This is a genomic window from Paenibacillus sp. FSL R5-0378, assembly GCF_038009285.1.
GTDB lineage: Bacteria > Bacillota > Bacilli > Paenibacillales > Paenibacillaceae > Paenibacillus_AQ > Paenibacillus_AQ favisporus.
This window is the reverse complement of the sequence record NZ_JBBPAY010000001.1, coordinates 6,179,219-6,640,591: the sequence shown is the minus strand read 5'-3', so window position 1 is coordinate 6,640,591 and position 461,373 is coordinate 6,179,219. Positions and strand designations below refer to the sequence as shown.

Here is a 461,373-nt window from a genome sequence, read left to right as displayed (position 1 = left end):
ACGTGCCGCTCACCTCCGCGTTCTGGAATCAGGGCGGAGCAGAGGCGCTGGGCACCTGGGCAGAGTTTGCCTCGCGTCCGGTCACCGAGCTGTCGCTAAAGACCAATTACGCTGCTTATGAGCCGGGCGATCACGCGGTCTTGACGCTGCAAACGCAGCGGATCTTTCCGAAGCGGGCCGCGATTCGGGATGCCGAGCGATGGACGTTTGTCCTTACGGTAGAGGAGGACGAAGGGGATCAGAAGTGGGAGCATCGGTTCACAACGGGCGTTACAGGCGAGCTGGACTTCGTCCGGATTTCCGTGCCGCTTGCGCTTCGCGCCGGGCTGTACCGGGTGGAATGCACCGCTGCGTCGGGAGACGGCGAAGTGCGGGTGCTGCGTCAAGGCTTCTGGGGGCATGACGCACAGCTGCTTCAAGAAGGAAGCCTCTTGACCCACGAGCGGGACTATTTTCTCAAGGACGGCCGGCCGCTGCCGATTGTCGGCATGACGTATATGGCGTCCGATGTGGCCCGGAAGTTCCTGTTCCTGCCGAACAGCGACGTGTGGGACCGGGACATGGCCCAAATGGCGGCGGCCGGCATCAATTGGATCCGCACCGGGGTGTGGACCGCCTACCGCAACATCATGCAGGTCGACGGCCACGCCTCGGAGGAGGTGCTGCGGGCGATCGACGCCTTTATCCTGACGGCGAAGAAGCATGGACTTCACGTCACGTTCACCTTCTTCTCCTTCACGCCGGAGACGTGGGAAGGGGTTAATCCTTATCTGGATCCGCAGAGCGTGGAGGCCCAGAAGCGGTATATCCGCTCCATCGTCTCCCGTCACCGTCACACGACGAACGTGGACTGGGACCTGATCAACGAACCGTCGATGTTTGACCCGGCGCGTATTTTTTCAGCCGGGCCGCGCTCTGCGCATGACCGCTATGAACGGGCCGCCTTTGCGGAGTGGCTGGAGCGGCGCCACGGCCAAATCGGGCAGCTGCAGGAGCGGTGGAGTATGACGCCGGAGCAGCTGCCGAGCTTTGCGGCCGCCGCGATTCCGGAGCCGCAGGAGATCAACTTCGACGTGCAGGATATGCATTCAGGCAAGAAGGGGACGCGCTGGCTGGATTACTGCCTGTTCTCCATGGACATGCATAACCGCTGGGCCCTGCAGCTGTATGACACGATCAAGGAGCTGTGTCCGGATCAGCTGGTCACTGTCGGCCAGGACGAGGCGCTCGGCTCGCAGCGGCCGTCGCCGTTCTTTTACCGCGAGGCAGCAGACTATACGACGGTGCATTCATGGTGGCAGAACGACGATCTGGTCTGGGACGGGATTTTTGCCAAGACGGCCGACAAGCCGAATGTCGTTCAGGAGACGGGGATCATGTACGTCGAGACGGCCGAAGGGCTGGCCAAGCGAAGCGAGCGGGAGCTGCGCAGCATGCTGGAGCGCAAGTACGCTTATGCGTTCTCGACGGGCGGTGCGGGAGCGATCCACTGGATCTGGAACACGAACTTCTATATGGATAATGCGAACGAATCGCATATCGGTGCCCTGCGGGCCGACGGCACGGAGAAGCCGGAGGCGGACGTCTCGTACGAGTTCGGCCGGTTTATGGCGGGGATCCGCGACCTGTTCCGGGACCGTGAACTGGAGGATATCGCGGCGGTGTTCCCATACTCGAACGACTTCTCGAACCGGAAGTTTGCGAATGAGGCGACGCGCCTGATGACGCGCGTGCTGTCCTATCAGCTGAAGCTGCCGCTGCGGGCCGTGTCCGAATACGACCTGGAGCCGCTGGCGGAGCATCCGGCCAAGCTGATTCTGCTGCCAAGCCCGCACAATATCGAGGACGCGGCATGGGCGAGGCTGCTTGAGATCGTCCGGAGCACGGGAGCGGTGCTGCTCGTGACCGGGCCGCTCTCGATCGACGCGTACTGGCGGCGGACGGAGCGGGCGGCGGATCTGCTAGGCGCTACGGAGATCCGCAACGTACGGCGAGAGGAGACGCTGAGCCTTCAGGGCAAGCGGCTGCCGGTTTCCTTCGGGAAGCGGCGCATCGCTGAGGTGAACAAAGAGGTGCTGGCGTCGGGCGACGGCCAGGCCGGTTCGGGAACGCCTGCTGCCGACGCGGTGACCGACATCCCGCTGGGCGCGGGCAGATTGATCTGGAGCCCGCTGCCGGTTGAGCTGAACGAACGGATTGACACCACGGCCGAGCTGTACCGCTATGCGGCGGAGGCGGCCGGCTGCGCCAGCGGCCTGACCTGGCTGCAGGGCGGGGACAACCCGGGGATTTACGGGCGCAGACTGCGGTTTTCCGAAGGCTTTTTATACATTTTCGTATCGGAATATGCGTGGAATGCCCAGATTGAAGTGCAGGACGACGATACCGGAGCCGTCTATGCGTTCGAGCTGGAGCAGGAGCGGTCGGTGCTGTTTGCGGCCGATGCGGAAGGACGAATACAGGCGGTGTACCGCCCGCACGAGGTTCAGATTCAAGTCAAGAAAAGCTAGGAGGAAGAACACATGCCAAACCGCAAAACGGCTCATATCGTATCCCACACCCATTGGGACCGGGAATGGTATCTGCCCTATGAGAAGCATCATGTCCGTCTGATAAAACTGATGGATGCGCTGCTGGACAAGCTGGATGAGGATCCGGAATACCGCAGCTTTTTCCTGGACGGCCAGACGATCATTCTGGAGGATTACCTGCAGGTCCGGCCGCAGCAGCAGGCGCGGCTTGAGAAGCATATTTCGGACGGCCGCATCCTGATCGGCCCCTGGTACATCCTGCAGGACGCGTTTCTGACGAGCAGCGAGGCCAATGTGCGCAACATGCTGATCGGGCACAAGGACGCCAAGCGCTACGGCCAGCCGGCCAAAATAGGCTACTTTCCCGACACCTTCGGGCTTGCCGGACAAACGCCCCAGCTGATGCGGCAGTCCGGCATCCATAACGCCTTCTTCGGGCGGGGCGTGAAGCCTACTGGTTTTAACAACACGGTCGCCGACGGCGATTACGAATCCTCCTTCTCCGAGCTGGAGTGGGAGGGGCCGGACGGCTCCAAGGTGCTCGGCATCCTGTTCGCCAACTGGTATTCGAACGGGAATGAAGTGCCTGCGGATCCGGGCGAGGCGAAAGAATACTGGCAGCGCAAGCTGGCGGACGCCGCCAAGTATGCTTCCACCGGGGAGCTGCTGTTCATGAACGGCTGTGACCACCAGCCGATCCAGCTCGATCTGCCGGAGGCGATCCGCACGGCGCGCGAACTGTTCCCGGATACGGACTTCGTCCATTCCAATTTCATCGATTATTTGGCGGCCCTCGAATCCTCGCTGGACCGTGAATTGTCCTCCGTCCGGGGCGAGCTGCGCAGCCAGCGGACGGACGGCTGGGGGACGCTCGTCAATACGGCTTCCTCCCGCGTCTACCTGAAGCAGTTGAATCAGCGGGGCCAGGCGATGCTCGAGAAGGTGGCCGAGCCGCTTGCAGCTTATGCCAGCCTGCTCGGTGCGGCGTATCCGCATGATCTCCTGCAGCACGCCTGGAAGACGCTGATGCAGAACCACCCGCATGACAGCATCTGCGGCTGCAGCGTGGACGAAGTGCACCGCGAGATGGTCACCCGCTTCGAGAAAAGCCGGCACGTCGCCGAAGCGGTTGCGGACGACAGCCTGCAGTCTATTGCGGAACACATCGACACTACCGGCTTTGCGGCGTTCGGGCCGGATGCTGTTCCGTTCACCGTCTTCAATACGACCGGCGGCACGCGGACCGGCACGGTCAGCGTCGAAGTCGACGTGCTCCGCCATTATTTCCGGGAAGGCATTCCGTTCAGCGAAATGAAATCGCGGGTGAAGCTGTTCGAGCTGGCGGACCGGATCGTTGTGGACAGCGAGGGACGGGAGGTGGACTGCACGATCACCGACCTGGGACTGCAGTTCGGATACGATTTGCCAGACGACAAGTTCCGGCAGCCTTATTTTGCCCGAAAGGTCCGGGTGGAGCTGGAGGCGGCGGACGTTCCCGCGAACGGCTTCAGCACCTACGCGGTCGTCCGCTCGGCTTCCCAATCCGCTGCATCGGCGGAACGGTCCACGCTTGTTACCGGGGACCGAACCATGGAAAACGAATACGTATCGATTAGCATTGAAAACGACGGGTCGGTGACGCTGACGGACAAAGCGAGTGGCAAGATTTACTCTAATTTGTGCGTTTACGAGGACAGCGGGGACATCGGCAATGAATACATGTACCGCCAGCCGGACGGGGAAACCCCGCTGACGACCCGGAATACAGCAGCCGAGATTACGATTCTGGCCGACAAGCCTTACGAGGCGTCCTTCCGGGTCGTTCACGCCTGGGACATCCCGAAGGGAGCAGAAGACAAGCTTGCGCAGGAGCAGCAGGAGCTGGTATGGTTCACCGGCCGATCGTCCGGCCGCTCCAAGGAGACCGTCCGGATCGTCATCGAGACGACCTTGACGCTGGAGAAAGGATCACGCGGTTTGAAGGTATCCTCCCGCTTCCATAACCAAGCCAAGGATCACCGGCTGCGGATGCTGTTCCCGACCGGCCTTGCCAGCAACGTTCACCAGGCGGATTCCATGTTCGAGGTCGCGACCCGCGGCAACGAGCCGTCCGCCGAATGGACCAACCCGAGCTACTGTCACCACCAGCAGACTTTTGCCAGCATCCAGGACGAGCGGACGGGACTCACGGTCGCGAACCTGGGCTTGAACGAATACGAAGTGCTGCAGGACGGACAGAACACGATTGCGGTGACGCTGCTGCGTTCCGTCGGCGAGCTGGGCGACTGGGGCGTATTCCCGACACCGGAAGCGCAGTGCCTGGGCGAAGCCTATGCCGAGCTGATGATCATCCCGCACGGTCTTGCGAATCCTGAGGCTGCGTATAACGAAGCCTATCAGTTCCAGGTACCGTGGACGGGCGTACAGGTCGGCCTGCATGCAGGCAGCCTCCCACCGGTTTATCAATGGTTCGGCTGGCAGGGAGAAGGAATAGCACAGTCCGCGGTGAAAAGAAGTGAGGAGACAGGAGACCTCATCTTCCGCTGGTACAATTTGACCTCGAGCGGCAGCGAGCTTGCCGTAACGCCGACATTTGCGTATCGCCAGGCATATCGAAGCAATATTCTGGAAGAGCGGCAGGATGCGGTTGAAGCGGTGCAGCCCGGAGGGGCGCTCCGCGTAGCGGCCGGGCCGGCCGAGATCGTGACGCTGGCCTTGGAGATTGCGGATACCGGCAATATAGGTTAACGATCGATGCAGAACGAATAACGGAGGGAATCGCGATGAATCTAAGCGGAGTGCCGGAGCCTAGGATTGAATATGCTCCCAAACATTATATTTGCCGGCGGGCGCAAGGGCCGCTCGTCCTGGACGGACGCCTGGACAAGCCGTTCTGGTCCGAAGCGCAGTGGACGGAGGATTTCGTCGATATCGAGGGCGATCTGCGCCCCAAGCCGGCCAAGCAGACCCGGGTCAAAATGCTGTGGGACGACGAATATTTCTACTTCGGCGCGGAGCTGATCGAGGATCAGATCTGGGCTACGCTGACCGAGCGGGATTCGGTCATTTTCTACGACAACGATTTTGAAATCTTTATCGATCCCGACGGGGATACGCACCAATATTACGAGTTTGAAATCAATGCGCTGAATACGGTCTGGGACCTGCTGCTGGTACAGCCTTACCGCGACGGCGGGCCTCCGGTCAACGGCTGGGATATCGCCGGCCTGCAGACCGCAGTGCATATTGACGGCGAGCTGAACCGCCCGGATGCGGACAACCGCAAATGGAGCGTGGAAGTGGCGATCCCGTGGGCGAGCCTGAAGGAATGTGCGCCCGAGGGGCGCCGCCCGGCTACAGGCGAGTTCTGGCGCGTCAACTTCTCGCGGGTGGAGTGGCGGACGGAGGTTCAGGACGGCGAATACCGCAAGGTGCTGAATCCCGAGACCGGCAAGCCATACCCTGAGGACAACTGGGTATGGTCGCCGATGGGCATCATCAACATGCATTATCCGGAGCTCTGGGGGTACGTCGTATTCTCGGACGGAGAAGTGCCCCAGGATTTTGAGCTGCCGGAGGACGAGCGGATCAAGTGGGAGCTTCGCAAGCTCTATTACCGCGAGCGCAACCACTATGAGGCCCATGGACGGTTTACCGCGGATTGGGAGCAGCTGAAGGGTGAAGATACCTGGACGATTCAACCGGAGATCGAAGTAACCCGCAGCCTGTTTCAGCTTACGGCGCCGTCCGTGGACGGACGAGCGGTGTACTGCATCCGCGAAGACGGAAAGCTGTGGAAGGAGGAAGCGAAATGACGACGCATACGACCGCATTCTCGCTGGATCAGGAGATGCTGCAGCGGATCGAGGAGAAATTTCAGGAGAAGATGGCACTGGCCGAATCCCGGAAACAGGAGCTGTTCGGCGTGTTCGAGGAGGCTTTGACCGCCGAGGAAACATGGGCTTTGAAATATTTGTACGCGTACATGCCGGTCAACGATCTGGCGGATTACGACGGTGCGCTGTTTCTGAGCCATGTGCGCCGCACGCTGGCGATCCGCAAGCAGGTGCCTTGGGGCGAGCGGGTACCGGATCACCTCTTCCTGCACTTCGTCCTTCCATACCGGGTGAATACTGAAAATATCGAGGATTCGCGCGGCATATTGTATAACGAACTGGCGGAGCGGACCGCGGGACTGTCCATGGCGGACGCGATTCTGGAAACGAACTACTGGTGCCACGAAAAGGCGACCTACGTCGGCAGTGATCTGCGGACGATTTCGCCCCTGACGATGATCCGCACGGCCCGTGGCCGCTGCGGGGAAGAGTCGACGCTCGCCGTGGCCGCGCTGCGCAGCATCGGTATTCCTGCGCGCCAGGTCTATACCCCGCGCTGGGCGCACTGCGACGACAACCACGCCTGGGTGGAAGCGTGGGCCGATGGGCAGTGGTACTACATCGGCGCCTGCGAGCCGGAAGCCCGCCTGAACCAGGGCTGGTTCACTCCGCCGGCACGACGTGCGATGCTGATCAACACGAGAATCTACGCCGATTATCCGGGGCCTGAAGATATTACGCTGGCCGACGAATGGTTTACGGAGATCAACCTGCTGGAAAATTACGCGCCGACGCAGACCATCCGCGTGACGGTAAAAGATGAGGCCGGCGTTCCGGTAGAGGGGGCCGAGGTGCGCTTCGAGCTGTACAACATGGCGGAGCTGTACCCGATCGCCACGCTTCCGACGGACGAGCGGGGCGAAGCCTCCTTCAAGACGGGCTTCGGCGACCTGGTCATCCGCGCCGTCAAGGACGGACGCTGGGGTGAGACCAAAATTTCGGTCCGGGACAGCGAGCGCTTTGAGCTGACTCTGGACTGCTCCGTTCAGCCGGAAGGAACAGCGGACTTTGACATGGTGCCGCCGCCCGAACGGGAAGGGGAAGCTGCGGATGCCGTCACGGAAGAGAAGCAGCAGCGCCACAACGCCCGGATCGAGGAAGGTACGCGCATCCGGACCGCCTTCGAGGAAACTTTCCTCGGCGGGGACGATGCCGCCCGATTGGCAAAGGCGGCGGGGCTTCCGGCCGAGCGTGTCGAGGCGGTGCTGGGCAAGGCTCGGGGCAATGGCCGTGAAATCGCGGCTTTCCTGGAAGAGCGTTCCGGCGAATTCGGAGAATGGCCGCTTCGGCTCCTGGAATCGCTGAACGACAAGGACCTGGCCGATACATTCCGGCCGGCGCTGGACGACCATCTGACTGGAGCGCTGACTCGCCGCGGCGATTGGGATGAGGAGCTTTTCGTCCGGTACATTTTGTGCCCGCGCGTGCTGTTCGAAATGATCGTGCCGTACCGGAAGTTCTTCCAGGAAGCCTTTACGCCGGAGGAGACGGCCGCGTATCAGGCCGATCCGGCGCAGCTGGCCCGCCGCCTGGAGCAGGGCTTCGGTCTATGGGAGGACCTGCCGAACCTGCTTGGCAAAGGCAATCCGGTCGGTACCTACCGGCTGGGCAAGGGCGACCCGTTGTCGCTCGGCATCTTGTTCGTGGCCGCCAGCCGCAGCCTTGGCATCCCGGCCCGCCTGCACCCGAGCGAGCAGAAGCCGCAGTATTGGCAGGACGGCGGATGGAAAGACGCGCCGTTCACCCTGTATGCCTCCGCCGAGGAGACCGGAAGCGCAGGCTGGGGCATGCTGCGCCTGCTGCGGGATGAGGCGGCCGGTTCGGATGCGCCTGCCGCATCCTACAGCGAGAATTTTACGTTCGCCCGGCTTGAAAACGGCGTATACAAAACGCTGGTATACCCGTTTGGCCAAACCGACGTGTACGACGTGCCGTTTGAAGTGGAGCCGGGTGCCTATCGCCTGACAACGGGCATCCGTCTGAAGGACGGGACCGTACGGGTGCGCCTCAGCTACTTTACGGTGAGCGAAGGGGACACGACGGAGGTTCCGCTGACGTTCCGCGAAGCTGCCGAGGAGGTGCCAGTGCTGGGCACGCTGGATGGCGGCGGGGAAGTTACGCGCTTCGACGGGACGTTCGCCGCGCTGGGCGGCTTGATCGGTTCCATGGGTGCCATCACGGCCTGGATCGAGCCTGAGCGCGAGCCGACCAAGCATCTGCTGCGTGAGCTCGGGGAGCTGGCGGAGTCGTTTGACAAGCTGGCGCTGCCGATCGTCCTGATCATTGGAGATCGGGAGTGGACGGCGTCGTTCGATCCAGCCGCTTATCCGAATCTGCCGGCGCAGACGGCGTTTGTACGGGATTCCAGTTATGCTTCCCTGCCTGACCTGATTTCGTCTTCGGCTGCAAACGAAGCGGGCTACCCGCATCTGTTCGTGCTGGACAGCCAGAATCAGATCCGGTACACGGCATCCGGCTATAAGATCGGCACGGGGAAAGAGGCGCTGCAGATTTTATCGGCGGTAACAAAGCAGGGGTAAGCCGGCAGAGCAAGCCGATCCAACAGAACAACCTAACATAACAACTCAACCGGGATCGAGATTCTGGTACAACCCAATAAGAAACGGAGTGTCTTAAGTATGTCGAAAAAATATATTGTGGCGGGTTACGCCGTGGACGCCGTGCTGCCGGAGATGACGCCGGAGGACCTGTCCAGGCTGACCCATCTGAACGTGGCGTTCGGCCATGTCCGGGATGACGAGATTACGACGGAGCATTTGAAGAACGGCGAGGCCATCCGGTCCATCAAGCGGGAGCATCCCGAGCTGACGCTGCTGCTGTCGGTCGGCGGCTGGAGCGCGGGCGGCTTCTCCGAAGCGGCCGCAACCGAAGAAGGAAGAGCACGGATGGCGGCATCTGCCGTGCGGGTGCTGAATGAGTACCCGTTTGACGGGATCGACCTGGACTGGGAGTATCCGTGCTACGGCGAGGCGGGTATCGCCGCCAGTCCGGATGACAAGCACAACTTTACGCTGCTGCTGGCGGCGATTCGGGAAGCGCTCGATGCCAAAGGCGCCGCGGACGGCCGCCACTACCTGCTGACGATCGCGGCGGGGGCGGACCAATATTACGTGGACGGCACGGAGATGGATCAGGTGCAGAAGTACCTCGATTTCGTGCAGCTGATGACCTACGACATGCGGGGCGGCTTCCAGGTGCTGACAGGCCATCATACGAACCTGTACACCGGAACGGGCGATTTGTTCCGTATCAGCACGGACGCTTCCGTGAACATCTTTGTCCGGGCAGGCGTGCCGCGGGAAAAAATCGTGATCGGAGCGGCGTTCTACTCCCGCATCTGGAACGAGGTCCCGGACCGCAACCGCGGACTGTACCAAATGGCGGGCACGACAGGCGGATACGGCCCATCCTTTACAGAGCTGGCTGCCGATTATATCGATAAAAACGGCTATACGCGCTACTGGGATGAGGAAGCCCGCGCGCCGTTCCTGTTTAACGGGTCGAGCCTGATCTCCTACGATGACGAGGAATCCATCCGGCATAAATGCGAGTACGTGAAGGAGCAGGGACTGGCCGGCATCATGTTCTGGGAATACGGCTGCGACCGGACGCACCGCCTGCTGGGCGCGATGCACGAAGGGCTGGGCGCCAAGTAAAGGGAAGGTCCTAGCCGAAATTAGCCAAAACGAGCCGAATGAAAGTACCACGATTTGAACAGACGATGCTTCAAGACCACCGGTTTGTCTAACGCATCGGATTTCATGCATCCTTTCCTTGATCCAGGGGAAGGATGCATTTTTCTTTATCCAATGCCCGGGTTCGTACAGGCAGCTTTCCATAGGGCTCGTTTCATACCCGTTTACTTCACGGCACGGCCGTTTGCATGGCTTGGTCCCGATGTTCATCTCATACTTGATCGGAGCTGCCCCAATTTGCCACAATGGAACAATGGAGGTGGATTGACATGGGAGAAAGAAAAGTCATTGACGCTTCGGCGAAGCTGAACACGGTGGAGTCGATCCGGGCGGATCTCGGCCGTCTCGGCGTCCGGGAGGGTGACACCCTGCTGGTGCATTCCTCGCTATCCAAAATCGGCTGGGTGTGCGGCGATGCGGAAGCCGTCATTCTGGCGCTGCAGCAGGCGCTCGGCAGTGCCGGGACGCTGGTGATGCCGGCCCACAGCGGCCAGAATTCAGATCCGGCGGAATGGGTGAGCCCGCCCGTACCATCCGTATGGCTGGAGGAAATTTACGCGCATATGCCGGCGTTTGACCCGGATTACACGGCGACCCGGGCGATGGGGAGAATCGCGGAGCAGTTCCGCTCGCTGCCGGGAACCCTCCGCTCGTATCATCCGCAGGTGTCGTTTGCAGCCAGGGGCCCGCTTGCGGCAGAAATTACAGGTGTACACGCGCTGACGCCGCAGTTCGGCCAGGATTCGCCGCTGGGGGCCCTGTACCGGCTGGATGCCAAGGTGCTGCTGCTTGGGGTCGGATACGACTCATGCACGACCTTTCATATGGCGGAGACGCAGATCGAGGATATGCCGCGGAAAAGAATGGGGGCCGCCATTCGGGAGGACGGCGTGAGAACGTGGAAATGGTTCGAAGACTATGCCTACGATTCCGACGACTTTGACCGGCTCGGGCAGGATTTTGAAGAGCAGGGACATGCTGCTGTCGGTAAGGTGGGCATGGCGGAATGCCGGCTGCTGCCCGTCAGGGCGGCCGTGGATTATGCAGCTTCATGGTTAAAAAAGCACCGCTTCGCATAAGAAGCGGTGCCTTCTGTCTGTTGAGAAACTTCAACGGGCTTTTTTGAGATAAGAAAGTATAAGTTTCGGAGCTTCTGCTTCCTGATCTCGCAAGAAAAACTTCCTCTAGACGCGGTCTGTCTTCTTTGAAAGTACGTCGATAGACGTTTTTCTTATCATTCAGGAAATGATGCTTTGATTTCAAAAGGAGATGGGAGGTTCCCCTTATCCAAAAGTGAAGATGGGTTTCACAAGATGAGTTTCACTTCCGGTGGATTCATTCTTGCGGCTGTCAGTTCGGCGAGAACGATGGCGTCCTCAATTAGAAACGTTTGGCAGCTTCCTTAGCCTGTGCAATCGCTTTTTCTTTTATAAAAGGAGCCTGCTCTGATACCGCCGTTCCTTCAACAAAAATAGCTTCAGTTTCGATTCCATAGAACTGTAAAATGGTTTTCATATAGCTGAATCCCATTTCTATTGAAGCTAAAGGGCCTTCCGAATAAACGGAACCGCTGGCTTGAATGTGCAAGGCTTTCTTGCCGGGCAGCAGGCCTACAGGACCCTTTTCGGTATACTTGAACGTCTTGCCCGGAATGGAGGTCGCATCCGTGTATGCTTTCAAAACCGGCGGAACCGTAAAATTCCACATCGGAAACACAAAAACGTACTTATCGGCTGCCATAAATTGATTAAGAATTTCCTCAAGACGAGCCACTTTTGATTTTTCAGCCTCGGACAGCTGATCCAAAGACGAACCCGCCCGAAGCTTTCCCCACCCCCTTAAAACATCAGCATCGATTTGCGGAATGTTTTCTTTATACAGATCCAAATGAACAACTTCGTCGGTTGGATTTGCTTCGCGGTACGCTCCAATAAATTGTTTGCCCACCGCAAGGCTATAAGATTCCTCCGGATTAAGGGGATGAGCGGTGATGTACAGTACAGTTGCCATGCTTCAAACTTCCCTTCTGTAATATGATTAAGAACACTTACAATGCTGATCATATAATACTAACTTACTTATGGTAAGTAGGCACATTAATGTGGTATAGTAACAAAAAAGGTACCGTAAACGGAGGTGGGCCTGTGCAAAAGAACCCTGCCCAATGTCAATTCGTAGTTGCGCTGGATTCGATCGTTGGCAAATGGAAGCCGATTATCCTTTATCATTTGCTTCAAGGCAAGCCTTTGCGGTTCAATGAACTCAGAAGATTGCTGCCTGATATCACGCAAAGAATGCTTACGCTCCATCTGCGCGAATTGGAGGAAGAGGAGATCGTTAAACGAGTCGTTTATCCGCAGGTCCCGCCGAAAGTGGAATACTCCATCACGGAATACGGCAAGAGCCTGTCGCCGATTTTAGAGTCCCTGCATCAATGGGGAGTAGCCCATGTTAAGCGAAAACAGCTCAAAATGAATAATCAAGAACAAACAGAAACGGACTAGCATCATAATCGCTAGTCCGTTTCATTCTGTTTCGAAACACATAATACCGAGCGGTGACTGCGAAGCGTGCCCTGGATCGCGGCCTGGCGTCAGATCGAAGGAAGCCAAATAAGCTAACGCCAAAAAGGCACCGCTTCGCATGAGGAGCGGTGCCTTTTTGGGCTCGTCGTTACAGATCCGCTACCACGCGGAAACCGATGTTGCCTGTAGAGCTGTCCGGCGTGTTGCCGCTGCGCGCAGCGACGCGGTACCGGTTGCAGTAGGATTGATGGCATAAGTACGATCCGCCCTTCATGAGGCGGGCGTTTCCATGGGCAGGCCCTTCCGGCCGGTCCGAAGAGCCGCGCTGTGCCGGGTCGGATGTAAACCAGTCCCGGCACCATTCCCATACGTTGCCCGACATGTTGTACAGCCCGTATCCGTTCGGAAGATAGGTGTCCACGGGAGCGGTGCCGAGGTAGCCGTCGCTGGCATGGTTTTTGGTAGGGAATACGCCCTGCCAAATGTTGCAGCGGTGTTCGCCGCCGGGGCGCAGTACGTCGCCCCAAGGGTAACGCTTGCGCTCCAGGCCGCCGCGGGCTGCTGCTTCCCACTCCACTTCGGTGGGCAGCCGGACGCCGGCCCAGGCGCAGTAAGCGGCAGCGTCATTCCAGGAGACGTGGACCACGGGATGGTTCATCCGGTCACCGATGCCGCTGCCGGGGCCTTCCGGTTCCCGCCAGGTGGCGCCTTCGACACCGAGCCACCATGGCGTACGCTCCGGAGAGCCGACGATCTTCACCTGCTGGGGATCCGGGATCAGCAGCTGGAAAACGTACGACCAGCCGAATTTCTCGGCTTCGGTGACGTAACCGGTCGCCTGGACGAAAGCGGCGAATTCGGCGTTCGTGACGGCATAAGGCGATATGCGGAATGCCGGGATGTGCACTGGCCGCGCAGGCCCTTCCGCGTCCGAGGCGAAGCCTTCCCCGTCATCGGTGCCGAGGATATAGGTACCCTCGGGGATGATCGGCCATTGGGAAGGATCGGGCTGAGCGGAATGTTCCGCCAGGCTCGGCTCCTGCTGGGCGGCTGAGCTGTGGAAACGCTCGGCTGCAGAGCCGGTATAAGCCGGCGAAGCTTCCTCGAGATCAGCTGATGCTGCCGCCGGTGTGCCCGATTCCTGGCCGGTCTCTGCCCTGCCGTATCTTTGAAGCTGCGGAAGGCTGCTTGCGGCCCCTGTTTCCCCTTCGTGAAAATCCTTTGCTTCAGGCGCGTTTAAGTGTCCGGCAGCAGCCGTTCCGCAGGCGGGAGCCTGCAAAGCGGCTTCACGCCCGGCCGAACAGCAGCAGGAGGAGGTTTCGGCCTTTCCGGCCTTTCCCGAAGTTGGAACGGTGGAGGAGGTCTCTTGGGTCATTTTGGTCCTTGCTCCTTTCCTGGTAGGAGGATTTCATGTTTTATGTCCGTTCGGATTTAACCCGTGTCCGTCCGCTTGCTGGCAACAGCTCAAGCCCAGTTGGCTTCATAGCTGGGCAGGCATCCGTGTGCCCTCTGGGAGGGCGGCGGCCGCAGCGGGCTCTGAGGGTATCAACAGTCTTTGAGGGCAAAGCGGCCCCAAAAAAAACGAGCTATGGGGATGCGGCGGGCCCTGAAGGCTCACGGCCGCAGCCGGCTCAGCAGGTCAACTGCTCCAGCATCAGGAGCGCCGCCCCCACGGCGATCGCTTCTTCGCCATAACTGCCTTTGCTGAAAATGACCTGATATTTCGGGTAATGATACGTTTTGCGGATGGCGGTCTGGGTCGCCGTATAGAAGAACAGGTTCGAATCCGTCATCAGCGGCCCGCCGAGAACGACCTTCTCGGGATACAAAATGTTCAACAGGTTGGCCAGACCGATGCCGAAGTACGTTGCCGCCTGGGTCACGACTTCCGTGACCATGGGATCCATCTGCTTCAGCGCTTGCATAATGTGGCTGAAGCGGGCCGGCTCGCCCGACTCCAGCATCTGCTGCAGCCGGCTGCTCCGGCCGATCCGCAGCCGGGAGTTCACCTCGCGTTCGATCGCATGGACCGACGCGTAGGAATCGAGGCAGCCGTGATTGCCTTTTGCGGTTCGGTAAGGGATGCCATCCGCCTGGATGATCATCTGCCCGAACGAGCCTTCCATATCGGCTGCCCCATAGATCAGCTTGCTGTCCGACATCATGGACAGCCGCAGGCCCGTGCCGCCATGCACGTACAGCATGTGGCGGAAATCCTTGCCGCGGTTCGCCCATGCTTCGGCGACGATGGCGGCATTGGCGCCGTTGTCGAGCAGCACTGGAACGTGCAGCGCCTCCTCGATCAGGCGCACGATCTCGACATGCTGCCAGCCCGGCGCGGCAAACCACTCCGGCTCCTCGATGATGCCCGCCTCGCGGTCGAGCGGGCCGACGGCGCCGATACCCATGCCGATGATTTGATCCAGCGGGATGCCGTGCGCGGCAATCCATTCCCGGGCCCGGCCGACAACCTCGCCGATGAGCCGCTCCGGCGTCATGTCGACTGTCATGTCCCATTCAGCTGCTTCCAGCGTCTGCCCGGCTAAATCGAGCAAAATGAGGCGGGAGACGACGCGGGAGACATCCAGGCCAAACGCATAGCCGTACTCGCCCCGGACCTGGTACAGAATCGGACGCCGTCCCCCGGTTGAAGCGCCGAGGCCGCTCTCACTAATGACGCCGATGGAGACAAGCTCGTCGAGGACGCGGGTCAGCGTACTGATCGTCAGTCCGCTTGACGCCAGCAGGTCGCTCTTGGAAATCTCCTGCTTGCGCCGGATATCATAGAACAGTTCCTTGGCTTTCGGTGAGGGAATGCGTTCTTTTACATTCCATCTCTCTTCCTTAAAATCTTGCATATCGTCGTTATCCTCACTATTCTGAACCGTTAAGGCCAGCGGCTGTTGCCCCGCAATATGATCCGGCGGCAAACGCCGAAGGGCTCTGCTGGCAATGGTTTTTCTACAATTATACGTACAGGCTGCTTCATGATTATCATACACACGGCCCCAGCAAGTGGCAACCGGACGGCATCCTCATCTGTGAGGTTTATCCCCCCATTATACCAATCTTAATTTCTTTTTGAAATAAAGTAATCAGAGTAATCCGTTTTCATCGTTTTCCCATCGGGGTAATCTGCACGAAAAAACGAATAATTTCATTTACTTTTCATCACGTGAAGGGTTTAATAAGGGGGAACAGGCATTTTCAAGGATTCTCTCAGGGTTATCGATCATATCCGCTGGATTCAAGGAGGAGAGCCGATGAATAGGAACGAAGAGCGAGGCAGGCCCAACGTGCTGCTGATTACCGTGGACCAGATGCGATTCGACTGCCTCAGCATCGCCGGCCACCCCGTCGTGGAAACGCCGAATCTGGACGAGCTTGCCCGGACCGGCGTGAGGTTCAGCCGCGCCTATTCGGCCACCCCGACCTGCGTGCCGGCGCGGGCGGCCATCTTTACGGGCCAGTCTCAGCGGACGCACGGACGCGTTGGGTATCAGGACCGGGTACCGTGGAATTATCCGGTCACGCTGCCCGGGGAGCTGGCCAAAGCGGGATACCATACGCAGTGCATCGGTAAAATGCATGTGTATCCCGCCCGAAACCTGATGGGCTTTCACAACGTGGTGCTGCATGACGGCTACCTGCATCACAACCGCAATTTTCACGGCATCCCGATGCAGGAGCATTACGATCAGGTGGACGATTACCTGCAGTGGCTCCGGGAAAGGGCGCCCGGCGCCGATCTTATCGACACGGGACTGGACTGTAACGCATCGACCGTCGCACGTCCGTGGCATCTGGACGAAATGAAGCATCCGACGAACTGGGTCGTGACCCAGTCGATCGACTTTCTGCGCCGCAGAGACCCGGGCAAGCCGTTCTTTCTATGGATGTCCTTCGTCCGTCCGCATCCGCCGTTCGATCCGCCGCAGGCGTATCTGGACCTGTATGAAGATGCGGATATTCCGGATCCGCCGGTTGGAGACTGGGCGCAGGGGGATGACTCCTCCCTGGAAGGTTTGGCGCCGACAACGGGCAAGGGGCTCGTCCCCAAACGAAGGCTGCGCCGGGCGATGGCCGCTTATTATGCGCTGATTACCCATCTGGACCACCAAATCGGCCGGTTCCTGCAGGCGCTGAACGAGTACGGAGAGCTCCATAACACGGTGATCATGTTTACCTCGGATCATGGAGAGCTGCTTGGCGATCATCACTTGTTCCGGAAGGCGCTGCCCTATGAAGGAAGTGCCCACGTGCCGTTGATCGTGAACGACCCTGGCGGCAGGCTCCATCTCAAGCAGGGCACCGTGGCCGATGAGGTCGTGGAGCTGCGTGACATCATGCCGTCGCTGCTTGATGCAGCCGGGGTTCAGATCCCGGAAAGCGTGGAAGGGGACAGCATTTGGAGGCTGGCAGCGGCCAGGAACGAAGCGGATACAGCATCGCCGGTATGGCGGAGCCATCTGCATGGGGAGCATGCCTACGGTCATCAATCTACCCAATGGGTCACGGACGGGACCGAGAAGTTCATCTGGTATCCGCAAACCGGCGAAGAGCAGTTTTTTAACCTGGCGGAAGACCCCATGGAGCTGCACAATGCCATTTCCGACGAAGCCTGCCGGGACCGGATCGAACATTGGCGTTCCATTCTCATCCGTGAGCTGGAAGGGCGGGAGGAAGGCTTTACGGACGGGGAGCGGCTTATCGCCGGCCGGAAGCAGGCGGCCGTACTGTCCCATATCCGGGTTTGATGCGCAGCAGCGGATTCATTGAACTAACGTTATTGCATTATCGAAATATAACCTTAGGACGGCTGCCTGGCTGCAGGCAGCGAATATACAGCTTGAACTGTTTTTGGCGATACGTTAACCGTAAATTAAGGAGATGATCCGAATGATAAAGCTTGACCGGGTTTGGGAAGACACAAGCGTCCTTCATATTCACCGCGAAGAGCCGAGATCCTATTACATTCCTTATGGCGACGCCGCTTCAGCGCGTTCCGGCAAGCGCTCGAGATCCCCTTTGTTCCAAACCTTGAATGGGGCCTGGAAATTCAGGTACCACGAAAGTGTCCAGGACGTGACGGATCCGTTTTATGAAGACGCTTTCGATGCCTCATCATGGGATGAGCTTGTCGTCCCGTCATGCTGGCAGACCGAAGGCTACGACCAGCTCCATTATACGAATGTCAATTATCCGATCCCGGTAGATCCGCCATATGTCCCGGATGCGAATCCGGCAGGGCTCTACGTCAGAGAGTTTACGGTGCGCGAAGACTGGACGGGCAAGCAGGTCTATACCATGTTCGAAGGGGTCAATTCCTGCTTCTACCTGTGGATCAACGGGCAGTTCGCCGGATACAGCCAAGGCAGCCGGATTCCGGCCGAGTTTAACGTTTCCGGACTGATCCGGCCAGGTACGAACCGCATCGCCGTCATGGTATTGAAATGGTGCGACGGCACTTATTTGGAAGACCAGGACCTCTGGCGTTTCTCCGGGATTTTCCGGGATGTATACCTTCTGGCCCGGGATGAGGCCCATGTCCGCGACGTATTTATCAAACAGGACATTTCGCCGGATCATTCCTCAGCGAAGCTGCTGTGTGAGCTGGAGACGACGGGCTCCCTGGATGCGCTGGTGCTGCTGCAGGACGCGGAAGGGACGACCGTCGCCAAAGGGGCGGTGCGGGCAGACGGGCGGAGTGTCATCGCGCTGGACATCGAAAATCCGGTGCTGTGGAACGCGGAACATCCATATCTGTATGAGCTGTTTGTGCAGGACGGAAGGGAAGTGCTCCGTTTTCCGGTCGGATTCCGCCGGATTGACATCGTTGACAGCGTATTCCGGATCAACGGCCAAGCTGTCAAGCTGAAGGGCGTGAACCGTCACGACTCCCACCCTGATTTGGGACAGACGGTGCCGTTGAACCACATGATCCGGGACTTGAAGCTGATGAAGCGGCATAACGTCAATACGGTCCGTACCTCTCACTATCCGAACGACCCGCGGTTTTTGGAACTGTGCGACCGGATGGGCTTCTACGTGGTCGACGAGGCCGATCTGGAGTGCCACGGGCTGGCCGTATCCGGCGATTTCCATCAGCTGACCCGCGATCCTGATTGGGAAAAGGCGTTTGTGGACCGGGCCATCCGGTTGGTGGAACGCGACAAAAACCATCCTTGCGTCATCATCTGGTCCATGGGCAACGAATCGGGATACGGCCGCAATCATATCGCCATGGCCGAATGGACCCGTGAGCGCGACGAGAGCAGGCTGGTCCATTATGAAGGCGCCTCCCGGCGTTACCATGGCGACGCGGATACCGAGGCGCTCGACATCGAAAGCGAGATGTATCCGACGCTGGAATACGTCGAGAGCTACGGACAAAATCCGGATCACGCGAAGCCGCTGTTCCTGTGCGAATACAGCCATGCCATGGGCAACGGGCCCGGCGATCTGAAGGAGTACTGGGATTTGTTCTACGCGTACCCGAATTTGATGGGCGGCTGCGTGTGGGAATGGAACGATCACGGTATCCGCACCCAAGCGCCGGACGGGCGCGAGTATTTCGGATACGGGGGTGACTTCGGAGACCATCCGAACGACGGCAACTTCTGTATCGACGGCCTCGTGTCGCCGGACCGTGTTCCGCATGCCGGACTGCTGGAGCTCAAGCAGGTCATTGCGCCCGTGCGAATGGAAGCCGAGGATTTGTCGCGCGGCACGCTGATCATTACGAATCTTTACGATTTTTCGGACCTGTCCCATCTGACCTTCGACTGGTCGCTGGAGCGCTGCGGAGAAATCGTGGAGCAGGGAAGCCTCGGGACGATCCAGGCGGGCCCGCAGGAGAGCGTGACGGTCATCATTCCGTTCCAAAAGGCTTTCCCCGACGGCCGCTGCTTCCTGACGCTGACCGCCTCGCTCTGCGAATCCACGGAATGGGCCGACCGTGGGGAGGAAATCGCGTTTGCCCAGTTTGAGATGGCGGCGGAGGATTCTGCAGTCCAGCCCGAGCAAGGGTGGCTGACGGCTCTGCGAGCACGTCCCGTGCACGTCACGGAGGACGGGGCGCAGCTGATTGTGACGGGGATGGATTTCCGCCACGTGTTCGACCGGAACCTGGGAACCTTCGTCCGCATCTCGAAGCAGGGGGTGGATATGCTCGCAGCGCCGCTATCCTTTAGCATCTGGCGGGCACCGACGGACAATGACCGCAACGTCCAGCGTCAATGGAAAGATGCGGGATATCACCGGGCAGGCACGAAAGTATACCAGGTCCGGGTCAGCGAGCCGCAAGACGATGCGATCGAGATGACCGTGGATTTTTCGCTCGGCGGCTACATGAAGCATCCTGTCCTTCATGGACAGGCCGTATGGCGGGTGGACGGTTCCGGAGAAATCGCGCTGGCCACGAGTGTCAAGCTTCGGGAGGGGCTGCCGTTTCTGCCCCGCTTCGGGCTGAAGGCCGTCATGCCGGCCGGCACCGAGGAGGTTGAGTATTTCGGTCTGGGTCCGCATGCGAGCTATGTCGACAAGCGCCAAAGCGTACGGGTCGGCAAATACCTTCTTCGCGTCGACGACATGTTCGAGCCGTACATTATGCCGCAGGAGAACGGCTCCCGATACGGGACGGAGTGGGCGACGGTGACGAGCGAACGGGGCATGGGGCTTGCTTTCCACGGAAATGCGCCGTTTTCGTTTAACGCCTCCCATTACTCACCGGAAGACCTGGAGGAAGCCGCCCACCTGCACCAGCTGCAGCTGGTCAAGCGGAAGGAGACGATCGTTCATCTTGACTACAAAATGAGCGGCGTCGGTTCCAACTCCTGCGGTCCAGAGCTGCTGGAGAAGTACCGGCTCGATGAGCGGGAATTCGAGTTTTCCATCCGGCTCCGTCCGGTTTTCAAAGAAGACGAATAAGAGGCAGAACATAACGAAACCCCCGGCTCCGCACGGAGCCAGGGGTTTTTGCATGGCGGGCGTTAATCGAACAAGTCACCGAACACGTCAAGCACGCTTTTTTTCTTTTTCTTATGATGCGGGTAAGAGGAATGGCCATGCTTGTCATATTTGTCATAGGACTGCTGCTGCGGCGGATAGGGCTGGCCTGAAGGGTAACTGTCCCTCGGCCTCTGGTTTCGGTCAGCATCTCCGTAATACCATTCATTATAGTCTCCGCGGACTTCACGCACGTCGGACATCAGCTTGTCCAGCTCTCCGCGGTCCAGCCACACACCTTTGCATGTCGGGCAAATGTCGATCAGGATCCCGTCTTTTTCCACTTCCTTCATGCGGGAGTCTTCGCATATCGGACACTTCATCTCGATTCCTCCTTGTCATGCCATATTTCTAATGTATACGGATAGGGAGCCGGATGGTTTCTTCTAAATGTTCAACCGCTCTTCCGATCCTCGCTGCAAAGCTTCTGCTTGACAAGAACTCATTATAAAAATATACTTACTTACAAAAAGTAATTAAATAAAAGTTAGGGGAGTGCCGACATGCATCCTGAAATGAAGCTTGGACCGGTTAAAATCAAGATCAGCCGGATGGACCGTTCCATCACCTTTTATACAGAAATTATCGGACTGGAAGTGTTGAAAAGAGAGGGGAGTACGGCGGAGCTGGGACCCAGGGGATCCGCGAGCCCGATTCTGATCCTCGAGGAGCTGGAGGACGCTGTCATCGTGCCGGAGCGTTCGCATGCGGGACTGTACCATTTTGCGATCCTGCTGCCGAGCCGGGAACATCTCGGAACAGTCGTCCGCCATTTCATCCAGACCGACACGCCGTTTGGCCAAGGGGACCACGGGGTCAGCGAAGCGATCTATTTGAGCGATCCGGATCAGAACGGGATCGAGGTCTATGCAGACCGTCCAAGAGATACGTGGCGCAAGGAGCCGGACGGGAATTACGTTATGGTCACCGAAGCGGTGGACATTCGCGGCCTGCTGGAGCAGTCGGCCGGGCTGGAATGGCAGGGGCTGCCTGCGGGAACGGTGATCGGGCATGTTCACTTCCATGTCGGAAGCCTGCCCGAAGCGAAGCGTTTCTACTGCGATATACTGGGGTTTGACGTGGTCGGCGATTATGCGCGGATGCGCGCACTGTTCATCTCGGCCGGAGGTTACCATCACCATGTCGGCCTGAATATTTGGGCCGGCGCCGGAGCGCCGCCGGTACCGGCCAATGGCACCGGCATCGATTATATGACGATCGTGCTGCCGGGAGCACGTGAGATGGAGGAGCTCGTCCAGCGAGTCCGTGAAGCGGGAATGGCTGCGGAAAAGCAGGAAGAAGGCGTCTTTCTCGTCAGGGATCCCTGGAATATAGGGGTGCGGCTGACTTCGTCCGATCGCGGCTGAGCACATTTTAAATAACCGCTTTTTAATAAAAAGTCATGGCCTGCCGATCAAACCGTATTTCATAAACCGGGTCATTTCGCTCCGGAACTCGGAAAGGTTCTGCAGCAGTGCGCCCTGATTCATTTGGTCATGCTGGAGAATGGAGCAAATGCCGACCGTCAGACCCAGCTCCAGGGTGAAAATTTCTTGAATCCCGTTCATGCTCCCTTCCTCGATCCGCCGCTTGATCTCCTTGATTTCGGCACTTTGCCGGTACAAGGATTGGTCAAAGTATTGGGAAAGCTCCGGGTAACGCGAAGACTCGGCAAAAAGAATGCTGTACTGCTCATGGTTGCGCTCGATCATCGTGATCCGTTTATTCACGTAACGGTCGATCAGCTCTTCGTTTGTGCTCTGGCTCAAATCTGTGTGCGCCGTAATTTCTTCATCGGGCTCGGCTGTAACAACGCACGCTTTGAGCAGCTCCATTTTACTGCTGAAATATTTATACATGGCCGCTTCGGAAATGCCGCAGGCTTTGGCGATTTCGCTCGTCTTCGTGGCGTCATAGCCCGTCGTAGAGAAAAGTGTCCTTGCCTGCTGGATGATCCGCTGCTTGGTCTGTTCGCCTTTGTTCATATCGATCTCCTTCAGTTTCGTGAAAAGGGTGTCCGTGTATTTAAAATTATAATAGAAGTGACAAAGAAGACCAGCATGTAAGCTGGTCTTTTTGTATGCCTTTTTAGATGATTATATCAGGTTAACTTTTTAAAAATCCAGGCTCTGCAAAGCTCGGATTCGGATATTTGTAGAAGCCCTCGCCGGCAGCGCGGCCAATCTTGCCTTTATCGAGGTATTCGGATTTCAGGAGATTCGCGATCTTTTCGAATTCCGGGTCGCCGGTCGCCTTGGCTTTGGCCAGGCCGATATTGTAGGCGGTGTTGATGCCCACCACGTCCAGAATGGCGAACGGTCCCATCGGAGCGCCGGTTGCCACCATCCATGTTTTGTCGATCGTTTCCGGGTCGGCCACTTCTTTGACCAGCAGCAGCTGGGCGGCTTCCAGCAGCGGGACCAGCAGGGAGTTCAGGATGTAGCCGGGCTGCTCCTTGTGCAGCGGCAGGGCCACCATGCCGATGGCCTTGGCAAATTCGATGACGTCGTTGAACACGGTTGTGTCCGTGCCGGGGTGCTTCATGATTTCGCCGGTGTTGTTTTTCCAGATTTCATTGGCAAAATGGAGCGCCAAAAACTTCTCCGGCCGCCCGGTTGCTTCGGCGAACTGGCTAGGCAGCAGGGTGGAAGAATTCGTGGCAAATACGGTCCGTTCCGGGGCAACCTTGCCCAGTTCCTGGTAAAAATCGGTTTTGATCTGCACCACTTCGGGAATCGCTTCGATCACCAGATCGGCCTGTGCAACCGCTTGGGCCAGGTCGCTGTTGAAGGAGAGCCGGCTAAAAGCCGCGGCAAGTTCTTCCTCCGAGGCGCCAAGATCGTGCCGATAATGGGGCATCAGATCGTGGATCCGGCTTTTGGCCCGGTCCAGTGCCTCATCGTTAATGTCGTATACGGTGACTTCAAAACCCTTGAAGGCGGTCTGGAAAGCAATTTGGCTGCCCAGCACGCCGCTGCCGGCAACCGTAATATGTTTGAAATTCATGATGCATTGCTCCTTTTTCTTAGATGTGGTTATTGTCGTCTTCGGGTTATCCATTCATGCGTAAAGCATATTGGAGAAGGCCCGCGTGGATTGCCGCCAGGACCGCCCGCTGGCCGGCAAGAGCATATCCCAGCAGCAAATGGAATTAAAAAGTAAGTACTCACTAACTTATTTTCAAACCGATTATGCTCCTTTTTTCCTACCAAGTCAACAGCACAGATCAGGCAAAATTGTTCTTGCCTTTTTCACATGGCGGGGATACAATGTACCCATACAACTTGTACGTACATGTTCTGATAAATTGTGTATTACTATATATAAGTATGTACAAGTAAAAATATCAGTTTACGCACAGCAAGTGGACGAAACCGAAACATGGGAGGCTATAATCATGAAATTGAAACCGCATTCATTTTGGTTTGTAACCGGCAGCCAGCACTTATACGGACCCGAAACGCTGGAACAGGTAGCCGATCATTCCCGGATCATCGCGGAGCAGCTCGGACAGGATACCGCTGCGATTCCGTATCCGGTCGTTTTTAAACCGATCGTGAAGACGTCCGACGAGATTTACCAGCTGATCGTTGAGGCGAACAGCGACGAATCCTGTGCCGGCATTATTACGTGGATGCATACGTTCTCTCCGGCGAAAATGTGGATCCGCGGCCTGACGCAGCTCCAGAAGCCGCTGCTTCACCTGCATACACAGTTTAACCGCGACATCCCATGGGAAACGATCGACATGGATTTTATGAACCTTAACCAGGCTGCCCATGGCGACCGCGAGTACGGCCATATCGGAGCCAGACTGGGCATCGCCCGCAAAGTGGTCGTCGGCCACTGGGAAGACGGAGACGTGCGCCGCAGTATCGGCGGGTGGATGCGTACGGCGGCAGCCTTCGCGGAGAGCCGCAGCCTGAAGGTAGCGCGCTTTGGCGACAACATGCGCGAAGTAGCCGTTACGGAAGGCGATAAGGTTGAAGCGCAAATTCAATTCGGCTGGTCGGTCAACGGCTACGGCGTCGGTGATTTGGTCCAGGTTCTGAACGAAGTTCAGGACAGCGAAGTAGAGACGCTCCTGAAAGTGTATGCAGAACAATACAGCATTACGCAGGCAGGCTTGTCCGCCGGTCCGGTGCGCGACGCGATCGCCTACCAGGCGCGGATCGAAATCGCCATGCGCCGCTTCCTGGAGGAAGGCGGATTCGGGGCCTTCACGACGACGTTCGAAGACCTTCACGGACTCCGGCAGCTTCCGGGTCTTGCCGTGCAGCGGCTGATGGAATCCGGATACGGCTTCGGCGGCGAAGGCGACTGGAAGACGGCTGCACTGACCCGCGTCCTAAAGGTTCTTGCCAATAACAAGAGTACGTCGTTCATGGAGGATTACACGTACCATTTCGAGCCGGGCAACCATATGATTCTCGGAGCGCACATGCTTGAGGTATGTCCGACGATCGCGGCCACGAAGCCGACGATTGAAGTGCATCCGCTCGGCATCGGCGGCAAAGAGGATCCGGCCCGCATCGTGTTCGACGGCCAGGACGGCCCGGCGGTCAACGCTTCCCTCGTCGACCTTGGACACCGCTTCCGCCTTCTGGTGAACGTCGTGGACGGCGTGAAGGTCGACAAGCCGATGCCGAAGCTTCCGGTAGCTCGCGTGCTGTGGAAGCCGCAGCCGTCGCTCCGCGAATCGGCCGAAGCCTGGATCCTGGCCGGCGGCGCGCATCACACGGTGCTGTCTTATGCCATGACGGCCGAGAACCTGACGGACTTCGCCGAAATGGCCGGCATCGAAGCCGTGGTCATCGATAAAGATACGTCCGTGCAGCGCCTGAAGAACGAGCTCCGCTGGAGCGAGGCGGCTTACCGCTTGAGATAACCGGACCGATGTCTGTGTTCACCCGGCCTTGTGTTACAATACTCAAAGAGAACGAAGCCTTCCGGGATGAATCGGAAGATCCAGCCCGCAAGGCCGAAATACAGAGCATGCCGCTGAGGTGAATGATGAATAACAGACGGATTCCCAAATATATTCTACTGAAGAACGAGCTGCTGTCCTGGTTTGAATCGGGCAAGCTGAAGCCCGGGCAGCAGGTTCCTTCTGAAAATGAAATTGCCGAACAGTTCGGCCTGAGCCGCCAGACGGTGCGCCAGACATACAGCGAGCTGGAGAAGGAAGGCTGGCTTGAACGGATCCAGGGCAAAGGCACCTTCGCCCGGTTTCCGGGACGTCGCGAGAGCGAGCTGGTCAAGACGATCGGCATTATGACGACTTATATATCGGATTACATCTTCCCGCATATTGTACGGGGTGCGGAAGCCGAGCTGCGGAGCAGAGGCTACCGGCTGCTGCTGTCCAGCACCGACAATAACAAGGACAAGGAAATGGAGAGCCTGAAGCTGATGACCAGCCAGCCGCTCAGCGGACTGATCATCGAACCGACGAAGAGCGCGGAAGGCAACCCGAACCTTGGCTATTATTTGGAGCTGCAGGAGAAGGGCATTCCTTACCTGATGATCAACGAGAAGTACCGGGAGCTCGAGTGCCCGCTGCTTCGGGTCGACGATGAGCTGGGCGGGTACAAGGCAGCCGACCATCTGTTGGCGAACGGGCATACCCGGATCGCCGGATTCTTCAAGCGGGACGACCTGCAGGGCGTCAACCGGTTGAAGGGCTTTCTGGCCGCCCACAAAGCGCGCGGCGTCGCCGTAGCTCCCAAGCGGGTCGTCACGTATACGACCGAGCAGAAGAACGACCTGCCGTTCCGGCAGGCGCTGCAGCTGCTGAGCGGAGCGGCGGAGGAACGCCCGACCGCATTCGTCTGTTACAACGATGAGCTGGCGGTCAGCCTGATGGGGGCCGCGCTGCAGCTCGGACTTCGAGTGCCGGAGGACGTGTCGTTCGTCGGCTTCGACGACTCGATGCTGGCCTCGGCTTCCGGAACGAAGCTGACGACGCTGACCCATCCCAAGACGGCCATGGGCCGGGATGCGGCCAGCCAGCTGATCGCGATGATCGAAGAGGGATTGGCTCCCGGAGATACCCTGTACGAACCCGAGCTGGTGGAGCGGGACTCGGTTGTAAACCTGAACGTTAACGTGTGAAAAGGCAGATGAAAGTCCGGATATGCGGACTTTCATCATACAACTTGTACGTACAACTATAGTGGGAGAGGAAGTGTCTGCAATGCTGGAAGCACTGAAACAGCAGGTGCTGGAAGCGAATTTGGACCTGCCCAAACACGGGCTCGTCACGTTTACCTGGGGAAATGTCAGCGGCATCGACCGCGAGAGCGGGCTGTTCGTCATCAAGCCGAGCGGGGTGCCTTACGAAGAATTGAAGGCGGAGGACATGGTCGTCGTTGACCTGGAAGGCCGGGTGGTTGAAGGGGATTTGCGCCCGTCGTCCGATACGCCGACGCATATGGTGCTGTACCGCTCCTTCCCGGAAATCGGCGGCGTGGTGCATACCCACTCCCCGTGGGGCACGAGCTGGGCCCAGGCCGGGCGGGCGCTGCCTGCTTGCGGGACGACGCATGCCGACTATTTCTACGGTGAGATTCCGGTCACCCGACCGATGACGAAGGTGGAGATTGAAGGCGCTTACGAGCTGGAGACCGGCAACGTCATCGTGGAACGTTTCCACGAGCTGGGATTGGACCCGCTTGAGGTGCCGGGGATTCTCGTGCATGCGCATGCCCCGTTCGTCTGGGGCAAGGATGCGCATAATGCGGTGCACAATGCGGTGGTGCTCGAGGAAGTGGCCAAGATTACGGCCCGGATGCTTCAGCTGAACCCGGAGACGCCGCCGATGGACCAAAGCCTGCTGGACCGCCACTTTTTGCGGAAGCATGGAGTTAACGCCTACTACGGGCAGAAGTGATATCGCACAGCACTTATAAATTTGAAATGCGGAGGAATCCAAAATGGGGAAAAAGTATACCATCGGAGTGGATTATGGGACCCAGTCCGGACGTGCTGTACTGGTGGATTTATCGAACGGCCATGAAATCGCCGACCATGTAACACCGTATCCGCACCATGTCATTGACGAGCGTCTCCCTGGATCGGGCATCAAGCTGGAATATGATTGGGCGCTGCAGCATCCGGACGATTACCTGGAGGTGCTGAGAACTTCCGTGCCGGCCGTCGTTCGTGAATCGGGCGTCAATCCTGAGGATATCATCGGCATCGGCATCGATTTTACGGCCTGTACGATGCTGCCGGTCGACGAGGCCGGCGAGCCTCTGTGCTTCCAGGCCGAGCTGGCGGACCAGCCGCACAGCTGGGTGAAGCTGTGGAAGCATCACGCGGCGCAGCCGGAAGCCGACAAGATCAACCGGATCGCCGAGGAGCGCGGCGAAGCGTTTCTGGCCCGGTACGGCGGCAAAATTTCGTCCGAGTGGATGATCGCCAAAATTTGGCAAATCCTGGACGAGGCGCCGGACATCTATGAGAAGACGAACATGTTTCTGGAAGCGACGGACTGGGTCATTTCGCAGATGACGGGCAACATCGTCCGCAACAGCTGTACGGCGGGCTATAAAGCCATTTGGCATAAGCGTGACGGTTATCCGTCGAAGGAATACTTCAAAGCGCTCGATCCGCGCCTGGAGCATCTGACCGATACGAAGCTGCGCGGCGAGGTCATTCCGCTTGGAAGCAATGCCGGAGGACTGCAGCCGTCCATGGCGGAGATGATGGGCCTTAAGCCGGGCATTGCGGTGGCGGCAGGCAACGTGGACGCTCATGCGGCCGTGCCGGCGGTCGGCGTCGTGACGCCGGGCAAGCTCGTCATGGCCATGGGCACGTCGATCTGCCATATGGTGCTCGGCACGGAAGAAAAAGAAGTCGAAGGCATGTGCGGCGTCGTGGAGGACGGCATCATTCCGGGGCTCTTCGGATACGAAGCCGGGCAGTCAGCGGTCGGGGATATTTTTGAGTGGTACGTGGAAGAGTCCTTGCCTGCCTATGTGAAGGAAGCTGCGTCGAAGGAAGGCCTGAGTGTTCACCAATGGCTGGAAAGGGAAGCCTCCGCCTACAAACCGGGCCAATCGGGCCTGCTCGCCCTCGACTGGTGGAACGGCAACCGATCCGTTCTGGTCGATACCGACCTGACGGGGATGATCCTTGGCATGACGCTGCTGACGAAGCCGCAGGAAGTATACCGTGCCCTGCTTGAAGCGACCGCCTTCGGCACCCGGAAAATCGTCGACGCGTTCCAGGAGAGCGGTGTCGATGTGGATGCGCTCTACGCCTGCGGCGGCCTGCCGCAGAAAAATCGCCTGCTGATGCAGATTTACGCCGACGTGACCAAACGCGAAATTTTCGTGGCGGATTCCAAGCAGACGCCGGCGCTCGGGGCTGCGATTTTCGCCGCGGTGGCTGCAGGCAAGGAAGCCGGCGGCTACGACGATGTCGTGACTGCGGCGCAGCAAATGGCGCGCGTTAAGGAGGAGACGTTCAAGCCGATTCCGGAGAACGTTGAAGTATACGAGAAGCTGTATCAGGAATACAACCTGCTGCACGATTACTTTGGCCGCGGCGAGAATGATGTGATGAAGCGGCTGAAGAAGATCAAGCTGTCCACGGAAGCGGAGCTGAAGCCCGTCCGGTAATAGGCCCCGAAACATAAACTTATACTTTCTTTCTGATCTCAAAACAAAAACGCCTATCGACGTATCTTCACAGAAGGCAGACCGCATTTAGCGGAAGTTTTTCTTGCGAGATCCGGAAGCGGAGGCTCCGAAACCTATACTTTCTGACCTCTTAACAAAGGACCGTCCTGTATTCAGGAACGGTCCTTGTTTAGACGTATGGCCTATTGGGTAACTGCAGCCGTCTTTTAGGAAGAACGGATTTCCAGCACCTCGTATTTGATCAGCCCCATCGGCGCGTCGACGGTCACGACGTCCCCGACCGTTTTACCGATCAGCTCTTTGCCCAGCGGGCTTTCATACGAGATTTTGTTCTGGTAGACGTCGGCTTCCGCCGGACCAACCACGCGGTACTCGAGATCTTCCTTGAACTCGATATCGTGCAGCTTCACGAACGAGCCGACACTGACAGCGGATGAGTCTGCCTTATCGGCAATGCGGGCTTTGGTCAGCATTTTCTCCAGCTGCAAAATGCGGGTCTCCATAAAAGCTTGGTCATCTTTGGCGGAGTGATATTCGCTGTTCTCCTTCAAGTCGCCGTAGCTGATCGCCAGCTTGATGCGTGCGGCCAGCTCTTTGCGCTTGACGGTCTTCAATTCCTCAAGCTCTGCCTCCAGTTGGGCAAGGCCTTCGGGGGTCAAAATAATTTCGTCATTGGACATAGTTCACAACTCCTCTTCATTACATTTTACACGATATCCATATTTCATGCGAAACATTCGGCGTTAGCGCGTAAATTGAAGAGACGGCAAGATCAGTCGAGTATTAGTCTTCCTTAACATCATACAGGACGCGGGCGAGCAGATCCTGGCTGTAGTTGCCGAAATTTTTGCCATAGATGGTCAGGCCGCGCTTGTTGACCGACTGCTCGGTGACCGAGAGGCGGAAGGTAAGCTCGCTCTTGTAATCCAGCTGAATTTGGTCCAGCGTCACGTCGGAAATCCGGCAGCCGTCGATGAAACTGCCATCGTTGTTGATGCGGATCAGCTTCAGCATGCCGTACTGGTTCAGATGCGGAGGCCACCAATCGGGGTTAAACGTGCCGCGGGCATCCCCGAAGTCCCCCGGGCTGGTCCAGGAACCGATTTCGATCCCGTTTAAGTGAAAATAAATGTCCGACGGGTAGTTATCATTATATCCAGGAGCTTCCGAGCTGAGCTCCATGGAAAACTGGATTTCGCGGAACGTCTGGTTCGGCTTCAAATAATTCGGAATCCGGTATTCCAGAAACCCTTCCGCCAGCCAAATGATTTCGGCGTCGATCCGCTGCGGATCCGCAAAATAGCGCGGGTCGTCAAAGTCGCCGACGATGCTGTCCTTGGTGGCCAAACCGCAGGTAGGAACCGCCTGATAGTTGCTGTAGTGGCCGACTTGAATTTCAACTTCATACAGGTTTTCGACGTCCCTGCTGCGCAGGTCGACCATCAGTTTGTCCTTATTCAAGTAACAGATCTTCTGAATGCCGTGTTTGCCGACGCTGGTATTGATTTCAATCAGACCGCTTTCCTCCAGCTTTTTGATGTGCATAGTAATCGCACCGTTGCTGAGGTTCAGCCGGGTGGCCAGGTCGTTCAGGTTCAGCGCCTGGTTTTTCGCGAGCAGTTCGAGAATTTGGATCCGGATTTCCGAGCTGAGGGCCTTGAAAATGTCGATCCCGCTCATCAGATTTTTAATATAGATCATGGAATTGAATACCTTCTTCCGATTGTAGAGGTGGTGTTCTTTTATTTTAAATAATTATAAACTAACTAAATCGTTAATGAAAGCATGCATTCCTTTTTTGTAGATATATACGAAATAGTCATAGCATATTCTACAAATCACAGAGGGGACTTTAGGTATTTTTAAAGTAAAACAAACTAGCATTCCCCTTCATTTTATAAGGTTTCTTAGAGTTTATACATAGCGCCGGACACAGAAATTTCATTTTGGTTTAAAAAAATATAAATAGATTTACATTTATTTATTTACAGCATACTTCATGTATGTTATTTTATACTTGTAAACGGATTCATTCAATTTATCTCAAATTATTTTATTATTTTCTAAAATGGAAGGTGATATCAGTGGCATCAGCAGCAAATAAGGCCAGGGTGGTCGTGGACAAGGCGTTTCGGATCGCCGATGTGGATAAGCGCATCTACGGCTCGTTTATTGAGCATTTAGGCCGCGCCGTATACGGCGGCATATATGACCCGTCCCATCCCGAGACGGACAGCCTCGGTTTCCGGGAGGACGTAAAGCAGCTGGTTCAGGAGCTGGGCGTGCCCATTATCCGTTATCCCGGGGGTAATTTTGTGTCCGGCTACAATTGGGAAGATGGCGTCGGTCCGATTGAGTCGCGTCCAAGAAGGCTGGAGCTGGCTTGGCGGACAATCGAGCCGAACGAAGTCGGGACGAACGAGTTCATGGCATGGGCCAAGGAGATCGGCTCCGAGGTCATGATGGCGGTCAACCTGGGAACGCGGGGCGTGGATGCGGCAAGGAACCTGCTCGAGTACTGTAACCATCCAAGCGGAAGCTACTGGAGCGATCTGCGGCGCAGCCACGGCTATGATCAGCCCCATAAGGTCAAGACCTGGTGCCTCGGCAACGAAATGGACGGACCTTGGCAGATCGGCCAGAAGACGCCGCAGGAGTACGGACGCCTGGCTTATGAGACCGGCAAGGCCATGAAGCTGGTGGACCCCGATATCGAGCTGGTATCATGCGGCAGCTCCAGCACAGGAATGCCGACATTCCCGGAATGGGAAGCCATTACACTGGATCATACATATGACGTAGCCGACTTCGTATCCCTGCACCAGTACTACGGCAACCGGGACGGCGATTCGGCAAACTTCCTGGCGCGGACGATGGACATGGACCATTTTATCCGCACCGTCATTTCCACCTGCGACTACGTGAAGGCGAAGAAGCGGAGCAAGAAGACGATGTACCTGAGCTTCGACGAGTGGAACGTCTGGTACCATTCAAACGATGCGGATACGAAGATCGATCCCTGGACCGTCGGTCCGCCGCAGCTGGAGGATGTTTACAACTTTGAAGATGCGCTGCTGGTCGGCGGGATGCTCATCACCTTCCTGAAGCATGCCGACCGGGTGAAGATGGCCTGCCTTGCGCAGCTGGTCAACGTGATCGCGCCGATCATGACCGAGACCGGAGGGCGCTCCTGGAAGCAAACGATTTTCTATCCATACCTGCACGCTTCACGTTACGGACGCGGGGTATCCCTGCAACCGATCGTGGATTCGCCGAAATATGACGCCCAGGATTACACCGATGTGCCTTATTTGGAGACGGCGGTCGTATATAACGAAGAGGAAGAAGAGCTGACCATCTTTGCGCTGAATCGCCATTTGGAGGAGGCGCTTGACGTGGAATGCGACGTCAGAGGCTTTGAAGGCTACCAGATTGCTGAGCATATCGTTCTGGAAAACGACGATTTGAAAGCGGTCAATACCGCGGCCGAAGAGAACGTTAAACCGCATTCGCGAGGCAGTGCGGCATTGAAGGACGGGTTTGTGAGCACCCGCCTGTCCAAGGCATCCTGGAACGTGATCCGGCTGAAAAAGGCTTAATTAGGGCAGGTCCTTGCTGCCTGGCTGGCCGGCGAGTTCCGGCATACCAGCTTCATAACCCATTGGCATGGACGTAACCCATAACATCATAGACTCGCATGACTGCATCTGCCGATTCCTCTTTGACGTTTGGCAAAGGAAAGATCGTGCCAAGAGGAACGGCAGATGTTTTTTGTGGGACGAAACGACCCGCAGGAGCGATGGCGGCATCTATCCAACATGGCCTTGATGTACATCAACATGTACGTACAAGTGAAAAGGGCTCGTGTGAAATTGCAAGCTTTCAAGTTTTTCAAATCAAAAGAAGTACGCTGAACAATAAAAAAATACGAGATATAGTATTCCATTTAGGGGGCGGAAGTTTTGAAGAAGAGCTTTGTTATTTCATTATTGATGATATTTGCGGCAAGCATGCTGTTGTCGGCATGCGGAAACAGCAGCGAGAAGACGATTACGTTCTGGACGCCGCTGACGGGCGACGACGGAGCATATATGGATGAGATCGTTAAAGAATACAACGCGACGAATCCCGACATCAAAGTGAAGCACGTCATCACTTCCGATATGTACACCAAGCTTTCGACCGTGCTGAACTCGGGCAAAGGCGTTCCGGACCTTGCCATTATCCACGCTGACCGCGTTCCCGGCTTCGCGAAGCAGGGCGTGCTGGAACCGATCGAAAGCGCGATCAAGGGGCAGCCGGAAATCAAGGAAGCGAATTACCTGCCGCAAGCCTGGTCCACAGGCAGCATCGACGGCACCCAATATACGGTTCCGCTCGACATTCACAGCAACGTCATGTACTACAACAAAGATTTGCTGAAGAAGTATAACGCGGAATCCATTCTCGACGACAATGTCGTCACCATCGACGAAATGCTGTCCCTGAAAGGCAAGCTGGCTTCGGACGAATATGTCGTCAACGATGCGCTGCTTGGCTGGGTCATTCTGGCACAGGTTCAGGACCTGGGCGGAGACATCCAGGACAACGGCAAGCCGGCCGTCAATACGCCGGTGATGAAGCAGGCTTTTGAAAATGTGAAAAAGATCGCCGAAGCCGGCCTTATGACACCGTTCGGCGAAGACGGCTACTTGATGTTCCAGTCCGGCAAAGTGCTGTTCTCGACAGACGGAACTTGGAGCTCGACGGCCCACGCCAAGGTCGACGGTCTGAATTTCGGCGTAACCAACGTGTACTCGCCGACGGCGGACAAGTTCACGAACCGCGCTTCCTCCCACTTGTTCACGATGTTCAAGAACGACAAGCGCTCGGACGAGAAAGAAGCGGGCATCGGCGCCTTCCTGGAATTCGTGCGCGAGCACTCCCTGGAATGGGCGAAAGCCGGACAAATCGTCGCAAGTAAGCAGGTGAACGAAAGTCCGGAGTACAAGCAGTTCATGCAGTCCTTCTTCACCTCGAATGAGCAGGAGACCAAATCGCTGTACATCTACACTTACGAATACTATCCGTACGTAGCCGAAGCCGTGGATACGTACTGTGCCGATATCGTCCGGGGCAATGTGGACTTAGACGAAACGCTGCAGACGATGCAGAAGTTCGTTGAGGATAAGATCGCAGAGAGCAGCAGTAAACAGGCGACCAAGTAGGCCTTTTGCTAAGCAGATAGAATGAGCTAAAGAAATGAATGTTATAGGCCGTATGAGGGCCGTTTTAACAGGAGGTTCCATGCACAAAACTTTAGTTCAATCTATATAGAACGAAGGAAATAGTGTGCCGGACCGAAAGCGTCTGGCGCATTATTTCTCCAAAAGGAGAAATTACAAGGCTATGAATAAGAAATTATTTGCACCGTTTTTCTTTGTCGGCCCTCATCTGATTCTGTTTCTGATCTTTATTCTGATCCCGACGATTTACGGAATCTATGCTTCGTTTACGCAGTGGAACTTGATGAACGATCCGGTATGGATCGGCCTGGCCAACTATAAAACGATTTTGTTCGACAGCAGCTCGACCTTCCACACCCAATTTTTCAACGGCCTGAAAAATACACTGCTGTTCGTCGTGATCAGCGTTCCGCTGCTCATCGTCATTCCTTTGCTGGTCGCCGTCGCGCTCGAGCACAAGCAGGTCAAGCTGAAAGGTGTCATTCAGTCGATCATCTATATTCCCGGCTTGATTTCCATTTCCGCGGCTGCTCTGATCTGGCTGCTTATTTTCAATAAACAGCTGGGCATTACCGGCAACGTATTCCATTCGCAGGTGGCCTGGGCGGCGACGCAGCCTTATGCGTGGATCATTATTTTCGTCATCACGGTATGGGGCGGCGTTGGCGGCAACATGATCATTTACCGCGCGTCCATTGCCGGCGTCTCCAAGGAATTGTACGAGGCGGCGGAAATCGACGGAGCCGGATCCGTGCGCAGATTTTTCAGCATTACCCTGCCATCCATCAATTTCCCGCTGATCTATACGTTCGTCATGACGACGGCAGGCGCGTTCAACGTGTTCGGCCAGCCGTTAATGATGACCGATGGGGGACCGAGACAGAGCACGCACGTCCTGATGATGTACATCCGCCAGCTGGCCTTCGGCCAAGGGGAATCGATTGCCGGCATGGCGTCGGCGATGGCCGTACTGCTCGGTTTGGTCATTCTGGTCATTTCGGCGCTGCAGTACTATGTCATGAATCGAAATACGAGGTAGGCCGCTTAGGCAGAGGCTGGATTTAGGATACGAGAGGTAGGGTTAATCAAAATGTCCAAAAAAATAAGTATCTCCAAATTTATCGCTTACCTGTTCTTGATCGTGCTTTGCGTCATTTGGGTGATTCCGGTCGTGTTCGGAATTACGACTTCCTTCCGTTCGCAGACCGAGGTCGTGTCCTCGGGCTTTCGGCTGTTTCCGAAGGAATGGATATTTGAGAATTACGTCGCCATTCTGGAGAATACGTCCACGGCGCCGATTTTGCGCTGGCTGTTCAATTCCGTCTTTATCGCGGTATCGCACACCCTGCTCGTCATCGTCATTATTTCGCTTACGGGTTACGGGTATTCCCGCATGAACTTCAAAGGGAGAGACACGCTGTTCTTCACGCTGCTGGGCATTTCGTTTTTTCCGGGCGTCGTCAACATCATCCCTTCCTATAAAATCATTGACGCCTTCGGCTGGGTGAACACCTCTTGGGCCATGATCATCCCCGGTCTCGCAGGGATGGGCAACATTTTTCTGGTCCGGCAGTTTATGAAAGGTATTCCGGGCGAGCTGGACGAATCAGCGCGTGTGGACGGCGCAGGGGATTTCCGTATTTATTTTTCGATCATCCTGCCGCTCATCAAGCCGGTGCTGATCGTGTGCGGCCTGTTTTCCTTCGTCGGATCGTGGAACGACTTCCTGTGGCCGGTTATCGTATATACGGACGTGGATAAAATGCCGATTACAGCGGGCTTGCTGCTGCTTCAGGATATTTACGGCAACTACCGCATGATCGGGCAGCTGATGGGCTCGGCGATGCTGGCGATCATTCCGACGCTGCTTCTGTTCGCGTTCGCCCAGAAATATTTTATTCAGTCGATCAATTTGAACTCTGGCATTAAAGGATAATAGCTAGTTTTTATCAAAATAAAGAGAATTAGCATCTCGTGGGAGGATTCAGTTATGCATAACGTGATCGTCAATACGGATATTTCCAAAGGAAAAATCAATAAAAATATATACGGCCATTTTGCGGAGCATCTGGGCCGCTGCATTTACGAAGGGATTTGGGTCGGCGAGGATTCGCCGATTCCGAATACGAAGGGAATCCGCAACGACGTGCTGGCGGCCCTCAAGAACATCAAGGTGCCGGTTCTGCGCTGGCCGGGCGGCTGCTTTGCCGACGAGTACCACTGGAAGGACGGCGTCGGCCCAAGGGAAGGCCGTAAACGGATGGTCAACACGCACTGGGGCGGAGTCGTCGAAAACAACCATTTCGGCACCCATGAATTTTTACTGCTCTGCGAGCTGCTGGAATGCGAGCCGTACATTTGCGGCAACGTCGGCAGCGGCACGGTTCAGGAGATGTCCGAGTGGGTGGAGTACATGACGTTTGACGGCGAATCGCCGATGGCCAACTGGCGCAAGGAGAACGGCAGAGAGCAGCCGTGGAAGCTGAAGTATTTTGGCGTCGGCAACGAAAATTGGGGCTGCGGAGGCAACATGCGTCCCGAATACTACGCTGATCTGTACCGCCGTTTCCAGACGTACGTGCGTAATTACGGCGACAATAAAATTTACAAAATCGCCGGCGGCGCCAATGTGGACGATTATAACTGGACGGAAGTGCTGATGAAAAACGCCGGCTGGCTGATGGACGGTCTGAGCCTGCACTACTATACGATTCCGGGCGACTTCTGGCTGGGCAAAGGCTCGGCGCTCGATTTTGAAGAAGGCGAATGGTTTATCACCATGAAGAAGGCGCTGCATATGGACGAACTGATCACGAAGCACAGCACGATCATGGACAAATACGATCCGGAGAAGCGCGTCGGCATGATCATCGACGAGTGGGGAACCTGGTTTGACGTGGAGCCGGGCACAAATCCGGGATTTTTGTACCAGCAAAACTCGATCCGCGACGCGCTGGTGGCCGGCGTGCATTTCAACATTTTCCACAACCATGCGGACCGTGTCCAGATGACGAACATCGCCCAGACGGTGAACGTCCTTCAGGCAATGATTTTGACCGAAGGCGAGAAGATGATCCTGACGCCGACGTATCATGTGTTCGATATGTTCAAGGTCCATCAGGAAGCCGAGGTGCTGGCCGTCGAGTCTGCGGTCGGAAGCTATGAAATGGGTGGAGAGGCACTGCCGCAGGTAACCGTGTCGGCTTCCAAGGATGCCGAAGGCAAGGTGCATGTCAGCCTGGTCAATATCGACCATGCCGGCGAAGCCGAAATCAGCCTGGATCTTCGCGGCTTTGCTGCCGAAAGCGTGCAGGCTTCCGGCACGATTCTGACGGCCGACCGGATGAACGCCCACAATACGTTCGAGCAGCCGGACGCCGTGGCACCAAAATCGTTTGACGGCGCCAATGTTGAGGGCGGTCGTTTGAGCGTGAAGCTGCCGCCGATGTCCGTCGTTACGCTGGTCATTCATTAATCGAAGGTTGGCTGCGTGCAGTGCCATTACATTTACAGCAAATAGGTAGGGTGAATTGTCATGGATCGTCAGGAAGGCTGCAAAGGGTGCAGCGAGAGCGTCCAGGTATCGCCGGAAAAACTGCAGCGGCTCGTAGAGATCGCGACCCGCGGCAGGGAGACGGCATCCGAAGAGGTATACCGCCGGCGGATCGGGCAGTGCGAACAGTGTCCGGGGCTTCAATACGGAACGACCTGCCAATACTGCGGCTGTCTCGTTGAGGTGAAGACCCGGCTGTTGGAATCCGCCTGTCCTTATCCTTTTGCCCCGAAATGGAACTGATTTTGGCATGAAGACCTAGACATAAAGGAGAACCTGATATGGAGAGAAACGAAACTTACAACAACCCGGTCGTGGAGCAGCGCGCCGATCCATGGGTTTACAAGCATGCGGATGGTTATTATTATTTCACGGCCTCTGTGCCGGAGTACGACCGGATCGAAATCCGCCGTTCCAAGACCTTGCAGGGTTTGGGTGAAGCCGAACCGGTTGTGGCATGGCGCAAATACGAGACCGGACCGCTCAGCGCGAACATCTGGGCGCCGGAGATTCATTTTATTCAGGGAAAATGGTACATCTACTTTGCGGCGGCGCGGACGACCGAGACCAATGACGGATTGTTCGACCACCGGATGTACGTCCTGGAGAACGACTCGGCTAATCCGCTGGAAGGAACCTGGACGGAGAAGGGGAAGATCCGCACCCAGTGGGAGTCCTTTGCGCTGGACGCGACCACTTTTGAGCATAACGGAGTGCTGTACTATGTTTGGGCCCAGAAAGACCCGGACATCGAGGGCAATTCAAATCTGTACATTTCGGAAATGAGCAATCCTTGGACGCTGCAGGGCAAACAGGTTATGATCTCGACCCCGGAGTTTCCGTGGGAAGTAATCGGCTTTAAAGTCAACGAAGGGGCGGCCGTACTGAAGCGGAACGGACGCATCTTCATCAGCTATTCGGCCAGCGCCACCGACCACAATTACTGCATGGGCCTGCTGTATGCCGACGAATCGACGGATCTGCTCGATCCGGCCTCCTGGGTGAAGTCGCCGGAACCGGTATTCGCCACCAACGAGGAGAACGGGCAGTATGGGCCGGGACATAACAGCTTCACGGTATCCGAGGACGGGGAGGACGTCATCGTTTATCATGCCCGGAATTATAAAGAAATTATCGGCGATCCGCTGTACGATCCGAACCGGCATACGCGGATGCAGGTGTTCGGCTGGAATGAGGACGGAACGCCGAATTTCGGGGTGCCGGTGAAGGACGGAGAACGGTAATTTGTAATTGTACGTCAAATAAGATCTTGAGGAGTCTGCAGCTTGGCTGCAGACTCCTTTAAGTTTTTAAGTTGAACTAAAGAAAACGATGCAAGCAAGGGAGAAAAATGATTCCGAAGAAGCGAAGCGTTCACATTTGGCTTTCGGATTTCTACCTTATGTGGGTTCCTATAAAATCAAGAAATCCGAAAACAAGAGTGATCGTAGGGACATTTTACGTACTTGCCCCATCATCCATTTCAATTTTATAAACTATGTTTGTCTGTCCTCGGCCCTCCGGATGCAAAGTCCCTTCGCGCAGTGGTATGATATATGTATGAGAGCGGTTTAGCGAGAGAAGAGGGGGAGGAAGTTGAACAAAGATCGACTGGATGTGATCGAGTACCAGATCGCCCTGCTGGTCCGGCTGACGACGGCGCTCAGCCCCAGATTTGGGAACCTGGACCGGTCGGAATATCTCCTGCTCAGCGAGCTGGAGCACGCGGGCCCGCTGGCGATCAACGTGCTGGCAGAGCATCTGCTGCTGAACCTGTCCACGGCCAGCAGGCAAATCGCCGTGCTGGAATCCAAAGATTACGTCAAGCGGTATCCGGACACGAACAATGGCCGAATCAGCCTCATTGAGATTACACCCGGCGGACTGGATATTCTCCACAAAGTCCAGAAAGCCAGACATGATGCGTACGCGGACATCCTCAAGGAATGGAACGGTGATGGGCTGCAGCACTTGGAGGACAGCCTGACCCGGCTTAACCGGGATTTGAAACAACGGCATAAGTAGATCAGGAAAAAGCTGTGGATTTATCCAATAGCTTTTTCTCGCTGCCTGCGAAAATCCCGTTGCCAGCTGATCTGCATATGTTGTATAATACAACTTGCTATTTACAAGTTGTTCTGCATACGGACGTAATCATATACAAGACGAAAGGAGGAATCCGGATGAGTCAACTCATTAGCACTCCGATGTCGGAGAAAGAAAGGGTGGCCGTTCCGCAGTATTTGATCATATCGCTGCTGACGATTTTTGCGATCGGGCCCCAATACTTCAGCAATCTGGCTTATACCATCAACCAAGTGATCATTCAGAACGGACTGGATATGAGCTCGAATGATCTGCAGCTGCCGTCCACGCTGTCGAACCTGGCTTTCGCGCTCGGAGTACCGTTTGGACCGGTGCTGGCCCGCAGATTCGGCCTCAAGGCGCACTATCTGACGATGGTGTTTATTTTTTTGTGCGGCTCGTTGATTAACGCAGTGTCCACCGATGTGGCCGCCTTGACGATCGGGAAGGTGATCCAGGGCCTCAGCGCCGGTACGCTGTTTCTGGCGATTTTGCCGGTGAGCCTCCGTTCATTTCCGAACAAGATCCGCAATACATTTCTGTTTATGGTCATTACGGGCCTGTTTGGGGCAAGTGCCGTCGGAGCCTATTTCGGAGCCGTCTCCCTCAGCCTGGACGCCTGGCGCTGGCTGTACGTGCTGAACGTCGTCTCCGCCGTCCTCTGTCTGGCCGTTGGCTATTACGGCCTCCCGAAGTCGGAGGAGCATCACGGCGAGCACGAGCCATTGGATAAAACGGGAGTGTTTTTGTTTGTATTGACCATGATTTCGCTGGTGATTCCGCTGTGCAATTTAATGCAAAAGGGGTTCACTTCGTATGAGGTGTGGCCGTTTTTGTCCGTCGCCGTCATATTGGCGGTTCTGTTCGTCATCGTCGACCTCAGGGCCAAGACGCCGCTCGTGCCATTCCGTACGCTGAAGGCGCCCAAGCCGATTTCGGGCACGATCATGGCGATCGCGTCCCATGCGGTGCTCATCTTTGCGATTGCGGGAATCACCGGCTTTTTGAAAAATAACGTCAGCTTGTCGCCAAGTTATTTGTCCCATTTTTTCCTGTGGTTCTTCGTCGGCATTCTGATCACGGCTATTTTGAAAACCCTGCTGTACGACCGGCTCGGCGCCGGCGTCCTGGGTTTTATCGGATCGCTGGCCATTATTTATGTCTGCCTCAGCTGGCGAAACCTGGTGCCAACCGTAACGCTGCCTAAGCTTTACTTCCAGGCCGCCTGCCTTGGCGGCGGCGTCAGCATGGCTCTGGTCAGCGGAGCGCTCGGCACGGCCCTCGCGGGGGATATTCACAAAGCCTCGATGCGCTCCACGACGCTGCATACGATGCGAAATATCGTCGGCGCGGTGCTGTCTCCGCTGCTGGGCTGGTATTTGAGCCGGCAGAACACCGTGAATTACGAGCAGATCCGTTCCCATCTGGGCGAGTTTGATGCCGAAACGAAGCTGGAGCTGGCACAGATGACCCGGAAGCTGATGGGATCGGGAATGACGGCGGCCCAGGCGCAGAGCACGGCTTCCTATGAGCTGATTGCTAATACGAAGCGGGCGGCCATCCTAGGAGCGTACCATCACTTGTTTACGATGATGCTGGTTCTTGCAGTCATTATATTGCTGGCGTCGATCGGAAAAATCGTGACAGGCAAAGGCCTTTCGCTGGTGCAAAAGCCGAAAAAGCCGCTTGCCCTGCCGGGTCCCAAGGAAAGAGTAACAGCGGATTCCCATTCTTAAGATAAATTCAGAATAGAACGATATGGAGGAGAACAGGCAAGATGAACATTCGTTTAATCATCGGAAATGTTGTGGGCGTGCTGGTCGTGTTTATACTGATCGCAGCCGGCGCCTATGTTTATTACCAAAATGAAAATTACATCAAAACAAGCGACGCGGTCGTGTCCGCGGACATGATGCCCGTCGTATCCACTTACAGCGGTGTGCTGACCGACTGGCATGTCAAGACCGGATCGAACGTGACGGACAAGGACGTCGTAGGCACCGTATCCGACGGAACGAAGGCCGTACCGGTCAGCACCCGGATGAACGGTAAAATCATCAAGAGCGATGCGCGGAAGAACGAGCTGGTTCAGGCGGGACAGGTGCTCGCACAGGAAGCCGACTTGGATCATATGTACATCATCGCCAATATTAAGGAGAAGGACCTGAAGGACCTGAAGGTCGGCCAAAGCGTCGATATTAACGTGGACGGAGATTCGGGCAAAACGTTCAGCGGAACGGTCGACGAAATCGGCTATGCAACGACCTCGGTATTCTCGGTGCTTCCGCAGCAAAGCTCAACCGGCAGCTACACCAAGGTCACCCAGAAGGTGCCGGTCAAAATTTCGATCAACCAGCCTTCGGATAAAGTGCTTCCCGGCATGAACGCCGAAGTGAAAATTTCTTTGTAATCTATATAAGTTGAAACATTGAAATGGATGATGGGGCAAGTACGTAAAATGTCCCTGCGATCGCTCTTGTTTTCGGATTTCTTGATTTATTGAACCTACGGTTTAACTTATATATATTTCTCTAAAGGGGTACCTCCCCGCCATGATGGATTGGCGGCTGGTGCCTTTTTTGGCTGTCCCCTGCCCTATCACTTCAACAAGGGAAGGAGCGGCACCGAGCACAATCTGAATTTGCGGTGGAAGCCGCAAAGCAAAACAAGGTATGATAGAAGGAATGAATTACTCGCGGATCATCTGTTGAGGAAGAGGCATTCCAACTAAGTTAAGGTGTTGATGGTATGAAAAATTGTCTGGTCACCGGATACCGGGCGCATGAGCTGAACATCTTTGGGCAGAAGCATCCGGGCATTCCGTATATTAAGCAGGCGATTACGGCCAAGCTGATTCCGCTCCTTGAAGAGGGACTGGAGTGGGTTATCACCCCGGGGCAGTACGGCGTGGACCTGTGGGGCATCGAGGCGGCTATTGCGCTGAAAGAGCAGTATCCAGAGCTCAAATGCTCGATCATTTCGGCCTTTGCCAGCCCGGAAGAGAAGTGGAAGGAAGACAAGCAGGAGTATTACCGGCAAATTCTCAGAGAGATCGACTATTACGGCGTTGTCAGCAACCAGCCCTATAGCGGCCCGTGGCAGTTTGCAGCCAGGGATGATCTGCTGTTCCGGAAGACGGACGGCATCGTGCTCGTATATGACGAGGATGCAGGCGAGGGCACCGGCAAATTTTATAAAGAGAGAGCCTTGAAGAAGCAGCAGGAAGAGGGCTATGAGTATATTAACATCAGCTCTGAAGATATTCAGTCCATGGTGGGCGAGGCCGCTCATGATATGGATTCCGAAGTGGACAGCTTCTTTGGGGAATGAGACAATATAGTCATCGTGAGTATTCACAAAGACAGAACTGACAAGTTAGGAGAGGAAGCGAGAAGATGATACGATTCGGGGTAATCGGAACCAACTGGATTACGGAGCGGTTTCTGCAGGCTGCCGCGGAGAATGACCAGTTTCAGCTTGCCGCAGTATATTCCCGGACCCTGGAAAAGGGAGAGGCTTTTGCCGCGGAGCACGGATCTCCGCGGGTGTTCACGGATCTCGAGGCAATGCTGTCGGACGGGGTTGTAGACGCGGTCTACATCGCCAGTCCGAACTCTTTTCACGCGGACCAGGCGATCCTGTGCATGAACCACGGCAAGCATGTGCTGTGCGAGAAGCCGATGGCTTCGCACAGCTTGGAACTGAAGCGGATGATCGAGGCGGCCCGCAGCAATGACGTGCTGCTCATGGAAGCGATGAAGTCCACGCTGATGCCGAATTTTAGAATCATGAAGGACAACCTGTACAAAATCGGCCAGATCCGGCGGTATTTTGCCAGCTACTGTCAATATTCCTCGCGCTATGACGCCTTTAAGGAGGGGACGGTGCTCAACGCCTTCAATCCCGAGTTTTCCAACGGTTCACTCATGGACTTGGGCATATACTGCATCTATCCGATGGTTTCGCTCTTTGGCCGGCCTGAATACGTGAAGGCGACAGGTATCATGTTGTCATCAGGCGTGGATGGGGAAGGCAGCATGGTGCTGCGCTATCCGGAGATGGACGCGGTCATCATGTATTCGAAAATATCCGACTCCTTCCTGCCCGCCGAAATTCAGGGTGAGAACGGAACGATGGTCATCGACCGGATCAACCAGCCTTATGAAGTGAAAATCCAGTACAGGGACGGCACGGTCGAGGACCTCACGCAGCTGCAGACCCATGAATCGATGTACTATGAGCTGGACGAGTTTATCCGGCTGATCGAACGCGGCAAACGCGACAGCAAGATCAATTCTTTGGAGAGCTCCCTCATCGTCGCGGAAATTATGGAGGATGCGAGACGCCAGATCGGTCTCAAATATGCGGCAGACGTATGGTGATGTTCGATCCGAGCATTTTCGACAACCTGAAGGTGGCGGTGGAGAACCTGGTCTACGACCTGGACAACCTGGACGGTGCAGTTCGCGTCACCGGCCGCGACGACCGGATGGAAATGTCGGTCATGTCGAGGGAATTTGCCATTCGGTTCGCGCGCAGCGGGAACGAAGCGGTGACCGCAGAGATCGGTCTTGCCGCCTCGCTGGCCGATTTGGCCGCGGAGCTGCTGGAGCAGAAGGAGGCACAGCCAGGGTGCACGATCCGAATCCGCTTTGATATGGAAGTCGGTCCGCAGGGCGAGGAATGTGCTGTCATCCAGAGCCTGCTGGAACAGCGGTGGCCGAAGCAGTCGGTATCCCAGACGCTCAGCTGGCGCTATGGCGATGAGACAAAACGCTTGTCGAATACGGCGGAAATCCGGTTTGCCCGGAAAATCGGCGAGGAACAGATGGAGGATCTGCCGGGGCTGCTGGAGCATGTCGTCCGGACCCTTGACGAACTGACCGTGCTGCTGAAATCCGAATAAACGCAAGGAAGCCTGCAGATCTGCAGGTTTTTTCTTTCTGCCGATTTATCATTACGTTCGCTATAGCCTTGCCTTCCGGCAAAGGTTGGAACTATAAATTTCGCCACATTTCTGTCATAATGATCGTCAAAGAGGTTTCAAAATCGTCAATTTTGTTTATATCTCTTTATAAGCATGCTTATGCTTATTTTGGTTTGTCAGGGGTCGGACTACAGTTCCTTTAAGATATGAACGCGATGGAGAGAAAAATACAAAAACCAGGCTGTACTACCATGGCAGGAGGCGCAAAATGAACAGAGTACAGAATGAAGAGGAGTATTCTTATTTACAGCATGTGTACCAAAATGCTCCTTTTGGTGTTGCCGTGATTACCGTCCGGGGAGAATGGGTTCAAGCAAACCCGGCGCTCACCCGCATTCTGGGATATTCCTGGGAGGAACTTCAGCAACAGCGTTTTGAAAGATTGATTTACCGCGAAGATCTGGAAACCAATTTGAGCCAGGTGAAGATGCTTATTCAAAATTATCCAGAGCAGACTTCCGTCGAAATCGAAGGCCGCTACATCCGGAAAGATGAGAGAACCGTGTGGGCGGCCGTGCATATTTCTATTATGCCGGACGCGGAGGGAAATCCCGAACATTACATAGTCGTTTTGAACGATATTTCCCATACGAAGGCTGCCGAGCAGAAGCTGCAGGAAACCGTCGAGCGGTATACCTCCCTAAAAAGATATAACCACGACGCGATCATTTCACTCGATTTAAATGGAAATATTTTGAATGCCAATACCCGAGCCGAGCAGATGACCGGCTGCAAGGTCAGCGAGATGGCGGGCAGGAGCATTGCGCGCTTTATCGGGGAGCGGAACCTGCAGCGGGTGTTGAAGGAAGCGCTGAACAACCCGACCGTAGAGCAGGATATCAAGACGCTCCGGCATAAGGACGGCCACATGGTGGAGGTCATCACGACGCTGGCACCCATCATCATCAACAACAAAAATGTGGGCTTCTATATCATTGCCAAGGATTTCACCGAGCAGCGGCAGCTCATTATGGCCAAGGAGCTGGCGGAAAGTACGAATAAAGCGAAAAGCGAGTTTCTGGCGATGATGAGCCATGAGATCCGGACGCCGATGAATGGTGTCATCGGAATGACGGATTTGCTGGAGACGACGACGGACCTCGACGATGAGCAGAAGGAATATATCGAAATTATCCGCAAGAGCGGTGAAACGCTGCTGGCCATCATCAACGATATTCTGGATTTTTCCAAGGTGGAAGCCGGTATGACGGAACTGCAGGAGGATATGTTCGATCTGAAGCAGTGCATCCAGGAAACGTTCGATATGGTGTCCGCCAAGGCGAGCGCCAAACAGCTGGAGATGTCCTTTACCGTTGAGGACGACATTCCGGAGATGCTCTTCGGGGATCCCAAGCGGATCAAGCAGGTTCTGATGAACCTCGTGGGCAACGCGGTGAAGTTTACGCTTCATGGAGGGATTACGGTCAACGTCCGGAAGGTGTTCGAGGAGGACGAGCTGATTGATCTGGAATTCAAGGTATCGGATACGGGCATTGGCATTCCGGATAACAAGCTGGAAGCGATCTTCGAACCGTTCTCCCAGGTGGACAATTTCATGACCCGCAATTATGAAGGAACCGGGCTGGGGCTGGCCATCAGCAAGAAGCTCGTGAACGTCATGGGCGGCCATATATGGGTAGAGAAAAAGGAAGGACCCGGAACGACCTTTGTGTTTACGGTCCTTCTCAAGAATCGACAGGAGCCTGAGCATGCCAATAGCTGCGAACAAAAGGAAACATCCGATACCGATCCGCTCAACATTCTGATTGCGGAGGACAATGAGATCAACCAGATCGTGCTGCGCAAAATGCTGGAGAAGCAGGGCCATGCGGTGACCGTCGTCACCAACGGCCACGATGTGCTGCGGGCGGCCGAAAACACGACGTATGACATCATCTTCATGGACGTCCAGATGCCTGGCATGAACGGTCTGGAGACGACCCGCAAGCTTCGGGCGACCCTGCCGAAGGACAGCTGCCCGATGATCGTGGCGGTCACAGCCAACGCGCTGAAGGAGGACCGGGATATCTGCCTCGGGGCAGGGATGGACGAATACATCAGCAAGCCCGTCAAAAGCCAGCCTGTTCTTGCTGTATTGGAGCAGGTCAAGCGAAAGGTTGGCAGCCGGCGGTAACGGCATGGCGAAGATTGACCGCCAACCCTAAACGGGTTTTCGCGTAACCCAAAAAGACCGGCCACGGAGGAAGTCTCCATGGCCGGTCTTTTATAGATTTGCGCCTTATTTTAAATCGTAGGGAAGCTCGAAGGTCCACAGGTCCGTGCCGTTTTCCTTGGCATCCGGATTGGTGACGCCAAAGTCATTGTCGTTCACGATGACCAGCGTATGTCCGTTCACGAGCGAGATGCCTTCGATTTTCTCGTTCGGATAGTTGAATTCCACCGCATCGAGCACAGTCCGCTTGAGCGGCGTCATAATGCCGGCTTGGCGAAGCTCGGCCGGGCTCATCTGCTCCAGCGTTTTGCCGCTGGGTCCCGCCTCGTCATACTTGCCGAGAATGTTGGTTGCATCGGTCAGGTTGATGGCATAAATCCGTTTGAGCTGGGCGGCATCGCCGGCATTTTTGTCGCGTTCGTCGATCAGCAGGGTGTTCTCATCGATGACGTTAAGATCAGAAATGACGATATCGGATTGCTTCAGGCCCTTGAACTGGCCAGCGTCTTCAGTAAGATAGGCGTATTCGGCTACCGGCTTGAGAGTGGCCAGGTCGATCTTCAAAATGCGGAGTGCCCGGGAATTATCGACGCTCTTGTCGGGATTCCGCAGCGGGCTCTGCATAGCCATAAACATCCACTTCCCGTCCGGCGTAATTCCGACCGCTTCTGCACCGCGGTTCTGGCGGCGGTCCAAATAAACGGCAGGCAGCGTATCCTTCAGCGGCAGCGCTGCCGTGTTCAGCTCGGAGCTGATCCCTTGGGGCGCCAGGCGCTGCACCAGCGTACCGTCGCGTTTTACCTGTACAAGGTAAGGGCCGTACTCGTCGGAGATCCAGAATGTATCGTCCTGCGGGTTATAAGCAAGCCCTTCGACATCAAGTCCATAAGGATCGTAAGAGATGACATTCTGGGCGGTTGTCTCATAAGGGACCTCGTCCCGGGATTTTAGGTTCGGCAGTCCTGTAATCTTGCTGCTGCCCGTCACGGGATCTGTTCCGTTGATTTTGAGCGGAATGGTCTCAAGGACGGCGATTTTCCCTTGATCCAGCTGGATTTTATAGATGGACGGCGTATAGTTCGGCAGCGGGAACGTCCGGCGGGTTTCGCCGTTTACGTCGATTTCCCCGTTCGGGCCGCGGTCAGCCGTCGTATAGAAGACGTTATCCGGGTCGCCCGGGATATGCGCCAGCGAGGAGCCGATGCCAAATTTGATGCCCTCCGCCAGATCCGCATGATCCAGCGTGTATTTACCGGTCAGCTTGGGCTTGTCCGTAAAAGAAGCCGTTTGGCGAACTTCGTCCCAGTCGACATACTTGCCGAGCAGGTTGCCGAGGTCGCGGATCGGAAAATACAGGTGATCCTGCTGCTCAACGGCAGGGACGGACGGTGTAAACGACTGTCCATTAACGGAATACTTCACATCGGCCGGTGCTGCCGATGCGCTCTGAAGCAGGGCTGTGCCCCCCACGGACAAGGCCGCGAGGGCGGAAACGAACCATTTTTTTGTCATAGTGATGAACCCCTTCCCGAAGGATATGTATAAACAGCTTGTCTGCTTCAGTGTACGCTTGCAGTGTTAACGGATCATTATCGGAACGTCACCGCAGGGTAAAAGGGGGTAAACCTCCGTCTTCACGCAGCTTGGAGAAGCCCGGTGGAATCGCCGGGTTAGAAATCGCGGTCCGTTTTTTGCTACAATAGTACACAGGACTTGATTAAGCATTCTTAAAGAGAGTGGGGAATGAGATATGAACGTATCGGAAGCGATCCGCTCCAGACGGAGCATCGGGAAAGTGATGCAGGAGGAAGTGCCTGCCGCCTCCATTGAACAAATTCTGGAGGCGGGCACCTGGGCGCCGAACCACCGGATGACCGAGCCATGGCGCTTCTTCGTCCTTCGCGGGGAAGGACGGGATCTGCTCGGCAACGCATTGGCGGAAGTCGCTGTGGAGCAGGCGGGCGGACCGGGATCCCCGGAAGCCGAAGCGGCGGCGGAATCGGCCCGGCAGAAGCCGATGCGCGCTCCGGTTGTCATCGCGGTGGCGGTCACGCCGAAGGATCACCCCAAGGTGATTGAACTGGAGGAGTACGGAGCGGTGTTCGCGGCGATCCAGAATATGCTGCTGGAAGCGCATGCTCTGGGCCTCGGAGCGATCTGGAGAACCGGCGAGCCGACATACCACGCCAAGATGAACGAGCATTTCGGTCTTGGCCCGAACGACAAGGTACTCGGCTTTATTTATCTGGGCGTTCCGGCTGAAGGACAGGCGCCTCAAGGCAAACGCACGCCTTACCAGGACTTGACCGTCTGGGTGGACCGGGCGGATGCATTAAAGAAATAGAGGGTGGCTGAATAATCCGGCTGCTCTTATGCGGAAGAAGAGCCTGCGCGGCAAGCGCGGGCTTTTTTTCGTGAAACGGGAAGATGACCCGTCAGGGGGAGCCTATTTCATAAAATGCGGTTGGATAGACGCCAAACATCATTCGTTCGTCCACCTTTCTAAATCCCTGTTTTTCATAAAAGCTGCACAACTTGGGTCTGTCCGCGGCACAGTCCAGCCTTAAATAGGTCTTATTCAGCTCTTTTGTCCGCGTTTTCGCCCATTCGATCATCTCGTCAGAAAAGCCTTTTCCCGCATATTTCCTTCTTACCGCCAATTTGTGAATAAACAGGCTGTCGTTTTTGGATTCCGGCCAAAATATTGGATCCTCTTCCTGAAGGATCATCACGGCCGCTGCTTCATCATTCTGATAACCAATATAGCATTGCTCGATGGAGCAGCTTTTCAGTATATGTTCAGGGGTTAATTGATGGGGATCCCACATCGCCTTGCCTTCGATTTGTAACCATAACGAAGCTTCTCTAAGAATGGAAAAGAATTCGTCCAATTTGCCCTCCGTTATATTCCTGATTTCTAGCCTCAAATCTTCCTCCTCCTTACCATCAATAACATAACCGCAAATTCAAGGCGTGCAGCTACAATACTGTGTTTTCCATTCTACACTGAGTGACTGAATTCCTTGAGCTGAATTTCACCGCTTTACTTGACAACAGGGCGGTGATTGTACAAAGCTAAGGGCAGAGAGGAGGCTTATGATGGATAAGCATTGGAAGGCGTTGTGGATTTGGGGAGAGGGAGAGCCAAGTCCCCGGAATGAATGGAGATGCTTCCGCAAGACCTTTGCCTATGAGGGGGACACGGGACAGCCCGTATCGCTTAGCATCACCGCAGACTCGCGCTACGTTTTTTTTGTAAACGGTTACCTGGCCGGCAGGGGAACGACGCGCTCCTGGCCGAAGGAGCAGATGTATGATACATACAGCATCGGGCACCTGCTGCGTCCGGGGGCGGACAATACGATTGCGGTGCTTGTCCTTCATTTTGGACTGGCCAATTTTTATTATCTCGCCGGGCGCGGGGGACTGATTGCCCAGGTGGAGTACGGGGACGAGGTGATTGCCGCCACGGACCGGACCTGGAGAACGGCCAAGCTGGCGGCCCAGGACAGCACTTCTCCGCGGATGTCTTGTCAGCAGGGATTTGCCGAAGTGTATGACGCCAGGCTGTGGGATGAGGCATGGAACCAGCCGGGATACGATGACGCCTCCTGGAGTGCCGCGTTGGAAATTGGCCCGGCAGGCACGCAGCCGTGGACGCGGCTCATTCCAAGGGACATCCCGTTCCTGACGGAAGAGAAGAAGTACCCGTCCAAGGTGATGTCTTTGGCCCGCGTCAAGGCACCAAGGTTCACGACCGCCATCGACCTGCGGAACCAGATGGTGAAAGACAGCATCACGCACGCCAATCCGGTGGGCTTTACCGGCCTCTTGGCTGCGGTACTGGTCATGGAAGAGGATGGCGAAGTAGCCATCGGCTTTCCGACCGGCACGCGGGCCGACGATCTGTACGTCGACGGCATCCGCTGCAACCCGGCACATGTGGATCAGCCGGAAACATACTACACGCTGACCTTGGGCAGCGGGAGTCATCTGCTGCTGATGGACATTACGTCCGGCGACCATGGCTCGGTGTTCCACATCGGAGTGGACAGCGAGGCGGCGTTTACGCTGCGGGCTCCACTTCACGCGGCACGAAATGAGGAGGGCAATCCGTTTACGGCCGTCGGCCCTTTCGATGCGGTTGAGTATATCGATTACAAGGACGGCCGGGAGCTCCACAGGGACGATCCGGACTATTTACGGCTGAAGACGATCCGGACCGAGCAGGAGCTTCAGGGCTATGAACGCTGGATGCAGCCCGTGTCGAGACAGCTGTATTCGACCGTGGATGTATTCGGGGCCAGCGTATGGCGGACGCTGAGCGAAAAACACCGGGTGCCGCAAGAGCTGCAATTTGCAGTGCTGCCGACGCAGAACTTCGCACAGCTCGAGGCGTTCCCCGATGGTGACTGCGAGATCGTGATTGATCTGGGCAAGGAGCGTTCCGGTTTTATCGGCTTCGAACTGGACGCGCCGGAAGGCACGGTCATTGATGCGTACGGGGTCGAATACATCAAGGACGATTACCGGCAGCATACGTACGGCCTCGAAAATACGTTCCGTTATATATGCCGGTCCGGCCGCCAGTCCTACCTGTCGCCCGTCCGCCGCGGCTTCCGGTACTTGATTCTGACCATCCGCGAACAGCGTGGTCCGGTGAAGCTTCACGAAGTATACATCCGGCAGAGCACGTATCCCGCCGCCGAGATCGGCGCGTTCCGCTGCTCGGACGCCCGGCTGAACGATATTTGGGACATCAGCCGTCACACGACCCGGCTGTGCATGGAAGACACGTTCATCGACTGCCCTTCCTATGAGCAGGTGTTCTGGGTCGGGGACAGCCGCAATGAGGCGCTCGTCAATTATTATGTGTTCGGCGTGACCGACATCGTCAAACGCTGCCTGCGGCTGGTTCCGGGATCGGCAGACATGACGCCGCTGTATGTGAACCAGGTCCCGAGCGCCTGGAACAGCGTGATCCCGAACTGGACTTTCTTCTGGGCCATCGCCTGCCGCGAATTTATTTCCCATACGAACGATACGGCGTTTGCGGCGGAAATCTGGCCGGCGGTTCAGCTGACTATGGAGGCCTACCTGGAACATCTGAACGGGGACGGACTGCTGGAGATGAAGGGCTGGAACTTCCTGGACTGGGCCCCGATCGATCAGCCGCGCGAAGGCATCGTGACCCATCAGAACCTGTTCTTGGCCAAGGCGCTGCGCGATGCGGCAGCCATTGCGGCCGCGGCCGGGCAGAAAGGGACCGCCGCCGCATATGAGGAAGCATCCGGTCGGCTGACGGAAGCCATTAACCGGCATCTGTGGTCCGATGAACGCCACGCCTATCTGGACTGCATCCATGCGGACGGCCGCCGTTCCGATACTTTCAGCATGCAGACCCAGGTGGTCGCCTACCTGTGCGGGGCCGCTTCCGGCGGCAGAAAAGCGCTGATGGAAGCCTATTTGAAGTTTCCTCCCGCGGATTTCGTGCAGATTGGCAGCCCGTTCATGTCCTTCTTCTATTACGAGGCGCTGGAGGAAGCCGGCCAGTTCGAGCTGCTGCTCGCCGACATTCGGGCCCATTACGGGCAGATGATCGATAACGACGCCACCACCTGCTGGGAGATGTACCCGAACTTCAGCGAAAACCGGGCCAATCCGAACCAGCTTACCCGGAGCCATTGCCATGCCTGGTCCGCCGCCCCGGGATATTTTCTGGGCGAATGCATTCTCGGCGTAAAACGGCTTGAGGACGGATGGAGCAAGGTAGCGGTCGCTCCCCAGCCGTGCGGACTAAGCTGGGCCAGTGGGACCGTTCCGCTGCCGGCCGGCGGCGAAATCCGCGTCCGCTGGAACGTTTCGGACAACCGGATGACGCTGCGCGTAGAGTCTCCGGCCGATGTGGAGGTCGAGGTGCGTTTTCCGGAAGGAATGCAGGGTGAAGTTGAGCTGGTATAGCGGAAAAGGATATCATTCAAGCGTTTATTGTGGAGACGTACCTTCACAGCAGATGCTGTCGGTGAGGCAGGTCGTCCGTTCCCGGTACTTGGCTTGTACACGAAGGCTGCGGTTCAGCAGGGCTGTCCGCAGTCCTTTACTTTTTGTAACCTTTTTATATAGACAAGTTCTGTCAGGCATACATAGCAAACTTTGAAATCATGGGCGGACTTTCGTAAGCGCGAAAAGTAACAGTCATTGAATCTACCATGCTATGATATACTGATAATAGGTAGATTATGGATGTTCTGGAGGGAGTTATGGACAAACCTTTCGTTTTCATCGGCTCATCCAGGGAAGCCATTCCGATCGTGAATGCGGTGCAGGAGGAACTGGAGCACTACGCGGTCGTGACTCCTTGGCATAGAGGAGTGTTTCACGCCAACCGTTATACGATGGAGGACTTGGAAGCCCAGATCCAGGGTAGCGATTTTGCGGTTTTTGTGTTCCACCCTGATGACGTGACGCTCGTGCGGGGTAAGTTATATTATACAGCCAGAGATAATACGGTGTTTGAGATGGGCTTGTTTTGGAGTAAACTGGGGAGAGAACGGGTATTTTTTCTCGTTCCGTCGCATATTCCTGAGCAGGAGGATGAGGAGGAGGAACGGATTGAAGGCTTTAAGACGCCTTCGGATCTGTTCGGCATGACCACGCTCACCTATCAGATGAACCCGCGCAACTGGAATGCGGCGGTGGGCGTCTCGTGCAGTAAAATCGGCAGCATGATCGAGCATTGGGGCAGCAAACAGAGCGATCCTTACGATCTGCTCCGTGAATCCGAAGAGGAGAGGGACAGGCTGCTGAAGATTATCGGCTTTTTTGAGGAATTGAATCATAAGCCTGCACTTGATACGGATATTTACAACCGGATCTGCCGGGCGCTGCGGCTGTCGTTTATTTCCACGCCGTATACGGTCAGCGGCACAGCACTTTTCAAAGCCGGGGACCGTACAATAAAGCAGGTCGGCAGCGACGGGGTTGGCGAAATCGGCTATGAATATTCCTTAGATGCCAATGTCAACCTGAGACCGGGAGAAGAACCGATCCATGTGGTGGACGTTCACGCCAGCGGAAATGTGACATTTAGTCAACGAAATCGCAAATCGGTTGTGAAGGAATATATCTTGTGTTATCCTTTAGCGAGAAGATACGTGTTCACGGTCCACCTGAGAGGTTCCGTCCAGGTCACGGAGCAGATTTTTGAGGAGATATGTTATCTCAATAAAGCGTTACTGGATTCAATTCATGATTTATTAGGAGGGGAATCGTCATGAGTCAACGACACAGACCCACATTTCGCAAATATGGTCTTAGGAGTCCGGCGATCCTGCCTCTGAGCGGGCTGAAGAAAGTGGTAGCCCCGTCCGTTGACGGCCCAGACGAAACGTATACCGTTCTCTTTGAGAAGAAGGCGGAATACGGCAAACCCGTATACAAATAATGACGCTAGACCGCACTCCGTCAGGATGCGGTCTTTTTATATGATCGGGCGGTGTCAACCCGCCTGATTCAATGTCGCATACCCCTTGCCTAATTCGAAGTCCGGCTCATGTTTTCGTGTGGAATGTCAAGTTATTCATATTGATAACGAAGTGCCGGGCAGCAGGATGCCGCTCCAGCCGCTGACATCGCACTGGCCATATTCGTTGTGACCCACAGCCACCACCGTGCCATCCGATTTCAGGCCGACGGTATGCGTACATCCCGCCGCGACGGCCACCATATCGCGCCAGCCGCTGACATCGCACTGGCCATATTCGTTGTGACCCACAGCCGTCACCGTGCCGTCCGATTTGAGGCCGACGGTATGATAACTGCCCGCCGCAATCGCCACCATTCCGCGCCAGCCGCTTACATCGCATTGACCATGCTTATTCAGACCCACAGCCGCCACCGTACCATCCGAGTGAAGCCCGACGGTATGAAGGTAACCTGCGGCTGTTGCGACCATGCCGCTCCAGCTGCTAACATTGCATTGGCCATACCGATGATTACCTGCAGCCGTTACCGTGCCGTCCAATTGAAGGCCCACGGTATGCCAGTCACCCGCTGCGACCGCAGCTATATCACGCCAGCCGCCAACGTCGCATTGGCCTTCATGGTTTCGGCCCACGGCTACTACGGTGCCATCCGATCGCAGGCCGACGGTACGGCGCCAGCCTGCCGCAACCGCTGCAATATCGCGCCAACCGTCTACGCTGCATTGGCCATGCTTATTCCAACCCGCCGCGACCACCCTACCGTCCGACTTCAGACCGACGGTATGGGCATTGCCTGTGTTCGCCGCCATATGAACATTACCGGCCGCTACCGCCACCAGATCACGCCAGCCGCTTACATCACATTGGCCGTATTTATTATCGCCCGCAGCTGTTACCGTGCCGTCAGATTTCAGACCAACGGTATGACGAGGACCCGCCGCTATAGTTTGCCTAGGCCACTGTTTCACCTTTAACGCCGCTTCTTTCGATGTCATGCCATCCATGTCTGCCTCCCTTAAAAACAAGACTTAGGAAAGATTTATTTTTATAGCAGGACGTACGCCATATCCGCTTATGCTGTTATTCCCATAGCTGCGAATACTGCAGCCTGTCCCTACAAAATACGCGCGTGAAGGCTTGTTACCTTGGGTTCGCAGCCACCACCAGGAGCAGCCGGCTTCTTCGCCGTCCTTGAGGATATAGTTGTCTTTGTTCGATTTGTCATATACATATAAGCGGCATCCATCGGGCTTGTTCGTCTTGGCAAAATCGGTTCCAACCGCACGCCTCACATCCTTGCCGTGAACCCCGGATAAGTTCTCTAGCTCGGCAGCGCTAAGCAGAAAAACCTTGTCCTCTGTGTCCGGGCAGCCCTCTCCGTTGTCCGTGCAAGGTGTCGTCTTAATGAACTGTTTTTCGGCGTCACTAAATGCGGCGTTATAGAATTCATCATTCAGCCACTCGCGCAAATCGCAGTCCTGCCAAGTTATTTCCGTGCATTCGCGCCATTTCAGATCCGCGTTCTTGCCGTGATACCTCCTGCAGTCCAAAATATACTCGCTCAAAACAAACAGCTCGCTTCCTGAATGATGAAGAACACGCCATTGAATTGCCAGTTCTTGACCGTCTGCAGACTGCGGATACGTGCCGAACGTAATGATTTCGCCGGGCTTTAAGTTCCGGTGTGTAAAAGCTAAATGATCCTTTTCCATGAAGTTTTCCTCCTCCGTTTTTCAATTCAACTTCGATCATATAACATTCATGCAAGATTTCATTTGAAATGCCAGGAATCCTTGTGCAGAGGATCGTTGTCCCCTATAATATTGGTGCCGTACTTTATGGTTTGACTTTAAGGTAGATGCCTTAAGATAGATAACGAAAGGATTTGGCAGCCATGACTTTACCGATCATTGATATCGGCGTTAACCTGATGAATTCATCGTTCGACCGGGACCGGGAGGAGGTGTTGGCCCGGGCCGCTGAAGCGGGCGTAGAGCAGCTGATCATAACCGGAACGTCTGTGGAGAGCAGCGAGGAGGCGGCGCACTACGCAAAGTCGTATCCTGGCAGGCTGTTCTCGACGGCAGGCGTTCATCCGCATGACGCCAAGGACTGCGGACCGGATACGGCGGAGCGGCTGCGGCGGCTGGCCGGGCTGCCTGAGGTGGTGGCGATCGGCGAATGCGGGCTGGACTACAACCGGGATTTTTCCCCGCGCGACGTGCAGCGCCGCTGGTTTGAGGAGCAGCTGCGTCTGGCGGAAGAGCTGGACATGCCGCTGTTTCTGCATGAAAGGGACGCGAATGCCGATTTTGCCGCGATGCTGAAAGACCACCCGGCATTGATTCGGCGCGCGGTTGTGCATTGTTTTACGGGCAGCGCAGAAGAGCTGTACACCTACCTTGAGATGGGGCTGCACATCGGCATTACCGGCTGGATTTGCGACGAGCGGCGGGGCGGGCATTTGCGTGAGCTCGTCCGGGACATTCCGCTGGACCGCCTGATGATCGAGACCGATGCGCCTTATCTGACACCGCGTGATCTGCGGCCGAAGCCGAAGGGCGGACGGAACGAGCCCGCTTTCCTAGCGCACATTCTCGGGGTCATCGCCGACTGCAGGGGGGAAGAGCCTGCGGCGCTGGCTGCGGCTACGGTAAGGACGACCCGGCGCTTTTTCGGAATTTAAAAGGCGGCATAACGCCGCTCTAACGCTGGACATCCCAGGACAGCCGCAGCGGGCAGCCGACCAGGCTGCCCTTTTTTAAGAGATAAGAAAGTAAATTTTCGGAGCTTCTGCTCCCTGATCTCGCAAGAAAAACTTCCTCTATACGCGGTCGTCTTCTTTGAAAGTACGTCGATAGACGTTTTTCTTATTACGGCAGATGGCACAACACGCTATAGATGCACTTCCGGCGTTCATGTATAATGTAAAGCGTCACGATGCGACATCTTTTTCTATTTTTAGACTCAAGGTGGATATAACGTTGAAATATTTGATCCAAAAAGGTTTTACGCTCCGGTTTACGATCAGCCTGCTTGTCATTATTGCGATCCTGCTTACGATGCTGACCAGCATCACTTCAGCCGTTCAAGTCAACCGCGCTACCTTAATTGGCAATTATCTTCAGAATAACGAGCAGTATGCCAAAAAGCTGGCTTCCAATACGAACGAGCTTCTCGTTACGATGCAGCAAAATATCAATGCGATTGCCAAAATATCCGGACGGAGCCAGGAGATGGACGCCCAGCTCTTTGACGATCTGTTTCAGGAGAATACGCAGTATTTCAACTCTATAGTCGTTGCGGACGCCGACCGCATCGTCCGGGCGCTCAGTCCGCATACGATCGGCATTGAAGTCGGGGATCAGCTGACCTCGGCCCAGAGCAAAATGGCGGTCTCCTTGAAAGCGCCTTTTATTTCGAACCCCTACCGGGCGACGACAGGGAGATACATTATCCTCATTTCAGCACCAATCGTCGATGCATCCGGCGCTTATCAAGGGTTTGTCGGCGGAACGATTTATCTCGAAGATAAAAACGTGCTCAGCACGATGCTGAAGGAGCACTTTTTCGGCAACGGGTCTTACGTTTACGTAGTGGAGAAGAACGGGGCCATCATTTTTCATCCGGACAAGCAGCGAATCGGCAAATCGGTCATCAGCAATCCGGTCGTGAAGAACGTCCTGATGAAAAAAAGCGGGTCGCAGCGGGTGACGAATTCCGAAGGGGGCCAATTCTTTGCGGGTTACGCTTATGAACCGAGCAGCTCGTGGGGGATTATTTCCCAGACACCGACGTCGGTCATTGACAAGCCGCTTCATGATTTGATCAAAAGGGTGCTTCTCGCCTCCCTTCCGTTCCTGCTGCTGATCCTCATTTTGGGATGGTGGGTGGCCAGCCGCATTGCCAAACCGCTCAATACGCTGGCTCAATTTTCCGACCAGGCCACGCTCGGCTCGGCACGCCCGCAGAACGTTCCCGACATTAAATCGGCTTATTATGAGGTCAGGCTGCTGTCACAAAGCGTCAAAATCGCGTTCCAGCACTTGAATCAGGATTTGACCCAGCTTCGGAACGAGGCGGGCGTCGACGAGCTGACCGGGCTGGCCAACCGGAGGACGCTGGATACGGTGCTGCAGCAGTGGACTGAGTACCATGTGCCCTTTGCAGTCATCTTAATAGACATTGACCACTTCAAGGGAGTCAACGATACTTATGGGCATGTGCTCGGCGATCAGGTGCTGAAGCACTTGGCCCAGCTGATGCGAAACGTGTCCTTGGAAGGGGATTTGTGCTTCCGCTATGGGGGCGAGGAATTCGGGATTCTGGTGCAGCGCAGTGGGCCGAGGGAAGCCGGCGTGGTGGCCGAACGCTTAAGAAAAGAGATGGAGAGAACCGTGAACCCGATCGGAGTGCCGGTGACGATCTCGGCCGGCGTAGCGGCGTATCCCGAGCATGGCCGCTCACCGCGCGATTTGATCCTGAAAGCGGACGAGGCGCTGTACCGCTCCAAGACGGGCGGGCGCAACCGCGTCACGCTGTCTGGGGAAGCGGAGGTTAAGCAGGTACGATCAGGAAGGTAGCGGCAAATCTTTTCATCTTTTTGGTAATTGGGAATTGTATCCGCCGCGCTGTTGTGTTAACATGGGGATACTTATAATGATCGGAGGGTTCGAATAAGATATGTACTACATCAAATTCCGTTTTTTCACTTTGTGCCGCTAACTGAATAGTGCTCAAAGGCTCTGCCCCTGTGCGGAGCGAACGGGATTGGTCTGCATATCTTTTGGAACCCGATATATACGTGCCGAGTGTGCTCATTGTTTTGAGTATGCCGGGTGTATGAGAGGGAGGGCGATCCGCCCTCTTTTTGCTGTCTTCAGGCAGCCGTAGGGCGTTCCTCATGCAATAACATAAAACCAGCCTGATTGGAGAATGCTTAGGACACCTTAAGCTTGACGGGCAGCTGTCATCGAGCAAGGGGGTTCTTCTTTTCCAGCGCTGATATATCCGTTCGCTTTAAACCACAGGGTACAGCCTGCGGTTTTTTCGTTTCATCGAACAATTCAAGCTAATCCGGAGGTAAAATATATGGAACCCATTCAACAAAAAGCGATACTGGTCGGCGTGAACCTGAACAATCAGCCCGATTTCGAATACTCCATGGAGGAGCTCGGCAATTTGGCCGAAGCCTGCGAGGTGGAGGTCGTTGGGCAGCTGACGCAAAATATGGAGCGCGTCAACAAATCCCATTACATCGGTACCGGGAAAGTTGAGGAACTGGGCGGCTTATTCCGGGGACTCGAGGCGAATCTGATCATTTTCAACGACGAGCTCTCGCCGTCGCAGCTCCGCAACCTGGAAGCGGATCTGGAGTGCAAGGTCATCGACCGGACGATTCTGATTTTGGACATTTTCGAAAAAAGGGCCAAAACGCGGGAAGCCCAGCTTCAAGTGGAGGTTGCTCAGCTGCAGTATATGCTGCCGCGCCTCGTTGGCCTGCGCGAGTCTCTCGGACGGCAGGGCGGCGGCGTCGGCATGCACAACCGCGGCTCAGGCGAAACGCGGCTGGAGCTGGACCGCCGCCGGATCGAGGAGAAGATCAGCGCCTTGAATAAGGAGCTGGAATCGCTGGTGTTTCAGCGGCAGACGCAGCGGAAGCAGCGGAAGAAAAACGAGCTTCCGGTCGTGTCGCTGGTCGGCTATACCAATGCGGGCAAATCGACAATCATGAATGCTATGCTGGAGGCCTATTCTGCGGCCGGACCGACCGGCGAGAAGGCGGTATTCGAGAAGGATATGCTGTTCGCCACGCTGGAAACGTCCGTGCGGAGCATACAGCTGGAGGATCATAAATCCTTTCTGCTCACCGACACGGTCGGGTTCGTCAGCAAGCTGCCCCATCATCTCGTCAAGGCGTTCCGGTCGACGCTGGAGGAAGTGTCCGAGGCGGACCTGCTCATCCATGTCGTGGATTACTCGAACCCGAAGTATGAGCAGCTGATCCGAATTACGGAGGACACGCTGAAGGACATCGGCGTTACGGACATTCCGACCATCTTTGCTTATAACAAATGCGATCTGGCGGGCGTGGACATTCCAGAGGTCAAGGAGAAAAGCGTCTATCTGGCAGCCAAGCCGAGAATCGGGATGACCGAGCTGGTGGATCTGATCCGCAGCTCTGTGTTCAAGGATTACGTCACCTGCGAAATGCTGATCCCGTATGACCGGGGCCAGGTGGTTTCGTATTTGAACGAGCATGCCAGCATCCACGCGACCGAGTATGAAAATGAAGGTACACGGCTCTCGCTGGAATGCCGGCTTCAGGACTTTGAGAAATATCGCGAATACGTTATAGAATAATGCCGAATTAAACGTCTATCGACGTACGTTCGCCGGAGACCGATAGCATTGGTTCAGCTCCGCTGAAAATTTATGAATTCTATCATCTACAAAAAACCTGCCGATTCACGACAATCTGGTGTCGTGACCGGCAGGTTTTTTGCTGCCCGTCCATCGGATGGATGACCGCCATGGCTGAACGTTTCAACCGTTTGTAAGATTTTTAACCATAAACCATATTTCTGCATAATGGAACAGGCTAACGCCATATGATTTCTGCGTATGATGAAGCCGATGTTTTTTTGCTTGATCAAACCGATAACTTGAATCATAGGAGGTTAGTCAATTGGAAATCCCAATCACAGGTTTGCTGTTTCATTCTGAAGGTTCCGGTTCCGAGCATCATCACAGCCTGCTTATTACATCGTGGGACGGAAGGCCGGTCCGGGTCCATGTTCATCCGATTTCAGGTGATACTTCGTTTGACGTGGGGCACTATCATCACTACGCCGGAACAACAGAACCTGCCCCCAGCGGCGTTCCCCATGTCCACCGTTATCATGTGGAAACATCTTTTAACGATCAGCATGTTCATTATATTCAAGGGACGACGGGACCGGCCATTCCTTTGCCGGGAGGCGGGCATTATCACGATTTTGCGGGTTATACCACGGTAAACGGCAGAATCCCGCACTCGCATCGGTACGGAGGCAGAACAGGGAACGAGGAGGATTAAGCCGATCCGCTATATTTTCACGATCTTCCACAGGCTCCCGGTTCCAGGCGTTGGGTTATGCTTACCCATCAGGCCAAAATCGACAAGGTACAGCTCATTTCCTTCGGCATTAAATTTGACATCAATAGGCCGGATCGGCCCTTGTTTCGTAGATTCGCCATGTGGATTGGTCAGAAAATTTGAAATTTGCCCGGTATCCAGGTTGACTGAAACCACTTTGAATCCGGGAAGTTCCTCGGTTTTTTCAAAACCGGATTCTCCAAACTGGGCGACAAACAGTTCCCCTGGACTGCCGAATTCAGCGTTCGTACAAACATCAAATTTCATGGAAGCGCTATGCGGCTGCAGACGGGCGAGCGGTTGGGCGGCAAGCGGAGGATGGTTGCGGATAAGAAAGGTAGGCTTCGCTTGTTCCGCGGCATGAAAATGGGGGAGGGTTACGGGCAAACCGCTAAAAAACTCCGGAAATCCGTACCACCCCCCAGGGGTGACCTCCCAAATTTTATCCCAATCCAGCTTGATTTGCCGGCTTCCCCGCGGATCGGCGCCATGGTCCGTTACGATCAGTTTCCCGTTCATTGGGGAAAATCTTAAACCGAACGTATTCCGGAAGCCGTCTGCGACGATCTGTAGGTGGCTTCCGTCAGGATTACAGCGGTAGATGACCCCGTTAGCCAACAATCGGCCTTTGACGATATCACCCGATTTGCTCGGAACTCCAAAGGCATGGTATGCCCCCGTTACGGCTGCCCCTGGTTGATCGGATAGCGGATCCCGGGTAATAAAATTGGTGCCGATCAATTCCAGGTCTCTGGCCGGCACATCGTGAAATTGCGGGTGATGCTTCAGGATCAGCATATTATCCAGCCCTACAACAGCCGAATTCGTGGCGGTACCGACGGAAAAGTACAGTTTGCCGTCAGGGCCGAACAGAATGTCTCCGGTAAAATGGTCCCCGCATGTGCGCAGCCCGCTAACAATCGTTTGCCTAGTACCGTCCGGCGATACTCGAATAATTTCCCCGCATCCGTCTGACGGCTTTTCCCCTAAATTTCCTGCAGCCACATACAAATCCCCATGATGCCAGGCAATGCCTGTTACAGGACCTCCGAATCCTGAGGCGATTTCTGTAAAGGACCCATCCGATTCCAGGCGGAGCACGCGGCCCATTCCTGGCTCAGTCCCGTAAGCAAACCCGGCTTCGGCAACATAGACGGTTCCTTGCGGGTCAAATGTCATGACCGTGGGGAACGTTAGCCCCGTGGCGATCCGCGTCAGCCGGTACCCCTTTTCCAATATGTAATCAGGCTTTTGCGTTTCATGTTGGGGTTTGAAAAGCTGACCAAAGGTCTCCTTTAATGCTGTAAGTGTATTGACCTGCGCCAGCTGAGATTTCATCAAGTCTTCGATCCCTAGTCGATTCGAAGAAACCGGCAAAAAGTAATCGGGATAGCTGATGTACTCCTGCAATAATTCATACTCCCGGTGGTGGAGTTCTTTGATGCATTCCAGAATCGGATTATACCGTATATTCACTGTTGCAGAAGGACTGGATATCCCCAGTGAAGCCGCGAGCTTCCTCAATGCATCCAATTGCTGTTCCTGCTTGTTCAGCAAATCGTTCAGCGGTGCCTGCAGCTTCGGAAACGGATTATTCTTCTGAAGATGCCGGTACAGAAAATAATTGACCCATTCCCAGTGATACTGCTTTTGAACCATTCCCTGCGGTACATATTCGTTCATTGAAACACTCCTCCTCGATCCTCCAAAAGGAAAGTGGTGTCCAGGATGTCGCTAGATGTCCAGACTAAGGCTTGTAATGTATATTCCATTCCGGATTTCAATAGAAGGGTCATGACTGAATGAAAAAATGGGTCATTTCCCGGAAAATAATTTGTCGGATGCAGCCCATTTGCAGCGGGCTCTCATCAAGGGCTAGTGCTAAAAAACAGCGGGACTAGGACTGAGGATGCAGTCTTAGATTGCCGCTGTTTTCTATTTTCGGCAGGGGTAAACCATTGAACCGCAAAAAAACTCCCGTTAAACCGAGTTTGATTTTTGCTGAATGTACGCCGTTTCTTATTCTTTAAGCACCTGTATTTTGGGCAAAGTATTTTTATTAACAAATTACCTTGACAGTCATAGTAGTATATCGTATCATGCAGATATGGAGGTGATGACATGAAAGACAACAAAATCACATCCGACCTGCTGCGAGGCCATACCGACACGATGATTTTACGGCTCTTATCCGAAGCCGACCGCTACGGTTATGAAATTGTCAAGCTGATTGTCGAGCGTTCGGGCGGTGAGTATGAATTAAAGGAAGCCACGATGTACTCCAGCGTTCGGCGGCTTGAAGGTGACGGTGATATCGAGTGGTATTGGGGCGATGAATCGCAGGGCGGACGGCGAAAGTATTTTCGGATGACTAAGAAGGGCAAGGCAACTTATGAACGCAACCAAAGCAACTGGAAGTACGCCAAGCGCGTGCTTGAAAACTTATTATAAGGAGAGATGATGGGATGAACGAGAAATTGACGAACTATCTGAACGAGGTTTTTGCTGCATACGAAGGGGTGAGAAGCGTCAGCGAATTAAAGGCCGACCTGCACTCCGATCTGCAGGAGCGGTACCGTGAGCTGAAAGCCGAAGGCAAGGACGATGAAACGGCTTTGGAGATGACTATCGACAGTATCGGGGACATCGAGCAAACCGTACTGGAGGTGGCAAACCTTTCCCGTTCGCTGGAGCGGCAGGTGCTGACCAACCTCAGCGCGAGCAACTTGGCCGAAAGCGACTTTGCGGGCGTTACCGCACATAAGGGGAAATTCATATCAAGCACGCTCCGAGGCTCCGACTTCACGAATGCGGACTTGACCGGCAGTTCATTTAAGAGCAGCGATGTGAAGGATGCCCGATTTGACGGCGCAAACCTGACCGACTGCAGCCTGACCACCCTGGACCTGGCCAATGCAAGCTTTAACGAATCCGCTCTTGTACGAACGAACTTCAGCAAGTCGTGGCTGGCCGGAGCCACATTCACAGGCGTTCACTTGACCGACGTCAACCTGACGATGACCGCTCTCACCAAAACCGTCTTTGAGAATTGTGTATTCGACGGAGTGGACTTCACATCTTCCGATCTGACAGGGCAGCGCTTCGATGGTCAAATCTTCATTGGCGTCAAGTTCGACAGAGCCGGGTTGAAAGAAGTTTCGTTCAAGGGCGCTACGCTCAAAAATGTGTCTTTTCAAGGGTCGTTGTTGTCCAAGAAATATTACCGCGCCATTAAAACGATCTGCTTTGACGGGGCAACGATGGATAAGTTGACCTTTGCCGCACTCAAGGGCATGGATGCCGATTTGTCAAAAGTTACGGTGATCTGAAAAGGAGGAGAAGATATGCCAAACAAATCGATTCAAGTCAAAGGACTGCAAAAATCCTACAAACAGCAGCAAGTTCTAAAAGGTGTGGATTTTGAGGTGGATCAGGGAAGCATTTTCGCCCTGCTCGGCTCCAACGGGGCGGGTAAGACGACAACCGTAAAAATCCTTACCACGCTGCTTAAGCCTGACGGCGGAACCGCTGCCGTCAACGGATTCGATGTCACCTCAAAGCCGGACCATGTACGGCAGTCGATCAGTTTGACCGGTCAGTTTGCCGCCGTAGACGAAAATTTGACCGGACAGGAAAATCTAATCATGATCGCCAAGCTGCGGCATCTCGCAGCTCCGCGTGTGGTCGCACGCGATCTGCTTATGCGCTTCGGCTTAACGGATGCCGCGAACCGGAGAGTATCTGCTTATTCGGGAGGGATGCGCCGCAGGCTCGACCTCGCTATGAGCCTGATCGGAAAACCGCAGATCATTTTCCTTGACGAGCCGACGACCGGGCTTGATCCCGAGGCGCGCATCGAGGTGTGGAAGATCGTCAAGGAGCTGTCGGACGGCGGCACGACCGTATTCCTGACCACGCAGTACCTGGAGGAAGCTGAACAGCTTGCCGACCGAATCGCCATTCTGCATGAGGGCAAGATTATCGCGAGCGGCACGCTCGCGGAACTGAAAAAGCTGTTCCCGCCTGCAAAGGTGGAGTACGTTGAAAAACAGCCTTCATTGGAAGACATATTTCTTGCCATCGTTGGCAAAAAGGAGGAAAAGTAATGGAAGCGGTAAAGAAGCATTACTTCAGCGATATGGGTGTGATGCTGGGACGTTCCATGCGCCATATTTTCCGCAGCTGGGACACCATCATCACGGTCACGATCATGCCGATCGCATTTATGCTGCTGTTCGTTTATGTATTCGGAGGCGCCATTCAAACCGGCACAGATAACTATGTAAATTATTTGCTGCCAGGCATTTTGCTGATTGCCATTGCAAGCGGAATTTCTTATACGGCGTACCGCCTGTTTATCGATGTGCAGCGGGGTATATTCGAGCGGTTCCACTCCATGCCGATTGCCCGTTCCACCATGCTGTGGGGACATGTGATCAGCTCGCTGGTATCCAATGCCATATCGGTGGTCGTCATCATTCTTGTTGCGCTATTAATGGGCTTTCGTTCGTCGGCAGGGCTGCTGCCATGGCTTGCCGTAGCCGGCATACTGATGCTGTTTACACTGGCGTTAACGTGGGTCGCGGCGATTGCCGGGTTGTCCGCCAAATCCGTAGATGGCGCAAGCGCCTTTTCCTATCCGATTATCTTCCTGCCGTTCATCAGCTCCGCGTTTGTGCCGACCGATTCGATGCCCCGGGTCGTTCGCGCCTTTGCCGACAACCAGCCGGTGACCTCGATCGTGGAAGCGATCCGTTCGCTGCTGTCAGGTCAGCCTGTGGGCAATGATATCTGGGTCGCTCTTGCATGGTGCGTCGGGATCATGCTCGTGGCATATGTTTTTGCGATGAGGGCGTATAAAAAACGGGTGTGATATCCGTAAATCCCCGCTTATCTCAAGCTGCTGCCTACCATCCGGCATTGTTTGTCCCTGCCCCATTTGGGGTAAAAAGTGTAAATAAACAAAAGCTGCCGTTCCAGACGGATAATGCACCATGATCAGGGAATATTAGGCAGTGGACATGAAGACAGCGGGGTGAATGTGCAATGAAGGAAATACCGGAGCAGCACGTTAAGCTGCATGGGTTTAACAACCTGACGAAGTCGCTCAGCTTTAATATGTATGATATCTGCTTTACGCGGACCAAAGAAGAGCGCGAGGCTTACCTGGAATACATCGATGAGCAGTATAATGCGGAGCGTCTGACGACGATTCTGAAGACGGTGTCGGATATTATCGGGGCTCACGTGCTGAATATAGCCAAACAGGATTACGTGCCGCAGGGGGCGAGCGTGACGATTCTCGTCTCCGAAGGGCCGGTGGTGGAGGTTCCGCAGGAATCCTATTCCGAATCCCCCGGACCGCTGCCGGACTCAGTCGTCATGGCCTTGGATAAAAGCCATATTACGGTTCATACGTATCCGGAGTTCCATCCGGATGAGGGCATCAGCACCTTCCGGGCCGATATCGACGTATCGACCTGCGGGGAGATTTCGCCGCTGAAGGCGCTGAACTATCTCATTCATTCTTTTGACACGGATATTATGACCATCGACTACCGGGTTCGCGGATTTACGCGTGATATTAGCGGCCATAAGCTGTTCATCGACCACGATATCAATTCGATCCAGAACTATATCCCGGATGAGGTGAAGGATATGTACGACATGATCGACGTGAACGTGTATCAGGAGCATATCTTTCATACGAAATGCAAGCTGCGGGAATTTGACCTGGACAATTACTTGTTTGGCTATACCAAGGATACGCTGAGCGAGAGCGAGCAGGAAGAAATCACGGAGCGGATTACACTGGAAATGGACGAGATTTATTACGGCAAAAATTTGGTTTGAGGCAGATGAACTTGGTGCGGAAGTGATGAAGTTAAATGCGATAAGGCGATGAAGTCATGAAAGAGAATAAAAGCCTAACTACGCTGGCAATAAGGCGTTGTGCTCACATATAGGGGTACGGCGCTTTTATTTTGCTGGCGGCAGTTATTTGAAAATGCTGATCAAGATGGAGATCACCGCAAACAGGGCGATGCCGGACATAAAAAAGTAGCCGAAGTAGCGGATCGGGGCGGGGAGCTGGTCCATATTGACCTTTTTGGGCGGGCCGCCGCCTTCGATGGTTTGTATGTTTCTGAGCTGCTCATCAACATAACTTTCATGATCAAGGGTCGCAGCGGTTTCGCTCGCGGGCTGCGTTTCGTGAACTGCGGGCTTTCCTTGCGGACTGGCGGAACGGGATCGGTTGGGGTCCATGGGGGTCAGCTCCTTTTTTGTTTAAAATTACATTTAATTTCCATTATTGTAACATACGGGGGATGGAAAAGCATCTTCAGCCGGATCGTAAAAAAAGACTGGATCTGTGGGAAAGCCACGTGGATCCAGTCTTTTTTAGTAGAAGAGAGCCTAGTGTGAAAGCCATGATTGTACACAAGGGGCCGATCTCGTTCCCGGGATGCGGGATTAAACCTTTTATGGCTGAGATGTGCCAGGCTCAGCGCCTGCCGGATCGGGCGTGCTTGGCTCGGACGAGTCAGGCTCAGCGCTTCCTGGATTGGACGTGTCTGGATCGGACGAACCTGAGGCGGTATCACCTGAATCGGCCGGGACCGGATTGGACGGCTCAGGATCCGTGCTGCCCGGAACAAGGGAACCCGGATCAGTCGAATCCGACTTGGCTGGACCGGTCTCTTCACTAATGCGGTTAACCGGTTTTGGGACGTAAGGTTTGACGACCAGAAGGGAGGCGGCGGCTGTTTGTCCGTTATATTCGGCCTTAATACTTGTTAGGCCTGGTGCCAGCCCGATAATATTACCCTCTTCGTCAATGGATGCGATCTCGGGATTTTCGATTGAAAATCGGGTCTCTTTGGTCACCGGAAGAACGGTGCCGTCCGGTTTTTTCAACAAAGCGACGATATCAATCATGTCGTTTACCGTCACGGAATACTCGCTGTCATCCAGAAAAAATTCGCCTTCGCCGGGCTGCTCGCCTTGAGATACGAGCTTAAACTTTGTGAGCTGAAGATAAGCGGAGGACTCGATACTGTTTAAATATACAAACCCGCCGTCTTGAAGGAGGGCTGCGTGATTGAAACTTCCCGTATACCCGGGGATCTCCTGGCGAAGGACATCCATGATTTTCCCTTCGGCGCTAAGCTTCAGGATCACATGGTCATCGCTCGTTTGATCTTTTCCGAGTACCAGATAACCATCGTCTACATGGTTCATTTGCAAGAACGAAATATCGTCCAATTCCGGCGAAGAATCGGTTAATCTCAGGTTCCAGAGTGTATTTCCGGAACGATCGATTTCCCAGAGGCCTTCGGCATTCAGCATAATATAGCCCTTCCCGTCGGCCGAGGGCATGATCTGCTTGTAATCCAGCCTCCCCCAGTCCGAAGTCTCTTTCATGCGTTTGGATATCAGTTGTCCAGAAGCATTATACTTGACCAACAAAGGATAGTATGTAGAGGAATCATAGTATCTGCCTACCACCCAAAAGCCGCCGTCCGAAGTCTCGGCAGCAGCGTTGAAAACTTGACCATCCCTAAAGTCGGTCGGTCCGCCCCCGCTGTAACGAAATATATGGTCCCATTGCAGATGGCCGTCTTTGTCCGTTTTGAAGACGTAGGCAGGAGCCGTATCGGAGCGGTTATAGGTGGAGGACGTCACGATAAAACCGCCGTCGCTCGTTTCCTGGACGCTGTTGACCGGATTTTCGAAGACGGTGCTGTAGGCCCGGTTCCATTCCACTTGTCCCGTGGACGACAACTTAAGGAGGTATGCGCGATAAAGGGGCCCGCCATTGGAACGGTCATCAAGGGCTGCACCAATGATATATCCTCCGTCCCGGGTCTGTTGAATGTCGTACCCGTGATACGCTTCTGTGACGTAATGATCGTCGAAAAAGTCTGTTTCCCACTCGGTGCCGCCGCTTGCATCCGTTTTGATCACATGCAGGCTGGTGGGGCCGAAGGTACGGCTCGTGAGGTCGCTGAGCACGACAAAGCCGCCGTCGGCCGTCGGCGCCACATGGTCCGGCGTATTGTAGTTCGCGGGATCCCCGAAGAATTGGGTCCATTCCGCTTCTAGCTGGGAAGAGCTCATGTCCGCATAACTTGTAGTAGTCTGGCTCACCCATAGACAAATTCCTGTCAACAAAGCCATCAACATCATCGCCGGTTTGCGCAAGGCTGTCGTCAATCTGCAACACTCCTTTAGCATTGGTAATATGATCAAATTCTATTGTGCAGTAGGAGCTGGCGGCCCGACAGGTGCGCTGTAACCATTCTGCATATGAGGTTTGTCTTATTTTCAAGTTAGCTGGCAACAGCGGCATCGGAAGTTCAAAGTCTACCTTGGAAACAGAAAATAGCTGCAACAATGCAGCTATTGTGGCCATTCTTACCTGTTATTCAGCGCTCCCCGATTAGATGATTTTTCTCCGCACCCATCCCGAAATGAGATCCGTCAGGATGACCAGGACGATGATTCCCAGCAAAATGATGCCCACACGGTTCCAGTTGCGCACCTGCAGCGCGAAAATAAGCGGGGTGCCGATGCCTCCGGCACCGACCAGACCGAGGGTCGTGGCGGAGCGGATGTTGATCTCGAACCGGTACAGCGAGTAGGAAAGGAACTGCGGGATGACCTGCGGCAGCACCGCATACCGAAGCACCTGCAGCCGGTTCGCCCCGGACGCGATCAGGGCTTCCTGCGGTCCGCGGTCGATGCTCTCGATCGTCTCCGAGTAGAGTTTGCCCAGCATGCCGACGGAATGGATGCCCAGGGCAAGGACGCCGGCAAAGGAGCCGGGACCGACGGCTTTAATGAACAGAATCGCCACGATGATTTCCGGGAACACCCGGATGACGCTCAGAACCAGCTTACCGCTGCCGGACAGCGCAAGTCCGCGGCTCATATTGCTGGAAGCCCAGAAGGCGAACGGAAAGCAGACGACGGCAGCGACGACGGTGCCGAGGACGGAGATGACGAGCGTATCGAGCAGACCACGAAGCAGATCCTCTCCGTCCGGAATATACACAAAAGACCAATCCGGATGCAGGAAGCCGGTCAGGATGGACTTGGAGACGGTGCCCGCCGTCCCTTGAATCCCTTCAAAGTGCATCCCCTGGATGGACCACCAGTAGACGGCAATCACCACCAGCGTGACCAGTCCGAAACGGATGCGTGAGCGAAGCACCGAGCCGAATGACACCGGCGTGCCGGACGGCGGCAAAGATGTGTTACGGTTCATAATAATCTCCTCCGAATCAGCGCGCTGCCGTAATCGATGATCAGAACGATGACGAGGGTCAGCAGGATGATGATGCAGGCGCGGTCGTACCGGAACAAGCCGAGGGAGCGGTCGAGCAGGAGGCCGATGCCGCCCGCCCCGACAAGCCCGAGCACGGCGGCTGCGCGCACGTTCACCTCAAACGTATACAGCAGGTACGACATAAAATAGGGCAGGGCCTGCGGGATGACGGCATACCGGATGATCTGCAGCCGGTTTCCGCCGACGGCCGACATCGCCTCCAGCGGCCCCGGGTCGATCGCCTCGATGGCCTCGAACGTCAGCTTGGCGATAATGCCGAAGGAGAAAAAGACGAGCGCCAGCATCCCTGCAAACGGGCCGATGCCGAACACGGCGACGAATATGGCCGCGAACAGCAGGTCCGGAATGGTGCGGACGAGGTTCAGCACCATTCGTACCGGCAGCGAGACGAAGCGGCTCACGCGCAGGTTGGACGCGGACAGCAGCGCCACCGGAATCGCCAGCAGCCCGCCGAGCGAGGTGCCGAGCACGGCGATCTGTACGGTTTCCATCATCGGGGCCCATATCGTGGGCAGGTAGCTCCAATCCGGCGGGAACATTTCCGCCAGGAGGCCGCCCATCTGCGGCAGGCCGGTGATGAGCTGGTAAGGGGTGACCTCGGTGCGGATGGAGCAGGCGATGAGGATTGCGATCAGGACGATCCACCCCGCGTACCGCTTGTATTTCGGCGGTGGAGCCATCCCGGGAAGGGTGGCCGGCTGCAGCTCTGCCTGAGTCGCCGCCTTCATGACACGCCTCCCAGCAGCTCGTCCTTAAGGACCGGCCGCCCATAAATTTCGGCCAGCGCCTTGTCTGTCGCCTCCTCCGGGGTACCGTCGAAGACGACCTCGCCGGCGCGCAGCCCGATGATCCGGGTCGCATACTCCCGGGCCAGGTCGATAAAATGGAGGTTGATCACGGTCGTAATGTTCATCTCGCGATTGATCCGCTTCAGGTCGTCCATGACTTGGCGGGTGGTGAGCGGGTCCAGCGAGGCGACAGGCTCGTCCGCGAGAATGACCCTGGCCTCCTGCGCGAGCGCACGGGCGATCGAGACGCGCTGCTGCTGGCCGCCGGACAGCTGGTCGGCGCGGACGTACGCTTTTTCACGGATGTTGACGCGGTTCAGGGCCTCGAGCGCGATGGCGACGTCCGGCTTCGGGAACCAGCCGAGCATCGTCCGCAGCGTCGAATGGTAGCCGACCCGGCCGGACAGCACGTTGCTGAGCACGTTCTGGCGCTTGATCAGATTGAAGTTTTGGAACACCATGCCGATGTCGCGGCGGATCAGCCGAAGCTGGCGGCCGGCCGCACGGGTGACGGATTGTCCGCCGACGCGAATTTCCCCGGAGGAAATTTCGTTCAGCCGGTTAATGCTGCGCAAAAAGGTGGACTTGCCCGCGCCGGAAAGGCCGACGATGACGACAAGCTCCCCTTCCTTGATGGTCAGATTAATGTCGCGAAGCCCGACCGTTCCGTTGGGGTACACTTTGGAGACGTGATCGAATTCAATCATGAGATTCCAACTTTCTGTCGTATTTTCAGATAAAACGGGAAAACAACACCGCCATGGAGCCATTGGACGGTGCTGCCCGGTTCATTGTATCTACATTGAAATGCTTGAAATTACTTGATTTCCTGCCCGACGGCTTCAGCGTATTCGCGAACCGGATCGAAGTTTTTGTCATCGCCTTTGGCATAGCCGACATGCGTGTAAATGTCTTTGATGATTTGTGCGCCTTCCGCATCGTTCGTAATGTCGATGAACGCCTGGCTGATTTTGTCTCTCCAGCTTTGGTCCATGTCGTTGCGGACGCTGACCGTATCGTTCGGGATTTTGGCCGTATAGTGAAGGACACGGGTCTTTTCGAAGACGTCCGGAACGTCCTTTTTCACCGTGTTGCGCGCATCCTGGAATACGGCGACAGCATCAACCTGACCGTTCAGGAGCGCCATAATGGCGGCATCATGCCCTTTGATCGTCACGCCTTGAACGTCTTTGTCCGGATCGATGCCTTCCTTCTTCAGCTCAGCCGCAGGGAATACATAGCCGGCGGAGGAAGTGACGTCCTGCCATCCGATCTTTTTACCCTTCAAGTCCTGAAGGCTTTGGATCGGCGAATCCTTTTTTACAACGATCATCGCTTTGTAGAAATCGACCTTTTCGGTGGTGTCTTCGCCGGTATCGTCTTTAATGCCGTAGCGCTGCGCCTGAAGCAGCAGGTCGGCGGCTTTCTTTTTGTCATGGGCCAGTACGTATGCGTTCGGCGGCAGGAAGCCGACGTCCACCTGCTTGGAAGCCATCGCTTCCACGATCGTGTTATAGTCCGGGGAAACCGTGACATGAACCGGAATGCCGAGACGGTCGCCGAGGAGCTTTTCCAGCGGCTTCGTTTTGGCTTCCAGGGTGTCAGCGTTTTGGGATGGAACGAACTGCACGTTCAGTTCTTTGGGCACATAAGCCGTAGCAGCCGCTTCCGCCGTACCCGAAGCCGATGAGGCGGCCGTACTGCCCGAGTCGCTGCCGCTGGTTTTAGACCCGCATGCCGCTAAACCGGCAGCCAGGGCCAAGGTCATGCTGATGGATAGTACTTTTTTAAACATGGATGATCCCCTCTCCACTTGATTCATCTATTTGGCCAGAAGCGGGTTTAACCCCGTCTGACAGGAAAGAGCTTATCACACGTTCCGGGGGACAAGGGTTAACGGAGAAGAGGTCTTTTGTAAACGAATGTAAAAATTTAGTACTTCGGAACGGAGGGTCCGGCGTTTTTCTAAGGCGAAAGGTCTACTTCCAATAAGTAGAAACAGGTCTGAAAGGGCGTTTACGTGGAATTAATGTTTTTCCGTTATACTGGAGAACAGGAAGTGCCAGCTTGTTTCAAGCCGGCCGGGAGGAGAGGAGACATCGATGCATATAGGGAACGGGATGATCCCCGATAACAATACAACGGTCAACCTGCGGATTCTGTCGACGACGGACGTGCATGCCTGCCTGATGGATTACGATTATTACCGGGATCAACAGGATCCCTCCATCGGGCTGGTGCGGACAGCCGCCTTGATTGCGAGCGCGAGGGTTGAGGTGCCGAACACGCTGCTCGTGGATAACGGAGACCTGATCCAGGGGACCCCGCTCGGAACGTATGCCGCTAAAAAATATGCCGCTATGAAGCAAGGGAAAGGGCCGTACGTTCACCCCGCAATCCGGGTCATGAATGCGATGGGGTATGACGCGGCAACTTTGGGCAACCATGAATTCAACTATGGACTCGACATGCTGGACGATGTCATTGCCGGAGCGGATTTTCCCTATGTCAACGCCAACGTATATTTCGATGAGGGCCTTGGCTATGAGCCTGAGGAGTGCGGCCGGAACAGATATAAACCGTATGTCATCTTGGATAAAAGATGCCTGGACGATGCCGGGCAGGACCATCTTATCCGGATCGGGCTCATCGGCTTTGCGCCGCCGCAAATCATGGACTGGGACCAGGCCAACCTTGAAGGCCGGGTGAAGGTGAAGGACATCCTGCTGTCCGCGCTGGAATGGGTTCCGAAGATGAAGGAGGAAGGCGCGGATCTGGTCGTGGCGCTGGCTCATACGGGCTTCGACGGCAAGGTGACGCTGACGGACGGCAATGCCGAGAACGCGGTGTATCCGCTCAGCCTGGTGCCTGGCATTGATGCGCTGACCTTTTCCCATACGCATCATGTGTTTCCTGCGGATAGGCATCTGCTGGATGCTTCCTTTAAGGATGAGAGCGGTGAACTCCTGCCGGACATCCATCTGGAAAAAGGTACGATTCACGGCATTCCGGCCGTACAGGCCGGGTTCGGCGGGGGGCATTTGGGCGTGATCGACCTGTCGCTTCAATTTCGGCAGGGGAGATGGCAGGTCGTGCAGGGGACGTCTATGGTTCGCCGTTTGGAAAAAGCGGAGGATGCGGCACGCGACACGCCGCTTCGGGACCCAGGGATCGCCGAGCTGCTCCGGCAGGATCATGAGGCGACCGTCGCCTATGCCAATGAGCCGATCGGTACCATTCACGCCCCGCTGCACAGCTATTTTTCCCTGGTGCAGGATGACGCCTCCGTTCAGCTCGTCAACCATGCCCAGACGTGGTACGCCCGGCGGATGATTGCAGCTTCCATGCCGGAGCTGAAGCAGCTGCCGGTATTGTCCGTGGGCTCGCCGTTTAAAGCGGGGCGCAACGGTCCCAAGGAATATGCGGATATTCCGGCCGGGCCGATTGCGATCAAGAGCGCGACAGAGCTGTATTTGTATGACAACACGATCAAAGGGGTGCGGATTTCCGGCCGGGCCGTCAAGGAGTGGCTGGAAATGACCGCGGGAGCGTACAATCGCATCGATCCGCTGTCCTTGGAGGAACAGCCGCTGCTTAACCCGCAGTTTTCCGTGTTTAATTTCGACGTGATCAGCGGCATCACGTACGAGGTCGACGTAACGCAGCCGGCCAAATATAAGCTGGATGGGAGCCTGAACGACCCGGATGCCAGCAGGATCGTTCATCTGTGTTTCGAAGGGGCTCCCCTGGATCCGGATCAGGAGTTTATCGTGATTTCGAGCAACTACCGGGTCTTTGGCGGCGGCAATTTCCCCGGGATCCGGGAGATGGAGCTGGTCATCGATTCCGAGGATGAATGCCGGCAGGTACTGATTGACTACATTACGGCATGCGGCGAAATTCCGGCTGAGGCGGAGCTGAACTGGCGCTTCACACCGGTGGATGGCCCGGTGAACGTCACATTTACGACATCGCCTGACGCGGTGAAATATGCCGGAGATTATCCGCACATCCGTTATACCGGGCGGCAGAACGATCAAGGCTTCGGCATTTTCAGCCTGGATCTGGGGCGGAAGTCGCCGGAGCGGGAAGCGGAGACCCGGAATTCGGGAAAGATTGGTTTAAAGGGATAAATCCCCTGACGATCCGGAATGCCAAATATATAATGATAGGATAACCGGCATTCAAGGAGGGAATCGTACATGGCAGCTCATTCCATTCAGCAGCCTGCCGTTATCGTAATTACCGGCATTATGGCCAGCGGCAAATCGACGGTTGCGCAGCTGCTCGCCGAGCGGCTAGACAAGTCCGTGCATCTTCGCGGCGACCTGTTCCGGAGAATGATCGTGAACGACCGGAAGGAGGTCGAGCCGGACGCTTCCGAGGAGGAGCTGGGCCAGCTGCTACTTCGCTACCGGCTTGCCGCGCAGGCGGCCGATACGTACGCCGGGGCAGGGTTTACGGTCGTGGTGCAGGACGTCATCGTCGGCCGGGTGCTGGAAGATTTTTTGTCCTTCCTGCATAGCCGCCCGGTATATTTGGTGGTGCTGTGTCCCACTCCCGAGGCGGTCGAACAGAGGGAAGCGCAGCGGTCCAAAAAGGGCTACGGGGCCTGGACGGTGGACGCCTTAAACCGCGTGCTGCATGATGAAACGCCCCGGCTCGGTTTGTGGCTGGATTCCTCCAGCTTGACTCCGGGGGAGACGGTGGACAAGATCATGTCCGGCATAGCGGAAGCCAAGATTCGTTAAATAACGGCAGGGTATGACATCACTGTTGAGGGGAGAGTCCCAGGCATAAGCCTAAAGGTCTCTCTTTTTTTTGCGCCAAAATGAGGACTGCGGCACTGCCCGCCCTTCCGCCCCCTCATATAAAATCCAAGGTAAGGAAGGGTTTCCGTAAGCACCACAGTGCATTTGCACAGCAGTCCCATAATTTACATAATCCGCAATAAGCCATAATAAAGGGATGTTAACCTGAGGAAGCCGCAATCATAATTGCCGGAATGTAAAGGAGGAGTTCGCAAGATGGACAACCCGTATTTCGTCCGCAGGAAAAAGCTCACAGGTCTATTTCTGGCATGGCTGCTGCTGCTGTCCGCCGCCTTGGGATACATGCCCGCACAGGCTGCGGCTGCGGTTCCGCTCACGGTGGCCGAAGCTCTTGCCAAAAACAACAGCGGAGAAACCGCGACCGTTGAAGGCTACATCGTCGGTGAGATGTACAATTCCAAACCGATTTATTCGGGCTTTCAGGACGATTATAACGTATTGATTGCCGATACACCCGGGGAGAAGACACAGAGCAAAATGATCGATGTCCAGATCTCGGCTTCCTACCGTTCCCAGTACGGTCTGAAGACGAACCCCGCCAACGTGGGGAAAAAACTGACCGTTACCGGGCAATTGGCCGCGTACAGCGGCATGGCTGGAATCAAAAGCCCGACAGCGATGTCCCTGGACGGGGAGTCCGGAGAAAATCCCGGCGGAGGCACGCCGAACCCGGCGGATCCGGGCAGCGAAAATATCGGCGTTCCGACGACGCTGCCGGATGGCACGGGGAAAAAGGTGCTGTTCGACGAAACGCACGGACAGACGGCCGGAGCTTCGGACTGGGTCATTGACGGCGCATTTTCGGACTTTGCCGACGGGCTGAGGGATGCGGGCTTCCAAGTGGACGCGCTGCAAAGATCGCTGCCGATGGACTCGCACGCTTTTGACACGCCGGCGATTACGCTGAGCAAGCTGAAGCAATACGACGTCTTTATTATCGGCGAAGCCAACATCCCGTTTAAGGCGTCCGAGCAGGCCGCCATGCTGACGTATGTCAAGGAAGGCGGCAGTATATTTTTCATCTCCGACCACTACAACTCCGACCGGAACCTGAACCGCTGGGACTCCTCGGAAGTGATGAACGGCTATCGGCGCGGAGCATTTGGTAATCCGACCAAGGGCATGTCCACCGCCGAAGCGGCATCGGGCGCGATGCAGGACGTGACCAGCACGGACTGGCTCGGCCAGAACTTCGGCGTGCGCTTCCGCTTCAATTCGGTTGGGGACGTTACCAAAACCGACGCAGTGAAATATGATCAGTCTTTCGGTATTACCGCAGGCGTTAATGATGTGGAGATGCACAGCGGTTCCACGCTGACAATTCTGGATCCGACCCGGGTCAAGGGCGTTGTCTACCTCCCGGAAAATGTGCCGGGCTGGGGCAATGCCGTAGAAAACAGCGACAAGGCAAACTTCCCGAACGGAGGCGTCTATAAAAACGGCGGCATCGCCGAAGGGCCGTTCGCTGCCATTTCCAAGCTGGAAAAAGGAAAAGCTGCATTCATCGGCGACTCCTCGCCGGTCGAGGACCCAACGCCGGGATACGTCCGCGAGGACAACGGCGGCAAGAAGACGACTTACGACGGATTCAAGGGGGAAGCCCAGGACGCCGTATTCCTCGTCCAGACGGTAAAATGGCTGGCGGTTCATGAAGATTACGCATCATTCGAAAATCAGGGCATTACGCTTGATGAGCCGACGCCGCTGCTCGGTAAGCTGGAAGAACCGGCCACATCGGCCGAAATTCCGGGAACCGAGCCGTGGACGACGCCGGCCGCAGGGTACAAATGGTATGATCCGACGACGTACAAAGCCGGTTCCTATGGAGCCGGCGGTACGCCGCCCGTCGTTACCATTCCCGATTTGACGACCATCGCGGAAGCACGTAAAGCGGCAGACAACGATTACGTTACGGTGCAGGGCGTGGTCACGTCGGAGCCGGGAGTTTTTGGCGGCTCGGGATTTTACATGCAGGACGGCACCGGCGGTGTCTATGTGTACCCGAGCAAAGCGACAGGCTACCATGCCTTGGACAAGGTCAAGCTGACCGCCCAAAAGCTGACCTATAACACCGAGGTCGAGCTGGCCAACGAGGTCCAGGTGGCCAAGCTGGACGCCCAGGCCGATATTCCGGCTCCGGTTCCGCAGGCTGCGGCCGCGGTCAATGACAGCAACCAGGGGCAGCTGATCACGATCAAAAACGCGGCGGTGCAAAACTACGCCACCGTCACGGGCTCCCTGGAATTCGATCTCGTCAGCGGCGGCACGACGAACCGTGTCCGCGTCGACAGCCGGACGGGCATCAGCGCGGATGCGCTGAAGCAGGCCTATCCGGCAGGAACGGCCGTCGATATTACCGGGATCTCTTCGATCTTTAAAGGAGCCTACCAGTTGAAGCTTCTGAAAGAAAGCGACATCCGTCCGGCTGCGGCAGCCGGAGACAATCACGCTCCGGCGTTTGCCGACGTGCCTGCCCAGACCGTGAAAGCCGGGCAGCAAGTGACGTTCTCGGTGTATGCCAACGATGAGGACGGAGACGTTTTAAGTTATGAAGCGGTGTCCCTGCCGGAGGGAGCGGCCTTTGATGCGGCTTCCGGAAAATTCACGTGGACGCCGGCTGTGGAAGGCAGCTACACGGCTTCCTTCCGGGTTCAGGACGGAAAGGGCGGCAGCGATACGCTCCAGGTCAGCATCACGGTGGAAGCGGCAGGGACGCAGGCGCCGAACTCCGCCGTGCTGACCGGTCCGGCAGCGGCTTCTGCGGGAGCGCAGGTTGACTTGGGCGTAGGCATTACCAAGCCGGCGTTTGCCTTTACGGCGCTGGACCTGATCGTCAAGTACGATCCGGCCAAGCTGGAATTTGCGACCGTGGCAAATTCGGACGGCACGCTGGCACTGGCCGACGGCGCGGTAAGCTCCTCGCGCACCGGCTTTGGCGTGCTGGCCACCGGGGTGAAGCCGGAATCAGGCGAGATCCGCATCATCATGGCCAGCACCGGCCAGGAAAACGCCGTCTCGGAGGACGGGGAGCTGCTGAAGCTCCACGGCACGCTGAAATCCGGCGTCTCCGGAAGCGCAGCCGTGTCGGTGTCCGCCTTTGCCATTTCGGCGGACGGCAATTCGAGCCTGGTGAACACGGACTCCGCTGCGCTGCAGATCCAGATCGCCACGGCTGACCGGGCGGCGCTGCTTGCCGCCATCGGCGAAGCGCAGAAGCTGGCGGATCAGGCCGTCACGGGCACGGAGCCGGGGCAGTACCCGGCATCGGCGAAGACCGCGCTGCTGTCGGCGATCAGCGACGCCAAGCGTGTGGCGGACGATGCCGCTGCCACGCAGAAGGCGATCGACGATGCGCTGACCGCTCTGAAAGCGGCGGTCAGCACGTTCAAGAACGCCGTCATCCCGGTTCCTTCGGTTCCGGTCGACAAGTCGGCTCTCACTTCGGCGATTGCCTCCGCGCAGAGCATCTATGACCGGGCGGTCACAGGGGATAAGGTCGGCCAATATCCGGCATTGGCCAAGGTCCAGCTGAAGGCGGCCATTACAACCGCGAATGTGGTGTACTTAGACAATGCCGCGACGCAAAACCAGGTGGATTCGGCTGCGGCTGCACTCGGCAGCGCCGTAACCACCTTCCAGAAGAAGCTGATCACGCTGGTACCTGGTGCGGTGCAGATTACAGTGCAGGATTTGTCCATCCTCGCCAAGTACTACGGTATCCAGTCGACGGACCCGAACTGGAGCCGCGTAGCTCCGGCGGACCTGTTCAGCGAAGGCGAAATTTCGATCCGTTCGCTGGCTGCGGTAGCGCAGATGATCATCGGCAGCTGGTACGCGAAGTAAGGGGATAGAGAACCGGATGGTCCTCAAGCCCGGCTCATACGCAGTACCATGTCTCGCATGATTCATGCGGGGATTGGGACCGTATTGGGATGGATATGATCCAATGGATATGGTCGTAAGGAACACTAGAAATCAACTGCTTGGAAAAGGATCGCAGGAGCGGTGCAGGCTGCTCCTGCGATTTTCAATTCATGGAAAGAGGGCTGGACGTATGCCACGAAAACAATCTACCCGCTATGCCGCATGGGCCGTAGCCATTTGTGTCGGACTCATCGGATCAGGAACCCCCGCAAACGCTGCGGTTTCAGAAGTACGCACGGCAGGCAGCTCCCCGGTTGCCGCGGCCTCCTCTACTATTGCGGCAACCACCGCCGCTGCGGAAGCACCTTCCTTGTCACTGGGGGTATCTTCCAATGGCTCCAAGGTGACGGTCACGGTGACCGGCGAGCGACTGAAGGACTTGTATGCGTATGAGCTGACGCTCAGCTTTGACCCGGTGAAGCTGGCTTACCGCACCGCATCCTCTGGGACATCCGGCTTTTCGGTCGAACCGATTGTCCAAAACAACGAAATCCGCCTAGCCCATACCAAAGTAGGAAAAACAGCCGGAGACAGCGGCAAGCTCCAACTCGCCGTCATTGAGTTTACGGCGCTGAAGGCGGCTTCGTCCCGGGTGGCCGTGGAGAGCGCCAAATTGGTGGATTCCGCTCTCCGCTCATCCGAGATGTCCGTCAAGCCGGAAATCACGGTCCAACCGGGCAAAGCGGAAGTAGCGCCGGGCACTTTCCGGGATATCCGCGGCCACTGGGCGGAGCAGCCGATTCTGAATGCGGTCCAGCAGGGATGGGTCAGCGGATATCCCGACGGCACGTTTCAGCCGGGCAAGGAAGTGACCCGGGCAGAGTTCGCCAGCATGATGATGCGTGCGGTCTCGATGGGTCAGACGGCCGGCTCGCAGGCGCTGGCCTTTTCCGACGCGAAGAAAATTCCGGCCTGGGCGCTGTCTTCTATCCAGGATGCGGTGTCGCGCGGCATCATGAACGGTTATGTCGACGGCACGTTTGGGCCAAGCCGGCTCATTACCCGGGCCGAAATGGCGGCGATGACCGTCAGGGCGCTCGGTACCGGAACACCGGGAGGTGCGGGAAGTTTGAATTTTGCCGACCGCGCTCAAATTCCGGCCTGGGCCAAGCCGTATATCGCATCAGCGGTGGAGAAAGGAATCATGCACGGAAGAGCGGGCAGCCTGTTCGCCCCGAACGCGCACGCAACGCGGGCTGAAGCGGTGGCCGTGATCCTGTCGGTGCTTGAGCAGCGATAAGTGCTGCCGCGAGTCCGTTCAGTGCTTGATGCAGGCTCATCAATGCCTGCCGTCTGTCATTTTAAATGGCTGCTGATATACCGAAAAATGTCCATCTCCAGCCCCATATCCAAATTTTTAATCCATGGAAATAAAAAGCTATTAAAAAACTGAAACACTTTTGGATACATTTATGCTATAATGATGAAAACAATGTAAGTTGCATGAAAAAAATAAAAATAAATGAATATGGATCTTCGGGGTAAGGTGAAATTCCTGACCGGCGGTGAGCGTCTCTTCTTGTGGTAAAGACGGCGTCAAGCCCGCGACTCGCAGCTTTAGCAATAAGGCGGCGACTGACCTGGTGGAAATCCAGGGCCGACGGTAAAGTCCGGATGGGAGAAGATCAAAGAATAGGCATGTGCGAAATTTTGACATTTCCGCAAGCTTATTTGATCAACCCCCGATGTGTCGATTGATGTCGATCTCGGGGGTTTTCCAATGTTGACTCCGTATTCAGGGATAGGGGAACTGGAGTATGGAAAATGTAAGCAGCAATATCAAGGTCCGGCCCGCGGCAAGCGGGAAGGCCGAACGCAGCAAATCCGGCTTTTGGCTGGTCGTGCTGGGTGCAGCATTGTGGGGAGCGGATCCACTGTTCCGGATCATTTTGCTCAAAGAACATATGACGGCAACGCAGATCGTGCTCATCGAGCATATTTTGCTGGTGCTGTTCGTCGCACCGATGCTGTGGAAACATCGGAGCGAGTTGAAAGGCCTGAAACTGCGCCATGTCGGCGCGCTGCTTTTCCTGTCGTGGGGCGGCTCGGCTATTGCAACCATCCTGTTTACGCAGGGGCTGTCCTCCGGGAACTTGAACGCGGTCGTTCTGCTGCAGAAGCTGCAGCCGATCTTCGCCATTCTTATGGCCAAACTGCTGCTGCGTGAGAAGCTTCCGAAGCATTTCACCTGGTTGTTCATCGTGGCGCTGGCCGGAACGTATTTGTTGACCTTCGGCTTCACGTTTCCGTTCGGGCATGTGAATGATTTCGTCAAAGTCGGCAGCTTGTTCTCACTGGGTGCCGCGGCACTGTGGGGCGGTTCCACGGTCATGGGTCGTCTGATGGTCGGAAAAATGGAGTATGAGACGGTGACTTCGCTGCGTTTCATTCTGGCGCTGCCTTTGCTGATCGGGATTACCATCAATCAGGGAGATCCTTGGCAGGTGCATACCGACGGGGGAACGCTGGCTGCAGTGTCGATCAACATGCTGGGGCAGGCGCTTCTGCCGGGACTGTTCAGCTTGATGGTGTACTATAAAGGGCTGACAACGACGAAAGCATCGGTGGCTACGCTGGCGGAACTGAGCTTCCCGATGGTGAGCGTACTGATCAACTGGATCGTATTCCATCAGGTCGTGACGCCAACACAAGCGGTCGGATTTATCCTGATCTGGGCGGCGCTGTTCATGATTTCCCGCAAGAGCGCGGCTTAAAGCTTGCAAGCAGCCAGTCCAGGATTTGAAGACGCAATTTTATATAGGTTTGAAAAGCGGTTCCTGCTGATGGCAGGGGCCGTTTTTTATCTGGAAGGGAAGGGCAAACCGTGCGAAGGATTTCAGTAACTTTTTTTCAGCACATTTAAAAAATAAATCAGTCATCATTTCCAAGCGATCCCTCATACATTTTACGGAAAGCGCTTGCAGAACACGTTTTAGCCGCATGAGTCCGTCGGCCCGCTCCGTACTTTTTCGTGAAGGGGTATGCGGTTTCCTCGGAATGAAGAGGTTTGATTTCTTCGGATCCATGGGGCACGAACCTTCCGATCTGAAGACGTGAAATCTGCATCACGCTTGCATCTTTATAAAATGAGCTAAGGCGAAGTGCTGTCCCTGTCTTAGCTCAATTTATGTAGATGTGAATTGGAGGAAATGGGGGAGTTTACATGAAGCTGAAATTAGCTTCCAAGCCGCTCATGGCCCTTTTCGTGGCGGCGACCGTGATGATCGCGGGCTGCCAGACCGTGCAGCCGCCTTCCGCAACGGGAACGACGACGCCGCCGGCGCAAGGGGAAACCAAGCCGGCCGATCAGGGAGAAAAAGCCACGGAGCCGGCGACGACCGAGCCCGCGGCGAACCAGCCGGCAACGAGCGGAGACGCCAAAGAAACGCCGAGAAATGAAACCCTTTACATTAACGGAATTCAATGGGGGCCGCCATCCAACTTCAACCTGCTGAGCGGCAATCCGGCCTTCCCGATCAACTATGGTAACTCGAGAGAGCTGGTCTACGAGACGCTGTTTATGATCAATCAGCTGGACGGCAAGCTTGAGCCGCTGCTCGGCACCAAATACGAGTGGACCGACGACATGACATTGCATATCGAGCTGAATAAGGACGCTAAGTGGAGCGACGGCAAGCCGTTTACGTCCGATGACGTTGTGTACACCTACCAGCTCGGCAAAAAATACGACATCAACTGGAGCAACTACTGGGCGTACATTGCGGATGTCACAGCGGACGGCCCGAATGCGGTCAAGATCATGCTGAACAAAGACAACCCGAACCGTCTGACGGTGCTTGACAGCATCGAGCTGATCCCGATGATGCCCAAGCATATTTGGGAAGAAATCGAGAAGAAGTCAAACAACGATCTGGCGACGATCCGCAAGGAAGTCAACGCCAATCCGGTAGCCACCGGCCCTTACAAAATCTACTTCTACAACGACCAGAAAATCACGATTGTCCGCGACGACAATTACTGGGGCAAGTCGCTCTTCGGCAAGCTGCCTGCTCCGAAATATATTACGCACGTCATCTATAAGGATAACGCCGCCGGCGATTTGGCCTTCAAGAGCGGACAGGTGGACGTCTCCCAGCAGTTCATCCCGCAGGTATGGAACATGTGGAAGAACGGCGCTCCGATCAAGACCTATCTGAAAGACGCCCCTTATTACGTCCCGGGCTCCATGCCGTCGATCTTCTTTAATTTCTCGAAAAAAGGGCTGGATAACCCGGACGTCCGCCGCGCGATCGCGATGAGCATCGATTACAAGAAAATTTCCGACCTCGCGATGAGCGGCTACTCGGCAGCGATGCAGCCGTCCCTGACGCTGAACACGGACGCGGAATCTAAATACGTCGATCAGGCTGCGATCAAATCGCTGCAGTGGACGACCGACGTCAAGGCGGCCAACGAGCTGCTCGACAGCATCGGCGCCAAAAAAGGCAAGGACGGCATCCGCGTGCTGAACGGCACCCGCCTCGGGCCATTTGAAGTGGAATGCCCGTACGGCTGGTCCGACTGGAATGCGGCGCTGGAGATCGTGGCCCAGAGCGCGAAAGCGATCGGCATCGAAATCCGCACGAAGTTCCCGGAAGCGCCGGTATGGACGAACGACCTGCAAACCGGCAAGTTCGACATCATCATGAACACGCCTGCGGGCGGCGTCAATCCGAGCCAGCCGTGGAGCAGAGCGCATGACATCATGTATTCCAAGGAAGTGGCTCCGCTCGGCGAAATGGCGTTCTGGAACTGGGGCCGTTACAAAAACGACAAGGCCGACCAAATTATCGACAAAATTCCGAGCAGCACCGATCAGGCCGAACTCAAAACCTTGTACACAGATTTGACGAAAATCTGGCTGACCGACATTCCGTCCATTCCGCTTATGTACCGTCCGTGGGTGTTCCATACGGTCAATGAATCGGTATGGAAAGGCTTCCCCGTCGACGGAGACGGAAGCAACATTCCTCCGCAAATCGCCATGGACGGGGCGGGCATCCGGGCGCTGTACCAGATCCACAACTAAGCCCAAGGAAGCGGCCTGCATGGGAGGCTCCCGGCACTGCCGGAGCGCCATGCGGGCCCTCTTTTCCAAGACGCATCCACCGCCGATCCAAAGATCAAGGGAGGGACCTTCTTGAATGCCTATGCCAAATATTTCGTAAAAAAGTTGTTCTGGTACCTGGTGACGCTCGTCATTGCCGTTTCCCTGAATTTTTTCCTTCCGCGCATGATCGAGGGGAATCCCGTCGCCATGATCGTCTCACAGATGACCAAAGGGATGACGGACAGCGATACGATCAAACGGGTCTATGAGACGTTCATTCAGGAATTTGGTGTTGACAAGCCGCTCTGGCAGCAGTTTCTGATCTATGTCCAAAACCTGTTTACCGGCAACCTCGGCACCTCGTTCGGCCTGTATCCGAAAAAGGTGACGGACATCCTGGCTTCAGCGGTGCCGTGGACGATCGGCCTGCAGCTGCCGGCGATTCTGGTAGGCTGGATTCTGGGCAACGTGCTCGGAGCCGTGGCCGCCTATAAAAAAGGCGTGTTCGACAAGGTGATTTTTCCGGTAGCCCTGTTCGTGAACTCGATTCCCTTTTTTACGCTGGCCATCATCATGCTGTACGTATTCGCCCTGACGCTGGGGTGGTTCCCGCTGTCCGGAGGGTATGATTTTCAAATGATTCCGCAGCTCAGCTTCGAATTTATCGGCTCGGTCATCCGCCACCATACGCTGCCGTTCCTCTCGATCGTGCTTGTCACCATCGGCGGCCAGGCGATCGGGATGCGGGAGATGTCCATTTATGAGCTGAATGCCGACTATGTGCTGTACAGCAAGCTGCTCGGGATCCGCGATTCGCGCATCTCCAGATACGTGTTCCGGAACGCCATGCTTCCCCAAATTACCGGACTGGCTTTGTCCATCGGCACGATGGTGGGCGGTTCGCTTATCTGCGAAATCGTGTTCAGCTACCCGGGCATCGGCACCTGGCTGTTTACGGCCATCCGCCAGCTCGATTACCCGCTCATTTCCGGCTGTACGCTGCTGATCGCGCTCTCTGTTCTGCTGGCTAACTTTACGATTGATATCATTTACGGTTTTATCGATCCGCGGATCAAAGCCTCGCAAATGGAGGACCAGTAATATGAAAAACTCCCTCAACATTCTCATCAAGTCCCCCAAATTTATGCTGGGGGCGGGAATATTCATCGTTATGCTGGCGCTGGTGCTCATCTTCCCGATGATCAACAAAAAGGATCCGCTGGAGATGATCGCCCTGGCGTTTCAGCCGCCGAGTTCGCAGCTGTGGCTCGGTTCGGACAATTTCGGGCGGGATCTGTTCCTGGAGCTGATGTACGGTATCCAGACCTCGATCCGGGTCGGTCTCATCGCAGGCGTGTTCGCCACGGTCATCGGCCTCATTATCGGCCTCGCTTCCGGCTACATCGGAGGCATCGTGGATAACTTGCTGACGTCGATCACGAACATTTTTATCGTCATTCCATCGTTTATTATTCTGATCCTCATCTCGGTCAGCATCAATTCGCGCAGCTCGCTCGTGACGGCGATCATTATCGGCATCACCAGCTGGCCGTGGACGGCCCGGGCCGTCCGGGCGCAGACCAGCTCGCTCCGCAACCGGGACCATGTCCATATCGCCAAAATTTCCGGACACAGCACGCCCCGGATCATCGTTTTTGAAATTTTGCCCTACATCGCGTCTTATGTCGTCATGGCGTTTGTGCTGCAGACCGCGTCCGGCATCCTGTCGGAGGCCTCCATTTCGATGCTGGGGCTGGGGCCGTACAACACGATCTCCCTCGGCATCATCATGAACTGGGCGCTCGTCTTCGAGGCACCGGTGGCGGGGGCATGGTGGGCGTTTATCCCCGCGGCGCTGTCGATCGCGCTGATCACGTTCTCGTTGTATATGATGAACACGGGCATGGACGAAATTTTTAATCCGAAAATAAGGAGCTAGGCCGATGACTACAAACATTCTGGAAGTTAGCGGACTGAAAACCTATTATAAAACCCGGCTTAAGGAAAAAGTGTTTGCCGTCGACGGCGTCGATTTCGTGCTGGAAGATGGGAAGACGCTCGGCATCGCCGGCGAATCCGGCTGCGGCAAGTCGACGCTGGCGCTGAGCCTGATGGGATTTTATTTTCCGCCGCTCCATTACGGCAGCGGTTCGATCCAAATTCACGGCCGCGACATTATGAAGCTGAGCAAGGAGCAGCTGCGCACGCAAATTTCCGGGCGGGAAATCGCGTACATTCCCCAGGCGGCCATGAATGCCCTCAATCCAACGCTGCGGATCATCCGCTTCATTGAGGATATCATGAAGGAGCACCGGCCAGAGCTGACCAAGAAGCAGGTGTGGGACATGGCCGTCGACCGTTTTGAAACGCTGAACCTGTCGCCGAAGGTGCTTCGCTCGTATCCGAATGAGCTCTCTGGAGGCATGAAACAGCGGACGGTCATTGCGATTTCCACCATTCTGAACCCGAAGGTGCTGATCGCCGACGAACCGACGTCTGCGCTGGACGTGACGTCGCAGAAGGCGGTCATCAAGCTGATGAAGGACCTGCTCGACAAGCAGTTCATCCGCTCGCTGGTATTCATCACGCATGAGCTGCCGCTCTTGTACCACGTCACCGACGACATTATGGTCATGTACGCGGGAGAAATCGTGGAGCGCGGCACGGCCGAGCAGATGATCTTTGATCCGCTGCATCCGTACACGAAGAAGCTGATGGGCTCCATCATCGTTCCGGAGGAGGGGATGAAGGGGCATAAGCTGGCGGCCATTCCGGGCACGCCGCCGAATTTGAAGCATGTGCCGGCCGGCTGCCGGTTTGCCGAGCGGTGCTCTTACGCCCAGGATATTTGCAGGCAAAACAATGTGGCGGTGCAGGAAGTGGAGGGCCGCCAGTACCGGTGCCATTTTGACACAGGAACGCTGAAGGAGTGGTATGCAAATGAGCAGTCGTGACCTGTTGATCCGCGGCAGAGGCATTACGAAAGTATTCGGGTACGGGGCGGCCAAAACGACCGCGGTCGATACGGTGGACTTCGATTTTCATAAAGGCGAAATCATTTCCATCGTCGGCGAGAGCGGCAGCGGCAAAACCACCCTTGCCAAAATCATCATGGGTCTCTTAAAGGAGTCGGGGGGCAGCATCGATTACAAAGGACAACCGAGAGTGCTGCGCCGCCATGCTGACCGGAAAAAGTACTGGAAAGACATTCAGGCGATTTTTCAGGACCCGTTCTCGTCCTTTAACCTGTTCCAGCGGGTAGAGAAGCTGCTGCTCAGCTGCATCCGGCTGCAGGGGCTGAAGCTCACCAAGGATGAGCAGTTCAATAAAATGAAAGAGGCCTGCTCTTTCGTCAACCTGAAGTTCGAGGAGCTGTACAACAAGTATCCGTTCGAGCTGTCCGGCGGGCAGATGCAGCGGCTTATGATCGCACGGATTTTTATGCTTCACCCCAAGGTGCTGATCGCGGATGAGCCCACCTCAATGGTCGACGCCTGCTCCCGGTCCACCATTCTCGACATGCTGCTGAAGCTGAGGGATGAGAACGAGATGACGATTATTTTCATCACGCACGACGTTGGGCTCGCCTATTACGTGAGCGACACGATCTACATCATGGAGAAGGGCCAAATCGTCGAGAGGGGACCGGCCGAAGACATTATCCTGAACCCGCAGCACGCCTATACGAGGCAGCTCATCAGCGATGTGCCGAAAATCCATACGGCCTGGGACTTGGGCTAGTCACATTGGCGCCGTATAGCGGCCGCCCTCCTGCACGACGCGAAATGCGCCGCCGTCCTGCTGCAGCACGGCCAGGTTCGATCCTTCCGAGCCCCACCATTCATACCCAAGCGTATAGCCATGCCCGGAACGGGTGACAAATAAAACGTGGAACAGCTGCGGGTCCATCTGCCCGCCGTCGTCGACGCGCCAGGTGGAGCTCGGGTCATCCGTTCCTTCAAAATCGCGAAACAGCAGCGTATCCGGGGTGATCAGCACGAGGCTGGCCAGCGGCTTGCCGCCGTCCTTGTCGTACTGGACGATACCCAGCTGCACGTCAGGGGAGATTTGTCCGATAAGCCCCTGGCTGTGGATGTTCAGGCCTTTGGCTTGCTTGATCCGGGCTGCCGCCTCTTCGGGCAGGCTTCCCTCCGCATGCTCCACCTGCAGAAATTCATGCCCGGCAAAAGCGTCTCTCTGTGCGAGAACGACGCCTGCGTCCGGATCCGCTGGAGTTACCGGGGAAGAGAGGCGGAACAAATCGCCTTCATCATGGTCGAAATTGTACCGGTTCTGCCTGCCGTTATCCTGATCCGACCGGGCCTGATGCTTCGTGAAGCGGATGTCGGCCAGCTCGTCCGGCGCGATGACCGCTTGTGTAAACTGCTCCCGCGGTGTTTGCTGCTTGCCTTCCGGGTCGGCTGCAAGAATCCGGCTGCCGGCGGCGTCCAAATAGCCGAACATCAGCTGGGAAGACTGCAGCCGCCCCGGAGTTTCTGTTTCGGCTTCGCCCTCGTGGCTGCTGGTAGGCTGCGGGCTCCCGCCATCAGGGGTGGAAGCAGGGGGATCAGCTGCCGTGGCGGGAGGTTTTTCGTTGATTCCGTCCGTGGAATTGACCGTTCCGGAAGGCATTGGGTCAGCCGTTGATGTGCTATCCGCCGAAGGCTTGTGGCTTTCGCAGCCCGTGGCAATACAGATGGACAGCAGCAGGATGGCGGCGATTTTTTTCAAATTCAATCACTTCCTTTCCGAAGCTTGGTGTGCTGGATGTTTCATCCACGCGGTTTACAGATCGCACGGATTGTTTTAAAATAAAGACGATTACAAGTTGTATACAAGTATACTTGGAGGCAGAGGCAGGTTAGAGCACAGCACAATCAAACTGGAAGCGTTTCTTTTTCGAAGAACCACAGGTCTTCGTGGTAAAAGACGCATTCCGGTTCTTCGTTGTTGCATGGTTCTTTTGAAAAAAGGAAAAAATCGGATTGCGGCACACGGCTGCCGGTCAAACGGTTGAGCGTTAAGGTCTGCGGCTGAAGCAGGCTTCCGGAGAGCAGGTCCCTCACCATGGATGCGGCGGTCCGTTGTATGATAGAATCGGTAGCGTACGTCATTGTACATACATTGATTTAGGAGAGTTGTCTCATGCTGCGTTATCCTTCATCCTGGCTGCAGGGTGTTTCCTTGGGAGAGTCGATTGCGTCCGAGCTGAGGCTGCAGATTATCAGCGGCCGGATCAAGCCGGGTGAAATTATTTCAGAGAACCGGGTGGCCGCCGATTTCGGGACAAGCCGTTCCCCTGTCAGAGAAGCCTTGAAATCGCTCTCGAGCGAAGGGCTGATCCGGCTCGAACGGATGGGTGCCGTCGTCGTCGGACTGAGCCTGACCGATATTGTTGAATTGTACGATGTCCGCTTCCTGATCGAGAGCTTCGTTCAGCAGCGGCTGGCCAAGATGGACCGGGATCAGCTGCTGGTTACGCTGCGCCGGATCGTTGACCGGATGGAGCTTGCGGTCAAGCATCAGGATGCCGTCGAATTTTCGTATCAGGACTTGTCCTTTCACGAGGCGATTATTGCGGCAGCGGACCATAAGCGCATTTTGCATTTATGGAACAGCATCCGGCCGATCGTGATGACCGTCATGCTGATTACGACGGAAGAGATTTTTTCCAAAGGGGAAGCAAAGCTCGGGTCCGTGATCGGCAAGCATCAGAAAATTATGGACGGTCTGGCCTCCGGCGACGAGGACGAAATCCAGAAGCTTGTACAGGAGTATTTCGCCGATTCGCGCCAGACGCTGCACCGCAGCCTGACGGATTTTTAAAGCGCTTCGTCGGCCTTTCCATTCCGTAATATGAACTAAAAGGGGCTGCTTGCGGGCAGCTTCCGCCTCATGTTGTCGACAAGTATGCAAGTATTTGAAATCAAAGCTTGGAATAATGGGTATCATATGTGAAAAACATCATGTACGAACAAAAGGAGGACAACCCATGTCCAGTATATTCGGTATGAGCCATAATTGGACGCTCATTGTGTGGACACTGATCGCCATTGCATTTCTTATTGTGTTTATTGCCAAATTCAAGTGGAATCCGTTTGTGACCTTGCTGTTGTCCGCCCTGCTGCTCGGGTTCCTGACCGGCATGAAATCGATGGATATTATCGATTCCGTGACCAAGGGGCTTGGCGGCACGCTGGGAACGATCGCGATCGTCATCGGTCTCGGCACGATGCTCGGCAAAATGATGGCCGAATCCGGCGGCGCCGAGCAGATCGCCACAACCCTCGTGAACCGGTTCGGGGAGAAACGCGTTCACTGGGCGATGATGATCGTCGGCTTTATCGTAGGGATTCCGGTATTTTTTGAGGTCGGCGTCATTCTGCTGATCCCGATTATTTTTACCGTCGCCCGTAAAACCAAAATGTCACTGCTGCAAATCGGTATTCCGATTCTGGCCGGACTGTCCACCGTACACGGACTTGTGCCGCCTCACCCGGCCCCGATGATCGCGATTGATGCCTATCAGGCGAATTTGGGGAAAACGATTCTGTACTCCCTGATCGTTGGCATTCCGACAGCGATCGTGGCCGGACCGCTCTTTGGTAAATGGATCGGCAGACGCATCCAGGTCGAGCCGCCTGCTGAGCTGGCGGAGCAGTTCTCCAGCAGCAGCACACGCAAGCTTCCGGGCTTCGGCATTACGCTGCTGACGATTCTGATGCCGGTCATCCTGATGCTGATCGGTTCGATCGCCTCGATCGTTGACCCGGATGCTTCGAGCGGTTTTACGCTGTTCTGCGAATTTATCGGTAACGAAATTATTGCGCTTCTGATTTCGGTCGTGTTTTCTTTCTTCTCCCTTGGCTTCGCCAGAGGATTTACGAAAGAACAAATATCCAAGTTTACGAGCGAATGTCTGGCGCCGACAGCCACGATCATTCTGATCATCGGCGGCGGCGGGGCGTTCAAGCAGGTGCTCATTAACAGCGGCGTCGGTGACGCCATTGCCCAAATCGCAACTTCGGCTCACATCAACATTATTTTGTTTGCATGGTTCGTGGCCGCACTCATCCGTGTTGCAACCGGTTCCGCCACCGTGGCGATGACCACGACCGCGGGGATCGTCGCACCGGTACTTGCCTTGAGCCCGGCAGCCAATGTCGAGCTCGTCGTGCTGGCGACCGGAGCAGGTTCGCTCGTCCTGTCGCATGTCAACGACGCCGGCTTCTGGATGGTCAAGGAATTTTTTAACATGTCCGTTCCGCAGACGCTGAAATCCTGGACCGTCATGGAAACGCTGTTGTCGATCGTTGCATTGATTATCATCCTGGTGCTCAGTCTGGTAGTATAAGGATATGTCTAGTGAAGAAGAAAGAAGGTTGAAACATGAGCAGTAATATGATGATCGGAATCGATATTGGAACGACGAGCACCAAGGCCGTTCTGTTCGAAGAAAACGGAAAGGTTGTGGCCAAGGGAAGTGAAGGCTATCCGCTGCTGACACCGACATCGTCCATCGCCGAGCAGGATCCGGATCTGATATTTACGGCCGTGATCCATTCGGTCAAGCAGGTGATGGATACTAGCGGAATCCGCCCGGAGCAGGTGATGTTCGTCTCGTTCAGCTCGGCCATGCACAGCGTCATTCCGGTCGGCCAGGACGGGAAGCCGCTGATGAACTGCATTACGTGGGCGGATAACCGCAGCGCGAAATGGTCCGAAGTATTGAAGAACGATATGAACGGACATGAAATTTATCTGCGCACAGGTACGCCGATCCATCCGATGTCCCCGCTGACCAAATTGATGTGGCTGCGTCATGACAATCCGGACATTTTCGAAAAGACGTCCAAGTTTATCTCGATTAAGGAGTACGTATTCGCCAAGCTGTTCAACCGGTACGTCGTCGACCATTCGATTGCCTCCTGCACGGGCCTTATGAACCTGAACAAGCTGGATTGGGACGAGGAGGCGTTGGAGGTTGCCGGCATTACGCCAAGCCAGTTGTCCGAGCTTGTCCCGACCACCTACCGCATGGATGGGCTGGATAAGACGTTTGCCGCCGAGATGGGACTCGATCCTTCCACGCCGTTTATCGTAGGCGCGAGCGACGGCGTGCTGTCCAATCTGGGCGTCAATGCGATCGAGCCTGGTGTCGTTGCCGCTACCATCGGTACCAGCGGAGCGATCCGCACCGTGGTCGATCATCCGGCGACGGATCCGAAGGGCCGCATTTTCTGCTACGCCCTGACGGAGAAGCTGTGGGTGATCGGCGGTCCCGTCAACAACGGCGGCATGCTGTTCCAATGGGTACATGATGAAATGGCCGCATCCGAGATCGAGACTGCCAAGCGTCTCGGTATCGATTCGTACGACTTGCTGACACGGATAGCGGAACAGGTGAATCCGGGATCCGACGGGCTGTTGTTCCACCCTTATTTGACCGGGGAGCGCGCCCCGCTCTGGAACCCCGACGCCCGCGGCTCGTTCTTCGGTCTGACGATGCACCACCGCAAGGAGCATATGATTCGCGCCGTCCTTGAAGGCGTCATTTTCAACTTATATACTGTACTGCTGGCGATGGAGGAACGCATCGGGCGTCCGGCCAAAATCCACGCCACCGGCGGATTTTCCCGTTCCCCGCTGTGGCGCCAAATGATGGCCGACATCTTCGATCAGGAAGTTGTCGTGCCGGAGAGCTTCGAAAGCTCCTGCCTGGGCGCCGTCGTGCTCGGCTTGTACGCCACGGGCAAAGTCGATTCGCTAAGTGTCGTCTCCGGCATGGTCGGATCAACGCATCAGCATACGCCGGTGAAGGAGAACGCACAGATTTACCATCAGCTGCTGCCGATCTTTATTAAAATTTCACGCAACCTGGAAGAGGAATATAAGGCGATCGCTGATTTTCAGCGCAGCCTGTTCTAATCCAAAAGAATGCCTGTACAGCGTTTGAAACTGCTGTGCAGGCTTTTTTTGCGTTAAACATGTTTCTGCGAAGCTAATCGGCTTTGCGCGTGGAATGCGTGATGTCAACTTTTAATGTGTGTTATATCTTACTAAGAACCAGTTGCCTAAATAGAACATAGATTATACTGAGACTCATAAAACCTCCTTAATAAGATCAGCCCGCTCTTTCGGAGCGGGCCTTTTTCTTTAAAAAGATGAATGAATTATGCAAGAGCCTAAACATATATAGAATTTACCCATATGATATCAGTATCTTCAATATGAAGGAGGTACTTTCATGAGCGACGTTAGAGGAATAGGTTATGGCTGTTGCCATAATAATGTTGGTGCTATCCTTGTACTCTTTATTCTTTTGGTAATTATCCTGAAGGCATTTTGTTGGTAATAAAGAATGACGAAAACCCTGCCGGCTGTGAGCTGGCAGGTCCTTTTTATTTAAAGACACAGAACAACCGATATGAAAGATACCGGTCAAAGGTCGTGCCTCATGCATACTGGCGGAGAATCTCCCGCGCCTGCTCACGAATCCCGTCTACAAGCTCGGGCGGCTCGATGACTTTAACGGCCGTACCCAGGTGAAAAAAGTAGCCGGTCACGAATTCCATCTCGCGCTGATCAATGACACTTTCAATGTAACCTTCATCCGGGCTAACCTCCACGATATAAGGCTCCAGCCATGGCTGGCTGCGGCACTGTCTCAAGCCTTCACGGGTCAGCTCTACATATAAACGGACGGGCGACTCCGGCGTCAGTGCCGTGCTGCGGTTGAGCCAGTCCGGCAGTTCCATCTGTGGCTCAAACGCCTGCTTCGTTTGCTCCATGGACACGATCCGGTCTGTACGAAACAGCCGGATTTCGCCATGAGCCTGATCGAACGCGGGCATGTACCAGAAGCCGTCGCTGGCGTAAATACCGATCGGAGCCACTTCCCTCACTGTATTTTCCAGCTTCGACACATATTCGATTTTAAGCAAGCGGTGCGCGGAGGCCGCCTCGATGATTTCCTTTAGAAATGGAGACGGGACGGTCCTTTTCTGATTCCAAAAGGTGATTACCGAATCCAGGCCGTCTATTTTTCTTTTCGTATCGTCAGGCAGGCTTGCGTACAGCTTGCGGGAGACGGAATCGATATGAATGTCAAAAGGAAGCGATTGATAGTACTTCAATGCCTGAAAAGCAAAAAAGATAGCAAATGCTTCTTCTTCATTAAACATGATCGGCGGCAGTGTCCGGTTGGGGAGTACCCGGTAACCACCGCTTCTTCCTGGTTCCGTATATAGCGGGACGCCCATATCGGCAATATCCGTAAGATAGCGGTGCGCTGTTCGGACAGAAATGCCAAATTCATTCGCGACATCCTGTGCAGTAAAACTGCGTTTCGCATTGACATACAGGATCAAATCAAACAATAATTTGGCTTTGCTCACAAAAGCCCCTCCTCTTCACTTAACCATGACAGTTTCTGGCATGGTTTTAGCATATCCTATTTTATACAAATCGCAAGAGGAGGAATCCACATGATTAAAGAAGATGACATTCGCGTCGTCGGCGGAAGAGAAAAAAATCTGAAGGGAGTTCATGTGACGATCCCCAAAAAGCAGATTACGGTATTTGTAGGCGTATCCGGCTCGGGTAAATCGGCGCTTGTTTTCGATACGATCGCAGCGGAGTCACAGCGGCAATTCAACGAATCGTACTCCAGCTTCATCCGCAACCGGCTCCCTCATTATGGGCAACCGGAGGTGGATGCCATTGAGCATTTGCCGGCGGTGATCGTCATGAATCAAAAAAGGATCGGCGGAAATGCGAGATCTACCGTCGGCACGGTCACGGATATTTATGCGCTGCTGAGGCTGTTGTTTTCCCGGATCGGTACTCCTTTCGTTGGATATTCCGACGTGTTTTCCTTCAACAACCCTCAGGGCATGTGCCCGGACTGCGAAGGCTTGGGGAAAGTGAAAGACATCAACGTCGACCGGTTGATCGATAGGGAAAAATCGCTTAACGAGGGGGCTATTCTGTTTCCGACCTTCATGCCCGGCGACGTCAGGTGGAAAAGATATGTCTGCACCGGCCTGTTCGATAACGACAAAAAGCTGAAGGATTATACGGATGAGGAGATGGATACGCTGCTCCATAAAAGCGGGTTCAAGCCGCCAAATCCAACGGAGGGATGGCCGCCGACGTCTCTCTATGAAGGGGTTATTCCGCGCATTAAACGTACTTATCTCTATAAAGATTCGAGAGATGCTAAAAGATATCAGGAGGCGATCGACCGCATCGTGAGCGAGAAGCTGTGCGCTTCATGCTGCGGCGGCCGCCTGAACCCACGCGTGTTGTCCTGTAAAATTAACGGAAAAAGCATTGCCGATTGTGCGGGTATGCAGGTTAGCGAGCTTATCAGGTTTATACGTTCCATCCGCGAGCCTGACGTACAGACGGTCACGGACGAAATCGTCAAGCGCCTTGGCAATTTGCTGGCGGTAGGCCTTGGCTATTTAAGCATGAATCGCGAAACGCCCAGCCTGTCGGGCGGTGAATCGCAGCGGATCAAGATGGTGCGTCAGCTCGGCAGCAGCTTATCCGATTTGCTTTATATTTTTGACGAGCCCAGCATTGGACTCCATCCGCATGATGTCAACACCATCAACCGATTGCTTAAGCAGCTGCGGGATAAAGGCAACACCGTTCTGATTGTCGAGCATGATCCGGATGTGATCCAGATTGCCGATTATGTTGTTGAAATGGGGCCGCGCGCCGGAACCCACGGTGGAGAGGTCGTATTTCAGGGAAGCTTTCATGAGCTGTTGTCATCCCCGACATTAACTGCCGGGTACTTAAACCGTCACCTCAACTTCAAAAGGGAAATCAGGAAGCCTGGCGGTTGGCTCGCCATCGAGCATGCGACTATGAATAATCTCAAAGATATTAGCGTTCGAATTCCGGCCGGCGTGATGACCGCTGTTACCGGAGTAGCGGGATCCGGAAAAAGCACGCTGATCCGTCAGGTTCTTCCGAGGTACTACCCCGAGGCGATTTTTATTGACCAAGGCGCGATTCACGCCTCCAACCGGTCCAATCTGGCCACCTATACGGACATCTTCGACACGATCAGAACTTTGTTCGCCAAAGAAAACCGCGTGAACAGTTCGCTGTTCAGCTTCAACTCCGAAGGGGCTTGTCCCCACTGTAAGGGCTTGGGGATCATATCTACCGATCTCGCCTTTATGGATACGGTCTCCAGCATCTGCGAAGCATGCGAAGGAAAGCGTTATACAGAACAGGTCCTGTCCTATCGGTTTCGCGGGAAAAGCATCAGCGACGTTCTGGCCATGACCGTGGAGGATGCGCTTAACATGTTTCATGAAAAAGAAATTGAAACGCCGCTCAAACGATTAAAGGAAGTAGGCCTCGGTTATTTGACCTTAGGACAACCTCTGAGTACGTTATCAGGGGGCGAATTGCAGCGGGCCAAGCTGGCCGCGGAGCTGGAGGGGGAAGGGAACCTGTATGTCCTGGACGAGCCGACCACCGGACTGCATATGTCTGATGTCGAGCTCCTGATCGGCCTCATGAACCGCCTCGTGGAGCGTGGCAGCACCTTGATCGTGATCGAGCACAATTTGCAGGTGATCCGTCAGGCTGACTGGATGATCGACCTCGGCCCTGGGGCCGGAGAAGAAGGCGGCCAGGTGATGTTTGAAGGCATACCGAAAGATAGCATCGATTGCAGCGCCTCGATCACCGGGAGGTATTTAGGGCTTTAGCGAGGATTCGTGGTTCAAAGGACGTTTGTGTCAAATGTGCCGGAGAAAATTTACGGTGTAGGGGATCCCGACGATTCTACGAATTGTTGGGATTTTTTTGGGCCGGGCTTTTTAGTCGAGAGACTATTTATCTTTTAGGTCTGTTTCTTCTGTAACAGTTGCACCCGGAGGAAAAGGGGATTGAGGCGTAAAGTTTACGTGCCGCCTTTGAATTCGTGTTGTGACCACCCAATAAAATCCCAAACAACACGAATTCAACAGCGGCTGAAGCCCAATGCCCGTTCCTCCCACGCGCCAAAAGTTGAAGTTACGGCCTGTTCCACGCGCCAAAAGTTGAAGTCACGACCTGTTCCACGCGCCAAAAGTCGAAGTCACAGCCTGTTCCACGCGCCAAAAGTCGAAGCCACGGCCTGTTCCCACGCTCCAAAAGTCGAAGTCCGGGTATATTCATCCCCGCATCGTCCATCCTAAGCCCATGCGTTCCCCCTCAAAATTGGGTATATACATTCCAAGAGATTATTCATCCGTCGAACATAAAGGAGGTGCTCCTTATCCTGGCCGCTCACCGCAGCCCAAGGCGCAGGGTAAGGAAATGCTGTGGAAATTGTGAAAATCATATTCGTTATTCTGCTCATCGCATTAACCGCGTTCTTCGTCGCCTCCGAATATTCGGTGATCCGGGTCAGAGTGTCCCGCATTAACCAATTGGTGACCGAAGGCAATAAAAATGCCCGCGCGGTCAAACATATCATTTCCCGCCTGGACGAGTTTCTGTCCGCCTGCCAGCTCGGAACGACGCTGACCTCGATGGCTCTCGGCTGGCTGGGGGAATCCACCGTGGAGCGAATGATCCATCCGCTGTTTGAACTCATGCATACACCCGAGTCGGTGGAGAGCATCGTGTCGTTCATTATCGCCTTTTTGATCCTGACCTACTTTGAGGTTGTGATCGGGGAACTCGTGCCGAAAAGCTTTGCGATTCAGATCGCTGAACCGATGGCATTGTTTTTCGCCCGTCCGCTGATTATTTTTTACAAAATCACGTATCCCTTCAACTGGGTTCTGAGCCGTTCCTCGCGCTTCATTACCGGCATCTTCGGGGTTAAGCCCATATCGGAGGAAGACGCTGCGTTAAGCGAAGCAGAGCTTCGTTTTGCGCTCACCGAAGGGTATCGCAGCGGCGAAATTACGCCGACCGAGTACCGCTACCTCAACAACGTCTTTGATTTCGACGAACGGGACGCACGGGAAATCATGGTGCCGCGGACTTCCATCCGTTACGTCTCCCACGATGCGACGGTACGGGATGTCCTGGGTGTCATCGAGAGCAAAACGTTCAATTACCTGCCGGTTGCGGTAGATGGCGATAAGGACCGCGTAACCGGGATTATCCACGTCAAGGAAATGCTGCATCAAGTCGTCCGGCGCGTAACCGGCGAAGACGAGAAGATTACGCCTTTTATCCGTCCGGTTCTGCAGGTGATAGAAACCGTTCAGGCGAGAGATTTGCTGGCTCAGATGCAGAAGGCGGGCATCAATATGGCGGTGCTGATGGACGAGTACGGGGGAACGTCGGGTCTGGTCACACTGGAGGATATCCTGGAGGAGATTGTGGGAGATATTCCTTCGGGTTCCGGTGGCCCGCAGCCAGCGGGATCTCTGCTGATCACGAAGCTGGAGGGCAACCGCTACCGCTTTCAGCCGCAAGCGCTCATCCATGATGTGAACAAAAAGCTGGGGACCAATATCCCGGCGGGGGATGAAGTGTATACGATCGGCGGCTGGCTGCTGTCGCAAAAGTTCGATCTTGCCGAAGGGGACGTCATCCGGCAGGACGACTGCGAATTTGCCATTCGGCGCATGGAGGGGCCGATGATCCGGGAAATCGAGGTCGTTAAGCACGAGCCGGAGGCGGAGCTGCCGGAAGCAGGGGAGGACTAAAGGTTTGAGTTTAGGAGCTCGATACAGTGGTGAGCGGGGAGCTTGGGAGTGACGGAGATAAACGTAAGAGGGCCTTTCGGGACAGCCGGAGGCCCTTTTCTTGTGGTTGTATCACATGCTCTGCGGAATATTTATGGTAAGGAGGGTGGGATGGAAGGAATTTGGCGCGGGTATCGCGAACGAATAAAATTGATTTTTCAAATGACCGTTTTAATTAAAATTGGGGGAACGAACATGGTACGCAAAGCTTTAACCGTAGTGACGGCACTTGGCGTGTTTATGGCTGCCGCTCTGCCGACAGGCGCACTGGCCAAAACCGTTGATGATTTCACCGATCTGCAGGGAGTGGACATCGCGACCAAAGCAAAACTGGAAACCTTGATCCAGGCAGGCGTTTTTCAGGGGGTCTCCGAGGATCGTTTTGGACTTAACGACACGCTTACAAGGGCCCAGTTCGCCAAGGTGCTGGCGCTGATTTTGAATCTCAAGGTCGATGACAGCTTGACGAAATCATCATTTAATGACGTTGTGGCCGATGATCCCGGCAACGGATATGCGCTGCCTTACATCGAAGCCCTCAAGCAGGCGGGGATTACCACGGGGAACGCCGACGGCACGTATAATCCGGCAGGGATGGTAACGAAGGAGCAGCTGGCCGCTTTTCTTATTCGGGGACTGGGGAAAGAAGCGGAGGCAAAATCAACGCCTGGTGTTTCGAGTGATACGGTATCGGATTGGGCAAAAGGATATGTAGCCTTGGCGCTTCAGCTTAAATTGCTGGATGGATCTGCAAACGACTTTAACGGTTCTGCAACCCGCGATGACCTGATTGACGGTTTGTCCAATAGCGGAACATATCACTATGGCAATACTCAACCGTTTCGAGTCTACAGCGTCGAGCAGACGGGGGCGAGCCGCCTTCAGGTAAATCTCAGCCGTTACAGAACGAATGAAGAGCTGTCCTTTAAAGTCGTCAGTAAAAAGTATGGCGAAGTAACCGTAAAGGCGGTGGAATGGAGCGGGACAAAAGCGACCCTGATCTTGGACCGCGAGCTGGAAGAGGACTCATATGACATCACATTGACCGGAACTGGGCCGATCGACGAGAAGTATACGCAGGGTTCTACATCTACTCATCCGGAGAAGCTTGCCAGCATCAAATTTACCGATCCCAGCGATACGGTCGCCTGGGCCAAAGAGATTCCTGTTCGTTTTGCTCCGTTAAACCAATTTGGGGAAACTATGGATCTGACCGCCGACGACTTTGACATTTCTTCCTCCGAAGATTTGACGACGGTCAAAGGGGAACCCACCGTACTGGTTCACATGAACAACTCAGCCATGAGAAGAGGTGACCGGTTTACCGTTTCCATCATGGAACCGAATGGAGGGGTGGCAGTGACCCGCATCTTTTCCATCGGAGATCCGGTGATTGTAGGAAAGCTGGAGTCGAAAGGGATCACGGATTCCTCGGGCAAAGCAATCGACTCGCTCATGAGCGGCGAGCAAGCGTATTGGAACTTTACGGCATACAATCAGTATGGGACTCCAATTCGTGACCTGGAAACTTTAACAAAGTATATCAGCGTGACTTCGGAAAAGAGTCAATTGAAATTTAGCGGCATATCGGTATCTTCAAGTGATTCAGCTCAAACCTATGCCCGGCTCGTCGCAGATACTTCGTCAGAAATTCAGGTGAAGGCAACGCTAAGCGCCGCTAGCACAGGAGAAACGTTTCAATCCACGCTTACGCTGAAGCCAAAGCCTGTCGTAGAGCCTGCCCCGGTATATTCACCTCCGGCCAGCACGCCTTCGCCCGACCCTGAACCGCCAGTAGTGGAGAACCCCGCAGCGGTAGTGGAGGAGATTGGGCTTGCGGATTTGACTTCCGAATCAGTAAAGGTTCAGCCGATTACGAAGAATGCCAAAAAGCTCTACTATGTGGTCATTCCGTCGGTGGATGCGCCTGCTGAGCTGACGGCTGAGGAGGTAAAGAACTATAAGGCAGCCCATCCTGCATCGATCAGCGGAAATGTGGATGTGACATCAACCTCGGAGAGCACGAAAACAACCATTTTGCTGAGTAATCTTTCCCCTAAGACCAAGTACAAAGTATTTGTTGCGGCGGAGAATACAGAGGGTCTTTTATCTCAAGTGAAGAAGCAGGAGATGGAGACGAGGTTTAAAATTAGTTTGGTGAACGCGTTCCTATCCTCAAATGGGCCAGATAATAAAGGAAACTTTTCTGGTGCGGTACTATATGGTGAGCCTGACAGCAACCAGGGGGAAGCCGAGCTCTTTTTTACATTGGATCCTTCCGATCAACTCAGCCAGGATGAAGTCACTATTAGAGCGGTTAATGATGCTCCATTTTCAGGGAAAAGGAATGCCAGTGGAGGGGTTGGTTCCGTTGAGGTCTTCTCTATAGAGCCATCAGATTTATCTTACACCTTGTATGTCGTAGTGAAGCAAGGCGAAAGTTACTCGGAGTTGCTCAAATATCCAATTAACTGGCCAGCACAGCCATGACCATCTAATCCATAACTTGAAGAGCACCCAAACTCATTTGGGTGCTCTTTTATACCCCATATTCATTTGCTTCTTCCCCGCACCATCTCCCCCAGCCGCTCATACGCGGCCGGACTTGCCGTATACACCATCAGCTGCAAATCCGGACTCCCCGAAGGCTGGAGGTTGATATACTCGAATTCCAGGAGGCCGATCCCGGCAACCTCCCACCGTTTATAGCAATCCGATGCCTGGCTGATGTCCTGGCGGCCCCAGTAGAACCGGAACGGTTCACTCGTCTCCAGCAGCTCCTGAATAAGCGCCTGCACATCGGGATCTCCCGGGTAGCGGGCACAATCCGCCCGGAACCTTGCAATCATGACCTGCACCTTCTCGTCCCGCTCCGCTTCGTTCATGCGCCGGGTGGATTCAGTCAGGAACCGTATCAGCCAGTTTGGCCTGGCGGTATGGTCCGTGAACACGGGCAGATCGAATACGAGCTCGGCGGCGCGGTTCCATACGAGCAGATCCCATTTTCGGTCTATGACCAGCGCCGGATTCGGGTCTAGAGACCGGACCGTTCTCTCCAGCCCGGCAGGCAGGAGCGGTGCTTCATTCGTTCCCGCGGAATCCTGCGTTTTGACAAGTCGATGCATATACTGCCGCTCATATTCATTCAGATTTAATGCTCGGGCCAGGCTGTCCAGCACCTGGACGGACGGATTTGTCTGCCTGCCCTGCTCGAGAGCGGTATACCATGATATACCGATATGCGCGAGCTGAGCCACTTCTTCGCGGCGGAGTCCCGGGGTCCGGCGTCTGCCCAGCGAGGGCAGGCCCACATCCGATGGATGCAGCTGCTCCCGGCGTGCGCGCAAAAACGCGCCCAATGTGAATCCGGCCGATGCTTCATTCATGCAGCAAAACCTCCTTATCCTGACACTGCCAATGGTACGTTACGCACAGGAGGGCAGTGCTTTTTTTAATGATTCATAATGTTGGAGAACGGCCTTCCGGATGCCTAGCTGGATGTATCGATCCGGGATAGGGCCCGGCGGCGTTACGACTGTAAGGAGGAATCAAGCATATGATCATGATTACCGGAGGGATGGGGTTCATCGGCCTCCATGCGGCCCGCGCCCTCCTTGATCTCGGCGAAGACGTTATCATTACCCGTTATCGGGAGGATCGTCTGCCGTCTTTCCTTGTCCCTTATTTGAACAAAAGGCTGTTTATCGAAACGGTGGACGTGCTTCAAGCCGAATCCCTGCTGGGAGCAGGAAAAAAGCACGCGGTCACCGGGCTTATGCATCTGGCGTCTCCCCGTATGAATGTGCCGCCCGCAGAGGGGACGCAGCAAACTGTGCAAAGCCTGCTCCATGTTCTGGAGTGCGGCAGGCGGTTAGAGGTGAGACGTGTCGTCCTTGCCAGTTCCATCGCGGTCTACGCGGGAGTGGAGATGCCGCTGTGGCGGGAGGACGACGCTTTGCCGGTACAGGCTCCCTATCCGATGACGGCTTACAAGAAAGTGGCGGAGACGATAGGCGATTTTTATTCCAGGCAAGCCGGACTAGAGGTGGTCAGCGCTCGCTTTTCCGCCTTCGGCCCGCTGGCCCGCGGACTGTACTTCCTGCCGGCCCAGGCCGTTCACGCGGCCGTTAATGGCTTACCACTGTCGTCTTATTTGCGGGGAGGACTGCTCCCCTACGAAGAAGAAGGCATGGACGTGGCCTATGTCACGGACACGGCTGAGGCGTTGGCCCGGCTGCAGACGGCCCCGTCTCTGGCCCATTCCGTCTACAACATCGGAACCGGGCAGGTAACGACCCATAAACAGATGGTCGAAGCCATTCTGCGGGTCGTACCGGACGCGAGACTGGAGCTGCGCCCCTGGAAGGGAGACGGACCGCAGTATCCTGCCATGGACATTTCCCGGATATATAAGGAGCTTGGATGGCAGCCCAGGTATTCCCTGGACCTGGCGATTGCCGAATATGCTGCTTGGTTAAGGGATGGTAACCCTTTTTAATCCGATAGATGTATCTATATTATATCGACGCAAAGGAGTCATGACATGAAAATTTTGATAACGGGAGCAACCGACCGCGTTGGGAGCCGCCTGGTGCCGCGGCTGTTGGATCAAGGATATTCCGTCAGTGTACTGGTCCGTGCGCTGAATGAAGGTGCCCTTTAGTGCATGCCCCTTCCGTCATCCCCTCGGCTTGCAATCCTCTTTTTTTGCCTATACAATAAAATTGTATTGTTGTTGGAGAAATTAACCTCCATTATTTATGATTTGGGAATTTATCTCCTAAAATGCATGCAGGTTAATAACCGCGAACCGGCTTAAAAGAGGAAGGGGAAGATACAAGTGTCCATGGTGCAGGAAATGGGAAAGACCCTGCTGAGCATCCGCAGCCATCTGAACGGACTGACGAAAACCGAGCAGAAGGTGGCCCAGTACATTTTGGAGCATGCCCAGGATATTATCTATGAATCGGTGACAGAGCTCGCCGAGAAGGCAGATGTCGGGGAAACGACGGTGCTCCGCTTCTGCCGCAAGCTGAAGTTTCAAGGCTTTCAGGACTTCAAGCTGTCTTTGGCGCAGGATCTGGTGAAGCCGACGGACCATATTCATAAAGAGATTTCCGAGGATGACGACGCGGTCACGCTCAGCCAGAAAATTATCGGTACGCACATCCAGACCCTCGACCAGACGCGCGAGCTGATCAATGGGGAGCAGCTGAGCAAGGCGATTGAGTGCCTGTTAAGCGCATCGTCCATCCACTTTTTTGGCGTGGGGTCTTCGGGCCTGACGGCGATGCAGGGGGCTCACAGCTTTGCCCGGATCGGCAAGCGGAGTACGGCGGTTGCGGATACCCATTTTCAGGCGATGGGCGCTTCGCTTATGACGAGCAGCGACGTAGCCGTAGGCTTGTCCATCTCGGGCAGCACCAAGGATACGATCGACAATTTGAATTTGGCGAAAAAAGCGGGTGCCCGCATTATTGCGATTACGAGCAACGCCCGTTCCCCGATTACGAAGGTAGCGGACATCGTATTGATCATGGTAGGCCGGGAGAATCCGCTTCAGGGAAGCTCTTTGTCGGCGAAAATGTCCCAGCTGGCCGTCATCGACATGCTGAACGTCGCCGTATCTTTGCGAATGAAGGATGAAGCGCTGAGGTACCGGGAGATCACGGCCAAAGCGACATCGGATAAATTGTATTAACCGGAAATAAAGGAGGGGATGAGGATGCCCGAGGTACCAGATCATCTCGATGATGGCTTGTCCATCCTGTTTATCGGCTTTAATCCCAGCCTGCAGTCCGGAGAAACCGGGCACCATTACGCTAACCCGCGGAACAATTTTTACCGTATTTTGCACCGTTCAGGGCTGACGCCGAGACTGTACGATGCTTCGGAGGACCAGGACCTTTTGAAGCTCGGCTACGGTTTCACGAATATTGTGGCAAGACCGACCCGGGGCGTGGATGATATCGAGCGGCAGGAGTACGCGGAGGGAAGGGAGATTCTCCGGGGAAAACTGCGGCAGTACCTGCCGCAGATCGCCTGTTTTGTCGGCAAAGGCGTGTACACGGAATACAGCCGGCGCTCCAAAGTGGATTGGGGATTTCAGCCGGACCCCGTCATCCCGGAAATCCATGAGTTTGTGGCCCCCAGCTCAAGCGGGCTCGTGCGGATGCCGATGGAGGAGATCGTCGGAATCTACCGCCGGCTGGCGGAGTTTATAGAGAAGCAGGGATCCTGACTTGCACCGGCCCATCTAAGCAGGCGAAGCTCATTGGAAGCCCTGCTTTTTTGCGTTCAAAACCTGCGGATAACGAGACAAGTGAACATGAGAGGACACGGATAGTTCCCATTGTCCTTTCAGCTACATATAAGTAGAATAAGGTGCTGAGCGTGAAGACAGCCGGCACAGCCTTTACAGCGTGACACCTCAGATAATGGAGGATTTCCAATATGTCCAAAAGGAACCTCACCACAAGGAGACTCACCAAAAGGAATGTCGCCAAAAGAAAGCTTCGTCCGAAAAAGAGGCGCAGGCAGTCTGCAGAAGATCAAAAACTGAACCAACTCGCGTATACCTCGTCATTTATTGTCATCATTGCTTTAATTATAAAATTGATCAATATCGCGTTCTACAGTTAAAGGGCGTTTGTCCTCCGTACTTAAATTCACTAATTTACTAAACGAATTGAAGCGATGCCGAATTAATGATACTCTCGAATGGGGTAATCGTGGAGCAGCTCTGTGATGAAGCTTTTTTGCGGGGCTGCTTGCGGTATTGCTGTACATGATCTGACTCTAGCACAAAATCGCATCATTAGAAGACGTCGTGTTCGAAATGGCCTGAAAGGAGAACGCATAAACCTTGAAGATTATTCTTGTTGATGACGAATATCTCGCTTTGAAGAAAATGGAACGGCTCCTGCAGTCGCTGGAAGGCGTAAATCTGGAGCCGCTGACTGTCCGAGCCTTCCAAAGCCCTCTTCAAGCGCTGGATGCAGCGGCGGAGGACGCCCCGGACCTTGCCTTCCTGGATATCGATATGCCGGAAATGACGGGTTTTGAGCTGGCTGACCGCTTGCTCGCCATGTATCCCGGTCTGGAGGTTGTGTTTGTAACGGCCTATCAGGAGTTTGCTATAAAAGCTTTTGAGATTAACGCGCTGGACTATTTACTAAAACCGATTCATCCCGATAGACTGGCTGTCACGATGAAACGGGTGGCTTCCTCACCGCCGGCGGGTGCCCCTACGGAAGAGGGCCGATCCGTAAACCATATGATGCTTTGCTGTCTGAAAAATCTGCACTTTCGATCCGCCGACGGTAAGCTCCATTCTTTTTCCTGGAGAACCCTGAAAGCACCGGAGTTGTTTGCGTACCTGATCTATTACCGGAATAAAACCGTAAGCAAGCAAACCCTGATCGACCTGTTATGGCCGGACTTTAACCTGAAGAGAGCGACAACCCAGCTTCACACGGCCATCTATCAAATTAGGAAAACGATTAAGACGAGCGGCATGGATCTACATATCAAGTTTCAGGATGAAGGGTACCGGCTTGAATTCGGCAATGTGACACTGGATATCGAGGAATGGGAAAAAGATCTGCGCGGCGCCCCGCCAGTGGCGCCTGAAAGCCTTCCAGAGCATATCGCCATCATGGATAAGTACCCTGGGGATTTTCTGGATGAACACGGGTACGGGTGGGCAGAACCCGAACAGGAGCGGACCCGGCTGCTCTGGTTTGACCATGCGAAGAGAATCGCCGAATGCTGTGCTGGTCTTGAACAGCATGCGGAAGCTATCGGATTGTATCAGGAAATGATCCGAAAAATGCCTTACAGGGAAGAGGGATACGAAGGATTAATGAAGCTGTATGCCTCCCTCAACCAACGGGTCGGAGTCCGCCGGCTGTACCAGCAGATGACATCGGTTTTCTTGGAAGACTACGATATGGCTCCCAGTAAAGAGATCTCAGCCTGGTTCGAGGCGTGGGAGAAGGAACGCGTGCATGAGAAGGAAGAAGCAGACGTCCAATAATGAGAGAGATTAAACGTGAATCTCCGCTGTTAAGGGAAATGATTTACGGGCTCTTGTTTTTTGGAAGCGATGTCTACGGTCTTGTATAATACTTGTTCTTTTATGAGAATCTCCTTGATTTCTGCGTTCGACATTGTACTATATTTGAGCAACGTTTCCTTGAGAATACGCGTAACTTCCATGGATCCTCCTCAAATATCTTTATCTCTGACATATCGGTCCCAAATCTCGGGTTCCACGATATGAAGTATATGTTTGTATTATACAAAGTAGAAATGAACTTTATCTGAATATAGCATGGGAATGAAGAAGAAAACGGGTGCTGGAATAAGCATCCGTTTATTTTTTAGAAAAGCCTAAGTGTGTTGAAGGTCTGTTTTTTATCCATATTCAGAATTTATCCAGTCCGTTATGGTTTAATCGGGGTATGTTGGGTATCAGTATATTAATGCCTGATCCGCCGTCTCTGCGGCGAGAAGACAAATAAAGGTTATGTGGTGATCATATGAAACTATCCGACAAACAAAGGGAAGCGCTAAGCATGGCGCAACAACATGGCGGGCGGCTGCAACGCTGGAAGCATGGCGGGTATTGGACTTATGAGAGGGAGCCGGACGACTCCCGGAACCTATCGAAGCCGGGGTGGTATTGTACGACCAATACCGTTTTTGCGCTCGTTCGGCGGGGGCTTGTGAAAATGGACCACTGGGAGAGCTGCACGCTTACACCGGAACCGAAACGCGTCTTATTTGCAGGGATGGTCTGGGAAGAGAAATCCGGGAAGAAAAGCGGGTGACCACCGATTAAGATCAAACTATGGGCAGGCATCATGATTGCGGCTGGCGTAATCCTGCTGTGTTATCCAAAGCTGGCCGAATGGAGGGAAAACGCAGCGCAGCAGAAGCTGGCACGCGAATGGGGGCACAGTTTTCAGAACATCGGCGTGTCCGAGGAGGAACTTTCGGCCGGTGCTGCTGGCGGTGCCACAGATTATGACAAAGCAGACAATGAACCGAAGGGAATCTCGGCTGCAGCTTCTACCAATCCTCAGGACGGGAAGGTGGAGGGCATGCTTGTCATCGAGAAAATCGACTTAAAGCTGCCCATCCTGCACGGCGCCACCAAAAAGAATATGAAAACCAGCCTTGCCAGCATCGAGCATACCGGCATAGCCGGCCAGATCGGCAATTATGCTGTTGCAGGCCACCGCAGCCGGACATACGGCCGCAACTTCAACCGGCTGGACGAGCTCCAACCGGGGGATACCATCCGTGTAGACACCGGTTCAGAGATATTTGAATATACGGTGACAGACAAGCTTGTCGTCAAGCCGGAAGAGGTATGGGTACTTGAGGCAAACGGCCGGGACAGGGAAATCACCCTGGTGACCTGCGATCCGCTCGTGAATCCAACGCACCGGTTGATCATCAAAGGCAAGATGAAGTCTTCATAAACGCTCCTGCCTCCATGTGGAGGCGGGGCGTTTTTTTATGATTCAGAGTGCCGACGCCATCGTGTACATGAAGTTTCCGTACCTTCACTAGGCCCTCAAAGTCCTCAAAGTGAGATTCAGAACTTATTCAGAGGGACCCTTTATAGTGATTTTGTTTGCTGGTTCGACAAACACGGGCAAAACGCATCATTTTTTGCCAGCAGATACATTTCGATATAGAGAGTGAGAGGTGAAATCTGAAGGATGAGGAAAACATTTGGGAAGGTGCCCTATGTGTTAATGGCAGTATTTCTGCTGATTAACCTGCTGGTTCCTTCCGGTCTGGTGCGTGCTGAAACGGACGCCACCGGAGGTACAACCGGAGCGGTGGTGGTGACGGAGTCGGATACAGCCGCTTCGGATGCTTCAAGTGAGCCCGGCGGGGACGCACCGGCTTCCGGTGACGGAAGTGTGACCCCGGGCGATCAGGGAACGGATATGCCGGTTGGGGATGCTCCAGCGGCAGCGGCCCCTGGGGAGGAGCCACCCGCGGTACCGGCTGAACCCGACCCATCCACCGAAACGCCGGTCGCCTCGGACGAGGCTGCTGCCCCTGAAGGAGCTGTACAGGCGGATGCAGACCCGGCGCAGGGTGAGGTGATTACGAAGAACATCATTACCGATGTTCAAATGAAGGACGAAGAGGGGAACAAGCTTCAAGACATCCGTGTCGATATGGGAGCCAGGGTTCAAGTGGACGTGTATTGGACACTTCCTGCAGGCCACGGTTACCATGAAGGGGCTACCTTTACCTTCGATCTTCCAGACAAATTCAAGCCGGATCGGGAATTAGACGGTATCCTGACTGGCGACGTAGGTACCTACCATATTACGACGGATGGTCAGGTCACCTTTACATTCAGCAAGGAAATCGAGGATAACCTCGAATGGTCCGGGGATTTTTACGTATGGAGAAACTTCGACGGAAGTAAGTTTTCCGGCGGGACCAAGCAGGACATCGTCTTTGATTATCCTGATGATCCCATCGTCATCCCCATGCATTTTAATAACCCTACAGGCAGCGAAATCGACAAGTCCGGAACGCGGAATAAAGCGATGAACCCGAGTGAAATTACCTGGACGGTTGATTTCAACAAGGGTGAGCGTATGCTGACGGATGCGCAATTCAAGGATACGCTGCCGGAAGGTTTGGAGCTAGTCCCGGATTCCATCGAAGTCCACAAGCTGCAGGTTCAGCTGGACGGATCGGTGGTGGAAGCTCAGGATCCGTTTACAGGTTATGAGAAGATGAACGACTCCCTGAGCGGGTTTGAGCTAAAGTTTAATGGAAGCTCGGACAGCGCGTATCGGGTCCATTACAAGACAAAAATCACGAAAACGACGGACACAGCGTACACCAACAATGTGGAAGTCAACGGTGGCGGGCTGCTGCAGCCTCTGACGAAGTCGGCTAAGGTGGACACAAAGTACAGCAAGCCGCTCGGTAAAAAGTCCACAGGCTATGACGCAAATAGTCAAACTATCTCTTGGGCGATCCAGTACAACTACAACGAGCAGAGTTTGACGCAGGACAAGGCCTGGATCAACGATAAGTTCGATACGACTACCCAGGAACTAGTGGACGATTCGTTCGAAGTGTACGAGATGACGATTGATGATAATGGTACCGCTTCGCAAAAAAACGGAACGGCTCTTACTAAGGGCACCGATTACACCGTGACAAAATCGGAAACGGGCTTCAATCTCCAGTTCACGCATGATGTCAACGCTGCCTATGAAATTCGATACCAGACGAAGGCATCCGGACGAGTGTATGAAAATGGAGATGTCCAAAATACGGTAAGCATGCCGGGTGTACCGGAAGTTACGGTTGGACAACCAATTAAGCAGGTCATTTTCTGGAAAACGTACACAGGCACGAACTACAGCGACAAGACCATCGACTGGAAGCTTAGCCTGAACGATGACAAGAAGAATATGACGGATGTTGTCATTACGGATAACTTCGCAGGCCAGCACATGGAGCTGATTCCGGAGACTGTTGGAATTGACGGAATGAGCAAGGATGATTACACGGTTGAGCCTAATCCGGATTATGATACCGGGTTCAAGATCACGTTCCTAAAGGATATCGATTCGAGCTATGTGATCACGTACCAAACGAGCTTCGATCCGACCGCAGGCCAAATGAATGAATATTCGAACACTGCCCAAGTCGACTGGAAGGAAGGCGGCGTACAGCAGCCAGCCATCAGCAAAACCGTAAGCGCTCCGGCCGACGACTTCACCAAAAACAACGGCAGCAAAACCGGAAGCTATGACGCGACGACCAAGGAAATCACCTGGGCCTTAAACGTGAACTACAACCTGTATCACGTGAACGAGGCCGTCGTCAGGGATTTCTATTCGGGAGAGCAGACGTTCTTGGCAGACTCCCTGGTCGTTCAACCACTGGAGCTCACAGGCGGTGCGAATGGCGTTAAACCAGTGGGAACCCCGCTTGTACTGAACGCGGATTACACGTTAGAGACGCTGTCGGACAATGACAAACATGGTTTTGAGCTCGTGTTCAAAAAACCGATCGACGGCGCCTACCGGATCACGTACAAAACGAGCCTGAAAGACCATCCGGTGGCAGCAAACTACAGCAATGCCGCCGAAATGTACGACCGCGCACTGCCGGATACCAAGCTCTTTGTACAGTCTACCAATGTGAATCCGAAGTACGGCGGCGAATACATCAACAAAACAGGCGTACAGGGAGCCGCTGCGGATCAGGATTTTGCCTACTGGACCCTCAATGTGAACCGCAGCCAGTCCATCGTGGAGAACGCAGTGCTGACGGATACACTATCCACGAACCAGATTCTGATTCCGTCTTCGTTTGAGCTGTACAGTACGGCAGTGGACAAGAATGGAAACTTGACACAAAAGGCGCTCGTGGACCCTGATACATATACGCTTGACGTCCAGGATAATGCCTTTACCCTGACCTTCAAGAACACGATTCAGGAAGCGTACATTCTGAAGTACAAGTCGTTCATCAATGCCGATAGTGGCGAAACGATCACCAACAGCGCCAAATTTGCTGGCCAATCCTCGGGAAGCGTCAGCAAGGACGAAAATAAAATCGTCAATGTCAGCTTCTCGGGAGCTGGCGGCGGTGCCCAGACGGGCAAAGGAGACCTGACGATCATTAAAAAGGATGCAGGTTCAGGTGCTCCACTGGCTGACGCCCGTTTCGGACTCTATGATAAGACCGGCAAGACCCTCATTCGGGAGCTCGTTACCGATGATCAAGGGGAAGCGGTTTTCAGCAATACCCGGTACAATGACTACGTGTTGAAGGAATTGGCTGCCCCAGCTGGATATCTCATCGATGATGAATACCGGGCCGGCAAGAAGATTACTTTCAAAGCGGATGCAGCCGAAATAACCGTCACGAATACGAAAGGCGTATGGGATTACGAGCTTACGAAGGTAGACAAGGATGATCCTGCTAAGGTTCTGAAAGGAGCCGTGTTTAAGCTCCAAAAAGACGTGAACGGTACTTTCGAAGATGTCCCAGGGAAGACCGAGCTGTCTACGGAAGACGACGGGAAAATCCTGCTGGCCCATCTCGACGCTGGGAGCTACCAGTTGATCGAAGTGACAGCTCCTAAGGGATATAAGCTCGATGCGACGCCGATTTCGTTTACCATCGATGTGAACCAGTCAATCACTAAACAAGGTACCGCATTTAACGAAATCTATGTCGGTTCTGTGCAGCTGACCAAAACCGACGCTTATGACGGCACGCCACTGGAAGGCGCCGTGTTTAACCTGCTGGACGAGCAGGGGCACGAAGTGGCGGCAGGGCTGACTACGGATGCGGATGGTAAGGTGTCCGTTCCGAATCTCAAAGCGGGCAGCTATATGTTTGTCGAAGTTACTCCACCGGCAGGTTATCAGTCCAAGCCGGAACCGCTGAAATTCGAGATCGTGGATGACCAGCCGCTTCAGCTGACATTCACCAACGACAAGATCACCGGCTCGCTGAAGATCACCAAAATTCAAACCGGCCGGCTGGATATTCCGTTGAAAGGTGCAAAGTTCCGCATTCTTGATGAGAACAAGCAGCATGTACTGGATGCCAAAGGCGAGGAACTCGCCAGTCTGGTAACGGACGAGCATGGCGAATTAGGTGTAGACGGCCTGAGACCAGGCAAGTATTACGCCGAAGAGACCGCCGCTCCGGCCGGTTACTACATTGGGGAGGCACTGACCGAATTCGAAATCGTATCCGGTCAGGAGACCCAAATCACCATTGAGAACGGCCGCATCACCGGCGGAGGCGGCGGTGGAAGCAACGGCGGTGGCGGCGATTCCGGTGGTGGAGGTAACCAAACGAAACCGCCGGTAACGCCTACTCCGGATCCGGACGAACCGGAGCAGCCTGGGGGCAGCGAAACGCCAAGCGGCCCGAAAACTCCGAACATTCCAGGCGGAATAATTATCGGGCCGGCGCCCAGTGAACCGGGCCAGCCGTCGCAGCCGGGACAACCGTCCGAGCCAGGGCAGCCGAATGGCGGCGGCACAGCGGGCGCTGGCGGGACTGGAACGCAGCCTAGCCCGGGGGATGAAACCGACCCAGGCAAGAACAGCAGTGCTGGCGGCCAAACAGGCAGCAGCCAGGAGCCTGGCGAGTCATCCGCCGGGGGTGCGGCAACCCTGCCGAAGACAGGGGAAGCCAGCCCTCTGCCGATGCAGCTCGCAGGTGTGGGCTTGATTGCTCTGGGCGCAGCCCTGTTCGGTTTCAAGAAGAAACAAGCAGCCCAAAAGCAGTTATAGAATGAAGCGAATAGGGCAAAGCAAGTAAGATAAAAGCTGGGTAAATCAAGCAGTATAAAGCAAGCAGCCTGCCGCATAAACGGCAGGCTGCTTTTTTCATCCTAGACTCCAGCGGAGCGGACGGGTCAATTCCGGAGAAACGAAGTGGTCGCCTTTGTCAGCCCATGTTAACCTCAGAGTGGTCTATATCATCGAAAACATGGGCTGGCAACAGCGATCGGAGGAATGAGCCGTTTGCGCAGCGGGCTTACAGGTTTGCCCCAAGCTCACATCGTTCCGCTCTGAGACGCGCCGCGTTTGTTCCGGGCCTTCCATTTGGATTCCCCGACAAGATAGATGCCGAGCGGCGTATGCATGAGGAGCCAAGTGATCAGCCAAGAGGCGGCAAGCGCAGCAGCCCCGCCTGCCCAGGTGAGCAGGTGATAGGCGATCGGGCCGCTCGTCATGACAAAATGCCGCCACAAGATCAAAAAGTAGGGATGAATAAAGTAAATGCCGAAGGCGCAGGATCCGAGGGAAAACAGTACTTTTTGAAGTCGAGGTTTCCCTTCCAGGATTCGAACGAACAGCACCAAAAATACACACGCAATGCTGCAGTAGGCGTAATCCGTTATAAAGTTGATGTTGGATAGAAAAGGCTGGCGAATCCAATGGGGGTTAGCCAGCTGCAGCCATTTTTGCACGATAAAGAGCATTGCGGATCCCAGAAACAGCGCCGTCCACCGGTAGTTCCATTTCGGCGTTTCATCAGGAGACATCCCCTTTAACTGTTCGGCCATGTAAGCACCCAAGAAGAAATAAACGACGTAGGTCATCACGAAGGTCCCGGTTTTATGCATATGAAGCACATAATAGTTCAGCAGATAGAAGGCGATTTGCAGCAAGGCCCCCACGAGTATGGGATGCCGCCGGACCTGCCCTATCCTTTGAAACAACAGCGATAGGAGAGGAAACAGCACATAAAACTGGGCGATGATGATCATGAAATACAAATGGTCATAGCTGCCGCCAAGCGGCAAGCCTTTAAGAAACTTGCGGAGACCGTCTGAGAATGAAATATGCTGGATATACGACAGATAAGTGGAGTAATACACGGACCAGAACAAGTAAGGCAGCAGAATCCGCTTTAAGCGTTTCCAATAAAAAAGAAGCCAGTTGCCTTGAACGCCGCCGTCATAGCGGTAAAACAGGACGAGCGAGCTCAAAAACAGAAACGCCGGTACCGCAAATTGAGAAGCCGCATTCAGGATAAAATAGAGCGGGTACACGGTGGAATCCGTGGACAGAAAGGCTACCGGATAGGATGTCACATGGATGGTGACTACAGCCAAAATGGCAATGCCGCGCAAGAGATCCAAATAGGTGATCCTCTGTTTTTGGGCCAATACTTTGTTCGCCTCCATTGGAACGTTATCGTATGGCAACATTTGACGAGCCAATGGTTAGATTCGATTTTGCATAAAAGCATTCCTTTTTTTAACAGAAAAATAATCCAACAAAAAAAGGCTTTCCTGACCCCTTAGGATCAGAAAAGCCTTTGATATATCTGAGCTCAAGCTGAGCTTCTTACCATCCCCACAGCATCGTGAAGAGCGTACCGAAGATCGTAACCAGTCCGACGAACAACGCATAAGCAATGTTGAAGTACAGCGACTTTTTGTTGTCGGTCTCGCCGATGTGCATGAACAGTACGAGCTGCAGTGACGCCTGGATGAGCGCACACACGATCAGGATCCAGAGTCCGGCGGTCGGGTTCAAATCCCAGAACACCACGCCCAGTCCAACCACTGAAAGGATCAGCGAGAAGATGTATCCGATCACGTGCCGTATTGGAAATAAACGTGCCATATTACATCAGTCCTTTCATGTAGACAAAGCTGAAGATGAAGATCCAGACAACGTCAAGGAAGTGCCAGTACAGCGAGAAGATGAACGATTTGTTCGCCGTCTCATCCGTAAAGCCTTGACGGCCGACCTGAATCAGAATGCCGGCGCCCCAGAGAATACCCATCGTCACGTGAAGACCGTGGGTACCGAGCAGGACGAACAAGCTGGACAGGAACGCGCTCGTTTGCAGCGTAGCCCCTTCGTGAACGTAGTTGACAAACTCGGTGATCTCAATGCCCAGGAAGCCGAGGCCCATGAGCAGCGTGATGACGAAGAAGACGATCATCGGCTTCTTCAGATTGAGGCGCATGGCATGAATGCCAAGGCCGCAGGTGAAACTACTGGTCAGGAGCAGGAACGTCTCCCAAATGACGCCGTTCAGTTCGAACAGCTCTTTCCCCGTCGGGCCGCTCCCCGTCCGGTTCCACAGTGTGAAATAGACGGCGAACAGCGTGGAGAAGAGGGCGATCTCTGCCCCGAGGAAGAGCCAGAACCCGAAGATCTTGTTGCTGTTCTCTTCCGTTCTATACTCAAGTGGCAGTGAATCATTTATTTTCATACGGAATCACCCCGCAATTTCTGTTCAGTGGCGGCAATTTCCTCAGGTGAAATGTGATAGCCATGATCGCGTTCGAAGGAACGCAGAGCCAGCATGACTACGACAGCGATACCCGCAATGATTGCAGGAATGAACCAGCTGAATACCAGGAAAAAGCCTAGGAAAAACATAATGACGCCGAGAATGAACGGTTGACCGCTGTTGTTAGGCATATGAATCGGTTCGTAAGGGCCTTCCTCGTAGAGAGGTACCCCGTTGACTTTGGCCTCCCACAGTGCATCCATGGATTTGACGTTAGGTACCTTGGCGAAGTTGTACACCGGCACAGGGCTTGGCGTACTCCATTCCAGCGTACGTGCATCCCATGGATCTCCGTTTTCGTCGCGAGGGCTGTAACGGAAGCTCCAGTAGAAGTTGTAGCACAGAACAACAAATCCGATGGCCAGGATAAAGGCGCCGATCGTAGCCACCATATTCAGCGGGCCAAAGCCGGTATCGGCCGAATACGTGTACATCCGGCGCGTCATGCCGCTCAGTCCAAGGAAGAACAGTGGCAGGAAGGCCGTATTGAAGCCGACGACGATGAGCCAGAAGGCGGTCTTGCCGAGCTTCTCGTTCAGACGGAAACCGAAAATTTTCGGGAACCAGAAGTACATGCCTGCCAGAACCCCGAAGACGGTACCCGGAATCAATACATAGTGGAAGTGGGCAACCAGGAACATCGTGTTATGGTACTGGTAGTCCGCGCTGGCCATCGCCAGCATGACGCCGGTTACGCCGCCGATCGTAAAGATCGGAATAAAGGCCATCGCGTACAGCATCGGTGTCGTGAACGAGATTTTACCTTTCTGCAAGGTAAAGAGCCAGTTGAATATTTTGACGCCGGTCGGTACGGCAATCGCCATCGTCGTGATGGAGAAGAAGCCGTTGACCATAACGCCTGCGCCCATCGTATAGAAGTGGTGAGCCCATACGATAAAGGACAGGAGCGAGATGACCACCATACTGGCAACCATCGATTTATAACCGTACAAATTCTTTTTCGAGAACGTGGAAATAATATCACTGAATATACCGAAGGCCGGCAAAATAACGATATATACTTCAGGGTGTCCCCATACCCAGAACAGGTTGGCCCAGAGCATATCCATACCGCCATTCGCCATCGTAAAGAACTGGCTGCCGAAGATGCGGTCGAACATCATCAGGGCAAGGGCAACGGTCAGAACCGGGAATGCGAACAGGATGATAACGTTCGTAATCAGGACGGACCAGGTAAACATCGGCATGCGCATCAGTCTCATGCCTGGCGCACGCATTTTCAGAATCGTTACGATAAAGTTGACACCGGTCATCAGCGTACCGATACCGGAAATCTGAAGGGCCAGAGAGTAGAAGTTGTTACCTACGGTCGGGCTGAACTCCAGGCTCGCCAGCGGGAAGTAAGCGGTCCAGCCGGCATCCGGCGATCCCCCGATGACGAAGGAAATGTTGAACAGCATCGCTCCGAAGAAGAACATCCAGAAGCTGACGGCGTTCAGTCTAGGGAAAGCTACGTCGCGCGCCCCGATTTGCAGCGGAACGACAACGTTCATAAGTCCGATAACGAACGGCATCGCCATGAACAGGATCATGATAACGCCGTGCGTTGTAAAGATTTCGTTATAGTGCTGCGCATCCAGAAACTTCATTTCCGGAGCCGCGAGCTGCGTACGCATCAGCAGGGCGTCGACCCCGCCGCGGAACAGCATGATGAGTGCGGACAGGATATACATGACCCCGATCCGCTTATGGTCAACCGTTGTGAGCCATTCGCGCCACAGATAGCCCCACTTTTTAAAATAGGTCAGGCCGATCAGGATGGCGAGGGAAACGACGACGATACTGACCATGGCAGCATAGATCATCGGCTCACCGGTAACAAAAAATTCGTCCCATTTCATGCAGGTAGGTCTCCTTTCCAGTAGATGTTAGTTTCCATGTTCCATGGACCCCATATCTTCCATATTGCTCATATCCGAATGATCCATCGTTTCCGAGCCGGAATCTTTGTCACTGCTGCCGCTGCCGTGATGCCCTTCGGACATATCCATTTCAGGCGGCGGGTTGAACCCGAGATGCGTGGAAGAGAAGGATTCCCGTCCAACGTAGGAGGTTTTCAGCAGCGCGTTAAATTTGTCCTCAGTCAATTGAGGCGCGGTTTTCTTCACGTCGTCGACCCATTTGCTGAAGTCTCCGGCGCTCATGGACTGTACCTCAAACTCCATCTGCGCATAGCCTTTACCGGAGAAGTTGGAGTTACGTCCCATGAAAGAACCCGGTGTGTCGGCCAGCAGGTGAAGCGTGTTGACCATGTCGCTCATGGCGTACTTCTGTCCGCCAAGCTGCGGCACCCAGAAGCTCGTAATCGGTCCGTAAGAATACAGGCGGAACTCGATCGGGCGGTTTGTAGGAATATTCACATAGTTCACCGTTTCAACGCCTTCTTCAGGGTAACTGAAGTGCCATTTCCAGTTGGACGATGCGGCATAGATAACAAGCGGCTTCTGATCCTCGTAACCGGCAGGAACACTTTCCACCGCACTGGTCGTTTTGACCGTGACAACCGATAGAATGGCCACAATGATAACCGGAATCGCAATCCAGGTGAACTCGAGCCATTTGTTACCTTCTATATGAGGCGGGATATAATCGTCACTGGTTTTGCTTGCCCGGTATTTGGTCAGCATGATGATGTACAAGATGTAAACAACAATCAAGACGAAAGCCATCATCAGGATGGAGAAAATAATCGTGCTGGATTGCGTTTTTGCCTGCGGACCTTTCGGATCTAGCACGATGAGTGACGACGAGTCGCATCCGCTAAGCAGCAACATGATGGATACAAATAAACCAAAAAATAACCATCTTTTTTTCTTCACAGTGAGCTCCTTTCTAGCGTTACATGTAGCTGAATTGGTCTAAAAATAATGAACCTTATAGCCATAGCTTAGTAATCCGGGGGAACGAAAACAAATGCAACAAAAGTAATAAATGTAAATCATTTACAGATATTCTGTGAACATCTTCACATGATTTTTAAAAAAACCTCAAATTGTGCGAAAAATCACTGTAATCGCGGAAAATCGGGGATTTTCATTTTTGTTCAAAATTGCACAAGGCTTTGTCAATGTTGCCAGTTTCGTCACAATTGAAAGGGCTTATCATAAGCCGTTATCCGGATTTTTTCCTGCTGAAACAGCGGCTGAGGCGTCCCAAAAGCCCGCTGTATGGTACAATATGAGGGCTAATGCGGGCAGCAGCCGGCATGTGATCGCGGACTAGGCAGATGGGGGAGAACAAGAAAATGGGTGAACAAAGAGCGGTATTTTTTGACGTGGACGATACGCTGTATGACCATCTGGAACCGCTGCGGCAAGCGCTCGATCGCTTGATATCGCCGCCGGACGGCTTTCCTTATGAACAAGTATACCACCGGTTCCGGCATTACAGCGACTTGCTGTCGGCCCGGCATGGACATGTGAATGATCCGGCGAATGCGGGGGATCTGGAGGACATGCGCGAGCAGCGGATTCAGCTGGCCCTTGCGGAGTTCGGCATCGACGTGGACCGGGAGCAGGCGGCTGCGATTCAGGCGGCCTATTTGGAGGGGCAGTTCGACATTCGCCTGTTTCCGGGGGCGCAGGAGCTGATCCGGGAGCTCCAGGAGCGGGGCGATGTGGTCGGCGTGATCACCAATGGCCCGAAGGAACACCAAATGAACAAAGTCCGTGCGCTTGGGCTGGACAAGCTGGTGGGCTTGGACCGGGTATTCGTGTCCGGAGCGGTGGGCATGGACAAGCCGGATCCCCGGCTGTTCCGGTATGTGAACGAGGCGACGGAAACGGAGCCTGGGGCAAGCTGGTACATCGGCGACTCCTGGAACAACGACGTTATCGGCGCGCTGGAGGCGGGGTGGACATCAGTTTGGTTTAACCATCGGAAGGTCGAGCCATTTGCGACCGGACATCAGCCCCATCATATTCTGGGGGGATACGGGGAGCTGAGATCTGTTCTGCTGGGCGGTTAGCGGGTGGTTGGCTGTTATCATGAAAAAAAGGGTGCCTGCATCCATCGGGGATGTGCAGGCACCCTTTATTTTGGAAATCGACAAGCATGACTGCCGTGTATCGCGTCTTGAATGGAGCTGAATAACGTTCGTGCGGCGCAGTCATGGCCGTATTTATTCCGGCGGAAGCGACGGTGGTCCCGGCGGAGGTCCCGGTGGGGCTTCGGGATCGGCCCCTTTGCGTTTGTACAAAATTCGGGAAACGGCGATCCCGGCGACGCCCAGACCGATGAACAGGATCGCCCGCACGGCCAGCGACACGCCTGGCAGGTCGAAGAAGATGACCTTGAGCAGCGTGATCAGCAGGACGATCAGTCCGGCCAGGCGGACCATCGATTTACCCACCATGACGCCGTAAATAATAACGATGATCGCATAGAGGGCGTATTCGGCCGACAGGATCAAATGCTGAAGGTCGAACGACAGATTCCGCGTCAGAACCGAGGTCACTTCCGTCAGGAAGACGATGGACAGCAGCGCGGCGGACCACATCAGAATATCCGGTACTTTCCGCTGCCATTCTTCGGCCAGATGTCTGCGGAGGACCGCCGACAAGCCTGCCAGGCTGGCCAGGAGCGCGATCCAGGACAGCGTTTCGATCGACAGGATCTCGTGAATGATCAGCTGCAGAATGCTCAGTCCCCCAAACAAATACAGAATGGCGGACGTGATCTGCTGCATCCGGCTTCTCAGCAGGATGCCGAGGCCGAGCCCAAGGGACGCCTCGATCAGGACAGACAGCGGCAGCGCCTCCCGGCTGACGATTTCAACCAGCCAAATGAGCCAGGCGCAGGTCGCGATCGCCATGTATTGGTGGGGAACGCGGCCGCTCATCACCCGCCAGAGGGCGATCAGGCTGTAAATGACGGCCCAGATGATCATCATCATCGATTCGGGACCGGGGCCGCCCGCCTGATTGTACAAAGCGTAAATCCACAGCACGACCAGCCCGAAGCCGGTCATTAGCGATACCGTCTCGTCTACGCGGTGGCGGTACGGACGGACCAGCGAGAGGACGAGCAGCAGGGCGTGCTGCAGGAATACCGCGCTGAGGAAGACATGCCGGCTGCCTTCGAAATCGCCTGCCATGTATAGAATCATCAGCGGCAGATGCAGCACGCCAATGGACACGAAGTAGGCGGCACGGTAAGCATAGCGGATCGACAGCGCCGTCATCGCCAGAGAAAAGACGAGCTCAAAACCTGCGGCGATCCAGGCATTCGGTTCCGTGGATTTCACCAGGAACGGAATGAGATAACCGCCGACGGTCATAATGATCACGAGCGTCTGGGAGCGGCGCCTTACGGCGGTCCACACCCCCAGGGCGATGGACAAGATATATAATAGGAAAGCTAACCAGGACGGAATCAATTCATATAGATGATGCGCCGCAAAAAAGGTCAGCATGAGCACGGCGACAGAGCCGCCGAGCAGTACCTGCGCCAATCCTTCCCGCTGCCCCCGGACCTGCCGCTCCCCGAAGAAGTACATGGCGCCGGCGGCAACCAGGCCGAGGAGGCAGCGTACCGGCTGCGTCAGATACCCCGCCGACACGGCGGCGATAAAGCCCCACAGGACGCCGAGCAGCAGTACGACGATAAACACGCGCGGCAGCCACACCCGTGCGATGGCATGCTCCCAGTCCACGGGCGGCTTCGGCGGCTTGGGCGGCCGCTGGGCCTGCGATCCGGCGGGACGGGGCTGGCCATAATACGGCCCTTGGCCCGGCTGGCCTTGGTGCGGGCCCGCCTGCGCCGGGTAACCTGCGGTTCCCGGCTGGCCCGGATACGGCACCGTGCCGGGACCTCCAGGGTACCCCGGCACTCCCGGCTGCCCAGGCATCGGCTGCTGGCCTGGATGCCCCTGGTAAGGCTGTGACCCAGGCGGGTTCGGGTATGCAGCGCCCGGTGCCTGCGGCGACGCATAGGGAGCCTGAGGCGGAACCTGCGGCTGCACCGGCCGCTGGGCGTGGGCTCCCGGATTCACCGGCTGCTGCCGAGGATCACCCGTACCCGGCCTCTCCCGTCTAAGTTCGTTCAGCTCCAGCTCCATCGCTTTCATTTTCGCTTCGAGCTGCTCAATCCTTCTTTCCAAATCCAATAGCTGTTCACCCCTAAAAATTCCATAATTATGTATTTAACCGAGATGGTACTAATATAACACATCTCGGCTGGAACAAGAGCCATAATATGGGTGGACATGGGTAAACAGGACGGCATTCCACGATCTTAAGGCTTGGTGGCTTGGATGACAGCCGAAACAATGTAATCCTCAATATTCGATCCTTGGACCCAATCCTTAATAAAAGCTTTGGACTCATCCTTAGGTTCAACGCTAATGTTTGTAAACCCGCTTTGACTAAGCATCGCTTCTATTTCGCTGACGGAAGAAGCCCCTGAAATGCAGCCTGAATACAATTCATCCAGGTCGTTTTTGATCTCGGGAGGTAAATCTGCTGTTGTAACGATATCCGAAATGGCCAGCCGGCCTCCGCTTTTTAGCACCCGAAAAGAATCGTGAAACACCTGCTGCTTATCTGGAGACAGATTGACCACACAGTTCGAAATAATGGCATCTACCGTGTGATCAGCGACGGGAAGGTGCTCAATTTCCCCCAGACGAAAATCGGTGTTCTTGAAATGGCCTTTCACTGCATTGCTGCGTGCACGGCTGACCATTTCGGGAGTCATGTCGACACCGATGACTTTACCGGTATCTCCTACCTGGCGCGATGCCAGAAAACAGTCAAATCCGCCGCCGCTTCCCAAATCCAGCACGACTTCACCAGCCTTTAAAGAAGCAATCGCCTGCGGGTTACCACATCCCAAACCAAGGTTTGCGCCTTCTGGTGCCGCGTTTAATTCGTCGTCAGAGTAACCTAATCGGCTCGAGATCGAATTAAAATCGGAAGGCGTGCTGCAGCAGCTGGCTTGGCTGTTGTCCGGTTGGCAGCAAGATCCAGCATTCATCTCAGCAACGGCAATCTGCTTATATCGGCTACGAACGTTTTGGCGGATTTCATCATTCGTTAACTTTGACATGGATAACACTCCTTAGAATAGGTTTGGATTCGATTTCAATGGTCAGCAGCACTTTAGCAGCAAGCCTGAATGGGTGGAGAGCAGCAAGGAACTGTCTTCGCTTTACGGACAGAGTCCAGGAACTTATACCGGCCCATTTTTGGTTTTTCCGCGGACCATTTCCATGCCTGCCGAGCCGTTTTTTGCACTTGCTGTTCGTTCATTTTCATCAGGTACTCGGCGGTGTAAAAGTGATCGTACATCGAAGGACCTCCTTAAAGGGTTGTGTATGTTGAATGACCCGCTGCTGGAAGCAGCAAAGCCATTTGACATCAGATCAAAGGATTGCACATGATGAAAATTAATTGCAAACTGCAAGTAATGAAAGGTAAAAAAAATTACCCTAGCATCGGTTTGCAGCAATAATCGGATTTGGCCATCGCTTCATTCATTAATTTAATGGACCGGAGAACGGTCTCTTTCTCAAACTCGGTCATAAAAGAAAATACATCATCCAAATAAGCGTTCATTTGATGGTCGATGGTGGCGGCGACGTACTTCCCTTCAACCGTTAGTGCGAGCGTTGAAACCCGGCGATCTGTGGGATCAGGCGTCTTTTTGATCAGGTTCATTTTGATCAGTGATTGTACCTGGCGGCTGAATGTTGTGATATCGGTGCCTAATGTTTCCGCGATCTGTTGGATCGAAGGATGATGCTGGCGGTCGACCTCAAACAAAATGTGGCTTTGAACCGGTGTGAGATCGTGCCCACCCACGGTACAGCAATTTTTATTGAGTAAGCCAAAGCGGCGGGTCATGATTTGGAATAGTTCGCGAGTGCTTTCCATGGCGTTTTTTCACCTCGTGATTCATTTATACTGTATTTGTTTGCAAAATGCAAATGTTTTTTTGGATACAGATGCATTTCTATGGATTTGATTTTTATTTCTCATCATCATATCATATAATCATTCGCTTATATATCACGAAAAGGAGGGACCCTTGTGGAACAAATTCGCGAAATGGCGGATAAGCTAAAGCTACTCAGCGATAACACCCGCCTTACCATATTATCCTTGCTTAAGGACCGGGAATTTTGCGTTTGTGAGCTTGTTGAGATTCTGGAAGTTTCCCAGCCTGCAGTAAGCCAGCATTTAAGAAAGCTGAAATCTCAGGGACTGGTGAAGGAAAGCAAACGCGGACAATGGGTGTACTACTCCCTCAATGTAGTTGATAAACCGTATATCAAGGCTGTATTGGATCACACGCCCGATTCCCAAACCATATTAACCGCATTAAACAAAGAACATTTAACTTCCGTGTGCAAGTAAGTTTTCTTTTGTTGATCATATAAGTACATAGTTATATAATGATTTGCGAATGTTTACAAACAAGATCAGCGACAGTTCGCACGGAGGTTGAAATGGTAACCGTTGTATTGGCTTGCGTCATATTTTTGATCACATTAGTTCTCGTCATCTGGCAGCCCAAAAACCTGTCGATCGGGTGGTCAGCCTGCGGAGGCGCAGTTCTTGCTCTGCTCCTTGGGGTTGTCCGGTTCCAGGATGTTTGGGATGTCACACAAATCGTATGGAATGCTACGCTCGCTTTTGTAGCCATTATCCTTATTTCGCTTATTCTGGACAGCATCGGATTTTTCGAGTGGGCTGCGCTCCATATGGCAAGGGCCGCCCGTGGCAGCGGTCTGCGGATGTTTATTTATGTCTCGTTCCTCGGTGCCGTTGTGGCTGCATTTTTTGCAAATGACGGTGCTGCGCTGATCCTGACGCCGATCGTTCTCGCGATGATGCGGGCGCTCAGATTCGATGAAAAGAAGGTGTTCCCGTTCATTATCGCCAGCGGGTTTATTGCAGATACGACCTCACTGCCGCTGGTTGTCAGCAACCTCGTAAATATCGTGTCTGCTGACTTCTTCGGTATTTCCTTCATGGAATACGCCGGCCATATGATCATCCCGGATTTATTTGCTCTAGGAGCCAGCATCATCGTTCTCTACCTGTTCTTCCGAAAGAGCATCCCCGCGAAGTTTGATGCCGCCGATCTAAGGAACCCGGAGGATGCGATCAAGGATCCTGCCATGTTCAGATTGTCCTGGGTTGTGCTTGCCATTCTGCTGGTTGGATATTTTGCGAGCGAATTTTTAAATATACCGGTATCCATCGTCGCTGGTGTCATAGCGATCTTCTTTTTGCTTATGGCAAGAAAAAGTCCAATCGTTCCGGTCAAGGATGTGGTTAAGGGGGCCCCGTGGGCCATCGTCTTTTTCTCCATTGGCATGTATGTGGTGGTGTATGGCTTGCGGAATGCCGGGCTGACGGACTTATTAGCTCAAGTCATTCAGTCGGCAGCTGATCAGGGATTGTTTGCGGCGACGATCTCAATGGGCTTTATATCTGCCGTGCTGTCATCTGTAATGAACAATTTGCCAACCGTTATGATTGATGCCCTGGCCATACAATCCACCCACACCACCGATGCCATCAAAGAGGCTCTGGCGTATGCAAATGTCATCGGTTCCGACTTAGGGCCGAAGATGACCCCGATTGGATCACTGGCGACACTCCTATGGCTTCATGTGCTGTCCGCGAAAGGGGTCAAAATCTCCTGGGGGACGTATTTTAGAACCGGCATCATCCTGACGATTCCTACCCTTTTGATTACGCTGCTGGGCCTGTATTTGTGGCTAGCGATTTTATAATTTTCATATCCAAGGAGACATGCTCATATGAACAAGAAAACAATTTACTTTTTGTGCACAGGCAACTCCTGCCGGAGTCAAATGGCTGAAGGCTGGGCGAAAAAATACCTGGGTGACGACTGGAATGTGCACAGTGCGGGCATTGAAGCTCACGGGCTCAATCCCAATGCCGTCAAAGCCATGGAAGAAGCAGGGATTGATATATCCGGTCAAACCTCTGATATCATTGATTCCACACTCCTTAACGAGGCTGATTTCGTGGTGACCCTCTGCGGCGATGCGGCTGACAAATGCCCCGTCACACCGCCGCAAGTCAGACGTGAGCATTGGGGATTTGACGATCCGGCGAAAGCCCAGGGTACAGAGGAAGAGAAGTGGGCCGTATTTCAACGTGTGCGCGATCAGATTGGCGAAAGAATCGAGCGATTTGCCAAAACGGGGGAATAGAAGCAGGGGATAGCTGGAAATAAAATAGCGAGAGTCCGGGGTTTTTTTGTCCCAAGACTGTCGCTATTTATTTTGGATTGCCATGCATGGCTAGAGAAGCGTTCAGCCACATTTATAAGTTTAGAACGACGGCCAGCCGGCTCAGCTGTGTCCCGACTCGGCCGCCGCTTCCTTGCTGGTGAGCACTCCCTTTTTCAAAAACCAGGTGATCACAAAGGAGACCAGGATAAACACGAACGCGATGCCGAACAAGTTTTGGAACGCGTCCACAAAGACGGTCTGCACCTTCAGCACCAAGTCCGGCGCCAGATTTGCCGGGATGCCTCCCGTGGCCAGGTGCTCTGCGCTTCCTTCAGGAAGCTGTCCGGCAATGGAGGAGACGCCATCCTTGATATGCTTGGCAAGGAGGCTGCCGAAGACGCTGAGGCCGATCGTCGTACCGAGCGACTGGATCAGCTGCACGGTGCCGAGCGCAATGCCGCTGTTTTCCTTGGACACCGATTCCTGCACGATCAGATTGTCGCCGCCGAACAGGGCGCCGAGGCCGAGGCCCAGAATAAAGAAGGAAGCGACGATATACACCACGGAGGTGTGAATGCCGAGCTGCGTCAGCAGATAGATGCCGATGACCGGCAGGATAAAGCAGATGATAAACAGATTGCGGTATGGAACCCGGGTGATTAAAAATCCGTTAACGATGCTTGACGGAATGGCGCCGGCCATAAACGCCAGCATCAGATACCCGGATTGCGTCGGTGTCAGCCCCATCACATTTTGGGCAAAGTACGGGAAGGTGGCGATGCCGCCCATCAGGCCCAGCATGAGAATAAAGACCAGCAGCGACAGCACGACTACATTACGGTTACGGAACAAATGCAGCGGGATAATCGGCTCCTTGACCTTCGTCTCGATCCAGATAAACAGACCGAGCAGCAAGGCGCCGATAACCAGCAGCCCGATAATCGTTGGCGAAGACCAGGCCAGACCCTGGTTATCGACCAGAACCGGTGACATTAGCAGGGACAGCATGCTTAAGGTAAGCACCGATGAACCAAGCCAGTCGATCGGCTTCTTCTCGTCTCCGCGCGATTCCCGCATGCCGATTCCGAGCACCAGGGCGGCGATCAGGCCAACCGGAATGTTAATCAGGAACACCCAGTGCCAGTTGACGTGACCGACCAAATATCCGCCCACCGTCGGACCCAGCAGCTGGGGAATGATCATCATGGGGCCGAACAGGCTCTGGATTTTGGCGCGTTTCTCCAGCGGGTACGAATCTCCGATGATGGCTAAGGCGATCGGCATGAGCCCCCCGGCTCCAATGCCCTGAATGCCCCGGCCGACAAGCAGCACCGTCATCGATGGAGCGAGGCCGCATACGATCGAGCCTGCGATAAAGAGCGCCATGCAGCTTAAATAAACGACTTTCCGGCCGTAAATGTCGGCCAGCTTGCCGAGGATCGGCATGAAAATGGTCGCAGCCAGCATATAAATGCCGGCGACCCAGCCGTACAGCGCCAGGCCGTGCAAATCGCGGATGATGGTAGGCATCGCCGTAGATACGACGGTTTCGTCCAGCTCCGCAAAAATCAGACCGATCATCAGTCCGATCAAAATCAGCGTGTTTCGATTTGATTTCACTCCAAACTCCCTCATTTCTCTATTTGCTTTTTTGGAATGAAACCAAAATACACGATGTTTATGAACTGAATATGAACGAACTTACCCCAGCGCTTTCATGTGCTCCGCATCCAGCATCGAATCGGCAAACCAATTCGGGTAGAGCGGGCGCGGCTGTGTGGTTTGATCCAGCAGCAGCATCTCCTCAGCCGTCAGCTCCAGGTCGATGGCTTTCAAATTGTCCTCCAGCTGGCTCATTTTGCTGGCGCCCACCAGGACGCTGCTGACGCCGGCTTTGGACAGCAGCCAGGCAAGCGATACCTGTGCAGCCGTCACGCCATGCGCATCGGCGATGCTGTGAACGTGGTCCAGCACGGCAAAACCCCATTCCTTGTCGAACGGAATGATGTCAAAGCCGCTCAGCCGTCCGTCCGGATCCTGCAAATTGCTGCGGGAATACTTACCGCTTAGAAATCCGCCGGCCAGCGGGCTCCATACCGTCAGCCCGACGCCCGCGTCCTTCATGAACGGCAGGATATCGTACTCGACGTCCCTGCCGACCAGGGAATAATACATCTGTCCGCTAATGAAGGTGGCCCAGCCCCGTTCGCGCTGGATTTGCACCGCCTTGGCCGCCAGCCAGGCCGGCCAGTTGGAGAAGCCGATATAGCGGACTTTTCCCTGCCGGACCAAGTCGTTCAGCGCTTCGAGCGTTTCTTCCAGCGGCGTGAAGGGATCCGTCTTGTGAACGATGTACAAATCGATGTAATCGGTGCCGAGGCGTTTCAGGCTCGCCTCTGCGGCGGCAAACAAATGCTTGCGGGACAAGCCCGACTGAACAAGCGCAGGTCCCGCACGGAAGCCGCCTTTGGTGGCAATAACCACTTCCTGCCGCCTTGATCCTAGCAGCTGCCCCAGCATTTCCTCACTTTGCCCGTCGGCATAACCATCCGCGGTATCGAAGAAATTGATGCCTGCCGCCAGCGCCTCGTCCACAAGCTGCCGGGCAGCTGATTGGCCTACCTTATAGACGCTCGGGAGGTTTCCCGTGCCAAAAGTCATTGCTCCGAATGCCAGTTTGGACACGATCAGTCCCGAGTTTCCGAGTCTTGCATATTTCATGATTCAACGCCTCCATTCTTGTTATAGGGTTGGTGCCCTTCTTGAACCCAAGTATACGGGGAATCCGGGGACGGTTTCTTGAACCGGTTGATCATCTTTTTTGAACAAAATGCTCATTTGGGCCGAAGTACCCTTTGTCAGGGAAGGAAGCAGCGTTTAGAATGGAAAAAAAAGCGTTTCATTTGCATCCAAGCGGCAGGGAGGAGAACGCATTGCCGATACGGCCAGCAGTGGGAAAGGGTGAAAACAGGATCGTGGAGAAGCCGGAGTATACGTTGTCCAGTCTGGAGCAAGTCCCCCCGCAGGAAGCCTTTGAGCCGGTATTAACGGGGCACCTCATGGTCATTCACCGTACCAAGGAGCCGGTCCGCGTGTTTGAGCGGTCCGACGGATACAGCGGGGAAGGGGTGGCCTGGCCGGGACATATCAACGTATTCTCTGCAGGCGACATGTCTCTGTGCCGGTGGGACAGGGAGCTGGATTTCTTCCGTCTCGACCTGAGCCCTGATCTGGTCCAAAAGGTAGCCGGTGAGCTGGAGCTCCCCGGAGGAGCCAGGCAGATCGATTTCGCGACACAGATCCGGCTGCAGGATGAACGGCTCGTCCAGCTGGTCCGCTGGCTCCACGAAGAGCAGCAGAGCGGGGGGATGGGCGGCAGGCTCTACTCGGATTCCTTGATGCGCATGCTCACCGTCCATATGCTCGACCGCTACGGTTCAGGCACCAAAGCCGGGGGCCGGGCGGCCCCGCATAAGCTGGAAAAAAATCAGCTGGATCAAGCGCTGCAGTACATCGACGCATTTCTGGACCAGGATATCTCTCTCGAAGACCTGGCTGCAGCCGCTCATATCAGCTCGTCCCATCTGGTAAGACTGTTTAAGCAGACCACAGGCCTGCCGCCGCACCAGTATATGATCCGGGAGCGGATCCGCAGGTCACAGCAGCTGCTGCTGTCCGGTCTTCCCGTTCACGAAGTGGCGGCAGTGCTTAACTTCAGCGACCAAAGCCATTTTCACCGGCATTTCAAGCGGGTGCTCGGCGTTACGCCGCGCCAATTCGTCCTTGGTTCCCGCTAGGGCAGGAGCAGACTTGGCCGATATATACAAAAAAATAGAGGCATTTCGCCTCTATTTCAGAACATTTTCGCCAGTGAAATCAATCCCGTAATCGTAATAATGTTAAACAGCGTGGAAATCAGGACGGTTTGCGCCGCAAAATCGGGCTCGTTGTTGTACTCTTCCGCTAAAATCGACGTGTTGACCCCGGTCGGCATGCCGGATGCGATGAGCAGCGCCTGGGCCGGAATCCCCTTCATTCCAAGCGCAAACACGAGTGTTACGCCGATGACCGGGCCGATGATGAGGCGGAGGAACAGGCTGATATATACGTCCACACGGTACAGTTTGAGCGGATACTTGACGATCTGGGCTCCCAGCGTCAGCAGGGCGACGGCCACCATCGACTGCTGGGCATAGGTGAGCGGCTGCGATACGAACAGGGGCAGCGGGGCATGCACAGCATGCAGCACGATTCCGAGCACGAGCGCATACGGGACCGGCATTTTCAGAAAACCGATAATCATGCTGCGGTAATTGCCTTTCAGCTTGGCGCCCTGGATCGATATGACTCCATAAGTGAACGTCAGGAGGCTCTGCAGCGACATGATCAGCGCCTGCATGGAGCTGGCGAGGGGGTCTCCCTTGAACACCAGGGCATTGATCGGCATCCCGTAGTTGCCCGAGTTGTCCAGCATGATGCTGTTGTTGAACGCGGCGCGCATGCTTTTGGTGAATTTCAGCGGGCGGGCGACCAAGGTCCCTATCACGTATAGAATGAATACATATAATGCATAAAAGAGTGTCACATTCCCGAGCAGCTCGCCCGACATATCCGAATGATACATGCTCATAAAGACGGCGGCAGGGGTTATGCAGTAAAAATTGATTTTGGCCAGTGTGTACAAATCCAGGCGGAACACGCGCTGCATCCATGAACCGATTCCAATCAGCACAAAGACGGGCAGCACCACTTCCAGAAGTATGTCTCCAATCATAGCTCAGCTTCCTTTTTCGAGATCATTGTCATGATGTATTTGAAACCAACCTCTTCATTATAGCACCGTACCTGGAGCCGTGATGAAAAAAATAGGGAGGAAGCAGGAAGCGGGAGGGCCACTTTGCCATGGCGAATCCCCAATACTACACTAATTGTTGGAGAAAGCTATTTAATATGGAAAACCCTTCATTTTGATGCAGAAAAAACCGAAATATACAACAAGGAGTGCCAGCAGTTATCAAGCCTAAAGCCCGCAGCGGTCAAGATGGGAACGTTCCCGTCTTGATGAGCGATACAAGAAGCCGCAGGCGGCAAGCACTTCCGGCAGTCTATATGCCGACACTCAAGATGAGTATGCACCCCCTTACTTCGCGCCGGCAAGCCATACCGGCTTCAGTTCCTGCAGAAGTGCTGCTCCAAGGGAGGTATGAATGGGAATGAGTCCATACACAACAAACTCGAGCCTGGTGAAAGAAAGGGAACTTAACGCGGATGGGGATTCCCTCCAGTCCGCCAAGACCCGAATTTGGAGTGAATTATCCAGGAGTCATATGAATCTGGCGATCCTGCTCAAAGACGAGGGACAGCTGCAGCCGGCACTGATTCTCGCCCATATGGCGGCGAAAACCAAGCTGAAGGAGATCGCTTTGCATCTTAGGCTCGATGTCCCTCCGGATTGCATGCCCTACGAGGATTTAATTGGCCGGGCACGGGAAATCGCGTTAATCGATTTGGAGACGGAGCTGTTCCTGAACACGCTCAGCTATATTGCCGAGCCGGAAAATATGTCGCTTCTCAAAGATATGCACGCCGAGCATGTGGACATGATGTTGGAACGGGTTCGCGCCCTTTTGGAGGAGATGAGCTGGAAGGCCGCTCCTTCGATGATGAGATCGAAATAAGCGTGAAACTGCCTTTTCCGGTAAGTAAAAGAGACGGTCCCAAGAAAGGGGATCGTCTCTTTTGTCAATAAATCTAATTATTTGGCTTCGCCTACAACGGTGAACCGTTCGTTCCGATGCTGCGGATGCTCGATTTCATCAAGGACGGCAATCGCGTAGTCCGCGTAGCTGATATAGCTGCTGCCGGCTGAGTTGACGAGAAGCTGGTCCTTTCCGGCCTGGTAGGAGCCGGTTCTTGCCCCTTCGGGATCAAAAAAGGCCGACGGACTGATAAAGGTCCACTGAATCCCGCTGGACTGCTGCAGATCCTCGAGGTTTTTGCCCTGATTGGATGCCGTAGCAAAGTATTCCTTCGGAAAATCTGGCGTATCCATAACGCGGGTGATCTGTGCTTCGTCGACAAACAGGCTGCCTGCGCCCCCCACGACGATGAGCCGGGTCGACGGTGCGTCCTTCAGGGCGGAAATCAGCGATCTTCCGGCTTCGACGTGAAGATGCTCGTCCCCGGGCTTGGCGCCGAAGGCGTTGACGACAACATCAAACGGCTTCACATCTTCAGCCGTCAGGTCAAACACATCTTTCTCCAGAACGCTGACGTTCCCCGTAACGCGGCCTGCATCACGAACGATCGCCGTTACCTGGTGTCCTCGGTTCAGCGCTTCCTCTACAATAAGGCGTCCAGCCTTGCCGCTGGCTCCAATAACTCCAATATTCATAAAAAATTCCCTCCTGATTATCATGTGTATTCTTGTAACTATTGTAGTTACATGTTGGGCGAATGTCAAATCAAAAAGGATGGCAAACCTTCAACACGAAAAAAACACGCCCCTCTTCCGGGTCGGGAGTCGGGGCGTGCGTTACATTTCAAGCGCTTCGATGTCTTGGATGATGTCCTGGAGCTTAACGGCAGCGAGCACGTTCTCCATCGCTTTCTGGGCGCTGGTGAACAGCGGGACGATCACCCCCTGGATGTTGCGGCCCACCGTGCAATCCGGATTGGGAGAATCATGGACGCCGAACAGGCCGTTCTCCTCCACGACGTTAACCGCATTATAAATGTCCAGCAGCGTTATATCACTAGGATCCTTGGCCAGCTTGGCACCGGGGACCCCCGGCTTCACTTCGACCAATCCCGCCTTGCTGAGCATGCCTGTAATTCTCCGGATCACGACCGGGTTCGTGTTGACGCTTGAAGCTATAAAATCAGACGTATTGGTACCCGTCTTGTTGACTTCCAGAATCGAAAGGATATGAATAGCCACGGAAAACCGGCTGCTGATATTCATGGATTATGCCTCCTTGCCGCCGCCCTGTACTGGGAGTAATAAGATTATTTTATCATAAAAGGCGTTCTGCTGCGCAGCATGGCCCGAAGGGGCCAGAAAGTTTTCAGAAGGGATGGTACAATCCGCGAATCCTTGGCCAAGGGGCTGGAATATAATGTATTGAAAAGGGAGAAATGCTCGGCTACACTATGGTTGCATCATTCAACGATAACGCTTCATGACAGATCCGGCAGACGCACGAAAGGCTCTAACCTTCCAAGGTTCCAGCTACTTTAGAGAGATGGGGTTGTTGGCTATGGGGCTTTACCTGTTTCTTTACCTGTTATTTGTTATCGGCATCCTTTCCGGGATTGTGTTGTTCCGCAAAAATCAGGTCCCTCGCAGCGTTGGCGCAGGGCGGCAGGCGGGGGCTAAGCTCTCCGTGATCATTCCGGCACGGAATGAGGAGAAGAATCTGGCTTTTCTCCTGGAATCGCTCCGGGCTCAAAGCTTGCAGCCGCATGAGATCATTGTCGTCGACGACGGCTCGCAGGACCGGACCCGGGACGTCGCCGCGGGCTTCGGGGTGACCATCGTGCAGAATCCGCCGCTTCCTCCCGGATGGACGGGAAAAACATGGGCCGTGTGGAACGGCTACCTTCATGCTTCCGGGGATACGTTCGTTTTTCTGGATGCCGACATCCGCTTGTCACCGTATGCGCTGGATTCGCTTCTGCAGCTTCGCTCCCGCACCGGTGGCGTCATTTCCGTCGTCCCCTTTCATCACACCGAGAAATTTTACGAACGCCTTGCACTCATTCCGAATATTTTGGGCGTATTTGCGTTTACCTCCCCTTTTGAACGCCGCAATCTCCGGAAAGGACTTTACGGCTCCTGCATTTTGACAACAAGGCAAGATTATGAGCAAGTCGGCGGCCACAGCAGCATCCGGTCGGAAATATTGGATGATTTAAACCTGGGCGCCAAGTACATGGAAGCCGGGATCGACGTAACGAATTTTATCGGCCGGGGGATGGTATCGTTCCGTATGTACCCGCACGGTATTAAAAGCGAGCTGCAGGGATTCGGCAAAGGGGCGGTGCTGAGCACGGCCAAGCTGAGTCCATGGACGATCGTGCTGATTGCGCTCTGGTTTATCGGATTGCTCTGCTCCGCAGGGACGTTCTTTCTATGGAACACGCCATGGGGAATCCCCCTGCTCGCAGGCTACTTGCTGTACATGGCACACATCGGCTATCTGATCAAAAATGTCGGCAAATTCGGCTTCGTGATGCCTGTTCTTCATATTTTATCCACGATCTTTTTCCTGGTGGTGATGCTGTATTCCGCTTACCAGGTCATGTTTCTGGGGCATGTCATGTGGAAGGACAGGGCCGTGGATGTTGGGGGGCATAGGGAACCATGATGATCCTGCTGCTGACGGCTGTGGAATTTCTGTGCGGCTCGCTGATGTTTTCGTATTGGCTGGGCCGGGCGGCGCACAAGGATTTGAAGGCGGTGGGAGACGGGAACCCGGGTGCGTTCAACCTCTGGAACGCCGCGGGGTATAAGCTGGGTCTGGCGGGGGTGGCGCTGGACTTTTTGAAGGGATATGTGCCCCTGGTATGGATCGCCGGCAGCGGCACCGTGCACGGGTATGGCATGGTGGCTGTCGCCGCGGCCCCGGTTGCGGGGCATGCCTTCTCGCCGTTCCTGAAGTTCAAGGGAGGCAAGGCGATCGCCGTCACCTTCGGGGTATGGAGCGCCTTGACCCGGTTTGAGGTATCGCTGGCGCTGGCCGTCATTCTCGCGCTGCTGCTGATCGCCTCCAAGCTGATGAGCCGGCGGCCCTTATCCACGGAAGCGAGCGGCTTCCAGGTGGTAGCCGGCTTCATGCTCGTCTCCGTCTATCTGATCGCCCGGGGCTTCCCGGGACCATATTTGTGCATATGGCTCGTAAATCTGCTGATTCTCGTCTATACGAATAAAAGGAAGCTGGAAGTATTTTTAAAAAGGTACGGCGGGCGGCGAGGAAATTAACATGGCGTGCTGCCTATGCCGGGTAAATTGAAACGCGGGTGGGCAGGAGGCAAGGGCGGACGCTAAATCGGGCTTGCTTCTTTGGCAGCGGCATCGCGCTTTCGCCTCTGCGGCTCAGGCTTAAGCCTGGAGGTCAAAGCGGCTGGTCGCCCGCGCCTTTTTCACTGAGCACCTGCTCCACTTTGGTGATATGGGCCTCCATCCGGGCCAGGGCCTCCTTGGCATCCTGGGTCCGGATCGCCTCATAGATGGACGCATGCTCCTGCAGCAGCCGTTCGGCGGAGGAGCGCTCGGCATAGAACCACAAGGCGCGCATATCCTTCATGTTTTCATGCAGCTTGTTCGATAACGACTCCATCAAATCCAGCAGCAGCGGATTGTGCGTTGCCGCGGCGATTTGCTGATGGAATTTCACGTCCGCCTGCTCGCTGACCTGCTCATCGGCGGCGTTCTCCATTTCGCGCAGTATTTCCTCAAAAGCCGCCAGATCCGCCTCACTGCGGTTCGATGCGGCAACGGAGGCGCAGCCGGTCTCCAGCACGCGCCGGACCTCAAGCAGATGGCGCAGCGAAGCCGCACGTCCCTCCCACAAGTCCGCGTAGAGCTGTCCGGGATGTACCGGCAGCGGATCGGCGGGCGGTGTACGCACAAACGTCCCTCCGCCCTGGCGGATATCCAGCAGCCCCATCGCTTTCAGAGCGCTGAGCGCCTCGCGGATGGTCGATCTGCCCACATTGTACTGGAGCGCCAGGTCAACGACCGAGGAGAGGCGGTCCCCCGGCTGAAGCGAGCCCTCGTCCATCTGCCGCTTCAAATCATTCATTACCCACTCATATTGTTTCAACGGCCGCTGCGGATTCATCGTTCAAGCGTCCCTCCGTTTAATTTTTTACTAGTCATTCCTTGATCTACGGGGAATAAATTGTGTCTAAAATGTGACTTTCTTGAATTCAATCTATATAGATTCATTTATTTTAGTGTATACTTGATCACAATAAAAGTCATCAGATGACCTGACTAATTTCTTCGCACTGATATCGATTATGGAATGTAAAGGAGTGTTTTCCTTGCTGCAGGAAGACGTAAAACGCGAGCTTGTTGCCATTTTGGGCAGCTCTTATGTAAAGGATGATCCCCAGTCGCTGGTCACGCATTCGTATGACGGCACGCCGATGCTGCAGTCGCTGCCGGATGCGGTCGTATACCCGGAAAATACCGGCCAGGTCTCCGAAGTGATGAAGGTGCTGAGCCGGCATAAAATCCCTGTCGTCGGCCGGGGTTCGGGAACGAACCTGTGCGGCGGCACGGTGCCCGTTCAAGGCGGCGTCGTCATGGTCATGCACCGGATGAACCGGATCCTCGAGATCGATATGGAAAATTTAACGGCAATCGTTCAGCCTGGGCTAAATACGAAACAGTTTATTACGCATGTGGAGGAGCTCGGCCTGTTCTACCCGCCGGACCCGAGCAGCATGTCGATCTCGACCCTCGGCGGCAATATCGCTGAATGCTCGGGCGGCCTGCGCGGGCTGAAATACGGAACGACCAAAGATTACGTGATCGGTTTGGAGGCGGTCTTGGCGAGCGGCGACATCATTCGAACCGGCGGCAAGCTGATGAAGGATGTGGCCGGTTACGATCTGACGAAACTGCTGGTCGGTTCGGAAGGCACGCTGGCCATCATCACGGAGGCGACGCTGAAGCTGATTCCGCCGCCGAAGTACAAGAAGACGATGCTGGCGATGTATAAGGATTTGTACGGCGCGGCCCGTACGGTATCCAAAATCATCGAGAACCGGATCATCCCGGCTACCCTGGAAATTCTCGACCGCTCCACGATCCGGGTCGTGGACGATTATGCGAAGCTGGGGCTGCCGCTCGACATGGAAGCAATCCTGCTGATCGAACAGGACGGCGACATGGAAACCGTGGAGCGGGATATTGCGCTTATCACGGACATCTGCCGCAGCGAGCAAGCCGATCAAGTGAGTATCGCGGCGAGCGCGGAGGAGGCCGAGAAGCTGCTGACCGCCCGGCGCAGCGCGTTTACCGCGCTGGCAAGACTGAAGCCGACGACGATTCTCGAGGACGCGACGGTGCCGCGTTCCAAGATCGCGGATATGGTACTTGAGATCAACCGCATCGCGAAGAAATACGACGTCCAGATCTGCACCTTCGGCCATGCGGGAGACGGCAACCTTCATCCGACGGCAACGACCGATGCGCGCAATCAGGAGGAAATTCACCGGGTGGACGAAGCGTTCGAGGAAATCTTCGAAGCAGCGATCCGGCTCGGGGGAACGATTACCGGCGAGCATGGGGTCGGATTGGTGAAATCGCCGTTCCTCGAATGGAAAGTCGGGGCAGCGGGGATGGAGGTCATGAAGGCGATCAAGCAGTCCTTTGATCCGCAAAACCTGCTGAATCCGGGGAAAATGTTCGCAAAAGAAACAAGAAAACGGGTGGTGATCGATCGTGGGTAACACGGTGAACGTGAAGGAGCGGGCGAATCCGCTCGCCGAGACGCTCCGGCTGCGCCTCGATGAGGACCAGCTGACCAACTGCATGCGCTGCGGCTTCTGCCTTCCGGCGTGTCCAACCTTTGCCGAGACGGGCATCGAGGCCGAGTCGCCGCGGGGCCGGATCGCCCTGATGAAGGCCGTCGCGGATGGCATTATGGAGCCGGATGGGGCGTTCGAGGAGCAGATGAACCACTGCCTCGGCTGCCGCGCCTGCGAGCCGGCCTGTCCGGCGGGCGTCAAATACGGGCAGCTTATTGAGCAGGCAAGGGACGCGATCGAGGATCACAAGCAGCATAAACCGCTGGTGAAGGCAGCCCGTCATGCGGCGTTCAAAACGGTATTTCCGTATCAGAAGCGGATGAAGCTGGTGGGCCGAGGCCTCGAGCTGTACCAGAAGTCGGGGCTGCGGAAGGCAGCGCGGTCCACCGGTATCATGAAGCTGTTTCCGAAGCATATCAGCGATATGGAGAAAATACTGCCCGAAGCTTCGGGCAAGGGCGTGCTGGAGAAGATCGGCGCATATCACCCGGCAAAAGGCGAGAAAATCGCGACCGCAGCGCTCTTCAGAGGCTGCATTATGGATGTGCTGTTCACGGACACGAACATTCATACCGTGGATCTGCTTACCGCAGCCGGCTTCGATGTAGTGATTCCGGCGGCACAGAACTGCTGCGGCGCCCTGCATGCGCACAGCGGCGAGGCGGAAGGAGCGCGGGAACTCGCCCGCGGCAACATCCGCGCCTTCAAGGAGGCGAATGTGGACTATATCGTCTCCAATGCGGGCGGCTGCGGGGCAATCCTGACCGAATACGACCATCTGCTGCATGAAGATCCGCAGTGGCGGGATGATGCAGCCTGGTTCGCCGGGCGTGTCGTCGACGTCAGCGAGCTGCTTGTCCGTGAGGGCCGAAGCTTAAACTTCGGCGTCCCTTCGGCAGGACCTGCTCCAGAAGGGAACCCGAAGGTGAGAATCACCTACCAGGATTCCTGCCATCTGCGCAACGTGATGAAATCGGCGGACGCCCCGCGCGTTTTGATGCGCCAAGTGGAGGGCGCCGAGTTTATCGAAATGAAAAACGCCGATCGCTGCTGCGGCTCAGCCGGCATCTACAACGTGACACAGCCGGAAATGGCCGGCAGCATTCTGGATCACAAGATGGAGCATGTGGAAGCGACGCAGGCCCAGTATCTGCTGACCAGCAATCCCGGCTGCCTGCTCCAGATGAAGCACGGCATCGAGAAGGAAGGCCTCAGCGGCAGCATGAAGGCCGTCCATATCGTCGATTTTCTGCATGAGCGGCTGCAGGAGCGGACGGAATAGGCAGAAGGAATCGCAAGGGGAACCGGATCCGGCATACCGAAATTGAAATCAGAGAAATGGATCATTGAAGATTCGAATCCTATCAGAATCGATATTTTAAATCATGCTGTCATAGATTTGGGAGCGATGATGGTATTTCGCAGATACTGGAATCAGATCGGAATCAGCAGCGCAATTGATACAGCATATGAGCTAGGGGGATATCACGATGAATCAGGAACGGAAGATCGATCAGCTGATCAAGAGCATGAGCCTGCGGCAAAAAATCGGGCAGATGTTCGTTTGCGGCTTTTGGGGGACGGAAATCAGCGAGGAGCTGCGGCAGTTCATCAGCACGCATCAGATCGGCGGCGTCATTTATTTCGCCCGCAACGTGAAGACGACGGAGCAGGTGGGCAGGCTGAGCCGGGATCTGCAGCAGGCGGCCGCAGCGTCGGGGATGCTGCCGTTGTGGATTTCCATTGATCAGGAAGGCGGAATGGTCGCCCGGATCACGGAAGGCGTTGCTCTGATGCCGGGAAATATGGCGCTGGCCGCCGCGGGCTCGGCGGACTGGGTGTACGAGTCCGCGCGCGTCAGCGGGGAGGAACTGCGTTCCCTTGGCATCAACCTGAACTTTGCGCCGGTGCTCGACGTGAACAACAATCCGCTGAATCCGGTCATCGGCGTCCGTTCCTATGGGGAGTCCCCGGAAGCGGTGGCGGAGTACGGGACGCTTGCTTTCCGCGGTCTGCAGGACGCGGGCGTCGCGGCCACGGCGAAGCATTTTCCCGGGCACGGGGATACCGCCGTGGACTCCCATCTGGACCTGCCGACGATTACACACGACCGGGAGCGGATGGATGAGGTGGAGCTCGTTCCGTTCAGAAAGGCGATCGCCGAAGGCATCGACGCGGTCATGTCGGCGCATATTTATTTTCCGGCGCTAGAGCCGTCCAAGCTGCCGGTAACGCTGTCGCATGCCGTGCTGACCGGCCTGCTGCGCGAGGAGCTCGGCTACGATGGCGTCGTCATGACCGACTGCATGGAAATGAAAGCGATCGCCGAGCATTACGGCACCGTCAAGGCTGCGGTGATGGCGGTCGAAGCGGGAGCGGACACCGTCCTGATCAGCCAGACCCCGCAGCTGCAGGTGGAGGCGATGGAGGCACTGGAGCAGGCGGTCCGCTCCGGCCGAATCGCGGAGAGCCGGATCGACGCCTCCGTGCGGAGGCTGCTTGCGCTGAAGGCGAAGCGCGGACTGCTCGGGAGCCCGGCGGAGCTGGGGACACTGCGGCCGGAGCTGGACGGGCAGGTTGTCGAAGACTTGCATGGGCTGCAGGACGAGCTGGCCCAGAATGGCAAACAGGCAGCGCCCGGACTGCGGGACAAGCTCCCCGGGAGCGAAGCCCACATGGATCTGGCCCGCCGGATCAGCGAGGCAAGCATTACGCTGGTGCAAGCAAGGGATGGCATCCTGCCGCTGAAACGGGAGCGCACGCTGGTCATCTCGGTCGCGGCTGCCGCGCTGACGATCGCCGACGAAACGATCGCGAGGACGGAAAGCCTGGGCAGCGCCCTGGCCGCACAGGGGATCGACGTGAGCGACCGTCAGGTGCCGCTGGCCGAAGTGGCGGAACAGGCGGGCCGCCTTATGGAGGAAGCCGAAGGCGGGGAGGTGCGGCAGATCGTCGTGGGCACGTATAATGCGCAGTTTGACCCGGCGCAGATCAAGCTGGTCCAGGATTTGCTCGCGCTTGGCAAACCGGTCGTGGTGGCCGCGCTCCGCAATCCGTACGACCTGATGTGTTTTCCGGAAGCGTCTGCGCTGGTTGCGGCCTACGAGAGCCGTCCGCTGGCGCTTGTGAGCACCGCCAAGGCGATCGCCGGCGCTATCCCTTTCAAAGGGAGCCTGCCGGTATCGCTCGGCGCATCGTATCCCGCCGGTTGGGGGTTGCAGACGAAAGCGTGAGAAGCAGGGACAAAGCATTTTAAGACGGCGTCAGCCGTCTTTTTTGTATTCATGCCCGCCTAGTCGGGTAAAGCCCGGAAAGTCGGATAACACGGGTGAAAACTTTACTTTCAAGTCAAATCATTACTATAATGATCCTGTTACGCTTATAAGCGTGAGTAGCATGAGGCATGAATCACAATGGAGGGAACACCGATATGGAACTGTTTAGCGCAATGGAACAGTACGATTATGAGCAGCTGCTTTTTTGTCAGGACAAGTCGTCCGGACTCAAAGCGATCATTGCGATTCACGATACGACGCTCGGGCCGGCACTGGGCGGGACCCGGATGTGGACTTACGCTTCCGAGGAAGCCGCAATCGAAGACGCATTGCGCCTGGCTAAGGGCATGACCTATAAGAACGCCATTTCAGGCCTGAACCTGGGCGGAGGCAAGACGGTCATCATCGGCGATCCGAAAAAGGACAAGAACGAAGCGATGTTCCGGGCTTTCGGAAGATACATACAAGGATTGAACGGCCGCTATATTACGGCAGAGGATGTCGGAACAACGGTGGCCGACATGGATATCATTCATCAGGAGACGGATTATGTGACCGGGATCTCCCCGACCTACGGCTCGTCCGGCAATCCGTCGCCGGCGACGGCCTACGGCGTATATCAAGGCATGAAGGCCGCCGCCAAGGAAGCCTTCGGTTCCGATTCGCTGGAAGGCCGGACGATTGCGGTGCAGGGCGTCGGCAGCGTGGCTTTCCACCTGTGCGAGTATTTGCATCAGGAGGGCGCCCGGCTGATCGTGACGGATATCAACGCGGAGGCAGTCAGCCGCGCGGTGGAGAAGTATAACGCCACTGCGGTGGCGCCGGGGGATATTGTCGGCGTTGATTGCGATATTTTCTCCCCCTGTGCGCTGGGCGCCATCATCAATGATGAAAGTATTACGAAGCTGAAGGCAAAGGTTATTGCCGGCTCGGCCAACAACCAGCTGAAGGAAGCCCGGCACGGAGACCTGATTCACGAGCTGGGCATCGTCTACGCGCCGGATTACGTCATTAACGCCGGCGGCGTCATCAATATTGCCGACGAGCTGAACGGCTATAACAAGGACCGCGCCTGGAAGCAGATCAGCGGGATCTATAACAGCATCTCCCGCATCTTCGACATCTCCCGGGAAGCCGGCATCCCGACGTATGCCGCCGCGGACCGGCTTGCGCTTGAGCGCATCGAAACGCTCAAAAATACGCGCAGCCCGTTCCTGCAAAATCCGCATCATGTGCTGAGCCGCCGCTTTGGGCATTAAGCCAGAGGACCCGCTGGAAACTAAGCAGGGAATCGCTCCAGGGAACCGCTCAGATTTGTGGGGAAACACATCAACCTGCAAGCACTAAAAGGCATACCGACGGGGACACACCCATAATAAACACCAAAAAGCGTACCGCACGGACTTAAACCGTACGGTACGCTTTTTAACATTTCTTAAACCTCCGGGGCCGGGAAATCAAGCGGGCTGCTGCCCGCCCCAATCAGCCCTCCAGCTTGAAGCGGTCGATTTTCTCCTGCATGTCCACCGCCATCTTCGACAGGCTGTTCGCCGAAGAGGAGATTTCTTCGATGGACGCCAGCTGTTCCTGGTTCGCGGCGCTCACGCGCTCGAACGACGCGACCGTGTTGCGCGAAATGCTGGCCACTTCCTGCACGGAGGCGGACACTTCTTCGCTGCTCGCGGACATCTGCTCGGTGACGGCGGAAATGTCCTGGATCTGGTCGGTAATCTGCTTGGCGGACTTTTCGATATTGGCAAAAGCTTCGAGCGCCTCTGCCGTAACTTCCATCCCCTGATCCACATCGGACTGCACTTTATGACGCATCACGTTATACGCGTCAGTGATCAGCATCGTCATCTCCTGGATCGTGTGCTGGATTTCCTCCGCCGTGAGGTTCGACTGATCCGCCAGCTTGCGGACTTCCTCGGCGACGACGGCGAAGCCGCGTCCATGCTCGCCGGCCCGCGCCGCTTCGATCGCGGCGTTCAGGGAGAGCAGGTTGGTCTGCTTAGCCACTTCGGAGATCGCCGTGCTCATTGCGGCGATGCTTGCGCTGTGGTCGTTCAGCTTCTCGATCAGCGCAGCAGACTCGTGCGTGGACTTCTTGATCGTGTCCATTTGCGTGCTGACCAGCTGAACCTTCCGGCTGCCGGCGTGCACGTCTTCTTCCGTACGGTTCGACGAATCGACGATGGTGCTGGCCGATTCGGCAATACGCTGGATACCGCTGGCCATTTCCTCCATCGTGCGCGCGCTTTCCTGCGCGGCGATGGCCTGGTTGTTGGCCTCCTGGGCTGAATCCGTCATCAGATTGGAGACAAATTCGACGCTCTGCGCGTTCTGCTCCGTACTGGCGGTCAGCTCTTCGCTCGAGGCCGCCAGCTGGCTGGAGGTTTCCGACATGTCCAGTACCATCCGGCGCAGCGAGTCGACCATGGCGTTGTAGTTATGCGCCAGGTCTCCGATTTCGTCTCGCCGCTTCGTCACGACGCGATCGTTCAGATATCCTTCGCTCACGCGCTTCGCCGAACGGTTCAGCTGCTCGATCGGACGCGTCATACTGCGGATGATGAAGAACATCACGATCAGCGCGGCAATAACGGCGATCACAAGAACGATGGCCGATGTCCAGAAGATTGGCGTCGTCGCCTTTGTATATTCGCTCTCCGGAAGGATGCCGACGATTTTGAAGCCGGTCAGCTCGTTGGTCACGAAATAGCCGCGCTGGCCAACGCCATTGATCGGATTGGTGTAGTCGAGCAGCCCTTCATTTTTACCCTGCATCGTTTTGAGCTGGTCGCCGACAAACTTGGCACCCACCTTTTCGGTCGGGTGCGACATCAGCAGGCCATTGCGGTCCACTAAGTAGATGTAGCCCTCGTTGCCAAGGTGAACCTGCTTCACGATGTTGTTGATGTTCCCGATGCTCAGGCTGATGTTGATGACCCCTTTGCCGTCGGGCAGCGTTTTGGAAATGGCGACCGCATAGTTTTTCGTCGTAGCCGAAATCGCCGGATCGTCGACAACGGCCTGCCCCTTGTTGTTCATGGCCAGCTTGTACCAGTTGCGGGTCCGGGGATCGAACTGCTGCTGACCGGGGTCAGGAGATTTCATCCAGGACCCGTTGTCGGTGCCGATCGAGACGATTTCGATTTCCGGATGCTGCGCTTTAAAATCGTCAATCAGGATTCGGGTCTCCACCGAGTGGTTTTCGATGTCGGCATACGTAATCTGATTGCTGAGTTGTTTCACGTTGGACAGCTGCATTTCAACCATCGTGTTGATCAGTTTGTCGAGCAGCATGACGCTTGATTTCGTAGTGTCCTCCATTTTGTCCTGAAGCTGTGCTTTGGCGCTGTTCACGGCGAAGACGGCAAGCACAACGGTCGGGATAATGAGCATCAGACAGATGAAGAGCATCAGTCTGCTTCTGAGCTTTTTAATGTTGAAAAGCCCGGATATTTGCTTGAGTAGCTTGTTCAAACGAGATTCCCCCTGCAGTCGATATAGGTCTAAAGTTCCGGCAGCACCTGTGTGAACAGGCGCAGCGCTTAAAAGAGCAGCTCCGGGCGGGCCGTATGTGCCGATCCGTGAGAATCCGTCAATAGGTATGTAATATATTTGAATGGATTCATCCGTTTCGGCGGACGGCATGCCTGAGCGGAAAGGATTCCGACCGGTTTTAGTTCCTATTCTATATTTCGACAAGTACCCCCGATATTTTCATATCTTTATTTCATAAACCGGCATTTTTTTCTGAAAAAATGAAAGGAAGAACCATTCATTTCCTGTTTTTTTCCTGGATAGGTAGGACGAACTATACGGGTTACACCGAAAATAGGGTGCATGGGATTGGCTTTTATTGGATAACATTCGATTGTCCGATGGCGGATAGGGCTTGCGGCGGGAAGGGGCAGGGATGGAAGCCCCACGGAAACGGATTGTCGATATACGCGAAAAGATCATAAAAAATCAAACCCTTTTCGTCAAAATTCTCCGTTGTCAGAAGGTATCTGGCCCCCATATAATGATGGAAACAAATTATCGATAATCGATAATAGCGGGAGGGATGATGGAACGTAAGTCAGCGAACCTATCGACCGACCGTTTTGAAAACGGTTACCTGACTGCCGTTTCGTACGTGTTGGTCAAATCTGCGGTCATGGATGATCGGCGAATGGAGACTGAGAGTCATGTCAAACAGCAGTTACATCCCTTTGGGGAATTCCATCAGCGAACAGATTTATTTGACGCTTAAGCGGGAAATTATCGCAGGCGAGCTGCAGCCGGGAACGCGGCTCATCGTGCTGGACATCGCGGGTAAATTTCAGGTCAGTCAGGCGCCTGTGCGCGAAGCGTTGGAGAGGATGAAGCAGGAAGGATTAATTAACGGCATTCCGAATAAAGGGTCGGTCGTTTCCAATATTACGTCGAAGGAGATCAGAGATATTTTCGTGCTCCGCGAAATTATTGAGGGTTACGCCGTGCGAACGTCTATGCCAACTTTGTCGGAGGATGATTACGAGCAATTGGAAATGATTATCCGGTCGATGGAGGAAGCCGTCGAGCGCGATGACACGCTGGGCATCCTCGAGCTGGATATGGATTTTCACGGATTTTTCTACAAACGCTGCGACAATCAGGCTATTCTGGAGCTCTGGAACCAAATGAGGACGAAGGTGATGCGCTTTATGGCCATCTCCAATCGTCATCACACGACGGATTTGCTGGCCGAGTGGCATCGGCGGCTGATCACCGTCCTCCAGACAGGGGACGGGGATGCGGTTGAGGAGGCTTTTATCGAGCATATGCATGCCTATAAGTTCATCCATATGGACTAGAACCATGCCTCTCGTTCGTTATCCTTTCACAAAGGGGAAATGAAGCATGTTAAATGAACGTTTCTTGTTCGATGACCAGGATGTTATGACTTGGATGAGGGACCGCCTGCTAAGGCACCTCATTTCCGGCAAAGCGAATATGAAGGGGGAACTGAAGGAAAGCCTGTCCCGGCTTCGCCTGAACCCGTACTATACGTTTCCCGCTATTGCGTTATTGGAGCCGACCGCTCCTTATGACCATGAGCATGACCGCTTGGCATATCTTGAGAACATGCGCGCCGATCTTCAGGAGCGTGTGCCGGAAGGGAGCGTTGTCTTTCTGGACGAGGAAGGGAGGATCGGACTGCTGTTCTCCTGGGTTTCCAAAGAGGTGCTGGTCCGGGTGCAAGCGATGCTTCAACAGCGGTTCCCCCATCCGGTGAACATTGGAGTAGGTAAGCCATGCAGCCACTTGAGCGACATCCATCTTTCTTACCGGCAGGCTTCGGCTGCACTGAATAACAAGTTTTACCGCGGGACGGGCCAAATCATCCATTACAGCGAAATCCGCCGGATGGAGCCGGTCGGGCGCTACCCGGCCGAGAAGGAGAGAAAGCTGTACGCTAGCTTCCGCTCGGCCGCTACGGAGGCGGAGATCGCAGAAGCGGTGGACCAGTTTTATGCCGCACTGCTGGAGAAAGGCCCGATCGACGTGACGAGCATGTATGAGCTGACAATCCGGATGCTGGTCGGTATTGAAAAAAGGGTGATTGCCGACGAAGGGAATGGAGGCGCTTACAAGCCGTTTGAAGCGACGTCGCTGGTGAAGATCGGCACGCTGGATGAACTGAAGCGCTACGTCACCCGGTTTCTGACCGGCCTGTGGGAAGTCTTTTCGCCCACGCTCAAAGAGAGCCACCGCAGCCTTATTAAAAAGACCATCCATTACATGGAGCAGGAATGCCAGTATGCTTCGCTGCAGAGCGTCGCGCAGAAGGTGTTCATTACGCCGACTTATTTGAGCCTGCTCTTCAAGACGAATACCGGCAAGACGTTCATCGAGCACTTGACCGAAATCCGGATCGACAAGGCCAAGGATATGCTGCGGACCACCCATTACAAAAACTATGAGGTTGCCGAAAAGGTTGGATATCAGGATTCCCGCTACTTCAGCCAAATTTTTAAAAAGAAGGTCGGTGTCTCCCCCAGCGAGTATCGGGAGTCGATCTGCAAATAGGCAGCGAAAAAAAGGAAGCAGGCCATTCAGCCCGCTTCCTTTTTTGTTGTTGTGAAACCGCTACAGCCGCACGTCGCTCCGCGGACCGTCGAGCTCGTTTTTTCGGGCTTCCTCAAGCTCGGTCTCCCAGGTCAGATGCCGATACTCGGCGGCAGCCTCGTCGCTCTCGAACCATTGGGTGAAGTCCTCCCACAGCGCCGTGGTCCAGGAGGCGTCGATCTGCGCAGTGGAGTAGACGCCTTCTTTGAGCCGGACGAAGCCGAAGATGTCCCGCACCTGCGATTTCTCCGCCTGCACGGCCGTCAGCTCGGCCAGATGGGGAGGGATGAAGATGACGCCGGCCGGCGTGCCCAGCACCACGTCACCCGGCAGGCAAATGGCCTTGCCGATCCGGGTCGGCACGTTCATGCCCACCATGGTGACTTCGCCGATGGCTGTCGGGTCGCTTCCGCGGTAATAGACGTTAATGTTCTTGATTTCGGACACCTGCTGATTGTCGCGGATGCCGCCCCAGATCACGGCTCCGCCGCGCTTGGTGCGGGTGGAGATGGCCGTCGAGAGGTTGCCGCCGACATAGGTGCCGAGGTGGACCTTATCGAACATATCGACCACGACGACGTCATCTTCAACAAGAGAATCGATCACCCACTGGTTAAAGAAGCCGCTTCGTCCTTCCTGTTCATGACCGTAGTTCAGCAGCGTCTCGTGCAGATCCGGCCGCTGCGGTACCATGACCGCGGTGACCGCGCGTCCCACCATGACCTGGTCGGGATGCACGATTTTGAAGTCGCCTTCAAACTGGAATTTGTAACCTCGGTGCCAGAGCGGTCCCCACGCTTCTTCCAGCGTAATTTTGCGGATTCTTCTCAGCACGTCTTCGGGCACCTTCGGCCGTCCGTTCTCGAACCGCTCGCCCTTCCACTGCGGCGTCAACTGAATGATATCTTCCGGATTGTCAAATTTCATTCCAAAATCCCTCCTCGATCAATGGATGCTTTCGAACCTAGTGCTTGATTCCATTGTTAAGGACGGATTCCGTTTTGTCGATGCGACTTTCTTAAGATGATCGAATTTATAAATTTTCAGCAGAGATGAGCCATTCGATCATCACTCAGCTTCTCTATGACACACTCCAGATCTCAAGCCAAACGGCCTTTCTATGACACTCACCAGATCTCAAACCAAACGGCTTCTCTATGACACTCACCAGATCTCAAACCAAACAGCCTATCTATGACACTCACCAGATCTCAAACCAAACGGCTTATCTATGACACTCTCCAGTCTCAAACCAAACGGCCTTTCTATGACACTCTCCGGATCTTAAACCAATCAACTGCTCCCCGGCACTCCGTAAATCTCAAATCAATTGGTCTTTTCCCCGCACTGCCCATTTTTGAAATAGCCCTCGTACAACATTCTCTGTCCTTATCCAATGGACATATTCTTGTTTTGTTTTATAAAAGGTGGACACGGCACTATATCCTTCTACGGGCGGCTAAAATGCAGATGTCTCTACATCTTGTATTAACATCTAGATTCCAACCTATATATGGGATGGAGATTGAGAGTAAAGATAGGGTGCGTTTGTCCACATTTTGAAAGACAAAATCACAATCTGTTCGTTGTCAGTGAACAAACTCCTGGAACGACAAATCTAAAGTTTTGTTCGTTATAAGTGGACAAACTCCTGAAACAATGCACATCTAAAGTTTTGTTCGTTATATGTGAACAAACTCCTGGAACGATACAAATCTAAATTTTGTCGTTATAAGTAACCCAACATCATTGAAATGTACATCGAAAGTTATTGGCGTGATGGAGCATATCTCATTTTTACCACCTGAAGTTGAAGGAGCGGGGGAGACGCAGACGGATTTTAAAAAAACAAACATTATCGTAAAATCGTCGCCTTTAATCATGAAACCGCTTTCGAATAAAGTAGTACTACAATCATTTTTATGATGATGGAATGCAAGAGGGGAGGAAATGAAAAGGATGGTTGCAGAAACGAAAACGACAGCCGAAGCGGAAAAGACCCGACGCGCCGTCCGAAAGCGCGCAAAGACCGGGGACACCCATTTGGCGGGTTACATCTTTATTTCCCCGTGGCTCATCGGCTTTTTACTGCTTACGCTGTGGCCTATCGCCCAATCGTTTTATTTGTCCTTTACCGACTACTCGCTGCTGGAAGACCCGGTCTGGGTCGGAACCGAAAACTACGTCAACATTTTTACGAATGATTCGACCTTTACCAAATCGCTTGGCGTCACCTTTTTGTTCGTCCTGTTCTCCGTGCCGCTGAAGCTGTTCTTCTCGCTCCTCGTGGCTATGGCGCTGAACCAGAAGTTAAAAGGCATGAACCTGTACCGGACGGCCATCTATTTTCCTTCGCTGATCGGCGGAAGCATTGCGGTGGCAGCCCTGTGGCGCAACATGTTCGGCCTCGACGGCTATATCAACCAGGTGCTCGCCTGGTTCGGTATCCAGGGCGTAGGGTGGATTTCCAATCCCGACACTTCGCTTGGCACGCTCATTCTCCTGAACACCTGGCAGTTTGGCTCGACGATGGTTATTTTCCTGGCCGGCCTGAAGCAGATCCCGCAGGAGCTGTACGAATCCGCAGCCGTGGACGGCGCCGCGAAGATCCGCCGGTTCATCAGCATTACGCTGCCGATGCTGTCTCCCGTCATGTTTTTTAACCTGATCCTCGGCGTCATCGGCTCCTTTCAGACCTTTACCTCCGCGTTTATCATTACGAAGGGCGGTCCGGTTAACTCCACTTACGTGTATGCCTTGTATTTATACGAGAAGGCGTTCAAGCATTACCAGATGGGATATGCCTCGGCGCTGGCCTGGATCCTGCTCGCCATTGTCGCACTCCTGACCATCGTGAACTTCGCCGCATCCCGCTACTGGGTATTCTACGAATCGGAAGGAGGGGGAACGAAGTGAAGCTGAAGTCCAAGGTAACGAGTCATCTGTTTCTCTCCTTGTTCTCGCTTCTTATGCTGTACCCGGTCATCTGGTGGGTCGGCGCTTCCCTGAAAAAGACCGAAGAGCTCAGCCTGCCGACGATCTGGCCGAAGACGCCGATGTGGGAAAATTACAGCAAAGGCTGGCATTTCTCCAGCGAGTACACGTTCGCCCACTTCTTCGGCAATTCGCTCCTGATGGAGGTCGGCAACGTCTTCGGCGGGGTGCTGACCGCCGCCATCGTCGCTTACGGCTTCGGCCGGCTGAGCTTCAAGCTGCGGGGCTTCTGGTTTTCCATCCTGCTGCTGACGATGATGCTGCCCGGACAGGTAACGATCGTTCCGCAGTATATCCTCTTTAACAAGCTGGGCTTTGTGGACAGTTACGTGCCGCTGGTGCTGCCGCATTTTTTTGGCGGCGGAGCGTTCTTCATCTTCCTGCTGGTCCAGTTTATCCGGGGCATTCCCCGGGACCTCGACGAGGCGGCGAAAATCGACGGCGCGTCGGTGTACGGCATCTTCCTCCGGATCATTTTCCCGCTGATCAAGCCGGCGCTCATGACGGTCGCGATATTTACCTTTATTTGGAGCTGGGACGATTTCTTCGCGCAGGTGCTGTACATCAGCTCGGTCGAAAAGTTTACGGTCGGCCTGGCGCTGCGGATGTTCATCGACCAGTTCGATATCCAATGGGGACAGCTGCTCGCCATGTCGCTGTTGTCCGTCCTCCCGTCCATGCTTATCTTTTTGTTTGCGCAAAAACATTTTGTCGAGGGGATTGCGACGACCGGCCTCAAAGGGTAGCTTGGCTGCGTAATAAGATTTCACGAAAAAATGGCTGATATAAAACGAAAGGGGAAACGGAAGATGATGAACATGAGACGAATGAGCCTGGTCTCGCTCCTGCTGGCGCTGCTCTTCGCGATCACGGCCTGCAGCGGCGGCGGAAAAGGAAGCGGCAGCGGAAAGACGCTGAGCATCATGTGGTGGGGACCAGACGAACGGCACGAAGCGACCAAAAAAGCGCTGGACCTGTACACGCAGCAGCATCCTGACGTAAAATTCAAGCCGGAATACATGGCTTGGGATGCCTATTGGCAAAAGCTGCCGACACTGGCGGCATCGAAAACGATTACCGATGTCCTTCAAATGGACGCCGCCTATTTGCAGGAGTACGTTAGCCGGGGGCAGCTGGAGGATTTGTCCGATATCGACTTGACCGGTATCGTGGATCCCGGCGTTCTCGAGAATTTGAAGATCGGCGGCAAGCTGTACGGCATTCCGCTCAGCCAGAACGCGCAGGGGATCGCCTTCAACAAGGAGGATCTGGCGAAATACGGCATCCCGCTGCCGCATAAAGACTGGACGTACGACGAGTTTTTCCAATGGGCGAAGGATGCGCGCGCCAAGCTGCCGGAAGGCAAGTATCCGATCGGCGACACGACGACATGGGACGGCTTCAACTACTACCAGACGGCGATGGGCAAGCCGCCGATCATGGCTGACGGAGGCAAGACGTTCACGCTGGATAAAGACCTGTTCATGAAGTTCTACCAAACCTATGAACAGTTCCGCAAGGACAAAATCGTGCCTCCGGCGGACCAGGCGGCCTCGTTCCTGGAGAACGACCCGCAGGCGGACCCGATGGCTTCCGGCGTCGTCATGACCCGGGGAGCGACAACCGGCTCGGTCAGCGCGCTGGAGCAGCTGATGCCGGGCAAAGTGGGTGTCGTCAATATGCCGACCGGTCCGGCCGGCGGGGGCTGGGCACAGTCGACTATTTTCCTCAGCGTCAGTGCCAATTCGAAGAACAAGGAAGAGGCAAAAAATTTCGTCAAATGGTTCGTGACGGATAAGGATGCGGGAAAAACACTCGGACTGACCCGCGGCATTCCGATCAACCCGGAAATTTACAAGGAGCTCGAGCCGAATTTGGAAGCGAAGGATAAGCTCGGCAAGGAAATTTACGATCAGTCCGTCGACAAAGCGCTGCCGTTCTACTCGCCGGCTCCCGGATTCACGGAATGGGTGGACGCCTACAAGAAAGAGATGGACGCGGTCACGTTCGGCCAGCAGAGCCTGGAGCAGGCCTTCGACAAGATCGACAAGCTCGGCAAGGAGCTGGCAGCCAAAGCAGGAAGCTGAGCCGGGGAAGCAGCGCCTTTTGGGAAGTGGAGCTCCCGAAAGGCGACCCCTGTGACGAGTCTTCCTAATGTTCCGTTGAACCGGAAGCAGCACGGGGCGGTGGCAATATCAATCGGCGGGGACAACGCATGAAAAGCTTCTCTGTTCGTGAGACGGTGCTGCTGTTATCCTGAATTGATATCCTAATGTTTACGAGTAAGCTAATGAGAAAGAGGTGTTCATTCCATGCAATTGGCGGAATTTTTCTCTTCGCAGCCGAACCGGCTGTGGCATTTGGCGAAGCAGATGAACGTGAACTATGCGGTTGGCGGCCTGCCGTGGGAAGAGAAGTCGGAGAAGCCGTGGGATCTGATGCCGCTGATCCGGATGAAGCAGCGGTACGCCGACTTCGGACTGACGCTGTCCGTCATCGAATCGATGCCGCCGAGCAACAACATCAGGCTCGGGACGCCCGGCCGCGACGAGGAGATCGAGATTTTTCAGCAGTTCATCGTCAACATGGGCGCCGCCGGCATTCCTGTGCTCTGCTACAACTTCATGGCACAGTTTAACTGGTTCCGCACCTCGACGACAACCCGCACGCGCGGCGGGGCGCTCGTATCAAGCTACGATCACAGCCTGATGGCGGATGCCCCGCTGACGGAGGCCGGCATCGTCACTGAGGCGCAGCTGTGGGAGAACCTGCACTATTTCCTGGAAAAAATCGTGCCCGTCGCCGAATCCGCGCAGGTGAAGCTGGCGCTCCATCCGGACGATCCGCCGATCTCGCCGATCCGCGGCGTGTCGCGGATTCTGACGAGCGCGGCCGCGCTGCAGCGGGCAATCGATCTGGTGCCGAGCGCATACAGCGGCATGACGATGTGCCAAGGAACGCTGGCGACGGCGGGCGAGGACATTCCTGCGGTCATCCGCCAGTTCGCCGGCCAGAAGAAGCTGTTCTTCGTCCACTTCCGTGACGTGAAGGGCACGCCGGAGAAGTTCGAGGAGACCTTCCACGACGACGGCAAGACGGATATGCTCGAAGCGATGAAGACCTATTACGAGGTCGGCTTCGACGGGCCGGCGAGACCGGACCATGTCCCGACGATGGAAGGCGAGGACAATACGAACCCGGGATATGAGCTGCTCGGCCGCCTGTACGGCGTCGGCTATATCACCGGGCTGATGGAAGCGGCGGCCAAGATGAGCCGGGCTTCGGTGACGTCTTAAGCTTCGTTCATTGCCAAACAGAAAGATCAATCATTATCAAGGTACGGATCCCACCCATCCGTGCCTTTTCGTTTTGACGAGGCATCCTTTCGTCGACAAAGGGGGATCAAAAGAAAGGGAGGTCGGAGATCAGCGTCCTTTCACGCGTCTACCTGTCGTCATCCATACGAGAAAAAACCACCCGCACAGCGTTTCGCCGTGCGGGTGGTTCGTATTGCCGCCAGCCGTCAGCTCCACAGCCGGTCGTTGGAATAAAACTTGTTCCACTGGTCGGTCGACTCCCAGATTCCGCCGATCTCCGGGTGGACATGTTCGGCCAGAACCTCGTCGTTCAGATCGTCGATGCCGAGACCGGGCGCATCCGTCAGCGTGATGTACCCGTTCTGGACGAGTTTGTCCGGCAGCCTGCTGCCGATGACGATGTCATCCCACCAATCCACTTCGCAGGAATGGTATTCGAGCGCAAGGAAGTTTTCGGTCGCGGCGGCGACATGGGCGGCCGCAAGGCAGGCGATCGGACTCTCCGCCATATGGATCGCCATTGCGACGCCGTAGTCCTGGGCCATGTCGCCGATTTTCTTCGTCTCCAGAATGCCGCCGGTAGTCAGGACGTCGGGATGGATAACGGAGACGCCGCCCGCTTCGAGCAGCGGCTTGAAATTCTCCTTCAGATAGATGTCCTCGCCCGTGCAGATCGGAGTAGTGACGGCCCGGGACAGCTGGGCGTACTGCTGTGTGTACTGCCAAGGAATCATGTCTTCCATCCAGGCCAGGTTGAACTTGTCGATGCGCCGGCCCAGCTTGATGCAGTCCTGAAGCCCGATATGGCCGAAATGGTCGATGGCGAGGGGCACCTGGTAGCCGATGACGGAACGGACGTCCGCGACGTACTGCTCGAGCATGTCGAGTCCTTTTTCCGTGACATGAATGCCGGTTAAGGGATGGGGGATGTTGTAGATATCGTAGTGGCGGTTCGTAATTTCCCGCAGCTCGTCTTCCGACAATCCGTCGAAGTTCTGATTGTAGCGGCGCTTCGATTTTTCCCTCATCTCCTCCAGGAAACCGAGCGGGGCGCTCAGCGTACCCGGCTCATTAATGATCTGTCCGATGCCGAGGTCCATCTTCAGGAAGGTGAAGCCGGCGTCCATCCGTTTCTTCAGCGCTTCGCCCATCGCCTTGCCGGTATCCTTGCCGACGACCTCCGTATCGCAGTACATGCGGATTTTATCGCGGAATTTGCCGCCAAGCATCTGATAGACCGGCACCCCGTAGGCTTTGCCGGCCAGGTCCCACAGCGCGAGCTCGATTCCGCTGACGCCGCCGCCCTGGCGGGCATGGCCGCCGAACTGCTTGATCCGCCGGAACAGCTTGTCGATGTTGCAGGGATTTTCGCCGAGCAGACGGCTCTTCAGCATGAGGGCATATACCTTGTCCGCGCCGTCGCGAACCTCCCCGAAGCCGACGAGCCCCTGGTTGGTATACACCTTGATCAGGCTGCTGTGAAAAGGCCCCCCGACGATATCGGTGAAGCGGATGTCCGTAATCTTCAGCTCCGAGGGTCTCGAAGCGGTGCTTACATGGGCCAAAGTTTGCTCGTAAGACTCTTTGTTAATCATGAAATCACTCCCCCTATTGGATGGTTCGTTACAGCAGCATGCTCCCGCCGTCCAGACGGATGGCGGAGCCCGTCAAATATTCGCTTTCGTCCGAGGCGATGAAGGCGGCAAGCCTGGCGACATCGAGCGGGACGCCGACGCGTCCCATCGGAAATTTGGCCAGCTGGCGCTTGCGCCGCTCCTCCAGCTTCTTCTGCGCATCGGGATCGTCCGCTAATATGCGCTCATATTTGCCGACGTCGACGGCTCCCGGCTCGATCATGTTCACCGTGATGCCGTACGGGGCCAGCTCGATGGCGCTTTCCCTTCCCAGCATCCGGATCGCACCTTTCGTCATCGCGTAGACGGGATCGAAATCGGTCGGCCGCTTCGCATGCACCGATGAGATGAGAATGATGCGGCCTGCGCCTTTCTGCTTCATGGCCGGAACGACGGCCTGAATGCACTGCCAGTAGCCCTTCACGTTCGTATTCATCATGCGGCTGAACGTCTCCTCATCGTGCTTGAACAGATCGTAGTTCAGCTGCATGGCGGCATTGTTGACCAGGATGTCGATGCCCCCGCCGCGCTGCTCGACCTCTTTTACCATCGCAATAATCTCGTCCTGCCTGGCGACGTCCGCCTGAACGATGAAGCAGTTCCCGCCGGCCTCGTCGATCCGCCGCTTCGTTTCAAGGGCGCCGGCCTCGCTGCGGTTATAGTGGACCGCAACGCTTGCGCCTCTGCGTGCGAACTCCAGCGCAATTCCCTGGCCGATGCCGGTTCCCGCTCCCGTCACCAGGGCGACTTTGCCTGCCATGCTCATGGCGAATCGCCTCCCTTTGGCCGTTTCATTTTATGGTCCATGTAGTGCAGCAGGAAACCGCCGTCCAGCCGGAGATCCGCGCCGTTCAAGTAGCGGGCTTCCGCGGAGGCGAGAAAGCCTGCGGCATGGGCGATATCCTCAGCGCTTCCCAGCTGCCCGCTCGGCACCTTGGTTTCGTAGCTGTGATAGAGCGTCGTAAGCCTGCTGTGGAAGCGTTCATCATCGCCTTCTACCGGCCCCGCTTCAATCGTATTGACGCGGATGCCATGCCGGCCGAGCTCCAGTGCCGCTTCCTTCGCCAGCATTTTGACGGCTCCCTTGGACGCGCTGTAGACAAAGGAAGATCCGGTCGGCTTCTCGGCATGGATCGACGAAACAAAGACGATGCAGCCCGACTGCCGGGATGCCATCGCCTTTCCTGAGGCCTGTGCGCACAGAAAGGCGGACTTCGCATTCGCATGCATCACTTCTTGAAACAGCGCCTCCGAACAGGTCTCGACGGAAGCGGGGGCGAGCAGATCGTTATTGTGGACCAGGACGTCCAGTCCGCCGAGCTCCCGCTCCGCGGTCTCGACCAGCTGGTTCGCGTTGGCTCCGACGCTCAGGTCGAGGCTCGCCACGATGACGTTCGAGCCTGCGGCCCGGGCTGCAGCGATATCAGCCGCCGCCTCGGCGCCGCCGGATGCGCTGTTCAGCACGAGATGGGCGCCGCCGGCCGAAAAACGCCGGATCATGGCTCTGCCAACAGGAGTGTCTGCGTCCGTGATCAGGACAACTTGTGCAGAATGATTCATAAATCACCTCCGGATAGAGCGGTACTTATGGCTGTCGGTACGTTCAACTTCATCATAAAAGGTTGGCGCTGCCGGCTTCGAGATGTGAATCTTACGATTTTGTTTGATTTCTTTCAAAAGGGGAGGGAAGAGGGGATTGCGAAGCAGCCTGAGCGGCGGCTCTAAAACGGAAGCATGAAAAAAGCGGCTCCCGGAGCGAATGCTGCCCTGTACGGGAAGCCTACGCAAGCCGGTTGCCGCTTGTTCGGACCAAGCTTTTAGCCTAGTCTAATGCCTAATTTGGGGAAGCATGACGCTTCTATTACACCGGTTGCTTATACCGGCTGCTGCTGCTGTTGCTGCTGCTCCTTGCGCCATTCCTGGACCGCCTGGTCAAGACGCTTCATCGCTTCCTCGACCAGGGAGCGGGAGCAGGCAATGTTCAGACGCATGAAGCCTTCGCCTTCCTTGCCAAAAGCAGAACCCTTGTTCAGGGCAAGCTTGGCTTTGTTCAGCAGAAATTGTTCCAGGTCGTCGGGTGACATCTGCAGTGCGCGGAAATCGAGCCACATCAAGTACGTCGCTTCAGGCACCCGGGTTTTGATTTCCGGAATATGTTCGCCCAAATATTCACTCACATACTCCATGTTCGCTTTCATGTACACCAGCGCTTCGTCCAGCCAAGCCTTGCCGTCATTATAGGCGGCTTGGGTAGCTGCGCTGCCGAGCGTGCTGATCGAATTGACATGATAGAGCTCAAGCGTCTTTTTGAACCGGCGCCGGATGGAATCGTTCGGAATGATGATATTCGAAGTATTCAGCCCGGCAATATTAAACGTTTTGCTCGGCGCAGTACAAATGATGCAGTTCTCCTGAATCTCCTTGGACAAGCTGGCGAACGGAATATGGGTCCCTTCTTCATAAACCAGGTCCGCATGGATTTCGTCGGACACCATCAGAATGCCGCGCTCCATGCAGAGCTTCGCAACCGCCTCCAGCTCTTCGCGCCGCCATACTCTGCCGACCGGATTGTGCGGGCTGCACAGGATGAACAGCTTGACCTGATCGTCAAGGCTCTGCTCGAGCGCTTCGAGGTCCATCGTGTAATACCCGTCCTGCTCCTTCAGCGGGTTCTGCACCAGCTCCCGGCCGTGATCGGTGACGACGCTGTGAAAAGGAGGGTACACCGGCGTCTGGATGGCAACCTTGTCTCCCGGCTCGGTAAAAGCCTGCACGATGAAGCTGAGGGCGGGCACGACGCCCGGGCAGAAGACGATCCATTCCTTGTCGATGGACCACCGATGGCGGCTCTTCATCCAGTCCGCTACGGCCTGATTATACGCATCAGACTGCATCGTATAGCCGAATACCCCGTGTTCTACGCGGCTGTTCAGCGCGGAAATGACCGAGTCGGGTGCGGCAAAATCCATGTCAGCTACCCACATCGGAAGGACGTCGGACACGCCGAAGATCCGCTTCAGGTCGTCCCATTTAAAACTATCTGTATTTATACGTTCGATTGGTTGATGAAAGTTCAAGCTGTTCTCCTCCTTGGAAGGTCATTCAAAAGTTCGTCTATCCACGAATATAATCATAACAGATACAGGCAAGTTTTTGGGTACACATCAGCTTTGAAAACCATCCTGCATCTCAAGTACAATTAACGCATGAGGAATGAAGCCTACGGGTTATCCGAAAGGAGGAAGAACATGCAGCTGATCGCCATGCTGACCATGCTGATCGATCATGCAGGGATCGTGTTTTTTCCGGATCAAATTTGGCTGAGGGTGATCGGAAGGATCGCATTTCCGATTTACGCCTATGCACTCGTACAGGGACATTATTTTACCCGAAGCCGGACCAAATATTTATTCAGGCTGTTTATACTGGCTCTGCTCTCCCAAATTCCATACCAGCTGGCTCTGGACCCGGACGGGCTGAACGTGGTCGTTACGCTGTTTGTGGCAGCCGCCGTCCTGCAAATTCTGGAGCGCAATCTGTCCTTGGCAGCCAAAGCCGGGATCACTCTGGCCTTTTGCGTTCTGATGGAAGGGTTCCCGTTTGATTACGGAGCATACGGCCTGCTGCTGGTGCTTGCCTTCCGATATGCTTCCTCCGAGAAGCTGCTGGGTGCCCATCTGCTGCTGAACATACTGTATTTGATAGCATTCGGAGCAGGGGCTGTTCTGCAGATGCTGAGCATCGTACCGACCCTGGTGATTGTATACGGGCCTTATTTATGGAAAAAGATCGAGCAGGCCAGAGTTAGGGCGTGGGTGTGGCGGTCGTTTTATCCGCTGCATCTGACCGTGCTGGCTGTGCTGCAGCGGCTGGATGCTTAATGCACCAGCCTTTTTAAGTTGGAAATATTTACAGTTTGCCCTATTTACAAACCGATGGTCGGTATTTATAATGGAGCTAACAAAACAAGAGAAAAGGTGAGGAAAATGGCTCCTTTGATTGGATTAATCGTTTCGCTGTTAGGGTTTCGCTTGATAGGATGGCTGGGCTGGGAGTATATGAATGACTGGATCATCAGTCTGCGGTTTGCGGTAGCCTTCATGTTTTTGCTGACCGCCTCGGCCCATTGGGGCAAACGCCGTGCGCAGCTGGTCGCCATGGTACCGCCTCGGTTCGCGCAGCCGGGTGCGTTGGTTACGCTGACGGGCTGGCTGGAAATCGCCGGCGCCGTCGGCATGATGATTCCGATCATGGCCGAGGCGGCATCCACCGGGCTCGCCCTGATGCTGCTGGCTATGTTTCCGGCCAACGTATATGCGGCGAATAACCGTCTGACTCTGGACGGCAGAGCGGTGATGCCGCTTGTCCCGCGAACCGTGCTTCAGGTCATTTTTTTGGCTGCCGTACTCGCTGCGGGCTGGTTCCCTCCGGGAGCATGGGCATGACGGATTGGAACTAAATCAGGAGGAGGATGGAGATGAAACAGGAAGAAAGACGCGAGCAGACGATGAAACTGCTGCTGGATACAACTGAAGAGCTCATTTTGGAGAAGGGCTGCACCAAGACGACGCTCAGCGATATTATGGCAAGAACCGGCTTGTCCAAGGGGGCCATATTCCACTACGTATCCGGCAAGGATGAACTGTTTGTGAAGGTGCTCGAGGCTAAGCTGGAGGAGACGAATACGAGCTTCATGGACGCGGTGGATGCCCCTGCCGTAAAGGAATTTGACGGGCCGATGAATGCGATCGCGCAGAGTCTGCCCAAGCTGGAGAGCCGGGAAGATGTGAGCAACCTCATCATGATGTATTTGATCGGGAAAAGTGATCAGCCGGAAGCGGCCGGCATCGTCGCGGACTTTTACCGGCAGGCGGTCGCCACGTCGAAGAGGTGGATCGTCACGGGCCAAGAGTCCGGAGTCATCTCCTCCTCGGTCAATGCCGACCAGGCGGCGGAGCTGTTTGAGCTGCTCTCCTTCGGGCTGCGGATGCGCAGCCTGATCGGAGTTCGCAGCACAGGGTTCGGCATTCAGGAGTTTTCGGAGCTGATTATGCGGACGCTGCGGCCGGACCGTCAAGGAGGTGCTCCGACGTCATGACGCTGCTCCTGTTTCTGCATATTGCCGGAAGCGTGCTTTTCTTGGGTAACATCATTACGGCTGCTTTTTGGAAAGTCCGCGCCGACGTCCGGGGCGATGCCGCGGAGATTCACCGCACCGTGAACAACGTGATGCTCGCCGATTATGCGTTTACGCTGCCCGGGCTGCTGCTCTTGATCGTCACCGGGAGCCTGATGGCCGCCAAAGGCGGCTATTCGCTGGCCGGTCTGAACTGGCTTACGGCTTCGCTAATCCTGTTCGGGATCACCGGCGTGCTGTGGCTGGCCGTACTAATCCCGCTGCAGCGGGGAATGATCCGGCTCAGCCGGCAGGCGCTCGAAAACGGGACGATCTCCGCAGCTTACAAGAAGTTGTCGGCGTATTGGGCGGTTTTCGGCATCCTTGCCACCTTGCTGCCGGTTTTCATATTGTACTTCATGGTCAGCAAGCCTTTTTAAAATGAGGCGCAAACGACCGGCCGTTATGTATAACGGCCGGTTTTTGGTTTGCTGATAAGGGGAGTCAAGAGGCCGTCGTCTCAGCTGCAGGGTCTGTAAAAATGAGGGTATAGGTGCGGTTTTTATGGAAAGAAATAGAGCATACCTTAAATAAAACGCCAAAATGGCTGGGCAGAACCCAAAGCGCAGTGTCTGGGCATTTTCCGGTTCAAAGATGTACAATAAGGTAAGCGCGGATCAGACCGGAAAGATTCCTTCGACTTGATTCAGGGGAAATAAAATTCGGGATGGCGATTTCCCTTTGGCCTGCACCTCGATGAAGTCGGAACCGATGAGCACCAGCTTCATGTTGGAAAAGGCTTTGCCGGACTGGAATACCGTCCGGATTCCGACGCGGCGGAATACCGCCGGCGGCTTGACGTCAAAGACGCGGATGGTCTGCAGGCTGAGCGGAACGAACAGCTCCCCCTGAACGCGGATAAAGCTGCTTTTATACACATGCTGCAGCCGCCCCGGCTCCAGACCCAGGCCAGCGCCGTTGATTTCCACCAGATGCCCGGTGAATTTGGCGAGACGCTCCTGCAGGGTTATATTTCTTTTAAACTTCATGAGCAGCACTTGGATCCCTCCGATGAACGTTTACTGCATTGTATGCCCTGAACTGGGCGGGTGCTTCGATTTTTTGAAGAGAATCACAGGCCGTTTTACGCAGGTACAGCAAAGACGGCTTTAGATTTGCGAAAGGAGGAACCATGAACGAGAGCAGGGTGATATCAAGACCATGGGCGCTGGAAGGGCCCAGCATTCAAATCGACCCGCTGTTTCCTTATTATGCGGACCGCTCTGCCGAGAGCATCGCCGAAGAGATCGAGCTGTCCGGCTACCGGACGGTGCATTATTTTGTCGTGAACGAGAGCAGGGTCCGAACGGACATCATTGAGGCTTTTCACGCCCGGGATATTGCCGTATGGGCGCTTGTAATCGGGAACGGAACGTTCGCCACTGAACATCTCCCACGGGAATGGCGTTCCTGGCGGATGGGGCTGCTGAAGGAGCTCAATGACGGCTTTGAACGGTTTTCTCCGTTCTCGGTATCTTACGTGGAATGGAAAAAGGAAGCGGTCGCCCGGGTCCTACTGGACCATCCGTTTGACGGCATTGAGATCGCCGAGCCCTATTTTCCGGAATGGGACGGCATCCGCAGAGGGGTATACGGCGACGTCGGCCCCCACGCGAAACAAGCGTTCCGGGATAAGTACGGCCATGATATTCCCGAATTTCTGAACAAGCGGGCGGCTAACTATTATAAAAAGATACCTGACATCTACGGCAAATGGATTACTTTCCGCGTGGACGCCGTGAACGGACTCATCGATGAAATTATAAACGGCAGTGGAGGCGCAAGAAGTGTCCGCCCGGATATTGCCGTAGCGACCTGGTCGCTGGCGGTTGACGGCGGAGCGGTATCCACCCTCCGGCTGAAGGAATGGCAGGGGCTGGATGCGATTTCGATGATCGGGAAGGTCCGGCCGGATATGCACGTGCTTCAAACCCACTGGCCGGACTGGATGAAGCGCCATTTGCCGCCGCAGTACGCGGGAGGATACGAAAGCTTCGCCGCACCGATCCGGGCCGCTTATCCCGGACTTCCCCTTGGCATTCAGGCTGACATCGGCTCCCGGAGCAGCATGGTGAAGAACCGGCGCTGGCTCAATGACTTCCAGAACACGGTTTACGAGCTCGGCTACGATACGTGGACGGCGTACGAATACCATCTCGGCGGGTATATGTATGACGAACCGCCTGTCCCTGTGAAAGCCGTCATGCGCGGAGAACAGGAGCTGACGGTTTCGTTCAACAAACGGATTGATCCGGATACGCTGGGAACGGTGCTGTTCTTTGCGGAGGAGAACACGGAGGCTGGACCACTGGCCGGCATCACCATCGAGCAGAGGGCCGTCGACGGCAACCGTTTATTGCTGCGGGTGAACGGGCTTCCCCGGCGGCCTGTACTGGTCGAAGTCAGCGGGATGCGGGATACGCCGGGACTATGGCATGTGAAAGGCAAAAAGTCGGGCGAAACCCCGATCGGCCACAGGCTGAAAGTAGAGCAGGATCGTGGGTAATAGAGGAAGCTGAGCATGAAAAAAAGCGTCCCGGCGGCAGCGATGCCGCCAGGGCGCTTCTTTTATACATGCTGTAGTCATTATTGGGCGGTATATCCGCCGTCTACCATCAGGCTCGTTCCGATCACGAACGAGGAGTCGTCGCTGGCCAGGAACAGGACGGATTTGGCCACCTCTTCCGCGGTGCCGAGCCGGCCGATCGGGTGAAGCTCCACGAGCTGCTGCTTGGCTTCCGGCGGAAGCGCCTTTAGCAGCGGCGTATCGATATAACCCGGGCAGACGGCATTCACCCGGATGCCGTGCTTGGCGTATTCAATGCCGAGCGTCTGGGTGAGCAGCACGACGCCGCCTTTGGCCGAGCCGTAAGCGGTAACTCCCGCCTTGGCCGCATGGCCGTGGATCGAAGCGGAGTTGATGATCGCACCCCCGGTACCCTGTCTTAGCATTTGGACTACGGCGTGTTTATCCGACAGGAAGACGCCTGTCAGATTGACGTCGATCGTACGCTGCCATTTGTCCAGCGACAGCTGATCGGCTGGTTCATCGTTAGCCACGCCCGCATTGGCAAACATAATGTCCAGTTTTCCGTATTCCTGCACGGTCCGTTCCACCAGCGCCTGGACTTCCTCCTCCTTGGTCACATCCACCCGGACGTAAATCGAGTCGTACCCTTTTTCTTTCAAATGGTCGGACACTTCCTGGCCCGCTTCCGAGCGGTCGGCCACGACGACCTTGGCGCCTTCCTGGGCAAACAGACGTGCGGTGGCTTGTCCGATCCCGCTGGCACCGCCCGTAATGATCGCTACTTTACCGGAAAGTTTCATACCTCGCGTCACTCCTTCTCACAGCAATTGTCCGTATCCGTCACCGGAATCGGGTTCATCTTTGTTAATTTACCCATTTTTCTGAAAATATTAGCCAACGCTTTGGAGATACCCTGAGAATAAAATGCCGCGGACGGAGCAAAAAGAGCTTGCTTTCCGGAAAAGATGGTGGTACATTCGATATATAAATTGTGTACAATTTAATTTTATAAAATATAATTAAGGTGGAGGATGAGACCATGAGTATTTATAATTTTACAGCAAACAGCATTCGCGGCGCGGAAAAGGAACTTTCGGAATATAAGGGGGACGTGCTTCTCATTGTGAACACGGCGAGCAAATGCGGGTTCACCCCGCAGTATGCCGACCTGCAGAAGCTGTACGAGAAATACGGTGACAAGGGATTCAAGGTGCTCGGATTTCCAAGCAACCAGTTCGCCGAGCAGGAGCCTGGAAGCAATGAGGAAGTCGATACGTTCTGCCAAATTAACTATGGCGTGAGCTTTCCGATGTTTGAGAAGGTGGATGTGCGCGGAGAAGACAAGCATCCGCTGTTTGCTTACTTGACGGAGAAGGCTCCGTTTAAGGGGATCAGTACGGACAATTCCGAAGGGAAAATGCTGCAATCGTTCCTTGAGAAGGAACAGCCTGAGCTGCTGGAAGGGGACGATATCAAGTGGAACTTCACCAAGTTCCTGATTGACCGGGAAGGACGGGTGGTGGAGCGGTTTGAGACACCGGTCGGTCCGCTGGAGCTGGAATCGGCCATTGATGCGCTGATCTAAAACTTAAGGATTGTTAGCGGCTATCCATTCCAGTGGCGGCGCCAAACGGCCATTTGGATAGAATTGCCTTGAATTTTAATGTATTCTGAAGGTAATTTTCAGGTGTTTTTAAGAAAACTCTCATATAATGCACTCATACCCCTTTTATATATGAATTGACCCTAGGCACGGGACTAGGGTCTATTTTTTTGTCCATTTTTCGTAAAAGGCTTCGTCCGGGGCGGATGAACGCCGTTTGTACGTCCCGTCTCCGCATAAACGCAAAGACAGCATCGCCCCGGACTTACGGATTCTGGCGCTGCCTGTGCAGCTGAAGCTGCTGCAGATTGCGCCAGGAGATTTGCCGGATGCGCTGGCTTCGCATCACTTCGCGGATCCAGGGATCGCGGAAAACTTGCAGCTCCATGCCGCGCTTCAGCCACTCATGATGGATGGCCATCAGCTCATCCGTAATGACGGCCGGATGGATATACAGCTCGCTGACTCCGGCCTGGAGCGAGCACAGCGCATCCGCCACGCTTTCCCTGAAGGCTTCGTATGTTTCTCCCGGGCGCAGAGAAAAGGGCAGCTGGATTAAGTGATCCGGAATGACGACCCCTAAAGAGTCCGCTTCACGGACCCGTACCTTATGGATGCGCCGGGCGGCGGAAGGCAGTTGGAGTGAAGAGGGAATATGCCTTGGCAGCCGAAACGGAAGACCGTTTCCCGCACAGACGCCAAGGACGAGTGAGAGGAAATCCCGTCCCGTTTCCAACCCGTACAGGCTACCCATATGATTATCGAGATGGGTCGGATTCAGCCCCATGCGCCGGGCGAGCCGGATTTGGCCAATGATTTCGGCGTGCACCTCGGTCGCCTGGGCTCTGGTCTCCACTGTGCGGCAGTCGCGAGGAAAGTACCCCTCATCCGTAATGAGGGAGGGCACCGTCTGCCGGCGGGTGACCGGTCCCCAGCGGTAGGTGTTCCACTCGCTGGTAAAGGTCAAGTGGACACCGACGTCCACGTCCGGGCGCGCCGCCGCCCACTTGGCGGCCTCCTTGGCCCAAGGGCACGGCATCATGATCGTTGCTGAGGAAATGGCCCCTTCGGCAAGCAGCAGCTGGATGCCCGCATTGGCCGAGTGGCACATGCCGTAGTCATCCGCATTGATGATCAGCAGCCGCTCATCCGGCGGGAAGCCCAAAGCTTGAGCGAGGTTCAAGGGACGTCACCTCCTAATTGAATACGTATTTCCATGCAGGGAGAGGATCATTATCGAACGAAGAGGGAACCAGCGGTTCAAAAGTTTAGGAGAATCAAGGCCGAGGGATTCGAATCACAATAAATAACAACGAAGAAAAGAATAAAAACTGTGAAATTTTAACCACCAGTTTCATTTCTTCACCTAAATCTGCTAATCCAAATAAAATATGAACTACGGACACTAAACCGGTAATGATTAATATAATCCATGCGAGTAAATACACAATTTCCCCTCTTTTTATATGATGTGAACAATGGCTCTGGGTTGACGATCCTGTAGATCACGCACGCCATCAAGCATTTTTGGCAACGGCGTTAAAACACTTATATTATCAATGATGTATTTATATTTGTAAATATATGTAATATTATACGAATGGCAAGATTAAGCTCGGCAACGAAAGAATTATCCTTTGAATTATTGAAACTTCAAAAACGAAAAGGACCCTTTGCGGTACTCCCGCAAAGGGTCTTTTTCATCTTGCTACTTCTATCCGTTTGTTTTTATCGGCTTATGATCGTCGGCTGTTCTATTCGAATTATTCCCCCAGGCCTTTGCCCATGCCTTTCAGAAACCGCAGCCCGAAGCCGATCGCCCGGTTCACGTCGGGATCCTTCAGCGCATTCATGAGGGAGAAGACCGTCACCTTTTTGTCCTGCGGCTGATTGGCCTCCTCCAGGCCCTTGGCCACACTGCCGAGCACCTTCGCCGTCTGCTCCGGATCAATAGCGGCGAGGGCGCCGGCGGCGGCCATGCCGTTGTTGATCATGTTCGTCACTTCCGGCCGGGTGGCCTGGCCCAGGACGATTTCGGCCACTTTGGCTTTGGCCTTCAGCAGCGACTCAGCCGCTTCCAGAATGCCGCTGCCGTGCAGCTCGCTAAGCACCCCGATGGCTTTTTCCAGCGCCTGCTCATGCTCGGCGATCGAATCGGTCAGCTGGTCCAGCGACTGCTGCTTCTGCTCTTCTTCCGTCAGCTCGCGTTTTTTGATGTATGAAATCGGTTGTGCCATATGGATTCCACCTTTCCTTTAATCGACGAGCGATACATAATCCGGCCGGCTCCATTTCCGGTGCACCTCGACGCCATCCTGTGGGTAGCGCTTCTTGTTGCGTGGATTGGTCAGCGGCAGCGGATTGGTACCCTTAACGTTCAGAATCTGCATCCGCACGCGCGTCTGCTTATAGGCCGGCGTGTGCGTGCGCACATCGACCGCATTGCCGGTGAGCAGGTTGACCGCGTTTTCGTGGCTGACCGAGTGCATCGGCACGTACAGCTCGTTGCGGTGGACGCGGTCGGTAATGACCGCCTTCAGCTTGATCGCGCCATAAGGCGATTCGAGCCGCACCAGGGATCCGTTCTCGACGCCCCGTTCGGCGGCCAGCTCAGGCGATACTTCCACGAACACTTCCGGCAGCTTCAGGTTGATTCCGTGCGATTTGTTGGTCAGGTTGCCTTCATGGAACTGCTCCAGCAGGCGTCCGTTGTTCAGGACGAGATCGAATTCGGCCGGGTATTCCACCGGCGGAACGTAGCCGACCAGCGAGAAGCGTGCCTTTTTGTCGGGGAAGAAGAAGCCGTCCGTATAGAGCAGCGGCGTGTGTTCCCCGCTCGCCGAGCCCCAGATGAAGCTTCCCCAGCCTTCCAGCACCTCATAGCTGCACTGGGAGAAGAACGGAGTCAGGCTGGCCATTTCGGCGAAAATTTCGCTCGGATGGGTATAACCCCAGTCATACCCGAGACGCTTGGCGATCTGGGTCGTGATCCACCAGTCCGGCTTAGAGTCGCCGAGCGGCTCCAGCACCTGGTACAGGCGCTGAACGCGCCGCTCCGTATTGGTGAAGGTGCCTTCTTTCTCCAGTGACGGCGCGGCAGGCAGAATGACGTCGGCGAACTGGGCCGTCTGCGACAGAAATACGTCCTGCACGACGAAGAAGTCGAGCTTCGCCAGCACTTCGTGCACGTGGTTGGCGTTGGAGTCGACCCAGGCCATATCCTCGCCGACGAGGTACATCGCCTTCATGTCGCCGCGGTCGATCGCATCGATCATCTGGATGTTGTCCATACCCGGCTGCGGCGAAATCGCCACGCCGTAAGCTTTTTCGAACCGCGTCCGCGCCTCGTCGTTCGAGACGTGCTGGTATCCCGGCAGCCAAGGCGGCAGCGTGCCCATGTCGCAAGCTCCTTGCACGTTGTTATGTCCGCGCAGCGGGTAAGCTCCGGCGCCGGGACGCATGTAGTTGCCCGTAGCGAGCAGCAGGTTGGAGATGGCCGCCGACGTGTGCGAGCCGGCGATGTTTTGGGTGACGCCCATGCCCCAGCAGATGACGGTGCCGTCGGCATCGCGGATCATCTCGGCGATCGAGATGAGTGTCTCCTTGGCAATGCCGGTTTCCTGCTCGGCATACTCGAGCGTAAAGGTGTCCAGCAGCTGCTGATATTCGGCAAACTGGTTGACATACTGGTCGATAAACGCCTGCTTGTGCCACCCTTGGTCAATCATGTATTTGGTGACGGCCGTCAGCCATACGAAGTCCGTACCCTGCTTCGGACGGATGAACAGGTCCGAGCGCTCGGCCATCTCATGCTTGCGCAGGTCGGCGACGATCAGCTTCTGGCCGTGCAGCTTGTGCGCCCGCTTGATCCGGGTCGCCAGGACCGGATGGCCTTCGGCCGGCGCGCAGCCGATCAAGATGACGAGGCCGGCTGCCGCGATGTCCTGGATCGTGCCGGCGTCGCCGCCGATGCCGACCGTCGACATCAGTCCGTCCGATGCCGGAGACTGGCAGTAGCGGGAGCAGTTGTCCACGTCGTTCGTTTCAAACACCTGGCGGGCCAGCTTTTGGATCACATAGTTCTCTTCGTTCGTAATTTTCGAGGAAGAAATAAAGCCGACCGAATGGTTGCCGTACTCCTTACGGATGCCTCCGAGGCGTTCGGCGACCAGGTTCAGCGCCTCATCCCAGGTAGCTTCGACGAAGGCGTCTCCCTGCCGGATCAGCGGGGTTGTAATCCGCTCTTCGCTGTTGACGAAATCCCAGCCGAATTTGCCTTTGACGCAGGTGGAAATCGCGTTAACCGGCGCGTCGTGGGATGGCTGTACCTTCAAAATTTTCCGGCCCTTGGTCCACACCTCGAAGGAGCAGCCGACGCCGCAGAACGTGCATACCGTTTTGGTCTTGCGCGTGCGTGTGTCCCGCATCGCCGCTTCGATTTCCGAAACGGCGAAGATGCCGCTGTATCCCGGCTCCACTTCCTTGACGAGGTCGATCATCGGATTCAGCACTTCTTCGTTGATGCCTGTCATGAAGCCGGCCTCGCCCAGCATCGATTTTTCCATGAGAGCGTTGCACGGGCAGATGGTGACGCATTGGCCGCAGCTGACGCAGGACGAGTCGTTGATATCGACCCCGTTGTCCCACTTGACCCGCGGGATGTCCGCTTCCCAATCGATGGAAAGGGTTTCATTCACCTGAAGATTTTGGCAGACCTCGACACACTGTCCGCAGGCAATGCATTGATTCGGGTCATAACGGTAGAACGGATGGGACATATCGACTTCCGAAGGTTCGACCTTCGGCCGGTACGGGTACTTCTGGTGCTCGATTTCCATCATTTCAGCGGTATTGTGCAGCTTGCAGTTACCGTTGTTGTTGTCGCATACGGTGCAGTAGAGCAGATGGTTTTCGAGGATCCGGTCCATCGCTTCCGTCTGTGCAGCCTTGGCGGATGCGGAAGACAGCTTGACGTTCATTCCCGAAACGGCAATGGTCGAGCAGGCGCGCGCAAGCTTCCCGTCGATTTCCACAATACATGTGTCGCACGTCTGGATCGGGTCTACCTCAGGGACATAACAAATTTGCGGATGCGACAGGCCGGCAAGATTGATCGCCTCGAGCACGGTCATGCCCGATGTGACTTCCACCGCCTGTCCGTCGAGCGTAATGTTAACAAGATTTTGGTTCACGAACATAAAACCCCTTTTCACCCCAATGTTAAATGGAGCCGCCAAGCGTCCAGGTGATTGCAGCGCTTCGGCGGGTGTCCATAAGCTAAAGAGCAGGCCATAAAAACAAAAAAACTCCACTAAACCCGTCTCCGCTAATCATTGTGCGCGGCAGGTTGTAGTGGAGTAACCGATTAGCATTGGCCTACTAATGGATCATTCCGGCGCCTGTATGGCATAAATGTATTCTCGTCATGATTATACTACGCCCGGACAGAAAAACAAGGTTGAATTATTCTGTACAATCCTACTAAGATTTAGTATAGTGTTAAACTTGTGATGAGGTGAGAATGGGATGAAGAAGGAAGTTGCGTTTAACGATATCATTCGCAAAGTGAGGAAAGATACGTTCGGAAAAGGTCCGGAACGCATTCATACCACGTTTGTCGAGAACATGGCGATCACCCGGATGCACGGCAATTTCACACCTACTGAAAAGTTTATCGCACAGTCCGAAGACGGCAAGAAGATGGTGCACAGCGCGAGAACACACATGATCAAGGAGCTGTACAAATCCCAGGTCCCGGAAGGGCTGGAGGAGCTGTGCGGATCGAAGCTGATCCATCTGTTTACGGATATCAAGGTGGAAGAAGACATGGCCGTTTCGGTCTTTATGTTCGAGAAAAATATAGAGCAGGGATGAAGCGATGATGGAGGCTGTGACGAGCAGGCCGGGCATGATCCGGTACGAGCAGGGAAAGATGGAGGAAAAGACCGACTTGGTCGTGAACGAGCATCCGGTAACGATCAAAATCAACGGCGAGGAATTTGCGACCCTCGTCTGTACGCCCGAATACATTGAAGATATGGCTGTCGGTTATCTCGCATCGGAAGGCGTCATTTCAAGCATTGAGGAAATCAAGGACTTATGGGTTCAGGAAGAGGAGGGGTTCGTTCACGCGTCTGTAAGCAAGTGGAGTCCTCTCCATCGCCAGCTATACAGCAAAAGGTACGTCACGTCCTGCTGCGGCGCCAGCCGGCAGGGCTTTGTGTTTTTCAATGACGCGAAAACGGCCAAGGTGCTGGACCAGGCTCCGGTGGAGCTGTCCTTTGACGATTGCTTCCGGCTCGTGCGGGAGATGCAGGAGGGAGCCGAGACGTTTAACCGTACAGGCGGTGTGCATAACGCCGCTTTGTGCGACCGAAACGGGATTCTTCTGTCGAGAATGGATATCGGGCGGCATAACGCACTGGATAAAATTTATGGTTACTGCCTGAAAAACGACATCGCGGTGGATGATAAAATTATCGTGTTCAGCGGCAGAATTTCCTCGGAAATATTGCTGAAGGTGGCGAAAATCGGCTGTGCCGTCATCCTGTCCAAATCGGCGCCAACTGAGCTTGCGCTGGAGCTGGCGGACAATTTGGGCATTACCGCCGTCGGCTTTATCCGCGGCCAATCCTGCAACGTGTATACCCACCCGCACCGCATTGTGGAGTGCAGGCCGCAATCCTGAGCGGCCTGCCCCAGGCGTACCTGCTGCAGCAGCACGAATTGTTTTGGGCACCAGCCCACATCAAGGGAATTTGCAGCTTCAAATGAAGGAGGGATCATCATGGAAACCCATGATCAATACAACCGTATACTCAGAGATTTGAGGCTTTCCGTGACGGACCGCTGCAATTTCCGCTGCCGGTATTGCATGCCCGAGGAAATCTTCGGCAAGGATTACGCTTTTTTGTCCAGGGAACATATTCTCAGCGTCGAGGAAACGGTGCGGATTACGCGGATATTCACCCGCCTCGGGGCCCGCAAAATCCGCATCACCGGCGGCGAACCGCTGCTGCGCAAGGAGCTTCCGGATATGATCAGGGAAGTGTCTCGAATCCCTGGCGTGGAGGATGTAGCCCTGACGACGAACGGGAGCCTGCTCGCCCGGCACGCCCGGACGCTGCGTGAGGCGGGCTTGATGCGCGTCGCCGTCAGCCTGGATGCGCTTGATGATGACACTTTTTTGGCGATGAACGGCGGAAAGGCCAAGGTGGCGCAGGTGCTGGAGGGCATTGACGCCGCCGCCGAAGCAGGCCTGGCCGTGAAGGTTAACATGGTGGTGCAGAAGGGCGTCAACGAGCATGCCCTGCTGCCTATGGTCCGCTATTTCCGCGAGCGGGGCCATATTTTGCGCATGATCGAATATATGGATGTCGGCAATACGAACGGTTGGAACTGGGATCAGGTCGTCAGCAAGCGCGAGATGCTGGAGCGGATTCACGCCGAATTTCCGCTGGCGCCTGCCGATCCCAATTATGAGGGAGAGGTGGCTTCCCGCTTCCGGTTTCTTGACGGCCAAGGCGAAATCGGCGTCATTTCATCCGTCAGCGACGCCTTCTGCTCCACCTGTACTCGGGGCCGATTATCGGCGGACGGCATGTTCTACACCTGCCTGTTCGCGACGAAGGGGCATGACCTGAGGGAATGGCTGCGTTCAGGTGCAACCGACGACGAGATCGCGGAGCATATCATGGCCATTTGGGAAGGACGGCATGACCGGTATTCGCTGGACCGCGGTAAAGCCGGCACCGGTACGGGCCGGGAAGCCAAGGTGGAAATGTCCCGGATCGGCGGATGACGGCTTGTTCCGGTCTGGCTTCCTAGAATGTACATCGATCAACGTTTTCTTTATAATTGTTGACAAATTTATGAACAGGTGTTTATCATATGTATGAAATGTCATAGACAAATGGGGTGGTTGTAGGGACTGCACCTGCCCTATTCGTTACGTGTCATGTGTGTTTGATCTCCCTATAGGAATCGGGTAGGGGAATTAACCGCTGTCAATCAACTTTCGGCTTCAGGGCCGGGGTTTGATTTGTGGCGGTTTTTTTGTTGTTGGAATGAACAAGGGAAAGTGGATCTGGTTGCGAATCACAGGCTTTTATCGAAGAAAGTTACGAAGAAAAATGGAAGGAATGGTACGATGTCGTCTTTTTATTCACCGCAGCAAATTCGTGATATTGCCATTGAAACAGGGGAGAAGAAAGCCAAACTGCCGCTGCCTGCGGTTCTCATTCTCGGTTTCCTGGCGGGTGCTTTTATTGCGCTTGGTTTTCTGCTGGATATCCGTGTCATCGGAACGGCTCCGAAGGAATGGGGCTCGGTCGTCGGATTTCTGGGTGCAGCTGTCTTCCCGGTAGGGCTGATCCTGACGGTCCTGGCCGGAGGGGAACTATTGACCGGGAACATGATGACGCTTCCAATGGCGTGGTTTTCCCGTAAAATCGGCTTTGGCGCCGTCCTCAAAAACTGGATTCTCGTTACGGTCGCCAACTTTATCGGGGCGGTGTTCGTCGCCTATTTCTTCGGGCATGTCGCCGGGCTGACGGAAGGGGCTTTTCTGGCCAAAACGGTTGCTGTGGCCGAAGCAAAGGTGCATGATTCGTTCCTGCAGGCTTTTGTATCGGCCATCGGCTGCAATTGGCTCGTCTGCCTTGCGGTCTGGCTCGGTTACGGCGCGAAGGATGTTACCGGAAAAATCGTCGGGATCTGGTTTCCGGTCATGGCGTTTGTCGCCATCGGCTTTCAGCACGTGGTCGCGAACATGTTCGTCATTCCGGCTGCGATCTTTGCCGGACAGATGAGCTGGAGCCAGTACTTCCCGAACTTCGCGGCGGTGTTCCTGGGCAACCTGATCGGCGGAGCGGTCTTTGTGGCCCTTGCGTATTTCGCCGCTTACCACCAGCCCGCCGGCTCCATGCTGCCTCTGGCCGAGAAGGCGAATCATAAATCGGCGTAATGCCGCTTGGCGTACTGCTCCAGAATATGCACGAATTTGAGCAGCGCCATGCCGGCTGGCTGATCTTTGCCTTGAACCATCAGCAGGTCCCGGCCGAGCTTCATTCCTTTCAGCTTGACCTCGCACAGCTCGCCGCTGCCAAGCTCCTTGCGGACGACCCAGCGGGACAGGACAGCGATGCCAAGGCCCGCGGCGGCCGCTTCCTTGACACCCTGGCTGCTGCTGAAGACGAAGCTCCGTTTGACAGCAAGTCCTCCCTCCTCAATCAGCCGGTCGCTGTAGGCCCGCGTGCCCGAACCGCTTTCGCGCAAGACCCACACCTGGTCCTGCAGCATGCCGGGATCAATCGATTTGTAGGTGGCGAGGGGATGGTCAGGCGACATCACCAGCACCATTTCATCCTCCATGAACGTGGTCAGCTGCACGTCCCTGGCGGTCGTGCTTCCTTCAACCAGACCGATGTGAAACCGCCCTTCGCGGATATCGTGCACGATGTTGTCGGTGTTGCTGATGTGAACCTGCACATCGACGTCGGGGTACTGGTGCGCATATTCGGCGAGAACGGCGGGAAGGATGTATTCGCCGATCGTAAAGCTTGCACCGATGCTCAAGGAGCCGGTCACGACATCCCGCAGCAGATGGATCTCCTGCTGGGCCTCCTCGTACAGCGCCAGCATCTGCTTGGCCTTCCGGAACAAGATTTCGCCGGCCTCGGTCAGTCTGACCTGCTTCGGGGACCGGAGCATCAGCTTCGCGCCCAGCTCATCCTCCAAGTTCCGGATGTGCAAGCTAACCCCCGGCTGGGACAGATGGAGCAGCTTGGCGGCGCGGGAGAAATTGCGCTCTTCGGCGACGGTGACGAAGACCTTTAGTGTGTCTGTGATCATGGCGTGGACTCCTATTTATCGTTTTTTCAGCGGCAAGCGAGCTAAGGCTAAGGCGGCGCTGAAGATTACACTCAGTGTAACGTGGGGGAGGGCCGCAATCAATCATAAGTTATCCTGATGATTGGGATAGCAAATCGGTATTTCCCTTCCGGAGCCGGACATTCTATAGTGAGCGTATCGATAGCCGCTTGAATGACCAGGCTACGGATGGGAGGAATGAATCATGATTGCATCTCAGGGATCGGCCCTGCCGCGCAAAAAGCGCAATTTGAACGCTTATATGCTGGGGCTCTGCCTCACGTTTGTATTATCACTGGTGGCCAAGGGGCTGGCGCTGCTGCCTTTTCTCGACATCATGGGGCAGCTGGTGCTGGCTATCCTGCTTGGCATGGTTTACCGGGCATTCGCCGGCGTGCCGGAGTACGCGATGCCCGGCATCGCCTTTTCCAATAAAAAGCTGCTCAGGCTGGGTATTATTTTGCTCGGCATGCGGCTGAACCTGACGGACATCGTTCATGCCGGGCCAAAGGTTCTGCTGCTGGCCGCGGTCAATATCAGCGTGACGCTGCTTGCGGTATACGGCATCGCCCGGCTGATGAAGGTCGATCCGGTCATGTCGCTGCTGGCCGCCTGCGGTTCGGCCATTTGCGGAGCGGCCGCCGTGGCCGCCATCGCGCCGCAGGTTCGGGCCAACGAGCAGGAGACGGCGGTCAGCGCCGCGGTAGTTGCCCTGCTCGGCACCTTGTTTACGCTGCTGTACGTCGGCCTGTATCCGCTGCTCGGCCTGTCGCCGGCCGGATACGGCGTGTTTGCGGGCGGCACGCTCCATGAAGTTGCCCATGCCATCGCGGCAGCAGCGCCAGGGGGCAAGGAGGCCGAAGATATGGCCGTCATCGTCAAGCTGACCCGGGTGGCGCTGCTCGTGCCCGTCGCCGTTCTCGTCGGCTTCTGGAGCAGCCGCAAGGGCGGGCGCACTGCAGCGGGGGAAAGAAGCCGCATACCCATCCCCTGGTTTGTGCTTGGCTTCCTGGCGATGAGCGGCATCCATACGCTGGGCATCCTGCCCGAATCGGCTGCCTCGCAGATCGTCACGGCAGCTTATATGCTGATGGCCATGGCCATGGCCGGTCTTGGCCTGAACGTCGACTTCGCCGTGTTTGGGCGCAAAGGGGGCCGGCCGTTCGCCGCAGCGCTGCTCGGCTCCTGCCTGCTTGCCGGCGTCGGATATGTGCTGGTCAAGGCGCTGGGATTAGCATAAACGCCGGAACGTACCGGCCAACACCTAAAGAAGGACTCCGGCCGGGAACGGCGGAGTCCTCCTCTTTTTTTATAATCTTAAATGAACGTACCGGCTACAGTTCTTCGGAATCATCGCCGTCATATCCATTGATCAGGTCCGTTCCGTGCATATCCTCCACCATGGCGATCGCGGAAGGATCGACCGGACTGTTCGCCGAAATGTCGTCCGCATCCGGAACGTCCGGCAGCTCTTCGTCCTCGGTCAGTTCATTCACAGCCGAGGATTCACCGGCGTACGCGCCGGACGTCCCGGCAGAGGCTTGGGCCGAGTCCCGGCCCCCAAGCTCGGGACTCATGTCGGACCGGACATAGAATTCCACGTCCTCCGCTTCCGGCTCACGGCTGATGCTTTGCTTGGTGTATGTTCCCGTATCCTTGAAGTCATCCCGGGGCAGCTCAAACTCGGGCGGAAGCTCGCGCTGCTGGTCGTACCGTTCATAGGTCAAATCGGCATCGCTTTTCATATTCTTATTATACTCATCAGCCATGTCATCCATCTCCTTTGGCGTATTTTCTTTCCTTACCGTTACCCGAAATGAGCCCGTATATCCGCTCCCGGATTAAAACTTAGGAAATACGTATCGGATCAAGAAATAGAGGAAACCGAAAAAAATAATAATGTACGCGGCATATTTGATAAAAGTGGCTGCTACAAGACTGGAATCGGACTTTTGCTGAACTTCCTTATGCTCAACCTCAACGTTGTTCCGGCGGAATTCACTCATGGGTAATCCTCCTTTCAGCGCAGATCGGGAAGTCTGTGTCGTTTGCTACTTTAATAAACGTACCCGCTCAAGGTGAAACATCGTTACCATACTTAGGAAAAAGTGGTATGATTAAATAAGTCCCGGCTTGTGTAGCCCCGAAGGCAGTTGTGCTAAAGTTGATGTCAACCCGGGGATTCTTATGTTTTCAAATGCATAAATATAAAGAATGGCGGCAGTATGCTCGAGGTTGTATGTATATTTATGCAAATGATATATTTTTTGACGATGCCCGAAAGAACAGGAAGGAGTGGACGATGATGATAGCGAATCTACATAGCAGTTGAAAATTTTACAAATATTAACTTTTGAGGTGTTTTATGAAGGGTTTCCCCAAATCCGTAATCACGAAGCTGGCTCTGATCGCTTGCCTGACCCTGCTGTTTGTGACGGTACCGGTATTTGCTGGAGCGATGCAGACGGGTGGAGAGCGTTGGATTACCGAGTGGGAGGTCAAATGGGCGGACAGCACGGATCTTGCGGCAGTTCCCGGATCCGTAACGGCAAGCGAAGGCTGGAGCCCGAATCCATCCGGCATGGCTTTGCCGAAGAGGCCCGGAACATCATCGACATTATGGATCAGAACGAAGCTCCCTGCCTTGAACTGGGACATCCCCTCCATGCTTATCCCTAAGATATACGGACAGAACATTGCGATTTTTATCGGCACGACCCCCATCTACGAATCAAACCGCGACTATATTTACGATAACAACAAAGTGTTAACTCCCCTTCAGAAAAATGATTCCGATAAAATACTGTACATAGGCGTTCAATCCGCCAAGGACCGCATCGGACTGCGCCACGGCATTGAACTGGGCAACTATCCGGAATTGCTGGACAACTACGTCAAGAGAGACCTGATCGATATCATACTGGGCTGCGCGTTTGTCTTTATTGCGCTCGTCATGCTCATTTGCTCGGTTTTTTTGAAAAAGGAGCAGAACGCCTCCTGGATCTCACTGAGTCTGGTGATCGCCTCCGCCGGAGTACTGGTCATCACGTATTCCCCGTTTCTTTATACCTTTTACAAGGATTACGGCAAGCTCTACACCCGCCTATGGGATGTCGCGCTGTTCGTGCTGCTTCCGTCACTAACCTATTTTATCGAACGGATCTTCGGCAGCGGGTATCGTTCGGTGATTAAGAAGCTGTTGTATTTTCAAATCGGATATTCGGCATTCTGCCTGCTCTTCATGCTGGCGAACATCGTGCTAAACGATAAATTATTCGGTATCCATTACTTTCTGTCGGTCCGTGTTCTGGGAATCGTTATGATCGTACAAGCCGTGCTGCTCGTCAGCAATTCGATCATCCATGCCGTGAAAGGGAACCGGAGCGCCGAGATTCTCACCGTCGGTTTTGCGGTGTTCGGCTTGACGGTCATTGGCGAAATGGTCTGGTTCTATTTGAAGGACGGCAATTATGACCTGTTTCTGTGGAAGTGGGGGGCGGCTGTATTTATCATATCCCTGATGCTGATCCTCGGCCGGAACTATACCATCAATCACGAACAGATTGTAAAATATTCAAGGGAGCTGGAAATGTTCAACAACGAGCTGCAGCGCTCCGAGAAAATGGCCATCATCAGCGAATTGGCGGCATCCGTCGCCCATGAGGTCCGGAACCCGCTTCAGGTGACACGCGGTTTCCTGCAGGTGCTGACCAAGAAGTACAGAAACCAGGATAAACTCTATATGACGATGGCCCTGGAGGAGCTGGACCGGGCCGCAGGCATCATCACCGACTTCCTGACCTTTGCCAAGCCGCAGTTTGAACGAATTTCCGTCCTGAACGTCAAAGAGGAGCTGGGGCATGTGGAAGGCGTCATCGTACCGCTTGCGAACCTTCAGGGCGCCCAGATCGATATGCGTGTTCCGGACCATCTGCAGGTGAAAGGGAACTCTTCGAAATTTAAGCAGGCTTTTATCAATATGGTGAAGAACAGCATCGAGGCGCTTAACGGAGACGGTCAGATTAACGTATGGGCTTACGAAATGGACGAACGGGTTGTCATCCATATTCAGGACAATGGGGAAGGGATGAGCAAGGAGGAGCTTGCCCGGCTGGGCGAGCCGTATTTCTCCAACAAGACGAAAGGGACCGGGCTTGGTCTAATGGTTACGTTCCGGATCGTGGAAGCCATGGGGGGAAGTCTTGAATTCAAAAGCGAAAAAGGGGTGGGAACCGAAGCGGTCGTCTCCTTTCCATCAGCGGCTGTATAAGCCGCTTGACGGTAAGGTGGCGAACTTCACTGTTCCCAACCCTTTCATCATTTATGTATATTCAAGATGAGGTGAGTAATCTCAATTACCAGGAGTATTTCGGCGCCGCGGCCGCTCTGACCGTTTCTGTTGGACTTGGGGGAAGCACGAGATAAAACTCGTTGGATGATTCCTCCACTGTCTTTACTTTGATGTGTTCAGGTAAAATAATACCGAGCACTTCTTTGATTGCGGCCTTAGGGTCGGCCAGGAGTCTTTCCTTGAAACTTGGGTCTTCCCAGGCTTTTTGAATAACTTGGTTGTGAAGGATAGCTTCTGCTGTCATTAGAATCACCCTTTCAACAAAATGGTTAATATTACCTTTATAAGTATACCATGGAATAAATTATAAATCTATCATTATTTGATATGATTTAACAACCATAAACTTAATCCGCCTTTTTGCAAGGCGTTTCTCTCATCTTCGATCCGGTTTGCGTCGTCCTGAATCGACAGCAGAATATGCTCGTGAAAAGAAAGCAGCTGGGGAATGCTCAATGGGGTCTGCTTGATGTGCTCATGGTTGGCTTCCGCCACGGCGGTGTATGAGCGCAGAATGCCGTGAACGGCAATATAATGCTCGACACGATCGGCAGTGAGCGGTCCGCCTTGGGCAAACTGCGACCGGATCAGCGAGAGCAGGCTGTTATAGCTGCCTTCCTCAAGATCTTCCCGCCAGTCGGCCCAATCGTCCGCCATTTGCAGCGTAGCCAGTACGTGTTCGAGCAAGTCGGTCACGGCCGGAATTTGTTCCTCCCCGCCCGACAGGAGCAGCGCTCCGGTGCTCGACAGCTTCAGCGGCGCAGCCTTGCGCGCGATGAACAGCGGATTCACGCGGAAATAGTCGGCCGTGTGCTCATTGGTAACGGCTTCCGCCCATTCATGCAGGTACTGCCTGAAATAGGACCAGAACCGGGACGCTGAGGGGAAGTAGCCGCGATAGATGTCGAGAAACTGCAGATACAGCAAATTTCCCAGCGGCAGCTGCTCCTTGTCCTGGGGCGAGGAGGAATCCATGCAATCGTCCTGAATGAAAAAATAGAGCATGGCGCAAACGTTGCCGATCGACAGCTTCCGGGCGTCTTCGGCCGAAAGTCCTGCCATTTCCATCAGCCAGAAGGGCAGCAAATAGCAGATATAGTTTTTGGCGCTGTTTTCTTCGAGCGGGTTAAAATGGGTTAAATAGGAAAGGCCTTTCGTGTTCAACGGAGAAGGGAACGCGGCAATGATGCACTCGGTTTCGCGGAATACATACGACAAATCGGCTTCATAACGCTCTAACCATTCCATATAATCACCTTTTTTAGATAGAATTGTTGTTCCAAGCGGCGGTATCCGGTGCTGAAGACCTCATTGAGCCGTTGACCTGGTTATGAATATGGGGTTGTGTGTATGTTGTTATATGAAGTTTAGTTGAGGTTTTGATTAGTTTAGCATATATTTCCAATTTATGAAATCCGAAATTGAAAGAACCGGATGCGAGGCTGCAGACTGCTGGTTCCGGTACACTAACATTCGGTAGAGGTGCACATATGAAAGCTTCGAGAAAATACGGCATCATCGCGGCGGCGATTTGTATAGTCATCCAGCTTGTGCTTGCCGCCTCCTGTTACGGCAGTTCCGAACCGGCTCTAAAGCCGCTGACGGACTGGCGGTTCACTTGGGAGGGCGGAGGTACGGGCAGCCGCAGCACGGACGGCATCGGGCCGGCTTCCGGGTGGAAGCCGTACCGGATGAAGCAGCCGCTGCAGCTAAGCACCGGGGAAGAGAAGGCGGGATGGTTCGAAACGAAGCTGCCGGCACTCATCTGGAATACGCCTGCCATTTTGCTCAAACCGGTTTATGGAATCAAAATCGACATCTACGTCGGTCAAGAGAAACGATACGAAATCGATCGGGATTACCGGTATGATGTTCATCATATCCTGCTTCCACTGAGCCGTGAAGACGCCGGTCAAACGCTGCTTATGAAAATCCAAGGGGGAACCGGCAGAATCGGCATGGACGGTCCCGTGTGGGCCGGTGATTACCAGACGCTGCTGACCAAGCTGATCAAGGCCAATCTGGGTGATATCGTTTTGGGAAGCTCGTTTATATTCATTGCGCTGATCATGCTGATTTCGGCTATACTTCTGAACCGGAGTGAGCGGAACAGCTGGCTGTCACTGACGGCAGTCATTTTGTCGATCGGGCTTATGATCCTGACTTATTCTCCTTTTGTGTACAGTCTGTTCAGAAGCTATGGAGAATGGTTTCAGGTCGTTTTTGACCTTGGCCTGCTGTCGCTCTTACCGGCGATAACCTATTATTTTGAAAGAACCATTGGCCCCGGCTACATGCTGATCATTCGGATGTGCCGCAAATTCCAGGTAGGGTACTCGCTCTTTTGCCTCGGGTTTATGGTCATCAACCTGCTTAGCGGCAGCCGTTTCTCCGATATTTATTATTTCTTTTCCGTCAAGGTGCTCGGCTGCATTATGATCGTTCTGCTGATGATTTTGGCGGCCAGCGCGATATCCTACGCCGCCAGAGGAAACAGGGACGCGGCTGTGTTTGCTTCGGGATTTGCCTTGTTTGCCATCCCGGCGCTGGGTGAACTTGTCTGGTTCTATGTACGCCAGGGGGACTACGTGCTGTTCTGGTGGAAATGGGGAGTCCTAGGCTTCGTGATCAGCCTCATCATGATCCTTGGCCGGAAGTTTGCCCATAATCATCGGCAGATTGTCGTGTATTCCCGGGAGCTTGAAATGTTTAACAGCGAGCTGCAGCGGTCGGAGAAAATGGAAATCATCAGCGAGCTGGCCGCCTCGGTTGCGCACGAGGTGAGAAACCCGCTTCAGGTCACCCGCGGCTTTCTGCAGCTGCTGCAGGAGAAGTCGAGGGACCGGGAGAAAGAGTATCTCCGGCTGGCGCTTGAGGAATTGGACCGGGCATCGGGGATTATTACGGATTTTCTTACATTTGCCAAGCCGGAGGCGGAGAAGGTATCCCTGCTCAATGTGGGGTATGAATTCCGGCATATCGAGGGCATCTTGATCCCCCTGGCTAACCTTCAAGGCGGCCGGATGACGACGGATATTCCCCAAGACTTGTACGTTTACGGCAATTCGTCGAAGTTCAAACAGGCTTTTATCAATATGATCAAGAACAGCATTGAAGCGCTGCGGGAGGAAGGCCACATTCAAATCCGGGCTTACCGGGACAACGGCCAGGTCGTCATTTGCGTCGCCGACAATGGAGAGGGGATGGAGCCGTCAGAGGTGGCGAGGCTCGGCGAGCCATATTACTCCAACAAATCGAAAGGAACCGGGCTCGGACTGATGGTCACGTTCCGCATCATTGAGGTGATGCAGGGAAAGATCGAGATTGAGAGCAAGAAAGGCGCCGGTACGGTGATGACCGTCCGTTTCCCGGCCGCCGCATCCGGCGAACAGGGAACGGAATAATCCCTTGATCCGCATACACTGGAACAAAAAAATGGCGCCTGCATCGGCGTCATTTTTTTACGTTTAAAATAGCTCTTCAGGAGCGTTCCCTCCATGGAGGTCTCTCCAGGCCAGATATAAGCTGATCGTTGCGGCAATAAGAAACAGAAAAGCGGAAATAAAGGCAAGCTGCTTTCCGATGCTCATCGCACCGCCTGCTCCCATTCCCGGGGTTGCGGAGGGGACCAAACCACTGATTCGAACGGGCTTCGCCGGTTTTGATCTTGATTTAACCCGCTTCCTTGGCTTTGCCGATTTCACTGGTTTCACGTTAAGACACTCCTTTGCGTGAGAATCCTTCTTTAAAAAACGATGACAGGGTGCTTTAACGAACTCACAGTAAGTTATGTTACTGCCGTTCGGGTCGTTCCGAGGCCAAGAGAAAATAGACTGGGGAAAGAAACCGATGTATGTTTGATCATCTGAAATCGATTTATACAGCTTGTCGCCGCCGCTGAAGCCAGAGGTCTTATTGCAGTGTATGATGGGGCGGCCGAGATGTTATCTACAGGAGCAAAAAAATAGGGTCCCGGTTAGCCCTCGAGCCGTCCCTTCCCGGTGATCCGAAGATGTTGAAAACATCCGGCTGGTGGGGAAAATGATCATTTACTAGATTGTTAGTTTTGTTATAATAAATTATGCTAACTTTATTTGGACAATACGAGCAATGGCAGGAGGATATCATGGACAAAACGCAATGGAACATCAGCAGCTGGAGCTTTAAGGCTTGCAAAGATCAGGAATGGATGGAGGCGAAGGTACCGGGCTGCGTGCATACGGATCTGCTGGCCAACGGCAAAATTCCGGATCCGTTCTACGGAACGAATGAGAAGGAAGTGCAGTGGATCGACAAGCAGGATTGGGAATACGAAAGCCGGTTCGATTTGCCGGAGGAGCTGCTGGCCCTTCCGCATCTGGAGCTCGTCTTTAAAGGGCTTGACACCTATGCGGACGTCGCCGTGAACGGCAAAACTGTTCTTCAGGCGGATAACATGTTCCGCACATGGAAGGCCGATGTTAAGAATATGCTGCAGCCGAAGGACAATACCGTCCATGTGCGTTTCCGCTCGCCGGTCCAGGAGGATCTTCCGAAGCTGGAACGCCTCGGCTACGATTTGCCGGCAACGAATGACCAGTCGGATGTCGGAGGACTTGGAGACCGGAAAATCAGCGTATTCGCCCGCAAGGCGCCGTATCATTACGGATGGGACTGGGGTCCTCGTTTCGTAACCAGCGGCATTTGGCGGGATGTCTATATTGAAGGATGGGATCACAGCCGGATTCAGGATGTGTACATCGATCAGACGGAGGTTACGGCAGCATCGGCCAAGTTAACGGCCGTGATCGAGCTGGAGTCAGACCTGGAAAGGGAAGCGCTGGTTCGCCTGAGCGCGGACGGTCAGACTTGGGACCAGAAGGTCCAGCTGTCACAAGGCGCCCAAACGGTGGAACTCCCGCTGGTGATCGACAATCCGAAGCTGTGGTGGTGCCGTGGACTCGGTGAGGCGAATTTGTATGAATTCCGTGCGGAGCTGATCGTTGACGGCGGCGTGGCAGCCGAGAAAAGCGTTAAAACGGGCCTGCGCTCGGTCAGGCTGGTCCGCGATAAGGACGAGGCCGGCTCTACCTTTTATATCGAGCTGAACGGAGTACCGGTGTTCGCCAAGGGTGCCAACCATATCCCGAACGACAGCTTTATTACCGAAGTAACCTACGAACGCTACCGTCATGAGATTGCCAGTGCAGCAGCCTCCAACATGAATATGCTTCGCGTCTGGGGCGGGGGGATTTACGAGCAGGACGCTTTCTATGAGCTGTGTGACGAATACGGCCTGATGGTATGGCAGGATTTCATGTTTGCCTGCAGCATGTACCCCGGCGACGAAGCATTTTTGGAAAATGTGCGGCTGGAAGCGGAGGAAAACGTCAGACGTCTGAGAAATCATCCTTCGATTGTTTTATGGTGCGGCAATAACGAAATCGATACGGCCTGGTCCCACTATTCCGAAAATACCGGCTGGGGCTGGAAGCAGCTGTATACTCCGGAGCTCCGCGAGCGCCTGTGGCAGGATTACGAGGCGATCTTCCACCGGATTTTGCCGGAAGCGATTACCCGTTATGCGCCGCAGGCCGATTACTGGCCGTCTTCGCCGATGATCGAGCTGACCGGGGACATTCGTCAGCATGCGACGAACAGCTCCACCGGCGGGGACATCCATTACTGGGGCGTATGGCACAATGTGGAGCCGTTTGAAAATTATAACGTGTACATCGGGCGTTTCATGAGCGAATACGGTTTTCAGTCGTTCCCGGAATACAAATCGGTTCGCCGTTATGCCGAAGAGCATGATTTGGCCCTGGAATCCGAAGTGATGCTGGCCCACCAGAAGAACGGGCAGGGCAACCGTCTGATCAAGCAGTACATGGATATGTACATGAACGAGCCGAAGGATTTCCCTTCCTTCCTGTATATGAGCCAGGTGCTGCAGGCGGAAGCCATGAAGATGGCGATTGAGGCGCATCGCCGCAAGAAGCCTTACTGCATGGGGACGCTGTATTGGCAGATGAACGATTGCTGGCCGGTGGCTTCCTGGGCGGGGATGGATTATTTCGGCCGCTGGAAGGCGCTCCAGTATTACGCCAAACGCAGCTTCCGCGACGTCGCCGTTTCCATCGACGGTACGCGCGGCGATGAATTGGACATTTACGTCCTTTCCGATGTGCTTCAGCCGCTGTCCGGAAATCTTCGCCTGCAGGTCATGGACCTGAAAGGGAACGTCCTGCAGGAAACGGCGGAGAGCTTCAGCATAAGCGCGAACATATCGGAAAAGGTGCATACCTGCTCCGTGGAGCAGCTGCTGGGTGGAAGCCGCCCGCAGGAAACGTTTCTGCTCGTCCAGCTTGAGGTGTCCGGGCAAGTGGTGGACATCAAGGAGCATTATTTCGTGCCGGCTAAGGAGTTCGCGTTCGCCAAAGCGAATATCACGGTACGGGAGGAAGAAGGCAGCCAAGGTCATACGCTGATCCTTACAACGGATACGCTGGCCAAACAAGTATGGATTTCCAGCGAGGCGGAGGGCAGCTTCAGCGACAATTTCTTCGATTTGATTCCGGGCAGGGAGCAGCGCGTGCAGTTTTACGCCCGTTCGGAAGGGAAAGAGCCGTTCATCCCGGCCAGACCGGGCCGGATCGAAGTGAAATCGATGGCGGACTTTATCGTAAAGTAGGATATTTGCATACAAAGGAGCCGTCCGGGTATACCGGGACGGCTCCTTTTCTTTGGTTGGACGCGTATGCACCAGCGCTGTAGCCGCTGCTGTTAAATATAATGCAGTCCGGATAAATAAGGCAGAGGTATCGTACAGAAGTCTTCCGGCGCCTCCGCCAGGTGGGGAGACTCGGGATCAAACAGCAGCGACAGCAAACCGCTGTCATCCAGCACGAGTTCCTGTCCCTTGTTTGTGACCGTGTATGATCTGCCGCCGGCTTCATCGATGCGGATAAAGGATTGCCACTTGAGCAGCGGGGAACACTGCGTGAGCAGGCTGTGGGCGTCCGCGATCCATACGGTGCCGCTGTTCGGGCCGGATTGGACCGCGGCGCCAGCCTGCTGAAGCAGTTTCAGCAGGGCTTGCTCCTGCCAAGGCACCGGAACCTCCAAGCGCTGAATCCGGTGGCGCTGGAGCATTTCGGCCAGCAGCCGGGCGACGGCCTGCGGATGGCCACCCCACTCGACGGCCTTGGCCGGTTCGCCGGACGTCGAGGATTCAGGAGCCGTTGGCACGGCAGCGGCCAGAAAGGCTGCTATCGCGCCGTCTTTGCGAGCGGTGAGCGTTTCTTGGCGCATCATGGTGATGTCCGCGATGGCGCTGCTGCCCAGCAACGTGAGCAGCTGTGCGGGGCCCTGCTCATAGGCCGGGGAAGCGCCGGAGAGGATCGCGGAGATGCCGAACGTATCCTCCGGCCGCATAGGGCTGATGCTCCATTCATCTGTATCCGGTTGCAAAAGGGCTGCCGCGCTGCTGCGATCCAGCATGGCATAATGGACTCTGCCAAAATCGTAGCAGCCTGCCCGGCGGTACAGGGAACGGCCGCCGGATACGAATACGAGGGAAGCCCCGGAGCGGCGTGCATGATCCATGCATTCCGCCAGAAGCGTGCTGGCGAGATTTTGCCCGCGGAAGTCGGGGTGTGTGCATACCGAACCGATGCTGAACACGTTCAGCCTGGCTTCCCCGATCCGCACCACGTCCGGCGCCAGTCCCATGAACGCCACCAGCTCGCCCTCATCGGTGAACGCGCCATAGGAATGGCTGACGCCCGGATGAAACAGGGCCGGAAACGATTTGCCCATAGAGGGCTGGCCGGGCTTGCCAAATACAAGGTCCGACAGGTCTGCGGCCTGTTGCAATTCATTTGAATTAAGCAGCCGAATCTTCAAGTTATACATGCCTCCTCATCCGTCATGCTTGTTGTCAAATAGGTCGAGAATAAGTATAGCCCTCTAACGGGATAAAGTGAAGATGGGCGAGCCATTTCCTCTATTGAAAAAAACAGATGCCCGGAAAGCCGTTGTCTGCTCCAACGTTACAAAAAAGTGCTTAAATGACTTTGAAGTGCGTACTTCCCGAGGGCGCAATCCGGGTGCACAATAGAGCCATCACCAAGCACAATAAACAAAGGAGCTGACATTCCATGAATGATCATAAATCGGTTAAGGAAGAACGGAAAGTGGCATTGGTCGTCGGGGCCAATGGGGTGATTGGACGCAATCTCATCGACTATCTGCTGACGCTGCCGGAGTGGGAAGTGATCGGGGTATCCCGGAGGGGAGGGGAGGACCGGGAGCGGGTCCGCTATATCGCGGCGGATCTGCTGGACCCGGAAGATGCCCGGCGCCGCCTGGGCGCGCTTCCCGAGGTGACGCATCTGTTCTACGCCGCTTATCAGGACCGTCCGACCTGGGCCGAGCTGGTGGCACCGAATTTGGCCATGCTGGTCAACAGCGTCGAGGCGGTCGAAGCGGGATCGCCGGGGCTGCGGCATGTCAGCCTGATGCAGGGGTACAAAGTGTACGGTGCGCATCTCGGCCCGTTCAAAACCCCGGCCAAGGAATCGGATGCCGGTCATATGCCGCCCGAGTTTAATGTGGATCAGCAGCAGTTTTTGGAGAAACGGCAGCAGGGGAAGGCTTGGACGTGGTCGGCCATTCGTCCTTCGGTGGTCGCGGGTTTTGCATTGGGCAATCCGATGAATCTGGCGATGGTTATCGCCGTATACGCGTCCATCTCCAAGGAACTGGGCATTCCGCTCCGTTTTCCGGGGAAACCGGGGGCCTATCATACGCTGATGGAGGTTACTGATGCCGGGCTTCTTGCCAAAGCTACCGTGTGGGCCGCAACCGATCCGCGGTGCGCGAATCAGGCGTTCAATATCAACAACGGGGATCTGTTCCGGTGGAACGAGATGTGGCCGAAGATCGCCGCTTACTTCGGAATGGAGACGGCGCCGCCCCTTCAGATGTCGCTGGACGTCGTTATGGCCGACAAGGAGCCGTTGTGGAATGACATGGTCCAAAAGCACGGGCTTGCCCCGCATTCTTACCATGAGGTTTCTTCCTGGGGCTTCGGCGATTTCGTCTTCTCCTGGGATTACGATTTTTTCGCCGATGGGACCAAAGCCCGCCGCTTTGGCTTCCATGAGTACGTGGATACAGAAGAGATGTTCATGAACATTTTCGATGATTTGCGCCGGCGTAAGGTCATTCCGTAACGTGTGGGTTTGGCCGTCATGCCTATGATAACCCCAACCTATAAAAAAGAGAGGCTGCCCCTGATCTTGCAGGGATGCAGCCTCTTGTCTCGTTTTCATGCTTTTGATGCTTCAATAGATATGCGGCAGGGTCTCTCCTGGCACCGCAGGTGCATACTAACCACAGATCTGCCGATGGCCGCCTGCCCTTGCAGACGGTCAACCTGCGTGTTACGGCGCAGACTCCAAGCGGGAGTTTTCTCGGATGGCCGCCGTTCCCTGGTACTTTTTATCGACATGCATTTCTCCCCATCGGCACATCATGTGCAGCAGCTCCTTCATGCTCCAGCCGTATTCGGTCAGTTCATACTCGACCTTGGGAGGAACCTCATTGTAGATGATGCGCTGAATGATGCCCTCGTCTTCCAGTTCGCGCAAATGCTGGGTCAGCATTTTCTGGGTGATGGAAGGAATGAGATGCAGGAGCTCGTTGTTCCGCTTTTTGCCGAAGGTCAGATGAAACAGGATGACCGGCTTCCACTTGCCGCCGATCACCTCCAGGGTTACTTCTACCGCCGTATTGTATACTTTCACCGGTTGATCCATACGTTCGCACCTCCGTAAGTAAGGGGCTGTTCGCCGCCGACTTCAAGTCATCTCTACGGTACAGGATAACCTGGGGCCGCAGGGAGCGATAATCCGTCTGATAATTTCCAATATAGCATGATTGGTTGCGATCCGCATAACAGGCGACGGGAAATGGGATGGCGTTTCATTTTTATCCTTGAATTTAATATATGTATGCGATATATTGCATACATAAGATAAAGGAGTGAGCGATCATGCCGATCCCTAAAAGTTATTCCTCGCCTGTGCGTATGACCGCCAAGGAGCGGGCCTTCAGCCAAATTCAGAGATGGATTATCGACGGCACCCTTCAACCGGGAGAAAAACTCGTGGATGCCGAGTTGGCCGAGGCGCTTGGGGTTTCCCGCACCCCCGTACGCGAGGCGCTGCAGCTGCTGGAAGTCCAAGGGCTGGTAGAAATGCATCCGGGAAGGGATACGCGCGTTCAGACGGTCGAGAAGGATGACATTTTGAAAATGTACGCTACCCTGGCTGCTCTGCATTCCCTGGCCGCTGAAACAGCTGCGACTCATATTTCGGCGGCGCAGATCGAACAGCTGAAGGGGCTTAACGCCGATTTCGCCGCCGCGATCAAGCAGGGACAGCCGTACCAGGCGATGGAGCTTGACGAGCAGTTTCATAACTTGATCGTGGACGCCTCTGATAATGCCTACGTTGCCTCCTTCAGCGCCTCGCTGCAAATCCATATTCGGAGGTTTAAGTATGTTTTTCTGGCCCGGCCGGTGTCGGCAACCGCTGCCTCGGCAGAAGAGCATGCCCGCATCATCGAGGCGTTCGAGAAGAAGGATGCGGCGCTGGCCGCCTCGGTGATGAAGCAGAATTTGCTGAGACCGATGAATGAGCTTTATGCATTCATTCAAAACCACTCGGAAGGAGACGATTCGAAATGACGAGTCAAGATCGACCAGATCTGCGGATTCGCAGCAAAGTCATCAGTGAGGGTGTAAACCGGGTCCCGAACCGGGCCATGCTCCGTGCGGTCGGATTTAAGGATGAGGATTTCAAGAAGCCGATGATCGGCGTGGCCAGCACCTGGAGCGAAGTGACACCTTGCAATATGCATATTGATGAATTGGCCAGGGAAGCCAAGAAAGGCGCTCAGGCCGGCGGCGGGGCTCCGCTCATATTCAATACGATCACCGTTTCCGACGGGATATCGATGGGGCATGAAGGCATGCTGTTTTCGCTGCCCAGCCGGGAAATTATTGCCGATTCGATCGAAACCGTCGTGAACGCCGAGCGTTTTGACGGCCTGGTAGCGATCGGCGGGTGCGACAAGAATACGCCGGCCTGCCTGATGGCGATCGGACGCATGAATCTTCCGGCTGTATACGTTTACGGAGGCACAATTCAGCCTGGATCGCTGAACGGCCGGGACGTAAATATCGTGACGGCCTTCGAAGCCGTCGGGCAGTATCATGACGGCAAAATGACTCCCGAGGAGCTCCATCAAATCGAGTGCCACGTTTGTCCGGGTGCCGGAGCCTGCGGGGGAATGTACACGGCCAACACCATGGCTGCGGCCGCGGAAGCGATGGGCATGAGCCTGCCTGGTTCCTCATCGACGGCGGCCATCGCAAGCGGAAAAGCCGATGAATGTGCAAGGGCGGGAGAAACGGTGATCCAGCTTCTCGAAAAAGGGATTTATCCAAGAGACATTATGACGAAAAAGGCATTCGAGAACGCCATTACCGTCGTCATGGCTCTGGGGGGATCGACCAACGCCTTTCTGCATTTGCTGGCCATCGCCCATTCCGTTCAGGTCGATCTGACCATCGACGACTTTGAGCGGATTCGCAAGAAGGTGCCGCATCTTGCCGATCTGAAGCCGAGCGGCCGGTATATGATGCAGGATCTGAGCGATGCCGGGGGTGTCCCTGCGGTCATGAAGCTGCTGCTTGAAGCGGGCCTGCTTCACGGCGATTGCATCACCGTAACCGGGCATACGATCGCGGAAAATTTGGCAGCGGTGCCGCCGCTGCGGGACGGCCAGAACGTCGTCAGACCGCTGGATCAGCCGCTGAAGCCTACAGGGCCGCTCGTGCTGCTGAAAGGTAATTTGGCGCCGGATGGGGCCGTAGCCAAAATGTCCGGCCTGAGCAGGCTGTCCTTTACCGGGCCTGCCCGTGTATTTGACAGTGAAGAAGAAGCCACGGAAGCGATCGTGAGCGACCGGATCCGGAAGGGAGATGTCGTCGTCATCCGCTACTGCGGACCGAAAGGCGGTCCCGGCATGCCGGAAATGCTGTCCGTCACCGCCATGATTGTGGGCAAAGGACTGGGCGGTGACGTGGCGCTTCTGACCGACGGCCGGTTTTCCGGCGGCTCGCACGGTTTTGTGGTGGGACACGTGGCTCCGGAAGCTCAGGTCGGCGGTCCGATTGCCCTCCTTCGGGAAGGGGATATCATTACCATCGACAGCGAAACCCAGGAAATCAATATGCAGGTCAGCTCCGAGGAGCTGGAGGAGAGAGCAAAGCAGTGGTTCCCGCCGCAGCTGAAGCATTCCGCCGCCGTGCTGCGGAAGTATGCGCGGCTCGTATCCTCGGCATCCAAAGGAGCCGTCACGGACGAAGACGTTTAAATTGTAAGCAGGGGGCACCGCGATAGAAGCGGTGCTCCCTTTTCTATTTACCATGATCCGCTCATGTCCAATAAGCCCGCATAATCCCGCCTTTATTTGGAAAATGTAGACCCATGATTCCCCTTTTCAGAGGGCTGTTCTCACCGCCAATTGACGGCCTAAAGGGGAGGGGACATACCGCTTTTGTTTGTAACATTAGTTGCTTGGTTTATATATAACTAGGGCAATTTTCTTGTTCGCAACCGAAATTAAGGCGTGTTTACATTCCATTTTAAAGAGGCGAGGCTGTTTGGATTCCACAACACTGGTTAATTCACTTGTTCTATTAATGGCCGGCCTGCTGCTCGTCGGCGTACTGACCACCAAATTTTCCTCAAGATTCGGCATGCCGGCCCTTGTGCTATTTATCATCGTTGGCATGCTGATTACGCGGTTCGTGTATTTCAATAACGTCCTCATCACCCAGATCGTCGGGATTTTGGCGCTGATTGTCATTTTGTTCGAAGGGGGCATGCAGACGAAGTTTGCTGATATCAAGCCGGTCATCAAGCCGGCCCTGTCGCTGGCGACGGTGGGGGTGCTGCTGACGACCTTTATCGTCGGCGTCTGCGCCAAGTATATTTTGGGCGTGTCCTGGGTGGAAGGCTTTCTCTTCGGTGCCATCGTCGGATCGACGGATGCGGCCGCGGTGTTCTCGGTGCTTGGAGGGAAAAATATCAAAAAGCGTCTGACCTCCACCCTGGAAGCCGAGTCCGGCAGCAATGACCCGATGGCCGTCTTTCTTACCGTCTCCCTGATCGAATATGTTCAGCATCCCAAGGCGGAAATCTTCCAAATGATCCTGTCGTTTTTCTGGGAAATGGGCATCGGCCTGGTCATGGGGCTGCTCATCGGCAGGCTGGCGGTTTACGTCATCAACAAGATCAATTTCGATTCGTCCGGACTGTATCCCGTGATGGCGCTCGGATTCGCCATTCTTGCGTACAGCGCCACCTCGGTGATCCATGGCAGCGGGCTCCTCGCCGTCTACGTGACGGCTATCGTCATGGGCAATTCTGATTTGGCCTATGGGCGTTCGATCATGCATTTTAACCAGGGGTTCGGCTGGATGATGCAGATCGTCATGTTCGTGCTGCTCGGCCTGCTTGTCTTTCCATCCGAGCTGCCGGGCATCGTCGGGGAAGGTTTGCTGCTCTCCCTGATTCTGATGCTGATTGCAAGGCCCGTGGGCGTCTTCCTCAGCACGCTCGGGATGAAGTATTCTTTCCGGGAAAAGCTGCTCATTTCCTGGGCCGGTCTGCGCGGAGCCGTACCGATCGTGCTGGCGACTTATCCGATGCTGGCGGATATGGAACACGGACGGCTATTTTTTAACGTGGTGTTTTTCGTCGTGCTGACTTCGGCCATTATCCAGGGGGCAACGATTTCCCCGTTTGCCGGGAAGCTGGGGCTGGCGGGAGAAATCAAACCGTCCAACCCTTCGCTCCTGGAGCTGACGGCCTTAGGCAAAGCCAAATCGGAGATCAACCACGTGGACGTCAACGAGACGATGGCGATCGCCGGCAAGGAAATTTCCGAGCTCGACCTGCCGGAGGACATTTTGTTTACAGCGATCATCCGCAACGAACAGATCATCGCTCCGCGTGGGAACACGAGAATCGAGTCGGGCGATACGGTGTATGTGCTGAGCCCGAAGGCGAAACGGAAGCAGGTGAAAGCGATTCTGACCTCGCCGGCGCTTCCGGTAGTTCATCTCAACGAAGAGAAGCAGAAGCCCGAAGAGGCCACTAACATCATACCGCCTAAAGATCCGGACGACCCTCCGGAACAGGAAACTTAATACAAAAGCCCTGCCTTCTTTGCGAAGAAGCAGGGCTTTTTGGAATGCCGGAGGCTCAGGCTTTTCCCAGGATAAAGCTGATGATCAGAATCAGGAGCACCAGAGTGGTAATTCCTGTATACAGCTTGTCGCCTTCGCGCACAAATACCCAGATGGAAATGGCGACGCGCAGTACGGGGGTCAGAATGAGAAGGATCAATCCGGCCGTGATGACGGCATAAGGCTTGAACGACGCGATTCCGCTCACAATATCGGGGAGGCTGTGCGGGTAAGAGCTGCCGGGGTATCCGCTGCTTCCCTCCATAAAAAAGAGCACCAATCCGACGATGATGACGGCTGCGCTCAGCACGACGCCGACCCGGAGCCAGCGGCTGACGGCCAGCTCCACCTCCAAAATATCTTTCTGCTGCCGCTCTTGACGTTGCTCGTTCGTTTCGCTCATTTCGTCAGTCCCACTCCTTCCAAAATCATCTGCACGGCCACGTACGCCAGCACCGGAATGAACAGCAGGCGGATCGTCTTGCTTTTGAGACGCTGCATAATTTGCGCTCCGACGGTCGCTCCGGCCAGAACGCCGAGAGCCACCGGTCCGGCGATATGCGGATCGATATCCCCGCGCAGCAGGTAAACCCCCGCGCTGGCCGCCCCGGTCACGCCCATCATGAAGTTGCTGGTGGCGGTCGAGACCTTCAAAGGAAGCTTCATGAACACGTCCATGGCCAGCACTTTGAAGCTGCCGCTGCCGATGCCGAGCAGGCCGGATACGATGCCAGCGCCGTACATGACGGAGAAGCCTCCGTAGACGTTTCCGGCATGGTAAGGGACGTCCTGCTTGATGGCTTTGTCATAATAGCTTCCTTCAAGCCGGAGCTTCTTGGCAGCCGGGCTCATGCTGACCTCACCGGCGGCACCTTCGCTCTTCTTCTTGATCATATTAAACGCGGAGTAGATGAGCAGCAGCCCGAAGATGATATAGAGCAGATTAGGGGCGATGATGCCGCCGATGAACGCTCCGGTGATCGCCCCGATGGTCGTGGCGATTTCCAGAAACATCCCGACCCTCATATTGGTGATCCGGTCGCGGATGTATGCGATGGCGGAGCCGCTTGAAGTGGCGATGACGGATATGATGCTGGCGCCGATGGCATGCTCGATGCTGACGCCGAATAGAAGCGTCAGCGCCGGCGTGACGATGATGCCGCCTCCGAGACCCAGCACCGATCCGACGATGCCGGCCAGAACGGAGATGAGCAGAATTTCCAAAGATAACGTAATCACATGAGTACACCTGCCTGTATCAGAAAATAAGAGTCCGGATTGCGCTCTTCCGCCGTGTCCCTGTACACTAAAAACACGGGGCTTATCGCATCCGGATGCCGTAGGACGGATTCATTATACACCGTTTGTATAATATTAACCATACAAACGGACGATATTTATGTATTTTATTTTTACAATGTAAAATACAACGAAGCAATGAAGCTTATGCCGGGAGAGGAAGAAAGCCATGAAATTCAAACACTTGGACGAAAAAGACAATATGATTCTGGATCATCTGCTCGATAACGGCAGGCTCAGCCATGCCGAGCTCGGCCGGTTTGTGAACCTGACGCGGGCTGCCGTGCGGGAACGGGTCAATGGCCTCATGGAGCAGGGAATCATCGATAAATTTACGGTGATTGTCAACCCGCTGAAGGCCGGAAAAAGCATGTCGGTGTACTTCTTGATCGAAGTGGAGTGGAACCTGCTTGAGACCGTTGCCGAAACGCTGCTGGCGGATGATGAAATCACGAGCGTCTACCAGATGAGCGGCGGCCCGCACCTGCATGTCCATGCATTGATGGATGACCAGGAGCATGTGGAAAAATATTTGCGGAAGCTCCAGATGGTGGAAGGCATCACGAACGTGCACAGCGAGTTTCTGATCCGCCGGTTCAAAGAGCGGGAAGGCATACAGATTTAAGATGTCCATCATGCAGCTGCATCCATGCGGTCTTTCTCGTTTATCATGCCTATCTTTGTATGTGGGTAGCCGGATCGCGGGAAAGGCGTATCGGGGCCGTGTTACATGAACAACCAATTTTGGGAGGTGTCTGGACAGATGGAGACCAAAGATCAGCTGGAGCAGGAATTAAGGCGGATTGAAAAATGGGAGAAGGATCAGAAAAGCGCGTGGTTTTGGGAAAAATGGAGCCGGCTGCCGTTTATGCTGTTGGACCGGCTGACGCCGAAAGTGATTCAGGACAAGCTGGCCGAAGGGCTTGGCGAGGTCGGACGGTTTCTGCAGACCGGCGGGCAGTATTTGGTGCAGCGCAAATCCATTCTCAAGCGGCTTGAGCGGACGCATTCGCTTTTGGGAAGCGGACCGGAGGGAAGCAGAGCGCCGGAACCGGCGGATGGGCATGACGGCGGGGATGGAGCCGGACTGACGCTCGCCGAGGCGGCGAATCTGCCGCTTGCGGTCATGGACAGCGTGGCGGATGAGCTCACCGCGAGCCGCGCCAAGCTTGCTGCTGCCCAAGGGGCGACAACGGGCATTGGCGGCGTATTGACGCTGGCCATCGACATCCCTGCGGTGCTGGGCCTCTCTTTGAAGGTGCTGCAGGAGATCGCCGTTTGCTACGGATACGATCCGAGGGATGAGAAAGAGCGCCTGTTTATCGTCAAGTGTCTGCAGTTCGCATCGGCCGACATCGTCGGCAAAAAGGCGGTGCTGGACGAGCTTGGGCAGTTTGACGGAGAGCATGCGCCGGCCCAAGTCATGTCGCAGATTCAGGGCTGGCGGGAAGTGGTGCAGACGTACCGTGACAGCTTCGGATGGAAAAAGCTGTTCCAGCTCGTGCCAATTGCCGGGATTTTCTTCGGCTCCATCAGCAACAAGGGCACGATTGAGGATGTGGCCGAAGCCGGAAAAATGCTGTACAGGAAGCGCCGGATTGTGACCAAGCTGCGCTCGGAGCGTCCGGACGGTGAGGCATAGGGCCGGCAACCTAAAAGGACCGCCACCAGGCTTATTATAAAGCCCAGGGCGGTCCTTTTTTGCAGATGAATCGCTTGGACGCGCAACAACTCTGATCAGGCTTCCGTTCCCTCGGACCACCGGTTCAGCAGCTTGTCGGACGGAAGCAGATATGTCAGAATGCCAAGCAGCGGAAGGAAGCTGCATATCTGCATAACGGTCGTAATGTCTACGATATCGGTCCATTTACCCAGCACGAGTGCGCCAAGGCCCCCCATCCCGAAAGCCAGGCCGGTAATGAGGCCGGAGACGGTTCCGATTTTGCCGGGGAACAGCATTTGCGCATACACGACCGTCACCGAGAAGCTGGAGAAGACGATCAGGCCGATGATGGCCAGCAGCACGCCGGACCAGAACAGATTCGCATAAGGCAGAAGGATGGCCAGCGGAGCAGCAAGGATCATCGAACAGAAGATCATGTTCCGTTTGCCGAACCGGTCGGCCAGCGGACCGCCAAAGAACGTGCCAACGGCGCCGGCTGCAAGGAACAGGAAAATGTAAACCTGCGCGTCGCTCACGGAAAGGTGGAAATTCTCCATGAGATAAAATGAAAAGAACGTGCTGATGGACGAGCTGTACCAGGAACGGACGAACACGAGCAGCACCAGCAGCACGATCGCGAAACGGACGCGGGAGCGCACTTCCGGCCGGAGCTGGCGCGCCTGCGTTTTCTTCTTCTGGTACGCCCCGGTGCGCAGGCGGTTGCCGTACCATCTGGCGATAAAGATTTGGACCGCAATGCCGGCCGCGGCGACGACGGTAAACCAGATCGAGCCGAACAGGCCGAGCGGGATGAAAATCCACATCGTCAGCACGGGAGCCAGGGACTGCCCGGCGTTGCCGCCAACCTGGAAGATCGACTGGGCCAGCCCGCGGCGCGTTCCGGAGGCCATGTGGGATACCCTCGAGCCTTCCGGATGAAAGGCGGCCGAGCCCAGGCCCACAAACACGACGGCCAACAGCACGGCCGGATAGGTGGTGGCAAAGGCCATCAGCAGCATCCCGGTGAAGGTGAATCCCATCCCGATCGGGAGCAGCGCGGGCGTCGGCTTGCGGTCGGCGAACCATCCGACCACCGGCTGCATGATGGAGGACGTAAAGTTGATCGCAAAGGAAATGATCCCGATCTGCGTATAGGTCAGGTGCATGGACGACTTCAGAATCGGGAAGATCGCCGGGATGACCGATTGGATCGAGTCATTAAACAGATGCACGAGACTGATGGCGATGAGGATCCGGTAGACCGTGGCCGACATATCCGGCTGCGTGAGCGGCTGCTGTCCACTTGGCGGCGAAGTCTTGGTCATCGTTTGAACGGACATGTTACCTCCTTGTGTTTGAACTCAAGAAGGATCGGCTATGTACATGTCAGGTCCTCTTTCGTTCGGAATGTTTAAGGAGATTATATGTCAGATTCAGGCGAACCGTATACCCCTTACTTGATAATTACTCCCCCGAACGGAATGATCTCCCTTAGCACCCGCTTGATCAGCCCGTCGTTGTTCAGGTCTTTCTCCAGGTGGCTGCTCCGGTGTCCGGCCTGAAACAGCACCGTTCCCACACCCGTCATTTTAAAATGATAATTCATGTGCTGGCTGGCCAGCGTATTGCCGTAAACCGTCAGGTCGAGCTTGGCATTTTCGGGATAAGCGATCACGCTTCCCGCGTCAACGTACAGCGGCTCGTCCGGATGAAGCTCCGCTTCCAGGACCATGCCTTCGGTCAGGACGCCGATCGTGCCCGTCCCGGCAAATTTCACCTTGACGGCGTCACGGGTAATCAGCATATTCTTCGCGCTCAGAATCCGCGTTTTCATAGTGATGCCGGAGCTGTAAAAAAATAAATGCCGCAGGTCGTACAGCAAATCGCTGCCGCCGGCAAGCTCAATCGGCTTGACGCTGTAGCCGGGAGGCAGCGCTGCGGTAAAACTGCAGCTCCCCCGCATATCCGCCTGAATCAGCTTTTTCTTCCGGTACATCCCTTTGATATTCATCAGCCGGTCGCTCCGCCCGTCGGACGGTCCCCTGTAGGCGATAATCTGCTCCGGATGCAGAAAGTGCATCGCTTCCCCTTGTTCCAGCAGGAAGGTCACGGCTTGTCCGCTGTCCGGGCTTGCATGTTCCAGTATCGACAGATTCAATGGCAATTCCTCCTACTTCGGACTCCGGGTTTGTCGCTAGATCCGGTTGGCTCTGCGCATGAAGTACCGCATAATGCGAATAAAAACAAAATACCCGGCGGCAAGAGCAACCACAGTGACCAGCATGACTTTCAGCTTATGCTCCCTGGCTGCCCTTGCCTGATTGGTTTCCTGCAGCGCCTGAACGGTTTCGGACAGCTCCTTGTTCTGCGCCATCAGCTCGGCGTTCTGCTCCTGGTACTGCTTCGCGTTGGCTTGAGCCCGGTCGAGGTCGTCCAAGGTTTCCCGGTAGCTCTCCTTCAGCCGGTTGACTTCGCTGGGAAGGCCGGAGAACGTCTCCACCCCTTTATAAAAATCGTCGAAATAATTCGCTTTGGCGGAAGTCTTGAACAGCATCGTGCCGCATATGACAATCATCACCGCGCATAATAGGCGGATTAGCGATAAGTTCCGGTTCATAAAGCAACAACCTCCTGCATAGAGTTATAGAAAGTGAGGGTTGTCCATCACGCAGGACAGGCCGGAGCCGTCCATAGAATATACTCGAAAATCGGCGGAAAAGTTCCACTTTCGTCCATTTTTGCCGGACCGGTTTCAAATGGCGCCCAAAGCGGGTAAATGAAAAAGGAAGCCGGATGACGTACCAAAAGGCGGACAGAAGAGCCAGTCCCAGGAATAGAAGAAGCCCTCTCAAATATACGAATATATACGACATGAAAAGGAGTAATGAATGATGCGTGAAACAGAACAACAATATAAAAAGATTATGATTACCGTTAACGGCGAGCCTTTGGGCAAGGAGCTGTGGATTGACAAAATTACGTATGCACCGGTCCAAATCCGCGAAACGGCCGGTCCAAACGAAACCAAAATGAATGCAATTGTCAGTTAATGTCTAAATAATACCATATTTCAACACGCAAAAGACCTGGAATCCTTCGAGATTCTGGGTCTTTTTTCGCATGGGCGAAATTTATGCCGATAAAAAAAGTTGGCCGCTTCGAATCTACACTACACGTTTCGACATTTATTTCAATTTCGTTCTTTTATACTAGTTTAGGACAAATTGTAGGACTTTTTACATAAAGATGCATTGAAGTGAAAAAGCCGCGGTAAAGGGAGTGGTTTACTCGAAAAAAAGGAAGAATCAGGTAGAAAATAGTGGAATGTTGTGATATTATTTACAAATATATGAATACGAACGTATGTTCCGTGACAAGATGCTGTCAGCCAATATTGGTACGATATAAAGACGATGAATTAAGATAGGGGTGAACATCCATGCAGTCAGGTATACAGGATCAATTTACATGGAACCGCAATCATATTTTTGCCAGCGGAATGAATAAGGCTATTCTACTAGTCGAGTGGTACGGAGGAACACTGCGTCCTGCCCGGAGGCGAACCTCCCCTAAGCTTATCGCCCGGGATGTGGAGCTGCACTTGTGGCTGGAACCGCATGTGACCTTGCTGCGTATTTACGGGGCAAAGGCAAGAAGAGGACTGAATCATTCATTGATCGTGCCGCTGGGGCATCTGCAGAACGGAGTCAAGCAGTTCTTTGCGATCGAGCTTGCCCTTGAGCCGCAAAGTCCAGGTCTTCATGGCGTTATCTCGGCCCAGTGGCGTTATAAGGAGCGGAACAAGGAGCGGATTAAGGAGCTCCCCGTCAAAGAACTTTATATGAATTACACGTATCACATGGGGCTTTTGCGTCAGCCGGAGGATTTCCACGTCCATAAGCATGTGAAACTTCTGGAAACACCGGGAGTAGTCAAGGAAGCCATCAGGCTGTTCGAATTCGGCGATATTGAGCATGGGGAATGGGTGCTCCGCCGCAAGGGGGACGAGCTGCTGATCAGCGCGGCCCGGAACGCGGACGGCCGTTTGCTGGCCGAGGCCGACATGCTGTACCAGCTCAGCGAGCACTATGTAGGAACTTACATGAATAGGAATACTTCTTTGGTTAGAAACGGGTAAGGAGTCGCATGTATACCCTGCCATTTCAAGTACATATTTTTCAAGAAAAAATAGCAAAAACGAAGGGGATGGTCTTTGGAACATGAAAGCAGGATTCACTTTGCTACAAGTCGAATGGACTACTTCGGAAGTTGAGATATGAGTCTAATTTACTATACGAGCTAGGAGAATCCACATGACAGACAGACTGATCCGACTAATGCGCATTATCACCCTGGTTCAGGCCAAGCCCGGCATTCTGGCCAGGGAGCTTGCGGAGCGTTGCGGCACCAGCGAGCGGACGATATATCGCGATATGGATGCCCTGAGCGCCATGCACATTCCGATTACCCATCAGGGGCATGGCAAGGGGTACAGGTTCATCGGGGATTTTGCCTTGTATCCGCTGGATTGGACGGAAGAGGAAATGTCCGCTTTCGCGGCGCTTCCTTCCATTATGAATCAGATTAAACCGATCCTGCCCGCGGCGTTTGAAAGTGCATATGAGAAAGTCATGGCGGCGAACCATAAGCGAAGAGCAGATTCCGCGGTAACAGAGCAGCAAGAAGCGATGACATCGGCGGACAAGTCTGCGGCAGCGATACGGGATCAGCCGCCGTTTCTCATCCCGATCCTCATGGCCACCTTGTCCCAGCATACGATCCAGGCGGAATACGTTCTTTCTGACCGCCGGGAGCGAAAGTCCGGAAGAATCGATCCTTACTGGCTCGTACCTTGGAAGCAGCGCTTTTATCTGGTCGGCAGGAGCCATTCGGAAAGGAATATCCAAATTTACGCACTTAGCAATTTTCAGCAGGTAGAAGTTTTAGATGACGTATTCGTCAAAGTACATATGCATGTTCAGCAAGAGTTGTTGGATCCTTATCATGAGCAGCACGAGCAAGACCAAATACAGTTTAAAATCAGGATCTCTCCCCGGATGGCGAGTATGTTCAGAACTGAGGCGTTTATTCCCCCGATGCGAATGGCGGAGAGCCGGGACGGCAGTCTGATTGTGGAGTTATGTGTAACCAACGTGGTTGAATTTATAAGCTGGCTGTCCCAGTATGGGGCGGAAGCCGAAATCATGGAGCCCGTATTTTACAGGGAAATGATGAAACGAAATTTACGCAAATGGCTTGCTTTATACAAATGATACAGGATCCCCGCACTTTATTGCTCACCCTGCAACAGGGAAATGCCAGCAGTTGACATCCCCCTGCCCGATGGATGCTGGCCCTGTCTTTTCAACTCCTCCGCATGCTTGGCAGCGACTTCAGGTATAGTTTCCCGCCTCATTCGAGAATCCAACGATGAAAGGCCAACTTCGCTTGAGTCATTACGATACAGCCCAGGAAATCGTATATTTATCATTTTCCTATCATTCTCCTCACTGTCAAGATATGTTAAAATTATGGGGAATGTTTTCCAGTATGAGATGAGTGCAAGGAAGTGGGGAGATCGGTGAACAATTTTTTGGGAAGGAACGTGAAAGGCGATAAGGACAATGAGCCCAAGTCCGGGCTTAACTTACGGGTGAATTTGTTTTTTTTCAGCACCTTCGTCATCTTTTGCGTCATTATTATCCGGCTGGCCGTCATACAATTCGTCGAAGCGGACACGCTGACGGAGAAAGAAACCGGGCAAAACACGAAAAATATTCCGCTCCCGCCTGCCCGTGGAGATATTTTGGACGCGACCGGAACGAAACTGGCTTTTTCTACGCCGGTACAGTCGCTGTACATAACGCTTCAGAAGGATTACAGCAACGCGACGGAAAAAAGCAGGAAGAATCGCGCGGAAGCGTTGCAGTTGGCTCAGAAAATAGCGGATGTATTTAACGGATTGGGGGACCCGATCGAGAAGGAAGACATCATCGAAGCGATGGACCTGGACTCCAAGAAAGAGCACGGGTATTATCCGCGCCGGATCAAGATGGATTTATCACAGCGGGAGATCGCCTATTTCATGGAGCGGAAATCCGAATTTCCGGGGATCGAAATTATTGAGGAATCGAAGCGGACGTATAACCCGAATACGATCGCGGTGCAAACGGTCGGATACATTAAGAGCTTCAAGCATACGGAGTCGTTAAAAGAGTATGACGAGGCGCGCAAAGACCAGAAGGATCCCGGACTCGTCTATACGCCGGATGAGCTGGTCGGGGTCGACGGCATTGAGATGTCCTTTCAAAAAGAGTTGCGGGGCAAAAACGGGTATAAAGTGGTCTCGGTAACGCCGGGCAACATCGTTGACGGTGTCGAGGAGATCGTCCCGCCCGAGAAGGGGAACGACGTCTGGCTGACGATCAACAAGCAGGTGCAGCAGACGGCGGAGCAGGCGATCATGGACCAGCTGGACTGGGTGCATCACAATCCCGTGTCTGGTCAGACACACAAAGATGCGCTGACGGGTTACGCCGTTGCCATGGAGGTGGATACCGGCAAGATCGTGGCGATGGCCAGCATGCCTGACTATGACACAAATGTTTGGGGGAAGGGAGGGATTTCTCCAAAAGATTATGAAAAGATCAAGGCCAATTATCAAAACGGGACTATTACCCCCATATCCTCAGGCAAATCGGGTCACAACATGGAGTCCACGCTGCTTCTCGGTTCCACAATGAAGCCGCTCAGCGTGCTGGTCGGCCTGAAGGAGCATTTGTTTTCGACGACGACACCTTATAACGATGTCGGCATTGCGTATTTCGGCAAAGAAAAGAAAGCTGTACGCAACTCGCAGAACCATGCATACGGGTATCTCCGCACCCCGGCTGAGGCCATCGAGCATTCGTCGAACGCCTTTATGGTGGATATGGTCGGAGACAAGTTGTTTAAGAAATATATTAACGCGGGCGGCGCATACAACAAGGGCGTCGACGTCTGGGATAGATATATGAAGCAGTTCGGATTAGGCGTATCGACGGGAATCGATCTTCCCAATGAGTACCTGGGCAACCGGGAATATATGCCCGACAAAAACGGCAAATTCCCGCAAACAGGCAGCGCCCAGGGTTCTCTCGTCTATGCTTCCTTCGGCCAGGAAGGCAAATATACAACCCTCCAGCTCGCTCAATATGCCACCACGCTGGCGAATGAAGGGGAACGGATCAAGCCGCAGATCGTCAGCAAGATTACCGACCAGAACGGCAAGGTGATCAAAACGTTCAAGCGCGAGGTGCTGAACAAGACCGACGAGTTTGACAAATCGTATTGGAATCTTGTGCGGAGGGGGATGAACACCGACGTAAAATCGGCATTCGCCGGCTTCCCATATGATTTTGCCAGAAAGACTGGTACGTCCCAGCAGCAATCGTCGGATGGAGTCAACCGGGATAACGGTGTCTTTATCGCCTATGCCCCGCGGAACAATCCGAAGCTGGCCGTCGCCGTCGTCATTCCGGAAGGAGGCTTTGGCGCATACAGTGCGGCTCCGATCGCCCGCAAAATTTTCGATGCGTATGACCAGGAATACGGACTCGACGGGGTACCGAAGAAGAACAAGCAGGCTGTGAACCCGTAAGACCGTTCGAAAAAACGGCCATTCGGCTTAGCAGCTTCACTGATGTCTGCTCCGATAGAACAATGCTTTCATATGTATATATTGGATGAAGACCGACCCGATTTCCCGGGCGGTCTTTTTCTGTTGTTCTTAAAAAAAGTAACAGCATTATTATGTCCCAACCCAGGGGAAGAGCGAAAGATGTCGAATGCGTGCCTTTTATGCTAGAATAATAAAGGTCGTTTTACATAGGTCAGACAGGAAGGAGGAATGCTGGTGAGCGACTATACGACGGACCATGCGCAGGAAGGTCCGAAGAAAGGGAAAAACAGCTTTAACCTGCGGATTAACCTGTTCTTTTTCAGTACGTTTATTATTTTCTGTGTCATCATTATCCGGCTCGCCATTCTGCAGTTTGTGGAGGGGCCGACGCTGACGGAGAAGGAGTCCAGCAACATCGTCAAGGATGTGCCGCTGCCTCCGGTCCGGGGAACAATTTATGACGCTTCGGGCGTGAAGCTGGCTTATTCCACGCCGACCCAGTCGCTGTATCTTACCTTGATGAAGGATTACAGCGAGAAGAACGGGAAGAAGAACCGTCCGGAAGCCGAAAAGATGGCGGAGGATCTGCTGGAAGTGTTCAATAAATACGGCGATCCGAACGGCGAGAAAATGACCAAGCAGGATATCATAGATGCAATGGATCTGGATTACAAGAAATATTCGGGTTATTCACCGCGCCGGATCAAGATGGATTTGTCGAATGAGGAAATCGCCTACTTCTCGGAGCATAAGTCCGATTTTCCGGGCATCGCGATCGAAGAGGAAAGCATCCGGCATTATGACCCCGACACCGTAGCGGTGCAGACGATCGGGTATATCCGGACCTTTAAAGGTTCGAAAACTTTGACTAAGTACAAAACTATCGACGAGAAGCAGCGCAGCGGCGATGCGCAGACCGATCCGGGCCTGATCTACACCGAGCCCGAGTTTGTCGGCTATGATGGCCTGGAGCTGATGTATCAGGACGATCTGCGCGGCAAGAACGGGTACAAGAAGGTGCCGATCGATCCCCGCAACATGCCGGAGGGCGTGGAGGATATCGTGCCTCCGGAGAAGGGGCACAACATCTACAGCACGATCAACAAGGAAGTTCAGCTGCAGACGGAGCAGGCCATTACCGAGCAGTTGAGCTGGCTCCACTCGCATCCGGTTTCGGGCAAGCTGCATCCGAACGCGACGACGGGATTCGCCGTCGCGATGGAAGTGAAGACGGGCAACATCGTCGCGATGGCCAGCATGCCGGACTACGATACGAACGTGTGGCAGTCAGGCAGCATCTCGCCGGAGAACTGGGATAAGATCCAGAACATTTACCAGAACGGTACGATCCGTTCCTTTAACCCAGGGAAATCCGGCAGCCATCCGGAATCAGTCGTGCTGCTCGGTTCCACGATGAAGCCGCTCAGCGTCCTGATCGGACTGAAGGAAGGCTTGATTCGAACAAACACCTACTATAACGATACGGGTGCGGCATACTTCGGTAAAGAAGGCCACCAGACCCGCGTACAGAACTCCCAGGGCCACGTATACGGCGGGATGGACCCGGCGCGTGCGATCGAGAAGTCGTCCAACGCGTTTATGGTCGACGAGATCGGGAAAAAGCTGTATGAAAAATACGGCTCCAAAGCCATCCAAGTATGGGACAGCTACATGACTTCGTTTGGCCTTGGGGTCAGCACGGGCAGTGGTCTGCCAGGTGAATGGGAGGGCCGCAAGGAGTACATGGATGTTAAAGCAGCCGGTTCAGCCCAGGCGGCCATGGCCTATGCTTCCTTCGGGCAGCAGGGGAAATACACGACGCTGCAGCTCGCCCAATACGCCGCCATGCTGGCTAACGAAGGCAAGCGGCTGAAGCCGCAGCTCGTCAGCAAGATCACCGACGACAAAGGCAACATCCTTAAAACGTTCAAGCCGGAAGTGCTGAACACCGTCAATTTCAGCCAGTCGTACTGGGATGAAATCAAGCGCGGGATGAAGAGTGACGTTTCCTCCTTTGAAGGCTTCCCTTACAGCTTTGCCCGGAAGACGGGGACATCGACCCAGAGCGTCGGCGGCAAGCTGATCGATAACGGGGTGTTTATCGCATTTGCTCCGAAGGAAAATCCGGTTCTGGCCATTGCGGTTATGATCCCGGAAGGGGGCTTCGGCTCGCAGAGCGCCGCGCCGATCGCGCGTAAAATTTTCGACGCGTACGACGAGGTGTACGGACTGGACGGCGTTCCGAAAGGCAAGAAGGAAACGACCGACGGTCAAAGCAACCCATAATAAAGTCAGGCAGTGCCTGCAAGGCCGTGGGATCCATCGGTGCTTGCGGTAAACTGGCTGATCGCAGGCAGGCAGTGACACGGGACTTTCCCCGGCTGCCTGCTTTTTTAATGATAGGCCTGTCCAGCAATGTAAGTGCCGCTGCAAATCCTTTTTGTGAGGTCCCGGTCCTTGTGGTAAAATGTCCGTATGTCTGTGTCAAAACGGAAAGAAAAGCGCTGGAACAAGGACAGGGGGAAACGGCATGAGTACGAAATACAAGTTACTCGCACTGGATATGGACGGAACGCTGCTGACCGATGAGCAGAACATTTCAAAGGAAACGGCGCAGTGGATCCGCAAGGCATCGAAGCACGGCGTGCATGTGTGCCTGTCGACAGGACGGGCGTTTATGAGCGCCCTGCCTTATGGGGAAGAGCTCGGGCTGACCACGCCCATGATTACGGTAAACGGCAGCGAAGTATGGCGTGCCCCGCATGAGCTTCACCTGCGCTCATTGATGGATGTGGAGCTGGTGAAGGCGATGCACGACATCGCGGTGGAAGAGGACTGCTGGTACTGGGCCTATTCCGTTGAGCAGCTGTACAATAAGGATCATTGGACGGATGACGTCGAAGGCAAGGAATGGCTCAAATTCGGCTACCATACAGAGGATGACGAAGCGAGACACCGTATACTCATGAAGCTGCAGGATATGGGCGGCCTTGAAATTACCAACTCCTCGCCGTTTAATCTGGAGATCAACCCGGAAGGCGTGAACAAGGCTGCGGGCATTGCGGAAGTGTGCAAGCTGCTGGGCCTGACAATGTCTGAAGTCATTGCGGTCGGAGACAGCATGAACGATCTGGCGGCGATCCAGCAGGCCGGACTCGGCGTAGCTATGGGCAACGCGCAGCAGGTCGTGAAAGATACAGCCGATTATATTACGTCAAGCAACAACGATGACGGAATCGCTGAGGTTATCCAAAAATTCATTTTTGACGAGGAGTGAGCATAGGCGATGGCTGTGCTTGGCTGGATTTTGGTCATTGCGCTGTTCGCAATCGGCTTGGCCGGCGCCGTGTACCCGATACTGCCGGGGGCGCTGGCTATCTTTTTTGCCTTTTTTGTGTATGGCTGGTTTTTTACGTTTTCCCATTTCAACACCTGGTTCTGGATCATCCAGGGCCTCATCATCGTGGTGCTGTTCGTAGCCGATTATGCCGTCGGCGCCTGGGGAACGAAGAAATTCGGCGGCTCCAGGCTGTCGGTCATACTAAGCACCATCGGGGCCATCATCGGGCCGTTCGTCATCCCGGCCTTCGGACTTGTGATCGGACCGTTTGTAGGCGCGTTTGTGGGAGAGCTTATCAACGGATCGTCCCCGTCAAAAGCGGTGAAAGTAGGCTTCGGGACGCTTGTGGGCCTGTTCAGCAGCATGGTGATGAAAGTGATCCTGCAAATCGTCATGATCATCGTATTTTTCGTATGGATCGTGTTTTTCTAATGAGAAGATAACGCACGGGCGGTCACCCGTCCGGGGTTGTGCTTGCTGGGGAAAGAAGGGGAATAGGGTTTGGCGAAGAAAGAATCATTTATTAGAGGCACGCTCATTCTGGCTGCTGCTGCGCTGGTGGCGCGCGTGCTCGGACTGGTGCAGCGGGTTCCGCTGGATCACCTGTTTAATGACATAGGCAAGGCCTCGTTTACGATTTCGAACAATGTCTATTTGCTGCTGCTGACCGTGGCAACGGCAGGCATTCCGAGTACGCTGAGCAAAATGGTATCCGAGCGCTATGCGCTGAAGAAGCCGGCGGAAGCGCAGCGCGTGTACCACGCAGCGCTTATTTTCGCCGCGGCGGCGGGCGTCATCATCACCATTCTGCTGTACGTGCTCGCACCGTATTATGCGACCTACGTTTCCAAAGTGCCGGAAGCGTCGCTCGCTATCCGCGCACTGGCACCGGCGCTGCTGCTGTTTCCGGCGATCGCGATGATGCGCGGATACTTCCAGGGCCGCGGCAACATGACCGCGGGCGGCATTTCGCAAATCGTTGAGCAGTTCGCCCGGGTCGGCACTGCGATCCTGCTGGCTTACATTCTGCTGAAGAGCGGATATGAGGACAGCTGGGTGGCGGCCGGCGCTTCTTTTGGGGGCGTGCTCGGCAGCATCGGCGCGTTTGCCGTCATGCTGTATTACACCGTCAAAATTCGCAAGCAGGACCGGGCGCTGATGCTGGAAGCCGGTCCGGATTCGCATCTGCCGATGGGACAGATTTACAAGGATATCTTTACGATCTCCATTCCGATCGTGCTGTCATCGATGACCGTGCCGGTGGTCAACTTTATCGACTCGTCGATCGTCAATCCGCTCCTGATTGGTCGGATCGGCGAGGCGAAAGCGACGCAGCTGCTCGGGATTCTCGGACAGCGCGCGCAGAGCGTGGCCGGCATCCCGCCGATTCTGGCCATCGCCCTCAGCACCTCGCTGATTCCGGTCATTTCGGCCGCTTTCGCCCGGAAGGACGAAGCGCATCTGAAGCAGCAGATCACGCTTGCGCTGCGCATCTCGATCCTGACCGGCATGCCGATCGTCATCGCCCTCTGCGTGGCGTCATATTCGATCAACGGCCTGCTGTTCAGCAGCCTGGACGGCAGCGGACTGATCATGCTGCTGACGTTTGGAACGATCTTCCAGATTACGATGATGACGACCAACTCGATCCTGCTGGGCGTCGGCAAAGCGTACCTGACGGTCATCAGCGTGATGATGGGCATAATCATCAAGCTCCTTGGAAGCCTTATTCTCGCTCCATGGCTTGGCATTTACGGCATCATCGCCGCGACGGGACTCTGCTTCCTCGTCATTACGTGGCTGAATCTGCGCGTCATGAAAAAAATCGTGCCGTTCTCCATTCTGGGGAAACGCTGGCGTGGTTTTCTCATTACCGTGATCGTCACCAGTGCCGTTGGATACGGGCTTAACGCCGCGGGCGACCAGCTCGTCCACATTTTGCCGGACAGGCTGGCGTTCCTGATCACCTGCCTGGTGGTTGGCGTCGTGGTCGTGGTGCTGTATCTGGCACTGCTGGTCATGCTCGGCGTGCTGCGCCAGCAGGAGCTGTCCAGCTATCCGCGTATCCTGCAGAAGGCTCTGCGTCCGCTGATGCGCCTGCAGCCGTCCCGGTTGAAATCGCAGGAACGGGGTTAATACGGTCCGTGCCGCATCAGTTTTAAGACAAGCTAATACGTTGAAGTCACAGCCCTCCCGACATCGTGCGTGAGGGCTGTTTTTTGCAGCGCGTTCCGGTGGGCATGCGTCATTTCGATCATCAAGGGCCGTCTCGGCCGGCTTACGTAATGAATCGCATCCTCGTTTTTGAACCAGTCATAACGCGGGATCGGTTCGCTGTACAGGTCATGCCACACATCGTGCAGGAGCGGGCTGTACAGGCGCCGGCCGCCGGGGAGCCATTCCTGCTTCATCAGCTCGACACTTTCCAGCGGGGAGTTCAGCGCGTTTTTCTTGTCATGGGTAAACAGCTGCGGCCAATATTCGCTCCGTGAACCGCGATGCTCGACGACTGAAGCGAACGAGTGCACGCCGGACAATACATCCTCGTAACCGAACAGAGTGGCGTAAAGCGCTTTTCCGAAGGCAATCCTCTCGTTCAGGCTGGAGAACTGCTCCAGAATGAGTCCGACCATGGAATCGGCGGCGTAGCCGGCTGACTCGCGGATCCGGGACTTTTCTTCGGGGGTATGGAACACGTCGGCTTCGAGCTCCGGGATATGCGGCAGCATCGGGAAGACGACTTGATTCATCTGAAATTTGCTGTGCATGGAAAATGCTTTTTTACGGAGGACCCGGCTTTGATAATAACCGTTCTGCACGACGCGGCCCTCAATATAGTTTTGTTCATTGATGATCAGCCCGATGGCAAGCAGGGCACTGTCCCGTTCAATCCAGAAGCGGTCCCAGAACGGGCTCATGAACGCCGATACGCCAAAGCTCGGGAGCAGGTGAAACAAGCTCCGTCCAAGGCGCCGGCTGTGACTGTACAGCAGAAGCTGGGGGTAGGCGTCCTGAAAAATGAGCGCGTTGCACCGCTCCAGCATCCGGTACAGGTCTTCCCGGGCGGAAGGCTCCATCAGATCGGACATGAGTCCGCCCTTCAGGTCGCTCATATTCCAGCCGGCGTTCCGCGACACCATGTGGGCCAAAAAGGACCAATGGAGCTCGGGATACTCCCGGTAGCAATCGTAATAGGCCTTCGTCCGCGTAATGTTGCTGCGGTTCGCCTCCCGGGTGCGGGTCCGGATCGTATGTAGAATGTCCTGCTCTTCCTGGGAGCGGGCATTCGTATCCCGGGGATAAGCCAGATGGTTGCGCATTTCCCGCATCCGGCCGATGTCGCCGGCCATCCGGTCCAGCTGGTCGCGGATACTCTGGGCGGACGTCTCCTTCCAGTCGAGCGGCCGGCGCCGCCGGGTCAACTGCCGGGAGGCTTTCCAGCCGGCGGCTTTGCCGCGGGCGACCTCGGCGGCCGTCTTCGGCAGGGCCGACATGATCCGGATCCAGGCGGGTACAAGGGTGCGCTGTGCAGATGTTACCGGCATGACCGCATCCTCCTTTCTTGTAAACCTCACATTACTTTCAGTATGGCTAAAAAATTTGACTTCCACTCGGTATTTTGATTCACTAAGAGAAGAAATGGACAAGAATTGGACAAGATATGGGATAGAAAGGGCGGATATCCATGCAAAAAATTACTTCTCAAGCCGAATTTCAAGTCGCAATCCAGTCTCCGAGACTGACCGTAGCCGTATTTAAAGCGGATTGGTGCTCGGACTGCAAATTTATGGACCCGTTTATGCCGGACGTGGAAACGAAATTTTCGAACGATCTGACGCTTGTCGAAGTGGACGTGGATCAAGTCGGCGACCTCAGCCAGGAGCTGAACATTTTGGGCATACCAAGCTTTGTGGCCTTTTCGGACGGCCGGGAGCTGGTGCGGCTGGTAAACAAGCTTCGCAAATCGCGCGAAGAAATCGAGGGATTCCTGAATACGGCGCTGGACGTATACAGAACGATTCATAAATAAGCTTATTCGCACCGCTCTTGCCGCACAGAGGCATTTGAGGCGGTGCTTTTCTCTTTAGAGAGCAGCTTCATGGCATGGCTGTACGGAACCGAAGGTATTCGGGTTTCACCACCATTTGGCCGAACCGGCAGCGAAGCAAAGGCCCCACTTCGTGGGGCTGTTTCATTTTTCCGACATTTCTCCGACATTTTGTCACAAAGTGGCCGTGATGTATGTCAAGGAATCAGGTATAATAGGTGAGATTGGTAAAATATTGAGGTACCTGTCTTCAGTGGTAAAGTTTTTATTATGAGCAGCAGGTGAGAGAATTTTGAATACCAGACAATTGAAATGGCTTAGTTATTTAACGTTTGTCGTGATGTTTTTTGCGACGTTCGGCGGAACCGTGGTCACCAAGACCGATTCCGGACTCGGATGCGGGCATGAATGGCCGCTGTGTCACGGTGAGTTCGTTCCGGCGCATACCATCGCCTCATTAATTGAATATTCGCACCGGCTGGTCAGCGGGCTGGCAGGGCTTACAGCGGTCGCGGTGGTGGTCGCCTTCCATCTGTTCGCCAAGAAGCGGAGTGACCTGCGCACGTATTCGGTGTTGACCCTTATTTTCGTATTGGTTCAGGCTGTCATGGGGGCAATGGCCGTCGTGTATGACCAGTCCTCGGCCGTGCTTGCCTTCCACTTCGGTTTCTCGCTGATCGCATTTGCCAGCTCGCTGATGCTGGCCTTAGGCGCCCGCAGGATGGACAAACTGGGCGAGGCTTCGTACCCGTCCGGCGGTACATCGCGCGTCAGTGCGACCTTCCGCGGCTATACATGGGCCGTGACCATCTACTCCTATATCGTCGTTTATATCGGAGCATATGTCAGCCACACCAACTCGGCGGGGGGGTGCCTGGGATGGCCGCTGTGCAACGGGAAGTTCATTCCCGAGCTGTCCGGAGGGGTGACTATCGCGTTTATCCACCGGATCGCGGCACTGCTGCTGCTGATCGCCATCGCCGTACTGGCCGTCTGCGGCTACCGGCTGAACCGGGGGAACCGGGAGCTGCAGGGTCTCGGCATCGCCGCGGTAACGCTGTGCCTGATGCAGGTGTTCAGCGGGGCGGCGATCGTGTCGACGCTGAACAAGCCGGAGGTTTACATCTTTTCCGCGCTGCTGCACAATCTGCTGATTTCGTCTCTGTTCGGCGTGCTCTGTTATTTGAGCGTCCGTGTCTGGCAGACCGGAAGGGCGACGCTTCAGCAGCCGAAGTCCGCTTCGGCCGCCCGGGGAATCGGCTTTGAGCCGCAGGGCGGCAAACGATGAACTGAATACCGCTGCACATCCAAAGTCCGCGAAGTGATTCGAGGGCTTTGTTTGTAAGTTTATTTATTATTTTTTGGCTTATTCTGGAGAGGAATGATCGTGTGAGCTATCAAAATTTACGCCAATGGCTCGAAGCCTTGCGCAAGGAAAATGACCTGAAAGTGATCGAGGCTCCCGTGGATCCGTACCTGGAGCTGGCAGAGATCCACCGCCGGGTCATCGACGAACAGGGGCCGGCGCTGCTGTTTACGAATGTACAGGGGACTCCGTTTCCCGTGGCTACGAATCTGTTCGGTACCAGCCGGCGCGTAGACATGGCGTTCGGACCGCGTCCGGAGGAGCTGATGAAGTCCCTGGTGGGTGCGCTCGATACGATGCTTCCGCCGACGCTGTCGGCGCTGTGGAATGAACGCGGCCTGATCAAGGACATTCTAAAGGTAGGCATGAAAACCGTACCGATGGGCGATGCCCCTGTACTCGGTGTCTCCCGCAGCGACCAGCCGCTGAAAGACCTGCCGCGGGTTACAAGCTGGCAGGAAGACGGCGGCCCGTTCATTACGCTGCCCCTTGTTTATACGGAGAGCCCATCGCGGCCCAAGGACCACAATCTGGGCATGTACCGCATGCAGATTTATGACAACCAGACGACCGGTATTCACTGGCAGATCCACAAGGGCGGCGGCTTCCATTACCACGAAGCCGAGCAGCGCGGCGAAGCGCTGCGCATGACGACGTTCCTCGGCGGACCGCCGGCCCTGATCGCGTCGGCGATTGCACCGGGCCCGGAAATGCTGCCCGAGCTGCTGCTCACGTCCATGATTCTCGGCGAAAAGCTGCCGATGGTGGAAAATCCGCTCGGCGGGCACCGGATTCCGGCGGAAGCCGAGTTTGCGATCAGCGGCCTCGTCCCGCCGTTCGAACGGCGTCCGGAAGGCCCGTTCGGGGACCATTACGGGTATTACTCCCTGATGCATGACTTTCCGGTCTTTCACGTCAACCATATGTGGCACCGCAAGGACGCCATTTATCCGGCGACGATCGTAGGCAAGCCGCGGCAGGAGGACTATTTCATGGGCGAATTTCTGCAGCGTCTGCTGTCGCCGGCCTTCCCGCTCGTCATGCCTTCGATCAAGTCGCTGTGGACATATGCCGAGACGGGATTCCATGCCCTTGCTTCGGCTATTGTCCGCGTCAGTTACTCCCGCGAGGCGCTCGTATCCGCCTTCCGGATGCTGGGTGAAGGTCAGCTGTCCCTGACCAAATTCCTGATCCTGACCGACCAGCCGGTCGATCTCGAGAACGCCAGCGAACTGCTGGAAACGGTGCTTGCGCGGTTTAACCCGGCCGTCGATCTGTTTATATTTAATAAGACATCCCACGATACGCTCGATTACACCGGACGCAAGCTGAACCACGGCAGCAAAGCCGTGCTGATGGGGATCGGGGAGCCGGTTCGCGAGCTGCCGCGTGCTTATGAGGAGGGGCCGATTGCGGAGATCGAACAGATTGTTCCTTACTGCGGAGGATGCCTCCTTGTCTCAGGCGCTGGGTACGAGGACGAGCCGGAGCTGCCGGAGCGCCTGCTGCAGCGGCTGCAGGAGAAGGGAACCGAATGGCCGCTCGTCCTTCTGGTGGACGATGCCCGCCAGACGGCAGCCGACCAGACGTCCTTCCTGTGGACGGTGTTTACGCGCTTCAACCCGGCCACGGACATCTATGCGGGTGCCGAAGTGCGAAATCACCATCTGTCGTACCGGCTGCCGATTGTAGTGGATGCACGCATGAAAACCGGGTATCCGGATGAACTGATTCCGCGGGAGGATATCGTCAAGAAGGTGGATGAACGCTGGAACAGTTATTTTGCGTAAATACTGATCAGGGAGAGAATGCCGATGCTGCGAACGCTGCTTGGAGAGATGCCCCGCCAAAATAACGGGCTGCTCGAAGATGCCATCGAAACGATGGTGGAGACGATCCATTTGCTCCAGAACGAGATCGAAAAGAATGAGGATCCCAGCCATGATTACCGCAAACTGGAGATATGGACACGCGGTTTGGTGTCTTCCCTGGATGAATTGGAGCAGAGCTGGTATGCCGCTTCCTTTTTCCGTCAATCGGTCAAGGCCGGTTATGTAGATGACATGACGATTGAGGAGCAGGCCGAGTACGCCAGGTACGTATATTTCTATAAAAACGGATTTATCCGCGTGTTTTCCGTTCTGGACAAGCTCGGAACGGTGCTCAATGATCTGTTTGATCTGAACACGCAGAAGAACAAACCGCATTTTTCCTATTTTACGGTGCTCCGGCAGTTTCACTACATGAAAACCCATGAAGGCCTGGCCGGGCAGCTGTCAGAGATCAAGGACGAATACAAGAGCGCCCTGAACGTGCTGCGCAAACGGCGCAATGCAGAGGTTCATTACATGAACTCCGAGATGCAGGATGACTTGTGGCAGCGGCACCAAGGTCTTAAGGATAAGGTCGAGCTGGAGGATCTGGACCAGCATTTGAGCGAGCTGAAGCAGGGGCTGGACATGGTATGCAAGTCGCTCTCGGCATCCTTTCATTACGCCAACAAGCTGTGGAAAAAGGAAGGCATGCATCCTTAAAGGGATACAACAAATTTCCTTTTGACAAAGTGCGCAAATATATCTATACTGTAAAAATGAAAACACGTCATCATTAATTTCATAATCTTTTCTTATCGAGAGAGGCGGAGGGACAGGCCCGATGAAGCCCGGCAACCGATTTGAGCACGGCATCCGCCGTTACTTGAATGTCATGGTGCTAATTCCTACAAGCTGCAGCTTAAGCTGCGGGTTGGCAGATGAGAAGGCAGCGACTTTTACAAATAAGGGAGCCCCTTTTCTGATTCTGTCAGAGGGGCTTTTTATTTTGCCTGGATTCGATAGAATAGACTGGTCATTTAGATAGATTAAGCGAACCCTATTCAGGTAGGATAGGGGGAAGAGAGGGGGGCCCTTCGGTTGATCGAACTGAAGCAACTGACGAAAAGGTACGGCCAAGGGGCAAAGGCGACGGAGGCTTTGTCCGGGCTGAACCTCAGCATTCATAAAGGAGAAATTTTCGGCGTGATCGGCCACTCGGGCGCAGGGAAGAGCACCTTGATCCGGTGCATGAACCTGCTGGAACGCCCGACCTCCGGAGAAGTATGGGTAGGCGGCGTTAACCTGACGGGCCTGAGCAAGCAGCGGCTGCAGAACGAACGGCGGAAGATCGGGATGATTTTTCAGCATTTCAATCTGCTTAGCTCGGCGACGGTGTATGACAACATCGCTTTTCCGCTCCGGTTGGCCCGTAAGGGCAAGGCGGAGGTGGAGGCCAAGGTCAACGAGCTGATCGCGCTGGTGGGGCTGGAAGCCCATCGCAATAAATATCCGGCCCAGCTGTCGGGAGGCCAGAAGCAGAGGGTGGGCATCGCCCGCGCGCTGGCCAGCGATCCGCAGGTGCTGCTGTGCGACGAAGCGACTTCGGCGCTCGATCCGCAGACGACGGATTCGATTCTGAAGCTTCTGCTGGACATTAACCAGAAGTTTAATCTGACGATCGTCCTGATCACCCATGAGATGCACGTCATCCAGAGCATCTGTGACCGGGTGGCCGTGATCCATCAAGGCGGCATCGTTGAAGAGGGGGCGGTCACGGACGTATTCCTGAAGCCGCAGCACCCCGTGACCAAGGATTTTGTCCGCGGGGAGCAGAGCCAGGGCGAACCGCTTGAGCTGGCTGCCCAGGCTTCCGGAACGGGTTCGGCGCAGGCTGTGAAAATTACGTTTCTCGGCAGCAAAACGTACGAGTCCATCCTGTCCCGGACCGTGCGCGAGACGGGTGCGGATTTCGCCATCCTGCAGGGCACCATTTCCACCATTAAAGATACCCCGTACGGGCAGCTGATCGTCCGCTTTGAGGGCGGACGGGAACAGATCGATGCGACGCTCGCAAAGCTGAGCGAGCAAGGGCTTGACGTGGAGGTGATGAACTGATGTGGGGTTTGGATTTTTCCTCGGTTGACTGGAACGAGATCGGCGTAGCCACCCTGGATACGCTGAAAATGCTCGGGGCTTCCGCGGTGTTCACCTTTATCCTCGGTCTTCCGATCGGCATTTTGCTGTTTATGGCATCGCGCTCGACGACGGGCTGGGTGCGTGCCGTCTATGCGGTCATTTCCTTTATCGTGAACATCCTCCGTTCGGTCCCGTTTATCATCCTGATCGTCGCCCTGATCCCGGTCACGAAAGCGATCGTCGGCGTCACCTTCGGGGTGATGGGGACGATTCCGCCGCTGGTGATCGCCGCTGCGCCGTTCTTCGCCAGACTGGTCGAAACATCGCTGCGCGAAGTGGACCGCGGCGTAATCGAGGCGGCGCATTCGATGGGCGCTTCGACCTGGCAGGTCATTACGCGGGTGCTGCTGCCCGAAGCAAGACCAGGCCTGCTGGCCGGAATTACGATTACGGTCGTGACACTCGTATCCTATACGGCGATGTCGGGGATGGTTGGCGGCGGCGGTCTCGGCGATTTGGCCATCCGCTACGGTTATTACCGCTACGAAACGACCGTCATGATTATTTCCGTCATCTTCATGATCGTGCTGGTACAGCTGCTGCAAATGGCGGGCGACCGGCTGGTGCGTCACTTTACCAGAAAGTAAGGCGTACAACGTGTTTGGCTCACAGTCATGCATCCGGATCACCGGATTTGACCTGGAAAGGCAAGGCAGGTAACATCAAAGCACTGCCTTTCTAATATAAATCATATTATTCTTATGAATTTAAGGGGGATTTATCCAATGAAAAAATGGCTCGTTTCTTTTCTGACCTTGGCCCTGATTGTCGTGCTCGCAGCATGCGGCAGCAAGCCGAATAACAGCAGCAGCGATGCTGCGGGCGAATCCACGGACAAACCGGCTGCAGCCGAAACGGTTACACTGACGGTTGGCGCGACGGCGAAGCCTCATGCCGAAATTTTGAAGCATATCCAGCCTGCGCTTGAAAAAGAGGGCGTGAAGCTCGTTATCAAGGAGTTTTCCGATTATGTGCAGCCGAACGTGCAGACGTTCCAGAAACAGCTCGACGCTAACTTTTTCCAGCATCAGCCTTACCTCGACAATGAAAACAAACAACGCAAGATGGACCTTGTTCCGGTCGTAGGCGTTCACTTGGAGCCGCTTGGTGCTTATTCCAAGAAGGTGAAAAGCGCTGACGAAATTCCGGACGGCGCAACCGTCGGCATTCCGAACGATGCGACAAACGGCGGACGCGCGCTCAGCCTGCTGGCCAAACAAGGCTTGATTACATTGAAGGATCCGAATAAAGTAGAATCTACGGTGAAGGACATTACCGCCAATCCGAAAAACCTGAAAATCAAGGAAGTCGATGCAGCAATGCTGCCGCGTCAGCTGAGCGAATTCGACCTGGCCGTCATCAACACCAACTACGCGCTGGAAGCCAGCCTTGATCCAACGAAAGACGCGCTCTTCATCGAAGGCAAAGACAGCCCTTATGTTAACATTCTGGTGGCACGTCCGGACAACAAAGACTCCGACGCCATCAAGAAGCTGGCTGCTGCCCTGACTTCCGACGACGTGAAGAAGTTCATCGAAGACACGTATAAAGGTGCCGTTATCCCGGCATTCTAAAGCCTGCGAAATGCGCAGCACAGCCGCAAGGGGTTCATCCCCTGCGGCTTTTTTATTTGCATCTGTGTCGGGCAACCATTTTTTATTTGGATCGCTTTTCCTCGCGGCCCGGCTGTACAGGGTTTCCAAGTTGCGGCGGTGCCGTGAAATCTTTTATACTATACAGGATCAATGATCTTGCGTGAGGTTTGTACATACATACACCATTATATTTTTAATAGGAATGATGTGTCATCGAATGGATCAAAGGATGGGAAGTTCGGATAGCAGAAAGGAGGGTGGCATTTTGAGGGGAAAGGTTGCCCTGATCACAGGCAGTGCCAAGGGACTTGGCAAAATGACGGCGCTCACGCTGGCACGTTCCGGCTGCGACGTCGCGCTTAACTATGTCCACAGCCGCCGCGAAGCGGAGGAACTGCGGGCGGTCATCGAGGGACTGGGCGTGCGCAGCATCGCCGTGCAAGCCGATGTCTCCGACACGGGCCAGCTGGAGCAGTTGGTGGCTCGCGTCGAGTCCGAGCTCGGCAGTCCGGACATCGTCGTGAACAACGCGGGACCTTTTATCCGCGAGCGTAAACGGTTCTCCGATTATACCCAGACGGAAATTTTGTCGCTCATCCAGGGCAATCTGGTCGGCACGATGCTGCTGGACCATTTGGTGCTGCCTGCGATGCGGACTAAGCGCTGGGGAAGAATCATCCACTTCGGCTTCGGCCATGCGGCGGAATCGAGAGCGTGGCCGCACCGGGCGGTGTATGCCGCCGCCAAGACCGGACTGGTTTCTTTTACGAAGACGCTGGCGGTCGAGGAGGCCCCGTATGGCATTACGGTGAATATGGTGTGTCCCGGGGACATCCGCGGGGATAACAAGGAGAAGACCATTGCCGAGGTCGCCGGGTTGCAGGACGGCGAGACGCCGCGGGGCCGACCCGGCAGCGGCGAGGATATCGCGCGCGTGATCGAGTACTTGTGCCGCGACGCTTCCGATTTTATCACCGGCAACATTATGGACATCTCCGGCGGTCTGGATCCGATCCGTCCCTGGATTGGTCCGGCCGATCATGGGATGTGAGCGCCTGTTATGGTGCCCCAAGCCACAAAAAAAAGAAGAGACCCGTCTTCGATGAAGTCAGGTCTCTTCTTGCTATTGAATGGGATTAGAATACTTGAATAACGTCGTTGATTCCTTCAACTTCCTCAACGAGGGCGCGTTCGATCCCGGCTTTCAATGTAATGGTGGAGCTTGGGCAGCTGCCGCAGGCACCCATCAGTTTCAACTTCACGATGCCGTCTTCCACGTCAACCAATTCCACGTCGCCGCCATCGCGTTGAAGGAACGGGCGAAGCTTATCAAGCACTTCCGCTACTTCATCATACATGGTGCTCTGTGCGTTTTCGCTCATTGATTTCAACTCCTTTCCTGTAATCTTTATTATATTACAAACCGAGACAAAATAAAATGGCTATATATGCTGAATCGGACAAGGCCGTTGATATTATTCGGCTCACCCGGTAAACTAAGATAAGGCCTACCTAAGAATCAATACCTAAAGCAGGTGATATCATTGAGACCCATCATCGAGTTTTGCACCAACAACATGCATTTCGGAACCGATGAAGTCATGGAGAAGCTGGAGGAGAATCCGGATTACGACGTTATCGAATACGGATGCCTGAGCAATTGCGGCCAATGTGCCATGATGCCCTTCGCCATGGTGAACGGTGAGATTATAGATGCGGACAGCGCCGATGAGCTGTATGAGGCCATTATGGCCAAAATAAAAGAACTCGAGGCTTGGGACAGCCTCGAGCTGGATTAGCCGAAATGGCGTCTGGACTTCCAGAGTACCCCGCTTTTTAACAGGCGGGGTACTCTTCCTTTTACCGAAGTTTTCCCCATCAGGCCAAAGCCCGCCTTGCTGCCAAGCGACCCAAGGGTTCCACGGAGGTGGATCTTGTGGATCTTCGGCGTTTCGCCTTTCCAGAGCGCATGGATCACGTCGGCCACTTGTCTGGCCTGGGCTCCTGCCGCCTGGGCGCTGGGAGCGAACGGAATGCTGGCGCAGTCCCCCACGACGTACACTTCCGGGTAATCCGGAATTTGGGAATACGTGTTGACCACGACCCGGCCTCCCGGATCCTTCGGCACGTTCAAATCCTGAACGACCTTCACCGGCTGAATGCCGCCCGTCCAAACCGCGGCGTCGGTGTAGATTGCTTCATCCCCGTTATAGACGATACCGTCTTCCACCCGGCACACGGATATGTGGGAGCGCGTATTCACTTCATGATCCATGAACCACTGCTCCACGTACAAGGAAACCGTCTGCGGGAAGGAGGAGAGCACCCGGCTGCCCCGGTCCAGAATCGTGATGTTAAGATCCGGACGGCTCTCCCGCAGCTCCGCAGCCGTTTCAACGCCGCTGAGGCCGCCGCCGATAATATGTACGTTTCCGTACGGCTTGACATCATTCAAGCGCTGATAGGTTTGGCGCGTGCTTGAGAACGTCTGGATGCTGTTCGTGAATTGATCCGCGCCAGGTATGCCGTGATAACGGTCGGTACAGCCCAGGGCGATCGTCAGGTAATCGTATTCGATCGGGTCGTCGCCTTCGAGGTGTACCCGCTTGCCTTCCAGATCGATGGATGTGACTTCGCCGTATTTTTTCGTGAGCTGGGGATGGTTCGGAAACTGGATGCGCAGATCATAGTCGCTTGCCGTCCCTGCCGCAAGCGCGTAATACTCGGTTTTAATGCCTTGGAAAGGCATGCGGTCAATCAAAATCAGCTCCATATCTTGGGGGAAGTGGTTGTTCAGGAGACCTTGAATCAATGCAAGGCCTCCGTAACCTCCACCCAGGATGACGAATTTTCTCATATGTCCGTCTTTCCTTTCTCATACGTCGGGTTTGAGGAAAGGTATAAAATTCCTCTTACTTATTCATAAACTTTTATTTCATTATAAAACGTGTCGCGTTCCACAGGAATGCGTCCTGCGCCTTTGACTAGCCAGATCAGCTCATCGCGGGTGAGGCCTTCCGGAGTGAGCGCGCCTGCGGCGTGGCTGATGCGTTCCTTAAGGATGGTGCCATGGACGTCGGATGCGCCGAAGCTCAGCGCAACCTGGGTCAGCTGCGGACCGATATTAATGAAGTAAGCCTTCACGTGGTCGATGTTGTCCAGCATCAGACGGCTGATGGCAATGGTCTTCAGATCCTCGTAGGCGGAGTTACGGCGCATGATGCCGGCATTTTTATTTCTTGGCTGCATGGAAAGAGGAATAAATACCATAAATCCGTTCGTTTCGTCCTGAAGGTCGCGAATCTGCATCATGTGGCGGATCCGGTCTTCATGGGACTCGATCGATCCGTACAGCATGGTAGTATGCGTCTTCATGCCCAGGTTATGCGCCGTCCGGTGCACCTCGAGGTATTGCTCGACGTTAGCCTTTTCCACCCGCATTTTTTTGCGGTATTGGTCGGACAAAATTTCCGCACCGCCGCCGGTCAGCGATTTCAGTCCCGCTTTTTGCAGCTCCTGCAGCACTTCCTTGATGCTGAGGCCGCTGATGCGGGTGAAGAAGTCGATTTCGGCCGCTGTATAGGCTTTAAGCGTTACGTCCGGGAAGCGGTCGGTCAGCGCCTGCAGGGAATCCACATAGTATTGGAAAGGCACGTGCGGGTTATGTCCCCCAACGATATGGAATTCCCGGACGCCCGGATGAATGTGCTGCTCAATATATTCGACCATTTCAGGACCGGAATACGTATAGGAGCCTTCATCACCAAGGTCTTTGCGGAAGTTGCAGAACGCGCAGTGCGCCTCGCAGACATTGGTAAAGTACAGGCTCATGTTTTCGATGAAATATACTTTTTTGCCGTTCTTGCGCAGGTTGGCTTCGTTCGCCAGCTGCCCCAGCGTCAGCAGATCATCGGTTTCATACAGAAATACTCCATCCTCAAGGTTCAGCCGCTCACCCTGGCGGACCTTCTCGATGATTTCCTGCATGCGTCTTTCGGTGTTCGATGTTACAATAGTGGACATTTCCATTCCTCCTGTTCGCATTTTGGTCGTGCGGAAGACACGCCCTTTGGAGGACGCAAGAGTCAACCCGCAGCGCCTGGAAGGAGTCCGGCGTTCAACCCGTCCAGTCGATTTGCCAATTTTATCGGTCAGCGTCTTCCATGTACCGCAGAGGATATGTATTCAGCGGATCATCCAAGCCGTAAGGCCAGACGCTTTGGTAAGCACTCCGGAGAGGCTTTTGGCCGGTAAAGGAAAAGTAGGGGGCCGCCTTTTTTAGATTATAGAATGTATACATTTTTCAACGAAGCCGAAGAATTCTATAATCGCAAGACAAACATCCGCCAAGCGCGGCCTGTCTTCTGTAATGAATCGATAGACTTTTTATTGTGAAAAAAGTTACAACCCAGAGTGACAGAGCGTTGTCTTTTCCATGACAAATTACCGACACTTGCTCCCTCATTACCCACCTATTATAAACCGCCTATCCGGGGTCCGCAATACAGTTATACAGAATCGGCATGCGAAGATCCGGAAATCATACCATCTTTAAGGATCCTGCGAAGGGGGCAAATGTGATATAAATCCTCCGGATGAAGCCTGATTATACCTTTTGGAGGCGCGAATACGGCGTTCCGACCGCCTTTCTGGTACATCATGGGAACGGAGGGGCTGCTGCCGGGCGGAACCTCTCTTGAGGGGAACAACGTTGTGGAGTATACTAAAGGTAAGTGCAATGTACTCACAGAGCGGGACTTTTGCTCGGCCGCCTTTCAGGTGCGCTGCTGAAGCCCTGCAATGAATAAATTCACATCAGTTAACCAAGGAGGGTTACCTATGATCAACATTAGCGATTCCGCTTCCGATAAGCTGAAAGAAATGCTCGCCGAACAGGAAATTCCAGGGATGTTCCTCCGTCTTGGGGTACAGGCCGGCGGATGCAGCGGATTTTCTTACGCCATGGGCTTCGACGATGCCGAAACCGAAGATGATGTATACATGGACGTTAACGACCTGAAGGTGGTCGTGGATAAAGAAAGCCTCCGCCTGATTGACGGGCTGGAAATCGACTTTGAGGAGTCCGGCATGAGCGGCGGATTCACCATGAACAATCCGAACGCTACGGCGACCTGCGGATGCGGCGCTTCGTTCCGTACAGCGCTCGATGCAGGCAAACCGGCTCCTGAGGAGTGCTAACGGGCTCGCACTGCGGATGAATAAGACAAAAGGCTCACACCCGCTTCGTACTGAAGCAGGTTGTGAGCCTTTTTTTGTTCGTTAGGAGAGCCCGGGAACGATAAACGTTTTGTTCACCATCATGACGAGCATGGCCGCCGCCACGATTGAAAAAGCGATGCAGCAGGTGCCGAGCCCTTTGCGTCTGTCTTTCAGAAATTTAAAGCCCAAAGCAAAGATTAAAACGGTTGTCACGACCAGAGCAAGGGACATGCCGATCATGCCGACCCAGTATAATACCCCGAAAAATTGAGCCACAGCTGTTATCCTCCTTCGCAGGATATTCCAAATTTACACACTTCATTTCATTATATCCGATTTAGACAGGCACGCCAAGGCTCCGCTATCCCCCGTTTTTTACGCGTTTATCCTTTTCTATGCACAAACATACAGGAGGGAACCCGTAGATACGAGTATGTTAATAACATAGGAGCATAGAAAGGAGGCGACAACATGGGGGGAAGACAGCTGGCAAGCAAATGGCTGAAGACCGAAGCGCTGCTGACGGATCCGGATGTTGCCCCATATATTCCGCAGACCCGGTCTATGAGCCGGGAGAATCTCCAGCAAATGCTGGGAATGTATGACTTTGTCGTCGTAAAACCGGTCGTCGGCGGAGGCGGTTACGGTGTCATGAAAATATCCCGTACCGGCAGCGGTTATAGTATAACCCGCTTCTCTCAAACCTATTATTTTGACAGCTTCTCCGGCATGTACAGCGGTTTTCGGAAGCTGAAGGTGAGAAGGACCTATTTAATTCAGCAGGGGATTAAATTGGCCCAGGTCGATGGGCGTCCGATCGATTACCGTGTCAAATACGTCAAAGTGGACGATCGTTGGGTCATTACCGCAATGGTGGGACGGGTCGCGCGCAGCGGACTATTCGTAACCAATCTGTGCAAGGGCGGTTATTTGCTGAAAGGACGCGTTGGCCTGAGCCGTTCCCTGCCGCAGATCTCTTCCAAAGCAAAGCTTAAAGAGATGCGTTCCCTTACCCGGCGCTGTACAGCAATTCTGGAGCGGCGTTTTCCCGGCATCGGCGAGCTCGGCTTTGACTACGGTCTGGACCACAGCGGGAGAATTTGGATTTTTGAAGTAAATACGCGCCCTCAATAAATCAAACTGGCAATGTTTAGGAGATTATAGGCGGGGTAATATCATTATATAAGACTATGAAACTGGAAAAAAATTTTTTGAAGCCGGGTCGTATGCACAGCACCTGTGTATAACGTTTATCCCCAAAATCCACTGCAATTTTGTTGGTATTCCGACACTTGCTAACAAATTATACACAGGATTTCCACAACAGGTTGTGGATAAAGCGAACGCTTGTTCTCTTATGTGAAGTTTGATATGATAGTTTTGAGGAAAATTAAGGAAAGGATGTGAAGATAATGGCTATGTTGTCGGATGAATTGCTGCTCGATTCTTATCATATGGCCGTGGAACTCATGCTGGATCATGATTTCATCGCTTTACTCCTGGCCGAAATCCACAAGAGGAATCTAGAGACTTCATCAGAGAGTTTAGTTCATTAGGACACATCCCGGTACACATCCACAAATGCTGTTGTATTATAAGCTGCATATGACGTGGAAGTTATGGAAGGTGTGGAGGTGTAACATCTATTTTCCAGATTAGCAGCACCGCAACAAAATGAGGGTATCCTATCTGAATCATGACTTCATGACGATCAGATCAGGATACCCTTTTTTTTGTGCCCAATTTGCGCGTAACTTCGGGCTAGAGTTTCATATTGCTGCTGTGGCCGGGAGACAGCTTAGCTTCCGGATCAATGTATACCTTCGCGTTGTTGACCGCGGTCGGCGCCTCGCCGAATCCTACGGCGATAAGCTTCAGTTTGCCCGGATATGTGGTGATGTCTCCGGCGGCGAATACGCCGGGAATGTTCGTCTCCATGCGGGAATCCACCACGATGGAGTTGCTCTCAATCTGAATGCCCCAATCGGAGATCGGGCCAAGGGAAGATACGAAGCCAAAGTTCACGATGACGTCGTCGACTTCGATCTCCTGCGTTTCTTTGGTCTTCACATGGGACAAGGTCACCTTGGTAATCGTGTCTTCCCCGTGCAGGGCGGTGATTTCCGTCGGCGTCACGACCTGAACCTTGGAAGCCATCAAATTCTCGACGCTGTGCTCATGCGCACGGAATTTGTCGCGGCGGTGAATCAGCGTGACCTGCTCGGCGATCGGCTCCAGCATGAGCGCCCAGTCTACCGCGGAGTCTCCGCCGCCGCTGATCAGCACCTTTTTCCCCTTGAAGCGGTTTAAGTCATTCACAAAGTAGTGCAAATTCGTTTTCTCAAATTTCCTAGCGTCTTCAAGCTCCAGTCTGCGGGGTTCAAAGGCTCCGACCCCCGCCGTAATGATGACGGCTTTGGAGTGGTATTCGCCTTTATCGGTCGTCACCACAAAATGGCGCTCGTCCTGCTTAACGAGGGAAGTAACCTTTTCCTCCAGGCGTACGTTCGGCTGGAACAGGTCCATCTGCTTTTGCAGATTGTCGACCAGCTCCTGTGCCGTTACTTTAGGGAATCCGGCCACGTCATAAATGTATTTCTCGGGATATAAGGCTGCAAGCTGCCCGCCAAGCTGGGGCATACTTTCAATGAGTGTGACTGATGCCTGGCGCATCCCGCAATAGAAAGAAGCGAACATGCCTGCAGGACCTCCTCCGATAATGAGCAGGTCGGTTATGTCAGCCGGCTGCGATGTCATTAGTGTAAGCACCTCCAACAAATATAAATAAGAACGCTAGCGAAATTAAGCACGCTGTATATTCTTCAAATTCCATCTCATTATAATACATCCGGGCTTCGGCTGAAAAGTTTACATCCTATTTTGCAAATTCTCCGTTTAGATAAGAGAATAAACTTAACTGAAAACTGGAATGAAAAGGAAAATGAAAACAGCATGGATGCTCTCATGGAAGGCCAAATAATACTTGATCTTTTATGGGAAAGTGGCTATCATTTTAGTTATGTGCGGGCAGGTTTTGGTAGTATTCCCGCTGTTTTTTTTCTTTCACAGGCTGCCTGTGATAAAAAGATTCATTGAAGTTCAAACTAATGTGTAATATTTCACAATAACATTTGTAATGGTTCACAAATATATATAGAGACCGACATTTTGGAAGGAGCAAGATGATGAGCAACATTCCCAAGATAGTAATCCTTGGTGCGGGTTACGGCGGCATCCTGACAGCACAGCGCCTTCAAAAGGAATTGAATTATAATGAAGCGGACGTAACGCTTGTTAACCGTCACGATTACCACTATATTACGACCCATTTGCATATGCCCGCTGCCGGTACGGACAGCGTCGAGAATACACGGGTACCGATTTCGAAGCTGATTGACGAATTCAAGATCGATCTGGTCAAATCCTCCGTTCAGGAAATCCGTCCGCATGAGAAGAAGGTCATCCTGGAGGATGGGACGCTCTCCTACGATTTCCTGGTCATTGCCCTCGGCGGGGAATCCGAAACCTTCGGCATTCCGGGGATGGCCGAATATGCGATGACGATCCGCAGCATCAACTCGGTGCGGCTGATCCGCAAGCATATCGAGTACCAGTTTGCGCTGTATAAAAATGAACGCAGTCCGCAGGAAAGAATCAATTTTGTCGTCGGGGGAGCGGGCTTCAGCGGCATTGAGTTTGTTGCAGAGCTGGCAGACCGCATACCGGCACTGTGCAAGGAATATGATGTCGATCCGAATCTTGTGAATGTCTACAATGTGGAAGCGGCGCCTACGGCGCTGCCGGGTTTTGCTCCGGAGCTCGTGGAGTATGCCATGGAAGTGCTCCGCAAGAAAGGCGTAACCTTCAAAATCGGCGTGGCCATCAAAGAATGCAAGCCGGACGGCGTAGTGCTTGCGACCGGTGAAGAGATCAAGGCGGCTACGGTGGTGTGGACCGGAGGAATCCGCGGCAACCATATGATTGAAGCGGCCGGCTTTGAAACGGCAAGAGGCCGGGTGAAGGTTGACGAGTACTTGCGGGCGCCTGGAAGCGACCACATCTATGTCATCGGGGACAACGCCCTGATTATGAATCCGGAAGGGCGTCCATATCCGCCGACGGCGCAGATCGCGATGCAGCAGGGCGTGTGCTGCGCTCATAACATCGTCACGGCAATCCGCGGCCAGCAGCCGAAAAAGTTCGAATTCAGCAACAAGGGCACCGTCGCTTCCCTGGGTAAAGGCGAAGGTATCGCGGTAGTAGGCGACAAGCATATAAAGGGCTGGCGGGCAGCTCAATTGAAGAAGATCGTGGATATGCGCTACCTATTTATTATCGGCGGCATTCCGCTGGTATTGAAGAAAGGAAAATTCCTGTAATGAGGCACTGCAGTGTTCAAGTCCGCGCATTGTTGACCCGGGACGAACTGGACCGTTATAACGCCTTGATGGAAGTGGGATCCTTCCTCGAGGACCAAAACCGGTACGATCTGTCGTATACGGTCCAAAAGGAAGTGGACATCCTCATCCTGCCGGCCATTGAAAGGCTGAAGGAAAAGGGAAGGGACCGTGACCGCGCGACCGCCGAATTTTTGGAGTCGATGAAACAGCAGGATGAACAACAGGAAGAGGATTAAGGAAACAGCAAAAAGGTTTGCCCTGAATTTACTCGGGGCAAACCTTTTTTTAAGAGATCAGAAAAGTATAAGTTTCGGAGCTTCTGCTTCCTGATCTCGCAAGAAAAACTTCCTTTAGACGCGGTCTGTCTTCTTTGAAAGTACGTCGATAGACGTTTTTTTTAAGAGATCAGAAAAGTATAAGTTTCGGAGCTTCTGCTTCCTGATCTCGCAAGAAAAACTTCCTTTAGACGCGGTCTGTCTTCTTTGAAAGTACGTCGATAGACGTTTTTCTTATATGAAAGTATTTTAAATTTTCAGCATGTCCTCAAAAGATTCCGGCGTCAGAATCGCTCCTACGAAGAAGCCGCCGAATTCGGCATAGCGGGCGCTGACTTCATCAAAGCGCATTTCATAAACCAGCTTCTTGAATTGAAGCGCGTCCTCTGCGAACAGAGTAACTCCCCATTCCCAATCGTCGAATCCGATGGAGCCGGTAATGATTTGCTTCACTTTGCCTGCATAGCTGCGGCCGATCAGCCCGTGGCTGCGCATCATGTTGCGGCGGTCGTCCATGTCAAGCATGTACCAGTTATCGGCCTGATCGCGCTTTTTATTCATTGGATAGAAGCAGATGTACTTCGTCTTCGGCAGGATCGGCTTCAGACGGGCGACGACATGCGGATTTTCCATCGGGTCACCTTCACCGGAACCGGCGAGATAGTTGCTGAGCTCGACGACGCTGACATAGGAATAGGACTTCGTCGTATATTGCGCAAACAGCGTTTTGTTAAACGCAGTCTCGATGGCGTTCAGGTCTTCGAGCGTTTCGCGCAGGTGCATGAACACAAAATCGGCCTTCTGTCCGATGATGCTGTACACTGCTGTGCTGCCCTGCTTGCTGGATTCCACCTCGGACCATTCGTTCAGGAACGCCTGGAGCTCGTCCAGCGCCATGGCGCGGTCCTCGTCGTCGGCGGCCTTCCATGCCGCCCAGTTCATGGAACGGAAATCGTGGAGAGCGTACCAGCCCTCCAGAGTTGATGCTGCTTCATTCATCTATGAATCACTCCTATAAATAGTTGCCTGTAAGCGGATCCCAAGGTTGCTTGCTGGACCCGAGTATCAGGGTCGTTGACGTTTTTCTTCATTGTAGCTCAACCGCAAGCGCAAGAGCAAATGAAGTCACAATCTATTCACCGATTGTTCGTTGATTCGTGACCGTTTTTTTAGTAAACTAACTACTAGTCCACAAAACGTGGCAAGACTGTGAACGGCCTGTTTGTATCCGTTTTAGCGGGGCGATAGAAAAGAAGAGGTGACTTGGCTGAGATGCAATTTATACCCGTTCTCGTGCTGATGGTGTTATTTTTTGTCATGATGTTCGGCATCGGCTTTATTTTGAATATGTTAATGAAAACGACCTGGTTCCCCTGCTATTTGTTTGTCATCGTTATTTTACCGGTGGTCGTATACTCTTTATGGGACCGCAGCCAAATGTCGCTGCTCAGTCACTTGGAGTCTTTTCGCGTAGTTGACTATTTAACGGGAGTAGCCGGATTGGCAGGCGCGGTCATCAGCGGCTGGTCCATCCAGAAGCTTCGCAGAAGCGGATTTAAAATGTTCTAGGCCGGCAAATCGGCCGATTTCGAAACAGCTCTCCACCCGGGGGGCTGTTTTGCGCTATCCCGGCGCTGAAGGGTTGAATGATGGGGGGACGGATGGATGTGGAGAAAAGCATTGGGTCTGGTGCTTGCCACCGGGCTGATGGCGGGAGGTTCGCTACCAAACGCGATGGCGGCGTCCGCAGGAGAGCAGACTATGATCCCGCTCCGGACGGCGGCCGAGGCGCTGGGCGCGAAGGTGCTGTGGGACGGGACGGACAAGCGGGTTCAGGTCTCGCTCGGCAAAACCCGCTGGAAAATCACGCCCGGCAGCAAGCAGTCCTTATTGGACCAAGCGCCGTATGAACTTGCGCGTACCGCGGTGACGGACGGAGGAGGAGCGCTGCTCGTGCCGCTCCAATCGTTTACCGGGGCTTTGGGCATCCGGGGAACTTGGGCGGACCATCGCTGGTCCCTCGATCCGGATGACTGGAAGGGGAGGGCGATCTACTGGATGACCCTGCTGCGCCATGGGAAATGGGAAGAGGCGGGACGGATGATGGATGCATCCTTATCGGATGCTTATCCGCCTTCGTCGCTTCCCAAGTATGAAGAACGGCTGGAAAAGCTGTACGGCCTCGACTGGAGCCTGCTGCATGCCGAAGCCTATACGGATTCCGTACGCAGCAACGCCCGCCTGGTCTACCAGACGCCAAAAGGAGAGACGTTCGGCATGGAGCTCCGGTTCAGCCCGGAGGGGTTGCTGAACGATATTGCCTGGATCGAAAATGTGACCAGCAGCTATCGGGCACCCGCCTATGACCACCCGGAAAAGTACACGGAGGAAGAAGTGCAGGTCGGCCAGAGCCCTCTGCTCCTTCCAGGCACGCTGACGCTCCCCCGGAACATTCAGGAGAAGGTTCCGGCGCTTGTGCTCGTCCACGGCTCCGGCCCCAATGACCGGGACGAGTCTTCCGGCGGGGGCAAGCTGTTCAGGGACCTGGCGGTGGGGCTGGCCGGCGAAGGGATTGCGGTGCTCCGCTACGAAAAGCGGACGCGGGAATACCCGCTTCGTTCCGCCACCCCGTCCTTTACCGTCCAGGAGGAGACGGTTGACGATGCCGTCAGCGCCGCTGCCCTGCTGGCCGCCGATCCAAGGATCGATCCGCAGCAGATTTATGTGCTCGGCCACAGCCAAGGCGGGATGCTTGTCCCGCGCATCATCGCTTCGGATACGGGCAAGCATATCGCCGGCGCGGTCGTGATGTCCGCCCCATCCGGACCGCTGGAGGACCTGATGCTGATGCAGTACCGGGGAATATTAGGGCGGGCGGAAGAAGAGGGAGCTTCGGATGAGAAGCTGGCCCGTCTGCAAAAGCAGGTGGACACATGGGAAAAAGCCGTCGCGCTGCTGAAGGACCCCGGTTATTCGAAGGAGCATCTGCCGGAACATTTTCCGCTGCCGAACGCGTATTGGTGGTTCGATTTCAGAAACTACAGCGGGCCGCTGCTCGCCAGAGATCAGAACGTCCCGATGTACATCCTCCAGGGGGAAAATGACGTGCAGGTCCCTCCGCCGAGCCTTAAGGTGTGGAGAAGTGCGCTGAGCCAACGAAAAGACGTAGTTTTTAAGTCATATCCGGGACTTAATCATATGTATATATATTATAGTAAGAACTCGACCGGCGAGGAGTACAAGCTGCCCGGCAATGTGCCTGAGGAGGTCATCACCGATGTCGCAAACTGGATTCATTTGGGGATGAAAGACTTGTCGAAAAACGGAGAAGAAGCGGACCCTTTTGTGATAGAATAGAGAAAGTCTACGAATCGATGGGAGGGAGCATAGATTATGCATATGAAGAGCCTGCTGCATTTTACCGAAAACCACCGGTACTGCGTGTTCCGTGATTTTGGTTTAAGCAGCCTGGACAACCGAATGCTCAGCTCCGTATACCAGCCCATGGTCGGGGCATTTGCCATCAGCTTATACCACCTGCTGTTTCAGCATATCCCGGCAGAGAAGCTGGGCTACTCCCGGGTTGAACAGCAGCGGCGCATTTTCCTGTCGCTTGGGCTTGAGCCGAGCGAGAAGGGACGCAAATATCTGATTGAGCAGGCTTCCCGTCTGGAAGCGGTGGGGCTGCTGCAATCCTGCCGGATTTACGTGCCCGAGCAGGAAGATTACATGTACGAATATGAGCTCCAGGCTCCACTCTCGCCGACGGAGTTCTTTAATACACAGCATTTGACGCTGCTGCTGCGCGATAAGATCGGCAAATTTGCCGTCCTGTCGCTGCGCGAGGAGCTGTGGTCGAAGGAACCGGAAGAGTATGCCGGATCATCGTCCGTCCATAAAGAAAATATTTCATTGGCCTTTTACGATATTTTTGAACTGAACACCCATGTGATCGATTACGAGCTGGAACAGGCGTTGTCTGAGGTATCCACGTCAAGACAGCCTGGACTTCGGGTTCTCGATGAGGAAGGGGCGCTGAATTATTCCGATATCATCCTGCGCTTCCCGCGGGATTCCGCCAACCGCCGGCATGTGGAAGGGCTGCGCTTCAACCATGAGCAGATGGGCGTCATCAATTTTGTCGGACGCAAATACGATCTCAGCGTCCAGGACATTTGCCGCCTGCTCGATGAGGACGGCATCTTTGGGCCTGACGGCGACATTCTGCTCGACGAGTTCCAGCATAAGGCCAGCCTGCAGTTCCGCCAGGACAAGCGCCGCCAGGAACAGCGGGACGTGTACGCGGGGAAAGTCATTTCCTTCCGGCAGGCGGAAACGGAAGAAGAGCAGGCTCCGTTGGAGCATGCCGTGCAGATGGAATATTACGTCGACGTTCCGGTTCAGTTCCAATCCAAATGCGACATTCACCAGTATAATATGATGCTTCGGAATGAGCCGTATACGAAGCTGCTCAGAACTTATTTTCCGGGCTCGGTGCCGGACAATTTTATCGATATATTCGAGAAGATCGACCTCAGCTACAAGCTGCCGGGTGAAGTCATCAATGTGCTGATCCACTACTTGATGTCCCTATTGACCGAAGGCGGGAACGACCAGCGGATCAACCGCAATTTTGTCGAGGCCATCGCTTCCAACATGCTGCTGAAGCAGGTCAACTCCTATGAGAAAGCCGTGGAGTACATCCGCGACCAGTCCAAGGTCAAAGGAAAGCAGGCCGCAGCAGCCGGCGGCGCAAGAACCCGTACATACGGCGGCAAAACGGTGAAGATGAAGCCGGATATCCCGCTGGCCCAGGAAGACGGGCAGGTCGGCGATGTCAGCGAGGAAGAGTTTGAGGAAATGCTGCGTATGGCAGCTGAAATGCAGGCAAGCAAGAAAAAGGGTGGCATATAGAACCGCCTGAAGAGAGAGGAGGACAACCGGCATGGATTCTTTGGGGCAGCTGCTGAAGCAGATGAGAGGGCCTTCCTTTATACAGCGGTCGAAGGAGATCGCGGACGAACTGCTGAGGGATCCGGCGGTACGGGAGCTGCGGCAGGAGCATCCGGAGCTGGAAGAATCGCTGCTGCGGATGAACGTGACCCGGCTGTACCAGTTTGCAACCGACCGGCGGCACTGTGACCGCTGCCCGGGGCTCGAGCGGTGCCCGAACGATTTTCAGGGTCATTACAGCAAGCTGGAGGTGGAGGTCGTCAACGGGATTACGGAGCTGGTGGAACGCAAGGTTCCCTGCACCCTGCAGACGGCCAAGCAGCAAGAGGACCTGATCAAGAAGCGGATCCGCAGCTTTTACGTGGACGAGCGCGCATTAAGCGAAGGATATAACGAGGTTGAGATTATGGGCAAGGACCGGAACCGGGCTCCGGCGGTGAACCAGGTATTCCGGTATATCCGGGAAGTACGCGAGAACGGTCTGCCGAACAAAGGACTGTATCTGTACGGATCGTTCGGGACCGGCAAAACGTTTCTGATGAGCTATCTCCTCCATGAGCTGGCGATTACCGGTCATACCGGGGTTATCGTATACATGCCTGATTTTGTGGAGGATCTGAAGGGGATGCTTAGCGATAACGTGAAGCTGAAGGAGACTGTGGAGCTGATGAAGGCGTGCGATCTGCTCATTTTTGACGATATCGGCGCCGAAAATTTGAGTCCCTGGGTACGCGACCACGTGTTGGGCTCCATCCTGAATTACCGGATGAACCGCAAGCCGACCTTCTATACGTCGAATTATGCTCTGGACGGCCTGGAAAGGCATCTGAGCTTCACGAACAAAGATGGCGAAGAAGGGCATAAGGGTCAGCGGCTGATGGACCGCATCGCGCCGTTCGTCGATGTCGTGCATTTGCACGGGGAGAATCAGCGCCGCAGACAGTGATAAGGGCCATTTCAACAGAACCTGGGCCAAGCGGCATTTTGCATCATTACCAAATTCACTGTTTATAAGCCAAAAAAACCTGGCCAACCTGTCCAAAAGACAGGCGAAGCCAGGTTTTCTTGTAAGCCCTATGGGGCTAATTAGCCGGAAATAACAAATTTAATGATCACCATGACTGCAAACAGAACGGTCATAAACAGCGCCATTCCGCCAAAGCCATTCATCAGATCCATTAAATCATTGCGCGGCTCTTCGTTCACGTGTTTCCGCGGATCGTTAGCGTGCACGTTTGCATCCATTTGAACAAATGCCTCCTCATCATGGTTTCAGCCTGATGTCAATGAGCCTTCTCATGAACAGAGAAACCCGAGTTAACATTAGTATACCCAAACTTCAAAGAATTTGTAAAGAATATATGGTGAATACTTATAGGGGCAGGAAAGGGTGGCTGAGCGGTTTAGGGGCCCGAATTTCGTTTAATCTGTAATTAAGGGTTTCACATTTCTTGACGGAATGTGTTATACTTAAACTGTCCACAAAGACATATCAGTTTAGACGTCCATTTGCGCTCTTGCGATTACGGGGGATACCAAGCCGCATGGCCGTTTTTTCGTCTCCTGCGTACAGCCGCTAAACATGGTCTGTCTTCTGTGAAGCAGAATACACCGAATTTTTTTCTTATAAGGAGGAAACCTATTATGGCAATTGTGAATGTATCCGACCAATCCTTTAACGCTGAAATCGAAGGTCAAGGTACGGTTCTGGTAGATTTTTGGGCACCATGGTGCGGTCCTTGCAAAATGATCGCTCCGATTCTGGAAGACCTGGCTAACGAGCTCGGAGACTCCGTGAAAATTGCCAAACTGAACGTGGATGACAACCCGGAAACGGCGTCCCGTTTCGGCGTGATGAGCATCCCGACTTTGATTTTCTTCAAGGACGGTCAACCGGTTGATAAAGTGGTCGGCCTGAACTCCAAAGAAAACCTGAAAAACATCATCGCTAAACACCAATAATTGGTGCATGGCCGATGACAGGCGCCTCCGGATGATTCCGGGGGCGCTTTATTCGTATGTAGGTACGGATCCCTGGCAGATGGCCGAAAATAGGTTGTCGGGATTTTTTGCATATTTATATGCAGCGCTGGAATGACCCGAAGGTAACCGAATAGGCTATCTTGACGAAACCCCGACTTTTGCCGGGTTATATTGCTGTATTCAGCCGTTTTCTCCTATAATATAAGTACCGGGAGGTGAGCCGATACGGCATGGACGATTTTGCAAAGCAATTACAGGAACAGGAAAAAGCACTGGAGAAGATCCGCAACAAGCTGGCTTTGCTGCCCGATCTGCCCGGTTGTTATTTAATGAAGAATGCCGATGGCAAGATTATTTATGTAGGTAAAGCCAAGGTGCTGAAGAACCGGGTCCGCTCCTATTTTACCGGCAGCCATGACGGCAAGACGCAGCGCCTGGTGGCGGATATCCGGGATTTTGAATATATCGTGACCGGAAGCAACATTGAAGCACTCATTCTTGAATGTAATCTGATCAAAACGCATCAGCCGCGATATAACGTCCTGCTGAAGGACGATAAGACGTTTCCTTATATTAAAATTACCAACGAGCCGCATCCCCGCCTTGAGGTGACCCGCCGCGTGCTCAAGGACAAAGCCAAGTATTTCGGCCCTTATCCGAATGCTTACGCCGCGCAGCAGACGAAAAAGCTGCTGGACCGGATGTACCCGCTGCGCAAATGCGGGGTCATGCCGAAGGAGGTATGCCTGTACTACCATATGGGCCAATGCCTGGCACCGTGCGAGAAGGAAGTTCCTCAGGAGGAATATGATCGTATTACCCAGGAAATTACTTCATTTCTGAGCGGTGGGCACGAGGAGATTAAGAAGGAGCTCCAGCGCAAGATGCAGGAGGCGGCGGAGGAGCTGTATTTTGAACGTGCGAAGGAACTGCGCGACCAGATTCTGAACATTGAAGCGATCATGGAGAAGCAGAAAATTACGACGACGGACACGAAAGACCGCGACGTATTGGGCTTTGCCGTGGATAAAGGCTGGATGTGCGTGCAGATTCTGTATATGCGCCAAGGGAAAATGATCCAGCGTCACGCGTCTGTTTTTCCATTTTATGGCGAGGCGTACAGCGATTTTATGTCCTTCGTGACGCAGTATTACAGCGACAATCCGGCGCTGCCAAAGGAAATTTTGCTGCCTGACATGCCAAAAGGGGAAGAGGCGGAAGACAGCAGCCGGCCAGAGGATGCCGGGGAATCGATCGATGCTGGAGGCGGTGCTGCATCCCTGCAGGAATGGCTCGGCATCAAGGTGCTGGTGCCCCAGCGGGGAACGAAGCGCCAGCTTGTGGCCATGGCGGAAGAGAATGCCAAGGTCTCACTGGACGAGAAGTTCCGCCTGATCGAACGGGATGAGGAGCGGACGTCCAAGGCTGCCGCGAACCTCGGCCAGTATATCGGCATTGAGTCGCTGCACCGGATCGAGGCGTTCGACAACTCCAACATCCAGGGAACGAATCCGGTATCGGCGATGGTCGTGTTTATCGACGGCAAGCCCGACAAAAAGGAATACCGGAAGTACAAAATCCGTTCGGTTCAGGGACCGGACGATTACGATACGATGCGGGAGGTCGTCCGCAGACGCTACGAGCGCGTGCTCAAGGAAAATTTGGAGCTGCCCGACCTGATTGTCGTGGACGGCGGCAAAGGCCAAATTTCCGCCGCGATCGACGTGCTGCAGAACGAGCTGGGCTTGTTCATCCCGGTGTGCGGTCTGGTCAAGGACGTCAAGCACCGGACCGCGCAGCTGATGGTGGGCGATCCGCCCGAGCCGATTTCGCTGCCGCGCGACAGCCAGGAGTTCTACCTGCTTCAGCGCATCCAGGATGAGGTGCACCGGTTCGCCATCACCTTCCACCGCGAGCAGCGCGGCAAGTCGATGGTGGCATCCAAGCTCGACGCCATCCCGGGCATCGGCGAGAAGCGGCGCAAGCTGCTGCTGAAGCATTTTGGCTCGCTCAAAAAAATAAAAGAGGCCCGGATTGAAGACTTCCGGCCTCTCTCGATCGGCGACAAGCTCGCCGGACAAATTATAGCAGCCCTTCAGGAGGAGGAGTCGTAACATACGGCTTCTCCTTCTTTTTGCCGTAAAACAGGTAAATGACCCAGGCGACGATAAACGGTATGACGCAGGTGACCACGCCCGCCAAAATGTTCGTCAGATCCCCCATGCTGAACAAGCTGAAGCTCATCAGGATGCTGTCGAACACGACGTGGGCGAACATGACCGCGATGTAGCCGTGACGCAGGAAGATCAAGCTGAACAGGAGACCGATGAACAGGAGCTCAATCGGCCGGGTGTATATCGGGTAGATCGGGTACAGCGTATGGCCGAAGGCCCAAATCAGCGTCGGAATGACGCAGGCGACAAATGTGTTCCTTACGATTTTCTTCAGCATCGGTATGCCGAACAGGCGGTACACGGCTTCCTCGGAGATGCCGGCCATCCAGGCCATGATCGGCAGCATCCACGGATACAGCATGTTATACGGGGACTGCGAGGCGTCCGTCGTGGACCAGCTGTGGATCGTCCGGTCCAGGACGAGATAGATCACCGACTGCGCCCCCATCAGGATAAACGCCCACAAATACCCGGTGAACATGCTGTGGAGCACGTAACGCCCGTATCCTGGCTCTTTGGCGCGGGCCCAGGCGTTGTAACCGGCTTTGCGCCACAGTCCGTCCCCGCCGACCAGGGAGAAATACAGGAGCACCGTCATCGCAATGCTCAGGATCACCTGAACGACCATGGCCGCGATGATCCCGAACTGGGAGAAGCCTTCTGCTTCCAGCACCGGCAGCATGTTATACGTCGTCAGCAATGAGACAACAAAATAAAACAAGGACAAAAACAGCCCGCGTGCAAAGGAGGTGTACCGCCGCGTCAGTGCACTGTAAATGATGGCGAGAATGCCGAGCACGATCGTAAACAGTCCGTATCCCAGCATGGTCAGCATCGTGGCGCTTTTGGTCTGCTTCTCTACATAAGCCGTATGAGCGGATGGGACCGAAAATCCAGGGAGGAAGGAGTGAAGCTCCCCATCCTCAAAGGCAAACTTGAATTCCAGCTGCGATTCCCCGATGTGCGAGGAGGAGTCGGTATAGATCAATCCGGGCTCATCCTTGCCGCTCGATACTTTCAGGGAGCCGGTGTTATAGCCCAGCTTCTGCAGCCAGGACGAGGCGATTTCCTCTTTATCCTCCAGCGTCATGTTGCCTTCCACAATTCTCAGTTTCTGCTTGCGCATGGTTTCGTTCGATTCAGCCATCGCGGCAGCATACTTGGAGTACGGAGGCGTGATGGAGAACCCGACCACCTTGCCCGTGTTCATATGTACGTCTACATTGACATATCCCTGATCGCTCGACTCGGGCAGCCGGACCCGGAACACGTCATAAGGATACTTCGGTTCGTATTTCTTGTTATATTCGTTAAGAAGCTTCTCTCTGGATAAATAACCGTAAAGGTCCGATTCCGACTGGTACGTGACGAGCGGTTCGGCGGCAATGCCTGTTTGAATATTCAACCGGTCCGAGGCAAACGCTTTGGCGGCTGCTTCCGCCTCCGATTTGCTGATGACCTTGGTCGTTTGCCCCTCTAGCGTCTCCGAGCTCGTCTGCGGAAACACTTGTACAAAAAAGAATAAAATAAGGCCGATGACCCCCAAAATGCCCAGCCATTTATAATTGGCCCTGATTTCCAGCGGCTGGTTTAACCGGTCCATGAAATCCCCCCTTGAATGTGATAAAGATACCATTCCCCCCAATACAGTACGGTAAACATAACATAGAAGATTCGCCCAAAACCAGTATACCCTGAAAATAGTGGTGAAAAAACGATGAAAATCAAGGAAAGCCATCGAAAAGAGAAGATAACCGCAGGCCGTGTCCACCTGCATTGCGAATCAGGCTGTTTTCCATCCAATTCATCAGAAAAAGGCCTTTGTGAAGTCCTACAATAAAGATTATAATTTTGATGCAAATGAATAAGAACGCCGAATTTCAAGTGAAAACGGGGGAACCAATTTTTTGGGGTGAATTTCGTTGGGACGGTTTAGTCCGCGAATAGGGCAACCTGTGCATGCCCGAATCCGTCAGCTAACCTCGTAGGCGTCGTGCATGCAGGAGCCAAACCGAAAGGCATTGGATTTCCGATGCTTTTTTTCTTTTGACTTTTTTAAAGAGGTGAATGTATTGATTGGGAAATGGAAGTGGTTCCGGCTGGCCCCTCCGCAAGTATTAACGCTAGGTTTTGCGGCCATTATTTTGATCGGAGCCATACTGCTCACCTTGCCGATTTCGAACACGACGGGTAAGCCGCTGAATTTTATGGATGCCTTGTTTACGGCAACCTCGGCGACCTGCGTGACCGGTTTGGTTGTCAAAGATACGGGGCTGTATTTCAGCACGTTCGGTCAAGTCGTCATCATGCTGCTGATCCAGATCGGCGGGCTCGGTTTTATGACGATGGCCACGCTGATCGCTCTGGTGTTCAAGCGCCGGATTTCGCTCCGGGACCGGCTCCTGCTGCAGGAAGCGATGAATCAGAATACGATGGAAGGCATCGTCCGTCTGATCCGGAAAGTCATATTTTTTTCGTTGACGATCGAAGGCTGCGGAGCACTGCTGCTTGCCATCCGGTGGTCGTTCGATATGCCTCTTGGAAAAGCGATCTATTTTGGAATATTTCATGGCGTGTCCATGTTCAATAATGCGGGATTTGACCTGTTCGGCCATTTTAACAGCCTGACGGGATTTGTATACGATCCGCTCGTCAATTTTGTCGTGATGTTTCTGATCGTATCCGGCGGCATCGGCTTTATCGTCATGTCCGATCTGGTGGATTACCAGGTACACCGGAAACTGTCGCTCCACAGCAAAGTGGTGCTGTCCATGACCGGTGCCCTGATTGTGGTCGGAGCAGTCGTCATCTTTATCTTTGAATTCACGAATCCCAAGACGCTCGGTTCGCTGAATTGGGGTGGCAAAATTCTCGCCTCGCTGTTCCAGTCGGTCACGCCGCGGACGGCAGGGGCGAATACGCTGAACTTGGCAGATATGCGCCAGGCATCGCAATTTTTCACGATCATTCTGATGTTTATCGGCGCGTCGCCGGGCTCTACCGGGGGCGGGATCAAGACCACGACGTTCACCATCCTCGTCGGTGCGGTGATCGCGATGATCCGCGGCCGCGACGATATCGTCCTGTACCGGTACCGTTTGGCGCAGGAGCGGATTTTCAAAGCGTTGACCATTACCTTTCTGGCCTTGTTTCTGGTCGTCGGCGTATCGATGATTCTGTCCACGACAGAAGACAGCAGCTTTTTGATGATCCTGTACGAGACGACTTCGGCTTTCGGCACCGTAGGATTATCGCTCGGGCTGACGCCGCATTTGTCCTTGATCGGGAAAATCCTGATCTGCCTGACGATGTTTGCCGGCCGTCTTGGGCCGCTGACCTTCGCCTACGCGCTTGGTCCGAAGAAGGGCAAGGAGCTGTACCGCCATCCCGAAGGTAAGATCATTATCGGGTAAGGAATTTGGGTGATTCAAAGTTTCAATATTGTTATAAGAACCATATATAGAACCAACATTAAAGGATAAGGAGCATCTGGAAAGAAATGAAAACACAGCAGTTTGTCGTGATCGGTTTAGGGAGGTTCGGCTCAAGCTTGGCCATGGAGCTTATGGATCTGGGTTATGAGGTGCTTGGGGTAGACATCAATGAAGAAGTGGTCAATGATATGAGCGAGCATCTGACCCACGCCGTGGTGGCGGATGCAACCGATGAGGAGGTTCTCAAATCGCTGGGAATCCGCAATTTTGACTGCGGAATCGTGGCGATCGGGGACGATATCCAGATGAGCATCCTGGCCGCAATCCTGCTGAAGGAACTCGGCGTTCAGACCGTAGTGGCGAAGGCCATCTCCATGCTGCACGGCAAAGCCTTGTCCAAGCTGGGCGTGGACCGGGTCATCTTTCCGGAGCGGGACATGGGCATCCGGGTGGCGCACCAGCTCGTGACGCCGAATTTGCTGGATTACATTGAGCTGTCCAAAGATTACAGCATCGTGGAGATGACCGTACCGCAATGCCTGAACGGGAAGACGCTGAGCGAAGTCAATACGAGAGCCCGGTACGGATGCAGCATTGTTGCGCTCCATCGTACCGAGGGAGTCATCGTCGCGCCGACGGCGATGGACCAGCTGCATGCGGGCGACATCATGGTCATCATTGGCTCCAACAGCAATATCGACCGCTTCGAGAGCGAAGCGGTGAACGTCAAGTCATAAATCCGGAAGTGAGACAGACATGGAATCCCCGACGACCGAAATTATTCATCACATTTTAATACTGCTGCTGTTTATCATTGCCGTCGGCATGCTGTCCGGAAGACTGGCCTCCTGGCTCAGGCTTCCGGACGTTGCTGTGTTTATCGTGGCAGGCATGCTGCTTGGGCAGGGGCTGCATCTGATCAACGAAACAAGCAGCTCCCTCATCAACCAGCTGATCCTCACCGTTGGGTCGGCGCTTATTCTGTTTGACGGCGGCCGTAACCTGAAGCTGAGCGGGCTGCGGAAGGTATGGATCACACTTTCTATGCTGAGCGTTCCCGGCGTTATCGTCACGACCTTGATCGTCGGAGCTGCCGTGCATTACCTGTTCGGGCTGGACTGGCTCGTAGCCTTCCTGGCCGCCGCCGTCATTGCCTCGACTGACCCCGCTTCGATCATTCCTGTGTTCAAGCAGGTAAAGATCAAGGAAAGAGTCCGGGAGACGGTGGAGAGCGAGTCTGCCTTCAACGATGCGACCGGCTCGATTCTGACCTTTGCGCTGCTGGCCGCGGTGACGGGCAGCGGTTCCTTACATATCGGGACGATGGCCTGGGATTTCGTAAAAACCGCCGTTGGCGGCATTCTCGTCGGCGCCGTCGTATCTATGATTCTTACGTATCTCGTTGCCCATTTCCGGCTTGGCGTCCTGAAGGATTACACGACGATCACGATGATCGTCGTCGCACTTTCTTCTTATTTAATAGGGGACCTGATTCATGTCAGCGGATTTATGGCGACCTTCGTGGCCGGGCTGATCTGGGGGAACGCGGATACGTTCGGGCTGTCAATGGACGATAAGCTGGAGGAGACCGCATCGTTTGCGGACAATACGAGCGTCATGATGCGGATGCTGATTTTCATCCTGCTCGGCAGCCAGGTCAACTTCCGGGTGCTTGGCGATTACTTCTGGCCAAGCCTGGCGGCGGTCCTGGTGCTGATGGTCATCGCCCGGCCCATCACGATTCTGCTCTGCGCCCTGCCCGACCGCAAGGTCAAATGGTCCTGGCGCGAGCTGCTGTTCATGATGTGGGTCCGGGAGACCGGGGTCATTCCCGCCGCCCTTTCGGGCATGATCGCCGGCATGGGTGTAGCCCACGCTGATGTTATCTCGGCCGTGACGTTCATGGCGATCATGCTGACGATTCTGCTGCAGGCCAGCACCACGGGACTTGTCGCCCGCAAGCTGGGCCTTGAGGTCAAGGCGGAGCCGGCGGCTTCCAAGCCCGTGGGGCAGAAATAGCCTGTAACATGATACGAGCCGTCAGGAGCGGGGGATCCCGTCTTGACGGCTCGTCATTTGCCGGCACCGCGTCATTCATCCCGGGTGCGGCCGAAAATCTTTTTCGTTTCTTCGATCCAGCGGCGTGCCCCGGCGCTCAGTCCCCCGTTTTCGGAGTAGACAAGCGAGGTGGTGCGCCGCGTTTCCTGCAGATCGGGAATATGAAGAATCGCCAGATCGTTGTCGTCCAGCAGCTGACTGCGCAAATACGACTTGGGCAGCAGTGCCGCCGCCCTGCAGGCGGGCAGAAGCCGGACGATCGCTTCAAATGAATCCATTTCCATCCGGATGTCCGGCACGACGCCGGCCCGGTGGAACAATTCGTCGGTCAATTTCCGGTACCACGTTCCGGTTGAGAAAATAATCATCGGCAGGCCGTGAAGCATGTCCATGCTCACGTTATCCTGGCCGCACAGCCTGTGATTGCGGGGAAGCACCAGCTCCAGGTGGTCGTCGAACAGCGGCGTGCAGCGCAGGCCGGGCTCTTCGATTGAAGAGGCGGCGATGCCTGCGTCCAGCTTCTTGTCGCGGACGGCCGACACGATTTCATGCGTTTTCCCGGTGACCAGCTTCAGCTCAGCAGAAGGGTGCTTCTCCATAAACGCGTTCACCAAAGGCGGCAGCGTCGTCTGAAGCGTGGTCAGACTGGCTCCGAGCGTCACCGAAATTTGATCGTCCCCTTTGTACTTGGCGATCATCTGCATGAACTTCTGCTGCTGCTGCCGCTGCTCCAGGGCAAAGGTATAGGCCGACTGGCCGAAGGCCGTCAGCTCAAGGCGCTTGCCGCGGCGGTTGAACAGCTGCACGCCGAGCTCGTCCTCCAGCTTGGTTATTTTACGCGAGAGGGCGGGCTGGGACAAATTCAGCAGCTTCGAGGCCTTGTTCAGGCTCGACTGCTCCACCACCGTGGCGAATACATCCAGATCTTCAAACATGTCATTCATCTCCATGAAACTTTTGGACTGCGGCTGCTTGGGGTAAGATGGTTATAGGTGCGGTCTGTTCTTCTGTGAAGTTACATCGACAATTGATTTTGTTTAGATATAAGAACGAATATGCTTCAGAGAATGAGCTTCCTTATATCGCAAGAAAAACTACAAGCTAAACGTAGGTCTTATGCATTTACATTATAACGTTTAATAATTATATTGCAATTCCATTATAAGAAAAAAAAGAGTAACATGAAAAGTGCCACAAGTTGTTCACAGGTTAGAAAAAGGGTGGCAGAATGTTGTCGAATAATGAATTATGAAAACGTTGTACTATGAAGAAAGGGGCACGTCAATTTATGAAAGGTTACTATGCCAGAAAGCTTCATTCGCTTCTTGGGGTCATTCCGCTCGCCTTGTTTTTCATCGAGCATGCCCTGACGAATTTTGGCGCATTTGAGGGAGGGCCTGAGCGATTCAACGCCGGCGTTAAATTGCTGAATGACCTTCCGCTTATTTTCGTCCTGGAGTGGGTGCTGATTTATCTTCCGCTGATCTATCACGGCGTATACGGGCTGTATATCGCGTATCAGGCGAAACCGAACACCGGACGCTTCAATTATGAGCGCAACTGGCGCTATCTATTGCAGCGGATTACCGGCGTCATTACGTTCGTATACATCATCTGGCACGTATTCGAAACCCGGTTCCAGATCACTCTCGGCAACGTGACTCACGAAGGGCTAGGTTCCCTAATGCATGATATCGTGACACAGCCGGTATTCTTCGTCCTCTATCTGATCGGCGTCGTATCCGCGTCCTTCCACTTTGCGAACGGACTCTGGTCGTTCCTGGTCGCATGGGGAATCACGGTCGGGCCGCGCGCACAGCGGGTATCCTCGTATGTGTGCATGACGCTGTTCGTCTTGGTAGCATTGATGTTTATTTTGTCCCTGGTCGCCTTCCGCAGAGCGGAATTCCAGGAAGCTTCGGTATGGATTGATACCGTGAAGTCAGTTTTAAGTTAAGGAGAGTGAGCAGGCATGGCAACATCTAATATTATTATCGTGGGCGGCGGTCTGGCAGGTCTGATGGCCACCATCAAGGCAGCGGAAGCAGGCGTCCATGTTCACTTGTTTTCTTTGGTTCCGGTCAAAAGATCGCACTCCGTGTGCGCGCAGGGCGGCATCAACGGTGCCGTCAATACGAAGGGCGAGGGCGACTCGCCATGGGTTCACTTCGACGATACCGTATATGGCGGGGACTTCCTGGCCAACCAGCCGCCAGTCAAAGCGATGTGCGAGGCGGCGCCTGGCATCATCCACTTGATGGACCGGATGGGCGTTATGTTCAACCGTACGCCGGAAGGACTGCTCGATTTCCGCCGTTTCGGGGGAACGAAGCATCACCGTACGGCGTTTGCCGGCGCAACGACCGGACAGCAGCTGCTGTACGCGCTCGACGAGCAGGTGCGCCGCCACGAAACGGAAGGCCTCGTCACGAAGCATGAGCACTGGGAATTCCTGCAGGCGGTCATCGACGACGAAGGCATCTGCCGCGGCATCTGCGCGCAGGATTTGCGCACGATGGAGATTCATACATTCCAGGCTGACGCGGTTATTCTCGCCAGCGGCGGACCGGGAATCATTTTCGGTAAAACGACCAACTCGGTCATCAATACCGGCACCGCGGCCAGCGCCGTGTACCAGCAGGGCGTTCATTACGCCAACGGTGAATTCATCCAGATTCACCCGACAGCGATTCCGGGCGACGACAAGCTGCGCCTGATGTCCGAATCGGCCCGCGGTGAAGGCGGACGGATCTGGACATACAAAGACGGCAAGCCTTGGTACTTCCTTGAAGAGAAGTATCCGGCATACGGCAACCTGGTGCCGCGTGACATCGCGACCCGAGAAATTTTCGACGTGTGCGTCAATCAAGGGCTTGGCGTCAACGGGGAGAACATGGTGTACCTCGACCTTTCCCATAAAGATCCGAAAGAGCTGGACGTCAAGCTTGGCGGCATTATCGAAATCTATGAAAAATTCGTCGGCGACGATCCGCGCAAGCTTCCGATGAAGATTTTCCCAGCGGTTCACTATTCCATGGGCGGCATGTGGGTCGATTACAACCAAATGACGAACATTCCAGGCCTGTTCGCAGCCGGCGAATGCGATTACCAATACCATGGGGCCAACCGTCTTGGAGCCAACTCACTCGTATCAGCGATCTTCGGCGGCATGGTGGCCGGACCGAAAGCCGTGGAATACATTAAGGGAATGAAAAAATCCTCAGCTGATGTACCTTCAAGTGTATACGAACGCTACAAGAAGCAGCAGACGGACAAATACGAAGGCATCCTGAAAATGAACGGCACGGAAAATGCGTACGGGCTGCATAAGGAGCTCGGCGATATCATGACCGCCAATATGACCGTGGTCCGTTACAATAAAAAGCTGGAAGAAACGATCGCCAAAATCAAGGAACTGAAGCAGCGCTACAAAAACATCAACGTCAACGACACGTCGCGCTGGAACAATCCGGGCGCTTCGTTTACCCGCCAGCTGTGGAACATGCTGGAGCTGGCCGAAGCGATGACGCTGGGAGCACTGCTCCGCAACGAGAGCCGCGGGGCTCACTACAAGCCGGAATTCCCGGACCGCAACGACGAGGAGTTCCTCAAGACGACCAAAGCGGCGTGGACACCGGATGGCCCGCAAATTTCTTATGAAGCAGTGGATGTATCGCTGATCCCTCCACGGATCCGCGACTACTCCAAAGACAAGTAAAGAAGGGGGATTTGACATGGCGGAAGCAACTGCATCTTCCAAAAAAGTGAAGTTTATCATAACCCGTCAGGACGGCCCGGACGCTGCTGCCTATACCGAGGAGTTCGAGCTTCCGTACCGCCCGGGAATGAACGTGATCAGCGCGCTGATGGAAATTCAGCGCAACCCGGTCAACGCCAAAGGCGAAAAGATCGCCCCGGTATGTTGGGAATCCAACTGTCTGGAAGAGGTGTGCGGCGCGTGCTCGATGGTGATCAACGGCAAGCCGCGCCAAGCGTGTGCGGCGCTGATCGATAAGCTGGAACAGCCGATCCGGATTCAACCGATGAAGACGTTCCCGGTCGTGCGCGACCTTGTCATCGACCGCAGCCGGATGTTCACCGCGCTCAAGCGGGTGAAAGCCTGGATTCCGATCGACGGCACGTACGATCTTGGCCCTGGACCACGGATGCCGGAGAAGAAGCGTCAGTGGGCTTATGAGCTGTCCAAGTGCATGACCTGCGGCGTCTGCCTGGAGTCCTGCCCGAACGTAAACGACAAGACCGACTTTATCGGTCCGGCGGCGATCTCCCAGGTTCGCCTGTTCAACTCCCATCCAACGGGTGAATTGAACAAGGAAGAACGCCTGGAAGCGCTGATGCAGGACGGCGGCATCGAAGGCTGCGGCAACTCGCAGAACTGCGTGCGCTCCTGTCCGAAAGGCATTCCGTTGACCACGTCGATCGCGGAAATGAACAAGCAAACCACCAAACACATGTTCAAGCAGTGGCTGGGTGTATAAATCAATGTTAACCATCATCCCCTTGTCAGCGGAGAGCTTTTCGCCGGCGAGGGGATTTTTGGTATATGTCAGGATGCGTCCAACCCTTGTGGCGGGGGTAATCTAACGATAAAGACTTCTAAAACTTTACAGGCAGAAGATGTGCAGAGAGAATGGAGGAGGATGGCTCATGTCTTGGTGGATGTGGGTGCTCAATATTACCGGTTTGATTGTCCTGATTGCGGTGTTTTACGGGTTGGAGAAAAAATGGACGAGTAAGGCGATCCTGCTTGGGCCAATTCTCATTTATGTTCTGGTCTCCCTGGAAGACCTGATCGGCTGGATCGACCTTTCCAGGGTCGTACCGGGAACAGGCGGGATGCGGGCCTTGATTCTGATCTTCTGCCTGAGCTCGGTCATCTTCTACGTGCTGTATATTTTCAACCGGATTGCCGAGTCGGCCCTGAAAAAAGAAGTGCAGCTCAAAACCGTCATTACGCGCATCAGCATGGCCACGTTAACGTGCATCCTCTTTTTTACCGTTATCTACACGTCGATTTACAAGCTCTTCGGCCATAACAGCTTCGACGGCAAAAATATCGGCAACGATTTGCTGAGCCAGGTGATTTCCTTCTTGTATTTTAGCGTTGCAACCTTTGCTACCGTCGGCTACGGGGATATCACTCCTGTCGATAACACCTCCAGAGGAGTCGTCGTGATGGAGATCGCCTTCAGTTTTATTACGGTTGCTTATGCGCTGTCGCTGCTGAGCGTGTTCCGTAAAATTTTTAAAGAGGGCCCGGAGGGCGCAGGTCAGGAGGAGGTGTAAACTTTCCGGCACCATGCCCGGACTTTGCGCAATAACCGTTGAGCATATCCTAGGAATGGTGCGTTATCCCGGACCTGCGTATCGCCTCCGGCTTAATGATCCGCACTGCTGGAAGAGCGGCGGCCTGAAGGATATAATAGGGGAAAGTCCTATTCTATTCCAATACAGGAGGCCGCCTGCATGAAAAATACGCCGCATCCGGGAACGGGAAGTCGGCAGGATGCAGCCCAGCCGGAGCTGCCCGGCAGCCGGCTCACCCGCAGGCAATTTTTGAAGCGCGGCGTCGCCCTAGCGGCCGGAGCGGGATTGCTGACAGGCGCTTACGCCTGGTTATGGGAGCCGCAGCAGCTGGATACCGTGTACCGGACCCTGGTATGTCCGCGGCTGCCGACGGCTTTTCACAACTTGAAAGTCGTCCATTTCAGCGATGCCCACCTCGGGTTTCACACCCGAAAGAAGCACATCGAGCATCTGATTGCGGCCATTCGCAGGGAAGCTCCCGAGCTGATCTGCTTTACCGGCGATATCATTGATTCGAGTGCGGAGGCGATGAACGAGTATATTCCGCTGCTCGCTTCGATCGAAGCCCCTCTTGGTAAATTTGCGGTGCTTGGCAATCACGATTTTTGGGGAGGGAGCGGCAAGGATGTGAGCCACAAGCTGCAGGTGGCCGGCTTTCGGGTCCTGCAGAACAGCAGCCAGCTCCTGAACCGCGGTGGACAGTCCATCGCGGTGGTCGGCTTGGATGACTGGCTGCATGGATTTCCCGATCCGCAGAAGGCAAGAGCCGGCATTCCGGACGACATGTTCAGCTTGCTCTTGATGCATGAGCCGGATTACGCCGGTAACGCGGCCCTGTTTCCTTTCGATCTGCAGCTGTCCGGACACAGCCATGGCGGACAGGTGCGTCTGCCCCTGCTCGGTGCGCTGATGACGCCTCCGGGATCCAAACGGTACGTCATGGGGATGTACGAAGTAGGAGAACGCCGAATGCCGCTGTATGTCAACCGGGGGATCGGGGAGACCCACCTTCCCGTCCGCTTGTTATGCAAGCCTGAGCTTACCGTCTTCACCCTGCAGTCTGACGCTCGTTAGACAAGCTGGTAACGATTCGAATCAATTTAAGGGAATCAAGCGAAGGAAGGGGAGAAGAGCGTGCTGAATGAGGACACACGAACGCCGATGCCCCTGCTTACGGGCAGCCGTCTGATGATGAAACCGATCGAACCGCAGGACGCGCCGAGGCTGCTGGATATCCTGGCAGACCCCCAGGTGATCAAATACGTGACCCAGAGCTCCTTCTTCAGCTTTGCCCGCTCGCGGCGCATCGCCTCGGAGCTGCTGAGCACCGGCCGCAGGGACTCGCTGCACATGGGCATTTGGCTTCATGGCGAGCGCGAGCTGGCCGGCGTGGTGTCGATGCAGCATTGGCGTGAGGAGAAGCGCGATGCCATGATCGGCTATATGCTCGCCAAAGCGTACTGGGGCAGGGGAATCGCCACCGAAGCGCTCGGCTTGATGCTGCACTATGCCTTCACCGAGCTGAAACTGCTGCACATCGAAGGCAGATGCCATGCGGTCAACACGGCGTCGGCCAGGGTCATGCAAAAAAACGGGATGCAGCTCAGCCGTACCTTTCAGCATAGACGCATGTTTTTCGCCGCGCCGGTCGAGATGATGGTGTACGCTCATACCGACCGTACCTATGATGAATACCGGAAGGGGCTGCAGCTTCAGGCAAACCAGGAGAATGCGCCAAATCTGCAATCATACGAAATCAGGTAAGATTTGTAACATAAATGAAATATTGCTGTTATGGGACTCTAACAGAGACCGGGTAAACTTATTCACATGACCCCCTTTTTGAAAATATAAATGATGTTCTGGGACCCGGATCGTGCGGGTTCATTTTTTTTTGCCCAAAAAAAGAGGCTCCCTCAGAGGGGAACCGCCTTTTTGTCTTTGCCCTTGAAATACACCCATTCCCGGAATCCGATGTCCTTCAGGCGCCGGGCTACTTCGTCCCGCTCGTCTCCAACCCTTCCAGGAACATGAGCGTCCGAGCCGAAAGTGACGTTCACGCCGAAGTGGAGCGCCCGCTCAAGGATGGCGTCCGCCGGGTACCAGCCGCCACTGAGCTTCGTTTTGCCCGATGTATTGATTTCGATCGCGATTCCGCACTCGGCAATGGTCTGCAGCGTTTCGTCAATGATCTCATCGGCGGGAATGTCGGAGAAGGCCGGGAAGTTGCCTTTCATCGCGTCAATATGCCCAAGGATTTGGAACATGCCGCTTCGGGCGGAGTCCTGGATCAGCCGGTAATACTCCTCCTTGACGCGGATGCGCTCCTGTTCGGACAGCCCCTTCCAGCGGTTTTTGTTAAAGATGCTGACGCCGCCCACGCTATGTACCGAGCCGATGATGTAGTCAAACGGAACATCGGCAAGAAACTTCCTGTATGTTTCGGCATGCTCCGGAAAAAAGTCGGATTCGATGCCGAGCAGCACGTCGATGCGCCCCTCGTATTCCTTTTTCAAATCAAGCACTTCCCGCACATAATGCTGAAGCTCCGATTTGCCCATGGCGATGCGCGGAAACGCCCGGTCCTCTTTCTCGCCAAAATAGGGGGTGTGGTCCGAAATGCCGATGACTTGAAGTCCGGCCTCCAGCGCCGCTTCCACGTAATCCCGGATATTGCCGTCGGCGTGCCCGCAGCGGAAGTGATGGGTATGCAGATCGAATTTCATATCGTACTCCTCCTTGTCAATAATCGTTGGAATCAAAGGTCTGCGGCGGGGTTACTCCGAGCTGATGAAGTTCGTTTCCGGCATGCCTTTCAGGTCGCTCAGAAACTGCTGCATGGCCGAGTTCAGGTATTTGCCGGACTTGTAAATGACGCCGACGGGATGGCTCACTTCCAGTTCGGTCAGCGGTATGATCTTCAGTGTGCCGAGGCGGAGCTCGCTCGCGACCGACTGTTTGGACATAATCGCCGCGCCGAGGTCGATTTCGACCATCCGCTTGATTTCTTCACTGCTGGACAATTCCATGACGACATTGGGCTCGATTCCGTGCTTTTTTAAAATATCATCGGCAAACCGTCTGCCCACCGTATCGGGTGACAGCAGGATGAGGGGCGTTTCGCGGAGGACATCGATCGTGACGGCCGTCTTCCGGGCAAGCGGATGGCGCGGGGAGACGATCAGCTCGAACGTGTCATAGTACAGAACCGACGTCATCAAATTGGGGTTGCGCTCGATCAGATAGCCCAGGCCCACATCGATCTGTCCGTTCTCCACGCTGGTGTAAATCTGGGATGAAGCCATGGACATGATGGAGGTTTTGATGAGTGGAAACTGGTTCTGGAAGTAAGAAAGGACTCTGGGTAAAATTTGTATGGCTATCGAAGTGGTGGTTCCGAGCACGATGTGTCCCTGCGGTGTTTGATCCAGGTCGTACAGGCGCTCCTTCAGCTCTTCCACAATCGCTAGAATCCGTTCGGCATGGCTGAGAAACACTTCTCCGCGGTCGGTCAGCGTGACGGGCTGATTCCGGTCCACGAGCACCGTCTTGAACTCGTCCTCCAGACTTTTGATCTGGGCAGACACAGCCGGCTGGGTTAAGTTGAGCAGCTCTCCGGCTTTGCGGAAGCTCATGGTTTTCGAGATGGTAATCAGGGTCTCCAATTGGCTAATGTTCATGCATTTCCTCCTTCGGCGTTGATGCCTGCCGTCAAGCAGATCAGTTCGAACAAGTGTATCCTTTCATTATATGGGATTCCGGAAGTCAGGGCAACGCGGGCGGGGCAGCCGGTGATTCGTTTTATTTTTGGAAAAAGCAATCTACAAAATTCGCCACGGTCTTCAAAATTGCTCCGGAAGTACCGATATAGATAAAGGGAATCATCCCGGTTTTCTTTCTTAAATAGGAAAGCCGGTGGATATATAAGGGTATTTATACCCTGGATTGAAGACGTTTCATGAATTTTTCGTGATTTATTCCAGGGTTTAAAGTATAATTATTCCAATGGTAATGGGACTTTTGGGACATGTCCCAACCCGTTGTGAAAGGGGCAGTAATTACATATGAAGGCTGAAGTCATTAATCCTTTTCTGGAGTCCGCCCGGACCGTCATTGAACAAGTGATTCAGGTTACCCCTTCTACAGGCAGCCTCGGGGTGAAGAATATGGAGATCATCGAGGATCACATCTGGATTCAAATCGGGATGACAGGACAGCTTACCGGCAACATCGTGTTCGGAATTCAAGAGCATGTAGCGCTGCGGATGGTGTCCGTGATGATGGGCGGTTACATTCTGACGGAAATGGACGAAATGGGCCAGAGCGCCATATCCGAACTTGGTAATATGATCAGCGGCAATGCCAGCACGATTTTGTCCAACCAAGGGGTCACGGTCGACATTACGCCTCCGAGAGTGATGAAGAGCGAGCACATCGAGTCGTTCCTTCCGCAAAAGGCGCTCAGCATTCCGCTGCTTATGGACGGAATCGGCGAACTGGATATTCAGGTCATGATATCTTAAAATATCAGCAAGGAATAACGGCAGGAAGCACAAGCGTTACGTTTGCTGATCCCTGGGCATGATGCTGGTCCGCTGTGAGCATGCGGGCGACGTTATCCTACAGAAGTGGGAAAGGGCGGGAACAAACTCTGGACGGCGCTGCTGCGCTGATTCGGGGTGTTCCGGCTTGTTTTCCTATAGGAGGACGAGAAGCCATGTTAAAGGACAAAGTCGTCGTGATCACCGGGGCGTCGAGCGGGATCGGGGCCTTGACGGCGAAGCTGGCCGCAGCGGAAGGCGCGGTGACGGTGCTGACCGCCAGGTCGGAGCAGCGCCTGCGGGAAGCAGCTGAAGGCATGACGGGATCCTTTGAATTGCGGGCCATGGATGTGACCCGGGAGGACCAGGTGAGCACCACGATGCAAGACATTATACATAAGTACGGCCATATTGACATTTTGCTGAACAATGCGGGCTACGGCAAGTTTGAGACGATTACGGACATGCCTGCCCAAGAGTTCGGACAGATGATGGACGTCAACTATATGGGCACGGTCCGGTGCACCAAGGCGGTGCTGCCGTCAATGCTCCAGCGCGAAGCGGGACATATCATCAATGTGGCGTCGATGGCGGGGAAAATCGGAACGGCCAAATCCACGGCGTACACGGCCACGAAGCATGCCGTTCTCGGCTTCAGCAACGCTCTCCGGCAGGAGTTGCGGGAATCGGGCATTCGGGTGTCGACGATCAATCCAGGTCCGATCGATACGCCGTTTTTTGACATTGCAGATCCGTCGGGTGGATATATCAGCAACGTGAAATGGCTGATGATGACGCCGGAACATGTAGCCCGCAAAATCGTCAAGGTGATGCATACCGGGAAGGAAGAAATGAACCTGCCGGGGAAAGCGGCGGTCGCCATGCGCCTGTACCAGATGTTTCCAAGACTGGCGGACCGGCTGACCTACCGGATCATGAACCGGAAGTGATACGCCTTCTGATCTCTATAAATAAGCCGGCTCCCATAAGGGGCCGGCTTATTTTTTACGCCTGCAGAATTTTGCGTGAGTCCTATACTTGCATTTGGTGGGATGGCGCTTTTGGCATATAATGATAAAGAATGACTTAAAACATAAAGGATGAACGATTTCATGAACCCGACTTCTTTTGAAACAACAGGTATTGACCGAGTATGGATAGACAAGCTGGCCGAGTACGGCATAACGGAACCTTCGCCGGTCCAGGCGCAGGCCATTCCTGCGGTGCTGCGCGGAGCGGATGTGCTCGCCCGCTCGCAGACGGGAACCGGCAAAACGCTGGCCTACCTTCTGCCCGTACTGCAGACCATCGATCCGGAGCTGAAGGCGACCCAGAAGCTTATTCTTGCGCCGACCCAGGAACTGGCGATGCAGATTGTACGCGAAGGCGAAAAATACGGGGAAGCCCGCGGCATCGGTGTGCTTGGGCTGATCGGCGGGGCCGCGGTCAAACGCCAGGTGGAGAAGCTGCGGCTGCATCCCCAGCTTGTGGTCGGAACTCCCGGCAGAGTCCGCGAGCTGATCGAGATGCGCAAGCTGAAGATGCATCACGTCTCGACCATCGTGGTGGACGAGGTCGACCAGGTATTTCAGCTCGGCGGTGCCGGCGACGTCGACCGGATATTGAGCAGCGCACTGCGTGACCGGCAGCTGGTATTCCTGTCGGCCACGGTCAGCGAGAGCACGGCGGCGCTGGTCAAGCGGGAGATGCGCAGTCCGGTCGAAATCGGCATCGACCCGGACCAGACGACCGCGCCGGGGCTGGAGCATTTGTATGTGGTCGCCGAGGAACGCGACCGGGTCGACATGCTGCGGCGCCTTATCCGCCAGTACAACCCGCAGCGGGCGATCGTCTTCGTCAATCAGACCGAATCGATCGCCGAGGTGGAGGCCAAGCTGACCCATTTGGGCATCGCGGCGGAGGGATTGTACGGAGACGCGGACAAACTGGCGCGCAGCCGGGTGCTGGGCGGCTTCCGCCACGGCAGGTTCAAAGTGCTCGTGGCAAGCGACGTGGCGGCGCGCGGGCTCGATATCGAAGGGCTCGAGCTCGTCATCAACTTCGACCCGGCGCCTGACGCCGAGCACTATGTGCACCGTGCCGGGCGGACGGGCCGGATGGGGCGCGTCGGGCGTGTCATCTCGATTGTGACGGACCGCCAGACCTTTATTATGCGGAAGTTTGCAGGAGAGCTCGGCATCTCTCTCGAGCCGCGCGTGCTGTACGGCGGCAAAGTGCTGACGCCGGAGCAGTTTGCGGCGCGGAAGGGGGAGCCGTCAGGCCAGCCTTATCAGCGCCAGGTTCGGCCATCCGGGAGCCAGGCAGGAATGGCGGAAGTGCGCGGCAGCCGGCAAGGAGACTTGAAGCCGGCCAAGGGGAGCGTCCGCGGCCCATCCAGCCCGGGCGAACCACGGGAAGGCGGCGGACGCCGCGACGGCCGGGAAGCGTCCCGGCAGGGTGGTGAGCCTTTCAAGGGCGGCAAACCGGCGGCCCGCCAGAGCCAAAGCGAACGGGAGCGTATCCGCAAGAACAAGGGCGCCCCGAAATGGTTGAAAAATAAACCTCCCCGGCCTTAATCGGCGAACGGGGAGGCAAGTACGGATGGATTCTCCCGTGCGGACACGCCCCTGGCTGTTCCGCCCGGGAATTGAATGAGGTGAAGAGTTGATGAGTGATACGGCTGTGCTGGATATTCAAGGCCTCATCGGTGGTTACAGCCTGAACCGCCCAGTGCTGCACGATATTTCGTTTCAGGTCGGGTCCGGCGAGATGGTCGGCCTGATCGGATTGAACGGGGCCGGCAAAAGCACGACAATGAAGCATATTCTCGGATTAATGCATCCGCAAAAGGGTGACATCCGCGTGAAGGGCAAGAAGCGGGAGGAAGACGCCGGGACCTACCACGGGGCGCTTGCCTTCGTTCCGGAATCTCCGCTGCTCTATGACGAGATGACCGTCAGGGAGCATTTGGAGTTTACCGCAAGAGCGTACGGTGTTGACCGCCAGGACTACGAAGAGCGGGCGGACCGGTTGTCACGCATCTTCCGGATGCAGGACAAGATGGACAGCTTGTCCACGCACTTATCCAAGGGGATGCGGCAGAAGGTCATGATCATGTGTGCGTTCGTGGCCCGGCCTTCCCTGTACATTATCGACGAGCCGTTCCTTGGCCTGGATCCGCTCGGCATCCGCTCCCTTCTTGATTTTATGGTCGAGCTCAAAGAAGGCGGGTCGTCGATCCTGCTGAGTTCCCATATTTTATCGACGATCGAAAATTACTGTGACCGCTTTATCGTTCTCCACCAGGGACGCGTGATCGCGCAGGGGACGCTGGAGGACATCGCCGCGCAGGCCGGCAGACCGGGACTGCCGCTGGAGGAGCTGTTCTATACTCTCGTGCAGGGCAGGGATTGAATGATGGACTTGAAAAAACTTCGGATGGAGCGGCGCGGCCGCTTCTGGGGGGAAGTCACCCCTTATCTCGGCTACGTGATCCAAAGCGGTGTGGCCGTGCTGCTGCTGTTTATGCTGATTGCTTTTGCGGCGTGGTACACGTCGCTCGTTCAGCATATTCCAGCCGGGCTGCCGATTCGCTGGATTATGCTGATCCTGTTCGTGCCGCTGACGGTAAACAGCAGCTTCCGGACGTACTTGCAGCCGGCGGACACGGTGTTTCTGCTGCCGCAGGAGTCCAGGATGAACGATTATTTCAAGGCAGGCTGGACCAGCGGCGTCGTTTATAAACTTATCGGCCTTGCCCTGGTCTTCATCCTGTCCTGGCCGCTGTATGTACGCAGTGATGCGGATCCCAAGTCCTTCTGGCCGTTCCTGCTCCTCCTGTTTGCCTTGAAGATTCTGGCTGCCTACGGCTGCTGGAAGGAGCTGCGGATGGTTTCCCGCCGGGCATCGGCAGGTTACCGTCTGCTGCGTTACGTCGTGCTGATCCTTGCGGTTGCCGCCTGGCTGTGGCAGCCGGAGTGGCGGAGCCTTCTGTTTATCGTGCTGCTGGCGCTGACCTATATCGCCGCCCTGCGCATTCCGGCCAAGCACTTGGTGGCCTGGGAGCGGCTGATTGCCGTGGAGAAAACGCACAGCGCCCGCGTTATGCAGATCCTCGGCTGGTTCGTTAACGTTCCAGGCAGGCAGCAGCGCGTCTATCCGCGCAGGTGGATGTCTTGGGCGGGGAACCGGGTTCCCTGGAAGCCGGAGGCAGCGTACCGCTATTTAATTACGAAGAGCTTTGTTCGCAGTGATGTATTCAGCATCGTGATCCGGGCAGGCATCCTCGCGGCGCTCCTCGTTTGGTGGACCCGGCAGGGACTGCTCGGCAGCGGGATTTACCTGTTTTTCGTATTCGTGATCGGCGTTCAGCTGTCCTCGCTGCTGCGCTACCACCAGGAATCCTTCTGGCTGCACATTTATCCGGTGCCGCCTGCATCACGCAAGCAGAACGCCGTTAACCTGGCGTTTCAAATTCAGCTGGTTGTAGCTGTATTGATCTGGCTGCCCATGCTGGGTGCGGGGAGCGGCCGAATCGGACCGATGCTGCTGACGCTGCTTGGCGGGGTCGTGATCAGCGTGCTGTTCCGTTATTTTCAGTCCCGGAAGGGCAAGAGTGATGATGATGACGATGACGATGAATAGACAAGCGAAAAAAGACCGGGAATAGGCTCCCGGTCTTTTGGTGCATCCGTCCAAACTGCCGAGAGCTCAGCAGTCGGCTTGGATGCGATTTGCCTGTTTACTTTTTCGATTATAACCAGAAAGAACGAGTGATGATAACCAAGAGGATGAAGAGAACCAGGATAGCGCCTGTGTTGCCAAACAATCCGTGGCAATGTCCATATCCGTATCCATATCCGCCTCTTACTTCTTCGCTCATTGTGCATTCCCCTTTACAGTGGTTTGTTTTTCGTTACACCGTATCCTATGTCTAGGGGGGCTGCTGTGCTTGGGCAATCACCCGTTCTTTCCCAAAAAAATAGGTTGTTGATGGTTGCCCGCTAAATGGTACTTCCGTGCTTATTTCCGCTGCAGATCCTGAACGCCCTGATAGATCAAATCGAACAGGTCTTCGAGATATTCCTCGTCGATGCAGGAAAACGCGATGCGCAGGTCATGCTCGCCTAGGGCGATGGTGCCGACTCCGTATTGGTGGATCAAGTGGCTGCGCAGCTCCTCGGCCGACACGCCTTTCAGCTTCAGGCACATGAAATATCCGGAATTAAACGGATAGTACTCCCACACATCACCGTACTTGCCGCTGTCCAGCAGCGATTTCACTTTGTTGGCTCTGCCTTTCATGATGTGGAATTTCTCTTCTTTCTGAGCCGCGAAATCAGGCGACTTCAGCGCGTCCAGCACGAAGGTCTGGGAAGGATGGGGGCCGCTGGAAATCGTCGCGCGAATGATGCCAAGTGTCTTTTGCTCGAGGGCGGCGAGCACGTTGGTATCTTGGGAAGCGTAGGTGATGAAGCCGACGCGGAATCCCCAGACGAACTCCTCTTTGGTGGCACCGTCGACTTTAACGGCCAGTACACGCGGATGGATATCCGCCAATTTGCCGAACAGCGACTCTTTGAGGGAGTCCTCAAAGAAAAGGCCGAAATAGGCATCGTCCGTAACCGCCACGACATTGATGCCGGCTTCGGCGGCTTCCTTGATGGCAGCGACGATGGCTTCGCCTTCCGCCGGACCCGGCGTGTAGCCCGTCGGATTGTTCGGGAAGTTGAGCAGCACGACGGCTTTGCCTTTGTCCTTCTGGGCCAGCAGGGCTTCGCGAAGTCCGTCACTGTTGAAGGTCATGTCCCCGGTGAACAGCGGATAATTGACCAGTTCGCCATGGCGGCGGATGCCGAAGGTCAGCTCGTAGTTCTCCCAGTTTTTGTCCGGATAAATCACGGCGTCCCCTTCGTCCACGAACAGATCGGCCACGATACTAAGCCCGTGGGTCAGGGCGTTCGTCACAATCGGGCTGCTGACCGTTTTGCCCGCGAGCGACGGGTTTTCTTCGATCATTTTTGCCAGCCAGGCAGCGCGCAAATCGGGTTTGCCTGCGGGCGGTGCGTATGGGTACAGGTCCTTCGGCGCGAATGCGGACAGCTTCTCCTGGATAGCAGCCAGATGCATCGGGATGCCCTGTTCGGTCGCAATGCCGATCGTTGCGTTATATTTTTTGGCATGGCTGGTCGCTTCCGCAGATTGGCTCAGGATGCCTTCCTTCGGAAAATAAATTTCCTGGCCGAGCTTGGACAACATTTCGTACACATGCGCGTTGCCGGCTTTCAAACTTTCGTTCAACTGTGCAGCGAGTGGGTTTAACATGGTTTCCATCCTTCCAAATCTGTGTAATGATAGGCTTTTGCAAGGTATATGCCATTTTAACTGCCTAACATTATATCACCTGCGATGAGAGCCGTCACGGAAAAAGGAAAAGGATGGTTGTGCTGTGAAAAAGGTTCTCTAAGGCGCTTGGTGAATCATGCCGCTTTACTCTTCTTCGGAATAGGGATCCGGGGCCAAGGTTTGCTGCATATGAGGGCAAGCGCTGCTGCGAATCAGCTCCATCGTCTCCCGGTCCTTGCCGCGGCCTCTAGCGTCCAGCCCCTGCAGCACCTGTTCCCTTTTGTCCTCCGTCAAATTTTGCCCAAACTTGAACTTCGCAGTAATTCGGTCGGGAACGATCCGCAGAACGGCGACCCCGCGCAGCCTGGAAGCGTATTTGGGATTGGCCGCGTCAATGGGGGCGTAACCACCCTCGGGCTGGAGCTTGTTCATAAACAGGGTAAAGGCGGCTGCTTTCTCTTCCAGGTCCTGTACGATTTCGACCCGTCCCGATGCGGTCACGCTCTTGAAATACGAAGTGGCGGGGCAGGCCATCAGAGGGTCGGTGAAGTAGGAAGGAATGATCGCATATTCCTCCGCGACGCTGAAGCTCACCGCGGGATTGGCGGCGAGGTGGTCCATTTTTTCGCCGAAACGGCTGCCATGCATGTAGAACATGCCTTGATGATACACATAGTTAATCGGGGTCACCCGGGGATGTCCGTCTTCTCCGAGGGTTCCCAGGAAGCCGAAGCTCATCTCCGACAAAAACGCCTCGATTTCTTCCTCACGCGTCACTTCAAATTCATTTCTTCTCATTGGTTTTCTCCTCCTTGATGCATCGCTTGCCGATCGGCGGTTATCGCTGCGGTGACAACAGCATAACGGGAATATTGACAAGGAAAAAGGTCCAATTTAGAGTATTTTTTATAGTCCATTTTGCTGGCGGCTGAGACGATAAGCAGTCATGGGAGAAAAAATACGTTTGTTGAATCTGGTTTTTTCCACAGCAATGGAAGGGAGGACGGCATGGAGATATCCCTGCATCTGGAAACTTATATAGAGAAACACCGCTATAAGTACCTTGCGCTGTATCACGCTCTGAGAGACGCCATCATGGAGGGGAGGCTGCCTGGAGGAACGAAGCTGCCTTCGACCCGCGAGCTGGCGGATCAATACGGCTTGTCGAGAGGATCGGCCGCCTTAGGTTACGATATGCTGGTGTCGGAAGGCTATGTCCACAGTGAAGTAGGCCGGGGGACCTTCGTGGCTCAAGCGGGACCTGCGCCAACAGCAGGGGGGGATGCGGCTGCCGCACCGCTTGCCCTATCCCGCTGGGGAGAGCGGCTGCTAGAGCTCCCGCCAATCCCGAGATCCGGCGGCGGCAAGGCTCCCGCCGGCATCGACTTGGGGGGAGGCGGGATGAGCATGGAGCTGTTTCCCTATGCGGAGTGGCGCAGCGCCATGGCCTATGCAGGAGGCCGGGGTGGAGAGGATATGCAGCGCGGCGCTGATCCCGCCGGGGACCTTGGCCTCCGGCAGGCGCTCGCCGCCCATCTGCGCGTCACGCGTGGAATTCATACCGATCCGGAGCAAATCGTGCTCTTCAGCGGATCAATGCAGGGTATTACCCTTCTCTTTCAGCTGCTGCTGAATGAAGGCGAGGCTGCCGTGCTTGAAGATCCGTGCTATTCGGGAATCATCCGGGCGGCGGCTGCCTGCGGAGCGGAAGTGATTCCGGCTGAGGTCGATGTCCACGGCATCCGTCTGTCCGATTGGGACGCCCGCCTTGTACTGGTGACGCCGAGCCGCCAGTACCCGACCGGCGCCGTCCTGACGCTGGAGCGGCGCCGGCAGCTGCTGGACTGGGCGGAGCGGCACGAGGCGGTCATCCTGGAGGACGATTACGACAGCGAGTTCCGCTTCGGCGGCAGGCCGATCGAGCCGCTGAAGACGCTGGATACGCGGGATCGGGTCATTTATATCGGTTCCTTCTCGAAGACGATGTTTGCCGGGCTGCGCCTGGGTTACGCCATTGTCCCCCAATCGCTCGTGGATGCGGTGCTGCGGGCCAAAACGCTGTACGAGCCGCTGACGACAGGGCTGCTTGAGCAGCGGGCGCTTGCCCGGTTTATGGCCCGCGGCGATTATGGCCGGCATCTCCGCCGGCTTACGCGGATCTACGGTGCCCGCCACCGCCGTTTCTGCACCCGGATGCGGGAGAAGGCGGGGCATCTGTTCTCGCTGATGCCGGGAGATTCGGGCCTGCATGTGTATGCTTATTGGCTGCAACCGCCGGAAGCTTTTGCAGCCTTTACAGCCGCAGCAGCGGCTCGTGGCGTAACGTTCAGGGACGCGTCCGGCTACAGGATCCAGCCGGGACCGCCGGCCGCCTTTTTCAGCTATGCCCGATGGGATGAGCGGCAGCTGGAGGAGGGGGTTGACCGGCTGGCTGCGGCATGGGAGGATATCCGGCATCGTATGAACGAATAGTCGAAGGCAGATCCTGTATATTGTGTGCGGTTATTTACGGCATTGGGAGAAGGCGCGATTTTGGACAGGCCTACAGGGGCGTAAACCCGTCGGAATCCCAGGGGGATGGGCCGGATGTGCAAAAACCGCGCCGAAATAGTATCATAGGGAGGAAAGATATGAGTCTATGATATAGGGGGGAATGACGACATGCTGCACGCATCGCCGTCATCTTTTGAAATATTGCCGTCCCTCGCCAAAATTGTGTGCGAGCCCGGCTGGAAATGGCAGAAGCGCGAGAAGGCGCTGGAAAATTACGATTTATTTTACGTATGGAGCGGGGAAGGGACCGTCATCCGGAATGACGAACCGTATGAGGTCGGCAAGGGGAGCTGCTTCTTGTTCAGGCCCGGAGACCACACGAGCGCCACGCACAATCCGCAGAAGCCGCTCGTTCTGACTTACAGCCATTTTCGGGTGTCCGAGCCTGTGACGGATATTCCGCTGCCGTACCGGAAGCTGACGGAAACCGTTGACTTTGAATACATGCTTGCCCGTTACGTCAGGCTGTTTCTTGTGAACACCTTCGCCGCCCAGGAAGAGGGGCAGCTCATCCTGAAGCAGCTGATGATCCATCTGCTCCGGCACGACCGGCAGCAGCCGGAGGAGAAGAAGGTCAGCAACCAGCTGACCGAGGTGATCCACGAGATCGCCAATTACATTCAGCAGCATCCCGGCTTACCGCACCGGGTCGAGGATCTGGCCGCCCGCGCCGGGTTGTCGCCGCGGTATTTCTCGATCAAATTCAAGGAGCTGATCGGCTCACCTGTTCAATCTTACATTATCCGGACGCGGATCGACCGGGCGCAGCATCTGCTCCTGCATGCCGGTATGAACGTCACGGAGGTGGCCGATGCGCTCGGATACCGCGACATTTTTTTCTTCAGCCGGCAATTCAAGCAGTATACGGGCAAGAATCCGTCCGAAATCCGGTAATTGTTTCCTGCTGTTTCGCGGTCTTCCCCTTTCGGGTAATAAGCTTCAAGCTTGCAAATGCACCGAATAAACGAAGGGAGGAAAGAGTCGGATGAGCAGACGGCGGATTCGCAGGCGTGACGGGTATGCCGCAGCTGCGGCGGCGCGGGGGAACGGCCGTAACCGGATGCGCCGGTTCAGACCGGTCAGCATCATGAGCGACGTATGGTTTTAACCCCACTCGTTAACCTTTTTTATGAACTTCATCACACATGATATAAATGATGTCTAAGAGCAGCGCGGGATGCCAGCCCGCCGCTGCTTTTTTGTGCGCGCATCATTAGATTGAAATGGTCAGTAGTACCGATTACGCGGAGAATACGGTTCGCGGTTGCGCCCTCCCCTGGCCTGCCGGCTTATGGTATGCTGTGGGAGCAAGGTGTTAAGCAGAGGATGGAGGATAGCGAAATGAATGAAGCATTCGGAGCAAATTCGGAGGACAGCCTGCGCCTCCTGCTGGTTCAGGCGGAGCAGGTGCTGATGTCCGCACTGGAGAAGTTTGGCATTAAGGAGGAACATGCGGAATTTATTCAAATTTCAGACCATATTACGTACCGGGTGAGCGCGCGGTCCGGCGGCAAATTTTTGCTGCGGATCCATCCGGTGTCGGCCGACGTACCGGCCATCCGTTCGGAAATGATGTGGCTGAATTGGCTTTCTTCCCAAGGCCTGCCGGTTCCGGAAGGCGTAGCGGACCAGGAAGGGAATACCGTGGCGATCTGCGGGGCGGACCGAAGCCAGGGCTGGCCGGTGACGCTGCTGCGCTGGATCGAAGGGGAGCAGGCGGAGGGCGGCCTCGATGACAGGCAGGTGTACCGGATGGGCGTGCTTATGGCCAGGCTCCATCAGGCTGCGCAGAGCTTTGTTCCGCCGGAAGGGTTCGTCAGACCCGAATGGGGGGCTGCGAGCCTGACAGAAGATATGCAGCGGCTGGAACGGCGGCACCGCGCCTTTCTGAGTTCCGATGAATGGGCGCTTTATGTACAGGCGGCGGACCTAATCAGAGGGCGGATCGCCGCATGGCCTCCGGGCCCTTCCCGGTACGGTATGATCCATGCGGATCTCCACGAAGGGAACGTTGTATTCACGGACGGGGAACCTTGCCCTATAGATTTTGGCCGCTGCGGGTTCGGTTATTATGCATACGACTTGGCGCAGGCGCTCATCGGTCTGTACCCGGCACAGCGAAGCATGCTGCTGGACGGGTACGAAAGCATGCGACTTCTTCCGAAGGAGAGCGTGTCCATGCTGGAAACCTTTTTCCTGCAGGCGGTCCTGGAGAATCAGGCGTTTCACGCCGGCAATCCGCAGGAAATTCCGTCGCTGAAGGAACAGAAGGGGTATATTCTGTCCGCGATCCGCAGCTACTTGGCAGAAGAGCCGTTTTTGTTTCCGGCGAAATAACATCTGAACGGGGAGTGGAGCGCAATTGGGAGGACATGATGAGAGGCCGGTCGCGCTGGTCACGGGCGGATCCAGCGGCTTCGGGCTGCTGGCCAGCGTGGAGCTGGCCGCCTCCGGATACACGGTTTTTGCCGGCATGCGAAGACTGGAAGCGAGCGGGGAGCTGATGGACGCTGCGCAGACGGCGGGGGTAAGACAGCATATTCACGTGGTTAGGCTGGATGTGACGGACGGGGGACAGGTGCTTGAGGCGGTATCGGGCATCCTGAAATCCCACCGACGCATTGACGTGCTTGTGAACAATGCAGGTACCGCATACGGAGGAATGATCGAGGAGATTCCGATGGACGTGTGGAAGGCGCAGCTGGAAACGAATTTCTTCGGGATGGTTGCGGTCACCCAGGCCGTTCTTCCCGCGATGAGGGAGGCCCATCAGGGAAAAATCATTCAGATCAGCAGCGTCAGCGGGGCTGTCGGATTTCCCGGTTTTGGCCCCTACGTCTCGTCGAAGTTTGCTGTGGAGGGATTTAGCGAATGCCTTGCCCTGGAAATGCGGCCATTCGGCGTCGATGTCGTGGTGGTGGAGCCGGGTTCGTACGGAACGGCCATTTGGGACAAAGGATTTGCGCAGATGAGCGCCGCCGAGCGGTCACCCTACGAACGGATGCTGAGCCAGGTGATGGCCTTTTCCCGTGACAACGCCGGCCAGCGCGGCGATCCGGCCGATGTGGCCCGGCTAATCGCGAGAATCGCACGTATGAACAAGCCGGCATTCCGTTATGCGCTGCCTGCCGGCACACGCTGGACGATGAAGGCCAAGCAGCTGCTTCCGGGCCGGTGGTTTCAGCGGATTATGCTCGCGCTCCTAAGCAAAAAAGGCTGAGCCGGATTCGCTTCCGGTTCAGCCTTTATGCGGGTGCAGCTGACCGAGCAGCTGGCCCATGCGGACATGATCTCCGGTCCGGAGGTCTGTCCGCGGGGTGAATGCGCCGTCCTGGATCAGCAGCACGACGGTAGAACCGAACTCAAAATAGGCGAGCGGATCGCCGTTACGCCAGGAATTGGCGGTTTCGTCGTCGTAGCGGATGCTGCTGACATTCATGGCGCCGACTTTGACGACCGCGACTTCTCCCAGGGCTCCCTTAATATACGTTATCAGCCTCTCATTGCGGCACAGCACGGATTTCATCTGGGTCATGCCAAAATCATTGACCGGGTAGCACCGGCCCTTGATATGCTCGCTCTCCACTTTCACGCCTGTGATTGGAGAGTGGATCCGGTGATAGTCGGTAGGGCTGAGGTACAGCACAAAGACATAGCCATGTTTATATAACTCCAGGTGGGGAGAGAAATTAAGCAGCTCCGCCACCGAATAATCCTGCCCTTTCACGTTCATAATCGTGCCTGAGGTGATTTCACCCATTGCGGTGATCTTGGCGTCGACGGGGCTCGTGAGTACGTGCTCGCCTTCGTGAATTGGACGCATGCCGGGCTTCAGCCGCCGCGAAAAAAATTCGTTGAGCGTGCGGTATTCATAGATTTCTTTCTCCGCTTCATGCGCCGGGATCTGATAGCTTTTGATAAACGTAGGGATGATCCCTCTGCTGAGTCGGCTGTGCGAGAAGCGTCCCATCATGGAAGAGAGCCACTTTCGCGAGGAGAGCTCTGTCATGAGCCGCAGTAATTTCTTTGTCATGCCTAATCTCCCTTCCATACGTGCCTGTAGCACTCTGAATATATTGACATAGAACGGCTACCAAATCAATATGCAACAAATCCTGAAAACCGCCCCGGAGAAAAATGGTATTGCCAATCCTTCGAGGATCATGTATTTTGGAATCAATACGGGCCCGACGTCGACTCATCGCGGCGAGGTGCCTGTTACACGGAATCGAACCCAAGCATCTATCGCTTTGGACGGCGATGGCTCCGGGACCAGGAGGCGGCGATGCCGCGCCTTGCGTTCATCTGTGTACATATGGGAATACGGGAGCTCGAGCGAATCGGGCTGAGAGTGCAGCTAATGAACCGCTGCTGACCGGGAATCTGATCTGGATAATGCCAGCGTAGAGAATTCAAGTCCTTCTATGGGCTTATTTGACGATCTCCCTCGCTTATCCAGGGGGTTTTTTTATTGCCCAATTTTGGAAAAAGAAAGGATGTTGTCAAATGAACAGCAGTACGATGCAGATGGATCGGCCGAAGGGGCTGAAGCTAAGCGACCTGCTCGTGACGATTCTGCTATCCCTCGTGATCGGGGTGGTGTACCATTTTTGGGGTTCGGTGAACGACTTGTTCAAGCCGCTGTTTTTCCAAGCGGATGAGCTGATGTACGGCATGTGGTTCCTCGCTTCGACGCTTGCCGCGCTGCTGATCCGCAAACCGGGCGTAGCCCTCCTGGCCGAGGTTGCCGCGGCTCACGTAGAAATTCTGTTCGGCAGTGAATGGGGCCTTCAGCTGGCGATTTACGGCGTGGCGCAAGGTCTAGCCGCGGAGCTGATCTTCGCCCTGTTCCGTTACCGCAAATTCTCCATGGGGGTAGCGGCGCTGGCCGGCATGGCTTCGGGATTGGGATCATTCCTGGTGGATGTGTACTACGGCTACGTCACGGACTATTCGACATGGATGATCGTGTTGAAGTACGTGATGCGGTTAATCAGCTCGGCGGTACTCGCAGGGTACCTGGCGTATGCCCTGACCAAAGCTTTGGAAGCAACCGGAGTAACCCAGCTGCTCCGGCCGGTGACAGCCAAGGATTATGAAGCGCTCGATCATGACTGAGACTAACCGGGGTATCGCGACGATGCAGCATTCGGCAGTGCATGAGACGGGTCAAGGAGCGGATCAAAGGACGGATCAAGGGACGGATCAAGGGAGCGGGCAAATTGCCGTTTCGGTAACGGACCTGCGCCTGAAGTTTCCGGGTGAGAAGGCGTTCGTGTTCAAGGATGTTTCCCTGTCCGTGCCGGCCGGGGAAAAGGTGCTTCTGCTCGGCCCAAGCGGATGCGGGAAATCGACGCTGCTGCAGGTGCTCGGCGGGTTGATTCCGGCGGTCATTGACGTTCCGCTCAAATATGCGGACATTCGGAAGCCCCGCTCGTGCGGGTATGTATTTCAGGACCCGGATACCCAGTTCTGCATGCCGTATGTCGATGAGGAGCTGGCGTTTGTGCTGGAGAACCGCCAAGTAGCCAGGGAGGATATGGTGCCGCGGATGCGGGAGGCGCTCGGACGGGTCGGCCTGGACCTCGAAGAGCTGCACACTCCGATTGAACGGCTGTCCCTGGGGATGAAGCAGCGGCTCGCGCTCGCTTCGGTCCTTCTGCTGGAACCGGAAGTGCTCCTGCTGGATGAGCCCTCGGCGCTGCTGGACCCCGAGGGGAGACAGCAAATTTGGGAGGCGGTTCGCGGTGTATCGGCCGGACGGACCGTGCTGATCGTCGAGCACCGGATCGAAGAAATCGTGAACTGGGTCGATCGGATCGTTCTGTTCGCGCCGGACGGAAGCATTCTGGCCGACGGCAAGCCGGCCGAAATCTTCACGGCGTACCGCCGGACCCTTCAGGAAAATGGCATTTGGTATCCCGGCGTTTGGGAGGATTATATCCGTCACCGGGATACATGGAACAGCGGCCTGGTGCAATCCCCGCAGCAAGGTGCGGACTTGGCGGCGCCGGTCCTCTCCTTGCGGGGGTTTGTCGGTCTCCGCGGAGATGCGCCGGCGATTATGGTGGAAGAGGCGGAGGTATATGCCGGCGATTTTGTCGCTGTTGTGGGTCCTAACGGGGCGGGGAAAAGCTCCTTGCTGCTGAGCCTGATGCAGCTTCTTCCGACAGCCGGCAGCTACGTGCTGGAAGGCAGGCTGCTGAAGGGAAGGGGCAGGAAGCGGACCTGCCCTTCGGACCGGATCGGGTTCGTGTTTCAGAACCCGGAGTTTCAGTTTGTGGCCCAGACAGTACTGGAGGAGACGGCCTTTTCCCTTCACATGCAGGGCGGCATGTCGCGGGCTGAGGTGGAGCGTAAAGCCGAAGACTGCCTGAAGACGTTTCATTTGCACGGCTTGGAGAACCGGCATCCGTATCAGCTCTCGACCGGACAGAAACGCAGGCTGAGCGTTGCCACCGCGGCGGTCCGCCGCCAGGCGGTGCTGCTGCTGGATGAACCGACGTTCGGGCAGGATGCCCGCAACGCCTTTGCCATCCTGGAATACTGCGAAGCGCTTCGCCGCAGCGGCACGGCGATCGTTATGGTGACGCATGAGCGAGAAATCGCTGAGCTGGCCGCTACCCAGGTATGGGAAATCCAAGGCGGAAGCCTGACGGCGATAAAGTCCGGGAGGCGGAGGCTTGAGGGAGAAGGCGCAGCTTCGGATGCGCAGGAGGAGGTGAGCGGATGAACCGGTTTTTGACTCCGAGCCGTCATACCTGGCTGCACCGGGCGAATCCCTCGCTGAAGCTCGCCGTGCTGATCATGTTGTTTATCGTTACGATTCAGACGCGAAGCATTGATTTTGCCGTCTATCAGGCAGCGGTCTACATCGCCCTCCTGTTTCTGCTCAGCGGTTATCCGGCATGGAAGGTGGGGCTGCTCGTTCTCTCCTTCAGCCTCGTATTCGTCTCTTCATCCCTGACGATGATCCTTTTCGGGAAAGGGGATCACGTCTGGTGGCAGTGGGGGCTGTTCCGCGTATCCGAGGAAAGCTTCTACCGCGGGCTGCACCTGGGATTCCGGGCGATTGCCTTTGCGGCAGAAGGACTGCTCTTCGTCATGACCACGCCGTCCGTCAAGTTGTTCTATTCGCTGATGCAAAATTTTCGCCTTCCCCCGAAATTCGCATACAGCTTCATGGCGTCGATCCGGCTGCTGTCCATCGTATGGGAGGAGTTTCTCATCCGCAGGCAGGCGCTGCGGATCCGCGGCGTACGGACAGGCCGGGGGCCGAGTGGCCTCCTTCAGCATGTCCGGCTGTATGCGGTGCCGCTGCTGTCGCAGAGCATCCGCCGGGCGCACCGCGTTGCCGTGGCGATGGAAGCGAAGCAGTTCAGCGGGTCGGGGCGCAGAACGTACTATTATCCGTCGGCTTTCAGCAGGTATGACGGGCTGGCGGTTCTCATGTTCGTCATTGCCCTAACGGCTGCGTACTATGCGGCCGCTGCCGTTCCCTGGTTCGGCATCGAAGATGTCAGGTACCATGGACAAGGTTAAGCCGTATGATAGCTATTAGCCGATGCAGAACAGACCGAAAAAGCAGCATGACGCATTTTCGGTCTTTCGTTTAAGCATCTTTTTGTCCGGCATCCGTTGTTTTCCCGGTTTCCCGTTCTGCGTTTTTACCTGCTTTACCGGATTTCCGGAGGTTGCGCACAATTTATGGCAGACTAACCCGGGATCCGTGCTCAAAGTCCTATGCCGGCGTGCTGCCGATTTACCAGGTACCGGGCATAGGCCATGGGCTCACGATAGGTTTTTTTCCAATATTGGGGCATATTGGCGTTTCGGAAGCCGTAACGCTGATCCCGTCCGTTGCATTCAATAAAATACGGCTTGCCGCCCTTCGTGACGCCGATATCCAGGCCAAGGTCCGCCGCAAAAGGCAAATGCTGCTCCAGCTGCCGGACCACGCCGAAGGCGAGCTGATGTACGCTATCCGAGATTCTGTCCGCAGATAACCCCGGCAGGCTTTCGGCGAGAATTCGTTCGGCCGGGAAGGCCTTGCCGCCTTGAGCGACATTGGAGACGAACATTCGGGATGCGGCGACTTTGGCGTACATTCCCGTCAGGCTCCAGCTGCCGCTAATGCCTCGCTGGATGGAGACGCGAAGGTCATAAGGCCGCTGTTTATATTCCGCCAGTGCGATGCGTTCCTGGACAAGGAAGGGCGCCTGGGAGATCCGGCGCAGCAGGATGCCCGGAAGTTGTTGTCTATTCAAGCGAACCGTCGTCCATCCCAGGGATCGCCCGGTTCGGGCATAAGTAAGATACCAGTGCTGGCCGTGGGCGTGAAGGCGCATAATTCCTCTGCCGACGCTGCCGACGCAAGGCTTTAATATCAGATCACGATATCGCCGCATCATTTCCTGGACAGAGGAAGGGGCGGCGATCGTCGTATCGGGAAGATGCTGCGAAAGCAGCGGGTTACTTTCGAGCAAGTGATGAATTTCATCTTTCCCGTACCGATTGTGGGCGTTGAATATCATATATCCGCCGTCTATAAGACGTTGAATTCTATTTTTTGACCGCCCGTCAAAGTAGATGGCCCGGTTATGAATGACCCTTGGCAGCGGAAGCCTGGTGTAAACGTATTTTCCCTCTCTCAGAACAAACGCCGAACATTCATGGCGTTCAATATCGATATCCTGTAGTTTCATATAGCACGGCCTTAAGCCGAACATCCGGGCCGCCTCTTCATAATTGACGAGGGATTCCGCTCCCGTCTTTCCGCCGGGAATTCCCCGGTGCACCGCTGCATTCAGCAGAATTCCAACATCAGAAATCCACACGTTCATCCCTCCCTGGCATTCCGTCATCCCACTTTTTATATATCCTATGCCATAGATTGCTATAAGCAAGGGTCTTTGTCCGTAACGTGCCGCCTATTTTCTCAAACGGTGAAAGGATGAATGCACAGAGTAGTTATTGGTGGGCAGGTGACACTCATGTCCCTCAGGATGTCCCTCGATCATCCCCCGAACTTCAACCTTTTATCCCTGAATATTTGTGATCCCGTCCTCCCGGACTGTTCTGCCGGAAGCACTCATCCGATTGGCTAGTTCAAAATCGTTACAAAAACCGGGAAATCAGTGACAACGGCCTATTTGTTCGCATATGATGCCCAAGATGCATCCGGTCAGGAAGGAGCGAGGTCTTTTGAAGAAGAAAAATAAAAGCCGGACGGTTAAACAACCGAACAAGAACCTCTATTTCGTGGATAATCCTGAAATTCAGGAGTTGGAACTGATCCGTAAAAGCAAAGTAACGGCGCCAAAGACAAACCAACTTGATTCATATGCGGAAATCCGATCCATTGCCCCTGATGCAGTCCTTGAAAAGGAAGAAGTCCAGCAAACAACGACTTTGGACACAGTTGAACCGATACAAGAGCACCAAATGGAGGACACTGCAGAGAGCAAGCCTGAGGCAATAGAAGAGCCCGAGGAGGAGGCGGTATCCGAGGAAGCGGTACCCGAGGAGCCTGTTATTGAAGAAGCTATACCTGAGGAGACGGTGCCGGTTCGGGACCGTGAGGAGCTGGAGGAGATCATTGAAGAAAAAAGGATGCCGAACTCCCCGGAGCCAATCATTTATACGGATGATCTGAGCGATGGTTCGGTCACGACGTCCAAAATTGCGCTCCGGGCCATTGACTCGTCCAGACTTCAGCCCGGCTCGGTAGGCAGCGAGGCCATTGCCGATTATGCTGTTTCTCATATTCACTTAGCCGACGGCTCCGTGGTCTCCTCCAAAATTGCCTCTGAGTCCATTTTGGAGGAGCATCTGACCGACGGCGCGATCAGCGGCAGCAAAATTCGGGATCGCTCCATCAGCGGGGAAAAAATCCGTGACGGAAGCATTACATCCGCCAAGCTGGGCGACCAGGTGATCGATTCCACCAAAATCGCCGACGGTTCCATCACGTCACGCCATTTGAGCAATCTGGTCGTAAACACAGATCTGCTGCAAGACCAAGCCGTAACGGCAAGCAAAATTGCTGGGGCCAGCATCCAGTCCATGCATTTGACCAATGAAGTGATCGACACGTCGAAACTCGCCGAAGGCGCCGTTACCGGCTCGAAGATCCGGACCGGCGAAATTACGGGCGACAAGCTGAAGGAGCGCTCCATCGAAAGCGTTCATATACGGGAAGGATCACTGACCGGGGAACTTCTTCAGAACGGCTCCGTTGGCGGAAATCAAATCGCGACGGGGAGCGTGTCAAGCGAGCATGTCGCCAAAAAATCAGTCGGCACCCAACATCTGCAGGATGGAGCCGTGACCGGACCAATATTGGCACCCTTTGCGGTAACGTCCGCGCATTTGGCGGATGCGACCATTCGCGGCAAGCATATCGCCCCCGGCGAGATCACTGCAGCGCACTTGGCCGACCACAGCGTCGGGGCGAACAAATTGGCAGAGCAGTCGGTCGGAACGGTGCATATTGTCGAGCAGACGGTCACCTCATCTAAAATTGCCGATCAAAGCATTCTGCCCCAGAAAATTGCAGACGAAGCCGTGCAGACCCGGCATCTGGCACAAGGTGCCGTCCAGAAAGCACAGATTGCGCCGAATTCCATCCAGACGTCCCACATTCAGCAGGGGGCTGTTAACGGCAGCCATATTGCGGCAAACGTCGTGGAAGGCTCTCATGTCAGACACGGGTCGATCACCACGGGACACATTACCCGCAGCGCCATTGTCGAGCAGCATATCTCGGATGGAGCGGTAGCTTCCCGTCATCTGCAGAACAAATCTGTCATTGGTGAAAAGCTCGCAGGCGGCAGCGTGACGAGCGGCATACTGGCAGACGGCGCGGTCGGCGGCCGCAATATAGCCGAAGGCGGCATCAGCGCGGAGCATATCCGCCCAGCTTCGATTCAGGATCGGCATTTGTCCGACAAAAGCGTGCGAGCGTCCGCGATTCAGGATCAGGCCGTCACAACCCAGCATATAGCCAAAGGTTCGGTGAACGCAGATCATCTGACGCCCGGAATCGTACACAACGCAATCATTAGGAATGAAGCGGTAACTGCAGAAAAGCTTTCAGCAGGAAGCGTTCAATCCGGTCATCTCAATCACGGCATTATCTATCCGGCTCACTTAGCAGACCATGCGGTCACCTCCCTGAAGCTTTCACCCGAAAGCGTGGCGACCGACAAAATTCAGGATCTGGCGGTGACGTCTGCCAAACTGGCTGATGGGAGTGTGAGCAGCCCCAAGCTGGCCTCCGCGTCCGTAAGCAGTGAGCATTTGTCCGACAACGCCGTCACTTCCCGCTCGATCAACGTGGGTGCGGTAACCCAGCGGCATCTCTCGGAAGAATCAGTCGGCGGAGTACAGCTTCAGCCCGGCTCGGTTTCCAGCGTGCATTTGCACAGTGGAGCGGTCGAAGAAAAGCATCTGGCTGAAGGCATCGTCAGCGAGCGCCATCTAACGGCCGGCTCGGTCGGAGGAACCCAGCTTCAGGCCGATTCCGTCACCGGAGCGCACCTGCAAAACCATTCAGTAGAAGAGAAGCATCTGGCCGAAGGTATCGTCAGTGAGCGCCACCTTACGGCCGGCTCGGTCGGAGGAACCCAGCTTCAGGCCGACTCTGTCTCCGGAATACACCTGCAAAACCAAGCGGTGGAAGAGAAGCATCTGGCTGACAATATCATCAGTGAGCGCCATCTTACAGCCGGTTCGGTCGGAGGAACCCAGCTTCAGGCCGACTCTGTCTCCGGAATACACCTGCAAAACCAAGCGGTGGAAGAGAAGCATCTGGCTGACAATATCATCAGTGAGCGTCACCTTACGTTCGGTTCGATCGGCGGAAATCAGCTTCAGGACGGTTCCGTATCCGGGGTGCACCTGCAGAACCAAGCGGTGGAAGAGAAGCATCTGGCTGATAATATCATCAGTGAGCGTCATCTCACGGCAGGCTCAGTCGGAGGGAATCAGCTCCAGGCCGGTTCTGTTTCCGGCGAGCATCTGCAAGACCGTACTGTCGAGGAAAGACATTTAGCTGAAGGCATTGTCGGCGAGCGTCATCTCACACCCGGCTCGGTCAGCGAAGGGCATCTGCAGTCCGCATTGATCCAGGAACGCCATTTGAGTCAGTTATCGGTTAACACAGAAGCCATCAAGGACGGCGCAATAACCGCATCGAAGCTCGGACCGGAATCGGTCGGCAGCGTCAATATCAAACAGGATGCCGTCCGCTCCATTCATCTCCATGAGAAAAGCGTACAGCAGCGGCATCTTGCTCCGGGGGCGGTCGGTTTCCGGCATCTTGCTCCGGATTCCGTGGGAGAAGAGCAGCTTCAGTCAGGCAGCATCAAAGCCCAGCATTTGGCTGAAGGTGCCGTATATTCGGAGGCACTGCAGGATGGTGCGGTGGGCGCCTCCAAGCTGGCACCGGCATCCGTCGACAGCGCTCATCTGAAACCGGCCTCCATCGGTTTTGAGCATCTTCAGGAGGGGATTATCCGCATCGGCCACCTGGGTGAAGAAGCTGTAGGCTCTAAGCAGTTAGCGCCGGCATCCGTCACAGCGGCCCATCTGACGAACGGCAGCATACAATCCGGCCATCTTGCCCCGGATGCGGTATCCGAAGTTGCCCTCCAGGGCGGATCAGTAACCGGTGACAAGATCGCGCCGGATTCGATCGGAACCCGCCATATCGAGGCGAAATCGATCGGCTCGGCTCAGCTTCAGGAAAAGAGCGTGGAGAAGCAGCATATTGCCCCTGGTGCGGTGGACTTCAGGCATTTAGCCCCCGAATCGGTCGGAGAGGAACAGCTGCAGGCAGGCAGTGTCGGTATGCAGCATCTGGCCACAAGTTCGGTGCATACCGAAGCGCTGCATCCCGGTGCGGTCACAGCCGATAAGCTGGCGGACACGTCGATCGGAAGCCATCACATCCAGACAGGGGCCGTAACGGCGGAGCACCTGGCCTTTGGGGCTGTTCACGAGCATGCGCTGAAGGATGGATCCGTAAGCTCGGCTAAATTGGCCACGGGTGCGATAGGAAGTGTCCACATCCAGCCGGAATCGATCCTCCCGCTTCACCTTCAGGCCGAGAGCATCCAGGATTGGCATCTGCAGCCAGGACTCATTCAGGGCCAGCATATTACAGAAGGGGCCGTCGGTCCGGATCATCTGGCCCCCGAATCGGTCACCTCGGATCATCTGCAGCGGAGCAGCATCCAGCCGCATCACCTGGATCGGAGTTCCGTAACGACTGATTCTCTGAAGGACGAAGCCGTTACGGGGAATAAAATCGCTCCAGGCTCGGTTAGCAGCAGCCATGTCCAGCCGGAATCAATTCAGCCGTCCCATCTGCAGCCCGGCCTCATTCATGAAGAACATCTTGCAGTGGGAGCGGTCGGCGCGGAACATCTGGCAGCTGAATCCGTCACCTCGGATCACCTGCAGCAGGGCAGCATCCAGCCGCACCACCTGGCACGGAATTCGGTCATGACGGATTCACTCGAAGACGAAGCAGTGACGGGGGATAAAATCGCTTCCAACGCGGTTGGCAGCAGCCATATTCAGCCGGAATCGGTTCAGCCGTCCCATCTGCAGCCCGGCCTCATTCATGGGGAACATCTGGCAGAAGGAGCGGTCGGCGCGGAACATCTGGCAGCCGAATCCGTCACCTCGGATCACCTGCAGCAGGGCAGCATCCAGCCGCATCACCTGGCACGGAATTCGGTCACGACAGATGCTCTGAAGAATGAAGCCGTCACGGGAGATAAAATCGCTTCTCGCGCCGTAGGCAGCAGCCATATTCAGCCGGAATCGATCCAGCCGCACCATCTGCAGTCCGGCATTGTACAGGAATGGCATCTGCAGCCGGGTATCGTCCAGGGCCAGCATCTTGCCGAAGGTACGATCGGTCCGGATCATCTGGCGGCCGATTCCGTCACCTCGAATCATCTGCAGTCGGGCAGCATCCAGCCGCATCACCTTGCGCCGGATTCGGTTACGACCGGTTCACTGGAAGATGATGCCGTGACTGGGGATAAGATTGCCTCTAATACATTGGATGGCAGCCATATCCAGCCCAAATCGATCCGGTCTTACCATCTGCAACCCGGCCTTATTCGCGGAGAACATCTTGCAGAAGGAGGGGTTGGCCCGGAGCATTTGGCGTCCGGATCCGTCACCTCGGGTCATCTGCAGCCAGGCAGCATCCAACCGCATCACCTTGCGCCGGATACCGTCACGACCGAATCGTTGGAAGATGAGGCCGTTACGGGCGACAAGATTGCTCCTCATGCGGTCGACGGCAGCCATATCCAGCCCGAGTCGATCCAGCCGTACCACCTTCACGCTGAGACGATTCAGGAATGGCATCTGCAGCCAGGCCTTATCCAGCCGCATCATCTGGCGGCGGATTCGGTTACGACCGAATCACTGAAGAAGGAAGCCGTAACAGGGGATAAGATTGCTTCCCAAACGGTTGACGGCAGCCATATCCAGCCGGAATCCATCGGGCCTTACCACCTGCAGCCCGGCCTCATTCAGGGCGAACATCTGGCAGAGGGAGCAGTCGGTCCGGATCATCTAGCCCCTGAATCCGTATCCTCGGACCATCTGCAGCCGGGCAGCATCCAACCGCATCACCTGGCGCCGGAGTCCGTCACGGCCGATTCGTTGGAAAAGGATGCTGTAACGGGGGATAAGATCGCTTCCCGTGCGGTCGACGGCGGCCATATCCAGCCGGAATCCATCGGGCCGTACCACCTGCAGCCCGGCCTCATTCAGGGCGAACATCTGGGAGAGGGAGCGGTCGGTCCGGATCATCTGGCCCCTGAATCCGTATCCTCGGACCATCTGCAGCCGGGCAGCGTACAACCGCATCACCTAGCGCCGGAGTCCGTCACCACCGGTCTGCTCGAAGATGAAGCCGTCACGGGGAAAAAAATTGCCCGGAACACAATTGACGGCAGCCATATCCAGCCCGAATCGATTCAGCCGCACCATCTGCAGTCCGGCATTGTGCAGGAATGGCACCTGCAGCCTGGCCTCATTCAGGGCGAACATCTTACAGAAGGAGCGGTCGGTTCGGATCATCTGGCCTCTGAATCCGTATCCTCGGAACACCTCCAGCCGGGCAGCGTCCAGGCGCATCACCTGGCGCCGGAGTCCGTCACCACCGGTCTGCTGGAAGATGAAGCCGTCACGGGGGAAAAGATTGCCCCGAACACGATTGAAGGCAGCCACATCCAGCCGGAAACGATTCAGCCGCACCATCTGCAGTCCGGCATTGTGCAGGAATGGCACCTGCAGCCCGGCCTCATCCAAGGTGAACATCTTGCAGAGGGAGCGGTCGGTCCGGATCATCTGGCCCCTGAATCCGTATCCTCGGACCATCTGCAGCCGGGCAGCGTTCAGGCGCATCACCTGGCACCGGAGTCCGTTACCACCGGTCTGCTGGAAGATGAAGCCGTTACGGGCGATAAAATTGCCCCGAACACGATCGACGGCAGCCACATCCAGCCGGAAACGATTCAGCCTCTTCACCTTCAGGCGAGAAGCATCCAGGAATGGCATCTTCAATCCGGGGCGGTCCATTCGGACCATATCCAGAACGGGGCGATCCAGAACAGACACATCGCCGCTAGGTCGGTCACCGGTGAACAGCTTGCTTTTGCACCCGTTCAGAGTGCTTCGGGACAGCCGGCCCTTCAACAGTACGGCATCACTTCTTTCCGGATCGGCGAAGGCCAGCTGCAGGTTGAAGTACCGGTGACGCTGCCGGAACCGTATCCAAACACCCATTATGTGATCGTGGCGATGTGCAATCATCCCGATTTCTATGCTGTATTGAACACGCAGCGGGAAGATATCGCCTTTATCGAAGTGGTGAGAAGACGGGTGGGCCCGGAAACCTTCGGTTTCCTATCCTGGATCGCGATCGGCTCGGTCTCTCCATCAGGAAAAGGAACCACGGGCTATGCACAGCGCAGCATGAGGCAGCGAAGCGCGTTCAGGACTGAGGCAGAACCAAAAGAGAATAAAGATAAGGAATAAGTAACCAGCGCGGGGCAGAGTCCCCGCGCTTTTTTGTTATGCTCTTGATCATCAGCAAGTATCGTGATGAAATCCGTGAACGATACCTAAATACATTGCACAAACGCCGCTTCCACGGCATTCCCCATGGCATAGGATGTGATGAGATACGTGCTGATATGACAGGGAGGGATATGTCGAATGATGAGGCGGATAAGATACAGTCGAACCTATCGACCAACCCGCCGAAAGTACCGACAAGCATCGAAGACGGGCGTATGGTCAAGAACCAGGCATCGAACCAAGCCGCAGGCAAGGCGGATGCCCCATACCGACCTTCCTCCGGTCTTATCGGTGATCATCCCTGCGATGAATGAACAGAAGACGATCGCTGCCGTGGTCCGGGAAGCGCTGCGGGTACATCCTTCCTGCGAGGTTATTGTCGTAGCCAACGGCTGCCGCGACCGAACGGCAGAAGCGGCCGAGTCTGCGGGGGCTCGTGTGCTGAGGTATGAGCATCCGCTTGGGCATGATGTGGGAAGAAGCGCAGGGACGCAGGCCGCCCGGGGTCAGGTAATGCTGTACCTGGACGGAGACATGCCGATCGGTGCCGGGCAGCTTCGTCCCTTCGTCACGGCGGTTATTGGCGGGGTAGATGTCGCGCTGAACCGGTATAGAGGCCCGGTTCGCCGGCGTCAGACGCATCCGGTCGTTCAGGCCAAGCATGTTCTAAATACGATGCTGCGCCGCGCCGATCTGCTTGGAGCCTCTCTGACCGCCGTCCCGCATGCATTAAGCCGCCGCGCCGTCGACATGCTTGGAGCCGAATGCCTGTCGGTCCCTCCCCTTGCTTTAGCGAAGGCAGTCACCGCCGGGCTCGTGGTCGAAGCGGTTCATGAAGTACCCGTAGGACGGTTAAATAAGCGGAGAGCCAAAGTGGACGGAAAAGATCCACTGCAGGAGGTGGTTCTTGCGGATCATATTCAGGCAGTGAAGTGGTATTTGTCGGTAACGGATCCGAGGGGGCTTCGAAGCGATCTGGGACGGGAACGAAAGCGGGTGAGAAGGTGAGCCTGATGAGAAGAAGAACAAGAAGAAGTGTAACGGCTCGGTCTCGAATAAACTGGGCCGGGAGGAAGCGGCGGCAGGAAAGGCGCACCATTCCGAAGCGGAGCCGTGCGGCCCTACCGTCAATCTACCGGGCGGGGGAAGGCAAGCTGGCGGATGCCGCTTATCAGGCAGGACTCCTTGCAGGAGGCAAAGCCGACGCCGAAGAAGGAGAAGGGGATGTTCTCCTCTATGAATCGCCGCTTCAGCGGGCGTTTTCCGATTGGTGCGCGGCATATGTGAAGAAGCGTCCGGGTATTCGTACGATGCTCCGGCTGTCAAAAAGCTACGCCGACGGTTATGCTAAAGGTTCCGGGCGAAAGGACAACCGTATTCCGCTGCCGCTGGCAAGGACGGCCGCAGCCGTCGTCTGTGCCAGCAATGAACAGGATACGCTGGGCAAGGTGCTTCAGCAATTGGAACGGCTGCCGCTCCAGGAAGTAATCGTCGTACTGAACGGCTGCCGGGATCAAAGCTACTCGGCTGCACGCAATCACCGGATCGCCAGCATCCTCCATGTTCCGGGCCGGCTCGGACATGACGTGGGCCGGAGCATGGGGGCCGCCATGACCTCGGCGGATATCGTGTTGTTTACGGACGGGGATGTCGTGATCTCCGCCGAGGAATTGGCTCCTTTTATATATAAGGTGGATGAAGGGATAGACGCTGCGCTGAATGACCTGAATCCGTATTTGCCGCCATATATGCATCAGGATGAGGTAACGCGGTGCAAAAGCTTTTTAAATACGGTGCTAGGGCACCCGGAACTGGGGGCAAATTCGCTAACGGCCGTTCCACATGCACTGGCAAGACGTTTGATTGATGATATCGGCAGCGAGCAGTTGATGGTTCCCCCCAAGGCCCAAGCCCTGGCCCTTGCGAAGGGGCACCGCTTCGCGCTGGTGCAGCCGGTTGACGTGATCAGCGCAAACCGGAAGCGTCCCGGGAATACGGGCACCGGCAATGCGGTGGCAGACCTGATTATCGGTGACCATGCGGAAGCGTTCCATGCGCTGATTGATGCCGGCTGGATGCCCCAGTCTTCTACAGTCTCCCGGACGGAAGTCGCCTTGCGGAGGAATGCCTGATGAGTCTGAATCAGCGAATGACGAGCATTATCATCCCCACGCATAACGGCCTGCATCTGCTTGTCCCTTGCATCGAGGCGATCCGCAAATACACCGATACGCCGTACGAAATCATCGTTGTCGACAACGCCTCGACTGACGGTACCGACGGCTACTGCATCAAGGAGGGAATTCCATTTATCTCCCTTCCGGTGAACCGCGGGTTTCCAGTCGCCTGCAACATCGGTCTGGCGGCGGCCGGAGGGGACGATCTGCTCCTGCTCAACAACGATGTGACGGTTACGACGAACTGGTTATCCAATATGCTCGCCGCCCTGCACAGCCGGCCGGATGTCGGCTTGGTCGGGCCTGTTACCAATGCAGCCTCGGGTAGACAAAAGGTGGATGTTTCTTTTAACAATACAGAAGAATTCCAGCTGACAGCTGCCCGAAACAATCAGCCAGATCCGTCCCGCTGGGTGGAAGTGAACCGGGTTATCGGCATGTGTCTGCTTATAAAACGGGAAGTGTTGAACAGGATCGGATTTCTGGATGAAGCATTCTCACCAGGTCATTATGAGGATGACGATTACTGCTACAGGGCTCGGTTGGCCGGCTTTCATCTGCTGATTTGCGGGGATGCGCTCGTTCACCATCAGGGCAGCGCCAGCTTTAAACAGGCATCCTCCGAACAGATTCAACAGCTGATTGACCGGAATCACCGCTTGTTTATAGAGAAGTGGCAGATTGATCCCCGCCAGTTTATAGAGTAAGCAGGCAGCATATCTGAAGGAGGAGTGGTGCAGTGAGAGGTATTATCTTGGCGGGCGGGACAGGTACCCGATTGTATCCGCTGACCCGGCTGATCAACAAGCATTTGCTACCTGTCGGAAAGTATCCCATGATCGTATACGGCATCGACAGATTGCGTCAGGCAGGAATCAAGGAAATTCTTATTGTCATGGGCAAACAGTCCGCAGGTTTGTATACGGAATTTTTGGGAAGCGGTCAGGATTTTGGTGTGCAGCTAACCTACCGGATTCAGGAGTCTGCGGGAGGAATCGCCGAGGCACTGGATCGAGGAAGAAGCTTTATTATGAAGGACGAAAAATTCGTCGTTCTGCTTGGAGATAATCTGTTTATGGATGATTTGAGCACGTATGTAAATAAATTTGCGCAGCAGCCTGCCGGGACGGCGCGGGTTCTCCTGAAACAGGTTCAGGATGCCAGAAGGTATGGTGTCCCGGTGTTTGACCGGGCGCGCCCGGAGCTCATCAGCCGGATTGAAGAAAAGCCAGCGAAGCCTAAATCTTCTTACAGCGTCACCGGTTTTTATATGTATGACACTTCCGTGTTCGATATCATTTCCGGGATCCGTCCATCGGACCGGGGAGAACTCGAAATAACCGACGTCAACAACGTCTATGCGGCAGACGGGCGGCTGGAGTACGATATCCTGCAGCATTGGTGGGGCGACGCGGGAACCTTTGAATCTCTGCAAGAAGCTGGCAAAAAAATGAAGGGAATTCTCCCATGAGCCGCCCTCGGATCCGAAACAGAGCCTTCATTCCTCCATGGAAGAGGGCTCTTCGTGTCAAATTGGCCAAGCGACGTTTAATACTCCGTCGGCGGCATGCTCCCCTGAACCGAAAGGAGAAAAGAAAGCACAAGTACGGCCAGCGGGGAAATGGTATAAAGCATCCGAACCTGCTGGGGCTTACTCCCCTCGCGGTGCATCCTCTTCCCCAAGAGAGGCCCAGTGAACCCAGTACGGAGCCCTCGATCGATATCCAAAAGGTGCAGGACGCTGCTTACCAGGCCGGATATGCAGAAGGGGTGGAGGAGACAGTCGCCTCCCAGCTTCCACCGTATACGGTACTGCCGGATATAGGTGCCAATGAGGTAATCGCCGCGGGAGTATCGGCATACCGGGAACATTGGCTCCAGCTATTGCGCCCCGAAGAGGTCCATGGCCGCATGGCGCATGCCTTGGCCGTTGGCCAGCCCCTGTCGGTTGTCCGACTGGGAGACGGAGAATTGCTGGCCCTGGCCCATGACACCGTGCTTCCGCTGGAGGAAGTCCGACAAAAGGGGCGCTTTCTCTCGACAGCAGGAATGCAGCTGCCTGATCCGCAGGCACGAGATATGCTGGCCGATTCGCTCCGCATGGCCGGGATCATCGGCATTCCGCATTCCCGTCTGCCGACGTTCCAGGGCCTTTTGTTCCCGGTGCTCCGGTATTACGGGCTATCTTACCGCAGCCTGACACTGACGACATCCACGATGAATTATGCGCTGCATGAGCATGGTCTGCTGCAGCAGCTTCTCCCGGGGAAACGGCTGCTTCTGATCGGAAACCGGGCTCCCGAGCTTGCGAATACGCTGCTGGCTTCGGCTTCGCTGACCATAGCCGGTGTAATCAGCCCGGTGCGGGGATTTTCGGACATTCCAAGGGTGATGCAGGAGGCGGCCATATGCGAATTTGACCTGGCTCTCGTGGCCAGCGGCATTCCCGCGGTCGTGATCTGCGAGCGTATCGCGAGCCAGCTGGGCAAAGTTGCGCTGGATTTTGGACATTTGGCGGATAAGCTCGTTTCCGGTGAGATTCCTTATGCCAGATAGTAAGGTGTATAGCGGAGAGAAATATCATGTGTGCAAAACGGGGAGGGATTGAAATGATAAAGCGGTTCAGGAGTGCAAGGGGCCGCCGGCCAATCCGGCAGTCTCCTCCCTCATCCTCTGGAAGCGACCGATATAACGAGGGTTACGAACGCGGGTACACGGAAGGGCTGGTAAAGGGAAGGGACACATTCCATATTCCGTTTCAAGGCACCAGCATCATCATTCCGACCTATAACCAGGCGGAATATCTGATCCAGTGTATAGGGAGCATCGAGGCCCATACGCCGGAACCGCATGAGATTATTGTCGTTGACAATGCGTCTACGGACGATATTGCCTCCTGCCTCAAGCCGTTTGGCGGGAAAATCAGGTTTGCAAGGCTGGAGCAGAACCGCGGATTTGCCGGCGGCGTCAATTACGGCATCATGATGGCCAAGGGAGAAACGGTTGTCATCCTGAACAATGATATTCTCGTCACGCCGAATTGGCTGACCCACATGCTCCGCTGCCTGGACAGCGACCCTCAGATCGGTGCCGTGGGGCCTGTGACGAACTATATTAGCGGCGAACAGCAAATTCCGGTTCCTTACGAAGATGTGAAGGAGATGTGGGAATTTGCAGCCGGTCATAATGTGCCGGACGAAGGGAAGTGGCGTGAAGCCGACCGATTGGTCGGCTTTTGCCTGCTGCTCCACAGAGATGTTTTGCACCACATCGGTTATTTGGATGAGGGGTACCGGATCGGCAACTATGAAGACGACGACTGGATCATCCGGCTCCGGCTGACCGGCCGGAAATTGTTTATTGCCGGGGATTCGTTTATCCACCATTTCGGAAGCGTAAGCATGAAACAGTTGGGCCAGCAGTTTGAGTCGGTCCATCATCATAACGAGTTGTATTACACGAATAAGTGGGATAATCCTTACGCTTGGGTGACAAACATGAAGGAAGGCGCGCTGGCTCGGTTTCCCGGATTGCGAAGCGGGCATGATTTTTACCCGTCACATGTACTGGTACGGGACCAGTCTGGCCTTGTGTATTTTCTGCTGAACGGGCGCAAGTACGCCCTTAGCGGCGGGGCGGAACAAGTGGGTGCAGAAGCCGTACTGCTGTCAAGGTTAGATATCCGGCAAATTCCAGACGGTGAGTATTCTCTGACAAGCGAGCAGATCCGGGAAATGCTGGATTCGGCAGCAATGGATGAGTCCTTATCGGCCGGGGAGGCCGGCGCCGGTCAGCTGGTGGAGGGCCCCGGTGGACGGGTGTACCAATGGTCCCGCGGAACGATGAGGCCGTTTGCATCGCTGCATACCCTGGAACGATGGCATATGGCGTTGAGAAAACGATCGGTGTGGCCGCTCGAGCGGTTAAATTCTGTGCCGGAAGGGGATCTGATCATCGCCCCCCCACACCTGGATAATCCCGTGCTTTGACGGTTTTCTAAAAAAAGATGAGAAAAAAACGGATGCTGCCCCCAATCGCGTAACTGACTTCAGGATGACGGCATAGGATATAGCAGGCAGATGCGGATCAGGCGGACCGCCTATTCGCAGAAGGCGTGACCTATCACCAGGGAGGGACCGGAATGCAGAGCAAAATTGACGAAATGCTCACCCATATGTCACATTCCAAGCAGCAAATGGCCAGGGTTCTGGATGCCGAGCGCCAAGTGGCGGTCCGGATGGCCCAGATTATTCATGATTTGCCCGATGAACATCCGGAATTTGACGGTGTGAGCGGGTTGATTGAAAATTCCAGCCAGATCAACAAGAGCATTATTTCTTACCTTAGCAGCATTGCTGACCTGCAGGAAGCGCTGGCGGAAACGTTGAATCATGTGGTGAAAGAGATGGGCAGCAATGAAGAGGAATAATTTCGGGAGAAACGTAAGGGAGTGCTGGATATGAGCAGAGAACAGGCCTTTTTGCATATGCTGGACGCCGCCTCCAAAATCCAGTGGAACATCGCCATGATTCTGGAAGCCAAAGCGGTCGAAGCCGAAAAAATGCGGAACTGGACGCTGAATCATTTGAACTCGGATGCGTTTGCAAGCCATGAAAATCAACTGAGCGAGCCTCTGCAGATTCACGGTCAGATCGTGGAGCTTTTGGAGGGGCTCACGAAGATGGAGAATGGATTGTGCAGCAACTTGAAAGCATTGCTCGTACAGGAAGAAGAAGAGTACGGCGGCGGTGGTGGTGGTGGTGAAGGCATGTTTGGCGGCGGTGATTACGGCGGCCTCGGAGACATGGGCAAATGAGTTTGCTCCTTCGTGAGCAAGAAACGAAGCTGGAGCTGATTCAATCCATCGCGCTCAGCCAAAAGGCGCTGGCTCGGATTCTCGGGAGCATCGCCGACATTTCTTCCGAGTCGGACCTCTCTGCCCGGGCACTTCTTGAAAATATCCGGCTCCTGACGCAGCATCAAGACGCATTATGCCGGATGCTCACGGGCATCAGCCTGTGCCAGCCCCGAAGCGGGAATTCCGCGCCGCCCTGGTTAAACGCATCTCTATCCGCCCATTTCGCAGTCACCCGAGAATTACAGGAGGATTAACGGATGATAACGAAGAAAAAACGTCATCGGAGGCCAAAATCCGTGAAGCGCCTGCTGCTTAGCCGTAAGGCGCGAGTCATCAAGTTGAAAAAGCGGCGTAAGCACCTGCTACCCAAAAAAAGAAAGCATCGGATCAAAAGCATTCGCAGAAAACGGAAACGGGTCGTAAAGCCGGTGCTGCCTGTGCCTGTGGCTCAAGGTGTAGAGCCTCATACCAGTCCGGACTCGGCGTACAGCCAAGGATTTGACGAAGCTTACAATGAAGGGTTTAACGCGGGTTTTGCCAAAGGCTATGAAGATGGTCATTTGCTAGCCTACCAATCCAAGTAATAACGTGAGGGAACGGGACACAGTCAAGCCTTTCGCTCCATGGGACAGCCATGGGGCGAAAGGCTTTTTGCCGTTTTTCGGCAGGGCATCCGCCAATTTATCCGCGCGAAGGCAGTCGTCCATGATGCAATTGCCTCTTCCGCATATATTTATATTGTTCTTTCACAATTCAAGACAGACAGGGTGAAGACTGTGGAAAATGTGGCTGAAACGGCGGCAAGCGCCAGTTACCTGCAGGGCTACGAGGACGGCTTGCGCCTTGGTGTCTGTCAGGCTGTCATGGAACGGATACCCGCTCCGGAGCCTTATTTCCGGGACATGAAAGTATTTTATATTCCGCAGGGCTTTCATGCCATTGATCAGGGTATATCTGCCGCGCTTAGCAGCCTGGTCAGAGAATGTATCGTCGTAGAGGCTCCAAAGATGCTGGAGCTTGCTCAAAAGGAGCGTCCGCATCTCATCCTCGTATTGAACGGACTGCATGTATTTCCCGAAAATCATTTGGAGGATATCCGGCGGGTTCGCGCGATGGGGATCAAGACGGCCGTCTGGTTTGTCGATGATCCCTATTTTAGCGAGGATACCGCGGCCGCATGCACCGCGTACGACGTCGTGTTTACCCACGAGCTGGGATGCGTACCTTTTTACAGTGCTCTTGGAGTCAAAAGAGTCCACTATTTGCCGCTGGCCGTGAACGCTGACATGTTCAAGCCTCTGCGCTGCGGACCGGAGCACCTGTACGACATTTGCTTTATAGGCAATGCCTTTTGGAACCGTGTCGCTATTTTTGACGAAATGGCACCGTTTCTGAAGGATAAAAAAGTGTTGATTGCCGGGGGGTTCTGGGAGCGCTTGTCCCGGCAGGATTTGCTGGGCCGCTCGGTACAGCTTGGGTTCATTCCGCCGGAGGAAACAGTCCGCTATTACAATGGGGCGAAAGTGGTCATCAATATCCATCGTCCCGACGAATGGGGGCAGGACAACCGCAACAGTCATCGGATCAGCGGCAAATCGATCAACCCCAGGACCTATGAAATCAGTGCTTGCGGAGCGATGCAGATCACAGATATCCGCGAAGATCTCACCAATTATTACAGACCAGGCTATGACATCGAAACCTATACATCCACTGAGGAACTTAAAAACAAGATCATCTATTACCTGGAGCATGAAGAGGAGCGGAGAATCATGGCGGCCCGCGGGCTGTACACGACTCGGCAGGAGCATACGTTTATTTCCCGGATGAGAACGTTTCTGGAACAGTTCTGACACCGGACAATATCAAACAAGGGAGTGTCGATATGTCGAAGGTTAAATGGCCCTCAAGGGTCCCTGAGCTGACCCTGAGTTACGATTCCGCCCAAGCGAGAGCCAGGGGACGACAGGACGGCTATCGCCGCGGATATGACGAAGGTTATTTGCGAGGCCGTGCGGACGTGATCGCCAGCCGGCCGCCTGAATCCGTCCCGTTCCGTCAAATTCGCGTCTTGTATATCGCTTCGGGCAAGGGGTACCCGTATTCGCCGCTGGACGAGGCCATCTCTTCCACGCTCCGGACGATGGTCGCCGAGGTGGTTATTATCGAACCGGGGCAGATCACCGTCGAAGCAGTTTTGCAGGCGGCTCCAGATCTGGTGCTCGCTTTGGACGGCATGTTCGTAAACAACGAAATGATGGATATCATTCGGCAGCTTGGAATCCGTACGGCCGTCTGGCTTACGGACGATCCCTACTATACCGACATGACGACGGAGAACGTCAAACATTACGACTACATCTTCACGTTGGAGTCCAACTGCGTACCTTTTTATCAGCAGTTGGGATGCACGCATGTCTATCATTTGCCTTTTGCTGCACACACCGAATACTACCGGCCATCCAGGAATATATCTCCGCTTCGCCGGGATGTCAGCTTTATCGGCTCGGCGTACTGGAACCGCATCGGCTTTTTTGATCCGATCATCGACCGGCTTATGCAGCATAATACCGTATTCAACGGGATCTGGTGGGACCGTCTGCCTCAATATACAGCCTATCAGGACCGCATCGAGCTCAACAAATGGATGGGCCCGGCCGAGACCGCGGAGGCTTATAACGGTTCCAAGATCGTCATCAATCTGCACCGATCCCATGAAGACGATACCGTCAACAACAACGCTATTAAAATTCCCGCAGCTTCCCCCAACCCCCGCACCTTTGAAATTGCCGCCTGCGCGACGCTTCAGCTAAGCGACAGCCGGAGCGACCTGGCCAAATTTTATACGCCTGGCGTGGAGATCGAAACTTACAGTTCACCGGAGGAGTTATTGTACAAAATTGAATACTATCTTGCCCACGAGGAAGAACGCAGACAGATCGCCTTGAATGCCTTGGAGAGAACGTTCAGAGACCATACGTACGGCAAACGCCTGAACGAGATGCTCACGATCATTTACCCGTAGTCTCTATACGTTTGGAGGCTTTTTTGTACGAATGACGGGTAGCATGTGTCAGTGCCGGCAAGTGTCGCCTCTCATATCTTGTATTATCTGGGTGAAAGGAGGTGTGATTCGCACCCCTGTACGGATTTTTGCAGGTGGGCCTAAAACATGGATATGACTAAACCCAAATTGATGCTGTTCTCGCATGTCAGCAACACCAAAAGCATTACAGGAGCCGAGAAGCTGCTGCTCCTGTTCTGCCGATGCATGGCGTCTTATTTCAATTGCATCTTGGTGGCTCCAGGTGAAGGTAAGCTGACAGACCACGCCCGAAAGCAGGGAACGGTGGTCATGATTCAGACCTTTCCCTTGCTATACGGGATGTATACTCCGGATTCCCGGCTGCCGCTGAATGCCGATGAGCTACGCAGCCATCCCGATTATGCTTCTGTCGTCAGGCTCATCGGAGAGACCGCGCCTGATTTGGTGCTGACGAACACGATCGTCAACGCGCTGCCCGCGTTCGCCGCTAAACAGCTGGGAATCCCCGTCATTTGGAAAGTGACGGAGGTGATTCAGGAGAACGAATTCACGTCGGAAGTGCTAACCATTGTAGACAATTACAGCGATTGGATCATTGCGATTTCGGAGTCTGCCGCCCGTGTGTTTTACGGGCGAATTAGCAGTCCGATCAGCCTGCTCCCTCCATCGACGGACAGCGAGCGGCTTCACTCCTTTGGTAATCTCGTAAGGCAGAGCGAACGAAAGGGGATCGGGCTAAAAGAGGAACATAAGTGCATCGGCTACATTTCCGCTTTTATTCATCCGGAAAAGGGCCTTAGAGAGTTTATTCGTATGGCGTTGTCACTATGCCCGGGCCATCCCGATTGCCGTTTTGTGATCATCGGCCGGGCTGCGGATCACCGTTATTACGATGCCTGTTTGGCGGATGTCAGATTTTCGGGTTATAGATCAAGATTCCAATTTATCCCGTTCGTGGAATCGGTTCAGTCGGTTTACAGCGCGATGGACATTCTGGTCGTACCGAGCATGGTGTCCGAGGGTTTTGGCATGACCGCGCTGGAAGGCATGTTGTGCGGAAAACCGGTTGTGGCCTTTGCATCCGGGGGGCTCGGTGAGCTGATGGAAAGTACAGGCAATGGACATTTGGCGGTACCCGTCGGGGACGCCCAAGGGCTCGCCGATAAGGTTGCCATGCTGCTGAGCGATCCGGATGCCTTGAAGAATATCGGCATACACAATGAAGCGGCGGCGAGGGCGTTGTACGGAATTGAAGCCTACCAATGGAGGCTGGATCAAATCATCAGTCAATGGCGCGAATACCATCCTCATTGGCTGACAGCCGGAAACCGAGCCCCCCTCCTGGTGGAGGGACCCCAGGTACAAGCGGAGCCCCCGGTTGACAAGGCACAGGCCCCCCGCAAAGTGCGGAGGTCCAGTCGAAGAAGATTCTATTATATACGGATTACCCGCAAAAGGAAGTTGAAGAAGCTCGCGAAAAGGCCACGAAGATCCGCGCGAGGAAAAACCTTCCGAAGATCGAGGAGCAAGAAGCGTAAATCCGTCGGGCGACGGAGGGCAGCGAAACGATAGATTAGGAGACGGAAGATATGAGAATTATGACCATTTTGGGTACAAGGCCAGAAATCATCCGCCTCAGTCTCGTTCTTCCGAAGCTGGACCGGTATGCGGAGCGCCACGTGCTGGTGCATACCGGACAGAATTTTGCAGAAAGGCTGAGCGGGATCTTTTTTAGCCAACTGGGATTGCGAAAGCCCGATTACGTGCTGCAGGACTCGGCAGCTTCCCTGGGAATGCAGCTGTCGGCGATGTTCTCCCAAATGGAAGAAATCCTGAAGCGGGAGCAGCCCGACAAAATTTTGCTTCTTGGGGACACCAACAGCGCTCTTTGCGCGATTTTGGCCGAAAGGCTCGGATATCCCGTGGTGCACATGGAGGCCGGAAACCGCTGCTTCGACCTGAACGTTCCGGAGGAGAAGAACCGGCGTATCATCGATACGATTTCTTCTATTAATATGCCGTATACAGAACAGAGCAAGAAGCATTTGATTGCCGAGGGTTTTCCGAGCAATCGGATCGTTCTTACAGGAAACCCCATTTATGAAGTAATGAAGTATTACGATTCCCAGACCCGGAGCAGCAATATTCTGAAAACCCTGGGTCTTAAGCCGAAGGAGTATTTTCTTGTCACCGCGCACCGTGCGGAGAATGTGGACCGGCCAGAGCATCTGGAGCAGATTATGCAGGGGCTCAACCTGATCGCTGAAAATCACGGCCGTCGTATCATCTGCAGCATTCATCCCCGGACCGCTTCACGGATTGCCGAGCACTCCGGATTTTCCATGAACCCTCTGGTGGAATTTCATGAACCCTTTGGATTTTTCGACTTTGTCCAATTGGAGCGATCTGCCTGCTGTGCACTAACGGACAGCGGAACCGTGCAGGAAGAGTGCTGCATTATGCAGGTACCGACTGTCACGATGAGGCGAACGACGGAGCGGCCGGAAACGGTGGATTGCGGGAGCAACATCGTATCAGGCGTCGATGCGAAGCGGATTGCCGATTCAGCTGCCCTGATGCTTGAGTTGAACACGATGTGGCAGTGTCCCCAGGGATACCTGGCCGAAGATGTATCGGATAAGGTTGTCAAATTTCTGCTTGGAGGGAATGTGCATGTTTGAAAATCAGCGTATATTGGTGACCGGTGGCACCGGATCATGGGGCTATGAGTTAATTGCCCAATTGCTGCCGCTCATTCCAAAGGAAGTGGTGGTTTTCTCGCGGAATGAATCCTCTCAAGTCGCCATGAGCCGGGAATTCGAAAATGACCGGCTGCATTTCCGGATCGGAGACATTCGTGACAAAGAAGCTTTGATGGCGGCATGCCAAAATATCGACTACGTGTTTCATCTGGCGGCCCTTAAGCATGTTCCGGTATGCGAGGATCAGCCTTATGAAGCACTGAAAACGAACGTGATCGGCACACAGAACGTCATCGAGGCCGCAATTGAAAATAAAGTTAAGAAAGTGTTCTATATTTCGACTGACAAGGCTGCAAATCCCTCCAACTTTTATGGGATGACGAAGGCCATCGGGGAGAAATTGATCGTATACGCGAATCTGCTTCACACCGATACCCGATTCGTCACCGTGCGTGGGGGCAATGTGCTTGGAACCAACGGCAGCGTCGTGCATGTGTTCAAAGAACAGATACGTAATAAGGGCTATGTGTCTATCACCGACATGAAAATGACACGTTTCTTCTTAACGCTTCGCGATGCGATCGCCGTGCTGTTCAAAGCGGCGGAAGAAAGCGTCGGCGGCGAAATTTTCGTCATGATGATGCCGGCCTGCCGGATCGTAGATTTGGCGGAGGTGTTGATCGAGGCTTCCGGACGGGAGGATGTTCAAATTGTTGAATCCGGCGTTCGTCCGGGTGAAAAAATTCATGAAATTTTGATGAGCGACTATGAGAGTCTTTCGACCGTCGTGTTTGACGAAGAATATCTGGTCATTTTGCCGACACTCAACATACCTGGCCTGAAATATCGGTACAGTCACTGCCAGCCGGTCTCGTTCAGCAGCTTCTCTTCAAACACCCACCTGATGAGCAAAGAGGAAATCCGCAATATTTTGGAGCGCGGGGGGTTCTTATAATGAAGCTGTTGATCCTGGGAGCAAGCGGGATGGCAGGCCATATGCTGGTCGATTATTTCAAGCTGCAAAGCAAGCACCAGGTCTTCTACACGACCCGGGATCCCCGCAACAGCGGTGGACTAATCATGGATGCTTCCGATATCGGGACAGTGGATAAATTGGTCGAGATCGTGAGACCCGATTGCATCATCAATGCCATCGGCGTACTCAACCATTTTGCGGAAGAGGACAAAATCAATGCCTACCATATCAACGGCTTTCTGCCGCATCGTCTCCGCCGGGCGGCGGATTCGGTCGGGGCCAGATTGATTCATATCAGCACCGACTGCGTGTTCGAAGGAACGCGCGGAGGTTACCGGGAGAGCGACGTACCCGATGGAACGAGCGTCTACGCAATGACCAAAGCGCTGGGGGAAGTCCAAGCCCCGGGACATTTGACGATCCGTACCTCCATCATCGGCCCGGAGATCCGCTCGCACGGAATCGGGCTGATGCACTGGTTCATGCACCAGCGGGGAACCGTGACAGGGTACTGCAACGTGTTCTGGAACGGGGTAACCACGCTGGAACTGGCAAAAGCGATCGATACTGCATTATTTACGCCATCATTATCTGGGCTGATTCATCTGGCTCATCCGGAACCGATCAGCAAGCACGATCTTCTTCTCTTGTTCCAAGAGATTTGGAACCTGGAGGATGTGACCGTGGTTGCGGGTCATACCCCCGTTCAGGACCGGACGCTGGTTTCGACTCGAGGCGACTGGACTTACAAGGTTCCGCCTTATCGAGACATGCTGAAGGAGCTGAAACAATGGATGCGAGAAACGACTCCCTACAGCGCATCATTCTAATCACCGGTGCTTCGGGGTTTACCGGCAGCCATGCCTGCCGGTATTTTGCCGGGGAGGGTATGCAGGTTGCCGCTATGGTTCGTCATATCAGCGAAGACGATAAGGTTGAGGGCGTCCAATACTATACATGCGATCTCCTTGACAAGAAGGGCATTGAAGAGCTTGTCGGGACCATTGCTCCGGATTATGTCCTGCATCTGGCCGGCAAGAACTCGGTGCCCGAGTCTTGGACGGAACCGGTGCTCTATATGGAAACCAACGTGCTCCCAACGCTCTATCTCCTGAATGCCCTCCGTCCTTATCCTTTCTGTCGGATATTGATCACCGGTTCAATGCTGGTTTTTCCTCTGTATCCGCCGTTTAGGCCGCCTCACCCCTACGGCCTGAGCAAAAGTTTGCAGAAGGCAGCGGCCCTATCATGGAAAGAGCTGTTCGGCCAGGCTATCATTCTGGCAGAGCCGTCTAATCTTATAGGCCCGGGTCCGTCGAGAGGCTTCTGCAGTTTGCTGGGGCAGCATATCTCAGCCTGGGAACGGGGGGAAACGGATGAAGCTTTCCACATTCCCTCACGCATCATACGCAGAGACTTTTTAGACGTCCGTGATGCGGTTATAGCTTATAAGATTTTGCTGGAGCAAGGACTCCCCGGAGAGATCTACTCCGTCCGGTCAGGAAAAGAATATACACTCGGCGAAATTACAGATCTTTATATGGACATTTTTGAGAAGCCATTCCCTATCGAGTGGGGCGAAGGAGAGAATTCCAGCCAGGGGAATCCAAAGAATACGGCCCCCAGGATGAAGGGACTGGACTGGGAACCTTCCATTCCTCTCCGCACATCCCTTACCGATGTTCTCGAATACTTTCGTACCTGTGGAGGTGATTCCAAATGAGACCTTTAGTCACGATCGTCATTCCTTTTTACAACGATCCATATGTAGGGCAGGCGGTTGAAAGCGCCCTGTCGCAGTCCTACAGCCCCATAGAGATCATTGTGGTCGATGACGGATCGACACAGCATGCCGAACGATTGGCACCTTACAGGCCCTACATTCATTATCTGGGAAAAGCTAACGGAGGCACTGCCAGTGCACTCAACCACGGAATCCGCCATGCGTCGGGAGAATATATCGCGTGGCTGAGCTCAGACGATTTGTTTTACAGGGACAAAATCAATAACCAGGTGTTATTCATGCTGGAGAGGAATGCGTGGATTTCCCATACCAATTTCAATAATATCGACAAGAACAGTCAAGTTGTGAAGTACCATGCGGGCGTATCATATGAACGGATGATTGATTTCTACCGGTACTTTCTGAGCCATGCCAACCCAGTTAACGGGTGCACGGTCATGATGAGAAAAGAATTATTTTGTTACATCGGGCTGTTCGATGAGTCCCTTCCATACACGCATGACCTGGAGATGTGGGGCAGGGCGATTCAAGCCGGCTTTTCGTTTCATTACTTAAACGAAGCGCTGGTCGGCTACCGCTGGCATGAGGCGATGGGAACCCTGCGGCATCAGGAAGTCATTAAACGGGAGAGTGCGGTCACTTGGCAGAAGGTCAGTTACGCGATTGGCCGAATCTCAGCCATGATGGAATAATAGGCAGTCTGCCCGGTGATCTTCGCCAGATTCACTGAAAGCACCGGAACCCTTGGTTTTGGTGCTTTCTTTCATCAATTTGATATAAGCTGACGGCACAGAAGTGAGATCGGTGAATCCAGTATCCCACCGGACTCATAGGAAGGAGAAGAGATGAAGATTTTACTGGCAACCTACTGGCTGATTCCCCATGTTGGCGGAGTATGGAAGTATATGACACAACTCCAACAGAGGCTAGAAGCGATGGGACATCAGGTGGATCTTTTTGGAAACAGCCCGGATTATTCTAAATTCCACATCGTAAACCGCGGCCGGGAGCTCCCCAAGGACCGAATTCGCCCGTTTCTGTCCGCCAAGCTGGCACAGGAATATGCACCTCAGCTGCATGCTGATCGGATCATTTATTTCTACGAAGAGGACCGATATCATTTGGAACTTTCCGCCGCATACTTCGGTCTTGATCAATATGATATTATACACACCCAAGATATTTTTGCGGCTAGAGCGATCAGCCGCGTGAAGCCGGCTCACGTGCCCCTGGTAGCGCAGGTACACGGCTCGGTTTCCGGGGAGCTCCACAATCATTTTCGATTGAATCCTCACCTTGGCATCACAGAGGGATCGCCTGCATGGAAGTATCTGAAGTCTATCGAGTACTATGGGGCTACCTCCGGTGCCGTTACGATTACGTCAACCCATTGGCAGAAAAACGAACTGATACGTGATTTCGGGGTCCCTGAGAACAGAGTTTGCGTATTCCAGTACGGTTTGGATACCCTCGATTTTTGGAGGAAGGCCCAGGCTGGAACCAACATGCAGCGCCCTGTGGATAAAAAGGTGATCATCTTCCCGGCCCGATTGTCTTTTGTCAAAGGAATCGATGTGCTTATATCGGCGCTTGGCATGCTGAAATATATTCGGCAGGATTGGGTATGCTGGATCGTCGGGAACGGGGAGAAGATGGAAGAACTGCAGCGGCAGGTTGACGGGTTGGCCTTGAGCAATGACGTTTTGTTCCTAGGCGAACGCCATGACATCCCAGCTCTTCTCATGCAGTCGGATATATTCGTGCACTCCTGCATCCAGGACAATCAGCCGTTCTCGGTCATGGAAGCACAGATTGCCGGGCTCCCTGCGTGCGTATCGAATGCCGGCGGCCTGCCGGAGATGGTTGAACATGGCCGGACGGGTCTTATTTCGCCGATAAAAGATCCGGTATCCTTGACGCAGCATTTGCATCAGCTTCTGGAGGATGAGAGGTTACGCAAACAACTCGGCCGCAATGCTTCCGCCTGGGGAGAGGAGCACTGGTCCTTGGATCGGATGGTTGGGCGGCTGTTGGAACTGTATCGTCAGGTTATTGGCTAGGCTTGAATCAAGAGCCCAGGAAAGGATTGAGAGGCTTATGTCTGAAGAACCTTTTAAGGTCATAGGTGATTTATATAACCGTATTTTCACGGTCCAGTCTTCCCATTTGGAAATAAAGGTAGATTATTTGGTCTGGAATCAGATTTTTGCGAATCTCCCGAAGGATTACAAGCTGCCGGATATCCCTGTTCTGCAATTAGACCGCCCCTTTGATATAGGAGAGCGATAATCTATCCCACGTACCGTCCCCAGGGCGGTACCTCATATGGCAAAAACGTCCAAATAAATCACAGGGGGAATAAATATGTCCATATTGCGACTGGTGTCGAATGCCGACGGGCCCATAAACAGCCGCTGTATTCAATCTGTTGATTTGGAGATAAACAATTCCGGGGAAGTTCCCTTTGAAATGCTGATCCACGGGTATGGCATTGAGGGACTATTTTATATCGGCCTGATCCATGCGGGGGCGGATGAGTGGGTTGGTGTTCACGATATTATGACTAACTATTCACCGTTTGAGCTAGTACTTGTTACCAACATCAATAACCTGGCGCATACGGGTGTCGTTTTCAAGATAAAGAATCAGGGCATGTTGATTGCTGAGTACACACAGGAGGACACGATGAGAGAAAACTAAATGGCTGCAGGACGGGAGGAGGAGTCAATGAAGGTCTTATTTGTATTTTACGTGCCGAGCGGCGGGATGGATACGATCAATCGTTTGCGCTGCCATGAACTGAGGAATCATGGAATCGAGGCTTCCTGTTTGTATTATTTCTGGGGGGCGGGCATGCAGAACAGGGCGGATTTTCCGATCTATATTACCAATGATGACGCGGAAATCAAACAAATACTGGATGCGGGCGGTTATGACGTGATCGTAGTTACGACAGATCATGAGAGCTTCCCCCGGTTCCGCCAACTTGGATATACCGGCAAGCTGGTGCTTGAAATTCAGGGTTACGGGCCACAAGAGGTAGCCCGAAGCAAGCTGACCGAGGCCGTTCCCTATGTGAATGCTTACGCATCCGCCTTAATGAACCCCAGCACACCGCATATCACTGCTTTATTCCAGGAACTGTTTCCGTACATCCCCTGTTATATCATTCCTAACAGTATTAATTCGGAGACGTTTACCTATCGCCAAACGACCAAGCTTTCCTACCCGGTCATCGCCTGGCTGGGAAGGATAGACGATAATAAAAACTGGCGGGAATTTTTGTATATCGGCCATCAACTAACGCATTTTGTGCCCGATTTGCAGCTGTGGATGTTTGAGGATCCCAATCTTGGTGACCCCGATCAACGCCAGCAGTTTTTAAAAGTTGTGGACGACTTGCAGCTGGGCCCCCGGCTAACCATGCATGCTAATATCCCGAATCAAGAAATGCAGTACTATTATTCTTCGATTGGAGATTCGGGCGGATTTATGTGCTCCACTTCGAAAGTGGAGGGAGGGCCACTATCGGTATTGGAAGCGATGAGCTGCAGATGCCCTATTTTAGCAACCAATTCCGATGGAGTAACGATCACCATCAAGCATAATGTTACAGGAAAGAACTATAATCTGGGAAATGTTCACCAGGCTGTCATTGAGGGATTGAACCTCATGCAAGATGTTGGACTGAGGGAAAGCATTAGGGATGCTGCTCAGCACTTAGTTAAGACAGAATTTACTCCGTATAGGTATAGCGTAAATTTCATTGATATGTTGAACAACATCTAAATTTTAAAACGGACAGTGACTTGATGTTTTAAACAAAATGTATAACCACAAACAAATAAGGGCCTGCCGTTGGGTAACGGTAAGCCCTTATTTGTTAAGACTGCGCCGGTTTCGACAAGGGTGATTCCCTGGCATCGCTGCTAACTCACCCCGCTAAGCGGCTGGATGATGCTCATATCAGGAATTTTATAATCTATAGAATTAGCTTGAAGTGATCTAAGAATTGGATTCCAAATTTCTTCTTCATAAGGAGGGAGTCCCGGTAATGAAAATATGGAAGCGAGTGTGAGCGGTGGATCATCTTTAGTCTTGTTTTTTTTCTTGTTTCTAATAGATAAGCTCCTTAGCATGTACCTCCATTTTTTGCGCTTCCGTCTTTGATAAAGTTTTTTTTGGCGGATTCGCTTTATGGCTGTTTTTTTCTTAGCAGTCTTCTTCTTTTCAGGAAGCGTACTTTTCTTTTTCTTCTGAGTAATAGGCGCCTTCTTCTTTGACTGCTCCATTTTCCATCTCCTCCTTCTGAAGTGTTTTGATTTTGCAGATCATGATCTGGAGCAATTTCGTTACCTTGATCGAGATGCTTGCTGCGTGCGAGCTCATACAACTCATGTAGGCGGGAGGTTAATGCAGGTAAAGACCAGTATATTTCTCCTTGTTCTCTGGCTTGATTTGCGACGGAAAGGAACATTGCGGGGTTCTCTAAAGCAGATCGCAGTAAAATATATAACTGATCACTATCTCCGCTGCGAAATACAAATCCATTTGATGCACTTTTTATCATTTCAGGAATGCCACCGGCATTAGAAGTGATAATCGGTTTACCAGCAACTTGGGCTTCAATAATGGCGAAAGGCTGGTTGTCTTGGATGCTCGGGAGGACAATGAGGTCTGCTTGGTGTAACAATTCCGGGATATCATCACGATTTCCCAAAAAGGTAACGTGGTCCGTGAGACCAAGTTCCTGCACGGCTCGCTTTAATTTATCTCGGAGTGATCCGTCACCAACAAGCCAGCAAACCCAATCTGTGCGTTCTTCTTTCAGCTTAGATAGAGCATGAAGCAGATAGATGTGCCCTTTTACAGCATCGAAGCGTGCAGGACACATAAACACTTTTTTTGCGGTAGGTTTCGGTATGGTGGCTACACGCATCATGTTTTGTTGAAATTCATCCACATCTATACCGTAAGGGCTAACCACAACATGGTGTTCGGGAACAGAAAATTCTTGAACCAATATATCTTTGAGCCATTGTGATGGAGTAATGGTCACATCGCTAACGGTTGCACCCAGATATTCGCGCAAGGAGCAATAGCGCCATAGGGGAGAGCTTTGATCTTGCTCGGGCAATCCCATTTCCGTCCATTCAACAAACACTTCCTTGGCGAGACATCCGTGAATTGTCGTTACTAAGGGGGTATGTGGCGGTTTAACACGTGACATGGCATGGGCGCTCACGATGTCCTGCGCATGGATCAGATCGTATTCTGCCAAACCGAAATACATGATAGCGGCTTCCAAGCAGTATCGATCGATCTCGGATTGCTTAATCCATGGATGAATTCCTGGTAGATGTTGATCCATATACTGGTGTGTCTGGTCGGCGATCAAGGATTGCAGCCTTCCTCTTTCTATATACAAGTCTTTATTGGAGATCCGAAATCCCTGGCCGTCCGGCGTCGGGGAGAAGATATCAGTGGTATGCCCCGCGCGTTGTAATGCTTTGGTCAGTTGATTGACATAAGTGTTCACGCCACCAGCATTAGGCAGCGCCCAACTGCAGGCGATTAATATTCTCATCTGTTCATCTCCCGATTGACTAATCTGTCGTCCCCATATCATATGAGCTGTTCATACCATTGCTCACGTACATATACCCATTTGCCCCGCAGCAAATTTACGTTTTTATCGGGAGGTACGCCTGCATCATTTAAAAAAGCGGCCACCAATCTACAGCACCCATGACAGACACGGAGATAATAATTATGTAAAAATAAAATGATCCGGCCGCCTGTTTTTCAAGACGACCGGATCCTATTTCTATAATGGTCTGTTTGAGGAAGTCCTCCCCATTGCAAATACGATCAAAATCCTTGCTGCGACCGCTGCTCCGGATAAATCCGATAGTAGTACAATATTTCAGGCAGGTTCTCAACCGAATAGCCCCTAAGCACATATCTTGTAATAAAATACACGTCTTCGGTCGTTGTCTCCGTTCCTGCCGGATAACGCTCCAACCCGCCAAGCAGATCGAACAAAGAACCGCGCATCATTAGCGCGCCATGGCATACACAATGACCGCCTGACAAATAAATGCCGGCAATATTCTCATAACCATACTTTACGAAGTCGGTGACAAACTGCTGCTCAAAGTTTCCATCTACGAAGCAAGCTATTCCTGATCCACAAAGACAGAAGTTTGTATTTGCCTGTAAAAATGCGACCTGTTTTGCGATCCGCTCCGGGTGCGAGAGGTCATCTGCCGCCATTGTGGCAATAAACTCACCTCTTGCTAAAAAATAGCCTGTGGTAAACGCACCGGAAAATCCGATATTATAAGGCAGCGGATGGTAGACAAATCTGTTTTCTCTTATTACGGGATGATCTCTATGCTTCTGCACCCATTGTTGAATGATTAGGTCTGTATTATCTGTAGAACCGTCATTGACAACAACAATTTCAATAAAAGGGTAGGTTTGATGAATCAGGCTATCCAGTGTTTCCTCGATATGTCGAGAAGCATTATACGCACCTACTACAATACTGGCCAGGTTAGGAATTCTTTGGAATTTCACGTATTGACCTCCTTTATTTAACGTGGCTGAAAGCCACAAGCGTATCAATGATATACTGCTGCTGATCATCGGTAAGAAAGGGATGCACGGGAAGTGCGAGCGCATGCTCGGCTGCCTTTTCAGAAACAGGGAAGTCTCCGACTTTATACCCTAAAGAGGAGAATGCTTGCTGTAAATGAAGCGGACATGGATAATAGCGGGCAGTAGTAATTCCATACTGATCCATGTGGAGTAATAATTTGTCTGGATCCGGAACCTGTATGACGTATAAATGATAGACATGGCTGCAAGCTGAATCGCAGTATGGTAGAATCACGTCGTTCAGCTGCACGAGTTGATTCGTGTAGCGCTGTGCCAGTTCCTGGCGGCGTTTCGTCCATGCGCTTAATTTTTGCATTTTGATTCTCAGCATCAAGGCCTGAATCTCGTCCAGCCGGCTGTTAAGTCCCACGGCCTCGTGATAATATTTAAGCTTTCCCATCCCGTGGAAAGCGAGTACCCGGATACGATCAGCCATTTCGTCATCATTACTCGTAACCATGCCTCCGTCGCCGAAGCCGCCTAGATTTTTAGTGGGATAAAAGGAGAGGCAAGCCGCATGGCCTAAGCTGCCTACCTGTTTGCCTTTATATTCTGCACCTATGGCCTGACATGCATCTTCAATAATGATCAGAGAATACCGATGTGCCAGTTCGGCAAATGCGTCCATATCTGCTGGCTGCCCGAATAGATGGACGGGGATGATCGCTTTGGTACGCGCCGTTATCTTTGCTTCCGCGTGTGCTGGAGAAAGGTTATACGTTCGCTCATCGATGTCGGCAAAAACAGGCGTTGCTCCTACGCGTACAATAGCTTCGGCTGTCGCAAAGAATGTAAAGGGGGAAGTAATCACTTCGTCTCCAGGTCCGATCCCGTTTGCCAATAAGGTGAGGATGAGAGAGTCCGTTCCATTGGCCGTCGATACGGCATGTTTCGTTCGAGTAAGCAGCGCTATCTCCGCTTCAAACCGCTTCACCTCAGGTCCTGCGACAAAAATACCTTTATCCAGAACCTCGGACAATGCATCCAGAATATGCTCATTTCGTAAGACCCGATATTCTGATTGTGGATCAAATAAAGGAATGGGTTGCATGGGTGAGACCCTCCTTCCAAGTCACTTAGCCGCGACGCCTTTGACAGTCATTCCGTCCGCGACGTCCTTCGTAACGATGGCCCCTGCACCGATTATCGCATTTTCTCCGATAACGATACCTGGCAGCAGCGTCGCGTTATTGCCGATTCTGGCTCCTTTCTTAATATGTGGCCCTTTCAGAGGGACCTTTGTAGGCTCCATGTATTTGTCATTCGAAGTAGAAGCTTCCGGACCAATAAATACGTTGTCTTCGATGATCATGTCCGCGGTAATATACGCCCCGGTCTGGATGACGCATTGATTTCCGATTTCTGTCCGGCACTCCACCTTCGCATTGCGCCCTACTACCGTCGAATGGCCAATGTTTGTTTGTTCCCTGATGCTGGCCAAATCGCCGACCATGACGTCTTCCCCCAGTTGGCTGCCTGCATAAATAACGGTTCCGTTGCCAATGCTTGATCCTTTGCCGATGACCAGTCCTTTTTGATCTGTGATATGATGAATGACTTTGGAATTTTTAAAGGGTTGACAGCCGAGGAAGCTGCCGTTTCCAATAGATACGTCATCTCCAATGACTGTGTTTTGAAGGATGACAGAGTGATGGCCAATCCGGACCCGGTCTCCAATCGTGACTCCCGATTCAATTACGATATGATGGCCGAGCACGACATCTTTGCCGATCATCGCTTTCGTCGAGATCACGTTCGTCGAATCATCGTTTCGCTCACTCATCTGGATTCCTCCGCTTGTAAAATCTTCTTCGTGATTTCTCCGGTGATTTCCATGACCAGAAGTCCACCTTCACCGGGTACATTGGGCTGCGTTCCTTTTTTGATGCATGTAATAAAGTCAAGCAGCTGCAGCCACAAGGGCTCCTGTATGGGAACGGCAATTTTCTCAACGATATTTTGTTGGGCGTAATTCATGTTTAACGAGGTTTGATAAAAGCGAGTCGAACGGGTGATAAGCACCTGTTTATCCAATAAGTCGGCTTGAATGAAAGCGGTCTTGGTCACAATTCGAATGGTTCGAATCTTTTCCTCTGTAATATAACTCGCCGTTACCTGTGCGATGATCCCATTGTCCATTCGAAGGAGCGCCGCCGCATGGCGAATGATGCCATGATCGACATATCCGACAGCCTGGGTTGCCTCGGTTCTTGTCTTAAACAGATGGTTCATAATGTAAATATCGTGAATCATCAGATCATCGACAACATTGACGTTTTGCCATCTGGCTTCGAATGGACTCATACGGTGAACGTCTACCGCAACGACCTCTTCCTGCTCAATGATTTGACGCAATACCCGAATGACGGGATTATACAGTTCGATATGCCCGACTTGCAGCTTCACGCCGGCCTCAGCAGCTCGCTTAATTAAATCCGTACCTTCCTTCATATTTTGAGCGAGCGGTTTTTCCATCAGCATGTGAACACCTTTGGCTATACATGCCAGGCCGACTTGGTAATGATGAAAAGTGGGAACTGCAATCGACACCGCGTCAACCTGCCCAAGAAGCTCATCTAAACTTTTGAAGGCCATTGTCTGGTACTTAGCGGAGATGTGCTGTGCCCGCTCTTGATCAGCGTCATATATCCCTATCAGTTCGCAGTCATTTGGCAACGCAGTATATACCCGAACGTGATTTTCACCCATGACTCCTGCACCAATGACACCTACCCTCATGGTTTATTCTCCTCTTTCTACGATTTCACGGCATAAATACATAAAGTCATACCACTTCTTGCATACTTCTTGGGGTGAAAATCGTTTACTATCATTTATAGCCTTTATCGAGAGGCTATCACGGTAGGCCGCGCTAGAAATAACTTCGTGAAGAGCGGTGGCGTATTTCTCCAGCGCCTCAGGCAGCCACCAATATGGAGGCGAACCCCAATTGACGTCGAAAATCAAGCGCTGACTAGGTGCGGTATGATAGATGGCGCCCATTGCGGCTGCAATAACCGGTACACCACAAGACATAGCCTCCGCAATCTGATTGGAGAAGGTTTCGCTTTTACTTCCGCATACGAGAACGTGCCAGCGGCTAATGATGTCAGCCATTTGGTTATGAGGCACATTCGTTCGAATTAATAGGTTTGGAGGGTGATCATTTAACCAGCCTTCCTGATTCGTTGGTGGGGGGGCCATAATCATCTCGAACCGGATATGCGGGAACCGGCGTGCAAGGAATGGCATAACTTCCGGTCCTTTCAGCAAACCATTTAAATCGTGACCGATCCAGCCAACTATAATCTCATTACCTTTTGGCCTGGGGTAAAAAATCTCACTGTCAACCATGTTTGGAATGATATGAATGAGATGCTCAGGGTAATTTAAATCCTTCATATACTGCTTCTGAAATTCCGAATACACGACTAGCGGAACATAGCGTTCGACTGGCCGGTATTGGTCGAAATTAGGACCCGTGCTCCAATATCTTCCCTTATAAACCTGAAAATCCTCGGTATAGTTTTGTACATAATGGTTCCACCAGCCAATATCCTCTTTACCGACAATCAGGGCGTTACTCGGGTAGATCGGAAATTGTCCCGGATTTGGGGCAAATCCGATCTGTATATCAGGCGGACAATAATAAGGAAGCCATTTGGCCCTCATATTGGCTTCCGTGAATGGCCCCGACATGGCTGAGGCGTGGAAATTATCCATAACAAACTTGAAATGAAACATGATGCGTCCCTCCTTCATCGGTGTATCCCAAGCTCCTGCCGGTACCATTCGATCGTGCGTTCTAACCCGAGATCAATACCGACTTGCGGATCATATCCCAGTATCCCTTTGGATCGAGTTAAATCCGGTTTGCGCGCTGGCATATCCTCATACCCGGGTCCATATGCCTCATCATAAGGCTTAATCAAAATCTCCGACGGGGACCCGGTCATCCGAATCACGAGCTCGGCTAACTGCTTGATCGTAATCGATTGTTCAGAACCAATATTGAAAATGAGGCCATCGGCCTTAGAGCTTAATGCCTGCACTGTCCCCTGTACTGTATCGTCAATAAACGTAAAGCATCGGGATTGTGACCCATCCCCATAAACCTCCAGCGGCCGGCCTTCCAAGGCAGCCATAATAAAACGTGGTACGACCATGCCATATTGGGAATTCGTTTGACCGGGGCCATAGGCATTAAAATAACGCAGAATCGTAACCGGAAGGCCTTTCTGAGAATAGCCTAAGCACATATGCTCATCTAACGATTTAGCAGTCGCATAACACCATCGATGAATGGACGTTGTTCCATAAACACGGTCCGAATCTTCACGAAACGGCAGATCACGATTCTTGCCGTATACTTCAGAGGTTGAGGCAAAGATAACCTTTCTCCCCATTTCATAAGCGAGCTCCAGTACGTTTCTTGTACCGTCTATGTTGCCTTCTATAACTTTCAGCGGATTTTCCACCGTGTTCTTAACGCCAAGTACTGCGGATAAGTGAAAAACAACATCTGTTTGTTGGATCAGTGTTTTCATGAGATCACGGTTCAAGACGGTACCCTCAATAAAGCGATGATTCGGGTGATGCAAAACCTCGTTAAGGAATGTAAGAGAGCCGGTAGACAGATTATCAAGTGACCACACCCTGTGATTCATGGACAGCAATTTCTTCACCAGGTTGGATCCAATGAATCCTGCGCCGCCTGTAACTAAAATATCCATAAGGTACACTCCTTGTAATCAAGATCCCTTCCTTGTAGAGCAGAATGAATTGCGAAGGTCTGGACAGGCCGCCTCATAACAAGGTGAATGCTAGATTATCGAGGCCTATGGTACGTTTGGCATAATTTGTTATTGCTTTGTTGAATGAACGGAAGGTTGATATCATTTTGTGGTTTGTCACAGCTGACAAACTCCGCTAGTGTCAAGAAACAACAGGTCCAGGATACCGGGATATCCAACGCCGATGATGGCGATCCTTCTTCACGTCGTCATCTCCTTTTGCGTTAAACTTTGACATATCTTACGGTCACCCGTGTAAGAAAGTACTGGTCTATAATCTAAATTTCCGAGAAATGGTAGAGTATCTTGATGTCTAGAAAAGCGAGAGAAGAAAAGCTGCGATATGAACCGAGACTGGGTTATCTTCTAGATCTCAGAAGAATGGATAGGGGGTTAGACTCTCTTCCAAAATAGGCTATTGCAGTACATTCGTTGACAGCGAGGATGCACTCAAGTCTATGGCAGAACATTGACGGGTTCGGAATTTACAATGTACAACTGTGAGATAGGTAATCTGAAGAGGAAGGGAGTGGGTCTTTTTCTATAATTATCTTTCTTAACTTAGAACGTGGGATTTAGGGGGCGCTGGACCCGATAAGGCCGTCTGTAGGCTGAGGAAACTCCCTTTCTTAGAGTAAAATGATATTTTTGCGATCTGTTATATTTTTTGTGGCGTTACGTGTATCAACTACGATAGGGGTATGCGCTACTAGGGTCTCATAAGGGATATTGGAATGATCCGTTAATATTAAGGTGCAATCGAAGTGTTTCATGTTTCGGGCTGTGAGCTCAATCGAATGAAGTTTGGTTTCGCCAACTTTTAGTTCATCTACATAAGGATCAAAATATTCTACTTGGGCTCCAGACATTAATAGCTGCTCTATGATATGAATGGCAACAGATTCTCGAATATCATTCACATCTTTCTTATACGTTACGCCGATAACAAGGATATGACTCCCAAGAAGCTCTTTTGGAAGCAGAGCCTTTGTTACCCGTTCTACAATATATCCAGGCATATCCTTGTTTACCTGATGGCTAAGCTCAATGAAAGGCAAATCGTTGTCGTGTTCTCTTGCCTTCCATAATAAATACAGGGGATCGACGGGGATGCAGTGTCCACCTACCCCTGGACCCGGGTAATACTTCGTAAAACCATATGGTTTAGTTCCGGCAGCTTCAATGGCCTCCCAAAGGCTAATATCCAGTTTCTCGCACAATCTCAGTAAGCTGTTCATAAACGAGATGTTTACGTAACGCTGAGAGTTCTCCAAAATTTTTGTCATTTCAGCAACCCTTGGTGAGGATACCACAACGATTTGATCAAATACGGCTCCATACACTTGTTTGGCAAAAGTTGTACATGATGGGGTGACTCCCCCTACAACCTTAGGGATTTTCTCCAACTCCCATTTTGATCCGGGGTCGATTCGCTCTGGCGAATAAGCGAGTGAAATATCTCTTCCGACCAGGAATCCGGTTGACTCCAGAATAGGTTGAATTCGCTCCTCGCTTGTTCCTGGAAAAGTGGAGCTTTCGAGCACGACGAGCTGGCCCCGCCGGAGATACGGAAGCGTGCTTTGCAATGCCCCGATGACATACTTCAAATCAGGCTGATCGTCATCTCCAAGCGGTGTTGGAACGCAAATAATGATAACATCAACTTTTTCGATCACATCAAACGAACTGCCGACATAGAATCTATTTTTACTGAACAGTTCCCGGATGTCGCCTTTCTCATAATCCGAAAGATAGGGTTGACGCTTGTGTAACATATTAATCTTTTGTTCATCTACATCAATGCCGTATACAATGTGCCCTTTCTCGAGAAATAACCGGGCCAATGGTAATCCGACATATCCCAGCCCGATTACGCCGATTTTATACTTCGGAATATCCACCATCATTCTTCCAACTCCCTTTGATCGATCTCGTAGCATAGTACGCGGAATAACTAAAACTGCGTTAGTTGATTGTCCAAATTAGCAAAAATAGTGGAGTATCACGAATTTTCATAGATTCCGTGACAAATGATTTGCAGTTTAGAGGATCGGAGGTGAACGGTTCAGATCCGGATTTTCCAGGAAAGGGGAAGTTGAATGGATCCTTGTCGTCTTTTCGTAGCCATAGCTGTGGTTGAGACGAATTTTTTCTTTCGTTACTACTGAGAAGATTAAGGAAGATTCATAGGCTATGACATATCATGATAAACATTGACAGGTATGACGGCGAGTGGGAAGAAGCCTGGAATTACTATAAACTTAAACGAATGTAGTGCTTGACCGGTATGGCTGCGTAGGTGGCTGTCCAACCCGTTAATGTGTCGCTTAAACAGCGGGTGTAGTTAAAAATAATCAGATAAGCAAAAAATCCGCCCTAATTGGACGGTTCTTTTTGAGAAAGGTCTTCGCTTGTTTGTCCTATTCATGGAGTAGAAAGATGTAATGTACGATATAGAAAATGTTACATGAGGTCAGCGAAACTTCGATACGTCTCTTGAAGCCCCTGTTCCAGCGAATAGACGGGTTTCCAAAGCAGCTTTCGCTGAATCGCTTGATTCGATAAGCAGCTGTGACGGATATCTCCAGACTTGTCTGGGCCGTGCTGCACATGAATTTCACGGGAATGAAACTTACGGAGGAACGACACCAAATCGTTAACCGTAGCCGCTTTTCCGGTGCTGACATGCAGCGTCAAATCCTCCGGATGGCTGCTTGCCGCGATGAGTGCTTCGACGACATCCTTGACATAAATAAAGTCCCGCGTCTGATTTCCGTCGCCGTTGACAACCAGCTGCCGGTCATGGTGGATCCGGTCCATAAAGATGGCCACGACGCCGCCTTCTCCCTTCGCGGTCTGACCCGGTCCGTACACGTTGGCGAAGCGGAGAATGGCATGGGACAACCCGAATAAGGACGTGTATAAACGAATGTACTGCTCGCCGGCCAGCTTGGAAAGGCCATAGAAGGAGATCGGGTGCGTTGGGTCGTTTTCTGTCATGATGTCCTTCTGCAGGTTACCGTATACACCTGATGTGGATGCAAAGATGACCTTGCGGACCTTTGCTTCCCTGCAGGCGTTCAGTATGTTAAGCGTGCCCCCAATGTTAATGTCCATATCCAGAAAAGGATCCCGTATCGATTGCTGCACATCCGCCTGCGCAGCCAAATGGACAACGACATCCGGCTGAATGGAAACAATCATCTTATAGGCATCCGGGCTTCGAATATCAAGCGTATGAAGAACCGCCTCGGAGGGGACTTTTTCGGCTCGGCCCGTGGACAGATTATCAATCACATGCACCTGCGAACCAAGAGACGCAAGACGACGGACAAGATGCGAGCCGATAAATCCCGCGCCGCCTGTCACGACAACCGTATTCATGCATCTACCTCCTGTGTGTTAGGTCATGATCTATCGTATGTGGAGGAGAAACGTTCGGTATTAGGCGATCCAACCATTTCTGGGGCTGATGCAAAGTTCTCGAGCGGGATGGGTAAAATGAAGGCAAGGAAGGGTAAAACCGAATGCCTTCAAGCAAATGGGGGATGAGCCATGCACGTTAAGAAAAGCATAGGAGCGGCGGTGTGCCTGCTCTTGGGCGTCATCGTTGCAACACTCATGGCGGATCGTGAAGCGAACCCGCCGGATCCGGCCCGGGAAACAATGGCTGCTAATGGAGAGCAAATCCAGGAGTCGACGGGGATATTCCAATGGAATGATAAAGAGGTTCGAAGTGTGGAGTGGGAAGGGAGAAACCAGTCCTGGATTCTGCAGCGCCAACCGGCTGCGACGGAAGAGAGCATGTTAAGGGGCGGATGGCTGCTTAATGGAAGCGAGCTGCCTGTAAGTCAAGCGGAATCGAGGATTCGAAAGCTTCGCGAGTTGGGGAAAGAAGGGGGTACCCGCCGCACTTCGACTTTAAGCCATGAAGTGATCGTTGGTACCATTACGGTTACTTTAAGCGGATTAAAAAAGGAGCCGGAAATTTACCTCATTGCGGTCGAACCGGATCACCCCGAACAGGTGTGGATCCTGCGCAGTGGCGATCCTTTAGCTTATTTGGTATCCAAGGATGCATATTTGGAACTTGAGCAGCTGCAGTAGCGCCTGATCCCGCCATGCCAAAACCTTTCAGCATACCGGATCATGCGGGTGGTCATCCTAAATGGTGTTATTAATACACCTATTAGAGATGGAGGATGAACTCATGCTACGATCCAAAGCGATTAGTCTTTCGGTATCAGCAGCCCTGCTCGTGAGCATGGCCGGTGTTGCCGGCTGTACGACGAAGGAGCCTGCAAATACGAACATCCGCACCAAAAACGTCATTGACGGCAACGGCAGAACGGGCCGTATCGGCGTGAATTCCCTGCGGGAAAACGGCTTGATCAGTCCGAAAGGCTACACATACAATACAAACAGCACGAATAACGGCAACGCAGCGACCACCCATAACTTGACGAATGCCCAATTGTCGCAAAAGCTGTCCGATAAAGTGGCGGCCATGAAGGAAGTCAAATCCGCCAACGTTCTCGTGGCCGGCAATACCGCCTACGTTGCCGTTTCCCTGCGGGATACCGCAAGCAATACCGGCGGAAACATGGGAGCGAAGAGCTACAGCGGCACCCACAACATGATGAACGGAAGCAGCTTTAACAATGCCGGAACGGCCAATGGAAGCAGCTTCAACAACCGGTCCAAATCCGGAACCGTGCGCAACGGCGTACGCGGTACTGCTCCAAATGCCGCTGCAGCGCATCATAACATCCGCAACTATTCGTCTAAAGGGGCCAGCATTACGGGGAAAAACGGCTATAATATGACGACGTACGGTACGGCAGGTACGACGGATAACGGGGTCGGCACCAACAACGGTATGGGTGCCGGCGGATACAGCGATTACCGCAATGACACGATTACGTCCGATATCAAAGACCGTATCGCCAATACGATCAAGAGCACGGATAACACAATCAAGAACGTCTATGTATCTGCAAATCCGGGCTTTGTCCAGGGACTGGCTAACTTATCGGCACAAACGCAAGGAGGACATCCGATCAAAGGACTCATGTCCGACCTGTCGACGATGGTGGAGCGCATCTTCCCAATGAATGCCGGGAATGGCAACCGTACTACCAATTACAATGCCCCTGTTCACCATTTTGATACGACCAATCGGTAAAATTGCCGATAAAAAGGGGCTGCCATAAGCTTGTTATGGACAGCCCCTTATACATAATCCGTTTTTTAAAATACCTTACGTCCTTTAACCCAAACACCTTGAATATCGAGCTGGTTATCCAGCAGCAGAACGTCTGCCTGCTTGCCGATTTCGATCGTGCCGGTGCGGTCTTCGATCCGCAGCCGTTTGGCCGGGTTGAAGCTGGCGGCGAGGGACGCCTCTTCGATCGACAGGCCCACGTTGTTGATGAGGTAGCGGAAGCCTTTAATCATCGTCAAGGTACTTCCGGCAAGACTGTCCCGCTGACCCTTCAAGGTAGCGATTCCGTCATGCACCTCAACCGGAAGGTCGCCGATCATGTATTCCCCGTCCCCGAGTCCGGCTGCGGACATGGCGTCCGTAATCAGGAGCAGATTGTTATCCTGCTTCAACCGGGCCAGGATGGAAATGCAGGCCGGGTGCACATGGATGCCGTCGGCGATGATTTCCGCGTGGATGCGCGGGTCGCTCAGCACCGCTCCTGCGGTTCCGGGCTTGCGGTGGTGCAGCGGCGTCATCGCGTTAAAGGTATGCACGCCTTGGCGCAGACCAGCTTCCACGGCCGCTTCCACCTCTTCGTACGTTGCATCCGTATGGCCCAGCGCGGCGTTGATACCGTGCTCGGTCATCCAGGCGATCGCGTTCAGTGCGCCTTCGCGCTCCGGCGCCAGCGTCACCTGGCGGACGAGACCCGGATACGCAGCTTCCCATTCTTCCAGCCATTCTACATTCGGCAGGACGATATGCTCCGGATTTTGCGCTCCCGGCCATTGCGGGCTGATAAAAGGCCCTTCCAAATGAACGCCCTCCACGGTTGCGTAAGGCATGTCATGCTGCGTATACTCGTGAACCTCCTTGAGGACGCGGTCGATCGCCGCCTTTGGCGCGGTCATGGTCGTCGGAAGAATCGAGGTGGTTCCCTGTGAGCAGTGGAAGGCGGTAATGGTATCCAGCACTTCCTTGTTTGAATCCATAAAGTCCTGGCCGTTGCCTCCATGCACGTGGACATCAATAAAGCCGGGAACGATGTATCCGTCCGATTTGAATTGGCTTGCAGCAGAGTCCGTCCAGCGCTGCGGCAGATCGCGGGCAAGCCCCGCATAGACGATCTTGCCGTCCTGGATGGCGACCGCTCCTTCTTCCAATACCCCTGCCGGCGTTACAACCTTGCCGTACAAGAGCTGTACGTTTTCTTCACTCATCCTAACAACCTCCCTGCACCTTGATCCAGCAGCACCACGACGTTCGGATGGCATTGCAGCAGCGATGCCGGGCACTGCGTCGTAATCGGTCCTTTCAGCGCGCGCTTCACGATCTCAGCCTTGTCTTCGCCACGAACGAGCAGCAGAATCTGCTTGGCCTTTAGAATGCTGCCGACCCCCATGGTAATCGCGTGCTTAGGCACATCGTCCAGCGATGGGAAGAAGCGTGCGTTCGCCGTGCGGGTTTTTTCCTGAAGCTCAGCCACGTGCGTTCCGCCGTCCAGGCTGTCATCGGGCTCGTTGAACCCGATATGCCCGTTGTGGCCGATGCCGAGAATTTGCAGGTCCACCGGGCCGTTCTGCTCCAGCATGGCATCGTACTTGACGCATTCTTCCTTCAGATCGGCGGCGTTGCCGTTTGGAACATGCGTATTTTCAAGCTGAATATCGATATGGTTGAACAGCTTCTCGTTCATAAAGGTACGGTAGCTCTCTGAATGGCCCTCAGGCAGGCCGACGTACTCGTCCAGATTGTAGCTGGATGCTTTCGCAAAGCTGACCAGGCCCTGCTGGTACATTTCGATAAGCCGTCCGTAAATTCCTACCGGGGTGCTGCCCGTGGCCAGGCCGAGTACCGCTCTCGGTTTGGTATGAAGCAGGCTGGCGATCAGGCTGGCCCCGGTGGCGTTAAAATCAGCTTCGTTTTTAAACGTATAAATGTTCATGCTTGAAAATGACCTCCTCTGGATTTTCGGTAATTCTGTACGTTATGGTAGGACTGCTCCAGCTTGGGAACATATTGTCCGAACTGCTCGCTGTTCATCCCCATAAACAGGATGTCGACGAGATGGAGCTGGGCGATCCGCGAAGCCATGTCTCCCCGGCGCATTCCTTTTTCCAGGGAAGAGGCAAACAATGGAATATCGGCCATGGCAGCTAGCGTATTGCTGCTGTACGACGTCAGCGAAATGGTCGCTGCTCCGCTGTCTTTGGCGCAGGCCAGCGCATCGATCGTTTCGAGCGTTTCCCCTGAATAGGAGATGGCGACCGCCACATCCCGGCCCGACAGCGTCGAGGCGGAAGTGATCTGCATATGTGAATCGGCGAAGGCGGTACAGTTCTTACCGATCCGGATCAGCTTCTGGTAGAAATCCTGGGCGACGATCGACGAGGTGGCTACCCCGTACAAGTCGATCCGATCGGCGGCGCAGAGCAGGCGGATCGCCTGGGCCAGACGGTCCATGTCGAGCAGGGACGTCGTGTCGCGGATGGAGGCCAGATGATTCGCTTCCATGGCCTCTACGATTTGGGATAACGGATTGTTGGCCACGATATCCTGGTAGGAAGACATGCCGCTTCGCTCCTGCATTTCCGTATGGGCGATTTCGGCGGACAGCTTCACTTTTAGATCCGGGTAGCCTTTGAGATGGAACGCTTTGCAGAACCGGGTCACGGTGGCGGGACTAGTCCCGCACTGCTCGGCCAGCTCCTTGATCCCCATGTGAACGACTTCGGAAGGGGAGGAGAGGATAAAATCGGCGATCCGGCGCTCCTGCTGGGACAGCCGTTCCTGTTCCTGCGCCAAGGCGTGTAATATAGGTGCCAATCGCAAGCCTCCTTGGATAAAACTAATGATGCTAGATAATGAAAATAATTTTAATGAATGATTCTTATTTCGAGAAAATAATTTTTGTTTCATCCCCATCATAGGCCATTTGTCTTACGTTTACAAGGGGCGGGAATGTTAAATTTCTGTAAAAGCGAAAAGCAAAAAACCGGACTTCTTAGAGTCCGGTTTTTATAAGAGATTTATGCGCGTGCCTTGGATCCCTGCGTATTCCGCAGTTCCACGCGAATCAGCTGCCACAGCACAAAAGCAAGCACGACCATCTGTGGAATGAACGTTTCCCAGGTCGGATACATGCCAAGCCAGGATACGGAGGGCAGCCCGGTTTCCGAATGGGCGGGAATGCGATCCGAGACCTGGAGCGAATGGATACTGTCGCCGAGGAAACGGAACACCAGGTAGTAGATCAGCACCGTTGCCGCCAGGAAAAAGCCGCGCAGTGGCAGGCGGGCGCTGAGCACGATAATCGCATAAGCGAGCACGGCCAGAACGGCAATGGCGCCGGCGATTCCAAGGATCAGCTGCCCCATATCAATGGAGGAGGCCATCCCGGCATAGAAAATGGTCGTTTCCGCGCCTTCACGCAGGACGGCCAGACCGGCCAGCACGAATAGTGACCACAGGCTTCCTCGGGCCAGCGCCTGATCCATCTGGCTGCCCACGTACTTGTTCCAGGCAGCCGTGTTGGACTTGCTGTGCAGCCATTGCCCGACGGTCAGCATCATGACCACGGCCACTAGACCGGTGATGCCTTCGATCAGCTCGCGGGCGCCGCCTGAAGCCGCTTTGGAGATGGAGAAAGTGAGCACAACCGCGAGCAGGAGGCTGAGGACGAGGCCTGACCCGGCTCCGCCCCAAATCCATTTCTGGCCGCGCGTATTTCCGCTTCGCTTCAAATAAGACAGCAGGGCGGACAGCACGAGAATGGCCTCCAGGCCTTCACGGAGCAGAATCAGTGCGGCATCCCACGCGGTATATTTGTGATCGACCGCAAGCGGGGTGAGGGAGGACTTCATCGCGTCCATGACCTTTACAGCTTCATCCAGTTTGGGCGGACTGGAAAGCAGGTAGCCCGAAACAGCCGACATTTTATTTTCAATATCCGTGTAAAGGTCCGGAGCGGATACCCGCACCTCGCCTTCGACCGCCGGCCAGATGGAAATGAACTTCGTCATCTGGTCCGCCGCTTCGCTGCTGCGGCCGGCCTGCGCATCCTGGCGTGCGGTTTCGAGAATGCCCAGCGCGTCGGATAGCCGGTAATTTCCGTCACTACCGGAATCAGCGGCAGCGATTTTTCCTTCAGTATAACCGGTCATCAGCGTAACAAGCTTCTGCATTTCCTGCACGGCCTGCTCTTCGCGTACCGGCTCAGCCTGAAGGGCGATCCGCACGAGGCTGATCCCGGTTTCAAGCTGTCCGTAGACCGTGAAGTTATCGCTGCGGATCGGCGTTTCTGCCGTCGGCCATGCATCCACGATCGACTGATAGCTTCGCTTGGCCGCGCCCCAGTCCCCCGCCTGCATGGCCTTCAAGCTGTCCTGCGCCAGAGGCAGCAGCTTCTTGGCCGATTCCACGCCGCTTATGGCCGTGCCGGAAGATCCGGTCGAGCTCTCGGCTGCGGAGACGTATGCGTTGACCGCTTTGGCCAATGCAGACAGCGCGGTTTTTGCCTCCGGTCCGCCGCTTGCAAGCTTGCTCTGAGCGTCTTGAAGCGCTGCGTCGACGGCCGCGGTCAAGCCGGCATGATCCGTGTCCCCGGCTTTGACCGGCTCCCAGAGCTGTTTGAATTGGTTCAGATCCTCGCTCGCTTTGGACCATTCCTGCTGGCCCGCTTCAACCAGGGCGCTGCCAACGGAAGGCAGGAGGGAGTCCAGAGCGGAATTTTCTTCCGCTTCGGCGTGCGGGGCCAAGATGCTCAGGAGGAGCATCGCAAGGGTCAGCAGGGCGCCGAGCAGCGGGCGGTTCCATCGTCCGGTACGAGGCGTAAGGTTGCTTCGTAGCATGTGAAATCTCCTTTATGTCAATTCTGCTAGAGTTTGATATCTACGGGCTAGAGCAGCGTCTCTCCGATATAACCTCCCGAAGAGGCGCCGGGGAAGCAGGCGAACACCGCGCTTCCGACATGCTGAATATATTCGTTCAGCCGGTCGCTCTTCGCAAGCTTCTGCTGAAGGGGGATGAACTGCTTCTGCAGATCGCGCTGGAAGCAGATAAAGAGCAGTCCGGCATCCAACTGGCCGGTCTTGGCGTCAATCCCCCCCGAATAAGAATAGGACCGGCGGAGGATCTGCACGGAGCCGTCTCCGCGGGCGAGCGCCATATGCGAATTGGCCGGAATAGCCGGCGATCCGTCAGGCCCTTTGGCGGACAAGTCGACCTTGTCGAACTCGTGCTGTCCGCCAAGCGGTGCGCCGCTGGCCCGGTACCGTCCGAACGTCTCCTCCTGATCCTTCAGGGAGGATCGGTCCCACACCTCGATCCGCATCCGGATCCGGCGCACCGCCATGTAGCTGCCGCCGGCCATCCAGGCTGCGCCGCCTTCGGCCCCTGCCCAAACGACCCGGTTCATCTGCTCGCTGCTTGTCGTATCCGGATTGGCCGTGCCGTCCTTGAAGCCGAGCAGATTCCGCGGGGTTCCGCCTGCGGGGTCGGCGCTGCCGGTGCGCTGGAAGCCCTCCTGGGTCCAGCGGAGCACGGCCTTGCCGCGGGCAATGCGCGCCAGATTGCGGATGGCGTGAAACGCCACCTGCAGGTCGTCCGCGCAGGCCTGAACGGCCAAATCGCCGCCGCACCAGCGGGCGTCCAGCTGATCCCCGTTAAAGGCCGGGAGATCGCTGAAATTCGCCGGCCGCTTGGAGGCGAGCCCGAAGCGCGAATCAAACAGGGACGGCCCCGCGCCGAACGTCAGGGTCAGCCGGGAAGGCGAAAGACCTGCCGACTCTCCGGTATCCACCGGCGGCAGGTTGTGATTGGCGCTCTCTTCCCCGAGCATGGAGCCTTCGGTCATGGCTGCAGCTGCGGCGGTCCAGGCTTGAAGCAGCTTCTTCAGCTCCTTCGCATCGGTCGTGGTCACGTCGAAAGCGGCGAAGTATATGAAGTTTTGCGAGGGGGTGATAATGCCGGCCTGATGCTTCCCATAGAACGGGATGCAGTCCCCGGCGTCAGGCTGGCCGGCAACGGCCGCCGCGGTCTTCCGCTCCTTCGCGGCGAAGAGGCCGCCGATACCGGCGCCCCCGATGATCAGTCCCAGGCCGCCGGTGCCCGCCAGCCGCAACAAGTCGCGGCGGGACAGCGGTTTTTTCAAAATCGACGAATCTTTGGTTTCCTCATGCTCACGGTTTGACATGCTTTACACTCCAAGCAGGGTGCCCATATTCGACAGCGGCTCCGCCAGGGCATCCAGGTTTTGGCTGAGCTTGCGGACTTCGTCCTCTTTCAGCTCGGTGTAGCTGACGTATCCGTCGCCTTTCTTGTAGGCGTCCAGCTCTTTCTTGAGCGCATCAAATCGCTCACCGATCTGCTTTTCTAGATCCGGGTCCTTTTTGGCCAGTTCGGGCTTCAGGATTTCGTAAATTTTGGCGGCGCCTTCCACATTGGCCGCAAAATCGTACAAGTCGGTATGGGAGTACAGCTCTTCCTCGCCGGTTACCTTGGAGGAAGACACTTCGTTCAGCAGCTCAACCGCTCCGGTTACCATCAGGCTGGCGTCAATATCGACCGTCTCCACCTTGGCACGGAGCAGCTGCGCGTCCTGCAGAAGCCGGTCGGCAAAGGCTTCCTGGCCTTTGGTCGTCTTATCCTCCCACAGTCCCTTCTCGATCCGGTGGAATCCGCGCCATTCGGCGGCATCCACATCGTTCACGCGGGCGTCAATGTCGGGATCCAGATTGCCAAGCGCCTCGGCAATCGGTTCGATCCGCTCGTAATAGGAACGGGCCGGGGCGTACAGCGCCTTCGCTTCCTCGAGCTTGCCGGCTTTCACCGCTTCGGTGAATTTCTCCGTTTGCTTCACGAATTGATCGCACTGCTCCACCGCGAAGGTGCGGTAGGATTCCACGGCTGCGCTGAAATCGGCCGTCTGCGCCGCAGCTGTATCGGTACCGGCGCTTGGCGCCGATGTGTCGGTATTAGCGGCTGGCGTCTCAGTCTTTGCTTCGCTGGCAGCAGGATCCGCGCTTTCTTTCTCCGAGCAGCCTGCGAAGAGCAGGGAGGAGAGAATAATACCGGCGGGAATGATCGTATGTAACTTCAAGTTCAAAGCAGCTCCTTTTTTAAGATTATAGAATGTGTACATTTTCAGCGGCGCTGAATGTTTCTGTAACCACAAGAAAAACATCCTCTATTTCTTATAGAAGAAAGGGATGGATTAATTTGATAATGATTCTCAATTTCATTGATAGCAACATCATAATGAGTTACCGACCATGTGTCAACTGCCATTTTAAAATGCCGAAATTTCTCCCGCTGTAAGCCCTTTCAAGGCAGGTGCCTAATTTTTATGCATAACGACACCAAAGCCCGGTGCCTTACATAATATGAGTTGACTGTATCCCTTTACCTTGTTATACCATACAAACCCGAGCAAGGAGGGGTGACACCATTGAAGGGGAACGATCATAAGAGCAAATTTTTGTTGACTCATCGTGAGCGCGAAGTATTTGAACTGCTCGTTCAGGACAAAACGACACGCGATATCGCCGGTCAGTTATTTATCAGCGAGAAGACGGTCCGGAACCATATTTCCAATGTGATGCAGAAATTAAACGTCAAAGGCCGTTCTCAGGCCGTTGTCGAGCTGATCAAGCTTGGGGAATTAAAAATCTGATCGAAGCCTCTCTTGCGACCTTGGCCTTCTGCAGGATGTCTTCCTTGACGGGAAGACATGGCGGGAGGTTCTTTATTTTGTTCACTTTCCATCTTATGCGGGGATTTGGTTACATGAGAAAGGGTACCCTGTCGGGCACCCTTTGCAGATGGTTACTGTCTGATGATAAGAATGTCTTGCGGCGGTCTGCCGGTGCGTTGAATTTGGGAAATTTCGGCATTTGTCAGGTTGCGTCCAACGAGGATGAAAGAAGACGTGACGTTGTTAAAGTTGAAATTGCCCAGGTTGGCTACATTTTGGCTGCCACGGAACACGCGGAAAGATCCCTGGAAATTAATCCGTGAGAACAAAACAAGCGTCACTTGATTGCTCTGCACCGTATTTCTGAGACGGAAGCTGGAGAGAAGATTGTCGAAGCGGAAAGCTCCAAGGTCGCGGACTGCAACTCCACCGCGTCTGAACAGGATTCTGCGGCCCGTAAAATTAATGCCGGACCAAAGGGCAAGACGTACATCGCTGTTTGCCAAATATATCACTCCTTTTCTTAAGATTGATATATTCTATGCCGGCTTCACAGATTGGTATCGGACAAATGATAGCGTGCAAAAGTTTGATTTTCAAAGATTCATATGAATGAGCACGTGGGGGAGCGTAAAGCGCCCCGGCTAAGGAAAAAAACGCTATATCAAAACTTTATCGCTTCATCAAGGACATTGCATGAGATAATGAGCGAGGCAAACCAATACCATTTTTTGGGGGAATACATATTGTCAAACTATACGATTCGCCGTTTTGGCAGGGAGGATTTTCGAGCGGCCGCGGCGCTGCTGAGCCTGATCTGGTCGGAACCCGTCACCGCCAAGCAGCTGCAGGACGATGAGGAGAGCATTCCGCCGGGCCAGCTCCATTACGACGAAGAGGGGCGGCTGATGGGCTGGGATCGCCCGAAATGGGTCGCCGTTAACGGGGTAGGAGAGGTCATCGGTTACGCCATCGCCTGGCGTGCACCTTGGAACGAACCCGGCAGCCTCAACGTCACCCTTGTCGTCCATCCGGATGAACGCGGCCGCGGGGCCGGCAGGACTTTGTCCCGGGAAGTGCGCGAATGGGCGTGCTTGGTTAAGGCTTCCCGTCTCGTTTGTTTTATGGGGGAGAATGATGGAGCCTCGCTATCGTTTGCGGAACGCCGGGGCTACGTGCTGGAACGCCACACCTTTGAATCTGTGCTGGACCTGTCGTCTTTTACCGACCAAGCTTTGCTGCCAAGCATTCGCAGCGCCGAGTCATCCGGCATTATGTTCGTGACGCTGAAGGATGAGCCTGGAGAGGCGCAGGAGCGGAAGCTTCATGAGCTGTACAGGATCGCCCATCAGGACATTCCGGGATACAACGAGGATTTCCCCTGGTTTGAGGAATGGAAGAAATGGAGCATTAACCTGGCCGGCGTACGGCCGGAGTATGTACATATCGCCAAGGACGGAGACCGCTATGTCGGCGTCGTGACCCTGCAGCAGAACGAACAAACCCAGGCGATGTACCACCAGTTTACCGGTGTGCTGCCGGAGTATAGGGGCCGGCGGATCGGGCTGGCGCTGAAGCTGTTGGCCATACAAACCGCACGCGCTGCCGGTGTGCCTTATTTGCGAACCCATAACGATTCGCTGAACGGTCCCATGCTTCGCATCAACCGCGATCTGCTGGGGTTTCAGGCGGTACCCGGGAACTTCAAAATGGTCTGTTCTCTGGAATAGGGGCGGTCATAAAAACAGCAGCATAAACAACCCGATCACGATAAAAATCGAGCCGAGCACGATCGCAAGAAAGCCGCGGATCTTTTGGAGTTCAAGGTAGGATTCGCTGGGCTCCGCTTCTTCTTCTGTCTTCCAGCTTTCACTGCTCCGCCATCCCCTTCCCGGGTTCCGGCGGGTCATGATGCCGCCGCCTATCAGAATCAGCCCTAAGATGATCAGAACGAGGTCCATATCCATCAGCTCCTTTCTATATAGAACGTCTGAATGAAGCCTGCGGTTCCAGAACATCAGTAATAAGCAGTTTCATATTATTTTCCGCAATTCATAAGAAATCCCGGGAAATGAATCATGCTAGGATAATGGCAGAATCAACGAATCCTGTAAAACTTGGAGGAGGATACCCGTGGATACGAAAAACACAGCACTTCCGCAAATCGTTTCGGAAACAGAGTGGATGGACGCACGCGACAAGCTGCTCGTCAAAGAGAAGGAGCTTACCCGCGCGCTGGACGCGCTGGCCGCAGAACGCCGCAGGCTGCCGATGGTACGGATCGGCAAAAATTATATGTTCGAGGGACCAGGTGGTCCAGCGCGACTGCTTGAGCTTTTCGACGGACGCCGTCAGCTCATGGTATACCACTTCATGATGGCTCCAGGCGCCAGTCAAGGCTGCACAGGCTGCTCCTCTTTTGTCGACAACATCGGCCACCTTGCCCACCTGAATGCCCGTGATACGACCTTTATTCTGGTCTCCCCCGCGCCCCTGTCACAGATCCAGCCGTTCAAAGACCGGATGGGCTGGAATATACCCTGGTTCTCTTCAAACGGGAACGAATTCAACAATGACATGGGTGCTGGGGACGGGTTCGGCTTAAGCGTCTTTCTCCGCGATGGAGATGAGGTGTTCCGCACCTATTTCACAGCCTCCCGCGGCGTCGACCGGATCCGCGCGGACTTCAATTTGCTCGACCTGACACCCTTTGGCCGCCAGGAAACGTGGGAGGATTCGCCTGAAGGATGGCCGCAAACCCAGCCTTACATCTGGTGGCGTCTGCATGACGACTATCGTTAATCCGTTTTGATGCCACGCGATGCCGCTCAGGTTACCACTGTCGGTTTCTAGCCCGAGTTGTTTCCAAAAATGAAGGCAGCCTTTTTCTCCGACACGGAGAGAAGGGCTGCCTTGTGCTGTCTGCTGACCCGATATCAGGCCAGCTTCTTCAGCATGGCGTTGATCATGCCGGCATGCGATGCCTCATGATTAATGTTCATGACCAGCAGCTCGTCGATCGTCTCGGCTTTGGCAAAGTTGTCCGCTTTGGCGACTGGCTGATTTAGGTCGTCACCGAGCTGCTCTTGGAATACGCGAATCTGCTCGGTGAGCTGCGAAATCAGGGTATCCCACGCCGGTGCCTCGCCCTGCCAATCCGCCGGTTTCGTCCCCGAAGCAAAATAAGGGCGGTATTCAGCCGGAATGACGCCATCCTTGCCGCTATACTGGAGCACGAGCATGTCGGATATGACCAGCAAATGCCCGAGATGCCAGTGGATATTGTTGTTGAATCCGTCAGGGACGATATCCCGCTTGGATTCAGGCAGCGCGGACACCTTGTTGATGATGCCCGTGCGCACGCGCTCGATTTGGCCGAACAAATAAGCATTTCTCATTATTGTACCTCCGTCGTTCTCCGATTATGATGTAACAGTAGTTATTGTAAATCTGCCCGGCCAGGGAGGCAACCCGGGCGAACGTCCCGGAGTCTCCCAAGCGGGAACCTCTGCAGAGCATGTATTGGGAAGAACTGAGGGTCCGCAAACAATAGTCCTGATAGGGACGGCAGCTCACCCGCAGCCTGTATGCAAAATGATTGGAATGAAAAGAAAAAGTTTAAAAAATGCTTGTCGGTTAAAAGCTATACCGGTAGTTGTTACGAGTAAGGCAGTAAAGGAGTGTGGCACCATGTACAAGGTGGTTCTGGTCAGACATGGGGAAAGCGAGTGGAACCGCGAGAACCGGTTCACCGGCTGGACGGACGTCGATCTGACGGACAAAGGGGTCCAGGAAGCGATCAAGGCCGGGCATCTGCTGCAGGATATTCCCTATGAAATCGATATCGCATATACGTCCGTATTAAAGCGGGCGATCAAAACGCTGAATTATATTTTGGACGTCAACGACCTGTTGTGGATCCCGATCCGCAAATCGTGGAAGCTGAACGAACGGCATTACGGTGCGCTTCAGGGACTTAACAAAGAGGAGACGGCGAAGAAATACGGCGCGGAGCAGGTCATGCTGTGGCGCCGGAGCTACGACGTACCCCCGCTGCAGATTACGGCCGACGATGACCGCTACCCGCCCAAGGATAAGCGCTACGGCAACTTGACGAAGCAGGAGATTCCGCTGGGAGAAAGCCTGAAGGATACGATCGCACGCGTGCTCCCTTACTGGGAAGCGGAGATCGTGCCGCAGATCAAGGCGGGCAAGAAGGTGCTCGTCGTCGCGCACGGGAACAGCCTGCGGGCCTTGATGAAGGTGTTGGAAAATATCAGCGAGGAGGACATCGTGGATCTGAACATCCCGACCGCGGTGCCGATTCTGTACGAGCTGGACGACGATTTGAAGCCGCTGAACCGCCATTTTCTGGGGAGCCCGGAGCGCGTGCAGGAGAAAATCGACGTCGTCGCCAACCCGTCAAAAATTATGGAATAACGGCGTCAGGTATTGGATTTGGGTATCGGCAGCATCCATGGCATTAAGGAGTGATCTCTTGGGGAGGTGACTCCTTTGCCGTTTTTATGGTAGGTTAGTAATGCCGATATATTTAGATCGGGCACAGCTTTAGAAAGAAAGAGAAAGAAGGGAACGGCTTTGCCTTTTGTCAGATTTACAGGTTTTGAAAAGAATGTGGTGGAGACCGCCGCACCGGCCATTATCGAATGCATTTCAGGAATCGCCAACATTCCGGAAGAAATCGTCAAAATTGAGCTTTTACATGTGGAAAAAATCACAAACAGCCCCCGGTCCGTGGAAATTTTCATGTTCCCGCGCGAGGAAGAGAAGCATCATGCAATCGCCGAGAACATTAACCGGATCCTTGAGGACCTCGGATGCCCGCATACCCATATTTTCTATGTGCTGCTGAATCCGTCGCTGTATTATAAAGAGGGCCAGCCGCTGAAGCGGATTCCGGCCAAGACGCCTCCCGAAATCAGGCTGTAATCAAGCCTTCAGGAATAAATCTCTGTAAAGGAATTGGAATATAGCCCAATTCCCGCTATAATCGTATGTAGATTACGGCATGAACCAAGTCTTCATTTATTCCAAACGATAAAGGAGCAGTTGAAACCATGGCAAAAACATTGATTTTCGGGCACAAAAACCCGGACACGGACACGATCACATCGGCGATCGTATACTCTTACCTCAAAAATAAGATCGGCCATAATACGGAGCCGGTTCGTTTGGGCGCCGTCAACGGCGAAACGCAGTTTGCGCTGGATTATTTCAAAGCCGAGGCCCCTCGCCAAGTGGAAACCGTGGCTAACGAAGCAAGCGAGGTTATTCTCGTTGACCATAATGAGCGCCAGCAAAGCGCTAGCGACATCGATCAGGTGCGCGTAAGCGAGGTCATCGACCACCACCGCATCGCGAATTTCGAGACAAGCCATCCGCTGTATTACCGCGCAGAGCCTGTAGGCTGCACGGCAACGATCCTGAACAAGCTGTTCAAGGAAAAAGGCGTTGAAGTTACGCCGCAAATCGCCGGTCTGATGGTATCCGCGATCGTATCCGATACGCTCCTGCTGAAATCCCCGACCTGCACCGAGGAGGACGTAGCCGCTGCACGCGAGCTCGCCGACATCGCCGGAGTGAACCTGGAGCAGTACGGACTGGACATGCTTAAAGCGGGTGCAGATGTCAGCAGCAAGACGATTGCCGAGCTGATCTCCCTGGACGCCAAAGAATTCCAAATGGGCAGCAGCAAAGTGGAAATCGCCCAAGTGAACACGGTGGACCCTAACGACGTCCTGAACCGTCAGGCTGAACTGGAGGACGCCCTGAACGCGATCATCAGCGAGAAAGGTCTCGATCTGTTCGTGTTTGTCGTAACGGATATCCTGAACAACGATTCCGTGGCGCTGGCCCTCGGAAAATCCGCTGCTGCGGTTGAATCGGCTTATAACGTGAAGCTTGAGAACAATACGGCCGTATTGAAAGGCGTTGTGTCGCGTAAATCGCAAATCGTACCGGTGCTGACCGAAACGCTGAGCAAATAATTACATTGAACGGCTGAACAGGAGCAGGCTGATTCCTTGAAAGGGGAGGACGGCCTGCTCGTTCTATTTTTGCGATCGAAATCAAAAAACCTGTTCATCGCTGAACAGGTCTGTTGGATTAGCTTCTGTGTATCTGGGAGAAGGGATTGTGTTGCCAGTTAAGCTTCTTCGTCGTCTTCTTCATCGTCGGCTTCTTCGTCTTCGTCCTCATCCGCCTCTTCTACGAATTCGGATTCTTCCTCGTCTTCCGCCTCTTCATCTTCTTCTTCGATGTCGTCGATCTGCTCTTCCTGTTCTGCTTCTTCGTCAGCCATCAAGATGTCCAATTCCAAATGTTCCATATCTAATCCCTCCAATTTTTAAAACACTATGATTAGTGCATATTTACTATATCACCAGTCTGGTAAAAGGTTTGTCGCAATATGGGCCGGGTTCCGCATTATTTTCCGCTATATTTCGGCAAAGGATGGCGGCTGTGGCAGCTCTCCTAATGCTTTTCATTTAAGGGGGTCGACACCGAAAGGCAGATGGATTAATCTGGATTCAATTCATTCAATGCGGTTCGAAGGAGGAGACATGAAATGAGGCTGGAGACGAACAGGCTGGTCATCCGCGAGTTTGTGCCGGAAGACTGGGAGAGCGTACACCGGTACGCATCAGATCCCAAAGTTACCCGTTATACCCTTTGGGGTCCGAATACCGAGGAAGAAACGAAGGACTATGTCGCAGGCATGGAGGCGATGCAGCAGAAAGAGCCAAGGACCCATTACGAGTGGGCGGTAATCCGCAAAACGGACGGGGAGCTGATCGGCGGCTGCGGAATCAACGTCTCGGGTTCGAACGGAGAAATCGGCTATTGCTTCCATGCGGATCATTGGGGCAAAGGCTATGCTTCGGAATGCGCGAAGGCGATGCTGGAATTCGGCTTCCGGCAGCTGGGAGTACACCGGATTTATGCGACCTGCCGCCCGGAAAATATCGGGTCCGAGCGGGTCATGCAGAAGATCGGCATGCAAAAGGAAGGCTATCTCCGCGAGCATATGCCGACGAACAAAGGAGGCTTTGCGAATTCCTGGCTGTATTCGATTCTATCGCATGAATATATGCCTGAGTCGTAAACCGGGACAGTCCTATATCGGCTCGATTCATACAATCCCATGGCGCGTCGAATCCTATACTGCATACGGCGGGCACAGGCTGGCAGCCGGCTGGTTTCAACCGTCCTTTTTGAATGTAATAATTCATGGAACCGACTCACATACACAGGAGGATGACGCAGAGGATGAAGGATTGGTATGAAAAAAGCTTTGGAGAGGATTATCTCCTGGTATATAAGCACCGTGACATCGAAGGGGCAGCCCGGGAGGTCAAGACGATGATCTCCTGGCTGGACCTGCCGCCAGGGGCGCAGGTGCTCGACTTGTGCTGCGGAACAGGCAGACACTCCCTCGCACTGGTGGACGCGGGCTACCGTGTCACCGGGGTTGACCTCTCCGACGTACTGCTGCGGGAAGCCCGGAGGCTGGACACGAAGGAGCGGGTGGACTGGCGGCAGGCCGATATGCGTGAACTTCCGCTGGAAGGCGGGTTTGATGCGGTCGTCAATCTGTTTACGTCGTTCGGGTATTTCCGCGAGGACGGGGAGCAGCTTAAGGTACTCCGGGAGATTCGCCGAATGCTGAAACCCGGAGGGTGGTTTATCATCGACTTCATGAACTCTCCTTATGTCCGGAGACATCTGGTTCCGTCGTCGGAGCGGGAGGAAGAGGGGCAGCGCATCGTGGAGAAGCGCCGAATCGAAGGGGATTTTGTAATCAAGGACATCTCCATATCGGATATGCACGGCACCAAGGGCACACGGGAGTATCACGAGCGGGTGAAGCTGTACACGCGCGGCCGGCTGGAGGAAATGCTGCGGGAAGTCGGGCTCATGACAGACGAAGTGTACGGCGGCTATAATGAGGAAGTCGATTATGACGAGGGGCGCTCACAGCGGATGATTTTTGTGGGACGGCGCCTGCAGGAAGAGAAAGCATAAATGAAAGAAGGACGGGGCATTGAGTATACCCGAGATTACGCACTACGAAGACGGCATCATTCAGGTAAAGATGGCGATGTCATACCCTTTGCGCTGGGTAAACAGCTATATTCTGCGGGGGCCTTCAGGCGGGGTTACGGTGATCGATCCGGGACCACGGACCGCGGAGAATGAAGCTGCCTGGAACAAGGCATTGGATGAGCTGGGCATCCCTTTCGGGAACGTGGAGTCGGTCGCGCTTACGCACCATCATCCCGATCATTTGGGATTGTCGGGGTGGTTCCAGGAGAAGGCGGGCTGCCCGGTCCGGATGTCCGCGCGGGCGGCGGAGGAAATGCAGCGGATGTGGGGCGAGGCATCCACGATGAATGACGACCTGCCGTTATTGTTTCGGCAGCACGGCATGCCGGAGGCGTGGACAAGCCAGCTCCCCGCCCACTTGGAGAGCTTCTTCCCGCAGGTGGAGCCGCTGCCTTCGGCCCTGCCGCTGACCGAAGGGGAACCGCTGGAGATGGGCGAGCGGCGATGGATGCCCATCGAAACGTGGGGCCATGCGCCAGGCCATATGTCGCTGCTGCATGAGGAGAGCGGGGTCATGCTGTGCGGAGATGCGGTGCTGCCGCAGATCTCCCCGAACGTCAGCCTGCTGCCCGGAAGCGATCCTGAGCCGCTGCATTCGTTTCTGAACGGGCTCAGGAAGCTGCAGGGCTTCCAGGTAAAACGGGCCTATCCGGGACACCGGAATCCGTTTGACCACTTTGAGGCCCGGCTTGAAGCCCTCCTGCAGCATCACGAAGAGCGGCTGGTCCGGGTGCTGGGACGGATTCAGACGGGGCCGGCGACCGGCTTCGAGCTGTGCGCCGCCCTGTTCGGCACCGCGCTCGGCATTCACCAGATGCGCTTCGCCATGTGCGAGACGCTGGCGCATACGCAGGAGCTGGAGCGGCGCGGCCAGGTCAGGAAGATGCCGGGTGAAGACGGCATCTTCCGATATGAAGCCGCCGTTACATAGCGGCAGGAAGAGCGGGAAGGACGGCCAAGAGGCCGTCCTTGTTTGCGTTCGGAGCGCTGCATTAGTCCGGCTCCGAACCTTCTGCGTTATTTTCCTCGCCAAATGACAAGAGGAGGGCTGACGAATCAGCCCTCCTCGATGAGGAAAGATGTTTTAGTGATCTTCGGGAAGCCGAACCTCTTCAGGCCCGTCGCCCGTTTCCTTCTCCGCCTGCTTGCCGTGCGCGATCCGGCTGCTGGCCGCCGCGGCGACCGCGCCGACGATATCGTCCAGGAACGTATGGGTTTCCCCGGTGCTTTTGTCATTCAGGCGCTCCAGCACACCGGGTTTGAGCTTATCGATATACCCGTAATTCGTAAAGCCGATGCTTCCGTATACGTTCACGATGGAAAAGGCCAGCACTTCGTCGACGCCATACAGGCTCTCGTCATTTTCCAGCATGTCCTGCAGCGGGGAGAGCAGCTTGCCCTGCTCGGCCAGCATATCGAGCTGGATGCCGGTCAGGACCGCGTTTTGCACCTCGCGCTTGCTCAGCACTTTCTCCACGTTCAGGATGCATTCCTCCATCGTCAGGTTCGGATAGTACTTTTTCTGCAGCAGCATAACGAGCTCGGCGATCTCCTCCACCCTCACGCCCCGGTTATGAAGCCATTCCCGCGTCGCTTCGGATACCTTTTTACTGTTTAAGCTGTAAGGAATTTTTGCTTGCTTTGCCTCATTTGCTTCACTCATTACGTCACCCCGTCATCCAAGTAGTATGTAACTTCACGCAATTTGATTGTATGTTTTGCAGTATATCTTTGTCCAGTTATGCCCATTTTGGCGCATCCTCAAGCAGCAGGGTAGGCGCGAGGGGCCTGAATAAAATTAATATGGACCGGCTGTTATTTTTTCGGAAGGGGGCTCGTATACATGGTAGTACAAACTGTACAAAATGATTAGGAGGAACCAGACTTATGACCAAGCTTAACAAAATTCGCGGCATTTCCGCCGCCGGATTGCTGGCCGTTCCCGTTATCCTGTCCGGCTGCGGTTTGTTCGGGACCCATTCGGCTTCGGAAGACATCGATGCGCCGCCGAAGGCGGTCGAGGAGCAGATGCTCAATATGTCGGACGGCACAGGCACCACAGGCGCCAAGGCTAAGGCCGAGCTCACCGGCACCCCGACGACCGTGTATTTGGCGGACGGGAACGGGATGCTTGCCCCCGTCACCCTCGGTCTGCCGGAAGTAAAGGATAAAACTTCGGTTCAGCTGTCGGTGGAAACGCTCGTCTCCGGCGGAGCCTATGCCAAATATATTCCGGAAGGCTTCACGGGCGTCCTGCCTGCAGGAACCGAGGTCAAGAAGGTCACGGTGGACAAGGATAACAAGCTGGCTGTTGTCGAGTTTAACAGTGCATTCACGAAATACAAAGCGCCGGATGAGCGCAAAATTCTCGAATCGCTGGCCTGGACCCTGACCGGTAATGCGGATGTGCAAAAGGTCCAGCTGTGGGTTGACGGCAAGAAGCTGTCGGAAATGCCTGTAGGGGGCACTCCGCTGGATCAGCCGCTCAGCCGGAGCATGGGCATCAATCTGGAAGTCGGGCAGGGGGCCACGCTGACGAATTCGTCGCCAGTCACCGTTTACTTCTCGGCGGCATCGCCGGCCGGCATCCAGTATTACGTTCCGGTAACGCGGCTTGTCAAACCGGGACAGGACGCGCTGCAGTCGGCACTCGCCGAATTGATCCGCGGTCCGCAGGAGACAGACGGCCTGGAACAAGTCATGACCGACGAGACGCAGCTGCAGTCCGTGAAGAAGGAGAAGGATGGCACGGTAACGGTATCCTTGAAGGAAGACATGTTCGCCGAAGGCGATGCGGTACCGACCGAAATGCTCCAGTCCGTCGTGCTGACGGTGGCGGAAAACGCGGGGAATCCTAAGGTCAAAATCGAGCTGAACGGGGAGTCCAAGGTCGTCGGAACCGACAATCTGGACTACAGCCAGCCGGTCACACGCCCCGATTATATTAACGAAATCCCGCTTTAAGGGCAGCTCAGGGTGTTTTTATCCCTCCATTTTGGTAAAATAAAGGTTGCTTAAACAGGATGCGAACGAAGTAGGAGGCAGAAATGATGAGATCAAACGGACGCAGCAGCCATCAGCTTAGGCCGATGAATTTGACAGTGAACGTAAACAAGTACGCGGAAGGCTCCGTGTTCATTGAAATGGGGGACACCAAAGTCCTTTGCACCGCCACGGTGGACGAGAAGGTTCCTCCTTTTTTGAAAGGACAGGGGAAAGGCTGGGTAACGGCGGAGTATTCGATGCTGCCCCGGGCGACGCAATCCCGCAACCAGCGGGAAGCCGCGCGCGGCAAACTCAGCGGACGTACGATGGAAATTCAGCGGCTGATCGGCAGAGCGCTACGCTCCGTTGTGAATTTGCAGGCGCTGGGCGAGCGGACCATCACGCTGGATTGCGACGTCATTCAGGCAGACGGAGGTACGCGCACGACGTCGATTACGGGATCGTTTGTGGCGATGGCCATTGCGATTAACAAAATCGCCCAGCAGCACAAGCTGCCGGTGTTCCCGATTACCGACTTTCTGGCTTCGGTCAGCGTCGGGGTGGTCGGTGAAGAGCCGCTGCTTGATCTGAATTATGAGGAAGATTCGAAGGCGAAGGTGGACATGAACCTCGTCATGACCGGCAGCGGCGCGTTCGTCGAGCTGCAGGGAACCGGCGAGGAAAGCCCGTTCACGCGGCAGGAGCTTGATGAGCTTTTGAAGCTTGGAGAGCAGGGGATCCGCGAGCTGATCGCCAAGCAGAAGGAAGCTCTTGGCCCCATTGCGCTGATGATCGGCTCGGGACAAGCCGGAAGAGAGGCCTAGCATGATTCCTGCGGGCGATACGATTATTGTGGCGACGAAGAACAAAGGGAAGGTCAAGGAGTTTGAGCATGCTTTCGCCCCGCTGGGCAAACAGGTGAAAAGCATGTTCGACTATCCCGGCATCCCGGATGTAGTAGAGGACGGGAGCACGTTTGCGGAGAATGCGCTGAAGAAAGCCAAAACCGTAGGCAATGCCCTCGGGCTTCCGGTGCTGGCCGATGATTCCGGCTTATGCGTTGACGAGCTGGAGGGCCGTCCGGGCGTGTACTCCGCCCGGTTTGCGGGTGAGCATGCCACGGATGAGCAGAACAACGAGAAGCTGCTGCAAATGCTGGAGGACAAAAAGATGGGCGCGGACGTTCAGGATTCGCTGCTCAGCCCGGCGAGCTTTGTCTGCACGCTGATCCTGTATGATCCGGCAACGGGCGGCTTCATTGAGGCCTCCGGCTCGGTTCAGGGCTGGATTACCGCCGACCGCGCCGGCTCGGGCGGTTTCGGGTACGATCCGCTATTCTATCTTCCCGAATACGGGAAAACAATGGCCGAGCTAACGATGGAGGAGAAGCAGGCGATCAGCCACCGCGGAGCGGCGCTCCGCAGCCTGATGGCCAAGCTGACCCCATAAATAAAGATGATTCCGTTGAAGGCTGCTCCTTTGGATCTACCCGATCCAAGGGGGCGGCCTTTTCGCCGTGTCCTGTATTGGCGTCCCACCTAGGAGATCCCGCAAAGCAGAGCAAAATCATATCAAAGCTGTGAACCCGTCTGGAGGGGATGAATCGTGCCTTTAACCAAATTTTGTGATCGCTTTCCGACGGATTATGGTAGAATGGGCGTGCGCAAACTTTGAGAAATGAGGTGTTGATGTGAGCAACACAGCTAAACCGGAGATGGAGCTCCGGTTCATGTCGTATAACATCAAAAACGACTATGACAAGGAAGGCGAGAATACATGGAACAGCCGGCGGGACCTGGTTGCCGGAATCGTCCGCTTCCACCGCGCCGACTTGGTCGGCATGCAGGAGGTACTGCATAACCAGCTGACGGATCTGGAAGAGCGTCTGCCGGAGTACGGCTGGATCGGAGCCGGCCGGGAGGACGGGAAGCAGGACGGCGAATACGCCTGCATCTTTTACCTGAAGCAGCGGCTGGAGCCGCTGGAGCATGGACATTTCTGGCTGTCCGAAGAGCCGGAGAAGCCGGGCAAATTGGGCTGGGACGCAGCCTGCACCCGGATGGTAACCTGGTGCCGGTTCAAAGATACATATACGGGAAAAGAATTTATCCATCTGAACACTCATTTTGACCACATCGGTGTGGAGGCGGTCAAGCAGAGCGCGCATTTGATCAAAAGCCGGATCCGGGACTTGGTGGAAAAGGGCGCCGCGGTGCTGACTGGGGATTTCAACGTCACCAGCGATTCGGAAGCCTACCGCGTCCTCTGCGGCGAAGAAGAGGGCGGGGCTCTGCTGCGTGATGCGGCGGTCAGCGCAGATTACCGGCATTTCGGCCCGACATTCACCTTCCAGGGCTTTGACTCCCGGGAAACGGCCGCGCGGCTGTTCCCTGCGTATTTGAACTCGGGCCAGGAGCATGGTCTCGAGTTCGAGAGCGCCATCGATTTTATTTTCGTAACCGGCGGGGTACGGGTGCGCAATTTTGGCGTGATCACCGACCACCGCCAGGGCAAAATGCCGTCAGACCATTTTCCGGTGGTCGCCGACCTGCTGGTGTAGCAGGCATTGGCAATTCGCATGTCAGCAAAAAAACATCCGCTCGGCTTCGTCAGCCGCGGATGTTTTTTTGTCATACGCCATCTGTTTATCCGTTTAGCGTCGCCGTCTCGGACCCTGCGCCGGCCGTTTTGCCGTCATGGCGAACCATCGTCAGGAACAGCAGAGCGATCAGCAGGCTGGCCGACGCGACGACAAACAAGGAGGCGTAACCGAACTGATCGATGATCAGCCCGAGCAGCGGCGGCGAAGTGATTGCGGCCAGGGAGGAGACGAGGTAATACAGTCCGGTTCGGGTTCCGATGCTCGCTTCGCTTCCGGTCGATACGATGAACGGATAGGAGTTAATATTGATGCACGCCCAGAAGATGCCGCCGAGGGCAAGCAGCACGCGGAGCGGTCCCACGGTCCCGATGAACGGAACGGCCGCGAACACGAGAAACAGGCCGGCGACGCCCGTCAGGATGATCTTCTTCTTCCCGTACCGGTTGCCAAGCCAGCCGCTCGGGATGGCAAACAGAACGAAGAACAGCGAAAAGAAGGTCAGGGAGAAGGAAGCGGCGCTTTCCTGCAGCCCCATATGATGCTTGCCGTAAAGCGTAAACAACGATTCGACGCCTTGATACCCGACGAACCAGAAAAAGATCGCGATCAGCAGCAGCACCGTCGTCCGGTCCAGTTCGCCGCGCAGCTTGATCCGGCTTCCTTCCTGCGGCGCGGAGGAAGCTGTGGAACCGCTTCCCCGAACGGGGACGAAGCGGTACAGGATCCACAGCGACAGCAGGGTGATGATCGCCGCGGCGATAAACGGGAAGGAGCGGTTCTGGTTGTACAGCAGCGATCCGCCGGCAAACGCGAGAATGCCGCCTACGCCGCCCATGAAGTTGATGACGCCGTTGGCTTTGGTCCGCTTCCCTTCCGGCGTGATGTCCGGCATGAGCGCGATCGTTGGCGAGCGGTAGAGGCTCATCGCCAGGTTCATCAGCATCATGAACAGGACCAGCGTCAGCAGACTGGTGTGAAAGGGGATCAGGACGACGAACAGGGCAGCGAGCGGCATCCCGATAAGCAGGTAGGGCTTCCGCTTGCCGAAACGGGAGACGGTCCGGTCGCTCCGGTTGCCGATCCATGGCTGCAGGAACAGGGCGAAATAGTTGTCGATGGTCATCATGAAGCCGATCCACGCGGCGCTCTTCAGATACGGATCGAGGAAAAACGGAACAAACGCATTGTACAGCGCCCAGGTGATGCTGATGCTGAAAAATCCGAAGCCAAGCAGCCAGGTCTTTTTCATGGACGACAAATCCTCCGTTTCGTGTTAGGGGTCATTTTCCACTATTATACAACGGCAGTGTATCCGGTAGCTTCATGCGATTGTAAAAATTATTTCAGGAAGGATATTCCTGCCGCGTGTCGTATTATGTTTCAGGACACCCCAAGTGGGAACATAATAGGAGGTTTTTGTCATGTTGAAAGGAATTTCTGCATTGCTGTCTCCTGAGCTGTTGAAAATATTAAGCGAAATGGGGCACGGGGACGAGATCGTATTCGCCGACGGAAATTTCCCTTCCGCCAGTCTGGCCAAGCGGCTGGTCCGGGCGGACGGCCACGGCATTCCCGAGCTGCTTCAGGCTGCGCTTGAGCTGCTGCCCCTGAACAGGTACGTGGAGTACCCCGTCATGCTGATGCAGGTGGTGCCGGGAGATCCGGTGGAAACGCCGGTGTGGGAAGTATACCGCAAGATCGTGCATGAGACGGAAGGGGAAGACATCAAGTTCACCGAATTGGAACGTTTCGAATTTTATGAACGCGCGAAGAAAGCCTATGCGGTCGTGGCGACCGGAGAACGTGCGTTGTACGGCAACCTGATTTTGTCCAAAGGGGTCATTTCTTAAGGGAATGACAGATACGAATGGTCCAGATTCCTCACCCCCAAGCAAGCAAAAACGGTGCTCTCCTCGCCTAAGAGGACGCACCGTTTTGTTGTATTTTCTGACATGTCACGAAACTGTAACACGCTTAGAGCTGGGGCAAAATATCCGCCCAGACGGCGTCCAGAATGCCCTGCATATCATCCTCGTCACTGTTGATGGCGATCACGGCTTCTTTGTCCGGGATGACGACGCAGAACTGTCCACGCATGCCGTCGGCGCGGTATGCTCTGTGCGTGCACATCCAGAATTGGCCGCCGTAACCCGCCCCCCAGTCCGCCGTTCCCGGCGTGTCGATTTGCTTCCGCGTAACCTCGCCGATCCAAGCCTCCGGGATCAGCTGGACGCCCTGCCACCACCCCTTCTGCAGCAGCAGCTGGCCGAACCGGCTCAGTTCTTCGCAGCTGATCCACAGCCCGGTGCAGCCGAGCGTGACGCCTAGCGGCGACGTGTCCCACCGGACATCCCGGATACCGAGCGGCTCGAACAGCCGCGGCACCAAATAATCGCGCACCGTCTCTAGGACGGCTGCCTGAACCATAGCCGAGATCATAAACGTATCGCCGCTGCTGTATGTGAAGGTCTCACCGGGCATCCGGTCCAAGGGCAGGGACATATAGTATTTTGCCCAATCCTTCTCCTGCAGCGTTTCCCGTTCTTCCGCCCAGAGCGGCGGGGCATCGTGGCCGGAAGCCATCCGGAGCAGATGACCGAGGGTCAGCTCTCCCGGTGGATAGGCCGAATCCTTCACCGATTTTCCATAGTCCGGGAAAAAATCGTTTAACCGTGCATCCAGCGTCAGCTTTCCTTCGGCGATGGCAAGTCCGACCGCCATGCTTGTAAAAGACTTGCTGACCGAATGCTGAAGCCGGCGGGCGTCGCCATCCCGGTCCCAGAGCCCCAGCAGCTGCCCATTTTGCAGCACCCGGACGGATAAAACGTTCAGTTTCCTGCTGCCTGCGTTATCGACAAAACCGCCGATTTGAAATGTCATCGTTAAGCCTTCCTTCCGCTTGATCCCTATGGCTGAAACGGGTTACTGCATATGCCTTTCCGCTGCGGCCGTCAGGAATAGGATGAAATCTATAGAAACGTTTCCACATTGACTCGCTAATCTTGAGATTATTACAGATTACTTTATGTTGTCAACTCCATTTTGTAAGCGGTTACCATTTGCCGTCCGCTAGGGATTTTGTCGCATTAACGTAAGTGAGATCAAGGATTTGCACAAAAATACAGTTCGCTGGGCCTTTGTAAAAAAGGTTGTTGACAGGTTTAGACAACGGGCTTATGATGTTAATCGAAACGATTCGAAAAAATCGCTTTCATCGCTTTTGACGCTCCTGCGGCAGCTACCGATAACGCTAGATGAGGCTGAATCGGATTTTGCTTAGGCGGGAGCGCAATCGGCGATCAGAAGAACCAATGACGGGCCGAAACTGTCCGTTATCGGCTCAGCCGGGCCGGCTTCCCGAAAGGGGGCTGCTGCTGACTAAGGCGGACAACACGATAGAGCAGTCGAACTGAAATGAAAGGGGTTACATATGGCGCATCTAACGATCGATACCGGCTCGCCTACGCTGCGGATGACGACCAGCATCCATGTGATCTCTCCGGTGGATACCGGCGTCCCCACTTCAAGCACGTTGTATCTTCTGCACGGAGCGGGGGACAACGCCAGCACCTGGCACCGCCTGACGACCGTGGAAATGTTCGCGGCGAGGCACGGCTGTACGGTGATCATGCCGGAAGCAGGACGAAGCTTTTATACCGACATGGTTTACGGGCTGGACTATTTTCACTACATCACGGAGGAGCTCCCCGAGCTGTGCGGGCGCCTGCTGCATTTGAATACCGATCCCGAAAGAACGTTTGTGGCGGGATTGTCGATGGGCGGCTACGGAGCGCTCAAATGCGCGCTCACCTACCCGGAGCGGTACGCCAAAGTCGTATCTTTCTCGGGCGTGACCGACATCCGTCAGCGTCTGAATGACCCGGCGATGCCGGAAGGGATGCGCAGGGAGATGCAGGCCGTCTTCGGACCGGAGCTTGAGGTGAAGCCGGATCAGGATGTGTATGCGCTGTCCGCGAAATTGATCGAAGAGGGCCGAAGGCTGCCGCCGATGCTGTGCTGCTGCGGATCGGAGGATCCGTTCGTCGGAATGAACCGGCAGTTTGCCGCCAGCATGGAGAACAGCCCGTTCGATTTCCGGTACGTTGAGGGACCGGGAACGCATGACTGGCTCTTTTGGGAAGAGCATTTAAAGACCGCTTTTGATTTTCTGTTTGAAGACAAGACCCAAGAATAGTGAGGAGATGCCAATTGAAACCCGCAGCCTTAGGGCCGAACAAAAATGCAAAGGAGCGTTCCAAAACCGGTAATCTGTTTACGGAAATTTGGAAGCACCGGATGACGTATACGCTGCTTATTCCCGGCATCATCTGGCTGATCTTATTTGCTTATCTGCCGATGGGCGGCTTGTCGCTCGCGTTTAAGCATTACAAAGCCAACATGGGAATTTGGGGCAGCCCTTGGGTCGGCCTGGAGAACTTCAAGTATGTATTCCGCGACCCGACGTTTGCCCAAGCGGTGTGGAGAACACTGTACATCAACATTATCAAGCTGATCATCACCTTCCCGTTCCCGATTCTGCTGGCGCTCCTGCTGAATGAGCTCCGGATGCGGAAGACGAAGAAGCTGTTCCAGACGATCTTTACGTTTCCACAGTTCCTGTCGTGGATCATTGTTTCAGGGATCGTGATCAACGTCCTTTCCTATGACGGCCTGCTGAACAGCGCGCTGCAGCTTCTTGGACTTCCGACGATCAACTTCCTCGGCTCCGAGCCCATGTTCCTGCCGATGCTGATTTTGACGGACATCTGGAAATCCACCGGATGGGGGGCCATCATCTTCCTGGCTGCTATCTCGGGGATCGACCAGGACCAATACGAATCGGCGCAGATCGACGGCGCTTCACGGATGCAGCAAATTTTCAAAATTACGCTGCCGAACATTTTGCCGACCGTCACGGTCATGTTCATCCTGAACGTGGGCGGCCTGATGTCCGCCGGCTTCGACCAGATCTTCAACTTGGCGAATGCGGCGACGCAGAACGTGTCCCAGGTGCTCGACGTGTATATTTACCGGATCACGTTCCAGTCTTCGACGGACTTCTCGTTCTCGACGGCGGTCAGCTTGTTCCGTTCGCTCGTGAACATGATTCTGCTGCTTGCTGCGGACCGCGTGGCCAAACTGATGGGCGGAGACGGATTGTTCCGTTAGGAAAGGAGTGTTAGAGAGATGAGTACGCATGCTGAGAAACGGCATAAATACCGGGTCGGTAAAATGACGCTTCTCGATTACATCATGTTTATCGTGCTGATTGTGTTGGCTTTAATTATTTTGATTCCGTTCCTGAACGTGATCGCGATTTCGCTCGCCTCACAGAAGGAGTATGCCGATAATCCGATGATGCTGTGGCCGAAGCATCCGACGCTGGACGCCTACCGTGCGCTGTTCGAGGACGGCAGGCTGCTGACGGGCTTCTGGAACACCATTAAAATTCTGGTGGTCGGCCTGCCGCTGAGCTTGTTCCTGACGAGCACGATGGCTTACGGCCTCAGCCGCAACAAGTTCCCGGGGAAAAAGTTTATCTTCTTCCTCGTCCTGTTCACGATGATCTTTAACGGCGGGATTGTGCCGCTGTATCTGGTCATGAAATCGCTGCACCTTACCGGTTCCCTGTGGTCTGTCATCCTGGTAGGAAGCTTCAGTGCCTTCAATATGATCCTGATGATGAACTACTTCCAGGGCCTGCCGGAGTCCTTGATGGAATCCGCGAGGCTCGACGGGGCGGGCGAATGGCGCATCTTGTTCTCCGTCGTCCTTCCGCTCGCGGCGCCGATTATGGCGACCATTACGCTGTTCTACGGCGTGGCCTTCTGGAACGGATGGTATGATGCGATGATCTTCCTGCGAAAAGCGGAAATGCTTCCGCTGCAAAACGTCCTGCGGACCATTATCGTCGAATCGTCGACAAACGTTTCGAATGCGGCCAGCGTGGACGCCCTGAACAAATCCGGTTTTTCCACGGGAATGAAGATGGCTTCGGTCTTCGTATCGATGGTGCCGATCATGTGCTTCTTCCCGATGCTGCAAAAGCACTTCGCCAAAGGGGTGTTAACAGGGGCTATCAAGACCTGATTACACAATAGATTTTTTTTACCACAAAAAATCTGATCAAAAGAGGGGAAAAAACATGAACACCAAAAAGCTGTTCAAACCGCTTCTGGCCGTTGCGCTGTCGGCGGTGATGCTGACGGTGACTGCCTGCGGGAAAGACACGGCATCTACCGGCGGCAACGAAAAAGACGCGGACGGGAACTACAAGGACAAATTAAAAATTTCCGTCGCGCAGACCACGGAAGTAAAAGACGGTGTGCTCGACAACGAGTTCCACAAGTACTGGATGGACAAATTCAACGTCGAGTGGGATTACAACTACGTACAGTGGGATTCCTGGCCGGAAAAACTCCGCTTGTGGATCAACTCAGGCGACCTGCCTGACGTGGCCAGCTGGAACTACGTGCACGGCGATTTTATGAACTATGTCGATCAAGGACTGCTCTACAAATTCCCGGATGACTGGAAAGAGCGCTGGCCGAATGTGGCGGCGGCCTACAAGCTGACCGGCCTCGGCGACAAGCTGGAAGAGCTGACAGGCGGTACTTACATTCTGCCGAAACCGGTGTACTACCAGAACAAACCGGCTGATCCGCTTGTGAACCAAATCGGCGTCATTGCGATCCGCAAAGACTGGGCCAAAGCTGTCGGGTTTGAACTGAAGGATGCATACACCACAAGCGAACTGATCCATTATGCGGAACTGGTCAAAGAGAAAGACCCAGGGAAGCTGGGCTCCAAGCTCGTTCCGATCTCATACACAGCGGATGACGCTTTGACCAACATCATCATGGCCAACAGTGAGCACTCCCGCGTGGAATCGGCGTTCTACAAAGGAGAAGACGGCAAGTTCCATTGGGGACCAGCCGATCCGGAGACGCTGACCGGTCTGAAGCTGATGCAGAAAGCGTACAAAGAAGGCCTGCTTAATCCGGAATTCTACACTTGGAAAAACAACGAAGGCAGCGACAACTTCAGAGTTAAAGGCGTTGCCGCGATGATGTCCCTGGGCGGTCTGGCTTCGTACAGACAAGACATGGACAAGAACATGCAGAAGAACCTGGGCGTAAGCAGCGACGACCTCGTCCATACGGCGATCGTTCTGGGTGACGACGGCAAATACCGCAATCTGGAGCAGCCGAACTTCTGGTCTGCGCTGATCTTCTCGCCGAACATCAGCAAAGAGAAGTTCGAACGCATCATGGATATTATCGATTACTCGACGACCAAAGAAGGACAAATGCTCCTGAACATGGGCTTTGAGGGCAAGGATTGGAAGTACGACGAGAACAAAGAGCCGGTCAGCCTTCTTCCGGAAGGAACGACTCTGGAAGACAAATATCCGGCACGTTTTGAAGGACTGTACATTTTGGGCGACGACTTCAGTATCGTGAACCCTGCAATCAAGAAGGAATACCGTGACCGCGCCGTTGAGCTGTTTAAAGAGAAAGCGAAACTGGGCAGCGAAGGCGGCAAGTTGGCAACTTACGACTGGGATGTGCAGCTGTACGATTCCAAAGCGAAGAGCCAGGCATCCTTCGATTACCAGAACGAGTATGCCAACCTGATCCTGCAAGGCGGCGATTTGGAAGCAAACTGGAAGAAATGGGTACAAAGCAAACAGTCCCTCGTTCAGCCGGTTCTGGATGAACTGAACAGCAAATTTGCCAAGTAACAGATCGTTCTGAAATAAGGATAAGAACTGAGCATTATACGCAGTCCGAGTCTAAGGAACCCGGTGTGCAGCACATTTTGATGCAGCCGGGTTCTTCTCTTCCACGGTGGTGCCGGGCCGGGTTTCTTCTATTATAAATAGGCCGGCCTGGCCACAGGGAGGAGACATAGATTCTTATAACGATTAAAGAACGCAAATGTACATCGATAGACGCTTTTCTTCATGAGGAATTTGCACAAAAGATAAGCGCCAAGGACGGGTTTCATCCTTGCTGCCCTTGTCAGCCAGGTTTTGTGCAAGCTCCTGAGAAAGGAGAAAGGGTCTGAAAGAGCCGGACCATTCGTGTCCGGAAGGCCTGGATCATCATACGACTTTGTTGTGGAGGGAATGGAATGGACAACCGGCAGTTAACCGAACTGTTGAATCAGATGACGCTGGAGGAGAAGATTGCGCAGCTGCTCCAGCTGACCGCCAATTTTCATGAAGGCGGCGAAAGCCAAATTACCGGACCGCTTGAGGAAATGGGGATCACCGAATCGATGGTGACCGCCAGCGGCTCCGTTCTGGGGTTATCGGGAGCCCAGTCGGTCATCGACGTGCAGAAATCATATTTAAGCAAAAGCCGGCTCGGCATTCCGCTGATGTTCATGGCCGATGTGGTGCATGGCTTCAAAACGATCTTTCCGATCCCGCTGGCGATCGGATGCTCCTGGGATACGGAGCTGGCCGAGAAGAGCGCCGAAATTGCCGCGAGAGAGTCGGCGGTATCCGGCATTCATGTAACGTTTGCACCAATGGTCGATCTGGTGCGCGATCCGCGGTGGGGACGCGTCATGGAGACGACCGGCGAAGATCCGTACCTGAACAGCCTGTTTGCCCGCGCTTTTGTCCGCGGCTATCAAGGCGGGAGCCTGAAGGATGAGCCGGAGCGGCTGGCTGCCTGCGTGAAGCACTTCGCCGCCTATGGCGCTCCTGAAGGGGGACGCGACTACAACACGGTCAACATGTCGGAACGCAATTTGCGGGAGCAGTATCTGCCGGCTTATAAAGCGGCATTGGACGAAGGCTGCGAGATGGTCATGACGTCGTTCAATACCGTGGACGGCATTCCGGCTACCGGCAATGAGAAGCTGATGCGCGGCATCCTCCGCGATGAGTGGGGTTTTGACGGCGTCCTGATTTCGGACTGGGCGTCGATCCGCGAAATGATCGCGCACGGCGCGGCGGAGGACGATGGCGAGGCCGCTTACCGGGCGATCCGGGCCGGCGTGGATATCGAGATGATGACACCTTGTTACGTACAGCATCTGCCGGGCCTCATCGAGAGTGGACGCGTGGACGAAGCCTTGGTCGACGAAGCGGTGCTGCGGATATTGCGGCTGAAAGACAAGCTCGGGTTGTTCGACAATCCGCTGCGAGGAGCCGATCCGGAGCGTGAGCGCGAAGTGCTGTTCTGTCAGGAACATCGAAACGTTTCTTACGAGCTGGCAGCCAAATCGAGCGTACTGCTGAAAAACGAAGGCGGCCTGCTGCCGCTTGCGCCTGGGAAGAAGGTTGCCCTGATCGGGCCGTTCGCCCAGAGCGACGACATCCTCGGCTGGTGGTCCTGCGTCGGCGTGAAGGAAGACGCCGTGAAGCTCGGAACCGCGCTGCAGGAGCGGCTGGCTGAGGGACAGCTGGTCATTGCCGAAGGCTCCGGCGTCGTAAGCGTGGAGCAATCGCAGATTGACGCTGCCATCGCCGCGGCTCAAGACGCAGACGTGATCGTGCTCGCCCTTGGCGAAGATTCGGCCATGAGCGGGGAGGGCGGGTCCCGCACGAACATCCGCCTGCCGGAAGCCCAGCTGGAGCTGGTGCGGCAGCTGAAGAAGATTGGCAAGCCGATGGCTGCGGTGATCTTCAACGGCCGCCCGCTGGACCTGCACGGAATCATTGACGAAGCGGACGCCGTCCTGGAAGCCTGGTTCCCGGGCAGCGAAGGCGGAGCCGCGATCGCCGACATTCTGATCGGGCGCGTGAATCCTTCGGCCCGGCTGACGATGTCCTTCCCGCATTCGGTGGGTCAAATTCCGGTCTATTATAACCATTACAATACCGGCCGTCCGATGAATCCGGACAAAACGGAAGAGCGGTATGTGTCCAAATATATCGACAGTCCAAATGATCCGCTGCTTCCGTTCGGATACGGCCTATCCTATACGACGTTTGAATACGGCGAGCTGAAATTGTCCGGAAACGAGATAACGGCCAATCAGCCGCTTCAGGTCAGCGTGAGCGTAACGAACACCGGGGATCGCGCAGGGATCGAAACGGTTCAGCTGTATATCCGCGACGTGGCCGGTGAAGTGGTCCGTCCGATGCGCGAGCTGAAAGGCTTCGTACGTCTCGAGCTTGCTCCCGGCGAAAGCGCGGATGCGGTCTTTACGATCACGGAGGAACAGCTTCGATATCATCATTCCGACCTTACGCAAGCCAGCGATCCGGGAACGTTCCAGGTGTTTGTCGGTCCGAACAGCCGGGACACCCTTGCTGAGTCGTTCCGGCTGGTTTAGATGAACAGACGGCCATGCGCGTACACAAAGAACAGCGCATGGCCTTGGAGAGAGCTGACCAACAAGACGATGCAGGATGAAAAATACTGTAAAAGCTGCCTCGAAGCCGTACCGGACAGGTTCCGGCCGGCTTCCGGGATAGGAGGATGAACAACTATGACAACCATTACGAATTCGAAGCTTCACGTCCAGGCCGGCGATCTGTCCTTTACGTTCTGGGAAAGCGGCGACCTGTTCCAAGCCGTCAGCGGCAAGACGATGATCAACCAGCTGATGAGCAGCCCGCTCGATGGGGCTTTAAATAATCTGTATCTTCGCATCCATGACGATTCTGCCATCCGCTTCTACCCGCTGCTCGGCATCCGTTCGGACAGCCGGGTCAGCACAGGCGAGGGACGTATCGTCTGGACAGGCGAAGCCGAAGGGGTAGCGTACAGCGTGACGTTTGCGCTCAGTCCGCTCGGCGTATGGTTCTGGGATGTCCGGGCGACCGGGCATGGCCTCAAGGTCGACGTCGTTTACGGCCAGGATATCGGGGACGCGGATCCGGGCGCCGTTCGCAGCAACGAGGCGTACCTGTCCCAATATATCGACCATACCGTCTTTGAAGACAAAGACCACGGCTATGTGGTGTGCTCGCGCCAAAACCAGCCGCAGGGCGGAGCGTTCCCTTACATACAGCAGGGTTCGCTGACGCGTGCCGCGGGGTTCTCTACGGACGGCTTCCAGTTCTTCGGCCTGTCTTATAAAGAAACGAACGTGCCGGCATGCCTCAGCCAGCCTCAATTGGCGAACGAGGTCTATCAATACGAGTTCGCCTACACGGCGCTTCAGTCCGAATCGGTAACGCTGAACGGGGAAGCACGCTTCGTGTTCTACGGCTTGTTCAAGCCGGATCATGCGGCTGCGGTAACCGAGCTGGAATTCAAGGACGAGGTGCTGAAAGCCTGGGATCAGGTGCAGGCAAATCTGGCCGCTGCGGACGGTCCGCTGCATGAACTGCCGCAGGTCCGCCTGAATCCGGAGATCGGCGAACCGCTGCGCACCCTGCCGCTTACCGCGGAGGAGCTCGAAACCCTTTTCCCGGCAGCCGGAAGACAGGAGGAGGAAACCGAGAACGGACAGCTTCTTGCGTTCTTTACCGACACCTATGAGCATGTCGTGCTGAAGGAGAAGGAGCTGCGGGTGGAGCGTCCGCACGGGCATATCCTGATGAGCGGCGGCAGCGTGAAGCTGGGCGCCAAAGTCGTGACGACGACTTCTTATATGTACGGCATTTTCAACTCCCATCTGGTGGTGGGCAATACCAACTTCAACAAAATGATGAGCAATGCCCGCAGCGCCTTGAACGTGCCGAAGACGGCGGGACAGCGGATATACGTAAACATCGAAGGAGTGTACCGACTCCTGACGATGCCGTCCCTGTTCGAGATCGGCTTCAACTATGTGCGCTGGTATTACAAAATGGCGGATGACATGCTGGTGATCACCAATTTCGCGGCTGCGGATGCGCCTGAAGTACGCCTTCATGTGCGCTCGGAGAGCGGCAAAGCGTATGAATTCCTGGTGACCAGCCAGGTCACCATGGACGTCAACGAGTTCGGAGCGCCGGTCCGCATGGCGGAATCGGGAGGTGTGCTGACGTTCCACGGCGCCCAGGACGCGCTCCGGAAGGAAGCCTATCCGAACCTGAAATACACCATGCGGATCGACGGCGCCAAGGCGGCTGTTAGCGATGAAACGGCACTTGCAAGCGGCGTTCAGGCTGGGGAAGCATCGGTAGTGACGCTCAAGCTGGATGCTGCCCCGGAGTGGACTTTGACGATGCAGGGGCTGCTGGACGGGGAAGACCTTCCTGAAGCTAACCGCAGCGCAGAGGATGAAATCGCGAAGTACCGGGAGTTCTTCCGGGACGTGATGAACGGATTCCGCTTAACCGGCGGGGATGGCACGGAAGGCAAGGACTTTTTCAAAGTGAATGCGCTGGCCTGGTGGTACACCCATAACATGCTGGTTCATTATTCGGTGCCGCATGGCTTGGAACAGTACGGAGGCGCGGCTTGGGGAACGCGGGACGTCTGCCAGGGGCCGACCGAGTACTTTATGGCGACGCAAAAATTCGAACAGGTGCGCGACATTCTGAAAATGGTGTATTCCCACCAGTACGAAGACGACGGCAACTGGCCGCAGTGGTTCATGTTCGATAACTACTTTACCGTCCAGCAGGAGGAGAGCCACGGCGATATCATCGTATGGCCGCTGAAGGTGCTCAGCGATTACCTGCGGGCGACCGAAGACTTCGGCATTCTCGAGGAAAAGGTTCCGTATACGGTCAAGCACAAGTTCCATTTTACCGAAGAAACAGCCACGATTCTGGATCACGTGTACAAGGAGATCGGTTACATTCGCAGCCACTTCCTGCATGATACCCACCTGTCCTCTTATGGGGATGGAGACTGGGACGATACACTGCAGCCGGCCAACGCCCAGCTGAAGCAGTACATGGTCAGCAGCTGGACCGTCGCCCTGACATACCAGACGATGACGCAGCTGTCGGGGGCCTTGAAATCCACCAAGCCGGAACTGGCTTCGGAGCTTCATGACATGGCGCAGGGAATCAAGCGCGATTACGAAAAATACATGCTCGGAACGGAAGTCATTCCTGGGTTCCTCTATATGGAGAATCCGGACGAGGTGAAGCTGATGCTCCACCCGACCGACGAAGAGACCGGCATTCAGTACCGCCTGCTGCCGATGACCCGGAGCATGATTGCGGAGCTGCTGGATCCGGAGCGCGCCAAGGCGCATTATGGGCTGATCAAAGAGAAGCTTTTCTTCCCGGACGGCGTCCGTCTCATGAACCGTCCAGCCCAGTATGCCGGCGGCGTCAGCACGCACTTCAAACGGGCGGAGCAGGCGTCGAACTTCGGGCGCGAAGTGGGCCTGCAGTATGTTCACGCCCATATCCGCTTCATTGAAGCGATGGCGAAGCTCGGGCATGCGGATGATGTATGGAACGGCCTGAACGTGATCAACCCGGTCGGCATCCGCAATGTCGTGCCGAATGCCGAGCTGCGTCAAAGCAACGCTTATTTCAGCAGCTCCGACGGCAAGTTCAACACGCGTTATGACGCGCAGGCGCATTTTGATGAGCTGCGCAGCGGCAGCGTGCAGGTGAAGGGCGGATGGCGTATTTATTCCAGCGGCCCGGGGATCTACATGAATCAGCTGATCTCGAACGCGCTGGGCATCCGCCAGGAGCAGCAGGATCTCATCGTGGATCCGGTGCTGCCGCAGAAGCTGGACGGCCTGCGCTTCGACTTCCGCTACGACGGTCAGGACGTGGCCTTCATTTACCATTTGAACGGCACCGGCGAGCGCCGCGTGAAGCTGAACGGCCGGGAGCTGGAAGCTTCGGCGGTGAGCAATCCGTACCGCGAGGGCGGACTGCGGATTTCGAAGGACGTGTTTGAGCAGGGAATGAAGCCGGACGGCCACAATGTGGTTGAGATTTTTATGTAGCAGTTTAAGGCGATCTTCACGGATCGCCCTTTTCCATGAGAACTGGAATATGGATAATTTTGGACCTAGCAATGGTTTGATACGGGGGAGCGAGGAACATTGGTTAGTATTAAGGATATCGCTAAAAAAGCCGGGGTTTCCATATCGACGGTATCATATGCCCTGAACGGCAGCAGCAAGGTGACGGATGAAACCCGCTCGAAAATTTTGGCGATCGCCAAGGAACTGAACTATGTGCCGAACGCGGCCGCGAGATCGCTGAAGAAGCGGGAGTCCCGGATCATCGGGGTATTTCTGACGGATTTTAAGGGGGACGTGTATGGCGACCTGCTCGACGGGATGAAGGAGGTCTGCAACGCCCAGGGCTACGACCTGATCGTATGCAGCGGCAAGCAGGCCCACCGGATGCTTCCGGAGCGGATGATCGACGGAGCTATCATTCTGGACCATGCGTTCACGAACGCCGAGCTGCTCAAATATGCCGAGCGGAACCACAAAATCGTCGTGCTGGACCGGGAGCTCGAGCATCCCAACATCAATCAGGTGCTGCTGGATAATAAGGCAGGGGCTACGCTGGCCACCGAATTTTTGGTCGAGCAGGGCCACAAGAAGATTTACATCGTGACGGGGCCAGATGACTCGTTTGACTCCATTCAGCGCATGAAGGCGGTCAAAATGGTTGCGGACCGCACGGAAGATGTGGAGTGGATCGAGATTCCCGGCGATTTCAAGAAAAGCGGAGGGGAACGCGCCGCCGAACGGGTCATCGGTGAGTATACCGGCCCGGCGGCCGTGTTCTGCCTCAATGACGAAATGGCCATCGGTTTTTGCAACCGGCTGGCGGAGACCGATTACCGGATCGGGGAGCATGTGCATTTGATCGGCTTCGATAATATTGAGCTGACGAGCTACATGCAGCCGCGCCTGGCGACCATCAACTACTCCAAACGGAAATGGGGGGCGCTGGCATCGGAGCAGCTGATCAAAATTTTATCCGGTGAGGAAGTGGAGCATGAACGCATCTACGTCACGCTGATCAAAGGGGAATCTGTCGGAAAAAGCGCCCGGCAGGTTAACGTGGCTAGATGAAGCACGAATGCACCGCGGTGAACAAACAGAAGGGTATCCGGCTGACTAGAGCCTGTCGGATACCCTTTTTGCATGTTCATTTTACGTTAACGAATGGCCACGTTGTAGGTTTTCAACCAGTTGTTGACCTGGGCCAGGTAAGCAAACAGCTGCGGCCCCGACATCAGCTGGCCGAACCATGGCAGATTCGAGGACGCCTCAGGGGAAGCGGCGATCTCGAGAATTTTGTTCTTGTCGATCAGCGGCAGGATCGGGGCAGACGGATCGTCCAGAATGTCGAGCATCTGCTGCTTGACGGCGGCAAGGAAATCCGGATTGTGGGTTTTCGGATACGGGCTCTTCTTGCGGTAGAGCACGTCGTCCGGCAGCACGCCTTCCAGTGCCTTGCGTAGAATGCCCTTTTCCCGACCGCCGGTCATTTTGATTTCCCAAGGGATATTCCACACGTATTGGACCAGCCGGTGATCACAATAAGGCACGCGTACTTCGAGGCCGACGCCCATGCTCATGCGGTCCTTGCGGTCCAGCAGCGTCGGCATGAAGCGGGTGATGTTCAGGTAGGACATGACCCGCATTTTGGCCTGCTGGCCGGTCTCGCCGCGCAGCTTGGGAACTTCCCGTACCGCATCGGCGTAACGGTCCCCCAGGTAATCCAGCGGACGGATCCATTCGCGGATTTCGGGAGACAGCAGGCTGGCCCTCATGTCGGGTGCGACCGACCAAGGGAACGTGCCGGAATTCAGCATTTCCTCGCGGTGAAACCAGGGATAGCCGCCGAAAATTTCGTCGGCCGCTTCGCCGGAGACGGCTACCGTCGCCCCTTTTTTGATCTCACGGCAAAATAAGTAGAGCGAGCCGTCCACATCCGCCATGCCGGGCAGGTCCCGGGTCAGGGTAGAGGCGTTCAGCGATTCCACGAGCTCGGGGGTATCAAATTCGATGTAATGGTGCTGTGTCCCGAGCTCCTCCACCATCCGCTGGATAAACGGAGCATCGGCTCCCGGCTGGAAGGCATGCGATTTGAAATGCTTCTCATTGCCGACGTAATCGACGGAGTAGGTGTGGACCTGCCCTTGGTTGGTCCGGTTATAATACTGAACGGCAAGGGCCGTCAGGGCGCTGGAATCCAGCCCTCCGGACAGCAGCGTGCAGACCGGAACGTCCGAAACCAGCTGCCGTTCCAGCGTATCCTGCAGCAGCTCGCGCAGCTTGGCCGCCGTTTCCTCCACGCTGTCTTCGTGGATGTGGCTGTCCAGACGCCAGTAGGCGTAACTGCGCAGCCCGTCGCGGCTGAAGATCATCGCGTGCCCTGCCCGCAGCTCCTTCATGTCTTTATAGACGCCCTGTCCCGGCGTCCGCGCCGGGCCGATAATGAACACTTCGGCGAGCCCTTCCGGGCCGACCACGGGCTCCATTTTGGGATGCTGCAGCAGCGCTTTGGGCTCAGAGCCGAATATTAAAGTGCCGTCGATGTAGGCGTAGAACAGGGGCTTAACGCCCAGGCGGTCCCGCGCTATAAACACCTGCTCCCGGACGCTGTCCCAGATGGCAAAGGCAAAAATGCCGTTGAACCGGTCCACGCAGGCCGGCCCCCACTCGATGTATGAAACCAAAAGAACTTCCGTATCGCAATGGGTCCGGAAGTGATGTCCTCTTTTGACCAATTCGCTCCGCAGCTCGGCCGCGTTATATAGCTCCCCGTTATAACAAATCGCATACACATCATCATCATCATGAACGATCATGGGCTGTGCGCCGTTTTCGGGGTCAATGACGCTCAGACGGCGGTGGCCGAAGGCGCATGGATTGGAGATCCATGTTCCCGAAGCGTCCGGTCCGCGATCCGACATCGTTTCAGTCATTTTGACAAGGATCTGCGAATCCTGGGTTAAGTCGCCGCTCCATTGTATAAAACCGGTTATTCCGCACATGATGGGTCATCCTCTCTTTGTCGTTTGTCCACTCGCTGTCCTTTCTGTTTGCCAAAGTGATACAGTTATATGCCGAATCGGGGCATAAAATGTCTGTCCTTTAACGAAAACTATAGGAAAGGCAGTGTAAGAAAAACGTGTCTGTCGACGTACTTCTACAGCAGGCAGGCCGCATTTAGCGGATGTTTTTCTTGCGATCATGGAATGGTTCAGCTCCGCTGAAAACTTATAAATTTCTATGATCTTTACAAAGGAGAGTAATGTGACATGGATAAGCAGCATTTTTATGTATCGGTACACGGCAGAAGCGTTCTTGCCGAACAAGGCGCCGCTCCTTATGAGCTGGTGATGTACTGCACGGTGGGGCAGGCCAGGGAAGTGCAGCAGATGATGGAGGATATGCAGGAGCATGCCGAAGACTCCTTCCTGGCTTATACGTTTCCATGGCCGGATACGCCGGAGGATGATGTCAATTCGCAGTACACGGAGAGCCTGAACAAGCTGTACCGGAAAATATACGAATACGGCACGGCAGAAACGCGCCAGCATCTGACGGAGAACAAAATGCTGGGTTATACTTGATTTCTGAATTCAAGCTGACCGGGAGAGGAGGAAAACATGTATTATATTAAGGATGCCAAGGTGCGGCGGATGACGGAACTGGACGGGGTCCGCTGCGCCGAGATCGGCGTGCTGCCAGGGGCGGTTGGCGATCCCGCGCTTTTGGCTTATGTGGCCGAGCAGACGCCGGGCTGCTACGACCTGATCCGGCTGATCCGCAACGATGCCGACACAGAGCTCGACTGGTACGACAACAGCATGCATCAGGCGTATATCGATGTGACGATGCAGGCGTTCGAAGGCAGCTTTTTTCTGACGGCCGACGAGGAGCGGGATCTGTTCCTGCGCGATCTGATCTCTTTTGGGAACATAGAGGAGGATCTGCGGAGCAGGTTCGCAAAGTAAACGCAGCCATAATTTAAGAAACATAGCCGGCAGACTCCCTCCCCATACTATGGTTTAGGGGAGGTGAGCTAAATGGCGGACTTCACGAACAAAAAAGGCAAGAGAAGCAAGTACGCCCGACAAAACGCTTTTGCGGGTGGAGTGACGAGCAGAAATTCGAGAAATTTGGCTGTGCCCCATAACCCAAGACGTTTTGGCAACCAATAACCTCCTTGAATCATGAACAAACCTCCGGGGATATCCCCGGAGGTTTGTTCAGCTGTTCTTAGCTGTTCACGCTTCACGCATATTCGCGAAGCACCTGAATGCCTTTCACGATGTTGTAGACGAACGTGCCGAAGTAAATAACGCAGAACAGCAGGATATATCCCAGGATCGAGCCGGCATGGTGGGCTGCCAAAGTAAAAAACAGCAGCGGTACGGCCGCAATGAATGGCAGCAGATGCGAGAGCAGCGCTCGCTTGGCATGCCTGGCGACGTATTCGTCCCGGACGGCGATCCATACGATCACCGGCAGGATAAACGGGGCGAAAAATATGCTGAAGTAGGAAAGTGAAGATAACAACTGTCGCATGGAAATGCTCCTTTACAACTTATTTTGTTAAGTTATTACCCATAGTATTTCCCGCCAATCGGCTTTCTCATTTTCCTCTTGAAAAATTGGCTAAATGCGGTATAATAAATAACGCATTCGCTTTTTTTATTACATAACAAGTCCCAGTAGCTCAGCTGGATAGAGCAACGGCCTTCTAAGCCGTCGGTCGGGGGTTCGAATCCCTCCTGGGACGTACAAGGAAAGCCCTCACTTGAGGGCTTTTTCTTTAGATATAAGCAAGTGGAGCGAGAAGGGAGAGAGACCGGATGAATCAGGATATTAAAGTATCACAGTGGACCGCAATTCTGATCGAGCAGGCGAAGCGGGCCGGACTGTCTGCGGCCGCCATCGCTGAAGCTGTCCATCAAAAGGACGCTGAGCCGTTTATCCAAGCAGGGCTCGAGGGCGAGCGTTATGCCAACCTGTTCGGCTACTCGGAGGAACACGGGGAGCCGCTGGCCCAGGCGGCAACGGAAGGCTACCGCATGACGTTTAACACGCGGAACGGGCTGAAAAACTGGCTGGTGCAGCGTTTTGGCCTGGATGAGGAAAAGGACTTTGAGGTTGGCGAGGGCGTGATTCACGGGCTGCGGCTCACCTTGGAGCAGCTGGCTGCATTGCAAAAAGCACTGGCCGTAAATTGGGTGATTGCCGGATCGCGCGACCTTCCGGACGGCATGGTGGAGCTGGATTTGTCCATTCGTGCCCTTCAATCCGCTTCTCAAGCCTAATTCGATCTAAATAGGCGTATGCCGGTTAGCTATAATAAAAGGGGCTGTCCCATGCTGTCGTGTCATACACGACGGTGGGCAGCCCCTTTGTCATTGAGTTTCAATCGCTCCCATCGAACGATTCCTGCTGACTTCCTTGTTAACCACGCCTAGCCGGAAGGTCCACGCTAACTGATCAACATCAGGATGATCGAGGACAATGACAGGCAGGCACTGAGCAAATAGATGAACACGACCGCCTGCTTCGGGCTCAACCCCCAGGACAGCAGCCGGTAATGGAGCTGGCTTCGGTCGGCCTTGTACACCGGCTTGCCGTCCCGATACCGTTTGATTACAACGTAAATGTTATCGAAGATCGGCACGCCAAGCGCCAGCACAGGAACGAGAATGGAAATGACGGTCACCTGTTTAAAGGCTCCGTCCAGGGCGATGATACCGAGCATGAACCCGATAAACGTCGCGCCTGCATCCCCCATGTAAATTTTAGCGGGCGGCTTGTTGTATCTCAGATAACCGAGCGTCACCCCGACCAGCAGCACCGCCATGATTGCGGAATGGGACTGGCCTTTGGCAATAGCAACGATAAACAGCGTCAAGGCCGAAATGGCGGCCACGCCTCCGGACAGCCCGTCCAGACCGTCCATAAAATTAATGACCGTCGTGACGCCGAAGATCCACAGAATCGTCAGAATAAACTGCAGCCACTCCGGAAACACGACCATATGGCCGGCGAACGGAACGGTGATCCCTTCGAATGAGATCCCTGAATAGTAGACGATCACCGCAGCGCCTACCTGCACGAGCGTTTTGGGCAGAGCGGCAAAATCCTTGCCTTTCGTCTTGTACCAGTCATCGATCATGCCGATGCCGAGGATGAGCAGCGAGCCGGCCACAATGCCGGCCATTTCCTTGTCCCAGTGTCCGGTGAGAACGATGTAGGGAACCATGAAGCCGAGAAAGATGGCGATGCTTGCCAGATGCGGTACGGGTTCCTTATGTATTTTGCGATGGGTGGGCCGGTCGACGAAATCAACCCGGATCGCGAGCTTCCTTAAAGGAGGGATCAAAGCCAAAACGATAACAAGCGACACAATAAATCCAATTACATACACAATGGTCAGGCCTCCAATACTTAGCTTTGCAATTTGCTGTCGTTTCATTCAAAGTCTCTGGTTGGTTTTCGGATAGGGTTAAATAGATTGAACTAAAGTTTATTATCGAAATAGTTGGTAAAGCGGCTCAATTAGGCGTTTATTTCTTTAGTTCATTTTACATAGATGTAGCATTTGTATTTTTAACTAGAATAATCGCTATTTTTGCAAAATACAACGATAAAATATTTAATATTTCCATAACATTCCAATCAACCGCTTTTTACAATTCTAGTAGAAAATAGGTCTATAGCACTTATGCTAATAGAAGAAGGGTGAGCCGATGTTGAAGAAAAATAAAATGTTTCAGGTACTGATGGCCGCTGCGGTTGTAACTTCAGTACTGGCCGGAGGAACGGCAGAAGCTGCTTCCGCTGCAAAATCATCATCTGCGGGTCAGGCTGCAAAGATGACGTCGCCAAAACTGAAAGCGGTCAAGGTGGAACTCAGCGTGAACGGCGCGAGTGTCTCCGTCAATGCGGTCCAGCTCAACCAGGCGTACCTGGTAGCCGTGTCAGACATCGTCAAGGCTTTCGGGGCAAGCGCAAGCGCCGCCAAAGGGATCGTCACGATAAAGGATGCGACCGGTTCACGCGTCGTTCAGCTGCAGGCAGGAGTAAAGTCCTATAAGGTGAATGGAGAGGCCGCAGCCTTTACGAACGCTCCTCTGCTTCAAGATGGCAAAACCTACGTAGAGATTCAATCGCTCGTGGAAGCACTGGGCGGGGAATGGATCGCAGGCAGCGGGCAGACGCAGCAGGTATTGACGGTTCAAAGAGCGGAAGGAAGCTATTCTTCGGTACGCTGGAACGCCCAAGGGCAAATCATTGCCAGCCGTGACGACGCGGAGTCCGCCCAAATCGTTAAACTGGACCCGGCAAGCTATGGCAGCACGGTGATCTCGACGGACGAATATGCTGCGGAATTGGCGGTGTCCCCGAACGGGCAGTGGGGAGCTTATACCAATAACGCCGGCCAGCTCTACCTGATGAACCTTGCCAGCGGGCTGTCGCAAAAACTCGGCTCCGACACTTCCGTCAAGACAGATTTGACCTGGTCGGCGGATAACAGCCGGATTTATTTCATCCAGGGCGACAAGCAGGAAAAAATATCTTACATGAATGTCGGCGACGGCAAGGTGACCGAAGTGCTGGCCGACAAAGTGGAGAACAAGTCCGACGTGAGCCTGTCCGCGGACGGCAAACGATTGGTCTATATCGTCAATGTGACCGGCGTGGCCAGCAGCGATAAGGACAGTACGGAAGAATCGCTCAGCATCGACTATTCGGGCGCGGGCCAGCAGCTGTATTCCCTGGACCTCACGGATAAAGAAGCTAAACCGGTTCAGCTAACAACCGGTAAAGACAATAAATTGTATCCTGTCGCACTGGATGGCGGCAAAGCGGCGTATTTGAGCGCCGATCCGGATAGCGTCGCTGCCAAGGACGTGATCAAGGTAATCGGCCCAGGCAGCAGCGTCCAGGACCTGCCTAGCATCATCGATGTGACGGTCATTGCGGCCGGGCCATCCGGAACGCTTGCTGCAGCGGGCATCGCCGCCGACGGCAGCACGAAAGTGCTGAAGATCGATAGCGGCAGCCAGGCGCAGCTTTACAGCACGTCCGGAACCGTCAGCGAGCTGGCGGTGTCTGCGGACGGCAGCCGGATCGCCCTGATCGAAGACGGCAGGATTGTAGTCATAACAGGCGGAAAGACCATTCAGCTTACCAAATAAAAGCGGTTCTTAACCGAAAAGGAGAATAAACGATGAAACTGTTCAAAAAATTAACGCTGGCTGCCGTCACTTCCCTGGTAGCGGTAACCACTCTGGTCGGCTCCGCAAGCGCCGCCTCCGGCATCTCCGGCAAAATTACGATTAACGGGTCCACTGCGCTGCTTCCGCTCACGCTTCAGGCAGCCAAGGAATTCCAGAAAATCAATCCGAAAGTCAGAATCTCCGCTTCCGGCAAAGGCTCGGTAACCGGACCGCAGGCGGTGAAGAAGGGCATTGCCGACATCGGGGCGTGCGACTGGGACGCCAGCATGGACGTACCGGGCTTCAAGGCCTTTGAAGGCCAGGTAGCGAACAAGGTGGCCGTCATTCCTTTTGCGACAGTCACCAACAAAAACGTGAAGGTAAACAACCTGACCACCGAACAGCTGAAAGGGATTTTCTCCGGCAAAATCACCAACTGGAAAGAAGTCGGCGGTGACAACGCGGACATCGTCGTCATCACGCGCGCCTTCGGTTCCGGCACCCGCGTCAACTATCAGGCCAAAGCGCTGGCTGGCGGCGACATCGTCAAAAAGGCTAAAAACTACAAGGAAGTCGGCTCCAGCGGCGACATGAAAACCGCCGTAGCCACAACGCCGAACGCCATCGGATACATCGACCTGGTGTACGTAAACAGCGACATCAAGGCGCTGAGCTATAACGGCGTGCAGCCAACAACGGACAATGTCATCAACGGCAGCTACAAAATTTGGGCATACGGATATTACATGACCAAAGGCCAGCCGACCGGCGCTACCAAAGCATTTATCGAGTATGTTCAAAGCGCGAAATTCCAGCAGGGTTCCCTGAAAAAACTGAAATTCATTCCGATTTCCGCCATGCGTTAAGGCAAGTGGATTGAGCTGATCCATGCCAAACCATATTCATGATCGCGGCCAGCCCTCAAATACTGATGGGGCTGTCCGCTTTATAGGAGGAGAGCCAGTTTGAGCACCCCCGTGCAGCAGTACGTGCCCGAGGAACGTCAGGTGCTGACCCCGCCCGCGAAGCGTCGCAGGTTCAGCCGCAGCGCCAGGGTCCGTTTCACCAACCGCATGTTTACGTATTATTTCTGGTTCAGCATATTGGCGCTGTGCCTGGTGCTGGGCCTGGTGATCTTTTTTATCGGCAAAACCGCGCTTCTGACCTTCCGCGACATCTCTTTTGCGGATTTCTTCCTTTCCTTTAACTGGACTCCGGAAGAGGAGCACTACGGTGCAGCCGCGTTTATCATCAACACCCTGTCCCTGACGGCGCTTACGCTTGCGCTGGCCGTGCCGGTATCCGTCGGGCTGGCGGTGCTGATCGCCGAAATCGCGCCCCGCTGGCTGAAAAACGCCATGCGGCCGATTCTGGACCTGCTGGTCGGGGTTCCTTCCATTGTCTACGGTTACCTCGGCCTGACGGTGCTGATTCCGTTTTTGCGCCGGCTGAGTGGGGAGAATCTGGGCGACGGGCTGCTGGCGGCGGCCCTCGTGCTCGCCCTGATGGTGCTGCCGACGATTTGCCGGATCAGCGACGACGCGATTTCCGCCGTGCCGAAAAAATACCGCGAAGCTGCGTATGCCATGGGCTCCACGCGCCTGCAGGTCATGATGCGGGTTGTCCTTCCCGCCGCCGGCAGAGGCATCATTGCGGCGGTGATTATGGGAATGACCCGGGCGATCGGGGAGACGATGGCGGTGGTGATGGTCATCGGCAACACGGCGCAGCTCGCCAAGTCCCTGTTTACGCCGGCTTCGGTGCTGACCAGCAACATCGTGATGCAGATTTCCAACGTGGAGTTTGACTCCACCTGGAATTACGCGCTGCACATGATGGCATTCTTGCTGCTCATCATCTCGTTTATCCTGATTTTGTTCATCCGCTATTTGGGACGCAAAGGGAGGGAGCAGGCATGAGCGAATGGACGCGCACCCGCAAAATGCAAAGATCGCTTGTGTACGACCGGCTGGCAACGTACGGGTTTTACGGGCTCGGCATCATGGTTCTGCTGATGATCTTCTGGCTGCTGCTGACCATCCTGGGCAAAGGGCTGCCCGGGCTGAACCTCGAGTTTTTGATGAAGCTGCCCGAGGACATGGACCCCGGCGGCGGTATCGGGCCGGTGCTGTTCAACTCGTTTTATATTTTGATTCTGTCGCTGCTTATTTCCGTTCCGATTGGGGTCGGAGCAGGGATCTACATGGCGGAGTACGCCCCGCCGAATAAATTTACAGAGGTGCTGCGGATTTGCGTCGAGAGCCTCTCCTCCGTTCCGTCGATCGTATTCGGGATGCTGGGCTTGGCCATTTTTGCCGAGTATTTTCAAATTGGCTTGACCATTCTCGGTGGAGCGGTTTCTTTGGCCTTCCTCAACCTGCCGATGCTGGCCCGGGTGACGGAGGAAGCGGTGCGCGCGGTGCAAAATGACGTAAAGAACGCATCCTATGCCCTCGGGATGACCAAATTCCAATGCATCCGAACTGTCGTTATCCCGATGGCCATGCAGGGAATTGTGACGGGCATCTGCCTCGTGGCGGGCCGGGCCTTCGGAGAATCGGCCGTCATCCTACTGACCGCTGGGCTCAGCACCTCCGGGGAGATGTGGGACTTCAATCTGTTCTCACCGGGTGAGACGCTGGCGGTACACCTCTGGTACGTGCAGTCGGAAGCGATCGTGGAGGATGCCCGCCAGATCGCCGACAAGTCGGCCGCGGTGCTGGTCATCGTCGTCCTCCTGATGAACCTGCTGTTCCGCATTCCGCTGTGGATCAGCAACCGGCGCCTGAAGAAATAGGGCCTTCTAGAGGTTGTTCAAAAAGTCCGCTTTTGATAAGAAAACCAATCGAGGCCAATCAGGGATGAGTGACCGCGATTAAAATGTTGGTTTTCTTGCGATATCGAATTTCATCAGCTCTGCTGATAACGAATAAATTCTATATCTAGCACGAAGTAAATCGGGAAGCTGATTCGGCATCGAATCTTGAATTCAGCCGGGTCTTCCGGTGCTCACGTACCCACTACGTACGCTCTGCTCCTCAGCCCCGAGCTTCATCCAATCTTCTCGGTGCTGAAAACCGACCTTTTCGAACATGCATTTATATGTATTCATACCGAAATAAGCTTTGATCTAGGAAAAAAAGGGCTGTCTTCCGGCAGAATGACTCTGTCGGCGAGACAGCCCTTTAAGGTTGACTGATTGATCAGCTTATTCAGCGAAGCTGAATGCTTGGGATTGCTACAAGCGATTAACTTTCGGCTGAAGGTGGTCAGCATTGTGCCTTCAACGGCCCGTAATAATATCCAGCTGTGCGGAAGTATCATATACCATCTGGTAAGGGTCGGAACTGTACGGAGTGAGCTCGGCCGTGACGGTATCCGTGTAGCCGATCTCGTTCAACGCCCGCCGCACTTCGTTCCAGTTGACGCTGCCCGACAGCAGCGGGACGAAGCCGTTCGGTCCGGCTGCCGGATTAAAGTCCTTCACGTGGACTTTGCGGATCCGCTCGCCCAGCGTCCGGATCCAATGCTCGGGATAGCCGAAGAGGAGGACGTTTCCGATGTCAAAATAGGCTCCGGCCCAGGGCGAATCGAGCTCGTCGATATACCGGGCCATCTCCATCGGGGAGAGCAGAAATTTGTTCCAGACGTTCTCGATGCCGATATGAACGCCGTGCTGTTCGGCCAGCGGAATGAGTTCCCGCAATTCTTCCTGGCTGCGGCTATAACATTCCTCATAGGTGACGGAAGGCGTCACCGCCCCGGGAACGACCAGCACGGTGTCCATCCCGAGCAGGGATGCAAGCTCCAGCTGCCGGGTGACGATCTCCCGTCCGCCGGCGCGGACATCCGGATCCGCCGCGGACAGGGGGGATTTCCACAGCATGCCTGTCGACAGGCTGCGCAGCTGAATGCTGTGACGGGAAGCCAGGGCCAGTACGGCCTCCGCCTCCTGGGCGGTGGTGTCCATGGTCAGCCCGGTTCCGCCGGACGGATACAGGTTCAGCTCGACGGCATCGTAACCCGCCTGCTCCGCATGAAGAAAAATCGTCTCGAGCGGGGTTCCCTCCGGAAATCCCCATTGATTTATCGACTTCAGCATCGCTTCATACACCCCTTTGTCAGGTTTAGGTTCAGAGCTCTGCAGGCGAAACGGCGGCCAATCGCTCCGCTGAGCGGTATGCAGCCAGGGCCACTTCGAGCGCCTTGAGCCCGTCGACGCCTGTCACGTTCGCCTCGGTCTTGCCTTCCGCGATCGAGGCTACAAAATCCCGGACCAGGCCGAAGTCCATATCGTCGCCCCAGAAATGGTGCCGGTAACCGCGCTCCTCGCTGAATACGTTCAGCTTCTGTCCGAAGGCGTCGATCGTCAGGGTGCCGGCCGTCCCGACGATTTCCAGCGTCACGTCGCCCCAGGTCGGGAAGGAAGGATTCCTGGACCAGCTGCAGTCCAGCGTGGCAAAGACGCCGTTGTCAAATTCGATCGACAGAATTCCGCAGTCATCGATGGGGGCGGCGGACATGAGCTGCCCGATTTCCGCGTACACCTCTTTGACCTCCGCGCCGGTGAACCAACGCATGATATCGGCGACATGAACGGTGTGGTCAATGACCGCTCCGCCGCCGGACAGGGCGGGGTCGACGAACCATCCGCCCGGATTTTGCCCGCGGTTGGTCCCCTTCATGGCGAGGATCCGGCCGAGCTTGCCTTCGTCGATCATTTGCTTGGCCCGGATGACGGACCGATTGTACCGGACCGGGAAGGCCGTCTGCAGCATGACGCCGGCGGCTTTGCAGGCCTCGATCATGTCCCGGGCGTCCGCGGCATTGGTCGATATGGGCTTTTCGCACAGCACATGAACTCCCGCCTTGGCGGCCGCAAGGACATGCTCCTTATGGTTTGCGTTCTCCGACGTAACGATGATCCCGCTGAGGCCTTGCGACAGAAGCTCCGCATAATTGCTGTAATAGCTGGTGCCAAGGATGCCGGCGAACTTTTGACCCCGCTGCTCATCGGGATCGTAAATGCCGGCGAGCTCCACTCCTTCCAATTGGATCAGCGCTTTCGCATAACTGTATGCGTGCATATGGGCAAAACTGGCGATGCCGATTTTCATGAACCGATCACTCCTTTGCTGCTCGGGTCGGCTGCACCGGTCCCCAGATGAACCGGCCGCCCGGTCTCCATCGATTTCAGCGCCGAGAGCGCAATCTGAAGCGCCTTATAGGCGTCTTCCGCGGTTACGATCGGCTCTTCATTCTGCTCGATGCAATTCAGGAAATGGCGAAGCTCTTGGAAATACGGGTTTTCCTCGACCGGGCTTTCCGGAACGGGTACGCCGCCGCCTCCGCCCGCATGACCGCCGCGCTGAAAAGACAGCAGCGGCTGATCCCGGGCGCTGTCATAGCCGATGATCCCCTGCGTGCCGGCCATCTCCAGATTCATGGAGAAGCCTTCATGCGACCAGGTTCCCTCGACGTGGGCGATGGCGCCGCTTTGAAAGCGGAGGGTCACGAGCGAATAGTCCAGCTGGGCGTGAACCCTCCCATGGAGCCCCTTGGCATACACACGTTCCACTTCGCCGAAGCACCAGCGAAGAAAATCGAAATCGTGGATCATGGCGTCCAACGTAATGCCGCCGCTGGCGCCGAAATCGCTGTACCAATGCTGCCAGCCGATCGGATACCCTCCACCGCGGCCCGCGCGGATGACGGCCGGCTTGCCGATGACGCCATCATCCAGCAGCTGCTTGGCATGCGCATATTCGTGGAAGAAGCGGAGAACATGCCCGACGAACAGCCGGACACCACGCGAACGGCAGTGGTCGATCATTTCCCTGGCGTCGGCCAGACTTCGCGCCAGCGGTTTCTCGCAGATGACGTGCTTGCCGTCGTCGGCCGCTTGAAGAACAATCTTCTTGTGCAGCGGCGTCGGCAGGCAAACATCGACGACATCGACGCGGTCGAGCGCTTCCATCGCCTCCGCGTAGGAAGTGAACGAAGAGGTGCCGCATGCCTCGGCAACCCGCGCTCCCTTGCCGGCGTCGGTGTCGACGATACCGGCGAAGTGCGCATTTGGCATATCGGCATAGGCTGCGGCATGAGTGCTCCCCATCGCCCCTGCGCCTATAACGAGTACGTGAATCATAACGGTTTTCAGCTCCTTTTATGATAGACCGGTTACACTTGTAAAAGGTGTATTCGTTTTCTTATCCTTTGATGCCATTCATAGCGATTCCTTCTATAAAATAGCGCTGCAGGAAAATGAACAGGATGATGATCGGCAGCGTAGCCATTACTGCACCCGCCATCAGCAGCGGATAATCGGTCGAATGCTGCCCCTGGAAGGAGGAGATGCCGATCGACAGCACGCGCATATCCTCCGAGCTGGTCATGATGAGCGGCCACAGCAGGTCGTTCCATGCCGCCAGAATCGTAAAAATGGCCAAAGAGACGAGAGCGGATTTGGACAGCGGCAGGTAGATGTTCCAATAAATCCGGAAATAGCTGCAGCCGTCGATTTTGGCAGCTTCCTCCAGATCCTTCGGCAGCGTCATGAAAAATTGCCTCAGCAAAAAGGTGCCGAATGCGCTGAAGATGCCGGGGATAATCAGGACATAGAAGGTATCCAGCCAGTTCAGCTGCCGCATGATGACAAAGCTCGGGATCATGACGACCTGGGACGGCACCATGAGCACGGCCAGCAGGGCGAGAAAAATGACGTTTTTCCCCGGGAATTTCAGGCAGGCAAAGGAGTATGCGGCCAGGGAACACAGCAGCAGTTGTCCGGCCGTGCGGCCTAGCGTCACCAGAATCGTATTGAGGTAGTAAGTGCCGAAATCGATGGTGGTCAGCACCTTGGCGTAATTTTCAAAATGCCATTCCGACGGCAGCAGCGTAGGGGGCACCTTCATGGAATCCGCAAAGGACTTAAACGATGTGGACAGCATCCAGACAAAAGGGGTCACCATCAGGACGGCTCCCGCGATCAGCAGAATATGAACGGCCAGCCGTCTTCCGCGGTCGGAAGTTCGGGTTATCATGACAGCCTCTCCTCCTCATGAAGGTTATTGATAATGAACCCAGCGTTTTTGGAAATACATCTGAAACGCGGTGATGATCAGGATGACGATAAACAGGATGAACGCCTCCGCCGAAGCGTAGCCCATGTTGAAGTACTTGAAGCCGTCCTCCCAAATGCTGTACACGACGGTGCGCGTGGAATCGAGCAGGGAGGTTTGCTGTCCCATCATGATGAAGACGAGGTCGAATACCTGGAAAGAGTTGATGAAGGACATGACGAGCACGAAAAACAAGCTCGGCGTCAGCAGCGGCAGCGTTATCCGGAAAAAGCGGTAGACCGTGCCGGCGCCGTCCAGCGACGCTGCTTCGTAATAGCTCGACGGAATTCCCTGCAGCCCCGACAGCAGGATGACGGCGTTGTAACCGACGCTCGTCCAGACGCTGACAATGACGATCGACATGAGCGCAAACTTTTCGTCGAACAGCCAGTTCGGCTGGGGCAGATGCATCGCCCCGAGCACGTAATTGATCAGGCCGAACTCGGAGTTGTACAGCCATTTCCACACCATGCCGACCGCGATCGGCATGGTGATGACCGGGATGAAATAGAACGTGCGGTACACGACCATCCCTTTGATATGCTGATTGAGCAGCACGGCGAGCAGCGTGGCAAAGACGATGGACAGCGGGACGGTCGCAACGGTATAGAGCAGCGTATTCAGCAGGGAATGCGTAAACTTCTCGTCCTGCATCAGCTGGGTAAAATTGTCGATCCCGTTGAACGCCGGAGCGGACATGCCGTCCCAGTTCGTAAAGGACAGAATCAGGGAAGCGGCGGAAGGCACCATATAAAAGAGGGCCAGACCCAGTGCGACGGGGAGGATAAATACGTACCCCCAGACCGCCTCCTGGATGGCCAGCTTGGAAGTTTTCCGCTTCCGGGCTGCAGGCAGGTTCGGGTCTTTCGACTTGACGGCCAGCGGCGTATTCACCGGCAGCACCATCCTTTCTCTCGAAGTTAAGTGGATACAAGTATTGACTCTTCTTTAATCCTTCTTCTCTTCCGCGAGAATCTCGTTCATTTTATCGGCTATCGTTTTCAGCGCTTCCTCAAACGACTTTTTCCCGAGGTAGGCGTCCTGAAGCTCCTTGGTCTCCACGTCCTGCCACTCGGCCGTCCGCTCGGACACCGGATACGGCACAGCAAAGTCCAGACTATCCACGAATACCTTCAGGTCAAGGGAAGGGATCGACTTCAGCCAGCCTTCCTCCGTTCCTTTATAAGCGGGAATGCTGAAGCCCGATTCGGCCAGGTACTGCTCGCCTTCTTTGCCGGAAAGCACCTGGATCAGATCCCATGCTTCCTGCTGATGCTTCGTTTTTTCGTTCATCGCCCAGCTCAGGCCGTGAACGATCGTCGCTTTCTGCTTGCCTGCGGGCAGCGGGGCAACCCCCAGCTTGTCTCCCAGCAATTTGTACAGCTCGGGCGCGCTGACGGAAATGGCGGGGAACATGGCGGCTTTGCCGGATCCGAACAGCTGAAGCGGCTTGGTCTCAAGCTGCTGCTGGGCGTTCGGGGAATAGCCCTGGTCCATCAGCTTTTTCTCCCATTGAAAAGCAGACAGCGCTTCGGGCGAATCGAAGCCGGATTTCGTTTTATCTTCGGAGATGATGTAACCGCCGGCCTGGTGGATCAAATCGTAATATCCGGACTGGCTGTCAATCAAAGCGGTGTAGCCGTACACGCCGTTCTGCTTGTCCGTCAGCTTGGCGGCATTCTGCTCGATCGTATCCCAGGTCCAGCTGCCGTCCGGGTAAGACACGCCGGCTTTGTCGAAAAGCTCTTTATTGTAGTAGAGTCCAACCGCATCGAGGAAATAAGGAAGTCCATAAAGATGATCGTTGTAGGTGTACAGATTGACGAGGGCGTCAGTGTAAACGGAGGTATCGAGCTTGCTTTCATCAATAAGCGGCTGCAGATCCTTGATCCAGCCTTTGGAGGCATAAGCGTAGAAGTTGGGGCCGTTCATCCAGAAAACATCGGGCCCACTGTTGCCGGCGAGACTTGTTTTCAATTTGGTCCAGTAGTCGGCCCAAGGGGTGTAAGTTACTTTGACTTCCACGTCGGGGTGGTTTTTCTTGTACAGCTCAATCGATTTGTTGACGGTGTCCTTCACGTTCTCATCCCATAGAGCCACGTTGATTACTTTTTTGCCGCCGGCTTCTCCGGAAGAGCCGCCGCAGCCCGTCATTACAGCAGTGAACAGAAACAGGAACACGAGGATGATCGACATTTTTCTAGCCATTCCAATAACCTCCTCTAAATATGGTTCTTGCACTCATTCTTGATCTGCCGCAGTTCCAATGATGTACGAATTCTCCCCCCTTACCTTGCGAAAATCCATCGCCATACTTATTCCAATAATCAAAATAAGTAGATGCCAACTGACCATTCGATGTGAGGTTTCAGGAAAAGAATGGCATCTATTTGCGTAAGATTATATATTTGGTGATTTTTATTTTCAATAGTTTGATAAATATTTGCATAAAAACTTTTGGAAGGCAGGAAAACGGCGTTTTCAAGTGGAAAGTATCGGTTTCCGCATATTTTGGTTATTGGAATATGTTACATGGAATGGAGCATTGGGAACTATATTTTACTGCAAATATGGAATAAGATGGAATATATTGATGCATTTTGCCGAAGAAAGGGGAAGATGGTTGAAAACGATGAGAAAAGGCGATTGGAAACTGATTCAGGAGCTGAACCGGTCGATCATTTTAAATAAAATCCGCCTGGACGGCCCGATCTCCCGGATCGAGCTGGCCAAAGGAAACCGGATTAGCCCCTCCACCGTGGCTGCGGCGGTTCAGGAGCTGATCCGGGAAGGCTATGTGACTGAAATCGGCAGAGGAGAGTCCAGCGGCGGGCGCAAGCCCATTTTGCTGCGATTTGCGCCGGATAACCATTTTTTGTTTGCCGCATCGATCTCAAACACGGTCATCGAGGTTGCCCAATTAAACCTGGAGGCGAATATCCTGCGCAAAGAATCCGCCCCTGTCGGAACGCGGCAGGGAGAAGGCGTCATCGAGCTGATGCTCGGCATGATCGACCGCTTCGTCACCGAAACCGGCAGCCTGGACGCTTGCATCGGCATAGCCGTCACGACACCGGGCGTGGTTAATGTTGAGCAGGGGGTTGTCTACTATAATTCCAAGCTCCGCCTGAATGACGTTCCGGTCAAGCAACTCGTGGAAAGCCGCTATGGGATTAAAACCTGGGTCGAGAACGATACCAACTCGCTCGTGCTTGCGGAACGGCGGTTCGGGAGCTACAGCTCTTTTGCCAATCTGATCTATATTATGGTCGGCAATGGGATTGGGGCGGGTATCCTTGTCAACGACATGATCCTCCGGGGAAAGCTGGGGGGAGCGGGCGAATTCGGCCATACGAGCGTCAACCGGAGCGGAATCCGCTGCGAATGCGGAAACGTCGGCTGCCTGGAGAACTCGGTAAGCTGGCCTGCCGTGCACTCCCGAATGATGGCGGCGATGGCCTCGGGCCGGCAGACGCTTATCCACGATTTGACAGGCGGCGACATCAGCCGGATCGAGCCTGCGGTGTATAAAGAGGCACTGTCCAGAGAGGATCGGCTGGCCATGGACATCACCGAGGAGATCGCCGAGCATCTGGGCGCAGGCATCGTCAACCTGGTGAACCTGTTTAATCCGGGAGCGATCGTGTTAGGCGGGAACGTGGCTCAGGACAATCCTATTCTGCTCCATAAGGTTGAGGAGCATATTTCAAGGTATGCCATGCGTATTTTGAAGGACGATTTGGTTGTTGGGCAGTCTTCGCTTGGCGATGACGGCAAATTAATCGGTGCGGCCGCTGTCGTACTGCAGGATCTGTTTCAGTTTTCGTTAACATAGCCGTTATCCTTCGGTGAGGAGACTGTGGGGAAATGAAAAAGAAACTGGAAAAGGCTTCATACATAAATATGGTTGATGGAAACCGGTTCTAGCAGTACAATAAGGCAGCGGTTCTCGAAGGAATCCCTTAACATCTTTTGCAACCGGCAGAGAAAGGTTTGATATGGTGACGAAGGTAAATGCAATGATGCAGAGGCTGCGTCCTCTCGCCCCATTAGTACTGATGCTCGTTTTTCCCGTTCTGGGGTCGATTTACCAGCTGGTGAACCACCCGAATGACCGCGTGTATTCCCTTGTCACGCAAGCGGATCTGGCTATTCCATTTATAAAATATTTTGCGCTCCCTTACGGCGTATGGATCTTCTATATCTATGCCTGCCTGGTCTACCTTTTCTTTAAGGACCGGAATTTGTATTATCGGGGCATTATACTGTACACGGTATGCGCAATGACATGCTACGGCATTTATCTTGTGTTTCAAACGACGGTGCCAAGGCCGGTCGTGACCGGCAGCGATCCGTTCAGTGAGCTTGTCCGATTTATTTATAAACGGGATCAGCCCTATAACTGTTTTCCGAGTATTCACTGCTTCTCGAGTTACATGGTTATGAGACTCTTTCTGACAAGCAAGTCCCGGAGCCGCGTGATCATGATTCTCGTCAGCACGATGTCGATTCTCATCATCGCTTCGACACAGTTCGTGAAACAGCATGTCCTCTGGGACGCTGTTGCGGCGATTGCGATGGTTGAAATCTACCACTTTGTGATCTATGTCCTGCCCGGGGCACACCGCAGCCGGGAGAAAGTACGGCAGCAGAAGGAACTTCAAGCATAAGGCAGCATGCTCTAACAGAGCCCGGCTGCACCAGATCGGCAGCCTTCCGAGTGAAGGCTGCCGTTGCTGCGTTTCAGGGCTGAAGATGGTGCAAAAACGAAAAAAATGTGCAGGAAACCGAAGTTCATGCTACAATGAACCAAACATCCTATGTTTGGAGGTATTCAAATGAACTTGCAGCGTCCAACGCGTTCAACGCTTGTCGAGCAGGTCGCATCCCAGCTGGAGAAGCTGATTGAAGAAGGGCAGTGGCCCGTTGGGGAACGCATTCCTCCGGAACCGGAGCTGGTGGAGAAGCTGGGCGTCAGCCGAAACACGATCCGTGAGGCGATCCGTGCCCTGATTCATGCGGGACTGCTCCGGACGCGGCAGGGGGACGGGACGTACGTCGTCGCGTCGAGCAGCCTCGGTCCCGTCCTTCAGCGGCGGATGGAGCGCTCCAAGCTGAGCGAGACGCTGGAGGTTCGCGCTGCGCTGGAGCAGGAGGCCGCCCGGCTCGCCGCCCAGCGGAGCACGGCGGATGATATCAAGCAGATCCGGCTTACGCTTGCGGCCTGCAGCGCCGCAGAACAGTCCGGAGATATAGAAGCTTATCTCATCGCCGATTTGGCCTTTCACAAGCAGGTGATCGCCGCTGCGTATAACCGGCTGCTCAGCGAATTGTATGACAGCATTAGCGAATCCGTGACGAGTTCCCTCTCGCTGGGCAGCCTGAGCTGGGATCTGGTGCTTGTGCACGGCCGGCTCAATGAGCGTCTGCTTGAAGCCATCATCCGCCGGGACGCGGCGGAGGCGGGTGAAATTGTCAGGTCTTATATCCAGGCATCCCAAGATGCCTTGCTTGATTTGTCTGAAGGAGGAAATACAGAACATCATGAATAAAACATACGAAATATCTACGCAGCCGGCGGAGAATCCCCAGGTTTCCACAGGGATGAAGGCGCTGCTGCTGGTTCTTGGAATTATCCTGATCGCGACGACGCTGCGGGCGCCGATCACTTCGGTGGGTCCGCTCGTTGAAACGATCCGGCTCGATACGGGAATGTCGCATACCCTTGCGGGGCTGCTGACGACGTTCCCGCTGCTGGCCTTTGCCGTCGTCTCCCCGATTGCTCCGAAGCTGGCCCGGAGATGGGGCATGGAGAAGACGCTGTTTAGCGGAGTGGCCGCTGTAACGCTGGGCATTGCCCTGCGGTTCGTTCCTTCGGTCGCCGCTTTATTTGCCGGCACGATTCTGCTCGGCCTCGGCATCGCGGTCAGCAATGTGCTGCTGCCGAGCCTGATTAAGCGGGATTTTCCGCTGCGGGTGGGTGTCATGACGGGAATCTATTCCGTTTCGATGAATATCTTTGCGGCTATCGCCTCCGGCGTCAGCCTCCCGGTGTCGAATCATCTCGCTTCCGGCTGGCGGGGATCCCTGCTCATCTGGGGAATCCTGTCGTTGATCGCCCTCATCGTCTGGCTGCCGCAGCTCCGGTACCGGCATCGGACCGGCGGGGTGCGGATTTCGTCGAAAAGCAGCATCTGGCGCTCGAAACTGGCGTGGCAGGTCACGATTGTTATGGGTTTGCAATCCTTCGTATTTTACTCGGTCGTGTCCTGGCTGCCTGAAATTTTGACCGATCGGGGCATGAGCGGTTCGACGGCAGGCTGGATGCTGTCGCTGATGCAGTTTTTCAGCGTGCCGGTTACGTTCTTCGTGCCGATTCTGGCGGGACGCTTTCAGAACCAGCGCGGGCTGGTCGTCGGGACGTTCCTCTGCTTTGTTCTGGGCTTTGTGCTGCTGCTTAGCGGATGGAACGCGATCGTTCCGGTCGCGGTCGTATTGGTCGGAATCGGCACCGGTGCGGCCTTCGGCCTCGTAACGATGTTCTTCATGCTCCGCACCCGCCGGACCGAACAGGCTGCGGAATTGTCCGGTATGGCCCAGTCGGTCGGGTACCTGCTGGCCGCTGTCGGACCTCTGCTGATTGGACTTGTCCATGACCTGAGCGGCAGCTGGACGACCGCGACCTCGGTCCTGCTGATCGTGGCGATCGTCTATATGCTGGCCGGATGGGGCGCTGGAAACAACACTTACATTGAAGAATAAAGCACAACCTCCGCCGGAAGGGCGGAGGTTGTTTGCATTTTTCTTGAGACGGCCGTTACAAATAGATGCCGCTGCTGAAGCCCTGAATGTACATGGCATGCTTTCTGCGGGAGCTGCGGCGCATCGTAAGGATGCGGGACTTGCTGCGGCTGCCGGTTGCAGATTTGTGCCGGGAGTACCTGGAGTGTCTGGAGGCTTTTCTCCGCTTCCTCAAGACGACCCTTTCACTCTGTTCCCTTTCGCTCCGGTGGCGGGAGGATGGTTTTCTAGGCGAGTGTTTGCGGGTTTTGCGTTTCATAAGCAGATGCCGGGCTTTTCTGTCCGTGCTTCTTTTGATGGGCGCTGGGAGTACCGGCTCCTTGCTCCATGGCGTTAATCTCAGATTATCCTGATAGAGGACATATCCTGGGGAAAGCGGGTCCCAGCACTTCATGTCACCGGCAAAGTGAACGATTTTTTGCTGAAGGTCCATTTCGGCACCCGGGACGTAAAACCAGTTGAACCGTTGGTCCAGCAGCAGGCAGTTTCCCCCGAATACATGGTTCAGGCAGTCCTGGTCCGGCATCGAGGTGCCGGGAAAGGCGCGGAAAAAGTTCAGCATTTCTTCAAACCACGTCACGTGCTGCCGAATGGCATTGAGGTCAAATAAAAGGACCCCGGAGTTAAAATAGGTTTCGGGGTTTAAACCTTGTACGGCCACAACTTCTGCGATGCCGTGGATGCCTTGGTCGTGGATAGCCCCAAGGTAGCCCCCGTTCAGGTTGATCTCCCACAGCTCGGTGATGTCCATATTGACCATCACGTCGCAGTCGAGATAGATTACCCGTTCAGCAGGTACCACGGCTGGCAGCAGCAGCCGATAAAGACTGCCCCATGTCCATCGGTCGATGGAGCCGGTTCCCGAGAGAACGTCCATCATCTCGACAGGCAGGGTCACAGGATAGAAGTGGATCGGATGCTTGAAATCCGCCGCCAGCTGGGCGAGCTTGTTCCTGTTTTCTTCCAGGAGCGAATCGTCATGGAGGATGTGAACCTGAAGCTCGGAGGAAGTATTACGGAACACCGAAGCCAACGCGGCGGCAGCGTGCTCGGAATAGCTTCCGTCCTTATCCGTAAAAGCTAAAGCCAATTCAATCATTTGCAGGGACACCTCTCTTTAGAATTGGTTTTCCGTTACATACCTGCATCACGAGAAGGCAGGCGGATGAAGCATGGGCTTACGGCGCAGGGTCACCGGAACCGGAATCCGGTGATTGCGGGTCCTCTTTTAACAGCTCGCTCATTTCTTCCTGCAGGTGCTGCTTCAGCTGCGCTCTTTGCTTCGTCAGTGCCAAAATGGCCTTCACATAACCCAGCGGATCACCGACGTCATGCCAGCGGCCTTTAATCTCGCAGGTATAAATCGCTTCTTTGACAAGTAATTGATTCAATGCGTCCGTCAGCTGGATTTCGCCGCCAACTCCCGGGGATTGGTTTTCCAGGATATCGAAAATGGATGCAGTCAAAATGTAACGGCCTACCATGGCCAGCCTCGAAGGAGAGGCATCGACCGCGGGTTTTTCCACCAACCGGTTCACATACGCAAACGAATCGACCAGCGGTTTGGCGTCGACGATGCCGTAGCTCGATACCTTGTCAGCCGCCACGCTCTGCACGCCTACGATGGACGTCTGCAGCCGGTCATACCCATCCATAAGCTGTTTTAGCGACGGCGGATCAGCGTCAAAAAACGTGTCGCCAAGCAGGACGGCAAAGGGCTCGTTTCCGATAAACTTTCGCCCTACCCCGATGGCGTGCCCCAGACCTTTACGCTCTGATTGGCGGATATAGTGGATGTCGACAATGCCGGTAAATTCCCGGATTTTGCGGAGTTCCTCGAACTTGCCTTTTTGCTCCAAATAATATTCGAGCTCCAGCGCCGAGTCGAAGTGATCCTCGATCACCTTTTTGCCTTTGCCGGTCACGATCAAAATTTCCTCAATCCCGGAAGCCGCGGCTTCTTCGATAATAAACTGGATGGTGGGCTTATCGATAATCGGCAGCATCTCTTTGGGCATTGCTTTGGTGGCGGGAAGAAACCGCGTTCCGTAACCGGCTGCCGGAATGATCGCTTTACGAATCTTCAAGCGGTCCTCCTCCTTTGCTGATAGCAATTTCGCATACTGTCATCTTATGCCGGAGAGAGCTGCGGATCGTGGACATTTATCCAGTGCGGCAAAATTAATGGACGGCCGGTTTTTTGCAGGCAGAAGTAAGACTCCAAAAAAAATTTATCCGTTCCGGGACACGGTTTTTTCGCTGCTCTGCCAGGTTGGGAAAAGCCCAATCTTTTTTTTCTGTGGTATATTTTAATGGATGGGTCGGAAGCGGGTAATGATGAAATATCAATTCAATTGAAACCAAAGGAGGGAATGGAACTCTTGAAAAGCTTCGAACTGCTCACCAATTATTTGAAGAAAAACGCGCTTCTCTACCTGACCGCCGTCATCCTGATCATCCTGTCCAACGTGGATCAGGCGCTGCTGCCGCAGATTCTCGGTAAGGTGACGGATGGACTGAAGGAACGTTCGATCGGTCGCGAGGACATCATCCGCTACAGCCTGATCCTGCTGGGGATCGCCGTGTCCTATGGCGTGCTGTTCGGCTTAGGGCAGTTTACCATTATGCGTCTCGGCCGGCGGTTCGAGTTTTTGACAAGGGGCCAGATCTTTGCCCAGTTTTCCCGCCTCAGTGAAGACTTTTTTTCCAAACAGGGGACCGGCAAGCTGCTCAGCTATGTCATGAACGACGTGACTTCGGTTCGGGAAGCGATTTCATTCGGAGTCACGCAGACGACCAACGCCGTGTTCATGGTCATCTCCTGTGTTGTCATGATGCTGGTTACAGGTATACCGGTAACTCTGATTCTGGTCAGCGTGTGCCCGCTGGTCGCCATTCCGTTTCTGGTCATTTATTTCGGTCCCCGTATCCGGAACCGGTCGATGGATGTGCAGGAAGGGTTGGCCACGATGACGGAATCCGCCGATGAGCAAATCGGGGGCATCCGCGTCACGAAGACGTTCGCCATCGAGGAGACGGCGCAACGCCGGTTTGACGAGACGGTCGACGGGGTGCGCGGCGCGCAGCTGCATCTGGTGAGGATGTCATCCTTGTTCCAGGCGCTGCTTCCGTTCTTGGGAGCGTTATCCCTGGTCGTCTCGCTGTTGGTCGGCGGATATATGACGATTCAGGGCCGGATGACCCTTGGAAGCTTCGTTGCGCTGACCTTCTACCTCCGGATGCTGACGGGACCGCTGCAGCAGATCGGCAACGTGATTAACATGATGCAGCGCTCGGGAGCCTCCCTGGAACGCGTCAACCGGCTGCTGGCCCGGGTGCCGAGCGTGAGGGACAAGGACGACGCTTCGGACCTTGCCCGCATCGGGGATATCGCCGTGGACAACTTGACGTTCTCTTATCCGGGGACGTCGGAACAAGCGCTTAAGGACGTCAGCTTCACCATTCCGGAAGGCCGCACCGTCGGGCTCATCGGCCGCACCGGCAGCGGGAAATCGACGCTGGCAAAGCTGCTTCTGCGCATTTATGAGCCTCCGGCCGGCAGCATTAAGGTGAACGGCCAGGATATTACCCGTGTGACCCTGGAGTCGCTGCGCCGCAAAATCGGCTATGTGCCGCAGGACGGGTTTTTGTTCAGCACGGATATCGCCGACAATATCGCCTTCAGCGACCGCTCCGCCAGCATCGAGCAAATCCGCGAGGCAGCGGCCCAGGCTTTGCTGCTGGAAAGCGTCAACTCCTTTGAAGCGGGATTTGAGACCCGGCTCGGCGAGCGGGGCCTTACGCTGTCCGGCGGTCAAAGGCAGCGCGCGAGCCTGGCGAGAGGGCTGATGAAAAAGCCCGAGCTCTTGATTCTCGACGACAGTATGAGCGCCGTCGACGCGATGACGGAATCGGGCATCCTCGGCAATTTGATCCGGGAGCGAAGCGGCAAATCGACGCTCATTATCGCGCACCGGATCAGCAGCGTCCAGCATGCCGATGAAATCATCGTGCTGGATCAAGGCCGCATTGTCCAGCGGGGCAGCCATGAGGAATTGATGGCCTGTCCGGACGGGCCATATGCATCTTTATACCGGATCCAACAGGAGGGACTGCAGCATGCCTAATTCTTCAGCCGCTGCCCTCAAGGCAACGCAAGCAAAGGATGCAGCGGACAAGAAAAAATCATTTGAAGCCTTCAGGGCGATACTGGCTTACGGCAAACCGCACAAGTGGGCTTTTGCCGGCGTGTTTGTCTGCGCGGTCCTCGGCATTTCCGCCGATCTGCTGCAGCCGTATCTGGTCAAGATCGTGATCGACGATCATTTGGCTGTCGGCGGCAGGGACATGGGCTATATCGCTACGATCGCCGGCATTTATCTCGGCATTTCGATCGTCAGCTTCTTATTCACGTATTTGCAGAATAACCTGCTGCAGTACGCGGGTCAAAGCATCGTGGCACGGATCCGGAAGGATTTGTTCCAGCATATTTCCAAGCTGTCGATGTCCTATTTCGACCGCGTGCACCGCGGCAGTCTGGTGACCAATGTCTCCAGCGACACGGAGACGATCAGCCAGTTTTTCACGCAGGTGCTGCTCAGCTTGATCCGCGACGGCATGACGCTCGTACTGATCATTGTCTTTATGTTTCAGCTCGATACGACGCTGGCCTGGTATTCAATGATCGTCCTGCCCGTCATCGGCCTCGTGGCCTTCCTGTTCCGCCGATATCTACGCCAGGCGTACCAGGTAACCCGGAGCCGCTTGTCGCGGTTAATCGGATTCATTGCGGAGAATTTGTCCGGGATGGGGCTGATTCAGGCGTTCCGCCAGGAAGAGGAGCAGACCCGGCGTTTTAACGAAAATAACCAGAGCTACTGGGAAGCGAACATGAGGGAGGTCCGCGCCAACGTGCTGTTTAACCGGACCTTCGACATTCTGGGCAACGTCGCCCTCGTCACGGTTGTCTGGCTGGGCGGACTGGCGGTATTCCATGAGCATATGGCCGTCGGCGTTCTGTACGCGTTTACGAGCTACATCCGGCAGTTTTTCCAGCCGATCAACCAGATCACGATGCAGTGGAACACGTTCCAGTCGACGACCGTATCGATGGACCGGATCTGGAAAATATTCAGTACCGAGCCGGAAGTGAAGGACCCGGAGCCTGACAAAACGTGCCGGCTGCGCTTGTCCGAAGCCCGCGGCCGGGTCGACTTCAACCACATTTCTTTCGGCTATTCGGAATCCAAGCCGGTCATTCCCCATCTCGACCTTCATTTGAAGCCCGGGGAGATGGTCGGCATCGTCGGCACGACGGGAGCGGGGAAGAGCACGATGATCAGCCCCTTGAACCGGTTCTATGACGTTAATTCCGGCAGCATCAAAATCGACGGGGCGGATATCCGCGATATTCCGCAGCAGCAGCTCCACCGTCTCGTCGGACTGATCCAGCAGGAGCCCTATCTGTTCGCGGGAACCGTTCTCGATAACGTCCGGCTGTTTCAGGAGGACATCTCCCGTGAAAAGGTGATGGATGCCTGCCGGTTCGTCGGCGCGCACGACATGATCATGCGGATGTCCGGCGGATACGACACGCTCCTATCGGAGCGGGGCAGCGGCCTGTCAGCCGGGGAGCGGCAGCTGATCTCCTTCGCGCGGATCATGGTCTTTGAGCCGCGGATCCTCATCCTGGATGAGGCGACCGCCAACCTGGATTCGCATACGGAGCAGCTGGTGCAAAGCGCGCTGGCGAACGTGTCTACAGGGCGGACGACGCTGGTGATCGCCCACCGGCTGTCCACGGTCATGCACGCCGACCGCATTCTGGTCATGAAAGACGGCCGGGCGATTGAGGAAGGCACCCATGACGAACTGCTGGCCATGCACGGATACTATGAACAGCTGTACAATCATGCAAGACAGGCGGCCGATGAAGAGTAGCCCGGGATGCAGGGGCCGATTGGAGGCCGGCTGAGCCGGATGTATAGAAATAGAAACGGGGAGAGAGCGATGCTCTTTCCCCGTTTTATTTGCTAACAGGAAAACGAGGCCGCCAGCGTAACAGGATCGGATCATAGCTGTAGCTGCGGCGCTCCCCTGGGCGCAGGCTCTGACGCGTAAAATACTCCCTCAACCGACGAGTTTTTAGAGGCAAAACGGATTCAACTGCGACTTTTTAACCATTTACTTAAGACCTAGTGATCTTCTAAGATAGTGAATAAACCTAACATGAACCTCTGTGATAAAGCCAATTGGTTTATTAGCAAGCGTTTTCAATGTTATATAATATTACATAACCATTTCATAAACCGACGTAGGAGGGATCATATGCAGCATTGGTTCGGAACATCCTTGAAGCATAAGCTGTCTCTGCTCACCATTCTGGCCGCGCTGGTTCCGCTGCTGTTCCTCGGCATTTTCTCCTACAAAATGGCCGAGAGCCTGACCGAGGAAAAGGCCAAAACCTCCGGGATGAACAATCTCAGGCAGCTGGATGTCTACCTGGAGACGATGGTCAAGGACGTTGAGAACATTTCGCTTTTTCTGATCGGCAACGAAGGCGTGCAGTCCTATTTAAAAAGCTCGGAAAGCAATTACGTGCAGCAGACCGCCGTCATCAACTTTCTGACAAGCCTCGCCTTTTCCAAAGATTATATCGCGAACATCATCGTCGAGCCGCTTGGGGCCAAGGACTCGATCTCCTACAAGTCGCTGGTGCGGTCGGAGTTCCAAGATGTAACGGAGAGGGATCCTGATTATTATGCCGAGCATCCCAAGTGGTGGTCTTCGGTCCACCGGCAGTGGACCTTTGAAGGGGTGAGGAAGATGATCACGCTGGCAAGACCGATCCGCAGCACCGATAAATACAAGCCGATCGGAAACCTGCAGATCAATCTGGATCAGGGGGTCATCGCCAGCCAGGTCCGGCAGGTGGCATTGGAAAAAACGGGCTTCGTGCTGCTGCTGGACGAGAACAACCGGATTCTCGCAGGCCCCCCGGATATGGAAACGAATCTTGCGCTGGACGCTTATTATCCTTCGATCGGCCCTTTTGAGGGACAGAGCGGGGATTTGGTCTACGGGCAGGGGAGCGGCAAGAAGACGATTTTGTATAAAAAGATGTCCAGCGTGGGCTGGAAGCTTGTCGGGATCATACCGGCTGCGGAATACAGCTCGCAAAACCAGTATTTTCTAAGGCTTACGGCTGTCGCTGTCACCGCTGCGATCCTGTTTGTCATCATTCTGGTTCTTTTTCTGATTCAAAAAATTACTAACCCGCTCTCCGCGCTCACCAAATTCCTTAGAAACGCCAGGCCGGAAGAACCTCTGCCTGCACTGCCGGTCAAAACGATAGACGAGGTAGGTCAGCTGATCATCAGCTATAACCGGCTTACTTCGCGGATTGTGAAGCTCACCGATGAGGTCAAGCGCAATGAATCACTAAAGAAGGAAGCCGATATGCATGCGCTGCAGGTGCAGATTAACCCGCATTTTTTGTATAACACCCTCTCCTCGGTGCAATGGCTGGCGCTGATGAATCAGGACGGTGCCAAGATCGCCGAGATGGTCGGCTCGCTGAGTGATTTTCTGCGGTTCAGCTTAAATGCCGGCCAGGAATACTGCACGGTGCTGCAGGAGATCACGCATGTCCGCCATTACATGAATATCCAGTCGATCCGGTATCCCGACAAATTCGATTTTCGGGTTGATGCGGCTGAGAGTTTGCACCATCTAACGATGCTTAAGCTGCTGCTTCAGCCGCTGGTGGAGAATGCGATCCTTCACGGCCTGCTCGGCCGAGACGGGCGGGGCATGATCCGGATCGCGGTGGAGCGCAGCGGGGGGTTCCTCGATTTCGCCGTTGAGGACGACGGGATCGGAATGCCCGAAGAGAGGCTTCAGTGGCTCCGGAACCGGCTGGCGGAGCATCCGGCGGCCTACGGGCAGGAGCCTGACGCCCGCGGGAGCTACGGGCTGCGCAACGTCAACAAGCGGCTGGCGCTGCATTACGGCAGGGATGCCGGACTTCAGGTAGAGAGTGCGGAAGGAGCGGGCACGCGGATTACATTCAGGATCCCGATCGTGCAGGAGGCAAAGGAGTGGACTCGGGAACAATCAAGCAAAGGGGAGAACGAAGATGAAGGTTATGATCGTTGATGACGAAGTGATTATCCGAAACGGGCTAAGCACGGTGGTCAATTGGGAGGAGAACGGTTTTACGGTGCTGGAGCCGGCCGCTTCCGCCGAAGAAGCGCTGCAGCGGATTCCGGATGAGCAGCCCGAAATTATATTTACTGATATCCGGATGACGGGGCTCAGCGGTATCGATATGGCCCGGGAGGTGAAAAAGCAGTTCCCGGATACCGAAATCATCATCATTTCCGGATTCGACGAGTTTGCCTATGCCCAGCAGGCGATGCGCGAAGGAGTCAGCGACTATTTGCTGAAGACGAGCAGACCGGGGGAAATCATCCAGTCCGCGGCCAAGGCCAGGGAGCGTCTGGAGGCTCGCCGGCGGAACGAGGAGGGCGGCAGGGTCCAGCAGACGATCGTGAACCGCGGGTTCTTGAGGAGACTGTTGGCTTCGGGATCCGCATCCGATGCCCGAACCGAAGCCGAGTTTTGGGACCGGTTCCCCGACCTTCGGCCCGATGCTGACGGGTTCACGGTGCTCCGGATTTGGCTGCTGTCGGTCCATTCCTCCGGCTCGGGGGAGAGGGGCGGCCGCCCGGACGGCGATGTATACCGCATCCTCGTCAGCCGGCTGGCCGAACGATTGCCATGCGCATGGCTCGAATGGAACGGTGCACTGCTTCTTCTGGTAAAAAGCCGGGGCGAGGACGACTGGAGCCGCATGAGGCCGGTGTTGGGCCATGTGGAGGCTGAGCTGGGCTGCCGGGTCACGGCTGCCGTCGGGCTGCCGTTCACCCAGCTTCAGGATCTGCCCGGCGCCTTAGCTGCCGCAGCGGAGGCCGGCTCCTATGCATGGCTGCTGCGTGCAGAACGGCGCATCCGGTATGAAGAGGTAGCCTCCCGCCGGGGCATCCGGACGGTATGCACGGTGGAGGAAGAATCCGAGCTGTTTGCCCTGCTCCGGGCGGGCGACACGTTCCGCCTGCGGTCCTGGATTACAGATTTGCTTGAACGGATCATACTGGACCCCGAGGCTACACCAGGATCGATGCAGGCTTACCTCCATTCCATTCTTGTCTCGGCCCGTCGGTGGCTGGAGCGGGCCGCCGCTTCGATCGGTTACTCCAGTCCGCTTCCTTCCGGGACTCCATTCGATATCTACGAGCTGGCCAAGTGGCCAGAACGAATCATGGTTCATGAATTGAAACAGATCATGCAGCAGTACAGCGGGATGGTATCGGCGTCCAGTCCGGTAGAACGGGCCATTGCGTACATTCACGACCACTTGGACCAAAGCCTGTCGCTGCAGCAGGTGGCGAAGCACGTCCATATGAACCCGAACTATTTCAGCGAGCTGTTCAAGCGGGAGACCGGCCGCAACTATCTCGAATACGTCACGCAGGCGAAACTTCGCAAGGCGATGAGGCTCCTGCGGGAAACGCCGGCCAAAATCAGCGAGGTCGCCGGCGAGATCGGTTACGAAGACCTGAAGTATTTTAATCGCCTGTTCAAGAAATTCACCGGTCTGACCCCTTCGGAATATAGGGCAAGTGCTGAAGTTTGTCCCTCCCTTGACTGAATTCTATCCCCTGTGGGAGACGTTCATCCTCTTTTATACTTGGGCTAATCATCGCAAGGCTGATTGAACTTCAGATTTATATCAGAGGGGGATGACCATGAAAACTACACGTAAATTAGGCATTGTTCTGCTGCTTATGACGATGCTCCTTGCCGCCTGCGGCAGCGGGGAGAGCGGAAAGCAGGCAGAGGGAAGCGCGGACGGTCAGGAGAAAGTGAAACTGACGATCTGGCACAATTTTGCAGGGGATGATTTGCGGGCCAAATCGGTCCGGAGCTTCATCGAGCAGTTTGCCAAAGACCATCCGGAGGTAGAACTCGACGCCCAGGCCATCCCGCCTGACGGTTACCGCCAGCGACTGAGCACGGTTGCCGCGGCGAATGAAATGCCGGACGTATTTTTCGTCTATGCGGGCAGCCAGTCCTCCGAGCTGTATCAGGCCAAGCTGCTTCAGCCGATTACGGAGGTGCTTGACGCGCATTCGGATTGGAAGGACAAGTTCCTGCCAGGCGCTTTTGAACCGTATGAGTTCGAGCAAGGTCAGATCTACTCGGCTCCGCTGGGCATGTCGGCCACCTCAATCCTGTACTATAACAAGGCCTTGTTCGAAAAAAACAACGTGAAAGTCCCGACCACGTGGGATGAGATGATGACGGCCGTCAGCGCATTCAATGCCAAAGGCATCACCCCGATTGCGCTGGGCAACAAAGCCCCGTGGGTAGCGCAGTCCACTATTCTCGGTTCGCTCGCCGACCGGGTAACGGGAACGGAATGGTTCAAGAACGCCGCTGCGCAGAAAGGGGCCAAATTCACTGATCCGGAATTCATCCAGGCGCTAGGTCATTTTAAGGAGCTGGTGGATCACAAGGCGTTCCAGGACGGCGCCAACAGCATCGACAATACGCAGGCTGAGCAGTATTTCATACAGGGCAACGCGGCGATGATGATCAGCGGCGCATGGACGCTCACGAACCTGGCGGCATCCTCTACGGAAGACCAGATGAAGGATATCGAAGTGACGGTGCTGCCGCCAATCCCCGGAGGGAAAGGGAAGGCAGGCACGATTTCCGGCGGTGCCGGCGGCGGACTTGCGCTCAGCAGCCGGACGGAAGGCAAAGCAAGGGAATTGGCGCTGGAGCTGATTTATGCGGTCAGCGGGCCGGATGCCCAGAAAGCGATCGCCGAGAGCAACTCCATGGTGATGTACGACACCGATATCGACAAGTCTAAGGTAACTTCCCTCTACTATAAAGCCTTCAACCTCGTCAAATCGACCGAAGTCACGCCGGTCTATGATGCTTATTTGTCGGCGGAAGCGGCCGAGGTCATTAATAACGGCCTCCAGGAAATCATGATGGGCGGCTCCGTAGAAGGCGTCGCACAGAAGCTGCAGGACGCGCAGGCCCGGTCGGCCGCGCCTTAATGACGGACATGAGAAAGGGAGGAAGCTGCCATGCCAACAGCGATGCGAAGTAAAGGATTCATAGCGCTAGCTCTTCTTCCGGCGCTTCTGCTGTTTTTGATCTTCGTCATTATTCCGGTGTTCTGGTCGGCGTATTACGGGTTTTTCAGCTGGAAAGGCTTTGGCGACGCCAAATTCATCGGGCTGGACAATTATAAGGAGATGTTCCGGGATCCGATTTTCTGGCGGGCGCTGCGCAACAATCTGATTTTGGTCGTATCGTCGATCGTCGGCCAGGTTCCGGTTGCGCTCGTTTTGGCCATCGTATTGTTCAAGAACTCGCTGTTCTCCCGGTTTGTCCGTTCGGCCGTTTTTATGCCGATGGTGCTGTCGACCGTCGTGGTCGGCCTCATCTGGGGATACATTTATCACCCGCAGTTCGGGGTTGCGAACCATGTGCTGGATCTGCTCGGCCTCCACTCCTGGACCCGGGCCTGGTTGTCCGACCCGAAGGTCAACATGCTGGCTATATCCATTCCGATCAACTGGGCGAACATCGGCCCTTACCTGGTCATTTTTGTCGCGGCGCTGCAAAATATTTCACCCGAAATCCACGACGCGGCCAAAATCGACGGCTCCGCCGGCTGGAACAAGCTGATTCACGTCACTCTCCCCATCATTTGGGGGACGGTGGTCGTCACGATCATACTTTGCATCTCCGGAAGCCTGAAAGCCTTCGACCATGTCATCGTCATGACGGGCGGGGGGCCGGCGCGGTCAACTGAGCTGCTGGCGACGTACATGTACAACAGCACGTTCAGCGTTTACCGGTACGGTTACGGCTCGGCCGTATCCACCATGATCATGATCGTCAGCGCGGTGCTGATCGCCTTGAACTATTTGGCGACGCGCCGCAAAAGCAGCTGAGGGGAGGAGAAGCTAGGATGAATGCAACGATTACGGCCGCTTCCCGGAGCGGCACGGGCAAAAGAGCCGTCTTCAAAGGGCTGGCCGGCTTCGGCAAGCTGATCCTGCTGGCGTATGCCGTCGTTACGCTGTATCCGCTGTACTGGCTGTTTACGAGCGCCTTTAAAACAAACCAGGACTTCTTTGCCAATCCGTATGGACTGCCGAAACAGTGGATGGCGCAAAACCTGGTGAGGGCTTGGGATCTGGGGAATATGGGAAGGGCGATGCTGAATTCCGCGGTGGTTACGGTCTCGGCGGTCATCCTGACTGTCCTGCTCAGCGTGCTTGCGGGGTATGTGCTGTCGAGATTTTCGTTCCCGTTAAAAAAAGTCGTCGTCGTGCTGTTTACGATGGGTCTTCTGATTCCGATCCACAGCACGCTGGTTCCCTTGTTTATCATGATGAAAAACATGGGACTCCTCGACACCTACGGCGCGCTCATTCTGCCCTATACAGCGTTTGAGCTGCCGATCGCCGTGTTTCTGTCCATGGCCTACATGTCCTCGATTCCGAAAGAGATTGAAGAGGCGGCGATGATCGACGGCAGCGGATGGTGGGGAATATTCGGCCGGATGATCCTGCCGCTCTGCACGCCGATCGTGGCGACGATTTCGATTCTGGCGTTTCTACGGTTCTGGAACGATTTTTCCTTTGCGCTCGTCTTTATCAACACGCAGGCGCTGAAGACGCTGCCGCTCAGCCTGTCCCTTTTCTCGGACGGTTTCGGCACGGATTACAGCCTGACGATGGGGGCGATGGCCATCGCGGTGCTTCCAACGATCGTCATCTATCTGATCCTTCAGGAGAAAATCATGAAGGGCATGGTGGCCGGCTCCACCAAAGGATAGGGTGGATGTTCCATGATCGAAAACAATCTGCTCGCGTAAAATCAGGCAATCCGTCAACGGTTCATACCGGGCGGGTTGCTTTTTGGTATAACCGTTTATTTGTCCGGCTGCGGCTTGGCATCAGGTGCGAAGCTCTCCCTGTATTGGGCCGGCGACATCCCGTAGGTGCTGCGGAACACGCGGTGATAGTAAGAGTAGCTGGCAAAACCGCAGGTTTCAGCGATCTCCTCCTGGGTCATGGTGCTGTATTTCATCCGTTCGATGGCGGCGTTCAGCCGGATTTCCAAGGCGTATTGGATCATCGTTTTGCCGTACTGCTCCTTGAAGATTTTGACGGCTCTGGACAGGCTCAGGCCAACATGGGCGGCGGCTTCCTCCAATTTAAAGGTAACGGTGGCATGCTCCTCGACGAAACGCTTCAGCCTCAGCGCGGTATAAGCGGTGCGGTTCGCCGGCTTCGTCTCCGTGATGGCCCGGTCCAGGCAAAGGCACAAGCTTCGCAGCAGGTAACCGGTGAGCTCCACGTTCTCCCCCTCCAGGCCGCGTCTTTTTTCTAGCAGCAGCTGCCTCCACAGACCGAGCAGGCGATCGTCGCTGCCAATCCGGCTGACAACCGGCCGGCTCATCCGGCTCCACCAGGCATCGATCCAGCCGCCTTCGCAAAACAGAAAATAATCCCCGCTCGAGACGCGTCCCCCGCCGGCATCTTCATGCACCATAAGCTCGTATTCGTCTCCCGGTTTCAGCAGCAGCAGGTCCCCGCCTTGGACATGGTAATCGGTACCGTTGCAGAATACGGTGCAGGATCCTTCTGTCTGCAGCCGGAACAAATAGGTCGTCAAGCCCGCGCGGTGGCTGTTGCTGAACTGCTGGAAATGGTAGGAGTAATCGCAAATCAGCAGTCTGGCTTCCATCATGTACTCCCCTTTCTCAAAAAAACAAGCAAATAGTTCATGTTGCAATCATATTGTTTATGTTCATTTTAGCTTACTTGCATGTATGATAGTAGCAGATAGAGCAATCATTTTATTGGGAAACGAGGTGCCCTTTTTATGAAAAAATTGAACATTGGCTTGCAATTGTATACGCTTCGTGATGAAACGGCTAAGGATTTCCGGGGAACGCTTCGCAAAGTGGCTGAGCTTGGGTATGAAGGTGTGGAGTTTGCCGGATACGGTGACATTCCTGCCGAAGAAATGAAAACGCTTCTTCAAGAGCTTGGTCTTCAAGCGATCGGCGCTCATGTGGGCTTGCATCTGCTTCGGGCCGACCTGCAGAAAGAGATCGATTACCTGAAAACGATCGGCGCGACAACGATGATGTGTCCTTACGTTGCACCGGAAGACCGGGAGAACATCGAGCAGTGGAAGGAACTGTTCGCTTTCCTGGAGGAAGTGGGTACCGAGGCGCGCAAACAAGGATTGACCTTCGGATATCACAACCACGATTTTGAATTCGCGGACAAGATTGACGGCGAGTTTGTATTCGACGCCATGTATTCCTCCACTTCGCCTGAAGCCGTTCAAGTGGAAATGGACGTATGCTGGGTACAGTATGCCGGACAGGATCCGCTCACCTATATTCCGAAATATGCCGGACGCCTGCCGCTCCTTCACCTGAAGGACTTCAGCAGGGATGCCGAAGGCAACATGAAGACGCTTGAGCTTGGTCAAGGGGACGTGAATTTGCCGGGCGTCATTCAGGCCGCTACCGATGCTGGTACGCAGTGGCTGATCGTCGAGCAGGACGTGTGCCAGAATCCTCCGCTGCAAAGTGTGGAGAACAGCATGAACTGGCTGAAACAGAACTACCTGAACCAATTTTAATTTAATGAAGATCAGAGCCGAAGAAAGGGAGATTTGTATCCATGAGTAAAATTAGAGTAGCGGTTTTCGGCTGCGGCGCCATCGCCCAGCGCAGACATATTCCTGAATACGCAGCGAACCCGAATGTGGAGCTGGTTGCTTTCGCGGATCCGCTCAAGGAGCGCGCTGAAGAGGTGGCGGCACAATATGGTGCCAAAGCATACACCGACTACAAGGAACTGCTGAAGAACGAGAAGCTTGACGCAGTCAGCGTATGTACGCCGAACTACCTTCACGCTTCGATGAGCATCGATGCAGCGAATGCCGGGCTGCACGTCCTGGTGGAAAAGCCGATGGCGACCACGAAGGAAGAAGGGGAGCAGATGATCGAAGCGGCCCGCAAAAACGGCGTCTTCCTGATGGTGGGCCACAATCAGCGCCTCATGCCTCCGCACGTGAAGGCCAAAGAAATTCTGGATTCCGGCAAGCTCGGCAGAGTGCTGACGTTCCGCACGTCTTTCGGCCACGGTGGTCCGGAAAGCTGGAGCGTCGACGGACGCGACAGCTGGTTCTTCCGCAAGGATGAAGCGATCATGGGCGCTATGGGCGACCTCGGCGTGCACAAATCCGACTTCATCCGCTATTTGCTGAACGATGAAATCGTGGAAGTGGCCGGCTTTATCGGTACCGTACATAAAGAAGGTACGGACGTGGACGACAATGCGACCTGCATCGTGCGCATGAAGAGCGGAGCTGTGGGTACGCTGATGGCGAGCTGGACACATTACCGTTCCGGCGACAACGGTACGGTACTCTGGTGCGAAAACGGCTGCATGAAGATCGGAACCGTTGAAGGCGACGAGGTTATCGTCGAGCTGACCAACGGCACAGTGGAGACATACAAAGTCGGCGCCATGGCGACGAACGAAAAGCAAGTACCGAGCGGCGTCATCGACGCGTTCGTGGAATCGATCCTGACCAACACGCCGCCGCAAATTTCCGGCGAAGAAGGTCTGCGTTCCCTGAATGTCATCCTGGGCGCGTTTGAATCGCAGGACACAGGTAAAATCGTTAAACTGTAACAAGCATGGAATAGAAGAGGACCTTGGGGTAACCTTGGGGTCCTCCTTTTTGTGTTCAGCTGAGCGAATGGGTGGGGAAGGTTATAGGAGAGGAGATTATCGGTACGTATGCTTCGACGAACCCCTTGAGGGCTTCTCAATTCCCTCCTGGAACTAAAAAAGCTCTCCAATAAGGAGAGCTTTCAAACGTCCCAGCTCGGGATACCGCCCTAACGGGCGGACTGCGAAGCGGGTGCTATCGAAGCGTATGCTCCAACGAACCCCTAGGGGTTCTCATAACCCCTTCTGGAACCAAGAAAAGCTCTCCAATAAAGAGAGCTTCCATACGTCCCAGTTCGGGATACCGCCCTAATGGGTGGACTGCGAAGCAGCTCTAACGAAGCGTATGCTCCGACGAACCCCTAATGAGGTTCTCAATTCCCTCCTAGAACTAAAAAAGCTCTCCAATAAGGAGAGCTTCCAAACGTCCCAGCTCGGGATACCGCCCTATCGGGCGGACTGCGAAGCGGATGCTATCGAAGCTTATGCTCCGACGAACCCCCTATTGGGGTTCTCATCCCTATGGACGCAAAAACACGTCCCAGCTCGGGATACCGCCCTGCGGGCGGACTGCGGAGCGGATGCTAACGAAGTCTATGCTTCGACGAACCCCTGTAGGGGTTCTCAATTCCCTTCTGGAACTAAAAAAAGCTCTCCAATAAGGAGAGCTTTCTTACGTCCCAGCTCGGGATACCGCCTTAACGGGCGGACTGCGAAGCGGGTGCTATCGATGTTTATGCTCCGACGAACCCCTGCTGGGGTTCTCATCCCTATGGACGCAAAAACACCACTCATAGAGTGGTGTCATTTTACGTCCCAGGAGGGATTCGAACCCCCGACCGACGGCTTAGAAGGCCGTTGCTCTATCCAGCTGAGCTACTGGGACATGAAAAATTCAAGCAAGAAAGATCATAACATATATTTGAGATAACATCAACATGTTTTTCTTTCCTTTCTCATAGTCCCCCTCATCTGTTCTCAGGGCAAGAGAAAAAAGTTGTTTCAATCCCCGTTTATATTATTAATGGTTTCTATACGTTTTTCATAGAACGAATGGTTTCCCCGTCCATTCACATGTTTTTTTTCAAGTTGAAAGAGGTATGCTATAATCAACAATTATTTGCACAAGCACGGGGAAAGGAGGGAATACATATTAAAGAACATATTTCCCCAGCGAAGGACAACGTCATTCTTTTTCCAAAGACGCTCGACTTCTATCAGATTCAGCTGACCGTCATGCTGGAAAATGAACGGTACGGGGAAGCGATGGAGCTTTTGCGTTTCCTGCTGCAGTGCCAAGGGCAGGATGAGAGGCATTATGAAGAATGGCAGGCGCTTCTGGAATGGCTGGAAGCCGCTTTTCCACAATATATGAATCACGGCGGCGGGCAGGGTGCAGGCTTGGACTCTGATGAGCATGAGGAAGAGCCCGACGAGGAAGAAATGAAACGGCAGAACGTGCGGGCCAAGCTGGCCGAAGACCAGCATTACGCCGACAAGCTGCTGCACACCGCCATGGAAGAGCCTTTATCGGAGCAGACCATGCTCGCTCTCGAGCAGCTGTCCTATCTGGAAGGCTCGGATATCGACGACAAGCTGGTGGGGTGGCTGATGCAGGCTCGCCTTCATCCGCTGCTGCAGTTCAGGGTGCTTCAAACGCTGCGCAAGCGTGGTATGCAGGGCACGGTGCAGTTTAAGCGCGGACAGGAGCAGGTAAGCGTCGATATGGAGACGGTGCCTTTAACGCCGGAGGAGTTTCCGCCGCAGGTGGCAATGGTAACGGAGCGTGTGGCTGCCCAAACTGAGGTGCAGGAGCCGACGCTGTATTATTTTGCCCAGGAGCTGTGGTCGCAGTTTATTATGGCGATCTACGGGACGGAGGATTACCGGTCGATTCTTGACGAGGACGACACGACGATCGACATCTGGGCGGCTGCCCTGCATCAGATCGTCACCGAGAGCCTTACAGGCAGCCGCAACGAGGAGGAGTCCCGGGCGATGTATGGGATCACGGACACGATGCGCTTCCGTTTTGAGCAGGCTTATCGAAGCTTCAGGCAGTTCGTGTCGGCCGGCATGCAGGAGTAGGCGATCGGAAACGTTTACCTGAAGAGTTGCCAAGGGCTTGCCCTTGAAAAACACGGCAATGTTGTTTATACTATAATGGTTATTCTGTGCGTGCTGATAACTTAAGTACATGTGAATTATTTTTGGAGGGGAAAGCATAAAATGAAAGCAACCTGGGAAAAAATAGAGAAGAACCTTGGCGTTCTTGAAGTTGAAGTGGAAGCAGACCGCGTAGCTGCAGCCCTCGACAAAGCTTTTAATAAAGTAGCAAAAAAGGCTAACGTGCCTGGTTTCCGTAAAGGTAAAGTGCCTCGGCCGATCTTCGAAGCCCGTTATGGCGTCGAAGCTCTGTATCAAGACGCAATCGACATTTTGCTTCCTGAAGTATACACAGAAGCTGTCGACCAAACCGACATCTTCCCTGTAGACCGTCCTGAAGTGGAGATTGACCAATTCGCGAAAGGCGAAGTGTTCAAATTCAAAGCGAAAGTAACGGTTAAGCCTGAAGTGACTTTGGGCGACTACAAAGGCGTGGAAGTTCCGGTACAAAAGGTTGAGGTTTCGGACGAAGAGCTTGACGCTGAACTGAAGCGTCTGCAAGAACGTCATGCCGAACTGTCTGTTATCGACGAAGGCGCTGCCGAGAACGGAGACATCGCCGTAATCGACTTCGACGGATCTGTTGACGGCGTTCCTTTCGAAGGTGGACAAGCTGAGCGTTATTCTCTGGAACTGGGAAGCGGCACATTCATTCCTGGATTTGAAGAGCAGGTTGTCGGCATGGCGACTGGCGACTTCAAAGACGTGGAAGTGACTTTCCCTGAGACATATCATGCAGAAGAACTGGCCGGCAAGAAAGCCGTGTTCAAAGTGAAAGTGCATGAAATCAAGCGCAAACAGCTTCCTGAACTGGACGACGAATTCGCCAAAGACGTAAGTGAATTCGAAACGCTCGCCGAGTACAAGGAAGACCTGAAGAAAGAGCTCCTGGCCCGCAAGGAACAAGAAGCCAAAGGCAATAAGGAAGCAGCTGTCGTAGACAAAGTTGCCGCCAACGCCGAGGTGGAAATTCCACAAGCGATGATTGACAGCGAAATTCAAAACATGATGCGTGATTTTGACAACCGTCTGCGCAATCAAGGCATGAACCTTGAAATGTTCCTCAGCTTCTCTGGCCAAACGACGGCCGATCTGCAAGAGCAAATGAAGGACGATGCCGAGAAACGGGTTCGCAACAACCTTGTTCTGGAGCAAATCGCCAAAGAAGAGAACATTGAAGTAACTGAGGAAGACATCAACAAAGAGCTGGAAGTGATGGCTGAATCTTACAAGCGTACTGCTGACGAGATCCGCAACATCCTTACAGCAAACGGTTCGCTGGGTAGCCTGCGCGAAGAAATTTCCCTTCGCAAAACGGTTGATCTCCTGGTTGAGAACAGCAAAGAAGTGGAAGCAGCCGAAGAAACTGCTGAAACTGCTGAAACTGCTGAAGAAAAATAAGAAGGAAACGGACGCGGTCATCTGCATCTGATCTAAGTGCGGAGGCTGACATAAGGGACCTATAGAGAGATAAGGCACGTATATTCATTTGCGTGCCTTATTTTTAACTAAAAGTATCCATTTATATCTAAATCTTGCATGAAAATGGATGCTTTGTTTCCATACATATTCGATTCAAGAGTCCGTTTCGGGTTATAATTGTTAGAAGACTCATACACTGTATTAAATGGTGTGGAGTGAAAAAATGACATCGTGCTTTGAACATGTTAGAATAGTGCTGTAAACTTGATTGAAGCACGCATCACATCTTTTACATGGAAAAGAGGTTGGACACATGAGTCTGATACCTATGGTTGTAGAACAAACCAATAGAGGCGAGAGATCGTACGATATTTACTCCAGATTGCTCAAGGACCGCATTATCTTCCTGAGCAGTGCGATTGATGATGATGTTGCCAATCTCGTCATAGCTCAATTATTGTTCCTGGCTGCGGAGGATCCGGAGAAAGATATTCATTTGTATATCAATTCACCGGGTGGTTCTGTCACAGCGGGGATGGGTATATATGATACGATGCAGTTTATCAAGCCTGATGTATCCACGATTTGCGTTGGTATGGCGGCGAGCATGGGATCCCTGCTGTTGACGGCCGGAGCACCCGGCAAGCGTTTTGCGCTGACGAACAGCGAGGTCATGATTCACCAGCCGCTCGGCGGTGTTCAGGGCCAGGCGTCCGACATCCAAATCCATGCGAGCTGGATCATTAAAACCAGGGAAAAGCTCAATCAAATTTACGTGGAGCGCACGGGTCAGCCCCTTGAAAAAATTGAGCGCGATACGGATCGTGACTTTTTCATGAGCGCGGAGGAAGCGAAAGCATACGGCATAATTGACCAGGTTCTCACTTCACCGATTAAATCTTAAAGGGGTGTTTACATGTTTAAATTTAACGATGAAAAAGGGCAGCTGAAGTGCTCTTTTTGCGGGAAATCCCAGGAGCAAGTGCGCAAACTTGTTGCTGGCCCCGGTGTCTATATATGTGACGAATGTATCGAGCTCTGCACGGAGATCGTGGAGGAAGAGCTCGGACATGAGGAAGAGCTGGATCTGAAGGATATTCCGAAACCGAAGGAAATCTGCGATATTTTGGACCAGTATATCATCGGTCAAGAACAAGCGAAGAAATCGCTGTCCGTTGCCGTGTACAACCACTACAAACGGATCAATACCGGCAGCAAAATTGAAGACGTCGAGCTTCAAAAGAGTAACATTCTGCTTTTGGGTCCAACCGGTTCGGGTAAGACACTGCTTGCCCAAACGATGGCCAAAATTTTGAACGTTCCGTTCGCCATCGCCGACGCGACTTCCCTGACGGAAGCCGGATACGTGGGCGAGGACGTTGAGAACATCCTGCTGAAGCTGATTCAAGCAGCCGATTATGATGTGGAAAAAGCCGAACGCGGCATTATCTATATCGACGAAATCGACAAGGTGGCGCGTAAATCCGAGAACCCTTCGATTACCCGTGACGTATCGGGTGAAGGGGTACAGCAGGCGCTGCTCAAAATCCTGGAAGGAACGGTCGCTTCGGTTCCGCCACAAGGCGGGCGCAAGCATCCGCACCAGGAGTTTATCCAAATCGATACGACGAACATCCTGTTTATTTGCGGCGGTGCCTTTGACGGCCTGGAGCAAATGATCAAGCGCCGGATCGGTAAGAAAGTTATCGGCTTTAACGCGGGTACCGACAACCAGAAAGATCTGAAACCGGGTGAATACCTCGGTCTGGTTCTGCCGGAAGACCTGCTGAAATTCGGCCTGATCCCTGAATTCGTGGGACGTTTGCCGATCATTTCGACGCTGGAGCCGCTCGATGAGAAGACGCTGGTGCGTATTCTGTCCGAGCCGAAGAACGCGCTGACGAAGCAGTATCAGAAACTGCTCGAAATGGATAACGTAACGCTGAAATTCGAGCCGGAAGCCCTTGAAGCGATTGCTCGCGAAGCGATCAAACGCAATACGGGTGCCCGCGGACTTCGGGCCATCATTGAAGGCATCATGCTGGACGTAATGTATGAAGTTCCTTCCCGCGAGGATATCAAGGACTGCATCATTACGGAGCAGGTTGTCAAAGAGAAGATGATTCCGGAATTGATCAGCAAAAAAGATAAAAAACAAGAGGAAAGTGCGTAATCTGATTGTAAAACAGATGCCATTTTCCCAAATTTAGGTGCCGATTCTCCACTTCCGCCCTGCCGCTTGCTTCGCGGGGACGGGGTGGAGTCTTGGCGTTATGGGAGAGAACAATCATGTTTTTGAGACAAGACACACGGCCGGTCAAGGTCGGTAATTTGACGATTGGCGGTAACAACGAAGTCATTATCCAAAGCATGTGTACGACGAAGACCGCTAACGTGGAAGCCACGGTGGCGGAAATCCTTCGGCTCGAAGAAGCCGGCTGCCAGATTGTCCGGGTTACGGTCAATAATGTGGAAGCGGCGGAAGCCATTAAAGAGATCAAGAAACGCATTCATATTCCGCTCGTTGCGGATATTCATTTTAACTACCAGCTGGCGCTGAAAGCCATCGAGAACGGCATCGATAAAGTCCGGATCAACCCGGGCAATATCGGCAGCCGCGAGAAGGTGGAAGCGGTCGTCCGGGCTTGTAAAGAGCGCGGGATTCCGATCCGGATCGGCGTCAACGCCGGTTCGCTCGAAGCTCACCTGCTGGAGAAATACGGGTATCCGACGCCTGAAGCTATGGTGGAAAGTGCCCTATATCACATAGGCATTTTGGAAGAGCTCGACTTCCACGATATTATCGTGTCTCTGAAAGCCTCTGACGTGCCGATGGCCATCGAAGCTTACCGTAAGGCGGCCGAAGTGATTCCTTATCCGCTGCACCTTGGTATTACCGAATCGGGAACGCTGTTCTCCGGTACGATCAAAAGCTCGGCGGGCATCGGCGCCCTGCTCTCGATGGGCATCGGCAGCACCGTGCGTATTTCCCTGAGCGCAGATCCGGTGGAAGAGGTCAAAGTGGCGCGTGAGCTGCTCAAGACCTTCGGCTTGATCTCGAACGCCGCAACGCTCGTGTCCTGTCCGACCTGCGGGCGGCTGGACATCGACTTGTTCTCCATCGCCAACGAAGTGGAAGCCTACATCTCCCAGCTGAAGGTGCCGATTAAAGTGTCCGTGCTTGGCTGCGCGGTCAACGGTCCGGGCGAAGCGCGTGAAGCGGACATCGGCATCGCCGGCGGTCGCGGCGAAGGACTCCTTTTCCGTTACGGAGAGATGATCCGTAAAGTGCCGGAAGCCGAGATGGTGGACGAATTGAAGAAGGAAATCGACAGCATCGTTAAAGTATACGAAGAAACCGGAACGATCCCGGGGCGCAAACACTAATTTTGCCGCAAGAAGCCGCAGTCCTGCTTATGCAGTGCTGCGGCTTCTTTTTTGAATGAAGGCGGACATTTTCCAAAAAAGATGCAAAAATCCCGGCCCATCCCGTTTACTCATGGGTGAAAAGGCTATACTACCATGTATCAGGCTAACGAACCTATTTCCGGCAAGATGATTGATTAATCTAAAACCATGCCGGAGGAGAAGCCACTGAACTGAGAATCGGGAGGGATTTACTATGGATTTAACCATGATTATGATGCTGGTACAATTTTTCTTTGCGATCATCATCGGCGTCTATTTTTGGAATTTGCTCCGCGGGCAGAAGACGAACCGCACCGCGGTGGATCGGGAATCACGCAAAGAGATGGATAAGCTGCGCAAGCTGCGTTCGGTTTCGCTGACCAAGCCGCTGGCCGAAAAAACGAGACCGCAGTCGCTGCAGGATATCGTCGGACAGAAGGACGGGCTTCGTGCGTTGAAAGCCGCGCTGTGCAGCGGGAATCCGCAGCATGTCATTATCTATGGGCCACCAGGGGTCGGGAAAACCGCAGCTGCCCGGGTCGTGATGGAGGAGGCCAAAAAAAATCCGGCCTCGCCATTTAAAGCCGACGCCAAATTCACCGAAATCGATGCGACCACCGCCCGTTTCGACGAGCGGGGGATTGCCGATCCATTAATCGGATCGGTCCATGACCCGATCTATCAGGGGGCGGGCTCCATGGGCGTCGCCGGCATTCCCCAGCCTAAGCCAGGTGCGGTTACGAAAGCGCACGGGGGAATTTTGTTTGTCGACGAGATTGGGGAATTGCATCCGATCCAAATGAATAAATTGTTAAAAGTACTTGAGGACCGTAAGGTCCTGCTCGAAAGTGCATACTATAATTCGGAGGACAGCAACACCCCGGCCTATGTGCACGATATTTTCCAGAACGGCCTTCCGGCCGATTTTCGTCTGGTCGGGGCAACGACACGCTCGCCGCAGGAAATTCCGCCGGCACTGCGTTCGCGCTGTATGGAAATCTTTTTCCGCCCGCTGCTTCCTGAGGAGATCAGCCGCATTGCGGAAGATGCGATTCAAAAAATCGGTCTGAAGCCATGCCCGGAGGCGGTCGAGGTAGTGAAGCAGTATGCCACCAATGGACGCGAGGCGGTCAATATCATTCAGCTGGCAGCAGGTTTGGCCTTGACGGAAAAAAGGGACTCCCTGTCGGCTTCCGACGTCGAATGGGTAGCAAGCAGCAGCCAGCTTCAGCCCCGTCCGGACCGGAAGGTTCCGGAGCGTCCGCAGGTTGGCCTGGTCAACGGCCTTGCCGTGTACGGTCCGAATATGGGAGCGCTGCTTGAAATCGAGGTGACTGCCGTTCCTGTCGCCAAAGGACAAGGTATCTACAATATTACCGGGGTCGTCGAAGAGGAAGAGATCGGCGGGGGCAGTTCCAGAACGCTGCGCCGCAAGAGCATGGCGAAGGGTTCCATCGAAAACGTGCTTACCGTTCTGCGCTCCATGGGTCTTTCGCCGGGCGATTACGATCTGCATATCAATTTCCCTGGAGGAACGCCGATTGACGGTCCTTCTGCCGGCGTCGCCATGGCTACCGCCATCGTTTCGGCGATGAAAGGGCTGCCGGTTGACAATCGACTGGCCATGACGGGCGAAATCAGCATTCACGGCAAAGTGAAGCCGATCGGGGGCGTTATCGCCAAAGTCGAGGCGGCCTTCCAGGCAGGAGCGACGACAGTGATCATTCCGAAGGAAAACTGGCAGACTCTGTTCGAGGATTTGAACGGACTGCGCGTCATTCCGGTGGAGTCGATCCAGGAAGCGTTCGGGCATATTTTCGGAGGCGAGCTGGACCGTCAAGTCGACAGCAGCGCAGAGGAAACGATCGAACCCAGCGCGGCCCCGGAGACATTCCCGGCAGCTTCAGCTTCCTTCCTGCATGCCAAGCCTGCGCGTAACAGCCAAATAACGGATGCCGGTTCCTGCTGATCAGGCTACAAAGATTGGTGTTTTATGTGAACATTTGCTAAAATAAAATCGAATGTCATAACCCTGAGAACGGCTGGAGGTGCAAAAGCGATGGGGCCCAGTAAATCAAAAGGCCGCCGGTTTCCTTTACTGCCTTTGCGAGGCCTTCTAGTCTACCCGAGCATGGTTCTGCATCTCGATGTAGGCCGGGAGAAATCGGTCAAAGCGCTGGAAAAAGCAATGGTGGAAGATAATTTGATTCTCCTTTGTTCTCAGTCCGAGGTGAACATAGAAGAACCAACGCAGGAAGATATTTTCCGGGTTGGCACAGTCGCCAACGTCAGACAGATGCTGAAGCTTCCGAACGGCACCATCCGGGTGCTGGTAGAAGGGATGGAGCGCGCCGAGATCATTCAGTACACGGACAATGAAGAATATTACGAAGTCATTGCCCGCGAGCTGAAGGAGGAAGACAGCGACGATCCTGAAGTGGATGCACTGATGCGTACGGTACTCAGTCAATTCGAGCACTATATTAATTTATCGAAAAAGGTAACGCCCGAGACGCTGGCCGCGGTGTCCGATATCGACGAGCCCGGCAGGCTGGCCGACGTCATTACGAGCCATCTGTCGTTAAAAATCAAGGATAAGCAGGACATTCTGGAGACCGTCGACGTTGGCAAACGGCTCGAGAAGCTCCTCGACATTCTGAATAACGAACGCGAAGTGCTGGAGCTCGAGCGCAAAATTAACCAGCGCGTCAAGAAGCAGATGGAAAAGACGCAGAAGGAATATTATTTGCGCGAACAGATGAAGGCGATTCAGAAGGAGCTGGGCGAGAAAGAAGGCCGCGCCGGAGAAGTGGAAGAGCTGCGTGAGCAGATGAACAAGCAGGAGCTTCCCGAAAGGGTCAAAGAGAAGGTGGAGAAAGAAATCGACCGTCTCGAGAAAATGCCTGCAAGCTCGGCGGAAGGCGGCGTGATCCGCAATTATCTCGATTGGCTGCTAGGCCTTCCCTGGTCGGCTAAAACCGAGGACGATCTGGATATCCATAAGGCGGAGCAGGTGCTCAACGAGGATCATTACAGCCTCGACAAGCCGAAGGAGCGCGTACTCGAATACCTGGCCGTTCAGAAGCTGGTGAAGAGGATGAAAGGGCCGATTCTGTGTCTGGTCGGACCTCCGGGCGTTGGTAAAACTTCGCTTGCCCGGTCGATTGCCAAATCGCTGAACCGCAAATTTGTCCGGATATCGCTTGGCGGCGTGCGGGATGAAGCGGAAATCCGCGGTCACCGGCGCACCTATGTGGGAGCGATGCCGGGGCGGATTATCCAGGGAATGAAGAACGCGGGTGCGCTGAACCCGGTATTCCTGCTGGATGAGATCGACAAGATGGCTTCGGATTTCCGGGGAGACCCGTCTTCGGCGCTGCTGGAAGTGCTCGATCCGGAGCAGAACAATACGTTCAGCGACCATTTTATCGAGATTCCGTTCGACTTGTCCCAAGTAATGTTTATTACGACGGCGAATGCCATTCATAATATTCCGCGTCCGCTGCTGGACCGGATGGAAGTGCTCAACATCCCGGGTTATACGGAACTGGAGAAGCTTCAAATCGCCATGCGCTATCTGCTGCCGAAGCAGAAACGGGAGCATGGCCTGAACGAAGACCAGCTGGAGATCGGGGAAGAGGCGCTCATGAAAGTGGTCCGCGAGTACACCCGGGAATCCGGCGTACGGAACCTGGAGCAGCAGGTCGCGGCGCTGTGCCGGAAGGCTGCGAAGATCATCGTATCCGAAGAGACCGATAAGATTACCATTGAGCCGGACGATGTCAAGGACTATTTAGGCAGTCCGAACTTCAGATATGGCGTGGCCGATCTGGAGGATCAGATTGGTGCGGTAACCGGCCTGGCCTGGACCGAGGTCGGCGGCGTAACATTAATGGTCGAAGTCACGGTCGTGCCGGGATCCGGCAAGCTGACCCTGACCGGCCAATTGGGGGACGTGATGAAGGAATCGGCGCAGGCCGCTTTCAGCTACACGCGTGCCAAAGCCGATGAGCTTGGCATCGACCCCGATTTTCATGAGAAGAATGATATCCATATTCATATCCCTGAAGGGGCGATTCCGAAAGATGGACCTTCGGCAGGCATTACGATTGCCACGGCCCTCGTGTCGGCCCTGACCAAGAAACATGTCTCCAAAGATATCGCCATGACCGGTGAAATCACCCTGCGCGGCCGGGTGCTGCCGATCGGCGGACTGAAGGAGAAATCGCTGGCTGCGCACCGCGCCGGCTACAAAAAAATACTGCTCCCCAAAGACAACGAGCGGGATCTGCGCGAGATTCCGGACAGTGTCAAAGAAGAAGTGGAGTTTGTTCCGGTGTCCCATATGGACCAGGTGCTGAAGCATGCACTGGTGGAGCAGGCGGGAGTGCACTAGAGAGGGTTTAATTTAACATGAAAGTTACGAATGCAGAATTTATTATCAGCGCCGTCGGCCCTGACCAATATCCTGTGGACGCCTTGCCGGAGATTGCTCTGGCAGGGCGTTCCAATGTCGGCAAGTCTTCGCTCATCAACCGGATGATCAATCGGAAGAACCTCGCGAGAACAAGCTCGACCCCGGGCAAAACCCAGCATATGAACTACTATCGTATTAATGAGGCTTTGTATTTTGTGGACTTCCCAGGGTACGGCTACGCCAAAGTGTCCAAGACGCAGCGGGCTGCCTGGGGCAAGATGATTGAGAAATACATGCTGGAGCGGCAGACGCTGAAGCTGGTTCTCATGGTGGTGGATCTTCGCCACCCGCCGACCAAGGATGACGTCATGATGTATGACTGGCTTCAGCATTATGACATTCCAATCTGCGTCGTGGCTACGAAAGCGGATAAAATACCGAAGAGCCGGTGGCAGAAACATGTCAAGCAAATGAAGGAGAGCCTCCTTCTCCGCAACACTGATTTGTTCGTCATGTTTTCTTCGGAGCTGGGTGTGGGTAAAGAAGAGTTATGGGCTGTGATCCAGTCATTTACGGAAAACGGCGACTCTCCGCAGTCCGGGGCGGTTCCGCAGGAAGGGCAGCAGCAGGAGAACCCGTAACGCCTCAACCTAACGAAAATGCGATAAATTCGCTGTATACTATAGGGATTCAGACTTTTCACGGGAGGAAAGTGAGCATCCCATAAGATTTTTCGGCTACAATCCGGTTTAATCCGTTATTTTATGAAATATGAAGGAAATTCATGGTTCGCTCAGCAAGCCAATGCTCGAGGATGTGCTGTATAATAATACTAAAGGTTGTTTAAAGAGGCCTTAAGCTCCTTTAACGATCTTCACCCGCCATGTCCGGCGGAAATTTTTCTTGCGATTATAGAATCGAACCGTGCTGGAGCACATCGTTCTGTAATCATAAAAAAGAATTGAGGAGATTTTTATGGCTCAGCGGTTAGCCACAGAGTATGTTCAAACGACTTTACAAATGACGGAGCAGCAATTGAACCAATTTTTGCATTCGGCGGAAAGCTGTCATGTGCATCCTTATGTGAAAGTACTGGACGGCGGAGGACAAGAAATTGTGCTTGAAGACGAAAGCGGCGAGGCGGTTCATCTCCCTCTGGAGCGTAAAGGTTCGTTATACATCTGTGAATTGTCTTGCCGCTTGGTGAACCCTCATCTGACAAACGCGGTCCGCAAACTGTTCGTCGCCTGCAAAGGAGACGGAATCGTCAATCGCATTTATCAAGGATTCACGATGATGTATTATTATGAAAAAGGCTCGGTTCGCAAAATTGCGGAAGTTACGACTTCCCAGAGTAAGCTGGTGTATGAATATAAGCATACGGCCGGAGAACTCCAGCGAATGTTCCAGCTCACCGAGGTCGAACAGGAAATATCCCGTTTGTACCAAGATATTAATTTTTGGCTCGATGAACGGAACAAAGCGGTGACCCCTGAACAGATTGCTGTTATTGACCAGAAACTGCGCCTCACCACACATAAATGGTTTGCACTTGAGGCTTGAGATGGCCTCGGAGAAAGAGAACCCTTCGGTAACTGAAGGGTTCTTTTTACGTCTTAAATGCCCGGTAAAACGGGTCAGGTGACGCGGGGATGAGTGGCTGAAAATAAATATTTGCAAAGGATAAAAAAGGGTTGCAATTAGGGCGGATAGATGTTATTTTTAATCTCGTTGAAAAGAATTATATAGGAACCAGGATTCACTCAGGACATTGAATGTTGCGAGAGATTATTCCCTCGGGAAGTGAATGACGTAGGTCCTAGCGGATGAAATTTTCAAACATTTTATTCCTAGGAAGGGGGAACCGAAGGATGGAATATTCAACTTTCGGAAGACACGTTGCTGTTGATACTTGGGGTGTAGATTTTGACATGCTGAATGACGCGGAATTTCTGCAGACTCAAATGGTTGAGGCAGCCGAAGCATGCGGTGCTACAGTCATGTCGGTACAATCCAAGCAGTTTGAACCACAAGGCGCTACAGTACTCGTATTGTTGTCAGAAAGCCACCTCTCGATCCACACGTATCCTGAGAGAGGATTCGCAGCGATCGACTGCTACACTTGCGGTGAGACGGTAGATCCACAGTTGGCCATTGATTACCTGGTATCCGTATTGAAACCTGAGAAAACTTACGCCAAGAAACTGGTGCGCGGTTTGGGTGAATTGACGGTAGAAACCCCTGAACTGAAACAGACCGAGCTGGTGTAACTTCGCGGCACGAATAACGATATCTAAATCATAACCATGGACATCTCCATGGTTATTTGTTTTTTTGGACCCCCATACAATGAGTAGTAAGCTTGTTAACAGGGAGGTTCGCTTAAGCGTGAGAAGGAGAAAACAGAGGGATTTGCTGTTTGTCGGTCTGCTGCTGGTCCTGCTTGTCAGCCTTGTCTACCAAGGATACCGGATGATGTGGCCTCATACCGAAGGAGAGAATGCCGAAAGGATGCTGTTCGAGGTGGCCCAGTTTCAAATGCAGGTGCTGGGAACGTCCCTGGCGGATGCGGCTGGCAGTTCGCGTACCGATGAGCTGAACGCCCTCAAGCTGGCGGCTTATTCGGCGTCGTATGCTCACGACCGGCTGGCAAAAACATTTGGGGACGGTGCCGTCGATCCGCTTAAACCGGTCGGTGATCTGGTTAATGTAATCACAGAGTGGCAAATCGGCGGCAACCGCCTCCTCACCGATGCGGAGAAGGACATGCTGCTTCGGTACAGCCAGCTGTATGCAGGTGTCATACCTGTATACGATAAGCTGCTGAGCGAGGACGGGCACGTGATCGCCTCGCAAGCGGGCCAGCTGAAGAAAATCGGCAAAGAACTCGCCAAGACGCTGGAAGAAACGCAATAAAGAGGGTATAAAGCCCAGTGCTTTGTGACACAATAAATCACATGTAATTTCATAAACATTTCAAAAATAGTTCAGAGAGAGCAGGACATTTGTGATATAATGAACACGTTGTTAATGAACGTACCGTAAGAAAAAACGTCCTGAACTGGATCTTTTTTTTTGAAATGAAACATAGGCAGGTGAACACGTAATGCACATCGTCGTTGTCGGATTAAACTATCGTACAGCGCCTGTAGAAGTGAGGGAACGTTTTACATTTGATCAAAGCGAACTTCCAAAGGCACTCAGCCAGCTGATGCTGACGAAAAGTGTAATGGAAGGCGTGATTGTGGCTACGTGCAACCGCACTGAAATATACGTGGTGGTAGACCGTCTTCATATGTGCGGGTATTTCATCCGCAGTTTTGTGGAGCAATGGTTTGATATCCCAAGAGAAGAATTTACAAAGCATTTATATATATATGAAGACGAGCAGGCCATTTCCCATTTGTTCCGGGTGACCTGCGGCCTGGACTCCATGGTGATCGGGGAGACGCAAATTTTGGGTCAGGTCCGCAGCGCCTTCCTGCAAAGCCAGGAGGAGAAAGCGACGGGCACCTGGTTCAACATGCTGTTCAAGCAGGCTGTAACCCTTGGCAAGAGAGCCCATTCGGAGACTTCCATTGGGGAAAGCGCAGTGTCCGTGAGCTACGCGGCCGTTGAGCTGGGCAAACGGATTTTTGGCATGTTCAACGACAAGAAGGTGCTCATTCTCGGTGCCGGCAAAATGAGCGAGCTGACCGTCAAGCACCTGTACGCGAACGGGGCCGAAGAGGTGATCGTCGCCAACCGGACCCTGGCGCGGGCGGAAGAACTGGCCAGCAAGTTTCAAGGTACGCCGTGCACGATGGAGCAGGCGATTGCCCGGCTTCACGAAGTGGACATCCTGATCAGCTCGACGGGTGCCAAGGATTACGTCCTTACGCCGGCGCAGGTCAGCGAGAGCATGAAGAAGCGGCAATCCCGGCCGCTGTTTATGATTGATATCGCGGTGCCGCGGGACATTGATCCGGCTATCGCCGAGATTAGCAACGTATTCCTGTATGATATTGACGACCTGGAAGGAATCGTTGAGAGCAACCTCGAAATGCGCCGGGCCGAAGCCGCGAAAATCGAAGTGATGATCGAAGAGGAGAAGACGGCGTTCTATCAATGGCTCAAGACGCTCGGCATCCGGCCGGCGATCCGTGCGCTTCAGGAGAAGTCCACGGCGATTCATGAAGAAACGCTGGAAAGCCTGTTTAACAAGCTGCCTGAACTGAACGACCATCAGCGCAAAGTCATCCGCCGGTTGACCAAGAGCATCGTCAATCAGATGATGCACGATCCGATCAACCGCTTGAAGGAAATGGCCGGCGGCAAGGAAGGCAACGAGGCGCTAGAGTTTTTCACACACATATTTGCTTTGGAAGAGGACATGAATGCGTCCGGTCATGGCAGCAGCGTCATGGAGAAATCCGGCAAGGTCCCGCAAGGGAATAGCAAGAACCCATCGGACATGAAGCTGTCCAAGGTTTCTTTGACTCCTGCAAGCCTGTAAGCCGGTAGGGGGAGTTGACATTGCTCACTGGTTTTTACGATGCCGGCATTTATATCTACGCCCTGAGCCTTCTGTTTTTTATCTCGGATTGCATACGACGCAATCAGGGGGCAAAGCGGATGGGTACAGGGCTTCTTGTTGTAGTTGGCGTTTTGCAGGGAGGCGCGCTTCTGATTAGAGCGTGGCAGGAGAGCATGCTGCCGATCTTTACCCCATTTGATTTTTTGCTCTTATTTTCATTTAGTCTCGTCATCGCCGCGCTGATCCTGAACTGGGTGCAGCGGTCGGAGTTTGCCGTCCTGCTGCTCGGCATCATCGGATTCAGCGCCATGGTGCTGAACCGCTTATGGTTTGCGGCCGGGAATAACCCGCTGCGTCATTGGGAGACGGTACACGGCCTGCTCATTCTGCATATCACGCTTGCCAACCTAAGCTTCGCCGTTTACACCATTGCCGCCGTATTTGCCGGCATGTATTTGTTCCTTCATAGAAGGCTGAAAGGGAAAAAATGGAGCGACACCGTCCGCAGGCTTCCGAGTCTTGAGCTGATGGACAAGTATACGTACCTGCTCGCATCGATCGGAACCCCGCTCTTATCCGTTTCGTTCATCGTCGCGGTGCTGTCGCTTATTTCCGAAGGCAAGCTCAGCCTGCTGCTGGACTTGAAAGTAGTGGCTACGCTTGCCGGACTGGCGATTTATTATTTTTTTCTGATTCGTAAACGTTCCAAACAGCATTCCGGTCAAGTGATGGCCCAGTGGATTCTGATCGGATATGCGTTTATTATCTTTATTTTCGTACTGAATACGTGGTCCGATTTTCACCGTTGGACAGGAGAGTGAGCCCTTTGTCGGTATATTTGCCCGTAATGCTGGATTGCAAGGGGCGCTGCTGCGCCGTGGTGGGCGGCGGGGCCGTGGCCGAAAGAAAGGTAAACTCCCTGCTTGCGGCTTCGGCCGATGTGACGGTGATCAGTCCGGAAGTGACACAAGGACTGCGGCAGCTTGTAATGGAAGGCCGGATCCGCTGGATTTCCCGCGAGTACGCGGCGGGAGATTTGGCGGGGGCCTTTTTGGTCTATGCGGCAACCTCCTCGCCTGACGTGAACGGTGCCGTGATCGATGAGGCAGAGCGGATGGGTGCGCTGGCAAACGCGGCCGGCGGCAGTAAGCCGGGTTCTTTTATCAGCCCGAGCGTGCTTCGCCGGGGCAGGCTGGTGATCGCCGTGTCCACCTCGGGCGCCGGACCGGCGCTGGCTGCGGAGATTTGCGACAGGCTGGAGGAAGAATACGGCCCCGAATACGAGGAATATCTCGAATGGATGTACCGGATGCGCAGCAGCATCAAGAGGCAGGTTACGCGCCCGGAAACCCGGCAAAGATTATTAATGAAAGCGGCAAAGCTTGAAGTGCTGGATGATATCCGCAAGGGCACGTTTGAGCCGTGGGATACGGAACAAATCAAGCAATGGATAGCGAACAACCAGGAGGAATCATGATGCGGACAATCGTAGTAGGCAGCAGACAAAGCGCATTGGCATTAACGCAGACAGGGCAGGTCATCGACCAGCTGAAGCAGCTGTGCGTGGAACATGGGTTTGATTTTCAATTTGAAGTGAAAAAGATCGTGACGAAAGGCGACCGCATTCTGGATGTGACGTTGTCCAAGGTCGGCGGGAAAGGCTTGTTCGTTAAAGAAATCGAACAGGCTATGCTGGACGGTGAAATCGATATGGCCGTGCACAGTATGAAGGACATGCCTTCGGTTCTCCCCGAGGGTCTGATGAACGGTGCGGTGCCCCGCCGCGTCGATCCGAGGGACTGCCTCATTTCCCTTCATGGGCAAAGCATTGACGAGCTTCCGCAGGGAGCGAAAGTAGGAACGAGCAGCCTGCGCCGCTCCAGCCAGCTGAAGGCTCACCGGCCGGACCTGGAACTGGAGCCGGTTCGCGGCAATATTGACTCGCGTCTGCGCAAGCTCGAGACGGAAGGCTTTCAGGCGATCATTCTCGCCGCTGCCGGGCTGTACCGCATGGGCTGGGAGGATAAAATCAGCTCGTATATTCCGGTGGAGACCTGCCTGCCGGCTGTTGGCCAAGGAGCGCTCGGCATCGAATGCCGCGAAGATGATGCGGATCTGCGCAAACTGCTTGATTTATATAACGACAAGGAATCGGAGCTGACCGTTGCTGCCGAACGCAAGTTTCTCGCCGTATTGAACGGCGGCTGCCAGGTGCCGATCGGGGCACACGCCGTACTCGTTCCGTCCGAGACGGAGCATTCCCAAGAGACTCCGCCCGTTATACAATTAACGGGAATGGTAGGATCTCCCGAAGGGGACGTCATTTTAAAAGAAACGCTGACGGGAACGGATCCACAGAAGCTTGGGGAAGACGTTGCCAATAAGCTGATTGCCCAGGGAGCCGAGAGAATTCTGGAACAGACCAGGGAGTAGGGGATGAGAACATGGCGGGAAGAGTATTTTTGGTGGGAGCCGGGCCCGGGCATGCCAAATTAATTACGGTAAAAGGGCTGGAATGCCTGCAAAAGGCGGATGTCGTCGTATACGACCGCCTGGCGGGGCCGCAGCTGCTGCATTCGCTCAAGCCGGGAACGGAAAAAATATACGTCGGCAAGCTCCCGGACCGCCATACGATGAAGCAGGAAGAGATCAACCAGCTGCTGGTGGATCTTGCCCTGCAGGGCAAAACGGTCGTGCGGCTGAAGGGCGGCGATCCGACGATATTCGGACGCGTAGGTGAGGAAGCCGAGCTGCTAAGGCGAAACGGCATTCCTTATGAAATCGTGCCCGGCATTACGGCGGCGATCGGGGTACCGGCGTACGCGGGCATTCCGGTGACCCACAGGGATTTGGCATCTTCCTTGTCCATCATCACCGGACATGAAAGCCCGGACAAGCTGGACCGGATGATCGAATGGGACAAGGTTACGAACGCGACCGGAACGCTGGTCTTTATGATGGGCGTGGCCAAGATCGGTTATATCGCCGAGCAGCTGATGCGCCATGGACGCAAGCCCGGCACGCCGGTGGCCTTGATCCGGTGGGGGACGCGGGCGGAGCAGGCGGTGCTCGCCGGGACGCTCGCCGACATCGCGGAGAAAGTGGAGCAGGCGGACTTTCAGCCGCCGGCCGTCATCGTTGTCGGCGACGTCGTGCGGCAGCGCGAGCAGCTCAAATGGGTGGAGTCGCTGCCGCTGTTCGGCAAGCGGATCCTCGTCACCCGCTCCCGGGCTCAGGCAAGCGATCTGGTCAACCGGATCGAGGAGCTCGGCGGGGAGCCCTACGAATTTCCGGTGATCGAGACAGTGTATCCCGAAGCGCCCGAGCTTAAGCAGGGCCTCAAGGACGCCTTCGACCGGCTCGGTGAATACGACTTGGTGTTCTTCACCAGCACCAACGGCGTCGACTACTTCTTCCGCCATTTGAAGGAGCAGGGGAAGGACATCCGGCAGCTGCACCGGGCGCGGATTGCGGCGGTCGGCCCGGCCACAGCCGAGGCCCTCGGGCAGCGGGGCATCATCCCCGTGGAGCTGCCGGACCGCTTCCAGCAGGAAGGACTGATCGAGTCGCTGGGAAGCCAACTGCTCGCCGGCCAGAAGGTCTTCCTTCCGCGCGGGGATCTGGCACGAAACTGGCTGCCTGACAAGCTCGCGGAGATGGGCCTCGAGGTCACCAGCGCGGTGATGTACCAGACGATCGCAGGGCGGGAGGACGATCCCGAATTGATCCGGCTGCTGGAAGAGGGCGGAATTCATGCCGTGACGTTCACCAGCTCGTCGACGGTGAACAATCTGCTCTCGATTTTGCAGCGGATGGGAGTGCAGGACCCGGCAGCGCTGCTGCAGGGCGTGGAAGTTGCATGTATTGGAGAAATTACGGCCAAGACAGCCCGTGACGCGGGACTTGAAGTAGGCATCATTGCCGAAGAAGCGACGTTGGACAGCCTTGTCCGGTCGCTGTGCCTGTGGAACGCGGAAGCTGCGGCCGCATCAGAATAGAAGGGTCTGGGATGACCCTAGACTCGTAAATATCTACCAATAGGAGGTTTACAGCTATGAGTTTTCCAATAGTAAGACACCGGCGCCTCCGCCAGTCCGCGGGCATGCGGAACATGGTGCGCGAAACGGTGCTGAACGTGAATGACCTGATCATGCCGATTTTTGTAACCTATGGAGAAAACATAAAAAACGAGATTTCATCCATGCCGGGAGTCTATCATTTTTCGCTGGACCGGCTGAAAGAAGAAGTGGACGAAATTGCCTCCCTCGGCATTCCGGCCGTGCTGTTGTTCGGCATTCCGGAAACGAAGGACAGCATCGGCTCCTCGGCCTTTGCGGAAGACGGCATCGTGCAGGAAGCCACACGCCTGATCAAGTCCTGGTATCCGGACCTGCTCGTCGTAGCCGACACCTGCCTCTGCGAGTTTACGGATCATGGACACTGCGGCATGGTGCATACCTATGAACGGGATGGCCATGTGTGCGGCGACGTCATGAACGATGAATCGCTGGAGTTGCTGGTCAAAACGGCAGTGTCCCAGGCGAAAGCCGGCGCCGATATTATCGCCCCGTCCAACATGATGGACGGCTTCGTGCAGGCGATCCGCGCAGGGCTTGACGAGAACGGATTTGAGCATATTCCGATCATGTCTTATTCGGTCAAATATGCTTCCGCCTTCTACGGCCCATTCCGCGAGGCAGCCGACTCGGCACCTCAGTTCGGCGACCGCAAAACGTACCAGATGGATCCGGCCAACGCGCGCGAAGCGCTGCGTGAAGCGGAATCCGATGTGCTTGAAGGGGCCGACATGCTGATGGTCAAGCCTTCTTTGTCCTATATGGACATTATGCGCACGCTGAAAGATCAGTTCGACCTTCCGCTCGTCGCCTACAATGTGAGCGGGGAGTACTCCATGGTCAAAGCGGCGGCCATTCAAGGCTGGATCGACGAAAAAGCCGTAGTGCAGGAAATGCTGACGAGCATGAAGCGCGCCGGCGCGGATATCATTATTACTTATTTTGCCAAAGACGTGGCCCGGTGGATCAAGGGATAACCGAAGCATCGGAGCAAAATCCCTGCTTAGCGGGGTGATTTAAACCGATAGATTGGAGTGAATGACATGAGCAGTATGTCAGGAAAGCGCAAGGAGGAGGCTTCCCGGTCAGCCTTTGAAGAAGCCAAGCAATATATCCCCGGCGGGGTGAACAGCCCGGTCCGCGCCTTTAAATCGGTCGGCCTTACGCCGATTTATGTGGACCATGCCCAAGGATCGCGCGTGTACGATATTGATGGCAACAGTTTTATCGACTACGTCGGCTCCTGGGGACCCCTGATTATGGGACACGCCCATCCGGAAGTGATTGCTGCGGTTCAGGAAACGGCGGCCAAAGGCACGAGCTTCGGCGCGCCTACGCTGATTGAGACGGAGATGGCCAAGCTCGTGTGCGAGCGTGTCCCTTCGATCGACATCGTCCGGATGGTCAATTCGGGTACGGAAGCGACGATGAGCGCGATTCGACTGGCCCGCGGGTACACGGGACGCAGCAAAATTTTGAAATTCGAAGGCTCCTATCATGGACACGCGGACAGCCTGCTCATCAAAGCCGGCTCCGGGGTGGCGACGCTGGGTCTGCCTGACAGCCCGGGCGTGCCGGAAAGCGTGGCCAGCAATACGATCACGGTCGCGTATAACGACCTTGAGTCCGTAAAGCTTGCCTTTGAACGTTTTGGCGAGGAGATCGCCTGCGTCATCGTGGAGCCGGTAGCCGGCAACATGGGCGTCGTACCTCCGCTTCCGGGCTTTCTGGAAGGCTTGCGCGAAATTACTACAAAATATGGCAGCCTGCTCATTTTTGATGAGGTCATGACCGGGTTCCGCGTTCATTTGAACTGTGCCCAAGGCCGGTTCGGCATTACGCCTGACCTGACTTGCCTGGGCAAGGTCATCGGCGGCGGACTGCCTGTCGGCGCATACGGCGGCAAACGCGAAATTATGGAGAAAGTGGCGCCGTCCGGTCCGATTTACCAAGCGGGCACGCTGAGCGGAAATCCGCTGGCCATGGCGGCTGGGTTTACGACGCTGAAGCTCCTGACGCCTGCTGTATATGACCTGCTGGAAGAGCGCGCAGCCCGTCTGGAGGCCGGTTTTGTGAAAAATGCCAAAGAGCTCGGCATTCCGGTGACGATTAACCGCGTCGGTTCCATGGTATGTCCTTTCTTCACGGAAGGGCCTGTCGTGAATTACGATACGGCGAAGACGAGCGACATTCCGCGCTTCACCAAATATTTCGGCAATCTGATTGAGGAAGGCGTGAGCGTGGCTCCTTCCCAATTTGAGGGGATGTTTGTATCGGCTGCCCACAGCATCGAAGACATCGATGCGACGATTGAAGCCAACTACAACGCCCTTAAGCAGCTGTGAACGTGAACCACTGGCTCCGGCGCGGGGAATGGCTGGAGCTGGCTCCGGGCAAAAAAATCGCATCGGCCGCGGACCGCGAAGCGGCGACCGCGGCGTGGCTGCTGAACGAGGCAGGCATGCCGGAGAAGCTGCTTGGACAGCTTCAGGCATCAAATGGCATCGAGTGGAAAGGGGACCGGCTTCGGCTGGCCCTTTTTGCTTCCCGCAAGGCGGGGATCGAGCCGATCTGGACGGATCTCACCGTGCTGTACGAGGACGACTTCTGCTTGGTCGTTCACAAGCCTGCCGGGATGAAGGTTCACCCGGATGGGCACTCCGACGAAATCACGTTGGATCATGCCGTGGCCGCCCATTATCAGATGCAAGGGGAAGAGATTGCGGTCAGGCATATTCATCGGCTCGACCAGCATACCACCGGGCCTGTGCTGTACGCCAAAAATGACTGGGCGCAGCTTCTGCTGGACAAGGAGATGAGCGGCAAGCGGATTTCGCGGATTTACGCCGCCTTTGTCGAGGGGCGGATCCCTGCGGAGCTGAAGGTCATCGACCTGCCCATCGGCAAGGACCGCCATCACAAGCAGCGCAGACGGGTGTCTTTGGGAGGGCAATCTGCGGTGACCCGGATTCTCCACGCAGAAGCCGGGAATCAAGCCAGCCTCGTCTATTTGGAACTGGAAACCGGAAGGACGCATCAGATCCGCGTTCATCTCAGTCATGTCGGCCACCCGCTGCTGGGCGATGCCTTGTACGGCGGAAGCATGTCCGCCATCGGCAGGCAGGCGCTTCACGGGGAGCGTCTCTCTTTCGCCCATCCGCTCACACGCGAGCAGATTGAGGTGAGCGATCCGTGGCCCGAGGATATGGAGCGTCTCAAAGCCCTTGTGAGAGCGTAAACCTAAGTATCATATGAAAACTGGCATGCTCCTCTTTTTAAAGCATATAAATAGAACGAGTAACGATTTTGGCTCGTGCTGTGGGGATGGCCCACGGTTAGAAATATGCCGAAAAGGAGGACGTTATTTGTGTTTGACCAGTCCTACGGTTTACGCTTTGACATTTACGAACGCATCCATTTAAACGAAGACGTGGCGGGTATCGAAGAACTCGAGGAAATCGAGCTGCTTCCGCATATTCAAGTGATCAGCCAGGACGAACAAGCCAGTCTGCGCGGGCATCTGCTCCTGTCGGGGCTGTACAGAAGCGAAGGTGAGGAAGAAGGGACGCAGCGGCTGGAGCATTTCATTCCAGTGGAGATTACGGTTCCCTTGAACCGGGTAACCTCGCTGGATGACATTGCGGTGGAAATCGAGAATTTTGACGTCGACCTGCTGTCCAAACGGAGCCTGAATATTACGGGCGTTCTTTCTCTGCGCGGCATCGAGACTCAGGCCGCGGAATCACCCGCCTGGAAAGCGGACGAATTCACGGTGGTTCATGCACCGGATGAGGACCTTCCGGAGGAAGCGGCGATCTTCGCGCAAGAGCGGGAGGAAGAACCGGCTTCGGCAGAACCGGAACAGCGTGAATTCACGCCGCCGGACGACCCTGCGCCTGTCTGGACCGCACCGGCTCCGTCCTTTACGCCGCCTCAGTCCCAAATTCAGGCAGAGCAGCCGGAACAGGCTCCGATCGAAGCCGCGGAAACCAGTGACTCGGATGAAGCACGGGAAGCGGCAGCCTGGGAAGCCGCATGGCAAGCGGCTGCTGTTCCTCCGTCCGAGCCGGAGGAAGCGGCTGTGCCTCAGGCGTCCGATTCCCGCGAAACTGCGCCGTCTACCGCATGGGAATCTGCCCGCGAACCTGAGCGGGAAGTGGCAGCGCCTCCGCCGCAGGTGGCCGGATTATCCGCTTTACATACGGACAAGGAACCATCAGACCGGACAGCGGAGCCCCAGTACCCGAACAAGTGGCATTTTGAGCATGAAGAGGAGTCGGAGCTGCTGCATCCGGAAGCGACGGCGGTTCAGGCAGATGAAGAGCAGGAAGAAGACATCTATTTGAACGCAGCGGGTAAAGACCCGTTCAGCGAGCCTACGTTCCCGTTTGGAGCTTTCCAGGATAAAGTTCAGCAGGAAGAACCGCCTGAAGACCGGGAAATGCGGATCGCGTTAGGAAGCAAGAAGGAACCCGAGTCCGGCGAGAAGGAAGCGATCGGTTTTTCCTCGATCTTGTCCTCAAGCCGTTCGATCAAGGAGCTTGAGTACCAGCAGGCGCAGGAGGAGCAGCAGGCTGCTGATGCCGTCGCCAGCGCGGGTGCTGCTGAAGCCGATGATATCAAATGGAAGAACCTGTTCCTCGGCAGTATCTCCGAGCAGACTCCTTTCCGTAAGGTCCGGCTGTGCATCGTTCAGCGGGAGGAGACGCTCGAGACGATCGCCGACCGTTATCAGCTGACGCCGCGGGAGCTTGTGCTGTACAACCGGCTGGCGGATCAGACCGTGCAGGAAGGTCAAATTCTGTATATCCCGTAACGATTTTGAGGCAATCAGAAGAGCCTGGCGCTTTACGGCGCCGGGCTCTTTTTTTTGTGCCCGGAATGCGGCCTGATTGAACACGGGAAAATGGTCCTGCACTTTGGGCCAAGGGAAGTTGACTATCGACATGAAGCGCGTTATTATGGAGTATATGTTTTGCAGAAAAACAATCAACGAAAGTCAAGTACAGATGACATCTCGTATTTGGCCGAAGTTTTTCTTGCGATATGAAACGCTTCAGCTTCGCTGAAAAATGATCCATTTCACCATCTTCACAAAAACGATGAACGGGAAGAGTAGGCGGTATTGCCCTTCAGAGAGCGGAATTGCAGCGCTGGAAGATTCCGCAGGATGCAGCTGTCCGAAGTCGCCCGGAAGTTGTCGGTTTGAGCACTTGCGCCGAAAGCGCGGGAGGTAGAGCCGGCCGGCTGCAGCCGTTATCTGTACGAAGTGTTGCGAAGGCATGCGTGTTTGTGCTTGCTGTCGCAAAACAAAGGTGGTACCGCGAAAGAACAGCCTTTCGTCCTTTGAGGACGAAAGGTTTTTTGTATTTTTGGCAAAGCTGATCTTGTGATGGAGGATGAACAATATGACAGACCAGGAAAACCAAGCAACAACCGGGATGCCGACGACGTATGACCCGAAATCGGCCGAAAAGAAATGGTACAAATACTGGATCGACGGCCAGTATTTCAAAGCCGGGCAGAAGCCCGAGGCGGAGCCGTATACGATCGTGATTCCGCCGCCAAACGTAACGGGGATGCTCCATATCGGGCACGCCCTCGACTTTACCCTGCAGGATATTCTGATTCGCACGAAGCGGATGCAGGGGTACGACGCCTTGTGGCTTCCGGGCTCGGACCATGCGGGCATCGCGACGCAGACCAAGGTGGAGCAGAAGCTGCGTGAGCAGAATATTAGCCGCCACGACCTGGGGCGCGAGAAGTTCCTGGAGAAAGTGTGGGAATGGAAGGACCAATACGCGGAAACGATTCATGAACAGTGGGCCAAAATGGGCTTTTCGCTGGATTACTCCAGAGAGCGGTTTACGCTTGACGAAGGTCTGTCCAAGGCGGTTCGCGAAGTTTTCGTGAAACTCTATGAAAAAGGGCTGATCTACCGCGGTAAAAAGATCATCAACTGGGATCCGGCCGCCAGAACCGCCTTGTCCGATATTGAGGTTGAATATAAAGAAGTCAACGGCCATCTGTATCATTTGCAGTATCCGCTGAAGGACGGAAGCGGCCACATTACGGTAGCGACCACTCGTCCTGAGACGATGCTTGGCGATACGGCGGTAGCGGTTCATCCAAAAGACGAGCGATACAAGGATATGATCGGCAAGATGCTCGTGCTTCCGATTGTCGGACGCGAGATTCCGATTATCGCCGACGAGTACGTGGAACGCGAATTCGGCAGCGGCGCCGTGAAAATTACTCCGGCACACGATCCGAACGATTTTGAGGTGGGATTGCGCCACGATCTGCCGCAAATCATCGTGATGGACGAGACCGGCACGATGAATGACCAGGCCGCGAAGTACGAAGGCATGGACCGGGCCGATTGCCGCAAGCAGATCGTTCAGGATTTGAAGGATCTCGGCGTGCTGATCAAAATCGAAGACCATGTGCACCAGGTAGGGCACAGCGAGCGCACAGGAGCCGTAGTCGAGCCTTACTTGTCGACGCAGTGGTTCGTTAAAATGCAGCCGCTCGCGGAAAGAGCCATCGAGGCGCAAAAGGCGGGCAAAGGGGTACGCTTCGTTCCGGATCGTTTCGAGAAAACGTACCTGAACTGGATCGAAAACGTCCGGGATTGGTGTATTTCCCGTCAGCTGTGGTGGGGACACCGGATTCCGGCTTGGTACTGCGAATCCTGCGGCGAGATCCACGTAGCCCATGAGGATGTAACTCAATGCTCCAAATGCGGAAGCACCGAGCTTACGCAGGACAACGACGTTCTGGACACCTGGTTCAGTTCGGCGCTGTGGCCGTTCTCTACCCTCGGCTGGCCGGAGCAGACGGCGGATCTGGAACGTTATTATCCGACGAACGTGCTCGTTACGGGCTATGACATCATCTATTTCTGGGTAGCCCGGATGATCTTTACCGCGCTGGAATTTACGGGCGAAATTCCGTTTAAGGACGTGCTGATGCACGGTCTGGTCCGGGATTCCGAAGGACGGAAAATGTCCAAGTCGCTCGGCAACGGCGTTGATCCGCTCGACGTCATCGAACGGTACGGCGCAGATGCGATGCGCTACATGATCTCCACGAGCAGCACGCCGGGGCAGGATCTGCGCTTCCGGTGGGAACGCGTGGAGCAGGCGCGCAACTTTGCCAATAAAATCTGGAATGCCTCCCGTTTCGCTCTGATGAATCTGGAAGGATTCACATATGACGACATTGACATAAGCGGAGAGCTCAGCACGGCGGACCGCTGGATTCTCCACCGCCTGAACGAAACTTCCCGTGACATTACGCGTCTAATAGATGCCTACGAATTTGGTGAAACGGGCCGGCTCCTGTATAACTTCATTTGGGATGACCTCTGTGACTGGTACATTGAGTTTGCCAAACTCTCTTTGTACGGAGACAATGTGAGCGCCAAGAAAACGACGCAGTCGGTGCTTAGCTATGTGCTGGACCGCACGCTGCGGATGATTCATCCGTTTATGCCGTTCATCTCCGAAGAAATTTGGCAGCATCTGCCTCACGAAGGGGAAACGATCACGCTTGCGGCATGGCCGGAGTATGATCCAGCCTTCGAGGATGCCGAAGCTGCAGCCGAGATGTCGCTGCTGATGGATGCCATCCGTGCCGTTCGCAACATCCGCGCAGAGGTTAATGTTCCGATGAGCAAGAAGATCGAGCTGATGCTGAAGGCGGGCGACGAGCAAGTGCTGCAGATCGTGAACCGGAACGAAGTATACGTTCAGCGCTTCTGCAACACCTCGAGCTTTACGGCAGGTCTCGACCTGACGACGCCGGACAAGGCGATGACCGCCGTGATTACCGGTGCCGAGCTGTACCTGCCGCTTGCCGGTCTGATTGACATTGACCAGGAGATTGCGCGGCTGGAGAAAGAGCTGCAGCATCTGAACAGCGAAGTGCAGCGGGTGGAGAAAAAGCTGGCCAATGAAGGCTTTGTGGCTAAAGCGCCGGCAAAAGTCATTGAAGAGGAGAAGGCCAAGATGGCCGACTATTCCGATAAACGCAGCAAAGTCATCGCACGGATCGAAGAGCTGAGAGGCTGATCACGACGCAGCAGAAACTTAACTAAAATTCAGAAGGTGAATGGTATGGGGGATCAATTGGAAGCCGGACGGGAGGCTTCTCTGCGCACATATGAAGAGGCGGCGAATTGGATTAACGGTCTGATCCCGTTTGGGATCCGACCGGGGATGCAGCGGATCGAAACGTTAATGGAGAAGTTCGGGAACCCGCACCGGAGGCTGAAATTCATTCATGTCGCCGGTACGAACGGGAAAGGGTCGACATGCGCTTACTTGACCCGTGTACTTCTGCAAAGCGGTTATTCGGTAGGCACGTATACTTCGCCGTATATCACCAAATTCACGAACCGCTTTCAGTACAACGGGGAAGACATTCCGGAGGAGGTGCTGCTCTCCCTGGCGAACCGACTGTACCCTGCGGTGCAGGAGATTGCGGCCACGGAGCTCGGATCGCCGACGATGTTCGAAGTGTCCACGGCTCTGGCGATCCTGTATTATGCCGAGGAATGCTACCCTGACGTGGTTGTATGGGAGACCGGGCTCGGGGGAAGGCTGGATGTAACGAACATCGTTCACCCCATCGTCTCCATCATCACCAATGTCGGGATGGACCACACCGATATTCTTGGCGATACGCTTGTGGAAATCGCCACGGAAAAGGCCGGCATTATCAAACCAGGCGTTCCGGTGGTCAGCTGCGTGAACCAGCCGGAAGTCATTGAGGTGCTGAAGCAAAAAGCCGAAGAGTGCCGCGCCACGCTGTATTTGGCGGGAGAGCAGTTCACCTACGAATATACCGGTTTGGACGGTTCGTTGCAGACGTTCCATTTCAAAGGTCCTTTCCGCGAGCTGGATCTGAGCATCGGGATGAAGGGCGAGCACCAGATTGCCAATGCCGCCGGCGCGATGATGGCGCTGGAAGTGCTGCGGCAGTACATGGCTTTTGTCATGGACGATGAGGATCTGCTGAAGGGGTTCCGGGATACGAAGTGGGCCGGCCGGCTCGAAGAAGTGGGCGATTCTCCGCGGATTGTTCTGGACGGGGCGCATAATCCGGAGGGGCTGGAGAGCCTCAGCAAGAGCCTGCAAAGGCATTATCACTTTAAACAGTTAAATTTGATGATGGGAATGCTGTCAAATAAGCATCATGAGTCCTCTTTGAAGCATATACTTCCAATAGTGGATACGCTTATCCTGACCGAGCCGGATTTCCGGAAAAAAATGGACGCTGATGCTTTGCTGGACATTGTGGAGCGGCTGAAGCATTCTCACGGCAAACCAGGTTTGCAGATCATCGTAGAACCGGATTGGAAACACGCGCTAGACATACTTAAGTCACGGACAGAACCGGGGGATTTGGCAGTGGTGTCCGGCACGCTGTATTTGATTTCTGATGTGCGGGCAGCCCTGCTGGGTCAGACCGATTCTGAAAAAGGTTGGTGAAAATCTGTTGAATTCTGAACATGTTCATTTTATCGGTATTGGTGGCTACGGGATGAGCGCCATCGCACGGGTTATGCTGGAAATGGGATACACGGTCACGGGTTCGGACGTGGCTGCCCAGGAATTAACGGAAAAACTGGCTGCCAAGGGAGCCAAAATTTATATAGGCCATACGGCCGAGCAGGTTCACGGAGCGGATTTGGTCGTCTATTCGACGGCGCTTCCCAAGGACAACGTGGAACGAAGAGAGGCAGAGCATCTGAACATTCCGATCCTTCACCGCTCGCAAATGCTGGCCAGATTGCTGAATGAGCGCAAGGGCATCGCCGTTGCGGGAGCACACGGCAAGACGACTACGTCGTCCATGATTGCACTCGCCATGGAGGAATGCGGCGCAGATCCGACGTTTATTATCGGCGGGGAAATTATGAACGTCGGCACGAACGCCAAAGCCGGCAAAGGGGACTACGTGGTGGCTGAGGCGGATGAGAGCGACGGCTCCTTTTTGCAGTACCATCCGTGGCTCGGCATCGTGACGAACATTGAGGCGGATCATCTTGAAAACTACGACGGCGATTTCGAGAAGCTGAAGAGCGCTTATGTGCAGTTTTTGAGCCAGATCAAGGAAGACGGCACGGCCGTCGTCTGCGCTGATGACGCGAATATCCGCGCGATCCTTCCTTCGATCCGCTGCAATGTGGCCACCTACGGGATCGATTCCGATGCGGAATATACCGCCGAGGATCTGGTCCTGGGCGACCGTCACGCATCCTTCACGATGAAGCATAACGGACAGACGCTGGGAACCGTCGAGCTTTCGGTTCCGGGACGCCACAACGTCTATAACGCCATGGCCACGGTGATCGCCTGCCTGAAGGCCGGGATTCCGTTCGAATCCATCGCTGCGGGCGTTTCGAAGTTCCACGGCGCCAAACGCCGTTTCCAGGTGCTCGGCGAGAAGAACGATATTCTGATCATCGACGATTACGCGCATCACCCGACGGAGATCGAAGCTACCATCAGCGCCGCCAAGGCTACGGGCAAAAAGATTATCGCCGTGTTCCAGCCGCAACGCTATACACGGACCTTCTTCCTGCTCGATGCATTCAGCCGTGCGTTCGGCGGAGCCGATGAAGTGATCATTACCGACATTTATTCGCCAGCCGGCGAGAAGCAGATCGAGGGCGTGAGCTCTTCCAAGCTGGTTGATTTGATCGTCAAAAACAGCAATGCGGGTGCCCGTTATTTGCCGACGAAGGAAGATGTCCTGAACGATCTGAAGCCGCGGCTCCAGCCAGGGGTGCTTGTCCTGACCATGGGGGCAGGCGACATTTGGAAAGTCGGGGCGGAAATCGCCAAGACAATGTAAGGAATGCCTCTGCCGGATGGGCACGGGCTGCATAGGATCATGACCGAAGAAACCGTAATTCCCTGATTCTGATGGGGATTACGGTTTTTTTTGCTCTTGTCATTTTCGTGGGACAATCAAACATAACTTCTGGAAATCTATCATATATACATAGTAGATACGGACAAGGGTGAGGTGTTTGGGTGTGAACAAGGCGAGAATGACGTTCCGGTTTGATGAAGAACAAGGGCGCCAGCTTGAAGATAAGAAGGACCGCGGACAGCTGACGGTTGCGGGATCGGCTGCACAGAATCCTGCATGGGCGGATGATCGTAATTCCGGAAGCAACCGCCGCGATGTTGAAACAAAGCGTACCCCGATATCGGCTGTGCCTGCTTCGATGCAGGGATGGAGTGACCCGTTCAACAGGGAGGACAGCTGGGAGCGTCTGGAGGAGAGGATGGGTTACGGAATCCAGGAGCGGGCAGACGATACTCCTGAGCATGATTCCGTTGCGGACGGGCCAGATCATCGCTATCCGGACAGCTCAGAAGACTGGGACCTGGATCGTGCCAATAATAGGTACACGGTCAGGGAGGACTATGATGCCTACGATAATATCGAGAACAGACTCGATGAAGCAGGGCCCGGGCCCATCATCGAGGAGTATTCCTACCGGCCTCACCGGCCGGGATCGATATGGAAAGTAGTCGGAACCGTAACTGGAGCCATCGTCACCGGGGCGTTGTTCGGTTTGGTGGTCCTTTCTTTCTTCAAGGACGGATCTGCGGGGATGGACCCGGGCGGCAACACAGGGAACCCGAGTGCTGTAAGCATCTCTGCGCAGTCCGGTGAGGATCAAGCTTCTGTGCCGGCGGTCGCCGTCGAGGTGGGTCCTCAAACCTACTACATGCTGCAGTATGGCGTCTTCAGCACTGCCGACCGGGTTCAGCAGGCGAAGGATGAGCTGGAGCAGTACGGCATTGCCGCAGGGAACGACCCGGATGAGGAAAACCGGGTGTATGCGGGCCTGTCCACAGACCGCGAACAGGCCAAGCTGCTCAGCAATCAACTGAAGGCGGAAGGGGTTGATCTGTATGTGCGGGAGGTGGATCTCCCGGCCGCAACCTCCCTGCATTTTAACGGAGACGCTGAGGCCGTTAACCAATACTTTCAGGTGAGCGCGGACCTGGTTGCGCTGCTGAGCCAAACGTCGGCGAGCCTCCTGGGCAAGGATCTTCCGGGGAAAATCGGTGCCGAGGATATGAGCCGTTTGACCGATCTGCACCGGCAGTGGACCGAGGCGGCCAAGCCGTTCCAGGCCGGCCTGGGCGCGGATCAGCAGGAGATGGGCAGGCAGCTGGAGCAGGCGATGAACAGCTCGCTTTCGTCCGTCGAGGAATACAACAAAAATACGGCGAAGGGGCATTTATGGGAAATCCAGTCCAGGATGATGGAATTCATCATGCTGCAGAAGCAGCTTGTCGCTTCCCTGGAAAAAGCATAAAACACAAAGATCCGGCGTGGAAATGGAAATACTTCCCCATGCCGGATTTGTGTTTGTATTGACGTCCAAATAACCGTATAATAATGTGGGTGTCAAATTATGGCGAGGGAAGAGAAGAATGAAGAAGAATGTTGGAATATTACTGCTGTTTCTGCTGCTTGGCTGGCTGGCGGGAGCATGGATAGCCAAAGCGCTGGAGCCTGTACAAGCTCTTTCTTTTCTGACCGCATCCACGATGATCAAATGGTCACCGCAAGCTAATTTGGACATTATCAGTTACGACATTACCATTCAAATGAAACTAAGCCTGCTGAGTTTGATCGGCATCATTGTCTCCGTGTGGCTGTATCGCAGGCTTTAACTACCGGACAAAGGAGATCCTTTCATTGAAATCAAACCATTCACGCCGCATTATTCTGGCATCAACTTCACCGAGAAGGCAGGAGCTGATCGCTTCTCTACATATTCCGTTTGAGATCCGTCCCAGTCACGCTGAAGAACATACACCCGAAGATTGGACACCGCAGCAGGTCGTGGAAGGACTGGCCTTACGCAAAGCGGAAGCCGTTCATGCCTCGCTTCATGATGATAAGGAGGATGCCGTGATCGTCGGCAGTGATACGGTTGTTGTGCTGGACAATCAGGTGCTGGGCAAGCCGGTCGACAAGCAGGATGCGATTCGCATGCTGACATCACTGCAAGGCCGGACCCACGAGGTATATACGGGAGTCGCCGTCATCGATGTTATGAACGGCAAGACGATGGTGCGCCATCGTGTGACGTCGGTGACGATGAAGCCGCTCACCGGGCGCCAGGTAGAGGCTTACGCCATGAGCGGAGAGCCTGATGACAAAGCGGGCGCCTATGCGATCCAGGGACTCGGGTCAACGATCGTCGAACGGATCGAAGGATGCTATTTTAACGTGGTCGGACTGCCGCTGTCCCTGCTTTCGGACATGCTGGGCGAGTTCGGAATCGACGTTTTGTAAAACTTGCGGATGTTATTTGAATGAAGGGAAAGAAGGGGAACTTATGGAGTCGCAAACTTATCTGCTGCGCGACATCCCCCATGAAGAACGCCCGAGAGAACGCATGCTTGAATATGGGGCGAGTGCTTTAAGCCATGCCGAACTGCTTGCTATTTTGCTTCGGACGGGAACCCGCCAGGAGTCAGCCGTACATTTGGCTCAGCGGATACTGAAGCAAGTCGGCAGTTTGCGAAATCTGGTCGACCTGAGCGTCGAGGAGCTGATGTCCATCCGGGGCATCGGCAGCGCGAAGGCGCTGCAGCTCAAAGCCGGAATCGAGCTCGGACAGCGTTTGTCGAGAGCTCGTAAAGAGGAGCCCGTTACGATACGGAGCCCGAAGGATGCCGCGAACGTGCTCTCAGAGCAGCTGCGGTATTTGCAAAAAGAACATTTTGTCTGTTTGTTTTTGAATACGAAAAATCACATTATTGCTCAAGAGACGCTTTCGATCGGCAGTCTGAACGCCTCCATCGTGCATCCTCGCGAGGTGTTTCGCGCAGCCATTAAATGCAGCAGCGCATCCGTCGTTTGTGCACACAATCATCCCAGTGGAGATCCCACCCCCAGTCCAGAAGATATTTCCCTGACCGCCCGGTTGAAGGAGGCAGGGGACATTGTGGGCATAGAGGTGTTGGATCATTTGATTATCGGTGATGGAGGATACGTCAGTTTGAAGGAGCAAGGCTTGATGTAATATAATAGTTGAGATTGACGAAGAAAGGGAGATTACAGCATGTTAGGGAGCTTCACGAAAGATTTGGGTATTGACTTGGGGACGGCGAATACGCTCGTTTATGTCCGTGGAAAAGGAATTGTCGTAAGAGAGCCCTCGGTAGTCGCTTTGCGCACCGATACGAAGAGCATTGAAGCCGTTGGTGAATCCGCCAAGAAAATGATCGGCCGCACGCCGGGGAACATCCGTGCCATCCGTCCGATGAAGGACGGGGTTATCGCTGATTTTGACACGACGGCCACTATGATTAAATATTTCATCCGTCAGGCGCAAAAGCAGCGCTCTATGTTCCAGCGCCATCCGAACGTGATGGTTTGTGTACCTTCGGGCATCACTGCGGTAGAGCAGCGGGCGGTTGAAGATGCCACCAAGCAGGCGGGTGCGCGTGAGGCTTACACCATCGAAGAGCCGTTTGCGGCAGCCATCGGTGCAGACCTTCCGGTATGGGAGCCGACAGGCAGCATGGTCGTTGACATCGGCGGGGGTACAACTGAAGTTGCGGTTATTTCCCTGGGCGGTATCGTTACGAGCCGTTCGGTCAGAGTGGCCGGCGACGAAATGGACGAATCTATCATTCAATATATTAAACGGCAATACAATTTAATGATCGGGGAACGGACTTCGGAGCAGCTGAAGATGGAAGTGGGCTCTGCGCTGCCGCTGGAACAGGTGGAAACGAGCGAAATCCGCGGGCGTGACCTCGTAACCGGCCTGCCGAAGACGATCACCATCACATCCGACGAGATCAGTGAAGCTCTGTCTGACACGGTCAATGCGATCGTTGAAGCGGTGAAGGTGACGCTGGAGAAATGTCCGCCGGAGCTTGCCGCCGACATTATGGACCGCGGTATCGTCCTGACCGGAGGCGGAGCCCTGCTGCGCAACTTGGACAAGCTGCTTGCACAAGAAACCGGCATGCCGGTCATCGTGGCGGACAATCCGCTGGACTGCGTCGCCATCGGTACAGGCAAGGCCCTGGAGAACATTCATCTATTCAAATCCCGCAGCAGTTCGGCCGTGCGTTCCAAACGCTAGGCAGTTATAAAGCGGGTCACCCCTGATCATGGGAGAGAAATCAGTAAGTTAGAGGGTGTTAGAACTGTTTAAACTGCTCGGTAATAAGCGATTGTTTGTCATACTGATTGGTTTGGTTATGTTTATTGCGCTCATGGGATTTACGTTGGGGCCCCGGGCCTCGTTATCCTGGCCCGAGAAGTTTCTGAGGGATACGGTTGGATTTGCCCAAAATATCTTTTATAAGCCCGCTGGTTACATAGCGGGCTTGTTTAAAGATATTGCCAATATGCGGGACATTTACAAAGAAAACGAGGAGCTCAAAATTGCTCTTGCCCATTATACGCGCGATAAAGTCCAATATAATCTTATGGACAAGCGAAATAAGGATCTGGAAGAAGCGCTGCATTTTACGAATGCCCAGAAAGAGCAAAACAATTATACTTATCATATTACCCAGGTCGTTAGCGTCAACTCGGATACGGTAAACCGCTCCCTGGTCATTGATCTGGGCGAGCGGGACGGCATCAAGGTCGGCCAGTCGGTCATTTCGAGCGAGGGCCTTGTCGGAGTGATCAGCCATGTCAGCAACTTTACGTCGACCGTCAAGCTGATTACGACGATGGATGCGAAGGACCCGAATTCTAACGGCATTTCGGCAACGGCACTAAATAATCATAACGTGTTCGGAATTATCGAAAGTTACGACGAGGTTAGCAAGACCCTGCAGATGACCCAGATCAAAGAGGACGATCCGATTAAGGAAAAGGATACCATCGTTTCCGCAGGAGATCCGAGCAAGTATCCGCAAGGTCTTATTATCGGAACTGTCGAAAAAGTACAGGTCAGTCCGTTCGGGAAAACGAAGACGGCGACAATCAAGCCTGCGGCGGAGTTCCAGGACTGGAAGCTGCTATTTGTCGTATCTCAACCGGAGGTACCGCAATAATGGTCCGCAAGCAAGTGCTGATCCTGCTGCTGTTCGTCCTTTTTCTTCTCGAAGGGACGGTCGTTCCCTGGCTGCTGCCGGGCTCCTGGCAGAACGTCATTTCGCCGAATCTGGTCCTTATCGTCCTGTTATTCGTTTCGGTATACCATCACCGCCACACCGCGCTCGTTCTCGGGATTATTTTCGGCATGCTGCATGACGTCGTCTTTTACGGGGATATGATTGGCACGTATTCCTTTGTTATGGGGGTTACGGCTTATATTATGGGCTTTATTTTTCGGATGCCGCGCGCCCAAATGCCGGTCATGATGACGGTCATCATTTTGGGAAGCCTGCTGTTTGACAGCCTGCTGTACGGGATCTACCGGGTGTTCTCGCTCACGGCCGTTCCGTATAACTGGAACCTGCTGCACCATATTCTGCCCGATCTGGTCGTTCATTTCGTTTTCGGGTTAATCATTTATGTTCCGCTGCGCAAGCAGCTCGAGAAGCTTGGTAAACGCGCAAAAGTGGAAAAGGCGGCGTAAACCGCCCTTACAATTTGCATAATCAGGCAGGAACTTATGCATCCGGGAACGAAATGTATAGAGATGGGAGGGACAGGCATGGCAGTCAAATCGAATCATGTGACGATTAAGGGCATCAAAGATGGCCTGGTTTTCCTGCTCGATGACGAATGTGAATTTGAGGAACTGCTGGGTGAGCTGAGGTATAAGCTGGAGCATACTCATCAAAATATTTTGACCGGACCGATTATTCATGTAGACGTAAAGCTTGGGTCAAGGCGTATATCGGAAGACCAGAAACAATCCATGCTGGACATCTTGAAGCAAAAGGGGAATTTGCTGATCCGTTCCGTGGAGATGCCTGAGGGGGAAAACGAACCCGGGAAAGAGCCGGCTTATGCGGTCATGAGCGGAATGGTCCGATCGGGCCAGGTGCTGCATCATCACGGGGACCTGCTGTTCCTGGGCGACGTGAACCCGGGCGGAAGCATTCTGTGTACGGGTGATATTTATATATTGGGGGCTCTGCGTGGAATGGCCCATGCAGGCGTTGAGGGAAATGAGGAAGCGATCATTGCAGCCTCCTATTTTGCCCCCACCCAGCTCCGGATTGCCGAAAGAATCAGCCGGCCTCCGGACGAATGGAACATTCGGGAGACGAGCATGGAGTTTGCGTTTTTGCGCGACGGAGCCATGCAAATCGATAAAATTAGCAATATTGTCCGGATACGGCGGGATTTTAACGTGTTTAAAGGGGTGTAACACATGGGAGAAGCTATCGTCGTTACTTCCGGTAAAGGCGGTGTGGGCAAAACGACCACATCGGCGAACATCGGAACCGCGCTTGCGCTGCTTGGCAAAAAAGTGTGCCTGGTCGATACCGACATCGGCCTGCGCAATTTGGACGTCGTGATGGGCCTGGAGAACCGGATCATTTACGATTTATGCGATGTGGCGGAAGGGCGCTGCCGATTGAACCAGGCGCTGGTGAAAGATAAGCGCTTTGACGAGCTGTATATGCTTCCGGCCGCCCAGACCAAGGACAAAAACGCGGTGTCGCCGGAACAGGTCAAGGATATCATTCTTGAGCTGAAGAAAGAGTACGAATATGTCATTATCGACTGTCCTGCCGGCATCGAGCAGGGGTTTAAGAACGCGATTGCCGGAGCGGACAAGGCGATCGTCGTTACCACGCCGGAGAACGCCGCGGTTCGTGACGCCGACCGTATTATCGGGCTGCTGGAGAGCTCTGCTGTGGAGTCGCCCAAGCTCGTCGTGAACCGGATTCGGCCGAATATGGTCAAATCCGGAGACATGCTCGACATCGAGGATGTGCTCCAGGTGCTCAACATCGATCTGATCGGGATCGTGCCGGATGACGAGTACGTCATCAAGGCAGCCAACAGCGGGGAACCTACGGTGATGAACCCGGAATCGCGGGCCGCGATCGCGTACCGCAACATTGCGCGGCGCATCCTGGGCGATACGGTGCCGCTGATGCAGCTGGACCAGAAGAAAAGCATGTTCACCCGTTTCAAAAAGCTGTTCGGAATGGGATGACCGGATTCTTTTATACGATGATTACTCTATAGAGAAGGGATGGAGCCCAGCGGCTTCATCCTTTTTTTGCGTTTGAGCTCCCGCATCATTTCCTCCAAATCCCCTTGATGTATAGGCCACTTCCTTTCATTCATCGATCCCGGGCGTGAATAGAGGCTTGGCGAATTGGGTTAAGTTACTACAAAGACAACCTGAGAATAGACAAGGGGTGCTTACTATGCTCGGAATACTGATTTTTATTTTCGTCATCCAAATCGTGTACGTCTCTTTCTTTACGCTGCGCATGATCCTGACGTTGAAAGGCCAAAAGTATTTGGCCGCGGTGCTCAGTATGTTTGAAATAACGATTTATGTGCTCGGACTCAGCATTGTACTGAAGTATGTCAATCAGCCGCTGTCCCTGATCGTGTATGCCGTGGGCTACGGTCTTGGCGTTCTGGTGGGCTCGTGGATCGAAAACCGGATTGCGCTCGGCTATATTACGATGAAGGTCATCGTCAATGATCCCGGGAGCGATATGGCCAACACGCTGCGCAACATCGGGTATGGCGTCACCTCCTGGATCGGCAGCGGCCGCGACGGCCATCGTCTGGTCTTCGAAGTGCTGGCCAAACGGAAAAACCAGAAGAAGCTCTACAACTCTATTCTGGAGCTTGACCCGAAGGCATTCATTGTCGTCACCGAGCCTGTCATGCTGCATGGGGGATTCTGGACCCGGGGAACAAAAAAATAGTGCCGGCGGACGTTTCATTACGGGATCGGGAGACGATCCGATGCTGCAGAGGCTGCATGTTCTTTTTTATAAAAAAAAGCCCCCTGCCTGTTTCATTTTGCAGCAGAATGGGTAATAAACTAAAACCTGCTGTGAGCCAGCCAGGCAGGAGGTCCCAAATTTGTTGCTTGGAACCGGATCCACAGTCGCATTTCGCCAATCTTCCGTCCAGGTCCAAAAGAGTTAGGCTTGTCTATTTGCAGTTTGGCATGTCTGTTGAACGCGAGAATCTAAGGATGCACGGATGCTTAGCTTCATCCATTCGTTGCATATGGCAACGCTCACGCAGTATTTGGATGATTCCTTTAACTCCCCGTTAGGAAAACCGCTTTTCCACTACATAACAGGCCGTGAGCCTATCTATGAAACAAGCTCGGTTACTTGAAGATTGAAGCCATGTTTGATGGACCCGCTCCCTTTTGCGGACGGACCATGTCTTTGCGCCGGATGGCGGATGATATGCGAAATGCTCCACATACTATGAATACAGCTGGCTAAAGGAGCGATTGAATGATTGTACTGGAACATGTAAACAAAGTGTATGATGACGGGTTTCATGCCCTCAAAGACATCAACCTGGAGTTTAAGAAGGGTGAAATTACAGTCTTGATCGGCCCCAGCGGCTGCGGCAAATCGACGACCATGAAGCTGATCAATGCCCTGAACACCCCTTCCTCCGGAAAAGTACTGATCGACGGAAAAGACATCTCCGGGCTTAACCCGGTGGAACTGCGCCGGAATATCGGATATGTCATTCAGAGTGTAGGCTTGTTTCCTCATATGAATATCGCCAAAAACGTGGCGGTCGTCCCTCATTTGAAAAAGTGGGATAAAGAGAAAACCGACCGGAAAGTGAACGAACTGCTCGACCTGGTTGGTCTCGACCATACCATATACCGGAACCGTTATCCTTCCGAGCTCAGCGGCGGGCAGCAGCAGCGGGTCGGGGTTATCCGGGCGCTGGCGGCCGACCAGGATATTATCCTGATGGACGAGCCGTTCTCGGCGCTCGACCCGATCAGCAGGGAGCAGCTCCAAGATGAGCTTATCCGGCTGCAGCAGGAGCTGAACAAGACGATCATTTTCGTGACGCATGATATGGACGAAGCGATCAAAATCGCGGACACGATCGTGCTGATGAAGGATGGGCAAATCGTGCAGACCGGGAAACCCGAGGCGATCCTGCGCCATCCGGCGAACGATTTCGTCCGCAACTTTATCGGCCAGAAGCGACTGCAGAGCGAGAACGAGTTATCCTATGAAATTCCGCTCGTTGACGACGTCATGATTACGAATCCCGTAACGGCTTTTCCAAACCGCGGACTGGCGGAAGCGATCAAAATGATGGAGTCCAAGCGCGTAGATTCCCTGTTTATCGTGGACCGGAACAAGCAGCTGCAGGGCGCGGTTTCGATTTACCGGGTGCTGGACATGTACGGGGAAGAGGGCAAGACAGTTGCCGACGTCATGATCCCTGTCCGTTTCTCGGTTGCTTCAGGGAGTACGCTGCCCCAGGCCATTGAGCTCATGGACAGCCACCAGCTGAGCAATGTCCCCGTGGTCGACGGGAATAACCGGTTCCTGGGACTGGTAACCCGGGGCAGTGTCGTCAAGCATCTGGCCGAGGTATATCCGAATCTGGCCCCTCCGCAGCCTGCCGGAGAGGGGGAGCCGGTGTGAGTGAATTTTGGAGCTTTATCACCGAAAGGTACCCGGATATCCTGCTGGCCCTCCGGCAGCATCTGACCATCTCCTTTTCCGCGGTGATCCTCGGGACGATCGTGGCGGTCCCTATCGGCATTTTGCTGGTATACAACCGGGTTGGATGGATCAACAGCGTCGTATTTTTTATCGCCAACCTGTTCCAGACGATCCCGAGCCTGGCGCTGCTGGCCATTCTGATTCCTCTGCTTGGCATCGGCGTGAAGCCGGCGATTTTGGCGCTGCTGCTGTATTCCCTCATGCCGATTCTGCGGAACACGTACGACGGATTCCAGTCGGTGGATAAAGGCGTGCTGAATTCCGCCAAAGGCATGGGATACAGTGCAGCCCAGACGATTCTGAAAATCCAGCTTCCCTTATCGCTTCCTTATATCATGTCTGGCATACGGATCACGACGGTGTATATCATCAGCTGGGCGACGCTTGCTTCCCTGATCGGGGCCGGCGGGCTCGGGCAGCTGATCGTTTCGGGGCTTGGCGTCAACAAGCCGGAAATGATCTTTATCGGCGGCATCGGTGCAGTTGTGCTGGCTCTGGTGGCCGACGGCCTGCTGGGGCTGCTGGAAGGCTGGCTGACCCGGCGCTACCGTCAAACCCGGAGTGCTGCCGTATGACAAGGCTGACGAAGCCCTTTAGACTGATCCGAGGAGGCGTGATGAAACTGAAAACGTTCAAATTGTCGTTGTTTTTGTGCTGTGCCATCCTTCTGACAGGCATCACTTCGGCCTGCGGGATCCAGCAAGATGTGGTTATCGGAACCCAAACCTACACCGAAACGAAAATTTTGGCCGAAATGTACAAGGCCTTGATTGAAGATAAAACCAACGTCAGCGTCGACATCATTCCCGACCTGGCTTCAAGCTCGATCGTCATCAATTCGATGAAAAGAAACGACATTCAAATGTCCACGCTCTATACGGGCGAAATTTTCAACAACCATTTTCCGATCAGCGAAACCAAGGACCGGGCGAAGGTGCTCGAAGAAGCCAAGGCTGGCTTTGACAAGTACTTTCATTTTACCTGGCTGGATCCGTTAGGCTTTGAAAATACGTATGCCTTTACGGTCCGTAAGGATCTTGCCGATTCGAAGGGCTACCAGAAGATTTCGGATGTTAAAAAAGATATGGCGTCCATGAAGCTCGGCGTGGATACGACATGGCTGGAACGGGAAGCGGACGGTTACCCGGCCTTTTCCAAGGCTTATGGCATCCATTTCGGGCAGGTGTTCCCGATGGAGATCAGCCTCGTATACAGCGCGGTGGCGAACCGCCAGGTCGATATCGTGCTTGCTTATTCCACGGATTCCCGCTTGAAAGCCTATCAGCTACAGACGCTGAAGGACGACAAGCAGTTCTTCCCTCCGTACGACGCGAGTCCGGTGATCCGGACGGACATCCTCCAAAAGCATCCTGAAATCAAAGACGCCATTGCTCCGTTGATCGGGCATATCGATGCCGACACGATGATTTCGCTGAACTACCAGGTGGATATCGAGAAGAAAAGCGAGCGGGAAGTCGCGATTGCCTATTTGAAGGAGAAAGGTTTGATCAAGAGCTAGAGGAGGGTTAGCATGGACGAGAAAAAGCTAACGTTTATGGATTTCGTATCTTATGTCTCGCGGAACAGCGGGCTACTATGGGAGTATTTCATCCAGCATATTTTGATGGTGGTGATCGGACTGGGGCTTGCGATCGTCATCGGGGTACCGCTCGGTATTTTGTGCTCCAGAAGCCGCTGGGCGGCGAAGGTCATATTGTTCATCACCAACATTCTGCAGGTTATTCCCAGTCTGGCGATGCTCGTCATCCTGATGCTGTGGCTCGGCCTGGGCATGAAGACGGTGATGGTCGGTTTGTTCCTGTATTCGCTCAACCCGATCGTTCGCAATACGTACGTCGGGCTCAAGCAGGTGGACCCGAGCTATATGGAATCCGGCAGAGGCATCGGCATGAGTCCTTTTCAGCTGCTCTATAAAGTCCGATTCCCTTTGGCGCTGACCTACCTGATGTCAGGGATCCGCATCGCTGCGGTCATTGCGATCGGTGTCGTGACGATTGCGCCATTGGTCGGCGGCAGTGGTCTGGGACGGGAAATTTATGCGGGCCTGAACAGCAACAACTCGCTGCGGATTTTTGCCGGGGCCATCCCTGCGGCGCTGCTGGCGATTGTGGCGGACATTGTGCTGGGCTACCTGCAGAAGAAGCTGGACCTGAGCAAACGGAAGTCGTCAGGCGCCGCCCCGGTCCCGCCTAAAATTCAGAAGGTGTGAGGAATGGAAGCAAAAGCAGCTTCGGGAATGTCCCGGGGCTGCTTTTTTTGTGTTCCGTAACGGTGCGAATAGGCATTGTAGCAGCGAGGATCCTGAAACGCCAATAGCCAATGCTATGGAATCACATGGTGGAACAGGCTTGTTCTAAAAACGGGACTTTCCCACATAAACTGGTATAAAACAAGCCTCGAAAAGGGGATGAGCGCAAGTGGACATGAAATCTTCCATCAAACAGCGGAGAGAAGAACGGATCCGCGATCTGCTGACCAGAGACGATTTATCAAAAACGATGCCGATCCAGCCGCCCTCGCAGCCTTCACCATTGTCTATACAGGACGAGCCAAGGCTGTGGAGCCGGGGCAAACTGCCCGAAAGCTACGTGCCCGAGCCCGATCCGGAGAAGCAGTGGAAAAAGGAACGTTATCAGGCCGGCGGCCCCTTTCATAGAAAGCACCACTTTGTTTCCGGCTTTATGTGGCGCCTGTTTTTCAGCGCCATCGTGTTTGCGGGAGTGTGGGGCGTCTTCCACTTTCCGATCAACCAGCCGTGGAGCGGCAAAGTGCAGAGCTTTGTCGTTCAGTCGCTGAACCGGGAAATGGATTTTCAGGCTGCAGAAGCCTGGTATGAAACATACTTCGGGAAAGCTCCCTCTTTCATCCCTATTTTCAAACAGGATCCGGTGTCCCCATTGAAAGTCGATGCGTCCAAATCGATGGTGCCCCCGATCGAAGGGAAAATCGTACAGGCCTTCGCCGTCAACCTCAAAGGAGTGGAAATTGCTCCGGATGAGGTTTCAAGTACGGCGCTTCAGGTGAAAAGTGTAGAAACGGGACGTGTTATGGAAGTGTCGGATTCGCCGGAAACCGGAGTCTCGGTGACCATCCAGCACTCCGGCGGCTTGGTAGCGACATACAGCCATTTGCAGGAGACGCAACTGCAGAAGAACGATTGGGTCGAGGCCGGAGACCCGGTCGGGTCGCTCGGACAGGGGAGTGACGGTGAAACGCCGACCTTGTTTTTTGCGGTCAAAGAAGGGGGCCATTATGTGGATCCGGCCGATGTGATCCCGATTGATTAACGTTCGCGGAATGACCCTGTCGCTGCACCCGTTTTTCGTGATCCTGATGCTGTTTTCGGTCGTTACCGGGCATTTCCTCGAGCTAATTACGCTGTTCGTCATCGTATTCATTCATGAGCTGGGACATGCCGGGGCTGCGCTGATGTACGGCGTTCGCATCCGTTCGATTCAATTCCTCCCGTTCGGCGGGGTGGTGGAAATCGAAGATCAGGGCCGGCTGTCCGCGTGGAAGGAAATCGTCATCGCGGCAGCGGGGCCTTTGCAAAACGGAATGATGATCCTGTTCGCGCTGCTCCTCCGTCTGGCCGGCTGGGGGGATGGCGCCTTTCTGTCTTATGTAATTTATGGCAACGCGATGATTGCATTGTTTAATCTGCTGCCGATTTTACCCCTTGATGGAGGCAAAATATTACAGTCGGCTGCCAGCTTGTTTTTCCCTTATCACCGTACGCTTCTCTGGTCCTCGAGGATCAGCGTTGGGGCGAGCGTGATCGTCATTATATGCGCGCTGGCACCGCTTTTTCAAGGGAAGGGCAGCGTTCAGTTCAACCTGCTGTTAATCGGTATTTTTCTGCTGTACTCGAACTGGGTCGACTACCGGAACCTGCCTTACCGATTTACAAGATTTCTCATGCACCGTGAATCGATGTACACCCGCTCCAGAGCGGACGGGGAACTCGCGCAGCCCATCGTTGCCGATCCGGCGAAACATTTGGACAGTATCCTGCGTCTATTAAAAAGAGAGAAATACCATCTTATTTATGTGATGAACGAGCGCGGAAAAATCATTGCCGTGCTTCCCGAGCAGCGCATTATTTCTGCTTATTTTGCGACAGATCGTACTTCGTGGATATAAATACGCAAGGAACAACGAACGTGAAAAAGGTGTGAATGCGGGCTGCTCCTAACTCAGGGATGGAGCTAATTTAAAGGAGATTTCATGGTACAATGAAAAAGATATGTCTTCTGGCAGGGGTGAAGCCATGAAACAAATGATCGTTCACATCGAACCGAAGCTGACCCAGATGGCGCTCTTGGAGGAAGGCAAGCTGGTGGAGTTCGCTGCCGAGCGGAGCCAGGGGCACAGTCTGGTCGGGAGCTTTTACAAAGGGCGAGTCGTCAACGTATTGCCCGGCATGCAGGCCGCGTTTGTGGATATCGGCCAGAAAAAAAACGCCTTTTTATACGTGGACGACGTGCTGCATCCGCATTTGGAGAAGCAGCCGAAGGACAAGCCGAATATCGAATCGCTGCTGCGCGTCGGGCAGGAAATCGTCGTCCAGGTGATGAAGGAGCCGCTTGGCGGCAAAGGCCCGAGGGTGACGACGCATTATTCGCTTCCGGGCAGATGGATCGTCTATATGCCGCATGCGGATTATGTGGCCGTCTCCAAGAAGGTATACCGGGAGCATGACCGGAACCGGCTGAAGGTGCTGGGCGATTCCCTCCGGAGGAGCGGAGAGGGCGTCATCATGCGGACCGTCTCCGAGGATGAGCATCCGGATGCCATCGAAGGGGATTTGAACGCGCTGCGGGAGCGGTGGCTAAGCATTCAGGAGAAGGCTGACGCCTGCGCGGCGCCGTGCCTGCTGCACCGGGATCTGAGCATCGTGCAGCGGTTTATCCGCGACGTGTTCGATCCGGAGCAGGACGAGCTCTGGATTGACAGCAGGCCGGAAGCGAGAGAAGCCGAGCTGTTTCTGGAGGAAATTGCCCACGGCGGACACCGGCCCGTTCGAATGCACCAGGGCCACGAGCACATTTTTAGGGCCCATGGCGTTCAAGAGCAGCTGGAGCGGGATTTTGCGCGCAGGGTGACGCTGGAGAGCGGAGGCACGATCGTGCTGGACCAGACCGAGGCGCTGACGGTGGTCGACGTCAATACGGCGAAATATACCGGCGGCGGCAATTTGGAAGAGACGGTCACGAAGACCAATCTGCAGGCGGCTGAAGAAATCGCCCGGCTGATCCGTCTCCGCGACATCGGCGGCATCATTATCGTCGATTTTATCGATATGGAAGAAGAGAAGAACCGGCAGGAGGTTGTCAACCGGCTGGAGGCGGGTATGAGCCGGGATCGCACCAAGAGCCATGTCGTCGGCTGGAGCAAGCTTGGCTTGCTGGAGCTTACCCGGAAGAAAGTAAGAGAGGACACGGCTGTCATGTTTTCCAAATCATGCGAAGTATGCGGCGGAACGGGGAAAATAAACCTTCTGAGCGCGCATTGACTTATGATGGACGGATATGTTAATATCTATGAGTATGTGTCCAGTATTTATTGCTTGTCACATGCTGTAACCGCTCCGGTCGGGTTTACAAGTGCCGCTGCTTAAGACGGCGGGCCACCTGGATTAGGCGAGTCTGAGACATGAGGAGGTGCAAGCAAATGTACGCAATTATCGAGACAGGCGGTAAACAATACAAAGTTCAAGAGGGCGACGTATTGTTCATCGAGAAGCTGAACGCAGCCGATGGCGAAAGTGTAACTTTCGACCGTGTATTGGCCGTATCCGGTGACAACGGTCTGGTGGCAGGAACTCCAGTCGTAGCCGGCGCATCCGTAACCGCTAAAGTTGAGAAGCATGGTAAGGGCCAGAAGGTTGTTGTATACAAATACAAACCTAAGAAGAACTACCACAAGAAGCAAGGTCATCGTCAGCCATACACAAAAGTTACGATCGAGAAGATCCAAGCGTAAGAAGGTGCGCTAATTGATTAACGTACGGATATTACGCCGGGAAGACGGCAAGATTCGTGGCTTTGAAGTGAAGGGGCATGCGAACTACGCGAAGGCCGGAGAAGACATCGTATGCGCCGGAGTATCGGCGGTCACGGTGGGAACGGTCAATTCGGTGGAAGCATTAACCGGAACGGTCATGGACAGCAGAATGAACAACGGTTTTCTGAGCGCGGACGTTCCTTCGATGGAGGAATCAGGCGTGCACGAACAGGTTCAGTTGCTGCTGGAATCGATGGTGGTTATGCTGAATTCCATAGCAGAATCATACGGGAAGTATATTCAAATACAAGAAGTACATTACTAACAGAAGGAGGAGACAACATGTTAAAGCTGAATCTTCAATTGTTCGCTTCGAAAAAAGGTGTTGGTTCCACAAAGAACGGACGCGACAGCCAAGCGAAACGTCTCGGCGTTAAGCGTGCTGACGGCCAAACCGTTACTGGCGGAAGCATCTTGGTTCGCCAACGCGGAACGAAAATTCATCCTGGTACGAACGTGGGCATCGGCAAAGACGACACTCTGTTTGCTAAAGTGGACGGCGTTGTGAAATTCGAACGTTGGGGCCGCGATCGCAAGAAAGTGAGCGTTTATCCTGTGGATGTCGCTCCTGTAGCGGCAGCAGTAGAAGCTTAATTGTCTGCGAACGCAGAATGAACAAGAAGCCTCCGGCAATGCTTGCCGGGGGCTCTTTTTGAATTAAAACATATTCTTGGGAGCCCCCCTGCAAATCAGCTGAATATGCGTTGGAGCAAAAGCCCCACTTGGTGGGGTTATTTTGTAGGCTGTGTATTATTGATATGAACATAACTGGACAATTATGGTATACTGGGCAATGATGTTAACTATCTCATGTGTGGGACGGGGACGGGGAGTGCTATGAGATTTGGGAAGAGCATAATGGCCGCTGCGGTCATTTCAATCGTGATTCCGTTAGTATTTATATACCGTGGTGGCTCGTGGATTTGGTACATGATCCTTCCGCTGTGGATATTAGCGGTGCTTTTTCTCGGATATGCGCAGATACGCCGGAGTACTTCGCGTCATCATGATGCCGTAGTCCGCAGTCTGGAGCAGACGGCCATCCGGACGCTCAACCATCACCGCCATGACTGGATGAATGATTTGCAAATTTTGTATGGTTATATCAAGCTCGGAAAAAGTGATAAAGCGGTTCAATGTGTGGAAAGAATAAAGGAACAGATGGCTGTCGAAAGCAAAATAGCCAAGCTGGGCATTCCTTCGCTTATTTTCTACCTTCAGTCTTTTCGCAGCACCAGCAGCAATTTGGAGCTGGACGTTCACGTGGATGACCAGATGACGCTGATCAACAACCTCAGCCAGGAAGAAGGGGCCAATCTGGCCTTGGCCGTCATCCAAACGATCCGGGCATATCAATACAGCAGCAAGTCTTCGCGGGGCGAGTCCCGCAAACTGTTCCTGAGCCTTTATGAGGAAGGCTCGGAGCTGATCGTAAGGTTTGAGGAAGAAGGTTCCCTTGGGGACCCGGAACTGCTTCGGCAGCAAATATATAATGTGGTACAAGGCAAGAAAATGAAAGCAGAGCAGATCGATCCGACTCAGGCTTCATTTGAATTGCGCGTGCCGTGTGGAGCATGAGGAAGGTGAAGTCATGTTTGTAGATAAAGCGAAAGTCTATGTCAAAGGCGGCGACGGTGGTGACGGCCTGGTGGCTTTCCGCCGGGAGAAATACGTGCCGGAAGGCGGGCCTGCCGGCGGTGACGGCGGCAGGGGCGGAGATGTCATCTTCCGTGTGGACGAAGGTCTGCGCACGCTGATGGATTTCAGATACCAGCGCCATTTCAAAGCCCAACGCGGCGAGAAGGGCCGCAATAAGAGCCAGCATGGCGCAGGGGCGGAGGACATGATCGTCCGCATTCCGCCGGGTACCGTGCTGATTGACGATGATACGGGCGAAGTCATTGCCGACTTGACGCGTCATGGACAGCAGGTGGTCGTTGCCAAAGGCGGCCGCGGCGGTAGAGGCAACATCCGTTTTGCCACCCCGAACAACCCGGCTCCCGAGCTCGCCGAGCACGGGGAGGAAGGCCAGGAACGGTATGTGGTGATGGAGCTGAAAGTGATGGCCGACGTCGGTCTGGTCGGCTTCCCGAGCGTAGGGAAGTCCACGCTCTTGTCGGTCGTTTCCGGTGCGAGACCGAAAATCGGGGCGTACCACTTTACGACGATTACGCCGAACCTCGGCGTCGTGGAGGTCGCGGAAGGCCGGAGCTTCGTCATGGCCGATCTGCCGGGATTGATCGAGGGTGCTCATGAAGGGGTCGGCCTCGGGCATGAGTTTCTCCGCCACGTGGAACGGACCCGCGTCATTATCCATGTGGTGGATATGGCGGGGTCCGAAGGCCGGGATCCATACGAGGACTGGGTCAAAATTAACGACGAGCTGAAGCTGTACAACGCCACCCTGGCCGAGCGGCCGCAGATCGTAGCAGCGAACAAAATGGATATGCCGGAAGCGGAAGATAACCTGGCCGAATTCCGTGATAAGGTCGGCAAGGACAGACCCGACCTGGAGATCATGCCGATCTCCTCGCTGACCCGGCAGGGCGTTCAGGAGCTGCTTTACCGTGCGGCGGATTTGCTGGACCAGATTCCTGTGGAAGCCGCGCTGGAAGAAGTACCCGAAATCACCGAAAGAAAAGTGTACAAGCTGGATAAGACCGAGGACAACTCGTTCACCATTACGAGAGACAACGAGGCTTATGTGGTCCACAGTGTCAAAATTGAGCGCCTGCTCAAACGCATGCAGATGAACTCGCATGAAGCGATTCTGAAACTTGCGCGGACGATGCGCCATATGGGGATCGACGATGAGCTTCGCAAACGCGGTGCCGTTGAGGGCACCATTGTGAGAATCGGCGATTTTGAATTCGAGTTTGTAGAAGGCAGCAGCTACTATTAAACATACAAGAACCGGACACCGTATATTTCGTATACGGCGTCCGGTTTTTTGTTGCAGCCCCTTTTCTGACATTTTACGTTACATGGCGGGCAATTTTTTGTATGATGGAGATTAAAAAGGCGTCGGACTATTGACCGTCAGGCAAAGGTTCCTATATAATGTCCACTATATGAATACATCAGTCTTTGAGGAGAGGACGTTCGTGAAAGAACGCTATTATTTGGTCCGGGAAGACATTTTGCCGGAAGCCGTTGTCAAGACGATGCAGGTGAAACAGCTGCTAGCGGCCGGGGACGCGAAGACGGTTCATGAAGCCGTGGAACAAGTCGGGCTGAGCCGCAGCGCTTTTTATAAATACAAAGACGGAATCCACCTGATCAACCAGCTGGAGCGCGAGCGGATCGTGACGATTTCCATCGATATGGAGCACCGGGCGGGCATGCTGTCGAAAGTGCTGAGCACGGTGGCCGGTTATGGCGGAAACGTGCTGACGATCCACCAGAGCATTCCTTTGCAGGGGATGGCGAACGTGGTGATATCCGTCGAAGTGACGCGGCTTGGCGACGAGCTTGGGGACATGCTGGAAGGCATGCGCGACGTAGCGGGAGTCAAGCGGGCGAATTTGATCGGACAGGGGTAAGTCCGTGCCTGGTGTCATAGAAGACAAAGAATGTTATTTGGAGATTCACGGGAGGTATGAGAATGAAGCCGGTTAAAGTTGGATTGTTGGGTCTGGGCACGGTCGGTACGGGGGTCGTCAGGATCGTGGAAGGCCATCAGGAGGATTTGAGCAGCCAGGTGGGCTCTCCGGTCGTCATCGAAAGGATCGCGGTGAAGAACTCCGGAAAAACGCGCAGCGTGGCCGTTGATCAAGGCAAATTGACGGAAGATCCGTGGGATGTGATCCGTGACCCGGAAATCGACGTCATCGTCGAAGTGATGGGCGGTATTGATGAGACGAAGTCCTACATTTTGGAGGCGCTGGAGCGCGGCAAGCATATCGTCACGGCCAACAAGGACCTGATGGCGCTGCACGGAGCGGAGATTTTGGCCAAGGCTCAGGAGAAACAGTGCGACGTTTTTTATGAGGCGAGTGTGGCGGGAGGCATTCCGATTATCCGGACGCTGATCGAAGGATTTTCTTCGGACCGCATCTTGAAAATCATGGGGATCGTGAACGGTACCACCAACTATATTTTGAGCAAAATGAGCCAAGAAGGCGCGTCCTATGAGGATGTGCTGGAAGAAGCGCAAAAACTGGGCTATGCCGAAGCCGACCCGACCTCCGATGTCGAAGGCTTGGACGCCGCCCGCAAGATGGCGATTCTGGGCACGCTCGGCTTCCGCTCCAACATCGAGCTGAAGGACGTCAGCGTGCGCGGCATCTCGCAGGTGACCAAGGAAGACATTACGTATGCCAAACGCCTTGGCTACGAAATGAAGCTGCTTGGCATTGCTGACCGGCAGGACGATCATTTCAGCATCAGCGTTCAGCCGACAATGGTGCGCAAAGGGCACCCGATCGCAGCTGTGAACGGTGTCTTCAATGCCGTATACGTGTACGGTGAAGCGGTCGGCGAGACGATGTTCTACGGCGCTGGCGCCGGCGAAATGCCGACGGCTACCTCCGTTGTGGCCGACCTGATGGCGGTCATCAAAAACCTTAGACTGGGCGTCAACGGCCTGAAAGCGATCGTTCCTTACAAGCCGAAGAAGCTGAAGACCGATGAACAGATCAGTTACAAAAACTTTATCCTGCTTCATGTTGACGACAAAGCCGGTGTTCTCGCCAAAATTACGCAGGTGTTCGCCGAATTCGGAGTCAGCCTGGAATCGGTCGTACAGCAGCCGAACGAGCACAATCCCGAAGCGGAGATCATCATCGTGACACATCAAGCCAACAAAGCTAGCATGGATAAGGTGCTTCAGCATTTTGAAGGGCTGGACGTCATCCGCAGAATCAAGAGCGTATACCGGGTTGAGGGGTAACCCCGCCCATTCAAATAACTACCTCGAATACAGAAAAGGAGTTTTACGATGCCATACCAAGGTTTACTGCAAACGTACAAGGAATATTTACCCGTGAACGACAATACGCCTCTCCTGACGCTGAAGGAAGGCAACACCCCGCTGATCCGCGCCGAAAATTTGTCAGAGGAGCTTGGACTCGATCTTTATTTTAAATATGAAGGGCTGAATCCGACCGGTTCGTTCAAAGACCGCGGCATGGTCATGGCTGTTGCCAAGGCTATGGAGGAAGGCAGCCGTACGATCATGTGCGCTTCCACGGGCAACACCTCGGCTGCAGCGGCGGCCTACGCGGCACGCGGCGGCTTGAACTGCATCGTTCTCATCCCGAACAACAACATTGCCCTCGGCAAGCTGGCACAGGCCATGATTTACGGTGCCAAGGTCATTGCCATTGAAGGCAACTTTGACCGTGCCCTGGAGATCGTGCGTGACATTACGGCCAAGCATCCGATTACACTTGTAAACTCCGTCAATCCGTTCCGCATTGAAGGACAAAAGACGGCCGCATTCGAAGTGGTGGACCAGCTGGGCAAAGCGCCGGACGTGCTGGCCATTCCTGTAGGCAACGCAGGCAATATCTCCGCGTACTGGAAAGGCTTCAAGGAATACCACGCAGCCGGCAAAGCCTCCTCGCTGCCGCGCATGGTCGGCTTCGAAGCAGAAGGCGCGATGGCTATCGTGAAGGGCGAGCCGATTCTCGAGCCGGAAACGGTCGCAACCGCCATCCGGATCGGCAACCCGGCCAGTTGGAAGACCGCTGTTGCTGCGGCGGAGGAATCCAACGGTCAGATCAATTACGTCACTGACGAAGAGATCCTGAGCGCATACCGCACCATTGCCGCACGTGAGGGCGTCTTTGCCGAGCCGGCTTCCGCCGCATCGGTAGCAGGGGTGTACAAGCTGAAGCGCGAAGGATTTTTCAAAGGTGGGGAGACGGTTGTCTGCGTCCTGACCGGGAACGGACTGAAGGACCCGAACGTGGCGCTGAAAACGGTCAACGCTGAGCCTATCGTCGTTCCGGATACGGAGGAAGCCGTTATGGAGGCGATCGCGAAGCTGGAAGAGGAGCGGGTATGATTCAGCCTGACGGGGTACGGGTGAAAATTCCTGCCAGTACCGCGAATCTCGGGCCGGGCTTTGACACGCTGGGTATGGCCTTGTCGCTGTACGCCTGGATCGAGATGAAGGAAGCGGAGCAGACCGTATTTCATTTGTACGGAGACGAAATGCAGGGAATTCCCCGGGATAAAAGCAATCTTTTGTATCAAGTCGCGCAGCAGGTGTTCGAGCGGGCGGGAGTTCAAGTCCCCGAACTCGAAATATCCATGTTTTCCGACATCCCCTTGACCCGTGGGCTCGGAAGCAGCGCCACGGCGATTGTCGGGGCATTGGCTGCGGCCAACGCACTCATCGGGTCACCGCTGAGCAAAGCGGAGTTGTTTGATATGGCCACAGGGATTGAGGACCATCCCGATAATGTCGGGGCTTCTCTGTATGGCGGCATCATTACGGCGATTTGGGACGGTGTTCACGCCGAATGCATCCGCTTCGATCCGCCTGAGGATCTGGAAGTGCTGGTCGTCGTCCCGGATTTTGAGCTGCAGACTTCGGAAGCCAGGAAAGTTTTGCCGGATCATATCAGCCGTAAGGATGCAGTGTATAATGTAAGTCGGGCCTCCTTTTTGGTCGGAGCGCTGGCCAGCGGCAGGTTGGACCTCATCGGCAAAGCGATGTCGGACCGTCTGCATCAGCCGTACCGGGCTCCCCTCATTCCGGGCATGACCCGGATTTTGGAGGAAGCGGGGAATCACGGCGCGCTTGGTGTGGCGCTGAGCGGTGCGGGTCCTACGCTGCTCGCTTTGGTGGACCGCCAACAATCCAGAAAGAACGAACTGGAAGCCTTCCTCCTGAATACGATGAGGGCTGAGGGCATCAACGCATCCGCCAAATGGCTGCTTCCCGACGTGGAAGGAGTCGTTGAGATTTCCGGGATGCCGTCCCGTTCATTTATGGATATGGTAAAGGGGAAGTAAGCGCATGAAACGAATTGCATTATTGCCGGAAGGGTCGGTGTCCCACGAGGCCGTCGCGTATTTGCTCGGGGATGAGCCGGTAGAGCTGGTCTATCATAAGCTGATTTCCGACGTATTTTTGTCGACGGCCCAGGGAAAAACCGATTATAGCGTCATTCCGATTGAGAACACGATTGAGGGCTCGGTAAGCCTGCATATGGACTGGTTGGTGAATGAAGTCGACATTCCAATGCGGGTGGAGTGGGTCTATCCGTCGATCCAGAATTTGATCGGTGACCGCCAGGAGTTTATATCCGAGGCAGGGGAGATCGATTACAGCCGGATTGAGAAAATTTTGTCTCATCCTGTAGCCACGGCCCAGTGCCAGCAGTTTATCCGCCAGCATGCTCCGCAGGCCGAGCTGATCAACGCAGGCAGCACAACCGAAGCCGTAGGCATCGTCAAAGCCAATCCGGGCAAAGGCTGGGCCGCCATCGGCACAACACTCGGAGCGGCTACTCATGGGCTCGACGTGCTGGCCAAACGCATTACCGATCATGACAACAATTTTACCCGGTTCGTACTGATCGGCCATCAGGAACTTCCGCCGCTCAACCGGCCGGTAGAACAGCAAAAAACGAGCGTGCTGGTGACGCTGCCCGAGGATTTTGCGGGAGCGCTGCATCAGGTGCTTGCAGCCTTTGCTTGGAGGCGTTTGAATTTGTCGCGGATTGAATCCAGACCAACCAAGAAGAAGCTGGGAAGCTATTACTTTTATATCGATGTGCTCGAATCCGTGGACTCGGTGCTGCTGACGGCGGCCTTCGGCGAGATCGAAGCGCTGGGCTGCCAGGTACGCGTGCTGGGATCTTACCCGAGCTTTACTTATCAGGATCAGGAACAAAATTCGGAGGTGCGGTAACAGATGTCAGAACAGTGGATTTACTTAGATGGAGAATTTGTAACGAAAGAAAACGCGAAAGTTTCGGTGTTTGATCACGGCTTCCTGTATGGGGACGGCATTTTTGAAGGAATCCGAATCTATGAGGGCAACATTTTCAAATGCAAAGAGCACCTGGACCGCCTGTATGATTCCGCCAAATCGATCGATTTGGTCATCCCGCTGTCCTTCGAGGAAATGCGCGACGCCATGGCGGAAACGATTCGCCGGAATGATATGCGCAACGGGTATATCCGTTTGATCGTATCGCGCGGTGTGGGGAACCTGGGCCTGGATCCGAGACGCTGCCCGAAGCCAACCGTTCTTATTATTGTGGAGCAACTGGCGATTTATTCGGAGGAAGCCTATTTGAACGGACTGAGAGCAGTCTCGGTATCGCAGCGCCGTAACCTGCCTGATGCACTGAATCCGAAGATTAAGTCCCTGAACTACCTGAACAACATTTTGGTCAAAATCCAGTCGAATTTCGCGGAAGCAGACGAGGCAATCATGCTGAATGCGCAGGGATATGTGACCGAAGGCTCGGGCGACAACATTTTCCTCGTTAAAAACGGTGTCGTCTACACTCCTCCTTGCTACCTTGGAGCGCTGGAAGGCATTACGCGCATGGCGATTATCGAGCTCTGTGAGAAGCTGGGCTACAAGCTGAAGGAAGAACCGTTCAGCATGCACGACGTGTACATTGCCGACGAAGTATTCTTTACCGGAACCGCTGCCGAAGTCATCGCCGCCCGCGAAATCGACGGACGCGTCATCGGACAGGGACAGGCTGGACCGGTCACTTTGAAGCTTCTTGAAGAATTCCGGAAAATCGTTACGCAGGACGGCTACAAAGTTTGGGAATCCTGATTCCGACAGCCTTTTTATGACCTGTTTTTCTCTAAAATCCTTTCACGATCTTCTTCGTGGAAGGATTTTTTTGTCTAAAGGGATGTCATCCGCCTATCCCCTGCATAAGATGTAGTAACGAATGGAGGCGAACCCACGCCTACAAGAAGTTTAGGAGGTATTTGCCGCGTGAAAATACACATGGTCAAAAGTGGCGACACATTATATGAGCTTTCGAAAAAATACGGCGTTCCTTTGCAAAAAATTATCGACGCCAACCCGCAAATCTCCGATCCAAACCAGCTAACGGTCGGACAGAAAGTCAAAATTCCTGCGGAACCGATACAGGTTCCAAACAACGATCAAATCATCCATAAGCATGTCGTCAAGCAGGGAGACAGCCTTTGGAAATTGTCCAAAGCCTGGGGTGTGACGCTCAAGGATATGATCGACGCCAACCCGCAGCTCAAAAATCCGAACGCGCTCCTTGTGGGGGAAGTGGTCAACATTCCTAAAGTCGGTGGCGTCACAGCCGAGAGTGTAGACGGGAATGCGAATGCCAAAACGATCCCCGGCAACAAAACATATACCGGTCCCAAAGAAGAACTGACGGCACCGATTGAGGAGAATGTGGAGCCGGAAGAGGCGGAAAAACCGAATAAAGAAGAGCTTACCGCGCCTATGGAAGAAAATAAGGAAGAGAACAATGCGCAGGTGCTGCCGCAGCAGCTTCCAGAGCTGCCGAACATACCGTCTCCACCCCCGCTCCCCAACCTGTCGATGAACCAGGAAATGCCGGAAATGACCTCGCCGAATTACACCTTTCCAAACGTGATGCCCATAGCGGAAAACCAGCCTAACGTCATGCCTGCTGCCGAAAACCAGCCCAATGTGATGCCTATCATGGAGAACAAACCTAATATCATGCCTGCGGTGGAAAATCAACCGAACGTGATGCCGGCAGCCGAGAAGAAGCCGACCTACAGTAAAGAGACCATTTACAGCGAAGTTACGCATAACCTCTTTATTCAGTACCCGGGTCCCGTGCACGAAGTGGCTTCCTATCACGACATGCCGAATGCCGAGAACGCAAACCTGCAGCACGCCATGCAAGAAAACAAGCAGAAAACACCTTATTATCCGGGAATCGTTCAGGGTACCGAGTATGAACCGGGCCCCAACGCTTATCCGACAGGTGTGTCCCCTGCCTATGCGCCGCATTGGGAAAATCACGAGCATCCGGTCGCTTATGAGCCCATCCATGTGGGGCCGGCCCATTACCAGCCAAATGAGGCGTTTCCGCACAGTGTAGAGCCGGCGTTTTATCATCCGGTACCCGCTGGAATTGCGCCGTATAGTCCATGTGGGTGCCAAGGAGTGGTATCCCCGTATTCGGGAGTGGATCCATTCTACGCTCAGCCTTATAGTGAGCCGATAGCAGCATATCCAAACGCGAATGCCATGTTTCCGAATACTCAAGTAAGTCCGGCTGCAGCCTATCCGAACCAAATGCCGATGGTATCTCCGGCCGAAGCTTATCCGAACCAAATGCCAATGGTATCACCGGCAGAAGCTTATCCGAACCAAATGCCGATGGTATCCCCGGCAGCGGCCTACCCAAATCAAATGCCGATGGTATCTCCGGCGGAAGCTTATCCGAATCAAATGCCGATGGTATCTCCGGCGGAAGCTTATCCGAACCAAATGCCAATGGTATCCCCGGCGGAAGCTTATCCGAATCAAATGCCGATGGTATCCCCGGCAGCGGCCTATCCAAACCAAATGCCGATGGTATCTCCGGCGGAAGCTTATCCGAATTACGCACCGATGACTCATTATCCAGAAGTGGATCCGGCATACGCCTATCCGCATCATGCTTATCCCACTCCATATGATTGGTGTTACCCGTCACCTTATGGAATGGGGTTTCCCTCGACGCTGGGAGCCTATGAGCATGCAGGGCCCAACGCCCCTTTTGTAGGGGCCGCCGAGAACGCGGCGTACTGGGACCGTAACCCGGCGCCTGCCTACCCAGCCCCGATTGGGGAAGAGGAGACCCAAGCGACAGCTACCATCAATGAGGCGGCGGTCCATGAGACATCCGAGGTAGAGGATTCTGAGCCTGCGGCCGATGAGACTACATCCAAGACGGTAAAAACGCTCAGCGACCCGAAGGATAAAGCGAAGGTTAATAAATCGAAAGCTCCCGCCGCCAAAAAGGAAAGAAAAAGCACAGCTGCTGACAGACCGCGTAAAAACCCATGGATTAATGGATGATAGCAGGTCAATATGAGCAGAAGCAGGCATTTCGAGGTGATCGCCGGAATGCCTGCTTCTAATTGAATTCAAGGTTCGTATCATTTGTAACCATTCTTCAGCAAGAACATTTCCGTTTAATGGCAGTTTGAACTCTATGAATGCTGTATTAATTTTATAAAAGAACTAGTATGAATATATGAAAAAGATGCTTGAAATATGCTAGAATTTATTTTGTTGTGGGTAAAAGTATAGTATGAAGATTCGATGGAATATTTTGTGTGTTGCGACAGTAGTGAGAACTGTGATAAATTATAAGTCCGGCCGAGTTAACGAGTTAGCAGGTCGGGGAAAATGAGATTTGATAGAAAAAACTTTTTCAAAAAAAGTCTTGCAAATCTATCGAGTCTGTGATATATTATAAGAGTTGCTGCTGAAACGCTAAGCGGTAACGAAACGAAGTTTGATCTTTGAAAACTGAACAACGAGTGAGTATAAACGCGATGGTCTTATGACCGGAGCGATTGAGATTAAATCAATCTCGTCAGATTCAAAATGAGCTAGAAACTTTCGTTGGAAAGCTACTCCCTTCGGGTGAGCAGATTCTTCCAACTTTCTTGGAGAGTTTGATCCTGGCTCAGGACGAACGCTGGCGGCGTGCCTAATACATGCAAGTCGAGCGGACTTGATGGAGAGCTTGCTCTCCTGATGGTTAGCGGCGGACGGGTGAGTAACACGTAGGCAACCTGCCTGCAAGACCGGGATAACCCACGGAAACGTGAGCTAATACCGGATATCTCATTTCCTCTCCTGAGGGAATGATGAAAGACGGAGCAATCTGTCACTTGCGGATGGGCCTGCGGCGCATTAGCTAGTTGGTGAGGTAACGGCTCACCAAGGCGACGATGCGTAGCCGACCTGAGAGGGTGAACGGCCACACTGGGACTGAGACACGGCCCAGACTCCTACGGGAGGCAGCAGTAGGGAATCTTCCGCAATGGGCGAAAGCCTGACGGAGCAACGCCGCGTGAGTGATGAAGGTTTTCGGATCGTAAAGCTCTGTTGCCAGGGAAGAACGTCCGGTAGAGTAACTGCTATCGGAGTGACGGTACCTGAGAAGAAAGCCCCGGCTAACTACGTGCCAGCAGCCGCGGTAATACGTAGGGGGCAAGCGTTGTCCGGAATTATTGGGCGTAAAGCGCGCGCAGGCGGTCATTTAAGTCTGGTGTTTAAGGCCAAGGCTCAACCTTGGTTCGCACTGGAAACTGGGTGACTTGAGTGCAGAAGAGGAGAGTGGAATTCCACGTGTAGCGGTGAAATGCGTAGATATGTGGAGGAACACCAGTGGCGAAGGCGACTCTCTGGGCTGTAACTGACGCTGAGGCGCGAAAGCGTGGGGAGCAAACAGGATTAGATACCCTGGTAGTCCACGCCGTAAACGATGAATGCTAGGTGTTAGGGGTTTCGATACCCTTGGTGCCGAAGTTAACACATTAAGCATTCCGCCTGGGGAGTACGGTCGCAAGACTGAAACTCAAAGGAATTGACGGGGACCCGCACAAGCAGTGGAGTATGTGGTTTAATTCGAAGCAACGCGAAGAACCTTACCAGGTCTTGACATCCCTCTGACCGGTCTAGAGATAGACCTTTCCTTCGGGACAGAGGAGACAGGTGGTGCATGGTTGTCGTCAGCTCGTGTCGTGAGATGTTGGGTTAAGTCCCGCAACGAGCGCAACCCTTGATTTTAGTTGCCAGCACTTCGGGTGGGCACTCTAGAATGACTGCCGGTGACAAACCGGAGGAAGGCGGGGATGACGTCAAATCATCATGCCCCTTATGACCTGGGCTACACACGTACTACAATGGCCAGTACAACGGGAAGCGAAGCCGCGAGGTGGAGCCAATCCTATCAAAGCTGGTCTCAGTTCGGATTGCAGGCTGCAACTCGCCTGCATGAAGTCGGAATTGCTAGTAATCGCGGATCAGCATGCCGCGGTGAATACGTTCCCGGGTCTTGTACACACCGCCCGTCACACCACGAGAGTTTACAACACCCGAAGTCGGTGAGGTAACCGCAAGGAGCCAGCCGCCGAAGGTGGGGTAGATGATTGGGGTGAAGTCGTAACAAGGTAGCCGTATCGGAAGGTGCGGCTGGATCACCTCCTTTCTATGGAGAATCGCTTCCTGCAACGGAAGCATTCAAATAACGGTCGACGTAAGTCGCCGTAACCGCTTTGCGTAAGCAAAGCAACTACTCACTCGTTGGTCAGTTTTGAGAGTTCAAACTCTCACATACGATTTCCAGAACTTGCTTGTAGCCAAGCGATTCGGGGTTTGGTATGATATAAGTCCGGTCGCAAGACTGGATGATTTGATCCTTGAAAACTAGATAACGAAACGAATCTGCGTTTTAGAAATATCCTTTTAGCTGAACTTGTGTCACAACAAGTTAAGTTTTAAGTAGCAGACGAGTGTTTTGAACGATGAGAGTCTTTGGCTTTGCGCGCAGCGCAAAACAAGAAAACGAATCGGGCAAAACAGGAGTCAAATGGTTAAGCTACTAAGAGCACACGGAGGATGCCTAGGCGCTAGGAGCCGATGAAGGACGTGGCGAACAACGATACTGCCTCGGGGAGCTGTAAGCAAGCTTTGATCCGGGGATGTCCGAATGGGGAAACCCGGCTGATGTAATAGTCAGTCACTTCTGTCTGAATACATAGGACAGATTGAGGCATACCAGGGGAACTGAAACATCTAAGTACCCTGAGGAAGAGAAAACAAGAGTGATTCCGTCAGTAGCGGCGAGCGAACGCGGAACAGCCTAAACCGGTCAGCTTGCTGGCCGGGGTTGTGGGACGTCTCACATGGAGTTACAAAGGAATTGGTTAGGCGAAGAGGTCTGGAAAGGCCCGGCATAGAAGGTAAAAGCCCTGTAGCCGAAAGTCAGTTCCCTCCGAGACGGATCCCGAGTAGTGCGGGGCACGTGAAACCCCGTATGAATCTGGCAGGACCATCTGCTAAGGCTAAATACTCCCTAGCGACCGATAGTGAAACAGTACCGTGAGGGAAAGGTGAAAAGCACCCCGGAAGGGGAGTGAAATAGAACCTGAAACCGTGTGCTTACAAGAAGTCAGAGCCCTGTTTATGGGTGATGGCGTGCCTTTTGTAGAATGAACCGGCGAGTTACGTTCCCGTGCAAGGTTAAGGTGAGAAGCCGGAGCCGCAGCGAAAGCGAGTCTGAATAGGGCGATTAAGTACGTGGACGTAGACCCGAAACCGTGTGATCTACCCCTGTCCAGGGTGAAGGTGCGGTAACACGCACTGGAGGCCCGAACCCACGAATGTTGAAAAATTCGGGGATGAGGTGGGGGTAGCGGAGAAATTCCAATCGAACTCGGAGATAGCTGGTTCTCCCCGAAATAGCTTTAGGGCTAGCCTCGGTGAATAGAGTCGTGGAGGTAGAGCACTGATTGGGTGCGGGGCCCGCAAGGGTTACCAAGCTCAGTCAAACTCCGAATGCCATTGACTTGTAACCGGGAGTCAGACAGTGAGTGCTAAGATCCATTGTCAAAAGGGAAACAGCCCAGACCATCAGCTAAGGTCCCCAAGTGTGTGTTAAGTGGGAAAGGATGTGGAGTTGCACAGACAACCAGGATGTTGGCTTAGAAGCAGCCACCATTGAAAGAGTGCGTAATAGCTCACTGGTCGAGTGACTCTGCGCCGAAAATGTAACGGGGCTAAACACACCACCGAAGCTATGGCTTGATGCTTGCATCAGGGGTAGGGGAGCGTTGTATACAGCGTTGAAGGTGTACCGGAAGGAGCGCTGGAGCGTATACAAGTGAGAATGCCGGTATGAGTAACGAAAAGATCAGTGAGAATCTGATCCGCCGAAAGCCCAAGGTTTCCTGAGGAAGGCTCGTCCGCTCAGGGTAAGTCGGGACCTAAGGTGAGGCCGACAGGCGTAATCGAAGGACAACAGGTTGAAATTCCTGTACCACCGTAAACCGTTATGAGTGATGGGGTGACGCAGGAGGGTAGTGACGCGAGCTGATGGATGCTCGTCCAAGCAGTGAGGCTGGTGTGTAGGCAAATCCGCACACTTTAAGGCTGGGCTGTGACGGGGAGGGAAAATTATAGTACCGAAGGTCATGATCTCACACTGCCAAGAAAAGCCTCTAACCAGGTGAAGGTGCCCGTACCGCAAACCGACACAGGTAGGCGAGAAGAGAATTCTAAGGCGCGCGGAAGAACTCTCGTTAAGGAACTCGGCAAAATGACCCCGTAACTTCGGGAGAAGGGGTGCCCCGGTAGTGTGAATAGCACGAGGGGGCCGCAGTGAAAAGGCCCAAGCGACTGTTTAGCAAAAACACAGGTCTGTGCGAAGCCGCAAGGCGAAGTATACGGGCTGACGCCTGCCCGGTGCTGGAAGGTTAAGGGGAGCGGTTAGGGAGTAATCCCGAAGCTGTGAACCGAAGCCCCAGTAAACGGCGGCCGTAACTATAACGGTCCTAAGGTAGCGAAATTCCTTGTCAGGTAAATTCTGACCCGCACGAATGGCGTAACGACTTGGGCGCTGTCTCAACGAGAGATCCGGTGAAATTTTAATACCTGTGAAGATGCAGGTTACCCGCGACAAGACGGAAAGACCCCATGGAGCTTTACTGCAGCTTGATATTGGATTTGGGTACGATCTGTACAGGATAGGTGGGAGCCTTTGAAACCTGAGCGCCAGCTTGGGTGGAGGCGCCGTTGGGATACCACCCTGATCGTATCTAGGTTCTAACCTGGTACCGTAATCCGGTATGGGGACAGTGTCAGGTGGGCAGTTTGACTGGGGCGGTCGCCTCCTAAAGAGTAACGGAGGCGCCCCAAGGTTCCCTCAGAATGGTTGGAAATCATTCGAAGAGTGCAAAGGCAGAAGGGAGCTTGACTGCGAGACCTACAAGTCGAGCAGGGACGAAAGTCGGGCTTAGTGATCCGGTGGTACCGCATGGAAGGGCCATCGCTCAACGGATAAAAGCTACCCTGGGGATAACAGGCTTATCTCCCCCAAGAGTCCACATCGACGGGGAGGTTTGGCACCTCGATGTCGGCTCATCGCATCCTGGGGCTGAAGTAGGTCCCAAGGGTTGGGCTGTTCGCCCATTAAAGCGGTACGCGAGCTGGGTTCAGAACGTCGTGAGACAGTTCGGTCCCTATCTGTCGTGGGCGTAGGAAATTTGAGAGGAGCTGTCCTTAGTACGAGAGGACCGGGATGGACGTACCGCTGGTGCACCAGTTGTTCCGCCAGGAGCATGGCTGGGTAGCTACGTACGGACGGGATAAGCGCTGAAAGCATCTAAGCGTGAAGCCCCCCTCAAGATGAGATTTCCCAGTATGTAAGACCCCTTGTAGACGACGAGGTAGATAGGTTGGAGGTGGAAGTGCAGCAATGCATGGAGCTGACCAATACTAATCGGTCGAGGGCTTATCCAATAAAATAAATCGCAGATTCGTTTCGTATCTAGTTTTCAGGGAGTCAAAATTGCTGATTTCACTCCAAGTGGGTGAGAGAAGCGTGCATGACTTTCAGCATTTGGCGATGCTGAAACCTGAATTATGCATTTGGTGATTAACCAATGCTCCGTTTGGTGGCGATAGCGGAGGGGTTCCACGCGTACCCATCCCGAACACGACCGTTAAGCCCTCCAGCGCCGATGGTACTTGGACCGAAGGGTCCTGGGAGAGTAGGACGTTGCCAAGCGATACATATTCCCTGATAGCTCAGTTGGTAGAGCACTCGACTGTTAATCGAGTTGTCACAGGTTCGAGTCCTGTTCGGGGAGCCACTTGTGGAGAGGTGTCCGAGTTGGCCGAAGGAGCACGATTGGAAATCGTGTAGGCGCCAAAAGCGTCTCGAGGGTTCGAATCCCTCTCTCTCCGCCAGCTTGGATTTTAATAGCGCGGCCCGTTGGTCAAGGGGTTAAGACACCTCCCTTTCACGGAGGTAACATGGGTTCGAATCCCATACGGGTCACTTTCTTTAATAGCATCAGGGATGAGAATCCAAAAAGGGTTCGTCGGAGCATTACTTCGTTAGCATCTGCATCGCAGTCTCGAACGAAGTGAGAGTATCCCATACGGGTCACTTTCTTATTAACATCATGGATGAGAATCCCCTATAAGTTTCAAAAGATTATGGAGGCTTAGCTCAGCTGGGAGAGCATCTGCCTTACAAGCAGAGGGTCGGGGGTTCGATCCCCTCAGCCTCCACCATGATTTTCAAAAGAAAATAAGTGATTTTTTAATGACGCGGGGTGGAGCAGTCCGGTAGCTCGTCGGGCTCATAACCCGAAGGTCGTAGGTTCAAATCCTGCCCCCGCAATTATCTCCTTAAGATGGAGATCCCAAAGGCCGTGGAACCGTGGTGTAGAGGCCTAACATGCCTGCCTGTCACGCAGGAGATCGCGGGTTCGAATCCCGTCGGTTCCGCCATTATAAATTGCTTCAGGGATGAGAATCCGGATACGGGTTCGTCGAAGCATTCACTTCGTTAGCACTGCATCGCAGTCTCGAACGAAGAGAGAGTATCCCGTCGGTTCCACCATGATCTTTACTTCAGGGATGAGAATCCTCTTGAATTAAGAGCCATTAGCTCAGTTGGTAGAGCACCTGACTTTTAATCAGGGTGTCGAAGGTTCGAGTCCTTCATGGCTCACCAGTTTTATTTTTGGTTTTGCGGACGTGGCTCAGCGGTAGAGCATCGCCTTGCCAAGGCGAGGGTCGCGGGTTCGATTCCCGTCGTCCGCTCCATTTTTTTTTTGCCTTTACCGGCGCCCTTAGCTCAGCTGGATAGAGCGTTTGACTACGAATCAAAAGGTCAGGAGTTCGAATCTCTTAGGGCGCGTACTTATGTTTTACCGAGCCGGTGTGGCGGAATTGGCAGACGCGCGCGACTCAAAATCGTGAGGGAAACCGTGGGGGTTCGAGTCCCTTCACCGGCATTTTAACATTTTCAAATGAATAACGGGACGTAGCTCAGCTTGGTAGAGCACCTGGTTTGGGACCAGGGGGTCGCATGTTCAAATCGTGTCGTCCCGATCAGATCAACCACCGAATGAATTTCGGTGGTTTTTTGCTGTATAATTTGGTATTTCCCCGGTCACAATAAAGGAAAAAGATAGAGAATAGAAGGGGATTATCGTGAATGCAGCGCGAATCAAAAAGAAAATACAAAAGCAATGGAGACGTTGGAGACGCAGAGCGTTGACGCTTGGGATCTCTTCGTTAATGCTTGCCTTGGTCTGGCTCGGATCCTATCTTCCGGATCAGGTACAGAGCCTGCTCAGCACGAAACCGCCGGTTGCCATTGAAACGCTTCAGCATTATGAGCAGACGGAAGGTTCAGATGACACCGTGGATAATTCGGAATTCTGGAAGACGTTGAATCAAACGAAGGGTACAAACGAAGTAACCGTTCGCCAAGTTTATATATGCGGTGAGGAGGAACAGGTGCTCGGACAACTGAGCAGCGATGACATCTACTCCTTGATGAATGAGCATCCAACCTGGAAAGGCGAGTTTACCGGGAAGGGACAAATCCGGTTTGAGGAAACCATTTCGGATCTTTCCCCGACCTGTAAGGAACAGGCTTACATCAGCCTCGACAAAGATGGGAATCTGACCTTGTTCGAGGGACCGCCGACACACGAAAAGGTCATTAAAACCTTTTTCCAACTGGATATCAACTCGATGGAATCCTCCCTGCCGGATGGAGCCGTACAGCAGCTTTATGACGGCATCCGGGTGCAGGACATTGACGAATACAACAGCGTGCTGTCCACATTCAGCGATTATGCCCGAAAAGGGTAAAGACCGGGATGTTCGATGTCCTTTGCTTTAAACGGATTTTCGATAAAAGGAATAGAACGCAAATGAAAAAGCTTTCCTGCCAGCGATGAGGCGAACAGGAAAGCTTTTTTGCATTCATCCTATGGGGACTTAAACGGGCATCGTCCATTTCAATGGATCTGGAAGCCGCCCGGTCTGGATACCTGTTAGGGTGTCATACAGCTTTTGCGAGTATGGGCCGATTTGGCCGTTGTTAATGAGGACTTGCCGGTCATTCCAATATAATTCGCCGACAGGGGAAATGACAGCCGCAGTTCCCGTTCCGAACACTTCCTCCAATTCGCCCTTGGCATTCGCCTCAAAAATCTCCTCAATCGATATCTTCCGCTCTTCCACCGGGATGTTCCAGCTGCCGAGCAGCTCCAGAACTGAAGCCCGGGTCACACCTTCCAGTATGCTGCCGTTAATGGCCGGGGTGATCACTTTACCACCGATTTTGAAAAAGATGTTCATGCTGCCGACCTCTTCAATATACTTCTTTTCCAGTGCATCGAGCCACAGCACCTGGGAGTAGCCGCCTTTCTTGGCGTTGCTTTGGGCCTTGATGCTTGCGGCGTAGTTGCCAGCTGCCTTCGCATGCCCGATTCCGCCCTGCACGGCACGGGTATAAGAGCTCTCTACATTAATTTTTACCGGGGCAAGCCCGCCCGAGTAGTAAGCGCCTACAGGCGACAGAATGACGATCAGCTGGTAGGTGTGGGATTCTCTCACGCCGAGGCAAGCTTCCGTAGCAATGATAAAAGGCCGGATGTACAGCGATGTTCCAGGAGCCGTCGGAACCCAAGCACGATCGATGTTAATGAGGGTGCGGATCGCTTCAATGACAAAGTCGCCCGACACTTCAGGAATGCCCAAGCGTTCGTTGGAGCGGTTCAGCCGCTTCATGTTTTTGTCAGGACGGAACAGAAGGAGCTCGCCGGTAGAAGTTTGATATGCCTTCAGACCTTCGAACACTGCCTGCCCATAATGAAATACCATCGAAGCCGGATCCATCTGCAGCGGGGCGTAAGGAACAATCCGCGGATTATGCCATCCCTGCTCCAGCGTATAATCCATCATAAACATGTGATCTGTAAAATACTTGCCGAAGCCAAGCTTCTCGCTGTCCGGACGTGTTCGCGGCTCGGTGGTTAACTGAATGCTGATCTCTTGTGTCATTGCAACGCTCACCTCATCTATAGAAATTTATTATTCTCACTATAGGGAATAAAAAATGATTGGTCAATTCAATGTTATCAATTAAAATAATAGTTATTAACTATGGTTAGGGTGAAGGGGGAGGCTTATGGATTTCCGCCTGCTGGAATACTTTCTTGCCGTATGCGAAGAGCTTCATTTTACGAAAGCAGCCGTTCAATTGGGCATCAGCCAACCGACGCTCAGCCAGCAAATCCGCCTGCTCGAGGAGAGGGTGGGCATGCCCCTCTTTCAAAGGATCGGAAAGCGGAACTATTTGACGGAAGCGGGGCAAACGTTGAAGGAGCATGCGCTGAACATTTTTCATGAGCTGGAGCAGGCGCAGTCCGAAATCAATGAACTGAAAGGGATGCAGCGGGGGAGGCTGACGATCGGCTGCTCAGGCAACCATCTGCTGACGAGGACGCTGATTTCTTTTCACCAGAAGCAGCCTGGCATCTCGATTTCGGTCGTGGAGCTGGCGACGGAGGAAACGAGGGCCGGTCTGCTGGCTAACAAGCTGGATCTTGGAGTCGTTTTTCTCCCGCTGGAGGACGAGCAGCTGGTCAGCAAAGAGCTCTACACCGAAGAGCTGTGCCTGGCTGTGGCGAAGCAGCATTCCCTTGCAGCCGCAGAGGCTGTGAAACTGGACCAACTGACAGAGGTGCCGCTGATTCTTTTTCCTGAAAAGTTTCTGGTACGTCAAATGGTGGACAGCTACAGCGCTCAAGCAGGGGTGCAGCTTCAACCGGCGTTTGAGCTGTCGACGATGGACTCCATGCTGCAGATGGTCCGGCTCGGGGTCGGTGCGACGATACTACCCAGGTCCTACCTTTTACAAGGCTCCGATCCTTCGATCCGCACTGTACCGATCGTTGAGCCCGTCCCCCAGAAAAAGGTCGGCATCGTTTACCGGAAGCAGACGTTTCTGAGCACAGCGATGCTTGCTTTTATCAACGAGCTCATCCGGACGTTCACTCCTTCCGGGACGGAGTCTATGTAGGCTTGTCCCGGATGCAAGCATACCTCTTTTAGTAGAATCATAGACTTGGTATGAAGTTTTACATTATAATGAAGAGAACGAATACATATGTTCGCTTTATACCAAGGGAGAGAAATGACTTGCGAATTTTAGGAATTGACCCGGGGATTGCGATCGTCGGATTCGGATTTATCGATAAAAACGGAAGTAAGGTCACTCCGGTTCAGTATGGATGTATTCAGACGGAAGCCCATACCCCTGATGAAGAACGGCTGCTGCACGTCTATGAGGCGATGCTCCAGCTTATTGATAAGTATCAGCCGGAAGCGGTAGCTTTCGAGAAATTGTTTTTTAATAGAAACGTCACGACGGCTATGTCCGTCAGTCAGGCGCGCGGCGTTCTGATTCTGGCGGCAACGCAGCGCGGGCTGCCGATCGCCGAGTACACCCCGATGCAGGTGAAGCAGGCCATCGTCGGATACGGCAAAGCGGAGAAGAAGCAGGTGCAGGAAATGGTTCGCATGTTCCTGAAGCTGCAGGCGGTGCCCAAGCCGGATGATGTGGCCGACGCGCTGGCCGTGGCGATTTGCCACGCCCATTCGTACACATTAAATTCCAGAATAAATGAGGTATTGAGAAAATGATCGATTTTTTGAGAGGACCCGTGGTCCATCTGGAGAATGAGTACATTGTGCTTGACGTGCAGGGAGTAGGCTACCGGGTATTTTGCCCGAACCCTTTTGTGTTCGCCAAGGCGGATGGTCCGGTCACCGTATATACCCACCACCACGTCAGGGAAGACGCCATCCTGCTGTTCGGCTTTCCGACGCGCGAGGAGCAGCAGCTGTTCCGCAAGCTGATCGATGTGTCGGGGATCGGCCCTAAGGTAGCCTTGGGCATTCTCGGCGGGGGCACGCCGGATCATGTTGTGACGGCCATTTACCAGGAGAACATTACGTTCCTGACCAAGCTGCCGGGAATCGGCAAGAAGACCGCGCAGCGCATGATTCTGGACCTGAAAGACAAGCTCGACGGTTTTGGTACGGCGGCTATGGCGACAGGTCTGTTTGCGGTTCCTGAACCGGTGGAAGGAGACGGATCGGCTTGGTCCGAAGCGCGCGAAGGTCTTAAGGCGCTCGGTTATACCGACGTCGAGCTGGACCGGGTATGGCACAAGATCAAGGATGACACGGCGTTTGGGGATTCGGTGGACATTTTAATGAAACGGGCGCTCAAGCAGCTCTATGCGGGATAGTTATGGTAAGCGGGCGTTACAAGAGGAGCGATAGCAATGGATGACCGTATCATATCGGCAAACCTGATGATGGAGGACCAGGCGGTAGAGCTTAGCCTGCGTCCTCGTTATCTTGCGGAATATATCGGACAGAACCAGGTGAAGGAAAACCTGAAAATTTATATTGAGGCGGCTAAAATGCGCAATGAAGCGCTGGATCACGTGCTGTTGTACGGGCCTCCGGGCCTCGGGAAGACGACATTGGCCAATATCATTGCCAACGAGCTGGGCGTGAACCTGCGGACGACGTCGGGGCCAGCCATTGAGCGGCCGGGAGACCTGGCGGCACTGCTGACGAATCTCCAGGAAGGGGACGTGCTGTTCATTGACGAAATCCACCGGCTGCACCGGACGGTCGAGGAAGTGCTCTACCCGGCGATGGAGGATTTTGCGCTGGACATCATGATCGGTAAAGGGCCCAGCGCACGGTCTGTGCGGCTGGACTTGCCCCCGTTCACCTTGATCGGAGCGACGACACGGGCCGGGCTGCTGTCTGCACCGCTGCGGGACCGCTTTGGCGTCGTCAGCCGCCTCGAGTTTTATACGGTGGACGAGCTCAGCTACATCGTCTCCAGAGGTGCCGACATTCTTGGCATTGAAATTATCGGGGATGCGGCCGACGAGATCGCCCTGCGCTCCAGGGGGACGCCGCGGATCGCGAACCGGCTGCTGCGCCGGGTCCGGGATTTTGCCCAGGTCCGTGGGGACGGCATGATTACGCCGGCCATCGCGGAGGAGTCGCTGAAGATGCTGCAGGTCGATCCGAAAGGACTGGATCAGATCGATTATAAAATGCTTCACGCCATGATCACGAGCTTCCGTGGCGGTCCGGTCGGCCTCGATACGATCGCGGCCACCATCGGCGAAGAGAGCCAGACGATCGAAGACGTATACGAGCCTTACCTGCTGCAGATCGGATTTCTCCAGCGGACGCCGCGGGGAAGAATGGTAACGGCTGCGGGCTATCAGCATTTAGGTCTGCCGATGCCGACTGACCAGTAAAGCGTAATTGTTACGAGGCTGCCGGACGTGAAATGGTTCGAACACATTTTCAGACAGAAGAGGGAGGAGAATGACGAGTGGGAAATTGGTGGAGAACGAAAGCGGGCCAGTGGGGAAGCAAGGGGATTTTGGCTGCCGTGCTGGCAACGGGAGTCCTGCAGCTGCCGGCTGTGACCGCAGAAGCCGCGGGAACGAGCATGGATCAAATCCGCGTAGGCTTGTTCCTCGACTTGGGAAGTACCTATAAATCAACGACGCCTGTCGTCACACTGTCATCGGGACAGTCATGGTCTGCAGGGGTATCGGCTTCTGCGGGGGCTCCGGCTCTTATGTCCTTTGGGGCTAACGAAGCGGCTAAATTCAGCGTGGATGGATTCCGCGTGAAAGTACTCGCCACTTCCGATGCCAAAACGGCGGCGGATGCCTATAAAAAATTGAACGCGACGGCCGACAAGCCGGTCATCTTTGCCGCAACGACGGGTGCCGGAACGGTGTATCAGGTGTATACCGGCATGTATGTGAGCCTGCAGGCGGCTAACGATGCCGCAGCGCGGACAGCCAAGACAGCCGCGGGACAGCTGAACGGACAGACTCCGGTCGTGACCGGCGGGTATCACTTGTCGGCTGGGACCTATGCATCGGAGGCTGAAGCGGCAGCTGCGGTCCAGCAAATCCAGGCAGCCGGCGCCGATGCGTTTGTGGCGGTTCAGCCGGGCGGAGACGGCGGCGGCCGTTATGCGGTATGGGTCGGCGAAGCGGCAGACGCATCCGGCCTGGCGGCGGTGCGCAGCGCGGTAAGCGCGAAGCTTCCAGCGGCCACGCTGTCGGAGGTGGATGCATCGCAGCCGGCGCTGATCATCCGCAGTGATGCCGGGAGCAGCCCGGGAAGCACCGCCGCGGTGAAACATATCGTGGTCAGCGGGACCAATGCCAAAGGCTGGATTACCAGCAGCGGTGACCAACTTAAAGTGGCGGAAAGATCGGGGCGGACATACCGGGGCGGCATGGAGATCAGCATGGTGAACGGCCAGCTGGCGCTCGTGAACGAACTGCCTTTTGAGCAATACCTCTATGCGGTCGTCGGCGGCGAAGTGCCGTCGTCCTGGCCGGAGGAGTCGCTCAAAGCCCAAGCCGTTGCTGCGCGCAGCTATGCAGCTTTCCAGATCAGCAGCAGCAATAATAAGTTCAAGGTGGCGGATGTCGTGGATACGACGCTGAGCCAAGTTTACAACGGAGTTGCCTCCGAAGCGCCGAGCGTCATCGGTGCTGTAGACGCCACAGAGGGCGAAGTGCTGCTGCAAAACGGCAATGTTGTCGAGGCCGTTTTCTCTTCCAATGCCGGGGGCGCATCGGCCGACCCGACCGAAGTATGGAACAGCGGTGGAGCTGCGTTCGGCACCGTCGAGAGCAAGGAAGACGTAGCCGCGCAAAACGGGGCTAAAACCTGGTATCACGTTCTTCTCAGCAACGGGATTACTGGTTATGTCAGAGAGGATAACGTCAAGGAACTGGGTACGGCGACGGCTGCCGGACTTGCAAAAGTCACGGTGACGGCCAAGAACACCAACGTGCGTCCGCTTCCGCTCATTCAATCGAACGTCGGGCCTGCCGCGCAGATGAACCCCGGCGATACCGCCATCGTTCTGGAGCAGGTGAAGGAATCGGGAACCTACGACTGGGTTCGGGGACCTTATACTTCGGCCGAGCTGGTCGCAACGCTGAAGGGCAAGACCTCAACGGCTGCACCTTCCACGATCAGCACGCTGGAGGTTACCAAGCGCGGACCGTCCGGACGGGCGATCCAAATTAAGGCCAACGGGCAAATTTTAGATGTGAAATATCCCGATATGTTCCGTTCGGCTTTGAACGGTCTGCCAAGCACATTGTTTGATATTGTACCAACAGGAAGCTATACTGTATTAAGCGCAAACGGGACAACGACGAAGGTTTCCGGCACGTCCGACACGTCGGTCATTTCGGCTTCAGGGACTTCTTCCATCGCTGGAAAAGGCACGATCGTCATGAACGGGGATTCGAAGGCGCGCCGGATCGAAGCCGGGGAAGCATTTCTGTTTGTGGGCCGCGGCAATGGCCATGGCCTCGGACTCTCCCAGTGGGGAGCCAAAGGAATGGCGGACGCCGGGTATGGGTACCAGGACATTTTGAAACACTATTATCAGAATGTAACTATTGTTAAGGAATGACGAACAGATGAATGTAGACTTATACGATTTTGAGTTGCCAGAAGAATTAATCGCACAGACTCCTTTGCCGGAGCGGACGGCATCCCGCCTGTTAACATTGAACAAGCAGGACGGATCGATCGCCCACCGCACCTTCAAAGATATCGCAGACGAGCTTCAGCCCGGCGACACGCTGGTTCTCAACGATACCCGGGTCATTCCGGCGAGACTGTTCGGCGTTAAAGAAGAGACGGGGGCCAAAGCCGAGGTGCTTCTCCTGAAAAATTTGCAGGGGGACACCTGGGAAGCGCTCGTGAAGCCTGGGAAAAAGCTGAAAAAGGGCAGCGTGATCCGTTTCGGCGACGAGCTGCAGGCTGTCATAGAGGATGAAGGGGAAATGGGTGAGCGGAAGCTGACCTTTACCTATCAAGGGATTTTCCAGGAGATTCTCGACCGGCTGGGTCAAATGCCGCTCCCGCCTTATATCAAGGAGAAGCTGGATGACAAGGAGCGTTACCAAACGGTCTATTCCAAGCATGAAGGTTCCGCTGCGGCTCCGACCGCCGGCCTTCATTTTACCGAAGAGCTGCTGGATCAAATCCGTGCCAAAGGCGTGACGGTCGCTTTCATTACGCTTCATGTCGGTCTTGGCACGTTCCGGCCGATGTCGGTTGAGCGTGTCGAGGATCATGTCATGCATGCGGAGTATTACTCGGTGAACCAGGAGACAGCGGATATCCTGAACGAGGCCAGAGCCCGCGGAGGAAGAATCGTTGCCGTAGGGACCACCTCCTGCCGGACGCTTGAGACGATCGGGACGCGCTTTGAAGGCGGCCTGCTCGAAGCCTGCAGCGGCTGGACCGATATTTTCATCTATCCAGGGTATACTTTCAAAGTCGTAAACGCCCTGATCACTAATTTCCACCTGCCGAAGTCGACGCTGGTCATGCTGGTCAGCGCGCTGGCGGGACGCGAGCATATTTTGAACGCATATGCGGAGGCTGTGAAGGAAAGATACCGCTTCTTCAGCTTCGGCGATGCGATGTTTATCTATTAAGACCGGTTGATCGGCATATAAGAGGATGGTATTTAATCATGGCAGCAGCAATTACTTATGAGCATATTAAAACGTGCAAGCAATCCGGAGCCCGGCTGGGGCGTGTGCATACGCCCCACGGCGTGATCGAGACGCCGATCTTTATGCCGGTTGGAACGCTGGCCACGGTCAAGACAATGAGCCCGGAAGAACTGAAGGAAATGAATGCGCAGATCATTTTGAGCAACACGTACCATCTGTTCCTGCGCCCGGGCCATGACATCATCCGCGAAGCCGGGGGACTGCACCGCTTCATGAACTGGGACCGTCCGATTCTGACGGACAGCGGCGGATTTCAGGTGTTCAGCTTGAGCGAAATGCGCAAAATTACCGAAGAAGGCGTGCATTTCCGGTCCCACTTGAACGGAGACAAGCTGTTTCTGTCGCCGGAAGTGGCCATGGAAATCCAGAACGCGCTTGGCTCGGACATCATGATGGCTTTTGACGAATGTCCGCCGTATCCGGCCGAGTACGACTATGTTAAGAAATCCTTGGAACGCACGACCCGCTGGGCAGAGCGCTGCCTGAACAGCCATGCCAGACCGCATGATCAGGGGCTCTTTGCCATCGTTCAGGGCGGCATGTATGAAGACTTGCGCAAACAGAGCGCACGTGATTTGACTTCCATGGATTTCCCGGGGTATGCTATTGGTGGACTCAGCGTAGGAGAGTCCAAGCAGCTGATGTACGAAGTGCTGGATTACACCGTTCCGCTGCTTCCGGACAACAAGCCCCGCTATTTGATGGGCGTAGGGTCGCCGGACGCGCTGATCGAAGGCTCCATCCGTGGCGTGGACATGTTTGACTGCGTCCTGCCGACACGGATCGCCCGGAACGGAACGACCATGACCAGCCAGGGACGGCTAGTCGTTCGCAATGCGCAATACGCCAGAGATTTTGGCCCGCTTGACCCAGCATGTGACTGCTATACTTGCCGGAACTATTCAAGAGCCTATCTGCGGCATTTGATCAAAGCGGATGAGACCTTCGGACTCCGTTTGACCACTTACCACAACCTGCATTTCCTCATCAATCTGATGAAGCAGGTGCGCCAGGCCATTATGGAGGACAGGCTGCTTGATTTTCGCGATGAGTTTTTTGAACAATATGGGCTTTATGACAATGATAAAGGGTTTTAAGCTTCAACTGCAGTATTGTATTTGAAAGGGGGGAAAAGCATATGTTCAACCAAACTCAAACCTTTGAATTAGCAGCTGGTGCTAGCGGCTCCGGAGGAGGCGGCCTTGTCGGCTTGATTTTGCCGCTCGTCCTGATGTTCGCGATCTTCTACTTCCTGTTGATCCGTCCGCAGCAGAAGAAACAGAAGACCCGGACTTCCATGCTGAGCGCATTGAAGAAGGGGGATAAGGTCGTCACGATCGGCGGCCTGCACGGAACGATTATGGAAATTACGGACGATATCGTGGTCCTGCGGGTGAACGACGTGACGAAGCTGACCTTCGATCGCGGTTCCATCAGCCATGCGGTTAGCTCGAGCTCCGGCGAATCCGAGAAATCGTCCTAAGACGATCCGGGTACTACACGGGGAGAGCGTTCATAAGCAACATTTCCAGTAAGACCAGGCACATCACATAACGATAGCGGCAGAGGGAGCTCTGCTGCTGTCGCCGATGTTCATACTTACGGATGACAAAAGGCTGCACAGCTTGTCTACGGACAAGGGTGCAGCCTTTTTGTATTAGAGATCGGATACGATGGGCTTTACTTGTTGCTGCTTCGGGTGCGCAAGCCTCCGTCCCCAGTAGATCCCGGCGGAAGCGGCAAGCAGACCGAGCAGGGTACCGGCGACCGAATCCGTCAGCCAATGGATGCCGAGGTAGAAGATGCTGAAAATGATGATGACGGCGCTGACCAGCGTCATGAGGGCCAGTCGTGGATTCCCCGAACGGATCCCGAGCACCAGCATGGTGATAGAAATCGAAGTGTGAAGGCTTGGAAAGCAGTTGTTAATACCGGATAGCGGCCGGTACGCCTGTTCGAATTTCGGAAAAACTTCCAGCATGTAGAACGACGTGCCGGATGGCGGAAAGGACCAAACCTCGTTCACGGGAAAGAAGAGGTAAAACGGGATGGCCACCGCATAATTGATGAAGACGGCTATGCAGGCAGCCATGAGAAAGGCTTTGTTCCCGTCGGCCGCAAAGATTCCGAGCATAGCGATCAGTAAGGATTGGAACACCACTACGTAAAAAAATACCGATACGGGCGTAATGTAAGGGCTGTGAAAAAACTGCTGCAGGTGCTGTACGAAATGCCCCTCAATCCCGAATACCCACGGGGTGAAGTCTTGCTTCACATGCATGGCTGCTTCGATTTGCAGTTCATACCTGTTGAACAGGAGGATCGCAGCCATCAAAGCGAATAGACCCAAAAATTTGCGGTTGGTCCCAAACTCCCGGATCAGCAGCCATCCGGCCCTCAGAGGGTTGCGCAGGGTGCCCAGCCAGATCAGCCCGATCGCCATAACAAGCGTTGCTGCCGAAATATAATTCATAGAGTCATACAACACGTCGGGGACGTCCTCCTCTTGCTTTAAGTGCACTTAGTGTAGCACATGCGAGGAGTTTAATGGTTACGATTTGTTTTTTAAATTCACCCCGAACATGCCCCCGATGGCTCCCGAAGCAATAACGGCTGCGATCAACAGCAAATCTCCAAGCCGAAGGCTGCTGTCAAGGGCCAGAAATCCGATTATGATGATCATGAGACCGTACAAAATGCCGGTTAATCCGCCCTGGTACCAACCCCGTCTGCCTGAACGCTTCCCGGATACAAGACCTCCAAATGCCGCGGCGACAGCATGAACCACGTAAATGTAGCGGGACAGGCTTTGTTCTTTCATGCCGCTGGACCACAACAGGAAAGAAAGAATAAGCGCCCCGACCATCATCCAGAAAAAGGAATAATACAGTCCCGACAAAGTGGGATTGGAGATCCGAAAAGAGAACAGGCGACGGATCAAATGCATAAGAGAACCCCCTTCATAGTTCCACAATTTAATGTAAATTTATGTGACGGCTTGCCCCAGTAGTACAAGTAATTTTCCAATAATTTATCGCTCCGGCTTCTGAATGTCCGTGCTCCCGAAAGGTCAAAATATCCTTAATTGGCATGATGAATGGCGCAGAAAGGAGCAGGTGGCCGTGATATCCGATATACTGATTCCTGTTTTCCGAACCGTCCTGATGTACTTTGTCATCTACCTGACCCTCCGGATCATGGGCAAGCGGGAGATCGGGAAGCTGTCCATTTTTGACCTGGTCATCTCGATCATGATCGCTGAAATCGGCGTTTTTGTGCTGGAGGATACGGCGCGTCCGATCACGGACGGACTCTTTCCGATGGCTACGCTTGTCTTGATTCAGATCACGATTGCTTTCATCAGCTTGAAGAGCCGGAAAATCCGCCTGTTATTCGAAGGAAAACCGGCCATCCTCGTATCGGGAGGCAAGCTCAACCGTGAAGAAATGAGGAAGCATCGGTATAATCTGGACGATTTGCTTCTTCAATTGCGCGGGCGAAGTATCGAAAACGTGGCGGATGTGGAATTTGCGATTCTGGAAAACTCCGGGCAGTTGACGGTTATTCCTAAATCCAAACGGAATGAAAAAAGAGAAAAGTACGACATGCCCGTTCCCCAGGAGAAGCCAAATCGAAACGGTAAACCACAAAGCCCCGCCGGCAATGCGTTAGCTATTTCACGTTCAGAGGAGACCGCCGGCAAGCCGAAACAGATTTATAGAACCCCATATGCCGATCCGTCCCGGGTCCCGGCGAGAAACCGCAGTAAAAAAATTCTGGTTCCCAGCGGA

The 461,373-nt window shown here is 54.6% G+C and carries 399 protein-coding genes, 13 tRNA genes, 3 rRNA genes, 1 pseudogene, 4 riboswitches and 2 other annotated features (2 of these 422 only partly in view); of the genes and pseudogenes, 297 read left to right on the top strand and 119 right to left on the bottom strand.

The features are described from left to right. The 6 genes from MKY74_RS30730 to MKY74_RS30705 all read left to right on the top strand — a co-directional run. Positions 1 to 2,510: the 3' portion of a beta-galactosidase gene (locus MKY74_RS30730; RefSeq protein ID WP_076173538.1), read on the top strand. It extends 628 nt beyond the left edge of the window; only the last 2,510 of its 3,138 coding nucleotides appear in the window; its start codon lies beyond the left edge, outside the window; its stop codon occupies positions 2,508 to 2,510. Between the two features lie 12 nt (positions 2,511 to 2,522). Beyond that, complete coding sequence (locus MKY74_RS30725; protein WP_076173539.1) at positions 2,523 to 5,279, top strand: alpha-mannosidase; 2,757 nt, start codon at positions 2,523 to 2,525, stop codon at positions 5,277 to 5,279. A gap of 35 nt (positions 5,280 to 5,314) precedes the next feature. Continuing rightward, positions 5,315 to 6,346: a carbohydrate-binding family 9-like protein gene (locus MKY74_RS30720; protein WP_076173540.1), complete on the top strand. Its 1,032-nt coding sequence runs from the start codon at positions 5,315 to 5,317 to the stop codon at positions 6,344 to 6,346. Further along, positions 6,343 to 8,967: a transglutaminase domain-containing protein gene (locus MKY74_RS30715; protein ID WP_076173541.1), complete on the top strand. Its 2,625-nt coding sequence runs from the start codon at positions 6,343 to 6,345 to the stop codon at positions 8,965 to 8,967. The genes MKY74_RS30720 and MKY74_RS30715 overlap by 4 nt, the downstream gene beginning before the upstream one ends. Positions 8,968 to 9,066: 99 nt before the next feature. Beyond that, on the top strand, positions 9,067 to 10,104 hold the full coding sequence (locus tag MKY74_RS30710; RefSeq protein WP_076173542.1) for a glycoside hydrolase family 18 protein: 1,038 nt from the start codon (positions 9,067 to 9,069) through the stop codon (positions 10,102 to 10,104). A 308-nt stretch (positions 10,105 to 10,412) separates the two neighbouring features. Continuing rightward, positions 10,413 to 11,222: an aminoglycoside N(3)-acetyltransferase gene (locus MKY74_RS30705; RefSeq protein WP_076173543.1), complete on the top strand. Its 810-nt coding sequence runs from the start codon at positions 10,413 to 10,415 to the stop codon at positions 11,220 to 11,222. A gap of 301 nt (positions 11,223 to 11,523) precedes the next feature. Here MKY74_RS30705 and MKY74_RS30700 read toward each other — a convergent pair whose 3' ends face one another. Continuing rightward, positions 11,524 to 12,153: an FMN-dependent NADH-azoreductase gene (locus MKY74_RS30700; protein WP_076173544.1), complete on the bottom strand. Its 630-nt coding sequence runs from the start codon at positions 12,151 to 12,153 to the stop codon at positions 11,524 to 11,526. 134 nt (positions 12,154 to 12,287) lie between these two features. Here MKY74_RS30700 and MKY74_RS30695 point away from each other — a divergent pair, with 134 nt between their 5' ends. Continuing rightward, positions 12,288 to 12,647 (top strand): winged helix-turn-helix transcriptional regulator, encoded by a 360-nt coding sequence (locus MKY74_RS30695; RefSeq protein ID WP_076173545.1) that lies wholly within the window; start codon positions 12,288 to 12,290, stop codon positions 12,645 to 12,647. A gap of 169 nt (positions 12,648 to 12,816) precedes the next feature. Here the strand turns inward: MKY74_RS30695 and MKY74_RS30690 are convergent. Both MKY74_RS30690 and MKY74_RS30685 read right to left on the bottom strand, forming a co-directional pair. After that, positions 12,817 to 13,629, bottom strand: a pseudogene (locus MKY74_RS30690) (formylglycine-generating enzyme family protein); the annotation flags it as partial. A gap of 670 nt (positions 13,630 to 14,299) precedes the next feature. Further along, a complete protein-coding gene (locus tag MKY74_RS30685) occupies positions 14,300 to 15,526 on the bottom strand; it encodes an ROK family protein (RefSeq protein ID WP_076173732.1) in 1,227 nt (408 codons plus the stop codon). Between the two features lie 405 nt (positions 15,527 to 15,931). On the opposite strand from MKY74_RS30685, the gene MKY74_RS30680 reads away from it, so the two are divergent. Further along, positions 15,932 to 17,425, top strand: a complete 1,494-nt coding sequence (locus tag MKY74_RS30680; RefSeq protein WP_076173546.1) for an arylsulfatase — start codon at positions 15,932 to 15,934, stop codon at positions 17,423 to 17,425. Positions 17,426 to 17,567: 142 nt separating this feature from the next. Then, positions 17,568 to 20,597 (top strand): glycoside hydrolase family 2, encoded by a 3,030-nt coding sequence (locus MKY74_RS30675; protein WP_076173547.1) that lies wholly within the window; start codon positions 17,568 to 17,570, stop codon positions 20,595 to 20,597. Between the two features lie 62 nt (positions 20,598 to 20,659). Here MKY74_RS30675 and MKY74_RS30670 read toward each other — a convergent pair whose 3' ends face one another. Continuing rightward, on the bottom strand, positions 20,660 to 20,998 hold the full coding sequence (locus MKY74_RS30670; protein WP_076173548.1) for a TFIIB-type zinc ribbon-containing protein: 339 nt from the start codon (positions 20,996 to 20,998) through the stop codon (positions 20,660 to 20,662). A 180-nt stretch (positions 20,999 to 21,178) separates the two neighbouring features. Here MKY74_RS30670 and MKY74_RS30665 point away from each other — a divergent pair, with 180 nt between their 5' ends. Beyond that, positions 21,179 to 22,042 (top strand): VOC family protein, encoded by an 864-nt coding sequence (locus MKY74_RS30665; protein ID WP_076173549.1) that lies wholly within the window; start codon positions 21,179 to 21,181, stop codon positions 22,040 to 22,042. Between the two features lie 33 nt (positions 22,043 to 22,075). Here MKY74_RS30665 and MKY74_RS30660 read toward each other — a convergent pair whose 3' ends face one another. Next, positions 22,076 to 22,660: a TetR/AcrR family transcriptional regulator gene (locus MKY74_RS30660; protein WP_076173550.1), complete on the bottom strand. Its 585-nt coding sequence runs from the start codon at positions 22,658 to 22,660 to the stop codon at positions 22,076 to 22,078. A gap of 121 nt (positions 22,661 to 22,781) precedes the next feature. Next, on the bottom strand, positions 22,782 to 23,681 hold the full coding sequence (locus MKY74_RS30655) for a 3-hydroxyacyl-CoA dehydrogenase (RefSeq protein WP_076173551.1): 900 nt from the start codon (positions 23,679 to 23,681) through the stop codon (positions 22,782 to 22,784). A 391-nt stretch (positions 23,682 to 24,072) separates the two neighbouring features. Here MKY74_RS30655 and araA point away from each other — a divergent pair, with 391 nt between their 5' ends. The 4 genes from araA to MKY74_RS30635 all read left to right on the top strand — a co-directional run bounded on the left by araA (position 24,073) and on the right by MKY74_RS30635 (position 29,302). Beyond that, entirely contained in the window at positions 24,073 to 25,563 is a 1,491-nt protein-coding gene (araA, locus tag MKY74_RS30650) for an L-arabinose isomerase (protein WP_076173552.1), read from the top strand. 125 nt (positions 25,564 to 25,688) lie between these two features. Then, positions 25,689 to 26,789, top strand: a complete 1,101-nt coding sequence (locus MKY74_RS30645; protein ID WP_076173733.1) for a GntR family transcriptional regulator — start codon at positions 25,689 to 25,691, stop codon at positions 26,787 to 26,789. Between the two features lie 82 nt (positions 26,790 to 26,871). Beyond that, the gene (gene araD, locus MKY74_RS30640; protein WP_076173553.1) at positions 26,872 to 27,567 is read left to right on the top strand and encodes an L-ribulose-5-phosphate 4-epimerase; all 696 of its coding nucleotides are present in this window, start codon (positions 26,872 to 26,874) and stop codon (positions 27,565 to 27,567) included. Between the two features lie 43 nt (positions 27,568 to 27,610). Continuing rightward, positions 27,611 to 29,302, top strand: coding sequence for a ribulokinase (locus MKY74_RS30635; protein ID WP_076173554.1), 1,692 nt, complete (start codon positions 27,611 to 27,613; stop codon positions 29,300 to 29,302). Positions 29,303 to 29,529: 227 nt separating this feature from the next. On the opposite strand, the gene greA is transcribed toward MKY74_RS30635, so the two are convergent. Then, positions 29,530 to 30,003 carry a transcription elongation factor GreA gene (gene greA / locus MKY74_RS30630; RefSeq protein ID WP_076173555.1) on the bottom strand — a complete coding sequence of 158 codons (474 nt, stop codon included), beginning with the start codon at positions 30,001 to 30,003 and terminating at the stop codon, positions 29,530 to 29,532. A gap of 103 nt (positions 30,004 to 30,106) precedes the next feature. Next, complete coding sequence (locus tag MKY74_RS30625; protein ID WP_076173556.1) at positions 30,107 to 31,024, bottom strand: ArsR/SmtB family transcription factor; 918 nt, start codon at positions 31,022 to 31,024, stop codon at positions 30,107 to 30,109. 302 nt (positions 31,025 to 31,326) lie between these two features. Between MKY74_RS30625 and arfA the strand changes: the two genes are divergently transcribed. The 14 genes from arfA (at position 31,327) to MKY74_RS30555 (ending at position 47,307) form a co-directional block, all read left to right on the top strand. Beyond that, a complete protein-coding gene (gene arfA / locus MKY74_RS30620; RefSeq protein ID WP_084204064.1) occupies positions 31,327 to 32,922 on the top strand; it encodes an arabinosylfuranosidase ArfA in 1,596 nt (531 codons plus the stop codon). A gap of 393 nt (positions 32,923 to 33,315) precedes the next feature. Then, positions 33,316 to 34,530 (top strand): extracellular solute-binding protein, encoded by a 1,215-nt coding sequence (locus MKY74_RS30615; protein ID WP_076173735.1) that lies wholly within the window; start codon positions 33,316 to 33,318, stop codon positions 34,528 to 34,530. A 181-nt stretch (positions 34,531 to 34,711) separates the two neighbouring features. Continuing rightward, positions 34,712 to 35,587: a carbohydrate ABC transporter permease gene (locus MKY74_RS30610; protein ID WP_076173558.1), complete on the top strand. Its 876-nt coding sequence runs from the start codon at positions 34,712 to 34,714 to the stop codon at positions 35,585 to 35,587. A gap of 51 nt (positions 35,588 to 35,638) precedes the next feature. Continuing rightward, entirely contained in the window at positions 35,639 to 36,484 is an 846-nt protein-coding gene (locus MKY74_RS30605) for a carbohydrate ABC transporter permease (protein WP_144025484.1), read from the top strand. A 54-nt stretch (positions 36,485 to 36,538) separates the two neighbouring features. Further along, entirely contained in the window at positions 36,539 to 38,023 is a 1,485-nt protein-coding gene (locus MKY74_RS30600) for an alpha-N-arabinofuranosidase (RefSeq protein WP_076173560.1), read from the top strand. A 60-nt stretch (positions 38,024 to 38,083) separates the two neighbouring features. After that, on the top strand, positions 38,084 to 38,344 hold the full coding sequence (locus MKY74_RS30595; protein WP_076173561.1) for a DUF6171 family protein: 261 nt from the start codon (positions 38,084 to 38,086) through the stop codon (positions 38,342 to 38,344). A 38-nt stretch (positions 38,345 to 38,382) separates the two neighbouring features. Next, positions 38,383 to 39,345 (top strand): glycoside hydrolase family 43 protein, encoded by a 963-nt coding sequence (locus MKY74_RS30590; protein ID WP_076173562.1) that lies wholly within the window; start codon positions 38,383 to 38,385, stop codon positions 39,343 to 39,345. A gap of 352 nt (positions 39,346 to 39,697) precedes the next feature. Next, positions 39,698 to 40,126 (top strand): MarR family winged helix-turn-helix transcriptional regulator, encoded by a 429-nt coding sequence (locus MKY74_RS30585; protein ID WP_076173563.1) that lies wholly within the window; start codon positions 39,698 to 39,700, stop codon positions 40,124 to 40,126. A gap of 158 nt (positions 40,127 to 40,284) precedes the next feature. Beyond that, positions 40,285 to 41,922 (top strand): MFS transporter, encoded by a 1,638-nt coding sequence (locus tag MKY74_RS30580; protein ID WP_076173564.1) that lies wholly within the window; start codon positions 40,285 to 40,287, stop codon positions 41,920 to 41,922. Between the two features lie 41 nt (positions 41,923 to 41,963). Next, positions 41,964 to 42,596, top strand: coding sequence for an HlyD family secretion protein (locus MKY74_RS30575; RefSeq protein WP_076173565.1), 633 nt, complete (start codon positions 41,964 to 41,966; stop codon positions 42,594 to 42,596). Between the two features lie 338 nt (positions 42,597 to 42,934). After that, positions 42,935 to 43,516 carry an SLOG family protein gene (locus tag MKY74_RS30570; protein ID WP_076173566.1) on the top strand — a complete coding sequence of 194 codons (582 nt, stop codon included), beginning with the start codon at positions 42,935 to 42,937 and terminating at the stop codon, positions 43,514 to 43,516. A 65-nt stretch (positions 43,517 to 43,581) separates the two neighbouring features. Continuing rightward, positions 43,582 to 44,568, top strand: a complete 987-nt coding sequence (locus MKY74_RS30565) for a Gfo/Idh/MocA family protein (protein ID WP_076173567.1) — start codon at positions 43,582 to 43,584, stop codon at positions 44,566 to 44,568. Further along, a complete protein-coding gene (locus MKY74_RS30560) occupies positions 44,562 to 45,092 on the top strand; it encodes a hypothetical protein (RefSeq protein ID WP_244169369.1) in 531 nt (176 codons plus the stop codon). Before MKY74_RS30565 ends, MKY74_RS30560 begins: the two co-directional genes overlap by 7 nt. Before the next feature lie 289 nt (positions 45,093 to 45,381). Next, positions 45,382 to 47,307, top strand: coding sequence for a PAS domain S-box protein (locus MKY74_RS30555; RefSeq protein ID WP_076173569.1), 1,926 nt, complete (start codon positions 45,382 to 45,384; stop codon positions 47,305 to 47,307). A 105-nt stretch (positions 47,308 to 47,412) separates the two neighbouring features. On the opposite strand, the gene MKY74_RS30550 is transcribed toward MKY74_RS30555, so the two are convergent. Then, positions 47,413 to 48,858: an esterase-like activity of phytase family protein gene (locus MKY74_RS30550; protein ID WP_076173570.1), complete on the bottom strand. Its 1,446-nt coding sequence runs from the start codon at positions 48,856 to 48,858 to the stop codon at positions 47,413 to 47,415. A gap of 238 nt (positions 48,859 to 49,096) precedes the next feature. Here MKY74_RS30550 and MKY74_RS30545 point away from each other — a divergent pair, with 238 nt between their 5' ends. After that, on the top strand, positions 49,097 to 49,690 hold the full coding sequence (locus tag MKY74_RS30545) for a nitroreductase family protein (protein WP_076173571.1): 594 nt from the start codon (positions 49,097 to 49,099) through the stop codon (positions 49,688 to 49,690). 91 nt (positions 49,691 to 49,781) lie between these two features. Here the strand turns inward: MKY74_RS30545 and MKY74_RS30540 are convergent, their stop codons facing one another. Further along, on the bottom strand, positions 49,782 to 50,237 hold the full coding sequence (locus tag MKY74_RS30540; RefSeq protein WP_144025485.1) for a GNAT family N-acetyltransferase: 456 nt from the start codon (positions 50,235 to 50,237) through the stop codon (positions 49,782 to 49,784). A gap of 205 nt (positions 50,238 to 50,442) precedes the next feature. Here MKY74_RS30540 and MKY74_RS30535 point away from each other — a divergent pair, with 205 nt between their 5' ends. The 3 genes from MKY74_RS30535 to MKY74_RS30525 all read left to right on the top strand — a co-directional run bounded on the left by MKY74_RS30535 (position 50,443) and on the right by MKY74_RS30525 (position 54,790). Further along, positions 50,443 to 53,307, top strand: a complete 2,865-nt coding sequence (locus tag MKY74_RS30535; RefSeq protein WP_341013606.1) for a family 78 glycoside hydrolase catalytic domain — start codon at positions 50,443 to 50,445, stop codon at positions 53,305 to 53,307. A 299-nt stretch (positions 53,308 to 53,606) separates the two neighbouring features. Further along, positions 53,607 to 54,623 carry a TIR domain-containing protein gene (locus tag MKY74_RS30530; RefSeq protein ID WP_076173574.1) on the top strand — a complete coding sequence of 339 codons (1,017 nt, stop codon included), beginning with the start codon at positions 53,607 to 53,609 and terminating at the stop codon, positions 54,621 to 54,623. After that, positions 54,620 to 54,790 carry a hypothetical protein gene (locus MKY74_RS30525; RefSeq protein WP_167372905.1) on the top strand — a complete coding sequence of 57 codons (171 nt, stop codon included), beginning with the start codon at positions 54,620 to 54,622 and terminating at the stop codon, positions 54,788 to 54,790. The genes MKY74_RS30530 and MKY74_RS30525 overlap by 4 nt, the downstream gene beginning before the upstream one ends. A gap of 135 nt (positions 54,791 to 54,925) precedes the next feature. Here MKY74_RS30525 and MKY74_RS30520 read toward each other — a convergent pair whose 3' ends face one another. Continuing rightward, a complete protein-coding gene (locus MKY74_RS30520; protein ID WP_076173575.1) occupies positions 54,926 to 55,834 on the bottom strand; it encodes an RCC1 domain-containing protein in 909 nt (302 codons plus the stop codon). Positions 55,835 to 55,858: 24 nt separating this feature from the next. After that, positions 55,859 to 56,542 carry a DUF6273 domain-containing protein gene (locus MKY74_RS30515; protein ID WP_076173576.1) on the bottom strand — a complete coding sequence of 228 codons (684 nt, stop codon included), beginning with the start codon at positions 56,540 to 56,542 and terminating at the stop codon, positions 55,859 to 55,861. 182 nt (positions 56,543 to 56,724) lie between these two features. Between MKY74_RS30515 and MKY74_RS30510 the strand changes: the two genes are divergently transcribed. The 3 genes from MKY74_RS30510 (at position 56,725) to hflX (ending at position 61,193) form a co-directional block, all read left to right on the top strand. After that, positions 56,725 to 57,516: a TatD family hydrolase gene (locus tag MKY74_RS30510; protein WP_076173577.1), complete on the top strand. Its 792-nt coding sequence runs from the start codon at positions 56,725 to 56,727 to the stop codon at positions 57,514 to 57,516. 298 nt (positions 57,517 to 57,814) lie between these two features. Then, complete coding sequence (locus MKY74_RS30505; RefSeq protein ID WP_076173578.1) at positions 57,815 to 59,413, top strand: sensor domain-containing diguanylate cyclase; 1,599 nt, start codon at positions 57,815 to 57,817, stop codon at positions 59,411 to 59,413. Positions 59,414 to 59,921: 508 nt separating this feature from the next. Further along, the gene (hflX, locus tag MKY74_RS30500; RefSeq protein ID WP_076173579.1) at positions 59,922 to 61,193 is read left to right on the top strand and encodes a GTPase HflX; all 1,272 of its coding nucleotides are present in this window, start codon (positions 59,922 to 59,924) and stop codon (positions 61,191 to 61,193) included. 86 nt (positions 61,194 to 61,279) lie between these two features. Here the strand turns inward: hflX and MKY74_RS30495 are convergent, their stop codons facing one another. Then, the gene (locus MKY74_RS30495) at positions 61,280 to 61,504 is read right to left on the bottom strand and encodes a hypothetical protein (protein ID WP_143811887.1); all 225 of its coding nucleotides are present in this window, start codon (positions 61,502 to 61,504) and stop codon (positions 61,280 to 61,282) included. A gap of 14 nt (positions 61,505 to 61,518) precedes the next feature. On the opposite strand from MKY74_RS30495, the gene MKY74_RS30490 reads away from it, so the two are divergent. Beyond that, positions 61,519 to 61,908, top strand: a complete 390-nt coding sequence (locus tag MKY74_RS30490; RefSeq protein WP_076173580.1) for a YmaF family protein — start codon at positions 61,519 to 61,521, stop codon at positions 61,906 to 61,908. A 9-nt stretch (positions 61,909 to 61,917) separates the two neighbouring features. Here MKY74_RS30490 and MKY74_RS30485 read toward each other — a convergent pair whose 3' ends face one another. After that, positions 61,918 to 63,651 carry a PQQ-dependent sugar dehydrogenase gene (locus tag MKY74_RS30485; protein ID WP_084204067.1) on the bottom strand — a complete coding sequence of 578 codons (1,734 nt, stop codon included), beginning with the start codon at positions 63,649 to 63,651 and terminating at the stop codon, positions 61,918 to 61,920. 438 nt (positions 63,652 to 64,089) lie between these two features. Between MKY74_RS30485 and MKY74_RS30480 the strand changes: the two genes are divergently transcribed. The 5 genes from MKY74_RS30480 to speD (MKY74_RS30460) all read left to right on the top strand — a co-directional run bounded on the left by MKY74_RS30480 (position 64,090) and on the right by speD (MKY74_RS30460) (position 67,821). Beyond that, positions 64,090 to 64,419 (top strand): PadR family transcriptional regulator, encoded by a 330-nt coding sequence (locus MKY74_RS30480; protein ID WP_076173581.1) that lies wholly within the window; start codon positions 64,090 to 64,092, stop codon positions 64,417 to 64,419. Between the two features lie 14 nt (positions 64,420 to 64,433). Beyond that, complete coding sequence (locus tag MKY74_RS30475) at positions 64,434 to 65,297, top strand: pentapeptide repeat-containing protein (protein WP_076173582.1); 864 nt, start codon at positions 64,434 to 64,436, stop codon at positions 65,295 to 65,297. Positions 65,298 to 65,312: 15 nt separating this feature from the next. Next, positions 65,313 to 66,074: an ABC transporter ATP-binding protein gene (locus MKY74_RS30470; protein ID WP_076173583.1), complete on the top strand. Its 762-nt coding sequence runs from the start codon at positions 65,313 to 65,315 to the stop codon at positions 66,072 to 66,074. Next, a complete protein-coding gene (locus MKY74_RS30465) occupies positions 66,074 to 66,841 on the top strand; it encodes an ABC transporter permease (RefSeq protein ID WP_076173584.1) in 768 nt (255 codons plus the stop codon). The genes MKY74_RS30470 and MKY74_RS30465 overlap by 1 nt, the downstream gene beginning before the upstream one ends. 173 nt (positions 66,842 to 67,014) lie before the next feature. Next, positions 67,015 to 67,821, top strand: coding sequence for an adenosylmethionine decarboxylase (gene speD, locus MKY74_RS30460; protein ID WP_076173585.1), 807 nt, complete (start codon positions 67,015 to 67,017; stop codon positions 67,819 to 67,821). A gap of 144 nt (positions 67,822 to 67,965) precedes the next feature. Here the strand turns inward: speD (MKY74_RS30460) and MKY74_RS30455 are convergent, their stop codons facing one another. The 6 genes from MKY74_RS30455 to MKY74_RS30430 form a co-directional block, all read right to left on the bottom strand. Next, on the bottom strand, positions 67,966 to 68,235 hold the full coding sequence (locus MKY74_RS30455; protein WP_076173586.1) for a hypothetical protein: 270 nt from the start codon (positions 68,233 to 68,235) through the stop codon (positions 67,966 to 67,968). A 216-nt stretch (positions 68,236 to 68,451) separates the two neighbouring features. Then, complete coding sequence (locus tag MKY74_RS30450; protein WP_076173587.1) at positions 68,452 to 70,185, bottom strand: hypothetical protein; 1,734 nt, start codon at positions 70,183 to 70,185, stop codon at positions 68,452 to 68,454. A 226-nt stretch (positions 70,186 to 70,411) separates the two neighbouring features. Further along, positions 70,412 to 71,239 carry a phosphonate ABC transporter, permease protein PhnE gene (gene phnE / locus MKY74_RS30445; protein ID WP_084204068.1) on the bottom strand — a complete coding sequence of 276 codons (828 nt, stop codon included), beginning with the start codon at positions 71,237 to 71,239 and terminating at the stop codon, positions 70,412 to 70,414. Then, a complete protein-coding gene (gene phnE, locus MKY74_RS30440) occupies positions 71,236 to 72,048 on the bottom strand; it encodes a phosphonate ABC transporter, permease protein PhnE (protein ID WP_076173588.1) in 813 nt (270 codons plus the stop codon). Before phnE (MKY74_RS30440) ends, phnE (MKY74_RS30445) begins: the two co-directional genes overlap by 4 nt. Next, complete coding sequence (gene phnC, locus MKY74_RS30435) at positions 72,045 to 72,815, bottom strand: phosphonate ABC transporter ATP-binding protein (RefSeq protein WP_076173589.1); 771 nt, start codon at positions 72,813 to 72,815, stop codon at positions 72,045 to 72,047. The genes phnE (MKY74_RS30440) and phnC overlap by 4 nt, the downstream gene beginning before the upstream one ends. Positions 72,816 to 72,925: 110 nt before the next feature. Further along, positions 72,926 to 73,903 (bottom strand): phosphate/phosphite/phosphonate ABC transporter substrate-binding protein, encoded by a 978-nt coding sequence (locus MKY74_RS30430; RefSeq protein WP_076173590.1) that lies wholly within the window; start codon positions 73,901 to 73,903, stop codon positions 72,926 to 72,928. 307 nt (positions 73,904 to 74,210) lie between these two features. On the opposite strand from MKY74_RS30430, the gene MKY74_RS30425 reads away from it, so the two are divergent. The 5 genes from MKY74_RS30425 (at position 74,211) to MKY74_RS30405 (ending at position 83,578) form a co-directional block, all read left to right on the top strand. Then, positions 74,211 to 76,241, top strand: coding sequence for a bifunctional 2',3'-cyclic-nucleotide 2'-phosphodiesterase/3'-nucleotidase (locus tag MKY74_RS30425; RefSeq protein ID WP_076173591.1), 2,031 nt, complete (start codon positions 74,211 to 74,213; stop codon positions 76,239 to 76,241). A gap of 69 nt (positions 76,242 to 76,310) precedes the next feature. Next, a complete protein-coding gene (locus MKY74_RS30420; protein WP_076173592.1) occupies positions 76,311 to 76,859 on the top strand; it encodes an AAA family ATPase in 549 nt (182 codons plus the stop codon). 276 nt (positions 76,860 to 77,135) lie between these two features. Beyond that, positions 77,136 to 80,783, top strand: a complete 3,648-nt coding sequence (locus MKY74_RS30415) for a DUF6359 domain-containing protein (protein WP_076173593.1) — start codon at positions 77,136 to 77,138, stop codon at positions 80,781 to 80,783. Positions 80,784 to 80,994: 211 nt separating this feature from the next. After that, positions 80,995 to 82,104: an S-layer homology domain-containing protein gene (locus tag MKY74_RS30410; RefSeq protein ID WP_167372906.1), complete on the top strand. Its 1,110-nt coding sequence runs from the start codon at positions 80,995 to 80,997 to the stop codon at positions 82,102 to 82,104. 228 nt (positions 82,105 to 82,332) lie between these two features. After that, positions 82,333 to 82,494: riboswitch (FMN riboswitch) on the top strand. A 127-nt stretch (positions 82,495 to 82,621) separates the two neighbouring features. After that, positions 82,622 to 83,578 (top strand): DMT family transporter, encoded by a 957-nt coding sequence (locus MKY74_RS30405; RefSeq protein ID WP_076173594.1) that lies wholly within the window; start codon positions 82,622 to 82,624, stop codon positions 83,576 to 83,578. A 39-nt stretch (positions 83,579 to 83,617) separates the two neighbouring features. Here the strand turns inward: MKY74_RS30405 and MKY74_RS30400 are convergent, their stop codons facing one another. After that, positions 83,618 to 83,890: a hypothetical protein gene (locus MKY74_RS30400; RefSeq protein WP_076173595.1), complete on the bottom strand. Its 273-nt coding sequence runs from the start codon at positions 83,888 to 83,890 to the stop codon at positions 83,618 to 83,620. A gap of 137 nt (positions 83,891 to 84,027) precedes the next feature. On the opposite strand from MKY74_RS30400, the gene MKY74_RS30395 reads away from it, so the two are divergent. The 5 genes from MKY74_RS30395 (at position 84,028) to MKY74_RS30375 (ending at position 89,655) form a co-directional block, all read left to right on the top strand. Next, positions 84,028 to 85,893 carry an ABC transporter substrate-binding protein gene (locus MKY74_RS30395; protein WP_076173596.1) on the top strand — a complete coding sequence of 622 codons (1,866 nt, stop codon included), beginning with the start codon at positions 84,028 to 84,030 and terminating at the stop codon, positions 85,891 to 85,893. A gap of 111 nt (positions 85,894 to 86,004) precedes the next feature. Next, entirely contained in the window at positions 86,005 to 87,015 is a 1,011-nt protein-coding gene (locus MKY74_RS30390) for an ABC transporter permease (protein WP_076173597.1), read from the top strand. A gap of 1 nt (position 87,016) precedes the next feature. Then, positions 87,017 to 87,853 (top strand): ABC transporter permease, encoded by an 837-nt coding sequence (locus MKY74_RS30385; protein WP_076173598.1) that lies wholly within the window; start codon positions 87,017 to 87,019, stop codon positions 87,851 to 87,853. Positions 87,854 to 87,857: 4 nt separating this feature from the next. Continuing rightward, positions 87,858 to 88,868, top strand: coding sequence for an ABC transporter ATP-binding protein (locus MKY74_RS30380; RefSeq protein ID WP_076173599.1), 1,011 nt, complete (start codon positions 87,858 to 87,860; stop codon positions 88,866 to 88,868). Then, positions 88,855 to 89,655, top strand: a complete 801-nt coding sequence (locus tag MKY74_RS30375) for an ABC transporter ATP-binding protein (protein WP_076173600.1) — start codon at positions 88,855 to 88,857, stop codon at positions 89,653 to 89,655. The genes MKY74_RS30380 and MKY74_RS30375 overlap by 14 nt, the downstream gene beginning before the upstream one ends. Here MKY74_RS30375 and MKY74_RS30370 read toward each other — a convergent pair whose 3' ends face one another. Then, positions 89,656 to 90,645, bottom strand: a complete 990-nt coding sequence (locus MKY74_RS30370) for a hypothetical protein (RefSeq protein ID WP_076173601.1) — start codon at positions 90,643 to 90,645, stop codon at positions 89,656 to 89,658. It abuts the gene before it with no gap. A 417-nt stretch (positions 90,646 to 91,062) separates the two neighbouring features. On the opposite strand from MKY74_RS30370, the gene MKY74_RS30365 reads away from it, so the two are divergent. The 3 genes from MKY74_RS30365 (at position 91,063) to gntK (ending at position 94,842) form a co-directional block, all read left to right on the top strand. Beyond that, the gene (locus MKY74_RS30365; RefSeq protein ID WP_076173742.1) at positions 91,063 to 91,740 is read left to right on the top strand and encodes a GntR family transcriptional regulator; all 678 of its coding nucleotides are present in this window, start codon (positions 91,063 to 91,065) and stop codon (positions 91,738 to 91,740) included. A gap of 166 nt (positions 91,741 to 91,906) precedes the next feature. Next, entirely contained in the window at positions 91,907 to 93,268 is a 1,362-nt protein-coding gene (locus MKY74_RS30360; protein WP_076173603.1) for a GntP family permease, read from the top strand. 35 nt (positions 93,269 to 93,303) lie between these two features. Continuing rightward, positions 93,304 to 94,842, top strand: coding sequence for a gluconokinase (gntK, locus tag MKY74_RS30355; RefSeq protein ID WP_076173604.1), 1,539 nt, complete (start codon positions 93,304 to 93,306; stop codon positions 94,840 to 94,842). 527 nt (positions 94,843 to 95,369) lie between these two features. Here gntK and MKY74_RS30345 read toward each other — a convergent pair. Continuing rightward, a complete protein-coding gene (locus MKY74_RS30345) occupies positions 95,370 to 96,311 on the bottom strand; it encodes a helix-turn-helix transcriptional regulator (protein WP_076173605.1) in 942 nt (313 codons plus the stop codon). A 93-nt stretch (positions 96,312 to 96,404) separates the two neighbouring features. On the opposite strand from MKY74_RS30345, the gene MKY74_RS30340 reads away from it, so the two are divergent. The 3 genes from MKY74_RS30340 (at position 96,405) to MKY74_RS30330 (ending at position 103,121) form a co-directional block, all read left to right on the top strand. Beyond that, positions 96,405 to 98,651, top strand: a complete 2,247-nt coding sequence (locus tag MKY74_RS30340; RefSeq protein WP_208629376.1) for an ATP-binding cassette domain-containing protein — start codon at positions 96,405 to 96,407, stop codon at positions 98,649 to 98,651. Between the two features lie 597 nt (positions 98,652 to 99,248). Next, positions 99,249 to 100,592: a hemolysin family protein gene (locus MKY74_RS30335; protein ID WP_076173607.1), complete on the top strand. Its 1,344-nt coding sequence runs from the start codon at positions 99,249 to 99,251 to the stop codon at positions 100,590 to 100,592. Positions 100,593 to 100,742: 150 nt separating this feature from the next. Next, positions 100,743 to 103,121 (top strand): S-layer homology domain-containing protein, encoded by a 2,379-nt coding sequence (locus MKY74_RS30330; RefSeq protein ID WP_076173608.1) that lies wholly within the window; start codon positions 100,743 to 100,745, stop codon positions 103,119 to 103,121. A gap of 62 nt (positions 103,122 to 103,183) precedes the next feature. Here the strand turns inward: MKY74_RS30330 and MKY74_RS30325 are convergent, their stop codons facing one another. Then, entirely contained in the window at positions 103,184 to 104,017 is an 834-nt protein-coding gene (locus MKY74_RS30325; RefSeq protein ID WP_076173609.1) for a helix-turn-helix transcriptional regulator, read from the bottom strand. A gap of 170 nt (positions 104,018 to 104,187) precedes the next feature. Between MKY74_RS30325 and MKY74_RS30320 the strand changes: the two genes are divergently transcribed. The 8 genes from MKY74_RS30320 (at position 104,188) to MKY74_RS30285 (ending at position 114,952) form a co-directional block, all read left to right on the top strand. After that, entirely contained in the window at positions 104,188 to 105,129 is a 942-nt protein-coding gene (locus tag MKY74_RS30320; protein WP_076173610.1) for an NAD-dependent epimerase/dehydratase family protein, read from the top strand. Between the two features lie 45 nt (positions 105,130 to 105,174). Beyond that, positions 105,175 to 105,294 carry an NAD-dependent epimerase/dehydratase family protein gene (locus MKY74_RS30315; protein ID WP_144025486.1) on the top strand — a complete coding sequence of 40 codons (120 nt, stop codon included), beginning with the start codon at positions 105,175 to 105,177 and terminating at the stop codon, positions 105,292 to 105,294. A 183-nt stretch (positions 105,295 to 105,477) separates the two neighbouring features. Beyond that, positions 105,478 to 106,332: a MurR/RpiR family transcriptional regulator gene (locus tag MKY74_RS30310; RefSeq protein ID WP_076173744.1), complete on the top strand. Its 855-nt coding sequence runs from the start codon at positions 105,478 to 105,480 to the stop codon at positions 106,330 to 106,332. 24 nt (positions 106,333 to 106,356) lie between these two features. Continuing rightward, positions 106,357 to 106,872, top strand: coding sequence for a mismatch-specific DNA-glycosylase (locus tag MKY74_RS30305; protein WP_076173611.1), 516 nt, complete (start codon positions 106,357 to 106,359; stop codon positions 106,870 to 106,872). A gap of 624 nt (positions 106,873 to 107,496) precedes the next feature. Beyond that, positions 107,497 to 108,669 (top strand): response regulator, encoded by a 1,173-nt coding sequence (locus tag MKY74_RS30300; RefSeq protein ID WP_076173613.1) that lies wholly within the window; start codon positions 107,497 to 107,499, stop codon positions 108,667 to 108,669. Positions 108,670 to 109,210: 541 nt separating this feature from the next. Further along, positions 109,211 to 109,465 (top strand): hypothetical protein, encoded by a 255-nt coding sequence (locus MKY74_RS30295; RefSeq protein WP_076173614.1) that lies wholly within the window; start codon positions 109,211 to 109,213, stop codon positions 109,463 to 109,465. A 33-nt stretch (positions 109,466 to 109,498) separates the two neighbouring features. Continuing rightward, positions 109,499 to 110,122 (top strand): class D sortase, encoded by a 624-nt coding sequence (locus MKY74_RS30290; RefSeq protein ID WP_076173615.1) that lies wholly within the window; start codon positions 109,499 to 109,501, stop codon positions 110,120 to 110,122. Positions 110,123 to 110,365: 243 nt separating this feature from the next. Beyond that, complete coding sequence (locus MKY74_RS30285; RefSeq protein ID WP_076173616.1) at positions 110,366 to 114,952, top strand: LPXTG cell wall anchor domain-containing protein; 4,587 nt, start codon at positions 110,366 to 110,368, stop codon at positions 114,950 to 114,952. Between the two features lie 266 nt (positions 114,953 to 115,218). Here the strand turns inward: MKY74_RS30285 and MKY74_RS30280 are convergent, their stop codons facing one another. From MKY74_RS30280 to qoxA, 5 genes are all read right to left on the bottom strand, one after another. Continuing rightward, complete coding sequence (locus MKY74_RS30280) at positions 115,219 to 116,337, bottom strand: acyltransferase (protein WP_076173617.1); 1,119 nt, start codon at positions 116,335 to 116,337, stop codon at positions 115,219 to 115,221. 181 nt (positions 116,338 to 116,518) lie between these two features. Further along, positions 116,519 to 116,800, bottom strand: a complete 282-nt coding sequence (gene qoxD, locus MKY74_RS30275) for a cytochrome aa3 quinol oxidase subunit IV (protein WP_076173618.1) — start codon at positions 116,798 to 116,800, stop codon at positions 116,519 to 116,521. Between the two features lies 1 nt (position 116,801). Next, entirely contained in the window at positions 116,802 to 117,398 is a 597-nt protein-coding gene (qoxC, locus tag MKY74_RS30270; RefSeq protein ID WP_076173619.1) for a cytochrome aa3 quinol oxidase subunit III, read from the bottom strand. Then, positions 117,395 to 119,341, bottom strand: coding sequence for a cytochrome aa3 quinol oxidase subunit I (gene qoxB, locus MKY74_RS30265; RefSeq protein ID WP_076173620.1), 1,947 nt, complete (start codon positions 119,339 to 119,341; stop codon positions 117,395 to 117,397). The genes qoxC and qoxB overlap by 4 nt, the downstream gene beginning before the upstream one ends. Before the next feature lie 27 nt (positions 119,342 to 119,368). Then, on the bottom strand, positions 119,369 to 120,319 hold the full coding sequence (gene qoxA, locus MKY74_RS30260) for a cytochrome aa3 quinol oxidase subunit II (RefSeq protein ID WP_373309628.1): 951 nt from the start codon (positions 120,317 to 120,319) through the stop codon (positions 119,369 to 119,371). A 425-nt stretch (positions 120,320 to 120,744) separates the two neighbouring features. Here qoxA and MKY74_RS30255 point away from each other — a divergent pair, with 425 nt between their 5' ends. Beyond that, entirely contained in the window at positions 120,745 to 121,467 is a 723-nt protein-coding gene (locus MKY74_RS30255; protein ID WP_076173622.1) for an HAD family hydrolase, read from the top strand. Positions 121,468 to 121,620: 153 nt separating this feature from the next. On the opposite strand, the gene MKY74_RS30250 is transcribed toward MKY74_RS30255, so the two are convergent. The 4 genes from MKY74_RS30250 to MKY74_RS30235 form a co-directional block, all read right to left on the bottom strand. Then, positions 121,621 to 123,606 (bottom strand): DUF2339 domain-containing protein, encoded by a 1,986-nt coding sequence (locus MKY74_RS30250; protein ID WP_076173623.1) that lies wholly within the window; start codon positions 123,604 to 123,606, stop codon positions 121,621 to 121,623. A 128-nt stretch (positions 123,607 to 123,734) separates the two neighbouring features. Next, positions 123,735 to 124,547 (bottom strand): arsenite methyltransferase, encoded by an 813-nt coding sequence (locus tag MKY74_RS30245; protein WP_076173624.1) that lies wholly within the window; start codon positions 124,545 to 124,547, stop codon positions 123,735 to 123,737. 53 nt (positions 124,548 to 124,600) lie between these two features. Continuing rightward, entirely contained in the window at positions 124,601 to 124,789 is a 189-nt protein-coding gene (locus MKY74_RS30240; protein WP_076173625.1) for a hypothetical protein, read from the bottom strand. Between the two features lie 135 nt (positions 124,790 to 124,924). Further along, positions 124,925 to 125,374 carry a MarR family winged helix-turn-helix transcriptional regulator gene (locus tag MKY74_RS30235; protein ID WP_076173626.1) on the bottom strand — a complete coding sequence of 150 codons (450 nt, stop codon included), beginning with the start codon at positions 125,372 to 125,374 and terminating at the stop codon, positions 124,925 to 124,927. A gap of 156 nt (positions 125,375 to 125,530) precedes the next feature. Between MKY74_RS30235 and MKY74_RS30230 the strand changes: the two genes are divergently transcribed. From MKY74_RS30230 to arsC, 3 genes are all read left to right on the top strand, one after another. Beyond that, entirely contained in the window at positions 125,531 to 125,857 is a 327-nt protein-coding gene (locus MKY74_RS30230; RefSeq protein WP_076173627.1) for an ArsR/SmtB family transcription factor, read from the top strand. Between the two features lie 92 nt (positions 125,858 to 125,949). Then, positions 125,950 to 127,245: an arsenic transporter gene (locus MKY74_RS30225; protein ID WP_076173628.1), complete on the top strand. Its 1,296-nt coding sequence runs from the start codon at positions 125,950 to 125,952 to the stop codon at positions 127,243 to 127,245. Between the two features lie 27 nt (positions 127,246 to 127,272). Further along, positions 127,273 to 127,692 carry an arsenate reductase (thioredoxin) gene (arsC, locus tag MKY74_RS30220; protein WP_076173629.1) on the top strand — a complete coding sequence of 140 codons (420 nt, stop codon included), beginning with the start codon at positions 127,273 to 127,275 and terminating at the stop codon, positions 127,690 to 127,692. 141 nt (positions 127,693 to 127,833) lie between these two features. On the opposite strand, the gene MKY74_RS30215 is transcribed toward arsC, so the two are convergent. Together MKY74_RS30215 and MKY74_RS30210 are read right to left on the bottom strand one after the other, a co-directional pair. Next, positions 127,834 to 129,333: an MDR family MFS transporter gene (locus tag MKY74_RS30215; RefSeq protein ID WP_244169370.1), complete on the bottom strand. Its 1,500-nt coding sequence runs from the start codon at positions 129,331 to 129,333 to the stop codon at positions 127,834 to 127,836. Between the two features lie 81 nt (positions 129,334 to 129,414). After that, positions 129,415 to 130,434 (bottom strand): aldo/keto reductase, encoded by a 1,020-nt coding sequence (locus tag MKY74_RS30210; protein WP_076173631.1) that lies wholly within the window; start codon positions 130,432 to 130,434, stop codon positions 129,415 to 129,417. A 161-nt stretch (positions 130,435 to 130,595) separates the two neighbouring features. Here MKY74_RS30210 and MKY74_RS30205 point away from each other — a divergent pair, with 161 nt between their 5' ends. Next, positions 130,596 to 131,510, top strand: a complete 915-nt coding sequence (locus MKY74_RS30205; protein WP_208629373.1) for a helix-turn-helix transcriptional regulator — start codon at positions 130,596 to 130,598, stop codon at positions 131,508 to 131,510. Positions 131,511 to 131,566: 56 nt separating this feature from the next. On the opposite strand, the gene MKY74_RS30200 is transcribed toward MKY74_RS30205, so the two are convergent. Continuing rightward, entirely contained in the window at positions 131,567 to 132,487 is a 921-nt protein-coding gene (locus MKY74_RS30200) for an AEC family transporter (RefSeq protein ID WP_076173632.1), read from the bottom strand. Between the two features lie 439 nt (positions 132,488 to 132,926). On the opposite strand from MKY74_RS30200, the gene MKY74_RS30195 reads away from it, so the two are divergent. Beyond that, positions 132,927 to 133,391, top strand: a complete 465-nt coding sequence (locus tag MKY74_RS30195; RefSeq protein WP_144025488.1) for a hypothetical protein — start codon at positions 132,927 to 132,929, stop codon at positions 133,389 to 133,391. A gap of 77 nt (positions 133,392 to 133,468) precedes the next feature. Here MKY74_RS30195 and MKY74_RS30190 read toward each other — a convergent pair whose 3' ends face one another. After that, positions 133,469 to 134,107: an NAD(P)-dependent oxidoreductase gene (locus MKY74_RS30190; protein WP_076173634.1), complete on the bottom strand. Its 639-nt coding sequence runs from the start codon at positions 134,105 to 134,107 to the stop codon at positions 133,469 to 133,471. A 141-nt stretch (positions 134,108 to 134,248) separates the two neighbouring features. Continuing rightward, on the bottom strand, positions 134,249 to 134,677 hold the full coding sequence (locus tag MKY74_RS30185; RefSeq protein ID WP_076173635.1) for an Rrf2 family transcriptional regulator: 429 nt from the start codon (positions 134,675 to 134,677) through the stop codon (positions 134,249 to 134,251). Between the two features lie 295 nt (positions 134,678 to 134,972). On the opposite strand from MKY74_RS30185, the gene MKY74_RS30180 reads away from it, so the two are divergent. Both MKY74_RS30180 and MKY74_RS30175 read left to right on the top strand, forming a co-directional pair. After that, complete coding sequence (locus MKY74_RS30180; RefSeq protein ID WP_076173636.1) at positions 134,973 to 136,082, top strand: glycosyltransferase family 2 protein; 1,110 nt, start codon at positions 134,973 to 134,975, stop codon at positions 136,080 to 136,082. Next, complete coding sequence (locus tag MKY74_RS30175) at positions 136,079 to 136,696, top strand: glycerol-3-phosphate acyltransferase (protein ID WP_341013552.1); 618 nt, start codon at positions 136,079 to 136,081, stop codon at positions 136,694 to 136,696. Before MKY74_RS30180 ends, MKY74_RS30175 begins: the two co-directional genes overlap by 4 nt. A 133-nt stretch (positions 136,697 to 136,829) precedes the next feature. On the opposite strand, the gene MKY74_RS30170 is transcribed toward MKY74_RS30175, so the two are convergent. After that, a complete protein-coding gene (locus MKY74_RS30170) occupies positions 136,830 to 137,558 on the bottom strand; it encodes a FadR/GntR family transcriptional regulator (protein WP_076173637.1) in 729 nt (242 codons plus the stop codon). A 205-nt stretch (positions 137,559 to 137,763) separates the two neighbouring features. On the opposite strand from MKY74_RS30170, the gene MKY74_RS30165 reads away from it, so the two are divergent. The 4 genes from MKY74_RS30165 to MKY74_RS30150 all read left to right on the top strand — a co-directional run bounded on the left by MKY74_RS30165 (position 137,764) and on the right by MKY74_RS30150 (position 143,791). Continuing rightward, positions 137,764 to 139,179 (top strand): FAD-binding oxidoreductase, encoded by a 1,416-nt coding sequence (locus MKY74_RS30165; protein ID WP_076173638.1) that lies wholly within the window; start codon positions 137,764 to 137,766, stop codon positions 139,177 to 139,179. Next, on the top strand, positions 139,172 to 140,539 hold the full coding sequence (locus MKY74_RS30160) for a (Fe-S)-binding protein (protein ID WP_076173639.1): 1,368 nt from the start codon (positions 139,172 to 139,174) through the stop codon (positions 140,537 to 140,539). The genes MKY74_RS30165 and MKY74_RS30160 overlap by 8 nt, the downstream gene beginning before the upstream one ends. Positions 140,540 to 140,747: 208 nt before the next feature. After that, entirely contained in the window at positions 140,748 to 142,490 is a 1,743-nt protein-coding gene (nagZ, locus tag MKY74_RS30155; protein ID WP_076173640.1) for a beta-N-acetylhexosaminidase, read from the top strand. A gap of 197 nt (positions 142,491 to 142,687) precedes the next feature. Continuing rightward, a complete protein-coding gene (locus MKY74_RS30150; RefSeq protein WP_076173641.1) occupies positions 142,688 to 143,791 on the top strand; it encodes a Leu/Phe/Val dehydrogenase in 1,104 nt (367 codons plus the stop codon). Positions 143,792 to 144,014: 223 nt separating this feature from the next. On the opposite strand, the gene MKY74_RS30145 is transcribed toward MKY74_RS30150, so the two are convergent. Continuing rightward, positions 144,015 to 146,018 carry a methyl-accepting chemotaxis protein gene (locus tag MKY74_RS30145; protein ID WP_341013547.1) on the bottom strand — a complete coding sequence of 668 codons (2,004 nt, stop codon included), beginning with the start codon at positions 146,016 to 146,018 and terminating at the stop codon, positions 144,015 to 144,017. A 710-nt stretch (positions 146,019 to 146,728) separates the two neighbouring features. On the opposite strand from MKY74_RS30145, the gene MKY74_RS30140 reads away from it, so the two are divergent. After that, on the top strand, positions 146,729 to 147,376 hold the full coding sequence (locus tag MKY74_RS30140; RefSeq protein ID WP_076173642.1) for a GntR family transcriptional regulator: 648 nt from the start codon (positions 146,729 to 146,731) through the stop codon (positions 147,374 to 147,376). 46 nt (positions 147,377 to 147,422) lie between these two features. Further along, positions 147,423 to 148,592 (top strand): helix-turn-helix domain-containing protein, encoded by a 1,170-nt coding sequence (locus tag MKY74_RS30135; protein ID WP_076173643.1) that lies wholly within the window; start codon positions 147,423 to 147,425, stop codon positions 148,590 to 148,592. Between the two features lie 60 nt (positions 148,593 to 148,652). On the opposite strand, the gene MKY74_RS30130 is transcribed toward MKY74_RS30135, so the two are convergent. Continuing rightward, positions 148,653 to 149,558, bottom strand: coding sequence for an RraA family protein (locus MKY74_RS30130; protein WP_076173644.1), 906 nt, complete (start codon positions 149,556 to 149,558; stop codon positions 148,653 to 148,655). Positions 149,559 to 150,581: 1,023 nt separating this feature from the next. Here MKY74_RS30130 and MKY74_RS30125 point away from each other — a divergent pair. The 4 genes from MKY74_RS30125 (at position 150,582) to MKY74_RS30110 (ending at position 154,921) form a co-directional block, all read left to right on the top strand. Next, on the top strand, positions 150,582 to 151,547 hold the full coding sequence (locus MKY74_RS30125) for a carbohydrate ABC transporter permease (RefSeq protein ID WP_084204072.1): 966 nt from the start codon (positions 150,582 to 150,584) through the stop codon (positions 151,545 to 151,547). A 53-nt stretch (positions 151,548 to 151,600) separates the two neighbouring features. After that, positions 151,601 to 152,371 (top strand): carbohydrate ABC transporter permease, encoded by a 771-nt coding sequence (locus MKY74_RS30120; RefSeq protein WP_076173753.1) that lies wholly within the window; start codon positions 151,601 to 151,603, stop codon positions 152,369 to 152,371. 63 nt (positions 152,372 to 152,434) lie between these two features. Then, positions 152,435 to 153,712 carry an ABC transporter substrate-binding protein gene (locus MKY74_RS30115; RefSeq protein ID WP_244169371.1) on the top strand — a complete coding sequence of 426 codons (1,278 nt, stop codon included), beginning with the start codon at positions 152,435 to 152,437 and terminating at the stop codon, positions 153,710 to 153,712. Positions 153,713 to 153,937: 225 nt separating this feature from the next. After that, complete coding sequence (locus MKY74_RS30110) at positions 153,938 to 154,921, top strand: mannonate dehydratase (protein WP_076173645.1); 984 nt, start codon at positions 153,938 to 153,940, stop codon at positions 154,919 to 154,921. 129 nt (positions 154,922 to 155,050) lie between these two features. On the opposite strand, the gene MKY74_RS30105 is transcribed toward MKY74_RS30110, so the two are convergent. The 5 genes from MKY74_RS30105 to MKY74_RS30085 form a co-directional block, all read right to left on the bottom strand. Then, entirely contained in the window at positions 155,051 to 155,188 is a 138-nt protein-coding gene (locus tag MKY74_RS30105; protein WP_167372907.1) for a hypothetical protein, read from the bottom strand. Continuing rightward, positions 155,149 to 156,537 carry a mandelate racemase/muconate lactonizing enzyme family protein gene (locus MKY74_RS30100; RefSeq protein ID WP_076173646.1) on the bottom strand — a complete coding sequence of 463 codons (1,389 nt, stop codon included), beginning with the start codon at positions 156,535 to 156,537 and terminating at the stop codon, positions 155,149 to 155,151. Before MKY74_RS30100 ends, MKY74_RS30105 begins: the two co-directional genes overlap by 40 nt. A gap of 28 nt (positions 156,538 to 156,565) precedes the next feature. Next, the gene (locus MKY74_RS30095) at positions 156,566 to 157,342 is read right to left on the bottom strand and encodes an SDR family NAD(P)-dependent oxidoreductase (RefSeq protein ID WP_076173647.1); all 777 of its coding nucleotides are present in this window, start codon (positions 157,340 to 157,342) and stop codon (positions 156,566 to 156,568) included. Further along, positions 157,339 to 158,136, bottom strand: coding sequence for an SDR family NAD(P)-dependent oxidoreductase (locus MKY74_RS30090; protein WP_076173648.1), 798 nt, complete (start codon positions 158,134 to 158,136; stop codon positions 157,339 to 157,341). Before MKY74_RS30090 ends, MKY74_RS30095 begins: the two co-directional genes overlap by 4 nt. A 314-nt stretch (positions 158,137 to 158,450) precedes the next feature. Then, positions 158,451 to 159,653, bottom strand: coding sequence for a MalY/PatB family protein (locus tag MKY74_RS30085; protein WP_076173649.1), 1,203 nt, complete (start codon positions 159,651 to 159,653; stop codon positions 158,451 to 158,453). Positions 159,654 to 159,824: 171 nt separating this feature from the next. Between MKY74_RS30085 and MKY74_RS30080 the strand changes: the two genes are divergently transcribed. The 4 genes from MKY74_RS30080 to MKY74_RS30065 all read left to right on the top strand — a co-directional run bounded on the left by MKY74_RS30080 (position 159,825) and on the right by MKY74_RS30065 (position 162,132). Beyond that, positions 159,825 to 160,457 (top strand): TraX family protein, encoded by a 633-nt coding sequence (locus MKY74_RS30080; protein ID WP_076173650.1) that lies wholly within the window; start codon positions 159,825 to 159,827, stop codon positions 160,455 to 160,457. Positions 160,458 to 160,562: 105 nt separating this feature from the next. Continuing rightward, the gene (locus MKY74_RS30075) at positions 160,563 to 161,021 is read left to right on the top strand and encodes a DoxX family protein (protein ID WP_076173651.1); all 459 of its coding nucleotides are present in this window, start codon (positions 160,563 to 160,565) and stop codon (positions 161,019 to 161,021) included. Between the two features lie 32 nt (positions 161,022 to 161,053). After that, entirely contained in the window at positions 161,054 to 161,674 is a 621-nt protein-coding gene (locus tag MKY74_RS30070) for a TetR/AcrR family transcriptional regulator (RefSeq protein WP_076173652.1), read from the top strand. Continuing rightward, complete coding sequence (locus MKY74_RS30065; protein ID WP_076173653.1) at positions 161,671 to 162,132, top strand: DUF2269 family protein; 462 nt, start codon at positions 161,671 to 161,673, stop codon at positions 162,130 to 162,132. The genes MKY74_RS30070 and MKY74_RS30065 overlap by 4 nt, the downstream gene beginning before the upstream one ends. A gap of 237 nt (positions 162,133 to 162,369) precedes the next feature. On the opposite strand, the gene MKY74_RS30060 is transcribed toward MKY74_RS30065, so the two are convergent. Beyond that, entirely contained in the window at positions 162,370 to 162,741 is a 372-nt protein-coding gene (locus MKY74_RS30060; protein WP_076173757.1) for a hypothetical protein, read from the bottom strand. 143 nt (positions 162,742 to 162,884) lie between these two features. On the opposite strand from MKY74_RS30060, the gene MKY74_RS30055 reads away from it, so the two are divergent. Continuing rightward, entirely contained in the window at positions 162,885 to 164,258 is a 1,374-nt protein-coding gene (locus tag MKY74_RS30055) for an N-acyl-D-glucosamine 2-epimerase (protein WP_076173654.1), read from the top strand. Positions 164,259 to 164,338: 80 nt separating this feature from the next. Here the strand turns inward: MKY74_RS30055 and MKY74_RS30050 are convergent, their stop codons facing one another. Next, positions 164,339 to 165,082, bottom strand: a complete 744-nt coding sequence (locus MKY74_RS30050; RefSeq protein ID WP_076173655.1) for an SDR family NAD(P)-dependent oxidoreductase — start codon at positions 165,080 to 165,082, stop codon at positions 164,339 to 164,341. Between the two features lie 239 nt (positions 165,083 to 165,321). Here MKY74_RS30050 and MKY74_RS30045 point away from each other — a divergent pair, with 239 nt between their 5' ends. Continuing rightward, the gene (locus tag MKY74_RS30045) at positions 165,322 to 165,867 is read left to right on the top strand and encodes a glutathione peroxidase (RefSeq protein ID WP_076173656.1); all 546 of its coding nucleotides are present in this window, start codon (positions 165,322 to 165,324) and stop codon (positions 165,865 to 165,867) included. Between the two features lie 283 nt (positions 165,868 to 166,150). On the opposite strand, the gene MKY74_RS30040 is transcribed toward MKY74_RS30045, so the two are convergent. From MKY74_RS30040 to fdhF, 3 genes are all read right to left on the bottom strand, one after another. Beyond that, a complete protein-coding gene (locus MKY74_RS30040; RefSeq protein WP_076173657.1) occupies positions 166,151 to 167,068 on the bottom strand; it encodes a polysaccharide deacetylase family protein in 918 nt (305 codons plus the stop codon). A gap of 580 nt (positions 167,069 to 167,648) precedes the next feature. Then, positions 167,649 to 168,122 carry a DUF1641 domain-containing protein gene (locus MKY74_RS30035; RefSeq protein WP_076173658.1) on the bottom strand — a complete coding sequence of 158 codons (474 nt, stop codon included), beginning with the start codon at positions 168,120 to 168,122 and terminating at the stop codon, positions 167,649 to 167,651. 18 nt (positions 168,123 to 168,140) lie between these two features. After that, positions 168,141 to 171,083 carry a formate dehydrogenase subunit alpha gene (fdhF, locus tag MKY74_RS30030; RefSeq protein ID WP_076173659.1) on the bottom strand — a complete coding sequence of 981 codons (2,943 nt, stop codon included), beginning with the start codon at positions 171,081 to 171,083 and terminating at the stop codon, positions 168,141 to 168,143. A gap of 328 nt (positions 171,084 to 171,411) precedes the next feature. Here fdhF and MKY74_RS30025 point away from each other — a divergent pair, with 328 nt between their 5' ends. The 4 genes from MKY74_RS30025 to MKY74_RS30010 all read left to right on the top strand — a co-directional run bounded on the left by MKY74_RS30025 (position 171,412) and on the right by MKY74_RS30010 (position 174,850). Continuing rightward, a complete protein-coding gene (locus MKY74_RS30025; RefSeq protein WP_076173660.1) occupies positions 171,412 to 171,759 on the top strand; it encodes a DUF2294 domain-containing protein in 348 nt (115 codons plus the stop codon). A 7-nt stretch (positions 171,760 to 171,766) separates the two neighbouring features. Next, the gene (gene fdhD, locus MKY74_RS30020; protein ID WP_076173758.1) at positions 171,767 to 172,573 is read left to right on the top strand and encodes a formate dehydrogenase accessory sulfurtransferase FdhD; all 807 of its coding nucleotides are present in this window, start codon (positions 171,767 to 171,769) and stop codon (positions 172,571 to 172,573) included. A gap of 99 nt (positions 172,574 to 172,672) precedes the next feature. Beyond that, on the top strand, positions 172,673 to 173,686 hold the full coding sequence (gene moaA / locus MKY74_RS30015) for a GTP 3',8-cyclase MoaA (protein WP_084204073.1): 1,014 nt from the start codon (positions 172,673 to 172,675) through the stop codon (positions 173,684 to 173,686). A 348-nt stretch (positions 173,687 to 174,034) separates the two neighbouring features. Next, positions 174,035 to 174,850: a formate/nitrite transporter family protein gene (locus MKY74_RS30010; RefSeq protein WP_076173662.1), complete on the top strand. Its 816-nt coding sequence runs from the start codon at positions 174,035 to 174,037 to the stop codon at positions 174,848 to 174,850. Here MKY74_RS30010 and MKY74_RS30005 read toward each other — a convergent pair. Then, positions 174,835 to 175,737 carry a LysR family transcriptional regulator gene (locus MKY74_RS30005; protein ID WP_076173663.1) on the bottom strand — a complete coding sequence of 301 codons (903 nt, stop codon included), beginning with the start codon at positions 175,735 to 175,737 and terminating at the stop codon, positions 174,835 to 174,837. The genes MKY74_RS30010 and MKY74_RS30005 overlap by 16 nt on opposite strands. Before the next feature lie 223 nt (positions 175,738 to 175,960). On the opposite strand from MKY74_RS30005, the gene MKY74_RS30000 reads away from it, so the two are divergent. Continuing rightward, complete coding sequence (locus MKY74_RS30000; protein WP_076173664.1) at positions 175,961 to 176,995, top strand: YeiH family protein; 1,035 nt, start codon at positions 175,961 to 175,963, stop codon at positions 176,993 to 176,995. 94 nt (positions 176,996 to 177,089) lie between these two features. Here the strand turns inward: MKY74_RS30000 and MKY74_RS29995 are convergent, their stop codons facing one another. Next, the gene (locus MKY74_RS29995; protein ID WP_076173665.1) at positions 177,090 to 177,524 is read right to left on the bottom strand and encodes a hypothetical protein; all 435 of its coding nucleotides are present in this window, start codon (positions 177,522 to 177,524) and stop codon (positions 177,090 to 177,092) included. A gap of 72 nt (positions 177,525 to 177,596) precedes the next feature. Beyond that, positions 177,597 to 177,761 carry a hypothetical protein gene (locus tag MKY74_RS29990; protein WP_167372908.1) on the bottom strand — a complete coding sequence of 55 codons (165 nt, stop codon included), beginning with the start codon at positions 177,759 to 177,761 and terminating at the stop codon, positions 177,597 to 177,599. Between the two features lie 359 nt (positions 177,762 to 178,120). On the opposite strand from MKY74_RS29990, the gene MKY74_RS29985 reads away from it, so the two are divergent. Further along, the gene (locus tag MKY74_RS29985; RefSeq protein ID WP_076173666.1) at positions 178,121 to 180,025 is read left to right on the top strand and encodes a sensor histidine kinase; all 1,905 of its coding nucleotides are present in this window, start codon (positions 178,121 to 178,123) and stop codon (positions 180,023 to 180,025) included. An 85-nt stretch (positions 180,026 to 180,110) separates the two neighbouring features. Here the strand turns inward: MKY74_RS29985 and MKY74_RS29980 are convergent, their stop codons facing one another. Next, the gene (locus tag MKY74_RS29980; RefSeq protein ID WP_076173667.1) at positions 180,111 to 180,350 is read right to left on the bottom strand and encodes an NHLP leader peptide family RiPP precursor; all 240 of its coding nucleotides are present in this window, start codon (positions 180,348 to 180,350) and stop codon (positions 180,111 to 180,113) included. A gap of 74 nt (positions 180,351 to 180,424) precedes the next feature. Next, positions 180,425 to 181,354, bottom strand: a complete 930-nt coding sequence (locus tag MKY74_RS29975; RefSeq protein ID WP_076173668.1) for a hypothetical protein — start codon at positions 181,352 to 181,354, stop codon at positions 180,425 to 180,427. A 242-nt stretch (positions 181,355 to 181,596) separates the two neighbouring features. Here MKY74_RS29975 and MKY74_RS29970 point away from each other — a divergent pair, with 242 nt between their 5' ends. Beyond that, positions 181,597 to 183,510, top strand: coding sequence for a sensor histidine kinase (locus tag MKY74_RS29970; protein WP_076173669.1), 1,914 nt, complete (start codon positions 181,597 to 181,599; stop codon positions 183,508 to 183,510). Positions 183,511 to 183,573: 63 nt separating this feature from the next. Here the strand turns inward: MKY74_RS29970 and MKY74_RS29965 are convergent, their stop codons facing one another. Next, positions 183,574 to 183,696, bottom strand: coding sequence for a hypothetical protein (locus MKY74_RS29965; RefSeq protein ID WP_256992938.1), 123 nt, complete (start codon positions 183,694 to 183,696; stop codon positions 183,574 to 183,576). A gap of 536 nt (positions 183,697 to 184,232) precedes the next feature. Here MKY74_RS29965 and MKY74_RS29960 point away from each other — a divergent pair. Continuing rightward, entirely contained in the window at positions 184,233 to 186,776 is a 2,544-nt protein-coding gene (locus tag MKY74_RS29960; protein ID WP_076173670.1) for a beta-mannosidase, read from the top strand. Positions 186,777 to 186,868: 92 nt separating this feature from the next. Here MKY74_RS29960 and MKY74_RS29955 read toward each other — a convergent pair whose 3' ends face one another. After that, positions 186,869 to 187,990, bottom strand: a complete 1,122-nt coding sequence (locus MKY74_RS29955) for a GNAT family N-acetyltransferase (RefSeq protein ID WP_076173671.1) — start codon at positions 187,988 to 187,990, stop codon at positions 186,869 to 186,871. 254 nt (positions 187,991 to 188,244) lie between these two features. On the opposite strand from MKY74_RS29955, the gene MKY74_RS29950 reads away from it, so the two are divergent. Continuing rightward, positions 188,245 to 189,321, top strand: coding sequence for an SDR family oxidoreductase (locus tag MKY74_RS29950; RefSeq protein WP_076173672.1), 1,077 nt, complete (start codon positions 188,245 to 188,247; stop codon positions 189,319 to 189,321). A 210-nt stretch (positions 189,322 to 189,531) separates the two neighbouring features. Here MKY74_RS29950 and MKY74_RS29945 read toward each other — a convergent pair whose 3' ends face one another. Next, positions 189,532 to 189,906: a winged helix-turn-helix transcriptional regulator gene (locus MKY74_RS29945; protein WP_076173673.1), complete on the bottom strand. Its 375-nt coding sequence runs from the start codon at positions 189,904 to 189,906 to the stop codon at positions 189,532 to 189,534. Positions 189,907 to 190,142: 236 nt separating this feature from the next. Between MKY74_RS29945 and MKY74_RS29940 the strand changes: the two genes are divergently transcribed. The 3 genes from MKY74_RS29940 to MKY74_RS29930 all read left to right on the top strand — a co-directional run bounded on the left by MKY74_RS29940 (position 190,143) and on the right by MKY74_RS29930 (position 194,372). Then, the gene (locus MKY74_RS29940; protein ID WP_076173674.1) at positions 190,143 to 190,838 is read left to right on the top strand and encodes a GntR family transcriptional regulator; all 696 of its coding nucleotides are present in this window, start codon (positions 190,143 to 190,145) and stop codon (positions 190,836 to 190,838) included. Next, on the top strand, positions 190,835 to 192,532 hold the full coding sequence (ilvD, locus tag MKY74_RS29935; RefSeq protein ID WP_076173675.1) for a dihydroxy-acid dehydratase: 1,698 nt from the start codon (positions 190,835 to 190,837) through the stop codon (positions 192,530 to 192,532). The genes MKY74_RS29940 and ilvD overlap by 4 nt, the downstream gene beginning before the upstream one ends. Positions 192,533 to 192,821: 289 nt before the next feature. Then, positions 192,822 to 194,372, top strand: a complete 1,551-nt coding sequence (locus MKY74_RS29930) for a potassium/proton antiporter (protein WP_084204075.1) — start codon at positions 192,822 to 192,824, stop codon at positions 194,370 to 194,372. A 55-nt stretch (positions 194,373 to 194,427) separates the two neighbouring features. On the opposite strand, the gene MKY74_RS29925 is transcribed toward MKY74_RS29930, so the two are convergent. Both MKY74_RS29925 and MKY74_RS29920 read right to left on the bottom strand, forming a co-directional pair. Then, on the bottom strand, positions 194,428 to 194,814 hold the full coding sequence (locus MKY74_RS29925; protein ID WP_076173676.1) for a DUF1634 domain-containing protein: 387 nt from the start codon (positions 194,812 to 194,814) through the stop codon (positions 194,428 to 194,430). Next, a complete protein-coding gene (locus MKY74_RS29920) occupies positions 194,811 to 195,650 on the bottom strand; it encodes a sulfite exporter TauE/SafE family protein (RefSeq protein ID WP_076173677.1) in 840 nt (279 codons plus the stop codon). The genes MKY74_RS29925 and MKY74_RS29920 overlap by 4 nt, the downstream gene beginning before the upstream one ends. 229 nt (positions 195,651 to 195,879) lie before the next feature. Here MKY74_RS29920 and MKY74_RS29915 point away from each other — a divergent pair, with 229 nt between their 5' ends. Further along, positions 195,880 to 196,335, top strand: coding sequence for an Lrp/AsnC family transcriptional regulator (locus MKY74_RS29915; RefSeq protein ID WP_076173678.1), 456 nt, complete (start codon positions 195,880 to 195,882; stop codon positions 196,333 to 196,335). A gap of 138 nt (positions 196,336 to 196,473) precedes the next feature. Continuing rightward, the gene (locus MKY74_RS29910; protein ID WP_244169372.1) at positions 196,474 to 197,352 is read left to right on the top strand and encodes an EcsC family protein; all 879 of its coding nucleotides are present in this window, start codon (positions 196,474 to 196,476) and stop codon (positions 197,350 to 197,352) included. 95 nt (positions 197,353 to 197,447) lie between these two features. On the opposite strand, the gene MKY74_RS29905 is transcribed toward MKY74_RS29910, so the two are convergent. From MKY74_RS29905 to MKY74_RS29895, 3 genes are all read right to left on the bottom strand, one after another. After that, positions 197,448 to 198,713, bottom strand: a complete 1,266-nt coding sequence (locus MKY74_RS29905; RefSeq protein ID WP_076173681.1) for an MFS transporter — start codon at positions 198,711 to 198,713, stop codon at positions 197,448 to 197,450. Positions 198,714 to 198,826: 113 nt separating this feature from the next. Continuing rightward, entirely contained in the window at positions 198,827 to 199,453 is a 627-nt protein-coding gene (locus MKY74_RS29900) for an AIM24 family protein (protein WP_144025490.1), read from the bottom strand. Positions 199,454 to 199,567: 114 nt separating this feature from the next. After that, positions 199,568 to 199,990, bottom strand: a complete 423-nt coding sequence (locus MKY74_RS29895; RefSeq protein ID WP_076173685.1) for a hypothetical protein — start codon at positions 199,988 to 199,990, stop codon at positions 199,568 to 199,570. 271 nt (positions 199,991 to 200,261) lie between these two features. Here MKY74_RS29895 and MKY74_RS29890 point away from each other — a divergent pair, with 271 nt between their 5' ends. The 8 genes from MKY74_RS29890 (at position 200,262) to MKY74_RS29855 (ending at position 210,509) form a co-directional block, all read left to right on the top strand. Next, complete coding sequence (locus MKY74_RS29890) at positions 200,262 to 200,423, top strand: hypothetical protein (RefSeq protein WP_167372909.1); 162 nt, start codon at positions 200,262 to 200,264, stop codon at positions 200,421 to 200,423. A gap of 389 nt (positions 200,424 to 200,812) precedes the next feature. After that, the gene (locus MKY74_RS29885; protein WP_076173687.1) at positions 200,813 to 201,511 is read left to right on the top strand and encodes a hypothetical protein; all 699 of its coding nucleotides are present in this window, start codon (positions 200,813 to 200,815) and stop codon (positions 201,509 to 201,511) included. Between the two features lie 175 nt (positions 201,512 to 201,686). Beyond that, complete coding sequence (locus tag MKY74_RS29880; protein WP_076173689.1) at positions 201,687 to 202,646, top strand: helix-turn-helix transcriptional regulator; 960 nt, start codon at positions 201,687 to 201,689, stop codon at positions 202,644 to 202,646. Positions 202,647 to 202,954: 308 nt separating this feature from the next. Next, a complete protein-coding gene (locus tag MKY74_RS29875; protein WP_432206619.1) occupies positions 202,955 to 205,012 on the top strand; it encodes a peptidoglycan D,D-transpeptidase FtsI family protein in 2,058 nt (685 codons plus the stop codon). A gap of 255 nt (positions 205,013 to 205,267) precedes the next feature. Further along, positions 205,268 to 207,319 carry a peptidoglycan D,D-transpeptidase FtsI family protein gene (locus MKY74_RS29870; RefSeq protein WP_076173760.1) on the top strand — a complete coding sequence of 684 codons (2,052 nt, stop codon included), beginning with the start codon at positions 205,268 to 205,270 and terminating at the stop codon, positions 207,317 to 207,319. 244 nt (positions 207,320 to 207,563) lie between these two features. Further along, positions 207,564 to 208,310: a Cof-type HAD-IIB family hydrolase gene (locus tag MKY74_RS29865; protein ID WP_076173693.1), complete on the top strand. Its 747-nt coding sequence runs from the start codon at positions 207,564 to 207,566 to the stop codon at positions 208,308 to 208,310. 9 nt (positions 208,311 to 208,319) lie between these two features. Next, entirely contained in the window at positions 208,320 to 208,805 is a 486-nt protein-coding gene (locus MKY74_RS29860; RefSeq protein WP_076173695.1) for a DUF456 domain-containing protein, read from the top strand. 69 nt (positions 208,806 to 208,874) lie between these two features. Beyond that, positions 208,875 to 210,509: a putative polysaccharide biosynthesis protein gene (locus MKY74_RS29855; protein WP_076173697.1), complete on the top strand. Its 1,635-nt coding sequence runs from the start codon at positions 208,875 to 208,877 to the stop codon at positions 210,507 to 210,509. A 32-nt stretch (positions 210,510 to 210,541) separates the two neighbouring features. On the opposite strand, the gene MKY74_RS29850 is transcribed toward MKY74_RS29855, so the two are convergent. Then, positions 210,542 to 211,918 (bottom strand): DUF2515 family protein, encoded by a 1,377-nt coding sequence (locus MKY74_RS29850; RefSeq protein ID WP_076173699.1) that lies wholly within the window; start codon positions 211,916 to 211,918, stop codon positions 210,542 to 210,544. A gap of 140 nt (positions 211,919 to 212,058) precedes the next feature. Here MKY74_RS29850 and MKY74_RS29845 point away from each other — a divergent pair, with 140 nt between their 5' ends. The 8 genes from MKY74_RS29845 (at position 212,059) to MKY74_RS29810 (ending at position 220,443) form a co-directional block, all read left to right on the top strand. After that, a complete protein-coding gene (locus tag MKY74_RS29845) occupies positions 212,059 to 212,403 on the top strand; it encodes a thioredoxin family protein (RefSeq protein WP_076173701.1) in 345 nt (114 codons plus the stop codon). A gap of 310 nt (positions 212,404 to 212,713) precedes the next feature. Further along, entirely contained in the window at positions 212,714 to 213,709 is a 996-nt protein-coding gene (locus tag MKY74_RS29840) for a COX15/CtaA family protein (RefSeq protein ID WP_076173704.1), read from the top strand. 101 nt (positions 213,710 to 213,810) lie between these two features. After that, entirely contained in the window at positions 213,811 to 215,577 is a 1,767-nt protein-coding gene (locus tag MKY74_RS29835) for a UbiD family decarboxylase (protein WP_076173706.1), read from the top strand. Positions 215,578 to 215,601: 24 nt separating this feature from the next. Continuing rightward, the gene (locus MKY74_RS29830) at positions 215,602 to 216,321 is read left to right on the top strand and encodes a Cthe_2314 family HEPN domain-containing protein (RefSeq protein ID WP_076173708.1); all 720 of its coding nucleotides are present in this window, start codon (positions 215,602 to 215,604) and stop codon (positions 216,319 to 216,321) included. Between the two features lie 89 nt (positions 216,322 to 216,410). After that, a riboswitch (SAM riboswitch) is annotated at positions 216,411 to 216,546 on the top strand. Positions 216,547 to 216,699: 153 nt separating this feature from the next. Further along, positions 216,700 to 217,716: a methionine ABC transporter ATP-binding protein gene (locus MKY74_RS29825; RefSeq protein WP_076173711.1), complete on the top strand. Its 1,017-nt coding sequence runs from the start codon at positions 216,700 to 216,702 to the stop codon at positions 217,714 to 217,716. Then, positions 217,716 to 218,384, top strand: a complete 669-nt coding sequence (locus MKY74_RS29820) for a methionine ABC transporter permease (RefSeq protein WP_076173713.1) — start codon at positions 217,716 to 217,718, stop codon at positions 218,382 to 218,384. Before MKY74_RS29825 ends, MKY74_RS29820 begins: the two co-directional genes overlap by 1 nt. Positions 218,385 to 218,522: 138 nt before the next feature. Beyond that, positions 218,523 to 219,371 carry a MetQ/NlpA family ABC transporter substrate-binding protein gene (locus MKY74_RS29815; protein ID WP_076173715.1) on the top strand — a complete coding sequence of 283 codons (849 nt, stop codon included), beginning with the start codon at positions 218,523 to 218,525 and terminating at the stop codon, positions 219,369 to 219,371. A 286-nt stretch (positions 219,372 to 219,657) separates the two neighbouring features. Continuing rightward, positions 219,658 to 220,443 (top strand): SDR family oxidoreductase, encoded by a 786-nt coding sequence (locus tag MKY74_RS29810; protein WP_076173717.1) that lies wholly within the window; start codon positions 219,658 to 219,660, stop codon positions 220,441 to 220,443. 85 nt (positions 220,444 to 220,528) lie between these two features. Here MKY74_RS29810 and MKY74_RS29805 read toward each other — a convergent pair whose 3' ends face one another. Further along, positions 220,529 to 220,774, bottom strand: a complete 246-nt coding sequence (locus MKY74_RS29805) for a NifU family protein (RefSeq protein ID WP_076173718.1) — start codon at positions 220,772 to 220,774, stop codon at positions 220,529 to 220,531. Positions 220,775 to 220,936: 162 nt separating this feature from the next. Here MKY74_RS29805 and MKY74_RS29800 point away from each other — a divergent pair, with 162 nt between their 5' ends. Next, the gene (locus tag MKY74_RS29800) at positions 220,937 to 221,191 is read left to right on the top strand and encodes a YuzB family protein (protein WP_076173719.1); all 255 of its coding nucleotides are present in this window, start codon (positions 220,937 to 220,939) and stop codon (positions 221,189 to 221,191) included. On the opposite strand, the gene MKY74_RS29795 is transcribed toward MKY74_RS29800, so the two are convergent. Further along, positions 221,188 to 222,249, bottom strand: coding sequence for an NAD(P)/FAD-dependent oxidoreductase (locus tag MKY74_RS29795; protein ID WP_076173720.1), 1,062 nt, complete (start codon positions 222,247 to 222,249; stop codon positions 221,188 to 221,190). The genes MKY74_RS29800 and MKY74_RS29795 overlap by 4 nt on opposite strands. 59 nt (positions 222,250 to 222,308) lie before the next feature. Next, complete coding sequence (gene mqnE, locus MKY74_RS29790; protein WP_076173721.1) at positions 222,309 to 223,415, bottom strand: aminofutalosine synthase MqnE; 1,107 nt, start codon at positions 223,413 to 223,415, stop codon at positions 222,309 to 222,311. Positions 223,416 to 224,231: 816 nt separating this feature from the next. On the opposite strand from mqnE, the gene MKY74_RS29785 reads away from it, so the two are divergent. Continuing rightward, the gene (locus MKY74_RS29785) at positions 224,232 to 224,591 is read left to right on the top strand and encodes a HesB/IscA family protein (RefSeq protein ID WP_076173722.1); all 360 of its coding nucleotides are present in this window, start codon (positions 224,232 to 224,234) and stop codon (positions 224,589 to 224,591) included. Between the two features lie 81 nt (positions 224,592 to 224,672). Here MKY74_RS29785 and MKY74_RS29780 read toward each other — a convergent pair whose 3' ends face one another. After that, entirely contained in the window at positions 224,673 to 224,888 is a 216-nt protein-coding gene (locus tag MKY74_RS29780; RefSeq protein WP_076173723.1) for a hypothetical protein, read from the bottom strand. A 195-nt stretch (positions 224,889 to 225,083) separates the two neighbouring features. On the opposite strand from MKY74_RS29780, the gene MKY74_RS29775 reads away from it, so the two are divergent. Together MKY74_RS29775 and MKY74_RS29770 are read left to right on the top strand one after the other, a co-directional pair. After that, positions 225,084 to 225,746, top strand: coding sequence for a YheC/YheD family protein (locus tag MKY74_RS29775; protein ID WP_076173724.1), 663 nt, complete (start codon positions 225,084 to 225,086; stop codon positions 225,744 to 225,746). A gap of 278 nt (positions 225,747 to 226,024) precedes the next feature. Then, positions 226,025 to 226,168 (top strand): sporulation histidine kinase inhibitor Sda, encoded by a 144-nt coding sequence (locus MKY74_RS29770; protein ID WP_089548462.1) that lies wholly within the window; start codon positions 226,025 to 226,027, stop codon positions 226,166 to 226,168. A gap of 205 nt (positions 226,169 to 226,373) precedes the next feature. On the opposite strand, the gene MKY74_RS29765 is transcribed toward MKY74_RS29770, so the two are convergent. Beyond that, entirely contained in the window at positions 226,374 to 227,369 is a 996-nt protein-coding gene (locus tag MKY74_RS29765; protein ID WP_076173725.1) for an NAD(P)/FAD-dependent oxidoreductase, read from the bottom strand. 195 nt (positions 227,370 to 227,564) lie between these two features. On the opposite strand from MKY74_RS29765, the gene MKY74_RS29760 reads away from it, so the two are divergent. From MKY74_RS29760 to MKY74_RS29750, 3 genes are all read left to right on the top strand, one after another. Beyond that, a complete protein-coding gene (locus tag MKY74_RS29760) occupies positions 227,565 to 227,708 on the top strand; it encodes a hypothetical protein (RefSeq protein WP_167372910.1) in 144 nt (47 codons plus the stop codon). 89 nt (positions 227,709 to 227,797) lie between these two features. Beyond that, entirely contained in the window at positions 227,798 to 228,991 is a 1,194-nt protein-coding gene (locus MKY74_RS29755) for an NAD(P)/FAD-dependent oxidoreductase (protein ID WP_076173727.1), read from the top strand. Further along, positions 228,991 to 229,248: a hypothetical protein gene (locus MKY74_RS29750; RefSeq protein ID WP_076173728.1), complete on the top strand. Its 258-nt coding sequence runs from the start codon at positions 228,991 to 228,993 to the stop codon at positions 229,246 to 229,248. Before MKY74_RS29755 ends, MKY74_RS29750 begins: the two co-directional genes overlap by 1 nt. A 288-nt stretch (positions 229,249 to 229,536) precedes the next feature. Here the strand turns inward: MKY74_RS29750 and hemQ are convergent, their stop codons facing one another. Next, positions 229,537 to 230,286, bottom strand: coding sequence for a hydrogen peroxide-dependent heme synthase (gene hemQ, locus MKY74_RS29745; protein ID WP_076174040.1), 750 nt, complete (start codon positions 230,284 to 230,286; stop codon positions 229,537 to 229,539). Between the two features lie 273 nt (positions 230,287 to 230,559). Between hemQ and MKY74_RS29740 the strand changes: the two genes are divergently transcribed. The 4 genes from MKY74_RS29740 (at position 230,560) to dnaI (ending at position 235,186) form a co-directional block, all read left to right on the top strand. Beyond that, on the top strand, positions 230,560 to 230,856 hold the full coding sequence (locus MKY74_RS29740; RefSeq protein WP_076174042.1) for a YuiB family protein: 297 nt from the start codon (positions 230,560 to 230,562) through the stop codon (positions 230,854 to 230,856). 96 nt (positions 230,857 to 230,952) lie between these two features. Next, on the top strand, positions 230,953 to 232,644 hold the full coding sequence (locus MKY74_RS29735) for an alpha/beta hydrolase family protein (RefSeq protein WP_084204100.1): 1,692 nt from the start codon (positions 230,953 to 230,955) through the stop codon (positions 232,642 to 232,644). Between the two features lie 36 nt (positions 232,645 to 232,680). Continuing rightward, a complete protein-coding gene (locus tag MKY74_RS29730; RefSeq protein WP_076174045.1) occupies positions 232,681 to 234,201 on the top strand; it encodes a helicase DnaB in 1,521 nt (506 codons plus the stop codon). Between the two features lie 31 nt (positions 234,202 to 234,232). Further along, a complete protein-coding gene (dnaI, locus tag MKY74_RS29725; RefSeq protein ID WP_076174048.1) occupies positions 234,233 to 235,186 on the top strand; it encodes a primosomal protein DnaI in 954 nt (317 codons plus the stop codon). Positions 235,187 to 235,326: 140 nt separating this feature from the next. On the opposite strand, the gene MKY74_RS29720 is transcribed toward dnaI, so the two are convergent. After that, complete coding sequence (locus tag MKY74_RS29720; protein ID WP_089548459.1) at positions 235,327 to 235,485, bottom strand: YqzM family protein; 159 nt, start codon at positions 235,483 to 235,485, stop codon at positions 235,327 to 235,329. 399 nt (positions 235,486 to 235,884) lie between these two features. Here MKY74_RS29720 and trxA point away from each other — a divergent pair, with 399 nt between their 5' ends. Next, positions 235,885 to 236,202: a thioredoxin gene (trxA, locus tag MKY74_RS29715; RefSeq protein ID WP_076174051.1), complete on the top strand. Its 318-nt coding sequence runs from the start codon at positions 235,885 to 235,887 to the stop codon at positions 236,200 to 236,202. 251 nt (positions 236,203 to 236,453) lie between these two features. Then, entirely contained in the window at positions 236,454 to 238,337 is a 1,884-nt protein-coding gene (uvrC, locus tag MKY74_RS29710; RefSeq protein WP_076174053.1) for an excinuclease ABC subunit UvrC, read from the top strand. On the opposite strand, the gene MKY74_RS29705 is transcribed toward uvrC, so the two are convergent. Further along, positions 238,306 to 240,000, bottom strand: a complete 1,695-nt coding sequence (locus MKY74_RS29705; RefSeq protein ID WP_076174055.1) for a CPBP family intramembrane glutamic endopeptidase — start codon at positions 239,998 to 240,000, stop codon at positions 238,306 to 238,308. The genes uvrC and MKY74_RS29705 overlap by 32 nt on opposite strands. A 258-nt stretch (positions 240,001 to 240,258) precedes the next feature. Beyond that, positions 240,259 to 240,402: riboswitch (cyclic di-AMP (ydaO/yuaA leader) on the top strand. A 67-nt stretch (positions 240,403 to 240,469) separates the two neighbouring features. Here MKY74_RS29705 and MKY74_RS29700 point away from each other — a divergent pair. The 3 genes from MKY74_RS29700 (at position 240,470) to MKY74_RS29690 (ending at position 243,850) form a co-directional block, all read left to right on the top strand. After that, entirely contained in the window at positions 240,470 to 241,810 is a 1,341-nt protein-coding gene (locus tag MKY74_RS29700) for a TrkH family potassium uptake protein (RefSeq protein ID WP_076174443.1), read from the top strand. A gap of 86 nt (positions 241,811 to 241,896) precedes the next feature. Then, positions 241,897 to 242,568: a potassium channel family protein gene (locus tag MKY74_RS29695; protein WP_076174058.1), complete on the top strand. Its 672-nt coding sequence runs from the start codon at positions 241,897 to 241,899 to the stop codon at positions 242,566 to 242,568. Positions 242,569 to 242,587: 19 nt separating this feature from the next. After that, positions 242,588 to 243,850, top strand: a complete 1,263-nt coding sequence (locus tag MKY74_RS29690; protein ID WP_076174060.1) for a cation:proton antiporter — start codon at positions 242,588 to 242,590, stop codon at positions 243,848 to 243,850. 71 nt (positions 243,851 to 243,921) lie between these two features. Here MKY74_RS29690 and MKY74_RS29685 read toward each other — a convergent pair whose 3' ends face one another. Continuing rightward, positions 243,922 to 244,824, bottom strand: a complete 903-nt coding sequence (locus tag MKY74_RS29685) for a LysR family transcriptional regulator (RefSeq protein WP_076174063.1) — start codon at positions 244,822 to 244,824, stop codon at positions 243,922 to 243,924. 353 nt (positions 244,825 to 245,177) lie between these two features. Between MKY74_RS29685 and MKY74_RS29680 the strand changes: the two genes are divergently transcribed. From MKY74_RS29680 to MKY74_RS29655, 6 genes are all read left to right on the top strand, one after another. Further along, positions 245,178 to 245,846 carry a succinate dehydrogenase cytochrome b558 subunit gene (locus MKY74_RS29680; RefSeq protein WP_076174065.1) on the top strand — a complete coding sequence of 223 codons (669 nt, stop codon included), beginning with the start codon at positions 245,178 to 245,180 and terminating at the stop codon, positions 245,844 to 245,846. Between the two features lie 15 nt (positions 245,847 to 245,861). Next, a complete protein-coding gene (gene sdhA, locus MKY74_RS29675; protein ID WP_076174068.1) occupies positions 245,862 to 247,607 on the top strand; it encodes a succinate dehydrogenase flavoprotein subunit in 1,746 nt (581 codons plus the stop codon). Between the two features lie 16 nt (positions 247,608 to 247,623). Continuing rightward, on the top strand, positions 247,624 to 248,388 hold the full coding sequence (sdhB, locus tag MKY74_RS29670) for a succinate dehydrogenase iron-sulfur subunit (RefSeq protein WP_076174070.1): 765 nt from the start codon (positions 247,624 to 247,626) through the stop codon (positions 248,386 to 248,388). A 169-nt stretch (positions 248,389 to 248,557) separates the two neighbouring features. Then, positions 248,558 to 249,196, top strand: coding sequence for an ion channel (locus MKY74_RS29665; protein ID WP_076174073.1), 639 nt, complete (start codon positions 248,558 to 248,560; stop codon positions 249,194 to 249,196). A gap of 180 nt (positions 249,197 to 249,376) precedes the next feature. Beyond that, positions 249,377 to 250,291 carry a metallophosphoesterase gene (locus MKY74_RS29660; RefSeq protein WP_076174076.1) on the top strand — a complete coding sequence of 305 codons (915 nt, stop codon included), beginning with the start codon at positions 249,377 to 249,379 and terminating at the stop codon, positions 250,289 to 250,291. Positions 250,292 to 250,351: 60 nt separating this feature from the next. Further along, positions 250,352 to 250,981: a GNAT family N-acetyltransferase gene (locus MKY74_RS29655; RefSeq protein WP_076174078.1), complete on the top strand. Its 630-nt coding sequence runs from the start codon at positions 250,352 to 250,354 to the stop codon at positions 250,979 to 250,981. 152 nt (positions 250,982 to 251,133) lie between these two features. Here the strand turns inward: MKY74_RS29655 and MKY74_RS29650 are convergent, their stop codons facing one another. Both MKY74_RS29650 and MKY74_RS29645 read right to left on the bottom strand, forming a co-directional pair. Beyond that, positions 251,134 to 251,943, bottom strand: coding sequence for a histidinol-phosphatase (locus MKY74_RS29650; protein ID WP_076174081.1), 810 nt, complete (start codon positions 251,941 to 251,943; stop codon positions 251,134 to 251,136). 51 nt (positions 251,944 to 251,994) lie between these two features. Continuing rightward, positions 251,995 to 252,897, bottom strand: coding sequence for a LysR family transcriptional regulator (locus MKY74_RS29645; RefSeq protein WP_076174084.1), 903 nt, complete (start codon positions 252,895 to 252,897; stop codon positions 251,995 to 251,997). 384 nt (positions 252,898 to 253,281) lie between these two features. Between MKY74_RS29645 and MKY74_RS29640 the strand changes: the two genes are divergently transcribed. From MKY74_RS29640 to MKY74_RS29620, 5 genes are all read left to right on the top strand, one after another. Further along, complete coding sequence (locus MKY74_RS29640; protein WP_076174086.1) at positions 253,282 to 253,740, top strand: chemotaxis protein CheX; 459 nt, start codon at positions 253,282 to 253,284, stop codon at positions 253,738 to 253,740. A gap of 194 nt (positions 253,741 to 253,934) precedes the next feature. Next, complete coding sequence (locus MKY74_RS29635) at positions 253,935 to 254,708, top strand: SDR family NAD(P)-dependent oxidoreductase (protein WP_076174088.1); 774 nt, start codon at positions 253,935 to 253,937, stop codon at positions 254,706 to 254,708. Positions 254,709 to 254,870: 162 nt separating this feature from the next. Then, a complete protein-coding gene (locus MKY74_RS29630) occupies positions 254,871 to 256,334 on the top strand; it encodes a DEAD/DEAH box helicase (protein WP_076174090.1) in 1,464 nt (487 codons plus the stop codon). 91 nt (positions 256,335 to 256,425) lie between these two features. Further along, positions 256,426 to 257,172 carry an ABC transporter ATP-binding protein gene (locus tag MKY74_RS29625; RefSeq protein WP_076174092.1) on the top strand — a complete coding sequence of 249 codons (747 nt, stop codon included), beginning with the start codon at positions 256,426 to 256,428 and terminating at the stop codon, positions 257,170 to 257,172. 3 nt (positions 257,173 to 257,175) lie between these two features. Further along, the gene (locus tag MKY74_RS29620; protein WP_076174445.1) at positions 257,176 to 258,402 is read left to right on the top strand and encodes an ABC transporter permease; all 1,227 of its coding nucleotides are present in this window, start codon (positions 257,176 to 257,178) and stop codon (positions 258,400 to 258,402) included. 109 nt (positions 258,403 to 258,511) lie between these two features. Here MKY74_RS29620 and MKY74_RS29615 read toward each other — a convergent pair whose 3' ends face one another. From MKY74_RS29615 to MKY74_RS29605, 3 genes are all read right to left on the bottom strand, one after another. Next, on the bottom strand, positions 258,512 to 258,640 hold the full coding sequence (locus MKY74_RS29615) for a YjcZ family sporulation protein (RefSeq protein WP_208629380.1): 129 nt from the start codon (positions 258,638 to 258,640) through the stop codon (positions 258,512 to 258,514). A 140-nt stretch (positions 258,641 to 258,780) separates the two neighbouring features. Then, complete coding sequence (locus tag MKY74_RS29610) at positions 258,781 to 260,082, bottom strand: aminotransferase class I/II-fold pyridoxal phosphate-dependent enzyme (RefSeq protein WP_076174093.1); 1,302 nt, start codon at positions 260,080 to 260,082, stop codon at positions 258,781 to 258,783. A gap of 165 nt (positions 260,083 to 260,247) precedes the next feature. After that, positions 260,248 to 260,901, bottom strand: coding sequence for a pyridoxamine 5'-phosphate oxidase family protein (locus MKY74_RS29605; protein ID WP_076174095.1), 654 nt, complete (start codon positions 260,899 to 260,901; stop codon positions 260,248 to 260,250). 210 nt (positions 260,902 to 261,111) lie between these two features. Between MKY74_RS29605 and pdxR the strand changes: the two genes are divergently transcribed. The 5 genes from pdxR (at position 261,112) to MKY74_RS29580 (ending at position 265,876) form a co-directional block, all read left to right on the top strand. After that, on the top strand, positions 261,112 to 262,575 hold the full coding sequence (gene pdxR / locus MKY74_RS29600; protein ID WP_076174097.1) for a MocR-like pyridoxine biosynthesis transcription factor PdxR: 1,464 nt from the start codon (positions 261,112 to 261,114) through the stop codon (positions 262,573 to 262,575). 189 nt (positions 262,576 to 262,764) lie between these two features. Next, on the top strand, positions 262,765 to 263,550 hold the full coding sequence (locus MKY74_RS29595; protein WP_076174099.1) for an AraC family transcriptional regulator: 786 nt from the start codon (positions 262,765 to 262,767) through the stop codon (positions 263,548 to 263,550). 91 nt (positions 263,551 to 263,641) lie between these two features. Further along, positions 263,642 to 263,764: a hypothetical protein gene (locus tag MKY74_RS29590; RefSeq protein WP_256992934.1), complete on the top strand. Its 123-nt coding sequence runs from the start codon at positions 263,642 to 263,644 to the stop codon at positions 263,762 to 263,764. Positions 263,765 to 263,997: 233 nt separating this feature from the next. Further along, complete coding sequence (locus MKY74_RS29585) at positions 263,998 to 264,993, top strand: phosphotransferase enzyme family protein (RefSeq protein ID WP_076174101.1); 996 nt, start codon at positions 263,998 to 264,000, stop codon at positions 264,991 to 264,993. A gap of 25 nt (positions 264,994 to 265,018) precedes the next feature. Further along, entirely contained in the window at positions 265,019 to 265,876 is an 858-nt protein-coding gene (locus MKY74_RS29580) for an SDR family oxidoreductase (RefSeq protein WP_076174103.1), read from the top strand. Positions 265,877 to 265,894: 18 nt separating this feature from the next. On the opposite strand, the gene asd is transcribed toward MKY74_RS29580, so the two are convergent. Next, positions 265,895 to 266,689: an archaetidylserine decarboxylase gene (gene asd / locus MKY74_RS29575; protein ID WP_076174105.1), complete on the bottom strand. Its 795-nt coding sequence runs from the start codon at positions 266,687 to 266,689 to the stop codon at positions 265,895 to 265,897. A 280-nt stretch (positions 266,690 to 266,969) separates the two neighbouring features. Then, a riboswitch (TPP riboswitch) is annotated at positions 266,970 to 267,083 on the top strand. A 79-nt stretch (positions 267,084 to 267,162) separates the two neighbouring features. On the opposite strand from asd, the gene MKY74_RS29570 reads away from it, so the two are divergent. From MKY74_RS29570 to MKY74_RS29560, 3 genes are read left to right on the top strand one after another with little or no spacing between them, the layout of a single operon-like run. Continuing rightward, a complete protein-coding gene (locus tag MKY74_RS29570; RefSeq protein ID WP_076174107.1) occupies positions 267,163 to 267,774 on the top strand; it encodes an ECF transporter S component in 612 nt (203 codons plus the stop codon). Beyond that, the gene (locus tag MKY74_RS29565) at positions 267,767 to 269,389 is read left to right on the top strand and encodes an ABC transporter ATP-binding protein (RefSeq protein ID WP_244169394.1); all 1,623 of its coding nucleotides are present in this window, start codon (positions 267,767 to 267,769) and stop codon (positions 269,387 to 269,389) included. The genes MKY74_RS29570 and MKY74_RS29565 overlap by 8 nt, the downstream gene beginning before the upstream one ends. Next, complete coding sequence (locus tag MKY74_RS29560; RefSeq protein ID WP_076174109.1) at positions 269,386 to 270,198, top strand: energy-coupling factor transporter transmembrane component T family protein; 813 nt, start codon at positions 269,386 to 269,388, stop codon at positions 270,196 to 270,198. Before MKY74_RS29565 ends, MKY74_RS29560 begins: the two co-directional genes overlap by 4 nt. A 191-nt stretch (positions 270,199 to 270,389) precedes the next feature. Here the strand turns inward: MKY74_RS29560 and MKY74_RS29555 are convergent, their stop codons facing one another. Next, entirely contained in the window at positions 270,390 to 271,493 is a 1,104-nt protein-coding gene (locus tag MKY74_RS29555) for a YheC/YheD family endospore coat-associated protein (protein WP_244169395.1), read from the bottom strand. 367 nt (positions 271,494 to 271,860) lie between these two features. Here MKY74_RS29555 and MKY74_RS29550 point away from each other — a divergent pair, with 367 nt between their 5' ends. The 23 genes from MKY74_RS29550 to MKY74_RS29440 all read left to right on the top strand — a co-directional run bounded on the left by MKY74_RS29550 (position 271,861) and on the right by MKY74_RS29440 (position 298,061). Continuing rightward, a complete protein-coding gene (locus MKY74_RS29550; RefSeq protein WP_341013456.1) occupies positions 271,861 to 278,727 on the top strand; it encodes a WIAG-tail domain in 6,867 nt (2,288 codons plus the stop codon). Positions 278,728 to 278,900: 173 nt separating this feature from the next. Then, positions 278,901 to 279,083: a hypothetical protein gene (locus MKY74_RS29545; protein WP_167372914.1), complete on the top strand. Its 183-nt coding sequence runs from the start codon at positions 278,901 to 278,903 to the stop codon at positions 279,081 to 279,083. Then, positions 279,076 to 279,777 carry a glycosyltransferase family 2 protein gene (locus MKY74_RS29540; protein WP_244169396.1) on the top strand — a complete coding sequence of 234 codons (702 nt, stop codon included), beginning with the start codon at positions 279,076 to 279,078 and terminating at the stop codon, positions 279,775 to 279,777. The genes MKY74_RS29545 and MKY74_RS29540 overlap by 8 nt, the downstream gene beginning before the upstream one ends. Before the next feature lie 5 nt (positions 279,778 to 279,782). Further along, positions 279,783 to 280,901 (top strand): glycosyltransferase, encoded by a 1,119-nt coding sequence (locus MKY74_RS29535; protein WP_084204104.1) that lies wholly within the window; start codon positions 279,783 to 279,785, stop codon positions 280,899 to 280,901. Beyond that, entirely contained in the window at positions 280,901 to 281,653 is a 753-nt protein-coding gene (locus MKY74_RS29530; protein WP_084204105.1) for a glycosyltransferase family 2 protein, read from the top strand. Before MKY74_RS29535 ends, MKY74_RS29530 begins: the two co-directional genes overlap by 1 nt. 32 nt (positions 281,654 to 281,685) lie before the next feature. Then, entirely contained in the window at positions 281,686 to 282,417 is a 732-nt protein-coding gene (locus tag MKY74_RS29525; RefSeq protein WP_076174117.1) for a sugar phosphate nucleotidyltransferase, read from the top strand. A 62-nt stretch (positions 282,418 to 282,479) separates the two neighbouring features. Then, complete coding sequence (locus MKY74_RS29520; RefSeq protein WP_244169397.1) at positions 282,480 to 283,502, top strand: GT-D fold domain-containing protein; 1,023 nt, start codon at positions 282,480 to 282,482, stop codon at positions 283,500 to 283,502. Between the two features lie 53 nt (positions 283,503 to 283,555). After that, the gene (locus MKY74_RS29515) at positions 283,556 to 284,935 is read left to right on the top strand and encodes a glycosyltransferase family 2 protein (protein ID WP_076174119.1); all 1,380 of its coding nucleotides are present in this window, start codon (positions 283,556 to 283,558) and stop codon (positions 284,933 to 284,935) included. Positions 284,936 to 285,087: 152 nt separating this feature from the next. After that, complete coding sequence (locus MKY74_RS29510) at positions 285,088 to 285,375, top strand: nucleoside-diphosphate sugar epimerase (protein ID WP_076174121.1); 288 nt, start codon at positions 285,088 to 285,090, stop codon at positions 285,373 to 285,375. Positions 285,376 to 285,405: 30 nt separating this feature from the next. Beyond that, positions 285,406 to 285,762, top strand: coding sequence for a restriction endonuclease subunit S (locus tag MKY74_RS29505; RefSeq protein ID WP_076174457.1), 357 nt, complete (start codon positions 285,406 to 285,408; stop codon positions 285,760 to 285,762). Beyond that, positions 285,759 to 286,058 carry a hypothetical protein gene (locus tag MKY74_RS29500; RefSeq protein ID WP_076174124.1) on the top strand — a complete coding sequence of 100 codons (300 nt, stop codon included), beginning with the start codon at positions 285,759 to 285,761 and terminating at the stop codon, positions 286,056 to 286,058. The genes MKY74_RS29505 and MKY74_RS29500 overlap by 4 nt, the downstream gene beginning before the upstream one ends. 3 nt (positions 286,059 to 286,061) lie before the next feature. After that, positions 286,062 to 286,388, top strand: a complete 327-nt coding sequence (locus MKY74_RS29495; RefSeq protein ID WP_076174127.1) for a hypothetical protein — start codon at positions 286,062 to 286,064, stop codon at positions 286,386 to 286,388. Positions 286,389 to 286,571: 183 nt separating this feature from the next. Then, positions 286,572 to 287,657: a CgeB family protein gene (locus tag MKY74_RS29490; RefSeq protein WP_373309633.1), complete on the top strand. Its 1,086-nt coding sequence runs from the start codon at positions 286,572 to 286,574 to the stop codon at positions 287,655 to 287,657. Between the two features lie 32 nt (positions 287,658 to 287,689). Then, on the top strand, positions 287,690 to 288,829 hold the full coding sequence (locus MKY74_RS29485; protein ID WP_076174129.1) for a glycosyltransferase family protein: 1,140 nt from the start codon (positions 287,690 to 287,692) through the stop codon (positions 288,827 to 288,829). A gap of 147 nt (positions 288,830 to 288,976) precedes the next feature. Continuing rightward, positions 288,977 to 290,422: a glycosyltransferase family 4 protein gene (locus MKY74_RS29480; RefSeq protein WP_076174131.1), complete on the top strand. Its 1,446-nt coding sequence runs from the start codon at positions 288,977 to 288,979 to the stop codon at positions 290,420 to 290,422. Positions 290,423 to 290,439: 17 nt separating this feature from the next. Beyond that, positions 290,440 to 291,531: a non-hydrolyzing UDP-N-acetylglucosamine 2-epimerase gene (wecB, locus tag MKY74_RS29475; protein ID WP_076174134.1), complete on the top strand. Its 1,092-nt coding sequence runs from the start codon at positions 290,440 to 290,442 to the stop codon at positions 291,529 to 291,531. Next, positions 291,524 to 292,507: a polysaccharide biosynthesis protein gene (locus MKY74_RS29470; RefSeq protein WP_076174136.1), complete on the top strand. Its 984-nt coding sequence runs from the start codon at positions 291,524 to 291,526 to the stop codon at positions 292,505 to 292,507. Before wecB ends, MKY74_RS29470 begins: the two co-directional genes overlap by 8 nt. Next, a complete protein-coding gene (locus MKY74_RS29465) occupies positions 292,507 to 293,358 on the top strand; it encodes a dTDP-4-dehydrorhamnose reductase family protein (protein ID WP_076174138.1) in 852 nt (283 codons plus the stop codon). The genes MKY74_RS29470 and MKY74_RS29465 overlap by 1 nt, the downstream gene beginning before the upstream one ends. Next, a complete protein-coding gene (locus MKY74_RS29460) occupies positions 293,319 to 294,251 on the top strand; it encodes an NAD-dependent epimerase/dehydratase family protein (RefSeq protein ID WP_076174139.1) in 933 nt (310 codons plus the stop codon). The genes MKY74_RS29465 and MKY74_RS29460 overlap by 40 nt, the downstream gene beginning before the upstream one ends. Then, positions 294,248 to 294,964 (top strand): glycosyltransferase, encoded by a 717-nt coding sequence (locus MKY74_RS29455; protein ID WP_076174141.1) that lies wholly within the window; start codon positions 294,248 to 294,250, stop codon positions 294,962 to 294,964. The genes MKY74_RS29460 and MKY74_RS29455 overlap by 4 nt, the downstream gene beginning before the upstream one ends. 153 nt (positions 294,965 to 295,117) lie before the next feature. Then, positions 295,118 to 296,332, top strand: coding sequence for a glycosyltransferase family 4 protein (locus MKY74_RS29450; RefSeq protein ID WP_076174144.1), 1,215 nt, complete (start codon positions 295,118 to 295,120; stop codon positions 296,330 to 296,332). A gap of 304 nt (positions 296,333 to 296,636) precedes the next feature. Then, complete coding sequence (locus MKY74_RS29445) at positions 296,637 to 296,972, top strand: hypothetical protein (RefSeq protein WP_076174152.1); 336 nt, start codon at positions 296,637 to 296,639, stop codon at positions 296,970 to 296,972. 27 nt (positions 296,973 to 296,999) lie between these two features. Next, entirely contained in the window at positions 297,000 to 298,061 is a 1,062-nt protein-coding gene (locus tag MKY74_RS29440; protein ID WP_076174461.1) for a glycosyltransferase family 4 protein, read from the top strand. Positions 298,062 to 298,467: 406 nt separating this feature from the next. Here MKY74_RS29440 and MKY74_RS29435 read toward each other — a convergent pair whose 3' ends face one another. From MKY74_RS29435 to MKY74_RS29395, 9 genes are all read right to left on the bottom strand, one after another. After that, the gene (locus MKY74_RS29435; RefSeq protein WP_076174154.1) at positions 298,468 to 299,859 is read right to left on the bottom strand and encodes a glycosyltransferase family 4 protein; all 1,392 of its coding nucleotides are present in this window, start codon (positions 299,857 to 299,859) and stop codon (positions 298,468 to 298,470) included. A 284-nt stretch (positions 299,860 to 300,143) separates the two neighbouring features. Further along, a complete protein-coding gene (locus MKY74_RS29430) occupies positions 300,144 to 300,854 on the bottom strand; it encodes a glycosyltransferase family 2 protein (RefSeq protein WP_076174156.1) in 711 nt (236 codons plus the stop codon). Positions 300,855 to 300,867: 13 nt separating this feature from the next. Beyond that, on the bottom strand, positions 300,868 to 301,986 hold the full coding sequence (locus MKY74_RS29425) for a DegT/DnrJ/EryC1/StrS family aminotransferase (protein ID WP_076174158.1): 1,119 nt from the start codon (positions 301,984 to 301,986) through the stop codon (positions 300,868 to 300,870). A gap of 21 nt (positions 301,987 to 302,007) precedes the next feature. Beyond that, on the bottom strand, positions 302,008 to 302,718 hold the full coding sequence (locus MKY74_RS29420; RefSeq protein WP_244169398.1) for an N-acetyltransferase: 711 nt from the start codon (positions 302,716 to 302,718) through the stop codon (positions 302,008 to 302,010). Next, positions 302,715 to 303,674: a Gfo/Idh/MocA family protein gene (locus tag MKY74_RS29415; RefSeq protein ID WP_076174161.1), complete on the bottom strand. Its 960-nt coding sequence runs from the start codon at positions 303,672 to 303,674 to the stop codon at positions 302,715 to 302,717. The genes MKY74_RS29420 and MKY74_RS29415 overlap by 4 nt, the downstream gene beginning before the upstream one ends. Before the next feature lie 3 nt (positions 303,675 to 303,677). Beyond that, positions 303,678 to 304,679, bottom strand: a complete 1,002-nt coding sequence (locus MKY74_RS29410) for a glycosyltransferase family 4 protein (protein ID WP_076174164.1) — start codon at positions 304,677 to 304,679, stop codon at positions 303,678 to 303,680. A 14-nt stretch (positions 304,680 to 304,693) separates the two neighbouring features. Further along, on the bottom strand, positions 304,694 to 305,668 hold the full coding sequence (locus MKY74_RS29405) for an NAD-dependent epimerase/dehydratase family protein (RefSeq protein WP_076174167.1): 975 nt from the start codon (positions 305,666 to 305,668) through the stop codon (positions 304,694 to 304,696). A gap of 689 nt (positions 305,669 to 306,357) precedes the next feature. Continuing rightward, positions 306,358 to 307,635, bottom strand: a complete 1,278-nt coding sequence (locus MKY74_RS29400; RefSeq protein ID WP_306433710.1) for a nucleotide sugar dehydrogenase — start codon at positions 307,633 to 307,635, stop codon at positions 306,358 to 306,360. A 556-nt stretch (positions 307,636 to 308,191) separates the two neighbouring features. Next, the gene (locus tag MKY74_RS29395) at positions 308,192 to 309,112 is read right to left on the bottom strand and encodes an NAD-dependent epimerase/dehydratase family protein (protein WP_076174169.1); all 921 of its coding nucleotides are present in this window, start codon (positions 309,110 to 309,112) and stop codon (positions 308,192 to 308,194) included. A 171-nt stretch (positions 309,113 to 309,283) separates the two neighbouring features. On the opposite strand from MKY74_RS29395, the gene MKY74_RS29390 reads away from it, so the two are divergent. Beyond that, entirely contained in the window at positions 309,284 to 309,835 is a 552-nt protein-coding gene (locus MKY74_RS29390; protein ID WP_076174171.1) for a hypothetical protein, read from the top strand. Positions 309,836 to 309,938: 103 nt separating this feature from the next. Further along, on the top strand, positions 309,939 to 310,913 hold the full coding sequence (locus MKY74_RS29385; RefSeq protein WP_076174173.1) for a YhcN/YlaJ family sporulation lipoprotein: 975 nt from the start codon (positions 309,939 to 309,941) through the stop codon (positions 310,911 to 310,913). A gap of 65 nt (positions 310,914 to 310,978) precedes the next feature. On the opposite strand, the gene nagA is transcribed toward MKY74_RS29385, so the two are convergent. The 6 genes from nagA to efeO all read right to left on the bottom strand — a co-directional run bounded on the left by nagA (position 310,979) and on the right by efeO (position 318,033). Then, positions 310,979 to 312,154, bottom strand: a complete 1,176-nt coding sequence (gene nagA / locus MKY74_RS29380; RefSeq protein WP_076174175.1) for an N-acetylglucosamine-6-phosphate deacetylase — start codon at positions 312,152 to 312,154, stop codon at positions 310,979 to 310,981. Then, positions 312,151 to 312,879 carry a glucosamine-6-phosphate deaminase gene (gene nagB / locus MKY74_RS29375; RefSeq protein WP_076174178.1) on the bottom strand — a complete coding sequence of 243 codons (729 nt, stop codon included), beginning with the start codon at positions 312,877 to 312,879 and terminating at the stop codon, positions 312,151 to 312,153. The genes nagA and nagB overlap by 4 nt, the downstream gene beginning before the upstream one ends. Continuing rightward, a complete protein-coding gene (locus MKY74_RS29370; RefSeq protein WP_076174180.1) occupies positions 312,876 to 313,760 on the bottom strand; it encodes a MurR/RpiR family transcriptional regulator in 885 nt (294 codons plus the stop codon). Before MKY74_RS29370 ends, nagB begins: the two co-directional genes overlap by 4 nt. 203 nt (positions 313,761 to 313,963) lie before the next feature. Further along, positions 313,964 to 315,784 carry an FTR1 family iron permease gene (locus tag MKY74_RS29365; protein WP_076174182.1) on the bottom strand — a complete coding sequence of 607 codons (1,821 nt, stop codon included), beginning with the start codon at positions 315,782 to 315,784 and terminating at the stop codon, positions 313,964 to 313,966. Between the two features lie 47 nt (positions 315,785 to 315,831). Beyond that, complete coding sequence (efeB, locus tag MKY74_RS29360) at positions 315,832 to 317,127, bottom strand: iron uptake transporter deferrochelatase/peroxidase subunit (RefSeq protein WP_076174184.1); 1,296 nt, start codon at positions 317,125 to 317,127, stop codon at positions 315,832 to 315,834. A 3-nt stretch (positions 317,128 to 317,130) separates the two neighbouring features. After that, the gene (gene efeO / locus MKY74_RS29355) at positions 317,131 to 318,033 is read right to left on the bottom strand and encodes an iron uptake system protein EfeO (protein ID WP_076174467.1); all 903 of its coding nucleotides are present in this window, start codon (positions 318,031 to 318,033) and stop codon (positions 317,131 to 317,133) included. 348 nt (positions 318,034 to 318,381) lie between these two features. Between efeO and MKY74_RS29350 the strand changes: the two genes are divergently transcribed. Beyond that, complete coding sequence (locus tag MKY74_RS29350) at positions 318,382 to 318,606, top strand: helix-turn-helix domain-containing protein (protein WP_036649309.1); 225 nt, start codon at positions 318,382 to 318,384, stop codon at positions 318,604 to 318,606. A 152-nt stretch (positions 318,607 to 318,758) separates the two neighbouring features. On the opposite strand, the gene MKY74_RS29345 is transcribed toward MKY74_RS29350, so the two are convergent. Next, on the bottom strand, positions 318,759 to 319,133 hold the full coding sequence (locus MKY74_RS29345) for a hypothetical protein (protein ID WP_076174186.1): 375 nt from the start codon (positions 319,131 to 319,133) through the stop codon (positions 318,759 to 318,761). 240 nt (positions 319,134 to 319,373) lie between these two features. Between MKY74_RS29345 and MKY74_RS29340 the strand changes: the two genes are divergently transcribed. Beyond that, positions 319,374 to 320,357 carry a GNAT family N-acetyltransferase gene (locus MKY74_RS29340; protein WP_167372915.1) on the top strand — a complete coding sequence of 328 codons (984 nt, stop codon included), beginning with the start codon at positions 319,374 to 319,376 and terminating at the stop codon, positions 320,355 to 320,357. 6 nt (positions 320,358 to 320,363) lie between these two features. Here the strand turns inward: MKY74_RS29340 and MKY74_RS29335 are convergent, their stop codons facing one another. Then, positions 320,364 to 320,588 (bottom strand): DUF6199 family natural product biosynthesis protein, encoded by a 225-nt coding sequence (locus MKY74_RS29335; protein ID WP_076174190.1) that lies wholly within the window; start codon positions 320,586 to 320,588, stop codon positions 320,364 to 320,366. A gap of 172 nt (positions 320,589 to 320,760) precedes the next feature. Between MKY74_RS29335 and MKY74_RS29330 the strand changes: the two genes are divergently transcribed. Beyond that, the gene (locus tag MKY74_RS29330) at positions 320,761 to 321,429 is read left to right on the top strand and encodes a DUF899 domain-containing protein (protein ID WP_144025501.1); all 669 of its coding nucleotides are present in this window, start codon (positions 320,761 to 320,763) and stop codon (positions 321,427 to 321,429) included. Between the two features lie 134 nt (positions 321,430 to 321,563). Here MKY74_RS29330 and MKY74_RS29325 read toward each other — a convergent pair whose 3' ends face one another. Next, entirely contained in the window at positions 321,564 to 322,025 is a 462-nt protein-coding gene (locus tag MKY74_RS29325) for a DinB family protein (protein WP_076174194.1), read from the bottom strand. 292 nt (positions 322,026 to 322,317) lie between these two features. Here MKY74_RS29325 and gpmA point away from each other — a divergent pair, with 292 nt between their 5' ends. From gpmA to MKY74_RS29310, 3 genes are all read left to right on the top strand, one after another. After that, positions 322,318 to 323,067: a 2,3-diphosphoglycerate-dependent phosphoglycerate mutase gene (gpmA, locus tag MKY74_RS29320; protein ID WP_076174196.1), complete on the top strand. Its 750-nt coding sequence runs from the start codon at positions 322,318 to 322,320 to the stop codon at positions 323,065 to 323,067. Between the two features lie 159 nt (positions 323,068 to 323,226). Further along, a complete protein-coding gene (locus MKY74_RS29315) occupies positions 323,227 to 323,577 on the top strand; it encodes a DUF1904 family protein (RefSeq protein WP_076174198.1) in 351 nt (116 codons plus the stop codon). A gap of 128 nt (positions 323,578 to 323,705) precedes the next feature. Beyond that, complete coding sequence (locus MKY74_RS29310; RefSeq protein WP_076174200.1) at positions 323,706 to 324,635, top strand: manganese-dependent inorganic pyrophosphatase; 930 nt, start codon at positions 323,706 to 323,708, stop codon at positions 324,633 to 324,635. Positions 324,636 to 324,793: 158 nt separating this feature from the next. Here MKY74_RS29310 and MKY74_RS29305 read toward each other — a convergent pair whose 3' ends face one another. Next, positions 324,794 to 324,976 carry a hypothetical protein gene (locus MKY74_RS29305; protein WP_163881492.1) on the bottom strand — a complete coding sequence of 61 codons (183 nt, stop codon included), beginning with the start codon at positions 324,974 to 324,976 and terminating at the stop codon, positions 324,794 to 324,796. A 240-nt stretch (positions 324,977 to 325,216) separates the two neighbouring features. On the opposite strand from MKY74_RS29305, the gene MKY74_RS29300 reads away from it, so the two are divergent. From MKY74_RS29300 to MKY74_RS29290, 3 genes are all read left to right on the top strand, one after another. After that, entirely contained in the window at positions 325,217 to 325,753 is a 537-nt protein-coding gene (locus MKY74_RS29300) for a GNAT family N-acetyltransferase (protein ID WP_076174202.1), read from the top strand. 164 nt (positions 325,754 to 325,917) lie between these two features. Then, positions 325,918 to 326,673 carry a class I SAM-dependent methyltransferase gene (locus tag MKY74_RS29295; protein WP_076174204.1) on the top strand — a complete coding sequence of 252 codons (756 nt, stop codon included), beginning with the start codon at positions 325,918 to 325,920 and terminating at the stop codon, positions 326,671 to 326,673. 19 nt (positions 326,674 to 326,692) lie between these two features. Next, positions 326,693 to 327,685, top strand: a complete 993-nt coding sequence (locus tag MKY74_RS29290) for an MBL fold metallo-hydrolase (protein ID WP_244169399.1) — start codon at positions 326,693 to 326,695, stop codon at positions 327,683 to 327,685. 153 nt (positions 327,686 to 327,838) lie between these two features. Here MKY74_RS29290 and MKY74_RS29285 read toward each other — a convergent pair whose 3' ends face one another. After that, positions 327,839 to 328,417: a phosphatidylglycerophosphatase A family protein gene (locus MKY74_RS29285; RefSeq protein ID WP_076174206.1), complete on the bottom strand. Its 579-nt coding sequence runs from the start codon at positions 328,415 to 328,417 to the stop codon at positions 327,839 to 327,841. Positions 328,418 to 328,641: 224 nt separating this feature from the next. Between MKY74_RS29285 and MKY74_RS29280 the strand changes: the two genes are divergently transcribed. The 4 genes from MKY74_RS29280 to MKY74_RS29265 all read left to right on the top strand — a co-directional run bounded on the left by MKY74_RS29280 (position 328,642) and on the right by MKY74_RS29265 (position 332,299). Next, positions 328,642 to 329,718, top strand: coding sequence for a GerMN domain-containing protein (locus tag MKY74_RS29280; RefSeq protein WP_076174208.1), 1,077 nt, complete (start codon positions 328,642 to 328,644; stop codon positions 329,716 to 329,718). An 83-nt stretch (positions 329,719 to 329,801) separates the two neighbouring features. Further along, positions 329,802 to 330,563 (top strand): ribonuclease PH, encoded by a 762-nt coding sequence (gene rph, locus MKY74_RS29275; protein ID WP_076174210.1) that lies wholly within the window; start codon positions 329,802 to 329,804, stop codon positions 330,561 to 330,563. Between the two features lies 1 nt (position 330,564). Continuing rightward, complete coding sequence (locus MKY74_RS29270; protein WP_076174211.1) at positions 330,565 to 331,188, top strand: XTP/dITP diphosphatase; 624 nt, start codon at positions 330,565 to 330,567, stop codon at positions 331,186 to 331,188. A 241-nt stretch (positions 331,189 to 331,429) separates the two neighbouring features. Beyond that, positions 331,430 to 332,299, top strand: coding sequence for an endonuclease/exonuclease/phosphatase family protein (locus tag MKY74_RS29265; RefSeq protein WP_244169400.1), 870 nt, complete (start codon positions 331,430 to 331,432; stop codon positions 332,297 to 332,299). A gap of 85 nt (positions 332,300 to 332,384) precedes the next feature. Here the strand turns inward: MKY74_RS29265 and MKY74_RS29260 are convergent, their stop codons facing one another. Next, positions 332,385 to 333,590 carry an SLC45 family MFS transporter gene (locus MKY74_RS29260; RefSeq protein ID WP_076174213.1) on the bottom strand — a complete coding sequence of 402 codons (1,206 nt, stop codon included), beginning with the start codon at positions 333,588 to 333,590 and terminating at the stop codon, positions 332,385 to 332,387. Positions 333,591 to 333,762: 172 nt separating this feature from the next. Here MKY74_RS29260 and fucU point away from each other — a divergent pair, with 172 nt between their 5' ends. Then, positions 333,763 to 334,191 (top strand): L-fucose mutarotase, encoded by a 429-nt coding sequence (gene fucU, locus MKY74_RS29255; protein WP_076174215.1) that lies wholly within the window; start codon positions 333,763 to 333,765, stop codon positions 334,189 to 334,191. A 124-nt stretch (positions 334,192 to 334,315) separates the two neighbouring features. On the opposite strand, the gene MKY74_RS29250 is transcribed toward fucU, so the two are convergent. Continuing rightward, positions 334,316 to 335,221 carry a serine hydrolase domain-containing protein gene (locus tag MKY74_RS29250; protein WP_076174217.1) on the bottom strand — a complete coding sequence of 302 codons (906 nt, stop codon included), beginning with the start codon at positions 335,219 to 335,221 and terminating at the stop codon, positions 334,316 to 334,318. A 550-nt stretch (positions 335,222 to 335,771) separates the two neighbouring features. On the opposite strand from MKY74_RS29250, the gene MKY74_RS29245 reads away from it, so the two are divergent. The 7 genes from MKY74_RS29245 to MKY74_RS29215 all read left to right on the top strand — a co-directional run bounded on the left by MKY74_RS29245 (position 335,772) and on the right by MKY74_RS29215 (position 347,248). After that, positions 335,772 to 336,536: an alpha/beta hydrolase gene (locus MKY74_RS29245; RefSeq protein WP_076174219.1), complete on the top strand. Its 765-nt coding sequence runs from the start codon at positions 335,772 to 335,774 to the stop codon at positions 336,534 to 336,536. Between the two features lie 14 nt (positions 336,537 to 336,550). Continuing rightward, positions 336,551 to 337,510 carry an ABC transporter permease gene (locus tag MKY74_RS29240; protein WP_076174221.1) on the top strand — a complete coding sequence of 320 codons (960 nt, stop codon included), beginning with the start codon at positions 336,551 to 336,553 and terminating at the stop codon, positions 337,508 to 337,510. Between the two features lie 18 nt (positions 337,511 to 337,528). Next, positions 337,529 to 338,431, top strand: a complete 903-nt coding sequence (locus MKY74_RS29235) for a carbohydrate ABC transporter permease (protein WP_076174223.1) — start codon at positions 337,529 to 337,531, stop codon at positions 338,429 to 338,431. A gap of 55 nt (positions 338,432 to 338,486) precedes the next feature. Then, entirely contained in the window at positions 338,487 to 340,085 is a 1,599-nt protein-coding gene (locus MKY74_RS29230) for an extracellular solute-binding protein (protein ID WP_076174225.1), read from the top strand. Positions 340,086 to 340,477: 392 nt separating this feature from the next. Further along, complete coding sequence (locus MKY74_RS29225) at positions 340,478 to 342,637, top strand: glycoside hydrolase family 3 N-terminal domain-containing protein (protein ID WP_076174227.1); 2,160 nt, start codon at positions 340,478 to 340,480, stop codon at positions 342,635 to 342,637. A gap of 156 nt (positions 342,638 to 342,793) precedes the next feature. After that, a complete protein-coding gene (locus MKY74_RS29220; protein ID WP_076174229.1) occupies positions 342,794 to 346,159 on the top strand; it encodes a GH36-type glycosyl hydrolase domain-containing protein in 3,366 nt (1,121 codons plus the stop codon). 99 nt (positions 346,160 to 346,258) lie between these two features. Continuing rightward, entirely contained in the window at positions 346,259 to 347,248 is a 990-nt protein-coding gene (locus tag MKY74_RS29215; protein ID WP_076174231.1) for a LacI family DNA-binding transcriptional regulator, read from the top strand. Between the two features lie 86 nt (positions 347,249 to 347,334). On the opposite strand, the gene asnB is transcribed toward MKY74_RS29215, so the two are convergent. Continuing rightward, complete coding sequence (gene asnB, locus MKY74_RS29210) at positions 347,335 to 349,179, bottom strand: asparagine synthase (glutamine-hydrolyzing) (protein WP_076174233.1); 1,845 nt, start codon at positions 349,177 to 349,179, stop codon at positions 347,335 to 347,337. A 267-nt stretch (positions 349,180 to 349,446) separates the two neighbouring features. Here asnB and MKY74_RS29205 point away from each other — a divergent pair, with 267 nt between their 5' ends. Both MKY74_RS29205 and MKY74_RS29200 read left to right on the top strand, forming a co-directional pair. Beyond that, positions 349,447 to 349,761 carry a hypothetical protein gene (locus tag MKY74_RS29205; protein WP_076174234.1) on the top strand — a complete coding sequence of 105 codons (315 nt, stop codon included), beginning with the start codon at positions 349,447 to 349,449 and terminating at the stop codon, positions 349,759 to 349,761. Between the two features lie 36 nt (positions 349,762 to 349,797). Beyond that, the gene (locus MKY74_RS29200) at positions 349,798 to 350,145 is read left to right on the top strand and encodes a hypothetical protein (protein ID WP_076174236.1); all 348 of its coding nucleotides are present in this window, start codon (positions 349,798 to 349,800) and stop codon (positions 350,143 to 350,145) included. Between the two features lie 280 nt (positions 350,146 to 350,425). On the opposite strand, the gene MKY74_RS29195 is transcribed toward MKY74_RS29200, so the two are convergent. Continuing rightward, on the bottom strand, positions 350,426 to 350,719 hold the full coding sequence (locus tag MKY74_RS29195; protein ID WP_076174239.1) for a DUF4870 domain-containing protein: 294 nt from the start codon (positions 350,717 to 350,719) through the stop codon (positions 350,426 to 350,428). Between the two features lie 140 nt (positions 350,720 to 350,859). Here MKY74_RS29195 and MKY74_RS29190 point away from each other — a divergent pair. Both MKY74_RS29190 and MKY74_RS29185 read left to right on the top strand, forming a co-directional pair. Continuing rightward, positions 350,860 to 350,933: transfer RNA gene (locus MKY74_RS29190), tRNA-Arg, on the top strand. A 73-nt stretch (positions 350,934 to 351,006) separates the two neighbouring features. Beyond that, positions 351,007 to 351,471 carry a hypothetical protein gene (locus MKY74_RS29185; protein ID WP_076174241.1) on the top strand — a complete coding sequence of 155 codons (465 nt, stop codon included), beginning with the start codon at positions 351,007 to 351,009 and terminating at the stop codon, positions 351,469 to 351,471. Positions 351,472 to 351,638: 167 nt separating this feature from the next. Here MKY74_RS29185 and MKY74_RS29180 read toward each other — a convergent pair whose 3' ends face one another. Beyond that, positions 351,639 to 352,631, bottom strand: a complete 993-nt coding sequence (locus tag MKY74_RS29180; protein WP_076174244.1) for an MraY family glycosyltransferase — start codon at positions 352,629 to 352,631, stop codon at positions 351,639 to 351,641. A 274-nt stretch (positions 352,632 to 352,905) separates the two neighbouring features. Between MKY74_RS29180 and MKY74_RS29175 the strand changes: the two genes are divergently transcribed. The 4 genes from MKY74_RS29175 (at position 352,906) to pstA (ending at position 357,175) form a co-directional block, all read left to right on the top strand. Continuing rightward, positions 352,906 to 354,357 carry a stalk domain-containing protein gene (locus tag MKY74_RS29175; protein ID WP_076174247.1) on the top strand — a complete coding sequence of 484 codons (1,452 nt, stop codon included), beginning with the start codon at positions 352,906 to 352,908 and terminating at the stop codon, positions 354,355 to 354,357. Positions 354,358 to 354,389: 32 nt separating this feature from the next. Further along, complete coding sequence (locus tag MKY74_RS29170) at positions 354,390 to 355,244, top strand: phosphate ABC transporter substrate-binding protein (RefSeq protein WP_076174249.1); 855 nt, start codon at positions 354,390 to 354,392, stop codon at positions 355,242 to 355,244. Positions 355,245 to 355,343: 99 nt separating this feature from the next. Further along, entirely contained in the window at positions 355,344 to 356,297 is a 954-nt protein-coding gene (gene pstC / locus MKY74_RS29165; protein WP_432206620.1) for a phosphate ABC transporter permease subunit PstC, read from the top strand. After that, positions 356,294 to 357,175, top strand: a complete 882-nt coding sequence (gene pstA, locus MKY74_RS29160; RefSeq protein ID WP_076174251.1) for a phosphate ABC transporter permease PstA — start codon at positions 356,294 to 356,296, stop codon at positions 357,173 to 357,175. The genes pstC and pstA overlap by 4 nt, the downstream gene beginning before the upstream one ends. Positions 357,176 to 357,661: 486 nt before the next feature. Here pstA and MKY74_RS29155 read toward each other — a convergent pair whose 3' ends face one another. The 6 genes from MKY74_RS29155 to MKY74_RS29130 form a co-directional block, all read right to left on the bottom strand. Next, positions 357,662 to 358,480 carry a sugar phosphate isomerase/epimerase family protein gene (locus MKY74_RS29155; protein WP_076174256.1) on the bottom strand — a complete coding sequence of 273 codons (819 nt, stop codon included), beginning with the start codon at positions 358,478 to 358,480 and terminating at the stop codon, positions 357,662 to 357,664. A gap of 31 nt (positions 358,481 to 358,511) precedes the next feature. After that, complete coding sequence (locus MKY74_RS29150; protein ID WP_076174258.1) at positions 358,512 to 359,495, bottom strand: Gfo/Idh/MocA family protein; 984 nt, start codon at positions 359,493 to 359,495, stop codon at positions 358,512 to 358,514. Further along, the gene (locus tag MKY74_RS29145) at positions 359,492 to 360,526 is read right to left on the bottom strand and encodes a Gfo/Idh/MocA family protein (protein ID WP_076174260.1); all 1,035 of its coding nucleotides are present in this window, start codon (positions 360,524 to 360,526) and stop codon (positions 359,492 to 359,494) included. Before MKY74_RS29145 ends, MKY74_RS29150 begins: the two co-directional genes overlap by 4 nt. Before the next feature lie 61 nt (positions 360,527 to 360,587). Continuing rightward, on the bottom strand, positions 360,588 to 361,421 hold the full coding sequence (locus MKY74_RS29140; RefSeq protein WP_076174262.1) for a carbohydrate ABC transporter permease: 834 nt from the start codon (positions 361,419 to 361,421) through the stop codon (positions 360,588 to 360,590). Between the two features lie 24 nt (positions 361,422 to 361,445). Further along, on the bottom strand, positions 361,446 to 362,393 hold the full coding sequence (locus MKY74_RS29135) for a carbohydrate ABC transporter permease (protein ID WP_076174475.1): 948 nt from the start codon (positions 362,391 to 362,393) through the stop codon (positions 361,446 to 361,448). Between the two features lie 54 nt (positions 362,394 to 362,447). Next, positions 362,448 to 363,707, bottom strand: coding sequence for an ABC transporter substrate-binding protein (locus MKY74_RS29130; RefSeq protein ID WP_076174264.1), 1,260 nt, complete (start codon positions 363,705 to 363,707; stop codon positions 362,448 to 362,450). Between the two features lie 424 nt (positions 363,708 to 364,131). On the opposite strand from MKY74_RS29130, the gene MKY74_RS29125 reads away from it, so the two are divergent. From MKY74_RS29125 to MKY74_RS29110, 4 genes are all read left to right on the top strand, one after another. Then, positions 364,132 to 365,334 carry an ROK family transcriptional regulator gene (locus MKY74_RS29125; protein WP_076174478.1) on the top strand — a complete coding sequence of 401 codons (1,203 nt, stop codon included), beginning with the start codon at positions 364,132 to 364,134 and terminating at the stop codon, positions 365,332 to 365,334. A gap of 163 nt (positions 365,335 to 365,497) precedes the next feature. After that, positions 365,498 to 366,169 carry a phosphatase PAP2 family protein gene (locus MKY74_RS29120; RefSeq protein ID WP_084204113.1) on the top strand — a complete coding sequence of 224 codons (672 nt, stop codon included), beginning with the start codon at positions 365,498 to 365,500 and terminating at the stop codon, positions 366,167 to 366,169. Between the two features lie 168 nt (positions 366,170 to 366,337). Continuing rightward, the gene (locus tag MKY74_RS29115; RefSeq protein ID WP_076174266.1) at positions 366,338 to 367,051 is read left to right on the top strand and encodes a FadR/GntR family transcriptional regulator; all 714 of its coding nucleotides are present in this window, start codon (positions 366,338 to 366,340) and stop codon (positions 367,049 to 367,051) included. Further along, complete coding sequence (locus MKY74_RS29110; RefSeq protein ID WP_076174268.1) at positions 367,044 to 368,261, top strand: CynX/NimT family MFS transporter; 1,218 nt, start codon at positions 367,044 to 367,046, stop codon at positions 368,259 to 368,261. Before MKY74_RS29115 ends, MKY74_RS29110 begins: the two co-directional genes overlap by 8 nt. Positions 368,262 to 368,316: 55 nt before the next feature. Here MKY74_RS29110 and MKY74_RS29105 read toward each other — a convergent pair whose 3' ends face one another. Together MKY74_RS29105 and galU are read right to left on the bottom strand one after the other, a co-directional pair. After that, positions 368,317 to 369,399 (bottom strand): glycosyltransferase family 8 protein, encoded by a 1,083-nt coding sequence (locus MKY74_RS29105; protein ID WP_076174270.1) that lies wholly within the window; start codon positions 369,397 to 369,399, stop codon positions 368,317 to 368,319. Between the two features lie 79 nt (positions 369,400 to 369,478). Continuing rightward, a complete protein-coding gene (galU, locus tag MKY74_RS29100; protein WP_076174272.1) occupies positions 369,479 to 370,387 on the bottom strand; it encodes a UTP--glucose-1-phosphate uridylyltransferase GalU in 909 nt (302 codons plus the stop codon). Between the two features lie 294 nt (positions 370,388 to 370,681). Here galU and MKY74_RS29095 point away from each other — a divergent pair, with 294 nt between their 5' ends. The 7 genes from MKY74_RS29095 (at position 370,682) to MKY74_RS29065 (ending at position 381,231) form a co-directional block, all read left to right on the top strand. After that, positions 370,682 to 372,427 carry an ABC transporter ATP-binding protein gene (locus MKY74_RS29095; RefSeq protein WP_076174274.1) on the top strand — a complete coding sequence of 582 codons (1,746 nt, stop codon included), beginning with the start codon at positions 370,682 to 370,684 and terminating at the stop codon, positions 372,425 to 372,427. Next, complete coding sequence (locus MKY74_RS29090; RefSeq protein ID WP_076174276.1) at positions 372,420 to 374,240, top strand: ABC transporter ATP-binding protein; 1,821 nt, start codon at positions 372,420 to 372,422, stop codon at positions 374,238 to 374,240. The genes MKY74_RS29095 and MKY74_RS29090 overlap by 8 nt, the downstream gene beginning before the upstream one ends. A gap of 387 nt (positions 374,241 to 374,627) precedes the next feature. Beyond that, positions 374,628 to 376,457 carry a sensor histidine kinase gene (locus tag MKY74_RS29085; RefSeq protein WP_076174278.1) on the top strand — a complete coding sequence of 610 codons (1,830 nt, stop codon included), beginning with the start codon at positions 374,628 to 374,630 and terminating at the stop codon, positions 376,455 to 376,457. After that, positions 376,438 to 378,012 carry a response regulator transcription factor gene (locus MKY74_RS29080; protein WP_076174281.1) on the top strand — a complete coding sequence of 525 codons (1,575 nt, stop codon included), beginning with the start codon at positions 376,438 to 376,440 and terminating at the stop codon, positions 378,010 to 378,012. Before MKY74_RS29085 ends, MKY74_RS29080 begins: the two co-directional genes overlap by 20 nt. 97 nt (positions 378,013 to 378,109) lie before the next feature. Beyond that, entirely contained in the window at positions 378,110 to 379,435 is a 1,326-nt protein-coding gene (locus tag MKY74_RS29075; protein ID WP_076174284.1) for an extracellular solute-binding protein, read from the top strand. A 30-nt stretch (positions 379,436 to 379,465) separates the two neighbouring features. Continuing rightward, entirely contained in the window at positions 379,466 to 380,341 is an 876-nt protein-coding gene (locus MKY74_RS29070; RefSeq protein WP_076174286.1) for a carbohydrate ABC transporter permease, read from the top strand. Between the two features lie 17 nt (positions 380,342 to 380,358). Next, a complete protein-coding gene (locus tag MKY74_RS29065) occupies positions 380,359 to 381,231 on the top strand; it encodes a carbohydrate ABC transporter permease (protein ID WP_076174289.1) in 873 nt (290 codons plus the stop codon). 95 nt (positions 381,232 to 381,326) lie between these two features. On the opposite strand, the gene MKY74_RS29060 is transcribed toward MKY74_RS29065, so the two are convergent. Further along, positions 381,327 to 382,145, bottom strand: coding sequence for a helix-turn-helix domain-containing protein (locus MKY74_RS29060; RefSeq protein ID WP_076174292.1), 819 nt, complete (start codon positions 382,143 to 382,145; stop codon positions 381,327 to 381,329). A 138-nt stretch (positions 382,146 to 382,283) separates the two neighbouring features. Between MKY74_RS29060 and MKY74_RS29055 the strand changes: the two genes are divergently transcribed. After that, the gene (locus MKY74_RS29055; protein ID WP_076174295.1) at positions 382,284 to 383,057 is read left to right on the top strand and encodes a sugar phosphate isomerase/epimerase family protein; all 774 of its coding nucleotides are present in this window, start codon (positions 382,284 to 382,286) and stop codon (positions 383,055 to 383,057) included. A 41-nt stretch (positions 383,058 to 383,098) separates the two neighbouring features. Continuing rightward, on the top strand, positions 383,099 to 384,118 hold the full coding sequence (locus tag MKY74_RS29050) for a Gfo/Idh/MocA family protein (RefSeq protein ID WP_076174298.1): 1,020 nt from the start codon (positions 383,099 to 383,101) through the stop codon (positions 384,116 to 384,118). Between the two features lie 851 nt (positions 384,119 to 384,969). On the opposite strand, the gene MKY74_RS29045 is transcribed toward MKY74_RS29050, so the two are convergent. Then, positions 384,970 to 385,043, bottom strand: a tRNA-Arg gene (locus MKY74_RS29045). 350 nt (positions 385,044 to 385,393) lie between these two features. Between MKY74_RS29045 and MKY74_RS29040 the strand changes: the two genes are divergently transcribed. The 67 genes from MKY74_RS29040 to MKY74_RS28710 all read left to right on the top strand — a co-directional run bounded on the left by MKY74_RS29040 (position 385,394) and on the right by MKY74_RS28710 (position 449,768). Beyond that, positions 385,394 to 386,245 (top strand): hypothetical protein, encoded by an 852-nt coding sequence (locus MKY74_RS29040; protein WP_076174482.1) that lies wholly within the window; start codon positions 385,394 to 385,396, stop codon positions 386,243 to 386,245. 141 nt (positions 386,246 to 386,386) lie between these two features. Beyond that, positions 386,387 to 387,724: a trigger factor gene (gene tig / locus MKY74_RS29035; RefSeq protein WP_076174301.1), complete on the top strand. Its 1,338-nt coding sequence runs from the start codon at positions 386,387 to 386,389 to the stop codon at positions 387,722 to 387,724. A 334-nt stretch (positions 387,725 to 388,058) separates the two neighbouring features. Then, positions 388,059 to 388,649, top strand: a complete 591-nt coding sequence (gene clpP / locus MKY74_RS29030; RefSeq protein ID WP_076174335.1) for an ATP-dependent Clp endopeptidase proteolytic subunit ClpP — start codon at positions 388,059 to 388,061, stop codon at positions 388,647 to 388,649. A gap of 12 nt (positions 388,650 to 388,661) precedes the next feature. Then, the gene (clpX, locus tag MKY74_RS29025; RefSeq protein WP_076174338.1) at positions 388,662 to 389,918 is read left to right on the top strand and encodes an ATP-dependent protease ATP-binding subunit ClpX; all 1,257 of its coding nucleotides are present in this window, start codon (positions 388,662 to 388,664) and stop codon (positions 389,916 to 389,918) included. A gap of 116 nt (positions 389,919 to 390,034) precedes the next feature. Then, positions 390,035 to 391,132, top strand: a complete 1,098-nt coding sequence (gene ispG / locus MKY74_RS29020; protein ID WP_076174340.1) for a flavodoxin-dependent (E)-4-hydroxy-3-methylbut-2-enyl-diphosphate synthase — start codon at positions 390,035 to 390,037, stop codon at positions 391,130 to 391,132. A gap of 235 nt (positions 391,133 to 391,367) precedes the next feature. After that, positions 391,368 to 393,122 carry an ATP-dependent protease LonB gene (gene lonB, locus MKY74_RS29015; protein WP_076174342.1) on the top strand — a complete coding sequence of 585 codons (1,755 nt, stop codon included), beginning with the start codon at positions 391,368 to 391,370 and terminating at the stop codon, positions 393,120 to 393,122. Positions 393,123 to 393,212: 90 nt separating this feature from the next. Beyond that, entirely contained in the window at positions 393,213 to 395,549 is a 2,337-nt protein-coding gene (gene lon, locus MKY74_RS29010) for an endopeptidase La (protein ID WP_076174345.1), read from the top strand. 17 nt (positions 395,550 to 395,566) lie between these two features. Continuing rightward, positions 395,567 to 396,211, top strand: coding sequence for a ribosome biogenesis GTP-binding protein YihA/YsxC (gene yihA / locus MKY74_RS29005; protein WP_076174347.1), 645 nt, complete (start codon positions 395,567 to 395,569; stop codon positions 396,209 to 396,211). 334 nt (positions 396,212 to 396,545) lie between these two features. Continuing rightward, positions 396,546 to 397,133: a non-ribosomal peptide synthetase module gene (locus tag MKY74_RS29000; protein ID WP_076174350.1), complete on the top strand. Its 588-nt coding sequence runs from the start codon at positions 396,546 to 396,548 to the stop codon at positions 397,131 to 397,133. A 308-nt stretch (positions 397,134 to 397,441) separates the two neighbouring features. Further along, complete coding sequence (gene speD / locus MKY74_RS28995; RefSeq protein ID WP_076174352.1) at positions 397,442 to 397,840, top strand: adenosylmethionine decarboxylase; 399 nt, start codon at positions 397,442 to 397,444, stop codon at positions 397,838 to 397,840. A 118-nt stretch (positions 397,841 to 397,958) separates the two neighbouring features. Continuing rightward, positions 397,959 to 398,486, top strand: a complete 528-nt coding sequence (locus MKY74_RS28990) for a hypothetical protein (RefSeq protein WP_144025502.1) — start codon at positions 397,959 to 397,961, stop codon at positions 398,484 to 398,486. A gap of 190 nt (positions 398,487 to 398,676) precedes the next feature. Further along, the gene (gene hemA / locus MKY74_RS28985) at positions 398,677 to 400,065 is read left to right on the top strand and encodes a glutamyl-tRNA reductase (RefSeq protein ID WP_076174358.1); all 1,389 of its coding nucleotides are present in this window, start codon (positions 398,677 to 398,679) and stop codon (positions 400,063 to 400,065) included. Between the two features lie 119 nt (positions 400,066 to 400,184). Further along, positions 400,185 to 400,907: a cytochrome c biogenesis protein CcsA gene (gene ccsA, locus MKY74_RS28980; RefSeq protein WP_089550339.1), complete on the top strand. Its 723-nt coding sequence runs from the start codon at positions 400,185 to 400,187 to the stop codon at positions 400,905 to 400,907. Between the two features lie 5 nt (positions 400,908 to 400,912). Next, positions 400,913 to 401,563 carry a precorrin-2 dehydrogenase/sirohydrochlorin ferrochelatase family protein gene (locus tag MKY74_RS28975; protein ID WP_244169402.1) on the top strand — a complete coding sequence of 217 codons (651 nt, stop codon included), beginning with the start codon at positions 400,913 to 400,915 and terminating at the stop codon, positions 401,561 to 401,563. Further along, positions 401,563 to 402,519 carry a hydroxymethylbilane synthase gene (gene hemC, locus MKY74_RS28970; protein ID WP_076174362.1) on the top strand — a complete coding sequence of 319 codons (957 nt, stop codon included), beginning with the start codon at positions 401,563 to 401,565 and terminating at the stop codon, positions 402,517 to 402,519. The genes MKY74_RS28975 and hemC overlap by 1 nt, the downstream gene beginning before the upstream one ends. An 11-nt stretch (positions 402,520 to 402,530) precedes the next feature. Further along, on the top strand, positions 402,531 to 404,084 hold the full coding sequence (cobA, locus tag MKY74_RS28965) for a uroporphyrinogen-III C-methyltransferase (RefSeq protein WP_076174364.1): 1,554 nt from the start codon (positions 402,531 to 402,533) through the stop codon (positions 404,082 to 404,084). 56 nt (positions 404,085 to 404,140) lie between these two features. Next, positions 404,141 to 405,139: a porphobilinogen synthase gene (gene hemB / locus MKY74_RS28960; RefSeq protein ID WP_076174365.1), complete on the top strand. Its 999-nt coding sequence runs from the start codon at positions 404,141 to 404,143 to the stop codon at positions 405,137 to 405,139. Between the two features lie 66 nt (positions 405,140 to 405,205). Continuing rightward, positions 405,206 to 406,507, top strand: coding sequence for a glutamate-1-semialdehyde 2,1-aminomutase (hemL, locus tag MKY74_RS28955; protein ID WP_167372916.1), 1,302 nt, complete (start codon positions 405,206 to 405,208; stop codon positions 406,505 to 406,507). Beyond that, positions 406,504 to 407,400 carry an RluA family pseudouridine synthase gene (locus MKY74_RS28950; protein WP_076174367.1) on the top strand — a complete coding sequence of 299 codons (897 nt, stop codon included), beginning with the start codon at positions 406,504 to 406,506 and terminating at the stop codon, positions 407,398 to 407,400. The genes hemL and MKY74_RS28950 overlap by 4 nt, the downstream gene beginning before the upstream one ends. 129 nt (positions 407,401 to 407,529) lie before the next feature. Continuing rightward, a complete protein-coding gene (locus MKY74_RS28945; RefSeq protein WP_244169403.1) occupies positions 407,530 to 408,978 on the top strand; it encodes a LysM peptidoglycan-binding domain-containing protein in 1,449 nt (482 codons plus the stop codon). 277 nt (positions 408,979 to 409,255) lie between these two features. Beyond that, positions 409,256 to 409,512 (top strand) — a binding site (T-box leader). A 58-nt stretch (positions 409,513 to 409,570) separates the two neighbouring features. Then, complete coding sequence (locus MKY74_RS28940; RefSeq protein ID WP_076174371.1) at positions 409,571 to 412,237, top strand: valine--tRNA ligase; 2,667 nt, start codon at positions 409,571 to 409,573, stop codon at positions 412,235 to 412,237. A 45-nt stretch (positions 412,238 to 412,282) separates the two neighbouring features. Continuing rightward, positions 412,283 to 413,659, top strand: a complete 1,377-nt coding sequence (locus MKY74_RS28935; protein ID WP_076174374.1) for a bifunctional folylpolyglutamate synthase/dihydrofolate synthase — start codon at positions 412,283 to 412,285, stop codon at positions 413,657 to 413,659. Between the two features lie 4 nt (positions 413,660 to 413,663). Beyond that, positions 413,664 to 415,028, top strand: a complete 1,365-nt coding sequence (gene murC, locus MKY74_RS28930) for a UDP-N-acetylmuramate--L-alanine ligase (RefSeq protein ID WP_089550337.1) — start codon at positions 413,664 to 413,666, stop codon at positions 415,026 to 415,028. A 184-nt stretch (positions 415,029 to 415,212) separates the two neighbouring features. Beyond that, positions 415,213 to 416,514 carry an SPOR domain-containing protein gene (locus MKY74_RS28925; RefSeq protein WP_076174378.1) on the top strand — a complete coding sequence of 434 codons (1,302 nt, stop codon included), beginning with the start codon at positions 415,213 to 415,215 and terminating at the stop codon, positions 416,512 to 416,514. A 118-nt stretch (positions 416,515 to 416,632) separates the two neighbouring features. After that, positions 416,633 to 416,875 (top strand): DUF4321 domain-containing protein, encoded by a 243-nt coding sequence (locus tag MKY74_RS28920; protein ID WP_076174380.1) that lies wholly within the window; start codon positions 416,633 to 416,635, stop codon positions 416,873 to 416,875. A gap of 25 nt (positions 416,876 to 416,900) precedes the next feature. Continuing rightward, positions 416,901 to 417,503, top strand: a complete 603-nt coding sequence (locus MKY74_RS28915) for a Maf family protein (protein ID WP_076174383.1) — start codon at positions 416,901 to 416,903, stop codon at positions 417,501 to 417,503. Positions 417,504 to 417,546: 43 nt separating this feature from the next. Further along, positions 417,547 to 418,236: a RadC family protein gene (radC, locus tag MKY74_RS28910; RefSeq protein ID WP_076174385.1), complete on the top strand. Its 690-nt coding sequence runs from the start codon at positions 417,547 to 417,549 to the stop codon at positions 418,234 to 418,236. 39 nt (positions 418,237 to 418,275) lie between these two features. After that, the gene (locus MKY74_RS28905) at positions 418,276 to 419,310 is read left to right on the top strand and encodes a rod shape-determining protein (RefSeq protein WP_076174388.1); all 1,035 of its coding nucleotides are present in this window, start codon (positions 418,276 to 418,278) and stop codon (positions 419,308 to 419,310) included. Between the two features lie 55 nt (positions 419,311 to 419,365). Further along, a complete protein-coding gene (mreC, locus tag MKY74_RS28900) occupies positions 419,366 to 420,238 on the top strand; it encodes a rod shape-determining protein MreC (protein WP_076174390.1) in 873 nt (290 codons plus the stop codon). Further along, positions 420,235 to 420,765, top strand: a complete 531-nt coding sequence (gene mreD, locus MKY74_RS28895) for a rod shape-determining protein MreD (RefSeq protein ID WP_397345588.1) — start codon at positions 420,235 to 420,237, stop codon at positions 420,763 to 420,765. Before mreC ends, mreD begins: the two co-directional genes overlap by 4 nt. A gap of 78 nt (positions 420,766 to 420,843) precedes the next feature. Next, positions 420,844 to 421,506 (top strand): septum site-determining protein MinC, encoded by a 663-nt coding sequence (gene minC, locus MKY74_RS28890; protein WP_076174394.1) that lies wholly within the window; start codon positions 420,844 to 420,846, stop codon positions 421,504 to 421,506. 3 nt (positions 421,507 to 421,509) lie between these two features. After that, positions 421,510 to 422,304, top strand: coding sequence for a septum site-determining protein MinD (gene minD, locus MKY74_RS28885; RefSeq protein ID WP_076174396.1), 795 nt, complete (start codon positions 421,510 to 421,512; stop codon positions 422,302 to 422,304). A 217-nt stretch (positions 422,305 to 422,521) separates the two neighbouring features. Next, the gene (locus MKY74_RS28880) at positions 422,522 to 423,037 is read left to right on the top strand and encodes a DUF2179 domain-containing protein (RefSeq protein ID WP_076174398.1); all 516 of its coding nucleotides are present in this window, start codon (positions 422,522 to 422,524) and stop codon (positions 423,035 to 423,037) included. Between the two features lie 549 nt (positions 423,038 to 423,586). Beyond that, the gene (locus MKY74_RS28875) at positions 423,587 to 424,756 is read left to right on the top strand and encodes an ABC transporter ATP-binding protein (protein ID WP_076174401.1); all 1,170 of its coding nucleotides are present in this window, start codon (positions 423,587 to 423,589) and stop codon (positions 424,754 to 424,756) included. Then, positions 424,753 to 425,412, top strand: a complete 660-nt coding sequence (locus MKY74_RS28870; RefSeq protein ID WP_076174404.1) for an ABC transporter permease — start codon at positions 424,753 to 424,755, stop codon at positions 425,410 to 425,412. Before MKY74_RS28875 ends, MKY74_RS28870 begins: the two co-directional genes overlap by 4 nt. A gap of 41 nt (positions 425,413 to 425,453) precedes the next feature. Continuing rightward, on the top strand, positions 425,454 to 426,356 hold the full coding sequence (locus MKY74_RS28865; protein ID WP_144025503.1) for a glycine betaine ABC transporter substrate-binding protein: 903 nt from the start codon (positions 425,454 to 425,456) through the stop codon (positions 426,354 to 426,356). Positions 426,357 to 426,368: 12 nt separating this feature from the next. Further along, positions 426,369 to 427,067 (top strand): ABC transporter permease, encoded by a 699-nt coding sequence (locus tag MKY74_RS28860; protein ID WP_076174406.1) that lies wholly within the window; start codon positions 426,369 to 426,371, stop codon positions 427,065 to 427,067. 214 nt (positions 427,068 to 427,281) lie between these two features. Next, positions 427,282 to 428,145 carry a M23 family metallopeptidase gene (locus tag MKY74_RS28855; RefSeq protein WP_244169405.1) on the top strand — a complete coding sequence of 288 codons (864 nt, stop codon included), beginning with the start codon at positions 427,282 to 427,284 and terminating at the stop codon, positions 428,143 to 428,145. Next, positions 428,138 to 429,001: a M50 family metallopeptidase gene (locus MKY74_RS28850; RefSeq protein WP_076174411.1), complete on the top strand. Its 864-nt coding sequence runs from the start codon at positions 428,138 to 428,140 to the stop codon at positions 428,999 to 429,001. Before MKY74_RS28855 ends, MKY74_RS28850 begins: the two co-directional genes overlap by 8 nt. A gap of 127 nt (positions 429,002 to 429,128) precedes the next feature. Continuing rightward, positions 429,129 to 430,373 carry an Rne/Rng family ribonuclease gene (locus tag MKY74_RS28845; protein ID WP_076174413.1) on the top strand — a complete coding sequence of 415 codons (1,245 nt, stop codon included), beginning with the start codon at positions 429,129 to 429,131 and terminating at the stop codon, positions 430,371 to 430,373. 58 nt (positions 430,374 to 430,431) lie between these two features. Then, positions 430,432 to 430,518 (top strand) — a sequence feature (ribosomal protein L21 leader region). 13 nt (positions 430,519 to 430,531) lie between these two features. Beyond that, positions 430,532 to 430,843, top strand: coding sequence for a 50S ribosomal protein L21 (gene rplU, locus MKY74_RS28840; RefSeq protein ID WP_076174416.1), 312 nt, complete (start codon positions 430,532 to 430,534; stop codon positions 430,841 to 430,843). Positions 430,844 to 430,856: 13 nt separating this feature from the next. Then, positions 430,857 to 431,189, top strand: coding sequence for a ribosomal-processing cysteine protease Prp (locus tag MKY74_RS28835; protein ID WP_076174419.1), 333 nt, complete (start codon positions 430,857 to 430,859; stop codon positions 431,187 to 431,189). A gap of 17 nt (positions 431,190 to 431,206) precedes the next feature. Then, positions 431,207 to 431,518: a 50S ribosomal protein L27 gene (rpmA, locus tag MKY74_RS28830; protein WP_076174421.1), complete on the top strand. Its 312-nt coding sequence runs from the start codon at positions 431,207 to 431,209 to the stop codon at positions 431,516 to 431,518. A gap of 243 nt (positions 431,519 to 431,761) precedes the next feature. After that, entirely contained in the window at positions 431,762 to 432,502 is a 741-nt protein-coding gene (locus MKY74_RS28825) for a Spo0B domain-containing protein (RefSeq protein ID WP_076174423.1), read from the top strand. 13 nt (positions 432,503 to 432,515) lie between these two features. Further along, positions 432,516 to 433,826, top strand: coding sequence for a GTPase ObgE (obgE, locus tag MKY74_RS28820; protein ID WP_076174425.1), 1,311 nt, complete (start codon positions 432,516 to 432,518; stop codon positions 433,824 to 433,826). Between the two features lie 202 nt (positions 433,827 to 434,028). Then, positions 434,029 to 434,466, top strand: coding sequence for an ACT domain-containing protein (locus MKY74_RS28815; protein ID WP_076174428.1), 438 nt, complete (start codon positions 434,029 to 434,031; stop codon positions 434,464 to 434,466). A gap of 62 nt (positions 434,467 to 434,528) precedes the next feature. Beyond that, complete coding sequence (locus MKY74_RS28810) at positions 434,529 to 435,815, top strand: homoserine dehydrogenase (RefSeq protein WP_076174430.1); 1,287 nt, start codon at positions 434,529 to 434,531, stop codon at positions 435,813 to 435,815. A gap of 48 nt (positions 435,816 to 435,863) precedes the next feature. Beyond that, positions 435,864 to 436,934 carry a threonine synthase gene (gene thrC / locus MKY74_RS28805; protein WP_076174432.1) on the top strand — a complete coding sequence of 357 codons (1,071 nt, stop codon included), beginning with the start codon at positions 435,864 to 435,866 and terminating at the stop codon, positions 436,932 to 436,934. Beyond that, positions 436,931 to 437,890 carry a homoserine kinase gene (gene thrB, locus MKY74_RS28800; RefSeq protein WP_076174434.1) on the top strand — a complete coding sequence of 320 codons (960 nt, stop codon included), beginning with the start codon at positions 436,931 to 436,933 and terminating at the stop codon, positions 437,888 to 437,890. Before thrC ends, thrB begins: the two co-directional genes overlap by 4 nt. A 4-nt stretch (positions 437,891 to 437,894) precedes the next feature. Beyond that, on the top strand, positions 437,895 to 438,791 hold the full coding sequence (gene pheA / locus MKY74_RS28795) for a prephenate dehydratase (RefSeq protein WP_076174436.1): 897 nt from the start codon (positions 437,895 to 437,897) through the stop codon (positions 438,789 to 438,791). Positions 438,792 to 438,794: 3 nt separating this feature from the next. Next, entirely contained in the window at positions 438,795 to 439,679 is an 885-nt protein-coding gene (gene ilvE / locus MKY74_RS28790; RefSeq protein ID WP_076174439.1) for a branched-chain-amino-acid transaminase, read from the top strand. Between the two features lie 168 nt (positions 439,680 to 439,847). Next, complete coding sequence (locus MKY74_RS28785; protein ID WP_144025504.1) at positions 439,848 to 441,935, top strand: LysM peptidoglycan-binding domain-containing protein; 2,088 nt, start codon at positions 439,848 to 439,850, stop codon at positions 441,933 to 441,935. 593 nt (positions 441,936 to 442,528) lie between these two features. Beyond that, positions 442,529 to 444,081: ribosomal RNA gene (locus MKY74_RS28780) — 16S ribosomal RNA — on the top strand. A 383-nt stretch (positions 444,082 to 444,464) separates the two neighbouring features. Further along, positions 444,465 to 447,392 (top strand): 23S ribosomal RNA (locus MKY74_RS28775). A gap of 151 nt (positions 447,393 to 447,543) precedes the next feature. Then, positions 447,544 to 447,660: ribosomal RNA gene (gene rrf, locus MKY74_RS28770) — 5S ribosomal RNA — on the top strand. Together the 16S, 23S and 5S rRNA genes with 11 tRNA genes alongside form the textbook arrangement of a ribosomal RNA operon. A 9-nt stretch (positions 447,661 to 447,669) precedes the next feature. Next, a tRNA-Asn gene (locus MKY74_RS28765) sits at positions 447,670 to 447,745 on the top strand. 5 nt (positions 447,746 to 447,750) lie between these two features. Next, positions 447,751 to 447,842: transfer RNA gene (locus tag MKY74_RS28760), tRNA-Ser, on the top strand. Positions 447,843 to 447,861: 19 nt separating this feature from the next. Continuing rightward, positions 447,862 to 447,933 (top strand) — tRNA-Glu (locus MKY74_RS28755). A 163-nt stretch (positions 447,934 to 448,096) separates the two neighbouring features. Further along, positions 448,097 to 448,172: transfer RNA gene (locus MKY74_RS28750), tRNA-Val, on the top strand. A 35-nt stretch (positions 448,173 to 448,207) separates the two neighbouring features. Further along, positions 448,208 to 448,281 (top strand) — tRNA-Met (locus MKY74_RS28745). Positions 448,282 to 448,314: 33 nt separating this feature from the next. Then, a tRNA-Asp gene (locus tag MKY74_RS28740) sits at positions 448,315 to 448,391 on the top strand. 150 nt (positions 448,392 to 448,541) lie between these two features. Further along, positions 448,542 to 448,617: transfer RNA gene (locus tag MKY74_RS28735), tRNA-Lys, on the top strand. A 17-nt stretch (positions 448,618 to 448,634) separates the two neighbouring features. Then, positions 448,635 to 448,709, top strand: a tRNA-Gly gene (locus MKY74_RS28730). 20 nt (positions 448,710 to 448,729) lie between these two features. Next, positions 448,730 to 448,803 (top strand) — tRNA-Arg (locus MKY74_RS28725). A 17-nt stretch (positions 448,804 to 448,820) separates the two neighbouring features. Beyond that, positions 448,821 to 448,900, top strand: a tRNA-Leu gene (locus MKY74_RS28720). A 23-nt stretch (positions 448,901 to 448,923) separates the two neighbouring features. Next, positions 448,924 to 448,997 (top strand) — tRNA-Pro (locus MKY74_RS28715). 102 nt (positions 448,998 to 449,099) lie between these two features. Then, positions 449,100 to 449,768: a BofC C-terminal domain-containing protein gene (locus MKY74_RS28710; protein ID WP_076176974.1), complete on the top strand. Its 669-nt coding sequence runs from the start codon at positions 449,100 to 449,102 to the stop codon at positions 449,766 to 449,768. 129 nt (positions 449,769 to 449,897) lie between these two features. Here MKY74_RS28710 and MKY74_RS28705 read toward each other — a convergent pair whose 3' ends face one another. Further along, positions 449,898 to 450,965, bottom strand: coding sequence for a branched-chain amino acid aminotransferase (locus MKY74_RS28705; protein ID WP_076176975.1), 1,068 nt, complete (start codon positions 450,963 to 450,965; stop codon positions 449,898 to 449,900). 127 nt (positions 450,966 to 451,092) lie between these two features. Here MKY74_RS28705 and MKY74_RS28700 point away from each other — a divergent pair, with 127 nt between their 5' ends. The 8 genes from MKY74_RS28700 to yajC all read left to right on the top strand — a co-directional run bounded on the left by MKY74_RS28700 (position 451,093) and on the right by yajC (position 459,065). After that, positions 451,093 to 451,986 carry a LysR family transcriptional regulator gene (locus MKY74_RS28700; protein WP_076176976.1) on the top strand — a complete coding sequence of 298 codons (894 nt, stop codon included), beginning with the start codon at positions 451,093 to 451,095 and terminating at the stop codon, positions 451,984 to 451,986. 119 nt (positions 451,987 to 452,105) lie between these two features. Next, positions 452,106 to 452,609 carry a crossover junction endodeoxyribonuclease RuvC gene (gene ruvC, locus MKY74_RS28695; protein WP_076176977.1) on the top strand — a complete coding sequence of 168 codons (504 nt, stop codon included), beginning with the start codon at positions 452,106 to 452,108 and terminating at the stop codon, positions 452,607 to 452,609. Continuing rightward, a complete protein-coding gene (gene ruvA, locus MKY74_RS28690; protein ID WP_076176978.1) occupies positions 452,606 to 453,220 on the top strand; it encodes a Holliday junction branch migration protein RuvA in 615 nt (204 codons plus the stop codon). Before ruvC ends, ruvA begins: the two co-directional genes overlap by 4 nt. A gap of 36 nt (positions 453,221 to 453,256) precedes the next feature. Further along, positions 453,257 to 454,261 carry a Holliday junction branch migration DNA helicase RuvB gene (gene ruvB / locus MKY74_RS28685; protein ID WP_076176979.1) on the top strand — a complete coding sequence of 335 codons (1,005 nt, stop codon included), beginning with the start codon at positions 453,257 to 453,259 and terminating at the stop codon, positions 454,259 to 454,261. 77 nt (positions 454,262 to 454,338) lie between these two features. Next, positions 454,339 to 456,465, top strand: a complete 2,127-nt coding sequence (locus tag MKY74_RS28680; protein ID WP_076176980.1) for a SpoIID/LytB domain-containing protein — start codon at positions 454,339 to 454,341, stop codon at positions 456,463 to 456,465. Between the two features lie 7 nt (positions 456,466 to 456,472). After that, positions 456,473 to 457,501 carry a tRNA preQ1(34) S-adenosylmethionine ribosyltransferase-isomerase QueA gene (gene queA / locus MKY74_RS28675; protein WP_076176981.1) on the top strand — a complete coding sequence of 343 codons (1,029 nt, stop codon included), beginning with the start codon at positions 456,473 to 456,475 and terminating at the stop codon, positions 457,499 to 457,501. A gap of 38 nt (positions 457,502 to 457,539) precedes the next feature. Continuing rightward, complete coding sequence (gene tgt, locus MKY74_RS28670) at positions 457,540 to 458,679, top strand: tRNA guanosine(34) transglycosylase Tgt (protein WP_076176982.1); 1,140 nt, start codon at positions 457,540 to 457,542, stop codon at positions 458,677 to 458,679. Between the two features lie 41 nt (positions 458,680 to 458,720). Further along, entirely contained in the window at positions 458,721 to 459,065 is a 345-nt protein-coding gene (yajC, locus tag MKY74_RS28665) for a preprotein translocase subunit YajC (protein ID WP_076176983.1), read from the top strand. Positions 459,066 to 459,239: 174 nt separating this feature from the next. On the opposite strand, the gene MKY74_RS28660 is transcribed toward yajC, so the two are convergent. Both MKY74_RS28660 and MKY74_RS28655 read right to left on the bottom strand, forming a co-directional pair. After that, on the bottom strand, positions 459,240 to 460,070 hold the full coding sequence (locus tag MKY74_RS28660) for a phosphatase PAP2 family protein (protein ID WP_144025564.1): 831 nt from the start codon (positions 460,068 to 460,070) through the stop codon (positions 459,240 to 459,242). A gap of 63 nt (positions 460,071 to 460,133) precedes the next feature. Then, positions 460,134 to 460,529, bottom strand: coding sequence for a TIGR04086 family membrane protein (locus MKY74_RS28655; RefSeq protein WP_076176984.1), 396 nt, complete (start codon positions 460,527 to 460,529; stop codon positions 460,134 to 460,136). Between the two features lie 175 nt (positions 460,530 to 460,704). Here MKY74_RS28655 and MKY74_RS28650 point away from each other — a divergent pair, with 175 nt between their 5' ends. Further along, positions 460,705 to 461,373, top strand: partial view of a DUF421 domain-containing protein gene (locus MKY74_RS28650; RefSeq protein ID WP_432206630.1) — the 5' portion only. Its footprint extends 192 nt past the window's final position; the window shows 669 of its 861 coding nt (coding positions 1-669); the start codon lies at positions 460,705 to 460,707; its stop codon lies off the right edge, out of view.

What these genes read in the sequence shown, in the direction of transcription:
- MKY74_RS30725 (WP_076173539.1), top strand. Translation starts at nt 2,523, where the DNA reads ATGCCAAACCGCAAAACGGCTCATATCGTATCCCACACCCATTGGGAC.
- MKY74_RS30720 (WP_076173540.1), top strand. Translation starts at nt 5,315, where the DNA reads ATGAATCTAAGCGGAGTGCCGGAGCCTAGGATTGAATATGCTCCCAAA.
- MKY74_RS30715 (WP_076173541.1), top strand. Translation starts at nt 6,343, where the DNA reads ATGACGACGCATACGACCGCATTCTCGCTGGATCAGGAGATGCTGCAG.
- MKY74_RS30710 (WP_076173542.1), top strand. Translation starts at nt 9,067, where the DNA reads ATGTCGAAAAAATATATTGTGGCGGGTTACGCCGTGGACGCCGTGCTG.
- MKY74_RS30705 (WP_076173543.1), top strand. Translation starts at nt 10,413, where the DNA reads ATGGGAGAAAGAAAAGTCATTGACGCTTCGGCGAAGCTGAACACGGTG.
- MKY74_RS30700 (WP_076173544.1), bottom strand. Translation starts at nt 12,153, where the DNA reads ATGGCAACTGTACTGTACATCACCGCTCATCCCCTTAATCCGGAGGAA.
- MKY74_RS30685 (WP_076173732.1), bottom strand. Translation starts at nt 15,526, where the DNA reads ATGCAAGATTTTAAGGAAGAGAGATGGAATGTAAAAGAACGCATTCCC.
- MKY74_RS30680 (WP_076173546.1), top strand. Translation starts at nt 15,932, where the DNA reads ATGAATAGGAACGAAGAGCGAGGCAGGCCCAACGTGCTGCTGATTACC.
- MKY74_RS30675 (WP_076173547.1), top strand. Translation starts at nt 17,568, where the DNA reads ATGATAAAGCTTGACCGGGTTTGGGAAGACACAAGCGTCCTTCATATT.
- MKY74_RS30670 (WP_076173548.1), bottom strand. Translation starts at nt 20,998, where the DNA reads ATGAAGTGTCCGATATGCGAAGACTCCCGCATGAAGGAAGTGGAAAAA.
- MKY74_RS30665 (WP_076173549.1), top strand. Translation starts at nt 21,179, where the DNA reads ATGCATCCTGAAATGAAGCTTGGACCGGTTAAAATCAAGATCAGCCGG.
- MKY74_RS30660 (WP_076173550.1), bottom strand. Translation starts at nt 22,660, where the DNA reads ATGAACAAAGGCGAACAGACCAAGCAGCGGATCATCCAGCAGGCAAGG.
- MKY74_RS30655 (WP_076173551.1), bottom strand. Translation starts at nt 23,681, where the DNA reads ATGAATTTCAAACATATTACGGTTGCCGGCAGCGGCGTGCTGGGCAGC.
- araA (WP_076173552.1), top strand. Translation starts at nt 24,073, where the DNA reads ATGAAATTGAAACCGCATTCATTTTGGTTTGTAACCGGCAGCCAGCAC.
- MKY74_RS30645 (WP_076173733.1), top strand. Translation starts at nt 25,689, where the DNA reads ATGAATAACAGACGGATTCCCAAATATATTCTACTGAAGAACGAGCTG.
- araD (WP_076173553.1), top strand. Translation starts at nt 26,872, where the DNA reads ATGCTGGAAGCACTGAAACAGCAGGTGCTGGAAGCGAATTTGGACCTG.
- MKY74_RS30635 (WP_076173554.1), top strand. Translation starts at nt 27,611, where the DNA reads ATGGGGAAAAAGTATACCATCGGAGTGGATTATGGGACCCAGTCCGGA.
- greA (WP_076173555.1), bottom strand. Translation starts at nt 30,003, where the DNA reads ATGTCCAATGACGAAATTATTTTGACCCCCGAAGGCCTTGCCCAACTG.
- MKY74_RS30625 (WP_076173556.1), bottom strand. Translation starts at nt 31,024, where the DNA reads ATGATCTATATTAAAAATCTGATGAGCGGGATCGACATTTTCAAGGCC.
- arfA (WP_084204064.1), top strand. Translation starts at nt 31,327, where the DNA reads ATGTTATTTTATACTTGTAAACGGATTCATTCAATTTATCTCAAATTA.
- MKY74_RS30615 (WP_076173735.1), top strand. Translation starts at nt 33,316, where the DNA reads ATGATATTTGCGGCAAGCATGCTGTTGTCGGCATGCGGAAACAGCAGC.
- MKY74_RS30610 (WP_076173558.1), top strand. Translation starts at nt 34,712, where the DNA reads ATGAATAAGAAATTATTTGCACCGTTTTTCTTTGTCGGCCCTCATCTG.
- MKY74_RS30605 (WP_144025484.1), top strand. Translation starts at nt 35,639, where the DNA reads ATGTCCAAAAAAATAAGTATCTCCAAATTTATCGCTTACCTGTTCTTG.
- MKY74_RS30600 (WP_076173560.1), top strand. Translation starts at nt 36,539, where the DNA reads ATGCATAACGTGATCGTCAATACGGATATTTCCAAAGGAAAAATCAAT.
- MKY74_RS30595 (WP_076173561.1), top strand. Translation starts at nt 38,084, where the DNA reads ATGGATCGTCAGGAAGGCTGCAAAGGGTGCAGCGAGAGCGTCCAGGTA.
- MKY74_RS30590 (WP_076173562.1), top strand. Translation starts at nt 38,383, where the DNA reads ATGGAGAGAAACGAAACTTACAACAACCCGGTCGTGGAGCAGCGCGCC.
- MKY74_RS30580 (WP_076173564.1), top strand. Translation starts at nt 40,285, where the DNA reads ATGAGTCAACTCATTAGCACTCCGATGTCGGAGAAAGAAAGGGTGGCC.
- MKY74_RS30575 (WP_076173565.1), top strand. Translation starts at nt 41,964, where the DNA reads ATGAACATTCGTTTAATCATCGGAAATGTTGTGGGCGTGCTGGTCGTG.
- MKY74_RS30570 (WP_076173566.1), top strand. Translation starts at nt 42,935, where the DNA reads ATGAAAAATTGTCTGGTCACCGGATACCGGGCGCATGAGCTGAACATC.
- MKY74_RS30565 (WP_076173567.1), top strand. Translation starts at nt 43,582, where the DNA reads ATGATACGATTCGGGGTAATCGGAACCAACTGGATTACGGAGCGGTTT.
- MKY74_RS30560 (WP_244169369.1), top strand. Translation starts at nt 44,562, where the DNA reads ATGGTGATGTTCGATCCGAGCATTTTCGACAACCTGAAGGTGGCGGTG.
- MKY74_RS30555 (WP_076173569.1), top strand. Translation starts at nt 45,382, where the DNA reads ATGAACAGAGTACAGAATGAAGAGGAGTATTCTTATTTACAGCATGTG.
- MKY74_RS30550 (WP_076173570.1), bottom strand. Translation starts at nt 48,858, where the DNA reads ATGACAAAAAAATGGTTCGTTTCCGCCCTCGCGGCCTTGTCCGTGGGG.
- MKY74_RS30545 (WP_076173571.1), top strand. Translation starts at nt 49,097, where the DNA reads ATGAACGTATCGGAAGCGATCCGCTCCAGACGGAGCATCGGGAAAGTG.
- MKY74_RS30535 (WP_341013606.1), top strand. Translation starts at nt 50,443, where the DNA reads ATGATGGATAAGCATTGGAAGGCGTTGTGGATTTGGGGAGAGGGAGAG.
- MKY74_RS30530 (WP_076173574.1), top strand. Translation starts at nt 53,607, where the DNA reads ATGGACAAACCTTTCGTTTTCATCGGCTCATCCAGGGAAGCCATTCCG.
- MKY74_RS30525 (WP_167372905.1), top strand. Translation starts at nt 54,620, where the DNA reads ATGAGTCAACGACACAGACCCACATTTCGCAAATATGGTCTTAGGAGT.
- MKY74_RS30520 (WP_076173575.1), bottom strand. Translation starts at nt 55,834, where the DNA reads ATGGATGGCATGACATCGAAAGAAGCGGCGTTAAAGGTGAAACAGTGG.
- MKY74_RS30515 (WP_076173576.1), bottom strand. Translation starts at nt 56,542, where the DNA reads ATGGAAAAGGATCATTTAGCTTTTACACACCGGAACTTAAAGCCCGGC.
- MKY74_RS30510 (WP_076173577.1), top strand. Translation starts at nt 56,725, where the DNA reads ATGACTTTACCGATCATTGATATCGGCGTTAACCTGATGAATTCATCG.
- hflX (WP_076173579.1), top strand. Translation starts at nt 59,922, where the DNA reads ATGGAACCCATTCAACAAAAAGCGATACTGGTCGGCGTGAACCTGAAC.
- MKY74_RS30495 (WP_143811887.1), bottom strand. Translation starts at nt 61,504, where the DNA reads ATGATTCAAGTTATCGGTTTGATCAAGCAAAAAAACATCGGCTTCATC.
- MKY74_RS30485 (WP_084204067.1), bottom strand. Translation starts at nt 63,651, where the DNA reads ATGAACGAATATGTACCGCAGGGAATGGTTCAAAAGCAGTATCACTGG.
- MKY74_RS30480 (WP_076173581.1), top strand. Translation starts at nt 64,090, where the DNA reads ATGAAAGACAACAAAATCACATCCGACCTGCTGCGAGGCCATACCGAC.
- MKY74_RS30475 (WP_076173582.1), top strand. Translation starts at nt 64,434, where the DNA reads ATGAACGAGAAATTGACGAACTATCTGAACGAGGTTTTTGCTGCATAC.
- MKY74_RS30470 (WP_076173583.1), top strand. Translation starts at nt 65,313, where the DNA reads ATGCCAAACAAATCGATTCAAGTCAAAGGACTGCAAAAATCCTACAAA.
- MKY74_RS30465 (WP_076173584.1), top strand. Translation starts at nt 66,074, where the DNA reads ATGGAAGCGGTAAAGAAGCATTACTTCAGCGATATGGGTGTGATGCTG.
- speD (WP_076173585.1), top strand. Translation starts at nt 67,015, where the DNA reads ATGAAGGAAATACCGGAGCAGCACGTTAAGCTGCATGGGTTTAACAAC.
- MKY74_RS30455 (WP_076173586.1), bottom strand. Translation starts at nt 68,235, where the DNA reads ATGGACCCCAACCGATCCCGTTCCGCCAGTCCGCAAGGAAAGCCCGCA.
- phnE (WP_084204068.1), bottom strand. Translation starts at nt 71,239, where the DNA reads ATGAACCGTAACACATCTTTGCCGCCGTCCGGCACGCCGGTGTCATTC.
- phnE (WP_076173588.1), bottom strand. Translation starts at nt 72,048, where the DNA reads ATGAAGGCGGCGACTCAGGCAGAGCTGCAGCCGGCCACCCTTCCCGGG.
- phnC (WP_076173589.1), bottom strand. Translation starts at nt 72,815, where the DNA reads ATGATTGAATTCGATCACGTCTCCAAAGTGTACCCCAACGGAACGGTC.
- MKY74_RS30430 (WP_076173590.1), bottom strand. Translation starts at nt 73,903, where the DNA reads ATGTTTAAAAAAGTACTATCCATCAGCATGACCTTGGCCCTGGCTGCC.
- MKY74_RS30425 (WP_076173591.1), top strand. Translation starts at nt 74,211, where the DNA reads ATGCATATAGGGAACGGGATGATCCCCGATAACAATACAACGGTCAAC.
- MKY74_RS30420 (WP_076173592.1), top strand. Translation starts at nt 76,311, where the DNA reads ATGGCAGCTCATTCCATTCAGCAGCCTGCCGTTATCGTAATTACCGGC.
- MKY74_RS30415 (WP_076173593.1), top strand. Translation starts at nt 77,136, where the DNA reads ATGGACAACCCGTATTTCGTCCGCAGGAAAAAGCTCACAGGTCTATTT.
- MKY74_RS30410 (WP_167372906.1), top strand. Translation starts at nt 80,995, where the DNA reads ATGCCACGAAAACAATCTACCCGCTATGCCGCATGGGCCGTAGCCATT.
- MKY74_RS30405 (WP_076173594.1), top strand. Translation starts at nt 82,622, where the DNA reads ATGGAAAATGTAAGCAGCAATATCAAGGTCCGGCCCGCGGCAAGCGGG.
- MKY74_RS30400 (WP_076173595.1), bottom strand. Translation starts at nt 83,890, where the DNA reads ATGGATCCGAAGAAATCAAACCTCTTCATTCCGAGGAAACCGCATACC.
- MKY74_RS30395 (WP_076173596.1), top strand. Translation starts at nt 84,028, where the DNA reads ATGAAGCTGAAATTAGCTTCCAAGCCGCTCATGGCCCTTTTCGTGGCG.
- MKY74_RS30385 (WP_076173598.1), top strand. Translation starts at nt 87,017, where the DNA reads ATGAAAAACTCCCTCAACATTCTCATCAAGTCCCCCAAATTTATGCTG.
- MKY74_RS30380 (WP_076173599.1), top strand. Translation starts at nt 87,858, where the DNA reads ATGACTACAAACATTCTGGAAGTTAGCGGACTGAAAACCTATTATAAA.
- MKY74_RS30375 (WP_076173600.1), top strand. Translation starts at nt 88,855, where the DNA reads ATGAGCAGTCGTGACCTGTTGATCCGCGGCAGAGGCATTACGAAAGTA.
- MKY74_RS30360 (WP_076173603.1), top strand. Translation starts at nt 91,907, where the DNA reads ATGTCCAGTATATTCGGTATGAGCCATAATTGGACGCTCATTGTGTGG.
- gntK (WP_076173604.1), top strand. Translation starts at nt 93,304, where the DNA reads ATGAGCAGTAATATGATGATCGGAATCGATATTGGAACGACGAGCACC.
- MKY74_RS30330 (WP_076173608.1), top strand. Translation starts at nt 100,743, where the DNA reads ATGGAAGGAATTTGGCGCGGGTATCGCGAACGAATAAAATTGATTTTT.
- MKY74_RS30325 (WP_076173609.1), bottom strand. Translation starts at nt 104,017, where the DNA reads ATGAATGAAGCATCGGCCGGATTCACATTGGGCGCGTTTTTGCGCGCA.
- MKY74_RS30320 (WP_076173610.1), top strand. Translation starts at nt 104,188, where the DNA reads ATGATCATGATTACCGGAGGGATGGGGTTCATCGGCCTCCATGCGGCC.
- MKY74_RS30315 (WP_144025486.1), top strand. Translation starts at nt 105,175, where the DNA reads ATGAAAATTTTGATAACGGGAGCAACCGACCGCGTTGGGAGCCGCCTG.
- MKY74_RS30310 (WP_076173744.1), top strand. Translation starts at nt 105,478, where the DNA reads ATGGTGCAGGAAATGGGAAAGACCCTGCTGAGCATCCGCAGCCATCTG.
- MKY74_RS30305 (WP_076173611.1), top strand. Translation starts at nt 106,357, where the DNA reads ATGCCCGAGGTACCAGATCATCTCGATGATGGCTTGTCCATCCTGTTT.
- MKY74_RS30295 (WP_076173614.1), top strand. Translation starts at nt 109,211, where the DNA reads ATGGCGCAACAACATGGCGGGCGGCTGCAACGCTGGAAGCATGGCGGG.
- MKY74_RS30290 (WP_076173615.1), top strand. Translation starts at nt 109,499, where the DNA reads ATGATTGCGGCTGGCGTAATCCTGCTGTGTTATCCAAAGCTGGCCGAA.
- MKY74_RS30285 (WP_076173616.1), top strand. Translation starts at nt 110,366, where the DNA reads ATGAGGAAAACATTTGGGAAGGTGCCCTATGTGTTAATGGCAGTATTT.
- qoxD (WP_076173618.1), bottom strand. Translation starts at nt 116,800, where the DNA reads ATGGCACGTTTATTTCCAATACGGCACGTGATCGGATACATCTTCTCG.
- qoxC (WP_076173619.1), bottom strand. Translation starts at nt 117,398, where the DNA reads ATGAAAATAAATGATTCACTGCCACTTGAGTATAGAACGGAAGAGAAC.
- qoxB (WP_076173620.1), bottom strand. Translation starts at nt 119,341, where the DNA reads ATGAAATGGGACGAATTTTTTGTTACCGGTGAGCCGATGATCTATGCT.
- MKY74_RS30255 (WP_076173622.1), top strand. Translation starts at nt 120,745, where the DNA reads ATGGGTGAACAAAGAGCGGTATTTTTTGACGTGGACGATACGCTGTAT.
- MKY74_RS30245 (WP_076173624.1), bottom strand. Translation starts at nt 124,547, where the DNA reads ATGTCAAAGTTAACGAATGATGAAATCCGCCAAAACGTTCGTAGCCGA.
- MKY74_RS30240 (WP_076173625.1), bottom strand. Translation starts at nt 124,789, where the DNA reads ATGTACGATCACTTTTACACCGCCGAGTACCTGATGAAAATGAACGAA.
- MKY74_RS30235 (WP_076173626.1), bottom strand. Translation starts at nt 125,374, where the DNA reads ATGGAAAGCACTCGCGAACTATTCCAAATCATGACCCGCCGCTTTGGC.
- MKY74_RS30225 (WP_076173628.1), top strand. Translation starts at nt 125,950, where the DNA reads ATGGTAACCGTTGTATTGGCTTGCGTCATATTTTTGATCACATTAGTT.
- arsC (WP_076173629.1), top strand. Translation starts at nt 127,273, where the DNA reads ATGAACAAGAAAACAATTTACTTTTTGTGCACAGGCAACTCCTGCCGG.
- MKY74_RS30210 (WP_076173631.1), bottom strand. Translation starts at nt 130,434, where the DNA reads ATGAAATATGCAAGACTCGGAAACTCGGGACTGATCGTGTCCAAACTG.
- MKY74_RS30205 (WP_208629373.1), top strand. Translation starts at nt 130,596, where the DNA reads ATGGAAAAAAAAGCGTTTCATTTGCATCCAAGCGGCAGGGAGGAGAAC.
- MKY74_RS30200 (WP_076173632.1), bottom strand. Translation starts at nt 132,487, where the DNA reads ATGATTGGAGACATACTTCTGGAAGTGGTGCTGCCCGTCTTTGTGCTG.
- MKY74_RS30195 (WP_144025488.1), top strand. Translation starts at nt 132,927, where the DNA reads ATGAGTCCATACACAACAAACTCGAGCCTGGTGAAAGAAAGGGAACTT.
- MKY74_RS30190 (WP_076173634.1), bottom strand. Translation starts at nt 134,107, where the DNA reads ATGAATATTGGAGTTATTGGAGCCAGCGGCAAGGCTGGACGCCTTATT.
- MKY74_RS30185 (WP_076173635.1), bottom strand. Translation starts at nt 134,677, where the DNA reads ATGAATATCAGCAGCCGGTTTTCCGTGGCTATTCATATCCTTTCGATT.
- MKY74_RS30180 (WP_076173636.1), top strand. Translation starts at nt 134,973, where the DNA reads ATGGGGCTTTACCTGTTTCTTTACCTGTTATTTGTTATCGGCATCCTT.
- MKY74_RS30175 (WP_341013552.1), top strand. Translation starts at nt 136,079, where the DNA reads ATGATGATCCTGCTGCTGACGGCTGTGGAATTTCTGTGCGGCTCGCTG.
- MKY74_RS30170 (WP_076173637.1), bottom strand. Translation starts at nt 137,558, where the DNA reads ATGAATCCGCAGCGGCCGTTGAAACAATATGAGTGGGTAATGAATGAT.
- nagZ (WP_076173640.1), top strand. Translation starts at nt 140,748, where the DNA reads ATGAATCAGGAACGGAAGATCGATCAGCTGATCAAGAGCATGAGCCTG.
- MKY74_RS30150 (WP_076173641.1), top strand. Translation starts at nt 142,688, where the DNA reads ATGGAACTGTTTAGCGCAATGGAACAGTACGATTATGAGCAGCTGCTT.
- MKY74_RS30140 (WP_076173642.1), top strand. Translation starts at nt 146,729, where the DNA reads ATGTCAAACAGCAGTTACATCCCTTTGGGGAATTCCATCAGCGAACAG.
- MKY74_RS30135 (WP_076173643.1), top strand. Translation starts at nt 147,423, where the DNA reads ATGTTAAATGAACGTTTCTTGTTCGATGACCAGGATGTTATGACTTGG.
- MKY74_RS30130 (WP_076173644.1), bottom strand. Translation starts at nt 149,558, where the DNA reads ATGAAATTTGACAATCCGGAAGATATCATTCAGTTGACGCCGCAGTGG.
- MKY74_RS30125 (WP_084204072.1), top strand. Translation starts at nt 150,582, where the DNA reads ATGAAAAGGATGGTTGCAGAAACGAAAACGACAGCCGAAGCGGAAAAG.
- MKY74_RS30120 (WP_076173753.1), top strand. Translation starts at nt 151,601, where the DNA reads ATGCTGTACCCGGTCATCTGGTGGGTCGGCGCTTCCCTGAAAAAGACC.
- MKY74_RS30115 (WP_244169371.1), top strand. Translation starts at nt 152,435, where the DNA reads ATGATGAACATGAGACGAATGAGCCTGGTCTCGCTCCTGCTGGCGCTG.
- MKY74_RS30110 (WP_076173645.1), top strand. Translation starts at nt 153,938, where the DNA reads ATGCAATTGGCGGAATTTTTCTCTTCGCAGCCGAACCGGCTGTGGCAT.
- MKY74_RS30100 (WP_076173646.1), bottom strand. Translation starts at nt 156,537, where the DNA reads ATGATTAACAAAGAGTCTTACGAGCAAACTTTGGCCCATGTAAGCACC.
- MKY74_RS30095 (WP_076173647.1), bottom strand. Translation starts at nt 157,342, where the DNA reads ATGAGCATGGCAGGCAAAGTCGCCCTGGTGACGGGAGCGGGAACCGGC.
- MKY74_RS30090 (WP_076173648.1), bottom strand. Translation starts at nt 158,136, where the DNA reads ATGAATCATTCTGCACAAGTTGTCCTGATCACGGACGCAGACACTCCT.
- MKY74_RS30080 (WP_076173650.1), top strand. Translation starts at nt 159,825, where the DNA reads ATGCAGCTGATCGCCATGCTGACCATGCTGATCGATCATGCAGGGATC.
- MKY74_RS30075 (WP_076173651.1), top strand. Translation starts at nt 160,563, where the DNA reads ATGGCTCCTTTGATTGGATTAATCGTTTCGCTGTTAGGGTTTCGCTTG.
- MKY74_RS30070 (WP_076173652.1), top strand. Translation starts at nt 161,054, where the DNA reads ATGAAACAGGAAGAAAGACGCGAGCAGACGATGAAACTGCTGCTGGAT.
- MKY74_RS30065 (WP_076173653.1), top strand. Translation starts at nt 161,671, where the DNA reads ATGACGCTGCTCCTGTTTCTGCATATTGCCGGAAGCGTGCTTTTCTTG.
- MKY74_RS30060 (WP_076173757.1), bottom strand. Translation starts at nt 162,741, where the DNA reads ATGAAGTTTAAAAGAAATATAACCCTGCAGGAGCGTCTCGCCAAATTC.
- MKY74_RS30055 (WP_076173654.1), top strand. Translation starts at nt 162,885, where the DNA reads ATGAACGAGAGCAGGGTGATATCAAGACCATGGGCGCTGGAAGGGCCC.
- MKY74_RS30050 (WP_076173655.1), bottom strand. Translation starts at nt 165,082, where the DNA reads ATGAAACTTTCCGGTAAAGTAGCGATCATTACGGGCGGTGCCAGCGGG.
- MKY74_RS30045 (WP_076173656.1), top strand. Translation starts at nt 165,322, where the DNA reads ATGAGTATTTATAATTTTACAGCAAACAGCATTCGCGGCGCGGAAAAG.
- MKY74_RS30035 (WP_076173658.1), bottom strand. Translation starts at nt 168,122, where the DNA reads ATGGCACAACCGATTTCATACATCAAAAAACGCGAGCTGACGGAAGAA.
- fdhF (WP_076173659.1), bottom strand. Translation starts at nt 171,083, where the DNA reads ATGTTCGTGAACCAAAATCTTGTTAACATTACGCTCGACGGACAGGCG.
- MKY74_RS30025 (WP_076173660.1), top strand. Translation starts at nt 171,412, where the DNA reads ATGAAGAAGGAAGTTGCGTTTAACGATATCATTCGCAAAGTGAGGAAA.
- fdhD (WP_076173758.1), top strand. Translation starts at nt 171,767, where the DNA reads ATGGAGGCTGTGACGAGCAGGCCGGGCATGATCCGGTACGAGCAGGGA.
- moaA (WP_084204073.1), top strand. Translation starts at nt 172,673, where the DNA reads ATGGAAACCCATGATCAATACAACCGTATACTCAGAGATTTGAGGCTT.
- MKY74_RS30010 (WP_076173662.1), top strand. Translation starts at nt 174,035, where the DNA reads ATGTCGTCTTTTTATTCACCGCAGCAAATTCGTGATATTGCCATTGAA.
- MKY74_RS30005 (WP_076173663.1), bottom strand. Translation starts at nt 175,737, where the DNA reads ATGATCACAGACACACTAAAGGTCTTCGTCACCGTCGCCGAAGAGCGC.
- MKY74_RS30000 (WP_076173664.1), top strand. Translation starts at nt 175,961, where the DNA reads ATGATTGCATCTCAGGGATCGGCCCTGCCGCGCAAAAAGCGCAATTTG.
- MKY74_RS29995 (WP_076173665.1), bottom strand. Translation starts at nt 177,524, where the DNA reads ATGGCTGATGAGTATAATAAGAATATGAAAAGCGATGCCGATTTGACC.
- MKY74_RS29990 (WP_167372908.1), bottom strand. Translation starts at nt 177,761, where the DNA reads ATGAGTGAATTCCGCCGGAACAACGTTGAGGTTGAGCATAAGGAAGTT.
- MKY74_RS29985 (WP_076173666.1), top strand. Translation starts at nt 178,121, where the DNA reads ATGAAGGGTTTCCCCAAATCCGTAATCACGAAGCTGGCTCTGATCGCT.
- MKY74_RS29980 (WP_076173667.1), bottom strand. Translation starts at nt 180,350, where the DNA reads ATGACAGCAGAAGCTATCCTTCACAACCAAGTTATTCAAAAAGCCTGG.
- MKY74_RS29975 (WP_076173668.1), bottom strand. Translation starts at nt 181,354, where the DNA reads ATGGAATGGTTAGAGCGTTATGAAGCCGATTTGTCGTATGTATTCCGC.
- MKY74_RS29970 (WP_076173669.1), top strand. Translation starts at nt 181,597, where the DNA reads ATGAAAGCTTCGAGAAAATACGGCATCATCGCGGCGGCGATTTGTATA.
- MKY74_RS29965 (WP_256992938.1), bottom strand. Translation starts at nt 183,696, where the DNA reads ATGAGCATCGGAAAGCAGCTTGCCTTTATTTCCGCTTTTCTGTTTCTT.
- MKY74_RS29960 (WP_076173670.1), top strand. Translation starts at nt 184,233, where the DNA reads ATGGACAAAACGCAATGGAACATCAGCAGCTGGAGCTTTAAGGCTTGC.
- MKY74_RS29950 (WP_076173672.1), top strand. Translation starts at nt 188,245, where the DNA reads ATGAATGATCATAAATCGGTTAAGGAAGAACGGAAAGTGGCATTGGTC.
- MKY74_RS29945 (WP_076173673.1), bottom strand. Translation starts at nt 189,906, where the DNA reads ATGGATCAACCGGTGAAAGTATACAATACGGCGGTAGAAGTAACCCTG.
- MKY74_RS29940 (WP_076173674.1), top strand. Translation starts at nt 190,143, where the DNA reads ATGCCGATCCCTAAAAGTTATTCCTCGCCTGTGCGTATGACCGCCAAG.
- ilvD (WP_076173675.1), top strand. Translation starts at nt 190,835, where the DNA reads ATGACGAGTCAAGATCGACCAGATCTGCGGATTCGCAGCAAAGTCATC.
- MKY74_RS29925 (WP_076173676.1), bottom strand. Translation starts at nt 194,814, where the DNA reads ATGAGCGAAACGAACGAGCAACGTCAAGAGCGGCAGCAGAAAGATATT.
- MKY74_RS29915 (WP_076173678.1), top strand. Translation starts at nt 195,880, where the DNA reads ATGAAATTCAAACACTTGGACGAAAAAGACAATATGATTCTGGATCAT.
- MKY74_RS29910 (WP_244169372.1), top strand. Translation starts at nt 196,474, where the DNA reads ATGGAGACCAAAGATCAGCTGGAGCAGGAATTAAGGCGGATTGAAAAA.
- MKY74_RS29905 (WP_076173681.1), bottom strand. Translation starts at nt 198,713, where the DNA reads ATGTCCGTTCAAACGATGACCAAGACTTCGCCGCCAAGTGGACAGCAG.
- MKY74_RS29900 (WP_144025490.1), bottom strand. Translation starts at nt 199,453, where the DNA reads ATGCACTTTCTGCATCCGGAGCAGATTATCGCCTACAGGGGACCGTCC.
- MKY74_RS29895 (WP_076173685.1), bottom strand. Translation starts at nt 199,990, where the DNA reads ATGAACCGGAACTTATCGCTAATCCGCCTATTATGCGCGGTGATGATT.
- MKY74_RS29890 (WP_167372909.1), top strand. Translation starts at nt 200,262, where the DNA reads ATGATGCGTGAAACAGAACAACAATATAAAAAGATTATGATTACCGTT.
- MKY74_RS29885 (WP_076173687.1), top strand. Translation starts at nt 200,813, where the DNA reads ATGCAGTCAGGTATACAGGATCAATTTACATGGAACCGCAATCATATT.
- MKY74_RS29880 (WP_076173689.1), top strand. Translation starts at nt 201,687, where the DNA reads ATGACAGACAGACTGATCCGACTAATGCGCATTATCACCCTGGTTCAG.
- MKY74_RS29865 (WP_076173693.1), top strand. Translation starts at nt 207,564, where the DNA reads ATGAGTACGAAATACAAGTTACTCGCACTGGATATGGACGGAACGCTG.
- MKY74_RS29860 (WP_076173695.1), top strand. Translation starts at nt 208,320, where the DNA reads ATGGCTGTGCTTGGCTGGATTTTGGTCATTGCGCTGTTCGCAATCGGC.
- MKY74_RS29850 (WP_076173699.1), bottom strand. Translation starts at nt 211,918, where the DNA reads ATGCCGGTAACATCTGCACAGCGCACCCTTGTACCCGCCTGGATCCGG.
- MKY74_RS29845 (WP_076173701.1), top strand. Translation starts at nt 212,059, where the DNA reads ATGCAAAAAATTACTTCTCAAGCCGAATTTCAAGTCGCAATCCAGTCT.
- MKY74_RS29830 (WP_076173708.1), top strand. Translation starts at nt 215,602, where the DNA reads ATGCTGCGAACGCTGCTTGGAGAGATGCCCCGCCAAAATAACGGGCTG.
- MKY74_RS29820 (WP_076173713.1), top strand. Translation starts at nt 217,716, where the DNA reads ATGTGGGGTTTGGATTTTTCCTCGGTTGACTGGAACGAGATCGGCGTA.
- MKY74_RS29815 (WP_076173715.1), top strand. Translation starts at nt 218,523, where the DNA reads ATGAAAAAATGGCTCGTTTCTTTTCTGACCTTGGCCCTGATTGTCGTG.
- MKY74_RS29805 (WP_076173718.1), bottom strand. Translation starts at nt 220,774, where the DNA reads ATGAGCGAAAACGCACAGAGCACCATGTATGATGAAGTAGCGGAAGTG.
- MKY74_RS29795 (WP_076173720.1), bottom strand. Translation starts at nt 222,249, where the DNA reads ATGAGAAAATTCGTCATCCTGGGTGGAGGTTACGGAGGCCTTGCATTG.
- mqnE (WP_076173721.1), bottom strand. Translation starts at nt 223,415, where the DNA reads ATGTCCACTATTGTAACATCGAACACCGAAAGACGCATGCAGGAAATC.
- MKY74_RS29785 (WP_076173722.1), top strand. Translation starts at nt 224,232, where the DNA reads ATGATCAACATTAGCGATTCCGCTTCCGATAAGCTGAAAGAAATGCTC.
- MKY74_RS29775 (WP_076173724.1), top strand. Translation starts at nt 225,084, where the DNA reads ATGGGGGGAAGACAGCTGGCAAGCAAATGGCTGAAGACCGAAGCGCTG.
- MKY74_RS29770 (WP_089548462.1), top strand. Translation starts at nt 226,025, where the DNA reads ATGGCTATGTTGTCGGATGAATTGCTGCTCGATTCTTATCATATGGCC.
- MKY74_RS29765 (WP_076173725.1), bottom strand. Translation starts at nt 227,369, where the DNA reads ATGACATCGCAGCCGGCTGACATAACCGACCTGCTCATTATCGGAGGA.
- MKY74_RS29760 (WP_167372910.1), top strand. Translation starts at nt 227,565, where the DNA reads ATGGATGCTCTCATGGAAGGCCAAATAATACTTGATCTTTTATGGGAA.
- MKY74_RS29755 (WP_076173727.1), top strand. Translation starts at nt 227,798, where the DNA reads ATGAGCAACATTCCCAAGATAGTAATCCTTGGTGCGGGTTACGGCGGC.
- MKY74_RS29750 (WP_076173728.1), top strand. Translation starts at nt 228,991, where the DNA reads ATGAGGCACTGCAGTGTTCAAGTCCGCGCATTGTTGACCCGGGACGAA.
- hemQ (WP_076174040.1), bottom strand. Translation starts at nt 230,286, where the DNA reads ATGAATGAAGCAGCATCAACTCTGGAGGGCTGGTACGCTCTCCACGAT.
- MKY74_RS29740 (WP_076174042.1), top strand. Translation starts at nt 230,560, where the DNA reads ATGCAATTTATACCCGTTCTCGTGCTGATGGTGTTATTTTTTGTCATG.
- MKY74_RS29735 (WP_084204100.1), top strand. Translation starts at nt 230,953, where the DNA reads ATGTGGAGAAAAGCATTGGGTCTGGTGCTTGCCACCGGGCTGATGGCG.
- MKY74_RS29730 (WP_076174045.1), top strand. Translation starts at nt 232,681, where the DNA reads ATGCATATGAAGAGCCTGCTGCATTTTACCGAAAACCACCGGTACTGC.
- dnaI (WP_076174048.1), top strand. Translation starts at nt 234,233, where the DNA reads ATGGATTCTTTGGGGCAGCTGCTGAAGCAGATGAGAGGGCCTTCCTTT.
- MKY74_RS29720 (WP_089548459.1), bottom strand. Translation starts at nt 235,485, where the DNA reads ATGGATGCAAACGTGCACGCTAACGATCCGCGGAAACACGTGAACGAA.
- trxA (WP_076174051.1), top strand. Translation starts at nt 235,885, where the DNA reads ATGGCAATTGTGAATGTATCCGACCAATCCTTTAACGCTGAAATCGAA.
- uvrC (WP_076174053.1), top strand. Translation starts at nt 236,454, where the DNA reads ATGGACGATTTTGCAAAGCAATTACAGGAACAGGAAAAAGCACTGGAG.
- MKY74_RS29705 (WP_076174055.1), bottom strand. Translation starts at nt 240,000, where the DNA reads ATGGACCGGTTAAACCAGCCGCTGGAAATCAGGGCCAATTATAAATGG.
- MKY74_RS29695 (WP_076174058.1), top strand. Translation starts at nt 241,897, where the DNA reads ATGAAAACACAGCAGTTTGTCGTGATCGGTTTAGGGAGGTTCGGCTCA.
- MKY74_RS29690 (WP_076174060.1), top strand. Translation starts at nt 242,588, where the DNA reads ATGGAATCCCCGACGACCGAAATTATTCATCACATTTTAATACTGCTG.
- MKY74_RS29685 (WP_076174063.1), bottom strand. Translation starts at nt 244,824, where the DNA reads ATGTTTGAAGATCTGGATGTATTCGCCACGGTGGTGGAGCAGTCGAGC.
- MKY74_RS29680 (WP_076174065.1), top strand. Translation starts at nt 245,178, where the DNA reads ATGAAAGGTTACTATGCCAGAAAGCTTCATTCGCTTCTTGGGGTCATT.
- sdhA (WP_076174068.1), top strand. Translation starts at nt 245,862, where the DNA reads ATGGCAACATCTAATATTATTATCGTGGGCGGCGGTCTGGCAGGTCTG.
- sdhB (WP_076174070.1), top strand. Translation starts at nt 247,624, where the DNA reads ATGGCGGAAGCAACTGCATCTTCCAAAAAAGTGAAGTTTATCATAACC.
- MKY74_RS29665 (WP_076174073.1), top strand. Translation starts at nt 248,558, where the DNA reads ATGTCTTGGTGGATGTGGGTGCTCAATATTACCGGTTTGATTGTCCTG.
- MKY74_RS29660 (WP_076174076.1), top strand. Translation starts at nt 249,377, where the DNA reads ATGAAAAATACGCCGCATCCGGGAACGGGAAGTCGGCAGGATGCAGCC.
- MKY74_RS29650 (WP_076174081.1), bottom strand. Translation starts at nt 251,943, where the DNA reads ATGAAATTCGATCTGCATACCCATCACTTCCGCTGCGGGCACGCCGAC.
- MKY74_RS29645 (WP_076174084.1), bottom strand. Translation starts at nt 252,897, where the DNA reads ATGAACATTAGCCAATTGGAGACCCTGATTACCATCTCGAAAACCATG.
- MKY74_RS29640 (WP_076174086.1), top strand. Translation starts at nt 253,282, where the DNA reads ATGAAGGCTGAAGTCATTAATCCTTTTCTGGAGTCCGCCCGGACCGTC.
- MKY74_RS29635 (WP_076174088.1), top strand. Translation starts at nt 253,935, where the DNA reads ATGTTAAAGGACAAAGTCGTCGTGATCACCGGGGCGTCGAGCGGGATC.
- MKY74_RS29630 (WP_076174090.1), top strand. Translation starts at nt 254,871, where the DNA reads ATGAACCCGACTTCTTTTGAAACAACAGGTATTGACCGAGTATGGATA.
- MKY74_RS29625 (WP_076174092.1), top strand. Translation starts at nt 256,426, where the DNA reads ATGAGTGATACGGCTGTGCTGGATATTCAAGGCCTCATCGGTGGTTAC.
- MKY74_RS29620 (WP_076174445.1), top strand. Translation starts at nt 257,176, where the DNA reads ATGGACTTGAAAAAACTTCGGATGGAGCGGCGCGGCCGCTTCTGGGGG.
- MKY74_RS29615 (WP_208629380.1), bottom strand. Translation starts at nt 258,640, where the DNA reads ATGAGCGAAGAAGTAAGAGGCGGATATGGATACGGATATGGACATTGC.
- MKY74_RS29610 (WP_076174093.1), bottom strand. Translation starts at nt 260,082, where the DNA reads ATGTTAAACCCACTCGCTGCACAGTTGAACGAAAGTTTGAAAGCCGGC.
- MKY74_RS29605 (WP_076174095.1), bottom strand. Translation starts at nt 260,901, where the DNA reads ATGAGAAGAAATGAATTTGAAGTGACGCGTGAGGAAGAAATCGAGGCG.
- pdxR (WP_076174097.1), top strand. Translation starts at nt 261,112, where the DNA reads ATGGAGATATCCCTGCATCTGGAAACTTATATAGAGAAACACCGCTAT.
- MKY74_RS29595 (WP_076174099.1), top strand. Translation starts at nt 262,765, where the DNA reads ATGCTGCACGCATCGCCGTCATCTTTTGAAATATTGCCGTCCCTCGCC.
- MKY74_RS29590 (WP_256992934.1), top strand. Translation starts at nt 263,642, where the DNA reads ATGAGCAGACGGCGGATTCGCAGGCGTGACGGGTATGCCGCAGCTGCG.
- MKY74_RS29585 (WP_076174101.1), top strand. Translation starts at nt 263,998, where the DNA reads ATGAATGAAGCATTCGGAGCAAATTCGGAGGACAGCCTGCGCCTCCTG.
- asd (WP_076174105.1), bottom strand. Translation starts at nt 266,689, where the DNA reads ATGACAAAGAAATTACTGCGGCTCATGACAGAGCTCTCCTCGCGAAAG.
- MKY74_RS29570 (WP_076174107.1), top strand. Translation starts at nt 267,163, where the DNA reads ATGAACAGCAGTACGATGCAGATGGATCGGCCGAAGGGGCTGAAGCTA.
- MKY74_RS29565 (WP_244169394.1), top strand. Translation starts at nt 267,767, where the DNA reads ATGACTGAGACTAACCGGGGTATCGCGACGATGCAGCATTCGGCAGTG.
- MKY74_RS29560 (WP_076174109.1), top strand. Translation starts at nt 269,386, where the DNA reads ATGAACCGGTTTTTGACTCCGAGCCGTCATACCTGGCTGCACCGGGCG.
- MKY74_RS29545 (WP_167372914.1), top strand. Translation starts at nt 278,901, where the DNA reads ATGTCGAATGATGAGGCGGATAAGATACAGTCGAACCTATCGACCAAC.
- MKY74_RS29540 (WP_244169396.1), top strand. Translation starts at nt 279,076, where the DNA reads ATGAATGAACAGAAGACGATCGCTGCCGTGGTCCGGGAAGCGCTGCGG.
- MKY74_RS29535 (WP_084204104.1), top strand. Translation starts at nt 279,783, where the DNA reads ATGAGAAGAAGAACAAGAAGAAGTGTAACGGCTCGGTCTCGAATAAAC.
- MKY74_RS29530 (WP_084204105.1), top strand. Translation starts at nt 280,901, where the DNA reads ATGAGTCTGAATCAGCGAATGACGAGCATTATCATCCCCACGCATAAC.
- MKY74_RS29515 (WP_076174119.1), top strand. Translation starts at nt 283,556, where the DNA reads ATGATAAAGCGGTTCAGGAGTGCAAGGGGCCGCCGGCCAATCCGGCAG.
- MKY74_RS29510 (WP_076174121.1), top strand. Translation starts at nt 285,088, where the DNA reads ATGCAGAGCAAAATTGACGAAATGCTCACCCATATGTCACATTCCAAG.
- MKY74_RS29505 (WP_076174457.1), top strand. Translation starts at nt 285,406, where the DNA reads ATGAGCAGAGAACAGGCCTTTTTGCATATGCTGGACGCCGCCTCCAAA.
- MKY74_RS29500 (WP_076174124.1), top strand. Translation starts at nt 285,759, where the DNA reads ATGAGTTTGCTCCTTCGTGAGCAAGAAACGAAGCTGGAGCTGATTCAA.
- MKY74_RS29495 (WP_076174127.1), top strand. Translation starts at nt 286,062, where the DNA reads ATGATAACGAAGAAAAAACGTCATCGGAGGCCAAAATCCGTGAAGCGC.
- MKY74_RS29485 (WP_076174129.1), top strand. Translation starts at nt 287,690, where the DNA reads ATGTCGAAGGTTAAATGGCCCTCAAGGGTCCCTGAGCTGACCCTGAGT.
- MKY74_RS29480 (WP_076174131.1), top strand. Translation starts at nt 288,977, where the DNA reads ATGGATATGACTAAACCCAAATTGATGCTGTTCTCGCATGTCAGCAAC.
- wecB (WP_076174134.1), top strand. Translation starts at nt 290,440, where the DNA reads ATGAGAATTATGACCATTTTGGGTACAAGGCCAGAAATCATCCGCCTC.
- MKY74_RS29470 (WP_076174136.1), top strand. Translation starts at nt 291,524, where the DNA reads ATGTTTGAAAATCAGCGTATATTGGTGACCGGTGGCACCGGATCATGG.
- MKY74_RS29465 (WP_076174138.1), top strand. Translation starts at nt 292,507, where the DNA reads ATGAAGCTGTTGATCCTGGGAGCAAGCGGGATGGCAGGCCATATGCTG.
- MKY74_RS29460 (WP_076174139.1), top strand. Translation starts at nt 293,319, where the DNA reads ATGGATGCGAGAAACGACTCCCTACAGCGCATCATTCTAATCACCGGT.
- MKY74_RS29455 (WP_076174141.1), top strand. Translation starts at nt 294,248, where the DNA reads ATGAGACCTTTAGTCACGATCGTCATTCCTTTTTACAACGATCCATAT.
- MKY74_RS29450 (WP_076174144.1), top strand. Translation starts at nt 295,118, where the DNA reads ATGAAGATTTTACTGGCAACCTACTGGCTGATTCCCCATGTTGGCGGA.
- MKY74_RS29445 (WP_076174152.1), top strand. Translation starts at nt 296,637, where the DNA reads ATGTCCATATTGCGACTGGTGTCGAATGCCGACGGGCCCATAAACAGC.
- MKY74_RS29440 (WP_076174461.1), top strand. Translation starts at nt 297,000, where the DNA reads ATGAAGGTCTTATTTGTATTTTACGTGCCGAGCGGCGGGATGGATACG.
- MKY74_RS29435 (WP_076174154.1), bottom strand. Translation starts at nt 299,859, where the DNA reads ATGAGAATATTAATCGCCTGCAGTTGGGCGCTGCCTAATGCTGGTGGC.
- MKY74_RS29425 (WP_076174158.1), bottom strand. Translation starts at nt 301,986, where the DNA reads ATGCAACCCATTCCTTTATTTGATCCACAATCAGAATATCGGGTCTTA.
- MKY74_RS29420 (WP_244169398.1), bottom strand. Translation starts at nt 302,718, where the DNA reads ATGAGTGAGCGAAACGATGATTCGACGAACGTGATCTCGACGAAAGCG.
- MKY74_RS29415 (WP_076174161.1), bottom strand. Translation starts at nt 303,674, where the DNA reads ATGAGGGTAGGTGTCATTGGTGCAGGAGTCATGGGTGAAAATCACGTT.
- MKY74_RS29410 (WP_076174164.1), bottom strand. Translation starts at nt 304,679, where the DNA reads ATGTTTCATTTCAAGTTTGTTATGGATAATTTCCACGCCTCAGCCATG.
- MKY74_RS29405 (WP_076174167.1), bottom strand. Translation starts at nt 305,668, where the DNA reads ATGGATATTTTAGTTACAGGCGGCGCAGGATTCATTGGATCCAACCTG.
- MKY74_RS29400 (WP_306433710.1), bottom strand. Translation starts at nt 307,635, where the DNA reads ATGATGGTGGATATTCCGAAGTATAAAATCGGCGTAATCGGGCTGGGA.
- MKY74_RS29395 (WP_076174169.1), bottom strand. Translation starts at nt 309,112, where the DNA reads ATGAATACGGTTGTCGTGACAGGCGGCGCGGGATTTATCGGCTCGCAT.
- MKY74_RS29390 (WP_076174171.1), top strand. Translation starts at nt 309,284, where the DNA reads ATGCACGTTAAGAAAAGCATAGGAGCGGCGGTGTGCCTGCTCTTGGGC.
- MKY74_RS29385 (WP_076174173.1), top strand. Translation starts at nt 309,939, where the DNA reads ATGCTACGATCCAAAGCGATTAGTCTTTCGGTATCAGCAGCCCTGCTC.
- nagA (WP_076174175.1), bottom strand. Translation starts at nt 312,154, where the DNA reads ATGAGTGAAGAAAACGTACAGCTCTTGTACGGCAAGGTTGTAACGCCG.
- nagB (WP_076174178.1), bottom strand. Translation starts at nt 312,879, where the DNA reads ATGAACATTTATACGTTTAAAAACGAAGCTGATTTTAACGCCACCGGG.
- MKY74_RS29365 (WP_076174182.1), bottom strand. Translation starts at nt 315,784, where the DNA reads ATGCTACGAAGCAACCTTACGCCTCGTACCGGACGATGGAACCGCCCG.
- efeB (WP_076174184.1), bottom strand. Translation starts at nt 317,127, where the DNA reads ATGTCAAACCGTGAGCATGAGGAAACCAAAGATTCGTCGATTTTGAAA.
- MKY74_RS29335 (WP_076174190.1), bottom strand. Translation starts at nt 320,588, where the DNA reads ATGGACCTCGTTCTGATCATCTTAGGGCTGATTCTGATAGGCGGCGGC.
- MKY74_RS29325 (WP_076174194.1), bottom strand. Translation starts at nt 322,025, where the DNA reads ATGAGAAATGCTTATTTGTTCGGCCAAATCGAGCGCGTGCGCACGGGC.
- gpmA (WP_076174196.1), top strand. Translation starts at nt 322,318, where the DNA reads ATGTACAAGGTGGTTCTGGTCAGACATGGGGAAAGCGAGTGGAACCGC.
- MKY74_RS29310 (WP_076174200.1), top strand. Translation starts at nt 323,706, where the DNA reads ATGGCAAAAACATTGATTTTCGGGCACAAAAACCCGGACACGGACACG.
- MKY74_RS29305 (WP_163881492.1), bottom strand. Translation starts at nt 324,976, where the DNA reads ATGGAACATTTGGAATTGGACATCTTGATGGCTGACGAAGAAGCAGAA.
- MKY74_RS29300 (WP_076174202.1), top strand. Translation starts at nt 325,217, where the DNA reads ATGAGGCTGGAGACGAACAGGCTGGTCATCCGCGAGTTTGTGCCGGAA.
- MKY74_RS29295 (WP_076174204.1), top strand. Translation starts at nt 325,918, where the DNA reads ATGAAGGATTGGTATGAAAAAAGCTTTGGAGAGGATTATCTCCTGGTA.
- MKY74_RS29285 (WP_076174206.1), bottom strand. Translation starts at nt 328,417, where the DNA reads ATGAGTGAAGCAAATGAGGCAAAGCAAGCAAAAATTCCTTACAGCTTA.
- MKY74_RS29280 (WP_076174208.1), top strand. Translation starts at nt 328,642, where the DNA reads ATGACCAAGCTTAACAAAATTCGCGGCATTTCCGCCGCCGGATTGCTG.
- rph (WP_076174210.1), top strand. Translation starts at nt 329,802, where the DNA reads ATGATGAGATCAAACGGACGCAGCAGCCATCAGCTTAGGCCGATGAAT.
- MKY74_RS29270 (WP_076174211.1), top strand. Translation starts at nt 330,565, where the DNA reads ATGATTCCTGCGGGCGATACGATTATTGTGGCGACGAAGAACAAAGGG.
- MKY74_RS29260 (WP_076174213.1), bottom strand. Translation starts at nt 333,590, where the DNA reads ATGAAAAAGACCTGGCTGCTTGGCTTCGGATTTTTCAGCATCAGCATC.
- fucU (WP_076174215.1), top strand. Translation starts at nt 333,763, where the DNA reads ATGTTGAAAGGAATTTCTGCATTGCTGTCTCCTGAGCTGTTGAAAATA.
- MKY74_RS29250 (WP_076174217.1), bottom strand. Translation starts at nt 335,221, where the DNA reads ATGACATTTCAAATCGGCGGTTTTGTCGATAACGCAGGCAGCAGGAAA.
- MKY74_RS29245 (WP_076174219.1), top strand. Translation starts at nt 335,772, where the DNA reads ATGGCGCATCTAACGATCGATACCGGCTCGCCTACGCTGCGGATGACG.
- MKY74_RS29235 (WP_076174223.1), top strand. Translation starts at nt 337,529, where the DNA reads ATGAGTACGCATGCTGAGAAACGGCATAAATACCGGGTCGGTAAAATG.
- MKY74_RS29230 (WP_076174225.1), top strand. Translation starts at nt 338,487, where the DNA reads ATGAACACCAAAAAGCTGTTCAAACCGCTTCTGGCCGTTGCGCTGTCG.
- MKY74_RS29225 (WP_076174227.1), top strand. Translation starts at nt 340,478, where the DNA reads ATGGACAACCGGCAGTTAACCGAACTGTTGAATCAGATGACGCTGGAG.
- MKY74_RS29220 (WP_076174229.1), top strand. Translation starts at nt 342,794, where the DNA reads ATGACAACCATTACGAATTCGAAGCTTCACGTCCAGGCCGGCGATCTG.
- asnB (WP_076174233.1), bottom strand. Translation starts at nt 349,179, where the DNA reads ATGTGCGGAATAACCGGTTTTATACAATGGAGCGGCGACTTAACCCAG.
- MKY74_RS29205 (WP_076174234.1), top strand. Translation starts at nt 349,447, where the DNA reads ATGGATAAGCAGCATTTTTATGTATCGGTACACGGCAGAAGCGTTCTT.
- MKY74_RS29200 (WP_076174236.1), top strand. Translation starts at nt 349,798, where the DNA reads ATGTATTATATTAAGGATGCCAAGGTGCGGCGGATGACGGAACTGGAC.
- MKY74_RS29195 (WP_076174239.1), bottom strand. Translation starts at nt 350,719, where the DNA reads ATGCGACAGTTGTTATCTTCACTTTCCTACTTCAGCATATTTTTCGCC.
- MKY74_RS29185 (WP_076174241.1), top strand. Translation starts at nt 351,007, where the DNA reads ATGAATCAGGATATTAAAGTATCACAGTGGACCGCAATTCTGATCGAG.
- MKY74_RS29180 (WP_076174244.1), bottom strand. Translation starts at nt 352,631, where the DNA reads ATGAAACGACAGCAAATTGCAAAGCTAAGTATTGGAGGCCTGACCATT.
- MKY74_RS29175 (WP_076174247.1), top strand. Translation starts at nt 352,906, where the DNA reads ATGTTGAAGAAAAATAAAATGTTTCAGGTACTGATGGCCGCTGCGGTT.
- MKY74_RS29170 (WP_076174249.1), top strand. Translation starts at nt 354,390, where the DNA reads ATGAAACTGTTCAAAAAATTAACGCTGGCTGCCGTCACTTCCCTGGTA.
- pstA (WP_076174251.1), top strand. Translation starts at nt 356,294, where the DNA reads ATGAGCGAATGGACGCGCACCCGCAAAATGCAAAGATCGCTTGTGTAC.
- MKY74_RS29155 (WP_076174256.1), bottom strand. Translation starts at nt 358,480, where the DNA reads ATGCTGAAGTCGATAAATCAATGGGGATTTCCGGAGGGAACCCCGCTC.
- MKY74_RS29150 (WP_076174258.1), bottom strand. Translation starts at nt 359,495, where the DNA reads ATGAAAATCGGCATCGCCAGTTTTGCCCATATGCACGCATACAGTTAT.
- MKY74_RS29145 (WP_076174260.1), bottom strand. Translation starts at nt 360,526, where the DNA reads ATGATTCACGTACTCGTTATAGGCGCAGGGGCGATGGGGAGCACTCAT.
- MKY74_RS29140 (WP_076174262.1), bottom strand. Translation starts at nt 361,421, where the DNA reads ATGATAACCCGAACTTCCGACCGCGGAAGACGGCTGGCCGTTCATATT.
- MKY74_RS29130 (WP_076174264.1), bottom strand. Translation starts at nt 363,707, where the DNA reads ATGGCTAGAAAAATGTCGATCATCCTCGTGTTCCTGTTTCTGTTCACT.
- MKY74_RS29125 (WP_076174478.1), top strand. Translation starts at nt 364,132, where the DNA reads ATGAGAAAAGGCGATTGGAAACTGATTCAGGAGCTGAACCGGTCGATC.
- MKY74_RS29120 (WP_084204113.1), top strand. Translation starts at nt 365,498, where the DNA reads ATGGTGACGAAGGTAAATGCAATGATGCAGAGGCTGCGTCCTCTCGCC.
- MKY74_RS29115 (WP_076174266.1), top strand. Translation starts at nt 366,338, where the DNA reads ATGAACTTGCAGCGTCCAACGCGTTCAACGCTTGTCGAGCAGGTCGCA.
- MKY74_RS29110 (WP_076174268.1), top strand. Translation starts at nt 367,044, where the DNA reads ATGAATAAAACATACGAAATATCTACGCAGCCGGCGGAGAATCCCCAG.
- MKY74_RS29105 (WP_076174270.1), bottom strand. Translation starts at nt 369,399, where the DNA reads ATGATTGAATTGGCTTTAGCTTTTACGGATAAGGACGGAAGCTATTCC.
- MKY74_RS29090 (WP_076174276.1), top strand. Translation starts at nt 372,420, where the DNA reads ATGCCTAATTCTTCAGCCGCTGCCCTCAAGGCAACGCAAGCAAAGGAT.
- MKY74_RS29085 (WP_076174278.1), top strand. Translation starts at nt 374,628, where the DNA reads ATGCAGCATTGGTTCGGAACATCCTTGAAGCATAAGCTGTCTCTGCTC.
- MKY74_RS29080 (WP_076174281.1), top strand. Translation starts at nt 376,438, where the DNA reads ATGAAGGTTATGATCGTTGATGACGAAGTGATTATCCGAAACGGGCTA.
- MKY74_RS29075 (WP_076174284.1), top strand. Translation starts at nt 378,110, where the DNA reads ATGAAAACTACACGTAAATTAGGCATTGTTCTGCTGCTTATGACGATG.
- MKY74_RS29070 (WP_076174286.1), top strand. Translation starts at nt 379,466, where the DNA reads ATGCCAACAGCGATGCGAAGTAAAGGATTCATAGCGCTAGCTCTTCTT.
- MKY74_RS29065 (WP_076174289.1), top strand. Translation starts at nt 380,359, where the DNA reads ATGAATGCAACGATTACGGCCGCTTCCCGGAGCGGCACGGGCAAAAGA.
- MKY74_RS29060 (WP_076174292.1), bottom strand. Translation starts at nt 382,145, where the DNA reads ATGGAAGCCAGACTGCTGATTTGCGATTACTCCTACCATTTCCAGCAG.
- MKY74_RS29055 (WP_076174295.1), top strand. Translation starts at nt 382,284, where the DNA reads ATGAAAAAATTGAACATTGGCTTGCAATTGTATACGCTTCGTGATGAA.
- MKY74_RS29050 (WP_076174298.1), top strand. Translation starts at nt 383,099, where the DNA reads ATGAGTAAAATTAGAGTAGCGGTTTTCGGCTGCGGCGCCATCGCCCAG.
- MKY74_RS29040 (WP_076174482.1), top strand. Translation starts at nt 385,394, where the DNA reads ATGCTGGAAAATGAACGGTACGGGGAAGCGATGGAGCTTTTGCGTTTC.
- tig (WP_076174301.1), top strand. Translation starts at nt 386,387, where the DNA reads ATGAAAGCAACCTGGGAAAAAATAGAGAAGAACCTTGGCGTTCTTGAA.
- clpP (WP_076174335.1), top strand. Translation starts at nt 388,059, where the DNA reads ATGAGTCTGATACCTATGGTTGTAGAACAAACCAATAGAGGCGAGAGA.
- clpX (WP_076174338.1), top strand. Translation starts at nt 388,662, where the DNA reads ATGTTTAAATTTAACGATGAAAAAGGGCAGCTGAAGTGCTCTTTTTGC.
- ispG (WP_076174340.1), top strand. Translation starts at nt 390,035, where the DNA reads ATGTTTTTGAGACAAGACACACGGCCGGTCAAGGTCGGTAATTTGACG.
- lonB (WP_076174342.1), top strand. Translation starts at nt 391,368, where the DNA reads ATGGATTTAACCATGATTATGATGCTGGTACAATTTTTCTTTGCGATC.
- lon (WP_076174345.1), top strand. Translation starts at nt 393,213, where the DNA reads ATGGGGCCCAGTAAATCAAAAGGCCGCCGGTTTCCTTTACTGCCTTTG.
- yihA (WP_076174347.1), top strand. Translation starts at nt 395,567, where the DNA reads ATGAAAGTTACGAATGCAGAATTTATTATCAGCGCCGTCGGCCCTGAC.
- MKY74_RS29000 (WP_076174350.1), top strand. Translation starts at nt 396,546, where the DNA reads ATGGCTCAGCGGTTAGCCACAGAGTATGTTCAAACGACTTTACAAATG.
- speD (WP_076174352.1), top strand. Translation starts at nt 397,442, where the DNA reads ATGGAATATTCAACTTTCGGAAGACACGTTGCTGTTGATACTTGGGGT.
- hemA (WP_076174358.1), top strand. Translation starts at nt 398,677, where the DNA reads ATGCACATCGTCGTTGTCGGATTAAACTATCGTACAGCGCCTGTAGAA.
- ccsA (WP_089550339.1), top strand. Translation starts at nt 400,185, where the DNA reads ATGGGTACAGGGCTTCTTGTTGTAGTTGGCGTTTTGCAGGGAGGCGCG.
- hemC (WP_076174362.1), top strand. Translation starts at nt 401,563, where the DNA reads ATGCGGACAATCGTAGTAGGCAGCAGACAAAGCGCATTGGCATTAACG.
- cobA (WP_076174364.1), top strand. Translation starts at nt 402,531, where the DNA reads ATGGCGGGAAGAGTATTTTTGGTGGGAGCCGGGCCCGGGCATGCCAAA.
- hemB (WP_076174365.1), top strand. Translation starts at nt 404,141, where the DNA reads ATGAGTTTTCCAATAGTAAGACACCGGCGCCTCCGCCAGTCCGCGGGC.
- hemL (WP_167372916.1), top strand. Translation starts at nt 405,206, where the DNA reads ATGAGCAGTATGTCAGGAAAGCGCAAGGAGGAGGCTTCCCGGTCAGCC.
- MKY74_RS28940 (WP_076174371.1), top strand. Translation starts at nt 409,571, where the DNA reads ATGACAGACCAGGAAAACCAAGCAACAACCGGGATGCCGACGACGTAT.
- MKY74_RS28935 (WP_076174374.1), top strand. Translation starts at nt 412,283, where the DNA reads ATGGGGGATCAATTGGAAGCCGGACGGGAGGCTTCTCTGCGCACATAT.
- MKY74_RS28920 (WP_076174380.1), top strand. Translation starts at nt 416,633, where the DNA reads ATGAAGAAGAATGTTGGAATATTACTGCTGTTTCTGCTGCTTGGCTGG.
- radC (WP_076174385.1), top strand. Translation starts at nt 417,547, where the DNA reads ATGGAGTCGCAAACTTATCTGCTGCGCGACATCCCCCATGAAGAACGC.
- MKY74_RS28905 (WP_076174388.1), top strand. Translation starts at nt 418,276, where the DNA reads ATGTTAGGGAGCTTCACGAAAGATTTGGGTATTGACTTGGGGACGGCG.
- minC (WP_076174394.1), top strand. Translation starts at nt 420,844, where the DNA reads ATGGCAGTCAAATCGAATCATGTGACGATTAAGGGCATCAAAGATGGC.
- minD (WP_076174396.1), top strand. Translation starts at nt 421,510, where the DNA reads ATGGGAGAAGCTATCGTCGTTACTTCCGGTAAAGGCGGTGTGGGCAAA.
- MKY74_RS28880 (WP_076174398.1), top strand. Translation starts at nt 422,522, where the DNA reads ATGCTCGGAATACTGATTTTTATTTTCGTCATCCAAATCGTGTACGTC.
- MKY74_RS28875 (WP_076174401.1), top strand. Translation starts at nt 423,587, where the DNA reads ATGATTGTACTGGAACATGTAAACAAAGTGTATGATGACGGGTTTCAT.
- MKY74_RS28865 (WP_144025503.1), top strand. Translation starts at nt 425,454, where the DNA reads ATGAAACTGAAAACGTTCAAATTGTCGTTGTTTTTGTGCTGTGCCATC.
- MKY74_RS28860 (WP_076174406.1), top strand. Translation starts at nt 426,369, where the DNA reads ATGGACGAGAAAAAGCTAACGTTTATGGATTTCGTATCTTATGTCTCG.
- MKY74_RS28855 (WP_244169405.1), top strand. Translation starts at nt 427,282, where the DNA reads ATGAAATCTTCCATCAAACAGCGGAGAGAAGAACGGATCCGCGATCTG.
- MKY74_RS28845 (WP_076174413.1), top strand. Translation starts at nt 429,129, where the DNA reads ATGAAACAAATGATCGTTCACATCGAACCGAAGCTGACCCAGATGGCG.
- rplU (WP_076174416.1), top strand. Translation starts at nt 430,532, where the DNA reads ATGTACGCAATTATCGAGACAGGCGGTAAACAATACAAAGTTCAAGAG.
- rpmA (WP_076174421.1), top strand. Translation starts at nt 431,207, where the DNA reads ATGTTAAAGCTGAATCTTCAATTGTTCGCTTCGAAAAAAGGTGTTGGT.
- MKY74_RS28825 (WP_076174423.1), top strand. Translation starts at nt 431,762, where the DNA reads ATGAGATTTGGGAAGAGCATAATGGCCGCTGCGGTCATTTCAATCGTG.
- obgE (WP_076174425.1), top strand. Translation starts at nt 432,516, where the DNA reads ATGTTTGTAGATAAAGCGAAAGTCTATGTCAAAGGCGGCGACGGTGGT.
- MKY74_RS28810 (WP_076174430.1), top strand. Translation starts at nt 434,529, where the DNA reads ATGAAGCCGGTTAAAGTTGGATTGTTGGGTCTGGGCACGGTCGGTACG.
- thrC (WP_076174432.1), top strand. Translation starts at nt 435,864, where the DNA reads ATGCCATACCAAGGTTTACTGCAAACGTACAAGGAATATTTACCCGTG.
- thrB (WP_076174434.1), top strand. Translation starts at nt 436,931, where the DNA reads ATGATTCAGCCTGACGGGGTACGGGTGAAAATTCCTGCCAGTACCGCG.
- pheA (WP_076174436.1), top strand. Translation starts at nt 437,895, where the DNA reads ATGAAACGAATTGCATTATTGCCGGAAGGGTCGGTGTCCCACGAGGCC.
- ilvE (WP_076174439.1), top strand. Translation starts at nt 438,795, where the DNA reads ATGTCAGAACAGTGGATTTACTTAGATGGAGAATTTGTAACGAAAGAA.
- MKY74_RS28705 (WP_076176975.1), bottom strand. Translation starts at nt 450,965, where the DNA reads ATGACACAAGAGATCAGCATTCAGTTAACCACCGAGCCGCGAACACGT.
- MKY74_RS28700 (WP_076176976.1), top strand. Translation starts at nt 451,093, where the DNA reads ATGGATTTCCGCCTGCTGGAATACTTTCTTGCCGTATGCGAAGAGCTT.
- ruvA (WP_076176978.1), top strand. Translation starts at nt 452,606, where the DNA reads ATGATCGATTTTTTGAGAGGACCCGTGGTCCATCTGGAGAATGAGTAC.
- ruvB (WP_076176979.1), top strand. Translation starts at nt 453,257, where the DNA reads ATGGATGACCGTATCATATCGGCAAACCTGATGATGGAGGACCAGGCG.
- queA (WP_076176981.1), top strand. Translation starts at nt 456,473, where the DNA reads ATGAATGTAGACTTATACGATTTTGAGTTGCCAGAAGAATTAATCGCA.
- tgt (WP_076176982.1), top strand. Translation starts at nt 457,540, where the DNA reads ATGGCAGCAGCAATTACTTATGAGCATATTAAAACGTGCAAGCAATCC.
- yajC (WP_076176983.1), top strand. Translation starts at nt 458,721, where the DNA reads ATGTTCAACCAAACTCAAACCTTTGAATTAGCAGCTGGTGCTAGCGGC.
- MKY74_RS28655 (WP_076176984.1), bottom strand. Translation starts at nt 460,529, where the DNA reads ATGCATTTGATCCGTCGCCTGTTCTCTTTTCGGATCTCCAATCCCACT.